A 461,373-nucleotide genomic window follows, 5' to 3' on the forward strand; every position below is an offset into this window, starting at 1 on the left:
GGCCCTTCGGCAAGAGAAGACAGATCAACGCCTGATAGGGTATACGCCTCATTCTCTACGGTCGTTGTAACAGTAATGGAATTATTGAGGCTGTCGGTAATGGTGATAGTAACAAGCCACTCATCGCTTATCTTGAGTGCGTCACCTTGAATCGTGACACTAGGAACTTCAAACTGGTTTTCGTATCCATCACCGCCATCAAGAATATTCACCGTTAATGTAGCATCGGGGTTCAACCGCTCAGGAGCTTGACTCTCAGAAATACGGCTCTCTCTTTCTTGCACTGCTGGCCTAGTAACATAGCCATTAGAAACGAGTTGCTCAGGTAAAACAGCGCGAATATAGGCAACAAAACTTAACCCATCAGAAGACTCACTACAATCTCTAACGCTCTGATTAAAAGTGGATTCAATACCGTTTTGAGATGCAATTAAAAGTTCATTTGAACTCGATTCATCCTCACTTGTTGTATCTTCATCAAATGCGATATCGAGAATGTCAGTATTAAGAACAACCACCTCTACTTCTGGAACTAATTGTTCGTTAGGCAACATTTGGATCCAAGAACCGTCACTTAAAACCGCCCAAAGAACATTACCGACTTGAATGTAGAGTATTGGCTGCATAATTCGCCCCATATGAAACAACGAACTTTAAGTATGGTCGACGAATGTGACTGTTCAAATGAAACTAGAAAAAACATGGCCCTAAATGGCTCTAATGAGATATTGAACCAAAAACATACCTCATGCATGCGAGAAAGAGCCATTGGGGTAAACTACTTCTGGCGTAACCCATCCACTGGAAATTGATTGAAATTCCCCTTGCTACAATCGGGCTTATATCCAAATGGAGCAGGGAAAGGAATCGTATCGCAGCTTGTTGCAACGGAAGATTCAAACTTTACTCTCTTTCCTATCATGATAGGAAATAACCATGTGGCATTATTTCTTAAATCAAACTCCTCTTTAGGGTCATCAATCAAATTGTATATTTCAGGGATCTGTAATGGGCGCCCTTTCTCCGGCATGATATCTTGATCAATAAAGTGCATCTTGTAATTTTCCCACTTATAAGCATAGGTTTCAGAGCCATTGTTAATGATAAAACCATCTCGATTAGACTTTTCACTATCTCCCTTTAAAAAGGCCCACTGATCAATACTATCTATTGTTCTATCGCTTGGTAATTTGTATCCACCGACATGAGAAAGTGAGGCAAATAGATCCACAACATGGATAATTTCATCACTCACTCTGCCCGGTTTGATGTGGTTAGGCCAAGAGGCAATAAATGGTGTTCGGAGAGAGCCTTCAAGAGCCGTAAAGTACGCACCACGCCATGGCCCGCTAGAGCCTTGGTATGGCATATGCCACTCTGGACCGTTGTCAGAAAACCAAATCACTAGTGTATTGTCTTTAATTCCTGCTTTTTCTATTGCACCAATAACTTGCCCAGCTCGAAAATCTATCTCAGCTAACACATCTGAGTAATTTCCTTTGCCTGTTTTACCAATAAAATCAGGATGAGGTAGCGTCGGTAAATGTGGTTGAGTAAAAGTAATTACAGAGAAAAATGGCTTATTCTCTTTCACATTTCGATTTATAAAATTTGTGGCATGTTCAACTAGCTCACTGTCAATCGTTCTACGTGAGTCCAAATTATATTCTTTGACCCCTTTAGGGTCCTGCCCTGCTCTAGCTGAAAGGATTTGAGGTTTAGGTAATATAGCTTTATAACCGGGTTGAGAGCTATATTCTGACTCATCCGTCGTATTTGCAATGCCATACCATTCATCAAAGCCTTGATCCGTTGGAAAGCGCCCTTTTTGGTCTCCCAAATGCCATTTCCCGTAAAGGCTCGTGTTATATCCTTGTTCCTTAAACTTCTCTGCAATGGTTATTTCCCAGTTCACCATACCGTAAGGCACTCCCCAAACAACCTTATCTGTCCCAGATCTAAGCGCTCGCCTCCCTGTCATGAATGAGGAGCGAGTTGGCGTGCATTGCGGTTCCACATTAAAATTAGTAAGGCGTACACCTTCTCTAGCAAGTTGATCTAAGTTTTTAGTTTCAACACCTCTGGTACTCCCATAGGAACTTAGTTCCCCCCACCCAAGGTTATCAACCAACATTACCACGACATTTGGTGTCTCTTCCGCAACCACTTCTAACGGGATACATAGAAACAGGATAGTTGCTATTTTATTTTTCATAGTGTCGCCTTTCATTGAAATTCAATCCTGTAAGTGCGTCTTATCACACTTAAAACACACTAAAGTCTAGTCCATGTTAGTTAACATTTTTGAAAAACAGGGATTACTTGGAAGCAACAAAAAACCTCTACTATATTCAACTGACTACATTGTCTCATTTGGTGTCATCTCACTCGACTTCGCCATGATGAACACAATTAGTAACGTTATATAACGATAATGGACTCATTTATCGCGGAGGATTTTCATGCGAAACTCGATTAAAAAGGTAATGGCATTGGTCGGTACATTAGCTGCGTCCACAGCCTTTGCTGCCGATAAGCCCAACATCCTTGTGTTCTGGGGTGACGATGTAGGTGTATACAACATTAGTGCGTATCACAATGGTATGATGGGAGGGAAGACTCCTAACATTGATAAAATCGCCAATGAAGGTGCCATTTTCACAGACGCTTACGCACAACAGAGTTGTACTGCCGGACGAGCCTCATTTATTCTGGGTCAACATCCGTTTCGTACCGGTCTATTGACTATTGGTATGCCCGGCGCAAAAGAGGGTATTCAATCGAAAGATCCTACTATCGCAGAGTTACTTAAAAATCACGGCTATGTGTCTGGTCAGTTTGGTAAAAACCACCTTGGTGATCAAGATGAGCACCTACCAACTAACCATGGGTTTGATGAGTTCTTTGGTAACCTATACCATTTAAACGCGGAAGAAGAGCCTGAGTCTGAGTTTTATCCAAAAGATCCAGAGTTTCGTAAAAAATTCGGACCTCGAGGCGTGTTGAAGGCGACTGCGGATGGCAAAATCGAGGACACTGGTCCCCTTACTCGTAAGCGTATGGAAAACGTAGACCGAGAGTTCATGGATGCTAGCTTGGCATTTATGGAAAAAGCAGTAAAAGAAGACAAACCATTCTTTATTTGGCATAACTCAACCCGTATGCACGTCTGGACACATTTGAGTGAAGAATATCAAGGGAAGTCAGGTTACGGCTTATACGCCGATGGCATGATGGACCTAGATGATCAAGTAGGTGTCATGCTTGATAAACTTGAAGAGCTAGGCGTAGCAGATAACACCATTGTTGTTTTTAGTACTGATAATGGCGCTGAGAAATTTACCTGGCCAGATGGTGGTACTACACCGTTCAAGGGCGAAAAAGGTACGACTTGGGAAGGCGGATTCCGCGTTCCGATGATGGTACGCTGGCCTGGAAACATTAAACCAGGAACGGTTATCAACGATATCTTTTCACAAGAAGACTGGATGCCAACTATACTCGCAGCTGTGGGCGAACCAGATGTGAAAGAAAAACTATTGAAGGGTCATAAAGCAGCGGGCAAAACCTTTAAAGCACATTTAGATGGCTACAACCAACTTGATCTGCTGACTGGTAAAGCTGACGAAGGCGCACGCAAAGAAATCTTTTACTTCGATGCTGGTGGTAATTTAAACGCCGTTCGTTATAAAGACTGGAAGATCCACTTCAGTATTATGGAAGGTGCCATTAATGAGGCATACCGCAAAACACCTAGTTGGCCTTTGATTGTAAACCTTCGTATGGATCCATTTGAGGTCGGTCCAGATGCAGCACTTTACGTCAGACATTTTTACGCTGATCAAATGTGGATGTTCGTTCCTGCTCAAGCTATCGTGCGTAAGTTCCTAGAGACATTCAAGGAGTTCCCTGCCACGAAAGGTAGCTCGTTAAGTATTGAAAAAGTGGTAGAAACAATGACACAGCAACCTAGAAACTAGACCCTAGGTATCGAAGCTACTGTGGAACTAACTAAGGCCTCAATTGTGAGGCCTTTTATTTCGTTGCAATTGTTTGGTTGCAGCAAGTTATGGTCAAACAAAGATTATCATTTAGTGCTCTCTTTAAACACTTGATTCCAATCTTGTTTCATATCGACAAATAGCCAACCTTGCTCTTCACCTACTTTAAACGATTCATCTAACTTACCAACATGAGAATCTTTATCATACGCCCATTCGCGCTTGTCATCCGTGTGATGGATAATCGCAGAAAATCTTGGACCTGAACCTGCTTTCGTCCACTCTAACATCTGTAAATCACCATCAGAATTACCAAACGCCATGACCGGACGTTTGCCAATGAAGTTTTGAATCGTCACAGGCTTTACTGCTTTGTCATTGACGAAGTCTATTTCCGGCATGCGTAGGATGGTAGGTTTTCCATCAACACTTTGATATTCCGCCTTTAACGTCGTCCCCACGATGTTTTGCGTTGGAATGCCGTATACTTCCGGCGCCCAAACGCGCATAAATTCAATACCGCCTCCAGAAACGATGTAGGTCTGATAGTCGTTCGCTCTTAAATAGTCGAGCAGTTCGAGCATAGGTTGATAGACCATTTCAGTGTATGGTCTACCCGTTGTTGGATGGACAGCCGTTTTCAACCATTCCTTAACTTCTTGATGAAACTGTTCAGTAGACATTCCAGAATGGGTTGCCATAACAAGCTTCATTACACCTTCGAGTCCTTGTTTACCAATCCCCTCCATGTCACCTTTTAATGCGGAAGCAAAGGGTTCGGTTGTCTTCCAATCAGGATGCTCAGAGGCCATTTCTTTTACTCTATCGATCGCAAAAAACAACTGTAGATAAACAGGCTTTTCTGCCCAAAGTGTTCCATCATTATCAAACGTCGCGATTCGTTGGCTTTCAGGCACATAGGAATCCGAACCTTGGGTCGTTGTTTTCGTAACAAACGCCATAATAGCTTGCTTAGCGTCAGTGTTGTTCCATGACGGAAGTGGATCTTGCATATCAGCAGCAACAGCGTAACTAGACAGAGCTAAACCTGTTGCTAAGACAATCGCCTTTAACTTTATAGCCATCTTAATTCCTTATATTGAGGTGCTAGGTGCGAATCCAATCAAAAGTATAGTTCAATTGAAACAGGCGCATATTGAACTGACATATCCAACGGCCACCAAAGAGTGACGCCGTCACTAAATTGGTTCACTATTTTATTGAAATAGGAACATGGAATTTACCGATTAGAGTTTAAATTCATTGGCTTCAACTGATGTAGAGGCACTTTTACGTCCCTTTTTCTGATTGAGCTCTTCAATAACATAGTCGGGAGCGACCTTCGTTAGCTCTGTTAAACAGTCATCCGTTTTAGGGTTGCCGTATCTGACATAGATGTCACACACGGCATACAATTGTTCTGGAGCACCGGATATCAAATACGCTTGCTCAAAAGCGTTGACAGACTTCTTCAAGTCTAACTCTTCTTGCAGAACACCATTTAAATACCAAAAGTAACTGTTCGTCGTTGCCATCGTCGCAGCTTTGTCTATTTCAAACGCCGCTTCTTTCTTTTTGTCTAATCTAACCAAAGCGAGAGATTTAGAATAATGCAGCGAGGCATCTTCTGAATTTAGCTTGATACCCTCGTCAAGCACGTTGATAGCTTTTTGGTCTAGCTGTTGCGCTCGGAAGTTGTCTGCATAGCTTAACCAAACTTGAGGGTTGTTTGGCTCAAGCTTAGTTAACTCTGGGTATATCAGCGCCGCTTTATCCCAATCACGATGCCAACGGTAAACGTCTGCAAGTAATAACTTGGAAACATTATCGTTCTTACTGGACAAGTGTGCTGTCAGCTCTGAAACAGGCCCCTCAAGTGACTGCTGTTGCTCCGAACTCAAATTGGCGTAATCTCGAACGAGGTTAATCGCTGCTGTAATTCGCACCATGGCGGCGTCATCACTCAATAACGGTGAAATCAAACGCCAACGGTGCTCAATCATATATGGCTGTGCTCCCACGATCGCAGCTTCGCGAATACCTGCATCTTCATCCTGCAACCCACGCGCAACTGCAACCAATGCATTTTGGCTTGGATAGTTGGCTAACTCACGTAAAGCATCAATACGTTTTTCTGAAGACAACTTTTTATTTTGCGCATCATAAGACAGCTTTTCGACTCGTTGCGCCGGTGTCATTTGAGCTTCTTGTGGAGTGACAACCGTTGTCGGCGATACTTGATCTGGGTCTAGCAATGTTGTTTCTTGTGCCACTGCTGTTTGACTCGCAGCAATGCCGATCGAGATCACGAGTAATGATTTAGAGAGCAGCTTAATTTTTTGCATTCAATAACCTATATTCTTTCATTTCCGGGCCTGTAGCAGGCGTAGTGACTATCTTAAAACTTCGTTTCAAACACAGTCTGTGTTTGAGTAGCTTGCTGGTGTAGAATCTGGTCACTGTATTTACCGTGAACCACTGGGTTACCTGTCGCTCGTAAGATGTACGCCATCGACTGATCAACATGGGTAAAAAACTTCTTCCAACCCGCGCAGAGATAATTAAGACCAGGCTCACCTTGCCTAGTACGGATAAAACGGTTTTTGGGACATTCTCCAAAACATGCAAATTGATAATCACATTGAAGGCACTGTTGGGGCAGCGTACGACTTTTAGCAAACCCAAATTTCTGCTGCTCAGAGCTATAAGCGAGCGTATCGAGCTTTTCGTGATGAATGTTTCCAACCTTATATTCTGGGTACACGTAATGATCACACGCAAACACATCACCATTAGGCTCCATTGCTAAGCCCTTCCCGCAGATTTCACCTAACGTACACAGTGGGTTTTTTCTGCCCATCCAGGTTTCGATACTGGCTTCAAAGTACTGCACAAACACGTTGCCGATATCGTGTAAAACCCATTCATTGAAAATCGCGATCAGAAAATTTCCCCATGCTTCATCCGCAACGCAAAAAGGCTCAACAACGGCATCTTTATGACCTGGGATCAACCGTTTATCTCCTTGCTTTAGTTGCTCGTTTGGCTCCCAAGTTTGAGGGGCGGTTGTTCTGAATGTTTTCTGCTCAACTATTGGAATAAACTGCATTTGAGGGGAGCGTACTTCATCTCGCAAGAATCGGTACACTTCAAGTGGGTTACGGCCGGTCAAGTTGTTAACACAAGTGAGCGTAGCAAACTTTACTTCGTGCTTATGTAATAATTCAACCGCATTCATAACTTGCCGGAATGTGCCTCTACCAGCTCGGTTTGTTCGGTAAGCGTTGTGCATCATTTCTGGGCCATCAATGCTTAAACCGACGAGAAAGTTGTTCGCCTTTAAAAACTCACACCATTCATCGTTAAGCAGTGTGCCATTAGTCTGGAGGTCATTGGAGATCGTAATGCCATCGGGACGGTATTTATTCTGTAGCTCAACAATTGTCTTGAAATAATCCAAACCTAGCATTGTCGGCTCACCACCCTGCCAAGAGAAAATAATTTCAGGTGTATTTTGTCCCGCTATATATTGACGGATATAGGTCTCGAGCGTTTCCTCATCCATGACTGGTGAGCAGCCTGGCTTGTACTCAAGTAAATCTTGTTTGCTTAGGTAGTAACAATAGGTGCAATCGATATTGCACACTGCACCGATAGGTTTCGCCATGACATGTAATCGCTTGGATGCTTTTCCATTGAACTGCGGACCTTGAGTTATGTGCATTCATCACCTTCTTAGTTGCTAGCCTGTGCCCAACGGCGCTAAGACTAATCATTAAGTTAATCGCCTAGTGTGATGATAATGTTCAATTATTCGTGGCGCTTGTTATAGTGTGTATAACTGTTTTTCATAGACTTGCCTGATAAAATTCTTTGATCATAAATGTTGATGGAGCTCCCCTATGAAGCATTCCAAAAGTAATACTCTTTACCTTGGTGCCGCTATTTCGATTTCGCTAATTATGACTGGATGTGCAACAACACAACCTAGCCCTCTTGCCCAAAAAATCGATCAAGATATGGTTCTTATTGAAGGTGGACAATTTACGATGGGCTCGGATAATCCGTCAGCAAATAAATCCGAGCGCCCGGCTCGCACCGTTCGCGTGGAAGATTTCTATTTGGCAAAATTTGAGGTAACCCAAGAGTTATTCGAATCGGTTACAGGCTCTTCTCTGAGTTATTTTAGAAACCCAAATACGCCCGTAAATAACATTAGCTGGCAACAAGCCAATTATTTTATAAAGAAATTGAATGAAAAAACGGGAGAGCACTATCGTTTACCCACAGAAGCAGAATGGGAGTTTGCAGCGAAAGGGGGGAATCTAAGTCAAGGATTCACTTACGCGGGAGCTGATGATATTAACGACGTTGCCTGGTATGCCAGTAACTCAAACAATAAGGCACACAAGGTAGGTCAGAAAAAACCGAATGAGCTTGGCTTATACGATATGACGGGTAATGTTGGTGAGTTTGTTATTGATGCGTTTGATGAAGGTTATTACAAATCAGCACCAAGTGATAATCCGGTAAACGCAAAAGATGAAAAAGAAAGCCTTGCACACAAGTCTGTACGAGGTGGTAGCTTTGCCTATGATGCTGACGAATCCGAAAACTATCGTCGCGATTTTGCTAGCCAGTCAGTCATCATGTCCGACATGGGGCTGAGATTAGCGAAAGACGCTGATTAAACTAAGTAAGAAAAAAGTGGAGCGATAAAAGCTCCACTTTTGGTAATTAGCTCCTATTGACCCCGACAATAGAGGCTTTAAGCTGATCAATAGCTTGTTTAGGTGCATAGTGACTAAGCTCTTGTATGCACCTATCGAAAGCAAAAGCGACAGCACCTTTTTTATGATTTCTCGCTAGAACCTCGCATTGAGCATACAAGTGCTGTGGATTGCCACCGACTTCAAATGCTGTTTGCAACGCTTTACTGGCTTCTAGAACATCGCTTTTTTCTAGAGCTAGACCGTACACGTACCAATAATGAGCATTAGTTTCACCAATTTCTGCGGCGCGTCTAAGTAGCTTTTTCGCATCATCAGCTTTGCCTTGACGCAACAAAGAAAGACCTGCGCTGTATGGTAACGTGCTGGATTTAGGTTGAGCTTTCATCCCTTGTTGTAGCACCGTGAGCGCAGCTTCTTCTTTACCTAGGTGACGATACAAATCTGCTAGGTTAACGTAGCTATTTTCGAAATAGGGTTCGATGCTGATCGCTTGTTTATACAGCTCGGCCGCTTTGTCGATTTCACCTAAGCTGCGGTACACATTCGCCAAATTGGTTCTTCCGAAACCACGATCGGCATTAAACTCTTGAATTTCCATGTACTCTTCTAAAGGCGATTTAATGATATCTTTTTGTAAAGGGGTCATTTGTGCGTAGTTCGCTACCAGCACCGAGGCAGCTTCCGTTCTCACTGAAAGCACCGGGTCATCAAGCAATGGCTCTAGAATCCGCCACCGATCATGAAATTCATAACCAGACGAGCCTGAAATTGCCCCTAATCGAACCATTTCATTCTCATTCTTAACGGCCCTAGCCAAAGATACTGTTGTATTTTGGTCTGTATTGCCTCCCATCCTCTCCAGGGCTGAGGCGCGAATAATGTCTTTTAAAGACGAATCCTGAGCAGAGTATGCTAACGCATTTGCTGCTCCTTGATGACCAATTGAATCCGCATAAAATGCGACAGCAAAATGTTGCTGATTACGATACTTCGAATTCGGGTACCATTCTGCTATCTGTTCATCGGCCCATTGATTGCTTTTATCTTCATGGCATGACATGCAAACATTGGGCGTTCCAATATGTTTGCTCAAATCTGGTCGTGGAATATGCCAACTGTGGTCTCTACGAGGATCGACTTGCATGTAAGTCGTTTCTGGCATGTGACAAGTCGTACATTGCGATGCTTCAGATCCAGCCTTATGAAAGGTATGCTTTTCAGGTGTATATTCAGATGCAATATGGCATTGCGAACATACTGCCTCTTCTGGGATCGTTAATTCTGCCGTGTGTGGATCATGGCAATTAGTGCACGTGACCCCCTTCTCCGCCATTTCAGATTGAAGAAACGAACCATAAACATAATCTTCGTCGTAAATCTGTCCATCATGATAGTAGAGTTCAGGTGTTATAAGACTTAAGCGATATTTATCAAAAAAGGAACCTTTAACATGATCACCTGTTTCATTTAACTGGGTTCGGCGACTATGGCATTGAGCGCATGTTTGCACTTGATTGGTTGCTTCAATTGATTTCGGCTGTAACGTACTATGGCCTTCCTCAAACACCCAATCCGACACTGCTTTAGACAAATTTCGATCAAAGCCATAATGGCTGTCATGCTCAAAAGAAGTGCCAGCATTTTTGTATTTCTTGGCCAGTTCTATGTGCTGACTAGCAGGACCATGGCATGCTTCGCATCCCACATTAATCTCTGACCATGAGCTGTTGTAAGTGTTTTTGTCAGCGTCGTAATTCTTCTTTAGGTGCGTTGAATGGCAATCAGCACACATGAAGTTCCAATTTTGCCCGGTATTGGTCCAATAGAATTCATCCGTTGTTGTCGTTTCTGGATAAAGATGAAACCAACGCTGTCCCCCTTCAACTTTAGCTCTTGTGTCCCAAGCAAAAGGAATAAGCTGCACGCGGCCATCTTCAAACTCGACCATGTACTGCTGTAATGGTTCCCAGCCAAATGTATAGCTGATCTTATAGTCATGCCATTGCCCGTCAGAGCCTTGAATGTTGACCCAATATTCGCCGCCTTTTTTAAAAAAACGATTAGGCATTCCTTTGTGTGTTACAACATGGTTATCAAAATTACCACGCACAGAGGTTGTACTTGCATGCTTCATGGCCATATCGTGATGTGACCCTTTCCAGGCCTCCACCTCGTTTTGGTGGCAATCTATACAAGCTTGTGTGCCAGCATATTCTGGATTTAAGCCTAAAGGAATATTTGGTTTCTCTGTTAATAACTCTTGAGAAAAAGCCATAAAACTGACAACAACGTTGACCAGCAATAAAATACGAAACCGGCCTGCCCACTGACTCATAGATATCCTTATATTTATAATGCACAACCTAAATCAATATAGACACTAAATCACTGGTTATACAAATAATTACAAGCAATACATAACGACTTTAGTATTGCTTTAGGACCGTAAAACAAGCGAGCATCCTATTGTTTTTCATTTCCATCCCCTCTTCTACTACGCAATAAAAATAAGGCTCTTCAGTGATCTAAATCTACTTTACGAATCTCTACAAACTAACAGGACAATCCTATTTCTTCTTAATTAACAAATGGTTACTACCTAGCAATAACTTATAGTTATATCGAGTATAAGAGGATTTTTCTATATACATCATTAACTTATGCAGCAACTAAGCATAAGGCTCACTTGTGCTTATCTTTACTCTCAACAATCTGGAGTTTTTATGGCAAATCAATTGAGCAAAATCGCTGTAGGCGCAGGACTGTTAGCGGCGTCTAGTGCTGCTATAGCAGCAGACAAACCGAATATACTGGCAATTTTTGGTGACGATATCGGCTACTGGAATATCAGCGCATACAACCAAGGTATGATGAGTTACAAAACGCCAAACATCGACCGTATCGCGAATGAAGGTGCGTTGTTCACAGATCACTATGGACAACAGTCTTGTACTGCTGGTCGCGCTGCCTTTATTACGGGTGAAGAGCCATTTCGTACGGGTTTGTTAACAATTGGTATGCCAGGCTCTGACCACGGCATACCTGATTGGGCACCAACCATTGCAGATCTGTTAAAAGAACAAGGTTACATGACGGGTCAATTTGGTAAAAACCACTTAGGTGACCAAGATAAGCACTTACCGACAAAACACGGCTTTGACGAATTCTTCGGTAACTTATATCACCTAAACGCAGAAGAAGAACCTGAAACTTATTACTACCCTAAAGACCCAGAGTTTCGTAAAAACTATGGCCCTCGTGGTGTCATTAAGTCTTATGCCGACGGTAAGATTGAAGACACTGGCCCGATGACACGAAAACGTATGGAGCACGCAGATGAAGAGTTCCTAGAGAGCTCTTTGGCATTTATGGAAAAAGCAGTTAAGGCGGATAAACCCTTCTTTATTTGGCATAACGCCACTCGTATGCACGTTTGGACTCGCTTGCAGGAAAAATACCAAGGTAAATCAGGTGTAAGCATTTATGCCGATGGTATGCTGGAACATGATGATCATGTAGGTGTTTTACTCGACAAGCTGGATGAGCTAGGTGTTGCAGACAACACTATCGTTATCTACTCAACGGACAACGGCGCAGAAACCATGACTTGGCCAGATGGTGGCGCAACACCATTCCATGGTGAAAAAGGTACAACTTGGGAAGGCGGTATGCGTGTTCCTCAACTGGTTCGTTGGCCAGGCGTCATTAAGCCAGGAACCAAGATCAATGAAATGATGGCACACCAAGACTGGTTGCCTACATTATTGGCAGCTGCTGGCGTACCTGATGTAAAAGAAAAACTGGCAGAAGGCTACAAAGCAAATGGCAAAGAATGGCGTGTGCATTTAGATGGTTATAACTTCATGCCATACTTTGAAGGTAAGGAAGAAAAAGGCCCTCGTGAGTCGCTGCTTTACTTTACGTCTAATGGTGAATTAAACGCTGTCCGCTGGAATGACTGGAAACTTCACTTTGCAACGCTTGAAGGGAACCTAAGTAACGCAGTTCGTTTTGCTCCGAACTGGCCTAAAATCATCCACCTACGCGCTGACCCATTCGAAAAAGGCCCAAGCGAATCACAAATGTACTTGCGTTGGATGGCTGACAACATGTGGCTATTTGTACCTGTACAAGACGTTGTGGGAGAGTTCTTTAAAACACTTCCAGAATACCCAATGCAGCGTGGCACAGCGATGAACCCTGCTTCACTAAACTACGACTCTCTAAAAATGCAAGAGAAGCTGCAACAACTAGACAAAGTTGAACAAGAAATCAGCAAGTTTAAGTAAACTAAGTTAACGTTAGTTAATCAGTAACATAAGCCAGCAGACCATTCTGCTGGCTTATGTGTATCGCCACATAGGAACTTACTTAAATCGCCTGTTTAGCCTATACAAAGTGGGCATTGTGAGTACAAACTGAAAAACAAAAAAAGGAGAGCTAACCTGCTCTCCTTTGTATTTTAACCGTGGATAAACTAAGCCACATTAACCGATTTAGCTACACTGCTACTTTGGAAAAACTCATCATGCAATGCGCAAATCGCGTGCTGGTATTCCTTATCACCGACAACAAATTGAACATTTACATTTCTCAATGATGAGTGCAGTGCAACTGGCGTAACGCCATTATTCATCAATGCAAGCACACCTTTCGCCAACGTCTTGTTGGTATCAATTTGAGAACCGATGGCTGAGATAAGCGCGACCATACGACCTTTAATCGAGGCATTCGGATAACGTTTCTCGGCTTTATACAATACTTTGTTTAAGCTATCAGTACTGCCACCTAGATAGTAAGTAATAGAGTTAGCGTTCATCTCTTTACCAACCAAACTTACACGAGCATCGGAGATGATTTCCATCAATTCGTAACTAACGTTATCGGCTTTTCCTACCATTGCTTGGTCAAACAAATGCAGTGCAAATACTTTTTCTTTACCTGCGATGATCTCGACTTTGTCTTCTTCTGGGCGGTAGCTTGAAGAGATCAAAGTACCTTCGTGTTCAGGTTCGAATGTATTTTTAATCTGTAGCTCAATACCACTTTCACGTAAACCCGCAGCGGCATTTGGGTGAATCGCTTCCATGCCAAGGTTAGCAAGTTGGTCTGCTACGTCATAGTTTGTACTACCAATTGGTAATACTTTTTCAGGGCCAACAACGCGTGGGTCTGCTGAGCTCAAGTGGTACTCTTTGTGAATTACTGCTAAATCCGCTTTTGTTATTGCTGCAATTCGGCTAAATGTCATCTCACTATAACCTCGGTCATAAGTGTGCATTAGGCCCTCTTTACAGTAAGCATAACCTGTCACGATTGGCAGTTCTTTTGATACATCGATATCAGCAAACGCGTCACTGATCGACTCATCAAGGCTTCTTGGCGCTTGATTATCCCAACCAGACAGGTCAACGAACTTAGCGTTAATACCCATATTTTTTAGTTTTAGTGCTGTGTTGTAAGCACTATGTGCCTCACCGATAGACGAGAGAAACTCTCGAATTTGAGGCAAGTACTGGCGCAACGAAAATTGACCGTACTGACAGGTTTCTAAAATATTCGCGATACAGTTTTTCGCTTCAGCAATGCGGGAGCGAATGAATTTATCCGCACGGATACGATTCATTGGGTCCGCAAAAATATTTTCATTGGTCAGCAACATACGGCTTTCAACGTACGCTAACGCTTCTTCCCATTTGTCGTCGCGTTTCGCGATAAGCTGATAAACGCCTGGTTTACTGGTTTTTTTACACTCGAGCAGCGCATCGGTCATACCACCGTATGCAGATACGACAAAAATACGATTGTATGGTGTTTTGGGACGAAGAATAATATTGTCGAGAACAGCATCAAATGCTGTCATTGATGTACCGCCGATTTTTTCTACGGTAAATGTCATGATAAGCCTTTTTTGATTGGTAACTTTAAAAAGAAAAAAGAAGAGATAGTAAAGTGTGGGGTGGCAAAGCACCCCACCATCATCTTTTAGTCAACGAGAGGATAAACACCGTTTTCATCGTGCACTTCAGCGCCAGTAATCGGTGGGTTAAACACACACGCCATTACCATTTCTTTATTCTTATAAGCTCTCAAGTAGTGCTCATCGTGTTTATCAAGGATATATAATGTACCTGGTTTGATTGGGTACGTTTCTCCACCTACAACTTCAATCTCACCTTCACCACTCATACAAAACACCGATTCAAGGTGGTTTTGATAGTGAATATGAGTTTCTGTATCTTCATAAATCGTTGTGATGTGGAAAGAGAAACCCATGTTGTCGTCTTTCAACAACATGCGGACACTTTCCCAGTTATCTGAAACAACACGTCGTTCGCTGTTGCGGCATTCATCTAGAGTTCTGACGATCATAATTAAAATCCTTATTAAGATGCTTGTTTGAAATGTTTCGCAGCGATAGTCTCTACTGCATTTTCAAAGATGCTTAGTCCTTGATCTAGCTCTGATTCGCTGATGGTTAGTGGACAGAAGAACTTCACAACTTCATCGTCTGGACCCGCTGTCTCTATCACCATTCCATTCTCGAAACAGTTTTTCGCGATTTCAGATGCCATGTCACCATTGATACATTCAATACCAACCATCATGCCGCGGCCTTTTTTCTGCACAAACATTTGTGGAAAGCGACGAACACAACGGTCAATCACTGCACTCACCTTGTCTGAACACTGCTTGATGTGTGTTTCAAAATCATCGTTTGCCCAGTAAATTTCTAGTGCTTTTGCAGCAGTAATAAAGGCGTGATTATTGCCACGGAACGTACCGTTATGCTCGCCTGGCTTCCACTGGTCAAGCTCAGGCTTAAGTAATACGACAGCCATCGGCAAACCGTAACCACCGATCGACTTCGATAGCGTCACGATATCCGGTTGGATACCAGACGGCTCGAAACTAAAGAAAGTACCGGTACGTCCACAACCTGCTTGAATGTCATCGACAATCACAAGAATGTCATTGGCTTTACAGATTTTGCTCAAACGTTGTAACCACTCGTTTGAAGCAGCATTTAAACCACCTTCACCCTGCACAGTTTCAAGAAGTACAGCGGCTGGTTTATCCATACCTGCAGAGTTATCATTTAGCATGGTTTCGAACAGCGCAAGACCATCTACGCCAGCGTAACCTTCAAATGGAATACGAGTGACGTTACTTAGACTAGAACCGTTACCTTGTCTGTGATGCTGGTTACCCGTTGCAGCCAGTGCGCCAGCAGTACAACCATGGAAACCGTTAGTAAACGCAACGACGCTGTCGCGGCCTTTTACTTTTTTAGCCAGCTTCAATGCCGCCTCAACAGCGTTAGTACCTGTTGGGCCCGTAAACTGAACCTTGTAATCCAAGTTTCTTGGTTTAAGGATGTAAGTATCCAACGCTTCCAGAAACGATGCTTTCGCTTCTGAGTGCATATCCAAACCGTGAGTAATACCGTCCATTTCAATGTACTCAAGCAACGCTTGTTTTAGTACTGGATTGTTATGGCCGTAATTTAGAGATCCCGCTCCAGCAAGGAAGTCTAAGTATCGTTCACCTTGTTCTGTTTCTAGCCAGCAGCCTTTCGCTTTACGAAAAACGACCGGGAAATTGTTTGAATATGAGCGTACGTTGGATTCCTGCTTTTTGAAAATATCCATGATGAGACCGTTTTTATTTCCTATTGTTTGAGGATTATTTGAGAGGAATGCGATACAAATATTCTGTATCGTGTTTGCCTTTAAAGTGGGCTTCTTCATCCAAAAATGTGCTTACTTGGCCAGAATTGCCGTTCATCGCATCTAACTTTTTGAACAGTGCCCAAGAGGCTTTATTATCTTCCGTGATGGTAGTTTCTACCGATTTAACACCGCCTAATTCCTCTCGGGTGAGAAGTTCTTTCAACATGCGGAATGCTAAACCATGACCTCTAAAGCGAGGTGAGACTGCAACTTGCCAGACAAATAAAACGTCTTGCTCGTCTGGTTTCTGATAACCGGAAATGAAACCTGCGATTTCGCCTTTTTGCTCAACCAAAATACTGGTTTTGCTGAAATGCGTAGACTGTAGGAAATTGCAATAAGATGAGTTCATGTCCAATGGAGGACAGTCTGCAATCAAGCTGTAAATGTCGTCACCATCAGAGATTTTAGGCTCACGAAAAATCCATTTTTTACTTGAGTCTTCTCCAATCTCTGGATAAAGGACCCAAGGTGCTGATGTGATCATGTGAAAATACATATCCTTTGAGGTCTAATTAAATTTCCTTTTTATTATGGGCATCCCTCGCGACTAAAAATCAAATAATCCGCCTTTTTATCGGTATTTTTGTGATTCAAATCACAAAAATAAACCTATTAACCAAAAGTTAAAATAGTTCGAGGTCTAATTTATTAAATAGTCACCTAAATGCACAGTACAAAAAACAACCAGAATAAGACCGTTTTCCATGCTGTTCATTTCTCAGAGAAAAATAGAAATCCAAAAAAAAGCGGCATGCTTTCGCATACCGCTTTTATCAATAATTTAACTGCTGATACTAGTTATTTTGATTTCTTAGAAACCGCCTTTGGACGAGGTTCATCCATCAAACCTTTTATCAAAGATACCGTTGCAACAAGTAAAACAATAGTAAACGGTAAACCAGTCGTCACCGCCATTGCTTGAGCAGCAGCTAGACCACCACCCAACATCAATGCAATCGCAACCAAACCTTCAAACGTACACCAGAACACGCGTTGTGGCGTTGGTGCATCGACCTTACCGCCCGCAGCAATAGTATCAATAACCAGTGATCCTGAGTCAGAAGAGGTAATGAAGAACACCACGACTAAGATAATGCCGACAAAAGATGTTATCTCAGCCAATGGCATAACATCTAACATGGCAAAAAGTTTTAAAGGTAGTTCTGCGTTAAACACCGCCTCGTAGCCATCATTAACGTATTGGCTAATTGCGTTACCGCCAAAAGCCGTCATCCATAACACACAAACTGAAGATGGGATAAGAATAACGCAAATAATAAACTCACGAACTGAACGACCGCGAGACACACGTGCGATGAACATACCCACAAATGGTGACCAAGAAATCCACCACGCCCAGTAAAACGCCGTCCAGCCTTGAGAGTAATTCACATCCTCTCGTCCAAATGGCATAGATAAGGCAGGGATATTAGCCACATAGGAAACGATGTTCTCGAAGAAACCAGTTAAAATCGCAATCGTCGGGCCAACAACAATAACAAATAGCAATAGCAGTGCTGCAAGACCCATATTGATTTCAGATAAGATTTTCACGCCCTTATCGAGTCCAGCCACAACAGAGATTAAAGCGAGCGCAGTAATACCAATAATCAATATGACCTGCGTGGTATTGGTCATTGGGACATCAAACAGGAAGTTCAAACCCGTTGCGGCTTGAGATGCACCGTAGCCTAGCGATGTTGCTAAACCAAAAACCGTCGCTACCACTGCAAGAATATCGATAATATGACCAGTCCAACCCCATACACGCTCACCAAACAAAGGGTAAAAAATTGAGCGCATAGTGAGTGGCAAACCTTTGTTAAATGAAAAGATAGCCAGTCCAAGAGCCAAGAGCGCGTATATTGACCACGGATGAAGTGCCCAGTGGTAAATCGTCGCAGCCATCCCTAATGCCGAAGCTGCAGTTGCATCGCCCTCTGCACCACCTAGCGGTGCCCAGTCAGTACGTACACCATTCTCAACGCTCACGCCACCAATCGCAGAACTAAAATGGGACATCGGTTCTGATACCCCGAAGAATACGAGACCAATGCCCATACCTGCAGCAAATAGCATTGCCAACCATCCGGCATAGGAGTAATCCGGTGTTGCTTCAGTACCACCGATTCGCACACGGCCCAATGGTGTGAAGATCAATCCGACACAGACAATGACAAAAATATTACCTGAAGCGAGAAAAAACCAGTCTAAATTGTGTAACAAACCCGCTCGTAGGTCTGCAAAAAACGGCTCTACCTGTTCTCGGAATAATAGTGTTATCACAACAAACATGACGATTGCTAAGCCAGAAATTGCAAAAACACGGTTGTGAATATCAAGGCCAAATGGGCCTACCTTTAGCGCAACGTTATCCTGACCAATTTGATAGTCAGTATCTATTGCGTTTACTTTTCCATCGGGGCGTTGAATGCCACCGTTATTATCGGTGCTCACGGATAATCTCCTTAAAAATACGTGACCAAGTTTAAATTACTTTCGTCGGAGTTCGAGTAATGAAACGTCTTCATCACTACCAAGCACATGTTCATAAAACATTGTTCTTATAAGCGGTTACTCAATCCGCCATCATAATCTTAAAGCCCCCTATCTCTCATTGCATTTTATTGTTTTCACCATAAATAACGCCTATTGCCAAACCGAAGATATTGGCATGTTTCGATTAAAGTGATACTGCAGTTGTGCTTGAAACAGCTCCGCAGTTGCTAACGCATCCGTCAGGGCATGGTGAGGTTGATAAGCAGGGAGGCCATATCTTTCACGAGCGTACCCTAATCGTACAGAACCGGGTTTCTTGCCTTTCAACTTATTGATAAAACCTCTGCATTCACGGCGTTGTATCGCATACTCAATATCTAACGTATCAACAACAGGAAACTGTATCCCCTCTCCGATGCTATTTAGCAAGGCGTTATTAAAGAACTGCCTTTCAATGTTCTTGTAGTGAACAAGTACCACTTTGCCTGACAACGCATCCAATATTTCACCCAAGATCTGAGACAGCTGCGGCGCGTTTTTAACCTCAGAGTCAGTGATACCGTGAATAATGACAGACTCGTGGTTTAACTCTCTGTTTGGGTTAACGACCCAATGAGCAGAACCATTACATTGAACACGATCAATAGTGAACGGCACAAGTCCGATCGTGAGAATGACATCCTCTTCCGAGTTCAATCCTGTTGTCTCAAAGTCTACCGAGACAAATGGCACTTGTTCAATTGGTGTTTCCCCATTAACCATCGGTGTCGAATAGTAGCGTTTGAGCCTCTCGTCTTTCGCTTCTTTAGCTAGTTGTTTGAACAACATTGACCACTCTGGCGTCTGGGATGTATCCAACAACGGCTGTTCTTTTTCTACTTTTTTTGAGAACCACATTATTTGCTACTTCTCTGGTATCGAAACTTAATGAAGTTCTGAGCGTTACTTAGAATTTGAAATGCTGCTTTTAAGTTTCGACGTTCAAATTCAGACATGTTCTCCGGCTCAATATTGTTGTCTGGCTCTTCTCCATTTTCTATATCAAGGGCTTGGTGACGAATTCGAACCATGTAGATTAGCTCCATCGCATCCCTTAAATCCAAACCTCGACCTTTCGGTAAAATGCCAGCATCATTAATGTCATCTAAACGGTCGAAAGAGTTTTGCGATCGCGAACCGATTGCCAGAGAATGCACCCGTATTAAATCGGCCAACGGAGCCGTCCCCCTTCGCTTCAAGTTAATCGAGTTGCGATGACGACCATCTTTCTCCATCACAAAGTCTTTGAAAAAGCCCAGTGGAGGCGTCCTACGTATTGCGTTATACGCCATACAAGCAAGAAAGCGGTTATTTCTTTTCGCTCGTCTCACAATAAAGCTGCTTAATTGCTCCGCCCATTTCACTCGCCCATGCACACCGAGGAGATCAAAAAAGATATTACTATTTAACAATCTCTCAGGGGTTGGATTGTCTATCCAGTTTCCAAAGCATTCTTCCCATTCTGCACGAGTTTTTCGCCATTCTGGGTTGGTAGCCATAATGTCTCCAGTACAATAAGCATAGCCGCATGCCGCTAAACCATCACAAACAAATTTAGCAAACTTTTCAAAGTACTCTCCGTGAATCTCAACGTCATAACTGTTATCGAGAATAAGCGCGTTATCTTGATCCGTTACAATTAGCTGCTCATCCCTCGCCATTGAACCCATTGCGACTAAACAATAAGGAATGGGCGCTGGGCCGAACTCTTGCTCAGCTAATTCAGCGAGGCGTTGTTTGAAACTACTGCCTATAACCGACATGGCTCGACCAATCATGTGCGCGTTGGCATCTTCATTGACCATTCTTACGAAACAGTCTTTTACTTGTTCAGAAACCTGCTTGAGATCCTCGACACTGGTTTGCTGAAAAATAGAGCTCACTAGCAATAGGCTGTTCTGAGATTCGTAACGAACGATGTCCGTCATGCCAATAATTCCTATCGGCTTTTTATCTTTTAAAATTGGTAAATGATGCACGTTGTAACGCAACATAGTTAACATGGCCTCAAACACATAGGCGTTATAATCCAATGAAACAACGTCATAACTCATGACCTCACTCACTGGAATATTGGTATCAATACCTTGAGCTAGTACGCGAATGCAAAGATCGCGATCAGTCAATATTCCAAGCAGCTGTTCGTCATCTTCTTCTGTGAGCTCCTCTGTCGGGCGAATAATGAGCAGAGAGGTGACATTCTCCTCTGCCATGAGTATTGCAGCTTCCTGAATTGAAGCCGTTGCCTCCAGAGTTACTGGATCTCTTGCTAAGATTTTACGTGCCTTAGCGGTGGTAAAGTCATTGCTTTCAGATCGGCTAGATATTGCGCTTCGCAAACGCGCGCTATCTTCCAGTTCCATGTAGTCCGCAAAGTTTTCAAACTCATCACAAAGTTCATTGAAGATGTTTTCCGGAATACAGTAAACGAGAGTGTCTTCTATCGCTTTGGCTGGCATCCGTACGCGGTTGTTCATCAACAACCCCATCTGACCAAACAGTCCACCAGCATCAATCCTGTTGTAAAGTTCACCTTTACGCCGATAAATCTCTACCGCCCCACTTCTCACCATATACAAGTCGCGGATCGTATCTCCGAAGTTAAGGATTTTTGTTCCTTGCCGAAAGTATGCAACCTCGGCATTGAGAGCGATTTTTCTAAGCTGCTCTTCAGGTAGGTCATCAAAAGGTGGGTACTGGCTAATGAAATTGAGCACTTCTAACTGTTCGGCTTCCATTTTTTATTCCATACGTTGCCTAAACTACAGCGATAAATATCACCCTGAGTGAAATCAAGCAATAAATAAATCTAAGGATAACAGTACCTAACCGATTTCACAGGACCAAGCCTTAACCAAAAATTAGAGCTCTAACCTTTTTACATGTAGAGTTCTAAGCTATCACAGCTTATATCTATGCAAGCGAGTTGAGTTGAAATGTACAAAAAAATTCAAAATAAATTCAACCCTACGTCAGGGCAACGTTATGGTGGACAAAAACACATCACAAGCAATTGTTTTAAATATAAAAAGTAAGAATTGAACACACCTTGCTCAACGAATTCTCTATGCACGGCAGAACTAGTTAACCAACCCCCTTTCGTTGAAAGTTGAACTAAAATTAATTAGAGTACAAATCGTTAAACAGTTATAAACACACGAAAAAGGACAGATAACATGGATCCCATACTGGAAGTTAAGGGACTGTATAAAGTGTTTGGAGAAGACCCAGAGAGAGCCTTCTCGCTTATCGACAAAGGCGTCGATAAAGACGGTATTTTTGAACAGACAGGTTTAACAGTCGGCGTAAACGATGTATCTCTCACCATAAATGAAGGGGAAATTTTCGTAATCATGGGCCTTTCTGGCTCCGGGAAATCCACCCTTGTTCGACTTCTTAACCGGCTCATTGAGCCGACTAAAGGTAGTGTTTATCTCAAAGGAAGAGATATCGCCCACATCTCCGAAAATGAACTTCGAGAAGTTCGTCGTAACAATATCTCAATGGTGTTTCAAAGTTTCGCACTCATGCCACACATGACGGTGATTGAAAATGCCGCCTTTGGTTTAGAACTTGCCGGCATCGACGTTAATGAGCGTCAGAAAAGTGCCCTTTCCGCCTTAGAAAGAGTGGGTTTAGACCCTTATGCAGAATCTTTCCCTGACGAATTATCCGGAGGTATGAAACAGCGCGTTGGTTTAGCGAGAGCGTTAGCTTGTGATCCAGACATCCTATTAATGGATGAGGCGTTTTCCGCTTTAGACCCATTGATCCGTTCTGAGATGCAAGATGAGCTTATTCGTCTACAGAACGATGACAAACGCACAATTGTCTTCATTTCTCATGATTTGGATGAAGCAATGCGCATTGGCGACCGTATCGCCATCATGCAAAACGGTGAGGTTGTTCAGGTTGGTACACCTGATGAAATATTACACAGTCCAGCAAATGATTATGTCGAAGCGTTTTTCCGCGGCGTAAACATCGCAAGTGTCTTGACAGCAAAAGATATCGCGCGCAAGAAGCCAGCGGCTGTTTTTAAGAAATCGGAAAATGACGGTCCAGGCTCTGCGATGCAGATTCTGATGGATCACGACCGTGATTACGGTATTGTCGTCGATAAATCTAGCCGATATTCCGGCATCGTATCTCTTGATTCACTACGTTTGGCTCATAAAGAAAACCGTTCGTTAGCCAGTGCTCAATTACCGGATGAAGTTACTCTTCAGCCTGATCAGTCAATTAATGACATTTTGGGTCTGGTTGCTGGTGTTCCTTATGCCGTGCCTGTCGTAGATGAGAAAGGAACTTACTTTGGTGTCGTGACTAAATCACGTCTTCTACAAACACTAGATAAGGATTAACACGATGTCTTCAGAGCAAACTAACAATGATCCCTGGTCAAATACTGCTCCTGCGCAAGATGATCCTTGGTCGCAAGGTACAGAGGCCGCGCCAAGTAATGATTGGCTCAACTCAGAAACTGTAGAGCAAGCACCATTCGATATTATGAACCCATTCCAAGATGCGGTTTTACCCCTCGATAGCTGGGTAGAGTCCGGTTTGAACTGGCTGGTGGAACATGGTCGACCTGTTTTCCAAGCAATACGAGTTCCAATCGACTTTATTCTAACGTCGTTTGAAACTGCTTTGGTGTCTACACCTGCGCCTATAATGGTACTCATTTTATTTTTGCTAGCGTGGCAGTTTTCCAATGTAAAACTTGGTTTTTCTACTCTTGTATCCCTTGTTTTCATCGGCCTAATTGGTGCGTGGTCACAAGCGATGACAACGCTAGCACTGGTGTTAACCGCCGTTTTCTTCTGTTTGCTTATAGGGCTACCAATGGGGATATGGTTGGCAAGGAGCCAAACCGCTGCCAAATTTGTTAGGCCAATATTAGATGCAATGCAAACGACTCCCGCGTTCGTTTACCTTGTGCCAATTGTTATGTTGTTTGGTATTGGTAACGTTCCTGGCGTAGTAGTAACGATCATTTTCGCCCTGCCTCCCGTTGTGCGCCTGACTATTTTGGGTATTCAGCAAGTACCTGAAGAGCTTATCGAAGCTGGCCACTCTTTCGGGGCAAACAAAAAACAGATGCTTTATCGCATCCAGTTACCGTTGGCGTTACCAACCATCATGGCAGGTGTAAACCAAACCTTAATGCTGTCACTTTCTATGGTAGTGATTGCTTCAATGATTGCTGTTGGCGGCTTAGGCCAAATGGTACTTCGTGGTATTGGCCGACTTGATATGGGTCTTGCTGCCGTTGGTGGCTTAGGCATCGTTATTCTTGCGATTTTGTTAGACCGTATCACCCAGGTGTTAGGGGTTAATGCGGGCAACACTAAACTTCGCTGGTATCACACAGGTCCTGTTTCATACCTATTAAAACTGAAAACAAAGACGAACCAAGACGATCTAAAACTTAGGAGAAACATCAATGAATAATTCATGGAAGAAAGCGCTCTCTGTTGGAGCTCTAAGTACTATCGCATTTTCAACTTATGGTGTGGCAAGTGAACTACCGGGTGAAGGTGTCACTGTTCAGCCTGTTCAATCAACCGTTGCAGAAGAAACATTTCAAACGTTGATCGTAAACCGCGCACTTGAAGAGCTTGGTTACGATGTTAAACCGACCAAAGAAGTGGACTACAACGTAGGCTACACCTCTATTGCTAAAGGTGATGCTACTTTCTTAGCGGTTGGTTGGTTCCCTCTTCACGCCGATAAGTACACGATGTCGGGCGGTGATGATAAGTTCTTCCGTAAAGGCCAATACGTAAGTGGTGCTGCGCAAGGTTATTTGATCGATAAGAAAACCGCGGAAAAATATAACATCACGAACATTGGTCAGTTAAAAGATCCAAAATTGGCGAAGCTATTCGATGCAAACGGCGATGGCAAAGCGGACTTAACTGGTTGTAACCCAGGTTGGGGGTGTGAAATGGTTGTTGAGCATCAGTTGGATGCTTTCAAACTTCGTGACACAGTAACACACAACCAAGGTAACTACGCGGCGATTATCGCTGATACGATCTCACGTTACAAAAAAGGCGATCCGATTCTTTACTACACTTGGACACCGTACTGGGTAAGTGGCGTTTTAGTTCCAGGGAAAGATGTTGTGTGGTTAGAAGTGCCATTCTCTTCACTTCCTGGTGAGCGTAAGGACATTGATACGACACTAGAGAACGGTAAGAACTACGGCTTCGAGATGAACTCTATGCGCATCGTTGCCAATAAAGAGTTTACGGAAAAAAACCCTGCTGCTGCGAAGCTATTTGAAATCATCAAACTAAATATCAATGATGTTAGTGCTCAGAATATGATGATGAGCCAAGGTAAGAACAGCTCAGCGGACATCGAGTCTCATGTAAATGGTTGGATCAAAGCGAACCAGAAAAAGTTCGACGCATGGGTCGAAGAAGCGAAGAAAGCCGCAATGTAATCATGCCTTTATCAATCTCTAGAGCCAGTTGGTGTTATCAACTGGCTCTTTTTTACACAAACGCCCCTCCCCCTTACATAGACATACCAACACTTACACTACTCGACCATAAACCCACATTATAATTCACGTTTATTTCACGCTTGCTTTGCTAAAAACAACACAACATAACAATTAAACTATTCGAATAAATATGAAAAACTTATCAAAGAGCTCTGTGTGGGGGCCTTTGCAGCCAATTGCTGCCTTTTCTTTGTTTTCACTTCTATTTCTGTCTATCTCAAGAGTTTTGCTAGCTTTTTGGCAGATTGACCGTATTGACTCTCTAAACGACTTAATTTACATCCTAGGTCAAGGTTTGCGCGTAGATATTGCAACGCTTTGCTGGTTATTTATTCTTCCAGCACTGTTTTCAACCTTCATGCCATTAACCGGTAAGATGGGAGAGTGTTGGAAGCGAATATTACGCATATGGATGGTTTTAGGGCTTTGGGTGCTTGTATACATGGAGCTCGCAACAGCGCCATTCATTCAGGAATACGACCTACGTCCAAACCGCCTGTTTGTGGAATACTTAATCTACCCAAAAGAAGTCTTGAGTATGCTCTGGACTGGCTACAAATTAGAACTGTTTATTGGTGCGTTAGGTACAGTTTTAACCATCACTTTAGGTTGGAAGTGGAGTAAGAAACTGACCGATAAGGCGCAGCAGGTCAACTGGAAATGGCGACCACTATTGGCACTTTTCGTTGTTCTTTTTGGGGTTGCAGGTGCTCGCTCATCTTTAGGTCACCGCCCGCTAAATCCTGCTATGGTCGCCTTTTCTAACGATCCACTGCTTAACGACTTAGCACTGAACTCATCTTACTCATTGTTGTTTGCGGTTAATAGCATGAAGTCAGAAAAGAGCGCGGAGCAGTTCTACGGAAAAATGGACACTCAAAAGATGTTGGAATTAGTTCGCACTTCATCAACAAAGTCCGACTTCACCCCTTCATTACTCCCAACCATGAACAGTAACCCCGCGACTTACCAAGGTAAACATAAAAACTTAGTGATTTTGCTACAAGAAAGCTTAGGCGCCCAATTTGTCGGTGCTTTGGGTGGTTTGCCTCTAACACCAAACCTTGATGAACTCATGAAGGAAGGTTGGCAGTTCACACAAATGTACGCCACTGGTACTCGTTCTGTCCGTGGAATTGAAGCCGTAACCACGGGCTTTCCTCCATCTCCGTCTCGCGCGGTAGTGAAGCTGAGTAAAAGCCAAACGGGTTTCTTTACTATCGCGGACTTACTAAAAGCTCAAGGCTATCACACGCAATTTATTTACGGCGGTGAAGCCAACTTTGACAACATGAAAACTTTCTTCTTTGGTAACGGTTTTGATCAAATAGTAGAAGAAGACGATTATAACAACCCAAGCTTTGTTGGCTCTTGGGGGGTTAGCGATGAAGATCTATATAACAAAGCAAACGAAGAGTTTGAACGCCTTTCAAAAAGCGACAAACCTTTCTTTAGCTTAGTTTTTACGTCAAGTAATCATAGCCCTTATGAGTATCCGCAAGGCAAAATTGAGCCATACGATTCAGAACATATGACGCGTAACAACGCCGTAAAATATTCCGATTACGCTTTGGGCACTTTCTTTGAAAAGGCGAAAAAGTCATCTTATTGGGATGATACCATTTTCATTGTAATTGCAGATCATGATGCACGTGTTTCTGGCGCTAACCTTGTTCCGGTTAAGCACTTTCACATTCCAGCATTGATCCTTGGTAAAGGCATTCAACCACGTAAAGATGACCGCATAGCAAACAACATAGACATGCCGCCTACACTGTTATCTCTAATTGGGGTAGATGCTAAAACACCGATGATTGGTCGTGATTTAACGAAGCCACTGGCTCGCGAAGATGAACGCGCAATGATGCAATACGACAAAAACTTTGGTTATTTAACGCGCGACAATCTCGTTGTGCTTTCCCCTGGTGAAAAGATATCGACCCTGGCGTACGACTTTAAAGACCAAACCATGAAGCCGCTAGAGGTGGACGAGTCTATTATCGAGCGTGCAAAAGCAAACGCATTATTTGCATCTAAAGCGTATCAAAACAACTGGTATTCTTCCAAAAACACTCATTAATACCAATGATTGCGCTGATAAAAAGGAGCTAAACGGCTCCTTTTTCTTATTCTTTCACTTACCTTCGAGAATGTGCTACTGACAACTCCTGTCGTTCCTTTCCGTTAGATTGCCCCTACTATTTCTAATTGATTAAGGAACAAACCATGCTGACTATCAATTCATTCGTTCTCTACGTTGAGGACATCCACATAAGCCAAGTTTTTTATTCGAAACTGTTCGAACGCAAAGTCACGCAGTTGTCTCCAACCTTCGCCGCTATTCCACTGACCGAAGGCTTAACGTTGACACTCAAGCAAAGAGATAATCTTTCACCCTACAGCGGCATTCGAGGTGGTGGTACCGAGTTGTCTTTATCAGTGCCCAACAGGCATACGTTAGAGCGCATTTACAAGCGCTGGAAAGACCTAGGTGTTGAGTTTGTTCAACCACCAGCGACATCAGTGTATGGGTTAAATTTTATGGCTATCGATCCAGATAAGCATCGCATTCGCGTTTTCATAAATGAATAAAAATGCGTTAAAAATGCTTTTTACCCATTCCCAATGTGACTTCAATAAATTAGACTCAAGGAAACATCAAAAGCGGCGTAGTAATAAGAAGGAATGCCCATGAGCTCAAGTATGATCCTTAGCGAATCCCTAATCGAGAGCGGAAGAGATATCCCCCTCAAAGAACTGCTTTATGCAAAGCGCGTGCTGGATAACTACATGGCAGTAGCCAAAGAAAGTAGCCCGCTTGAGCTATTAACTGAGATGAAATCGGCAGCAAAGCAAGTAGAATACTTTACAACGACGAGTAACCCGTGTGAGGCTCGTAATGTCATCAGTCAGATGATTGATAAAATCGACACCGCGGAATCTTTTGCTTCGTTCAAAGCATTAGCAGGTAAGCCATCTCAAGCACTCAATGAACTAATTGAAGATCGAGCTCAGCTGATTAAACACGAACGAGAACTCCTGCTCGCCTCAGGCTATGACGCCTCACGAATCTAATATACGCGACAGGCTAAAAGTCATAGCTAACAACGAAAAAGGAGCTCTTAAAGAGCTCCTTTTGCTTTTCAAAAATCGGATACAAAAGACTTAAAGGCCGATATCTTCCGTTATTGCTTTGATTTGTTTGAGGTCCATTTTATAGACTTCAATCATTTGATCGACCTGACTTAGTCGTGAATTAGCTTCATCATGTTTATCACACGCGTCCGACTTCACGTCCCAAGATTTGCCTTCTAAAAATACGTCACACTCTTTCTTGAGTTTCTCAATCTTAGGTAATAATTTTGACCGTTCTTTCTCGAGAGACTCTAATTCTTGCGAAATTTTTAGCTCTTTCTGGAATACTTCGCGGGACCGCTCAAACATAGTCGCTTGCATATCCGCTTGACGACTCAACTTCTCATTTTCTGACTTCGTCGTGTTGATCTTATCTGCCTGCTGCTTCAATTGAGACTCTAGTGACAAGTTGACCTTCTCGACCTCAGTCAATTGCTTTTGCAACTTCTTAAGTGCTTTCTGATGAGCTTCATCTTTCGCGGCGAGTAACTCACTAACTTGGTTTTGTATTTCTTGGTCGAGCGCCTCTTCACGCACTTTTACTTGAGATGCCAACTGGGTTTTATCTTGCGTTAGTGCTTGATACTTTTCTTCTAATACGTGGTAAGTCGATTCCCACTTGTTCGCAGTGACAACCGATCCAACAAGGCCACCAAATGCCAAGCCTAACACCGCAGCGATTGCGATATAGATATGCGTACGTTTGTCACGCTCTTCAATGACAACTACGTCGTCTTGCTCTTCCATTTTGTTCTGAGAACTCACCGTATACTACTCCAAGGACTCTTTTACTTTGCTAGCGGATCAATTCCGCAAACATAATTGATGCTGTATAAATCAGAAATGCGCCAATTAATGTTATAACGGTCGCTTTTTGGACTTTTTCATTGGTTCGATAACGAAACAGCACAAATGCTACTGCAATCAACACCGCAATGGCTAATAATCTGGTCATACCGCCTCCTTGTCCACTCATGAAAAACTGCCTAGGTCCGTAGACTGTTTCACAAAGATTCATTGTAACCCATTTATACGTACCATAAGGTCAACTTAGCGTAGATTTTAAAATAAGTGCTCCGATTTTAATCAATTTTGTGTCCTTAATTGAATAACTTATGTCGTAACAATCGAAACACATTTATCGTTCTGAAGTATTTTTGGGTTCCATTCCCTAACCCAATAAATTTTATTTATGCCGTGACTCGCACAAAAAGATTGGCAAACATACCTTCATGAAAATTGATGAGGTTATTTCATTGAAAATAAATTGACATAGGGTGTTGAAATGGACCAAAAACATGATAGAGTTCACACGTTAATGATGACCAGCATCATTAACTAACCTTTACTCATTTAATTGAGTAATTGTTCCGATGAAGACTGCAGGAGAGTGGTTATTAATCAAATTTTAACATTTGATTAGCATAACTCGCCGAAGAATTAACTATTTCAGGTGCTACCTAGGTAGCGGGGACTGTAGTTGGAGGAACCTCTGGAGAGAACCGTTAAATCGGTCGCCGAAGGAGCAAGTCTTGCACTCACGCAAGGTGAAACTCTCAGGCAAAAGGACAGAGGAGTGGAAAGTTACAACCTAACTATTTTGCTTGGCCTTCCCGCCTACAACCAATAGCTTAGTTCTTTTAGAGATCGTTGATCTCGTCCTTTCCCTCTTCTCCTTATTAGTTGTTTTATTAAGGGGAAATCATGAACAACCTACAATCTTTACTACAAACCATCGATAATTTTGTCTGGGGTCCACCGCTGCTTATTTTGCTAGTGGGTACAGGTGTTTACTTCACTTTTAGCCTTGGCTTGATCCAGTTTAAACACCTCCCAACAGCGCTAGCGATGGTATTCAGTAAAGATAAGTCATCTAATACTCAAGGTGACGTTTCTAGCTTTGCAGCTCTTTGTACTGCACTCTCAGCAACAATTGGTACTGGTAACATTGTTGGTGTTGCCACAGCAATCAAACTCGGTGGACCAGGCGCTCTATTCTGGATGTGGCTCGCTGCCCTTTTCGGAATGGCGACTAAATACGCCGAATGTTTGTTGGCGGTTAAGTACCGAAGAGTCGATGATAAAGGCCAAATGATTGGTGGCCCAATGTATTACTTGCAATACGGTGTTGGCTCAAAAGCTCTCGCGATCATGTTTGCAGTGTTTGCTTTGGGTGTTGCTTGTTTTGGTATCGGTACGTTTCCACAAGTAAACGCGATTCTGGATGCAAGTGAGATATCTCTTGGTGTTAACCGTGAGCTATCTGCCTTTGTACTAACTCTTTTGGTTGCTTTCGTAACTTTGGGTGGCATCAAATCCATTGCTAACGTTGCAGGAAAAGTGGTTCCTACCATGGCTGTATTTTATGTGTTGGCGTGTTTAAGCGTGATCATCATGAATGCAGACCAATTGTTCAATGCCGTTGAATTAGTGCTGGTTTCAGCCTTTACATCAACAGCAGCGACGGGTGGTTTTTTAGGTGCAAGCATCATGCTGGCAATCCAATCAGGTATCGCTCGCGGTGTGTTCTCAAATGAATCTGGTTTGGGTAGCGCGCCTATGGCAGCAGCAGCAGCGAAGACAGACTCTTGTGTTAAACAAGGCCTAATTTCAATGACGGGTACCTTTTTCGATACCATCATTATTTGTACCATGACAGGCCTTGCTCTAATCCTGACTGGTGCATGGCAAAGTGACTTTGCAGGTGCCGCGATGACGACTCATGCTTTTGCGGTGGGTTTAAATGCAGATACATTTGGTCCTATGCTCGTCTCAATCGGTTTGATGTTCTTCGCTTTTACCACCATTCTTGGTTGGAACTACTACGGTGAGCGTTGCGTTGTGTTCCTGTTCGGAACTAAAGCTGTGCTTCCATACAAACTGATTTTCGTCGGCTTGGTGGCATCTGGTGCATTCCTTCACCTCGATATGATTTGGCTACTGGCTGATATCGTAAACGGTCTGATGGCAATTCCTAACCTAATTGGTTTGATCGCACTGCGTCACGTCGTACTGGCAGAAACCAAACTGTTCTTTAGCTCAACATCGCAATCAGGTAAAGTTGAAGCAGTGAAAGCTTAGTGAAACGGCAGGTTTGCGGTCACAAACTGTCAGTCACAGAGAGCAAGACACATTAGAAATGGTAAAACACAAAGCCCGCTATTATTTAGCGGGCTTTATTTATCTTCGGTTAAATGGTTAATCTCTCAACCATTGATGCTCAACGTTTTCTCCACGTTCTTCAAAAAACTTCGCATTTTTTTGCTTGAATTGATCCGCTTTCAACTCTGATAGCGGCCAGTCTAAAAATGCTTCTGTTACAAACGAGTCGCCGACACCAACTTCAATCGATTCCAGATGTTTCCCGATGTAGCGATAAAAGTAGCCTTGCCCAAACGCATCGCACACCATAGGTACATGCCTGACACGTTGATGATTGACAGAGACCGAAGCCCAAGTCGTCGTTTTAGGTTCACAGGTTTGCTCTTTTACAACGTCGACCTCAAATTTATTGTCCATAGTTGTCGAAACAAAAACGACAATAGCGTCATGCAAATACACACGCCTGAGCAATAACTGTTTAGTGTCTTGAGTTCGCGTTTGTTGTATTCCATTAGCAAAAGGCTCGAAGTAGCCCCAGTGCCAAGACCAGATCATGCCGCGTTGCGCAAACTGTACTTGTGGCCACGTATGCCAAGCTACAGCGGCACCTATCCCCACAATAAATACAGCGAGTAGTATCAACAATCGATAAATATTACGCATTAAACGGGTTTTTCAATTAATAACTTCACACCAAGTGCGACTAATACTGCGCCCGTCGCGCCTTCCATCCACTTCATAAAGCTTGCATTCTTTAGTAGATTTTTAGCCGAGTTAAGCGCGCCAGCTAAACCACACTGCCAAACCATCGCAATAGCAAAGTGTACAGATGCCATCATCATTGATTGAAGCAAGGGTGAACCTTCTGGATTCACAAACTGTGGCAAGAAAGCCAAATAGAAGACCGCCGTTTTCGGGTTCAAGACGTTAGAAAGAAAGCCCTCTCTAAAAGAGCGCTTACCATTAAACACTTCGTGAATCTGCTCGGTCACGGTCAATCCATCTTTCGACGACATTAGCGCTTTTAAACTGCTCAAACCAAGCCAGATAAGATAAGCTGCGCCAATCATTTTTACGATTTGGAACAACTCTGCTGATTGCGCAAGAATCGCCGAGATACCAACCGCAGAAAAAAAAGCATGTACGAATAAGCCAAAGCAAATCCCTAGACTGGTTGTACATCCATCTTTTAGGCCCGATCGGCTAGTGTTACGGATAACAAGTGCAGTATCTAAACCTGGCGTTAACGTTAAAATCGTAATGGCAATAATAAATGCCTCGAAATTCAAAATATCCATATTATCGTGATAATTAATTGTTAATCCTTCATCAATACCGCCAATCCACAAGATTCGCAAGCTTCTTTTTTAAGAGAGCTATACAACTGGGTGAGTTTATGGACAATGGGTTGGAGTTAATTGTTAATTATTAGTAAATTAACGCAGGTTGCTTAGTGCAACACCATATGAAGGACCCGTTATCGGGTGTTTAGGGAAAGAACAAAAGAATAAGAGTAGTCACATGAACGCATTTACAAAACTCGTTGAACATTCCAAAAAAGTGGCAAATTTTGAGCATCTATCAGCCATCATAGATTGGGATCAAGCGGCGGTCATGCCACCTGGTGGCGCTGAAGCACGCTCGAATGCCACGGCAGAGCTCGATGTACATATCCATTCTTTAATGACTCAACCGCACTTGGGAGAGCTTTTCGCTCAGGCAGAAGAAGAGACGCTGTCTACAAAAGAAAAATCTATCCTAAGAGAAATGAAGCGTGGGTGGCAGCAAGCTAACTTACTACCAGAATCATTAGTTCAAGCTCAATCTCTTGCTGGCTCCAAATGTGAACATGCATGGCGTACACAACGTGGAGAAAATGACTGGGCTGGTTTTGAAAAGAACTGGGCTGAAGTCGTAAAGCTATCGCAGGAAGAAGCGCAAATTAGAGCCGAAGCAAATGGCACGACTCCTTATGATGCCATGCTCGATGTTTATGAACCTGGCACAACATCTGCGTCGTTAGACATTCTTTTTGCTGACGTGAAAACCTGGCTTCCTACTTTGATCGATGAAGCGCTTGAAAAACAACAATCAGACAACATCTTATTGCCAACTGCACACTACCCTGCGGAAAAGCAAAAAGCGCTCGGTTTGGAAGTCATGAAGCTACTTCAATTCGATTTTGAACACGGTCGACTTGATGAGAGTACCCACCCATTTTGTGGTGGTGTACCGACAGATGTGCGTATTACGACACGTTATAATGAAAACGAGTTTGTCCAATCACTGATGGGGATTGTCCACGAAACTGGCCATGCTCGATACGAGCAAGGGCTACCAAAAGATTTATCAGGAACACCCGCGGGAGAAGCTCGCTCTATGGGTATTCATGAATCACAATCACTCTTCTTTGAAATGCAAATAGGACGAAGCAGCGCGTTTATCGATCACCTCGCTCGACTGGCTTCTAACCATTTTTCTGGTAGTGAATTCGAAAAAGACAATTTAGCCAAAATTTACACTCGCGTAGAAAAAGGCTTTATTCGCGTAGATGCTGACGAACTAACATATCCTGCTCACGTTATTCTTCGATATGAAATTGAGCGAGATCTCATGAACGGCGTCATCAAACATACAGATGTACCAGAACTCTGGAACGAAAAGATGAAAGCGTACTTGGGGCTATCAACCGAAGGAAACTTCAAAAATGGCTGTATGCAAGATATCCATTGGACAGACGGAAGTTTTGGCTATTTCCCGTCCTACACGCTCGGTGCGATGTACGCTGCACAATTTATGGCAGCAATGAAACAAACCGTCGATGTAGATGCGGTTATTCGTTCTGGCGACTTAGCTCCGATATTCAATTGGCTCTCGGAAAACATCTGGAGTAAAGGGAGCTTATTCACCACTGATGAGTTGGTAAAACAAGCCACGGGTGAAACACTGAATGCTAAACACTTTCAAGCTCACCTAAAAGATCGCTACTTATAAAGCGAAAAGAATAGAAAGTAAAAGCCCAAGGTTCGTATGTTCCTTGGGCTTTTTGTAGGCTCTCTATGTGTTATGCCAAGCTAGGGATGAGCCTAGGCTTGTACAAACAGTCCTCACCCTCTGGTCTAGTTTTAAACCGACGATGAAGCCACATATACTGGCTCGGACTTGCCATGATTGATGTTTCAACTATTTGATTCACGAATGCGGCGGCACGTTGATGATCCTCTTTCGGGAAACCTTCGACGGGCGCACTAATGGTTAGGGTATAGTGTCCGTCTTTTCCTCTTACCATCGTAAAAGGCACAATGGCGCAATCTGTAGAATCAACCAACAAACTTGTGCCTGTCGTAGTACAAGCATTTTTAACGGCAAATAACGGTGCAAATGTCGAGCGTCGGTTACCATAATCGTGGTCCGGTGCATACCAAACCCGCTCACCCGTTTTAAGTGCTTCAAGCATGGCTTTGACGTTTTTACGATCAATCAGTGTACGATTAGAGCGAGAGCGTCCCTTATACTGAAAATAATCAAAGCACGGATTATTGTTTGGGCGATAAACACCGGTTCCAGACTTTTTAATGCCAAAAGCTCGAGCACCTAACTCTAGATTCATTGAGTGTACGGCCAACATTAATGCACCTTTGCCTGACTTCTCTAAAGCCTCTAGATGCTCCATGCCTTTTATCGTGACGTGTTTGTTTACCCGTTTATCTGACCAAAACCATGCCATTGCGGTCTCAAAAAGTGCGATGCCAGTATTGTCGATGTTGTCTTTTAGAATTGCTTCGCGTTGGCATTCTTCCATATGAGGGAAGCAAAGCTCAAGATTGCGTCTGATCGTAACTTGACGTTTTCTCATGAGTCGCATAGCTAAACGACCAATGTTGCGTCCCAAAGCTAGTTGAACTTTAAAAGGAAGGAGGCTAAGTAAGTACATCACGCTAATGATAATTAACGTTCCCCAGTAACGAGGCAAAAGAAATTCGGCCTTGAATGCAGGCTTTTTGTATTTGTTCATGTAAGTATTGTCAGATGTGCCCATCTATAAGTGATAAAAACAATGATAATGGACTGCACTTTTATCATTGATAACGCTAATAACATAAATTAAAGCGCGCGGATTCTATGGTTCTTCGACACACTACACAATAAGAACTTTGCAGAAATATGTAGGGAATGAAAAAGCAGTAAAGATGAGTCGCCACGTTAACATCTATCGGAGTGATTTATCTACTGCCCTTTCCTAAAGTTTGAAGAAACATAACTTTGTATTTTCAATGCGCTAAATAATGCCTGTTTTTCAATCACATAATGCGACCGTGATGAATGCAACAAGAAGACATCATATCAATACTCGCCATTAGCGATTGAATTTGCACTAAAAAGCCGCAGCAATTTCTCGCTGCGGCTTCTTATTCACTTAACAAGTAGAGTGGCGTTATTCGTACCCTACTGTTTTGGATAATAAATTTACGATCAACACACCAGCGATGATAAACCCAATACCAACTAGGGCTGGTAAGTCTAGACGCTGTCCGTAAACAAAGTAACCAACCGTCGCAACCAAAACGATCCCAGCACCACTCCATATGGCATAAACAACCCCGACAGGCATTGTTTGCACTGTGACGGAAAGCAAGAAGAAAGCGATGCCGTAACCAATCAAAACGACTGTGCTCGGCATTACTTTCGTAAATTGCTCTGTTTTGGGAATATAAGAAGTGGCAATCACTTCACATACAATCGCTATCGACAGCGCCAACATTGGTGGCATAGAGACAAGCATTTTGAACATAAGGCATTAACGCTCAACAGAAATGTAACCGACAACATGTCCGGATAATTAGGCCGCGCATTATACCCAACTCATCTCACGATGGAATACCACTAATGATGTTTACACACCATCACTTTCGCTTACTTTTTGATGACCAGGTGAAAGGCTGACGTTTTGGTGCTGACGAGAAATTTCAAAGTAGATATGCATATCAATCGGCTCAGGTGTATTGAGTAGCATCTTACCTACTTCACGTTGGAAATGACCATAATTACCTAGCTCATCCGTTAGTTCTAGGAGCTCGTAAGAGGCTTCATCGGCAAACATTCCATACGCATACTGATAATGACTGATATCCTTGCTCTTATCATAACCCAGCTTTTGAAGAGCTTGATCAATCTCTTCCGGCGTATAAATGTCTTTATCACCAAACGAATGCAGTAGCACGCAAGGAACTTCTTGAGCGATGCTCTGAATCTTTGTCTTTCTCTTGAAAATACCGAACATAATGTCCTCCACTGACGATGTTTCCAAATATGCACATTAATGCAAAATGGTGAGCTGATTGTTTTTAGTATGGCTCATTAATTTGAGACTTCCTTACTACGAAGTCACCTTCACATATTAACGTGATCGCATAATTACCAGCAAATAGTACACACTGCGTTTCAAACCTATCTCATCAGAAACTCTGCTTTAGTCACAATTGTGTGACAACCCCGAGTACGGTTTACCATAATGTAAAGAGTAGATTGAAAAGTCGGATTTCGTATCGACATCTAAACTTAATTAAGTTAGCTTTAGAAGTATAGACGTCTAGATTGACTATACTTAGGGAGAGAAAGTCGTGCCAATTAGAATTCCAGATCAATTACCAGCTACCGATGTATTAAGGACAGAAAACATCTTCGTGATGAGTGAAACGCGTGCAGCGAGTCAGGAAATACGTCCTTTAAGAGTGCTGATCCTTAATCTGATGCCAAAAAAAATAGAGACTGAAACTCAGTTTCTGCGTCTACTCTCAAACAGCCCACTACAGGTTAACGTCGAATTACTGCGCATTGATAACCGCCCGAGTAAAAATACGCCAACTGAACATTTAGACACGTTTTATCGCCAATTTGAAATGGTGCGAGATAAAAACTTCGATGGCATGATCATTACTGGGGCTCCATTAGGTTTGGTACAATTTGAAGATGTCATTTATTGGGATCATCTCAAAACCATCATGGAGTGGGCAAAAGATCATGTGACATCCACTCTTTATGTTTGCTGGGCTGCGCAAGCAGGACTAAAGCTACTCTACGATCTACCTAAAAAAACGCGTAAAGAAAAACTTTCAGGCGTGTATCATCACCAAATCCATCATCAATTTCACCCTATCTTACGTGGATTTGATGACACGTTTTTGGCTCCTCACTCGCGTTACGCAGATTTTTCGCCTCACTTTCTAGAAGAGCATACTGACTTAGACATTTTAGCGACATCGGATGTCGCAGGTGTGTACTTGGCCACCACAAAAGACAAACGCAATGTCTTTGTCACAGGACACCCTGAGTATGATTCTCACACCTTACATAATGAATATATCCGAGATTTAAGCGAAGGTATGGAGCCCGCTATTCCTGTCAACTATTACCCAAACAACAACCCAGATAACCCACCAATTGCAAGCTGGAGAAGCCATGGACACCTTCTCTTTTTAAACTGGCTGAACTACTGTGTTTATCAGCAAACACCGTACGACCTCGAGCACTTCAGTGAAGATGCTTTCACTAAAGACGATTAGCTTCAAAATAAGCAAACAAAGCACTCATCATTACCGAAATGTAATATGTGAACCAAGCCGCCATATGGCGGCTTTTTCATAACAGTTTGCAAACCTGATCGCATAGTGTTTTTTCCTCAATAGGTTTTTGCTAAGTAATTCATATCATGCAGAAAGATTCAGGGATGTAGGGATAAAGAATGAAAACAGCAAAGCTCGGTGCACTAATATTATTGTCTCAGTTTGCACTCGTGGGTTGCGTGACGGTGAAAGAAGATGGAAGCCCTGTCGTTAAAGCCGATCCTGTGGCAATGGCAGAATCACGTATCGCACTTGGCTTAGGTTATTTAGACGGCGGTAACATGATTCGCGCGCATGATAACTTACAACAAGCCTTAAACCACGCACCTCAATACTATCGCGCGCAATTATCTATGGCTCACTACTACGAAACGGTTGGTGAAGATATTAAAGCCGAACAGATGTATAAACGCTCTCTACGCCAACACACTAAAAACGGAAATGTGCTCAATAACTACGGTACTTTTCTTTGCAAGCGAGGTGACTTCGAAAAAGCCGATCAGATGTTTAATCGAGCCATTGAGCAGCCTTATTACTACCTTATTCCAGCGAGCTATGAGAATGCAGCTTTTTGTGCGCTAAAATCACAAGATAAAGACAAAGCGAGATACTACTTTACTAGAGCTATCGATCATGACCCCCATAGACCAAAATCGATTTTGCAACTCGCTAAAATAGAAATTGATAGCGGTGATTATACTGAAGCTAGAATTCGATTAATGAGATTCAATCAAATGTATGGCGTGAAGAAGCCCTCTTTGCAACTCATGATTCAACTTGAACGTGCAGCAGGCAATGAAGCTCTCCAGAAAAAGTATCAAAAACAATTGGAGAATTTTTCTTAGTACAAAATAGCGATACAGATGGCGCATTAGCTCACAGCCAATACTGCGCTTGACCAAGAATCCGGTGAATTCAGACTCACGGTGATACATTCATCCTGTACATAAACGTCAAATTCGGTACTATTTGAACGGAATAAGTGACCAAGTCACATTATAAAAAGTGCGCACACAACGAAATTTGTACATCATACTGTTTTTAAGATTGATTTCGGCACATTGATAAATACTAAATATTACTGACATGCACCAGAAGGAAGTTGAAGCCGGATGAAACCTGCCTGCACTCTGTTATTACTCACTTTGCTGAGTTCACCTTTTGTCGTCAGTGCACAAGAAAATATTGAGAAAACATTCACATTTGGCATTGTGTCCAATAAAGCCCAAAGCAAAATCAAAAAAGCGACGCCCCTTACTCAGTATGTAACTGAAAATATGGCTGAATATGGTTACGCAAAAGGGGCGGTAAAGGTATTTAAAAATTATCGTCAGCTCGCGGTTGCGCTTGAAAATGGCACCGTTCAAATTGCAACGGCGACCCCCTTTAATGCGATGACCTTAGAAAAGGAGTCTAATAGCCAAGTTCTTGCTATACGATGGAAAAAAGGCCTGCAAAAATATCATACGGTGTTCTTTACTAATAAAGAGAGTGGCATTGAGTCACTTTCTGACCTGCGCGGAAAAACGCTTGTTTTCGAAAAGCGTACGTCTACCAGCAGCTATTACCTACCTGCGATTACATTGCTGAATCACGGAGAAAAACTGCAATACCTTCCCTCTCCTGATGACAAACCGGCCAAAGACAGTATTGGTTATTTATTCCTTGATGAGCAACTCGCTCAGTCAAATGAAATCAACCTATCTGTATGGGTATATAAACAGAGAGTTGCAGCAGGAGCATTCAGTAACTTCAACTGGAACAATCCCAAAGATTTGCCAGAGAACATGAAAGACAAACTAGCGATTTTTTCTCGTTCTGTTGAAATACCCAGGGATTTGATTCTCGCTTCTCCAAGCATGAGCCTAGAGCAACAGCGTAAAATCACGTCCATACTGCTTGATATGGATACAACTCACGAAGGCTCTCTCGCACTTAAAAAGTTTCAGAACACCAAAAAATTCAGCGCGCTTACTCCAGAAATGCGAGCCTCCTTAAGTACAGTGCGCAAGTCAGTTCACTTGTTACCGAAGGTGGATTGATGTTTCAAAAGCTCTCACTCGAAACCAAATACATTTGCTCGACAATGTTCGTTGTCTTGTTTGTTGTGGTGATAAATCTTGCGTTATACATGCACGGTTACGATGCGTATTCAAATAGCTTAACTCAACAAATCACGAACAACTCTCAAGAAAAAACAGAATCTTACGTTAAGCAAAAAGGGTTGGTTTATGCAGAGCTATTATCAAAACAGCTTTTTGATCCACTCTATACAGACAATATCAGTCAAGCGTATGAGCAAATTAAGGCAACATTGAGCCAGCCAGATGTCTCGAAAATACATGTTGTTGACAATGAAGGGCTAATCTTTCACGACGGCACTACTCAGCTAAGGATGTTTGCCCAACCTCATTACCGCTCTCCTTTTATTTTGAAAGCAATAGAAGAATCTAGAACTCTCGTTTCCTTTTCCAAGCATCAGTTGGAGATCGCAGCGCCGATTCAGCAATCAAACATTACTCTTGGGGCGGTGTATCTTGAGCTTAACTTGATACATCTACTGGAAGAGAAAGAACAGAACATTGAACAAGTCCAAGCGATTACCTCAAACGATAAACAGAAGATGTTTAACTTGCTGCTAACGATCAGTGGGATATCCGTTCTATTCGGTAGCATCATCGCTTATGCTTTGGGGCGGTCGTTAACTAAGCCACTCAAGCAACTAAAAGATCAATTTTCAGAGTCAAATACCCAAGCGCTGCCAGTCACCGATATACAAAGCAAAGATGAAGTGGGAGAACTTATTTCGGCGTACAACAAAATGTCAAACAAAGTGAACCGATACACCAGCCGAGTTGAGTTCATGGCGTACCACGATATTCTGACTTCCCTGCCAAACCGAGAAAAGTTACTCATTGATATTCAAACGCAAATAACTGACCACAAATCCCCCTCACTCGCGGTTGTGTTTATTGACTTGGATGACTTTAAGCACATTAACGATAACTACGGACATAACATTGGGGATAAATTGCTCGGCCATCTTGCTTCAGAGCTTCAAAGCCATTTGCCGAGTTATTTTAAGCCGCTTTACCGCCTTTCTACCATCGTAAGTCGAGTAGGTGCGGATGAATTTGTACTGGCCTTTCCGTGCTCGGACAGTCATGAAGCTACAGAAAAAGCGCACGCTATTCATCGCCAACTACTCTCTCCCTTTAGTTTGGAAGAGAACGATATTCAAATTACGGCAAGCCTCGGAATTGCTGTGTATCCAGAATTTGGTTCAAACGCTGAGTCTCTTTTACAGCTTTCCTCTCTTGCGGCGCAGGAATCTAAAAGACGCGGTAAAGACATTATGACGATATACGATTCCACGTTTGATGAAACGATTAAACAACGTTTATACATAGAACGAGAACTGCGTCGTTCAGTACGTGATTTGTCTCAATTCGAGCTGTGGTATCAACCACAATTTGATCTAAAAACCTATCGCCTAATTGGGGTCGAAGCATTGGTTAGGTGGAATCATCCCGAGAAAGGCTATATCAGTCCAGAATCGTTTATCCCGATCGCAGAGCAAAGTGATTTAATATTGGAGCTTGGAGAACATATCATTGAGACGGCAATTGCTCAGCGGGCAATGTGGGCAGAACATTTCGGTACGGATTTTCACATCGCATTAAACTTGTCCCCAAGACAAATCTATCGCCAAGATTTAAGTCAATTATTTTCTAAGTATTTACGACGACATGATGTCGCCCCTCAAACCATTCATGTTGAAGTGACAGAGTCACTTTTTATTGATGATACAGAGAAAGCTCAATATGTGCTTAAAAAACTACAAAGTATCGGAGTGGAAGTTTGGCTAGATGACTTTGGTACGGGGTATTCAGCCCTTGCCTACCTACAACATATGGCTTTTGACGGGCTCAAGATTGATCGTTCATTTATCGCTCAAATCCGAAAAAGCGATCAAGACGATTCATTAGTTCGCGCGATTGTATCCATGGCTCACAACCTAAGAATGAAAGTAGTAGCCGAAGGCGTAGAAACTCAAACTCAACTCACACGAATGGAGTCTCTCCACTGTGACGTCGTACAAGGTTTTTTCTTAGGTAGACCTGTACCTGCCGAGGAATTGATTGCATTTGAATACCAACGAGGGAGTGGCGCTCAAAGCGTCAATCACTTTGCTTAGAACGCCGTTTTGTTAACTATTGCCGCTTAGCGCGTTAGTACTCGTAATGCAATATCGGTCACACTTCCCCCACCTCATTAATGTGAATTTTCTCTTAAAATCTAACATCTGAGATAAATAAACTACACTTTTCATATCAACTTCTTGGATATGGAAATGCGCGTGGTAGGAATCTTTTCTTGGAACAACCTGTCGGTAAAACAAAAGCTATTTGGGTTGGTTTTGCTGCCAATTTTATTGTTGCTTGTCCTCGCGGGTAAACATGTACAAAGCCTTTCTATCCAGGCTCAGGAACTACAAAAAGCACAGTTATTCTCTGTCTACATAGACCGCGTATCTTCGCTTTATCACCTACCGAATAACCCTGATGTAATAGATAAGCAACTAAAAACTCAGCAGATATCTCAATTGTTACGCGACACTGCAGCACCAGTATTCGGTGAAAACGCTGAGATACTAAACCAGTTGACAAGCTTTGAGGAAGCAACCCTCTCGATGCTCTCTTCGCAAAATCAAGAAGAAAAGTTAGATGCGGCAGAGTGGCGCGCTGATACGTTCAAAGAAATCCTCATGAGCTTAGACAAAGTCTATTTTAGAAATGTGAGTTATGAAACAAACACTCACCTTTCTTCTTTGATGCAACTTGAATGGTTGATGTTTTGGTCCACTGAAGAGCATAGATTAAGCGAATATTTGATTCGATCTTCAGAGGAAAATAACGAGTATGACCTCACAACACAGGCTTCTATCCAATCTTTAATCCAGAACCAACAACTATTTCTAGAGCGTTTTGTGACGCTAAATGCCAATCAACAACAAGTAGATCTGCTCATTGAGACGTTTACGGGTGAAGTCTTTATCAAAAGCCAAGAGTTTCGTGCTTATTTATTGCAACCAGCTCAACTCAAATCATTAACCCCGGATGAGATTGATGCGGGGTTATCTGCACTCAACAAACGCTTATCGTTATTACAAAGTGTTGACGACAAAATGGAACAGCAGCTGAGTGATGATATATCAAAGACAATCAACACGACGACACAGCACCGCTTTACCTTTATCGCAATGATGAGCCTTTTAACGCTGTTGGTCGTAAGTTTAACGCTAAGATTGGTGCGAAAAGTTACTGGAAACTTGAATCTAGTCCTCAAATTTCTCAGTAACGAAAGCAATGAACAAAGTAACACTGAAAATTCACCTCTTGCTCAACTAATAAAGGGTAAAGACGAGCTGAGTAAGTTTGCTCGAGAGGTAAAAAAGCTTAGTGATGAGCGGATGTTGTCCAGACTAAAGCTCACACAAGCTAAAGAAGATGCAGAACAAGCAAAAGATGATGCAATTAAGGCGAGTAAAGCCAAAAGTAGCTTTTTGGCCAACATGTCCCACGAGATCCGCACGCCGCTAAATGGCGTTATTGGCATCTCTGAAGTGTTATCCGATACTTCCCTGACTGCCACACAACGCGATTACGTCGATACGATTGAAACCTCCTCCCAACTGCTTTTGAGTTTAATTAATGACGTTCTAGACTTCTCAAAAATTGAATCTGGGATGTTGCTCATTAGCCCACATTCAACTTGTGTTCGAGAGTCTATCTATGACATTGCTTCTATCATTTCACCGAAAGCAAAGGAAAAAGGCATCGATGTGCAAGTCAACATTAGCCGTAACACGCCTTACCACGTAATGTTGGATGACCATCGTATACGCCAAGTTGTCATGAACTTCATGTCTAACGCGGTAAAATTTACCGAACAAGGCAGTGTAGAGCTATCGGTCATCACCCGCGAAATAAAAAATGGTGAAGCGGTCATCGAGTTTTCCGTTAAAGATTCTGGGATTGGTATTGATGCCCAGCAGCAAAAGAAAATATTTGCTCCATTTGCCCAAGAGGATAACTCTACTACCCGACAATTTGGGGGAACTGGACTTGGGCTTGCCATTAGCACGCAATTAGTTGAGCTAATGGGTGGAGAAATTCAACTTGAATCCGAGAAAGGTAAAGGCAGTCGCTTCTTCTTTGAACTAACTGCTCCTGTTGTGACGCAAGAGTTTAACGCTTATCACGCTCTGAATCACAACGACATATGGATTGTATGCAGCAGTACTCAACTAGAACAAAAACTGCGTAACGAGTTAAGTTTTTTCAACATCAATATAACGCAGTCAGTAGATACCTTAAGTGCGTTGCCAACGTGGATTGATAACGAGCGCGTTATCGTTATTCATGTAGAAGGATCACCAAATGCAGCGGCGATGCATATCGATGAGATAGAAAGCCTTTGTAAACGAAACATTCGTGTCTGCCTCATCAAGCACCTTCATAGCCCACAATTCGACTTTAGAAGCAGTATCAGCGCCTTGGTCACTCAGCCACTACTAGGGCAGCGCTTAATTAAAGCACTTGAAAGTTGTGCGGCAAATTTCTCGCACGCACAACAAGAGAGCATTTCAGCGCAACATGTTAAATCTTTGCCGAAAATTTTGGTCGTTGATGACAATACGGTCAATCAAAAAATCGCGGGGCTACACGTCACAAAAGCTGGCTTCGACTTTGATGTCGCAGTAAACGGACAAGAAGCGGTTGAGAAATTTCAACAGAATCAATACAGCCTAATTTTAATGGACTGCATGATGCCCGTAATGGATGGATTTGAAGCCACCCAAATAATTCGTCAAATAGAAGTAAAAGAAAAACGCGCTTTCAGAATTCCGATTATTGCTCTAACGGCAAGTGTGGTCGATGACGATATACAAAAATGCTTTGACGTTGGAATGGATGACTATGTGCCCAAACCGTTTAAAGCAGGGTTGCTTAAAGAGAAGTTAGATAAGGCAATTGGGTTACGTGTTTCCAACACGACGCCTGCTGAACCACACCAAGAGAACACCACCCCCGATAAAACTCATGAACTACCTGCAAGTTCTGAGCAACCAGAAGCAACGGTAACGCCTATTCGCTCCGAACGCATCTTGCTTGTCGAAGATAATAGAGTGAACCAGAAAGTGGCTTCTCTATTGCTATCTAAAGCAGGCTATCAATTCGAAGTCGCAGAAAACGGTCAAATTGCAGTCGAAATGTTCCAAAAAGATGGAAAGTTTGATGTTATTTTGATGGATTGCATGATGCCCATAATGGATGGGTTTGAAGCTTCTAGGCAAATTAGAGCTTATGAAGCGAGTAAAGGATTAGCTAAGACGCCCATTATCGCATTAACAGCAAGCGTCGTTGATGATGATATTCAACGCTGCTTTGATTCAGGAATGGATGCCTACGTACCAAAGCCTGTGCGCAAAGAAAAACTGTTGTATCAAATTGAACAAGCAATGTAGGTGGATTCTATGAGTAGAAATCATTCTCGCGTTGCTTTTCCTTTGCGTTACATAAAACGCTATCTGTTTATTCTGATTGCCCTTCTTTCATTAAATTGCCAAGCTCTCGCTGCAGAGAGCTACGCCGTTTTCTCATTTAATGACGAATTCTCTCCGCTCACTGTCAATAAAGCGCGAAAGTTGTACAGAGGGAAGACGCAACTTTTACAAGGCCAGCGAATTGAACTCTCTGACTGGCCTGCGACATCAACAGAAAGAGCTGAGTTCTATCGTTATCTTCTCAACAAAAATTTAGCGCAAATGAACGCGCATTGGGCAAGCTTGTCTTTTTCAGGTAAAGCTAGACCGCCAAAAGTGATTGCACGCTCCAGCATTGATGACCTCATAGCATGGATGCAAGAGAAGCCGAATAGAATTGGTTATGCCCCAACATCGAGCGTCCCTAGTAATGCTCATGTTTTATGTGTGGTTAGCTCGGAGAATTGATATGAAAAAATATTTAACCATGTTATCGCTGAGTATCGCGACCTTTCCGAGCTCAGCCACGATTGAACTAACAGAACAACTTTCTTTAAGTGGTTTTGGCTCTACTTCGTGGGCAAAATCCGATAACCCAACTACGGTACTAGTTAACCGCTTTATTGGCGATGAATCTTGTTTCGATTGCGATACCACTTTCGGCATGCAGCTCGATTATTTTCACAAGGCATTTCGGGCATCCGCACAAGTCGTAAAGCGCCCGCAAGACCATTGGAGCTCGCCTCAGCTCGAGTGGGCGTATTTGGCTTATACCTATAAAAACATAGAAATAAGAGGAGGACGCTTAAGACTGCCACTGTTTTTGATGTCTGAGTACAACTATGTCGGTCACGCTTTTACCCAAGCCCGCCCACCGAATGAGGTATATGACAGCATTCTAGGTATCACGGCTTATAACGGCCTATCTGCACGCTGGATTCATGACCTTAATGAGCAAGTCGTACTTACCGCCATGCCGTTTGTCGGGTTTAAAGACAATAGTGACGTAACCATCAATGAACGTACTGAATTGGAAATTGAGTCAAACAACACTGCAGGGATGAACTTAACGCTAAGCGGAGAGAGCTATCGTTGGAATTTTTCCTACCTCCACGGCGATTATGATCAAACAACGACGCTCTCTAACATTGAGCAGTCCACTCCCGGTGGCGGAACCACAATCATTGACCGTCTAGTTGAAACAGAAAAAAACAACACGATCGATCTGTTTTCTCTAGGGTTAAGATACGAGCTCGATAACATTGTGATTATGGCAGAAGGACAGACCAGCAATCTTTCCTCATCTTGGTACGCGACAACAAGTTATAATGTAAACAAGCTGACTCCTTATATTGTTTACGGTCAGCAGTTTAATAGTCGGGATAAAAAAAGTGGAGACAGTTTCTTACTCGGGTTGAGATATGACCTAGATTACAACGTTTCCCTGAATGCAGAATGGCAAAGGTTCAACGCCTACAATAATAGCTCTGGCGCGTTTTCATCAGCCCCAAAGGATGACAGTGCGAGCCTTTATACGCTAATGCTCAACTTCGTTTTTTAATGTTTCTTACAGTACCAATTTCCACAACACTGGGGGCTGTTGTATTAAGAAGGCTTTTTGCAACACGTAACTAAACGCTAAACGACTGGAAGGGATAGAATCGATCAGATAGGTAAGTGGCAATCCAAACAGAGACAAAGGTTACTCTATTTCGGTTTGTTTTGATTGCCTTTTAACCGCTTTTCTTTGCGTCGCAGTGCCCGGAAAAACTTTGACTCTTCGTGGTACCAACCAAGGACACTAATTGGGAAGCCCACGAGCATCATAATAAAAACATCCGCAGGGAGTTGTTCCCAAATGTCGCTTAAAGAATGCAGCTCTCCAAAAATGAACAAACCGATGACTTTACCAAGCAGTAATGCACAACAAATCATAAAGAAGGACTTTAATATATAGTGCCATTTGCCTTTTTTACGCTCTTCTCTCCAATAGGCATATTTATATTGTCGGTCGTACATTCATCCCCCTAAAGTAAACTTGCCGTAAGTTTAAGTATCTCGATAGCGTAAAGTGCGTTGGCACCTCTTTAATCATAGTGCGTATCTAAAGTGAATGCTTGTCGTGGCAATAAGAAGGTGAGGTATTCTGTAGTAAGAGCTACATAATCTCTGAACGTTATATGTCTTGTGTAATTCGGATGATGCGTGATTTTGCTTATCGCTAGTGTTTTCTGAACACCCAAATCGGGCCGATGAGTAGAAACTGTAAATCCTCAAAAAACGACGGTTTTTTACCTTCAATCTTGTGACCGATAAATTGCAATATCCACAATACACCAAACAAGAGCATAGAAATATGCAGAACGGGCAACATCAATACCTCTAGAGACCAAATAAGGCCAATGCACGCTAATGTGTAGCCGATCATCATCATGAATACGCTCAGAGACAAACGAAAATAGAAAACCCAAGTGGGGATCACCGCTACCCAAACCCAATTAAGTTCGAAGCCTAATAATGAAATCTGGGGAATCGACCAAATAAGTCCAACCACAGAAAGGTAAATACCTGGAACTGCGATTGTGTGAATCTTTTGGTTGATAGGGTTTTGGTGACTCTCCCCGTATTCTTTTAGCCATTCAGATAATGCTCGCATATCATTCCCCTTTTCCACCTTCTTATTCTTATATAGCCCGAGGATGAAAAAGGTGCGAATTTTTCCGTAAAGGCTACGAGCAACGAGCGACAAAACAACAGAGGCCAGTGCGTTGCCGATTACTCACCAAGCAACGCTCGTTGTGCTTTCGGCAGCTTGGCAACGACAAGAGCATAAGAGCGTTCACACAAGTCTTGAATCAACCCATCCTCGACATCACCGTTAAAATAAACCGTTATCCAATGACGCTTATTTAAGTGATAACCCGGGATAATATCCGTAAACTGCGACGTTAAGACTTCTCCATCTTCTGGTTTTACTTTTACGCTGACATACTCCCGACCGTTTCTCTCTGCAATGATGGCAAACATCTTGCCTTTGATTTTGTATACAAGCGCTTCAGGCCCAAATGGGAAATCGCTTTCTGCACACATGAAGGTACTTAAGTATTGTTCTAGTTCTTTGCTTTTCATATCCCCTGCCTCCTTCTGCGTTCTCATTCAAATTGTGGCAATAGCAATTTTAACGCCTGGTTAACCTGCTCTTTTTCATTGCCTTCTAAACCATGCAATAACGATTGCTGAACGTCTACATGCTCCAAAATTAGCTTGTCAATTAAGGTTAAGCCTTGCCCTGTTAGTTCAACGGTGACGCTACGTCGGTCTTCTTTACTATGGGTTCTGGTGATAAACCCTTTCTTCTCTAGTTTATCTAAGCGATTAGTCATCGCACCCGAAGTGAGCATCATCGACTCTATTAACGCTGAGGGAGTAAGACAATATGGTGAACCAGCTCGACGCAGTGTCGCTAACACATCAAATTCACCCATTTTCAGATCGTACTTCTTATGTAGCTCGGCGACCCTAGATTCCATGTGTTTTGCAATTCGCATTAGTCGACCCATTATTGCCATCGGTTCAGTGTCGAGGTCTGGCTTCTCCCTAGCCCACTGCTCTACCACTCTATCAATTGCATCCATTATTTCTCTCCAAACATCATATATTTTTTATTTTAACATAAAGATACTTTACAAAAAGCCACCTTACCGATATCGTTACATTTAATTATCTCTACATAAAGATATTTAACATGAACATTTTACTTGCGATGATTCCTGCCTTTTTTTGGGGGACGACTTACGCTGTTACTCAGTTAACTCTACCGGATTGGCCTCCCGTTTTACTTGGCGCTCTAAGGGCACTGCCTGCGGGTCTTTTGTTGCTGGCAATAAAGCCGTCGTTTCCGAAAAGAAGTGAGTGGAAGGTGCTGCTTGTTTTAGGAACCATCAACATCGCTTGCTTCTTTGGTCTCATTTTTGTCATGGCGTTGACGCTTCCTTCTGCCATCTCTGGTGTTGGTATGGTTTCGGTCCCCGTTTTTGCGATGCTGTTTGGTTGGGCGGTCTACAAACGCCAGCCTAGTGGCATCCAAGCTATAAGCGGCGCAACTTTGATTGCTTTAGCTTGGTTCTTATTTGATCCTAGCTCTATTTCTCTCGACCCCGTGGGATTACTTGCGATGATCTCCGCCATTATGTGCATCGTGATAGGAAGTAGCGTAACAAAGTCACTAGGTACAAAAATGCACTGGTGGACAGTGTTAACATGGCAGCTCATTTTGGGTGGCGTGATTATGTCTATCGCAACAAGTGTGCTGGCGATAAACAATCCAGAGCCATATGTTACTGTCGTTCAGGACGTATCCATGACGAATATTCTAGGGTTACTTTGGGTAATTATTCTGAACACCGCATTAGGGTATGGCATGTATGTATGGTTATTACAGCGGATGTCGGTCGTAGATTTTACCTTTGGTGGTATTGCAAACCCAGTCGCAGGCATTGTTTCGGGCCTACTGCTATTGGGGGAAACGTTCACTCCTCTGCAATACAGCTTAATGCTAGGAATGATCGTAATGTCATTACTACCTCAGCTCATTACGTCAATCAAAACGAAAAGAGCCGCGCTAACCTAGGAAACTGGCACCTTTAAAGCGGGATGTTATGACGTTATGGCTGTTAAGCGCTTGCAAGGTTAGTCAGGGGCTCTGGTTTAGCGTAAACATAACCTTGAATAAGGTAAATCGCATGCTGAGCCAGATATTCGACTTGAGCCTGGCTCTCTACACCTTCTGCAATCATCTCACATTCCGCTTTGTTCGCTGCAGACACAATTGAGTCCAGCACTTTCAACTTTTGATCGTCAGATCCTATTGGATCAATGAACATCTTATCCACTTTTACACACCGGATGCCCAAATCTTGTAGGTAAGAAAAGCCACCATATCCGGTACCAAAATCGTCAATTTTGAACTTGTAGCCTTTATTCGTTAAATACAAAATCTCTTTTTTCGCGGCCTCAGTGTCTTTTACTGGTATTCTCTCGGTCAACTCAAAATGAATTCTATTCGAGATTGGCCAATTTAACTCCGACAGCAACTTCGTTAATACGCCTGACTCTAAATGGGAGGAAACAATATTGATGCTGACCCACGTATGCTCGGGCAAGTCACTTAAGTCTTGTATGATTTTACGAATGAGCTGATTGGTCATCGGGATAATCAGGCCACTTTCTTCTGCAGCACCAATAAACATATTTGGTGGCACCATTCCATCACGTCGCGACCATCGAATCAGAGCTTCATATCCTACTGTCTTACCATCGCGACTATCGACAATCGCCTGGTAGTAAGGAATAAATTCTGTATTACTAATCCCATTTTCAATTAGACCTGTAATGGATTTTCTCAAGCTTTTACCAGATATGTATGCAAAGGCAGTCACAAGACCAGCAAGCACACTTACAAGACCGCCCCACAAAAGTACTCTTTCCTGAGCATAATGTTTAAGTTTTTCACCGCTGTATATCTTTATGAGCATGTTGGCTTGAGAATCTCCTGAAAAGAAAAACTCTTTTGACAGTGCGTTTTCTTCTCCTGCAATATTCGCTTTGCCACGGCTTATCGTTAAATCACCAAATATTGGTTCATCATACTTAAACTCTACAAATAGGCAGTCTTTGCAAGGCGTTTTTATTACCTCGTTAACCCAACTGTTATCAAGTACCCAGAAGACTTCAACGTGTTCATTATCATAAATGACCATCCACTCTATTTGGTCATTCTGTTGCGGCAAAATAAGTGATGCGAAAAAGTTTTCATCCATCTGAAATCGTTCACTACTAGATGGGCGAGACACTTCACTACCAACCGTGGAACACGTTTTTCCGCCTTCTGTGGTCATCGCAATAAAACGAATGTAACGGTTATAAAAACGTGGGTCGCGTAAAGTTCTTACATCACTATCACTACAAGTAAAATCTAACTGAGCAATCTGCTTCACTATTGCTCCGTCCAAATAGGCAGACCTTTGATTTAAATAATCTACGTAAGCATCTATTTTCGACGCTTTTACCGAGTTGACGTAAAAGTTGGTTATCGAATGAAAGGCCACTACAAATATGGCGATGGGAACTAAGCCGAGTAAAATGGCATACCTTGTATTCTTTGTTATCAAAGTTCGTCCTGCTAATCTGTCAAGCAACCTAAGTGGGATATGAATACTATCTCATTTTTATAGTCCAAAAAGTGAGGAATGACGCTCAATAAAATTATAGACTCAAGTGGCTTTCAGATGTCGGGATTTAGAATGTGAGCACCAAACCACATTCGAGGAGAACAAAGTAGCGACTAAGTGGAAAGTAAGAACGAGCCCAATTGTTAAGTCATCCGTAATAAAAGTGACGACTTGGAGCTTGAGCAATACTTTTTAGATAGGCAGCAGATACGCTAAAAAACAAAAAGGAAACGATTGATACCAACCGCTTCCTTGATTTGTTATTGCTATTTAAAAGCGCGTGAATTACGCCACTTCAAGAATCACTTTTTCCAACTTATCTAAACCTTCACTAAGCACTTCAGGCTCAATGGTTAGCGGCGGCAACAAGCGAATCACGTTCGCTTTTACCCCACAAGAAAGCAAAATCAGACCATTTTCTTGCGCTTTAGAAATCACCGCTTTGGTCATCTCTTGTAGCGGCTCACCCGTTTCAGGATCAGTAAATTCAATCGCCATCATCGCACCTGTAGTACGGATTTCACCGATAGCAGGCACTGACTGTTGCAGTTTTGTCATACGAGCATTGACCACTTCACCGATACCCATTGCTTTAGCACACAAGTCTTCTTCTTCGATAATTTTCAGTACTTCAAGACCAGCAACACAGCCAAGTGGCGAGCCCGCATAAGTGCCACCTAAACCACCAGGTAGTGCAGAATCCATCACATCCGCTTTCCCAACTACCGCTGAGATTGGGAAACCACCAGCAATGCCTTTCGCCATTGTCATTAGGTCAGGTTCAATGCCTAGGTATTCTGTTGCAAACATTTTACCGGTACGAGCAAAACCCGTTTGGATTTCATCGGCAATCAGCATAATACCGTGCTTATCACACAGCTGACGCAAGCCTTGTGCAAACGCTTCAGGTGCTTTGTAGAAGCCGCCCTCGCCTTGTACTGGCTCGAAGATGATCGCCGCAACGCGTGAAGGTTCAATATCGCACGCAAATAGGTCGTCGATCGCTTGTAAGCTTTGCTCAATGCTGATGCCGTGGAACGCATTTGGGTACGGCGCGTGGTAGATTTCATTCGGGAAAGGACCAAAACCTGCTTTGTACGGCGCTACTTTACCGGTTAACCCCATCGTCATATTTGTGCGACCGTGAAAGCCGCCTTTGAACGCTATCACGCCGCTACGACCAGTATGAGCGCGCGCTACTTTCACTGCGTTTTCGACCGCCTCGGCGCCAGTGGTTAGAAAGATCGCTTTCTTCTTAGTCTCACCCGGTGCAAGTTCTGTCAGCTTTTCAGCCAGCTCTACGAATGACGCGTATGGCGTAACCATCGCACACGTGTGTGAGAAATTGTCCAGCTGAGCTTTTACCGCTTCGCTAATGCGCTTGTGAGAATGCCCGGTGTTAGTTACCGCGATGCCCGCTGCAAAGTCGATGTATTTATTGCCTTCAATATCCCATACGTAAGCGTTTTCTGCTTTCTCGACGTAAAGTGGGTACAGTGCGCCCATACCTTGAGCGATAACTTGGCTTCTTCTTTCGTGTAGTTGTTGGTTTGTCATTGTTTTGTCCTTAATTAGTTGCCGCCAAAGCAGAGATATTTCACGTCCATGTATTCATCGATACCTTGTTTTGCACCTTCACGTCCGATACCGGACTGCTTAACACCACCGAAAGGAGCCACTTCAGTAGAGATCATACCTTCGTTAATGCCGACCATGCCGTATTCGAGCGCTTCTGCGATTTTCCAAACACGGTGAATGTTTTGGCTGTAGAAGTACGACGCGAGACCGTAGATGGTGTCGTTCGCCATTTCGACTAGCTGTTCGTCGCTGTCAAAACGAATCACTGGCGCGACAGGGCCAAAGATTTCCTCGGAAACAATCTTCATGTCGTGAGTAACGTCTTTGAGAACCACTGGCTGCATAAATAGACCATCGAGCTTTTTAAGCTCTGAAACCGGCTTCGCGCCTTGCTCGATAGCACCATCAATAAGCGTCTGAATGCCTTGCTTCGCTGACTCGCTGATCACTGGACCAATGTTGACCCCCTCTTCCAATCCGTTACCAACTTTGAGCTGCTGAACCGCAGCGTCAAACTTAGCAACGAATTCGTCATACACTTTGCTGTGTACATAGAAACGGTTCGCACAAACACACGTTTGACCTGCGTTACGGAATTTCGACGCCATCGCGCCTGCCACAGCTGCATCAATATCCGCATCATCGAATACGATAAATGGCGCGTTGCCACCGAGCTCCATTGATGTACGTTTGATGTCAGCCGCGCTTTGCTGCATCAGCACGCTACCGACTTGAGTAGAGCCAGTGAAAGACAACTTACGAATCAACGGGTGTGAAGTGAAGATAGCACCGACCTGACGGGAGTTTTCCCCCAATACCACTTGCAGCACATCGCGTGGGATACCCGCTTGATAGGCAAGCTCTGCAACCGCAAACGCAGACAGCGGCGTAGATTCAGATGGTTTTACCACAAAGCTACAGCCTGCTGCTAAAGCTGGCCCTGCTTTGCGCGTGATCATCGCAATTGGGAAGTTCCAAGGTGTAATCGCACAGGCGACACCAATTGGCTGTTTGATGGTCACCAAACGCTTGTCCGCACTTGGCGCAGGAATCGTCTCACCGTAGGTACGCTTCGCTTCTTCAGCAAACCATTCGATAAAGCTCGCGCCGTAAAGCACTTCACCTTGAGCTTCCGCTAGCGGCTTACCTTGCTCTAACGTCATCAAACGGCCAAGGTCGGCTTTGTTTTCTAACAGGAGTTGGAACCAACGATTGAGCATGCCAGCACGCATTTTTGCTGGCAGTGCCGCCCACTCTTTCTGCGCCACACTGGCACGTTCAATGCCATTTAAAATGTCGTTTTCGGTTGAAACTGGTGCGTACCCGAGGAGTTCTCCGGTCGCCGGATTAGTCACTGCAATGCCCTGTTGTGGATTCGCTACCATAAACGAAACAAGGCTTTGGTTTTGTATCTGTTGCATGGTCATTCCTTTTGACAACTCATCATCGCCGCTAAGCCAGCGGCGAGTTCATGTTTAAGCAGGGATCTGCTGCGTAATACAGTGAATGTTCCCTCCGCCGAGTAGAACCTCTCTCGACGGTATCGCGATGATTTGGTATTCCGGCATCGCGTTTTGCAAAATATCGATCGCCATAGCGTCGGTCTCTTCGTCCAGCATCGGCAAGAACACATGCTCGTTGACGATAAGAAAGTTCGCATAAGAGGCACTTAGGCGTTCGCCAGCTTGTCGACTCATTCCCGAACTGGCGTCAATGCCATTGGCTTCGCGCTCGCTGTAATGCAACGGACCCGGTAATGGCAAACGGACAATTTCAATATTGCGCCCTTTCGCATCGTGCTGAGATTTCAGTACTTGTTCCGCTTGACGAGATAACGCGTATTGCGGATCACTTGGGTCATCGGTCCAACTCAGTACCACCTTACCCGGAGCGATAACGTGCATCAGGTTGTCAACATGGCCGTCTGTTTCGTCATTGAATAAACCATTTGGCAACCAAATGACTTTTTCGATACCGAGATACGCCTTTAACTGCTCTTCAATTTGCGCTTTGCTCAACTGTGGATTTCGCCCCGGACTAAGTAAGCACTCTTCTGTGGTGTAAAGGGTGCCTTCACCATCGGTGTGAATCGCCCCACCTTCAAGTACAAACGGTGCGCGGTAATGATCAATACCGATGATGTCGCACACCGAACCAGCGACAAGATCGTCCTGCTGCCAGTTGTCGTAAAGGCCGTTGTATTCGCCGCCCCACGCGTTGAATTGCCAACTAATCCCACGGCGCTCGCCCGCTTGGTTAACAAGCACGGTCGGCCCGATGTCTCGCATCCACGCATCGTTAAATGGGATTTCCACCAAACGTACATCTGAGTGAAGCATTTGACGCGCTCGGTCAAAGTTGTGCGAGCACACCGCCACACACACTTTGGTCACTTCCGCGATTAAGTTCGCGATTCTGGCGAAGGTTTCTTGCGCGGGTAATGCGTCATCACGCCAATTGTCTTTCCTTTCTGGCCACGCTAGCCAAACTTCACTAACCGGCTGAAACTCAGCCGGAAAATAGAAGCCATCTTGCGCTGGTGTTGTCGATAACTTCATACTAACGCCTCTTTAAACAGCTAGCTTGCCAACGCTGGTGTAGAGGTCTGGACGACGGTCGCGGAACAAGCCCCACGCATGACGCGCTTTCGCTATCGCAGCGAGATCGATTTCTGCGTAAATGATGGTTTCACCTTCACGTGGTGCTTCGGCAATTTTTGCACCAGTGTGGTCAGTGATAAAAGAAGAGCCGTAGAACGTGGTCTCGATACCATCATCGACCTCAGTACCAACTCGGTTTGACGCGATGACTGGAACGAGGTTTGCTGCCGAGTGACCTTGCATTGTACGTTGCCAGTGATCACGTGAATCCAGTGTCGGATCTTGAGGCTCAGAACCGATTGCAGTTGGGTAAAAAATCGCTTCCGCGCCGTGCAGAGCCAAGCTGCGTGCAAGCTCTGGAAACCATTGGTCCCAACAAATGCCAGCACCGAACTTACCGAACTTGGTTTGCCACACTTTGAAACCGGTATCGCCAGGGCTAAAATAGTACTTTTCGCTGTAGCCCGGGCCATCAGGAATGTGTGACTTGCGGTAGTTATCTAGTACCGTACCATCGGCATCAATCATCACTAGCGAGTTAAAAAACGTGTTGCCCGCTTTTTCAAAGTAACTGACTGGAATAACGACGCCGAGCTCTTTAGCCAACGCACTCATCTCTTTAATAAGACGACAATTCTCCGTTTCTTCTGCAAGCTCGAAATACTTTGCTTCCTGTTTTTTGCAGAAGTAAGGCGCAGCGAACAGCTCTTGCGGAAGAATCACGTTCGCACCGTTTTGTGCTGCTTCACGAATCGCCTTTTTTGCTTTGGCTAGGTTATCTTCCAGATCCCAGCTTTTCGTCAGTTGAAGGGCTGCAAATTTCACCACTTTGCTCATTGGATATTCCTTATCTCTTAAATCGCCAGTTTGTCACGTAGGTTGTAGTAAGCCGCGCCCATTGCCGTAAACGGAATTTGGAAGTGGCGGCCACCTGGGAAGGAGTAATGTTTCAGTGCAGCAAACGCATCGAAACGTTCAGCGTGTCCGGTCAATGCTTCTGCCAGCAACTTGCCTGCGAGGTGAGTACACGTTACACCGTGACCGCTGTAGCCTTGTAGGTAGTAAATGTTGTCTGCAAACGAGCCAAATTGCGGCATGCGTGAGTAAGTCAGCAAGAAGTTACCCGTCCAGGTATAATCAATCTTGATGCCTTTCAATTGTGGGAAGACTTTCTCCATCTTCGGACGAATCAATGCTTCAATGTTTTCTGGGTCACGTGCGCCGTAAACCACGCCACCTCCGAATAACAAACGCTTGTCGGCGGTTAAGCGGAAGTAGTCAAGCAAGTAGTTACAGTCTTCAACGCAGTAGTCACTGGTCAGCACTTGTTTTAGCTGCTCATCACTCAAAGGCTGAGTCGCCACCACTTGTGTGCCACACGGAATCGCTTTGTTGCTGATGTTTGGTGCCAACCCACCAAGATACGCGTTACCTGCCAAAACCACGTACTTGCTCTTCACGCTGCCTTGCGCCGTTTTCACTACTGGGTTAATCCCTTTGTCAATCGACACGACCGCCGACTGCTCAAAGATTTGGCCACCCAGAGAAATAAACGCAGCGGCTTCACCTAACGCGAGTTTAAGCGGGTGAATGTGACCACCGCGCATATCCAACAAGCCACCAGTGTACACTTTGGTCCCTACCGCTTGTTCTACTTCTCCTGCGTCAAGCAGAGTCAGTTGGTCGTTGCCGTAACGCTCCCAGTTCTTCTTATGCTCTTCTAGCCCTTTGAGTTGTTTACTATTCAGTGCCGTGAACAAGCCGCCTTGCTTGTAATCACAGTTGATGTCGTATTTGTCGATCAGACCACGGATGATATCGCCGCCTTCAAAAATCATATCGCACAGAGCTTTAGCTTGGTTTTGGTCGTAACGGCTTTCAATCACGTCAACATCTCGGCTGTAGCTATTAACGATTTGGCCGCCGTTACGACCAGTTGCCCCAAAGCCCACTTTTGCGCTTTCTAGCACAACAACTTTAAAACCTTTTTCTGCAAGGTGTAGTGCAGAAGAAAGACCAGAAAATCCCGCACCGACTACACACACATCGCACTCGATGTCGTTTTGCAACTGTGGGTATTCCGGCATGTTTGGCACAGAGTGCGCGTAGAACGAATCCGTATGCTTGTTCATAGAACTATTCCTTTATTTATCGTAATCGTCAGCAGGCTTAAGGATGGAGGCGAATCCAAGTGGTTTTGGTTTCGGTGAATTTTTCAATCGCGTGGAGAGACTTGTCTCGACCGTTTCCACTCATTTTGAATCCACCAAATGGAACCGTCATGTCACCTTCGTTGTAGTTGTTAACCCAAACCGAGCCGGCTTGCAGTCGTTTTGCTACGCGATGAACGCGGTTGATATTGCTACTCCAGAGTGCCGCGCCTAAGCCGTACTTCGAATCGTTAGCGATCTCGATTGCTTGCGCTTCGTCTTTGAATGGAATGACACACAGCACCGGACCAAAAATTTCCTCTTGGGCGACACGCATCTTGTTGTCGACGTTGTCTAAAATGGTTGGGGAAACAAATGCGCCCTGCCCATCGACATCGCCGCCACAACGTACGTTTGCACCTTCTGATTCACCTAACGAGATGTATTCCAATACTTTTGATTTATGATCTTGGTCGATGAGCGCACCCATTGATGAACTTGGGTCCATTGGGTCTTTTGGCGTGAACGCTTTCGACGCTTGAATAACTTTTTCTATAAACTGCTCTTTGATGCTTTCGTGAACAAGCAGGCGGGTTGCCGCGACGCACACCTCACCTTGGTTGTAAAAACACCCTGCAGCGGTGTCTGCTGCTGCGCGGTCTAAATCATCACAATCTTCAAACACGATGTTCGCGTTCTTGCCGCCCGCTTCTGCAAACACACGCTTTAGGTTGCTCTCACCCGATCTGACCATCAGTTGACCTGCAATGCGCGTCGAGCCTGTGAAGGCGATGCAGTCTACGTCTTGGTGTTTCGCCAGCGCGTCGCCAGCTTCATGACCAAAACCCGTAATGACTTGGAAAACGCCTGTTGGTAAGCCCGCTTGAGAAGCAAGTTGACCTAGAAATATCGCGGTGAGAGAAGATTTTTCTGACGGTTTTAGAATCACGCTGTTACCAGCGGCTAAAGCAGGACCAAGCTTCCAGCACGCAAGCCAAAGGGGGAAGTTCCACGGTACAACCGCAGCAACCACACCAATTGGTTGATGAGAAATAAAAGCGTGTACATCTTTTTCGGTTGGGGCAACTTCGCCGTATACTTTGTCGATTGCTTCTGCGTACCAGCGTAATGCACTCGCCGCGCCAGGAATATCGGTAGAGAAGCTGTGAGAGATAGGCTTACCGGTATCAAGCGTTTCTAGCAGAGCCAATTCTTCTTGGTTTTGATCAATCAAGTCAGCAAACTGTTTAAGCACTGCTTTGCGATGAGCTGGGCTGCTCTCGCTCCACTGACCGGATTGAAATGCTTGGCGAGCGTATGAAACCGCGAGATCAACATCTTCATTTTGGCAACGGGCGATTTCGGTGAATATCTCATCTGTTGCTGGGTTAACTACCGGGATGGTTTGCCCTGTTAAAGCGGCACTGTATTCACCGTTAATGTACGCCCTGTTTTCGATGTTTAGATTGTTTTTTAGTTCAATCCATTGCTCTTGGGTTTTCATACGCTCTCCTTGTGATCACACAAGGCAAGCCCCCACTAAAATGTGGTTGGCGTATGCGCACTTATCATTCGACAAGCCTTGTCTGTGTGATTAGTAAATCGATGGGGCTTCGTCGTATCAATAATGTACGACTCGCCCGCTGTTATGACATGAGATTGCCCTTTATATTCCAGAGTGATTTCACCCTCTAATACGGTGCCAATCTCTTCGCCTTCGTGTTTGATTTCTGCCGCACCAGTGGTTCCATAAGGTGCGTATTCCTCGATCAAGAATCCGATGACTTGATCTTTGTCGCCATTCGTTACCAGTTTCATGGACACCGTCTCGCTCCCGATTTCCACAAGATCTGACGGCTTGATGACTACTTTCACTTCATCGTTCGAAGGTTGTTCAAAAGTGAAAAACTCTGATAACGATAAAGAAAATACATTAACGATTTTTTGTAGTGAGCTGACCGACGGGCTCACTTTGCCATTTTCAATGGATGAGATTGCACTGTGGGTAATACCAGCGCGCTCGGCTAGTTCCCTTTGTGACAATCCATGTTTTTTTCGTAACTGAACAATATTTTTACCAATCTCTTGATTGTCCATTCATACAGCTCCAAACGTTTAACGAGAGGTAGCCATCATAAATTCATTGAACAAAATTTGAGAGAAATGATTGGTTTTTGCTTCCCATTCTGGGTGCCACTGCACGCCAACGAAAAATTTTTGATTAGGAAGACTAAATGCTTCTACCAAGCCATCCGGGGCTTTAGCTTCTACTTGTAATAGAGGAGCAAGCTGATCGACGCCTTGGTTGTGTAGTGTGTTCACTTCAAAGAAGGTGGTATTTTCCCAATGATTTTGCACCAGCCATTGTTCAAATAAGCTCTGCTTTTGAACTAGTACAGCGTGTGCTGGCGCGTATTTTTGTTCGAAATCTTCAACAGGCGCTTCACGATGGTCATTGAAGCCGGAGTCATGAACGGCTGGGTTTAACGAGCCACCAAGTGCGACATTCATCTCTTGAAAGCCACGGCAAATACCAAGGCACGGAATGTTTTGGTCAACCGCATGACGAATTAACGTGAATGAGAGCTCATCACGAGCTTCATCTTTGTAGCTCTCTTCGTGCGTTGCATTGTATCGATGTGGCGCAACGTTAGAGTGGCTGCCAGGAAAAAGAAAACCATCACATATGTCTAGGATGGTGGTTACGTCATCGCCCGACATGTCGGGAGCCAACATAATCGGTAGCCCTCCAAAATCCTTTATGGCGCGAAGGTAAAAGTCGTTGACCGCTTGTATCTGATAGCCACCCAACTCTTTAGCGCAGCTAACCACACCAATGATGGGTTTGTGTGTATCTGCCATGATATGTCCATGTTCAATTTATTTAACACAAACCCTACAAACCATGTACAAAATTATCAACACAGATGACCATTATTATCGTCACAACGTGATCTGACGCACTTTTTAGGCTTCAAAACTGAATATTTATGCTCATTATATTGAACAAAACAAAACCAACTGTTACAAAATAGTTAACAGAAAGACATAAGAACCAGCCGTTAAACATCAAAAACACAGTGTAAGTGCATGTTTAAATTAAAAATAACCTAAAAAACAAACAACTCGCTCAGAGTACTGTAATTTATTTGTTAATTTGGTTATTTCTAATTTCTACTCGTCAGGCTATTTGGAGAAGAAAATGGAATCGTATCTACAGGAAGTACAAAATTTTAAACAAAAATGGCCCGATATTGAATTTATCGATCTCATCTTTACCGATATAAATGCCACCCCAAGAGGAAAACGCATCCCGATAGATGCTCTAGAAAAACTGAATAAAGGTGTTGCCCTCCCCCTTTCGACCATCACCCTAGATACCAAAGGTAACGTCGTTGAAACAGCAGGGTTGGGAGAAGATCTCGGAGAACCAGATAATCTCTGCTATCCAATCAGCGGCACCTTAATGCCGACGGCAAAAGAACAAGTTGGTCAGCTACTGCTTAGTATGATGGATGAAACCGGGCAGCACCCTAACCCACTGTTCATCCGAAACATTCTCGCTTCTATATTGCAAACACTGCATGCTAAAGACCAATATCCTTGCGTCGCGCTCGAGCTGGAGTTCTATTTAATAGACAAAACCCGCGGCGAAAATGGCGAACCATTAACGGCAATTAACCCCACGAAAAAAACTCGAGAAAAAGATACCGAGGTTTACGACCTTGATGGACTAGATGACTACGCTGATTTCTTGGCCGACCTTAATCGAATTGCATTAGAACAAGGTTTAAACACTTCCGGAGCCCTATCTGAATCGGCACCAGGGCAGTTCGAAATCAACTTCAACCATTCTAAAGATGTACTTCGAGCATGTGATGAAATCATCATCGCAAAACGCTTGATTCGCCAGGTCGCTCATCAGCACGGATTTGACGCCACATTTATGGCGAAACCTTTTAGTGAGCAAGCGGGTAATGGCATGCACATTCACCTCAGCTTGGTTGATACAGATGGTAACAACCACTTTAGCCAACCAGACGGTCAAGCGAGCGCCTTCTTCTATCAAACCATGGCAGCGATGCTGTCACAAACATCCGATGCCATGGCCCTAATCTGTCCTAACGTTAACTCTTACCGTCGCTTTGTTCCTGGCGCTTACGTCCCAACCAAAGCCGATTGGGGAGAAAACCACCGCGGTGTTGCGTTGCGTGTGCCTATCAGCGATAGCAAAAATCGCCGTATAGAGCATCGTATAGCAGGCGCTGACGTTAACCCATACATTCTCGCTGCAGTAGTACTTTCCGCAGTATTAGCGAGTGAAAGCTACACCAAAGATCAATGTCCACCGACTCTCAGTGATGATGCAATTGAGTTACCTCTGCGTATGTCAGAAGCTCTAGAGCGACTGGAGCACAGTGAGCTGGCTCAATACATCTCAAGAGACTTTATCGATTTGTATCTAGCTTGCAAACAGAGTGAACTCGCAGAATTTGAGCGAGCGATTACTCCATTGGAAATCGACTGGATGTTGCACTCGGCATAAACAAAGGAAATGAACTTTATGACTACGCAGACCAAGGCGCTGGATGCGCCTCTTAAAATCAACTCTCAACACATTATTGTTTCTTTAATCTCGGTTGCGACGTTTGTCTTTTTTACCACAATCGGTTTGAACCATGAGGAAGGCGAAGCCTACGGATGGATGAGTCTTTTACCAACGGCGTTGGTATTGGTCTTTGCGCTGACAACACACCGAACTGTGGAAGCCCTCTTTAGCGGCGCTATTGCCGGTGTTCTTCTGCTTAACCCAACTGAAGCGGTAGAACAGATTGTTGATATTTCCATGAGTGTGATGATGGATGAAACTATTGCCTGGATCATCCTAGTTTGTGGTTTGATGGGCGGCCTAATTGCTATTTTGGAGAAAGGCGGCAGTATCTTAAGCTTCTCCGACATGCTAGTCACGAAAGTAAAAAGCCGTAAGCAATCGATGCTGATGACCTTTGCTTTAGGTATTCTGATCTTTATCGACGATTATTTGAATGCGATTGCAATTTCTTCCTCAATGAAAAAAGTTACGGACGGCTACCAAATCTCGCGTGAAAAACTCTCATATCTTGTGGATTCAACCGCCGCACCTATCTGTATCCTCGTACCAATTTCCACTTGGGCAATTTTCTTCAGTTCTTTGCTAGAAGCAAACGGAGTAGCAGAAGCGGGAGATGGTATCAAAGCATACATTGAAGCTATTCCATACATGGCTTACGGCTGGGTAACGCTGGTGATTGTTTTGCTGGTTGCAATGGAAAAGATCCCAGATCTAGGCGCGATGAAAAAGGCAGAGAAGCGTGCGAAGAATGGTCAAGTTCGTCCAGACGGTGCAACAGATGTCGACTTTGGTCCCGATGTCTCTGCACATACCAACCCAACCATGGGCCTTGTCAACTTCTTGTTACCAATGATCGTACTTGTTGCCGCAAGTTGGTATTTTGGTATCGATCTACTTGCTGGTGTTTTCGTCGCGTTAATCTTTACTATTAGCTTTTACGGCGCACAAAAACTGATCTCGATGAACGACATGTTCGAAGCTGTTTATGATGGCATTAAGGTTATGCTACTGCCGCTTGCGACCGTTATTGGTGGTTTCATGTTGAAATCGGTCAACGACTCATTGGGCGTCACGCAGTATGTCATTGAGACCGTCAGCCCTTACCTGTCAGCGTCTTACTTCCCTGCGATTATCTTTATGATTACGGGCGCGTTGGTATTTGCAACGGCATCGTCTTGGGGAACGTTTGCAGTAGCGATGCCAATTGTTCTACCTTTGGGCGAACAGCTTGGTGTGCCTCTACACTTAACCGTTGCAGCGCTGCTTTCAGCATCAGCGGCAGGGAGCCACTCTTGTTTCTTTAGTGACTCAACCGTGTTATCTGCACAAGGTTCAGGCTGTACAGCAATGCAACACGCAACCACACAGTTTCCTTATGCGTTGATTGGTATTGTTGCAACCGCGATTTTCTTCTTCATCATCGGTTAGCCCCTTTATCTAATTGCAAAGCCCTGCTCAAAAATAGCGGGGTTTTGTTCTATCAAGTCAAATGATCCTCTTAAAACGACTTTACGTCCGTTCAGTATAAAAACACTCAAAGATATACATCTGCACTCAATAAGGGTTTGGTAAACCTAATATTTTTGGTTTACGCTTAGCGAAGCGTTTATTGTGCAGCAAGGCAGCTTTTGAGTAACTTAAATGCCGCCTTAATACAGTGTTAACGGTTGGAGAGACATGAAAAAGTTAGCCCATGAGATATGGATATTTGACGGAGATCCCGTCCAATTCTTAGGACTCCCATACACCACTCGTATGACTATTGTTAGGCTTTCTGATGGTGGCCTTTGGGTTCATAGTCCAATTAAGTTATCAAATTCGATTAGAGAGCAAATCAACAATCTAGGCCAAGTGAAATACTTAATCGCTCCTAATCATTTACACCACTTGTTCTTATCTGAATGGGTATTTGCCTATCCTAGCGCAGAAGTTTATGGCACAGATGAAGTCATTAAGAAGTGCCGTGATATACACTTTCACGCTTCACTTAACCAAGGCGGTAATGCTTGGAACTCTGAGGTTGAACAAGAACTATTTTCTGGCTCTCCATTAATGGAAGAGTGTGTGTTTTATCATCGACTTTCAAAGACCTTAATTGTTACTGACCTCGTCGAGAATTTTTCTGGCCAGGACTTTAACTACTGGCAGCGGTTTGTGGCTAAAGGGGCCGGTATTCTTGCTCCGAATGGAAAAATGCCTTTGGATTGGCGCCTAAGTTTTATGTTTAGCAAACAAGAGGCTCGAAAACACTTAAATAAATTGCTGTCTTGGAAACCTAATATATTGGTTATGGCTCACGGTGAAATCGTCCTTGATAATGCAGACGAGTTCTTACAGCGCTCTTTTAAGTGGCTAGTATGAGACAACATTGAAAACTCACACAACAGAATAGACAAGAAGCTATTTTAAAACATTAGGCCCTTTTAGCTTAGTCTTAGGGACGAATTTACAGCACTACACGTTATGTTTAACGATAAGCTCCCCTATTCCTCTTAATTGAGCATTATGCAGCAATTTAAAATTCCGTTAGAATTGCACTTCAAAAACTTCAATGCGAAGAATTCTGGACATTGATACGGACATAAGTTCAAGAGTTAACATAACGCAATAGCAATCTCTTACTAATTATTTTGCATCGAGACATTGGCATACTCCCGAAACAAACCCTTCTACTCTAAAGGTTTTGTTAATAACAGTTGCCATGCTTGTTAGTTATTCTCGTTGAACTCAGTATCTTGAAGTTGTTTGAATATATAAATTTAAAAAAAAGAGACATAAGATGCACAAAAAACTCATCATTCTAAGCTTGCCTATTCTATTAGCTGCATGTGCGGCACCAAAGTATACGGTAGAAACAATCTCGAAAGAAAATCAGAGCAAGGAAATCACCATCGTAAAAGACAACGCCACGCGAGATGTTTTCTTAGATTCGATGCAAGACTGGTGTTTGGATACCGCCCATAAATGCACAGTCGTAAGCGACGGCACGCCTCCTGTTAGCTCTGAGCTAACACTTACTTACGTATCACGCTGGAGCTGGGATTTTAGAACATTTATCGCTGATGCTCAGATCAAAGCCTACAAAAATAACGAAAAAGTAGGACAAGTTGAATTTAAAGCACCAAACAGCGCGAATCCAGATAAATGGGGTAAAGACAACAAACGAATCATTTCGATGATGGATCTGTTATTCGGTAAACAAACCGTGAGTGAGGCTCAATCCAAGATTAAGCTGGGCGAAATGTAATGAGCCGAACAATTGCCCATTTAACAAGCATCATATATTTGTAGAGAAAGATAGGAATGTTTAAGTGACTGAAGTCAAAACCATTGGGCTTTTCTTTATAACCGCCATTGCAGAAATATTAGGCTGCTACTTACCTTATCTCTGGTTAAAGGAAGATAAGTCAGTTTGGCTTTTGGTACCAGCAGCGCTATGCCTTGCTATGTTTGCTTGGCTTCTATCTTTACATCCTACCGCAACTGGCAGAGTTTATGCCGCTTACGGTGGTGTCTATATTTTTGTCGCAATTCTATGGTTGTGGTGTATCGACGGCGTTCGACCAACGCTCTGGGACATAGTGGGGGTTTCTGTCGCTATGCTTGGCATGTCAATCATCATGTTTTCACCCAGAGCATCCTAAACGTAACCGAGGGAAACCCTTACGCTTAGTATTTTGGCTATGTGCTAGATTTATTGATTAATAACATTATGACGTAATTGCTACATAGCCAAAGTATGCTTGGGCTTCACCCCAAAACAGCGCTATTTATAGGAGATACCAATGAACCATGCAGTGAAGGCAAGATTTGATGAGTATCCAAAACATGTGCGTATTCGGATAGAAGAGCTACGAAATATAGTCTTAACTATCGCTTCTGAATTAAAACTGGGGGAAGTTGAAGAATCTCTAAAATGGGGAGAGCCAAGCTACAGTGTGAAAACAGGTAGCCCGGTAAGGATGGATTGGAAACAGAAAACGCCTAGTCGTTATTATCTGTTCTTTAATTGCCAAACTAAGCTCGTCGACACATTCCACGAACTGTATAGTGACTCACTTGAGTTTCAGGGTAATCGAGCAATAATTCTATCTTTATCCGATCCTTTGCCAGAAGCTTCAATCAAGACCTGTTTAGAATTAGCATTAACCTATCAAAAGCGAAAGAACTTACCTCTTTTAGGTATGTAAGATCGCTTAATAAAACTATTTACGGCCGATTAACCATATTCAACTACTCTACCTTTGTATCCTTTTTAATGCTTACGCAGTAAAGTTTTAGATTAAGTGGTCACGTTAATAGCGCCGTAACCAAACTAGTAATATCGAAATAAAGAAGAGTTTATGAAATCAAAAATCTTGTTCTTACTTATGCTTGGAGCTCATTTCAATACTTTTTCAGCGACGAACTATCAAGTAAATGTGGTAGTAACAGAGCCTCAATCAACATTCATTTTTCCGACTTTTGAAATATCCTCTAAAGGAAAAAGCAAAACCAGTTTTGTCGACGGCTGCACGTACTTAGGAACCCTTTCAGAACCGAGCAAAAATAGCATACAGCTTGAAGCTACCATGTCATGCAACCGAGACGGCGCTACGTCAAGGATGGAAATGCCGGTATTTGTACTCAACTCCGAGGGTCAAAGCGCGAGTTATGATCTTGTAGAAAATGGGATCGTGATGTGGAAATATTCTGTAGAAGTTAAGCCGTCACTTAAAAAGTGATATATCAGAAATACTAAAGTAACAATCAGCACTATTAACCGCCGTTTAAGTGTAATAGGTATATTCTTTACGACTTAATGACGTTACTTGTTGCCGCAAGTCTCCAACTCATGTACAAAACAGCCCTAATTTTAATAGGAGCTAAGTGGCATGAATTTAATTGTACGTCAGGTAACTTTAGGTGATGCTGAAGGCATTACAAACGTCCTCAATCCCATCATTATTGAAGGTTTATACACTGTATTAGATACGCCTTTCACACCTGAAGAAGAAAAAGAGTTCATTACTCATTTCCCAGAACGGGGCGTGTTTACAGTGGCTTTATCCGAAAATAGCTCACAAGTCATTGGTTTCCAAAATATCGAGCCCTTTGCACAATATACAAAAGCTTTTGACCATGTTGGCATAATTGGTACGTTTGTTAGTGACGGTGCTCGTGGCCAAGGTGTGTCTAAACAGCTTTTCAAATCGACATTCGAAGTAGCCAAACAAAAGGGTTACGAAAAACTATTTGCGTACGTTCGCAGCGATAATGAGCGAGCGTTATCAGCCTATCTCAAACAAGGCTTCGAAATCGTAGGGACCGCGAAGAAGCATGCAAAAGTTCGTGGGAAATACGTAGACGAAGTCCTCATTGAGAAGTTTTTGTAGGTGTTAAGTCGCTAAACACTAAGCACGCATATAAGAACATTTGAACCAAGACTCAATTTCCGTCGTAGAAATCTCTTTTCTAAAATAGGTTATTTGAAATGAAACTGACCTCGGAAACTGAGTCAAGAATAATAGAAATGGCATGGGAAGACCGCACCCCATTTGAGGCTATCGAATTCCAATTTGGTTTGAATGAATCCGACGTGATTCAGTTTATGCGTAGCCGGCTCAAATCAAGTAGCTTTAAATTGTGGCGTAAAAGGGTTTCGGGGCGCAATACGAAACACAACAAGCTACGAAACTCAGACATCATTAGAGGTTATTGCCCAACTCAATATAAGCCGCGATAGCGAACTGCACTTGGCATAAATTTTTATTACGAATCGCAACATTTATCGCCCTACCTTTGAATCAACTCCATGATTGGAGGGGAATAGTCACCACTTAATTCAACCTAGGTGTTTCAGGGCGATAATAAATTCAATGGGAGTCATCTTAACATCCTCAGACGCCATCAAACTAATGATTCCACAGAAAAGATTGACACAAAACGCCCACTAAAAATAACTCAGATTACGGCGTCATTTAACCCGTGTATCAATCTTCTTTGACCTTCTGTTTAGGCACTAGAATCACTAACCTTCTATTTTATCTTTGAAGGCACAGACAAAAAGCTGCATGATTAAAAAGGAAAAATAGCTGATAACGGTTTAACAAGCACTCGGAGCTTGGAGGCAATTTTGAACAAATTACTTATGATATTTGCGTTGGTTTCTTTACCTTGCTTGGCCTCTGATGATGTTGAAGATCCCTGCAAAGTAAAAGGCGGTGGCGTTATGGCTGGTTATCAGTGTGTAGAAAAGAAAATGGAATCTGCAGATAAAGAGCTTAACGAAAGTTACAAGGAAGCAATCGCTAGAATAGGTGAGGAAGAAAAAGCACTAAGGGAAACATGGTCTCAGACCGAACTGGTAGAGCCATTTCGAAAGGCCCAAAGAGCTTGGCTAAAATACAGAGACGCCGAATGTGAGTTTACGGGCCTGTCTTCTACGCCCTCACCCTGGCAAGGTGTCCAGATTGAAGAATGTAAGTTAAGAATGACGTTAGAACGCGTCGAGTACTTCAATGGTGTATACGTAGGCTAAACGGATTACATCTAACAAAGCACTTCAATAAGATTCGCAACTCTTGGCAATTTCAGTTTAAATGTACTCTGTGTTTAAGATGCAAGCGTTCAGGTTATGCGTAAAGCTTATATGGGTGTGAAATAAGTATGGAAAAAGACGATTTAGTTGGGCTAGTAGTTAAGTATTTCGAGAAAATAGATGCCGGTGATCCTAGCTATCTGGATCTATTCTCAGAGGATGTTGATTTTTTCTTTCCTAAATTTGGGCAAGCGAAAGGAAAGAGTGCCTTAGTGGAGTTTGGCAATAGGATTGGTAGCTCGTTGATTAGTATCTGGCACGACATAGACGGCTTTCAAATAACGACTGCTGGAAACAAGGTGATTGTTGAAGGACAGGAAGGCGGCGTAATGAGTGATGGTACCTCTTGGCCGGACAACAAAGTTTCCACAGGGCGTTTTTGTAGTGTATTTGAGTTTGAAGGAAAAATGATAAGTCGTATGTTTGTGTACGTAGATCCTGACTTCCCGAGTCGAGATTTTGAGAGAATTTCCGTGCTGTCAGGCGAGAGCAACGTGCGACAAACTGTTCAAGCCTGAATACTACCGCTACCGCATAGCATCTTTGTTATGCGGTAGTATTCGTAGTTAAGGTGTGTTGAGGGCTTTGATATCACTTTGCTCACACCTTATCAGTGCGTTAGCCACATTCCCTTACTGATAGAAATGCTACTTTCTTCAATCGTCCTGTATTATGATAATGAAAAAGATTGCATTAATTTTAAGATTAAAATGAACCAAAAATTTTTTCTAAAACTACTCCCTGTCCCTTTTCTTCTAACCGCTTGCCAGTCTACGCAAAGCCAGCTACAGCCTATACCTGAAAACGTATTATCAAACCTATCGAGAGGCCATTAACTATTCTTTTTCTACTTGGCTAGTCGATCAGTCCGATATCGATCAGTCTGTAAATGAAGCTCGTGTAGCGTTATCAGAATATCAGTCTCAGAATGATGGTTTAGGAACAACATGTAAGGATTGGCACCTACCCCTAGAATCTGGATTGCGAGAAGTTAACAATCATAAGAATCAAGTGGCGATAGACCAGCAGCGAGCACATGAAATACATAAAGCAAACGCTTCTAAACCTGTAACGTATTCAACACCAGCATCTACTTCGACTAGTAATGTTGTTCACTGTTACAAATTGGAAGACGTTAGCTTGGATAAGAACATTCAAACCTTTAATGGAATGATATGCCCTATAGGCTGGCTTAAATATTATGGCTATTAATGTATTTGATTAATACAGTACTTAAGAATGAACTCTAAGTTTAATTTTTAGTTCAAGATTGGGTTTCTTGTTTACAATGTTATGTTTCCAGTTGGATTACCGTATTCGAATAGATTGACGAAGTTAATCAATATATGTGTATTGATGCTTACTTTTTATCGAGTTATCTTTGTTTGATAGCCATTAAAACGAGTAAGGAAACAAAGTGACTGTGTTAACAAAAGGCATACACCACGTAGGTTTAACCGTATCTAACCTAGAAGCAAGCGCGAAGTTTTTCACTGAACAATTAGGTTGGAGTGAAGTAAAAAGAAATCCAGGCTACCCGGCAATATTTGTGAGTGATGGGCATATCATGCTTACACTATGGGCGGCTAAGGCTGATGCCGCCACTCCATTTGACAGAAAAACGAATATTGGTTTGCATCACTTAGCTTTACTCGTAGAGACTGAGAAGCAACTCTATGAGTTGCGTGATCAATTTATGGCGTCGGGAATCGAAATTGAGTTTGGTCCCGAGCTTGTTAAAACAGGACCCGCAAAACATTTAATGTGTTACGACCCAAGTGGTATTAGGGTTGAGTTTTTCTGGGCGGGCTCATAAAACAAACATAACAAAGTTTTATAATAGGGATTTGGTACACATGGCATTGTTAGTTTGCACCGCCTTTGGTGTTTAAGGTGCTCAGCAGAAGCTTGTGTATTGAATGCCCCTCCCCTCCTACTACACATTTTGCGACTTACGAGTAAGTCCAAAAGGATAAATGTTATGTATAAAATCGGCGTTGTTTTATTTGATGATTTCACGGATGTCGATTTCTTTCTTATGTATGACTTGCTAGGGCGCACAACCGACAGTTGGACAGTAAGTATACTTGGAACTAAATCTGAACATCATTCCCACCTCGGTATGAAAGTTAAAACAGACGGACACCTTTCTGAGGTGACGAATCAAGATGTCGTTCTTATTACAAGCGGCAAACGGGGTATTCCAGCCGCTTTAAAAGATGCTGAATTTATGTCAGCGTTGAATCTTGATCCAAATAGGCAGCTAATAGGTTCGATTTGTGCGGGATCATTCATCCTCCATGAACTCGGTTTACTAGAAGGCAAGCGATTAACAACAAACCCAGATGCAAAGGCTGTTCTACAAAGTATGGGAGGAGATGTTCAGGATCTGCCTCTCGTGATAGACGGTAATGTAGCGACGGCCGGTGGCTGCCTTTCACTGATGTATCTAATTGGTTGGTTAACAGAGCGGCTATTTGACTCAAACAAACGAAAAGCTATACAAAATCAATTGATACCTGCTGGGCAATTAGAGCTGTTTGAAGAGCTTATTGCCACAACTATTCAATCAGCAGAGTTAGCAAGCTCGGATAACAAGGCGTTAAATAATCATTCATAACATGTGGTGTTTTACATTACGTTAGTTTTAGTGTTTAGGGTAAGTCACACACCAGTCTTGTGTGACTTACCCTTGAACATAACGCCACTTGGGGAAATTAACTTACAGGGAGTAAATCAATTGGTAAAAATGTACGGTTCTGAAGAGACAAGAGCGTTTTGCTGTAATTGTAAAGAAGTAACGCTACATCGGTACGAAAGCTTCTCTAAAGCACAGGAAAAGACCGAGAAAAAAGCTAAAGGTTTCTTCTCTGGTCTATTTGCAGCAATAATTGGCTCATTAATGGAAGGCGAAGCGACTGGTGACTACAAATGTACAATATGCGGCACTAATCTTCACACGCCAGATAATTTAGATTAGTAGTCAGTGTCTCTAGTGCCACAGCAAGTGGCACGCAACACAATTTATAGACGGCTCTAGTGGGTTTGAAGCGTATGCACCTTATGCATTGGCATTTAGGGTTTTGAGGTTGTGTTGCGGATCAGGTAGTGCGCTTTTATCTTTAACAAGGGGCTAACGCAGAGCAAAAACAAGGACAAGAAAAGAAGTAGTTTTATTTGAGTATTAATGAATTACAGACACAAAAAAGCCCACCAAAAGGTGGGCTTTTCTAAAATTTGGTGGGTCCGGGCGAACTCGAATCGCCGACCCCTACCATGTCAAGGTAGTACTCTAACCAACTGAGCTACGGACCCAAATTTTTATGTTCCTAACCATTCAATTCAGAATGGTGCGTCCGAGTGGACTCGAACCACCGACCCCCGCCATGTCAAGGCGATACTCTAACCAGCTGAGCTACGGACGCATTTCTCTGGAACGACGAGGATATTAGCTATAAGCGAACGACGGTGCAAGCACAAATTTACCAACTTTGAACCGTTTGGCGAAAATGTAAACTCAACACGCGTTTTCAGATGATTTTATCGACAAGGACTGAGCCTGCAGGGTTTAAAAGTGTGATCTATATAACTTTTATTATCTCACTTAATTGTCGTAAGGCACTTCACTGAGCATCCAAATCTGTAAGGTTTGCGATACCTTAGGGCAAGTGCCGAACAAAATCTGATATTTAGGTTTAAATGGTTCGCCGATATAGGTTGTACGGATCAACTCTCCTGTTTTGACGTCTACTTGAGTGCTCACCCTGCCTTTGAAGTTTTGAAATATGACAAACTGCTCACTGTGGTAAACCATTTGCTCTCGGTAAAACAAGAAATGATCTTGGGGTGTCTCTGTCAATTCACACTCCAGTGGTTTCAAATTAGGTATCGCACTAACATTCGATGCGATGAACAACGCCGATAAAATCCATCCGTATCGCATATGGCTGCCCTATTCTGCCCTCTTTTTCAAAGTATAGGCCCTGCCTTGATGACTGATACAAAAAAGGCTTTGATCATCTCTAATCAAAGCCCCTTGTTTCTGCTGGTTAATTGTCGTGTTTAGTCGTCCGCCTCAAACACAACGTTATAATTTTCGGTGTATGTACAATTCGGCTGACGGCTACAAGTAAAGAAACGTCTCCCTTTGAACTCACCTTGGCTTGCGGTTTTAATGATCATCGGACTGCCGCATTTTTTACAAAAACGCACTTCTTTATCGGGCTCAATCAAATCAATGTGTGCCGCAAGCAAACGACGTAATCGCCCAACTTGATAACTGTGCTTTATCGAAGCGCCAATTAAAGGCAGGTTGGCCGTCTTACAAACATGAATCAATAACTTTTGTCTTTCTATCTTACCCTTGTTTAGCTCCTGCCCATTATCCAATTCAACGATAACGCGCGGCTCTAGTGTCCTTGGGTCACAAATAACGTAATCAAAATAGCTTCGAGATATACGGTTGTTCGCGACAAAAAACTGCTTCTTATTTTTGATTTCTTTTGGCGTAACCAAACTGGACATGTTTACTTTCGCGAATACTACGGCATGCTCCCCTACCGCCGCTCTTAACGCATTATAGAACGCACCCTCTTGACCTCTGAGCAGAGGGCCTTTCGAGCGATAAGGATAATCACGCGTGTCATCGTGCTTAATCACGTACTTTTGAATAACAAAGAAGAATAAAACCAGAAGAACAACAATGATAAAAATGTTGGTCATAAATAAAGTGCATCCAAAACAACTCGTTGCTCAAAGCGTAAATGGAAATGTTATGCAGAGCAACAAAACCTCGCAATTTTGAGGCGCCACGACGATAGCGAGAAACAGAAAATTTTGCTCACCAATAAAAACGAGCCAATCACACACTTGGATTGGCTCGTTTAAATTTTGTTAATACATTATGTATGCTAAGAATCAACTATTAGCGTCTGGCTGATTCTCTGGCATCGCATCAATAAAAGCTGGCAGTTGATTGCATGACTGCACAACAGCGTTAATGGTTGGATAAAGAGAGGTATCTACACCAAAGCGTTGTGCGTTATAAAATTGTGGTACCAGACAAATATCGACAATAGATGGCGAGCTTGTCAGGCTAAACTTGCAATCACCATTTAGTTTACGATGCTTCTGAAGTTTCTCTTCTAATGCTGTAAAACCTTTGTGGATCCAGTGATGAATCCAAGCGACTTTGCGCTCTGGTTCGCAAGCTAGCTCCCCCTCTAAATACTGTAGAACTCTTAAGTTATTCAGGGGATGAATCTCCATTGCAATATCCTGAGCCAAAGCTAGCGCTTGGTATCGAAGCGGCGTTTGCTCGGGGATCACAGTGACATCCGGGTAGTGTTCTTCTAAGTATTGAATGATCGCCAGTGACTGGGTTAACTGAACCTCCCCATCCACCAGCAAAGGAACCAGTTCAGAAGCGTTTAACTCATGGTACTCGTCACTGTGTTGTTCGCCACCATTGCGCACCAAGTGTACCGATTTTGAATCATACGATAACTCTTTAAGATTCAAGCAAATACGCACACGATACGCCGCCGATGATCGCCAGTATCCGTATAAAATCATGCTATCGCTCATATCGTCTCCCAACCAGCATTGTTAGTGCTTGAGATATTGGCTAACTTGTTGGTCAATCGAGCCGAATATGTTGTTGCCATCCGCATCGAACATTTCCAATCTGATTGAATCTCCAAACGACATGAAGTTAGTCGACGGCTTACCATCACGAATGGTTTCAATCATGCGAACTTCCGCGATACATGAATAGCCAACGCCACCTTCTTCAATAGAAGTGCCATGTTCCGTTCCCTGCTTGTTGGATACCGTACCTGAGCCTATAATCGCCCCAGCAGATAGCGGGCGCGTTTTAGTCGCGTGAATAATTAAGTCTGCGAAATCAAACGTCATATCGATACCTGCATTCGGGCGACCAAACGGCTTGTGGTTGTAGGTCGAGACCAATGGTAAATGCACTTTGTTTTCGTACCACGCATCGCCTAGTTCGTCTGGTGTTACTGCCACAGGAGAAAACGCAGAAGAAGGTTTAGATTGGAAAAAACCAAACCCTTTAGCTAATTCTGCGGGAATTAGCCCACGCAGTGAGACATCATTCACCAGCATGATCAAACGAATCGACTCCTGAGCCTCTGCAACACTCGCGCCCATTGGTACGTCACCAGTTACCACAGCCACTTCACCTTCGAAATCAATACCCCATTCATCACTCGCAAACTCGATGTTGTCACAAGGTCCAATAAAGGCATCAGAGCCTCCTTGGTACATCAACGGATCGGTCCAAAAACTCTCTGGCATTTCAGCGCCGCGAGCTTTTCGAACCAACTCAACGTGGTTTACGTAAGCACTGCCATCAGCCCACTGATAAGCGCGAGGAAGCGGCGACTCACAGTAGTGCGCTTCAAACTCTTCATACCCTGCAACCGTGCCATTGTTCAGTGCAACGTATAGCTCTTCCAGTTGTGGTGCTAGCGTATCCCAGTTATCAAGCGCCACCTGCATCGTCGGTGCTAAGTTCATAGGGTGGAAAATTTCTGTCGCAGGTACGCAGCGCGTTAAGTCTTTGCTCACGACCATCAACAAACCGTCACGAGTGCCATTTTTCTTGGTTGCTAATTTCATCCTTGCCTCTTACTTCTCTTGCCAGCTATAGACGTATTCTTTGTTTTCTACTTTTTCCAGCTCATCCGAAAACTGAAGTGCGTGACGCGTATCAATCATGACCGCAACTTCGTCGGTGAAAGTCTTCTTATGCTCTCGCCCTGCTTTGAATGCTTTCGGGTGAGGACCATGCGTAAATCCTGCTGGATGGAATGTCACCATGCCTGCTTCAATGTTGTCACGGCTGAAAAAATCACCTGCATGGTAGAACAAGACTTCGTCATAATCGTCATTGTTGTGGTAGAACGGTACTTTGAGCGCTCCAGGATCACTTTCAATTGGACGAGGAACGAAGGTACACACCACAAATCCTGCTCCTACAAATGTAGTATGTGCAGAAGGCGGTAAATGGTAACGATGTGACATAAGTGGACGAATATCACGCCAGTTCACTTTTACTACCGCCAAATCACCATGCCACCCAATCGCATCCAACGGGTTGAATGGGTAAGTGATAACACTGACTTTATCGTGGCGTTTCACCTGAACCTGTGTTTGATTCTCAGAATATTGAGCACGGAACTGATCGTTGATCGACGGCGTTTCTAGAACCGCCGGATCAAACACCGCGTGGTTTCCAACCATGCCTTTTTCGGGCAATGTATAAGCCGCATCGGTGTTTTCGATCATCAGAATGAACATCGGCTCGCTTGGCTCTAAACGCCAGCTCGTTGAGCGCGGGATCATGACATAATCCCCTTCGCTCACTTTCAAATGACCATAATCACAGTAGAGATCTGCCGTACCTTGGTGGATGAATAGCAGTTCGTCGCCATCTGCATTTCTCACCAAGAAGTCCATTTTTTCATCCATACGCCAAACACGAACTTTACAATTCGCGTTGTGTAATAGATGCGGGACTGCCCAAGGGGTAATATGGCTGGCTTTTTCGACTAGATTAAAATCAAACGCTCGTGGACGTAGCTCTCCCTCCCACTCAGACCACCCCGTTGGGGCATGTTGATGATGAAAATGTGTTGCGGGGCCGAAGAAGCCACTTCGACCTGCCTCACGTTCATAAATTGCCTCTTCCGGGAAGTCAGCATGCGCTTGTTTAGAGCACACTCCCTCCCGTTGAGGGAATGTGATCCATTTATGCATCGCTCAATACTCCTCGGCGAATTTGGTCTTCTTCTATCGATTCAAACAACGCTTTGAAGTTACCCTCGCCAAAGCCTTCATTGCCTTTACGTTGGATGATTTCGAAGAACACAGGGCCGATAACGGTTTGAGTAAAGATTTGTAGCAAGATGCCATCTTTCGTTGGCGCACCATCAATAAGAATCTGCAAATCACGAAGCTTGCTTACATCTTCACCGTGGCCTTCAACACGCTGATCGACTTTCTCGTAATAAGTATCTGGCGTTGGCATAAAGTCCATGCCTCGCTCACGCAAGGTTTTGACCGTTTCGTAGATGTCGTCAGTGGTCAATGCGATGTGTTGAATACCTTCGCCATTGTATTCACGGATAAACTCTTCAATCTGTGATTTATCATCTGACGACTCATTGATAGGAATTCGGATTTTGCCGCAAGGTGCGGTCATCGCACGGCTGACAAGACCAGTCAGCTTACCTTCGATATCGAAATAACGAATTTCGCGGAAGTTACCAATGCGCTCATAGAAACCAGACCAGACATCCATGTTGCCTTGCTTAACGTTGTGCGTTAAGTGGTCGATTTCGTAAAGACCAACATTCGCTTTTGATAAACGCTCATCAGCATCATCATAAAAACGAAAATCGACATCATAAATACTCTGCTTTCCATAACGATCGACAAAATAAAGTAAGCTTTCACCGATGCCATAAATAGCAGGAATGCTTAGCTCCATCGGCCCAATTTCCGTTTTATATTCTTTACCGCCATTCTCTAACGCATGCGCCAGAGCAACGGTGGCGTCTTTCACACGAAATGCCATGCCACAAACCGACGGACCGTGAACTTTGGCGAATCCCTCAGCTTGGCTATGCGGCTGCGCATTCACAATAAAGCTAATGTCACCTTGTCGATATAACCACGCTTCTTTTGAGCGATGCTTTGCAATCTCCGCAAAACCTAACGATATAAACAGATCTTTAAGCTGTTGAATGCCTTTGTTGTCAGCAGCGGTATATTCAACAAACTCAAATCCGTCTGTTCCTAATGGGTTATATGCATCAACCATGACTTTCTCCTTGTCTCAGTAGCTTTTGTTTGGACTTATTTTTCTAACTTGGCGCAGGTATTGAGAAATTGGAATACGTGGGGAGAAATCTTTATCTTGGCGATTTTTACGCACAATTGTAAAATATATGTTACACACAGAGAGCGCATCGAACCCACTTTCGTAAACATCAAACAAACTGCTTATTTTCAATATATTAGATTGATATTTTCGGCTTTACGCCACCACATAAAAATGTAAACAAGTTGTTACTTTGGCATTTTATCTTGGCAACGTAGCTCAAAAAGCAAAAGGGGATGGAAAGTCTATTGCACCCTATCTCTATCCGATTTATTCATTTGATCCTGCAAAACATCAAAAGTAATGTTTCGTGACGCTTCATACAGTTCGAAAGGCTCATCGGTCAGAATCGTGTCATGGATACCCCTTTATTGATTCACCTCAGTTTTATTAAAAAGTAACTGTGCCATAAGTGGTGCTCTGTTCCCTATCGAGCCGAGCCACATGGCTTCACGCTCGATCAGAAAAAGAGACATCTAATGACACACATCAATCAAGAACGCTTAGTTGAACACTTTTGCCAACTAGTACGTATCGACAGCGAATCAAAAAACGAAAAACAAATTGCAGAAACACTGGCAGAACAGCTAGGCGAGCTAGGCTTTACCGTACGCAAACTTCCAGTACCTGAGCACATTTCTAACGGTTTTAACGTGTACGCCCGTTTAGACGGCAAAAAAGACGGCTCTATTCTAATGAGCTGTCATATGGATACGGTCACTCCAGGTATTGGCATTGAGCCACTCATCGAAGACGGCGTTATCCGTTCAAAAGGCAATACGATTCTTGGTGGCGATGATAAATCTGGTATTGCTGCCATCATGGAAGCCGTTCGTTGTATTCAAGCGGAAAACCGTGAGCACAAAACGTTAGAACTTGCTTTCACCGTGTATGAAGAAGGCGGTTTATTCGGTTCACAATACTTCGATATGTCACACGTCACTTCAACGGAAGCAATCGTGTTAGATACGGGTGGTCCTATTGGCACTATTGTGACCGCGGCCCCAGGCCAGCAAAAAATCGTGGCAACAATCAAAGGTCGACCAGCACACGCAGGACTTGCGCCAGAAGAAGGCATCAGTGCGATCATGGTGGCGGCTGATGCTATCAACCAAATGAAGCTGCTGCGCATCGACGAAGAAACGACAGCCAACATCGGTATGGTTAACGGCGGTCAGGCCACAAACATTGTTATGCCTGAATTAAAAATCGTGGCAGAAGCACGCTCCCTGAATGGCGATAAACTAGATGCTCAGGTCAATCATATGATCTCAACATTAGAGTCTGTCTGTAAAAAACACGGTGCAGAAGTCGAAATTGAATCTAGCCGAGCCTACGACGCTTTTGTTATTGAAGAAAACCACCCACACGTAAACGCTATAAAAGCAGCGTTTTCAGAGTTGGAAATTGACGCCTTCACAAAAGGCACTGGCGGCGGTAGCGATGCCAACAACTTTAACAAGAAAGGTCTCACAACGGTCAACCTTTCAACTGGCATGGCAAAAGTACACACGACAGAAGAGTTTATCGCGGTAAGTGATATGGTCAAAATCACTGAGTTCGTAAAGCACTTCCTAGTCAGTTAATGTCGTGCCTTTTGAAGAGCAGACTGACTATCTTCCCCTTCTAGCCTGTGCTTGAAGGGGATTTTAATTTGTATCGAAGCAAAATTACTTCCCGTCATGCCAACTTGATATCAGATCTTCAAAGAAATTCCCCTAGCTCACTTTTTGAGACCAGACAGCTCAATACCCGACATCCTGTTACAGTAATGTTAAAACTCGATTGTGTGGACAATTTATACAATATACATTTCTAGAATCTTTCAGGATGAAAAGAGTGAGACAAGGATGAAATTACCTAAGTTGTTTTTGTTAGCGTCGATGATGAGTCCAATACTGGCAACATCAAGCTATGCCGTGCCGCATCCCGCAGGTGTGACCCTCGATGAGATACAAGAAATTACGCTAAACAATGGAGCTGAAGTTACTTCTATTGACCCAGCCAAGCAAGCCGCAGAGCCCGCTTTTAATCTCGGTCGAGACCTGTTTGAAGGTCTGGTCATTCAAGATAAGCAAGGTAAAACCATTCCTGGTGTTGCTGAGTCTTGGTCAGTCAATGACAACAATACGGTTTATACCTTCCACTTACGTGATGCAAAATGGTCAAATGGCGAAACGGTCACTGCACAAGATTTTGTCTACAGCTGGCAACGCTTACTGAATCCAAGCACTGCTTCACCCTACGCTTGGTTTGCGGCCATTCCAAATATCGAAAACTCACAAGCGATTATGAAGGGCGAAGCCGAACCCGAGTCCTTGGGCGTGAAGGCGCTGGATGAAAAAACATTCCAGGTAACACTCGAAGAGCCTATTCCCTTCTTTACGAAACTATTAAGTCATCCAGTGCTTGCCCCCGTTCACAAAGCGACCGTTGAAAAACATGGCAACCGTTGGACCCAGCCTGAGCATATCGTTACAAATGGTGCGTTTACTGTCTCTGAATGGAAAGTTAACGAAAAACTGGTGATGGTTAAAAATCCACATTATTGGGACGCAAGCAATGTAGTGCTGGAAAAAGTCACCTGGCTACCAATTGGTGATGCAAACGTAGTGCTAAACCGCTACCTAGCTGGTGAGATAGACCAAGCGGTTTCCATTCCTGCCGCCCAGAAGAAAAAGTTAATTCAACAACGCCCACAAGAAGTGGCAAGCACCAGTGCGTCTCTTGGCTCCACATTCTATTACCTCAACACTCAACAAGGGCCAACAAAAGACGTGCGGGTTCGTAAAGCCCTCTCATATGCCATTGACCGTCAACTATTAACGAGTGCTATTTTGAGAAACGGTGGGGTTCCAATGTATACCCTTGTGCCACCTCAAACAGATGGTTTTAAATCTCACACTCCAGAGTTCGCAACTTGGAACCGCCATAAACGTATCGAAAAAGCGCAGCAATTACTGTCAGAAGCTGGATACGATAAAAGCAATCCGCTTAAGTTAACGTTTACCGTACCAACTTTCTCGATGGACGTAAAAATGGCAACCACCATGGCAGGCATGTGGAAAAGCCGATTGGGTGCGCAAGTCACGATAAAACAGCTAGAACCGAAAGTGTTCTACGCACTTAAAGAGCCGACCGACATTACTCGCGGCGGCTGGACGGCCGACTACAATGAAGCCTCTACATGGTTGGATATCTTCGTTTCTAGTGGTGAGTACAACGATTCTCGTTATAACAACCCGCAATACGACGAGTTAATGGCTCGCTCAAAGACCATGAGCAACCCATCAGAACTGTATTTACAAGCAGAAAGCATGCTGATTGAAGACATGGCCATTATTCCTATTTATCGTCCGGGTAACGATCAATACCTCATCAAGCCTTACGTGGGCGGCTACGAACTGACAAACCCTGAGTCGTCGTACTACCGCAAGAATGTCTATGTAAAAGCCCACTAAAAGCATGTTTTCGGTCTGAGTCGGCAAGTTCAATGTTTACTTGCCGTTCCTCATATCTCTCGGTGGAGAAGGCAACCTGAGCTCAGACCATTTTTTATTCATAACCGTTCGAAGTGATTTCGGATGACCAAAGGATGATGGATCATGATTTGGTACATTGTTAAGCGATTAGCTATCGCTATCCCCACGCTTCTATTCATCGCACTCGTATCATTTTGGCTGATGCACATTGCACCAGGGGGGCCATTTGATATGGAACGGCCTATGCCAGAGGTGGTACGTGCGAATATCGAAGCAAAATTCCATTTGGACCAGCCCTTCCTTACTCAGTTTTGGATTTACATTGGTAATTTCATACAAGGAGATCTCGGTCCGAGCTTCGTTTATCAAGACTTCAGTGTTACACAGCTCGTCGCACAATCATGGCCTGTTTCAGCAGTATTAGGCGTACTCTCTTTTTGTATTTCCGTTCCACTTGGCATGTTGCTTGGCACCATTGCGGCATTGAACCGAAATAGCCGCCTAGATTACGGCCTGATGACACTTTCGATGACTGGAGTTGTGGTTCCGGCTTTCGTGCTTGCTCCAGTTTTAGTCATGATTTTCGCTATTCAGCTCGGCTGGTTCCCTGCTGGTGGTTGGGAAGGAGGAAAGCTGGCTTTTCTTGTTCTTCCCGTGCTCAGCCTGGCGATTGGCTCCATTGCGAGTATTGCACGCGTCATGCGTGGCGCAATGATTGAAACACTCAACCAACCATACATTCGAACGGCAAAGGCCAAAGGTTTGTCCACAACCTACATTTTATTCCATCACGCTTTGCGACCATCCCTGATTCCCGTCGTTGCGATGCTCGGCCCTGCGTTTGTGTCTGTCGTGACAGGCTCGGTAATTATCGACATTTTCTTTGGTACAGGTGGCATGGGACAACACTTTGTGTCTGGGGCTCTCAACCGCGACTACGGCCTAGTAATGGGCATTACTCTGATTGTCGCTTCACTCACTATCTTCTTTAACCTTGTGGTCGACTTGCTATATACGATTATCGACCCTCGTATACGCGTTTAGGAGTCCGGCATGTTAACGATCAAAAAACTGGATACACAAGCTCTTCAAGATCAAGTCGTCGACAATATTGAAGCCGTCGAAGGTCGCAGTCTTTGGCAGGATGCATGGACTCGATTTCGTAAAAACAGAGCCGCGATGACATCAGTGTATGTTTTGGCGTTCATTACCTTATGCATCACCTTCGGCCCCTCTCTTGCCGCTTTTGGCCATGATGAAATTGACTGGGAAGTGCTCATCGATCCATACGAGCTAGGGAAACCTTCACTGAGCAGTGGCCATTACTTTGGTACCGATGATCTCGGGCAAGATGTTTTCGCTCGCACGATGCAAGGTGGCAGGCTCTCTATTTTGGTGGGCTTTGTCGGGGCCTTAGTCGCCGTTGTTATTGGTACGATTTGGGGAAGTATTTCCGGCTATCTTGGCGGCGTTGTAGATAGCGTAATGATGCGCATTATTGAGGTGCTCGATTCGGTGCCATTTATGTTTATGGTTATCCTGTTTGTTACCCTTTTTGGCAACAACATCTACCTGATTTTTATCGTGATCGGAATGGTATCTTGGCTGGGCATTGCCCGTGTTGTACGTGGTGTCACCTTCGGTCTAAAAAAGCGAGAGTTCATCGAAGCCGCACACTCTATTGGGGTTTCTAAATTAACAATTGTCCGACGCCATGTTCTGCCTAATGTGCTTGGGATCGTGATGGTTTATTCCTCCTTAATGGTACCAGGATTCATTATGTTCGAATCGTTTTTGAGCTTCTTAGGGCTTGGTGTTCAACCACCCGACACGAGCTGGGGAATCCTAATTTCCGAAGGCGCAAAAACGATTGACGTTGCATTGTGGATGCTGCTTTTTCCCTCTCTGTTTTTAGTTGCCACCCTCTTTTGTTTTAACTTCATCGGCGATGGCTTGCGTGATGCTCTTGACCCGAAAGACCGATAAGGACAAACCCATGCTATCTATTGAAAACATGAACGTGCGCTTCGATACGCCAGATGGGCAAGTGCAAGCGGTCAGTAATCTCTCCTACTCGATTAAAGCGGGCGAAACTCTTGGGATTGTTGGGGAATCAGGTTCGGGAAAAAGCCAATCTGTTTTCGCATTAATGGGGTTAACCGCGGACAACGGCGCCGTGTCTGGCAGCGCGATGTTCCACGGTGATGATTTACTCGCGATGTCTAAAAAGCAGCTCAACCGCATCCGTGCAGAGAAAATCGGAATGATCTTTCAAGATCCGATGACGTCACTCAATCCATTCATGAAAATTAGCAAACAGCTTTGTGAAGTTCTCATGATTCATAAAGGAATGAGCCGAAAACAAGCAAAAATTGAATCGATTCACATGTTAGATGCGGTGCGTATTCCCTCTCCCGAAACTCGGATGAATCAATACCCTCACGAGCTATCTGGCGGAATGCGTCAGCGAATCATGATAGCGATGGCCTTGTTGTGTAAGCCCGAGTTGTTAATTGCAGACGAACCAACCACCGCGTTAGATGTAACCGTTCAAGCTCAAATTTTGACGCTATTACGAGACTTACAACAAGAGTTCAATACGGCTATTTTACTGATCACTCACGATATGGGCGTCGTCGCCGAGATGTGTGATCGCGTATTGGTCATGTATGGTGGTCAAAAAATGGAGCAATCAGATACCGAGACATTGTTCGCTCAACCTGCGCACCCCTACACTCAAGGCCTGCTTAAGGCGATTCCTTCCATCACTGAAGATATGCCGCGTTTACCAACCATCCCAGGTAACCCACCAAGTGCGTTGATTAACCATCAAGGGTGTCCGTTTAAAGAGCGGTGCGAGCATCGAGAGACGCGTTGCCAATACGAAACCCCACGGTTTTCCCCATTGAACACGAGCCAGTCCATTGCCTGTCACGTTAAAGCATCCAGTGTTATCACTCCTATTCAAATAAAAGCTTAAGGAGGAGTTATGAATAAAAAAGAAGTCCTCATGTCTGCTCGTGATTTAAACGTCCACTTTCCTGTGTCGCGTCACCTTATTCCAAGTCGACGTAAAATCGTGAAAGCGGTCAATGGTATCGACTTAGATGTTTATAGAGGTGAAACACTTGGCATTGTGGGGGAATCAGGCTGCGGAAAATCAACGCTTGCACGCGCCTTACTTCGCTTAATTGAACCTACACATGGCGAGTTGACTTGGAAAGGTCAAGACATGCTCGGGTTTAGTAAAAAAGACCTTTCCTCTCGACGTAGAGAATTTCAGATGGTGTTTCAGGACCCATCCGCTTGTTTGAATCCGAGATTAACCATCTCAGAATGCATCGCCGAACCACTGCTCACCCACGAGCCACAACTTAAACGGGCAGAGGTAGAAAAGCGTGTCATCGCTATGATGGATAAAGTGGGTCTCTTGGCGAGCCAGCGAAACCGCTATCCACATGAATTTTCCGGAGGTCAATGCCAGCGTGTGGGCATTGCCAGAGCATTAATTCTCAATCCAGATTTGGTCGTGTGTGATGAACCCGTTAGTGCGCTAGACGTCTCCATACAAGCTCAGGTCATCAATCTTCTAGATGATCTTAAACAAGAAATGGGGTTAACACTGGTGATGATTGCGCACGACTTAAGCGTGGTGCGCCACATCAGCAACCGCGTTATGGTGATGTATCTTGGTAAACCTATGGAAGTAGGACGTTACGATAAAGTATTTGACGATGCACAACACCCCTACACCAAAGCACTGTTATCTGCTGTCCCGATAGCTAATCCGCAATTAGCACGTGACCGTGAAATACAACTATTGCCCGGCGACCTTCCTTCTCCACTTAACCCACCTAGCGGTTGCGTTTTTCGTACTCGATGCCCAGAAGCAACAGAAGTATGCGGGCAACAGAACCCAATAAAAACAGGCTCGGAGCAGCATCATATCTATTGCTCAAATATGACTTTAGGAACCATTTAATGAACAATACTAACTCAGTAAACCAACGCCTTACGTTATTGCGTGAGGCAATGTCCTTTCACAACGTGTCTGCATATATCGTGACCAACAATGACCCACATAACAGTGAATACTCAGCGGATCATTGGTTAGCGCGAAGCTGGATTTCAGGTTTTACCGGTTCTGCAGGCGATATCGTCATTACCCAACAAGGTGGTGGCCTGTGGACTGATGGTCGTTACTATATTCAAGCTGAAGAACAGTTACACGGCACAGGACTTGAACTGTTTAAAGCCAAACAACCAGAAACGCCGACAATTGCCAAATGGCTGGCTACCACGCTCCCAGAAAACAGTATTGTCGCGGTTGACGGGCGCGCCATCAGTTACGCTTTTTATCAAGGCCTCAAACAAGCCTTTGAAGCGAAAAACATTAAGATCATTCTCGACCTAGATTTGCTCACACCGATTTGGCTTGAAAGACCACCTCGCCCAAGTGCACCCGTATTCGAGCACCCCACCGCTTTTGCTGGCGTTGACACAGAAAATAAGTTAGCGAGAATCCGTTCTTGGTTAACCGAGAACCAAGTAGGTAGCTTATTAGTGTCAACGCTAGATGATGTCATGTGGACAATGAATATTCGAGGTGGTGATACGAATTACTGCCCAGTTTCTGAAGCCTATCTAGTTGTAGAGCAATCACTTGCGACACTGTTTATTGATAAAGCCAAACTGCCTCAAGACGTTGAAAGAGCGCTGACCGAGCAGAGTGTACACATTCGCCATTACAACTACGTAAGTCAGTATTTGAATCAGCAATGTGAGGGATTATCGCTCGCTTTTAACCCGACCCACACAGACAGCTTATTGGTGAGTTCGATTGAAGGGAATGTGAATCTAAAGCCAATGGCTTGCCCTGTAACGGCAATGAAGGCCATAAAAAATGCGACCGAGCTAACTAGCCTAGAACAGGCATTAACAGATGATGGTGTGGCAATCGTAAGGTTTATGAACTGGCTCGAAGAGCAAGTTCCAAGCGGACTCGTTACAGAATTGTCTGCTGAGGCACAACTGAATCACTATCGCCGTCAAACCCGACATTATGTGAGTGACAGTTTCCGCACTATCGCAGGCTTCGCAGCTCACGGGGCAAAAATGCATTATGCCGCCGATGAAGAAAGCAATGCGGCAGTCAATGAAAGCAACTTCTTTCTCGTCGATTCTGGTGGCCAATACCTTGGCGGGACAACAGACATCACCCGTACTTTCCACTTCGGGTCACCGACCATTAAGCAGCGCAAAGATTATACCTTGGTGCTCAAAGCGGTCATCCGACTGACTCAGACTCGATTCATGAAAGGCTCTACGGGTGCCAATCTTGATATCATGGCGCGTGGCGTCTTATGGCAACATGGTATTGATTACAAGTGCGGCACTGGACACGGCGTGGGCATTTGCTTGAATGTTCACGAAGGCCCACAAAATTTCTCGCAAAGCCACCACGAGGTTGAACTAAAACCGGGTATGGTCATTACTAATGAACCAGGCGTTTATCGCGAAGGTGAGTACGGGGTAAGAATAGAGAACATTCTTAAAGTTGTAGAAGTAGAACAAAATGAGTTCGGCACGTTTTACGGTTTTGAGACCATCACTCTTGCTCCAATTGCGACCAACGCCCTTGATTTATCAATGCTAGATCAAGCAGAGCTAGACTGGCTCAATCATTACCATTCACGAGTCTATCAAGCACTTAGCCCTTTTCTTGATACGCAAGATAAAAACTGGCTTCAACGCACAACCCAACTTATTGAGAAATAGGATATCAGCAAGCTTTATAACGTTTTCATTTTCATCTCAAACTCCTTGTTTGCCAGCCTTCGGGCTGGTTTTTTTTATAGAGATAACGGCGTGAAAAACAAAAACGCCCCGCAATGTTAGCGAGGCGATCAATTAAATTAAAATGATGCAGTTAAAATGCCCTATTGACGACACTTCTGAGCATCAAAATCAACGACGATGGCGGCATTCTCAAAGTCACCAGATACTTTAACATAGCCCCAGTAGTTACTCTGATTTGACAACGTAATACACTCTCCATTACCAATATTATCTGACCACCCGTGAAGATTAGTACCATCCGGCCAACCAGAGTTACTGTATTCAAGCTTTAGGTTGCCCGTACCGTTTCCCGTCGTTATCGCCAGATTTGAGCTCTCATTCACCGCTGGCACGCTCAGCCAAATGGTTTGTTGATTTGCCAAGCAAACGGGCTCTCCTGCTGTTAGGCGTCCACCGCTTACTTTACTTTGCACCGCGCAGTCTTGTGGCAATATGTCATTACCGCCCAACGCTGAGATAACAACAGTATGAGTGGCGGTTGCCGTCAAGCCTTCACTGTCTGTCACACTTAGGCTGACCGAATACTCCCCTTCACTCCCATATTGGTGCGTCGGCTTGGTTTGTGTACTTGTCGAGCCATCACCGAAGTCCCATAAGACGCTGACGATCTTCCCGTTTGGGTCTGTACTGTTTTCACTGCTAAATGTAATGCTTTCACCGACTTTCCCCTTACTGTTTGCGGTTATGACTGCATTAGGTGCACCATTTGAGACAAGGGCTTGCTGCCACTGCTCAAACTCACTTTGATATAAATTCGCCCATTGGGTGATCGTTGCTTTGTAATTGCTCCAATTCCCCTGGCGTGTTTCCACCAGCATTTGGTTTACGTCATCTTTATGATTTTCAAACATAAAGCGTACAGCTAAGTACCCCCAACGATAAATTCGATCGACATCAAACCCATCATAAGTAGTCTCGAAAATCTCACTTAAGGTATATGTCGAGCCGTCTAGAATCGTCTCAAGTGCTGCTTGGTTGTCATTTTCTTGAGCGACATACTCTGCAATGCCTTCACTCCACCACACTATTTTTTCAGTTGGATGACTAAACCCTCCATAGAGATCAAATCGACCATCTAAGTAATGCACGTATTCGTGCTCTAAGTTCCAGACAAAGTGATCCGCGTTCGCATAAGAGGCTTCATAAGCAATAAAGTTGGGAATATTCCCCGGCTGGGAAGGTTCGCCCTCCAAGTACATACCGCCATTGTCAGTACTAATATCGAAAATTGGCCCTGCGTACTTACCATAATCGGTGCTTGAATCGAAGATATTGACTTGGAGCTGAGTATTGTGGTCATCTTTTACTGGTTGTTCACCCGTTTCTAATGACTGATGAAAGTAACCCTCTTCGTAACCCATTTTAGAACATGCGGCCGCGTGTTGCTCTTGTGTCATATTCTGGGACAATATTCGGATTGTCGAGCTACAAGTATAAGTTTGCGATAGCACTAAGCCTTTTAGCTCAGTTTCGAAATTACAAATTCCGAACTCACTACAATCTGCGTAATATGAAGCGGTGTCCGCCGCCGCAAGCCAAACCGCGTCACCCCGACCATACATTTCATACTGTTCAAAGATTCGACTTAGCTGACTCTTCACCACAGAACTCGCGTTACCCGTATACTTGGTCAGACGCCCGAGCTCTCGCCCCGCATTCGCGGCCATAAACTCATCTTCAGCACCGATTGATGACGCCCTTAGAGCGAAATCGCCTAAAGCTTTGGCAAGGTCTGTTTGGTTACCAATTACTTGCACAAATTGCTCGTTCCACTGCCCACCAAACAAAATAGTGAAAACACCATTAACCGCATTGCGCATATACCAGTGCTGGGCGTATTGATCATTCCAACGAGTAAGCCACTGGGTCACTTGTGGTAAGTACGCGTGCTGCAAGCCCGCACTATCCATAGTGATGATGACTTCACTAAGCACTTTGCCGTGACGATCGCTGTTCTCGTAGAAGTTTGCGTTGTTAACAAACGCATCCACTGATTCTTTCACCGCTGGTGTGACCCATTCAATAAATGAGATGTTGTCATTGTAAAACTCGGCGTAATAACCCGCGCGCAAGTATAAGAACAACGTTTCTAGTTCATCGCTCCCGCCACCTGTATACCCCTTCGCCAATGTCGTAGTACGCTTCGCAATGTTGTACATATGATCGGAGCTAAATACCGACTCTTGAATCCGACTTTCAGCAGAGAATAGCTGGTTCACACACGTCGCGCCCTGACTTAAAATTTCGCCGATCAATTGGTTACTGCTTTCGGTAACCAATGCTTCCAAATCACAAGCAGTGCTCGACTCATCAAGACTTTCAAGTGACTGTACTCGAGTTGCCTTGGAGGGCTGAATAGGGAGAGTTGCGGTTGGTTGGTATTCAACTCGATTGGATTCAACACCGTGTGTATGAGCCGAATGTGCATGTTGCTCTGTAACTTGAGAAACTGGCTCGCTTAACGCAAATACGCCAGTGCTGGTTAATGTTGTCGCAATCGCGACACTCAAAGTCTTCAGTTCCATCTAATTTCTTCTATATTGAGTTTTCCTTAGATGCATTACGTCTTTTGCATCGCCACTGCCCTTATTACTGCAAGAGCATCTCCATATAATCTACTCGCAAGATAAGAAGAAACATTTTGTTAACAAATAGATGTGGCGGTATCAGTTTTTGGTACCAGAAGGAACACGGAGTGAGCTTTTAAAATTCGTATTTGTTAAAAAATAGAGATGATCTAGAGAAGAAACGTGTAGTTAAACGGGTATACCCAGCACGTTAAATGGCTAGGTATACTCCAAAGTGGGTCGGTAAAAATTCGCGAATCAAAGCCCCTGCAGAAGGAATCGGGCAATGGGCGAATACTTTGTAGGTTCTAGGCTGCTTTGTGGTCGAAGAGTGCGGTAATTTGCTCTTTTAACGCGTGCAAAAATTCGGTATTTGGTGTGTTTTCAAGGTACATTTCATACTCTTTAGAGTTATAAAAGTACTCATGTGCAGATGCGTTAAGGATCTTACTAAAAGATAGTGTTTCCAACTCGTCTTCAAGGGAACGACTGCTCAGTTCACCATATCCTAAACCGCTATCCTCAGCGAATTGGGACTCTATGTTGCTGACATATAAAGCACAATCCTTAATACAGAACTCGACATTACTTATACGTTGCTCGATGTCTTTGAGCTGATCACTGTTCCATTTAGACTTCTCTTGCTCAAGCTTATCAATAAGCCCACTTTCACGAAGCCTTGAATTGTTATCTTTAATTCTTAGTAGCTCATCAAGCACTTTATTAAACTCAGTTTCAGCTCTAAGTCTTAAGATTTCCAAATCCTTGGAGAACAGCTTTGCTTTAAGTTCACTCGCTTGGTACAAGCCAGAGATAGCAGCATTTCTTTTAACTCCAAACATAAAAACCCACCCAAAAGATACTTATTAAAAAGTAGCACACAAAAAGCCAGATAGAAGACGCAAGGTTTTCGTCATTAGGCTACATTCTACGAACGACACTCGATTGTAGCGCAATAAACAGAATTTTCATCACCATGAAACACATACTATTTGAATGAAAATCACACAGTTACTTTGATAAAAGTATTTATTTCAGAAAGAGTAAGACGTAAGTATGTGATGATGTATATTGACGCTTCAAAACAAAAAACGCCCACACTCTACTACCCAAGTCAAACACTAATGTCAGAAACTGGACAAATCACTCACTATTTACAGTAATAAGAAGTCACTGTTTCATTGAAAATCAAAGTGTCAACATAAAGATGGGAAGTAACCGAATCATAGACGGCATCGCTGATGAAACGTTAGAATGCCACTACTTTAATAATCTTCCATAATATTTATGACCGACGCTGATATTGAGCTACAACACCTTTGGTTAGAAGTGCAAGCCGAACGCTGGCAAAACCTGCCACGCTTTTTATTCAGTTACTACTGCTACAAGCACAACCTTGTCAGTAAAACCAACAAAGTTTGTTGGGAGACGGCACGTGCAAGACTGCGCGCTTCAACCTCAATAAAAGAGCGAAAAAAGGCGGTGGTTGAACCGTTAGTCTCTGAGGAAACCGTCGTTGGGTTATTGAAATCCATCAGCAAAGATGGGGAAATGACGTTTAACGTGATGGTAACCACACTTAATGCGTTTTTGCACTATGTTGTGATTAGCAAGGAAGAGAAAGCCCGACTTAAACCAAACATGCCAGCTAGTTGGTATCAGCGATCAAACAAGTCGCCTTTGGCACGTTTCGAGCAAGCTGGCATTAAGCTACCAGAGTGATATGTCAGTCATCGCTGAAGATAAACACAAAAGACAAGCGCCTACAATGAGGCGCAGTTGATCAAAAATTGAGGTGCCCCTAAACAAAAGTGCAAAGTGACCAACAAAGAAAAAGTCTGGTTATTCTTGAATGCCTCTAATGCGTACATTACGTCTACGTAAAAGTTCTAATGTCACGAGCAAACACACCGACATAAAAATCAGCAACGTAGCGACCGCCAATATGGTCGGACTAATTTGCTCTCGAATTCCTGACCACATCTGCCTCGGAACGGTTTTTTGTTCTGCCCCAGTCAGGAATAGCGCCACCACAACCTCGTCGAACGATGTGCCAAAGGCAAACAAGCCGCCAGAAATCATCCCCGGACGAATCAGCGGAAAGGTAATGTGTCTGAAAGTATAAACAGGGTTTGCTCCTAAGCTAGCCGCCGCTTTTACCAGGCTATGATCAAAGCCGCTTAAGGTCGCAGTAACGGTAATGACAACAAAAGGCGTACCTAACGCGGCGTGTGCCAAAATGACGCCTAGATAAGTTTGTGATAAGCCAAGACGTGTGTAGAAAAAGTACATCGCAGCAGCAGAGATAATGACTGGTACGATCATGGGTGAGATCAACAGCGCCATAATCGTATTGCGAAAAGGCAAGTTACTACTGGCTAAACCCAACGCCGCCAGAGTTCCTAGCCCTGTTGCAACGAGTGTCGCCATAAAAGCAATAAACGTGCTGTTTTTCAGCGCCAACAGCCACTGATCACTAGTAAACATTTCTTGATACCAGCGAGTAGAATACGCTGCCGAGTCAAGGTTTAACATCCCCTCGGTAAAAGTAAAGTAAGGCGTTGCATTAAACGATAACGGGATGATGGTCAGAATTGGAGCGATTAAAAAGAACAGCACCACCCCACAAAAAGCTAAGTAACCTGCGTAAGCAACTCGCTCTACTTTTGATGCATAGTTTGGTAATGCCATGGTTATCCCCCAACCTTAAGGTTGTTAATGCCAACCACACGGTTGAACATATAAAACAGAACCAGTACAACGAACAAAAGCAGTCCACCCAATGCGCCAGCCATCCCCCAGTTCAGTGATGTCTGCATATGATAGGCAATCATATTGGAGATCATCTGTCCGCTTCTTCCACCAACCAAAGCGGGCGTAATGTAGAAGCCAATAGAAAGAATGAAAGTAAGCAAGGCCCCCGCACCTATCCCCGGTAACGTAAGCGGCATATAAACTTTGATGAACGCAATGAAAGGCGTCGCGCCTAGAGAACGAGCGGCACGGAAATAAGTTGGGCTAATTCCTTTCATTACGCTATACAGAGGCAGGATCATAAACGGCAACAGAATGTGAACCATAGACACCACCGTTCCGAAGGTATTGTGAATCATCTGAATTCGCTCAGAAGTAAAACCCGACCAAATAAGGAGATCATTAATGACCCCTTGGTTTTGCAGCAGAACAATCCAAGACGTGGTTCTGACTAACAATGATGTCCAAAATGGCAGCAGCACAATAATTAAAAGTAAGTTCGCGCGCTTATCAGGTAAATTGGCAAGCAGGTAAGCAACGGGGTACGCCATCACCAAACAAATTAAGGTGATTGAAATAGACATCCAAAAAGTTTTAAAGAAAAGGTCGACGTATATTTGGCGTTTTTCTGGTTGGGGCTCAATGTCTCCAAACTCATTCACTTGCAAGTCTAGCGCTGCAAGATAGTGACTGAATGTTAATGCGCCACTAAGATTCTTAAACGCCGCCCAATATTTAGGATTAGTCCATCGCTTATCCAGCTTAGCCAACTGTGTCACCGAGCTCGGCAGCGACGTCAAACGAGACAACTTTCTGCCGGTTTTCATGAGTAAACTGCGCATACCAGACTCTTCAATATTCATCCGGTTGGCTATTTTCGGCAGCTCTTTGCTTTGATAAAGCGCAAGTACTTCAACAGAGAATGCCTCAATGACTTCTTGATGAGGCTGACCTTGATAATCCCAACTTTCTAAGGCTTGAATAGTTTGTGGTAGTGACAGGGATATTTCTCGGTTATCCACGCTTCGATAAAGCATGTCGAGGATAGGAAAAGCAAACGTAAGCAGAATAAAACACACCAATGGCGTTGTGAGCATAATGGAGCGAAGCTTTTTTCGGCGCTCGGCCTTTTGCAACTGCGCTTTCAGATTGGTTTCTTGCTCATGAACTTGGCGTTCGATTTCCAATACAGAATCTAATGCGGTTAGCTCTCGACTCATGCTGCTACCTCGCTACTTTGAGTTTGTGTCCCATCAAGAGCATGGCAATCGTCACTTTGCCAACCAATACGACAAATTGAACCAGGCGTTAACTGCAAGTGTTTACGATTATCGTTAGGTACTTTAACGATGAAGTGACCAACGCTCTCTACTTCGACGACCAGACGATAATGATCACCGTGATAAATCAATTCTCGTAGGACGCCCGAGACTTGGTTCTCGCAAGACGCTTTCTCTGGTTGAATAACAATCTTTTCTGGTCGAATGGAAAGTGTTGTTCTCTGCCCTTGCTCAGAGACTCTGACAGGTTTCGCAGTAAATAACTCTTTCCCAACGAGCACTTGGCAATACTTTCCGTTCCACTCTTTGACTAAACCTGAGAGTTGGTTGTTTTCTCCGATAAACTGCGCAACAAACGTATTACTCGGAGATTCATAAAGCTCGGTTGGTGTCGCGAGTTGTTGCACTTCGCCGTGATTAAAAACCGCAATACGGTCGGACATAGTGAGAGCTTCGTCTTGATCGTGCGTCACATACAAAATGGTAATGCCAAGCTTTTCATGCAAATGTTTAATTTCCATCTGCATTTGCTCACGCAGCTGCTTATCTAACGCGCCTAGTGGTTCATCCATCAACACGAGTTTAGGCTCAAACACTAATGCTCGCGCTAACGCAACACGCTGTTGTTGACCACCTGATAACTGCTTCGGGTATCGAGTCGCAACATGCTCAAGCTCGACCATTTCTAATACACTCTGAACTTTGCTTTGAATCGTGTCACTGTCGAGTTTTCGCACCTTTAAAGGAAACGCAAGATTCTCAGCAATGGTCATATGTGGAAACAACGCATAGTTTTGAAACACCATACCGATATCGCGCTTGTGCGGCGCGAGATGATTAACAGGAACGCCATCAATATAAATGTCTCCACCGGTCGCAGTTTCAAAGCCTGCTAGCATCATCAAGCAAGTGGTCTTGCCCGATCCTGACGGCCCCAACATAGTAACAAACTCTCCGGGAGCAATATCTAAGTTGAAGTCTTTCACCACCAAATTCGTGCCATCGTAGGTTTTCTTAACGTGTTGAAAGCTGACATAGTCCTTGTTTTCCGTGCTCATGACTTCCCTCTTCTCATTTTTTGAATATTACGAATGAGTAGAGCGTCAGTTAACGCTCTACTAAACAGCACAATTACAGATTGTATTTGGATAGGTCTAAGCGGGTTTCTAACGCGTGTTCAACCATTTGAATGACTTGTTGACGCTCTTCACCTTGTAAGAGTTGGCGTGGCGCACGAACTTGTTCAGAGCCACGTCCGCAGACTTGCTCGGCCAATTTTATGCACTGAACCAGCGTAGGAATGGTGTCTAAACGCAGTAGGGGTAAGAACCAACGGTAGATCTCTAACGCTTCAGCATAACGACCTTGGCTTGCCAGTTTATAAATCGCAACGGACTCTTCTGGGAATGCGTTGGTTAAACCAGAAATCCAGCCGGTCGCACCTAACACCAATGATTCAAGAGCGATGTCATCAACACCACTGAACACGGTAAAGCGGTCATCAAATTTATTGTAAAGCTCGGTGATACGACGAGTATCAGTGGTCGACTCTTTGATAGCTACAATACTTTCAAACTCAGCCAGTTTCGCCATGATATCGAGGTTTACATCGACACCATAAGCAACCGGGTTGTTATAAATCATGATTGGCATTTCTGGCGTTGCTTTTGCTAGCGTGCGGTAATATTCGAACGTTTCGCTCTCAGACGTGCGGTAAACCATGGCAGGCATCACCATACAACCATCGATACCAATTTTGTACGCATCCTGCATGTAATCAACAGCTGCTGTGGTAATAGACTCTGCTGTACCAGCAATCAAAGGCACACGGCCATTTACGACTTCTTTTGCCGCTTGCAAGACCTGGCGTTTCTCCTCCGGGTACAACGCACAGTTCTCACCGACAGTACCCAAGCAGATAATGCCATTCACACCATCTTTAATTTGGTTATCTATAACAGTTTGCGTTGCGTCTAAGTCGATTGACTGATCTTGACGAAATTGCGTACTGACCGCCGGATAAACACCTTTCCAATCAATTTTCATGAACTACTTTCCTTATATGTATATTGTATGCAATTTAAATGAACGAGCGAAAATGCTCAGACATGGCTATCTATGCCATTTTCTAACAACACCGCCTTTACAGCGGCCAAATCAGCCAAAGCACTGCCAACTGATTTGTATAAAGTAATGACCTCATCGTTTTGACGTCCTGAGATTTGTTGGGCGCAAAGCTGCGGTAATTCCCCTTTGATATCGTCTGACGTGAACACGCCCTCTTGAATTGGAATGAGAAGATCGCCCGCTTCGGCTAATACATTAATACGGCTATCAACATACACCTGTGCTCGTTGCACTGCTTCGGAGTCGCATTCACGCTTATCCAAGTCATGATTACCGACCAAATCAATATGGGTGCCCGGCTGCACGTCTGCGCCATTAAACAAAGGCTCTGCTGATGCGGTAATACAGCTGATGATGTCAACGTGTTTGATAACGTGGTCCACATTTTCTACGACTGAAACACGGAACCGACGCTCATCAGGAAGCGACTGATACTCTGAAGATGACACAATGGCATCTACCGTCGCCTCGGCTTTGTCTGAGTTACGCCCCCAAATATAAACCTGCTTAAGTGGGCGAACCGCAGCGTATGCCCACGCAAAATAAGGCGCAAGATTGCCCGTTCCGAAGATCAACAGACGATCAGCATAGGGACGCGCTAAATAGTCCGCTGCCAACGCAGAAGCTGCGGCGGTGCGCCAAAACGTTAAAACTTTACCGTCCACGAGTGCGAGCGGCTCACCATCGTTTCGTCTGAAAACAAGCAGCTTAGATGCAAGCGTATCTTTGCCTTGCTCGGGATTATGCGGGAAATACGTAAAGGCTTTCACCGCAATCAACTCCTGGTTCCAAGCTGGAAGTAGCGCAAACGCCTCGTATTCTCCCTCTTCTAAGGGCATGACTCGGCGTTGAGGTATTGTTGCTGGCCGCGAGTACATTTCACGCATCGTTTCAATAAGAGACTCCATTGTTAAACATTGCGCGACTTGCTGTGCTTCGATGACTTTCATTATTTCTCCGAAAACATAAATACGGTTGAGGAAAAGTACGGAACCTCGCTTATGGATGAAAACTCGGCCCCATACAAAAACTAACGCCTAGTTAAGCAGCCAGGTGTTGAACTCTTCATTGAGTTCATCCGCGTAGTCTGACCACCATTCATCGTTAATCAGGAAGGCGGTTTGGAAGTTTTGAGGTGCGGTAGGAAGGTTCGCTAAAATGTCTGGGTTCACCTCCGCCGAAGACGACTTACGCGTAGGCCCATAGGCAACGTACTTAGCTTGATCAGCTAATGGTTTTGTTCCTGAAGAAAAAGCAATAAAGTCCAATGCAAGCTTTGTGTTCTCACTCCCTTTAGGTATCGCCCATCCATTCATGTAACCCATTTGACGGTCCCATATAATCCGAAATGGTTGACCTTCATCTTTACGGGCATTGTGGATTCGGCCGTTAAACGCCGAGGCGATCACCACTTCTTTGTCTGCAAGCATTTGAGGTGGCTGGGCACCTGTTGTCCACCACAGTACTTCTGATTTGATCGTATCCAACTTAGCAAAAGCACGCTCACGCCCCGCTTCGGTTTCGAGCAGGCTGTAGACCTCTTCTGGCTTTACACCATCAGCCAATAGTGCCCACTCAAGATTGCCCTGAGGTTGTTTTTGCAATGCACGTCGACCTGGAAAAGTTTTTAGGTCAAAAAGATCGGTCAACTTGCTTGGCAAAGCCTTACCTTTAAACGCGTCTTCGTTCACCGCTAATACAGTGGACACAACGATGGTATTGATTGCGCATTCGTGAATCGCACCATCAATAAAATCCTCTTGTGCTGGTGTTCCATCAGCTCCCGGAGGCAAAATACTTGGGCTCACTGGTTCTAATAGCCCTTCTGCACAACCACGAACAATGTCCGGCTTGTCGAGAGAAACCAAATCCCAGCGCACATTGTTCGCTTCCACCTGTGCTTTAATTTCGGCTAATCCGCCGCTGAAATCCTCGGATACGATCTCAACACCTGTTTTTTTAATGAAAGGCTTATGATATGCCTCCACTTGGCTCTTGGTGAATGCACCACCCCAAGATACGACCGTCAATTTGTCTTCAGCATAAGCAGAAGTCCCCAACAGCATTCCTGAAATCAACAGTGCCAATGGTGCTTTGGTCATTCGTGACATGTATTACTCCTTTTGGTTGTTTTTCTGGAGGCATCCGAGTACGGCTGTTGGACACCAGTTTTTGTTAAAATTAAGTTAACATTAGCATTTAATATATTTTATACAATATTTAATATTAAATTTTTTCAGGCGAATCGTTGTAATGAAAAAGGTGATAGATCAATCGATGTCGGCTTTCCTTCGATAAGCTCTAAAAGGAGATCTGCCGTAATCGCCGCTTGAGTTAATCCAAGGTGTTGGTGGCCAAATGCCAGTAATACATTTCCATCCCAAATGCTATCAATAACCGGTAACGAGTCGACTGTTGAAGGCCGATTACCCATCCACTTTTCTCCTTGCTTGAGTGGATTTAACTCCGATTCAAACATCTCATCACCTAACTGAAAAAGCATTTCTGAACGTTTCATATTGGGTAGTGATTCTACATCGGCATACTCAACAGTGCCTGCCAAGCGTAGCCCGCCAGACATCGGAGTCATGATGAATTTTCTATCGGCAGAGCTAATAGGAAATGGCAGTACATCACGCTTGTCATCCACCATTAGGTGATAACCACGCTCGGCTTGAATAGGCACTTTGACTCCGGTTAGCTGCCGTATCAAAGGCTTAGAATGTACACCAGCAGCAACAATGATTCGGTCAAATGAATACGTTTGAGACTCAACCAGCACCTCGCCATTTTTCGCCAACGCAGATACATCTTTTTGTAAAACCTTACCGCCAATAACTTCAAAAGCTTCACTTAGCTCAGCACAGAGCTGATAGGGGTCTAGCGTATGACCTGTATCGGGAAAAAAGACGCCGACACGAACCTTATGGCTGAGATCAGGTATCCGCTCTCGAATCTCCTCTTGTGTCCAAACTTGATACGCCACACCGTTTTTAGCCAGTGAGTTAAGCGTGCTTTGATAATTCTGAAACAGTTTCTCGTTTTCAAAAGTGAGCAATGAACCATTCATTTTTATTAGATGCGCTTTTCCGATTGAATCAAGCACGCCACGCCAACTTGCCACTGACCGCTCGTTAAGACTCTTAATCGCGTTTTTTGCCCGCTCCGCGGCTGATGGCTTGGTTTGTAATAGAAAACGAATCATCCACCCGATTGTGTTTGGAATATCTTGCCAACGGATCGAAACCGGACTTTTGGGATCTAGCAGCATTTTAGGTAATTGTGGAAGCAGCGCTGGCGTTGCAAGAGGGAAGATTTGCTCAGTCGCGATATGGCCTGCATTTCCCTTAGAGCATCCATTCCCCACGCCATTGGGATCAAAAATCGTGACTTGATAACCTTGCTGCTGCAATTTCAAGCCAATTGATAAGCCAATAATCCCCGCACCTATCACAGCGATCCTTTCCTTTTTAGTTTCATCCTTGACCAACATAAATATGCTCCGAGTCACACTTGAAAACGTAGATTGTATACAATATATTTTACATTACGTTAACATCACTATTGTTTAATTCAACCATTTTTTCAGCAAGGAGCGAAAAATGAGACAAGGAACTTTTTTCTGTATTGATGCCCACACCTGCGGCAACCCAGTTAGGCTGGTAGCAGGCGGTGTGCCTCCACTCGAAGGCAATACCATGAGCGAAAAGCGCCAATACTTTCTTGAGCATTATGATTGGATTCGTCAGGCACTCATGTTTGAGCCTCGCGGACACTCGATGATGTCGGGGTCCGTTGTCTTGCCTCCTTGCAGCGATAACGCAGACGCTTCAATTCTGTTTATTGAAACCAGTGGCTGCTTACCAATGTGTGGCCACGGCACCATTGGAACCGTCACCACCGCTATCGAAAATCGCCTTATCACTCCCCAAAAAGAAGGTCGTTTGATACTTGATGTCCCAGCAGGACAAATCGAAGTGCACTACCAAACAAAAGGTGACAAGGTCACGTCGGTAAAGATATTTAACGTACCGGCTTACCTTGCCCACCAAGACGTAACCGTGGACATAGAGGGCTTAGGTGAGCTCACTGTCGATGTTGCTTATGGCGGAAACTATTACGTAATCGTCGATCCTCAAGAAAACTACGCCGGACTTGAACACTACTCTCCAGATGAAATTTTGATGCTTTCTCCAAAAGTTCGCGAAGCGGTATCTCGAGCGGTTGAGTGCGTACATCCAGAAGATCCAACAGTGTGCGGTGTTTCTCACGTGCTATGGACCGGAGAGCCCACTCAAGAAAACGCTACCGCTCGAAATGCTGTGTTTTACGGCGACAAAGCGTTGGATCGCTCGCCATGTGGTACGGGTACTAGTGCACGCATGGCGCAATGGCATGCAAGAGGCAAACTCAATCAAGGAGAAGACTTTGTTCACGAAAGTATCATCGGCAGCCTATTTCAAGGACGTATAGAAGGCATTACCGAAGTGAATGGCAAAGCCGCTATTTTGCCAAGCATTGAAGGATGGGCACAAGTATACGGTCACAACACGATATGGGTAGACGATGAAGACCCATATGCGTACGGATTTGAAGTGAAGTAATAAGGATAGTAAGGAAGAATGATGACCCCACAAGAACCAACCACTTTTTACGCAGTCAACGCCTTTACTGGTGAGCCTCTACCCACAGCGTTTCCGGTGCATGGGGAGCAAGAAGTTAATCAAGCCGCCTCAGCCGCCCAAAGCGTTGCGCGTGAGTTTCGCCAACTAAGCAATGCAAAGCGAGCGAGCTTACTTTGCTCTATCGCCTCTGAATTGGAAGTGAAGAGTGAAGAAATCGTTGCTCGTGCTCATTTGGAAACTGCCCTTCCCGAAGCACGTTTAAGCGGTGAAATAGGACGTACAGCGAGCCAATTAAGACTATTTGCCGAGGTTGTGAGATCGGGTAATCACCATCAAGCAATTTTCGATACGCCAAACCCAAACCGTCAACCACTGCCAAAACCAGATATTCGCCGTCAACAAATCGCAATTGGCCCTGTCGCCGTGTTTGGTGCGTCTAATTTTCCGCTCGCATTTTCTACGGCAGGTGGTGATACGGCTTCGGCACTGGCTGCTGGCTGTCCTGTGATTGTAAAAGGCCATACCGCCCACCCTGGCACCAGTCAACTTGTTGCCGAGTGTATTGAGGCTGCACTTGAGAAAGAGTGCTTACCGCAAGCCATCTTCACGCTATTGCAAGGTAACAAACGTGCACTTGGCCAAGCACTCGTTACCCATCCAAAAATTAAAGGGGTTGGGTTTACAGGTTCAGTCGGTGGTGGCCGTGCGCTGTTCAATCTAGCCCAGCAAAGACCAGAGCCAATCCCCTTCTATGGCGAACTAGGGGCGATTAATCCAACATTTATTCTCCCTTCAGCCATACGGGCAAACGCCTCATTGGCTGAAGAATTTGTGGCTTCTATGACTTTGGGCTGTGGACAATTTTGTACAAAACCAGGCGTTGTATTTGTCTTGAATAGCCCAGAAACGCAAGCCTTTATCGAAATCGCTCAAGGGTTAATTCGACAACAATCAACGGCCACTTTGCTAACGCAAGGAATCCGAGAAACGTATGAATCCGAAGTGGATAAGCGAGCTTCCGAAACAGGCATTAACGTCACTCGTTCTGAACAAGCAGAAGCGACCAATGTCTCACCAGCACTGTTCGTGACGGACAGTAAAAACTGGCGTGAAAACCCGCAATGGGAGGAAGAAATATTTGGTCCTCAATCGTTAATCGTAATCTGTGAAGATTTCGATGACATGTTGAAACTGAGTGATTCACTGACTGGATCGCTCACCGCAACCCTTCACGCTACCGCTGAAGACGAAGAACAAGCCAAGCAACTGCTTCCAAGTTTGGAAGAAATCGCCGGACGCCTTGTATTCAACGGTTGGCCAACTGGCGTCGAGGTTGGTTACGCTATGGTTCATGGTGGACCATATCCGGCTTCAACCAATTCTGCCTCAACATCTGTCGGTGCGGAGGCTATTCATCGTTGGTTGCGTCCCGTCGCTTATCAAGCTTTGCCAGAATCTTTATTGCCGGATTCATTAAAAGCGTCGAACCCACTGGGTATCCAACGCGCCATAGATGGCAGTGTGTCCCAATAAGCCCACCAAATGGCTCAAAAAGGCATCAACTGATGCCTTTTATTTCACTCTACTTCTCAAAACCTTCTTTCCTAGTTGGTTTGTGCCAGAAAAACAATAAACTACTAAAGTAAAATGGATTGGATACAATATTAATTTCACGGGAGACTTCAATGTCACAGAAACCTGTTTTTAAAACGCGCACTCAGCTCGTTGAGGAAGCAATTCGAACTCAGATCTTGAAGGGCGAGTTAAAAACTGGTCAACCTTTACGTCAAGATGCGTTAGCAAAAGAGTTTAATGTTAGCCGAATTCCTGTGCGTGAAGCGTTAGTTCAATTGGAAGCACAAGGACTCGTTAGCTTTGAACCTCACAAAGGTGCGACGGTCACTGAGCTATCTCCAGAGAAAATCAATGAGCTATTTGAACTGCGCGCTGTCGTGGAATGCCACATTTTAGAGCGCGCGATTCAAAATATGACAGACGCTGACCTTGAACGCGCGCGCGAAGTTCGCGAACGTTTCGAGTCAGTAGTGAACAGTGGCGACGAAGTAGAAGAATGGAGCAACTACAACTACGAGTTCCACAAAGCCCTATATGCGCCAGCCAACATGCCTGAAACTATGGACGTCATTTACAACCTGAACACAAAGTGTGACCGATACATACGCATGCAGCTATTGTTTACTACAGGCATTAAAAAGGCAGAAGAAGAGCACTTAAGCTTGTTTGAAATGTGCCAAAATCGCGATATCGAAGGCGCCAAGTATCTACTGAAAAAGCACATTCTAGAAGCGGGCACAGCGATTCGAAACCTGCTGCTTGAAAGGCAAAATATCAGCCAGTAAACGGAATAACGAATAAGGTGATATTCAAGGATGAATGTTGGACCAAAGTTTTTACTTGCAGCGCTACGACAAAAGATTAAAGAAGAAGGGCTTTGCTACAATTCCTTGTCAGAGAAAAGTGGCATCCCTTTATCTAGTATTAAACGCCACCTACATAATCCAGCTTTAGGTTTGGATAAAGTACTTATTTATCTGAACTACCTGAATACCGATCTCATCGAACTCGCAACCTTAGCCAACGAGCTTCAGCACCAAAACGAGCAAATGCTAACAGATGAAGAGAGCGCCCTTTTCGTTGAGCATCCTTATTTACTTGATTTTATTTATATGCTGACTTCTCGTGATATTAAACCGCAAGAGATAGCCCAAACTTACGGACTTTCTGATACAAGCTTACGATTCTATTTGCGTATCGCGGAAATTCTAGGATATGTCGAAAACTTCGGAGACGGCTTGTTTTACCGTTCTGGTCGTCGATTTATTATGGAAGAAGGTACGGCATTAGACACCTTATTCAAAGAGCGATTTCAACAAGATTCGCTTTCTCATGATATCAACCCAGGCGTATGTATAGGTCGCATTAGGCTCACCGAAGAGCAGAAAGTGCAAATAGAGGACGAGCTTTGTAATAAATTAGCGAAACTTAACGCAGTTAACACTTCCAACAATGAAGGTGAACTAACAAATATATTAATGCGCTGCACTCCCGGTGCTCAGATATTTTTCGCTGATGATTTACCTAACATTGACGGAAGCTTATTAAAGCACGTCGCTCAACTCACTAAATTAAGTTAAAGCATCAGATAAATAAATCAAACACCCCCGAGATAACATCATATATCCCTACCAAACTATTGATTCAAAGCGTTTCCTGAATCTAATTCTGATTTTTTATTTAGCAAGCGTCGCTTAGTCAACTAAGAACTTGTCTTAATTTCACACTTATTAATTGTCTTGTTAGCTCTTTTGAAATAGACAGAAAACTTAAGTAATGACTAATTTAGCTTAAGTATAAAAGACAACTTTTTTACGTTATTTACCTCACACTATTTAACTATAAATTTGCAGACGAACAAATTAAATTAATACATTCACCTAGCTAATAAAAACAAAAGCAAAACACATAATTATAATTCTATTATTTATAAGGACATAGAAAAGTGAAATTTAAGTATTCTTTAGCAACGGCAGTCACTCTCGCATTATTACAAGGCTGTGGCGGTGGTGGCGGTGATAGCTCATCACCTACTCCGTCCACTAGCAGTGCAAACGGTCCAACGTGGAAAGTTCATGATTTTAGCCAACCGTCGAAAACGTTTATCAACCAATGTGAAACGCCCCGCGTCGGACTGGACCCATATGACAACTATGCCGCCTATCCAGATAAATTGGGCTCTGCATTACACGAAAAACTCTTTTTAAGAGCTTTTACTAACGAAACGTATCTATGGTATGACGAGGTTCCTGATAATAATCCAGCAAACTACAAAACTGTTACTGATTACTTCAATACGCTGGTCACCTCTGCTACTACCGCGACGGGTAAACCAAAAGATCGCTTCCATTTTACCGTCCCTTATGAAGATGATATGAAATCATCGCAATCCGGTTTAGTTGCTGGATTTGGTTTTAACTGGGCATTCCTACGTGGCGTACAACCTCGAGACGTTCGTATTTCCTACACTGAAGAAGCCTCGCCAGCTGATAGAAGCGGCATTGCTCGTGGTGATAAGCTTCTGAAAATCAATAATATTGATGTGGTTAACACCGGTAGTCAGTCCGACATTGATTTTATTAACAAAACGCTCTTTAACCCTGACATCAATCAAGATTACACCTTCACATTTGAGAGTGTTGACGGTCTAGAGAAAACCGTGACGCTTACCGCCTCTGATGTCATGACCTCTCCAGTTAAAAATGCCAAAGTGATTACACACAATGGTATGCGGATCGGCTATCTGCAATACAACTCCTTTGAACCAAGCGCTCAAGCCCCGCTTATTGAGGCGTTCAGTATGCTCTCAGCAGAGAATGTTGACGAGATCGTCGTTGATTTACGTTACAACGGCGGTGGCTTAGTCCTTCAGTCCTCGCAAGTAGGCTACATGCTAAGCGGTGCTGGTCAGAACCGAGTCTTCAGTGAGTTGATTCATAATGACAAAGTGATGCGTACCATTAAAGATGGGGATAACATCTATCGCTTTACGAATCTAGCAATAGACTGGGCAGCACAGAAATATTCGGATCAAGTGCTTCCGACACTGAACAAAAAGCGCGTATATGTGCTGACTTCAGGAGGCACGGCTTCCTCAAGTGAACTGTTAATCAACGCTTTGCGCGGCATTGATGTGGAGGTTATCCAAATAGGTTCAACAACCACAGGTAAACCGTATGGGTTCTCACCAGAACAAAACTGCGGCACTATGTACTACACTATTCAGTTCAAGTCGGCGAACGAGAAAAAATTTGGCGACTTCGCTGATGGTTTTATTCCTACTCCAAAGAGCCAAATCAATACCGAGCTAGGCTTAAACAATAGAGTGGAAGGTTGCTGGGTCAATGACGACCTAACAAAACCATTGGGCGATCCGTCTGAAGGTATGCTTTCTGCGGCACTAAACTACATGGAAACTGGAACCTGTCCGCCAGTATCCCCTTCAAGTTTCAACGCCATGCCGCGTAACATTTCATCTCCGGAGTTAAGCGATCTTCGCTCTCCGCTACGAACAGAGGCAATTCATGTTGAGATCAACTAACTTTTTACGAATGCTGATTCGGGTTGCGCTTTTCTTAGGCACTTCGATTTCTTTGATAGGATGCCAAGCTATGTCACAAGAACCCGTTGAAGCATTGAGTAAAAAGAACTCTCCGGAAACAGTCATAGAGATTCAAAACGCGATCGCAGAAATCCAAGGGACACCAGCACCTAGAGTCGCAAATAACGTATTTGAATCCTCACCGCATGTGTTGATTGAAAAAGGACGAGTAAAAGGGAACAACAATCAACTGTTGGATGGCAGCTATACGGATCTTCCAGACCAATATACGTTGCAGATAAGAGGTGAAACCTGTGGCTTGTACTATGCCAAAACAGATACTTTTGTCTCTCTCAGTTCACTAGATTGTGAGCCCATCATTAAGTTTTAGATCTCCCAAAATAGAAGCCCGCTGATATCAGCGGGCTTCCTACTTTATTGTTCAGTGTGAAACGGTCAACGTTACTTTAGTTCAATCCATGCTTTGCGCTGTTGCTTATCCATGTATGACCAAGCTACAAAGCGGCTCACTTTCTGCCCTTGACTCATTTCAACCACACGAATGGCTTTCACACCCAATTTTTCAAGCTGCTTGCGCATCGGGCGAACGTTGTCTTTTTTGGATATAAGTGTTGTAAACCACAAGACCTGTGCGGCAAAAGCTTGGCTTTCATTCGCCATTTTTCGGATAAACGCCGCTTCTCCGCCTTCACACCACAATTCAGCGTTTTGACCGCCAAAATTCAACGCAGGCTTACTTGTCTTTACTGGTGCGGTTTGAGGTTTTAGCCCTTTCTTGCGCTGGTTTGCTTTTAGATTATCGATTTTACGCTGGCTGCCCATAGCGGCATCTTCCGCCGAACGGTGGAATGGCGGATTACATGTCGTCACATCATAACGATCATTCGGTTGAATGATACCTCGATAAATATTGGCATCATTGTATTGCTGTACCAGTGCAATTTTTCCCTTCAAAACACGATTGTGCTCTACGATCGTTTGAGCCGATTGGATGGATTTTGGATCGACATCGCTGCCCGTATAGTGCCAACCGTATTTTGTTACACCAACAATCGGATAAATACAGTTTGCTCCCACGCCAATGTCCAACGCTTTCACTTTTTGGTGCGCGTACTGACCTTTTACTTCACCATCAAGAAGTTCTGCCACTCGGTGAATGTAATCAGCGCGGCCCGGAATCGGTGGGCAAAGGTAGGTGTCGGGAATGCCCCAGAACTCGATACCATAATACGCAGCAAGCAATGCTTTATTGAGAATTTTAACAGCGTTAGGATCAGAGAAGTTTATGGAGTCTTCCCCTTTCGGATTTTTGATAACGAATGGCTTTAACTGTGGTTCACTTTCCACGAGTTTTTTAAAATCGTAACGACCTCGATGAACATTACGCTCATGCAAACCATTCTTCGCTATTTTTATGAACTCGACTTCGCTCTTTCCTGCAGGCTGCGAGGATTTGCGCGCAACTTTGTCTTTAACACGCTTCGGCTTGGCTTTATTCGCGTCTTTATTCTGAGCCGCCTTTGAAGTCTTTGGCTTTGCTTGCTTCGCGTTGTGATTATTGTTCTTCATTCAAATTCGCTTTTAAATCGAGGTAAATCATAAACAAACGAGCATCAAATTCGAGTTGGTGATACTCAGGCTCCATATAGCAACATAGCTGATAGAACGCCTTGTCGTGGTTTTTCTCACGAGTATGCGCCAACTCATGTACCACCAGCATTCTTAATAGTGGCTCGGGCGCATCCTTAAATACATTGGCAATGCGAATCTCGTTTTTCGACTTCAGCTTACCGCCATGGTTTCTACTGATTACACTGTGCAAACCAAGCGCGTTGTTTACCGCGTGAATTTTCTTATCGTAGACGACTTTACTGATTGGCGCGGCTTTCTTCATGTAGCGGTTTTTGATTGCCATGGCGTACTCATAGAGCGCCCTTTCGCTTTTGATTTGGTGCCTGTCGGGATAACGCTTCTCGAACCAAGGAACAAACTTGCCACTCGCTATCAACGAGCTCACCTGCTCTACGATGTTTTGTGGGTAGCCTTGAATGTATCGAAGTGACGGATGCATAGAATTAACGTCTGTTATGACAAAATAAAGGCGCTCAATATACCTGAGATAAAGGACAGTTTCACCTTAGCTTTCGCCTTTCATTTATTGTGAAAGGCCGTTAAACTTCGCCTCCCAATGATAATGGAGAGAAACTCAATGAAACGTGTCGTCCTTTACGTCAAAGACAAATGCCCTCACTGCAAAGATGCTCAACGTTATCTGGATTCGAAAAATATTAACTATCGTTTGTGCAATGCTAAGATGCAACGCGGTCGCAAAGAACTTGATGCGCTTGGTGCTCGTTCAGTGCCAGTTTTAAAAATTGGTGATCGGGTAATGATTGGCTGGAACCCAAAGAACTTCGAGAAGATGTACAAAGGCGACTAGTGCTCGGACGATGAATCTGCGCTGCGTTTAAACGTAGCGCTTGATAAAGTCGATAAACGTTCGATCTGCTATTGATAAGTACCCCTGCTTGCGCCAAGCAAGTGCCAGATCTAGCGTCACTGGTGGTTCAAACGGTAAGCCAACAACGCCCGACTCATGTTGAGTCACCAATTCCAGTAACGCGGTAATCGCAAACTCTTGTTTTACAATACTCAAAATCAAAGGCAGTAAGTTGGTCTCGAATGATGACTTCATGGTAAACCCATGCTCCTCACTCACCTGATCCAAAAATTCGCGGTGAAAATAACCATGCTGAAACATAACCAAATCGTGTTCAAAGAACTCATCAAAAGTAAGAGCGTGTCGCTGGGCTAACTCATGCTCAGGTGAAACAACTGCGACCATTTGGCTAGTAAACAAATGGTCAGTTTCTAGATCATCAGGCACGTTATCACAACTGATCACACCGATATCGAGTTGACCATTGAGCAGCATACGACGAATCGATTGAGTCCCAGCTTCGACCAAGGTCAATTTTAACTCCGGGAATTGGCTTTTAAACGCCATCACAATTCGTGGAAAGAAATAACTGCCCATCATTGATGGCGTTCCGAGTCGTACTTCTCCTTTCGCTAAACCTTTCAACTCATCAATCGCGAGCTGCGCGTCGTGCAACTGTTGAATCACCCGCTTGGCATGTATAAGTAGCGTTTCGCCCTCTTTCGTTAAGCTGATTTTTTTATCATCACGGCGAAATAGGGTTACGCCCAAAGACTGCTCAAACTTTTTGATAGAAATGCTTAATGCGGGCTGGGCAATATGCAGGGCTTTCGCCGCATGGGTAATGTTTCCGTGTTCAGCGACCGCCAGAAAATATTTAAGTTGTTTCGATTCCATTAGATCAAAAATATATGGTGTCCATATTTTTAATATATTTTTTTAATTTATAACGAACTGATAGATTGATCACAGTCTCTCCATTTGCTCACATTAGGCAGGATTCATGGTCAGTTTTGGCACACCGGAATACAAACGCATTACGCTCTCGCTTGCGCTTGGTTCCTTCTTGGTTTTTTCAAATTTATACCTACTACAGCCAATGCTGCCCACTTTTGCCCAAATTTTCACGATCTCAGAAACGCAAGTTAACTGGCTATTTGCGGCCTCAACACTCGCTCTCTCTTTTAGCCTCGTTCCAATGGCTGTGTTGTCAGAATCAGTGGGAAGAAAGCCAGTCATGATGGCTGGTCTGTTTTCGATTCCTACCCTTTCCGCTTTGATGCTATTTGGTGACTCATTTCTGTTTTTGGTGGTATGTCGAGCACTGATCGGTGTCGCGCTCGCAGCTTTTGCTGCAGTCGCCGTGGCTTACATGGCAGAAGAGCTCGACAAGCACGCTTTCTCGATGGCAATTGGAACGTACATTGCGGCTAACTCATTAGGCGGTATTGCAGGGCGTATTAGCGGCGGCTTATTGGCGGACAATTTCAGTGTTGATGTCGCCATTGAAGTTATGATGGTGTTCACTCTTCTTGGTGTCATTGGCGTTCACTATTTATTGCCAACACAGCGCAACTTCACCCCGTCATCAAGCAGCTTGCGCCATCAAAATCGTGCGCTTATTGGTCATTTTAAAAACCAACGCGTGTGGTTCGCAATGCTGATAGGAGGACTCAACTTTGCTTTGTTCGTCAACCTTTACTCCGTCATGGGTTTCCGTCTGGTGAGTGAACCTCACAATGTGCCCGTCGGGTTGGCCTCACTGATCTTTATTTGTTACTTGGGAGGGACTTTCTCCTCTCGTTGCGCAGGCCAATGGAGTAAACGTTATTCATCAATCCTCGGTATGTTCTTAGGCGCGATAGTGAGCATGGCGGGGATGTGGATTGCGGCGGTTGAAAGCTTGACTGCAATGCTATTTGGGTTGTTGCTGATAAGTTTTGGTGCCTTCTTTACTCATACCCTCGCCTACGGTTGGGTCGGTCAGAACGCCACTCGCGCCAAAGCCACCGCGACAGCGCTCTACTTAGTACACTACTACGTAGGCGGTAGCTTAGGAGGATTCTTACTTCTTTATTGTTGGCAACATGGTGGTTGGTCGAGTGTTCTTATGGGAGGAAGCGCAGTCTACCTAGCGATGTTTGCTGCAATTGCGTATTTGAAACACATTGCCGAAAGAAAGCATACTGACCAAACACCTGACGCTGCGAGTTTAAAGAGTAGCTAAGGTACGCTCATTTGCGTAATACCTCTCTGGTTACTTGGATAACCAACTCTGCTATGCTTGCGCTACTTTAATAAAAACCAGAAAGTCGTATGTCAACGCGTTCAACACAAAACACAGATATCGAAGCGATCACTCAACAGGTCGATCAATGGCTCAACGATGTAGTAATCGGTCTCAACCTTTGTCCATTTGCTGCCAAGCCGCAACGTAATAAACAAATCAAAATCTTTGTTAGTGAAGCGACTCAAGAAGAAGCGCTTCTAGAAGATATTTTATTGCAGCTGATTGAGCTGAGTAACACAGAACCCGAACAACTTGAGACCACGTTGGTTGTGGTTCCCAACATGCTACAAGATTTCTGGGACTACAACTTTTGCATAGATTGGGTTGAAGGATTAATTAAGCAGCAAAACTGGGAAGGTGTTTTCCAAGTAGCGACTTTCCATCCTGATTACTGTTTTGGCGGCGCAAGGCCTGAAGACGACGAAAACCTAACCAATCGTTCTCCTTACCCGATCTTCCATTTGATTCGCGAAGAGAGTATGGAAAAGGTACTAAAACACTATCCTGATCCTGAATCCATTCCCGATACGAACATCGCTCGTGTTTCCGCCCTTTCAGAGGAAGAACGTAAAAAGCTGTTCCCTTACCTATTTCGTTAAGCACCACCATTCCCAAAGGCAGATTTATCACCAGTTAGATGCAATGCCCTTGGGGTTCAAAGTGCGGTTTGGTATCATTGCCGCTTCAATCGATTCAATGGAAATTAGAATGCAACTGTCAAAGCTAACCCAAGAGATTTTTGATCACTTATACCGTGATATCACCGAGTTCCGTAGTACGTTCGACTTACCAGTCGCAGACGCTGCAAGCCTTGATACGCAAGCAGACACACTACACACCTCTTTGGCGATCGAAGAGCTAACAGAGCTAGCAGAAGCAGATTGTAAAACTGAGCAAGCAGATGCCATCGTAGACAGCGTGTATGTATTAATGGGCCGTCTCGTTCATCTTGGCCACAGCAAAGTAGAAGACAACCTGGCGATCAGCTACTTAATTGATCTTCTATTAAACGTTGCGGTAAACCGTGGTATCGAATTTATTCCTTGCTGGGATGAAGTCCATTCAAGCAACATGAGCAAAGTATGCCGTAACGAGCAAGAGTACTCAGAAACAGAAGCATTCTACGCGGAACAAGGCATCAAGTTGATGGCGGTGCAGAAAGGTGAATACATCATCGCGAAATGCGCCGAAGATTTCGTATCGGAAGGTAAAACCATTCGTAAAGGCAAAGTACTCAAATCTGTTTACTACCGGCCAGCAGATCTAAAACCGTTAACTCAATAAGCGTTGAGTTTGGCTTTCTCGATTAAAAAAACGACCTCAAGTAGGTCGTTTTTTTATTGTCCCTAAATACTAATCAAAGATTAAATAAGGTTGCTCATCTACGATGACCTTTTTGACTTGAGTATTGAACACTTCCCCGAGAGCTTCTTCCGTTAGCACAGTATCGGCACTTCCTGATGAGTGCAGCACACCGTTGTTAAGCAGCAATACTTTATCTGCGTGCTTTAATGTGCGATTGAGATCGTGATTAGCAACCAATACTCCAATTCCCTGCGCCGCCATAGCGTTAATCAATTGATAGAGCAGACCCTCTTGCGCAATATCTAACGGTGCTGCTGGCTCATCCAAAATTAAAAACTGCGAAAAAGGATTAATGGTACGCCACACCTGCAAACATACACCTGCTAATCGGACACGCTGCCACTCACCACCGGATAATGTTTGAATACTGCGATGAAGCTTATCTTGCAGTTGTACCAGCTCCACCACCATATTGACGGCATCACGCACTTTGATATCCGCAATCTCAGCACCACTTGGCAGAGATAAAGCGAGATACTGAAACACATCAACATTAAACGCTGGGCGCGATTGCTGACACAAATAACCTCGAACATGAGCTTGCTCTGACAACGGTAAAGTAAGCAAGTTTTTGTTGCCAACGTACACTTCACCACTCATACCGTCTCGGTGACTTAACGTACCAGAAATCGCAGCCAATAAAGTACTCTTACCGGAACCATTAGGCCCAACGATATGTACGATTTCGCCAGCTTTGCATTCAAAAGAAAGAGGCAATAATCGACTACCAACCGACATATGTTTAACGTGCATCATGACTCTTCACCAGCATCCAGATGAAAATAGGTGCGCCAATCGATGTTGTCATGACACCTAAAGGTAACTCTGCGGAGTCCAATAACAGTCTTGCGCCGATGTCAGCAAATACAAGCAACGCAGCACCAGATATTGCAGAAAGTGGCAATAAATAACGGTTTTCCGTACCAAAAGCCAAACGCAACAAGTGCGGCACCACCAAACCAACAAAACTGATGATGCCACCCAAAGCGACTGAACTACCCACCAAAACAGAAATGGCGAGGATCAATTTCCAACGCATTTGATGCACATCGACACCCAATTGGGTCGCATGAATCTCACCCAGCATCAATCTATCAAGCGATTTGCCTTTACAACATAACCAGATGAGCACCGGTAACATCACCAAGGTAACGGTATGTTGATACCAACTCGCACCGCCAATACTGCCCATTAACCAATACATCAGTTGGCGTAAGCTAAGATCATCACTAAAGTAAAAAGCCCACGTCACAATCGCGCTCGATAAAATACCCAATGCGACCCCAACCAAAAGCAATCGAGCCGTCGTCAGGTGCATTGCCCTTGCTATCGCCACCAAAACAAACGTGAAGACCATCGAGCCTGCAATCGCTGCCAACATAAAAACAATCGGGGTAGGAAGAACAGGTGACGCGAACATGATTAAGACCATTGCTAAGCTTGCACCACCAGATATACCGAGCACGCCAGGTTCAGCCAACACGTTCCCAAGCAACACTTGTAACGTCGCGCCAGATACCGCTAACGCAGCACCAATAATTGCCGCAGACACTAACCTCGGTAAACGCAAGTCCACCAATAACTTCTGTTCAAATGCAGATAAGGATTGAAAAGGAGAAAGGAAAATTTCTCCGACCATCAAGTGAATGGCAGAGAGTACAGCGAGCACGATCGACATAACCATCAGGTTACGTTGCCAGCGTCGTTCCTTGTTCAGGATAAGTTGTTGAAAATCCATAGCGGCCGATAAAAACAAACGAGGCTTAACCTTACAGTTAAGCCTCGGTAAATTGCAATTAACTTCTCAAAGCAATGTTGGATTAATCGTAAACCAACTCACCCTCTTCAAAACGGGTTTTCACTTCACAAACCATCAGAGCTGCACGTTGACCTATTGCGACGTGGCGGTTCGGGAAGACAATCGCTTCGTTTTCATTCTTCGCCATTAATGGTTTGTCGCCATCATGACCAAACACTTCGCCGTGAACAAATGAGGTGAAGTTTTCAACATTATCGTCGAACATAAAGTCAAAGTCTTCGTTCAAACGAACGATTGTGCGACTTACGCGATACTTAATGCATGGTTTTGGTAGGTGTTCTGGCTTCGTTTCCGCAATCAAATTACGTAAAGACAAATCAAACGCGGTCAGTTTATCGAGGTCATTTTCACCAATACGAGCCACGCGTCCAAGCTCCATTGTGAGAGCCTGCGCACCAAAGTTCTCGGCACTGTACCAGCTAAACGTGCTCGATGGTGAGTTTGACAGGAGCACAGCTTCAATGTGTGCACTGTCCAAGAAATCGATCAATGCCTTGCTGCGCACAGGATGACGAGTCTTAGGACTTACTGCAAACGTATAGTGCTTCGAGCCTCTAATCGCGCAGTGTAAATCAAGGTGCCAGCGTGTTGTCGGGTCGGTATCCTGATAAAAATCTCGAACAAGCAGCTTAAGTGTATCGGCGATAACAAGCTCTTTTGTCTGTTTATGTTCTTTTTCGTCAAACAGACGGTTGAGGTTTTCTTCGAGGAATCGCGTGTGCGCCAGAGTGGATTCTGGGTGAGCGATAATGAACAGACAACGGGTATCGACCGTCTGGAACCCAGATTCTATGTCTTGAATAATGGAATCCACCAGCTCCATCGGTGCGGTTTCATCTCCGTGAACCCCACAAGAGATGATGATGTTCTTCGTATCCTGAGTATAATTCGCAGGGATTACTTCTAATACACCACGCTGATAGAGTTTAAGTTTTACACCGCTAGAAAGCACCTGCTCCGCTGGTGCAACATCAATATGAACATCTAACGTGTCAGTTAAAAACGATTGGCGAAAGAGAGACTTCGTCATGCGTTACTCCTTAATAGCACGGCGGATATGTTAATAAATTGTACAAAGGATTTTTGTTGCTGCGATCTCACTTATGAGTAGAAATCACTATTTCCCTCGAAAATCCGATGCCTTTTCGCGCCAGGCACTCAAATCAAGCATTGAGGCGTTTAATTTTCAAACAATTACAAAGTGTTAGGGCTGTGAACTTTACCACAGCCCTGATTAAGATCATTATGATTTGATCAAATTTTTGTAGCTATAAAGCAGATTATGCATCAACACTGCGAAAAACTTAGCCGCGCTGTGCGAGCAAACGCTCAAACTCATCGACTTTTTCACGCACTAGCTCAACACTCTGCTGCCAAAACGTTGGCTGGGTTAAATCCATCGACAGGTGCTTTTCGACGACATCTTCCGCCATCATGCAGCCTGTATCGCGCAGCAAATTGATGTAATCGGTGTAAAACGCTTCGCCTTTGTTTTCTCGCTGTGCATAGATACCCTTGCTAAACAAGAAACCAAATAGGTATGGGTAGTTATAAAAGCTCACGCTATCAATAGAAAAGTGCAACTTGCTTGCCCAGAAGTACGGATCCGGTTCGCTCATTACGTCGCCATACCATTCTTTCCAAGTTTCTGACATCAACTCACAGAATTCATCTGCGGTTAACTCTCCATCCTGGCGGCGTTCATAGAACGATTTTTCAAACTCGTAGCGAACCGGAATGTTGATCATTAAAGCTAGCGCCGATGACAACTCTTCCCACAACATCTCGAGCTTTTCATCAACGCTCTCAGCTTTCGAAATCAAATGATCACGAACGATGTTTTCTGCAAAGATAGAGGCGGTTTCTGCTAACGTCATTGGGTAGTAAGTTTGGCAAAGTGGCAAATCACGAATAACCCAGTTATGGAACGCATGGCCAAGTTCATGTGCCAGAGTCATAAGGTCTGAACGGCTGCCACTCCAAGTCATAAACACAAGTGGTGTTCGCGTTGCTGGCAGTTTGGTGCAGTATGCGCCAAGACGCTTGTTAGCATTTGGCGCGGCATCAATCCAACCATTTTGTACCATCAAACGGACAAATTCCGACATCTCAGGGTTTACTGTTTCAAATGCTTCACAAATAACCTCAATCGCTTCATCAAAGTCGTAAACCTTCGCTTCACCGCTCAAAGCAGGCATAGCCGCCAGATGATTCCAAGGTTTCATCTCATCCAGACCATGTACTTGCGCCATCAATAAACCCGCTTTCTGACCAATAGCTCGACTGTCTTTGGCTACGGTCATCATCGCATTTAAAGTTTTAGCTTGGATTCGGCTACCATGCAAACTCGGCTCTAGGAAGTGAACTTCACGCTTCGTAGAACGCTTTTTGTTTTCAGTTAAGCGCCATCCTGCTAACGCATTCAAAATCGCAGCGAATGATTCTTGGTGCGTTTGCATTGCATCTTGTACGCCTCGCCACGCGGCTTCTTGACGCTCGAATTCAGAACCATAAAGAATGCTTGCCGCTTGAGAAAACCCAAGCTCTTCACTATTACCATCTGTGTACTCAAGCTTCACTTTCAATGAGCCAGTCAGGTTATCGTATAGGTTACCCCAAGCCGATTTGCCATCCACACTCATCGCAGCCAGTAACTGTTCTTCTGCGTTGCTAAGACGAGTATCCGCCAACTTTCTAGAATTCAAGATAGAAAAAGCTTGCCCACTGATATCAGGATTCTCATGGTCTAACACGCGCAAGATAAACTCTTCGTCGGCATGCGTTAGTGTCAAATCAAAGGGACTGAACGCTTGGGAAAGCTCCGAAAAGATGCGGGTCATTTTACCAAGTAACGATTTCGCTTCGGCGTTTGTTGCATCAACAGAAGCATAACAACTCGCAAAATTTGCAACTGTGCCCGCTAAACGACTCGCAGCTTCATTGGTCAAAATCGCATTTTGCATGATCTCTACGTTGCCACAATCTGCTGATTGTTTATTCAAAAGATCAATACATTGTTCCACAAGAGCAATATCGTCTTGAATTCGTGGGTCAGAAAGGTCGTTATAAACGATGGACAAATCCCAACTCGGCGTTGTCATTTCTATATTTCCTTTTTATGTAACTGAGTCAATTTTCGCTTCCTGCACCTAGCAGATGGGCTTCCACTGACATCTTCCGTGACTATGCCCGTAAGCAATATCGTTCTGGGCATTTTAATATTTATAAATTAACGAGTTAAAAGAGGTACGCCAATCGAACGCACCGAGGCGTAAATTTGCTCATCTATGGTAACTGTTACATGCGTGACAGAAGCGTTTCCTATCGACAACGTCGAATACCACTTTGGGTTACGCCAATCTAACTCCAATACATGAGCAAGAATCATACGAATGACGCCACCATGCGTGACGATAAGTAGATTGTCATTGATATCGTTGATGATTTGAGACCAAACGCGACATATGCGCTCAGAAAATGTGCTTAAGCTCTCAGCATTCGGCAACGTATGTTGTGCTGGCGATTGCCAAAAAGCATCTAGCTTTTTCCACTGCTCAGTGAGCATATCAAAAGGCATACCATCAAAATCACCAAATGCCATCTCTTGTAAAGACTCATCCGTCATTACTGGTAATAATTGCTGTTCAGCAATGATGTTTGCCAGTTCTTGACAGCGTGAAAGCGGAGAAGAAATTATTCCACCCACACCTCGTCCACTCTCGGCCCAAGCCCGAGCAATACTCTCTTGATCAGCAGGCGTAACTTTTACATCTGTTTGGCCATGGAGCCCTGGTGGAGCGTCTACTTTTCCATGACGCACAAGATAGATATTGAGTGTTTTCATTTTGTTCCATCCTACTCTTTAAGAACCAACGGCAAACCAGCAGAAACAAAGGTAACGCGATGGCAAACACTGGCTAGTTTTTGATTCATCCGTCCTGCATTATCCACAAAATAACGACTAACCGCCCCCAAAGGTACAATTCCCATTCCAACCTCGTTAGAGACGAATATTAACGTCGCATCTGAGCCACATACCACCTGTATAAGCTTTTCAATTTCTGCTTCTAGCTTCTCATTGGAACATTCATCACCTAACTCAAATATCCAATTGTTGAGCCACAAGGTTAAACAGTCGATCAATACAACATCGGTGATAGCGAAATTTGTCAGTAACTCAGATAAATGAAGGGGGCATTCATGCTCTTGCCACTCGCCCCCGCGTTGCTTTTGATGATGCGCTATTCGCTCTCGCATTTCTTGGTCAAATGGCAGCGCGGTTGCAACATAGTGTAATGATCGATGAGAAGCGACCGATAATTGCTTAGCTGTTTTTTCTGCCAAATGCGACTTCCCAGAGCGCGCGCCACCGAGTATCAATTGCTTCATGAGGAGTGATACAACCCAATCATAGTGAGATAAATAAGCAGTTCCGACAACTGTTGCGCTGCGCCAAGGCAATCCCCCGTAAAGCCGCCAATTCTCTTGGTTAACCAACGTTTGAACATCAAACGAAATACCACGAGAACAAGCGATATCAAGATCGCATCCGCGATACCAAGCACAAGCAATGTTACGCCACCAGTAAACAACAAAATGGAGACTTCTAGAGAAGACTGGCGACTTGCTAGCGGTTTACTTTTCGACGTATCACTGTCACTGACATAAGGCATGTCATAAATAAGCGTCGCTGCTAGTGATCGGCTTGCGGTGTAAGCGACGACAATGACCAACCAAAAGTGCGGCAAGTTAGCCAGTTCACTCCAAAAAACATACTTAGCCAATAACGCCATAATGAGAGTGGCGGCACCATAAGTGCCAATACGACTGTCTTTCATAATAGAGAGGCGTCGCTCTACGGTCATGCCACCGCCAATGCCATCCGCCATATCGGTCAAGCCGTCTTCGTGAAAAGCCCCAGTTAACAATAAGCTAAACACCATCGTTAATACTATGGCAACCGACTCTGGGAAAAAAATTGAGGTGAGCGAGAATACTAAAGCGCAAAGTGCTCCAAGCACGAGACCAACTAACGCAAAGTAACGGCCTGCCTGATTCATGCGTTCTTCACTGTAAGGCAACGCTTGGGGCACGGGTAAGCGGCTAAAAAAACTGGTAGCTAATAGAAATAACTCCCACTGGTATCTTAACGATGACGGCGTGACTTTCTCAGAATTATCAGGGACTGACACTAAACTGTAACTCCTGCACTCTCAAAGCTCGCCATTTTGTTGTAAAACTGGGCAGCAGCTTTTAACAGAGGCAAGGCAAGAGCGGCTCCTGTTCCCTCCCCTAGCCGTAAACCAAGGTCGAGCAGAGGTTCTGCTTTAAGATGTTCCAATACAAATTTATGTCCATTTTCTTCAGAGCGATGGGCAAACAACATGTATTCACGCGTTTCTTCGTCTAACAACGTCGCAATATAAGCCGCTACCGATACGATAAACCCATCCACTAAAACTGGAGTTTTAAGCCGCTTGGCTTCTAAAAAAGCGCCCACCATTTGTACGATTTCAAAACCCCCAACCTGTGCGAGAATCGCTTTGGTATCAAGACCTCGACATCGGTTTACCCCCTGTGCTACCAGTTTATATTTGCGGCTCAACTGCTGTTGATTGATTCCGGTGCCAACGCCAACACAATAATCAATATCTAATGAGCTCAGCGCCGATAACAGTGCTGAGGCCGAACTGGTATTACCGATGCCCATCTCGCCGAACATTAAGAGGTTTGAACCATGCAAAATGGTATGCTCAGCAATCTTCGCACCATATTCTAAACCTAACGCCACTTGTTCTGGGGACATCGCGGATTGTTTAGAAAAATTAGCCGTACCGTTACCCAACCGTTGTTCAACCAAGTTGGGATGGGATTTAAATTCTGGAACCAGCACATCAATAGGAGCCAACATGCCGCAATCTATTACTTTGAGTTGAATGCCATTAATGTCGCAAAAACAGTTGATGGCTGCGCCGCCAGCGAGAAAGTTAGCCACCATTTGCTGAGTGACTTCGCTTGGCGCAATGCTCACACCCTCCTCTGCAACGCCGTGATCTCCAGCAAATACCAGCATGCTCGGTTTGCAGATAGCGATGGAATCAACTGGCTGAGGTTTATTCTGACTTTGAATAAGAGCTAACTGCAGTGCCACTTTTTCCAATAAGCCTAAAGAACCGACGGGTTTGGTTTTGTTATCTATGCGTGCTTGTATCTCCGCAGCAAAAGAGTCATCCATTTTTTACGTTCCTTTGATGTTGTCTGGGTGAGAGGTGTTCTGTTGTTCAAGAGGTCTTGTTCAGCGACAGTTTTTGCGCGCCCACTATTGTATACACTTGCATCCAATTGGGGCAGCGCTAATCAAGTTTATCTCAGGATAGTCTGCCGAGTTCGCAGAGCGTCTCACCTTTCTTGCACGAGATTATAAGTAACTCGTTGAAATCCGCTACAATAGCTTAGACTATGTTCCCATATAGGAGAAAAGATATGGACAACAACACCTGCGCAATCATCGCCGGTGCAACTGGCTTAGTAGGCTCAAAAGTCATTGCAAACCTCATAAATCAATCAGGTGTTGGAACCCTATATTATCTTTCTCGCCGCCCACTCGATGGCGTCCTAGATGTGGAAAACAAGCTTATTCCTCTCATTGATGCAGACCTTTCTATCCACCAATGGGATGAGAACCAACCAACACCAACCATCGGCTTTATCTGTTTAGGCACGACCCTTAAGCAAGCAGGCAGTAAGGATAATTTGCGTAGAGTAGATGTTGATCTGGTGTGTAAAGTCGCCCAGCAGATGAAAACAATCGGAGTTAAACGCCTTGCGGTTGTTTCTAGCCTCGGTGCAAATAGTAAATCGCCATCCCATTACTTAGCTTGTAAAGGACAAATGGAACAACGAATCGAAGCTATGGATTTTGAGGAAATCGTATTTGTTCGCCCAGGCCCGCTTGTTGGTCAACGTCAAAGCCCAAGAATGGACGAGAAGTTAGTACAAACTCTGTTTAAGGTAATTCGCCCATTCATGCTTGGCAAACTGTCCAACTTTTTACCGATTCGAGCAGAAGATGTCGCCAAAGCGATGATTTATCAACTTTTCAGTTATCAAGAAGACTCGGTGGTTTACTTACAAAGGAAAGAAATGCGTGACTTACTGCATCACTACGAATAACCATTTTGTACAATTAACGTGCTAATTCACGCTCTCACGCGACTTAGATCTCGTTTTTATATTCATTTTAGATCTAGCTAATACCCGTTTGTCATTTTTAAAGTTATATCACGAGCGTTATCTTACGCTCCATAAATACATCCGTATAAAACCCCGTATAAAAAACAACCGCCACTTCGGTTGGTTGATAAGGTCAAATTATGAATTTTGCAGTGATAGCCTCTCTAGCCGTCTTTGTTGGCATATTGTTCTTTCTATTTAGTCAGCAACAAAAGAAACATACTCTTTCACGTCTCGTTTTGATCGGTCTTGTTACCGGTTCTCTTTTTGGTCTTGCTTTGCAACTCATTCACGGTGAAGGCAACAGCGCAATTGCTCAAACACTTGAATGGGTAGGCATTGTAGGCAGTGGCTACGTTGGTCTACTGAAAATGGTCATCATGCCACTAGTATTGGTATCGATGATCTCTGCAGTTGTTAAATTGGAGAAAGGTGGATCTTTAGGTAAAATTTCTGGCCTGACCATCTCTGTTCTTCTAGTAACGACTGCAATTGCTGCACTTATCGGTATCTTGGTGACAACAACATTTGGCCTTTCAGCAGAAGGGTTAACTGAAGGTGCGCGTGAAACCGCTCGTATCGCCGTTCTAGAAAGCCGTGCCGGTACAGTAAGTGACCTAACTATTCCTCAAATGCTAGTTAGTTTCATTCCAACCAACCCATTTGCTGATCTAACAGGTGCTCGCTCGACATCGATTATCGCTGTAGTGATTTTCGGCGTGTTAACTGGTATCGCCGCTCGTAAAGTGATGATGGAAAAAGCAGAGTTGGAATCACCGATTCGTACTTTCGTAGAAGCTGCTCAATCTATCGTTATGCGATTAGTGAAGATGATCATGGCCCTAACGCCATACGGCATCGCAGCACTGATGGCAAAAGTGGTAGCGACATCAAGCGCAGGCGACATCCTAAACCTACTTGGCTTTATTGTGGCGTCTTATGTTGCTATCGCACTGATGTTTGTTGTTCACGGCGTATTAGTCTCTTTTGTCGGCGTTAGCCCTGCGGAATACTTTAAGAAAATCTGGCCTGTACTGACCTTCGCGTTTACATCTCGTAGCTCAGCAGCAACAATTCCACTAAACGTAGAAGCGCAAATCACGAAGCTTAACGTACCACCAGCGATTGCAAACCTATCAGCATCGTTTGGTGCCACTATCGGCCAAAACGGCTGTGCGGGTATCTATCCTGCAATGCTTGCAGTGATGGTAGCTCCAACAATGGGTATCAACCCACTTGATCTACACTTTATCCTGTCATTGATTGCGATTATCACCATCAGTTCATTTGGTATTGCAGGTGTTGGCGGCGGTGCAACGTTTGCAGCCTTGATTGTTCTTCCTGCAATGGGCTTACCTGTGACCATCGCGGCGCTACTTATCTCTATTGAACCATTGATTGACATGGCACGTACCGCACTAAACGTTTCAGGCTCAATGACTGCGGGTACAATTGCTAGCCGAGTGCTGAAGTCACCAGAAAGTGAAGCAACATTGGAAGAAACACGAGCATAGAACTCAAATTCCTTCCAAAGCGATAAACGTAAAATATCAAGCCGATGGTTCGCCATCGGCTTTTTTCATTTTCAAAAATTCAACTTGCATCTTTCGTTGCTAGTCAAGGCGTTGAATGGTCTAATACTGTCATCGGTTTTGTAAACGGTAAGCAGAATGCACCAAGATAATCAGCCCACTTTTTTCTTCTTTGATTATGAGACATGGGGAACCAACCCCGCGAAAGATCGCCCAAGCCAGTTTGCTGGTGTTCGTACAGATGAAAACTTTAATATCATCGGCGAGCCTTTAGTCATGTACTGTCAACCACCAGCTGATTATCTTCCGTCTCCTGAAGCTGCGCTTATTACTGGTATTACTCCGCAAAAAACGGTTCAAGAAGGCCTTTCTGAGCCAGAGTTTATCGCTAAGATTCACGCTGAACTCGCGAGACCAAATACCACCAGTTTAGGCTACAACAGCATTCGCTTTGATGACGAAGTGACCCGTTATACTTGTTATCGCAACTTTATCGATCCATACGCATGGAGTTGGCAAAACGGTAACTCGCGTTGGGATTTACTCGATGTACTACGCGCGTGCCATGCCCTTCGCCCAGAAGGCGTAGAATGGCCAGAAAACGAAGATGGCTTCACTAGCTTTAAATTAGAACACTTGTCTGTGGCTAACGGCATAGAACATAGTAACGCGCACGATGCCATGGCAGATGTGATTGCGACTATCGAAATGGCAAAGAAAGTAAAAGCAGCGCAACCAAAATTGTTTGATTACTTTTTTTCTATGCGCCAAAAGCGCAAGCTCAATGATTTAGTAGACATCGTCAACATGACACCGTTGATGCACGTTTCAGGCATGCTAGGGCGCGAATGCCAGTACACTAGCTGGATTGTGCCTGTTGCTTGGCATCCAACCAATAATAACGCCGTTATCACCATCGATTTAGCGAAAGACCCTCAACCTATTCTTGAGCTATCCGCAGAAGAGCTGCACGAAAGACTCTACACTAAGCGCGAAGATCTTGGTGAATTGCTACCAGTGCCAGTTAAACTAGTTCATTTGAACAAATGCCCTATTCTCGCCCCTGCAAAAACGTTAACGGCTGAAAATGCGGAGTCTATTGGCATTGATCGCCAGCAATGTCTCGCTAATCTCGCTTTGTTGCGCCAACATCCTGAAATTAGAGAAAAGCTGATTAGCCTCTTTTCAGTCGAGCGTAAATTCGATAAAAGTGATGACGTCGATACACAGCTTTACGACGGGTTCTTTTCTCCGGCTGATCGCGCAGCTATGGATATCATTCGAGAAACCGACCCGAATAATCTTGCTGCATTAGACATTGAATTTGATGACAAGCGCATTAAACCTCTATTGTTCCGCTATCGTGCGCGTAACTTCCCAGGCACATTAGACGAGCAAGAACAAAGACGCTGGGCACTACACTGTCGAGAAGTGTTTGAAAGCCAAATTGAAGAGTACATGCTGAATTTAGAAAACTTAGTTCACGAACATGAAAGTGACGAAAAGAAGATTGCGATATTAAAATCCGTGTACTGTTATGTAGAGAGCTTAGCTTCCTAACTCCTCCTAATACAAGCGCACCTTATGGTGTGCTTGTTGTTTATATACTGTCAAAATGATTAAAGAACGATTCTTACAACTGATCCAACTGCTCATTTCAATCTTCCTCATCATGGGAGCACTTGGCATCGGAATTACCATTCAAAAGTTCACTGGCGTTTCCGTTCCAGGAAGTGTCATCGGTATGCTCGTACTGTTTTTCTCCATGACTCTTGGGCTTGTAAAAGTCGACTGGGTCAAACCGGGCGCCACGCTATTTATCCGCTATATGATCTTATTGTTCGTTCCTATTAGCGTCGGATTAATGCAACATTTCGATATGCTACTCGCTAATGCCCTCCCTATCATTGCTAGCGCAGTTGGAGGCTCACTCATTGTACTAGTCAGCCTCGCTTGGCTGCTGGACTACTTGCTAAAGGAGAAGCACTGATATGTGGTTAGTTGTTACCATTGCGGTTTTTCTTGTCGCGCGCCAAATTGCAATCAAAGTGAATAATCCTCTAGCAAATCCTTTGCTGATCAGTATTGCAGTGCTCATTCCTTTGCTTACTTACTTAAATGTACCGTTTGAAACGTATTATGCGGATAACGAAGGGATCAGTTTTTTACTTCAACCAGCCGTAGTTGCTCTGGCTTACCCGTTATATGAACAACTACCACAAATTAAAGCAAACTGGCGAATCATCACTTTTGCTTGCACAGTAGGCAGTGTGATGTCGATGATGACAACCACCTTGATCGCAGTCGCTTTCAAAGCGGATATCAGTTTAATCGCAAGTCTAGTGGGTAAATCCGTCACTACGCCAATAGCAATGGAAATTTCGAGTCACCTCGGTGGTGAAGCTGCCGTTGCGGCGATCTTGGTTCTGATTGTTGGTTTATTGGGCGCGATTTTGGCATACCCAATTTACAACTTAATTGGAATTAAACACCCGATTGCACGTGGTCTGACAATGGGTACAGTCTCTCATGCCTTAGGCACCGCTACTTGTGCAGAGAAACAGCCCATAGATGCCGCGTTCTCATCACTCGCATTGGTTTTATGTGGGATCATAACTTCTATTTTGGCTCCAAGTTTTTTTGCTTTGGCGGTCTGGCTATATCAATAGTTAAGCGCTCTCGGTCTGCCCTCCTTCCGGCAGGCCGTAGCCTTTCCGTTTCTTACTTATCCCTTTTCAAAACCCTATCTTATCTATCAAACTCACCCAGTAATATCGTGAAGGGACTTGACTGAGATATACATTCATAGCATTAGCATTCTAGCTGCTACCACTCGCTCTAGATTACGTAAGTATAAAGTAGCATAGCGGTAAAAGTCGCGTTGGTAACATACTCCTGCTCCTTGGTCATATGAATATATACTGATATGGTTAATTGTGAGACGGAGATAACGCTTCACACCTGTGCAATCGAATACATGTGTGAGCTCACTCTAATTATGTAACAGAATTATCAATTGCATTATTTATCGTGATCTAACGCACGGAACATTTCTATCTTTCACATAGAATAACTGTCCATGCAATAACAAGGATTCAACATGAAAAGTCGCATTGAACAGGCGCTAGCAGGCGCTCCAGAAGCACTTTCCAAACAACTTGCTCCTATCATCCAAGCTGATGATTTTGATGCTACGCTTTCAGTTCAACAATTTGAGCAGTTGCTTTCAGCTACCGGTCTATCAGACAAAGAGCTTCGTGTTGCGCTACTTCCTTTTGCCGCAGCGTACTCCTATGCTCCCCTTTCTGACTTTTATGTCGGCGCTATCGTTCGTGGTCTTTCAGGTCGCCTTTACTTCGGTGCCAACATGGAATTCTTTGGTGTACAGTTGGGTCAAACGGTTCACGCAGAGCAGTCTGCGATTAGCCATGCTTGGATGAAAGGCGAACGTGGTGTTAAGGATATCACTATCAACTTCAGCCCATGTGGTCACTGCCGCCAGTTCATGAATGAGTTATCTACCGCAAACGAGCTTAAAATCCAGCTCCCAGAACGCGAAGAAAAGTCACTTCATGAATACCTGCCTGAAGCCTTTGGACCAAACGATCTCGGTATCGAGTCCGGCTTAATGGCAGAAGTTAAACACCAATTCTCATGTGATGATGAAGACGCACTCATCCAAAGTGCAGTTGAAGCGATGAACATGAGCCACTCTCCATACACCAACAACTTGAGTGGTTTAGCATTAGAGATGACTAGCGGCCGTGTATTCCAAGGCGCTTATGCAGAAAATGCAGCGTTTAATCCTAGCTTGCCACCGCTACAAGTTGCGCTAATCCAAGTTTTACTTGCGGGTGAAACCTTTGACAGCATCAAAGCCGCTGCATTGGTAGAAAACTCTGAAGGTAAGATCAGTCACTTAGCCGATACGCAATCAACGTTGGAAGCGTTGAATCCAGATATTCCGCTTAGTTTTGTCAACGTATAAACTACAAATTCAACAAAAAGCTCTACAACATGTAGAGCTTTTTTATTACCTAAAAACCAAAAGCAAACGTTTGCTTTGTCATGAAACTTCAGTATGATCTCCTGCAATTTCTGTCTCATCACTCTATTTTGTAAGGGAACACTATGTTTGGCACTGCAACTAGCGCAAATGCTACCCGTGTATTACTTTTAGGTTCTGGCGAACTCGGTAAAGAAGTCGCCATTGAATGCCAGAGACTTGGTTTAGAAGTGATTGCTTGTGATCGCTATGCCAATGCTCCAGCGATGCAAGTCGCTCACCGTAGTTATGTTATCGACATGTTAGATGGGAACGCCTTAGAAGAAGTTATTACGAAGGAACAACCTACTTACGTCGTACCAGAAATTGAAGCCATCGCAACCGGCAAACTGGTAGAGCTTGAAGAAAAAGGACTGAATGTTGTTCCAACCGCTAAGGCAACCAGGCTAACAATGAATCGTGAAGGTATCCGACGTTTGGCAGCAGAAGAACTGGAATTGACGACTTCACCTTATCGTTTTGCAGATAACTTTGAAGACTTCAAAGCCGCGGTTGAGCATGTGGGTATTCCGTGCGTGGTGAAGCCTGTGATGAGCTCTTCAGGTAAAGGGCAAAGTGTTATCAAGACCGAAGACGACGTTACAAAAGCATGGGATTACGCTCAGGAAGGCGGGCGTACGGGTGCAGGTCGCGTTATCGTGGAGGGTTTTATCGACTTCGATTACGAAATCACTTTATTGACCATCAGAGCCGTTGACGGTGTGCATTTCTGTGCTCCAATTGGTCATCGTCAGGAAGATGGCGACTACCGCGAATCATGGCAACCGCAAACTATGTCAGAAAACGCAGTAAAAGCAGCTGAATACACGGCTGAGAAAGTGGTAAACGCGCTCGGTGGCTACGGCATCTTTGGTGTAGAGCTATTTGTTAAAGGCGATAAAGTCATTTTCAATGAGGTCTCTCCTCGCCCTCACGATACGGGTATGGTTACAATGATTTCACAGGAAATGTCTGAGTTTGCTCTCCACGTGCGCGCGTTTACCGGAATGCCAATTAATAATATTGTGCAATATGGCCCATCTGCGTCTGCTGTTATTCTTGGACAAGGAACTTCCACAAACATTCGCTTTGAAAACCTAAGCAAAGCTTTAGCTCAACCTCAAACACAAGTTCGTCTATTCGGTAAGCCAGAAATCGATGGTCGCCGCCGTTTAGGTGTTGTCCTTACGCGACGAAAAACCACCGAAGAAGCCGTTCAAGATGCTGTTGAAAGTGCTTCAAAAGTGAATATCATTTATTAAATACGAACCACTCATACAAAAATAGCGCAGCTCAAATTGCTGCGCTATTTCGTGTTCCAAACCGAAGAGAGCCTATTCACTCTCGATTAAGTACACTTCTTCAGAGAAGCGACTTAAGCCTTTTTTCGCAATTTTAGGATGATTCTCGTCAGCTTCATCTACGTTCAAACAAGTAACTTTGTAACCTGAAAATAACTGCTCAATCTCTTCGACCGGCACGCTAAATGGAGGCCCCGCCATCTCTTCTTGAGGATAGTTGAGTGTAACAAGCAAAATACGACCGCCTGGGTTCAAAAGTTGCTTGAGACGCTCTACATACTCCTCTCGCATATCTTGCGGTAAAGCAACCAACGCGGCGCGATCATAAATGATATCGGCTTGAGATACTGGTGCAGTGAAAAAGTCCCCAGTATAAATAGAGAGCTCATCAAATTGATAAAGCTCGTGCATGCCATTAAGAGGCGTTACCGTTGGCGTGTAAAAATGTTCAGCAAAAAAGGCACGCACAGCAATATGGCTTAGCTCAACACCTTCAACCGAATCATGCTTCATCGCTAGCCAAATCAAGTCTTCTGACTTTCCACATAAAGGAACTAACACTTTATCTTCACGCTTTGGATTAGTGTGTTTCCAATATACTGGTAATAGCGGGTTTACATCTTCCAAGTGAAATCCGATCTGATTGCTGGCCCATTTGTTATGCCAAAATTCTTGGTCTCTCATTTTACTTTCTACTTGTCGGCTGTTTTCATTTTGAGAGGTAAGACTAACGTTTTTTTTCAATTTGTCTATGCCGTTCATCTTTGGTTAATACTGCGGTGATAGGATGTAATCGGTCTCATAGGAGACGCGCCTTTATCTGATAATCAGAATAAAGAAAAGAGAAATGGTGATCTAACGCACGATTCTACTTCAAGATAAAACTGAAACCTTGGAATCTTTCGTAATGGCCCCATTTATAAGTTAGTACCTGATTTGCCGAACTTAGCGACCTTTATGTTCCCTATTTTCTAAGTACAAGCAAGTTAAGGAGAGTGAATGAGCTTATTTCTTCGTACTACAGCATTGATGCTTTTGGTACTTAGCCGTGCACCGGCATTTGCCGCACTTCCAATTACCCCTGCGCCTAGTGGCGAACAAAATCGTTCAACCAGCCAAAACGAAGTTTGTTCGAAACTTTTTAAACACAGCCTTAGCGGTTTATATGGCATTCAGTCAATCGACACCACACCAACTCAGCCATATTCTGACTTCGACATCCTTTACAGCAAAGCTCACCAAGCACAATTTGAACTTGAAACTATCTGTAAGAGTACCGCACTTCTTAATGACGCTCAGCCATACTTCGCAGGCGTGAAATCCAAACAACGAGCAGAAGAAAAGATAGCTTTAGAGTTAGATGGGAAAGTTGAACGTATTACTGACCTAGCACGTGCAACGATTGTAGCTGAAGACGTCGCGAGCTTAGTCTCCATTTATGAAACGTTAGAGCGTGAAACAACTATTGTGAAAGTAAAAAATCGATTCAAAAAACCTGGCCCTTCAGGATATAGAGACTTGAACTTGCTCGTTCGTTTACCAAAAACAAACCTAGTAGCCGAAGTTCAACTGCACTTGAAAGCAATCGCAGATGTAAAAAGCGGTCCCGAACACGACCTATACGAAAAAATCCAGAAACTAGAACGTCAAGCGATGTTGGAAAAACGTGAGCTAAGCGAAATAGAGCTTGCCTCTATTCGCAACATGCGTACACAGTCTAAGAACTTGTACCAACAAGCATGGCAACCATACTTAACAACGCATCTAGAAGCGGCGTAACCGATATCATTAAGCGTCTCTCATAAACAGAAAAACCACCGCATTGCGGTGGTTTTCATTTGTATGCACACGAATTTTACGCAAAAAAAGACCACGCCTTAGCGTGATCCATTTATTCGGCTTACTGTACTTTCTTCAGGTTTTCTACACGAGCTTTTAACTTCTGACCCGGGCGAAAAGTCACTACACGTCGAGCAGTAATTGGAATATCTTCACCAGTTTTCGGGTTACGACCAGGTCGTTCATTCTTGTCACGAAGATCAAAGTTACCAAAACCTGACAGTTTTACCTGTTCGCCACTTTCCAGTGCCTTACGAATCTCTTCAAAGAACACTTCCACCGTTTCCTTGGCGTCCCGCTTACTAAATCCTAATTTATCAAACAGGTTTTCTGCCAGTTCGGCTTTTGTGAGCGCCATAAAACTTTCCTCAAAGCTATGTTAAACAATGCTACGTTAGTGTAGCGCCAGAGCAGTTTTACCCTACCAATTCAACAACATATCGGGGTTACATCAGGAAGTGTATGACAAGCTTATGATTTTCGCCAACTTTTTTCTTGGCGAACAAAAGGAATAGCACTACGTAAATTATTGTTAAACGCCAGAAATTTGATATTTTTGTTTTTGTTTCATCTTTATCAGGAAAAACATCCAGATTATAAAACTAAAAGTAGTTTAAATATCAACATTAAACACTATTTAATAAAAATATCAGATATTGGTTATTTAACAGACACTTGACATAGAACTTGTCGTAAATTCAGTGATTTGTATGTAACTCGATACGTAACAATTAGATTAAAAGGTATGACCACCTGTACTTTGCAACTGTGCTTTGAAAGCTTGATTAAACCCACGCTTCTCGCTGTTTAACGATGACGCCATATATAAAGATTGATAATGTGGAAGTTCGTGTATTTCCTCATTAGCTTCTTACACTGCTTCTAGGCGACCATGATTAATCAAATCATAAATATTCTTTTCCCTGTTTTTGCTCTTGTCGGAGTTGGCTATTTGGTCGGTCGTTACATCAAGCCTGACTTTCGCCCAATAAACCGCATTAATATTGAGGTTTTTACGCCAGCACTGGTATTTTCGTCACTCGTTAGCATGCCGCTCGATTCAAATCAGGGGCCGCTTCTTTTGGCGGCAATTGTTGCGGTTTTAATTCCCGCACTACTCATGATCCCGGTATGTCGATGGACGTCACTCTCGTTTAAAACCTGGGCGCCACCACATATGTTTCGGAATAGCGGAAATCTAGCTATTCCTTTGTTTACCTATACGTTTGGAGAAATTGCGCTGTCGTCAGCAGTGCTTTTATTTGTCGTGTCAGCATGCTTGCATATCAGCTTAGGCGTAATGCTGCTTAGTCATGGCAACCCTTTTAAGCAAATAGTCAAGATGCCAATCTTTTTAGCAGCGTCGTTGGCTCTGTTTCTCAACGTGTCAAATGTGGGTGCATGGGCGCCTTTATGCGAAGCCACTGCTCTACTTGGGCAAGCGGCCGTACCCGTGATGCTTTTATCTCTGGGGGCACAAATGTGTCATTTACGGTTGGACGGTTTAAAGATTGGTGTGTTGTGTACCGTGCAGTCACTGGCAACTGGTGCTGTCGCTTTTGCACTTATTTATTGGTTAATTCCCCTTCCAACGATGCAATTGCAAATGATGGTGCTCTTCACAATGCTGCCGCCAGCCGTCATGAATTACCTATTTGCGGAAAGACTGAATATAGAACCCATGAAGGTGGCGTCAATGGTACTATTTGGCAACTTTTTCAGCATTCTTACGCTGCCTCTTCTGCTTAGCTATACCCTCTCACTCGCTGCCTAACCGCCAATAAGCTATCGTTAGCGTGTATTAGCTGAAAAACAATACGTTCCTAATCTCGGGTAAGGGCCATCCCTAGTTTGGTCTAGTATTTTAAAATAATGAGGGGTGGTGCGAGCAGTAAGGAACTTGAACAACGATAAGGTAATCCTAAAAATAAAAAAACCCTGCCAAACTGGCAGGGTTTTCATTTCTTAAGAAGATACGTTACGCGAGATTAGTCACGTAGAGACGCACCAAACTTCTCAGAAACGTGAGCAACGATAGCGTCAACCGCACCAGCGATATCTGCATCTTCAAGCGTACGCTCAAGTGACTGTAGAGTCAGAGCGATTGCTAGGCTCTTCTTACCTTCTTCAACGCCTTTACCTACGTAAACGTCGAACAGTTTTGCATCTTTAAGGAACTCGCCACCTTGCTCTAGACAAGCGTTAACAATGTCACCAGATGCAACAGCTTCATCCACTACTACCGCGATATCACGACGGTTTGAAGGGAATTTAGAAAGTGCTACCGCTTCTGGGATCACTTTGCTGTTAATTGCAGACCATTCGATTTCGAATACGATAGTACGACCATTTAGACCGAACTTACGCTCAAGCTCAGGGTGAACGGTACCGATCACGCCTACTTCTTTGCCGTCTACGATGATTGCCGCAGATTGACCTGGGTGAAGTGCTGGGTTAGCTTTTTTGCTTTCAGGTGACAGTGCAGCGAAAGAGTACGCTTTTTCGTTTGCAGATAGCTCTAGAATCGCTTCTAGATCGCCTTTAAGATCGAAGAAATCAACGGTGTTAGTTTCAATATCCCAGTGCTCTTCACCGCGAGTACCAGCAATAACACCTGCAAGCATCGGCTCTTGGCGCATGCCGTTTTCTGCAGTTTCACATGGGATGAAACGTAGGCCGTATTCGAATAGACGAACGCGTGGCTGTTGACGCTTCTGGTTGTGAACAACCGTGTTCAGCAGACCTTGGATAAGACCAAGACGCATTGCTGACATGTCTGCAGAAATTGGGTTTGGAAGCACTAGAGGCTCAACACCAGGTACAACTAGCTTTTGTTGCTCAGGCTCAACGAAGCTGTATGTAATTGCTTCGTGGTAACCGCGGTCAACAAGAAGATCACGAACGCGTTTCAGTGGAAGATCCGCTTCAACGTGGTTGTGCATCTTAAGTGCTGCTGCTGGGTGTTGGTTAGGAATGTTGTTGTAACCGTAGATACGGCCAACTTCTTCAATCAGGTCTTGCTCGATAGCGATATCGAAACGCCATGTTGGCGCAACTGCCATCCAACCTTCTTCTGAAGCTTCAACAGTCAAACCTAGTCGCTCTAGGATTTCTACTACGTCGCTATCTGCAATGTGGTGACCTAGCAGGTTGTCTAGCTTAGTACGACGTAGAGCAACTTTGTTTGGCTTAGGTAGGTCTGCTTCAGACTCTACTGCAACAACAGGTGCTACTTCACCACCACAGATCTCAACTAGAAGCTGAGTTGCACGCTCCATTGCGCTTACTTGCAGTGCGTAATCTACACCACGCTCGAAACGCATTGAAGAATCAGTGTGCAGACCGTAGCTACGTGCGCGACCACGAATATGGTCAGGTGCAAAGAATGCACACTCTAGTAGAACGTCTTTAGTCTCAGTTGTTACACCAGACTCTTCACCACCAAAGATACCTGCGATTGCAAGTGCTTTGTTGTGGTCAGCAACTACTAGTGTATCTGCGTTTAGTTCTGCTTCGCTGCCGTCAAGAAGTGTTAGCTTCTCACCTTGCTCAGCCATACGAACTACGATGCCACCTTCGATCTTCGCTAGATCGAATGCGTGCATTGGTTGACCTTGCTCTAGAAGCACGTAGTTAGTGATGTCTACTACAGGGTCGATCGAGCGAATACCACAACGACGCAGTTTCTCTTGCATCCATAGTGGCGTTTCAGCTTGAACGTTTACGTTCTTAACTACACGACCTAGGTAACGTGGACACGCAGCTGGCGCTTTCACTTCGATAGACACTTTATCGTCGATTGAAGGGGCAACTGCTTCTACTAATGGCTCTGTCACGTCAGCACGGTTTAGTACGCCAACTTCACGAGCTAGACCACGAATGCTGAAACAGTCTGCGCGGTTTGCTGTTAGGTCTACGTCTACTGTTACGTCGTCTAGACCTAGGAATTCACGGAAATCAGTACCGATTACTGCGTCTTCTGCTAGTTCCATGATGCCGTCTGACTCAACGTCGATACCTAGTTCAGTGAACGAACAAAGCATGCCGTGAGATGGCTGGCCACGTAGTTTCGCTTTTTTGATTTTGAAATCGCCTGGAAGAACAGCACCAACTGTTGCTACTGCTACTTTCAGACCTTGGCGACAGTTAGGTGCGCCACAAACAATATCTAGAAGCTCTTCTTCACCCACGTCAACTTTAGTTACGCGCAGTTTGTCTGCATCTGGGTGTTGGCCACATTCAACAACGTGACCGACTTTAACGCCAGTAAAAGAACCAGCTACAGGAAGAACGTCGTCTACCTCTAGGCCGGCCATTGTAATTTGGTGAGTTAGCTCGTCAGTAGTAACCGCAGGGTTTACCCACTCACGAAGCCATGATTCGCTGAATTTCATGTTGATGAACCCTCTGGATTACTTGAACTGTTTTAGGAAACGAAGATCGTTCTCGAAGAACGCACGTAGGTCGTTCACGCCGTAACGAAGCATTGTTAGACGCTCAACACCCATACCGAATGCGAAACCAGAGTATTTTTCAGGATCGATACCTACGCTACGTAGCACGTTCGGGTGAACCATACCGCAGCCTAGTACTTCTAACCATTTACCGTTTTTGCCTTTCACGTCTACTTCAGCTGAAGGCTCAGTGAATGGGAAGTAAGATGGACGGAAACGTACTTCTACTTCTTCTTCGAAGAAGTTACATAGGAAATCGTGCAGGATGCCTTTCAGCTGAGCAAAGTTTACGTTCTCATCAACCAGCATACCTTCCACTTGGTGGAACATTGGCGTGTGCGTTTGGTCGTAGTCGTTACGGTATACACGGCCTGGTGCGATGAAACGGAATGGTGGTTTACCATTTTCCATCGTACGGATCTGTACGCCTGACGTATGAGTACGAAGCATCAAGTCTGGGTTGAAGAAGAAAGTATCGTGGTCAGTACGCGCTGGGTGATCAGCTGCGATGTTTAGCGCATCGAAGTTGTGGAATGCATCTTCGATCTCTGGGCCTGCCTCGGTGTTAAAACCAAGTTCGCCAAAGAACTTCTCAATACGCTCTACAGTACGAGTTACTGGGTGTAAACCACCGTTTTCAATACGACGACCTGGTAGTGTTACGTCGATTGTTTCTGCTGCTAGTTTCGCTTCAAGCTCAGCACGTTGTAGTGCATCTTTACGAGCTGCGATAGCTTGCTGAACTACGCCTTTCGCTTTGTTGATCTCTTGACCAGCTTCACGGCGTTCTTCTGGTGGTAGTTTGCCTAGGCTTTGAAGTTGAGCAGTTAGCTCACCTTTTTTACCCAGATACTGAACACGCACTTCATCAAGTGCGACTAGCGATTCGGCAGCTTCAATTGCAGTGCTCGCGCTAGCAATGATCTCTTCTAGATGTTGCATCGTTTCCTCATCTACCTGTAGGTAGTGTCCATAAGGGAGTGATTGGTTTTTTGATAGCTGTACATAGTAGCCAAACCGGGCACCAATGCCAAATTGAATTACGAAAAGAAGAGGTTATTGAATAAAAAGAGCACAAAAACGTCAAAAATGTCATCTTTAGTTAATCTGCCGTTTAGTTGTGCCCTTTTGTTTTAGAAATAGTATTGAATAGATAGCTCGATAAAATCGTCATCTCTAGCGAAGTAGAGCAAATCATTTGGTGTTTCATTTTTAAACAACCAAGCATCAATTTGCCACTTAACGTGATTCGATATTCGGCTCGATGCTTCTAACTTAGCATTGTAAACATCATCGTTATCTAAATCCTTCGTAATTCCCGTCAATACTTCCGTTCCGTCCTCATCATTGAGCGCCCAACGAATACCTGCAAACACATCATTTTGACCGATAGTTTGTGCGTTGTTCCCACGACTGTCATAGAGGTACTCACCAATAACCCCCACATCCCAAACCGTGTCAAATGCACCGACGAAGGTATACTCAAAGCCCGTCACAAGACCGACATGATTATCAGCACTATCTCGATAAATACTTTCCAGTTTCCATAACCAATCGCCAACGATTCCTTGCACATCCAGACCGACATGATTCATCAGAGCGTAGTAAGGCTTTAATTCTCCGTACTCAAAACGAAAGTAAGGATCCCGGTTTGTTCCATATAAATAGCTCAGGCCTACGTCCCAATCGCCAAGCATTTTCGAATATCGAAAAGCCACATCTACGTGCTTCTCTTCTCTGCTTGATTCATAGATAGCATCATCAGAGACAACGGGGTCGGTTCGCAAGCGGCCATCTGTACCCGCAAACGTTCGTTCCCTAAAGTAAGGTAACAACATTGCGTGGACGGTACCCCAGTCTTTGAAAGAGGTAAAATGTAACATCGGCTGACCGAGTTTATCTTCACCATCGACGGCTTCAATGGCATCTGTTTGGTTTACTACATCAACTAAATGGGCTGATTCAGTCACTCCCCAAAAGACCTTACTAATCCCAACTCGAAGCTCATAATCATCCCAATAAGTCAGATAAAGTGCCTCTCGCATGTCGCCATGACTTCGCTCATCGTCTAGACCATCCAGACGATAGAAAGGTGTGAAAGTAAAGTTTGCATCACCATTTTGCATCTCCCAGTAAAATTCTGGCTGCAAAACCAATGACGTTTGCGCTTTGCTCTGACCCTGAGAGCCCGTTTTAAAAAACTGACGATGCTCAATATTGACTTGTCCTGCGAGCTCGACGGCAGTCAGAGGCATTGAGTAAAAAAAGGCTGCTGCACTAAGCAACAACCCAACATTTAATCGCTTCATTTTTCCTCCACTACCTCACTCGCTTCAACACATTCTTATGAAAGTCATTGTCTTGTAATCCAGTGTTAAAACGCATTTCGCTAGTCGTTAGCTCAGTACTTTTTCCTGTTTGATGGTTTGTCATCGCCATAGTGTGCGCTCGCCAATATTGGTTGAGATATTGCTTGTAATCGGAAAAAGAAAGCGTTTTTAACAAAGAGCCTTTGCGGTCGTAAAACTCAACTTTAAGTGGACGATAATGCGCTTTATCTAACCATACCGTTTGCTTGGTATAACCTGAGTTCTTATCGGTCGGAATTTGCTCTACGACGAAAACATCTTGCCCGTTTATGCTGTCATCTTTTAGGTAGTTGAAACGGTATTTTTCAATCTCAAAGGAACTGAGATCCTCATACGCGAATTCACTGCCCATAAAAGGACCTGATTTGTTACGCGAGGAAATACGTTTCACACGTTTCAGTGCAGGAAGGTAAAGCCATTGGTCATCGGCACCCACCGTATGAGAATGGTTGAGAAACGCCGTGCCTTTTACATCTCTCGGTTCATCAAATATCGTGAGCCCTTTGTCACCATCGCCATCAACTTCAAGTGATTGTAAGCGCATTAAACGTGTGCTGCTTTCTCCTTGCGCGTTTCGCAGAATCATTTGCATCGTAGCAACAGAATCCCCCCACCCTTCATCACGGGCTTTGCGCTCTTGAGCAATCTCTAATCCTTTCGCTTCATCCGCTAACACCGCATGACTCATAAAAAGCGAGACAGAAAGTGCAGATACTTTTAAGGCATTTTTTAGTAAATTCATGTTCAATCCTTTGATTCGTTATGACTGAGTAACAGCCGTGGTTTGAGAGTCAGTTGATTTAAGCTTGTTTCGGCGGTCCACCTCGTCGTAGACGCCTTTGTCAAACAACATCAGTAGAGTCGGTAGAAAGATGAAATCCACAACAAGGGCAATAAAGATGACAATGGCACTCAACTGTCCCATATCGGCATTTAAACGGAAGCTCGACATCGCCAGAACAGAGAAACCAGCAACAAGCACGACCGTCGTAATCCAGAGTGCGCGCCCCACGGTACGAAAGGCGTAGCGAACCGCTTGCTCCGCACTGTGGCCATCTTTACGAGCGTGTTGATATTTAGAAAGAAAGTGAACGGCGTCATCGACAACAACACCAAGCGTTAATGTCACAACGACGGACAATCCCAAGTTAATCTCGCCAGAAACCAGCGCCCAAATACCAAAACCAATAAGCGCAGGAGCAATATTCGGGACAAGACTAATTAAGCCAAGCTTGAACGAACGCAAGGCAAAGATCAGTAATGCAGAGATTAAGACAAGAGTAATGGGCAAGGTTGACAGCATGCTGGCCATATTCGTTTCACCAATATGCGCAAACATCAATGAAGGACTAGACGCAACAACATCATATTGAGGCGCGTTTTCGTTAAACCATTGGTAAATGCGATTTTCCAAATCAACAAGCTCGACGCTGCCCAAGTTCTCCACGGTGAGAACCATCTTGATCGACGACTTATCTACATTGATTTGGTTGTTCAAATCTAAACCATACGGTAGTGACATTTCATAAAGCAGCAGATATTGAGCCGCTAATTCTCTGTCTTGAGGGAGCGAGTAATAAGCCTGATCATCTCCATGCATGTTCTTGTTTAGGCGCTTATAAACATCGCTCAAGGTCGCAACATGGTCCGTTTCTGGCTGCAACCTTAGCCAGTCAGTAAATTTACCCACGGTATTGAGAAAATTAGGATCCGCAATACCCTGCGATTCGTTGGTTTTTATCGCGATACTGATGTTCGCCATGCCACTGATTCGCTCTTCCATAAAATCAGCCGCTCGGCGAAATTCATTGCTATGGCCAAAGTACTCGACGGATTCATCATTGACTTTGTTCAGTGGAATCAAGCTCGCACTCGCGACAATAACAAGCACCGACAACGGCAATAAAGCATGTCGCTTTGACACCACGAAATCTCCTAAATGATCCATAAAGTGCTTTCTTTCATCAGAAGTATCCGACTTCACCGTAACCGGAAGGATATTAAGCAAGGCGGGAAGTAACGTGATGGAAAGGAAACAAGCAACCATGACGCCAAGGGCTGATAGGTTGCCGAAATCTCTCAGGATTGGAGAATCCGACATATTCATCATTAAAAAGCCGATCGCGGTGGTAATGGAGGTAATCAAGATAGGCATGAAATTGAGCGCAATACTTCGCTCAATAGAGTGGGCTTTACTAAAGCCGTTTTGCATAGACTGACGCATTGTCGCGATGATGTGTACACAGTCTGCGACGGCAAGCGTCATCACCAAGGTAGGCACATTAACGGTCGCCGTGCTTAAGAACATACCAGCCCATCCTGACAAGCCCATTGTAACCATAACCGAGCCGATAATAACGATGAGCGTCGCGATGACGCTAAGCAATGAGCGCAACATGATGGTCAGAAACACCAATATCACTAGTAACATAGTTGGCACTAATGTTGCGCTATCATCTTGGGCTGCGATCATAAACGCGTAGTTCATTGCAATAATACCAGCCTTGTGGAATTCCGTGTCTGGGTACACTTGCTGATAACGCTCAATCATTCCGTTTATGTAAGCAACCACCTCTTGTACTTCAGCAGTTTTATCTATTTCAGGGAGTTGGACCGTAATGTTTACGACCGTGACATCTCCTTTTTCAGAAATCAGTGAACTTTTCAAAACCGGCTCACTCAACGCAATACTTTTGACTTTCTCTATTCGTTGAGGTGTCAATTCATATTCGCTATACAGTAAATCTTCGACAAGAAGATCATCTTCAAACGCTTCGGTATGCTGGTAGTTGGCGAGGGAATCAACGCGGGTGGAGAATGGAACTTGCCACGCCTCGTCAGTGATCTGCTGAATAAGAGATAATGTGCTAGGAGTAAAAACAGTGCCGCTCTTTGGCGCTATAACCAAAGCAAGACTGTCAGATTTTGCAAAGGTGGTTTGAATTTCATCAAACGCAAGTAACTGCTCATTTGTTCCATCAAAGAAGATGTCGTAATCTCCTCTAAAGTAAAGATTTTTTCCTCCAATAGTTGCTATGACAATCAATAAAACGGTAGCAAGCATCACCAATACACTGTAATTCGTTGGTAGCTTACCCCACCCTGAACGGGCGTATTGTTGAACGTTGTGATGTGGCATCACACTCTCCTTTTGTGACGTTTCGTCAAATTTAAAAACTAAAAAAACAGCAAATGCTGTAAATAACCAGACAAACTCGACATGCAAACTTTAGATCGAATGAATTTGGCTACATAAGTTAGTTTTTAGTAACTTCCTATGCTTCTCGTGATCATTGGCTGAACGCCAACCTTCGAGATTTAATGACGATTCGTCACAATAGTGCGATAAAAAGCCAACCATAACGTCAGATTGGCCTTTCCAGTTTATTAGCGATTCACTGACTCTAAATAAGCAAGCTCTTCACTAAATAACTCCTGCTCCACTCGACGCCAGGTTTTACGGTAGTCCCATTCTGTAGATAAAGGCGACCAACCTAAACCATCAAGTAACATATTCGCGTTGTGCAGTACTGAGAATGGGTCTTGAATTCGCTGAATACATCGACTGTTCGATGCATTTTGCGCCAAAGCGTTTGAACCGAATGCAATAGACCAGTTGGCGAATACAATAGCATCAGAACCAATTGCGGGAGAAAACTTAAGATCACCACATTCTACCGCATTGTTCACCAGCGCATCAGCACCATCTATTACTTGTTCTTCCAAGTTATTCAGTTCATTCACACGTTTAGGCGAAGCCTTCTCTAGAACCCAAGGCGTCTTTGCAACAATCGCACAGGTTGATAGTACTGGCTCCATACGAGCGTAAATACGATAACCTACATGCATCGCAATGATTTTTTCTCTGGTATTGCCATTAAATTTGGCGGTACGTTCGAAAAATATTGCTTCGCTTTTCAGCGAATGAATACAAAGCGCAAGAATCACATCTTCTTTGCTGCAAAAATGATTGTAGATCGTCCCTTTAGAATAAGGGCTTGACGCTGTAAGCTTGTCCATCGTTAAGTTGGCAAAGCCTTGCTCTTGAACTAGAGACTTAGCCAATTGAATAAGCTCTATCTCACGATCAGCAATCGCCTGTTGCTTTTTTGTTAGCCCTGAAGACACACGACATCCGTCTTGCTTGCTATATTTTTTACAGCGAAAGTTAAACATAATCCTTTGATCCGTATACCAACACACTCCCAATAATTGTAACACGATTCTTTAATACAGGAACGCAACTAAAGTTGACGAACCGTCACAAATGACACTTCGTCATAATAGATCAAAAAACAAACATTTCAAGTATGAATTTATAATTAGAAGATAAATAGCCACCAATTATGCATACCCAAGTAGCTACAGGATGCTTGGTTCAACGAGAATGGTTTCTTTGTAGAGTAAGCGAGAGAGGCTTTGGGAGGAACAACGAAGGAAATCAGCATGTTAAAAATAACGAAAGTAGATGCTGAACAGGTATTATTCGAAATAAGCCCAAAACACTTTAAGTCTGAATTAAGAGCAAACACCGCTGAATGCCCTACTTACAAAGTATTTGCTGTCTTAGGCTTTTTCTTTTGCAACGCCCTTTCAGAAACTCTCTTCAAAAAAGGCTCAAAATCTATATAGATAGGCTTGGCTTATCACCTGCAGATGCGATGGCATAACGAATATCATCAATAAATCGCCCCTCTGTCTCAATAATGCCGTCAGAGAATGTGACTGGCTGATGTGGCCCAGCAAGTAGAACAATATTAGTAAAATCAGAGACATTAAAGTTCTCTGCTACAACATTTTTGGAATGAAAATCGATGACGGTCTTTGCGACTTGATCTTCCAGTAACAAAAGCTGTTCTTCGGTAATTTTCATACGCGCCAAAGCAACGCGAACACACTTATCGTGGGTAGTCGTCTGCTCTTTTATGATTTCGGTATATTTGTCGTTGAGCTTGGAGTTCTCTGCATAGCTATAATATAAAGGTCCGTGCAGCGTTATATTTTTATCTTCATCAACGTAAACGAGATCCAACAACTCTAATGCTTTTAAGTAATCGGACATGCTCTGCTCAGACAAGTCATACTTTTTCTTTAAAATAGAATAGCCGTCTTTACCTCGTAACATTCTCAATTCACGATAAAAGTCGTAAAGGTGAGGGAATTGAAAGAATACTTCATCCTGTGTGCGACTAAAGTAATCCTCGTCTTCACCTTGCAATTGATTTGCGAGCTTTTGTAGTTCATCTAACGTGCAATCAACCGCTCTACAATATTCCAGCAACTTATCTAAAGCGAGATTCGTGCTTGTAAGATGTCTCTTAAAGGTAGATAGTGGCATACCCATTTTCTCAGATAGCTCTCGATATGTTAGCCCTTTTGTTTTAATCGCTTGGCGTAATGCGGCTAGCAAGTATTCGGGAGTCAGATCTCTCATCTACAATTCCTTTTGGCAATGTTACAGCTGTATAGTATTTGTAACAATTTAGAACCGCTTGGCAAGGTATAAGTTCATATTTTTATAAGAAAAACATGAATTAATATACCGAAAAGAGAATTCACACAACAAATGAAAAATTCAATATGAATTCAATTTCATTATAGATATAAAATAATATGCAAAATAAAAGTGAAGCAATTACTCTAAATCATCGTGATTAATTTTAATAGTAACGTAAAGTTGAGAATATAAACCTATTCTCTCTACAAAAATCTAGAATAATTAACCTAAAAGGAACAGAACGGTAAATGCATAATAATTCACCGCTCTCTATTAGCATTTTTGCAATGCTATTCAAGTAGACTAGTCCGCTAGTTTCACTGCAGTACCAAATGCCAAAATTTCCGAAGAACCATCTACGATTGAGCTTGTGGTAAATCGAATCCCTACTATTGCATCGGCACCTTTAGATTCAGCGTCCGCCACCATGCGCTGTATAGCAATATCACGCGCGTCGGTCATCATTTCCGTGTAACCACGAATTTCGCCGCCAACAATGCTCTTGATACCCGCCATGAGGTCACGGCCAATATGCTTTGATTGAACAACATTACCAGTTACAACCCCTCTGATTTCAGAGATCTGCTTGCCAGGAATGCTTTCGGTCGTTGTGTAGATCATTTTTAATCCCTTATAAACGTAAAAATTTATACCCAAGCTACCTTATAACTAACATAAGATGCTAACCAATAAATTGAGAAGACTGATAAACAATACTCTAAATAGCCAAGCTAAAAGTCATTTGGGTATAAATTTTAGCAATAAAAAAGGAGAGCTAATGCTCTCCTTCTCTTAATCCTAAACTGCTAATTAAAGAGCAGCTTTCGCTTTTTCAACTAGAACTGCAAATGCAGCTTTGTCGAATACTGCGATGTCCGCAAGGATCTTACGGTCGATCTCGATAGATGCTTTCTTCAGACCGTTGATGAAACGGCTGTAAGATAGACCATTTTGACGAGATGCCGCATTGATACGTGCAATCCATAGTTGACGGAATTGACGTTTCTTAGCGCGACGGTCACGGTAAGCGTATTGACCAGCTTTAGTAACTGCTTGGAAAGCTACGCGGTAAACACGTGAACGCGCACCGTAGTAACCTTTAGCTTGTTTTAGAACTTTCTTATGACGTGCACGAGCTTGTACACCACGTTTTACGCGAGGCATTATGCTTCTCCTAAACTAAACGATTGATAACTAAAAAGAATTAAGCGTATGGCAACATACGGATTACTGCAGCCACTTCACATTTTGGAAGGATTGCATTCGGACGTAGTTGACGCTTGTTCTTAGTAGTACGCTTAGTCAGGATGTGACGTTTTGTAGCGTGCTTGTACTTAATACCACCAGCAGTTTTCTTAAAACGCTTAGCAGCACCTTTGTTGGTTTTCATCTTAGGCATGATGAATAACTCCGCATTGAGTAGGTTTAATAAACAACGTAATTAGGGCGAACAAAACCCAGCCATATGCCTTTATATAAAGGAAAGCGGCTAGGTTTTAATTACTTGATGAGCCGTTAATTACTTCTTTTTAGGGGCTAGCACCATGATCATCTGGCGACCTTCAATCTTCTTAGGGAAAGATTCAACTACAGCAATTTCTGCAGTATCTTCCTTAAGACGATTTAGAACGTCAACACCGATGTCTTGGTGTGCCATCTCTCGGCCACGGAAGCGAATTGTTACTTTCACTTTGTTGCCTTCTTCAAGGAAACGCGTCAGGTTGCGTAGTTTTACCTGATAGTCTCCAATATCAGTTCCAGGACGGAATTTTACTTCCTTGATCTGGACCTGCTTTTGCTTCTTCTTCTGCTCTTTAGCAGTTTTGCTCTTCTCGAAGAGGAACTTACCATAGTCCATCACACGACAAACAGGTGGCTCGGCGTTAGGACTGATCTCAACGAGATCCATACCAGCTTCTTCAGCAGCTGCAATGGCTTCTTGAATCGATACAACACCAACTGATTCACCGTCAGCGCCTGTTAGTCGAACTTCACGAATACCACGAATTTCACCGTTGATACGGTGCGGGTTTTGTTTTACCGGCTGTTGGCCACGTCTTCCGCCTTTAATAGCTTATTCCTCCAGATTGAGCTTACGGCTAGAGATCTCGTCTTGGATGTATGCAATAAAATCATCCACTTTAAATTTACCAAGATCTTTACCTTTACGAGTACGCACTGCAATTTCGCCAGCTTCCATTTCTTGGTCACCAACAACAAGCATATACGGTACACGCTTCAAAGTATGTTCGCGGATTTTAAAGCCAATCTTCTCATTTCTCAAGTCCGCTTTAGCTCTAATTCCACTTTTTTGTAGTTTTTGTACTATTTCTTGAACATAACCTGACTGTTTATCAGTAATGTTCATAAGAACTGCTTGTTCTGGCGCCAACCAAGTTGGGAAGAAACCAGCATATTCTTCGATAAGGATACCGATGAAGCGCTCTAGTGAACCTAGAATCGCACGGTGAATCATTACCGGTACAAGACGTTCATTGTTTTCACCTACATAAGTTGCACCTAAGCGACCTGGTAGGTTGAAGTCTAGCTGGACAGTACCACACTGCCACGCACGGTCTAGACAATCGTATAGTGTGAATTCAATCTTAGGACCGTAGAACGCACCCTCGCCTTCTTGAATTTCGTATGGGATATCCATCGATTCAAGAGACTGCTTCAATGCTTCTTCAGATTGATCCCAGATTTCATCTGAACCTACACGTTTCTCTGGACGAGTAGACAGTTTCACTACGATGTTGTCGAAACCAAATGTTTGGTACGTATCGTACACCATCTTGATACAGTTTGTTACTTCTTCTTGAATTTGGCTCTCAGTACAGAAAATGTGAGCGTCATCCTGAGTAAAGCCACGTACACGCATAATACCGTGTAGTGCACCAGATGGTTCGTTACGGTGACATGAGCCAAACTCAGCCATACGTAGCGGTAGGTCGCGGTACGATTTTAGACCTTGGTTGAAGATCTGTACGTGACCTGGACAGTTCATTGGCTTAATCGCGTATTCACGGTTCTCAGAAGAAGTTGTGAACATTGCATCAGCGTATTTATCCCAGTGACCTGAGCGTTCCCAAAGAACACGGTCCATCATTAGCGGACCTTTTACTTCTTGGTAACCGTACTCATCTAGCTTAGCGCGAATGAATACTTCTAGATCACGGAAGATAGACCAACCATTGTGATGCCAGAACACCATACCCGGCGCTTCTTGCTGCATGTGGAATAGGTCTAGTTGCTTACCAATCTTACGGTGGTCGCGCTTCGCCGCTTCTTCTAGGCGAGTTAGGTGCGCTTTCAGAGCTTTCTTATCGTGGAATGCTGTACCGTAGATACGTTGAAGCATTTTGTTGTCGCTGTTACCACGCCAGTATGCGCCTGCCACATTTAATAGTGTGAAATGTTGACAGAAGCTCATGTTAGGTACGTGTGGACCACGACACATGTCGATGTATTCTTCATGGTGGTAAAGACCTGGACGATCATCACGAGATACGTTTTCGTCTAGGATTTCCACTTTGTATGGTTCGCCACGTGATTCAAACGTATCACGCGCTTCCTGCCAGCTTACTTTTTTCTTAACCACTTCGTACTTGGTTTTCGCTAGCTCTTTCATACGCTTTTCAATCTTTTCAAGATCTTCTTGCGTTAGAGATTCGTCTAGGTCGATATCGTAGTAGAAGCCATTGTCGATGGTTGGACCGATCGCCATTTTAGCTTGAGGGTAAAGCTGCTTAAGAGCGTGACCCAGAAGGTGAGCACAAGAGTGACGAACGATTTCTAGACCGTCTACTTCATCTTTAACTGTGATGATTTCAAGGCTTGCGTCTTCTTCAATTAGATCACACGCATCAACGCGGTTACCGTTTACACGACCAGCGATAGTTGCTTTTGCAAGACCAGGACCGATCGATTGCGCAACTTCCATAGTAGAAACTGGGTTGTCAAATTGACGCTGACTGCCGTCAGGAAGAGTAATAATAGGCATGCTATGTCCTTTACAGTGGTGTTGCACACCAAGCAACACATGTTATTCAAATTAGAAGCTATTTGTTGAAAATAGTTGAGAGTCAATAAAGGCCTCTCGGTAACACGAATACCGGACCGTTATCGAAAATGGGATTGTACCTAGCTCACATTTAGAATGCAAAGCGCGATTTTGTTTTGTCATAAGAACTTAACCGCAGACCCGTCACGACAATCTGATCATGCTTTTAAGGGACCAACGGAATTGCCCCTCAATGAACTTACACAACAAATTACAATATCGCCTATTACGTGTGAACCGATACAAAGCCTAACACGCTGGGCGAGAGCTCAACGTGCGATTTAGGTATATAGTTGTTTTATAGAGTAGTTTGCATGTAGGTATTCATCATGGTCTATTTCAAATCGCGCTTTATGGTGCTTCTAAGCACCTCGATATGTTCTTTGCAAGCCTTCGCATCAAATGACTTGTATGGCCCGCTGCGTTCTTACGCACAATCCCCAATGCAAGTGGTTAGTCACACCAACATACTACGTTCAGGGCACAGTCTGCCCTCTGGTTTTGTCGAAGCCTATGGTTCGGGAACCGTGGCAAGTGTTTGGGCTCATACTGATGAATACGCACTGGATTATTACCACAATCAAATCGAATTAGGCAGCAAATGGCAAGTCAGCAACCGTTGGCAGTGGGAGCTCAACTATCGATGGGTCTTTGCCGCTGACAACCATTTAGATGGACTGACGAAAAGCTTCCATAAACTTTTCGGTATCGGACAAAATGGGCGGGATAAAGTAGACAGAGATCGTTTTTACATTTCAATGCCGCAATATGATGTGCTTGAAGATGATTTCGAAGGACAAACACTGGCCAATAACCTATCTACTTACTTACAGTATCAAGTGTTCCAAAATGAACATCACGGCCTATCGATTGGCGGCAGTTTGTATTTTAACGATGTGGCTCACGGCACTTTTCAAGGTAGCAGTTTCGAGCAAGGCTTCCAATTAAACTACAGCTACTTAAGTGATGCTCATGCATTTTATTCGATGATTGGCATGACTTTTCGCTCGGATGACCGTGCCTTGCTCGATCTGCCCTATCGACATAATACGATTGCCATTGCGGGTGGGTACCGTTATGCCTTAGAAGATAACCATCACCTGATGTTGGAATATCATTGGTATCAAGGCTCAACAGAAGGGCCCACAGAGTTTGCTGATGCCTCTAATGAACTGGTATTGGGCTATCGATATCTAATGGAAAATTCAGCGCTTGAGTTTTTAGCCGTAGAGAACGCAAGAAACATGGATAACAGTACCGATATCGCTTTCACAATAGGATATCGGTACATATTTTCATCAAGTTGATGAGAGCTATAGATTTAGCGTTGGTGTAACTGCGGCAGCGACTTGAGCATCGGTTGCATTGATCGGCAACGTAAACGAGCGATATTGGTCACCAGCCAAGCTGAGCGAACGGTCAATCTCTGCCAAACAATGCATGACCTGCCCTTCCAGAATAAAAGAGAGCTCAATTTCTTTTGATGAGATAAAGCCGCTGTTACGGAACTCTAGCTCTTGATAAATACCAGAGCGAGAGGCAAACGAGCCACCGCGCAAAAAGCCTTTTTCAACATCGGCTTTAACCATAGTGAAGCCAGCTTGCTCGATCGCTTGAATAACCCGAGATGCTACTGGTAGTGGTTTCACTTCAATATAGTCACGGTCACGCGGGTCAATCGCAAAATCAATATCTAACGTCGTCTCGACCCAAACATGACATTGATTCTTAAGTGCGCTAACCGCAGTAATTGGCGTTTCATCATGCAGTTTTAGCTCAAACGGAACCTGCTTTTCTTCATTAGGTTGAATCACAAAAGGGTCAACTGCTTTCAATTGATCAATAGTGAAGGTTTGGTAACTTACGCTATCATCCACTTCGACTTTCATTTCCGTGTTCAATTTAATCGTAATAGCATCAATTTGTTGTTCGACGTCTCCGCCTTTGATATGAACATGCCCTTTCAGCGTCGCTCCTTGAAACACGCTCATTTCGTCCAAAGTGGTATCTACTTTTGCAGAGCCGATCCCCAGTGATGCTTTCAATTTTTTAAACATACTTTTCCTTTTTTAGCGATTTTTCTTCTAATAATCGTTTGTTTACACAATTGTTTTCTGCTGTGCAAGCAATAGACCACAAGAAAATGTTTGAATTCAATCATCAATCCAAATAATACTCAGCAGCAAGAGTCATTCAGCTCTGCAATAGGATTGCTCGGTCACTAAGCGGTACATTCGTCGAGAAATGTTTGCAATTTGTACCTAAATTAAGCAGTATTTGTATAGTCAAATAAAGGAAAATGATTATGTCTGCACCACTCTACATTCAAATTAAACAATTTATCCTGGATAAAATTGAGGCTGGAGAGTGGGTAGTTGGTCATCGCATCGCCACCGAGATTGAGCTTACCGAGCAATTTGGTGTCAGTAGAATGACAGTGAACAAAGCAATTCGGGATTTAGTTAATGAGGGCCGATTACAACGTCGCCCACGCTTAGGCACGTTCGTGTGTGATCCTGGTGAAAAGTCAGAATCTCCCCTGCTAGACATTCGAAACATTGCCGAAGAAGTCAGCGATAGAGGGCGAAAGTATGGCAGTAAAGTGCTCAAACAGATTGCTATAAAAGCAGATGACAACATTGCGACAAAACTCGGCGTTATGTTAGGCACGACAGTGTTTTACAGTGAAATTATTCACTATGAAGACCAAACGCCGATTCAATTGGAGCTCCGCTGGGTGAATAGCCAATATGCCCCGAGTTATTTAAATCAAGACTTCACACAAATCACTCCAAATCAATACCTGTCAGATAATTGCCCACTCAGCGCGATAGAACATACTGTAGAGGCAATTGTGCCTGAAAGCCGTATTAAGCAAGACTTAAAAATGCAAGCCAATGAACCTTGCCTTCTCTTGAATCGCAGAACGTGGAGCCAAGATAAATTAGTCAGTACCGCCCTACTTTATCACCCTGGTAACAAATATAAGCTGAGCTCAAAAGTGCTCATTTAAGGACAAGATTTGTCCTCTAGATCTACGTTTTGATCACATTTTAGCAACATCAATCTTGTCAGTATTCTTATTTTGCTCTATTTATTTGTATATACATTTAATGATACAAATAAACACAGGGACACAAACATGGATTTGCTGATTGAAAACGCACGTCTAGTTACCATGCAATCGGGAGAATGCGGATACCTTCCAACGCCTCCAGCGCGCATTGGTATTCAATCTGGAAAAATCGTTGCGATCAGTACTTGTGCCATTGGTGAAGACGCGCCACAAACCGAGTCCCTGTTGTCTGCCCAACATTACGCTCAGAGTATCGACCTTCAAGGCAAGTTAGTTCTGCCAGGTTTGATCGACTGCCACACTCATCTTATTTACGCGGGCAATCGTGCCAACGAATTTGAAATGCGCTTAAACGGCGTGCCATATCAAGAAATTTCCAAACAAGGCGGTGGGATACTTTCAACGGTGCATGCGACGCGTTCAGCAACCGAAGCGCAATTAGTTGAGTTAGCGTTGCCACGTTTAGACGGGCTACTCGCGAGCGGCGTCACTTCTGTCGAAGTGAAATCAGGCTACGGATTGACACTGAATGATGAAATAAAAATGCTCCGTGCAGCCAAAATGCTTGAACAAGAGCGCAAAGTTAAAATCACCACTACACTTCTCGCCGCTCACGCCATTCCGCCAGAGTTCCAAGGTCGTGCAGATGATTATATTGAGCACATTTGTCAGGACATAATCCCTGTTGTCGCAAAGGAAGAATTAGCTACGAGTGTCGATGTTTTTTGTGAATCGATTGGTTTCAATCTTGAACAAACAGAAAAAGTGTTTGTAGCTGCAAAACGCCACGGCTTAAAGGTTAAAGGGCATACTGAGCAACTTTCTAATCTCGGTGGTACAGCCCTCACTGCGCAATACAACGGTCTGTCAGCGGATCACATCGAGTTTCTAGATGAGCAAGGTGTTAAAGCACTTGCTCGATCAAACACCGTCGCCACTCTATTGCCTGGCGCTTTTTATTTTCTAAGAGAAACTCAGTTACCACCGATTGAGTTGTTGAGAGAGCATAACGTGCCGATGGCAATTGCTACGGACGTCAACCCAGGTACATCACCATTTTCTGATCTCACACTCATGCTGAATATGGCGTGCACGCTATTTCGCCTTACACCGCAAGAAGCACTGCGTGGTGTAACGCAACATGCAGCCAAAGCTCTGGGTTATCAAAACTCACGTGGCGAAATCAAAGTAGGGTTTGATGCGGACTTCTCTATCTGGGATATCGAAAGCCCTGCGGATTTAAGCTATCAAGTCGGAGCAAAACGTCTGGTAGGTCGTATAGTAAATGGTGAATACATTTCACACGGAGGCCAATAATATGTCTCAATTCGACCTACACTCTCCCCTATTTCATTGGCAAGGCCGTCATGATGCCGAGGACGGCAAGCTTGGTCAGCGAATTCATCACGTTGTTCAACGCCAAAAAGCAGATGAGTTGAGTGCCGTTGCGCATGGCGTCTCATTACTCGGTTTTGCTACCGACGCTGGCGTTGCGAGAAACAAAGGACGCATTGGCGCGAAAAAAGCGCCAGACTTAATCCGACGAGCACTCGCTAATTTAGCATGGCACCAAGACGCCCCACTATATGACTTAGGTACTGTGGTGTGTGAAGACGACTTACTGGAAGAGAGCCAAGCTCTATGTGCAGCAACCATTTCAAGCGCACTGCCCCATACTCCAGTCATCGTGCTAGGTGGTGGGCATGAGATTGCGTGGGCCTCGTTTTCCGGCTTAGCGGAATATTTTAAAGCGCACCATCCAGAGAAGAAGCCTAAAATCGGCATTATTAATTTCGATGCTCATTTCGATTTGCGCGCATTTGAGAGCAACCTCACCGACATAAGACCAAGCTCTGGCACCCCCTTCAACCAAATTCATCATTTTTGCCAACGCAACGATTGGGACTTTCATTACGCTTGTATTGGTGTAAGCCGCAGTAGCAACACTAAAGCGCTATTTGAAAAAGCAGATGCGTTAAATGTTTGGTATGTAGAGGACAATCAGCTCTGCTACCTAAACCACAGTTATCACTTAACTCAGCTTCAGCATTTTATTGACGACTGTGACTACCTCTATTTGACCATTGATCTAGATGTATTTCCTGCCGCAACCGCACCTGGAGTCAGCGCACCAGCAGCTCGGGGAGTGAGTTACGACACTATTGCACCCTTTTTAGAGCGAATTCTTCATTACAAAAATAAGCTAATGCTGGCTGATATCGCCGAATACAACCCAAATTATGACGTCGATAGTCAAACTGCACGATTAGCTGCCCGTTTGTGTTGGGATATCGCCAACGCGATGGCGGAAAAACAGCACAAACCATAATGCATCCCAGATGCCACTGATTATTACGACCAAGCAAGTACTTGGTCATCACGAGAAACTAAAGGAGTCTGAAATGACACAGCGCCAGGGACAAGATCCACGACTTGATACAAGCAGAACAATTCGTGCACCTCACGGAGATAAACTGCGCGCAAAATCTTGGCTAACCGAAGCCCCTCTTCGTATGCTGATGAACAACCTTGATCCTGATGTTGCAGAACATCCACATTCACTGGTTGTATATGGCGGCATTGGCCGAGCAGCGCGAAACTGGGAATGTTACGACAAGATTGTTGAAGTACTTGAAAGACTCGAAGATGACCAAACGCTTTTAGTTCAATCAGGCAAGCCTGTTGGTGTTTTCCCTACTCATAAAAATGCCCCACGCGTGCTTATCGCAAACTCAAACCTTGTTCCGCATTGGGCAAACTGGGAACACTTCAACGAGCTAGATAAACAAGGCTTGATGATGTACGGCCAAATGACCGCTGGCAGCTGGATATACATTGGATCGCAAGGTATCGTACAAGGCACATACGAAACGTTCGTATCTGTTGCAAAAAAACACTTTGACGGTGAAGCAAAGGGCCGTTGGATTCTAACAGGTGGTCTCGGTGGCATGGGTGGTGCTCAACCTCTCGCTGGTACAATGGCGGGCTTCTCCATGATTGCAGTAGAGTGTGATGAATCACGTATCGATTACCGCCTACGTACAGGCTATGTCGATAAGAAAGCGACTTCTTTAGATGAAGCGCTAGCTATCATTAAAGAGTCAGACACACCAATATCGGTTGGCCTACTAGGTAATGCAGCAGACGTTTTCTCTGAGCTGGTAGAACGTAATATCACGCCTGATGTCGTAACAGACCAAACGTCTGCACACGACCCGCTCAATGGCTATTTACCACAAGGCTGGAGCATGTCTCACGCAGCAGAAATGCGTTTGCAAGATGAAGCAATGGTCGTAAAAGCCGCGAAAAAATCCATGGCTGTGCAAGTTCAAGCGATGTTAGAGCTGCAAAATCGCGGCGCCGCAACACTCGACTATGGCAACAACATCCGCCAGATGGCCTTGGAAGAAGGCATAGAAAACGCATTTGATTTCCCTGGCTTCGTTCCAGCCTACATTCGTCCTCTATTCTGTGAAGGTATCGGTCCTTTCCGTTGGACTGCTCTCTCTGGCGATCCTGAGGACATTTATAAAACCGACCAAAAAGTAAAAGAGCTAATTCCAGATAATCCGCACTTACATAACTGGCTAGATATGGCTCGCGAACGCATCCAGTTCCAAGGTTTACCTGCGCGTATTTGCTGGGTTGGTCTTAAAGATCGTGAGCGTCTTGGTCAAGCATTCAACGAAATGGTGAAAAATGGCGAACTTAAGGCGCCCGTTGTCATTGGTCGAGACCACTTAGACTCTGGCTCTGTAGCAAGCCCGAACCGTGAAACCGAAGGTATGATGGACGGTTCTGACGCCGTATCAGACTGGCCATTATTAAACGCGCTACTCAACACGGCGGGCGGCGCAACTTGGGTTTCACTACACCACGGTGGTGGCGTAGGTATGGGCTTCTCGCAACACTCAGGTATGGTTATCTGCTGTGACGGCAGTGAAGATGCCTCAGAACGTATTGCCCGCGTGCTGCATAACGACCCAGCAACAGGCGTGATGCGTCATGCTGATGCAGGATACGATATCGCTAAACAATGTGCAGCAGAGCAAGGGCTAGATTTGCCAATGCTCAACGAAGAACTGAAGAAGCTCAAGTAAGGATGAAAGAGATGTTAAATTTAACGCTAAAGCCAGGTCATATTAGCTTAAACGAACTACGCCAAGTGAGCCGTTCACCAGTCAACCTTACTTTGGATCCTGAAGCCATTCCGGCCATTGAAGAAAGCACACAGGTCGTAGACCGAGTCATCGCGGAAGATCGAACGGTTTACGGAATTAACACTGGTTTTGGGCTATTGGCTAACACACGAATAGCACCAGAAGATTTAGAAACACTGCAACGCAGTATCGTTCTCTCTCATGCGGCAGGTATCGGTGAGTTTATGTCAGATGAAACGGTTCGTCTGATGATGGTATTAAAAATCAATAGTCTGTCTCGTGGCTTTTCTGGGATTCGCCTAAAAGTCATTAATATGCTGACCGACCTAGTCAACGCACAAGTTTACCCTTGCGTACCTAAAAAGGGCTCTGTTGGCGCATCAGGTGACTTAGCTCCTCTAGCCCATATGAGCACAGTATTACTGGGAGAAGGACAAGCTCGCCACAACGGTAATATCATTTCCGGGCAAGAAGCTTTAAAAATCGCAGGTCTAGAGCCTATCACTCTGGCGCCAAAAGAAGGCTTAGCGCTACTAAATGGGACTCAGGCATCCACAGCGTTCGCATTGGAAGGCCTGTTTATCGCGGAAGACCTTTTCGCGTCAGCAACCGTTTGTGGTGCAATGTCTGTTGAAGCCGCTCTCGGCAGCCGACGTCCATTCGATCCGCGCATTCACCGTGTACGTGGTCATCGCAGCCAAATGGACGCAGCACTCGCATACCGTCATTTGTTAGACACATCGAGTGAAATAGGTGATTCGCACACTAACTGTGAAAAAGTACAAGACCCGTATTCTTTGCGCTGTCAGCCTCAAGTGATGGGTGCGTGTTTACAGCAAATCCGCAATGCGGCGGAAGTACTACAAGTAGAAGCGAACTCCGTATCAGATAATCCGTTGGTGTTTGCTGAAGATGGTGACATCATCTCTGGCGGTAACTTCCACGCGGAGCCTGTTGCAATGGCAGCCGACAACCTAGCACTTGCGATTGCCGAGATCGGCAGCTTGTCTGAACGTCGTATGGCATTACTTATCGATAGCGCGCTATCAAAACTGCCACCGTTCTTAGTCGACAATGGTGGTGTGAACTCTGGTTTCATGATCGCTCAGGTGACCTCTGCTGCGTTAGCAAGTGAAAACAAAACGCTCGCTCACCCAGCGTCAGTAGACAGCTTGCCAACATCTGCAAACCAAGAAGATCACGTGTCAATGGCAACATTCGCGGCTCGCAGATTGAAAGAAATGGGCGAAAACACTCGCGGTATTCTGGCTGTCGAGTACCTCTCAGCAGCACAAGGCCTAGACTTTAGAGCGCCAAACAAGTCCTCTGAGCGTATTGAGATTGCGAAACAAATGTTGCGTGAAAAAGTATCGTTCTACGATAAAGATCGCTACTTTGCTCCAGACATTGAACAGGCAAATACTCTGCTTAAGCTGGCTATCCACAACACGCTCATGCCAGAGAGCTTGTTACCAAGTGTTCAATAACCAAGCATAACTGGCATTTCATCGAATAAACAGATAATGACTTGAAGGCTCTACGTTCAGCGTGGAGCCTTTTTACATACGATTAAACATGTTGATGGCACTATTTATGAACGCCTGTCTACTTTGATGGCTATACTTTAAAAGATAGGCGAGCGAAAAGGTCGTTGTTTATTGTTTTCACAAATAAAAGCGTTGCTAAAGTATGCGTTTTTAACGGTTTATCCGCCGAAATAGTGTCTTATTGTTAGGATACGGTGAAGTTTTCACTGGATGGACCATTGCTACGCAGATATTCGCATATAATCCCACACAGTTTTGGTTACTACGTAAAAATTATGTTTCTAACACCTTATTTTTCAAACACTAATCACCAGTTTCAGTTCACTCGCGAACAAGCAAGCCACTTTGCAAAACGTGTCGCAGGTGACTACAACCCAATTCATGATGAAGACAACAAACGCTTTTGTGTCCCTGGAGATTTACTTTTCGCTGTGCTTCTTAGTAAAGAAGGCGTTAGCCAAAAGATGCGTTTTAACTTCTCTGGCATGGTAAACGATGGTGTAGCACTTCATATTGAAAATAAGTGTGACAAAGAAAGCGCTGTTGTTGACGAGGCAGGTAAAGAATACTTACACATGTCCCGTGAAGGTGAAACTAACCACGATCCGGCATTTATTGAGCATGTAGTGACAAATTACGTGCAATTTTCTGGTATGAACTTCCCTCACATCATGGTTCCTCTTATGGAAGAGAAGCAAATGATGATTAACTGCCAGCGTCCATTAGTTATTTATGAAAGCATGGAAGTCGAATTTTCACGCTTAGACCTTACGCATCCAGAGGTGGATTTCACTGGCGCAACATTCGACGTAGAAGGAAAACGAGGTGTAGTCACCTTAAACTTTGCGTTTAAAGAAGACGGTGAAGTCGTTGGTAAAGGTATTAAGCGCATGGTTGCAAGTGGCTTGAAGCCATATGACCAAGAAGCGGTTGACGACCTTGTACGCCGCTTTAATGAACGTAAGGATGCATTCCTAGCAAAGTTCGTTAAGGCAGCCTAGTCGACTGCCCTATCAGAAGCGCACAAAAAAAGTGTTTACTAAAAGAAAGCCCAACGTCGACCGTTGGGCTTTCTTTTTATGTCTCATCCAAACAAAACTAAACGCAATGCTTAGAGCCAACGACGAACATGGTTTTTATAATCCACATACTCTTCACCAAACAATCGCTCTAAAACGCGTTCCTCAGGCTTGATTTGAAACCGATTCATATAACTGACAAATATCACGCCACAAAGCACCACACTCAAGTGCTGCCACCACAAACCAGTTGCTATGATTAGAAGCAATAATGCCGTGTACATAGGGTTGCGTGAAAAGGCAAACACACCTGTTCTTACAACAGAAGATGCCGCTTCAGGTTTTACTGGGTTTACTGTGGTTTTTACTTTGCGAAATTCATACACGCCAGCAATGCCCATGTAGCCAGAAAACAAAGTTAATACACCTACTACAAATTCAACAAAGGGTACTCGAATGTTCATGCTCGGCGTCAAAACTTTAAGTCCGTACATCAAAAGTATGACTAGCAAAAACACCACAACAGGTGGGACTTTGAGTTCAAGTTTTCTCAAGATTCATATCCTTTGAAAGGGTCTAAATACGGTTTCTAAAAAGCCCAGTAAAACTGGGCTTGATCTAGTCCGATTACAACAAAGTTAACAATGCCTGAACGGGATGCTTGGGCTTCGTTCCTTCAAAGCGTTTAACTTGGCTGCGGCAAGAATAGCCTGTAATCAAACATCTCTCGTTATCCAACTTATCTAAGCTCGGCTTCCAGCTTAAATTGTAAATGTCTTTCGACATCGACAACTTATCAACCTCATGACCAAACGTACCCGCCATACCACAACAACCAACAGGTACCGTATTCAAAACTGCACCAAAGTGAGCAAAAATAGCGCCCCACTCTTTTTCCGCATTGGGCATTTTGGTTTTTTCAGTACAGTGCGCAAACAGATACCAAGGTTCCTGCGCCTTATGCTCTCCGCTTTCAAACGCTTCTAGTCTTGGGTAAAGCCATTCGTGGGCTGTTAGTACATCGAAATTACCTCGCTTACTGCCAAGCACTTCAGCGTATTCATCTCGATAACACAGCACCAAAGCAGGATCGACGCCAACTAATGGGATATCCAAATCCGCTACCATCGCCAAGAACTTCGCTGTGTCGGCTGCTGTGTCCTTAAACTGACGTAAAAACCCTTTAATGTGTTGTGCTTTACCATTCGGCTTAAACGGCAGAAGTACCGGATGCATACCCAGCTTTTTCAATAACTTAACGAAGTCTTCAACGACATCAGCGTCGTAGTAGCTAGTGAATGGGTCTTGAACAATTAAAACATGCTTGCTCTTTTCAGACGAAGACAAACCACTGAGCGCTTGCAGATCATAAGGCGTTGTCAGCGACTCTACTCGTTGTTTCAAGGTGGGTACTGATAACAACGGCGCATCGACATACCCGACCGTAGATGCCGTTAAACTTTTCACCCACGACTGCTTCAAAACACCATTTACGACACCTGGCGCTTTCGCCATCATCGGCAGCATAGTCTCAATGTTGGCAACCAGATAGTCTTTTGCAGGACGTTGGTAACGAGAGTGATAGATGTTTAAAAAGCGCGAGCGAAAGCTCGGAACATCGACTTTAATCGGACACTGACTCGCACACGCTTTACACGCCAAACAACCATTCATCGCTTCATACACTTCGTGAGAGAAGTCATACTCGTGACGACGATTGATAGAATGACGTACGCGGTCAATCATGGTTTTGATTGATGTTTTGTTTTCTAGTGTTTGCTTTTCTAAGTCAAGGATATCAATGCCTTGTTCAGTGAGCTGACGCAACCACTCGCGAACCAAACCCGCACGACCTTTCGGTGAATGACGACGATCGGCTGTTACTTTCATCGATGGACACATTGGCGAGCTAGTATCGTAGTTAAAACACAAACCGTTACCGTTACATTCCATCGCTTGTTTAAAGCTGTCACGTACTTGAACGTCAATCTGACGGTCATAGTAACCACGTTTGGTATCGGTAACTTTGACAAGCTCTGCATCACTATCCAGCGGTGTACAGATTTTGCCCGGGTTCATTTTGTTGTGTGGATCGAATGCCGCTTTCACACGTCTCAGTTCAGTAAACAACTCGTCGCCGAAAAACTCAGGGCCATATTCTGAACGGAAACCTTTGCCGTGTTCACCCCACATCAAACCACCGTATTTCGCCACCAGCTTGACCACTTCATCAGAAACTTCGTGCATCAATGCTTCTTGGTGCGGGTCACACAAATCCAACGCAGGACGTACGTGAAGCACCCCAGCATCGACGTGACCAAACATGCCGTAATTCAGAGACTTGCTGTCTAACAGTTCTCGAAACTCTACAATGAAGTCCGCCAGGTTTTCTGGTGGCACACAGGTATCTTCAGCGAATGCGACCGGTTTAGCACGACCTTTTGCTGCGCCTAACAAACCCACCGCTTTTTTACGCATGTTGTAAATACGCCCAATGCTCGCTACATCGTTACAAACTTGGTAGCCGATAATGCCCGCTTCTTCTGTTTCCAACATGGTATCGAGCTTGGCGGTCAATGCTGCAACCTGAGCAGCAACTTCCTCTTCGTCCTGACCTGCGTATTCCACCATATTGATACCAAGCATCTCTTTATTTGGAACATCGGTAAGTAAATCGCTCACGGTGTGCCAAACGATATCTTGCTTCGCGAGATTAAGCACTTTTGAGTCAACGGTTTCTACAGACAGCGCCTTCGCTTCTACCATAAACGGTGCATTACGCAGTGCAGAATCAAAGCTGTTGTATTTAACGTTAACCAAAGTACGCGCTTTCGGAATTGGCGTCAGGTTAAGCTTCGCTTCGGTAATGAATGCCAATGAACCTTCAGCGCCGCACAGTACTCGTGTGATATCGAAACGGTCACCTTCTTCATTCAAGGCATTTTTTAAATCGTAGCCCGTTAAAAATCGGTTAAGAGGAGGAAACTTATCTACGATCTGCTGGCGTTTTTCACGACATACGGATTCCGTTACACGTAGCGCCTTGGCAGCAAACTCGCCTTCTTTTGGGTAACCATGAGACAAGTCCGACTCTAAAATTGAACCATCAGCAAACACCGCTTGTAGCGACAAAACATGATCGGATGTTTTTCCGTATTTCAGAGAACCTTGACCAGAAGCATCGGTGTTGACCATGCCGCCAATCGTTGCACGGTTACTGGTAGATAAGTCTGGAGAGAAGAAGTAGCCATAAGGGCGAACAGCGTCATTTAACTGGTCTTTCACTACACCAGTTTGTACACGAACCCAGCCTTCTTTCTCATTAATCTCAAGCACTTTGTTCATGTGACGAGACATATCCACCACAATACCTTTGGTAAGCGACTGACCATTGGTCCCTGTGCCGCCACCACGAGGTGAAAAGGTAATTCGTTCGTACTTTTCTTTATTGCTCAGTTTCCCGAGGAGAGAAACATCTTCTGTCGTTTTGGGATGAACGACAGACTGAGGAAGTTGCTGGTAAACACTGTTGTCAGTGGCAACCGCTAGTCGACTTGAATATTGGCTTTCGATATCACCAGTGAATCCGGCGTGCTCAAGCTCTTTCAGAAAACTAAGAACAAGAGGATCGACATCAGTTTGCGAGTGTAATCTTGGTAACATTTGCTTCCTGCCCCTACGACGCTGATCCGATCAGCTGCGGGTTGTGTAATTATTTGCTCACTTCTCATACAAATTGGCGCTAAGCGAAAAATAACACCACAAAAGAGTTAGTGAAGTAATATTCTTTGAATTTCGTCACTTTACAACATTTAAAAAGACGAGCAAATCAGAATCTCGATACAATAATTAAACTTATGCTTTATTTTTTCACGCTTGATGCCTTACATTGGGGAACGAATCGCGTTTCTAGATGAGTTTTCAGAATGAAAAAAAATAAAATTGTGACCACTGAAGATATCCTTCTCAAACTTTGCCAGTCTGTTTCTGGCGTACTTACTTCGGCGACATCTTCTCAAGTAAATTATTCAGCAATGGTGCAAAAAATCCACAAGACTAGCCTCAAACCAGATTTTGGCTGTTTTGTTCTGTTTGATGGCGGATTTACCGGGCTAGTTGTGATTAATTTTACGGCAAAAGCCGCACTGGAGATCTACACCAACTACATGCGTAATATGGGCATGCCAGAAGAAGAACTGGCAATATCTCATACTTCTGACGAGGTAGGCGATGTTCTGGGTGAACTCATGAATCAACTGGTCGGAGACTTCACTAATAAAATTCGTAAAGACCTGCAAACGAACATCACACAAAACCAACCAAAAATGCTGGCGCTGAATAAGCAAGTTATCTTACAAGTTGATACCAACCTTGACCGCCCTCAAGCGCGCAGAGTGACGTTCTCCACCGAAAACAACAATATTTTCTATCTCGAGCTAGCAATGGATAAAACTGAGTTCATCCAACTGGAAGAGTTTGAAGTTGCTGAAGACGAAAACCCAGACGACATTTTAGAGGCAACACGTAAACAGTTGGCTGAGAAAGAATCTAAATCGTCGGGATCAAACGATGATGCCGATGACTTGCTCAACCAGCTCGGGTTGTAATTCTAACGAATCTTAATGAAGAATGGCTTCTTAGACACAAGTACGACTTCATACTGATTACGACGAACTAAAACGCCAGCCTCGCTTAATGCGAGGCTTCTTTTTATGTGCAGAAATTATCTTCAGTCCCACCTTGTATTTCGTTTTTATGTCAAAAAAGGTAATATGTCTGACTTCATAAATTTTCTGCTTTCGTTACTGGTTGTCGATGGATAAACAAAAAGCTCTGAAAAAAATCGCCAAGTGCTTAGAACTGGGCAATTCCGCTAATGTTAATGAGGCTGCCAATGCTATCAAAATGGCACATCGCCTCATGCTTAAATATGGTCTCGATAAAGACGATATTGAGTTCATCAGAATGGGAAAAACACAATCTTCTCATCTGCTACCAGCGAACATCAGTTCTACCATATTGCGAGTGATTCGCGGCATTAACACAAAATTCGGTGTCGAAGCAGTATTGTTGAATCACAAAGGGCTCAAACGTGTCGAATTTATCGGTGAAGCAGATCGCGCTATTTTTGCTGCATTTGCTTTCGATATTGTTTATCGCGAGATGAACGAAAGTACCGGACAATTCCGAAACAGCTTTGCTGGCACCGGCACCTCTTCTCAGGAAGTGACTCGCCGTGTGAACTCATTTGTATCTGGCTGGGTGGAAGGCGCGATTGAAAAATTGCCAATTATTTCTCCAGATGAAGAGTCGGCCAATAAAATTAATGACTATATTGATAAAGAATTCCAAAACATTGACCGCGAAACGTTCAAGAAGCAATTGAAAGAAGCGATGAAAAACCTAACTGAAGACTACGAAGTGGGCTTAAAGAAAGGTAGAAAGGTTTCAGTTAATCGTGGAGTGGGCGGCGAACAAGCACGCAAAATGTTGGGCGATTCATCGAAATAGCCAGAATAGTAAAGGATTCACATAAGCAGCAATGACTTCGATGTCGATGGGGCTTACTTTGAGAGCTTTGGCAGTATTGATAGGAATTTTCTTACAGAAACTCTTATCAATCTTACTTTCTCATAACAAATATTAATGCTTGTTTATTCATAATTCGCATCCCATTATGAGGCATGGTTTCGCCTCAGTTTTATACGGAGATTTTCCCTTGAAAAAGATGCCTATTGCACTAGCTCTAGTGCTAGCTCTTACTGGCTGTCAAGCCACTCAACGCCAAAATGCAACAACGGGTGAATACGAAACTAACTCCACCACGCAAGGCGCGCTTATTGGTGCGATCGCTGGCGCAGCAATCGGCCTAGCAACGGGTGATGATGCTAAAGAACGTCGTCAGCATGCACTCATTGGTGCAGCCGCAGGCGGAGCGACTGGCGCTGGCGTTGGTTACTACTTTGACCAACAAGAAGCGGAATTACGTCGCGCTTTGCTAAACTCTGGCGTACAAGTTCAGCGTGTTGGTGAAAATCAGCTTTTACTGCGTATGGAAAACGGTATCGGCTTCTCTTCAAGCTCTTACCAGCTTGATGCTAGCATCCATAATACTCTACGTGGTGTTGCTCGCATCCTAGTTGAGTACCCAGATACCAGTCTCGTTATTGATGGTTACACGGATAGCACAGGCAGTGAGTCATACAACCAAACATTGTCAGAGCGCCGTGCAGAGTCCGTACGTCAATTCCTAGTATCTCAAAACGTTGCACCTGGTCGTGCAATTGCACGCGGCTACGGCGAACGTAACCCAATTTGCTCAAACCAAACTTCTGAAGGTCGTGCGTGCAACCGTCGTGTTGAAATCCAGATCTTGCCACTGAAGTAATTTGGTTGCACCATAACGGTAATAATAAAAAATTACCGGAGCAGGCCTAACCATTATCGTTAGGCCTGACATATTAATGTCTGTCAAAACGTCTGCCCTACTCTGCTTATTTAGCCTCAGCTTTTCTGGCTACTCACTTGCCTCTCAAGCTCCAAATGACCCCATCGAACAATACGAGTACGCACAACAATTATTGGCATCAAACGAAGCTGAAGCCTCACCAGAAACGCGCTACTGGCTAGAGCAATCCGCCAACCAAGGTTACCTCCCTGCACAAAAACAGCTCGCGAACGACTTTGCTAAAGGGATAAATGGCGAAAAAAATGAAACACAAGCGTTATATTGGCTAACCTCTATCGCACTCAATGACCCAACCGATCGTGGATTTCTTCTCGCCGATTTTATTCAGCGCAATCCAGATAAGGTCACAACTTCTCAATTGACTGAAGCCTTGTATCAAATGGCTTCTCAGCATAATCCAGCAGCAGAACAAGCTTATAATCAACTGTTAGAGCAGCGCTTCAACCAACTGCGAGCTAAGCAAGTCTCGCAAATAAAGTCGCTCGATAAAAAGGCGGAGCAAACACTAGAAGAGAAAAGCACAGTTGCAAACCCCAAAGTAGAACACTCGCCGTTTCTATGGCTGATTTGGCTAGCGGCGATACTCATCATCTGCGGCTTAAGTTTCCTCGTGATCAAAAAACTCAAGCAGAATAGAAAAGCGCGTGAAGCCAAAGAGGAAAGCCAAAATCAACGAATGGCGGAAAAAATAAAAGAGCTAGAGTTTACGAACAAGCAACTGAAGCGTCAGTTAGAGAAAGTATTCAGAGAGTTTAAGAAATCCAAAACTCAGGCAGAAAACCATAAGCTAAGCGTCGCATGCGCCATGCTTGGCTACACACCACAAACCATCCCTGATTTACAGGCAATCAAGCTACGCTATAGACAGTTATCAAAGCTTTATCATCCTGACACAAGGGGCAGTGAAGAAGAAATGAAGCGACTCAATCATGCCTTTAAGCTCGTCTCACAAAATGTTACAAAACAGTAAAAATAGGTCAGGATACTTTGGCTGCCATGCTTTTATTCCCATATAATCAAGCACCGCAATCGATCTCCCTCTCAAAGAAATTAACAGACATTTAACTTAAGTCGCGCTTTTATGCCATAATGCCCGGCGCAAAATAACACCTAACGACTCAAATTAATCTAGGTGGGGAGAAAATCAATGTTCACTGAAGAAGGCACCTGTGATTGGTGTAAAAAACCTAGTCTTGTAACTCGTCACGATTATTTGGATGGCAAGCACCACTACTCATGTAAAGCTTGTTACGATATGGCGAAAATCGACGTGCGCCTATTTAACCAAGGCGAATTACAAATGCGCGAACGCTTGCAACGAGCGAGCTAAGCAAGACGGAATCAACGGAACTGATTTTCAAAGGCGCCTTTTAAGGCGCTTTTTTGATCGGCCAAGCCCTATTTCCAATCTCTATCTCGTATTCCCTCCTATCTTACATAGCACGTCGCATCGGTTATCAGCCCTCTCCCACTGTATACAAACCATTGTCCGTGAAAAACACCTGTATATACAGTAGTAAACCCCTGTATGTCTCTCGTCCAGTTTTCTACTCACCTCACATTTTTAAATTGATGTTAGACATATCAAAAATGAAAAACAACCACATAAATTCAATTACTTAGAATCAAATCCTTTTATTTCCTTCTCAAAAAACCGCAAATAACTTTTGAGAAACTGGTTGATCAGGTCACCAAAACAAACTACTGTATACACATACAGCATGTATAAAGGAACAGTAAGATGCAGTTACAAAGTCAATCTCATACATACTCTCGTTACAACGTATTGGCACAAGCAACTAAGCCCATGGCCGTTTCGGATCAGCTTCTATCTAAGCTGGCTGTTTTATCGCAGCAGAAACAATGGATTTTGTTTACAGCAGACTGCCCTCGTCCAGACTTTGAACAACTCACTGCTTCTAATATTTGCTGTAAAAACGTTATTCAAATGAAGCCCTCTCAACAGCTTTCAGAAGTCGAGATCGTGATCAAAGCCATCCGATCAGGCAATGCCAGTGCTGTTGTTGCATCAAATAAAATTGCACTTATGAATCAATCTATGTTGCGCGACATGGCGCAGCGCTATCAGTGTGAAGTCTTTTTCGTCGAAGGCAGAGTTAATAAGTACCACTAATAAGTTCGACGTTATCCATCCTGCATCTCGCCTCCTTTTTAAGGGGGCATTTTTTTGTATTAAAGAAAACAAGCAAACGTTTGCTTTTTCTCTGGCGAGTTAAAATAGTTCTGGTATGATGCCCACATTCGATTTATTCAGCGCCCACATTTTGCTGAATATCTTCTCTTTCTGACGTTTGATTAAGATGATAGGAATGTCGCAATGAGCCTTGCTAATCAAGTACTTGCCGTCAATGACGACCTGCCAATTCGCACCCATAAACCCGTTCATAGTGGAAAAGTTCGTTCAGTTTACTGGTTAACTGAAGAAGACAGCGCCCGACTGATCAAAGAAAAAGGATACGATGTCGCTCCAGATGCGCCTTTGGCTATCATGGTGATTAGCGACCGAATCTCTGCATTCGATTGTATTTGGCATGCTGAAGGTGGTCTTAATGGTGTCCCGGGTAAAGGGGCTTCGCTTAATGCGATTTCTAATCACTGGTTCAAACTGTTCAAAGAAAATGGCTTAGCAGATAGCCATATTCTAGACATTCCTCACCCTTTTGTTTGGATTGTACAAAAAGCCAAACCGGTAAAAATCGAAGCCATCTGCCGCAAATACATCACGGGTTCGATGTGGCGCGCTTACGCAAATGGCGAGCGCGAGTTTTGTGGAATCCAACTTCCTGAAGGGTTAGGAAAAGACAAAGCACTGCCAGAGTTGCTAATGACCCCATCCACAAAAGGCATTCTAAAAGGCATTCCCGGTGTGCCAGAAGCGGATGACGTAAATATTACTCGTCAAAACATCGTAGACAACTACGAAGCATTTAACTTCTCAAGCGCTGACGATATCGCACTCTACGAAAAATTGCTGAAAGAAGGCTTTAACGTTATCAGCCAAGCGTTAGAAGAAATCGACCAAATCTTTGTCGATACCAAATTCGAATTTGGTTATGTTCATGATGCTGCTGGCAATGAAAAGCTGATTTACATGGATGAAGTGGGTACACCAGACTCGTCTCGTATATGGGATGCTAAAGAGTACCAAGCAGGTCACATCGTAGAGAACTCAAAAGAAGGTTTCCGCCAGTTCCTACTTAACCACTTCCCTGACCCAGATATCTTGCTAAACAAAGAACGTATGCCAGAGCGTGAAGCACTCGCTCGTGATAATGCTTTACCCGTCGAATCTTTGATGGCGATTTCGAGCACCTACATTGGTATTGCCGAGAAGATTACAGGCAAGCCGATTCATTTGAGTGAGAATCCGAAAGCGGAAATCATCGAAGTTCTGAGCAAAGAATACGGATTGATTGACTAGCACTGTCGCTAGATTGCTAAACGCTTTCCAATAAAAAGTCCGCACTAGCTTGCGGACTTTTTTCATATTAGGTTCAGTTTAGCTGATGTTTAACGTAGTGCCATCTGTTGTAAAGGCTGACTTAGTCGTCACCTGATATGTTTTGTCTTTAATCGTTGATACGAAATACCAGGTCGACTCTGCCTTGTCGGGCGTAAAAGTAACGCGCATAAAGCCACGCTGTTTGATGTCTGCCCACTGTAATTCTGACACTAAGTGCGGCAGCGTGTATTCCATTTGAGCGATCGCGACAGGGTCTAACGCGAGGTAGGCCTCTAACCCAGGGGAACTCACCGAGCTAGTCGCAAACTCTACCCCGATAGGATGCTTAGATATGTCTTTAAGCTCACTTGCCCATGCGTTGTGCGTATCTCCTGCCAAACAGACAAAGTTACCACTGCTGGCTTTGGCCAGTTGATAAACGCTCTCTCGCTCAACGTAGTAACCATCCCATGCATCTAGGTTATATGGCAAAGCAATGGTATCTAAACTTGGGTCAGAGAGATAACCCGTAATCGCAGAGTTTACCGCTAATAACGCCTCTGTTTTTTGTTCTTCAGTGGCAGTAAACAATTGAAACATCGCGGTCATAACCGAACTTGGCAACTCCATACGAGACATTAACACTTGTTGCCCTAGCACATTCCAAGTTGCGTCGTGCGTACTGAACACATCCATCAGCCAAGCGAGTTGGTCAGCGCCTAACAGCTCTCGGTCTTGACTGCGCGACTGAGCAACTAAACCGCCAATAGCTTCCATCGTTGGTGAGCTGAGCGAGAAATAATCCAACGGTTTATCACGCCCCACAAGTCGCGTGTCGAGCATCATCAAATTGACTAAACTTCCAAACGAAAACTGACGGTAAATCAGCATGTTTGAGAAAGTGTTTTCACGAACGGGCAACCATTCTGTCCACGCGGCAGCCGCAGCTGCACGACGATCATTAAAACTGCCTTCCTCTTCTTGATGGTTTTCCGCACCATTTTTCCAAGTATCATTTGCAAGCTCATGGTCATCCCAGACAGCAATCATTGGTAGGCTCGCATGTAACGCTTGCAGATCAGCATCTTGGCGATATTGCGCATACCGTTTTCGGTAATCATCTAAGGTAATGCATTCAGTGCCTTTGCTTGGCTCTCGCCCTAGTGCCTCAGCATCTTCATTAGCGTAACCACCAGCACCATACTCATATATGTAATCACCGAGATGAAGCACCACATCAAACGGGTCTTGCTCATGTTGATTTAAAATCTCTCGGTACACATGGAAATAGCCAGCAGGATAGTTTGCACAAGAAACAACCGCCATGGATGCCTTTTCTACACCATCTTCTGGTAATGTTTGAGTTTGCCCGACTTCGCTAGTGACATCACCAACCATGAATCGATAGTAGTAACGAGAATTTGCGTTGAGATTTTGAACATCGACTTTTACCGTGAAATCTCGGCTCGTGTCTGTGGCAAAAGTGCCACTTTGCACGATATCAGTAAAATTTTCGTTAGATGAAACTTGCCAGCTTACATCTGCGTAGCTCGCTGAGGTTGTAACACGAGTCCAAATGATTACTTGTGTTTGAGTAGGATCTCCACTCGCCACTCCGTGCTCAAAGGTAACCGCAACAGATTCACTAGCATCGCTACCACAGCCCACCAGCCCGGTAACAATCGCCGTTGAAGAGGCAGCTTTCATAAAGTCTCGACGAGACAAAGACATATTGACTTCCTTTCTTATTGTGTTTGTTTTTATGCCCAAATGACGTGGTGACTCAATCATCCTTGTGTGCCAATAAGGGACGTTAATTCGAACTTACAGTACCAACCACTTAGTCGGTAATTTGTCCTAAAAACACAAAGTTAGAAGCTAGTTATGACAATTGCATTTCCAAACGTTACATTTTTGTTAATTTAAGTGCAAATACTCTATATTCATCACACTTCCAAGACCTGTGACAAAAACCTCAAAATAAAAAAGCGACCTACTTTGAGGTCGCTTTTCATTGCACTATTGTTAAGTGGTACATCGATGAAGTGGAAATGCTCAGCCTAAAACTTGATGTTAAGGACATCTTGTTCTGACGTATCCACCTTCAACTGACTGCGAGATTCTATGTACTCGATTTGCTGAACATCGAGCGAATATGGCATAACGACTCGCAATTCATTGATCCCTTCATGTTTAGCTAACTGGGTTAAGCGGACCAAATTGGATTCATCACTTTTACGAGAAGACATCGATTTTAATGCGGCATCCCACAACCGATCTTCAGGCTTGCTCAATTCCGCAATGTTCTGTTTCCACATCAAACCGAAAATAGGCGCTATGGTGGCAAATGCCTCTAAAAAGGTCCATTTTTTACTACCTGTCGCTCCTAAAAAGCTAGTGTAGTCGAATTCAATGCACGTCTTTCCTTGTTGATCCATTCTATGCCCCCGACACTCGAAAATGAGATATACCAAATATCGTTCAACTGTTTTGATATAGCAATGGGATATAAAACATTCGTCTTTTATGCCCTAATTTACATACAAAAGGAAATATTAAAACCAGCTTTGTAACAACTGATGTACAGCTTCGCCATATATAAGCATTCAATTGATTAATATTTCAATTAAGAAACTAAAAACAACACGCAAGTAACGCTATCAATATGAAATCATTATAGATTCACCAAGAAAATATCAATTCTTGTCACAACGTCATCCGCCGACCTACTTCACATCAATCACTCGACTGGCCTTTTTATACTGTATCTTCCAACCCGCCCAACGTGGCAGCTCCCAACGCTTCGGGCCTCCCTTTCGGTTTCCCTCTCGATAAACGACCTGTACCAGCTTGCGAGACGCGTAATACTCGACATCTAGTTGGAGTTCTGGCAGCGAAAGTTCTAAAGGGTACTGCTCCGTGAAATCGTCGTATTCCCATTCTGGAACACCATTAAATGTTAAGTCTTCTGGTTCAAACAACGCCATATCATCGATGTTTTCAACGCCTAATGTTTCCAACTGATCCTTTAACCAGCTAGAAAATGTCAAGGAGGCCAAGTCGTTAACCTCTTCTCCTTCGACATTAAGGCCCAATGCGTTGTAGAGTTTCCAGTGTTGGATTTGCTGTTTTCTTTGAGAAGCAAAACCTGGTAACAGTGTCTCGTCTTCTATCATTTCGACAATAGACTGAACAGCAACATCACCTTTTAACGCTTGATGTTCAGTACAGATTGTTCGTCCGGCGTAGACAAAATGCATCGTTGCTCTTGGGGTCTCCTCTTCATAATTCGTCTCACCTTGTTGCCACTCCCCTAGCTCAAGTTCGCGTAATAACGTCAGCGGGATAGGCATCATAACCGATGCGAGGTTTAGTGTTTGCTTAACACCTCGTCCTGGCACGCTATGGCTATCTAGCACGATGGCCGCTTCTTCTTTATCAGGAAAGCGGCTGTTACGCCCAACCAGCATCTCGACTACGCCATTTCCTAGAGCATCCCTTCGACGAGCTCGTCGGACAAACACAAGCTCAGGGTGCAATGAGGCGATGGAGAAAAAGAGCGCTTCACGTTTATATCGAGAGGCAACGTCAAGTTCCGGTAATTCAAATGCTTCTCGCATTTGTTTCGCTAAACCTTGCGCCTCTTCGAGTGCGCTGGCATCAATGACAATGCCCGGAAGTCGCTCCCCCCGAACCAAACGGATAAGCAAAGAGGCATCACACCCGTATGGTTCCTCTTGAGATAGAAGCTCAGCGACTTCACCACTTTGTCGCTGATAGAGTTGAGCAGGCACAGATAATGCTGCTGCCAAGTCAATCATTGCTTCCTTCTCTGTCTTCGCTTGAATTCTGGTAACGAGATCGGCAAACAGTGCATCAATGGGTAGTGGATATACTTTTCTCCCGTGCTGCGTGACATTGCCATCCTCATCAATCGCTTCCATGGATAACAACGTCGAATGAGATGCCTCTAGCGACTTTGGGGGAATTGAGTCGAGAAAATCGAGTGTTGAGAGACGGTACCCACAACAAGCCGCTGCCAGCATGGGCTCGACGAGCTCTTCTCTGTGTAATTCTGGAGGTGTCACCAACTCTAAAGGCGCGTGCTCACCATATAGACGAATACAAGCCCCTTCGGTAACGCGACCTGCTCGCCCCATTCGCTGCGCGGCACTGGCCTTAGAAATGTTGGTTAACGTCAGTGCTGTACGTCCATTTCGTTGTACAGTTCTGCGCTCTAAGCCGCTATCGATTACCACCCGGATATTAGGAATGGTCAGAGAGGTTTCCGCGACGTTGGTTGCCAATACGACTTTCCGTTGCTTTTGTACCGTCAGCGCACGATGTCGTTCTGCATCACTGACCGAGGCATGAAGTTTAACCACCATGACATCACTGCTGCTTTGTAGCATCTGCGCGCATTGGGCGATCTCTTTACGTCCTGGGAGAAAAACAAGAATATCGCCATCTTCATCTTCCAGTGCTTCTTTTACCGCTCCGACAACCTCCTGTTCACATCCCTTTTTGTTCGGTAAATAGCGGCTGTCTGTAGAACGATGTGTCACCGTGACTGGAAAGCAACGTCCCTCCGAACTCAGGCGCTTAGCATTCAGGTAACGAGCAAGCTTTTCGCCTTCTAAGGTAGCGGAAGTGACGATCAATCGATGTTGATTTTCTTGCTTCAAAATGGCGGTTAATAGATCAATATCCCAGCGTCGCTCGTGAAATTCGTCCACTATCACGACATCAAAGTCTGCTAGCTTGTTTTCCGAAAACCAACGCAGTGCAACCCCCGGAGTGACAAATACAACTTCGGTTTTTTCATCAAAATAGGCATGAAGCTTGATCGCGTAACCGACTTTGCGACCTATTGGCTCTCCAGATTGCTCCGCAAGAAATTCAGCCAGCGAGGTACAAGCAATTCGACGTGGTTCAATAACCAGAACGCGTCCGTGTTTTGCCGCCCACATGGGCAAGCGGGTAGATTTACCCGACCCGGTTTCGGCTTCCACCACAAGATGGTTAAGGCTTACATGATGGTCAAACTCGGCTTGCAGGCTGTCGATAGGTAGTTGAAACATAGAAATTGGATTTGATTTGATGATGCAAAACATTATACCCAAGTAAAAAAATCCTGCTTTAGGTATCTCTAAACAACCAATATTGCCGATATTTTCGTCGGTATCTGAATTTTTTTGCGACATTACATTGATGTGCATCAACGCATGTTTACAACTAAATAGTGAACCCGTTAAAATTTGGTGCGCATCCTTCAACCCTACATAAGGCACCCAATGAACAACGATAAACGCCCACTATATATTCCATATGCGGGTCCGGCTCTTTTAGCAACCCCTCTTTTGAACAAAGGCAGTGCATTCTCTGCTGAAGAACGTAGTTCATTCAACTTAGAAGGTCTGCTTCCAGAGTCGACCGAAACTATCCAAGAGCAGGTGGAACGTGCCTACCAGCAATACAAAAGTTTCGAAAGCGATATGGATAAACACATTTATCTGCGTAATATCCAAGACACCAACGAAACATTGTATTACCGCCTAGTGCAAAATCACATTTCTGAGATGATGCCTATCATCTACACGCCGACTGTTGGCGCAGCATGTGAAAACTTCTCTAACATTTACCGTCGTGGTCGCGGTCTGTTCATTTCATACCCGAACCGTGACCGTATTGACGACTTGCTGAACAACGCAGCAAACCACAACGTTAAAGTGATTGTTGTGACAGATGGCGAACGTATCCTTGGCTTGGGTGACCAGGGTATCGGCGGCATGGGTATTCCTATCGGTAAACTGTCACTATATACCGCGTGTGGTGGTATCAGCCCTGCTTACACGCTACCAATCGTGCTTGATGTGGGTACCAATAACCCGCAACGCTTAGCTGATCCGATGTACATGGGTTGGCGTCATCCTCGTATTACGGGTGCAGAATACGATGCATTTGTAGAAGAGTTTATCCAAGCGGTACAGCGCCGTTGGCCTGATGCTTTGATCCAGTTCGAAGACTTTGCTCAGAAAAATGCGATGCCTCTTCTAGAGCGTTACAAAGACCGCGTGTGTTGCTTCAATGATGATATTCAGGGTACTGCAGCTGTTACTGTTGGCTCTCTACTTGCAGCTTGTAAAGCAGCAGGAACTCAGCTTTCTAAACAACGTATTACCTTCCTAGGCGCAGGGTCTGCTGGTTGTGGTATCGCAGAAGCGATCATCGCACAAATGGTATCGGAAGGAATTTCTGACGAGCAAGCTCGCTCACAAGTTTACATGGTTGACCGTTGGGGTCTGTTACAAGAAGGCATGCCTAACCTTCTTGATTTCCAACAACGCTTGGTGCAAAAGCATACCAATACGAAAGAGTGGGAAAATGAAGGAAATGGCTTCTCACTACTCGATGTTATGCGTAACGCCAAGCCAACGGTACTAATTGGTGTTTCTGGTGCTCCTGGCCTATTTAGCCAAGAAGTCATCGAAGAAATGCATAAACACTGTAAGCGTCCGATTGTCTTCCCACTGTCGAACCCAACAAGCCGCGTGGAAGCGACACCGAACGACATCATTCGTTGGACAAATGGTGAAGCACTGGTTGCGACAGGTAGCCCATTTGAGCCAGTGGTTCATGAAGGTCGCACTTACCCTATTGCACAATGTAACAACAGCTACATCTTCCCAGGCATTGGCCTTGGTGTACTTGCTGTCAATGCAAAACGTGTCACTGACGAGATGCTAATGGAATCAAGTCGCGCGCTCGCAACATGTTCTCCTCTAGCAATCAACGGTCGTGGGGCTCTACTTCCACCACTAGAAGAGATCCACTTAGTATCGAAAAAAATCGCATTTGCCGTTGGTAAAAAGGCAATTGAACAAGGTGTCGCATTAGAAATTACTGATGAAGCATTGAACGTGGCAATTGAACAGTCGTTCTGGCAACCTGTTTACCGCCGCTACAAACGCACTGCGTTCTAAGCTTGAGACAATTCGTTTAATAATTAGCCCCTACCATGTAGGGGCTTTTATTTTTTTATCATCCTAACCAGATTTTGGCATAAATGGGCTTCTCTCTTTTTGTTTCTATCAGATATGATGAGAACTACATTTTTAGTTAAGGATATAAAACGTTTTGTTGTTTTCTCGCATAAGATCAAAGTGGAAGCTGAAATTTTCCTGGAAGCGATTTGCTTTGATTTTGTCGATCTCTGCACTTAGTCTGCTTGTTTCTGTTATTGCCATCGACCGGTGGGTGGTTTTACAAGCCAAAGAGAGCATTTTCACTGAATACGAGCAAATCCCTCAACATGAGGTTGCCGTAGTTCTTGGTACCAGTAAATACATCGGAAAGACCCTCAACACTTACTACACTCATCGCATTAATGCGGCGATTGAGCTTTACAACCAAGGCAAAGTAAAACAGTTTTTATTGAGTGGTGATAACGCCCACCGTTCATACAACGAACCGTGGACAATGAAACGCGACTTACTTAAAGCAGGCGTGCCTGAAGAAGTGATTCACCTTGATTATGCTGGCTTTCGTACCTTAGATTCGATTGTACGAGCAAAAAAAATTTTTGCTTCGGAGCGATTTCTGATTGTGACTCAGCGCTTTCACTGTGAACGCGCACTGTTCATCGCTGATGCTTACAGCATTGATGCACAGTGTCTCGCGGTAGCAGGGCCGACGGCCAACAAGCAAAAAACATCGATGCGTGTTCGAGAACTGCTAGCCCGTGTGAAAGCGTTTTTAGACCTGTATATTATCAATACGCAGCCTAAGTTCCTTGGCCCTCAAGAACCTATCGTTGCAGTAAAAGAGCCAAATAAAGCAGATAACGAGCCTCTTCAAGTCCCCGTCGAATAGAGGAATAACGTGGCTCACAAGCCTAGTAACATTTCTATAAAACAAATGGGTAGTTTTCTACCCATTTCCAATTCTCAACATCACACTTTCTAATTTGCTCTACGATTCAGGCAAAACTCTTTTTCGCATTCAAAGTAACATTTCATCAATAAATAACTACAAGTCAGTTACTTTGCCATAAAAAACCGACAAAAGGCAATGCAAAAGGAGCACTACCCATGACCGCACTCGCTGTGACATTGAAGAATTGGTTCTTCACTCGCAACAGCATGATTTTGAACGCGAATATCCTATTGTTCATTATCTTGTTTAATACCTTACCCTTTGAACCACAAGTAGTAACCGGCCTGAGCATCTTAGTTTTTGTTGCTATTTTGTGGCTAACCGAAGCGATTCACGTCAGTATTACTGCGCTGCTCATACCACTACTTGCGGTATTTTTGGGTGTGTTCAACACTCAAGCCGCACTGAATAACTTTTCCAACTCCATCATTTTTCTATTTTTGGGTGGTTTTGCACTAGCTGCGGCTCTACATAAACAAAAGTTAGATCAAGCGATTGCAGATAAAGTACTATTGCTGGCAAGAGGAAAAATGTCTGTCGCTGTATTCATGCTATTTGGTGTGAGTGCTGGCCTGTCAATGTGGATTTCAAACACCGCCACCGCCGCGATGATGTTACCGCTTGTGCTGGGTGTGATGACAAAGCTAGACGCCAAGAAAAACCACAACACCTTTTTGTTTGTTCTACTCGGTATCGCTTACAGTGCTTCAATTGGTGGTATTGCAACACTGGTTGGTAGCCCACCAAACGCAATTGCAGCCGCTGAAGTTGGTCTAAGCTTCACTGAATGGATGAAGTTTGGTGTACCTATTTCCCTAGTATTAATGCCAATCGCTATCCTCGTATTGTACACGATGACTAAGCCTGACCTTAGCCACAAGTTTGACCTTGACCATCAACCAGTCGAATGGACAAACGGCAAAATGATTACGTTGGCGATTTTCTTACTGACCGTAACTTTGTGGATATTCAGTAAGCCTATTAACGCTATGCTGGGTGGCTTCGCGAAGTTCGATACTCTTGTAGCCATTGGCGCCATCCTTCTACTTGGTGCTTCTCGCGCCGTCGAGTGGAAAGATATTGAGAAAACAACCGACTGGGGTGTGTTAATCCTATTTGGTGGTGGTATCTGTCTGAGTAACGTCCTAAAAGCAACCGGAACAAGCGTATTTTTGGCTCATAGCTTGTCAGGCTTCCTTGAGCAAGCCGGTATTCTCTTAACGATTCTTGCAGTGGTTGCTTTTGTTGTCTTCTTGACTGAGTTTGCGAGTAACACCGCCAGTGCTGCGCTACTTGTCCCTGTATTTGCGACCATTGCAGAAGCCTTAGGCATGTCTCCGGTTATTCTCTCTGCACTGATTGCCGTCGCTGCATCTTGTGCATTTATGTTACCTGTTGCAACACCTCCAAACGCGATTGTGTTCGGTACGGGTCATATCAAGCAAAAAGAAATGATGCGAATTGGTTTCGTATTAAACATTGCCTGTATTGCTGCACTAACGCTTTTCGCTTGGTTGTTCTGGTAAAAATAGCAAGTTCGATTAGCACTACACTGCTGCTCACGGTAATCGTATCGATAACCCAAACTTCCCCCCTAAGTGGTGTTCAGCAGTTTCCCTCTTGGTGGCCAGTTGGCCACCTTTTTTCTTTCCTTTAAGTGAACGGCTATCAGGCTTGCTTCTTTTCGCAAGCAAGTAAACCATAATGAGCTTCCACTCGGTTGCGACCATTGCGCTTCGCCTGATACAACACTTCGTCAGCTCTCGCCATGGTTTCTGAGACGCGTTCATTCTGCATTTGGGCAACGCCAATACTGCAAGTTAATGATTCACCGTGCACCCACAAATGATCCTCCACATTTTTGCGAATCATTTCTGCCTTCTCTAACGCTTGTTCAATATTGGTATCAGGGCAAAATACGACAAACTCTTCGCCGCCCCAACGAACGAGTCGATCGTCTGAGTAAATAGAAGTCGCTACCACCATGACAAATTCGCGCAATATGTCATCCCCCATTTGGTGCCCAAATTTGTCGTTCACCTTTTTAAACTTATCCAAGTCCAAATAGAGAATACTGAAGGTGTTATGCCCCCAGCGAACCTGACGAGATTGTTGTTCCAGCCAGTGTTGCACAGCATATCGGTTCATCGCGCCCGTCAAAGCATCTCGATGCGCTAACTCTGCAAACTCATAGTTTTGAGCTCGCAAAGTATCATTAACCTTCTCCAAATGACGGTGACGCTTTTGTGCTTTTTCATAAGCCACTCTATTTTTTCGTAACTCATGCAGTGAAAACGCCAGTCCAAGCGCCATCCAAGAGAATAATAATGCATACAACAATGTTTCTTGCGCAAGGTAAGCGCCTTCAAACTCAATTTTATCAATCACAATTCTATGTTTACCAAGTGCCGCACCAGACCCAGTTGCAATATCAATACGTGTGATGTTTGAAAATTCAGGTGCAGAGTGTTCAATCGCGACTCCGTTATCTGCTAACCACCAGGTCATCACCTGAAGATTTTTAATCGGAATTTCGACAATATCGATCGAACCCGACGGAGAAAACTGCATGCCATTATATTTAATGGTGTACTCGTCGTCCGGTTTGGAATACTCAGAATTATAATTGCGAAGATACAAACGTAGGTCGTGGCTAGGGTTAGCCCCTATTCCTGCCTCTTCATATCGCACCTTCAATCGAATCGTATGGTAGTTGGAAAGGTCAATACCCTGTGTTGGCGTTGCTGAATCGGTATAAACCGAGATTCCGCAATAAGGCCAAGCATACGAGCTCTGCTTTAGTTCACAGCTAAGAACTAGGCTTTGCCGATCGTATGTGATATCAGCCTCACTCACACCTCCTTCACTGGCATCTTTAGTTGCATAGATATTGAAATGCTCAGGTGTAATGGTCAGCTTTCGCGTATCGCCAAGCACACTATAAAGGGCAACCAAACTGATAGTGCAAATAGAAAGAGCAAAGATAAAGTTATGGATCCACTTCATGGGCAAGTGACCTGCTGAGATTATACAATACGTGGGGTTCAATAATTTCAAAAAATGAAATCAAGGTGATTTATCAAGAAATAAAATCGCTTTTTCATTCAATTCTTAGTTTCGACACATAGTAACGGATTTTGAACCGTTATCACGTTTCAAAATTTCTAAAAAGTGCAGCCCAACTTCTATTTGCGAAGCATTTCACAGCCATAATTTTTAGCAAATAAAACACGATGCATAATAATTTAGTGCAAGACATTTACTTTAAAGCTCCTGTCAACCCTGCATCTCTTCTCCACTTCAGTATATACTGTGCAAAAACACAATAATGAGTAATGTCATGTCATTAATTGCAACTGGCACGCTAAACAAAATGCGTGCTTCTCTGGACGGTGCCGTCAACTACCGTCTTCCTGTCGGTGAGGAAGAGATCGACTTAACTCCGTTTCTGGGTAAAACGCTCACACTGACTCACACTGGCAATATTTTTTGTTGCTCATGTGGAAAGAAAACGAAAAAGAGTTATTCGCAAGGCCACTGTTTTGTATGCATGAAAAAGCTAGCAAGCTGCGACATGTGTATCATGAAGCCAGAGACCTGCCACTACGATCAAGGGACTTGTCGCGAACCACAATGGGGTGAAGAGAATTGCATGGTGGATCACTTTGTCTACCTGTCCAACACATCCAGCTTAAAAGTTGGTATTACTCGTCATACTCAAATCCCGACTCGTTGGATTGACCAAGGCGCGACTCAGGGCTTGCCAATTTTTAAAGTAAAAACTCGCCATATCTCCGGTTTAATTGAAGTTGAACTGGCGAAACATATCGCAGACAAGACCAATTGGCGCACACTGCTTAAAGGTGACGGTGAACCTATGGCATTGCAGGACCGTTTTGCTGAGCTATTGCCTTTAGTCGAAGAGAAAATTGCCGAGATAAAACAGCAATTCGGCGAAGATGCCATTGAAGTATTAAACGAAAGCATTACCGACCTTAGCTACCCGGTACAACAGCACCCAACGAAGATCACTTCGCATAACTTCGATAAAAACCCGGTTGTTACTGGCACTTTGCAAGGCATCAAAGGTCAATACCTCATCTTTGATACCGGCGTTATTAATGTAAGAAAATTCACTTCCTATGAAGTTGAAGTTGAAGTTAGTGCGTAATCGCTTGTAAAACGCGTTGATTCAAATAAAAACGAAAAAAGCTCGAGTTTGACTCGAGCTTTTGTTTTTCTATTAGGAAGAAATCGTTAGTTATGCGTCAAGGATGCTTTCTAGCACATCGAATAACATATCGACTTCTTCTATTGTGTTGTAATGCATACAACCAATTCGCACTACACCACCCGATTCTTCTAAACCAAGTTGACGAACTAAGCCCAACGCATAAAAGTGACCATTCCATACACAAATGTTATGTTCACCCAGTGTTTTCGCGATGAATTCTGGAGAATATCGGTCAAACGTTAGCGCAAAAGTTGGCGTGCGGAGTTGGCTATCTTCCTTTGCGATACCGAATAGATTGACACCATCTAATGCATTCAAACGCTGTAAGAAGCGCTCACTCAAGCGCTGCTCATGTTGTTCATACAGTTGGTAGCTTTGCTCCAATCGTTGGCGAAGAGGTAAACCGACTTCACCAAATTGAGCCAGATACTCAACCGCAGAAACGACACCAGCAAGACCTTCAAAACTTTGCGTTCCTGTTTCAAATCGACCAGGGCCTATATTAGTGGCAGGCTCGACTTTGTAAGGGCGAATACTGTGGAGCCACTGATCGGCTATGTAAGCAATACCAACGTGCGGTCCGAAAAACTTGTAAGCTGAGCAAGCTAAAAAGTCACAACCTAACGCTTGAACATCAACCAAATGATGAGGCGCATAATGGACGGCATCCACATAAACTTGTGCCCCAACATTGTGCGCCATGCTGACTACTTGCTGTACATCCACAATAGAACCCGTCGTGTTCGATGCATAAGTCACAGCGACAATGCGCGTTTTATCAGAAAGAAGGCGGCTTAAATGCTCCATATCAAGCGTACAATCTTCTTCGTTGATACGAACTTGATGAACCGTAACGCCTTTATCTTCTGCCGCTTGCTGCCAGCTGGATACATTTGAATAGTGATCCAAAGCGGAGACAATGATCTCATCTCCTGCTTGCCAATCTCGACTAATCGCGCGACTAAGCTGAAAGGTTAGTGAGGTCATATTGGCACCGAAGACAATATTGCCAGATGAAGGGGCATTAAGTAGAGCCTGAGCCGACTCACGCGCATTTTGCATTACGTCAACGGTCACTTGGCTAGAAAAATAATGCCCGCCTAAGTTAGCGTTGAAACGACCTAAATACCCAACCATGCTGTCTAGTACTGATTGAGGCACTTGTGAGCCACCTGGACCATCAAAAAACGTCACGGGCTTGTCGTTGTGGTATTGAGCCAACGCCGGAAATTGCTCTCTGATCTGATTAAGATTGAAGTTCATTACGCTTATCCGTAGCCGTGAGTACAAATACATCCATATGGCCCGCTTCGTCATCAATAACAGAGCGGATTGGGCACGCGTTATGCCACAGCTTGCTATCAGCCAAGATTGCGACCTCTCCGGTTTCTAGCACTTTACGGAAAAATGGGGCTTGGTTATGGCTGCTGTACAGCATGATGTCGCCACCGATGATGTTATGGCGTCCCACACCAACCATTGCAATGTGATCAAAACCGTCTTGGTGCACACCTTCAGGTGCTACTTGGGTTTCTTCTTCCAGTGCCCTGATACGGATTTGGTGAATTTCTATTTCTTGACCGTTTGGCAGATGATTCGCATTGACAAACAATTCACACATTTCTCGAAATCCATCGCTGGTAAGAATATCCTTCTCAATTGGCTCGAATTGTCTTACAACATCACCTTGAAATCGGTTGATATCAGAGGATTGAACAAAGCTATTTTTATTTAAGTCGATGACTTTGCCGTTATCAAAACCAACCACAGAATAACGTCGTAGTCGATACTGACCATCTGCATGTTCGGTACGAGGCAGTTCTTCAAACGATGGGGAAAGCTGCTCAATTGCTGCCATGCTGAGCTGTGTTAAATGTAGAGTATTCTCACGTGAATGTAACATCATTTGCTCCTTTAATGAGGTACATTAATTAACATTTAATTTACACACTAGGTTACGCAAATATTCTGCAATTACCAGCTTTTAACGTTGATAGCTTCAACAAAACAACTAAAACAACATAACAAACCAAATCAAACCACAAAAACAGAACCATGTTTCAGTTTTACGCTTTGACAATATTTGAAACTAGACTTCTCTACTACGAATAGAATTTTATGCTAGAAGTCAACGTTCTCTATCAATATTTAGTGGGTTCTAATCTATAACCAATTATTCGATCACAATCGTTGTTTATGCTTTTAAAGCACTAAGAATTTCCATACAATCGAGGGAAATGTTACGCCCTTTTTGGAGCCATAATGAGCGACGTAAAACACTGTAAATTATTAATTCTTGGTTCTGGTCCTGCAGGATACACAGCTGCCGTCTACGCAGCGCGTGCAAACTTAAACCCTGTGCTTGTGACGGGAATGCAACAAGGTGGTCAGCTAACCACCACAACTGAAGTTGAAAACTGGCCAGGCGATGCTGAGGGACTGACAGGTCCAGCATTGATGGATCGCATGAAAGAACACGCCGAGCGTTTTGAAACTGAAATCGTATTTGATCACATCAATGAAGTAGAGCTATCACAACGCCCATTTCGTTTAAAAGGCGACTCAGGTGAGTACACTTGTGATGCCTTAATCATATCTACCGGCGCATCAGCAAAATACCTTGGCCTTGAGTCTGAAGAAGCATTTAAAGGTCGCGGCGTTTCTGCTTGTGCAACCTGTGACGGTTTCTTCTACCGTAATCAGAAAGTTGCAGTTGTGGGCGGTGGTAACACGGCTGTTGAAGAAGCGCTATACCTATCTAACATTGCGTCAGAAGTTCACCTGATCCACCGCCGCGATTCATTCCGCGCAGAGAAGATCCTTGTGAAACGTCTGATGGATAAAGTTGAAAGCGGTAATATCGTTCTTCATACCGATCGCACTCTCGATGAAGTACTGGGGGACGATATGGGCGTAACGGGCGTCCGCATTAAAGACGTGAACAGCGGTGCGACAGAAGATATCGATGTAATGGGTGCATTCATCGCAATTGGCCACCAGCCAAACACACAAATCTTTGAAGGCCAAGTAGACATGAAAGATGGCTACATCATCGTTCAATCAGGTCTTGAAGGCAACGCAACACAAACTAGTATCGAAGGTGTATTTGCAGCTGGCGACGTAATGGACCACAACTACCGTCAAGCGATCACCTCTGCAGGTACAGGTTGTATGGCTGCACTAGATGCTGAACGTTTCTTAGACTCACTTGGTGACAAATAACTTTTCACATTTGTGTCATATCCTTAAAGCCCAGCGGTATTCCCGCTGGGTTTTCTTTTGTATACTACCGCCTCATTAAAACAATTATCATTAAGCCTTCACGATGGATAAGAAAAAGCAAAGCAGCTTGAATAAGTGGCTGAAGCAACAAAGTAAGTTAGCCAAGCGCTGGCTTATGATTGCGATAGGCCTAGGCGTACTTTCAGGCGTGTTTTTATTGGCTCAAGCAGCCCTGCTCGCCTCCATTCTGCACCAGTTAATCATTGACCAAGTCGACAAAGCCGACCTCATTTGGCATTTTGTTGGGCTCGGTGGCACGGTTATCGGTCGAGCTGCTTGTACCTGGGGTCGAGAGCTTGCCGGTTACCGTTGCGGGGAGCAAATTCGAGTTTATATTCGCCAACTCATTTTAGATAAAGTTCATAAACTTGGGCCAGCTTACATCAAAGGCAAACCTGCTGGCAGTTGGGCAACGCTCATCTTAGAGCAGGTAGAAGATATGCAAGATTTCTTCTCACGCTACTTGCCTCAAATGTCATTATCGGTACTAGTGCCTTTCATCATTTTGGTTGTCGTATTCCCAGTAAACTGGGCAGCAGGCTTGATCTTCCTGGTCACTGCACCACTAGTGCCTATTTTCATGGCACTGGTTGGGATGAAAGCCGCAGAAGCAAACCGTAAAAACTTTAAAGCGATGCAGCGTTTGTCGGGTCACTTTTATGACCGCTTGCAAGCAATGACGACCATTCGCTTATTCGATAGAACAAAATCTGAAACTGAGACGCTAAAGGGTGCTTCAGAAGTCTTTCGTACTCGTACCATGGACGTTCTGAAAATCGCGTTTCTGTCTTCTGCGGTGTTAGAGTTTTTCACTTCTATTTCTATCGCAATTACCGCTGTCTACTTTGGCTTTAGTTATATCGGGGAGCTGGACTTCGGCTACTACGGCACGGGTGTTACGCTCTTTGCTGGTTTGTTCATTCTGATTCTTGCTCCAGAGTTTTATCAGCCATTACGTGATTTGGGCACGTTCTATCATGCGAAACAGCAAGCGGTTGGCGCAGCAGAAAGCATTGTCGAGTTTCTGGATTTGGAAGTCGATCAAATCAAAGATGGTACCCAAGCGTTAGATAAAAACAGCCCTATCCATATTGAAGCGGACCAGTTAACCATTTTTAGTCCGGAAGGTAAGCAGCTCGCAGGTCCCCTATCATTCTCTCTTGAAGCCAACAAAAGTACAGCGTTGGTTGGACCAAGTGGCGCAGGTAAAACAAGTTTGGTAAACACAATCCTCGGTTTCATGCCTTATCAAGGTAGCTTAAAAATTAATGGCTGCGAATTGTCGCAACTGGATCTAGCCACATGGCGAGAGGCAGTAAGCTGGATTGGTCAAAACCCGATGCTATTACACGGTAGCATTCGAGATAACATCACACTAGGTAAGCACAATATTCAGGATGCAGACGTACATTCTGTGTTGAATGACTCTCACGCTGCTGAATTTGTTGAAATGCATGGGTTGGATTATCCGATATCTGATCGTTCTGGTGGTTTATCTGTCGGCCAAGCGCAGCGTTTAGCACTGGCTCGCGCCATGCTACAAAATGGTCGTTTTTGGTTATTAGATGAACCAACCGCAAGCTTAGATGCTCGCAGTGAAAAACTCGTGATGGAAGGCATTAACAAGTATGCGCATGCCACAACGAATTTGATGATTACTCACCAACTTGCGCCTTTACAAAACGTATCGCAAATTCTTGTTATGCAGGACGGCCAGATTGTTCAACGTGGTGATTACGCCACACTGTCGACAGAAGGTGGCTTATTTAAAGACATGTTGGAAGCGAACCTCGCACAACGTGAAACAGACAAGGGGAACTTAGATGCGTGATTTACTCCCTTATCTAAAACTCTATAAAAAACACTGGTTTGGTCTTTCGCTAGGTATGCTACTGGCATTTCTGACCTTAGCGGCGTCTATTGGCTTATTAACGCTATCAGGTTGGTTTATGTCAGCCGCAGCGGTGGCAGGCTTGACGGTTGCTCGTGAGACCTTCAACTACATGTTACCAGGTGCCGGGGTACGCGGCGCTGCAATGGCTCGAACCGCAGGTCGATGGGGAGAACGTGTCGTTAGCCACAATGCAACGTTCAAGCTGCTTACCGATCTACGTATCTTCTTCTTTAAGAAACTTGCACCACTGATTCCGGGTCGTGTTTCTACGATGCGTGATGCCGATCTGCTCAACCGCTTAGTAGCGGACGTAGATGCGATGGATCACGTATACCTTCGACTTATCAGCCCTGTCGTGATTGGTATTTTTGGCATATTGAGTTTAACGGCTGTCCTGGCGTTCTTTGATTGGCATCTCGCGCTGCTGCTTGGTTCGATTCTTACCGTAATGTTGTTTGTATGGCCGGTGCTGTTCTATAAACTGGGTAAAAACAATGGCGAGAATCTCACTCATCATAAAGCGCAGTTGCGAGTGGCGACTCTGGACTGGCTTCAAGGCTACAGCGAACTGAGTATCTTTGGAGCAGAAGAGCGTTATCGCAATCTCATTCTAGAGAAGCAAAAGCAGCTGTTGTCTAATCAGTTTGTGAACGCGAATTTAACGGGCATGGCTTCAGGCCTGCTTATGCTGGTGAACGGCCTTACACTGGTTGTGATGCTTTGGTTTGCTGCAGACGGCGTAGGTGGTCGTGCTCCTGATCCTTGGATTGCGCTGTTTGCGTTTGCAACCATGGCGAGCTTTGAGATTCTGATGCCTATCGCGGGCGCATTCCAGTATCTCGGTCAAACGTTGACTTCTGCTCGTCGTTTAAATGAAGTAATTTTGGCTGAACCTGACGTTGTCTTCCCTGAGCAGTCGAAACATAAAGACACAACGTTAGACATTGAATTCGACAACATTGACTTCACTTACCCTGACGGTCAGCAAAAGGTGCTGAAAGACTTGTCACTCTCACTACCGTTGGGCACTAAAACAGCGATTGTAGGTCAAACAGGTTCAGGTAAATCAACACTGATTCAGCTTCTTTGTCGCTACTGGGATGTTAACCAAGGTGAAGTTCGAATCGGTGGTACAAAACTGCAAGATTGGAGCGAGTCTGACCTACGAGAAGCAATGACAGTGGTCAGTCAACGCGTTGATGTACTAAACGGGACACTACGTGACAACTTACTCATGGCCGCTCCGGATGCAAGTGATGAGCAACTGTCTACTATTTTACAAAAAGTCGAGCTTGGCGGACTTCTGGAAGAGCCGGGGTTAGGCGCTTGGTTAGGCGACGGCGGCCGTCAGTTATCTGGTGGTGAGAAACGCCGAATCGGTATTGCTCGAGCATTGCTACGTGATGCCCCAATCCTACTCTTAGATGAACCGACTGAAGGCCTCGATAAGCGTACGGAACAAAAAGTGATGGCGCTTTTCAATGAACACTTTGCTAATAAGACAGTAGTATTCATTACACACCGACTGATAGAGCTAGAAAGCATGGATAGCATCTGTTTGATGGAACAAGGTGAGATCATCGAACAAGGCGACCATCCAACGCTACTCGCTCAAAAAGGTCGTTACTACCAGCTATTACAATCTCTATAATTCGATTTTCAGTGACGAGAAGGGCTCATCAAACGATGAGCCCTTTTGTTATTCCTGTATTATTAGTTACCTAATTAAGCACGTATACAGTGTTGATTTACCGACCAGATTTTTTGAGATAAGCCGCCATTTCATCTTCCGGAACCATGCCCCCACCTGTTGCCCAAACAAGATGTGTTGCGTTTTTGAGTTTTTCTTCGTCAAATTTCATTCGAGACTGATAAGCATGGTTATTCGAGACGTGCACTGCCCCAATCATACCAGCTAATGCAGAAGGCTCTAGATTAATACCTTCCAGTTCACTTAACTCACCCAAGTGGTGATACATACGAGCGTCATCAATGGTGTAAAAACCATCAAGTAGCCTTTCCATCGCTCTTCCGACAAATCCCGAAGCACGCCCGACTGCCAAGCCATCAGCGGCGGTGATGTTATCGATACCCAAATCTTGTACCGAAATATCGTCATGCAAGCCTGTATGTACGCCCAACAGCATGCACGGGGAGTGCGTTGGCTCCGCGAAAATACAATGGACATGCTCGCCAAACGCTACCTTCAAGCCAAATGCCACGCCACCAGGCCCGCCGCCAACACCACAAGGAAGATAAACAAACAATGGATGATGCTCATCAACCACGATTCCCAAGTCATCAAACTGCTGCTTAAGACGCTCACCCGCAACAGAGTAACCTAGAAACAGCGTCCGTGAGTTTTCATCATCGATAAAGAAACAGTTGGGATCTTTTTCTGCCTCTTTACGACCTTGCGCGACAGCAATACCATAATCTTCTTGGTGCTCTACGACATTAACACCATGTGACCGGAGCTTATTTTTCTTCCATTCCCGCGCATCCGCAGACATGTGGACTGAAACTGAAAAACCCAGCTTCGCACTCATGATACCGATGGACATACCAAGATTGCCGGTTGAGCCAACTGCAATACTGTACTGCTTAAAAAACTGCCGAAACTCATTGCTGAACAATTTGCTGTAATCATCGCTTTCACAGAGCAAGCCGGCTTCAAACGCCAACTTTTCTGCATGAGTGAGCACTTCATAAATACCACCTCTCGCTTTGATCGAACCAGAAATTGGCAAATGACTGTCTTTTTTGAGCATTAAATGGCCCAATATTGGTGTGTCGTATTGCTGCTCCAAACGCACTTTCATATTGGGAATATCCACCACTGCGGACTCAATAACGCCACGCGACGTTTCCGTTTCGGGAAACGCTTTCATCAAATAAGGCGCAAATCGTGCTAGCCGTTCACTCGCCGCTTGAATATCTTTTTCATCTAACCCGACATGAGGTAAGCCTTCCTCCAAGGAAGTGATATGGGGGTTAAACCAACAAACCTCTTCAAGATCAATAAGTGCTGCCAAGAGTGGGAACTGCTTAGTCAGCGCTTCAATATTTGCCTTGGTCATTTTACCTTCCTGGAATGATGTGAGTTGAGATAAACAAAAGCGCCGCAATAGCGACGCTTTGGAGAACAACTATCAGTTTGAGCTTACGCGTAGTTTTTCTCAAACTCTTGCATGAAGTCTACTAACGCTTGAACACCTTCTAGCGGCATTGCGTTATAAATGGATGCTCGCATACCACCAACTGCTCGGTGACCTTTTAGCGCTTTCAGCCCTTTAGAGTCTGCTAGCTCAAGGAAGGTTGCATCCAGTTCAGGCTTAGCAAGTTGAAATGGCACGTTCATCAAAGAACGGTTTGCTGAGTGCACGCCATTACGGTAGAAATCAGACTGATCGATGTAATCATACAGTAGCGCGGCTTTAGCGCGGTTCACTTGCTCAATCGATTTTACTCCACCCTGTGCCTTCAGCCATTTGAAAACAAGACCAGACAGGTACCATGCAAAGGTTGGTGGCGTGTTGAACATTGATTCTTTTTCTGCCAAAACAGTGTAATCCAAGATACTTGGTAGTACCTGCTTCGCCATACCTAATAAATCATCGCGCACGATAGCAATAGCAATGCCGGAAGGACCAATATTTTTCTGAGCGCCCGCGTAAATTACACCGTATTTAGACACATCGATTTCACGAGAAAGAATTGTCGAAGACATGTCCGCAACAATCGGTTTATCGGTGATAGGAAGATCGTTAATCTCAATACCATCAATGGTCTCATTTGGACAGAAGTGAACGTAAGCCGCTTCTGGAGCAATTTTCCATTCACTTGCAGGTAGAACCGCGACTTTCCCGTTGATTTCTGTTTTTGCATCAAACACGTCTGGTTCGCAGTATTTTTTCGCTTCAGCTACCGCGCTTTCAGCCCAATAACCACCATCGATGTAAGTTGCCGTATCGGCATCACCAAGTAAGTTTAGAGGAACAGCAGCAAACTGAGCACGAGCACCACCTTGGCAGAACAGTACTTTATAGTTGTCCGGAATATTCAGAAGATCACGTAAATCCTGCTCGGCTTCTTCTGCAACTTTGATGAACTCTTTGCTTCGGTGGCTGATTTCCATGACCGAAGTACCAAGGCCTTGCCAATCGATTAGTTCCTGTTGTGCTTGCTGCATAACTGCTTTAGGCAGACCTGCTGGCCCTGCACTGAAGTTAAATACGTTGTCCGTATTTTGTTCCATGATGCTCATTGCTCCTGCTATGTAAATATTAAGAAATTAATATCACGTTTTCGCAGTGATAAAAACAAGAAAAGAGGTCTTACGACCTCTTTTTAAAGACTAAGCGTTGAATTGGAACAAATTCGCAACAACACGAATTACTGTTGTTGCATCAAAGCAGGCATAAGTAGAGCCACCAATGGGAACTCATGCCCATTTTCGAACTTCAATTTGCCTTCACCAATTTCTGCTTTTAATTGATAACCGCCCTCTACTTTTTCGATCAACTCCATAATAAGGAGCTCATCAATCCCTTCTTGAATAAATGGGTAATGCGTTACTAATTCATCAGAGAAGTAAGTGCTAAGTTCACCAGTAGTGGCCGTCACCAACTTCATTGGATCTTGAGTAATATGCTCAGTACCTTCAGGGATGGATAGTTGCCACTCATTGTGGAACTTGCCGTCACCGAACGCGAGTGAAAGCTCGTTCACGGATAAATCAAAACCTTTGCTAAACAGCGTATCGACATGCGGCAATAAATTCGCAATTTCCTGCTCATCTAACATAGGAGAGCTTTGATAGATAGACATAATTTGATCAAAAGACTGGCTATCCACATCTGCAATTGAGAAATCCAACTTAAAGTTATCGACATCCGTCCCATCAGTTAAACGTAGTTTCTTAGCATCTAGGTTTAATTGACTGTTCAGCTTATCACCAGACTCACTCATCGTAGTGTTACCACGGTAGCTCGCATTTTCAATCAAAAAGACAGGCGTTAAGTTCGCATCAACCACATCTAGCTTCTCTAGAGAGAAAGATTGCTCGCCTAACCAGTAGCCTTTTGCTTGCTTTCCTTTACCTTGCCCTGTCAATGCATTCAGATGAAGCTCTTCACCGTTTTCAAAATCCACTTGAACAGAAGGAACGGAAACTTGGTAATTGAGATCACCCAATACCGTCACATCACCTGTTACTTTTGCAGGGCTTGTAGAAACAGAAACGCCTTGCGCTTCGTTACGATAATGCCAACTGTCTAGGTCGAGGATAAATGCTGTATTGCCATTTAGTTGAGTCTGGCTATGCATCGTGAGAGGCAAAAAGTCATTGTCCACCAATTTTGAATCTGCTGTTAGGCTTGTTAGACCGTGGCTAACATCACTGGTTACGTCAAACGTCGTTGGCATACCATCACGCTCTAACTGCGTTTTAAGCTCAGGATCAACAACTGAATAACGAGTCAGCACGACTGAAGACAAATAGCCACGCTGATACTCGACCACTTCGCCTTTAATCATTTCATCATTCATATTGGTAATACCATCTTCAATGATGGACTGACCAATTTGTCCGACAGCCAATGGCCAACACAGTGCTAATGAGATAGCACCACCAATGGCGCCGATTTTTTTAAGATTTTGCATAACGTCACTTATTAGATATTTTCGGTCAGTCTACCCCAAACCACCTGCGGAGAAAACATTGAGACAAATCAGACTATTGATGCTTATTCTAGTCCATTAATCAGGAATCATACTTGGCTCCCACTCATCATGTCCTTTTATTGTTAAAGTTTGCGTGGCGAAGTTTTAACCGGAGCTAAAACATCTGTGAATCGTTATGCTGTGTTGTGTCTCGACAACAACCCAATCAGTGCTGAACAGTTTCGATTGGAGCTGTCTGCCTTCTCAAGTAAGTTTGATATTTTTTCTGTCGAATCGATAGAAGAGGCTCAAAGCGCTTTAGAGTATCTAGAAGAAAGAGAACAGACTGTTGCTTTAGTTATAGCGAGCCATCACGCTCATTTTAACGGCGTGGATTTTCTTATTGGTTTAGACCGGATGCCACATACCGAGCAAGCAAGAAAAATTCTTATTAGCTGCTCGTCTGATATAGAGGCAATTCTCACTGCCGTTAATGAGGGCAGGCTCGACCACTGCCTCACTAAACCTTTGCCAGATCACGTCTTATTTAACACAGTGCAAAAAGAGCTGACCCAATTTATCTTGCGAAATGGCAAAGAAGACCTGCTAAGTTACAGTCAGATATTGGATCATCACAGCTTGTTGCGAGCGCACATCAATAACCAGATGAGCCATTATCAAGCCGGATTCTTACACGACTACCACTCGATGTCTGATGCCGAGTTAGCCGAGCAAGTGATCTCCGCTCTCCAGCAATTTTTCAAAGATAATGACGAAACAAGAGCTTGCCGTACATACTCACCTGAACACTTATTAACCGTGGAAGGCGAGCCAAATTGCTTTTTGTGGTTTATCACCGAAGGTGAAGTGGCTCTGTACAAGCGCGATGAGCAAGGCATGCAGCGAGAGGTTGTACGCCATAACAAAGGGAATATTGTCGGAGGCATGTCGTTTGTTACTGGGGAATGTTCTTTCTCGACAGCTCTAACACTAACCAAAACAGAAGTTATCAAACTCGATCGCAACGTATTCAATAAAGTGATGCAAAGCGACTCAAACTTACTGCCTCTTTTTACAAACTTGCTTTTACGCCACTTCAACCGCCGATTGCAAAGAAGCATCAACACCAAACTGCAACTTCAAAAAACGCTCGAATCTTTAGAATCAGCCCACCAGCAGCTCATTGAAAGAGAAAAAATGGCGATGCTTGGTCAATTGGTTGCGGGAGTAGCCCACGAACTAAACAATCCAGTAGCCGCGATATTGAGGGGCGTAGAGAATTTAACGCATACGCTAGAACGATTACTTAACGATGCGCCCAGTTCCGATATACAAACCAAAGGCATTGAATTACTGAACAAAGCGCAAACCTCAAAACCCGCTTCAACCGCCGAGCTCAGATCACGCGTAAAAGCGCTTAGCCATACTCTTCCAGACCGAGCGTTGGCAAAGAAAGTGGTGAGCCTTGGTTTAGAATCCGATCACGAGCTACTTACCCAACTAACGAGAAAGCAGCAAGCGTCTTATCATGCTCTCAATACACTAGAGCAATACCACAAAGCAGGTTCTACACTTCGCTCAATTAATGTCTGTGCAGCACGAATTGCTGATATGGTAAAAAGCCTGAAAGGATATGCTCGGTCAGATGATGAGACCCTGCACTATGCCGATATTCATGAGGGCATTGAAGACACCTTGGTGATTTTCGAGAACAAATTAAAAATGCACCAAGTTTCAACCGACTATGCAAACTTGCCTTCCATCCTTTGTCAACCGATCGCACTCCAACAGGTGTGGACGAACTTGGTCTCTAACGCCATTGACGCATTTCCAGAGAAAGGTGTGTTAAACATACAAACACGCCTTGTAGAAAAAGAGCACACACATTATGCCGTTATCTCATTTGAAGATAATGGATGTGGCATTCCTGAATCGCAAAGAGACGCCATTTTCGAGCTGAACTTCACCACAAAAAAAGAAGGTAATTTTGGCTTAGGCATCGGGCTGTCCATCTGCCAGCAAATCGTAACAGCACACAGAGGGTGGATTGACGTCGAATCAGAGATCGGCCAGTTCACACGAATGACCGTCTGGTTACCAGTCATCGAAGAAGGAGATGAAACATGACCAAGTATCTAATTTTATGTGTCGATGACGAACGAGAAGTCTTGGATAGCGTGCTCCAAGATCTTGCTCCCTTCGAGGAGAACTTTGTCGTCGAAGGAGCGGAATCGGTGACTGAAGCTCGGCAAGTGATTGAGGAGATGGCGGAAGAAGAAGTTCAGCTTGCGCTCATTTTATGTGACCACATTATGCCGGAACAAACTGGGATCAGCTTCTTAATCGAACTCAGTCAAAATGGTGACACAAAAGCAGCGCGCAAAGTTTTACTCACAGGACAAGCTGGTTTGGAAGACACCGTAGAAGCCGTAAATAACGCGAGTCTCGATTATTACATTGCCAAACCTTGGAAAGGTGAAGCATTGAGAAAAGCAATCGTGTCTCAGCTTACCGCGTTTGTGATTGAGAATGATGATAACCTGCTATCCTGGACTCAAATCCTTGATTCTGAGGCAATCCTCAACTCCATGGCAGAAAGAAGAGCAAGCTTTGGCGAGTAATAAAGTGTTTGGTTCTAACTTGAACTCAACGATGCTCATTGCACCACCTAACCTCGCATAGTCGAATGAGGTTAGAAAAACATCGTTACTTGTCCGAGTGAAATTCTCGGACACTACGTATATGGCGTAGTTTTTGCTTAAACCAAGGAACTATTAAGTTAATTGACAAAACATCGACACATTTTTGTTGGTCGTGGACCTTCCTTTTTATTATGATGTCGGACAAATCAGATTACGGTTCAAGTGGTTGCTTGAATCCATGGAAATAATGAACAAGGTTTATCGTTAGTTATGCGTAAAACACTATTAGCCGCTGCCTTACTAGTGGCATCAAGCCATGCCCTAGCTGCAAACGATCGCAATGCGCCAGCAACTATGAGCAACTTTAGCTACGACTATTTCGAAGCACGTATTGGCGCAAGTCCTGTGACATTTGGTGCTGGATTCAGCAAATCAATTCACCCGAACGCGCATGTTATTGCTCGTATTGACTCTGAGTTTGAAAGTGATTTTGACTCAGCTGCAGGCTTTGGCTTCCATTCTCCGCTAAACAACTGGGCAGATCTTACTGGTGAAATGCTAATGCGCGTTGTGCAACCTTCGAATGAGAGCAGCACAGATGTTGGTATGGAGCTTAACTTAGGTGTTCGCCAATGGTTGGGCCCTCAATTAGAAGTAGGCGGCAAAGTCGGCTACGTTTCTATCGATAACGATGACGATTGGACTGGCTCTGCCTACGCTCGATTCCACTCAACAGAGCTTTTCTCTTTGGGTGCTGAAGCACGTATCAACGATTTTTACGGTGATCAGGTAATGTTCACTACGCGTTTTAAGTTTTAAGATTTGTGCTATAAGAAAAGAGCAAATTAAAAAAACAAAAACCGAGGTCTCTGCCTCGGTTTTTTTGTCTAATTTAATGACTAACTCAATGAAGTGGTAAAAAACTTCAACGTCCTTTTTCCGCTTTTCACACTTGCCTTTACGACCCGCTAACTCCATCGAAACGAGTCAATCATTGTGCGATCAGCTTCGCTTAGTCACACAGTGCCAATAACTGTTTTTTACGCGGCTCTTGGATCAGTTTCCAATGTACGCCATCAGTTGCACCAGCAAATTTCCACAGTAGCTTTACATCAACATCATTACCGTAAGCCGTTTTAACTTTGTTGAAGACTTTTACAGGTCCAAGTTCTAAAAAGGTTTCTACGTCATCAACACCGGCTTTCTTGACCATACGTTCAAGGGTTAGTTGCATGTTGGGTAAGTCTCTTAAGCGTCTACTGGCAGAGGACTTTTGATATTTCCGTTCCTTAATTGAGTATTCAATTGATTTCTGTACCAGTTCATCAAGCCCTACATATCCGGATTCGAATAAATCGGTTACATCATAATAATTTACGGTTGCCGTCGTCTGTTTTTTGACGTGCTTATACTTCTCACAGCTCAGTTGAGTAAACACTTCATCTAGCCCATTACCACCACGTAAGTAGCAGCAATCATTGCTGACAAGCGCAAACATAGCATCATCGGTGAATAAACCAATACCACCGAACATAGAACGTTTTTGGTACTCACTGAAGGTGCGTACATATTTAAAAAAAGCTTGGTCTGTCATGTCCATTGACCTCTTTAATCTGAATAAATTACCCCGATTAGCGATGTCACCAGATAAACAGCAGCTTATAGCGAATTATAAATGTCGATTTGTTGGCGATATTTTTGTGAGTTGTGCTCACCAACTTGCTTAATCATACTTAACGTTGAAAAATAAGTTAGGACATAGGTCACATATAAAAAAGTATAAATTCTGCATACGTGATTAGTTTCACACTTATTGTTCGTGTGGTGATATTTTTTTGACGCATAGCATGCCTAAAACGCGCCATCATTATGATCTCGCTGGCAATTACGGGCACATAATACGCATTTAATTGATAAAGAATACGCTGTAAGGGTACACTGTACGAAAGATCTCAAGTACAGCGTCACAATGGAACATTTATCATTTTTTTGGCTGCCAAATAATAAAGATAAGCTTATAAACGCACTGGAATCCGAGTTTGCTCAGCTGGTAGAACAGTCCATCTCCACGGGTAAGATTTCGTTACCTCCTATTCCTGATGTCGTGCTTAAAATTCAGCAGTTATGTGTCGAAGAACACACCACGATTGCCGATGTTGCTAACTGTTTATTGGAAGATCCCGGATTAGCAGCGGTCGTTTTACGAGTCGCTAACTCTGTGATTTTCAATCGCAGAAATATCACCTGCAACGACTTAACTACAGCGGTATCTCGTCTCGGAATACTTCGTGTACGTGATATTGTTACCGCACAAGCGATTGAGCAACTTAAACACTCAGTTAATCTCACTAAAGAATGCAATGCCATCTTGGTGAAGAGTGCCGCGATATCGCGTGAGCTCGGTGCCGTCATGGTGATGTTGGTTCAATCGTTTCGTAGCCACGAGCCAGGCACTTATGGCCATCTAGAGCAAGAAAAGGCGTTATTGGTCGGTCTATTAGCCGATATTGGGTTATTTTGCCTAATTAATGAGTACCACTTGTACTTAGATAGGGGCAATTACTTAGACCCAGATATTGCATTGCAAATCTTCCAAACACGTTGTTCTGCCACAAGTAAACTAGTGCTTGAGCGTTGGGGATTTGACAACGACTTCAGAGAAGTATCCTCAAACGAAAAATACGAATTAACGCGACCAGAAGTGAGTTATCTCGACATCGCTAGAATTGCGCATCATTTATTGATGTTTCGCAATCACGATGAACGCATTGACGAACACGAAGTTGAATTCAACTTAACTGGTGCAGAAGTCTTGTATGAACTTAGTAACATGAGTGATACTGACTTCAATGATCAAATCCGTGCTGTACTCAATGCTAGCGGTTTGTAATTTATCGTTTTCTGATAATACCTTATCCGTGATAAAACGATTCGCTCAAGGCTGAGCTGTATGTGGTGAAATGTCTCTAATTTCAACCGATAGATAATTTGATTTATGCGTGTTGATGTTATCTCAAAAAGGAATCATTGAGCTTTATGTTTTCAGGGATGCTATTTATTTTCGCTCCGCTTGTAGTGGGGTATCTAATTCCTATATCTCGATCTTCGTTATTGGAGAAGATCAATCAGTCAACGTCCTACCTTATTTACGTCATTTTGTCGTTGATGGGTCTTAGTTTGGCGGCGCTCGATAATTTAAGCAGCAACTTACAAAGTATTCTCCTCTATGCGAGTACGTTTTTTTTGTGTCTAAGTGCCTGCAACCTGTTGGCTCTGCCTATTATTGATAAAATTATTCCACTCCAGACCAATCAGAATCAAAAGAAGCTACCGTTATCTTCGATGGCTTTAGAGTCAGTTAAGCTTATCGTGGTCGTTGGCGGAGGGTTAGTGGTTGGCCTGCTGTTACCCATTGATTTGAGTTGGGTAGATACAGCAAGCGAATGGATACTCTTTCTACTTCTATTTTTTATTGGTATTCAGCTGCGTAATAGTGGACTTACTCTGCGTCAAATCCTATTAAATAAACAAGGAATGGCCATTGCGGCTGTTGTCATCGCAACATGTATGCTTGGTGGCGTTTTTGCAGCGGTGCTTTTGGATCTTCCTCTTTATAAAGCACTCGCAATGGCTTCAGGTTTTGGCTGGTATTCCCTCGCAGGTATTTTAATGGGTGACGCTTTTGGTCCGGTATTTGGTGGCGCGTCGTTCTTGATTGAATTGATGAGAGAGCTAGTCGCACTGGTTGCCATTCCTCTCTTTATTCGTAGCTATCCGTGCACCGCAATTGGTTATGCCGGTGCAACAGCAATGGACTTCACCCTACCCGTTATTCAAACTACCGGTGGTGTGCGTTGTGTTCCTGTTGCTATCGTTAGCGGCTTTATTTTGAGTTTATTGGTACCAGTTATGATGCTTTTCTTTGTATCACTTGCTAGCTAGATCTCAGGTTTTCGCTTTAACATCCATTACAATACGGCAAAAATTTAAATACCCAGTTAACGTCAAAGTGGTCAATATTTTTTGGCAAGACCCCTCTTTCTTTTCGTCATTCAGCCCAACGATTTGTCACGACCAAATAGAAAGAAGGGAGAAACATCAACTGATGTGCATTGCGTTAATAAAGGGATAACAACCAGAAGGAAGAAGAATGAAACGCTTTGTCGTTGCAGCGCTCCTCGCTACAAGCTCAACTTTTACGCTTGCCGCAGATCAACAATGTCTTGCTAGCAAATATGATGGCTACGTCGATGCCTCACTACAGTGGTATCAAGATCTTGTTGATTTGACGGTTACCCAATATCCAGATCTGAAAGAAGTTAGCCAATGGTTCTTGGATGGACGTAAACATCACTTTGAATTAAACCGCGAAGCGGTTCACTACTTTCTAGAGAAGGACCCTAGCCGCGTTGCGACGGAACAGCCAATCGAAGCATGGTTAAAACTAGAGCAACATGACGTTAAGCAGTTAGCGACCCGAAGCGATAAGTTAGGTGAAGTTGCAAAACAGACATTTAGCGACCGTCAATCAACTAACCATCCAAAAAACTACGAGCTTCGTTCAGCATTCGCTGATCTGCTTAGTCATCCCCAACAAATTGATACCGCACTTAATAAGTACAATCAGTCAATAGAAAAGATTGAAAAGCAGAAATGTGACTAAGATTGCTCGCATTAGTCGTTGATTAGCATTCGATAACATCAGAGTGTTTTAACGTACTCAATCTAGAATTTTTTAATGTGAATATCGTAACCTTCACCTAAAATTTTCATTTCTACAACTTGGGTTTCAACAATTAAAACGGGACTTTGCGCCCGTTTTAGTTTAGATTGTGCCGCTCGCATTACCAAAATAACTACAAAGATTCTTTGCTATGGTTAAGGAACAAAAAACCGCTGATGTTAGCTTTGAGAGCTTGCTAAAGATCTTCACTGTCCCAGAAGGTCCGGACTCAACGTTAACTAAAATTGACGAGAGCCTCTCGCGAAATCTAAATCAATTTCTTCGTGAACACATCGTGGCAGAAGAAAAGCCTTTACGCGAAATCGAAAAAGACTTTTCTTCTGCTCAGATTCCTGAGCAGCCAGAGTTCGTGTCAGATCATACAGAGCACTTACTCGACACTTTGGTGTCGCACTCAGTTCACACATCTTCACCAAGCTTCATTGGTCATATGACATCGGCACTGCCTTATTTCTTGATGCCACTGTCAAAGATCATGATCGCCTTAAACCAAAACCTGGTAAAAATAGAGACTTCCAAAGCCTTTACGCCACTTGAGCGTCAAGTTTTGGGTATGCTGCATCGCTTGATATATGGTCAGAATGATACTTTTTACAATCAGTGGATGCACAGTGCAAACCACTCATTAGGCGCATTTTGTTCCGGCGGCACCATTGCCAATATCACTGCGCTTTGGGTAGCACGTAACAAAGCGTTAAGAGCCAATGGCTCATTTAAAGGCGTTGAGAAGGAAGGCCTTTTTAAAGCCATGAAGCACTATGGCTATGATGGCTTAGCGGTGCTAGTGTCTGAGCGTGGTCACTACTCCCTTAAGAAAGCAGCCGATGTATTAGGGCTAGGCCAAGAGGGCTTGGTTGCGGTTAAAACCGATGCCAACAACCGTATTATTGTCAACGACCTGAAAGCGAAAATTGTTGAGCTCGAAAAACAAAATATCAAGCCTATTGCTGTTATTGGTGTGGCTGGGACAACAGAGACAGGTAATGTTGATCCATTGCCTGAAATCGCTGAAGTCTGCCAAGCTCACAGCTGTCACTTCCATGTGGATGCCGCATGGGGTGGCGCAACACTTATGTCTAACCATCACCGTCACCTTCTTAAAGGTGTGGAAATGGCAGACTCAGTAACTATTGATGCGCACAAGCAGCTCTACATCCCGATGGGCGCTGGTATGGTTCTGTTCAAAGACCCTGACGCAATGAAATCCATAGAGCATCACGCTCAATATATATTGCGCAAAGGTTCAAAAGACCTAGGCAGCCATACATTAGAAGGTTCACGTTCGGGGATGGCGATGTTGGTCTACGCCGCAATGCACATCATAAGTCGCCCAGGTTACGAGCTTCTGATTGACCAAAGCATTGAAAAAGCTCGATACTTTGCGGATTTAATCAAACAGCAAGATGATTTCGAGTTAGTTTCTGAACCAGAGCTTTGTCTGCTCACATACCGTTATTTGCCGCCATTCATCCGTGAAGCATTAGCACAAGCAGAAGGCTCACAAAAAGAACAACTGAATGAGCTGATCAATGAGTTAACACAGTTTATTCAAAAGCGTCAGCGCGAAACGGGCAAATCGTTCGTTTCACGTACAAGACTGAACCCAGACCAATGGCAACGCATGAATACGATAGTGTTTCGAGTGGTTTTGGCAAATCCACTGACCACAAAAGAAATTTTGAGCTCAGTGCTTGATGAACAACGCGAAATCGCCAAGCAAGCACCAAATTTGATGAAAAGAATTCAACAGCTGGTTGTTGATATTCAATCGTCTTAACAGCAAGATCGAGTTACATCAATTTGAAATTTTTTTTCGTTTTGATGTAACTCAAACATCATTATCGCGCGACTAGCGCAACAAAACTTCGTTTACACATCCAATTCTGTAGTTTTTACAACATTTTGTTTGAGGCCTGTCAAATTCTCACTAAATAGTACCCGTTATTGGTTTAGACTGATTGAAGATCAGGTTTATACTGATTCTATGGCGCTGGTTGTTTTCGTTAACGCCCCACTCTACTCCGGAATCTTCGTGTTTCCTTTCGTTAGCAGAGCCAGCGAGTTGTTCTCTATACCCTCGTGAACACTATGAATACATTAGAAAAAATTCAAAAAAACCTGGAGAATTTCAGTAAGTCAGAGCGCAAAGTTGCGGAAGTAATTATGGCGTCTCCACAAACTGCAATTCATTCAAGCATTGCAACGCTGGCTAAAATGGCCGACGTTAGTGAGCCCACTGTAAACCGCTTCTGTCGTCGTCTGGACACCAAGGGCTTTCCAGATTTTAAGCTTCACTTGGCACAGAGCCTAGCCAACGGCACCCCTTACGTTAACCGTAATGTGGAAGAAGACGATGGCCCAGACGCGTACACCCATAAGATTTTCGAATCGACGATGGCGTGTTTAGATGTCGCGAAAAATAGCCTAGATCCAATGCAAGTGAACCGTGCGGTCGATTTGCTAACGCAAGCGAAGCGCATTTCATTCTTTGGCCTTGGTGCATCATCTTCTGTTGCCCGAGACGCACAAAACAAGTTTATTCGCTTTAATATTCCAATTACTTGTTTTGAAGATATTGTTATGCAGCGCATGAGTTGTATCAACTGCAGTGATAATGATGTTGTGGTTCTTATTTCTCATACCGGTCGAACAAAGAGTCAGGTAGAAATAGCGAACCTTGCTCGTGAAAATGGCGCAACAGTTATTGCGATTACAGCGAAGGATTCTCCTCTAGAAAAGGCAAGCTCGCTGGCCATCACGCTCGATATTCCAGAAGATACCGACGTTTACATGCCAATGGCAAGCCGAGTTGTACAAATGACAGTGATTGATGTGCTAGCAACTGGCTTCACTCTTCGCCGTGGTACAGGTTTCCGTGAGAACCTAAAACGCGTAAAAGATGCGTTGAAAGACAGTCGCTATGACAAACTAAGCCAGTACTAAGCACTAAAGCTTAGTCAATACTTTATCTAGGGGAGCTCAAGGCTCCCCTTTTGTTTTAATGCTGCTAAGGGAGCAATCACCCTAAGTCGTTGACACTCGATAAGTCCGTTCTTGATTCCAGTACTTCAACAGAACTGACATGTTGTGCACTCTCAGCTGCGCACTCTCCGCTACAATCACAGACTTGCTGCAATATGTGTATCAAACGTTCCTGATTAAGAGGTAAAGGATTCCCTTTGATTGCCATTGATTTAAGCGCATCATTCGCCACTTGCTCAAAAGAGGTTTGGCATACTCCAAATTGAGCCAGTAGCGGTAACGCTAACTTATCTAGCACCATATTTACCCAAAGAATTCCATCGTGTTCGTTAGCATTTACTCGCTCAGTAACTAATTGGGCCAGCTTGCGATAACGACTTATCACATCATTCCTACCCGCGAGTTTAGCGGCGTTAATGTTCTCCTGCATCACGTGCGGAGCTAGGCGAGCCGTAATAACGCTATGGGGGGCGTCTAACTTGCCTCCTAACGCCGATGCTAACCCATGAGCGGCACCTAATTTGGCATTAGTAATCGCCATACCACCAAGCAATGCAGCGAACGATAAATCAGAGCGCGCCTTATGATTATCTTGCTTACAAGCGGCAATCACTGAACGGCTTAAACGGCGTAGCCCCTCTTCGCAGACCATATCAGTAAGAGGGTTTGGCTCACCACACACATACGCTTCCATTAAATGAGTGAACGCATCCATTGCGCCACGTCCAGATGTGTATTGGTCGGTCCCGTAAGTAAGTGTCGGGTCTACAATGGCAACGTCTGCGAGCATATCAGGGCTTCGAAGACTCACTTTCACTTTATCTTGTCCAGATTTCAGCACAGCATTTCTGGTCACTTCTGAACCGGTGCTTGCTGTCGTAGGAATTGCAATAAAATGAAGAGGCTTTGCTTTTAAAGGGACGCTTCTTCCTACCACTTCTACGTAATCGTAAACATTGCCTTGATTGGGAATAATGGCAGCTAAGGCTTTGCCCATATCGATGACGCTGCCACCACCTATCGCAACCACCATATCAGGTTGGAATTTTCTACCGAGCACTGCGGTCTCTTCTACCATCGTGATGTATGGTTCACCAACGATAGCTACGTGCTGGTAACGCATATTTTGAGCTTTAAGATATTGGATAATGGGGGCGGCTCGTTGGGTATCCTGCCCAGTGACCAGCAAAACACTGTAGCCAAATTGGTTAATAACGGATAATGAAGATTGAAGTGCACCTTCACCAAATATAATCCTTGTTGCAGTCATAAACTGAAACATGCACACCCTCCCAAAAGAATATCCCCAAATAACCTCTCGCCCTCTGATTTAACACTTATGTTAGAGTTGAAGTTATTTGCGTATAGCCAAAATAGATTGCTATTTTTTTAAACAAAAAAAATTGACCAATTCCACCTTGCCATCATTAACCCTTTAGAATGTATGTTTTTTATGCGTCACTTCACATACTTCAGAGCCGTAAAATAAGAACACGCGTTTAGTTTTTATTCGATAGATTTCACCTATAGAACCAAGAGGTAATTGCCGCTTTATTTCCGTATCTGGATCGGGCATAGTTACTCCAACAAAAGAAAGCGCACTCAGCCGCTATGTTTTGTACGCTTTCAAAAAAGAATAGATTTAGGAGAAATAAGATTATGTTCGTTGTTATCTTTGGTCGCCCTGCATGTCCTTTCTGTGTTCGTGCAAAAGAGCACGCAGAAACGCTAAAAGCAAAACGTGATGACTTCAACTACCGTTACGTTGATATTCACGCTGAAGGTATTTCTAAAGCAGATCTTGAGAAAACAGTTGGTAAACCAGTTGAAACCGTTCCTCAGATCTTTATCGACCAAGAGCATATCGGTGGCTGCGACGAGTTCGAAGCATACGCGAAAGAGCACCTAGGTCTATTTGACGAGTAATAAAGACTGTTTTCAAAAAAGCCGCTTCATGCGGCTTTTTTATTATTTTTCAGCTGGTTATTACGTTAAGTCAACTAATGGTAAAACCTAAAAAAATTCACTTATCTTTTTGCTATATTTAGTTACAATTCACAGTTCTTAATCTTTTTTGGCACACACTCTACCGAGCCACACAGTGAACATAGACGTCGTATACCTTCTCGAGCAAAACCCTATCCTTCTAATCTTCGTCGTATTAGCCATTGGCCTTGCCATCGGAAAAATTCGATTTGGCAAATTACAATTAGGCAACTCTATTGGCGTTCTTATTACCTCTTTGGTAATGGGCCACCTTGGTTTCTCATTTAATGCAGAAGCTTTAACCATTGGCTTTATGCTGTTTATCTACTGCGTTGGCATTGAAGCTGGACCAAACTTTTTTGGTATATTCTTCAGAGATGGTAAGCATTATTTTATTTTAAGCATGACCGTTCTCGTGTCTGCGGTCAGCTTAACGTATGGCTTGAGTCACTATTTCGGCCTCGATTTTGGCTTATCTGCCGGTATGATGGCAGGCGCATTGACCGCAACGCCAGTACTGGTTGGTGCACAAGATGCTCTTAACTCTGGCCTTGCGACTATACCGCGGAATATGGAATTTTCTCTGGTATTAGAAAATCTATCCGTAGGCTACGCGATGGCTTATCTGGTCGGCTTAATTAGCATGATCATGTTTGCTAAATTGTTGCCAAAACTGCAAAAACAAAACCTTTCTGATTCCGCGCAGCAAATCGCACAAGAGCGTGGCCTTGGAAATTCAAGCCAGAGAAAAGTGTATTTACCCATTATTCGAGCTTACCGAGTGGGCCCAGAGCTAATTGACTGGACTGATGGTAAAAACTTACGAGAACTGGGTATTTATCGTCAAACTGGCTGTTACATTGAACGAATCCGCCGCAATGGTATTCTCGCCCACCCAGATGGTGATGCTATCTTGCAAGAGGGAGATGAAATTGCATTGGTTGGCTTCCCTGACAGCCATGCTCGATTAGACCCTAGCTTCCGTAATGGTAAAGAAGTATTCGACCGTAACTTGCTTGATTTACGCATCGTTGAAGAAGAAATCGTCGTAAAAAGTGACGCTATCGCTGGTAAACGTTTATCGGATTTGAATTTGTCTGAGTTTGGCTGTTTCTTAAACCGCGTAGTTCGCGCTCAGATTGAAATGCCTATGGACTTAGACATTGTGCTCGCTAAAGGGGACGTCCTTCAAGTGAGCGGCGAGAAAAGCCGAGTACATGGACTGGCGGAAAAAATCGGTTTCATCTCGATCCACAGTCAAATGGCCGATTTGCTCGCTTTTTGTAGCTTCTTTATTTTGGGTATTCTGTTTGGCCTCATCACAATGACGTTCGGTCAGGTGTCTTTCAGTTTGGGTAATGCGGTGGGTCTTCTGTTATCCGGTATTACGCTTGGTTTCTTACGAGCAAATCACCCTACTTTCGGTTATGTCCCACAAGGGGCGCTGAATATGGTCAAAGATCTAGGGTTAATGTTCTTTATGGTGGGAATTGGTCTAAGTGCAGGTGGAAAGATGTTCGAGCACCTAACGCAAGTAGGTCCAAAAGTCATTGGTTTGGCATTTATTGTCAGTGTCGTGCCTGTGGTTCTGGCTTACTTAGTTGGCGCACACGTACTCAAGATGAACCGTGCCCTGCTCTTCGGTGCCATTATTGGCGCCCGTACTTGCGCTCCAGCTATGGATGTCGTTAACGACTACGCTAAGTCCACCATCCCTGCCCTTGGTTATGCGGGTACCTATGCGATTGCGAATATTTTAATGACGCTAGCTGGTACGATTCTGATAATACTAAGTTAATACTCACTTTGACTATGATATACAAAAAGGCGCTCAATGAGCGCCTTTTGTTTATTGGTTATCTAGTCTGTGATTAGATTTGAATGAAGTCTGCTTCAACTGCTGGATTCACATCCGCTTCGTAATCTACGCCTTCAACGCCGAAACCAAATAGTTTCAAGAACTCTTCTTTGTACTCAACGTAGTCAGTCAGCTCTTTTAGATTCTCAGTCGTAATTTGAGGCCATAGCTCACGACAGTGCTGCTGAATGTCGTCACGAAGTTCCCAGTCATCCAGACGTAGGCGGTTCATCTCATCAACTTCTGCCGTGCTACCGTCTTCTTTGTATAGACGTTGGCTGAACATACGGTAGATTTGTTCCATACAGCCTTCGTGCACACCTTCTTCGCGCATTTTCTTGAATACCATTGCGATATACAGTGGCATAACAGGAATTGCAGAACTCGCCTGAGTTACAACAGATTTAAGTACCGCAACATTGGCACTGCCGCCTGTTGCTGCTAACTTGTCGTTTAGCGCTTTCGCTGCACGGTCTAGGTCCATTTTTGCTTTACCTAGTGCACCATCCCAATAAATTGGCCAAGTTAGCTCAGTACCAATGTAGCTGTACGCGACGGTCTTACAACCTTCAGCAAGAACACCAGCATCAGACAACGCATTGATCCAAAGTTCCCAATCTTCACCGCCCATTACAGTGACAGTGTCTTTGATTTCTTCTTCTGTTGCAGGCTCAACGCTAGCTTCGATGATCACATCTTTGTTGGTATCAACAGCCGTTGATGTGTAAGTTTCACCGATAGGTTTAAGAGATGAACGAACTAATTCACCAGTTTCTGGCATTTTACGTACTGGAGATGCCAGTGAGTAAACCACCATATCGATTTGACCTAAGTCTTCTTTGATCAGCTCGATAGTTTTCTGTTTCGCTTCATTTGAGAAAGCGTCGCCGTTTAAGCTTTTTGCGTACAGGCCTTCTTCACGCGCTAGCTTTTCAAAAGCAGCGGCATTGTAAAAACCTGCTGTACCTGGTTTCTTCTCAGTACCTTCTTTTTCGAAGAAAACACCGATAGTTGATGCACCGCCACCAAATGCCGCAGCGATACGAGAAGATAGACCGTAGCCACTTGATGCACCAACAACAAGAACACGCTTAGGTGCGTTTTTGATTGGACCTTGCGCTTTGGTGTACGCAATTTGTTCTTTTACGTTAGCTTCACAACCAACAGGGTGCGTTGTAGTACAGATAAATCCACGAATTCTAGGTTTGATGATCATATTCAACTTCCTTTAAAAAACCTTGTTAGGATAAAAGTTTCGTTGGGATTTCGCATCTAATTTCTGTAAAAATGCTCTTAAAAGGCAAGTGGTTGGAGCACTATCCCACCATCCACTCCCCAAGAATACAAAAAAGCACCTCATTGAGGTGCTTTTCTTAACATTAGTTGTCTATTATGCCGCCGGATTCAACTGCGACTTTTTTGGGCTATGAGTTCGCACTTCAGAAAAGTCATGACTAAAGTGGTCAACTTGAATCGCCTTGTAGCGCAATTTATCTGCAGCCATGATTTGATCAATTTCTTGTTCAGTTAACACGCCTGCTTCAAATGCTTGCTGCAAACGATCATGTAGCAGACCTTTACGAGCCACTTTACCATCCTTCGCAGCCTTCATAAGTTTACGCTCCAAAGGTTTAATGTCGTACATTGCAAGGAATGCATTCTCCATTAAGCCTACGCTGTCATCCTCTGATTTTCCGATGTAGCACAGATGCGTGAGGCGATCACGTTGCGCGCCTGGCGTTATCATCGCTTCAGCCAAATTCACACACAGCTCATCACTTGGCTTATTGAAATGATTACCAAGCGGGAACAATAGCCCCTTAAGCACACCGCCAACATATTTCACAGGGAAGTTGGTGTAAGCCTCATTTAATGACTTAGAAGCGTTATACAAACAGTGTTGAACAGCGTAATGAACGAAGTCTAGATCGCCTTGCTGACGGCCTTCATCTTCATACTTTTTCAAGGCAGCAGATGCCATGTATAGATAGCTTAATCCATCACCCAAACGTGCGGAGATCATTTCTTTACGCTTCAAGTCTCCACCTAAGGTTAACATCGCAAAGTCTGCACTTACTGCAAGTGCACGACTGAGACGAGTAATGTCTTTGTAGTATTGCTGCGTTGGGCCACTCATGTGCGCGTTAACAAATCGAGAACCAGTTAGTGCTGCACCAAATGCACCGAATGTATTACCGAGCGCGTGCTTGATGTGTTTAAAGAGTAAGTTATCAAATTCTTCCGCACCTTGTTCAGAATCTGGATTCGCCGCGGCTTCCATTTCTTTTAGAACATATGGGTGACATCGAGTCGCACCTTGACCAAAAATCATCAGGTTACGAGTCAGAATATTCGCGCCTTCAACGGTGATAGCAACCGGGACCCCAAGGTAATGTTTAGCAAGATAGTTCATTGGGCCATCTTGAATCGCACGACCCGCATGGATATCAAACGAATCATTTAGAATGGTACGCGCGATTTCCGTCATGTGGTACTTGGCAATCGCGGTTACAATCCCAGGTTTTTCTTTCATATCGAGAGAAGTCGTCGTTAGCGTACGCGTCGCTTCTAGTAGGTAAGTAAGACCACCAATGCGCCCCATTGCTTCTGCAACACCTTCAAACTTACCGATCGACATTCCAAACTGTTTACGCACGTAAGCATAAGCACCTGTTGTACGTGTAGTAAGGTGACCAATCGCTGTGCCAAGCGCTGGAAGAGAGATACCACGCCCCGCAGAAAGACACTCAACCAGCATACGCCAACCTTTACCTGCGTAATCAGCGCCACCGATCAACCAGTCCATAGGGATGAAGACATCTTCACCACGAGTTGGACCATTCATGAACGCAGACCCCAGAGGATCATGGCGTTCACCTATCTCGACACCTTCATGGTCAGCGGGAATCAACGCACATGTAATGCCAACCTCTTTCTTGTCTCCAAGTAGCCCTTCAGGATCTTGCAGTTTAAATGCTAACCCGAGCACTGTCGCAACTGGCGCAAGCGTGATGTAGCGTTTATTCCAACTAACTCGCACGCCAAGCACTTCTTTGCCTTCATGGGTGCCGTAACAAACTACGCCTTGATCAGGTATGCCACCCGCATCAGAACCCGCTTCAGGGCCAGTTAGGGCGAAACAAGGGATGTCTGTACCATCAGCTAAACGAGGCAACCAGTAATCTTTTTGCTCTTGCGTACCATAGTGCGATAGCAGCTCACCAGGACCAAGAGAGTTCGGTACCATTACCGATACTGCGGTACTGATACTTCGAGTCGCAATACGAGAAACAATGGTTGAGTTCGCCAAAGCGGAAAATTCACGACCACCATATGCTTTCGAGATGATCAAAGAGAAAAATCGCTCTTTACGTAGGTACTCCCATACTTCAGGCGGTAAATCCCTGTCTTCTTTGACAATCTTCTGGTCATCAAGCATTTCTAGCAGGGTCTCAAGCTCATTATCCATAAATGACTGCTCTTCTGCCGTCAGTGTAGGCGTTGGATAATGATGCAATGTTGTGAAGTTTGGCTTGCCTGAGAATAGTTCGGCATCCCACCATACACTACCCGCTTCCATCGCCTCTTTCTCGGTGCTAGACAGAGGCGGCAATACTTTTTTGAACACTTTAAAAGCCGGGTCACTAATCCATTTTCTTCGTAGAGAGCTCATAGTTCAGATCCTTTTGTTCACGTAACCGCTCGGGGTATAATCTTATTATTGGTTTAACTTTCTTATTTGTCTTATGCCAACTGCTTTGCTGACATTCCTGCTGACAAATATGGAATCAGTAAATCGACGACAGATTTCACATCGACTTCCTTTTCAAACTTACTTTCTGCCAGCTCCGAAAGAGCCTGGCTTGAAGCCATCGTAAATACACAGGTTCCTAACGTGAAGTGCAATCGCCAAAACAACTGTTCTTCACATAGTTCCGGGTTCGCCTTCATTATCGAGAAAGTGAAAAGGTTCAGTACCTCTTCGTATCTGGTGGTAATGAACCAGCGTAGATGACCTTGAACGTCTGTATAACCGCGGCCAATTAACAACATAAATAGCGCAGTACCATTTGGGCGTACATCGTTTAATGTACGTAAAGGTAATCGCAATGACTCAAAGACATCGTCCATGTTGTAGCTATCGCGCGTGTTTAACTCAATTAATGAAGTCTTAATGCTCGGCATTAGTGCTTCTAAATACCTATCTAAAACCGCTCTAACCAGCGTTTTTTTATCGCCAAAGTGATAGTTTACCGATGCTAAGTTAACGTTAGCTTTACCTGTTATCGTTCTTAGCGAAGTATCATTAAAGCCATGTTCAGCAAAGAGTCCTTCTGCGACATCGAGTATTTTTTCTTTTGTTGATGTTCTCGGGGCCATTTTAATCACTCGTATTAAACAACTGTTTGAAAATATACTCCCGAAACTTCAGATTAACAAATGATTAACATCACACTTTAACCAATTGGTCTGACCAGACAATAAAAGGTGTGATCTAATCTTTTGAAATTCAATCGAATACTCCAGTGAAGCTTGTCAGAAGAAAACGATCAAATTTCTCAGTCCATCGCAATTGAAACGCTAACAATAGCCTTGGCGGCTCGGAGTGAGCGACGAGAGAATGAAATACATCTTCGGTTCTAGGGGAGATAAAATGAGAAACACAGAAGTTAGTAACTTCGCCAAGTTGGTAATCCATCTCGATTTTTCTATTACTTTCGGGTGTGTAAGAAGCTAGAAAGCATTAAGTAGAAATTTTTTGAAAAAAAATGGAACTGTTTGGAAAAGGCTCGGTCTGAATATACGTAACAGTTAGGGCATTTGAAGTTTCACTGGCCGTCAAACTTGTTTCCATCTAATTGTTACGTTGCTGCTTTTTTCTTATTAACTCCTATGTTTGTATCCGCCCAGTCAAATTTTCGGCTGGGCTTTTTTTCGCCTGTAGATTTACCAAGCGCCTCTTTCGATGATTTGCCCCATCTCCATAAGCTAGGCCTTAGTTGGTCACAAAAGTAACCACCCTGAAGTGGTTGATGTGCCAATCTGCAGACATAAAAAAGCCTCCCGAATGGGAGGCTTTACTAAACAGTGTGTATCTTACGCTTGCGCTTTCTTAGGCAAAGAAAAGTGCAGTAACGCGTAGCCAAGTAACGCGGCTGTCGTCGAGCCCATTAAGATACCTAGTCGAGCATAGGTATCAAACTCAGGGCTTACATTTCCAAACGCTAAAGAGGAAATGAATATAGACATTGTAAAACCGATACCACACAACACAGAGACCGCAAAGATATGCTTGAAGTTAATGCCTTCCGGTAACTTAGCTACACCCATTTTCACAGCTGCCCAACTAAAGGTGAAGATACCTAGAGGCTTACCAACCAGTAGCCCCAAAGCAATACCTAATGGCAGCATTGAAGTTAGGCCTGACATCGATACGCCTTCTAGCGAAATCCCCGCATTTGCAAATGCGAATAGAGGTAAGATACCAAATGCCACGTATGGATGAAGTGCGTGCTCCATGTGCTTAAGTGGGGAATGTTCGCCCTGTTTACCCTTAAGAGGAATAGCAAAGCCGATCACTACGCCTGCAAGTGTTGCGTGAACACCAGATTTAAGTACCGCAAACCATAAGATCGCGCCGACTATCATGTATGGCGTCAGTTTCGTTACTTCCTTCGCATTCAACATGAACAGGACACCAGTCATGATGAAGCCAACAAGCAGCGCCATGCTAGAAAGATCACCTGTGTAAAACAGTGCAATAATAACAACCACGCCTAAATCGTCGATGATAGCGAGAGCTAACAAAAACACTTTAAGGCTTACTGGTACGCGCTTACCTAGTAGCGCCATGATACCTAGAGCAAATGCAATATCCGTCGCAGCTGGAATGGCCCAGCCAGAAACCGCCTCTGGGTCGTTAGCATTAAACGCAACGTAAATAAGAGCAGGGGCTAACATACCACCAACCGCTGCAATCGCAGGGAAAATTGCGGTTTCTTTTGATTTTAGCGCTCCTTCAAGTAGCTCTCGCTTCACTTCAAGGCCAATAAGTAAGAAGAAAACAGCCATTAGGCCGTCATTAATCCAGTGAGAAACTGACATACCGAATACATAAGTATGCAGTACAGATTGATAAGTTTCGCCCAGCGGTGAGTTAGCAATGGTCATCGCAATTGCCGCTGCGATTACGAGAAGAATACCACCTGCTGATTCCATTTTGAAAAAGTCACGAATGACATCGTTCATGGTTTCGTCCTTATATTTATTATCTTAATAAACGATTAACAAAGAGTGATAAGAGTGTATAGCTGTCGAAAACTTTAGAATAATCGCTTCTTCAGAGTATAAACTTCGGTTTTTTCGATGTTAAGTTTACTATACATCGTATTTTCCAACATGACACTCAATTTTGATCGGAGATCGTATTTGTTTTTGTCGCACCAAATATTTATCAAGATGATGAGAAAATCAGCATAACACGGCTTGTACCATCATGATAACCCCGTACTTTTGAGAAAAAGCTAGGAAGCTTCGCGCACTAAAAAACCACCCGTAGGGGGTGGTTTTCTTCACAACTCAATAGCCTGTCAGCTGCATAAAGCCCCAAGCCTCATTGGAGCCGGAGGCTAAAGTAGGCCCTTCCCAGTAAGGTATTACAAAGGGTAGCCACATATCTGACTTGATAATGCGGGTAGTCAAATTAATTTGATGCTTCGGAATATTGATAATCCATTGCAAAGGTAACCTTCTTCCATTGGATAAACTGGTCACTTGCATTGGCTTGATACTGATATCATCGTCTGAGAGGTTGATGACTTTACCTGAGCGTGTCGACAACGTGCCAAACACGTGCGGTGTTTGCCCATGGTGACGATAACGGCTAACAGTTAATGCTCGACCATCATCTAAATTGAAAACAAACCAATCCCAGCCTTGTTGCCCCTCACCAATTAAGCCGCTGCCCCACTCTTTTTGCGCCCAAGCAGAACCCGTCACTAAGAATCGCTTACCATTTAAGCTTAAGCTGCCTTTTACTTTTAAAAATGGAGCACTGAAGCTGAAAGAAGCAACAGATTGCAACGCATGTTTAACTTGGAAACCTTTGTCTCCATTCACGACAAAGGGGCCGTTTGTCATGGTATTGAGCTCAAGTCCAAACGTATCAGTATTCACATTCAAGTTACCCGGGAAAGGCGTCGCACCGAGTGATCGCCAAGTCCAATTATCAATCCATAACCTGAAAGGACGATTGATCATACCAGCTTGGCCTATCCCTCCTCTAGCTACCCGTTGCTCTTTCCATACATGCGAGCCATGACTGACGACAACATGTGAAATGTACAATTGAGGGTTCTGCCAACCGCTGGTTTCTCGCTCGTCCGTCGCAACCCTGAAATAGCTCCATTGAACATTGTAGATCTTGCCTTGCTCATCTTTTAGCTTCGCAAAGTAGTGCCACCATTCATGCTGGTACTCGGGATGAAAGCGAAAGTCTGAGGGTAAAGAGACATGCTCATTAGGTAGTACAGGCTCGAAAATCGTTTGATTTTCACGCGTTAAGATAGAATCAAGTTCGCTTTCTCGTGTTGCTGTCGCCTCTAACCAAAAAGTTGAGTAAAAAGCAGCCCCAGTCAGAAAAGCGAACGTAACAATAATGAGCGTTGAAACCAACAAGCGTTTTTTAGAGCCCATTTTTTTCATTACAACGCGTCCCTTAATGACTTCATCGGTGTACTTTTGATCATTCTAATAACTGGCAATGCGCCAGCAACCATGATGGCAAGCATCGCCCAAGCAATGGTTTGAGCATACTCCCATGGAATCGTTTGAAGCTCTAGAGACCAGCCAAATGATTGCTTAATGATAATATCAACGATCAAATGTGCGAGCGCCAAGCCGAGCGGCACTGCAATAATCGCAGAAATGGCTCCGAAGACGAATAGCTGCAAACCACCTAATACGACAAGTTCTTTTCCGGACACACCCATGCACCTTAATAAGGAAAAATGCCGCTGCCGTGAAAGTTCTCCTGCCAACGTCGCAAAGAATAAACCAAACACTGCAATAATCAGCGTGATATTGCCCAAGGTTCCTGCTATCGCAAAGGTATGATCAAACACTCTCATTGCTTGGCTATAAATATTACCGTTATCAAACACACGATCTTGCGGGAGACGGAATACATTCTCTAAGCGATTTTTCAGCCCTTCTCCATTGACGTTATCTTTTAATACTACGCCAAGACCAACATTACCCGTACCTGCAAATGCATACAGCCAATTCCGGTGCGACATCATCACCTGGTTATATGGGTTTCCATAATCGTAGTAAACGCCTACGACTTGCCAGTCACCACCAAGCGGTTCTTGCAAGTTAATGAAATCGCCAGGGCGGATATCCAGCTTCAAGGCCATCGACTCACTGACCATTAAGCTCTTGGTAGCGTGCAGTTGATACCAGTAATTTGGGACACCTAACTTGACGGTAAGTGAGTCTAACTCACCTTCAGAAGAGCCCGTACTCACAACTTGCAGAGCACCATGCTCGGTCGGCATATCTTTTTCCCAGCGCCACCAAACCGAGTTCACCTCTGGCTGATTCTGGAGCCATGCGCTCATCCTAGCGGCTGAATTGTTGGTCGGATAGATGTACACATCAGCGGCTAATCGCTGATTTAGCCACTTATCGGTTGTATCTCGAAAGCTTCCGACCATTGTTTCTACACCAATGTTTGCCGCCAGCGCTAACATAAACGCCATCGTAGCCACACCGCGATAGCTCATGCTGGCTGCTGCATCAGCAAAAAACCAACGGACACGAACCCATCGCATGGTATAAGAAAAACTTTGGAACATATGCCACATAATAAATGGCATAAACAACGCCACACTAACCAACATCAGCGCAATAATAGCAAAGCCGGTTTCTTGTGTTTTCGGCGCCTGATATACCGCTATTGCAGCGACACAAAACGCACACGCCGCAAGCGCCTGCCAAGAGAACTCTCTTCCAGCAAATCGCATTAGCGACAGTCGAGAAGAGAGGCGGATTGGTTGTGACTTCAGCAAACGGATTAATGGCCACAGACACGATATCAACGCACCCATCGCTGCCATGATTAGACTGTATAAGCTAGATTGCCATGACCATCCTATGGTTAAGCCTACGTTGGCATCATACAAATCACTCAGGCTCGAAGACACTGCTGGGATAAGCTCATTTGCTAAGATCAAGCCAAAAAAGTTACCACACGCCCACGCAATAAAGACGAGCAAAGACAACTCTAGCAATAAGGCTTGCGCTAACTGTGTTCCGTTAACACCAGTCTGTCTCAAAATACCTACCAAACGTTGTCGCTGGATGAAAGACAGAGACATCGCTTGATAAAAAATAAACAACCCGACCAAAAACGACAGCATTCCCATCGCGGTGAGATTCATATGGAATGCGTTAGTTAGCGACTCAAGCTCAGTACGCGTATTCCTAACAAGCGTCATTCCGTTTGGCAGCATGTTTTTCAGTGCTATTAGCTTTTCCTCTGGCATTTCACCACAAGAAATCGCAGACAAACCTGAGCTCCGCTTGAGCATACGCAACAACGATATATCAGTAACCAGCCGAGTACCCGAAAGCATCTTGTCCTTATCTACTTGAATAGGCCCAAGACGGCTTCCGTCATTCATCTCAATGAAGTCCCCATCCTGCCAACTCATGTAAGCGGCCAAATCTTGACTAACAAGAATAGGATAAGGAGGCTTCATTAGTGATAAAACAGGCATCTCACCTAGCGATTTTCCTTGTTGTAGTGGGATCATCGCGACAGGATCTATCCCCACCAACATCAGGCTCATATCGGTCTTGGCATCTAGATGAAGCACGTCAAACGGTGCACATTGATTAAACCCAGCTCGACGTAACTGAATATAGAAACCTTGAGGAATTTTATTGGCAGAGTGCTTCGTTCGGATTCGGTATGGCAAAGGATTAGAGAAAAGTTTTTCCCCAGTGGCATAACTTTGTTTTGCATGCTGGTTGATAGAAGTAACACCAACAAGGAGGGACACGCCTAAAGTTAATCCCAGCCAGACAAGAATAATTTGTAGAGGGTAACGACGGTAATGACCGAGTAGTGCCTTAACTACGGGCCATAACATGTAGCTGCCCTCCTTGAAGTCGAATCTTTCCTTCCATATGGGCGGCCACTTTTTCACTGTGCGTCACTAACAGCAAAGTACACTCCAATTGGCGAGCGAGACTCGTTAATAAGCGCATTACTGCTTCTGCGTTTCGCTCGTCTAGGCTACCAGTTGGCTCATCAGCAAGCAGGATTTTGGGTTCCATATAAAGGGCGCGAGCAATCGCCGCACGTTGTTGCTGCCCACCAGACGCCTCTTCCGGATAACGTCCTAGCAATGGCATTAAGTCCAAAGCAGAAAGAATTTGACGCCACAACTCTTTATCTTCCGGCAGACCTTTTAACTGACGACAAAAACGAATATTGTCGGCAATATTAAGTGTAGGAAGCAGGTTGAATTGTTGGAAGATATTACCAATATTGTTGCGGCGATAAAGGGTTCTTAAATGCTCCGGTGCTTCATGCATAGCAAAATTTGGAAACTGCACTTCACCAGAGTCAGCAGTATCTAATCCGGCGATTAAATTCAGCAGAGTACTTTTACCCGAACCACTTTCTCCCATCAGAGCAACTTGGTCGCCTTGCTGCAATGTTAATTCTGCCCCTTGTAATACAGGGTGAAACTCTCCCCCGTCTACATAGCCTTTACATAGGTCTGACAGTTTTAACATTGATTATGCCGCTCGGATGGTGTTTAAAAATTGGGATCAGAATCTACACTAAAATCCTGTTAGTAGAAAGTATTTTGAATGCTTGATCACACTATGGAAGTACAAATGCAACTCGATTCACTTTCTGTTGCTAATTTTGTTGACGTTTTGAGCAGATTTTTGCAGCCAAAATAAACTCTGTTCCTCCTTACTGGCCAATCAGGTTTTTCATCCATTTTCGGCTAACCATTCTTGGCAAGCAAATCGCCCACTTCACAACTTCTTCCGTCAAAAAGAGTAAGTAAACCCATTGTGGGTCCCAATTGAGATAAATCGCTGCAAATGCTGCGAGTGGAATCCCGATCACCCACTGCGCCAAGATGTCTTGATACAAACAAAACTTAACATCACCGCCCGCACGTAATACACCAACAATCGCCATCATCGGTACCGAGCGTAACACGACACCCAACGCAAGAATCACCATAAACTGTTCAGCTAGCTCGCGAGTGTCTGTTGTCAGTGCACTAAACGCATTAAGGATCCATTGATTTGACACTATCAACAAGACGGCGACCACAAATGCGATAAGCACATTCAAAATGACCGTCGCCCATGCTTGATAATAAACAGGTTCAAAATTACGAGCGCCGAGCTGGTTCCCGACTAGAACTGCAGCCGCATTCGATAAACCAATCATCATCGCCAATGCGATCGACTCAACAGGTGTCATTACGGAAAGTGCCGCCAAACCTTGTACACCTGCTTGCCCCATGATGGCGTGATAAGCAAACAGCCCACCAGCCCACGCCAAGAAGTTAAATGTGGTTGGCAAAGAGAGGCTCAAGAAACGCGTAATTTTATCTAAGACCAATCCTGCGCGTATATCATCCCAACCAAATGCGATTATGTGTTTTTTCAACCATAGATAACCAAACAAGCAACCTACTTCGATCGCGCCACTGATTACCGTTGCGATCGCTGCTCCCGTAATACCCAGAGCAGGAAAGCCTAATTGACCAAAAATTAAAACCCAGTTAAGAAAAACATTAGATAAAATGCCTATACCACTAAAAAAAGTGCTTAGGCCTGGTTGGTGCATCGCCCTTAGGCCCACCGACATACTGGCCACACATGCAACAGCAAACATGCTAACCGACGAAATAATGAGATAGCTGGCCCCTAGCTCAATCACTTCTTGTGAATCGGTAGTCAAACTCATGATGGGCTGTGGAAAAACAACAAACAAAGCAACAGCAATCGCAGCAAACATCATTGCGATCATCCATGTTAAAGCGGTACTGCGACGCACCCCAACTTTATCGCCAGCCCCCCAATATTGAGCGGTTAACAATGCACCACCCGTTGTCACCCCAACTAACATAATGGTGGTGACGAAAGTCGCGCGCGCAGCAACTCCAACTGCGGCAATTTCTGCTTCACCAAGTTGACCAAGCATAAGAACATCGACGAGGCTTCGGCTTGAAAACATCATGCTTTGCAGTGTAATTGGTAACGCGATTGCAAATAAACGACGTAAGAATGCTTTATCTGCGTGTATTGAGAGTTGAGAAAGAAAAGTCACAAGCGCTCCAACGACAACTTATTGATAGAATGGGGAAAGTGTCTCATGATTATACTCCGTGGTGTTTATTCCACCAACGATAAAAGGACAGATAATGAAAAAGGTGTTGGTGCTAGGCGCCTCGGGTTACATTGGCTCTCAACTTCTTCCGTTACTTTTAGATAAAGGTTACGCCGTCACAGCGGCGGCGCGACATATTGATTATTTAGAGTCAAGAACTCAGCCTCACCCTAATTTAACGTTAAGGTATCTCGACTTGGCTGACGCAGAGACCACGAAGGCTGTAGTGAACGATTTTGATTTAGTCTTTTTTCTCGTGCACGGGATGGCTCAAGGTGATGACTTTGTTGAGTACGAACTAAACCTTGCTTTGAACTTCAAATATGCGTTGGAACAAAGCTCCGTCGAGCATGTTATCTATTTGAGTGCCATTCAACCTCAAACCGGAAACTCTCGCCATTTAGCCGCTCGTAAAGCCACGGGAAAAATAATTCGACAGTCTGGTATTCCAGTAACTGAATTGCGTGCAGGCGTTATCATCGGCCCCGGCTCTGCTGCTTTCGAAATCATGCGTGACTTTGTCTACAACTTACCTATTTTGATCGCGCCTAAATGGGTCGACTCAAAAGCGAACCCTATTGCCTTGCCCAATCTCAACCACTATTTGTTGAAGTTAGCAGAAGCCCCCTCTCCAGAAGAAAGTCAAATTTATGAAGTTGGTGGGCCAGATACACTTAGCTACCGCGAACAGTTCAAAGTCATTTGCCGAATCACGAACAAGCCGTATCGACTGTGGTCGACCCCGCTACTTACTCCGAAAATGGCATCGTACTGGCTAGGTTTAGTTACCTCAGTGCCAACTAGTATCGGTAAAGCATTACTTGCGGGCTTAGAGCACGACTACATTGCAAACTCCAAAGCGATTGAAGAACGATTTCCTCAAACGCTGATCAGCTACGAGCAAGCGGTAACTGATACCATTCAAGATGAAGGCACATTTGTACGCAGTAATGTCTGGGGGTTTGAACCCGCAGCGCTTCGTCGATGGCAACCAGGATATGGCTATTACCCAAAACAAGCTGGAGCGAGCATTAAAACTAATGCCTCCGCTGCGGCATTATGGAAAGTGGCGCAAAAGATCGGGAGTCGCGAAAAAGGCTATTACTTTGCCAACATTTTGTGGCGTACACGTGAATGGCTCGATATCTTTTTTGGTGGCGGAAAACCGATTCGCGTTTCTCCTCCTGGACCAGAGCTTAAAGTCGGTGATTTTATTGACTCTTGGAAAGTGATTCGCTGCGATAATAATCAGTTTCTTTCACTGTTTTTTGGTATGAAAGGCCCAGGCCTTGGGCGTTTAGAAATTACCATCAAAGATCTCGGTGACGAACGAGAGCTGGATATTACCGCCTGGTGGCACCCGCAAGGGTTTCTTGGACTGCTTTATTGGTTTGCAATGATGCCAGCCCATCTTTTCATATTTAAAGGCATGGTCAAAGCCATCGCGAAAGAAGCAAACCGTTTAGAAAACAAAAAGCCCCAATAACAGGGGCTTCTAAACACTCAAAATGTCACTTTAGTCAGCTTTGAACGAGAGTGGAATTTCGGCTAACTGGTTGCCTTCGTTTGCTGGAAAAATAAGGTACTCGCCATGGTATTTCACCATCGATTTGTAGTCTGTTACCTTATGAACCATAAAGCCCGCTTGCACTGCTTTCTCAACAAACTCAGCATGATTGCCACGCACAAACCAACTCATTGGCTTTACGAGCAACTCGCCATCAAAACAGCTTTCGCATTGGTCTGCACATAACGCTAAAGAGTTTTGACCTTCAGTGAAGATTTGTACTTTGCCGCACCCAATCAGTTGCTCAGACGTTGAGACTTCCCAGCCTGCTTGCTCCATCAAATCAAGAAAAGACTCAATATCTGAATCTTTGAACACTTTGGAGTCTTCACCTTCAGGGAAGAATTGCGCATAAAAAGCAGAAATACGCTTGAAGATAAACAACAAACCAGCATCGTTCCCCTTTGAGCGACCTGCTTTTTGCCAACGCGTTAAGTCATCGCCTACCGTACGTCCGAAACGTTGTGATTTTAGCGCCTTTGTTACCCAACGCACTAAATAATGGTTATTCGCAACAGGGGCATTGGCTAACTTACCTGAGCGATGCTCTTGATCTAACTCTTCAAGTGCTGAGTTAACCAAGTTTTGAATTTCTTTGGTGTAATTCGACATTACGCCTTTCTTCCTAAAGTCCAATAAAACAGTGCTGAAAGCACAGAACAAGCAAACATTACGATGATCATCGGCCAAGCAACATTCCCGGGCAGTGATGCCACCAGCGCACCAACCAATGAACCGATACCGAATCTTAATGTCCCCGCTAGAGACGACGCCGTACCCGCCATTGATGGGTAACCACTTAAAAGCAGCGCCATCGCGTTACTACCTATCGTCGACAATGTACCGATAAACAGCACAACAAAAGGTACAATGCCCCATAATCCGAAGTCCATTAACCAACTTACGAATAAACCAATCCCCGCCAAAAGTTGCACGAACAACCCAAAACGAAGCATGGCATGGGAACCAACTTTCTTCACCAAGCGACCATTAATACTGGTCATGATGATCATCGCCACAATGTTCAAACCAAATAGGTAACCAAAGTGGTCTGGTCGAACACCATATAAATCAATATAAACAAAAGAACCCGCCGTCAAAAATGCAAACATTCCGGAAAATGAAAACGCACCTGAGAGCATCAAACCGATCGCTTCAGGATTGGAGCATAATCTGGCGTAGTTTCTCAGCGTCGTGCGGAAACGAAGAGGCTGACGATTTTCAGGCTGTAACGTTTCAGGGATTTTCCAAAGTACGAGAAAAATCACAACTACAGCGAAAATAGCTAGTACCCAAAAAATGGAACGCCAACCAAACCAAATCGCGAGATGGCCACCGATCATCGGTGCCACCAACGGCGCAATAGTAATGACCAGAGTAACGAAGGACATTGCGCGTGCAAAGTCTTCACGGTCAAACATGTCACGCACGACGGCTTGGATAATGACCGCCGCTGCCGCGCCAGCAAAACCTTGTGCCGTACGTACATAGGTCAGCGCATCAATGCCATTTGTTGTCGCACTCACAACAGCAGCCAAGCCGAAGAAAAGTACGCCTAAAATCAACACAGGTCTGCGACCAAAGCTATCGGCAAGCGGCCCGTGAATTAACTGGCCGATCGCAAAACCCGCGGTATAAGCCGTCAACGTAATCTGAACCGCGCCAGGCGCGACCCCCAAATCTTTCGCTATTGTCGGCATCGCAGGCAAATACATATCGATCGCCAAAGGCGTCAAAGCACCAATCGCTCCTAGTACCAGAAACAATAGAAAACTGATTTGGGATTGCGGAGCACTTTGAGCTTTTTCTGTCATTCTTTTACCTCTTGTTGGAGCCCTACCGTCAATACTTGCAGAACAAAGTGAAAATAACGGAAGTTCTCATATCGCTGAATGTAGAAGCCAAAAACCTGTTCTATCCAACGTTCGAGAATCATAAGGGCAAATATGTACCAAGGTGTGACCTTGACGAACTCGACATAGAAAAGCATGTGAAAGCGAAATGTGTTTATGGGAAACAAACACAATGCAGTAAAAATGATGGCGTTGACACCATCATTCCATTCACCGTAGCCGAAGGCTTTGCAATAAGAGTATGCATGCATCAGCTAAATGCAAAGGCATATCACTGAGATGAGTAAGCACACCGGAATTGTCTAGGCACTAATTTTGGTAGGAAAATTTATTTTGAGCCAATTCCTACCAAAAGACTAGTTCCTATTAGGAACTAAAGAATTTCCCATGCCGACAATTAATTCCAAATAGAATCAATTTCTTCTTGCGTGAGGTAGCGATAATCACCTGGTTCTAGTGCCTCATCAAGTTCGATAGAACCAATACGTTCACGATGTAAGTACTCAACTTTATTTCCTAACGCCGCGAACATACGTTTCACTTGGTGATACTTACCTTCCACGATAGTTAACAATACTTCATTCTCAGCCTCGTTCACGATTTCCAAACGAGCAGGCAATGTTGCTTCTGATTCATTGCGCAAAATGATGCCTTGTTCGAGCTTTTCCTCGTAATCTGGCTGAATAGCATCGACGAGCCAAACACGGTACGTTTTCTCACACTTATGCTTAGGTGAGGTAATACGATGAGACCACTTACCATCATCCGTAATCAATACTAAACCAGTTGTGTCGACATCTAATCGGCCCGCAAAGTGAAGGTTTTCAATTTTAGGCTCATCAAGCAATGCGAATGCAGTTTGGTTGTAGCCATCTTCATGTGAACAAACAAAGTCAGCAGGCTTATACAACATAATGTAACGAGGACCAGGAGCACCAATAACACGGTCTTCCCACATCACTTCCGCACCTTTAGGTACTTTAAATGCACCACTTTTTTGAACCTCACCGTCAACGGTGATGTCTCCACTTTTGATGATCTTTGTTGCCTGTTTGCGTGTTGCACCCAGAGCGTCACACAAATATTTATCTAAACGCATGAATACCTCATTGAATTATACCCAAGTGATCTCTAAGTCTTGGTTTAAAGGTCACTTGGGTATAAAAGTCAGGTATTATAGCGTTCCTCGTTCGAATAGTTGAGCAATTTCACATATTTTCATGTACACACTTCGTCCTTATCAAGCCGACTCGGTTAAAGCCGTTATTCATTACTTTCGTAAACACTCGACACCAGCAGTGATCGTGCTGCCAACCGGTGCAGGAAAAAGCTTGGTGATCGCAGAACTTGCTCGCCTTGCGAAAGGACGAGTGTTAGTCCTCGCCCACGTAAAAGAACTGGTCGAGCAAAACCACGCAAAGTATGAAGGTTATGGTTTAAAAGGTTCCATCTTCTCAGCAGGATTGGGACGAAAAGAAACTGACCAGCAAGTCGTGTTTGCTTCGGTTCAATCGGTCGTACGTAACTTAGATTCGTTCAAAAACCAGTTTTCTCTGCTCGTTATTGATGAGTGCCATCGTGTGCCAGATGACAAAAACAGCAGCTACCAAAAAGTTATTACTCACTTACGAGAACTGAACCCTGGCATTAAGGTGCTGGGACTAACTGCAACGCCCTATCGTTTAGGAATGGGCTGGATTTATCAGTATCACACCCGAGGTCAAGTGCGAACCGAAGAGCCTCGATTCTTCCGCGATTGTATTTTCGAACTGCCGATCCGTTACTTGCTCGACGAAAACTTCCTCACTCCAGCCCGCATGATGGATGCGCCCGTTTTGTCTTACGACTTCTCTCAGCTGAAGCCCGCTAACACCGGACGCTACAAAGAAGCAGAAATGGACATGGTGATCGATAAAGCCAAACGTGCGACTCCACAAATTGTTGAGCAAATCATGCAATATGCGAAAGAGCGTCAAGGTGTCATGATCTTCGCTGCAACTGTTCGACACGCACAGGAGATACACAGTTTATTGCCAGAAGGCGAAACTGAAATCGTCATTGGTGATACACCTACGCCGGAGCGCGATGCGATCATCCAAGCGTTCAAGAATCGTCAAATAAAATACTTAGTCAATGTTTCGGTACTGACAACCGGGTTTGATGCGCCGCATGTCGATTTAATCGCGATTTTGCGACCAACAGAGTCAGTCAGTCTGTACCAACAGATAGTAGGACGAGGATTACGCTTATCAGACGGAAAATCAGAATGTTTAGTGCTTGATTACGCAGGCAACAGCTACGATTTATACCAACCTGAAGTCGGTGATCCCAAACCAGACTCTGACAGTGAAATTATCACGATTCCTTGCCCGGCTTGCGGATTCAATAACAATTTCTGGGGTAAGTTGGATAGTAACGGTTTCTTGGTTGAACATTTTGGCAGACGTTGCCAAGGTTACTTTGAAGATGAAGACACTGGCGAACGTAAACACTGTGGCTACCGTTTTCGCGCCAAATACTGCGGTGAATGTGGTGCGGACAACGATATCGCTGCACGAATTTGTCATGAGTGTGACGCGACGCTCGTTGACCCAGATAAAAAGCTAAAAGAAGCCCTTAATCTCAAAGATGCATTGATCTTTGAATGCACAGAAATGGACCTATCTGTATTTAAGTCCAGTGATGGTAAATCTCAGCTAAAGGTGACGTATTCTGGTGAACCATACCAAGGCGAAGGCAATGCGTTAGTTCATGAGTTTTGGACATTGAGTACCAAAAAACAAAAACAAACGTTTAAAGATCAGTTCGTACGCCCCCACTTAGCAGACAAGCATCGCCCTTTTGAAGAGGCTTCACCGACACGCGTTGTCGCTAATCAACATCGTTTCCGTTTGCCTCAGTTTGTTATTGCTAGAAAATCTGGTCGCTTTTGGAAGCTGCGAGATAAGATTTTTGAAGATGAGTTGAAATAACATCGACAACACATGGCAAAACTTAATTAGCTGATTCACTCTCTGTTCATCTATATCCGATATACTGCGGCTAACGCTCCAGAAAAGGTTTGACTATGTATAAAGCAACGACTTCTCTACATTCTGCGTTACTTTTCGGCCTTATCACGACATTCATGTGTGCACCAAGTTTTGCCAAGCATGGCAACGAGTACACATCACAAAATGGCCACGCCATCGTGCAAGATGTCGAAAAGCCAGGAACACGCATCGAATTCGATGAAGATCAAGATGAGGTCTATCGCGCGGTTCAACAAGGATATATACGACCATTTTCGGAACTTTACGCCGCAGTAGAAAACGACCTATACGGCCGCATCATCAAGGTCGAGCTTGAAGAAGATGATGATGCTTGGGTGTATGAATTGAAAATTCTGTACAACAACAGCGTCCTGAAAGTTGAGTACGACGCCGCCACGCTAGAAATGCTTGAGATCAAAGGTCGCAGCTTTAACAAAGCGTTAAAGCCGCAAAACAACTAAACTTGTCTAATGCGTCATCCAGACACGATGCGTAGCTTACTTCGATAAAAATCCAAACATAATAAGAATCATCAATATGAAAATACTTGTTGTTGAAGATGATCCTCGTTTAGGCGAGCAAATCATCGAAACATTAGAAAGTACCGGCTGGGTACCAGAATTGTCCCAAGATGGCATAGACGCTCTGTATCGCGCGACTTCGGAAGAATGGGACGCCATTGTTCTCGACCTCGGCTTGCCAAAACTGGATGGTCTTACCGTCCTAAAAGGCATCAGAGATGAAAACATTAATACTCCTGTCGTGATTTTAAGCGCTCGCGACACCCTAACGCAGCGAGTTGAAGGCTTAAACGCAGGTGCAGACGATTACCTAACTAAACCATTTGAAATGGTTGAGCTTATCGCTCGTATTCGTGCACAGCTGCGAAGAGCCTCTGGTAATGCCTCTCCTGTGATGCAAATTGGCGACTTGAGCTTGGATACACGCACTTCTAAAGTCATGTGGCAAGGGCAAGCGGTAAGCTTGACGGCGCTAGAGTATAAAGTGGTCGCTTACTTTATGCATAACCCGGAAAAAGTGATTTCTCGAACCGAACTCGTCGAGCACATTTACAAACAAGACTTTGATCGTGACTCCAACACAATCGAAGTTTTTATCGGCCGAATTCGCAAAAAAATCGCACCAAAGATCATCAAAACTGTCCGAGGGTTGGGATACCAATTAAATGCCGAATAGAAACAGGCTACCGTTGAACGCAATAAAACGACTGAGTATCAAAAGTCGCCTCGTTTTAGCGGCGATCGTTTGGTTAACGGCAATGATCCTCGCCGCTGGTGTGACGATACCGACGCAGGTCTACAACTATATGGTTGATGACACTCGCTCACAGCTCAGCATTTTTATGGATGAAGTCGCAGCACAGTTAGAAGTCGATAACACCGGGCATCTTTCACTCGCAGCTCAGCTATCAGACCCTCGATTTAACCGACCTTACAGTGGTTTGTATTGGAGTGCCTCTACAGAGGCAAGCCTCGAACGTTCTCGTTCGTTGTGGGACAAAAAAATCGAATACAAAGGTTTGGATAAAGATGCGTATGGAGCAAGAGGCGAAAAACTAATTACGCTAGAAAAAGCACTGTATCTTCCTGATTACGATGGTCCTATTCACATTATTATTGGTATTGACGAAGAGCCCATTAAAAATACCCTTCAAACGTTAATCGGCCAACTTTGGCTTATTTTGGGTTTATTATTCGCGGGCGTACTTACCGTCATTTTACTGCAAATTGCTTGGTCATTGAGTCCGCTTACAAAGCTACAAAAAGAATTAGCCGAGCTGAAGTCTGGTAATAAAAAGAGTCTAGAAGAAACCTACCCAAAAGAGATTTCTCCTCTAATCTTCGACCTCAACGCTCTGCTGTTCCATTACCAAGAATTACTAGAGAGAGCTCGCAATCATGCAGGTAACCTATCTCATGCACTTAAAACGCCACTTTCTGTTCTAAAAAATGAAGTTCAGACGTTAGAACCTGAGGCACAATCCCGTCTCCGGGCTCCAATCAATCAAATACAAGACCATATCGATTACCATTTGGGTCGTGCCCGTATGGCCGGATCGATGAACATATTATCAGTGAAGTCGAACCCAGCAGATCGTGTGGATGCTATCTCAATGGCGTTTGATAAAGTGTATGCGAGCCGAAGCATTACCTTAATTAATGAACTTGATTCAGAGCTGAATGTAGCAGTAGAGCAGACCGATCTCGATGAAATGCTAGGTAACTTGCTAGAAAATGGCTATAAGTGGGCCAACAGCATGATTCGTGTGCACTCCTCTCAGGATAAGGAAAATATACACATCATTATTGAAGATGATGGGCCAGGCATCCCTAAAGAGAAACTGAGTCAAGTAATCAAGAGAGGAGTTAGATTGGATGAAACAACCCCTGGCTCAGGTCTTGGTCTAAACATAGTCAGTGAAATGGCACACAGTTACCGAGGTCAATTAACATTGGATACAAGCGCTTTGGGTGGATTAAAAGCATCTTTAGTCTTACATCTCAGCCGAACATAAAGCATATAACAGTAAACTTTGTTCTTCGGACCTTGATCAGTAAACCGATGAAAATGAAGTCGATGTGAACAAAATCCAAGCAAAGCGTTAAAAGGGATAGCCTTCCACCCCGCTAAATCATACCTTTTTGTTGATTTGGATACGATTTGGGTTGCCCATTTATAAGTGGAATGATAGTATCCGCGCTCGCTTGAACAGTTCCTGTTTCAAGCTTTACCACGAACAACAAGGTCGCATTGTTGATTGTGAACATTTGATTTTTACTAATTTGAGAGTAAATACTATGAAATTCGAAGCAGTAGTACGTACTGAACTAGGTAAAGGTGCGAGCCGCCGCCTACGTCACGCTGGCAAATTCCCTGCAGTTGTATACGGCGGTGAAGAAGCAGCAGTAGCTATCGTTCTTAACCACGACGACATCGTAAACCAAATGGACAAGCCTGAATTCTACGAAGGCATCGTTCTAGTTATCGATGGCAAAGAAGTTAAAGTTAAGCCACAAGACGTTCAACGTCACGCGTTCAAGCCAAAAGTTGAACACATGGACTTCATCCGCATCTAATTCCCTACCAAGGAATTAATCGGATTAAATCCAAACCTTTTGCATAAAAGATAATCGGACTTACCAACCGAGACATCTAAAAATTTCAAAACCCCGGAGTCTTACCACCTCCGGGGTTTTACTATATTTGGCCTATAACATTTGATTTATGAACGGGCAATATACTTCACTAAAGTGAGATCGGTCAGCGTCATACTATCAATCACTTCCGACTCTTCCTCTCCAGTACGCACAAAACCACACTTCTTGTAAAAGTTAAGCCCCTGTTGATTAGTATCCAGTGCTTTCAAACTGATCTGCATAACTGACGTAGAGAGCAAACGTGTCTCTAACTCATCTAACAGTGCACTTCCTGCTCCTTGCCCATAATGTAGCGGCGTAACGTAGCAACATGTCACTAATGCCGTTTTATCTTCGCTGGTGTGGTTAGGTAACTCGTAACTTAAAAAGCCAACAATTTCTCCTTGCCTCTCAACTACGATCAATTGGGCCAGTTGCTCCGTCATCACTCGCGCCCACATCCTTTCTCGACGCTCAATCGTAAACTGCTCTATGTAGCTCTTTGGCATTAATCCTTTATACGCCACCTGCCAAGAATCAACGTGTATCTTGGCGATTTGGGCTGCTTCCTTTTTGAGTGCGTCCCTTACTGTGTATCTCATAAGCATCCTTTATTAGCGTTAACCACTTACAAATTCTTTTAACCCTACCCTTTAAACCAAAGCTCAAAGATTACAGCTACAGTCGCAACGCTTTACATTAATCCATTTCATTTTCATTAATTAAATGATAGTTCACATCATAATATTCGAAGAAGAACGATCCATTATTTACTTTTCATTTTGACTCATTAGGTTGAATCTATTTGTTTAAACACTCAAGTGTCAAATGCGGAATAAGCACGATAAGGTATCGGATGAGGATAAATAAACGATGCCTAAAGCATAAGGTTTCTAAACGATCGCAATTATAGTAAAGAGATAAATACAATTTTTGATAGAGTTAGGCAGAATAAAGCCATAATCAAATGAGTTTCAATTCTGTGCTGTTCATTATGCATACAAACCGAGCCCCTCATCATTAGAGCGAAAATTTATAACGATTTGTGTCATACCTATTAGGGAAAACATAAACTTGGCAAAATTATCACCAAAATCAGCGTAATACTTCGCAAAAATGCGCATTGATTCACATAAACAACACACATTCAATTAACTACCTCACAAAAAATAGAGCTAGCTATATAAAATAAATACTAAATACCAATTCTGTTTATTTATAGACGTAGTTTGCAGGCTTATTAATTCATTGCTCCGATAGAAGTATAAATAAGAGATAGATCACTAAAGTTTCACATTAATTCCGTATATTTCACGCCGTAACAATAACAAAATCACAAAGAAAGGATCCCTTATGAAGTTTTCCAAATCTCTTTTGGTAGTGGCAGTGGGCGCTGCGCTAGCAGGATGCGGCTCAGACAGCGACAATTCTCCAGTAACCTGCGAGACTGCAGATTCTTGTACTAAGTTCACCGTTCTCCACACTAACGATAACCATGGTCGCTTTTGGCATAACAGCGACGGCGAATACGGCATGGCTGCGCGTCACACTTTAATCGAATCTATCCGCGCAGAAGTCGAAGCAAAAGGCGGTGAAACCATTCTGCTATCTGGCGGTGATATTAATACCGGTGTACCAGAATCAGACATGCAAGATGCGGTTCCAGACTTCGTAGGGATGAACCTACTTGGTTACGATGCAATGGCTGTCGGTAACCACGAATTTGATAACTCACTAGATATTCTCGATATGCAAGCCGAGCTAGCTGACTTCCCTATGCTGGCTGCGAATATCTATAAAAAAGATACAAACGAGCGTTACTTCGACCCTTACAAAGTATTTACTATCAACGGCCTTAAGATCGCTGTTATTGGTCTAACAACGCAAGACACTGCGAAGCTAGTCAATCCAGACAACGTATCAAACATCCACTTCGAAGACCCTCAAGTAGAAATCAAAAAGGTACTGAAGGAAATCGAAGAGAACGAAAAGGTAGACCTAGTATTTGCAACGACGCACATGGGTCACTACGAAGATGGTAAAAACGGTAGTGAAGCACCAGGTGACGTGAAACTCGCTCGCTCTCTTGAAGAAGGACAGCTAAACGCTATCATCGGTGGTCACTCGCAAAACCCTGTATGTATGGAACCAGGTACCAATGAGTATGCTGATTTCAAACCTGGGGATGATTGTGCCCCAGACCAACAAAAAGGCACTTGGATTATGCAAGCGCATGAGTGGGGTAAATATGTGGGTCGTGCTGACTTCGAATACTACGACGGCAAGCTTCACTTAGCGAACTACGCACTGATTCCTGTAAACCTTCTAGACGAAAACGATGAAGTTATCGGTGAACGAATTCAACAAGATGCAACAGTAAAAGCGTTACTACTGCCATACCAACAACAAGGTCAAGAGTTATTAGATGAGAAGATTTCTAATACGACGGGTAAGTTAGAAGGTGATCGTAACGTAGTTCGCTCTCAACAAACTAACCTAGGTCACCTACTCGGCGAGGCATACCGTACTTACAAAACGGTAAATGCTGACTTTGGTGTGATGAACTCTGGCGGCGTGCGTGATTCAATCCAAGATGGTGATATCACTTACCGTGACGTACTAACGGTTCAGCCATTTGGTAACTTCGTGACTAAAGCAACTATGACAGGTAAAGAAGTTAAAGAATACCTAGACGTGGTTGCGACGAAATCTGCAGGGTCTGGTGCTTACGCTCAACTAGATAACATCACTTTAGATGTAAATTGTGATGCTGGCTCAGTAACCATTACCGATATTAACAATAAAGGCTTCGATCTAGACGCAACGTACACATTCTCTGTAATCAGCTTCAGTGCTGCTGGTGGCGATAACTATCCAATCATCGATGTTCAATCTACACAGCTAACCGATGCATACGTTTTGCGCGAGTTCTTCGTAAACAACCCACAAATCTCTGCGGATAACTACAACAAGAACTTAGAGAACATCAAGTACTTCAGTAATGGCCAACCAGTAAAAGGTTGTCCTGCAACTGGTAGCTAATACTCAACACCTTACCCCTGGCGCTAAGAGCTTTTACAAGCAATTTCGTCAGGGCTTTCCTTAAAACCGAAGCTTTGTGCTTCGGTTTTTTATTTTCGATAAATTACTGAAAACTCTCCACCTTCACAATATGTTCAAAAATTGTTCATTTGTGTTATTGACGCCCCTGTGTTGGGCTTCTATGTTTGATAAGGTCTTTTAAATATGCAGGTTCATCGGCTAAATTTCGCGAAACATTTTTAATAGCATAGTCAATGATTCTGAGAAAGATGTGAATGGCGTTACAAACACTGCTCTCAAACAATTTGTCTTTGGACTTCAAACGATGGTGATGTGCCTCCACGCGCACACTAATGAGCAGCGATCTGGACGTCAATGTGTTCAAACTGCTGCCATCGAGTTCTGGAGGTCAAAAATGAAACGAGCCAGCAATAGCTACAGACTCCAAATGATCAAAGAAGTAGTTACCCGTAGAGAGCGTGAAGCTTGTACGGATCCTATGGCGAGATATATTCATCAACTGATGGATGAACGCCCAACAAGTAAATTAGATGTTGAATTCAATCATAGATTTTCAGGAAATCACTTCGACGAACAAGCGGGAGGCTGGGTTAGCGACCGTTGGTCGATGAAATAACGCCAATTACCGCTCTATAGGGAAAATGGATAGGAGATTCCCGGTTCTTAAAGGACACCTTGCCGGACCGGGAATATGTAAAAGCCTAATCAGAACCGAAAGCGAAGGCGTAACCCCACAGACTGAACAAGAATTCTAGAATAAGTCTTGTTGAGGCGATGACTCATCTTGAAGCTGTTCTGGCTTCGTCTTCCCGGCCAACATCTTTCTTCTGTACCTTTGACGACACAACTTAATAACGTGCAACTGCTGAGCAGGGGTTAAGTTAAGCCAATTAAACCTTTCCTCTCTCTTTCTCATACACCCCTTGCAATACCCTTTTTCATCGGAGGTACATACTCCAACACAAGGGCTTGGGACAGTAAAAAACTCCAGTTGCTCCATACTAAAACCGCTCTTTCCATATTAGGGCGTATTGGCCTAGTTTAAATAATGAGAAGATTAGTCAGCAACAAAACTTGCTATATACTTCGTTATGTCAAAAACATACGAAACCATAACCTTATGCTGACAAAAACAGTGTTTTATTACTTATACTTACCGCGTTTATAAAAACGGAGTCTATAAAATGAAGCTTAGCCTAAAAACGTTAGTTACAGCAATCTCTCTCCCTGTTCTTATGACTGCTTGTGCTAGCAACGGTGATGATGTGAAAGAAATAACGGCTCAAGATTTGCAGCACCACAACTGGGAACTTGTTCAAGTTGATGGCAAAAATATCGTTCTAGACGAACACCAAAAAGCGGCTCGCCTAGAAATCGGTGAAAATCTAACCGCAAACGGCAACGCAGGTTGTAACAACTTCTTCGGTCAAGCCGAGCTGAAAAACAACCAACTACGCATCGAAAAAATGGGCATGACCATGAAGATGTGTATGGAAGATCAAATGAAGATCGAAAACGCAATGACACAAACACTATCTAACTGGAGCGATATCACGCTAACTACAGATGGTCTTGTTCTGAAAAGTGCCGATCACGAATTGACGTTTACACTACGTGACTGGGTAAACTAATCCCAACTAAGTAAACCAGATAGTATCTTAAAGCAGCCAAACGGCTGCTTTTTTTATATCGATGAATCGTTAGTCATGCATGCCAAAGTCATTTAAATGGCCAACTTTCTTTCTCTTTTCGCCCTCAATTCCATGCTTTAAACATCAATTTTGCTCTGTAAAACAACCTATTCATATCTCTGGGGACAATAATTTTCAATTACTTGAAAGAATATCCTCAAACAAACGGTCCGCTCCTAAAATGACACCAAATTTGTCCTTTCTTCGTTTTGCTTCACATTGAGAGTAATTCTTTGAATCAATGAGTGATTCCGTTTGGGATTGGCATTGATAATAGAGAGAGATGAATTACTATCCTTGTAACAGAGCGGAACGACTTGCGAAAACGTCAATAGAAACGAAAGCAAGCACCAAAAGACATAACACGGAATAGATATGAAAAAGCTACTCAGCAGCATTGGCATTTTAGCCACGACTTTTGCGACACCTTCTTTTGCCGATTCATCAGTGAATAGCGAATGGCAAAAAATCGAACAACAAGCCGACGGGCAATCCGTCTACTTTCATGCTTGGGGCGGAAGCCAAGAAATTAATCGCTACATACAGTGGGCGAGTAGAGAGCTAAAATCACGTTATAACGTGACGCTAAACCACGTTAAAGTAACTGATATTTCTGAGACCACTACTCGACTTATCGCAGAAAAAGCGGCAGGCAAAAACAGCGGTGGCAGTGTTGATATGGTTTGGATCAATGGCGAAAACTTCAAATCAATGAAGGATAACCAATTGCTATTTGGTCCTTTTGTCGAAGGTTTGCCAAGCTGGCAATATGTGGATAAATCTCTACCAATTGATGTGGACTTCTCCGAGCCAACAGAAGGTCTAGAAGCACCTTGGGGAGTAGGACAATTAGTGTTTATCCATGACGAGCAAACCCTCCATAACCCTCCAAAATCATTCGCAGAAATGCTGAGCTATGCAAAAGCGTTCCCGAATCGCCTGACTTACCCTCGACCACCAGAGTTTCATGGCACAAGCTTTATCAAAGCATTACTCATTGAACTGTCTAACAACGCCCCTGAGCTGCAACAACCAGTTACCGATGACACGTTTGAGCAAGTCACTCAACCGCTGTGGTCTTATCTAGATGAGTTCCATAAAGTCGCTTGGCGCGGTGGTAAGCAGTTTCCAGGCGGTACAGCAGAAACCCTTCAGCTACTAGATGATGGTCAGACTGACCTGGCGATTACCTTTAACCCGAACGCGGTTTTCTCTGCGCAGTCGAGCGGTAATCTTGCAGAGAGCACCAAAGCGTACGCAATGGACGCAGGAGCACTCTCAAATATCCACTTTTTAGCGATTCCTTGGAACGCAAATGCCAGTGCTGGTGCACAAGTTGCGATAAACTTTTTATTGAGCCCTGAAGCACAGTCTCGCAAAGGTAACCTAAACATCTGGGGCGACCCTTCGGTACTAAGCAACCAATACCTAACTGGTTCGGCCAAAAACACTCAACAATTCAAATCTATCGCTGAGCCACATCCAAGTTGGCAAGCGACGTTAGAAAAAGAATGGTTGAAACGCTACGGGAATTAGTAAGAATCCATGTTAAGAGCGCTGTATTTAGTCATTATCGCAGTTTGTATTTTGCCTACCATTCCGGGACTACTTGGAGTGGTTGTCTCTGCGCTCGGTTATGTGCCTCCTATCGGCTTGCACCACTTTTCTTTAGATGGCTTTAACGCTGTTTTTGATTGGGAGGGTGTTTGGACATCCATCGGGCTTACTTTCTACTCTGCCATTTTCAGTAGCTACTTGGCTTGCTTGATCACATTTGCGATTTTGCAAGCCTCTTGGGGTAGCAAGTTTTGGCGAAAAATTGAAGTAAGCCTCTCGCCACTTCTTGCCATGCCGCACGTAGCGTTTGCGATTGGCTTTGCGTTCTTGTTTGCCCCAACTGGTATGGGCGTTAGGGTTCTCAACCAACTGTTTGGTTACGACCCGAATGCACAAACGGTGAATGACTTAGCATTGCTGATTAAAGATCCGCACGCACTCGGTTTGATCATCATGCTTGCGATTAAAGAAGTGCCGTTTTTATTGTTGATGAGTATTCCAATTCTTCAGCAATTGAAAGTCGATAAGATTGAAAAAGTCAGTCATTCGATGGGCTACAGTTCGGCGCAAGCGTGGTGGAAATGCGTGTTCCCACAGTGGATAGCAAAACTGCGCTTTCCAATGCTGGCGGTATTGGCTTACAGTTTGTCCGTTGTCGATGTCGCCCTGATTATTGGCCCCACCAACCCGCCGACGTTTGCGGTTTTGGTATGGCAATGGTTTAACGATCCAGATTTATCGCTCCTACCAAGAGCGGCCGCTGGCGCAGTAATACTGTTTGCGATCGCAAGCCTTTTGATTGGATTTGCACGCTTAATGGAATGGTGTATTACCAAAGGCTTCAAACGCTGGCAGTACTCTGGTCGAAACGGGTTTCGTTTACCCGGTAAAACCCTATTTTCACTGGTAGCGCTACTTGCACTTCTAATGATTCCACTCATGGTGCTGTGGAGCTTTGCCCAACGTTGGCGCTTTCCAGATTTGCTCCCAAGCCGTTACAGCCTGCGTTTTTGGGAATACGAATGGCACAGTATTCTAGGGACTCTAGAACAAAGTATGTCAATCGCCCTAATCAGCGCGACTGTCGCGCTAGTTCTTGCTTTAATAGCACATGAGTATCGTCTCCGTTATCGCTGGCAGGTGCCCGGTTACATCATCGCCATCCCAATGCTGATTCCTCAGCTATCCGTGCTATTCGGTATGCAAGTAGTGACGCTGTACTTAAACAGTAATGCGTATTTCTTTTGGGTATGTTGGGCGCATATATTCTTTGCGTTCCCATTTATTTACCTCTCGCTAGACGGTCCGTGGCGCAGCTTCGATAACGGCTTAACTCGCGTCGCACTCAGCTTGGGTAAATCACCGATGCAAGCTTGGTTAAAAGTGAAACTGCCAATCCTCTTGCCTGCAATTGCATTCGCGTGGGCTGTCGGTATTAGTGTCAGCCTGGCGCAATACCTACCAACATTGGTGCTAGGGGCTGGGCGCATTAGCACCATCACAACCGAAGCCGTTGCACTATCCAGTGGTTTTGACCGACGTGTCACCGCTATTTACGCCATTTGGCAAGCTCTGCTGCCATTCTTGTTCTTTTCTTTTGCGATACTGCTTAGCCACTTGCACAGGAAGTATCGCCGCTTGTCTATAAAAGGTTTACTACTGAATGAGTCTTTGTCTCGAAAACCTCGCCATCCGTAAAACCAATGGCGACGCGCTTTTTTCAGCGTTCAACATGACCGTAGAAAAAGGTGAAATCGTTACCCTGATGGGGCCTAGCGGTTGTGGTAAATCCACTTTGTTGGATGCCATTGCCGGGCACCTATCCGCCGAGTTCAACTACTCTGGATCCATTACGCTTGATAACGAAAAGTTGGATGCCCTCCCTGCCCATAAGCGTCAGGTCGGTATTCTATTCCAAGAAGATTTGCTCTTCCCTCATTTAACGGTGTGGGAGAACCTTGCCTTCGCGCTACCAAACTCAATCAAAGGTGAAGAGCGTAAAGCTCACGCTATGCAAGCACTGAAGAACATTTCATTGACCAAACTAGCAGAGTCCTTTCCTGACCAAATTTCGGGAGGGCAACGTGCCCGTATCTCATTGACTCGTATGCTGCTAGCAAAGCCAAAAGTTGCGCTACTTGATGAGCCCTATAGCAAGCTGGATAAAGACCTGCGCGTGCAATTTCGCAATTGGGTGGTCGAACAATTGCAGCAAGCGAACATCCCTACTTTGATGGTAACGCACGATGAAGACGATATTCCTGATGGCAGCAGCTGCCTAAACTGGCCGTGGGAGACAAATCATGCTTGATAGCCTGAGTATAAAGCTCATCCGCAAACCGCTGGCACTCAGTGCGAAATATCTCGATAAATGTGGTATCACTGCAAATCAGACGACAGTGTTTGGTTTTGTACTTGGCTGTTTTGCCCTGCCGGCTTTGATCACCGAACAGTACTTGTTGGCGTTGCTGTTTATTTTGCTGAACAGAATCTGTGATGGGTTAGACGGTGCACTGGCGAGGATTCAAGGCATTACCGATGCGGGTGGTTTTCTTGATATCAGCTTAGATTTTTTGTTCTATTCGTTGATTCCTTTTGGCTTTGTGCTTGCCAACCCAGAGCACAATGCCGTTGCAGGCGCATTTTTGATTTTTTCCTTCATCGGCACTGGTAGTAGCTTTTTGGCTTTTGCCATCATGGCAGGAAAACAAGGCATCGATAATCCGGTATATAAAAACAAATCGCTTTACTACATGAGCGGCTTAACCGAAGGTACAGAAACCATTGGCTGCTTGGTTTTATTTTGTTTGCTACCGCAACACTTTGCCGTCATCGCGTATATCTTTGGCGCGGCATGCTGGTTTACTACTTTTACACGTATTTATTCAGGGTTTCATACGCTTAACGATCATTAATACTGCTTAGACAATCGCGTTTCCTTAAGGGACAGGCCGCTAAGCCACTGTTTTATAAAGCACCAAAACGCAGGTTAAATTGGGGTATATACTCTTTGAATGAAGAAACCATTCGGAGGCTATATGAAAAAACAGATCAATTTAGGCATGTTGCTCACCATTACTTGTGCGCTCGTGCTTGGCGGCTGTAGCTCACCTAACCCGTACGGAGATGCATACGGCTCATCCGACACTCGCAAAGTTCAGCAGGTTTACTACGGCACAGTAGAAAAAGTAGAACCCGTAACCATTGATGCCTCTACCCAATCCAATGCCATTGGCACCATCGCTGGTGCTGCCGTGGGCGGGATCTTAGGCTCAAAAGTTGGGGGCGGTTCTGGCTCGGATATCGCTGCCATTGGTGGTGGTCTATTGGGTGGCTATGCAGGCAGCAAAGCGGCTGAAGCAACCGCGAAAAGAAATGGCGTGAATCTGACCATTCGTTTAGAGGACGGAAAGATTATCTCTATTGTTCAAGAAGCAAATCCAAACATGATTTTCCAACCAGGCCAAGCGGTCCAAATCAATGTTTCTGGTAATGACGCCAGAGTCGTTCCTCGTTAATTCGGACGAACCAAACCTTTGGCCTGCTTTAATTCAAACACCTAATCCGCGCAAGCTTACATCACTGGCTTGTTAACTTGCGCGTTTCTTTTCGTATCAAACTTGATCGTCGTCAATGGAACATCAATCTCCCACACCTTTCGATGTTCAAATGACATCAAGTTGCTAGCATGAGCCCATTCCAGATAACTTTGGGCTTGTTATGACTCCGACTGTTGACCACGTATTCCTTAATATCGCGCTAAACCTCAGCTCAAATCGCTCTCACGAGCAGCAATATCAAAATCTCATTGATGGGGTCGCGCAAGTATTCCCATGTGATGCGAGCTGCCTGTTTATCTTCGATGAGGATGGGTTTCTAACTCCTGTCGCGGTAAAAGGCTTATCCAGCTCGGTCTTAGGTCGTCGCTATTTCCCCAAGGCGCACCCTCGCTTAGATGCCATTATTCATAGCCGTGAACCGGTGCGTTTCGATGCCGATTGTTCACTGCCGGATCCTTTCGACGGCACACTATTAACTGAAGACCAATGCATTGATGTTCACGATTGCATGGGCTTTAGCTTGTATGTCGAAGGCCAACTTGTTGGCGCACTAACGATGGATGCACTAACGGTGGGCGCGTTTGATGGCATCGATCCTGTCGCTATCGAAACCTTTGCGGCTTTGACCGCTGCGACATTGCGTAACATTGCTCAGTTAAAAGCGCTCAAAGCGCAAAACCAGAAGCAAAAAAGCGTCACTCAAACCCTTATCCAGCAAGCCCGTTCTCAACATGGTGAAATGGTGGGTTTGAGTCCACAGATCAACCAGTTACGAAACAACATTGCGACCGTTGCTCAATCAGATTACGCAGTACTTATCACAGGAGAGACCGGTACTGGTAAAGAACTGGTCGCGCACTCGGTACACGCGCAATCTCATCGTAGCGATAAGCCGATGATTTACGTCAACTGTGCGGCCCTGCCTGAAGGTCTGGCTGAGAGTGAACTGTTTGGCCATGTCAAAGGCGCATTTACAGGTGCTAATAGCCACCGTGCCGGTAAGTTTGAACTGGCAGACGGTGGAACGATTTTCCTTGATGAAGTGGGCGAACTGCCTTTGATTTTGCAAGCAAAATTGCTACGTGTGATTCAACAAGGCGAGCTGCAACGTGTAGGTAGCGATCAGCATTTGATGGTCAATGTGCGCATCATCGCCGCGACTAATCGACAATTAGAAAAAGAGGTCGAAGCTGGCACGTTTCGAGTAGACCTTTTCCACCGTTTAAACGTGTTCCCAATCCAAGTCCCCCCACTGCGTGCCCGTGACGGAGATATTCCCGTTTTAGCAGGATACCTGTTAGAAAAAGTACGCCAACAATTTAATGCGCCCAACCTGCACGTTCACCCTAAGGTGTTGGCTCAACTGGAGTCTTCACCTTGGTACGGAAACGTACGCGAGCTCGAACACACTTTAACTCGCGCGGCTTTACACGCTATTCAACAAGGTGCAAGCACGATCATGCTTAACCATTTCGACACCTCATTGGCTCTCGGTGATGTAAAAAACACATCGCATTATTTACCCAAAGAAAGCCAACCAATGCGAGAACTGATAGAAAGCTATCAACGTGATTTAATTGAACATGCTTTAAGCCAAACTGGTGGCGTTTGGGCAAAAGCAGCGGAGTTTTTGCAAATGGATCGCGGGAACTTATATCGAATGGGTAAAAAGCTCGGGATCAATAAATAACCAACCACAAGAAGCTGATGTAATTAAGACATCATTTACGTTGTCTTAATTACATCACTCGCCCTATCAAAAACAAATAAAATCATTAAAAATCAACAAGATAATAATTGGCACGCATTCTGCTCTCTAGTGGTCAACATCACGACTATTAAAACAATCACTGGAGAACCCAATATGTTCTGTATTCAATGTGAACAGACAATTCAAACCCCTGCTGTTAAAGGTTGTTCTTTTGCACAAGGTATGTGTGGTAAAACTTCTGAAGTATCTGACCTGCAAGACGTGTTGGTTTACACACTGCAAGGGGTTTCTTTTTGGGCATCAAAAGCACTTGAATTCAACATCATTAACGATGAAATCAACCAATGGGCACCCAAGGCATTTTTCTCTACATTGACGAACGTTAACTTCGACCCTGAACGCATCCTAGAGTTAACTTCTCAAGCCGCAACGTACAAAGCATTGTTAAAAGAGCAAGTAATGTCTGCTGCGACTTTGTCAAACACCAACCTTACTGACATTCCTGCCGTTGCCAACTTCGATCTACCAAACAGCGCAGAAGCGATCTTAACTTTTGCTCCTCAAGTCGCGGTGAACCGTGGTAAGGACCAAGTACATGAAGATGTTATTGGCCTACGCCTACTTTGCCTATACGGCCTTAAGGGTGCCGCAGCATACATGGAGCACGCACGTGTTCTTGAGCAAACCAACAACGATATCTATGCCGAATACCATGAAATCATGGCGTGGTTGGGCACAGACCCTGAAGATCTTGGCGAACTACTTGATTGCTCAATGCGCATCGGCCTGATGAACTACAAAGTGATGGAAATGCTCGACCAAGGTGAAACAACGACCTTCGGCCATCCAGAACCAACCACGGTGAACGTCAAGCCAGTAAAAGGTAAATGTATTCTTGTTTCTGGCCATGATTTGCATGACCTAGAAAAAATCCTGCAACAGACCGAAGGCAAAGGCATTAACGTTTACACCAATGGTGAAATGCTGCCTGCACACGGCTACCCTGAGCTGAAGAAATACTCTCATCTTGTCGGTAACTACGGCAGCGCATGGCAAAACCAGCAGAAAGAATTCGCCAACTTCCCTGGTGCAATCGTAATGACGTCAAACTGCTTGTTGAATCCAAATGTGGGTCAATACGCAGACCGTTTATTCACTCGTAGTATTGTTGGCTGGCCTGGTGTGGCTCACATCGAAGGCGATGATTTTAGCCAAGTGATTGAATGTGCTCTAGCGCAAGACGGTTTCCAACACGATGAAATCGAACACCACATCACGGTTGGTTTTGGTCGCAATGCACTGATGAACGCCGCCCCTGCGGTTATCGACCAAGTGAAGCAAGGCAACATCAAACACTTCTTCCTAGTCGGCGGTTGTGATGGTGATAAAGCGGAACGCAGCTACTACACCGATTTTACGGCTGAAGCGCCAGAAGACACGCTAATCCTGACCTTGGCGTGTGGTAAGTTCCGCTTCAACAAGAATACGTTCGGAGATATCAACGGCATCCCTCGCCTATTGGATGTGGGCCAATGTAACGATGCTTACTCTGCAATCCAGCTTGCACTTGCACTGGCGAAAGAGTTTGACTGTGACATCAATGAACTACCACTCACGCTTGTGCTTTCTTGGTTCGAGCAAAAAGCGATCGTTATCTTGCTAACGCTATTTGCATTGGGCGTGAAAGGCATTTACACAGGCCCTACTGCACCGGCATTCCTAACGCCAAACCTAATCGCCATCATCCAAGAGAAGTTCGATATGCGCAGTATTGGCAATGTTCAGGATGATCTAAAAGCCATCCTAGCAGCTTAATAAACTTGCTTGTTACGCGCCTCCTTACGCGGAGGCGCTATCTATTTCGAACCCAAAATAGCCACAACCAAAGAGATTGTTATGTTTTTTGAATGGCAAGGTAACCAACCCGTCACACTCCGTTGCATCGACAAATACTTCGAAACACACGACACCGTCAGCATCAAATTGGCTGAACTAACCGAGTCACTTCTGTTTCAGTTTAAACCTGGCCAGTTTATTAACTTGGGCGTCGAAATTGATGGAAAAATGGAGTTTCGTGCCTATTCAATCAGCTCGATCAATGAAGACGATCACCTTCAACTCACCATCAAACGAGTATCTGGCGGTAAAGTATCGAACTACATCGTTGACTCGCTGCTGCTCGGTGATACCGTTCAAGCATTACCACCAGCGGGCGAATTTAACTGCATTGACCACCCACCCGTTTTACGTGATGGCGAAACAAGAGCCTTGCTTATCAGTGCAGGTTGCGGCGTCACGCCCGTATTTTCGATGGCAAAGCACTGGCTGAGTAATCAAGATGAAAACGACAACGATGTGGACATCGCATTTCTTCATATCACACACAGCCTAGAAGAGACGATTTACTACGATCAGCTAGAAACGTTAGACGCCGTATATCCCAACTTCCATTTAAAGCTGTTGCTGAAAAACCGCGAAGGAACGTCACACCCACAAGGTCGTTTGAATGCCAACTGGATTAAAGAGCTTGTTCCTGATTTCAAACAGCGCACCGTTTACCTGTGTGGTCCAAGCCAGTTTATGCTAGATGTACACGGCTATTTGAATGACCTTGGTTTTGACATGACGAACTTCTACCAAGAGAGTTTTACGCCAGCGACTGGCGCAGAAACATCGGTCTCCGATGAGACGGTTAACGTTTTTGTTCCTGATTTTGCTCAAAGCATCGATGCGCAAAAAGGTCAGGTACTGGCCGATGTGCTCGAAGGCGCAGGTTTACCATTAATCGTCGCTTGTCGAAGCGGAATTTGTGGCTCGTGCAAATGCAAGGTTCGTAAAGGCAACGTCTCTTCCACTAGCCTAGAAACATTGACGCCAGAAGAAATTGAACAAGGCTATGTGCTCGCCTGCTCATCAATCATCGAAGCGGATCTTGAAGTGCAGATCGGTTAATGCTGCTGGTATCGATCTTTTATTGTTTCCCGTCATTCCGACGAGCCTAGGCGAGGTCAGGAATCTAATATCAGCGTGTTAGGAATAACTCACTCTGATAATAGACTCTGAATCACACTCGCGTCTCGCTATTCAGATTGACGGGGTATCGCGGAGATGCCAGCCGTACTCAAACGGCTGGTATTATAGATAGGTACAACTTTCGTTTCGTCGTCATTGCTTCTCGCTAAACAACAACACTTTCAATGCTGCTTCGCTGTCTACGTCCATAAACTCTGGCGGGTTATCCAGACGCTCACGGAATGTCAACTCTGGCGCTTCTTCTTTCATGCTTTCAATCAAGAAGTCGCTTGTCACAGATGGTGAGTTCACACATGCCATCACTTGACCGCCTTCTGCCAACAAATCCGGCAATCGACGTAGAATCTTTTTGTAGTCTTTAGTCAGCGCAAAGCTGCCTTTCTGGAATGAAGGCGGATCGATAATGATCAAGTCATACTGACCAGATTTCTTAATCTTACCCCAAGATTTAAAGATATCGTGCCCCATAAAGCTTACCTGGTTGATGTTATGACCATTTAGCTTGTGGTTCTCACGACCTTTAGACAGCGACGCTTTCGCCATGTCGACGTTAACCACTTTATCTGCGCAACCCGCAATGGCAGCGACAGAAAAGCCACACGTGTAAGCAAACAAGTTGAGCACGTTTTTATGCTTGGCATTTTCGCGTACCCAATCACGACCGTAGCGCATGTCCAAAAACAGACCGAAGTTTTGGTTGCGGCCAATATCCAATTGGTATTTCAAACCACTTTCTTCAACGACAGGGCGAGCGTCTAATTCACCGACAAGCACTTCTGAAGGCGCACCATCGGCATAACGGTGCTGAAGAACCATAGTGCGACCTTGCTTGTCTGCCCACAGTGGTGATAGTGCCAACGCATTGAGGCCGCTTTTCAGCTCAGCGAGAAACGCGTCGTCGACTTCTTTAAACAAGTTGATGATCAACTGACCTTGTAACCAGTCACAGGTGATTTGCTCTAGGCCCTCAAAACGACGGCCACGACCATGAAACAGTCGACGAATTTCGTTCGGAGCTTGCGCGAGCTCGGTTTCTAGATGCTGAAAAAACAGCGGAAGTTGTGATACTTGCATCGAGTTCTCTTATTAGTTTTCTTTGTGACGGTTATTTGATCGTAGGCCAGCTCAGTTCCCAAGGGGAAAGCCAAGTATCCAACCCCTGAGAGACGATTTCATTGTGCCATTTGTTACCCAGCACTTGGTATTCTCGTGGATCGCAAACAAAGCGATATTGCTCATCTCGGTATTGGAAGCAAAGTGAAAATGCATGCAGGTAACCGCGATCAGCCTCATTGCCTGCATTGTAAATCGGGTCGCCAACAATACCTGAGCCAACCGATTTTAATGCCACGCGGATTTGATGCGTTTTACCAGTGTGTGGCTTACATAAAAATAGGCGCTCTCCGGGCTCTGCCGCAAGAGAGAAAAACTGGGTGACGGCTGGGTTATTTTTGCTGTTGACCAGCTTCCATGATGAACGGCGCGAACGCTCCATATCACCAACGACCAAACCTTGTTTCTTTTTCGGCTTTTTAGAGCCAATCGCTAGGTAGAACTTTTCTACTTGGCGGTCAGCGAAGGCTTGCGATAACGCACTGGCCGCTTTGGCGTTGCGTCCGAGGAGCAGAATACCCGATGTCATTTTATCCAAGCGATGGATAAGATAGAGCTGCTGATCACCACTCTGCTTAGCCACTTCTTGCAGCAGCATTGTGTCGCCATCGTCTTTATGAACAGAGACGTTGGGATGCTTATTGATGATCAGAAAATCGGGATGGGTATGTAGAATATCGAACATAAAAAAAACTGGCTCCACGTTTGGAGCCAGCAGTATACATAAGTTATCGGACAAAGCTATCGAGGCTTGCCCTAAGGCCTGAGCTAGAGCTTTCTAGAGAAAATACCAGCAAGACCAATGATTGCGATACCCAGCAGCATGATTTCACCTTTACCACTATCAAAGCCAGACTTAATCCCCATGAAGGCAACAATAGCAATCGCAACAGGAATCAGGTATTTAACTAGGTTGTACCACAATCCAAATAACGGGAAGGATACTTCGCCGTCATTAGTGATCTCTTTTTCTAGCTCAGCACGGCTTAGGCGCCATCCAGCAAAGATACAAACCAACATACCACCAACCGCTAGGAAGATTTTGTCCGTTAGCAAGTCGAAGATATCAAAGGCACCGGTACCAAACAGCGTTGGTCCCATTCCACCTAACGATAGTGACGCAAAAATACATAATGCCGCCATAACTGCACTTGCAGACAGAACTGCGTTAGAGCGCTTCATGCCTTTCTCGTCAATTAGGTAAGACACGACAACTTCCAATAGTGATACTGAAGAAGTTAATGCCGCCACCGTCAAACCGATGAAAAATAACAACGCGAATAGCAACCCAATCACACCGCCCATTTCAGCAAATAGCTGAGGAACGACAACGAATACAAGACCAGGGCCTGCCGCAGGCTCCATGCCAAAGGCAAACATTGCTGGGAACATAGCAACACCAGCAAGAATCGCGACACCAGTATCCATCGCTGTAACCATACCGGTTGTTTGAACTAGGTTCTCTTTCTTCTTCAGGTAAGAACCGTACGTCATCATACAACCCATACCTAAGCTAAGTGAGAAGAACGCCTGCCCTAGTGCAGCAAGAACTACGTTGCTGTCGACTTTAGAAAAGTCCGGCATGAATAAGAACTCAAGGCCAGCCATTGCACCTGGCAGCATCAAGCCTTTAACAGAAACAACGATTAGGATTAAGAACAGAAGCGGCATCAGAACCTTACCTGCTTTCTCAATACCACCCGAAATCCCTTTCATCACGATCATGACGTTAAGGAACAGGTAAACACCCATCCACATTAAAGGTTGAATCGGATCTGAGATGAAACCGCCAAAACTGTCGCCAATTGCTTCTGGCGCGCTGAGTAGACCACCACCCACTTTAAAGATGTAGGCCAATGCCCAACCACCAACCACAGGGTAGAAGCCCATGATCAAAAGACCACTGAAGACTCCCATAACGCCAGTGAACGTCCAGCGTCGGTCAGTTGTTTTGAATGCACCTACGGCAGAAAGACCTGTCTTACGACCAATAGCGAACTCTGTCAGCATCACGCTAAAGCCGATAAAAATTACAAAGATAAGATAGATAGCAACGAATGCACCGCCGCCACTCTCACCTGCTGTGTAAGGGAATTTCCATATATTGCCTAAACCGACAGCGGAACCCGCTGCTGCCATTACGAAGCCTAGTTTAGACCCCCACGTATCACGTGGTGCTGCTGTATTAGTTGTAGCCACGCTTTTTCTCCAAAATTAGTTTGTTGTGTATGCATAGAGATAGGCGTCTAAAAAGTTTATGTAAAAATTATTGTACACTTATAAAATAAGCGTTCGACGCACTATGTCTAGAAAGTAAAGCAGCTCCCCTTTAAAATTGGAACCCCAAAAAAGTACATTTATCGCACAAGTGTCGAGTTACGCAGGTTAAATGCTGTTTTTTTGTTCAAAAGTTAAAGAATGACCTTATTTTTCACATTAAAATAACAGAATCAGCTGTTATGAAATTCGTTCCTCATATAAGGTCAATCCCACGTCTGAATGGGAAATCTATTCCCCCAACCCACTTTTATGCTTAATATCCTAGAAGGGCATATTACTCTGAGCGTATATGGACAAGTTTTATCACTTTCTTACTTTAGCTGGCATCGGGCTATATTGGTTACTGGTCGCAGGTGTGACCATTCGTGTCGTTTTAAAGCGCCGTGCAGTGAGCGTGTCTTTAGCTTGGCTAATGATCATTTATATCCTTCCCGTTCTGGGTGTCGCATGTTATTTCCTCTTCGGTGAACTGAACTTAGGCAGAAAGCGAGCCGAACGTGCGAAAGAGATGTTTACACCATTCGAGAAGTGGTTCAGTCAGTTGAACGACTGTAACGCGCACAACCCAGAAACGATGGGAAGGCACATCTACCGAATTGATGAACTTTGTAACAACCGCCTTGGTCTTCCCGCATTGAGCGGTAATACATTGTCGCTGCAACAGTCACCTAATGAGATTTTGCATTCCATTATTGAAGACATCGAAAACGCGCAGAGCAGTATTCGAATGGTATTCTACATTTGGCATCCAGGTGGTTTGGCTGACTCTGTCGCTTCTGCACTTATCCAAGCGGCTAAACGCGGCGTAGATGTCAAGCTATTGCTCGATTCAGCAGGTAGTCCGCGTTTTTTCAGAAGCCCTTGGTATCGAATGATGCAGGATGCTGGAATTGAAGTTATTCAAGCGCTAGAAGTGAAGATGTGGCGTATTTTCTTACGTCGTCTTGATCTTCGCCAACATCGCAAGATCATCGTAATTGATGATGAAATTGCTTATACAGGTTCAATGAACTTGGTTGACCCGGCTTACTTCAAGCAAAACAGTGGCGTCGGGCATTGGGTGGATATCATGGTTCGCATTACAGGACCAACGGTAAACGTATTGAGTGCCATCCACTGTTGGGATTGGGAAGTCGAAACTGGCGAGCGTCATTTACCAAGACTACCTGAATGCAAGATCGATGAGAGTGAATTCCAACACCCTATTCAGGTTGTGCCTTCTGGCCCAGGTATGCCGGAATATCTGATCTATCAAGTATTAACATTGGCAATAAACCAAGCCAATCGCTCGGTACGAATCACAACACCATATTTCGTGCCCAATGCTGATTTACTCGAAACGTTAAAGATGACAGCACAACGAGGCATTGACGTTGAACTCATTATTCCCCATAAAAATGACTCTATGATGGTGCAATGGGCGTCACGCGCTTTTTATAGTGAGCTCTTGAGTGCAGGGGTCAAGATTTATGAGTTTTATGGTGGTTTACTGCATACAAAATCTGTCGTAATTGACGACCAATTCTGTTTAGTTGGCACCGTAAACATGGATATGCGCAGCTTGTGGCTGAACTTCGAAGTGACCCTCGCCGTTGATGACGAAGAGTTCACCAAGCAAATGTCTTGGTTACAAGATAGCTATATTAAGCAATCTCACACTGTTGTATTGGAAGAATGGGAGAAAAGGAGCCTATTTTCTCGGTTCTTAGAGCGAGTGTTCTATCTCTTCAACCCACTCCTCTAATACCTCAAATACACAGGCTAAAAAACCTCCAGCGCTACATGCATCCTGCTGGAGGTTTGTTCTTTTAGCTCCCTATCTACACGATACCTCTCGACATCATTACCTGTTCATCTTGGCTGTTATTGGCTGATAGTTGACTTTTCCCTTGCATAACCTACGTCGTCCATGTTTTAAATATTCCAAACCGCAATATTTAAGACAGGGAACTTTTATGTCAGAGGGAAAAAAAACCAAACTCATTACCGCTGGCCGCGATAAAAAGTGGACAAATGGTGTTGTAAACCCACCCGTTCAACGCGCTTCAACTGTGGTATTCAATACAGTTGCAGAAAAGAACCAAGCCACCATTAATCGTGCAAACAAAACGTTGTTTTATGGTCGCCGAGGCACCAACACGCACTTTGCTTTCCAAGACGCAATGGTTGAGATTGAAGGTGGAGCTGGTTGCGCGCTTTACCCTTGTGGAACGGCAGCAATTTCAAATGCCATCCTCTCTTTCGTTGAAACTGGCGATCACATTCTAATGGTGGACACTTGTTACGAACCAACTCGTGACTTTTGTAACACCATCATGAAAAAGATGGGCATCGAAACCACCTATTATGACCCAATGATCGGTGAAGGTATCCGAGACTTGATTCAGCCGAATACCAAAGTCCTTTTCTTGGAATCTCCTGGTTCAATAACCATGGAAGTCCAAGATGTACCTACATTAGCGCGCATTGCCCACGAGCAAGATATCATTGTGATGCTTGACAACACATGGGGAGCTGGCGTGAACTTCTCTCCTTTCGAGCATGGCGTAGACATTTCCATTCAAGCGGCGACTAAGTATATCGTTGGACATTCAGATGTCATGCTAGGTACTGCTGTGGCTTCTGAAAAGTATTGGGATCAGCTTCGTGAACAAAGCTACCTGATGGGTCAGTGCGTTTCTCCTGACGACGCATACCTAGGTCTTCGAGGTATTCGCACGTTGGATGTTCGCCTAAGACAGCACGCAGAAAGCAGTTTAAAAGTCGCTCAGTGGCTCGCTTCTCGCCCAGAAGTTGATCATGTCCGCCATCCAGCTTTAGAAACAAGCCCTGGCCATGAGTTTTTCAAACGAGACTTCACAGGTGGAAACGGCTTGTTTTCATTTGTTCTCAAAACGTCTTATCCAAAAGCGACGACGGCTCTGCTTGATGGTATGAAACACTTCAGTATGGGTTACTCTTGGGGCGGTTATGAAAGCCTCATTCTAGCTAACGAACCTAAGAGCTTTAACAGCCTGAGAACCGTAGCTCACCCACACTTTGAAGGTACTTTGGTTCGTATTCATATTGGCTTAGAAGACGTAAATGACTTGATCGCTGATTTAGAGGCTGGTTTTGCGCGTTATAACGCCTTAATGCTTGAAAAAGAAGTCTCCCTATAACAATGATTGAATCGCCCTGCATTGCGGGGCGCTTTTATAAACCCCTGACTTAATTAGAATTAACTAACATTCACCCGAACCATTAATTGATGTTAATCATTTGTGTTGTTTTTCAATTGAGCAGTCACAGAATGAAATAATGTGCCATAAATAGGCTTTTCAAATTTAGAGTTTCTCTCCTACTTTTTATCATTCATAAGAGGTCATACCACAAGGAGATAGTTTTGAAACTCAAATTTATAGCGCTAATGCTTTTTACCTTAGTTACCGTCCCAATAACCTCCGTATACGCTGCAACAGGTTATACCCAAACCAAGTATCCGATTGTTCTGGTTCACGGTTTGTTTGGTTTTGATACCCTGGCAGGCGTTGATTACTTTTTCGGAATACCACATTCCTTAACAAAAGATGGCGCTACGGTTTATGTTGCACAGGTATCCGCGACCAATAGCAGCGAAGTTCGAGGGGAGCAACTGCTTGCTCAAGTAGAAACCTTACTTGCAGCAATAGGCGCAGAGAAAGTCAATCTCATTGGTCACAGTCATGGTGGTCCAACAACGCGCTATGTTGCCTCTGTCCGTCCTGACCTAGTCGCATCAGTTACGAGTATAGGAGGCGTTAATAAAGGGTCTAAAGTGGCAGATTTAGTTCGTGGCACCGTATCTGAGGGTTCGGGTAGTGAGCAGCTCGCGGTAAAACTGGCGCAAGGCTTAACTACTCTTATTAATCTTCTATCAGGTGGTTCTGATCTCGACCAAGACCCTTTAGCCTCACTAGCAGCATTAACCACGGAAGGATCATTAGCGTTTAACCAACACTACCCGGAGGGAGTCCCTACCAGTGAATGTGGTAATGGCGACTTGCTAGCTTCAAATGGCGTTTATTACTACTCATGGACCGGATCATCCACTTTTACAAACGTTTTCGATCCGACTGACGCTGCCATGATGGTACTTGGCTTAGCCTTTGATGGGCCGAATGATGGCTTAGTTGGTGCGTGCAGCACACATTTAGGCAAAGTCATACGTGATGATTATCAAATGAACCATTTGGATGAAATTAACGGTCTACTCGGTATTCATCATCTTTTTGAAACCGATCCAGTCACGCTTTATCGCCAACATGCAAATCGTCTCAAACTTCAAGGTTTATAAGAGGTCATCACAATGAAGAAAGTCGCTCTCACCACTTTTATCCTGCTCTCGATATTTGGCGTGGGAGCGCTTTCTCTGTTGCAAAGCGACAAACAACAAGAGATAACCTCTAACCATTCGCCATCTCAGCAAGATATAGCCGCCGATGTCTCTTCTCCAAAAGATTTCTTCGAATATTCTCTTAGCCGGCTGGGCGAAGAAGATCTCGATACGATCAAAGCGGAAGTCAATGATGACACTTTAGCAAAGCAAACTCTGAATATTGATGCCACACTTTTTCAAGCCTACCTTTCCTACAAGCAAGCACTCACTGCATTAGAGCCTTTTGAGCACAACCACCTAACGCTTGAACAGTTAACCATGCTGAATGAAGCAATACTGAACTTACAGCTTCAATACTTTAACGAGGTGCAGATAACCCAATTGTTTGACGAAGAAAACCGACTTCGCCAACTTGCTTTAGAAAAGCTGACGATTAAAACACAGGCATCGGATATCGAGAGTCAAGCACACCTTCTCAATCAAGCGTTATCAGAACAACCGGATTACATACGAGAAAGTGAACGCAATAACGCATTAGCAGAGCAGCTCGAGCAAGCTTCTCAGCTTGATTCACAAGACAAGTACATCGCCCGTGTTGCTCTGGTAGGAGATGCCGGAGCGCAGAGGCTGCAAAAGCTTGATGAGCAAAGAGCATCATTTAAAACTCAACTCGCCACTTACTTAAAGCAGCGTCAAAATATTCTGAATAGGGATTTTCTAGGGCAAGACGAAAAACAGGCAGAAATCATTGCTTTAAGAAAACAAAGCTTCGATGCCACTCAATGGCGTCGAATCGAAGCTTTGGAACGTATTCATGATAGCCAGAACTAACAACATTAGCTTAATAGCCAAACGTCACTTATTCTGCTTTTTAGGACATCCAACGATATGGTCATCCACCATGCCGACGGCTTGCATGAAAGCATAACAGATGGTTTCACCGACAAACTTGAAGCCTTTCTTTTTTAGGAATTTACTCATGGCTTTGGATTGCTCTGTCGAAGCTGGTACGTCACTCATATGTTGCCATTGATTGACGATTGGTTCACCGTCCACGAACTGCCACAACGCGTCTGATAAACTCCCGTACTCAGCAATTAACGCTTTGGCCGCTTTGGCATTACTGAATACCGAGTTAATCTTTCCGCGATGTCTCACAACATCGAAGTTTTCCACGATGTATTCAGCGCGTTCTTCATTTCTTTGTTCCAACGCATCTAGATCGTAATTCTCGAACGCTTCTCTGTAACCTTCGCGCTTTTTAAGGATGGTGATCCAACTAAGACCAGCTTGCGCACCTTCCAAAGTAATAAATTCAAACAGGACTTGGTCGTCATATACTGGCACGCCCCATTCGGAATCATGATATTCGCGCTCTAATGGGTGATTCATCGCCCACGCACACGTTTTTTGTTCTGTCATTATTCTTCCTTAAAAAGCGCCTCTAACTGATGAGCTAGAGGCGCGATATTTTTCATCGTTATATCAGTAGCACTAAGCCTGTTTCGGTACTGCCACTTTATGGAACAAACGATACAACACTGGCACGACAATCAGTGTCAGGACTGTCGCAAAACCCAAACCAAACATAATCGTAACCGCCATTGGTTTGAAGAAAATATCTGGCAACAGTGGGATCATACCAAGGATCGTCGTGATAGCTGCCATACAAACGGGACGGACGCGACTCACCGCAGCATCAACGACCGCGTCATAAGCCTCTTTACCGGACTTCATTTCAATTTCAATTTGGTCAAGTAATACGATGCCATTTTTGAGCACCATTCCCGATAAGCTTAAGAAGCCGAGCAATGCCATAAAGCCAAACGGCGTGTTGAGTGCCAACAAACCGGTGGTGACACCAATTAACGCCAGCGGCACGGTAAGCCAAACAATGAGTGGTTCTTTGATAGAGTTAAATAGGAATACAGTGATCAAGAACATGAACAAGTACCCCATTGGCATGGTAGTAAACAGCGACTCTTGAGCATCACCAGAAGATTCGTATTCACCACCCCACTCTAGTGAATAGCCAGGAGGCATTTGAATCGCTTCGATTTGGGGCTGTAAACGTTTTTGCAACGTCGATGCGGTTTCTTCACCTAGAATATCAGGGTCTGCCATCACAGTGAGCATACGCTTACGGTTCTTACGCACAATAATAGGATCCTCCCAACGCATGTCGTAACCCATTGTGACTTGTTGAAGTGGAATAAACTCACTCTGTGCTGGACTCCATATTTTCATGCCTTCGATGTTACGAATATCAATGCGCTCATCTTCTGGTAAACGAGCCACGATAGGCATGAGCGTCGTGCCGTCTCGGTATAAGCCTATCGTCATTCCAGAGAATGACATGGACAAGAAATCATCGACGTCCGATTTGGTAATGCCATAGCGACGTGCCTGACTCTCGTTAAACTGAGGTTCAAGAACTTGGGTTCGTTCACGCCAATCATGCCTGATATTTGTTGCCTGAGGGTCGGCGTACATGATGTCCTTGACCTGAGCGGCTATCGTGCGAAGGGCGGTTGGATCTGAGCCAATAATGCGAGCTTCAATTTTTGCACCACCACCAGGGCCTAACTCAATCTGTTTGAGCTTGTAATTGATTTCTGGGTAGTTGGCTTTTAAATACTCTCGAAACTTCGCCATTAATGGTTTTAACGCTTCGTAATTTTCCATACGAGTGGTTATCTCACCATAAGCCGCATAACTTTTCTCTGGCGCGTACGTTAACATGAAGCGCTGTAAGCCTTTACCCGCGGTCGTCGTGATATGGTCAACATGCTCTTGCTTAGCTAACCAACTTTCTAACTCTTTAAGCGTTGTGTTAGTTGCTCGAATATCAGTTCCTTCTGGCATCCATACATCTAACTGAAAAATCGGCGTTGTCGAAGATGGGAAAAACGCTTGCTTCACAAAGGTGAACCCGTAAACACTTGCCGCTAATCCCGCAATCAGCACCACAACGGTAAACCAAGCACGACGCATACAAAACTGAAGAAACTTTTTATAAATAACGAAAATAACCCCGTTATATGGATCATTTTCTTCCCCTTCACCTTGTTTAATCTTCTGGCCTTTAAAGAAGATGTCAGCAAAGAATGGTGTCAACGAGATAGCGGTAAACCAGCTCAACATTAAAGAGATCAGCAGAACCGTAAATAAAGTGCCACAGTATTCGCCCGTCGAGTCTTCAGACAGTCCAATGGGCGCAAATGCAGTTACCGCAATCACAGTTGCCCCAAGTAATGGCCACTTGGTTTGGGTAACGATGTCAGTCGCCGCTTGGAGTCGAGTTCGCCCTTTTTGCGTACCAATCAAAATCCCCTCAACCACGACGATTGCATTGTCCACCAACATACCTAACGCGATAACCAAGGCACCTAATGAAATCCGCTGCAAATCTATCGCGAGATACTTCATGAAAATGAACGTACCTAACACCGTCAGCAGTAAAATTAAACCGATAAGCAGACCTGAACGTAGCCCCATAAAGAACAGAAGTACGATAATGACGATACCGACAGCTTGAGCCAAGCTGACAACAAAACCGCTAACCGATTTATCCACCTCTTTAGGCTGACTGTAAATTTCCGAGATTTCGATACCAACAGGTTGTTGGTACTTTAGCTCTGCAAGGCGATGATCAAACGCTTTTCCGACTTCAACGACGTTGACGCCTTCAGCAAAAGAAACACCCACGTTTAGTGCGAGGCTGCCGTTAAAATTAATAATATTATTCGGGACTTCTACATACCCGCGTTTTATTTCCGCCACATCTTTCAAGAAGATGAGCCCCTGAGCACCCGACTCAGTAATCAACAAATCACCCAGCTCCTCCACACTCTGGAACTCGCCAGTCGGCTGAATTCTGATGTACTCGTCACCAATTCTGATCGCTCCTGCGTCAGAAACCACGTTTTGCGTCGAAAGAAGATTAAACACGGTATCCGGAGCAAGACCTATACTGCTCAGCTTTTTCATCGATACTTCGATGAAAACTTGTTCTTGCTGTTGCCCGGATACCGAAACTTTACTCACACCATCAACCAGTTCGAGCTCTCGGCGTAAGTAATCGACGTAATCCAGTAGCTCTTTATAGCTATAACCGTCGCCAGTCACCGCTAACAAAATCCCGTAAACATCACCAAAATCATCGATCACTTGAGGTTCATTCACACCTGGAGGCAACGTCCCTTTAAGGTCGTTCACTTTACGGCGCAACTCATCCCAAATTTGTGGTAGATCATCAGGGCCATAATTGTTCTTCATCGTGACCGTGATTTGAGATAAGCCTCGGCTAGAAATCGAATTTACTTCATCAACATAAGTAAGCTGCTGAATCGCTTTTTCGATTGGGTACGTCACTTCTTCTTCGACTTGTTGCGGTGTCGCACCAGGGTAAGAGGTCACTACCATCGCATCTTTAATAGTAAAAGCAGGGTCCTCAAGACGCCCTAAACCAAAGAATGCGGCGATACCACCAATCAAAAATATCAGTGCGAACATCCAACTGATGACGCGATTTCGGATGAAGTACGCAGCAATACCGGTCACATCATCATCACTTTGAGGCGCTGATTTATTAAGATCGCTCATAGACCGGCCTCCTGCGTAGCCATTTCCTGTATCACTTCCACTTTCATGCCATCCCTTAATCGAGAAACACCGGCAATCACAACTTTGTCTTTGAGCATGAGACCATCAAGGATTTGAATGGACGTTTTAGATGCCTTACCTGCTCGCACCTGTTTGCGCGATACCGTATTGTCGTCATTCAGTACCCAAACAAATTTGTTTTCGCGCCCCAGCTCGTCACCATCCGCATTAAAAATGGCTTCGATAGGGACATTAATTCCTAGGTTGAGATCAAGCCCAACATTCTCGTCTTTAGACGTTACTTCAACAGCCATCCCATCTAGGATGTACTCTTCTTCCGGCATAGGAAGCGACAGTGTGACAGTAAACGTACCTGTTGTTGGGTCGGGTTCGGTTGTAAATTCTTTTACCGTCGCGTTATATTCGTTACCACTGGGCACGCGCACTAATGCTTTGATCGCGGTAAGCCTTTCTTCCGTTGGCGGTTGGTTCACATAGAGTCGGTCAGGAAGCTGAATCAACACTTCGACTCGCTCCAAGCTGTGAATATTAACGATATGCTGTCCGACTTGAACATTTTCGAATTGGTCGATATTAACTCGCGAAATAATCCCATCCACGGGCGCTTTTAAGGCAGTAAATGATAGACGAAGTTTGGCTAACTGAAGCTCAGCTAAGGCGATTTGTCGTTGTGCTGCAATTTCATCAAACTGAGACTTAGCTAATAGGCCTTTATCGACCAAAGGGCGTGAGCGGCGATACTGACTGTCGACAACAGAAAAACGCGCACTCGCATTATCTACATCCAACTCATAGTCAGTGGGATCTAGTGTTGCAATAACATCACCCTTCGTGACTTTGTCGCCCTCTTTTACCATGATGCTGCTGACTTCTCCTGCCACTCTGAAGCTCAAATGAGAGCGATCCGCTGCATTCGCAACCGCAGGGAAGTACAAGTTGTCATCCACCTTGCTTCCCGCTAATGACGTAACTCTAACTCGTGGCGTTTCGAGCTCTTTTTCTGGCGCCTTATCCCCACAGCCAACGAGAAAAAGCGTTGAAAGTAAAGTCGCTAGAGAGATGATTCCTTTCATATTACAACCCTCTTTCCTTAATCCACGCTCTTACCTTAATTCCGGGTTCAATTACACTGACACCCGAGATAATGATTTGGTCGCCATCGTTAAGCCCAGCTAACACTTGATTTTTGTCATTCATCTCAATTGCGGCTTTGGACACAATGCCTTGCTCATCGACACGCCAAACGTATGTTTTGCCGTTCTCTTCTAGCAACGCGGAGTTAGGAATCTTTGTCGCTCCTGCACTTTTGGACAGGAGGTAAGCATTGCCAGACATTCCCGGCAAAAGGCCTATTTCTGCTGGTCGCTCCATGACCATCGTGACTTTGTAACTGCCCGTTTTAGGATCGGCCTCTGTATCGATTTCCTGAAAGGTTAAATCAAAGGCTCGCTCGGGGAACGCATCAAATATCATTCTGGCAGAGACATCGCTCCCCTGCGTGTAACGATTTAGAAGATAGTCTGGGATTTGGAATATCACTTTGAGGAGTTGGTTGGACTGAATATTCATCACCCCTTCTTTCGCGGCAACATATTCATGGTTTTCTGCTGGAATGTACGAAATGGTTCCATCATATGGCGCGACAAGTTTGGTATACCTTAAGTTTGCCTTTGCTTGATTCCATTGAGCTTTTGCCGAGTTGTGGTTCGCTTTTGCCTCATCAAAATCTTGCTCAGATACTACTTGGTCTTTACGTAGCTTTTGGTATCGCTTGTATTGCACATCTGCGAGCAAAAAATTTGCCCGAGCTTGCTGTTCGAGCAGAGAATATTCATCTGGGTTTAATGACGCCAAAACATCACCTTTACTGACGACTTGACCTTCATTCACTTCTATCGTTTGAAGAAGCCCAGGAACTCGAAATGTCAGTACTGCTCTATCGCCAGCTTCCGTCGTGGCAGGAAAATGTCGCTCAAACTGGGCATTGCCAACAGATACTGTAAATAGCTTCGCAGGGCGCGATTCAGGTTCAGGAACAGGAGGAAGTTCTTTACCGCACCCCGACAAGACAGCCGAGATGGCAATAGGAATGAGCAATCTTCTCATTACATTCATCCATAAAAATTGGGGGATTATTTTTAAAGTAGATGAATTTTGAACGAACTTCCAGAGCGGAAAAGATTAATAGTGCTTTAAAATTAGTAATTTGTGATAAAAAAGCAGGCTTTATGCCTGCTTCAGTTAAATCTTCTTTGGATACAAAATGCCTAGAGCTTACTGAATTCTCTGTTCACCCTATATGTATCAGACGTAACATAAGCTTCCATGTTACGAATTTTGACATCAAGACGGTCAAAATCCCTTTCCAACACACTGAGCAGTTGATCAGGGCTTTGCCCTTTCTGCCAAGGCTTACTTTTGAGCGTATGCTCTTGCTGCGCTCTGATATTTTCAGAATACGTTACTGGTTGCTTTTCTAACATAAACGCCATCGCGATGTACGCTAACAATACCAAAAACGTACCACCTAACAGCGCTGCAGAAATCACTACAATACGAATCAACCAAACTTCTGCACCAAAGTAGTTGGCAATTCCGGCGCAAACACCGGAGATTTTGCCATTTACTGGGTCACGATACAGTTCTCGATTATTCATACTTTCGTCTCCATGTTGGTGACTCAGCATCCAAGATGCGCTCCAATGTATCAACTCGGGACTGCATCGCTTCCGCTTTTTCAGATAGTACCTGAAGGCGCTCTAAATCTTGGCTCGACAGTGCACTATCTGTTTTGCGTTTGCTGCGATAGTGTAAGAAGAGCCATAGTGGAGCGACAAAGATTAAAAAGACAATCACTGGTCCTGCTATAAAAAATGCCGACATAAATGGCTCCTTTCTTATTTATCTTTCGATGACATCTGTTCTTTCAGTTTTGCCAACTCTTTTTCAATTTCGTCTTGTGCCTGCAACTCTGCAAACTCTTGTTCTAGCGATTTAGCATTACCAGTTTGAGCATACAGGTCTGCTTCCGCTTCCATTTCATCCACTTTACGTGAGTACTGCTCAAATTTCGCCATCGCTTCATTAGTGCGGCTAGTGTGCAGGTGTTTTTGCACATCACGACGGTTAGATGCAGTTTGGTTACGAATTGCTAGTGCTTGCTGTTTTGCGCGCGTTTCGGCAATTTTGCTTTCCAACTTACCAATCTCGCCAGTAAGCTTATCGATCGTTTCTTCCACTAAGGTTTGCTCAGTGTGGAGGCCTTTAATCACTTGCTCTAGCTTTTGCTTTTCAATTAACGCTGCACGAGCTAGATCTTCACGCTCTTTCACTAATGCTAAGCTCGCTTTTTGGCCCCATTCGCCAATTTGCTCTTCTAACGTTTCAACCTTACGAGCCAACTCTTTCTTGTCTGCAATCGCTTTAGCCGAGTTAGTACGCACTTCAACAAGTGTGTCTTCCATTTCTTGGATGATAAGACGGATCATTTTTTCAGGATCTTCCGCCTTGTCTAGCAATGCACTGATGTTTGAGTTAACGATATCTGCAAAACGAGAAAAAATACCCATAACGGAACTCCTCTTTTTTCCTATTAAAACTCGACAAGGCGGTTATTCACCTTGTGTCTCCATTTAGATATTACAAGTAGCGTGCCAACTTTTATTTCCCTTAATAAACAGCAAGTTAAGCATTTTGTTGTTGTTGCATACCGTTATGCTATGATGGTTTTTACCAACTATTGGTAAATTTCACCAACTCCAATACTGTAAATCATGGCAAGATAGAAAATAAGAAGGATTTTATGAAGCAAAACCTCATCGGTGAATCGCCTGCTTTTCTCGCCGTATTAGATAAAGTATCACAACTTGCACCCATTGAGCGCCCTGTCCTCATCATTGGTGAACGAGGTACGGGTAAAGAACTCATCGCTCAGCGTTTGCATTATTTATCAAGACGTTGGGATAAACCACTACTATCACTCAACTGTGCGACATTAAGCGAAGGGCTAATAGATTCCGAATTGTTTGGACATGAATCCGGCTCCTTCACGGGCTCTAAAGGTAAGCATAAAGGGCGTTTCGAGCGTGCCGAGGGCGGTACTTTGTTTCTTGACGAACTGGCAACCGCACCACTTTGGGTTCAAGAAAAGCTATTACGTGTCATTGAATATGGTGAATATGAGCGAGTTGGCGGTCATACCGCTCTAAATGCGGATGTTCGACTTGTTTGTGCAACCAATGCCGACCTACCAAAATTGGCAGAGCAAGGTGATTTTCGTGCAGATCTGCTCGACAGGCTAGCCTTCGATGTCATTATGTTACCGCCTCTTCGCGAGCGCAAAGAGGACATTCTCTCTTTAGCAGAGCACTACGCGATGAAAATGTGTCGTGAACTGCAACTGGAATACTTTGTCGGTTTTACGCCAAAAGCGCAGCAGTCGCTTATTGAATATGAATGGCCCGGTAACGTCCGCGAACTAAAAAACGTGATTGAACGTGCGATTTACCAACATGGTCTGAATGCTCACCCAATTGATGAACTGGTTTTCAATCCTTTTGAAACGGTTTGGCACAGCGCGCTTGGCCATAGTGCAACACAAGCAGAACAACAAGAAGAGGAAGCATCAAGCAACACCATCCAATTCCCTCTAGACTATAAACAATGGCAAGAGGAACAAGATATCCATTTACTCAATCGTGCGTTGGAAGAAGCCAAGTTTAATCAACGACAAGCAGCCGAGCTACTTGGCTTGAGCTATCACCAATTACGAGGGATGGTTAGAAAATATGGTTTGGTCGGACAAAGCTAACTTGACCGAGAGTACTCAATCAATACACGAGCTCGTGACTGCGCTCTAATTCGCATGCATTTATGGCATAACACCTTACAGTGTATGGATTTTATGTTTGGAGCGAGTTCACAAAGGTGATAAATTAGCGAGATCATTTTCGCTTGTTAGCTTTGAAAGAGTAAGATCAAACGAAACGAGCAAGATCCAATGAACATTTCATATTATGAATGCTTTTATAAGATTATCGCTGAGCCTTATTGGGATTAGCCTACTGACCGCTTGTGGCGATGAAATTGACCACAATGATATTCGCAAAGCTGGCTTTGTGTTTTGCGGACAAGGTAAGCCGACCACGTTTAACCCTCAGCTTATTGATAGCGGTATTACCGCAGAGGCTCTGAGCCCGCAGCTGTACGATACGCTGCTCACGCTCGATCCTAAATCACATCAGCCCGTGGCAAGCATCGCCGAGAGTTGGTCAGTAAATGAATCAGGGACGGAATACACGTTTAAGCTTAAACGTGGTGTTAAATTCCAAACCACACCTTGGTTCACACCCACTCGCCCATTGAATGCAAAAGATGTGGTATTTAGCTTCAAGCGAATCATCGATGTAGACCATCCTTTTCACCAAGTAGGTGGTGGTTTTTATCCATGGTTTGCAGGGTTAGATTTTCAAAACCTACTCCAAGACGTGGTTGCAATAGATGAGCATACGGTAAGGTTTACGTTATCTCAGCCAAACTTTTCTTTCTTGGCCAATATTGCCACCAGCCATGCGGTTATCTTGTCTTCGGAGTATGGACAGCAATTGGCTGCAAAAGATCATAAAGAAGAAATCGACCAACTTCCTATCGGTACCGGCCCTTATCAATTAAAAGAGTACCAAGTGAACGACTTGATTCGATTAGAGCGTCATTCAAATTACTGGAAGTCACCAGCAAAAATGGAACAAGTGGTGTTCGATATCTCTCACAGAGGGACGGGTACATTAGCTAAACTTTTAAGAAACGAGTGTGACGTACTCTCTTCACCTATTTCGAGCCAAATACCTGTCATTCAAGAAAATGACAACCTTGAGCTGACGGCTACACCAGCTAACAACGTTTCCTTTATTGCGATAAACACAGAAACCACCGCGCTGAGTGATGCTCGAGTTCGCCAAGCTCTTAACTTAGCGATCAACCGTCAAAATATTTTAGATTCGGTTTACTACGGAACTGGCTCCCAAGCTTATACCTTGCTACCACCTAATTCATGGGCTTATCAAAAAGACAGCGTAAAAATTCGTTATGACCGGAATTATGCATTGGCACTACTTCGAGATGCAGGCTACGAAGACGGCCTAGAATTGACCATGTGGGTACCACTTGAACCACGTGCTTTTAACCCAAGCCCTCGCAAGACCGCAGAGCTAATCCAAGCGAATTTTGCCGATATTGGGGTTAAATTAACGCTACTTACCGATGATAGGTTTGAACGTGTGGATTTGGAGAACATCAACGATATCGATTTACTTTTAACTGGTTGGATTGGTGATACCGGGGATCCTGACAACTTTTTCCGCCCTTTATTATCTTGCGAGTCTGACCGCGTTGGCCTTAACGTGTCCATGTGGTGTAACGATGACTTCGATTTCTTGCTCGATTTGGCTTTAGAAACTCAAGAACCGCGTTACCGTTTGAACCTATATCGCCAAGCACAGAACATTTTGAATCAAGAGTTCCCGGTTATTCCTCTGGCGCATGGCGTGCAGTTCCGTGTGCACGACAAATCGCTGACAGGCTTCAAATCAAGCCCTTTCAATGCCCAACCGTTTGATAGAGTTGAGAGAATTCACTGATGTTTTGGTATACCGTTCGACGCTTTAACCTATTTATCATCACTTTGATGATCCTTACATTAGTGGGTTTTTCTCTGCTGCGCCTTGACCCTCTCTCGCACTGGGCAAACGTTGATTTTTGGTCTGGCTGGCAAACTTACTTGATCAACCTTTCTCAACTCGATTTTGGCATAAGTAAAAACGGCAATGCGATTTACGACGAGCTCGCCGTTGTATTCCCAGCCACTTTGGAATTGTGTTTCTTTGCCTTTTTGGTGTCCCTTTTGATCGGCATTCCACTTGGAACCGTGGCTGGGATGAAGCAAGGTAAATGGCTCGATACCAGCATTTCATTCATGTCAATGTCTGGTTATTCCGCCCCAATCTTTTGGGTTGCTCTGTTACTTATCATGGTCTTTTCATTGGAATACCAACTCTTTCCCGTTGCGGGACGGTATGATTTACTTTACGAAATTGATCATGTAACCGGGTTTGCCATTATCGACGCATTCATGGCGAAAGGCGAATACCGCGCTCATGCACTGCAAAGCGTTATTGAGCATATGGTGCTGCCATGTTTGGTGCTCGCTTTGGCTCCAACCACCCAGGTTGTCGGACTAATGCGTTCCTCGGTAGCGGAAGTGATGAGCCAAAACTACATCCGTGCAGCGAGAATCAAAGGTCTTTCTAACCGCGAAATCGTAACTCAACATGTATTGCGGAATGCGATACCGCCTATCATTCCCAAAGTTGGTGTTCAACTTTCGAGTATGATTACCTTAGCTATCATCACGGAGTCTATTTTTAACTGGCCAGGTATTGGTCGTTGGCTTTTAGATGCGCTAGCAAGCCAAGACTATGCATCTATCCAAGCTGGCGTGATGGTACTTGCGACTTTGGTTCTTACCGCTAACATACTCTCGGATTTGATTGGCGCGATGATTAACCCTTTAGTTCGAAAGGAATGGTATGCTAACAAATAACGTTTATCAGGAAGAGCGTATTCCAACACAGTTTGAGCGTTTTTGGCGAAGCTACCGCGCCAACGGACTAGCCATGTTTGGCTTGTGGTGCTTGGTGTTTATCGTCCTTATTACCATTTTTGCCCCCCTACTTGCACCATTTGACGCCCAAGCACAGTCAGGTGAGTTGCTTGTGCCGCCATCATGGGCCCCAGCAGGAACGGTTGATTACTTTTTGGGGACCGATGACTTAGGTAGAGATATTCTTTCGCGCCTGATTATGGGCTCTCAGCTGACATTTGGCGCTGCTGTCGCCATCACCGCAATTGCTGCCGTTGTAGGCTGTTTAATTGGCGTATTGGCAGGTATGACGAAAGGCTTACTGTCGAGTACTCTCAACCACTTGCTCGATACCGTCATGTCGATCCCGTCGCTCTTATTAGCAATCATTTTTGTGGCATTTCTAGGCTTTGGTGGGTTCAATATTTTACTCGCAATCTGCTTGGCTTTGATTCCGCGTTTTATTCGCTCCGTTTATATAGCAGTCCACACCGAAGTTGAAAAAGACTACATAATGGCAGCACGCCTTGATGGCGCTAATGATTTCTACTTACTGTGGAGTTCAATTCTTCCTAACATTCTGACGGTCATTGCCGCTGAAATCACACTCGCGCTCTCTGCTGCGATTTTAGATATTACGGCACTGGGTTTTCTTGGCCTAGGCGCACAGGCACCAAGCACCGAGTGGGGAGCAATATTAGGTGACTCTGTCGAGCTTATTTATATTGCACCTTGGACAGTGACCCTACCCGGCCTGACCATCATGTTTACTGTTATTACCCTAAACTTAGTAGGTGAAGGTGTACGTCAAGCGCTTAATGCGGGGATCGAATAATGCCGTTGTTAGATATTCGACATTTGACCATTGAGATCGAAACACCTCAAGGGTTGGTCAAAGCCGTTGACCGAATGAGCCTAACTTTGAACGAAGGCGAAATTCGTGGTCTTGTAGGTGAGTCTGGTTCAGGGAAAAGCTTAGTTGCAAAAGCGATTGTCGGGGTAAGTAAAGATAACTGGCGCATCACCGCAGACCGTATGCGCCTTGGCAATATTGACTTGCTTCAGCTTACACCAAAAGAGCGTCGGCGCGTCATTGCTCGTGATATTGCGATGATTTTCCAAGAGCCTTCAACTTGTCTTGACCCTTCAGAGGAAGTCGGGCGTCAATTGATTGAATCCATTCCATCTCGCGCATTTGAAGGGAAATGGTGGGAGCGATTTAAATGGCGTAAAAAACAGGCCATCGCGCTTTTGCATAAAGTGGGTATTAAAGATCACAAGCGTTTAATGGGTAGCTACCCTTATGAACTGACTGATGGTGAGTGTCAAAAAGTCATGATTGCCATGGCGATAGCGACCAAACCAAAGTTGCTGATCGCAGATGAGCCAACCAACGACTTAGACCCGATTACTCAATCGCAAATTTTGCGTCTGTTGAGCCGCATGAACCAACTTAATAACACAACCATTTTGCTTATCGGCCACGACTTAGCGACCATAACACAGTGGGCAGGACGTATTACGGTAATGTATTGTGGTCAGTCGGTGGAGTCTGCCGATACCAGTAAAATCATTGCGGCACCCAAGCACCCGTACACCGATGCCTTGCTTAAAGCGATGCCTGACTTTAATGATTGGGTACCACACAAGCAAAAACTCCAATCCCTACCGGGCTCGATTCCGCCATTGCAGCATCTGCCTATCGGTTGTCGCCTCGGACCACGTTGCCCATATGCGCAGAAACAATGTGTAGAAATTCCACACACCAGACGAATTAAGAATCATAAATTTAACTGCCACTTTCCATTGAACACGGAGAAAAAGTCATGAGTGCGTTACTTGAAGTCGATAATTTATCGAAGCAATTTGTTACGCGCTCCCGTCTGTTCAAACGTCAGGTTAATGAGGCAGTTAAACCGGTAAGCTTTACTTTAGAGCCAGGACAAACTATTGGTTTTATTGGTCAAAACGGGTCAGGAAAATCCACACTAGCTCGTATGCTTGCTGGCGTTGTTGAACCAAGCTCCGGAGAGATCCGTGTGAATGGCGAACGATTGGAGCACAAAGATTACGCGACACGCTGCAAGCTCATCCGCATGATTTTCCAAGATCCAAACACATCGTTAAACCCACGTATCCAGATTGGTCGTATTTTAGAAGGTCCGCTAAAGCGAAATACCAACATGCCGCCAGATGCGCGCATGCAGCGTGTAAAGAACACCTTGCTCCGCGTAGGATTGCTGCCTGAGCACGCCTATTTTTATCCACAAATGCTAGCTGCCGGTCAAAAACAGCGCGTGTGTTTGGCTCGTGCACTTATTCTTCAACCTTCCATCATTGTCGCTGATGAGGCGTTAAACGGTTTGGATATGGCAATGCGCTCGCAGATCATTAACTTATTCCTCGAGTTGCAAGAAGAGATGGGATTGTCATTTGTGTACGTGTCTCAGCATATTGGCATTGTTAAGCATATTACTGATAAAGTGATGGTGATGCATGAAGGTGAAGTGGTCGAGTTTGGCGAGACCAACCAAGTATTGACTCATCCCGAGCATCCTATTACTCAACGACTAGTCGAAAGCCACTTTTATAAAGCGCCAAGCCATCAAACAAAATAGCTTATCAAAGATGTAATCGTGCAAATGTAAAGAAGCCTGCTTTAACGCAGGCTTCTTTATTGCATGGGTACTAATCAAAAAACTAACGGCGGCTCGCTTGTTTGCGCAGTTCAAAATCAAACTCGTCAGGAAACAATACGACCCCTTCTTCATTTTGATTTGGGAATACAACAATCGATAGCTCGTCATCCTCTAGACCAGAGGTCCAACGGCTGTGCCACTTGTTTAAAGAGATCGCCTCAGGCTCGCAATCTTCCCAATCACCATTCGCCCATTGCAAAGCAAATTCTTCGTTTGGCCATACTGGTACACAATCATCATCTTCTGTATTTAACATGACACAGCCATGTTCGTCTTTCAGAATCCAAACCTTACGATTCGCCACAATCTCTTTTACGCAGTACTTTAAACGTTGCTCTTCGTTGTAGCGATTAATGGTATCCATCTGCTCTTGGGTCAGTTGCTCAGACATATTCGTCTCCTATTTCCCATAGAAAAATGCCCGCAGCTAGGCGGGCATTTAAAGTATATGCTAGAAAATTAAGCTAGCTCAGTTTGAAGCCAAGGCCAACCTTGCTTCTTACGGCTTAGCGTGTTTTCCATCATTAGCATGCCGTCTTTTTCGTGCTTAACAAGCTTCTCAGCCCACTCACCTTTGTATAGAAGACGAGTTTGAGCAGTCGTGATGTCTGTTAGCATTACAGCAGCGAACGCTAGGTTATCTTTCTCACAACGAGATTCTAGGTCTGCTTCTAGTGCTTCGATCATACCGTCAACTTGCTCAAGAGTTGCAAGTTCAACCTGACCAACCACTACGTCACGACCGTTGAATGGGTAACCTTTAAGGTCTTTCTCAACAAGCTCAGCCGCTGATAGACCTTCGATGTTTGTTTTAGCAATTAGAAGATCTTTAGTGAACGCGTCAACATCTTGTACGTCTGCGATTGCCGCTAGTTCAGCAACGGCATCTTTGTCTTTTTGTGTACAAGTTGGAGAAGCAAAACCTACTGTGTCAGATAGAATTGCTGACATCATTAGCTTAGCAATTTGTGGAGTAATCGCGTGACCTTCAATCTTGAAAATGTTGAATAGAACAGTGTTGGTACAACCAACAGGCCAGATCCATGCTTCCATTGGGTTTACTGTCATCACGTCACCTAGACGGTGGTGGTCAACAATACCCGCAATTTCAGCTTCTGCGATATCGTCTGGTGCTTGTGCTAGATCTGAGTAATCTACTAGCCAAACGGTCTCACCCGCAACTGATGTGCGAAGCTCAGGAACTTCAGCGCCAGCAACTTCTAGGATGTGCTGAGTTTCACGGTTGATTTCGCCTTGGCGAATTGGCATAGCTTCAACGCCACGCGCTTTTAGAAGTTCAGTTGCAACGAGTGCACTACAAATACTGTCACTGTCTGGGTTCTTATGACCTACAACTAGAATCATGTTTCTTCCTATTCAAGTCAATTTTATACGCCGCCTAATACAGTTAATTAGGGCGTGTTTGCTCACAAAGGCCGATACTTTACCTGATTTCAGAGAGTTTGACACGAAGAAAAGTTCACAATGCTATTGCGAATAAATCTCATTTACATATAATGATAATTATTCCTATTTGCATTTGAGTAAACGATGAACGCGACCCAATTATTACACTCTGCACAACAGTTGTTTCAGCCTACTCAGTTTCGTTTAGCTTATAAGCGATTGCTGATCCCTATCGTCATGCTCATTTTGCTAGGCAATGAAAATACACGTGACGTAGCCGTACAGACGCTATCCGACTCATTCTGGGCGGTGTCATGCTATGTTGCTGCCACATTGGCTATTTATCATTATCTTTCAAACTTTATGTCGAAAACCAATCGAATTACCGAGCTATATCATCGCTCGCGTAATCATCAGGTTTTCTTTGCTTCTTTGTTGGGTGCTTTGCCTGGCTGTGGTGGCGCTATTGTTGTGACAACGCAATTTATTAGTGGCCGAGTAGGATTTGGTGCGATTGTCGCGGTACTTACTTCAACAATGGGTGACGCTGCCTTTTTACTTCTGGCCGCCAAACCAAGTGTTGGATTAGGCGTGGTTGGATTAGGCATTATCGTGGGTACTCTTTCAGGGTTAGTCGTTAATGCTTTTCATGCTGATAACTTTCTGCGACCAGAACCAAAAGAAGCACCTCAGACACATGCTTGTTGCCAACACCAGACAGACCGACACACACCCCTTGAACAACGTGCAATCAATCTACAAGGCGCATTTTGGAAATGGCTTATTGTGCCTGCTAGTGTCGTTGCTGTGTTAATGTCTTTCCAAATCGATATTAATCAGCTGTTGTCTTTGCAGGCCAATACCATTGAATGGCTGGGCGCTATCTTCGCGGTGATCACAATGTCGTTGTGGGCTATGACAAAAGAGCTCGGCGATTATCAGTCAACGGTCTCTGAAGATGAAAAAATCGTGGACTCACACCCGATTCAAAAAGCAGCACAAGATACGAATTTCGTCAGTGCTTGGGTGATCGTGGCGTTTCTGGCGTTTGAACTGACGACCTATTTTTCTGGACTCGACCTTGTAGAAACCTTTTCTCATTGGGGAATTTGGATGCCATTAGCTGGCCTAGCCATTGGTATGTTGCCTGGTTGTGGACCGCAAATTTTAGTCACTAGCCTATACATTTCTGGTGCAGCGCCACTTTCTGCGCAACTGGCCAATGCGATTTCTAACGATGGTGACGCCCTATTCCCCGCTATTGCAATGGCACCGAAAGCTGCTTTGGTCGCGACTATTTACTCGTCCATTCCTGCGTTTATTGTTGGATACGGGTATTACTTTTTATTCGAGTTCTAACGCTCAGAGCATCAAACGAGAAAGGAGCCGCAATAGGCTCCTTTCTTGATCTTGGTATTAGGCGATTTACTTCACGTTTTATGCTGTAACGATCGCTTTCGCATTGAGCCCTTTATCCACGCTCACCATTAACAACTGGCAAGGTTCTTGGTTTAGCTTTTCCCCTGTCCAGTAATCATACCAGTCCACCGGTTGATCAGACGTCAGCGTAAATTCCATCGCTCCGTAACTCGCATAATTAAACAAACAATGGAGGTCATTCTTCGTCGTTAGTTTTAAAAACGCGTGATTTAAACTCAAAGCGGTAAACTTTGCAGATTGCTGGTTACGTTGTTGACGTAACATGAGCTTAGACAGTGTCTTCTTAGCAAACGGCGTAATCTCAGGGAGCGGGTCACCAGACAGCAGCAAACCACCACTCGCTAATAACACCGTGCGATGAAATTCATACTCTTCTCTGGATGCAGATTGATTAGCTAATGAAGTGAACGTGGCGCAATCCGGGTCAATTTGCCACAATTTTCGATGCTGCCAACTACGGTAAAAGGTTTCTTTGGCTATCTGTTCGAATCGACGACTATGACGCTCTACATCGTCAGAAACACGCATTGCATCCACAAGCCCCAGAGATGGCCACATTGGCGCGTTGCAACCTAAAAGCCACGCATCACCAGCGCCTTTGGCAATCGCTTCCATTCCTAAGCGATACGCCTCAACGCCTGTAATACCAGATTGTTTACGAACACCTTTTAAGGTGCCCCAATAGTTCGCGTCTAGCTTGAACAACTCAACGCCCCACTCTTGTCTCATGACAGAGACTACATTCGTCAGATGGTCTTGTACTTCTGGGTTTGAGGTATCGAGTATGTACCAAGGCGTGCATCGCCAACCACCGTATGTGACATCTTCTGCTTTAAGTAAGCCACCATCCTTGTGACGCACAAACCAATCTGGATGCTGTTTGAAGATCTCCGACTCAGGCTGAGCAATAAAGGGCGCCATCCAAATCGCCGGCTTTTTGCCTTTTGCACGGATACTATGAATGAGCTCTTTTACGCCACCAGAAAACTTATCTGATGGGGTTAACCAATCGCCCATAAAGGCTTGATAGCCATCATCCAGAAGTACCCACTCCAGGTCTTCGAGCTTATCTTGCATGCAATCAACGTTCTGCATGATGTTTTGCTCTGTCACGTCTGCGTAGTACGCGTACCACGAACACCAACCAACAGGCGCATCTTGTGTCACACCTTGGCGAACAGGATGATGCTTTGCAATCATCTCGCCATAGGTTTGATAAAGCTCGGACAGCGATTGACCACAGAGTACCGCCACGGATTCAAGTTGATTACTTTCCCAATCCGCCACTTGAGTCAACTCACCATCAATTGCGGCTGATAAAACCCAATGCCCATCACGCAGCACAACATCAAAATAGCCTGCAAAGCGATGACATGATGTGAAGCCAAATAATGTGTAGCCCGCTGAACCTTCCACCACTAAATAGTTGTAATAACGCTTAGGTGCATCTTTAGGGTAGATTCGATAAGAAGGATTATTGTCTGGGCAGCGACCAATATCAACGGGGTGATTGATCGTTCCCGCCGTTTGCGCCAACATTTGAAAACCATCCCCAATTACGTCGGCCTCGTGCTCGTACAAAAACGGCATTTCGAATAACACTTCACGGTCCGTAAAGGTTTTATTGTGAAGACCAGCAAAAGAAAAATGTAATTGATTACCCTCGACTTCAACTTGGAAGTCATTGTTATTCACAGTGATCTCAGTGTGATTTGCTAATTGAATGCTCTGAGCCATAAAGAGTCTACTCACTTAATTATTATTGTTTAGCTTGGCGCATTATCTCCTGCTTGTCTCACCCAATTCGTTACCATCATCACGAATACCAGTCTCGTTTAACGTTATGAAGTTACTATTGAGACAACGCTCACTGAAATTTTGATAAAAAAATACCAGCCCTGAGGCTGGTATTTGGATTTATGCAAACTGCACTAATTAAGCAACTTCGATCGGACCACCAAATGAAGTGACTGGCGGCACTTTACCTGTGAACTTCTCGAAGTCTACGATACATGTGTTCGCAGAAGTCGCCTGTGCAAGCTCAGAAGAACCGATGTCTTGCGTTAGGGTGTTAGGATCACCGTAGGTACAGATTGCGCCTTCTTTCTCGTTTAGAGGACCGTACCATGCACCTTCTTCGATACGAATAACGCCACGTGGGTAGCTGTCAGTCAAAACAGCACCAGCTAACAGCTGACCACGACCGTTGAATACACGTACCAAATCACCATCTTTGATACCTTTTGCTTTGGCATCTGCTGGGTTGATGTAAACCGGCTCACGACCTTGTACCGCGTAAGTCGCGCGGAACTCTTCAGACTCACACATTTGAGAGTGAAGACGCTTATCAGGGTGGCAAGACTGCAACCAGAATGGGTATTTATCTGAACCAGGACCACCGTGTGAACGCTCTGATTTTTCGAACCACATTGGGTGCTCTTGACAGTGTTCGTAACCGTAACGGCCGATCTTGCGTGATGTAATCTCGATGAAGCCAGACGGTGTACCTAGTGGGTTAAGCTCAGGGTCTTTACGGAAGTCCGCATGACGAACCCAAGGTTTACCTTCACCGAAGTCTAGTACGCTCTTCTCCCAGAACTCGTTGAATTCTGGCATTTCAAACTTACCTTCGTTCGCTTTTTTACAATCGTTGTAAAGGCTTTCGATCCATTCCATCTCGCTCATACCACGAGTGTATTCTTCGCGGCGACCAAAACGCTGAGTGAGTTCACTCATGATTTGGAAGTCAGGCTTAGATTGGAACAATGGATCAACGAGACGATGCATCGCAATCAGACCTTTGTTCGAGTATGAACCGTATACGTCGATGTCGTTACGTTCCCATTGCGTACACGCCGGTAGAACGATATCTGAGAAACGACATGTCGCAGTCCAAGCAAACTCGATCGTTACAACCGTTTGAAGTTTGCGGAACGCTTTCTTCATGCGGTTACGATCTTGATGGTGGTGCCATGGGTTACAACCCGAGATAACCATCATCTTGAAGTCTGGCAGTTTCACTTTACCGCCGTTGTAGTTGATCTCTTTGCCAGGTTCTAGCAGACAGTCGATCCAACGTGCAACTGGGATAGTACGACTGTAACCGTTAAAGTCGTTGTTGTCCCACTTCGGTTTCATACCTTGGTCAAGGTTACGAGGGAAACCACCAGGGCCCGCGAAACCAGTAGAAGGCACACCGATACTTGAGTAATGGTGACCGTAAGAGATACCACCGCCAGGTAGACCGATTTGACCAACCATTGCAGCAACCACAGCCGCTGCCCAGTATGGCTGCTCACCGTGCTCTTGACGCTGGATACACCAACCCATCAGGATCTGTGTACGACCGCTGACTAGCATGCGTGCGAATTCACGGATCTTGTCCGCTTTCACGCCACAAATCGCTGCTGCCCATTCGGGCGTCTTCTCTACTTTGTCTTTTGTCTTACCTTGAACGTATTGAATGAACTCTTCAAAGCCTAGACAGTAAGTATCAATGAATTTCTTATCGTACAGGTTTTCGTTGTACAACACGTGTGCCACAGCGAGCATGAACGCTACGTCTGTCAGCGGGTTGATGTACAAGTGATCGTTCTCTAAGTAGCGCTGAGTTTTGTTCTTCACTGGGTCTACAGATAGAACGTTGATCTCACCTTTTGCCACTTTTTCTTTTAGTTGTGCAAGGTACTTAAACGACTCATGCGTTTCACAGTTCCAACCTACTTGAAGGTTTTTCACTGGGTCGTTAGCCCAAAGAACGATGTTGTCAGAGTTTTCTAGGATCTCAGACCAAGATGTACCTTGTGCATAAACTTCGGTTGAGCCTAGCACGTACGGCATAATGGTTTGACCTGCACCCGTCGAGTAGTCACCTACTTTAGTGATGAAGTTGCCATGCATACCTACTGCACGTTGCATGTGCGCAGTACAGTTGTTAAATGAACCCGTTTGGTTCCAACCTGTTTGACCTGCATGCAGCGCCCATGGGCCGTAGTCTTTTTGAATACGTTCTAGTTCGCGATAAAACAAATCTAGCGCTTCATCCCAAGTTACTCGGATGAAACGGTTGTTACCGCGAGTATCTGCGCTGTATTTATGTTTCTTCAACCAATCTAGACGAACCATTGGGTAACGAACACGTGAAGGGCTGTAGATAATACCCTTAATGCCGTTCAACATTTCTGTTGGGTTTTTGTCTAGCTCTAGCGGCTTGATCTCTTGAACTTTACCCGCGTAGATGTGGGCGCGGAACGCGCCCCAATGAGAACCGGTTACTTTCCAAGTACCTGTCGTCTCAACGGCATTTGCAGAGGCGGATGCCAATAAGCTAGGACCAATTACTGACGCTGCACTTGTGGTTGCTACACCTTTAAGAAAACTTCTTCGTGTAATAGCCATTTAAAATTACTCCAATCCGACGCTTATTAGTGGTGACCTTCAGCATAATCTGAAGAGTGTTTCTGTAGATACTTCAAGATCAGTGCTTCACTGTCTGTATCTAGGTTAACGAACGCCAACATACCGTCGAACATACCTGGCCAGGTGTTCGCGTCGAAGTGCGCTTCCGCAGGTTGAGTGTGACATACAGAACAATTGGTCTTGTAGGCTTCACGAGATTTTTCCCAAACAGGATTGATGTCGTTCAGCATAGACTCTTTCTTAATCCATACTTTCGCCGCTACTTTTTCCCAAGGAAGGCCTGTTAGCTCATCCACTTTTTTCTCACCAGTCGTCACAATGTTGCTGTCTGTTGCTGCTTCTTTCATCAGAGACGCAGTCGCAATGTTCTTACCGAAGTCTTCTTGAATTACACGACCAAAACCTTTTGCTTTGCGCCAACCGTCAATTTCGATCTCAACAAACTCGCCTTTGTCTTCAAGAACTTTAACGGTCGATGCAGGATTAAGAAGACCAGCTTCTTTACTGCCTTGCGCATCAAAGTAAATTGGTAGGTGACGAACGCTCACGAGTTGCTGACCAACGCCGTAATCCGTGTTAGAAGTCATACCCTCTAGATCACCCACGATACCGCCAATGCTGTCCATGCCTGCTGGTAGGTTGTGCGCAATACCCTTGTGACAGTCAACACAGCTTTGATCTTTCTCAGCGGCTTGCTTCATTTGGATACGAGCCGTAGGAGACATTTGCTCGAAATCCATCGATTCGTAGTTGTGACAGTTTTTACACTCCAGAGATTTGTTTGCCGAGAAACGATCCCATTCGTGTTTAGCAAGTTCGATACGACGCTCTTCGAACACACCCGGTTCGTCGTAGTTGCCAAATACTTGTGCAAATACTTCTTTAGAAGCTTGCATCTTACGAGCGATCTTATCTGTCCAGTTATGTGGAACGTGACAATCAGGGCAGGTAGCACGAACACCAGAGTGGTTTTTCCAGTGCACCGTTTCTTGTAGCTCAACGTACACGTTGTCACGCATTGTGTGACAACTAATACAGAATTCTTCTGTGTTGGTTGCTTCTAGAGCGGTGTTAAAGCCACCCCAAAAGATAACACCAGCAATAAAGCCGCCCATAGTCAGCACACCTAGGCTGATATGTACAGCTGGGCGCGTCATGGTACGCCACAGTTTAATGATTAATGATTTCATTATTTGCTCTCTTAAAATCTTTTCAAAAGTGTGGTTATGAGCTCACTGGCTTACATGCCGTGCGCGCCTGGAGGTCCAAAGAAGAAGACTTGCAACATCCAAACGATGAACCCGTAACCGCCGACAAAGGCCACACTCAGAATTGGGAAGAGAACAACTGCAATGAAGAGGAACGACTTCCACTCCAGGGAGCGTTTTTCACCACTCTCAATTTTATTAACATCACTCATACATTTGCCTATTTTGTATCTAGTGTTATTGAAAAGCCCGCGTAACCAAGCTTAAGTTTTTTACAATCTCTAATGGAAAATGTTAGACCATACTAATAGTAGGGTTCAATCAAATAAGCGACCTCAGACCTTGTAATTCAACACTTTTTTGAGCTCATCCAGAGATATGATGGATTGATGTTATTTATTAAAAAACATGAACAGATGTGACAAAATAAGTCTTTTAAGGAGTTGTTAAATAAACAACATTTAAGAAACATCGATCACATTTAACTCGTAATTATCATGCCATAAATCGACTTAAAAACTCCGGAAAAGATAACCACTTGTAAACAAAATGCTGCGTATTAATGTCTAAAATAGCACTCAAGGTTTACTTTAAGAACAGCAAAAAGTGCACGTAGTGGTTCATATAAAGGAGAGGCTTAGATACAATTATTCGCGTACTTTCAAGGAGCGATTATGGATAACGTGGTGGATATAAGCTGGGTCAAACTGGCACTGTTTGGTTTGATTTTATTGGTCCCCTTTTTTATCAATGCTCGCTACAAATTAGGGATAGCAAAAGACACGATAATCAGTGTTATCCGAATGACATTTCAGCTCATATTGATTGGCGTGTATTTAGAATATCTTTTTCAATTAAACAGTTTACTTGTCAATATACTTTGGCTTGCCATCATGCTACTGATTGGTGCCAGCTCGATTGCGGGAAAAGCTCACTTACCTAAAAAGCCACTTATGCTTCCGCTACTAACGGGCCTTACCTGTGGTCTAATACCACTTCTGATAGCAATTACAGCAGGCCTAGTGCAACCATCCCCTATTTACAATGCGCAGTACATGATCCCACTTGCTGGTATGTTATTGGGTAACAGCTTGAGTAGTAATATCATCGCTCTTCAGAATCTGTTTACGGCTTTTGAGCAGAGACAAGCAGAATATGAGGCTGCAATCTCACTTGGAGCCTCTCCTCGCTACGCATCCTTCCCCTTCATTCAGGAGGCTCTTAGAAAGTCCCTTGCCCCGACTTTAGCTTCTATGGCCACTACAGGGCTGGTTACCTTACCGGGTATGATGACCGGTCAAATTCTAGGTGGCGCGAGCCCGATGGTTGCGATTAAATACCAGTTAGTGATTATGCTAGCTATTTTCGTCATGTTGAGTGCCTCCGTAACCATAACGTTAGAAATGACATTGCGCTGGGTACAAACCAAAGAAGGCCGAATCAAGATAAAAATCGAGCAACCCGAATCGACCAAAACTCACGGTTAGTTGGCGTTTGTGGGTAAAGCCCGTTAAACAACTTATGTTGCCAAGTCGAACGTACTTTTAACTGAATAACTCAACTATTCTTCGAGCACTCATCAAGACGCTTTCAGATGAAAAGTCAGGTAGAATTCTTTTTGATATAAGCCTCTAATTTTATGAAATTTTCTTTGCAAGTTTAGATACGCACGACCTTTGATACAGGTTATCCACAGAAAATGTGGATAAGCCCCCAAAACCTATACGCAACCAGAAACATAGCAACATAAGTGATCAATCGAATCGTCATGCATTGATCACGTGACTGACATGTTCTAATTTTAAAGTAAAGGCAGTGACCACAAACTTGGAGAGACGTACATGGATGTCTTAATGATCAAAGAAAATTACGATGAACTCCTGTCCGATGCACCTCTGGATTGGCTCGTTCAAGAACCAAAGGAAGTAACTTCTCATTGGCTCCCAACCGATTTTGGCATCAACGAAGAGTTGATTTAGCATAACTCGACTTATTTGACATTTGCAGAGACAAATAAAAAGAAAGGCGAACCATCTGGTTCGCCTTTCTTGTGATCTTCTAAACTTATCGCAAATGGTTATCTTCATCGCGTAGATAAATCATCCAATACCACATGCCAACAAATACGCCACCACCAATAATGTTTCCTATCGTAACAGGAATTAGGTTGTTTACGATGAACCCCATCATGTTTAAGTCCGCGTAGTTTGCAATATCTGCCCCTGTCATTTGCCAAAACGCTTCTGGCGCAAAGTACTTAATACCAATCGCCATAGGTACTTGGAACATATTCGCAATACAGTGCTCAAAACCTGCCGACACGAACATAGCCACAGGCAAAATCATGACCGCTATTTTATCTGTCAATGTTCGCCCACTAAACGTCATCCAAACTGCAATACAAACTAATACGTTACACATGATGCCAAGCGCAACAGCAGCAAAGAAACCATGATGTAATTTGTGTTGGGAGATCGCCATCGCGTTGAGACCAACTTGGCCATGATCAAACATATATTGCTTGGTAACTAGCATACAGGCCACGAGCAAAATGGCCCCAACCATATTGCCAAAATAAACCACCAACCAGTTTTTGATAAGTGCTTGCCAAGAGATTTTTCCACTCGCACGCGCAACTAGTGTCAGCACAGAGCTAGTGAAAAGCTCGCCGCCAGTAACCACCACCAAAATCAAACCAAGGCTAAATGCCAGACCACCAATGAGTCGTGTAATGCCCCAAGGCAGCTCGCCTGCGCCTGTCGTTACTGTGGTATAGAAGATGAAAGCAATACCAATATGAAGCCCCGCAGAAATGGCGAGCAGAAAAGATTTGATTGGAGCTTTCGTTGCTTTGCCTACCCCCACTTCAGCCGCGCGTTCCGCAGCTTGTGGCGGTAATAGTGAGTCAAACTGATTAAAGTTCATTCTGGTGTAACATTTAGAAACATTTAAAGAGGCGCGGATAATCGCTCTATTTCCCTATTTTTTCAAGTGCTATTTGGCGTGTTTACTAAAATCGTTGTTATTGGGAGCTCAAGCAATAAATAGCGCCTATCATTCGCTACCGTAAGTATCATTGATACTTAACAAGTATTCGGCCTTTCGAACAAAGATCCTGCGTTATATCAGCCTGATAGCGCCATACTTAACACTTCTTGTCGTTGAATGTTGCCCAACGCTACTTTTCAGACTAGCTTGGTAAAAAAAGCGCAAAGGAATCATTTATGAAATATTCAGCTGAACATATCGCCGAATTGAATCTACTTCTTCAGTTCGACCTAAGTAGTGCTGCAACTGGTATTAAAGTTCATACAGACGCGTCAGAAGAAATGCAGGCAGCCGTTGCTCGTCTATATAAGAAGCAACTTTGTACACAGCCTGACGGTGGTTATCTAACAGACGAAGGCATTGAAGTTGCAGAACATGCAGATAAGATTTTAAGAGTTTTGTCTGTGTAATTTGAACAAAAAACGCCACCGAACTCGGTGGCGTTTTTTAGTCCTATATTTTTCCTGTCGATGCCTGCGGCAATAATCGCTTTTTCATTTTGCTAAATGGTTGAACCTTGTCATACAACCAGTTAAAACCAGTAGCATAAAATAGGAAGAAAACGAGGAAGCCGGCTTCCAGCATCAGAGCTTGAAGAAGCGTAATTTCTAAGAACCAGGCAATCACAGGTAGAGAGATAAAGATCAATCCTCCCTCGAAACCAACAGTGTGTCCAAGCCGCATCGCTAAACTTCGCTCAGCTCGATTGCCACCAAACCACTTATCAAAGTACAAGTTGTAGATGTAGTTCCATATCACGGTATACATACTCAACCCGACCCCAACTAACGCGAGATCACTAGAGCCCTTTCCAGTGATCAATGAAGCCGCTGGTACAATAATCGCGAGTGCGATTAACTCAAAAAGTACTGCATGAAAAATTCGTTCGTTACGAGTCATATTTCTCTATCCAAATAGTTCTACTCAATGCTTAGAATTTTATCTATTATTTAGATAATCAAAAGTTAGATACCATCGGTTTAAGCGATATGTTTACCATCGAACAACTGCAAGCTTTCATTGCTACATCAGAAGCAGGATCATTTTCAGGAGCAGCTAGAAAACTGGGGCGAGCTCAATCTGTAGTGAGCCAGCACATCATGAATATGGAGATCGACTGTGGCGTTGAGCTTTTCGATCGATCAGGCAGGTACCCTAAATTAACTGAGAATGGCCTCGCTCTCGTACCCTATGCACAAGCAACAATCAGCCAACTCGACCGCCTAAACAATAGGGCATCGCAGCTCTTTTCCACGCCAACGAACAAATTAGTCTTAGCTATTGATGAAGGGATTCCTCTGACTCGCTTGCCGGATGTGCTAAAGAAGTTAGAGCAACGCTTTCCACACTTACAAGTTGAATGCTTAACGGCATCAAGCCCTGATATCATTGAATTGGTTAAGTCGGAACGCGCCACGACTGGGATTATTTTGAGTGATTTACAAATGCCAAGGCACATCGATTTCACCAATCTTGGCAATATTGCATTTGATGTCTATGTCTCTTCAACACATCCTTTAGCAAAGCAGCAAATCACTCACATTGATCAACTAAAACAACATCGTCAATTGGTCATACGATCCAAAAGTGCAGAGCCATGTGGTCTCAATCAAGCATTTAGCCCAGATATCTGGTACGCTGATAACTACTATATTTTGTTGGAATTGGCGAATAAAGGGTTTGGTTGGTGCTTTCTACCACAGCATTTAGTCGCGTATTCACCTAATACATTAAAAAAAGTTGGGGATGATTTCACAAAACTGGCTTGGCAAGTCAATGTTGACCTTATTCAGCACCAGAAATGGCATTCAGATCCCCTCCATCAACAAGCCAAAGCAGAACTGCTCAACCTATTCGGGCAGACATAAGTAAGTAGGAAGACCCAAATGGCAAATACATTGATCGTAGGTGCAGGCTGGCTCGGAACTCCGCTAGCAGAAACATTGATGAAAGATGGACACTATGTTGTTGTCACTCGTCGTAGCCAAACTCGATTAAAAGAGTTACCCACCTCATTAACTCACTCCGCATTGTTCGATTTCAATCAATTGAACGCCACAGCACGGCTAGATGAGCTGCTCAAACAGCATCAAATTACGCACGTTATCGGTGCTTTTCCTCCAGGATTTCGTAAAGGACGCGGTCAAGAATATGCACAGCAATGGCAAATACTTGCCAACGCAGCTAAGCAAAACAACGTTGAAAAACTTCTCATGATCAGCTCTACAACGGTTTACCCTAACCTTGCTTCCGATATGGAAGAAGCTGACGCGTCAATCTCTTTAGCAGCCGAAAGCCCTTATTTCTCTGACAATGCACGTATTATGCTTCAAGCAGAGCAGCATGTTATCGACTCGAATATTAGCTTTGTTATTCTACGTTGTAGCGGATTAATCGGGCCAGATAGACACCCATCTCGCTTTGCAGCAAGGCTTCAACAAGTTAGTCGTAAAGCACCAGCTAATATGCTTCATCAAGATGATGCTGTCTCGGCTGCGAAATTTGCCTTAGGCAATTTAAGCAACCAAGTCATTAATGTTACGACACCTCATACTGTCAGCAAGGCTGAGTTCTACCAAGCTGCCATAAACAAAATCGGAAGTGAGATACCTCTTCCACCCGTCACAGAGCAAGCTGACAAGCGTATTCTTGCTGACAAACTACTCTCACTTGGTTATCGATTTCACTTCAATTCAACTTTGGATGCGCTATGAGACTCTATAGACATATAGAAACGCTTTGGGATTACATGCAACTTAAACATGAACTGAAGCCTGCGGACTGTTTGTTTGTGATGTGCAGTAATGATTTGCATGTAGCGGAGCACGCTGCCAAGCTCTACCACCAAAAGTTGGCACCTTTGATTGTATTTTCAGGGGGTGAAGGTCGCTTCACAGATGGACTGTTTGAAAAAAGCGAGGCAGAAACCTTTGCCGAGATTGCAAAGTTGTCGGGCGTTCCAAGCGAAGCAATTTTGCTCGAGACTAAATCCACAAACAGCGGAGAAAACGTCCGCTTTACTGAGCAACGATTAAAAGAGGAAGGAAAACAATGTTCCTCGTTTATTCTGGTACAAAAACCGTTTATGGAGCGTAGAGCAATCGCGACATTTGAAAAACAGTGGCAGTCACCCTACACTCAGCTCCAAGTAAGCTCTGCGGCTCTTCCATTTTTTGAATACATTAATGAAGACATGCCATTAATGATGGTGCTAGAAGCACTAATGGAAGATTTCTCTCGCGTAAAAAGCTATCCAGAGAAAGGATTTCAAACCAAGCAGAACATCCCTCATCAAGTTGAATCTTCTTACCAGGTTTTACTCGAGCGGTTTGGTTTTGACTTAGGCTAGCTTTTTCTAACCGACAACAAAAAGCCACCAAGTACGGTGGCTTTTCTGTATCAATACGGCTTATTTACCGAGCGCTTCTTTGTAATGTTGGCGGCATACGGAGACATACTTATCGTTACCGCCGATCGCAACTTGATCGCCTTCTTTAATTGCCACGCCGTGTTCATCGGTACGAATAACCATATTCGCTTTGCGGCCGCAATGGCAGATTGTTTTGAGCTCAACCAGCTTGTCCGCCCAAGATAATAGATACTTACTGCCTTCAAAAAGTTCGCCTAGAAAATCGGTGCGAAGGCCGTAACACAATACTGGAATATGCAACTTATCAACGACTTCAGTAAGTTGATAAACTTGTTCTTTCGACAAGAACTGACACTCATCAACAAGAATACAGTGACGTTTTTCAACCTCATTCAGAGCTGCGATCTCCTGATACAAATTGGTATCCTGACGAAATAAATGTGCGTCAGATTGAAGACCAATACGAGAGCTCACTTTACCGACACCAAAACGATCATCTAGCGCAGCCGTAAAAATAACTGGCGTCATGCCGCGTTCTTGATAGTTGAAAGAGGATTGAAGAAGCGTTGTTGATTTACCCGCATTCATTGCTGAGTAATAGAAATACATCTGAGCCACAGAGCATTACCTAAAGTTAAAGTTTTAATTTATGGAAATGGAAAATAAAAGGGCTGAATTATCAGCCCCTTAAAAATGAAAATTCAATTACTTACGACGCCACGTTGTGCCTTCTGGACCATCTTCCAGAACAATGCCCATTTCGGTCAGCTTGTCACGAGCCATATCTGCATTCGCCCAATCTTTCGCAGCACGAGAGTCGTTACGCAGCTTGATCAGAGCTTCGATTTCAGCCACTTCATCATCGTTACCCGCATCACCTTTTAGGAAGGCTTCAGGATCTTGGTGAAGAATACCGATCACGTCAGCTAGTTCACGCATTAGCGCACCGAGTTCGCTCGCTTTCTCTAGGTTTTCTGTCTTCAGGCGGTTAACTTCTCGCGCCATGTCGAACAGTACTGAGTAAGCTTCTGGTGTGTTGAAGTCATCGTTCATCGCTGCAGTGAAGCGAGATACGTATTCTTCACCACCAGCAGGCGCCGCGTTTAGGTCTAAACCACGTAGAGATGTGTACAGGCGCTCAAGCGAAGCACGTGCTTGGTTTAGGTTATCTTCGCTGTAGTTTAACTGGCTACGGTAGTGACCAGACATTAGGAAGTAACGCACTGTTTCAGCATCGTAGTGACCAAGAACGTCACGGATAGTAAAGAAGTTACCTAGAGATTTAGACATCTTCTCACGGTCTACCATTACCATGCCGCTGTGCATCCATGTGTTCACGTATTGTGTATCGTGTGCACAGCATGATTGTGCGATTTCATTTTCATGGTGTGGGAACTGAAGGTCAGAACCACCGCCGTGAATGTCGAAGTGGTTACCTAGGATTGAAGAGTTCATTGCTGAACACTCAATGTGCCAACCTGGACGACCTGGACCCCATGGTGACTCCCACGTTGGTTCACCCGGCTTTGACATCTTCCAAAGTACAAAGTCTAGAGGGCTGCGTTTTGCTGTTTCGATATCAACGCGCGCGCCAGCTTGAAGCTGATCAAGGTCTTGCTTAGAAAGCTTGCCGTATTCGTTGAATTTACCTACTTCAAACATTACGTCACCGTTATCTGCAACGTATGCAAAACCGCGCTCGATTAGCTTCTCAACCAATTCGATGATTTCAGCAATAAACTGTGTCGCACGAGGTTCAACGTCCGGACGTTTCATGTTCAGCGCATCAAAATCAGCGTGCATTTCACCAATCAAACGCTCAGTCAATGAATCGCAAGACTCACCATTTTCTGCGGCACGTTTGATGATCTTATCGTCGATATCTGTGATGTTACGTACAAACGTCAGATCATAGCCCAAGTAGCGAAGGTAACGTGATACAACGTCAAAAGAGACGAAAGTACGACCGTGACCAATGTGACAGAGATCGTAGATGGTAACTCCACAGACATACATACCGACTTTGCCAGCTGTAATTGGTTTGAATTCCTCTTTCTGTCTTGTGAGTGTGTTATATATCTTTAACATGATCTCTATCTATGATTGTGAATGAATAAAAGAAGATGAGTATATCAACTCCAACCTAGTTAGGTAATAGCAATTAACCGATAAAACGATAATCGACTAAACTTCAAGCACAAAACGAAGAATTTCCTCTTCCTGAGTTTTTAAAGCACTAGAACTTAGGCTAGAATCTCGGGCTCAACACAACACAGTAAAGGAAAGTAGCATGATCACCCTTCACACTAATTTTGGTGACATCAAGATTCAACTAAACGAAGAGAAAGCGCCAGAGACAAGCGCAAACTTCCTTCAGTACTGCCGCGACGGTTTCTACGACAACACGCTTTTCCACCGTGTTATTGACGGCTTCATGATCCAAGGTGGTGGTATGGAGTCTGGTCTACGTGAAAAAGCGACTCGTGCACCTATCAAGAACGAAGCAAACAACGGTCTTAGCAACAAAGTGGGTACACTTGCTATGGCACGTACTATGGAGCCGCATTCAGCAAGCTCTCAGTTCTTCATCAACGTAAACAACAACACATTCCTAGACTTCCGTAGCGAAAGCCTAGACGGTTGGGGTTACTGTGTGTTCGGTGAAGTAATCGAAGGCATGGACATCGTAAATAAGATCAAAGGCGTTAGCACTGGTTCTTACGGCATGCACCAAGACGTACCTCTAGAAGACGTAGTAATCACTGGTACAACAATTGAAGAGTAATTCTTAGGAATTATTTTTAAAAGATAAGTTAATGGGGAGGCATAGCTTCCCCTTATTTCTATGACGACATTATTTATTTCCGATCTTCACCTTACCCCATCACGTCCTGATATCACGGAATGTTTTGTGACGTTCATGCGAACAGAAGCAACAAAAGCTGATGCACTTTATGTACTCGGCGATCTGTTTGAATTCTGGATTGGTGACGATGACAACACCCCTTTTGCAGACCAAATCCGTGCAGAATTTAAAGCACTGACGGATGCGGGTGTGCCAACTTTTTTCATCCAAGGCAATCGAGATTTTTTACTCGGCAAACGCTTTTGCAAAGAAACCGGTATGACATTACTCGACGATGTCTGCACGATTGATCTTTATGGTCAAAAAGCCGTAATCCTACATGGCGATACGCTCTGTATTGACGATGTGAAATATCAAGAGTTTAGAAAAACCGTTCACAAACCATGGCTACAATGGTTGTTTAACCGTATTCCTTGGTTCATTAAGAAGAAAATTGTCTCAAAAGTTCAATCCGATATTCGTGATGATAAAATGAGCAAGTCATTAGATATCATGGACGTCAACCAAAATGAGGTCGAGAAAGTGATGTCTCAGAACTGCGTCAACTTAATGATTCATGGTCACACACATCGCCCGAACACACATTTTTTTGACGTCGATGGCGTTAAAAAGACCCGAATTGTTTTAGGGGATTGGTATACGCAAGGCTCAGTTTTAAAAGTAAATTCTGATAGTTTTGACCTACAAACGAGACCGTTCATACAGAATTTGCGTTAAGCATGTAGAGCGTGTAGAAGATTCACGCTCAAGTCGTAGATATTTTGTAAAAAATCGCTATTATCATAATACTAAGTTAAACAGAACGAAGTACCTAATTGAAGTATTCTTACGTAGCTCGCCAACCGATTCTGGATAGAGAAAAACGAACCATAGGTTACGAACTCCTCTTTCGAGACGGCCCTAAAAATACCTTCCCTGAAGTAGAACCAGAGCTGGCTACTAGTCGACTGCTATCCGATCATTTTTTGTCGACGCATTACAACACATTAGGAAACAAACTTGGCTTTGTTAACTTTCCGCATCAAAGCTTGGTGAACTTGGTCCCAACTCTGTTCCCTAAAGAATCTCTCGTCATTGAAGTCCTTGAAGACTGCGAACCGACAGAAGAACTGTTAGAAGCCATCAAGCACCTTCATGAGTGCGGATACAAAATTGCTCTGGATGATTTTGTTCCGACGAAAGCTTGGAAGCGTTTTCTTCCATACGTTTCCATGATCAAGTTTGATATTAGACTTGTGCCGATCAAGAAAGCTGCCATTTTTATTCAGGCGTTGAGCCCATTTAAAATCGACTTTCTTGCGGAGAAGGTAGAGACCTATGAAGAGTTTGAGCAAGCCCTAGAAGCCGGTTTTAACTATTTTCAAGGGTATTTTTTTAGCAAACCTGAGATGATCCAGAAAAAACGGTTGAACCCCGCGTTTCTTACCGTCATCCAACTTTGTAAAGAGATTGCAGATAAGCCCATCGACTTCAATGAGGTTGAACGTCTGTTTTCGATTGATGTGACGCTGTCATACAAGCTGCTTACTTACGTAAATTCAGGATATACATTAACGACTAAGATCAAATCGTTCAGACAGGCGCTTATTTATCTGGGTGAAGAGCGACTACGACGCTTTATTTCCTTAGTTGCAATTGCGTCTGTTCAAGAAGATAAACCTGACTCTCTTTACTCTTTAGCGATTCAGCGTGCACGAATGTGTGAACTGTTACTTAGTCAAATGAACACTAGGTATGACCCTGGGCAGGCTTTTTTGACAGGCATGTTTTCTTTACTCGGATCTTTGCTCGATCAACCGCTCTCGGATGTCATTGAAGATATCCCCGTTGACGAAGATATAAAACTCGCATTAACCAGTCGAAAAGGCGTACTTGGTCACTTACTTTCGATGACGATCGCCTATGAACAAGCGGACTGGGAGTTAGCCGAGCGATATTGCACCGTTCTTAAATTAACCGAACCTCAATTAGCAGACGCTTTTAATCAATCTACCGAGTGGGCTCAAGAACTGCTGTCTCAAACGCCCTAAATCGCTATAATGCCTCACCTCCAGCCTCGCAATTGTGAGGTTGTTTGTTTTTACCGCTTAATTAATCGAGATTTCATTTTATGGCTTCTTCTTGCCCTTGCGGATCTAACCGCACCTACTCACAGTGTTGTGAAATCGCCCACAACAACCATGCTGACGTCACCACTCCAGAGCAGTTAATGCGCTCTCGTTACAGTGCGCATGTGTTAGGTCTAGTCGATTACGTGGTCAACACTTATCATCCAATCTGTAATGCAGAAGAGCAACGTGAAGGCATTGCCCAATCTATCGACAGCGATTGGTGCAAACTTGAAGTTGTAAAAACAGAAGCTGGCAGTAATGACAATGAAGGCTTTGTAGAGTTTAGCGCTTATTTTGATGAAGACGGCAAACGCTACTGTATGACAGAGCGTTCCCGCTTTGTAAAAGAAAATGGGCTTTGGTACTACATTGACGGCACGTTTCCAGAAGAAGAGCTAGAAGAAGAACCAGAACAAGATCCTCGCCTAAACCAACCAGTGAGTAGCCTAAAAGTAGGTCGCAACGACCCGTGTATCTGTGGAAGCGGTAAAAAGTTTAAAAAGTGTTGTGGGTAAAGCATCCATACCTAGCTTATTAAACTCGATTTAATTGGATTCTTGACATCGCTTAGGCTTGCCGAAATGATGTGAATATATGTACCTATTTGAAGTAGATAACTCTACTGCAAGCACCATTAGAAAATATACCGTCATTCTGAACAGCGAGGGACGAGCGTGATTCAGAATCCAATCGCCACTCGCACTGTCGCCGAGGTTTACCCCGAACCAAGAACACTAAATTAAAAAAGCCCCTAGACTCCCGAGTCATAGGGGCTTTCATTTATCTATAGCAGGCTTATTTATGACGCTCTTTCAGTTTATTCACCACGTCATTCATCGATAGACCTTGGTCCTGAAGCAATACCAGCAAGTGGTAAATCAAGTCTGCTGATTCACACACTAACTCCGCCTTATCGCCCGACGTCGCCGCAAGCGCGACTTCAACGCCTTCTTCGCCCACTTTTTGCGAAATACGCTTGGTGCCACGGGCATAAAGACTGGCAGTATAAGAGGAATCTGGGTCGGCACTCTTGCGGGCAGCCAATAGCTGCTCAAGTTGATGAAGCCACACCATTTGTGACTCCTCTTGAGGGTCCACATCCCAGCAAGTTGTGTTACCCAAGTGACACGTAGGACCAATGGGATTCACTTTCACCAGTAGCGTATCGTTGTCGCAATCGAGCTGCATGTTCACTAGTTGCAATACGTTGCCGGAGGTCTCACCTTTCGTCCAAAGACGCTGCTTGGTACGAGAGAAAAACGTCACTTGACCTGTTTCGCCCGTTTTTGCCAACGCATCTTGGTTCATATAACCCATCATCAGCACTTGGCTTGATTGGAAATCTTGTACGATAGCAGGTACCAGACCATCCACCTTTTCCCAGTTGATTCGCTCAACTAGCGAACTTACTTCGGCGGCTTTCACACTCATAGTCGTACCTCAATGCCTTGTTGTTTCAAATACTGCTTTAGTTCACCAATATTGATGACTTGTTTGTGGAATACCGATGCGGCAAGCGCGCCATCCACATTTGCTTTTTGGTAGGCTTCTGCGAAATGCTCCATAGCACCTGCCCCACCCGATGCAATCAATGGCACGTTACACACTTCACGCACCATGTTAAGTTGTTCAATATCGTAACCGTTACGTACGCCGTCTTGGTTCATCATGTTCAGTACGATTTCACCAGCGCCACGCCTTTGTACTTCTTGCACCCAATCACGTGTTTCCCATTGCGTTGCTTTGGTTCGTTCTTCATCACCAGTAAACTGGTAAACCTGATACTTGCCCGTCTCTTTGTCGTAGTATGAATCGATACCAACGACGATACATTGCACACCAAACTTATCAGCAAGGTCAGTAATCAGCTGTGGGTTCGCTAATGCAGGTGAGTTGATAGACACTTTGTCTGCACCAAACTCAAGAATGCGCGCTGCGTCTTCCGCTGATTTAATACCACCAGCCACACAGAAAGGAATATCAATAACTTCTGCAACGCGAGCGACCCAACTTTTATCGACGACACGCCCATCACTTGAAGCGGTAATATCGTAGAACACGAGCTCGTCAGCGCCTTCTTCCGCATAACGCTGTGCCAGAGGAACGATGTCGCCAATGATCTCGTGATTGCGGAACTGAACGCCCTTCACCACTTGTCCATCACGGACATCAAGACATGGAATTATTCGCTTTGCCAACATGCAAACGCCTCCTCTGCTGTGAACTTACCATCTAACAGCGCACGACCAACAATCACGCCAGCCACACCGCTGCCTTTTAGCGCTTCGATATCTGCTAATGAGCCAATGCCACCTGAAGATTGAAACTGCACTTGTGGGTACTGTTTACATAGGTCAACGTAAAGCTCTACATTTGAGCCTTCTAGCGTACCGTCACGAGAAATGTCCGTACAAAGCACGTGCTGCAAACCTACCGTCAGGTAATCGTTGATCAGAGCTTCGATAGTCACGCCTGAATCTTCTTGCCAACCAGAGATCGCTACTTTACGCGTGCCGTCTTGGTCGATGTTGATGTCTAGCGCGAGAACGATTTTCTCTGCACCGTATTTTTCCATCCAACCTTTCACAAGCTCTGGCTGTTTTACTGCTGTTGAGCCAACGACAACACGCTGAGCCCCCGCTTCTAGCAGATCAATCACGTCTTGCTCTGTGCGCACTCCGCCACCGATTTGGATGTTCGCTGGCGTGCTTGCTAGTAGCTTTGCAATTAAATCAAGTTGACGTGCTGTCGTGTCTTTCGCGCCAGTTAAATCCACCAAGTGCAGCCAGTTAGCACCAGCTTGGTGGTACAAGTTGAACTGCTCTGCTGGGTCGACTTTGTACTCAGTTACTTGGCCGTAATCACCTTGATAAAGGCGAACCACCTGTCCTTCAATTAAATCAAGAGCTGGAATAATCACACTAAATCCCTTTTATAATTCTAAGAAGTTTTGAATAAGCTTCGCGCCCGCTTTTGAAGAACGCTCAGGGTGGAATTGCACGCCGTAATAGTTACCGCTTTGTACTGCTGCTGTGAACGGGTTGCCGTATTCACATTCCGCAATCGTGTAATCCCCAACAGGCATCGCAAAGCTGTGCACGAAGTAGAAATACTCTCCTTCTTCAATATCTTTGAAAAGTGGATTACCTGCTTTTGCAGAGACCGTGTTCCACCCCATATGCGGCAACGGCAAATCGCCAGTTTGTAGTAGCTTCACTTCGCCATCACAAAGTCCAAGACACTCAACTAACTCGTCGGCTTTCTGCCCTTTCTCTTGAGACACTTTGCCCAACAGTTGCATGCCTAAACAGATACCTAGTAATGGCTTTTCTACCTGTTTTACCAAGCTGATCAGATCGCGCTCTTCTAGGTTCTTCATCGCTTCGCTGGCGGTTCCCACACCCGGTAGGAATAGCTTATCTGCGGATAATACGACTTGCGGATCTTTTGAAATCGTTACGTCATAGCCTAGGCGTTCAATGGCAAACTTCACCGAAGAAACGTTGGCACAGCCAGTATCGATAATGACAACTTTCTGTTCTGTCACTGTTTTTCTCCTTGCTAACGTGAGCCTTAAAGCACGCCTTTACTACTTGGTAGCTCAGTGCCTTCTACTTTGATTGCTTGACGTAAAGTACGACCAAACGCTTTAAACAAGCTTTCAATGATGTGGTGGTCATTATTGCCCGCAGAAGACAGGTGCAGCGTACACGCTAATGTGTCAGTCAGAGAACGGAAGAAGTGAACCACCATCTCTGTTGAAAGATCACCCACTTGCTCACGGCTGAATTGCGCGTCGAACTTAAGGTAAGGACGACCTGATAGGTCTAGTGCGCATTGCGCCAAACACTCATCCATTGGCAAGCTAAAGCCAAAGCGACCAATACCACGCTTGTCACCCAGTGCTTCTTTCAACGCTTGACCCAACGCAAGAGCGGTATCTTCTACTGTGTGGTGATCATCAATGTGCAGGTCACCTTCCACTTTGCACACCATTTGGAATCCACCGTGCGTCGCAATTTGATCCAGCATGTGGTCAAAAAAGCCAAGACCTGTAGAAATATCGTTACCGCCTTGCTCGTCAAGATTAACGAATACTTTAATGTCTGTTTCTTTTGTGGTGCGAACCACTTCAGCAACGCGAGCCTTCACCGTGAGATCTTTTAGGATCTGTTTCCAACCCATGGTTTCTGGGTTGTATTGAATGCCACGAATTGCCATGTTTTCTGCAAGTTGAAGATCGGTTTGACGATCGCCAATCACAACAGAGTTTTGAAAATCCACTTTGCCACCTTGAAGGTACTCTTTTACCAAGCCCAATTTAGGCTTACGGCAAGAGCAGTTATCTTCATCGAAGTGAGGACAAATCAGCACATCATCAAACTTCACACCTTGAGATTCAAAGATCTCCATCATCATGTTGTGTGGTGCATCAAAATCAGCTTGTGGGTAGCTGTCGGTACCCAAACCATCTTGGTTCGTGACCATCACTAGGCGGTATCCTGCATCCTGCAACGACAGCAGGCTTGGGATAACAAATGGTTCTAGTTTTAGCTTATCTAAACGGTCTACTTGAAAATCAATCGGCGGCTCAACAATTAAGGTGCCATCACGGTCGATAAAAAGGATTTTTTGTTGTTTGCTCACTCGAACTTCCTTATTGCTATTCTTTTGGCGCTCCCGCTATTGAGCGAGAGCGATAAATTCTGTCTCTATTTATGCGTAGTAGTTTCTGATAAATCCAAGCGTTTTTTCGCACTCGTCACGGTTACCCACACTGATACGCACACAGTTTTCAATTGGCGAGTTACGCAAAATAATGCCCGTATCCCAAGCCGCTTTGAAAAGGTCATCGCCATCTGGGAATTTCACCAATAGGTAGTTCCCCCACCCTTCAAACACTTCCAAGTCCGGAATCATTGAAAGGCCAACTTGCAAGTAAGCACGGTTTGCATTCAAATCGAGAACTTGAAACTTCGCTCGCGCTAAACCAGCTTCCGAAAGCGCCTGAGTCGCAATTTCTGCCACTGGAACTGGGACTGGGTAAGGTGCGATAACTTTAAGAAGTACATTAATCAGCTCTTCGTTCGCAAGCGTAAATCCACAACGTAGACCTGCAAGCGCAAAAGCTTTCGACAGAGTACGCAGAATTGCAAGGTTCGGGTATTGCGCCAGTAGGTCTACCGTTGACGCTTCTGGACAAAAATCGATGTACGCTTCATCCATCACCACGATTGCACGGTCTTTTGTCATCTCAAGCAGAGACACAATGTCCTCACGCTTAACCAAGTTACCTGTTGGGTTGTTTGGCGAACATACAAAAACCAGTTTCACGTTATCCAGATTAGCTTCGATGCCTGCAAGGTCTAGTTGCCAATCTGACGTTAGCGGCACGGTTTTGCGCTCTACACCGATGGTTTCTGCACTGATGGCGTACATACCGTAAGTCGGTGGGCAGTAAAGAATCGCATCTTCACCCGGCTCACAGAATGCACGAATTAACAACTCAATACCTTCATCCGCACCACGAGATGTTAATGTTTGCTCTGGTTTCACACCCGCATAGGCTGCGTAAGCAGAAATCAGTTCTTTAGGCTGACATTCGCTGTAACGATTAAGACGAGCGAAGTCTGTTTTGTATTCATTATTGAATGGTGATTCGTTGGCGTTTAGCCATACGTCACCGGTACCACCAATTCGACGAGCCGACATATAAGGGGTAAGTTGTTGGACTTGTTTGCGCGCTAGCTTTTCCATCTCAATATCCTCTTACTTAGCTGCCAGTTTTTCTACGCGAATGGTCACTGCACGTTTGTGTGCATCCAGACCTTCTGCTTCCGCCATGGTGACCACCGTTGGTGCAAGGTTCTTTAGACCATCAGCAGACAGCTCTTGAACCGTCATACGTTTCGAAAAGTCCGCTAAGCCTAAGCTTGAATACGTGCGTGTGTAACCGTAAGTAGGAAGAACGTGGTTAGTGCCCGATGCATAATCACCTGCTGATTCAGGCGACCAATCACCTAGGAAGATAGAACCTGCGTTATCTAATAGAGGTAGAAGCTCACGAGGGTTCTTAGTCTGAACAATCAAGTGCTCAGGACCGTAGTAATTGGAAATAGAAACTGACTGCGTCATCGACTCAGAAATAATGATCAAGCTTGATGCCAGAGCCTTTTCTGCGATGTCTGCACGAGATAGCTCCTTAAGCTGACGTTGAACCACATCCGTCACTTGATCAGCAATCACAGGAGAAGGAGTCACAAGTACCACTTGAGAATCAGGACCGTGTTCCGCTTGGCTCAAAAGATCCGCAGCGATAAAGTCTGCATCTGCGGTTTCATCGGCAATTACAAGAACTTCTGATGGACCTGCTGGCATATCAATCGCAGCACCACGGAAATCATTACTTACCTGACGTTTTGCTTCGGTCACGTAAGCGTTGCCCGGACCAAAGATCTTATCTACTTTCGATACCGTCTCGGTGCCATAAGCCATTGCAGCAACTGCTTGGCCACCACCGACGTTGTACACTTCATCAATGCCACACAGTTTCGCGACATAAAGGATCTCATCAGCGATTGGCGGTGGAGAACAAAGAACGACTTTACGACAACCTGCAATTTTTGCAGGAACGCCGAGCATCAAAACAGTCGATGGCAAAGGCGCACTGCCACCCGGAATGTACAAACCCACTTTTTGAATTGGGCGTGTTACTTGTTCACAAAGGACACCTGGCTGGGTTTCCACCTTGATCGGTTGCGGCTTTTGCGCTTTGTGGAACTTAGAAATATTGGCGTAAGCTTGCTCTAATGCGCTCTTCATTGACTCTGACAAACGCTCTGACGCTGCCTTAATTTCCTGAGAAGAAACACGAATGGATTCAGGCTTAACACGGTCAAACTTTTCGGTCAGCTCAATAAGAGCAGAGTCACCTTCTTCTCGAACTTTAGCAATAACTTCGGCCACAGCAGTGGTGATATTGGCACCTTCTGCAATAGCAGGGCGCTCCAAAATAGAGTCTTGCTGATTCTCACTTAATGATTGCCAAACGACTGTTCTCATGATGCTTACTCCATCATTTTTTCAATTGGTAGAACGAGAATTGAACTTGCGCCCAACTCTTTCAGCTGTTCCATTGTTTCCCAGAACAGGTTTTCAGAACTCACTAAGTGAACAGCCATTTTCTGCTTATCTGCAGAAAGAGGAAGAACAGTTGGGTCTTCAGCACCTGGCAGTAGTGCTTTAATTTGATCTAACTTCTCTGCTGGGGCGTGAAGCATAATGTACTTAGATTCTTTCGCTTGCTGCACACCTTGCATGCGAGTTAACAGCTTTTCGATTAGCGCCACTTTGTCTGCGTCGAACTCACCTGTGCGTTGAATCAATGTCGCTTTTGATTTGAAGATAATTTCAGCTTCTTTAAGGCCGTTCGCTTCCAGTGTTGCACCTGTAGAAACCAAATCAGCGATAGCATCAGCGAGACCCGCGCGAGGCGCAACTTCTACAGAGCCTGTCAGCATACATGTAGAGAATGGAACGCCGGCTTCATCCATGTACGCTTTTAGAAGTTGAGGATACGTTGTAGCAATACGCTTGCCAGCTAAGTCTTGTGGACCGTTGTACTCTTCGTCCTTGTCGATTGCGATAGATAAACGACAGCCACCAAAATCAAGTCGACGAAGCTGAACAAACTCGCAGGGTTCACCTAATGCTTTGCGGTCAAGGCGAACTTCTTCTAGCTCATTTTCGCCAATAAAGCCAAGGTCAACCACGCCATCCATAATTAAACCTGGGATGTCGTCGTCACGAACCAAGAGTAAATCAATTGGCATATTTTCAGAATGGACAACTAAACGCTCGCCCATTACGTTGAACTTTACGCCGCACTGTTTTAGTAGAGCTTGACTCTCTTTGCTAAGACGACCTTTTTTCTGAATTGCGATTCTTAAACGTTGTGTTTGCATTGCTTTGTCCCTATGCAAGATTTTGATATCTAAGTATTTTTCAAACTAATAAAACTAAAAAACCCTCGGGAGATTGAAGTCTCCCGAGGGTTTAAAATCTGCTTTTACTTTGATTTTACCTCCGGGAGTTTCCTGCCTCCCGGGTATGCGTACATCGCCCGAAAGACTAGATTGGGTGATGATGGTGATGAATGTTAATTACAAAATTACGCATACTTATTTCAAGGCTCTTCTCATTTGCTTTGTTACCAACCACACTAACCAAGCTGATTACTTTTTTCAACCCTTAATTTTAAAAAAATTCGAATTGTATAATACAAATAAAAAAGGAGGCCGAAGCCTCCTACAATTTCACTTTTTAAATCAGTGAATTACGCACTCTGGCAAGACGCTATTTTAGACTTTGAAAGCCATGACAAAATAGCGCAAACGATAACGAATGTTATCGACGCTGCAATGAACGAGAACGCTATTGAAGCAGTCATACCAAGGGCAATAAAGCCGACGCATGAAACAAGCGCGACTGATAATGCATAAGGTAGCTGTGTTGATACGTGATCAATGTGGTTACAACGTGCACCCGTCGATGACAAGATAGTCGTATCTGAGATTGGTGAACAATGGTCACCGAATACCGCACCAGCTAAAACCGCACTCAGCATCGGTAGCATTAGCGCTACGTCTGTTGCGCCAGCCATGTCACCCGCAATTGGTAGCATAATGCCGAACGTACCCCATGAAGTACCTGTTGAGAATGCCATTAGGCCAGACAACAAGAATAGGATAACTGGTAGCCAGTGCGGGTTAATGTTGCCCTGCGCCATTGTCGAAAGGTAAGTACCTGTCTTCATATCACCGATAACAGAACCAATGGTCCAGGCAAATACTAAGATTAGAATCGCGCCAAACATAGACTTAGCACCAATCCAAAGTGTACGTGCGATCTCAGCCATTGGTAGACCTTGCTTCACAACAGTAAACAGTGCAACTGCTAAGCCAAGCAAGCTACCGTAGATTAGTGATGTACCTACATCTGTATTTTCAAAAGCACCAAGAAGCGCAAACTCCTTACCATCAGCAGCCAATGCTTGGCCACCCGTGTAAAGCATTGAAGCGATAGTCGCGATAATCAGCGTCACGATAGGAAGTATCAAATCTGACACTTTACCCTTTTCACTTTCACGGATATCTAGCTCTTCGTTTAGGTCATGCGCTTCTTGCGAGTCATTTTCTTTGTCTTTATCAAAGCCACGACCTTGCGATGCAGAGATCTCATGCTCACGCATTTTACCAATATCAAGACCAAACCACGCAACAGCGAACACCATTAGCAGCGCAAAAACGGCGTAGAAGTTCATTGGGATAAGACGAACATATGCGCCAAGAGCCGAATACTCTGTGATCCCATGTGAGACTAAGATTCCGCCAATAATAGTAATAATGTAAGCACCCCAGCTAGAAGCAGGCATAATTACACACATTGGAGCAGCGGTTGAGTCTAGAATGTACGCAAGCTTAGCGCGAGACACATAAAAGCGATCGGTTACTGGGCGAGAGATCGCACCAACAGCAAGGCTATTAAAGTAATCATCGACAAAAATGAATACGCCTAAAAAGGCGGCAAGAAGTTTGGAGCCGCGTTTACTCTTCACTCGAGATTGTGCCCATTCAGCAAAAGCACGAGTACCGCCAGATAGCGTTAATAAAGCTGTTGTCATACCTAATAAGATTAGGAAACCAACAATGCTCATGTTCCAAGTGTTAATTCCGCCATCTTCAATAAAGACAGAAGAAACTTGAGAACTGACGTAACCTGCGGTGTCGCTGATAGACCAGCTATTAAGTAGCACCGCACCTAGCACGATACCTACACCCAAGGAAACTAATACACGTCGAGTCAAAATCGCCAAAGTCAAAGCGACAATAGGTGGCAATAATGAAACAGGAGAACTAGAAAAATCTATTAAATTCATGATCTTCAAAAACCAAAGTTTGGCTAGAGATCTACTGCAGACAAGTCACGTAGCATACGATACGTGCTCATGTTGAACTTAGCGACAGGGAAGCGAACACTCCACCCAACCCTACAGTAGCGCTCCATAGTTTAATGTGAATATATACTATGGCAGTGTTGTTCCTTTCAGATACAACCCCAGCAAGTAACTTTGATGAGTTACTTACTTCGGCAATCTTCGCCTTCCACTATTATTCATTGGCATCACCCCAATAATAGCTACTCTTCGAGACCGCGCCTCTACGGCAACAACAAACAATTAACCACTAACTGTACAAATTAACAACAAATTGTCTGCAATATTGCATCAGGTGGCAGCCATTGTACTTATGATGAGAGTCAATGCAACACATCAAACTAAATTAAACAAATAAATAATGACTGAGATAATTTATAAACCTTGCCTACTTCCATAAGTTTTGTGCAACTGAAATCACATCAATCATGTTATTTATGAAACATTATTACTACCTTAGAAATATCATGGTTTATCTTATATCAATAAATTAAGGATATATGACACACCATTAAAGATGGATGCTTCATATTTTTAAGTAATAACTCAAATTTTTTTATAAAAAACCAAGCTGTCACTCTCTCTATACAATAATGATTGTTGATTTTAGTTCTCATCTAATAATGATTTATTTCGAGTGTAATAATATTAATTGCTTTAAAAAATAGTCAAATTTAAACAAAATCTTGATTTAGCATTTGCACATAAGGAAAAGATAAAGTTAAATATAAGGACTCTTTGTTTATTTATAGATTGGCATTATTTAATCGTAACGATAAAAAGTGCCCAACACATTAACCTTTTAATAGGAATCGTTATGTCAGAGCTGACTAAAACCCTTCTAAATATCCGTAGCCTTCGTGCATTTTCTCGTGAGCTGACTCTAGAACAATTGGAAGAAGCTCTAGATAAACTCACTACTGTCGTAGATGAGCGTCGTGAAGCAGAAGAAGCAGAACGCGCAGCACAAGCAGAGCAAGAAGCTAAGCTTGCAGAGATTGCTGAGAAAATCGCTCAAGACGGTATTGACGTAGAAGCACTTATTACTGCGCTATCTGGCGAAACTAAGACGAAAGGCAAAGCGAAGCGCGCACCTCGCCCTGCTAAATACAAATACACAGATTCAAACGGTAATGAGAAAACTTGGACTGGCCAAGGTCGTACACCTTCGGCGATTCAAGAGCAACTTGATGCAGGTAAATCTCTGGATGAGTTCCTAATCTAGATCCGTGCTATTTTTAAAAGGCTCCCATAGGGAGCCTTTTTTATTTAAACCATTACAAATAAAAAAGGCACATTTCTTAATGCGCCTTTTACTTTAGTTACAGAATAGTTAATTAAACCGCTTCGTATTAACGTTCCCAGTATGCTTCTTCTAGGCTATCTTCTCGCTCAGGAAGTCCGCGCGACAATCGTGGTGAATGTTGCACGAGAACTTCGTAGCTCGCACGGTTTGCGTATTTGCAGACTTGAGAAAAAGAAGAGTAAGTTAAATACTCGTTACTGTGCTTGCTTGAATTAGGCACATTTTCTTTATGGTATTTATTTGCTGCCATATCATGAAGAACCGCAGATAACGCGGCATCACCTGCGCCATTTGTATTCTTAATTTTTTCTGGACCACCCATATATGGCGAGATATGCGAGTACACTTTTATTGGCGCCTCGCATGAGTCTTTTTTCGCCGGACGACTAAATTCATAACGATTAAATTCAGCAATTGACCCTGGAAGCAATGGCAAAGAAGTTTCGCGCTTCGCGCTATCTTCTGTATACCCAGCCATAAATAGACCTACAGGACCCGCCGTGCACAATACTAGATCAGCCCACTCCAATGTTTTATCAGACGCAGCAAGTGGATCAGATTCCCCCGTCAGTGCTTCTGCTTCATCTTCATTCATCGCAACGACTGAAACGTTATCTCGAATGAATTCTTGCCAATATTTAGGGTCATCTTGAATAACAAACTTTGTGCCTAAAGTCAGAACAACAGGCACATCATTCTTTTTCGCGTACTCAATCGCTTTCATTGTTGCTTCGGGCATTGGGTCGCCGTCTTTGCAACGTACTAGATATGACGTCAGTACAAGTGCTGATGCATTTTTAAAGATTTTCTCTGGAATGCTATCAGGATGGAGTTGGTTCATTTGCCCTTCGCTGATAGCAAAAGTACGTTCACCGTCTTCTGTGATAAGAGCAAAACAACGGCCAATTGCACCATCTACACCTTGTAGGTAGTTCAAATCCATGCGACTTGATGTATTACAAAGATAACGGTAACCGTAGCTGCCAATCTTAATATCCTGGCTCATCACTCCAAGTAGTGTGGAGCGATCATCCGCTAGCACGGAGTAGTTATGTAGCGTGTTACCAATTGTACCGCCCGCATACTCATTGGTAATCAAGTTCTCTTCTTTCAGTTGCTGGTATAACTCTTCTGCTCTTTCGTCATCGATAACCAGAGAGTGACCTTTACTCAGACCGTACTTTTCAATCACATCCGTTGTAACTTTTGCTTCAATATCAACCAAGGTTTGGTCAATACCAATGATGTGAGTGCGCGTCATCTTCTTGCTTTCTTGTGCTTGGCTCACCAGCGGGTCACGAGCATGAACAGGAAAATAGTGCTTCGATTTGCGTTGTCCAGGAAATTTCATATTGTCAGTCTGAGTAAGGGGATGAAAAGGAGAGCGGATTCTATACCGCTAATAATAAAGCAGCAATAAAAGCGATTATAGCAAACGTTTGCTGACTACTTTTTTCTTTTAGGTGGCTTATTCACCTTCCATAAAGCTGAGATCTGGTAGTTGCTCAAGGTGCTCGCTATAACGCTTTAGGTTGAACTCACCTTCATTCTTCATTACATCAAAAATCTCAATTGACATCGCACATGCCATCATCGCAACCGCATCTTCACGTGGTGTGCCAGTCATCATTAAACGCATAAGGGTTTCTTTTACTTTAAGCGGGTTACCATCTTCGAGCTGATTTTCAACAATTTCAATCAACTCACTTTCTTGCATAAATTGGTTTTCTTCTGTCATTTGGTGTTTCCTCTTGGATTTTGGCCAACTATGCCATATATACCTCTTTTATACTTGCGAAATTACTCGTTCGAATCTTTGTTGAAGAAAACTCCAGCGAAACGAATTGTGATTTCGATCTCGGATCTGTCACCGGTCTGTGGATTCTGATAGAATCTGCATCCCGTTTATTTAAGTGGTGTTTAGTAATGTCTGATAACAGTCAAAAGAAAGTCATCGTCGGTATGTCCGGCGGCGTTGATTCATCTGTTTCCGCGTATCTTCTAAAGCAGCAAGGCTACCAAGTAGAAGGCCTTTTCATGAAGAACTGGGAAGAAGATGACAACGAAGAATATTGTACAGCGGCAGAAGATCTTGCTGACGCTCAGGCAGTATGTGACAAGCTAGGCATCCACCTACACACTATCAACTTTGCTGCCGAATACTGGGATAACGTATTTGAGTACTTCCTTGCTGAATACAAAGCTGGCCGTACTCCGAACCCTGACATTCTTTGTAACAAAGAAATCAAGTTCAAAGCATTCCTAGAATTCGCTGATGAAGTACTTGATGCTGATTACATTGCAATGGGCCACTATGTGCGTCGCTCTTTCCCAGAAAACGGTGAAAAACCACAGATGCTACGTGGTCTAGATGGCAACAAAGATCAAAGTTACTTCCTGTACACATTAAGCAACGAGCAAATTGCACGTAGCCTATTCCCTGTTGGTGACCTAGAGAAGCCAGAAGTACGCCGCATTGCGGAAGAACAAGACCTAATTACCGCTAAGAAGAAAGACTCAACTGGTATTTGTTTCATCGGTGAACGCAAGTTTACGGAATTCCTAGGTCGCTACCTTCCAGCTCAGCCTGGTAATATCGAGACGCCAGAAGGCGAAGTGATTGGTCAACACCAAGGCCTGATGTACCACACACTTGGTCAGCGTAAAGGTCTACACATCGGTGGCCGTAAAGGCGGCGGTGGTAACGAGGCCCCATGGTTCGTTGGTGAGAAAGATCTAGAACGTAACGTTTTGATTGCTGTTCAAGGTAAAGACCATCCAATGTTGAAATCAGAAGGTCTACTTGCATCACAACTTCACTGGGTAGATCGTGAGCCAATTCGCGATGTTATGAAGTGCACAGTGAAAACTCGTTACCGTCAGGAAGATATTCCTTGTACAATCATCCCTATCGATGATGAAAACATTAAAGTTATCTTTGACGAGCCACAAATTGCTGTAACTCCAGGTCAATCAGCAGTGTTCTACAAAGGTGACGTGTGCCTAGGTGGCGGCATCATCGAGCAACGCATTAAATATTCTCAAGCTTAGGAGTCGTTACGTGGCGAATACTCTTTATGACCGTACTATCGCTTTCGCTGGGATTTGCCAAGCTGTTGCTTTAGTTCAACAGGTAGCGAGAAACGGACATTGTGATCAAGATGCTTTTGAAACATCAATCAACGCTGTTTTGAGCACTAACCCTGCTAACACAGTTGGCGTATTCGGTCGCGAAGCCGATCTAAAGCTCGGCCTAGAATGCTTGGTTAAAGGGATTGATAGCACACCATCAGGCAGTGAAATTACTCGTTACATTATTAGTTTAATGGCGTTAGAACGTAAGTTAAGCTCTCGAAACGATGCTATGTCTCAGCTTGGTGATCGTATTCAAATGGCCAAGCGTCAGTCAGAGCACTTTGAGCTACTAGACGATCAAATGATCAGCAATTTAGCGAGCATCTATCTGGATGTCGTTAGCCCTATTGGCCCACGCATTCAAGTAACGGGCACGCCATCTGTACTGCAGCAGACGGCAAGCCAACACAAAGTTCGTGCGCTGTTGTTATCTGGCATTCGTAGTGCAGTTCTTTGGCGTCAAGTTGGTGGTAAGCGTCGCCACCTAATCTTCGGGCGCAAGAAGATGGTAGAGCAAGCACAAATCCTTCTTGCTCGTCTGTAGTAAAATATCAAATAAGCAGCTCGCGTTTATCGCGAGCTCATTTTTTTCGACTAAAACAAATCTCGCGCAAACGTTTGCGCAATATTCGTGACAATTGCCACAGTTATTGGTATAAAGCTCACGAAATTTAGAAACCCAATTCAGGAGAACATCATGGAACTGTCAGCATTGACTGCTGTTTCACCAGTAGACGGCCGTTACGGAAGCAAGACAATTGCGTTACGCGAAATTTTCAGTGAATACGGTCTACTAAAGTACCGTACTATCGTTGAAATCCGCTGGCTACAAAAGCTTGCTGCTACTGCTGAAATTGCAGAAGTGCCAGCGTTTAGCGCAGAAGCAAACCAATTCCTAGACGACCTTGCTGCAAACTTCTCTGAAGAAGATGCACGCCGTATCAAAGAGATCGAGCGTACAACTAACCACGACGTAAAAGCGGTTGAGTACTTCCTAAAAGAGAAAGTAGCAGACGTTCCTGAACTGCACGCAGTAAACGAGTTCTTCCACTTCGCATGTACTTCTGAAGACATCAACAACACATCACACGCTCTAATGCTTAAAGAAGCGCGTGAGAACGTGATTCTTCCAGAAATCCGTAACCTAATCGACGCTATCAAAGCACTAGCAGTGGAATACCGCGACATTCCTCTTCTATCTCGTACACACGGTCAGCCTGCTTCTCCATCTACTATGGGTAAAGAAATGGCAAACGTGGCGTACCGTATGGAGCGTCAATTCAAGCAAATCGAAAACGTTGAGATCCTAGCGAAAATCAACGGTGCAGTAGGTAACTACAATGCACACCTTTCTGCTTACCCAGAGCTAGATTGGCACAAGTTCTCTGAAGAGTTCATCACAGAGTCTCTAGGCGTAACTTGGAACCCTTACACAACTCAAATCGAACCGCACGATTACATCGCTGAGCTGTTCGACGCTATCGCTCGTTTCAACACTATCCTGATTGACTTCGACCGTGACGTTTGGGGTTACATTGCACTAGGCCACTTCAAGCAAAAAACTATTGCTGGTGAGATCGGTTCTTCAACAATGCCTCACAAAGTTAACCCAATCGACTTTGAAAACTCAGAAGGTAACCTAGGTCTTGCGAACGCTGTATTCGGCCACCTAGCACAGAAACTGCCTATCTCTCGTTGGCAACGTGACCTAACTGACTCAACGGTTCTACGTAACCTTGGTGTTGGTGTTGGCTACGCTATCATCGCTTACACTTCTACGCTTAAAGGCATCAGCAAGCTAGAAGTAAACCGTGAAGCGCTTCTTGCTGAATTAGACAAGAACTGGGAAGTACTAGCTGAGCCAGTACAAACAGTTATGCGTCGTTACGGCATCGAGAAGCCATACGAGAAGCTGAAAGAGCTAACTCGTGGTAAGCGTGTAGACGGCGAAGCAATGCGTAACTTCATCGACGGTCTTGAGCTTCCTGAGCACGAGAAAGCACGTCTGAAAGAGATGACGCCAGCGAACTATATCGGTCAAGCAATCGAGCTGACAGATAAGCTGTAATCCTCCTGTAACGACCAGATACCTAAAAGGTTGACGCGAAAGCGTCAACCTTTTTTAGTTAGGAGAGTTAGGTCGGGAGAAAATGATTTTAGTTATATGGAATGGATTATTAATTGAAGATCAGCCCCATTTGTTATGGCTGCTTTTGGAAGAACAAGGTTATTGTTCCTACTTCCACACCAAACTTTTTTATTTTCGTTAGATTGAAAACGTGTCTGTCATCCTGACGATAAAGCCAATCATCAAAAGCAACTGTCACTGATGAATCCTCCATTTGTAGCTCAAAGTCATATTGCCACTGTAGCGCATTGCCCTGCTCTTCCCCTGTTGCTACACCTATAATATCGTCTGCCTTACCTTCATAACGACCGTCTTCTAATCTAGTGATAACCCAAATTCGCTGGTCCACCTCTCCGTCATCAAACACGAAGTCTTCCACCAGCGTCAGCGTATCACCCGCTACAGTACCCACTATATCGACCTCAAAGCGACGCGTTTGCTGTCCGGTATAATCTTGCACCATCCCCCACGCCTTTATGTCGCCTTCGAAATAACCGAATACGTCAAAAGTCGGTGTAGAAGAGCGGTAATTATCAATGTCTGCGGAACATGCCGAAAGAAAAACAGCTGCCACTAAAGTCGCTGCTTTAAAAATTCGTTTAAACACTATCTAACCTGCCCTATCAATTGTTTTCGGAGTTTCGGAAATTCTGTGTTGGGTGATAACCATATAGCCAAAAATGCATCGTTCATTCGTTCGTCTTCAATGATGCCAACGTTCTTTACTTGCACGTCCCCAACCTGCTTATAAAACAGCTGACCAGATTTTCCATCTGTTAGATAAGTAAGCTCGTCACCTTTTTGAATATCAGGAAACATACGATCGAGCTCGCTGATCCAAGCTTTTCGATATGAGTCCGTAAAACCCAATTTCGCCCACTGCTCATCCGTCACATCAAGCAGCTGTTGCTTACTGATGTCTCTCTTGTAATTAATTTCCAACGCAAGGGGATGTGGCGATACGTCATCGCTTACGATGAACTTTCCATCAGGCGCTTTTAATCTTGAGTGATAAATATCGAAGATGAACCAAGTAAGTTGGGCTTCTCCAACAGTTTTCCATCCCTTCCAATTCGCAATGTTGCTGGCAGCTTCGCTATTTCCAACAGGTTGAGCTTGCAGAGCAAAAGAGCCAGTTACTATTACCAACGCAAGCAGCCTAGTCAGTCTCTGAGTTAAGTCTCTCTTCAAGCTTTCCATTTCCGTACACCTTGAGTATCAAGAGCATCATGACGCACCATTCGACAAACAACATTGCCAGTGTAGCGCCAGTGCTAAATCCAAATTCAACGGCTTGGAGCTTATAGCCAGCAAAGTAGCTCGCTGTTCCTCCGATACCGCCTACTATTGATACGTAGGTTTTTGGGAAACGGTACAAAATTGACTTGAGTTGATAGGCATACCAGGCGAACAGAATCCAAAGGCACAAAAGCCAAAGGGGTAACCATTGAGTGGCAAACATGAAAATTGAAAATTGCTGATTTAATGTATCAAGCACGAGACCAATCGTGGCGATAACACCAATACTTTTGAGCGAAGATGCGTCAGTTTTCAAACAATATAGTAGGGTTGCCAAAGTAAGGAATAACGTCACCCATTGCCATTGATAGGTTCCAAGCACCGCTGCAAACCAGCAGAGTTGGAACCATGTCGAAGCAAGAAACACCTTCATAACGAACTACGGGCGTTGAAACGTCATGTGAACGGCACTGATCGTGCGAGCCAAAAAGCCACCTTCACAGTAGCTCAAATAGTAGCGCCACATACGCACAAAGCGGTCGTCGTAGCCAAACGAGCGCACTTCATTCTCTGCTCGATTAAAACGTAAGTGCCATTCGTTCAGCGTCTTGGCGTAGTCCAAACCAATATCGAACAAGTCTCGCGTCACTAAGTCACTGTATTTTGTTGTGGCTTGGGTTAGTGAGGTTACCGACGGTAAAAAACCACCCGGGAAAATGTACTTTTGGATAAAGTCGACGTTGTTACTGTAGTAATCGTAACGCTGATCGGCAATCGTAATCGCTTGAATCGCCATCAAGCCACCGGACTTTAATAAAGACTCACAGACCTTAATGTACGAAGGCAGGAATTGTTTGCCCACAGCTTCAATCATTTCAATAGAAACGAGCTTGTCATAAGTTCCGGTTAGGTTTCGGTAATCTTCTTTGAGTAGAGTGATTTTGTCTTCTAAGCCACGCTCTTTGATTTTTTGCTCCGCGTACGCGTGTTGCTCTTCAGATATCGTTGTTGTGGTGACCTGACAACCGTATTGTTCTGCCATGTAAATCGCCATAGCGCCCCACCCAGTGCCAATTTCAACAACATGATCAGTGGGCTTCAGCTCAAGTTGCTGACATAGACGATCCATTTTGTTGATTTGAGCCTGCTCTAGAGAGTCATCCGCATGATTGTAAAGCGCCGACGAGTACAGCATATTGGTGTCAAGGAACGCTTCGTATAGGTTGTTACCCAAGTCGTAATGCGCATGGATATTTTTACGTGAGTTCTCTTCAGAGTTTCTGTTTGACCAATGACTGAACTTGTACAGTATTTTAGTCAACCAACTGCCTTGCTCTTCGAGTTTATCTAAAGCACGCATGTTAAGGGCCATCAGTTTCATTAATGAGGTTAAATCGGGGCTATCCCACCACCCATCCATATAAGCCTCACCAGCAGCAATACTGCCGCCCTGCAAGATCCGTGAATAAAAGCCTGGATGTTTTACCTCTATAGTAGCGACAACAGGTTGACCACTGTACTCCCCATTTGGCGCACTAAAACGCTCGCTTCGCTCTGTCGTTTCCGTCTTAAAACTTTCAATAACTGTTAAGCAGCCGATTTCCATTTTTTGCAGACATTGAAAAATAACTCCGCGAGCCGCTTTTTGCGTTGTCGTCAATTTACGCGGCAATGTCATAGAACTAGTATTTAACATGCAGAATTCTCCTTGTGCTTTTTATTTTTTTTGTCTGTTTTTTCAGTATCGGCTTCTATTTCTTCATGCGTTGAATATTTAGGATGAGAATAAAAAGGTGCGCCTTTCACCCAAAGTTTTAATGCGTGCCAATAAATACCAACCATTACTTTTACCGTTTGTATTGGTGTAACGATCAAACACCTCAATAAGGTTTTGCTTGAAAGTGGCTTGGCTTTCATAACCATGGTGGCATCAAAGTGTTTCTCTCCTTTGTGACATTCAAGATGAATATTCAACTTGTCTGTCAAAGGTTTAATTCTCCAGCGGTAGAGTTGGTCAATCGGGTTGAATGGTGAAACATGGAATGCTTTAACTTGTTCCCAACCAAACTTTTCTTCTTCTTTATCTGCTGACACCACGTAGTAATGTCGTTCATTCCAAGGAGTGTTACTCACCTCTGCGAGGAGATACTTCCATTCTCCTTCAGTGTTATAAACGTAGTAGAAATTAACGGGACTGAAATAAAGTCCTAGATAACGCAAGTGACAGACTGCGATTACCTTGCCGGTACAGCGAACACCTGTCAGTTCTTCAATTTTGCTGTGCACTGCCGACTTGACGCTACCTTCACCAATGTAATCACTGCGCTTGAAGCGAGCCCAATGCCACCAACGCGAACCAAAACCCCATACTTTTTTTTCTAAAGCATCGATCTCGTCTACATCGATGGCGGGCATAAATAAAGAGTAGTTCAACTCATGATTCACCGGCGTGAATCGACGGTGACGAACGTTGCCTATAAACAATCGGCTGTTCATTTGGCTATCCATATCACGCTGCGCCTTTTTCGAAAGGAACCACATTTTGTTCGCGGTACTTTTCTTCTAGTTCTTTCACAACATCAAGCGCGCTACGCACGCCATCTTCATGAAAACCGTTGTACCAATAAGCGCCGCAGAACCAGGTACTTTGTTTACCCTGTATCTCATTTTTGCGCTGCTGCGCTGCAATAGACTCAGTGGTGAATACTGGATGATGATAAGTGAACGAACGCAAGACTTTATTTGAGTTAATTTGCTCAGTACTATTCAACGTTACACAAAACGTGTGTTCTGATTGAATATGCTGAAGAATGTTCATGTTATAAGTGAGCGAAGGGAGGCGTTGCTGTTCCTCCTCACTGCCTTCCAATAGGTAGTTCCATGATGCCCATGCTGCCTTACGTTTTGGTAGTACGGCAGAGTCGGTATGAAGAACAACTTCATTTGCTTGGTATGTCATATCCCCCAAGATTTCCTGCTCAATTGGGCTGATATCCTCTAGCATTCTCATTGCTTGATCACTGTGACAAGCAAAGATAACGTCATCAAACCAATGCGTTTCTCCGCGAACTTGAACGCCAACCCCTTTTTCGTTGCGAACCACTTTTTCGACAGGACTATTAAGACGAATATTCTCGGCAAAGCCTTTGGTCAATGGTGGAATGTATGAACGTGAACCACCTTTAATCACATACCATTGCGGTCGGTTAGTCACATCTAGCAGACCGTGGTTGAGGAAGAAACGTAAGAAGAACATAAGAGGGAATGCGCGCATGTCAGCTAAAGTCGACGACCAAATCGCAGCACCCATCGGTAAAATGTAGTTATCGGTAAAGAAAGCACTGAATTTGTGTTCGTCAAGGAACTCACCTAACGTCTGAGAGTGCGAGGATTGCTCGCTAGCGAAGCGCTTGGCAAGTTTATTGAAACGAAGTATCTCGAAGATAAATCGATAAAATTTGGGGTTTGCCCAGTTGCGTTTTTGAGCGAACAATGTCGACACTGTGTGGCCGTTGTACTCTAGTCCGTTCCCATCGTTTCTGACACTGAAGCTCATTTGAGTCGGCAGACCTTCAACGCCAATCTCGCTCATCATTTTAATGAAATTAGGGTACGTACGGTCGTTATAGACGATGAACCCAGTGTCTATCGCGTATTCTCTACCATCAAGGCTCACATCAACGGTTGCAGTATGGCCACCGATGTAATCGTTCGCTTCAAAAAGCGTTACATCATGTTCTTTATGCAAGTAATAACCACAAGTAAGGCCAGAGATTCCCGTTCCCACAATCGCTATCTTCTTTCTTCCTGCTGTTTTCATTTTTATTCCTTCTTATGATACGAGTTTAGCAGTTAGGCGAGCTTGCCAACTGTATGGAAGTAACGAGATAAAACGTAAAATACTGGTAAATCTCGCTGGGAAATAGATATAGGTCTTGTTGGCGGCTAACTGCTTCCTGATAGAGTCCGACGCTTGCTGAGTAGAAATGATCATTGGCATTTCGAAGTCGTTTTTGTCAGTCAACGGCGTTTCAACAAAACCAGGAAACACCGTTACCACTTTGATCCCTTTCTTTTTCAAGTCGACGGCGAGCGTGCGTGCAAAATAACTGACTGCCGCTTTGGATGCGCCGTAAGCTTCTGCACGAGGCAGTGCCACTTCTGATGCGATAGAGCCAACAATAACAATGCGGTGCCCTCTCTCTAAATGTACTTGGCAGCCTTCAACGCAGTTGGCAACACCGACAACATTTACGTTCATCACACGCGCCATGAGTTTCGCGTCGACCACTCCCTCATCCATGTACTCACAATCGCCTGCGTTAAAAAACCATGTGTTTGGCGTAAAGGGCAAATTAGAGAGCGCCTGCTGAGTTTCCTCATAATTTGTCACATCAAACTGCAATGTATGAATTTTGGAAGAAACTGCCTCCAGTTCTGCAAGAACATCTTGATTCCGACCACAAGCAATCACATTCCATTCTGAGGTCGCGTAATCTAGGGCAAGCTGTCTTCCTATTCCGGAGGTGGCGCCTGTGATTAAAATGGTGTTATTCATTGTCCTAACCTCTGCTTGATGGTTTTAACGACTGAACCAAGTAATGGTAAATGCTCATAGAGCATCTCTCCGAGATCAAAATAGTCTCGGTGATAAATGACCTGACCTTCGCTAAATTTGAGGTGCGAAACACCATTGACGAGAATAGGCGCACCCTTCTGAAGTTTGGGATGCTGAAGGTCCATTGTCCAAGTTAGGAAGCCTGTATCTCCGACTTGTTGATGCTCATGGATTACAAAATCACAACTGATGACGTTGGCATATAATGAGGTGAAATAATCCGAAAGTGCTGGCCATCCTTCTAAACGATGCGCTGCGTCCTCAAATACTACATCTTGGTGATATATATCCTTAAGCAGATGTAAGTTCGCTTTGTTGAGCTTTTGATAGATATTGCCAACAGACTGTATGTCCATTTTTTACTCCTACACGCCCATTAAGTTGTACAAAATTATTATATGTACAAGATAGTTCATTCCTCCAAAGTTGTACAAAAATAATTTTGTATAACTTTATTTCTGTAAGTAGTACGTGATGAAGTTCGCACGCGATCAATCGGCGAAAAAAAAGGCTTGGTCAAAACCAAGCCTTTTCAGCAGATTAACAATTATTTAAGTAGGAACAATTAGTATTGCTGGCCTCGCAACGCTGCAATACGTTTATCTAGCGGAGGGTGGCTCATTAGTAGCTCAGTCAGCGACTGCTTGCCATTGATACCAAACGCCATCATGGTGCCATCCAGTTGAGATTCATGACTCACCTTCAAACGCTCTAGAGCCGCAATCATTTTTTCTTTGCCAACGAGGCGCGCAGCACCTGCGTCCGCGTGGAATTCGCGATGACGGCTGTACCACATAGTCAAGAAGCTAGCTAGGAAACCAAATACCAGTTCAAGCACCATGGATACGCCAAAGTAAACCATCATATTTGTACCTTGGCCTTCTTCATCATCGTTCGATGCCACGATATTGGCAATAAAGCGTGATAGGAAGATAACAAACGTGTTCACGACACCTTGCATCAACGTCATCGTGACCATATCACCATTTGCAATATGGCTCACTTCGTGTGCAAGTACTGCCTCTGCCTCATCACGAGTCATATTGTGTAAAAGACCAGTAGAAACTGCGACAAGAGAGTCATCTCGTTTTGCACCTGTCGCAAATGCATTGATATCTGGTGAATCATAAATAGCCACCGTTGGCATACCAATACCCACTTGTTGAGCTTGACGACCCACAGTTTCGACTAACCAATGCTCCGTTTCGTTGCGCGGGCTTTCAATGACCATACCACCAACCGAGCGTAGCGCCATACCCTTTGACATCATCAACGAAATAAATGCGCCACCAAAACCAAATACAGCAGCCATTACAAGTAAACCTGACAGACTGCCTGGTTGCATTCCAGTTACAGCGTAAACAATATTCAGAACAACACTAAGCACTAGCACGACAGCTAGGTTAGTTGCTAGGAATAACATAATTCGCTTCATTACTTTTCTCCGAGGAAGCTTATCGTTTTTTTAAAACGGATTGTTATAAGGAACAAATGGTAATCGCTATAAAAGCCAATTCCGTTGATTTTCATGTTCCGTGCGTTATAGATATAGTCTATCCGCGATAAAAACAAGGTTAAGCAATAAATTGCAACATTTGTTTTCGGGACTGAAATATTTGATTCAAGCGATTTCAAAACATGCTTTGGTAGGAGCTGGAACCTCCGTTCATATACATTTATCAAAATGATAAAATAAGCTCTGAGCTACCCATCATCTATTGATAGATGATCTTGGTGTTAAATCTATCACCTCTTAGCAACTTAGCTAGAAATTTTTTAATAGACCAAAAACAGTACGTTAGCTCTGCTATAGACTTTGGTCTTATTGTGCGGCTACATGGACATGCTAAATTCGAATGAGATGAACAAAACAGAGCCACTCTAAGTACATTGCAAAAAGTGCATTGGGTGAGCTCAAAAACTCCATGTATTGAGGGAAAAACCATGGTAGAAACTAACGACTATCAAATGGCTATTGATTTACTACGTTGTCACCTAGGCATCTCAGAGGACGAGGCAAAGCAACAACTTGGTATTTCAACCGATCATCATATGTCTCAGCGTGTTGCAGAAACACAACAAGCATTGATGGGGCTCAGCCAAGATAAGTAATCTGACTTTTTAGGTTACACCAACAAGAAAGGGCTGCATTGCGCAGCCCTTTGGGTTTTTTAGTCTTTTATCCTAAACACCATTAGTCAGTGTTTAGCAACGGCTCTACATTAATGTACTTGCCTAGCTCTTTGCGTTTAGCACTTGGAATATATGGAATTTCCCCAAGCTTAGGTGCATCGATACGTGCTTCTAGCATCTCGATAATGTCAGCGTAGTGCTCTGTGCCTGGGTTGACGCGGTTTGCCACCCAGCCAACAAGATTCAAACCATCCGCTTTAATACTCTCCGCTGTGAGTAAAGCGTGGCTCAAACAGCCTAATTTAATGCCAACCACCAGTACAACAGGTAACTGCTCTTCTTTTACCCATGTAGATAAACAGTCCGTATCGGATACTGGCACACGCCAGCCTCCAGCACCTTCAACGAGAACAACATCGGCTTGCTGCTTATGTTGAGCCAGTTTTTGACTCAGAACATCGTAACTTATTTCGACATGTTCATGCTTCGCTGCAATGTGGGGAGAAGCAGGCAACTCTAAAGCGTATGGGTTCACATCATCATAGGCCACATCGAGTGTTGCGACGTCTTGTAAGTGTAAAGCATCAGAGTTGCGCCATCCCGCTTCAGTCTTGTCACTCCCTGCTGCCACTGGCTTATAACCAATAGTGTTTAGTCCTTTTGCTGCGATCGCTTGCAAAATGGCTTTAGACGCTACCGTCTTTCCAACATCAGTATCCGTACCAGCAATAAAAAAAGCATCAATCATAGATGTATTACTCCAAAACAAACCTGATAACTTGCAGGTAGAAGACCTTGATCGTTTTTAAACGCTTGGTACGCATGCTCAACTTTTAACAAAGTCTCGCGACTAGTTAAACCGTGTGAGCGCCCGCTTACGTGATTTGCACCTATACCTTTGAGGTCACGCATAACTGAAAATGCAGAGTCGTACCAAACTGTGATGGTGGTCAAGTCTAGTTGATGGCTGTCACATCGAGATTGCGCTAACGCAATTTTTACCTGATTGAGCGTTAGAAAGTTATTGACGTGTTGATATGCATCAATTTTTTCCCATGATGCACGCAGCTCATACAGTGATCCATCAACCAGTGTAGAGAACCACGCTTTCCCACCATTTTTTAGCACGCGGCGCACTTCTTTTAGTGGGTAACTTAAATCTGTACACCATTGCAGCGCTAAACTTGAAAACACGTAATCGAAGCTATCATCGTCAAATGGTAAGTTTTCAGCATCAGCAACTTGGTAATGCATTCGTACTGCACCACAACGCTGCTCTGCTTTATCTAACATGGCTTGAGAGATATCGCCGCAGACTACTTCCGCACCGCGTTGTTGAAGTAGTTGGGAGAAATAACCCGTGCCACAACCTAAATCCAATACACGTTTTCCCGTCAAGTTTTCAGGAAGTTTATCAAGCAGCTGATGCCCGACATGACGTTGAAAAGCCGCATGTTTATCGTATGTTTCTGCTGCTTTACCAAACGAAGAGGCAATCGCGTCTTTATCTTGATGGAAACTCTCTAACGCGAGCGTTTGCGCTAATGCGGTAGTTGCATTATCCATTACAGCGCTCCTAATGCTTGCTTCAATGCCATTGAAAGCGTTTTAACTTGTTCGTTGGTGTGATTGGCAGTGAGTGTGATTCGAAGGCGAGACGTCCCTTTAGGCACCGTCGGTGGTCGAATAGCGGTAACCCAAATGCCGTTTTGGCGACAAGCGCTCGCAACCTGCAAAGCCAGTTCAGATTCACCAATCACAAACGGCTTAATCGAAGTCTGAGTCTCAACAAAGCCCTCCAGATCGCTGAGGCAGTCTCGATACACTTCACTAAGCTCTGAAAGCTTTTCACGTCGCCAAGACTGCTCTTGAACGATAGAAACCGCATGCGTTAGCGCATAGGCTTGTGCCGGAGGCATCGCTGTGGAATACACATGGTGACGAGCAAACTGAGTCAAAAAGTCTCCCGTTGCGTGGTCGCATAAAATAGCCGCGCCCGACATACCAAACGCTTTGCCGAAAGTAACGATCAGTATCTCAGGTTTAACCGTTGCCAACTCGCAAGAACCACCACCGGATTGACCAAGAACGCCAATACCATGAGCATCATCGACAGCAAACCAAGCATCATGACTGCGAGTGGCTTCAGCTATATCGCTGAGCGGCGCGCAGTCACCGTCCATGCTGAATACCCCTTCCGTCACAACTAGATGGTTGTCTTCGCTATTAATCAGCGACTTTAGGTGCTCGATGTCATTGTGTTTGAAGCGCTTCATCTTAGCTGGTGACAACGCCCCCGCTTCTATCAATGAAGCATGATTCAAACGGTCTTGGATCAATACGTCTGACTTTTCTAACAAGGTGAACAACAAGGCTTGATTAGCACTGAATCCAGAACCAAACAGAATTGCTCTGTCGTAGCCCAACCATTCAGTTAGTGCGGCTTCTAAATTGCTGTGTGCTGCACTAAAGCCAGTGACCATTGGCGATGCTCCACTGCCACTGCCGTATACGCTTAAACCTTGCTGCCACGCACGAACGAGCGCTTGATCATTGGCCAAGCCCAAATAATCATTACTTGAGAAATTAATGTAGCGCTTGCCTTCGTGCTCCAAAACGGACTGGTTACCGGCAAACACCACATTCATAGAACGATTCAACCCTTGCGTTTTACGCTTAGCAAGAGCGGACTCGATACGAGATTTAAACGCTGGCATCGTAGAAAAGGTCGTCTTTTGTCGGACGGGCAGCAACGCGCTCTACGACGCGATCGAGTAACTCGTTTTCTTCGATTTCATCAGGCTTTTGAGACACCTCTTGGCTGTTAATACCGAGCTTGTTGAACAGCATCATATCTTTGTCTTCAGAAGGGTTTGGCGTGGTCAGAAGCTTGCAGCCATAGAAAACGGAGTTTGCACCCGCCATAAAACACAGCGCTTGCATTTGTTCGTTCATGTTTTCACGGCCAGCGGATAAACGAACGGCTGACTGAGGCATCATGATTCGTGCAATCGCAATCAGGCGAATGAAATCGAAAGGCTCAACATCATCCACTTCTTCCAGTGGTGTCCCCTTTACCTTCACGAGCATGTTGATTGGAACGCTTTCAGGGTGTACCGGCAAGTTAGCCAATTCAACCAACAAACCTGCTCGGTCGTTAGCACTTTCACCCATGCCGATGATGCCACCAGAACAGATCTTCATGCCAGCATCACGAACGTGAGACAAAGTATCTAAACGATCTTGGTAAGTACGTGTGGTAATGATGTTGCCGTAGAACTCAGGTGAGGTATCTAGGTTGTGGTTGTAGTAATCAAGACCCGCGGTTGCCAATTGCTTTGCTTGATCTGGCGTCAGCATACCTAATGTCATACACGTTTCTAAACCCATGCCCTTCACGCCTTTGATCATGTCGGTCAAATGCGGCATGTCACGCTCTTTTGGATTTTTCCATGCTGCGCCCATACAGAATCGAGTAGAACCAGCATTTTTGGCTTTTTGCGCAGCATCGAGTACGCGTTCTACTTCCATCAGACGCTCTTTCTCGATGTCTGTGGTGTAACGAGCACTCTGAGGACAGTACTTACAATCTTCTGGACAAGCACCTGTCTTAATCGACAGAAGCGTGCTTACTTGAACATGGTTGGTTTGTTGATATTGACGATGTACAAGCTGCGCTTCGAATAGGAGATCCATGAATGGTTTTTCCATGAGATCGCGCACTTCAGCATGCGTCCAGTTATGACGAACTTCCACGTGTATTCCTTTAGTCACTTTTGTTGTTGTGTTGACAGTCTACTGAGTCTCGATAAACTGTCAACACAACACAAAGGAACAAAGTTTACATCTGTTTATTTTTTAATCTTAATTGTTATTGGAATCGCACATGGATCTCGCCTTCGACCGCCAGCATATCTGGCATCCTTACACTTCGACATTGACACCTCTGACCTGCTACCCAGTGGCATCGGCAAATGGTGTTCACATTAAACTGGAAGACGGTACAGAGCTGGTCGATGGAATGTCTTCTTGGTGGTCGACGATCCACGGCTATAACCATCCGCACTTAAATCAAGCCGCTCACCAGCAAATCGATCAGGTCTCTCACGTGATGTTTGGCGGGATTACCCACCAGCCAGCAATCAGTTTGTGTAAGAAGCTATTGTCCCTTGCACCAAATAACCTTGAACATGTATTCCTTGCCGATTCAGGCTCCGTTGCCGTAGAAGTCAGCTTAAAAATGGCACTGCAATATTGGCATGCAAAAGGCGAACGCCGACCGAAGTTTCTTACTTTGCGACACGGTTATCACGGCGATACGTTTGCGGCGATGTCGGTTACCGATCCTGACAACTCAATGCACTCTCTCTACAAAGGCTTTTTACCTGAACATATCTTTGCGGAGTCCCCAACTTGTGGTTATTGGGATGAATGGGATCCAGAAGATCTTACTGACTTCGAGCATAAGATTGATACGCACCATCAAGAACTTGCTGCGGTGATCCTAGAACCTATTGTTCAAGGCGCAGGCGGCATGCGTATCTACCATCCAGAATTTCTCAAAGGCGTGCGTAGGTTTTGCGACAAATACGGCTTGTTATTGATTGCAGATGAGATCGCTACCGGATTTGGTCGTACCGGTAAGTTGTTTGCCTGCGAACATGCAGACATTCAACCAGACATTCTGTGTGTCGGGAAAGCACTCACTGGCGGCTACATGACCCTCTCTGCGACCCTGGCGAGCAAACACGTAGCAGACACCGTTTGTGGTGGTGATGCAGGCTGTTTTATGCACGGTCCAACCTTTATGGGGAATCCACTCGCCTGTGCTGTTGCCACCGCAAGTTTGGAATTGATTGAGCAAGGTAATTGGCAGCAACAAACCCAACAAATTGAAACGCTGTTTTCTGAGTTACTACCAAAACTTGAAGAATACGAGTTGGTGAAGAACACCCGTTGGCTAGGTGCCATTGGCGTAGTGGAGACGTATCGCCCTGTGAATATGGAAACCATCCAAGCCTTGTTTGTTGAACACGGAGTTTGGATTCGTCCATTTGGTAAACTGATTTATATGATGCCGCCGTTCATCAGCAAGCCAGAAGATATTGAAAAGTTAGTGAATGCGATTGATGCTGCGTTACAACGTAAAGACTGCTTCGCTTCATAGTTCAATTCAATACGAAAACGGTTTGAGTATGAGACTCAAACCGTCTCGTTATTTATTAGAGCAGTAAAGCTATCGAAGTTGACTGTCTTTACTCGCTCGTCGATTGAACAATGCTTGGCGTTGAGATACCAATTCGATTGTTGACTGACATTCGATACACAAACGAACGCCTTTCATTGCAAGACGACGCGCTTCTGGAATCTCATCACCACACTCATCGCAGTAATGGGCGCTCTCACCCTTTGTGATACTGCCACGAACACGGGAAATCTCGTCGTCTATTGTGTTTTGAATTTGTTGGCTGACGCTATCGTCATTTGCCCACCCTACGGCCATAAGCCCTCCTCGTTACTTGAATGAGAAAATCTACTTACCGTGGTAAGGTGGATGATTATATCGATTACAAATAACAAGATAATTAGGGTAAATAAGAAAACACTATTACGATCTGGTAATAATCACTCTGTAATCGATTATTCGGCACTCTCATGGAAAAGCAATGCAAGGTTACTCATACTCCCTTCCTCGCATTCAAAATACTGCGTTTGCTCAGGATCTATCAAAGTAACACTGAGTATCTTCTCAACCTCATCAAACTCCTCGCTAAAGTACTCACTGACTAATATGACGCGCTCACCAATACTAAATTCCAGTGACTTCTCATCTACCAACGCTCGATGATACTGGTCTAATTTAAAGTCCTTTATAACTAAGGATCTTTCAATACTGCTCCCCCCTAAGCTAAGCTCCGACAGTAGAACCTGACTGTTTATGTTTTCTATTGATATTTCTAGACGGTTAGGATGTGAAGCATCACACTTAAATAGCGCAGTATTAGTGTGGCTGGAAGCACAAGCAGATGAACTAAAAATAAGTCCAAGCAAAGAAATGTTACGCAGCATTTTTAATCGAAGCATATTTTTTGTAAGCCTTTTCTAATTTGACGTCGTATTGATTTTTCTGATACTCAGAACCATTGTAACCACGAGCAAAGGCAGCCCAATTTTTATCTCTTATATGCTCACCTAAGCCAGACTTTTGGATAAACGTAACAAAAGCCTCAAGTTGTTTCTTCTCCGACTCGAATACAGCTTTAACAAATGATTCAGCGGTAACATGACCAGCTAACTTGAAATTAAAGCCCATAATTTGGAAACGTCCCCAAGATGCGGAGCGGATTGCTGCATTTGAATTCAGTTCAATCGCTTTATTTAAACGTACGTATTCTGAGATACCACCAACATAAAGACTTCGATTCCAATGCCGACTTGAAATACTTGGATGACTGTTATCGTAGGCTCTTGAAGTGAGTCTCGAAAATATATGAGCCTCAAACAAAATCTTTGGCTTACCATTGCTAAAGTAGGCTTCTCCTCGGCTCTCAACTTCAGCTACAGCTTTAATAGCAGCGACTTCGCATCCAAGAGTTTCAGCTACTTTGCTATAATCCAAGTCCGTCAACGCATCTCTTGAGCCAACCAAGGGTAACGTATATGCCACCGCAGTCTCAGGCGTTCGTTTTAAATACTCATTTAGCTTACGATGGCTTCTTCCATTCACATCTATCCTTCCATCTGGCCGAGCCATCCCAACAAGGTTTTTCTGAAAAGCTTTAATTGCGGCGACAGTCTTGGAGTTTTCCGGTCTAGAGCCTAGTTTCCCATCCACTTTAAGCTCCTTTACTCCTTTTAAAGAACCAAGCAATTGGTTAATAGACCTTTGTACCGTACGAATATCAGCATCCACATTTTTACCACCTAAACCAACAGAGCCGCTTATTCTTATTGAAGCCATGAAAGTACCTCCTCTTAATATTTTGGAGGAGCTTGTCATGCTCAATGAAGCTTAGAAAAATATCATTAGGGACTGGTTTTTATAATTTAGGCTAACTATGCAATACCTCATCCTACATTTACATAACAACGTATTTTCACTCGACACAGATAACAAAAAACCCAGCACTAAGGCTGGGTTTTGGTGTTCTAGTGGTTAATGAATTAACCGATGTGCGTTGCGCCCGCCATGTACTTCTGAAGTACTGTAGGGATTGCAATACGGCCGTCTGCTTCTTGGTTGTTTTCTAGGATAGCAACCATTGTACGACCTACAGCTAGACCAGAACCGTTTAGCGTGTGTACAAGCTCAGGTTTCTTCTCGCCTTTACGACGGAAACGCGCTTGCATACGACGAGCTTGGAAGTCCCACATGTTAGAACATGAAGAGATTTCACGGTAAGTTTCTTGAGCAGGAACCCAAACTTCTAGGTCGTAAGTCTTACGAGCGCCAAAGCCCATGTCACCTGTACATAGAATCACTTTACGGTAAGGAAGCTCAAGAAGTTGTAGAACTTTCTCAGCATGACCTGTTAGCTCTTCTAGTGCGTTCATTGAATCTTCTGGCTTAGTGATTTGTACTAGCTCAACTTTGTCGAACTGGTGCATACGGATCAGACCACGAGTATCACGACCGTAAGAACCTGCTTCTGAGCGGAAACATGGCGTGTGCGCTGTCATCTTAATTGGTAGATCCGCTTCGTCAGAAATCGTGTCACGAACTAGGTTCGTTACAGGTACTTCTGCAGTAGGGATTAGAGACAATTTACGTGGCTCTTCGTCGTTTACTTTTTCTACTAGCGGCTCAGTGTGGAAAAGGTCTTTACCGAACTTAGGAAGCTGACCAGTACCGAATAGGCTGTCAGAGTTTACTAGGTAAGGTACGTACATTTCTGTGTAGCCGTGCTCTTCAGTGTGAAGGTCTAGCATAAACTGAGCGATTGCACGGTGTAGACGAGCGAATTGGCCTTTCATCACGATGAAACGTGCGCCAGTGATCTTAACTGCACTTGCGAAGTCTAGACCGTCACCCATTTCGCCTAGGTCAACGTGATCTTTCAGTTCGAAGTCGTAAGACTTTGGCTCACCCCAACGAGAGATTTCAACGTTGTCGTTTTCATCTTTGCCATCTGGCACTTCATCTGCTGGGATGTTTGGTACAGAAAGCGTGAATTCGTCTAGTTGAGCCATTACTTGCTCAAGTTCAACTTTCTTCGCATCAAGATCGCTACCTAGCGTACCGATTTGTTTCTTGATCTCTTCTGCGCCTTCTTTGTCGCCAGCCGCCATTTTTTGGCCGATTTGCTTGGAGATGGAGTTACGCGTGGATTGTAAATTTTCTACTTCTACTTGAATGGACTTACGTTGTTCTTCAAGTTTACGAATAGTATCTACGTCTAGCTTAAAGCCACGACGCGCCAGTTTAGCAGCTGTTTCATCCAGCTCTGTACGAAGTAATTTAGAATCCAGCATTGTTAATCCTATGCTTTTTGTTGTGAAATCACGCGCACTTTCCAAGCGTACGCGTTAAAAAAATTTACTAAACAAATGTATCCAAAAACGCCTACTTTTCATAGCGCTTTTGTGGGCTATTTGCGTCTAAAGTAGCCAAGTAATCTAACTTTTCGCCGATTTTGGTCTCCAGACCACGATTTGTCGGCTGATAGTACCTACGATCGCCCATTTCAGGCGGCAAATATTGCTCACCTGCTGCGTAAGCACCAGGCTCATCGTGAGCATAACGATACTCAGCCCCATAACCCATGTCTTTCATCAAACTGGTTGGCGCATTTCGAAGGTGATGCGGCACTTCATATTCAGGTAAGTTATGAGCGTCCGCTAGCGCTTGTTTCCAAGCAACGTAAACGGCATTACTCTTTGGAGCGCACGCGAGATAAACAATAGCTTGAGCAATCGCACGTTCACCTTCTGCTGGACCAACGCGTGTAAAACAGTCCCACGCGGAGAGTGCCACTTGCATGGCTCTAGGGTCCGCATTGCCGACATCTTCCGATGCTATCGCAAGTAATCGACGGGCAATATAAAGAGGATCACAACCCGCAGCAATCATACGTGCAGCCCAGTAAAGCGCCGCATCTGGGTTAGAGCCACGAATGGATTTGTGGACCGCAGAGATTAAGTCGTACCAGATATCACCTTTGTTATCGAAGCGAGAGACTTTCTCCCCTGCCACTTCAGCCAGCAACTTAAGCGTGATCTCTTTTTCACCTTGCGCATTGTCTTCTGCCATGTCGTAGAGCAGCTCAAGATAATTGAGAGACATGCGAGCATCACCGTTGACCAGTTCTGCTAGGCGGTCTAATACGTTATCAGCGAAATGTGCGGGTGTATTGCCCAAGCCACGCTCTTTGTCACTGATCGCTTGATTCAGCGCCAGTGAGATTTCATCTTTATCGAGAGACGTTAGCTTGTAGACACGTGCACGTGACAGCAATGCGTTGTTTAACTCAAACGATGGGTTTTCTGTCGTCGCACCAATGAAGGTAACCGTGCCATCTTCGATATGCGGTAAAAACGCGTCTTGTTGAGATTTGTTGAAGCGATGCACCTCATCCACAAATAAGATGGTGCGGCGACCCGCCATTTTGTTCTCACGTGCTTTCTCGATTGCAGCACGGATTTCTTTCACACCAGACGTTACGGCAGACACACGCTCTACTTCAGCATTGGCGTAGTTTGCAGCCACTTCCGCTAATGTCGTTTTGCCTGTACCTGGTGGTCCCCAAAGGATCATAGAGTGAATGTGACCCGCCTCTAGCGCACGGCGCAGTGGCTTACCAGGGCCTAAAATGTGCTGCTGTCCAATATATTGCTCGATCGTTTCCGGTCTCATACGAGCAGCAAGGGGACGAAAATCTTCGTCCCCCGAGAAATCTAATGTGTAATTACTCACTACCAATTAATTCCTTTGGTCATCCACTTCCACACCTTTTGGAATTGTGAATGTGAATCTGTCTGCTTTTGGTTTACCCAGCTTCACGTTGTTAAAGGTGAACAAACCTTTTTGGCCGTCTTGCTCAACCACATTGAAGCCTTTCACCACACCTTTGGCATCAATATTAATCTGGAATTGACCTTGTGTGGAGTCTACTGCAGTAGGAATGAGAGTGAACTGGTCACCTTTTTGAGATATTTTGTAGTTATTCCAATCACTTGCTCGGTTACGCGTTAGCAAAACAAATGGCGTTTGCTCTGTTGCTTGCTCTTGCCAGTAGATGCTCACTTGCTCGATGAATGGGCTGTAGTACCACAATGTCTTACCGTCAGAGACCAATAGGTTCTCATCAGGGAATGTTGTACTCCAACGGAACAGGCTTGGGCGGGCAATTTCAACCGTACCTTCTCCTTCCATAACCGTTTCGCCTTCAGGGCTGATAACCTGCTGAGAGAAATCTGCACTAAAGCCATCATTCATAGAAAGACGTTTGTTTAATTCATCTTTAGGAGATGCTGCGTGTGCAGTAGAGAAGAGGGAAAAGCTTAAAACAAGCGCGGAGAAAAGTTTCGCTGAAAATAGTTTTTTCATTCAGATACCTATTATTAGAACCACTCACCTCAGTTGGACTGAGGTGAGTAACACAAGTTCATTAATCTTTTGGTGGCGCAGGTGCCAGTACTTCACGGTTACCGTTATGACCCGGAGCACTTACGATGCCCTGCGCTTCAAGCTGCTCTACAATACGGGCGGCACGGTTGTAACCTATCTTAAATCGGCGCTGAACACCGGAAACCGAACCTCGACGTGATTGAACCACGTGCTCAACAACTTGATCGAAGAGCGGGTCTACATCTTCATCCGCTTCCATTTGCTCACCTGGCAATAGACTTTCTGGAGTTTGATCTCCACTGATGATCTCTTCAATGTAGTTCGGTTTACCACGCGCTTTCCAGTTGTTTACAACAGCATGAACATCATCATCTGATGCAAATGCACCGTGAACACGAGTTGTATGACTTGATCCCGGCGGTAGATACAACATATCACCCATACCAAGTAGTGATTCTGCGCCGCCTTGATCTAGGATTGTACGAGAGTCCGTTTTAGTCGATACCGTAAACGCAACACGAGTTGGAATGTTCGCTTTAATTAGACCGGTAATAACATCAACCGATGGACGCTGAGTCGCAAGAATTAAGTGAATACCTGCCGCGCGCGCTTTTTGCGCCAAGCGAGCAATCAGTTCTTCAACTTTCTTACCTACCACCATCATCAGGTCAGCAAATTCGTCAACAACAACGACAATGTAAGGCAGCTTTTCTAGCAATGGCGGTTCAGTATCCATGCTGTCGCCTTCCTGCCAGAACGGGTCATGGATTGGGTGGCCCGCTTCTGCTGCCATCTTCAATTTTTCGTTGAAGCCCTTCACATTACGTACACCTAATGCCGACATCAATTTGTAACGACGTTCCATCTCGCCCACACACCAACGTAGAGCGTTTGATGCGTCTTTCATATCAGTCACAACTTCAGAAAGAAGATGAGGGATACCTTCATAAATAGAAAGCTCTAGCATTTTCGGGTCAATCATGATGAAGCGTACATCTTCTGGACCTGCTTTATACAGCATGCTCAAAATCATCACGTTCACACCCACCGACTTACCAGAACCTGTTGTACCTGCTACTAGCACGTGAGGCATCTTCGCAAGATCGGCCACCACAGCTTCACCCGCAATGTCTTGACCTAACACAACCGTTGTTGGTGACGTTGCTTGCTCAAACTGAGGGCTACTGATGACATCAGATAAATAGACCGTCTGACGACTCATGTTTGGCAGTTCCAAACCGATGTAAGGCTTGCCAGGGATTACTTCCACGACACGTACCGCCATCGCAGACAATGCACGCGCTAAGTCAGTTGAAAGACCAGAAATACGACTTACTTTCACCCCCGGCGCCAAATCAAGCTCAAAACGAGTGATCACTGGGCCAGGATAAATACCAACCACATCGGCTTTGATTTTGTAGTCAGCGAGTTTGCTCTCTACCAATCGAGCGACCTGCTCTAACGCATCACGGTCGATAAAGTTTTCACGTTTTTCTGGATGATAAAGCAACTCGAGCGTTGGGAGTGGCTCTTCCGGAACTGGCAAGTTTTCTTCTTTCTGTACCAAAAATGGGTTCTGTGTTGCAGCGACTTTGGCTTGCGCATTGGAAACCATATCTTGGAATGCGGTAACGTCTTGGTCGTTGTCTTGGACCTCTTCTACCTCCACTTTTTGAGGTGCAGGTTCAAATGTTGTTGAAGGTGTTGCAACTTGCTGATGAGGCGTTGTTGGCTGTACTTGCTGCGCAGGCTGAGACTCCACTTCGTCTTCATCATCTAACACATCAAAGTCAGAGATCGTAGGCTCAATATGTTGGCTCGACTCTGTTTGCGCCGTGATGCTATCTAATACAGCAGAATCAATTGCAGGCTCTTCATGTACAGGATGCTCAATACTTGGCTGCTGTACTTGCTCTGCTTCAAATTGTTCGTACTCCGCATAATCTGGTTCAACACTGATCGGTTCTTCTGTAGCTGTATGTGGCTCTACATAGGAAGAGTAAGTGTCTGCAAATGATGGGGCTGCCTGTTCTTCAGTTCCCCAGTCATCTGCTTGTTGCGCCGCTGCTTCAAGCTCTTCTATCGTAACATTCAGTTGCTTGGTGCGTTCCAAGAGCGGATCAACGTTATCCGTGTTAACCGTATGGATAGGTTGTGTTTGAGGCTCAGGTTCAGCATAAACTGGCGCAGCATTAACCGTAGCCTTGCGTTGTGGTGGCGTCGGTTCTACCATCGCCTGTTCCGCAGGCTTATCAGGTTTAGCTTGCGGCATATAAATAGGATACTCATGCGTTGGCGCCGATTCTTTCGGTTCATCGACATCGTACGCCGTTAAATGAGGAAGCGGCTCATCATCAATTTCATGGTCTACATTATGTTTAGGCGTAAAGACTTTATCTTCTACAAACTCATCAAGCTGAGGTTCTAAAACTTCCTGCTCTGAACCTCTTGCCTTATTTGCAAGCGCGGCAATTAGTGCTAATGCACGATCACCAAGCCATTCCACGATGTTAAGCCATGAGATGCCAGTGAAGAGCGTAAAGCCCGCTCCCCACAAGAACAGCAATACCAATGTGGTACCGAGTACATTCAATGTAGGTAAAGCGAGGCTAGACAACACATCCCCGACCACACCTCCGGATGAAAAATACCAAATGTCATCAAAATTAATATCGGCAAGACCGCAACTGGTCATAATAAGGACGACCAGACCGAGCAGCCTTGTACCCCATAGCATGAAATCAATTGGCTCATCTTCTCCTCGTTTACGGCAAATCACCCATGCAGCCGCCGCTAGCAAGAAAGGGATTGGGTAAGCGAGAGAGCCAAATGTGAAGAATAGAGTATCGGCTAGCCAAGCGCCGAAAAGGCCACCAGCATTATCGATATCCCCTCCCCATGCGGTTTGGGACCAAGAAGGATCGGCCGGACTGAAGGTAAATAGTGCAACCGCAAGCAATACCGAGCTAAGAACGCCAACGATAAAGCAGCACTCTTTTAAGCGTTGGAAGCCATTTAAGCGTGAAGACTGGGGCTCTTCACTGGTTTTGATAATGGTTTCGACTTTCTTTGCGTTCTCTTTGAACATAAATCAACTTGAATATGGAAATGAAATAGGAAATTGCAAAACATTCCGAGCGGCATCAAGCCGCTCGGTAAATTGATTTAACCATATCAAGGAGAAAAACCCAATTACTCTCTGGCGAAAGCGGAAGCATATACCGCTTTCTTTGCAAGAAATTAACGAGTTTTGATCACAAGCTGGTTAGATTGTTTCACTTCTTCCATAACAACGTATGTGCGAGTGTCATTTACGCCAGGTAGACGTAGTAACGTATCGCCCAATAGTCGGCGGTAAGCACCCATATCTGATACACGGGTTTTAAGAAGATAGTCAAAGTCACCTGAAACAAGATGACACTCTTGTATGTCGTCTAGCTTTTGAACAGCTGAGTTAAACTGCTCAAACACATCCGGCGCACCACGGTTTAGCGTAATCTCAACGAATACTAATAGTGATGCATCCAGGAACTGCGGATTCAATAATGCAGTATACCCTGTGATATAACCCTGACGCTCTAAGCGACGTACACGCTCCAAACATGGCGTTGGAGAAAGTCCCACACGTTTTGAAAGCTCAACGTTTGAAATACGACCGTCTTTCTGCAGCTCATTAAGAATGTTGCGGTCGATACGGTCTAGTTCCTTGGACGGCTTTTTATAGTTGTCTGCCATTTTTTATTCCACCTTATTACTTCCTTGCAAAAAAATATACTACAACTTTTTAATATTTGGTGCCAAATTTTACAAATCTATAACTATACTAGTTATTAATTCGACAATAACACCCTACTAACAGTTAATACAACCATTATAGAAAGAGGATACAGGATGATCATTGGCGTACCTAAGGAAATCAAGAATCACGAATATCGTGTTGGTATGATCCCAGCTAGCGTGAGAGAACTCATCTCACATGGTCACCAAGTTTTAGTTGAGACCAATGCAGGTGCCGGCATTGGTTTTTCAGACGATGATTACATCGCTGTCGGCGCATCCATTCTCCCTCATGCTGCTGACGTATTTGCGCAAGCAGACATGATTGTAAAAGTAAAAGAACCCCAAGCAGTAGAGAGAGCAATGCTCCGCGAAGGGCAAATTTTATTTACTTATTTACACCTAGCACCAGATTTTCCACAAACTGATGAGCTAATCAAGAGCAAAGCTGTCTGTATAGCCTATGAGACTGTAACAGATAATATGGGTCGTTTGCCACTGTTAGCACCAATGTCAGAAGTGGCAGGTCGGATGTCTATCCAAGCTGGTGCGCAAACGTTGGAAAAATCGCATGGCGGTCGTGGTCTACTCCTAGGCGGCGTACCTGGTGTTGAACCTGCAAAAGTCGTTATCGTTGGTGGTGGCGTTGTTGGTGCAAACGCCGCTCGTATGGCGGTTGGCCTTCGCGCTGACGTCACTATTCTAGACCGTAACGTAGACACACTTCGTAAGCTTGACGAAGAATTCCAAGGTCGCGCAAAAGTGGTTTATTCTACTGAAGACGCTATCGAGAAGCATGTTCTAGAAGCGGACCTTGTTATCGGTGCCGTTCTAATTCCTGGCGCAGCAGCACCTAAACTGGTCACTAAAGAGCATATTGCTAAGATGAAGCCTGGTGCGGCAGTGGTTGACGTGGCAATTGACCAAGGCGGTTGTTTCGAAACTTCACACGCGACAACTCACGCAGATCCAACTTACATCGTTGATGAAGTGGTTCACTACTGTGTAGCAAATATGCCTGGCGCAGTTGCTCGCACTTCAACATTTGCACTCAACAACGCTACACTTCCATACATCGTGAAGTTAGCAAATAAAGGCTACCGCGAAGCACTTCTAGAAGATAAAGGCTTCCTTGAAGGTCTAAACGTTATTCACGGAAAAGTAACGTGTAAAGAAGTAGCAGAAAGCTTTGACTTGGAATACGTTGAACCAACTCAAGCTATTGCTATGTTCAATTAATGACAAAATAAAACACAACTTGTCACGTTTTGTTTACAAAAGCCCACACTGAAGTGGGCTTTTTCATATAGAGTATTTGGCTATAAAGAATAACTAAATCTTATATGCACAAATTAAAATATTTCTAGGCGTGACCGATTTAGGGCAAAACTCTGACAATCTAACACGGTAACCACGTTCTTCAAGATAAAGCACTTTGTCTAATGCGAGCCAGATCTCCAACGGACGTTGAAAAACAAGTTGCACTAAGCTCATTCTCTCCATTTGCCAGAAGCGTTGTTCGCTTAACTTTTCAAAATGAGAGAAATCGATTTCTTGAGGAAGAATAATGCCTTTTTGCTCCGCTGCCCAGCGACAGAACAATTCAAAACCATCACTTAATTGCGACTTACGGATACTCGGCACAGGCTGATACTCTGCCATTCCCAAAGCTTGTCGCGTGATCAAATCAAACCCAAGACGAAACATCATTTCCTGCTGACGATGACGACGCGCGCGCTCTCCTCCCGTCACCGTTTGTTGTAATGGGATACGCAGTTCTTGCTTAGACAATGAGAGAGAAGAAGCCCTGCCCGATTCCGACATCGGCTGGTATTGTTCCGACTGAATCAAGTGGTAACAGCAAGGGGATATGGTCATCGCAGCAATCCCATTTTCACTGCCGTACTGCATTAGACGAACGTGAAGGTCACCGCATGCATGCAGTGCTACTGCGTGTTGTGTTGGCTTAAACACGGCTTTCGCTTTGCTATCAAACGCGTCGCCTTGAATAAACGTCATCTTCCAATGATGTTCATTGGCTGCTTGTTGCCCCGAATCGCACAGTGCTTGTTGGTATTCAAAGCTGGTTACAGGCTGATCGGTTTGCGTTGTCAGGATTCGCCCCAAGTAACCTTTACCTGAGCACCATTCTAGCCATTCTTCGCCACAGTGTTGTTGAATTGCAGCTTCACCCATCGAGCTAATTTGATCCAACTTACGTCCCGGAATACCGTTATCTAAACCACGAGCGAGTTCCAAGCCATTTAACGACAAAAGCTCTAAATGAGTCAGTTCTGCGAGTTGTTCAAGCTCAGGCAAAAACGGACTAAGTGCTTTTAACGCGAGTTCTGGTGCTGCTTTGTATTCTTCGATTTGAGAGGGAGTAAGAGACGCTAGCCATTGGCACAGTCGAGGATGTTGCTCCTGCCAAGGTAATGATGTGTGAATGCTGCTTTTAAAAGGCTCGAATCGCCACAAAGATTGGTTTTCGATTAAGCAGTCATTAATAAATTGAAATTGCGTTTTCATAGCTCCCCCTACAACGAGCGCATTGTAGAGGGAATCGAAACATCAATGAAGTGTTATCTCACCGGAAGCTCGATGTCTTTAAACATCTCTTCGATTTCTGCATTAGACTTCAACGAAATCGCCTGCTCAACCACTGGACGCGTTAAGTGCGGTGCAAAACGCTCCATAAAATCGAACATGTAAGAGCGTAAGAATGTACCACGGCGGAAGCCGATGCTCGTGGTGCTCGCGCCAAACAAATGGCTCGCATCTATTGCAACCAAGTCACCGTCCTGCTCTTCATCCACAGCCATGCTTGCAATCACACCCACACCAATACCCATACGAACGTAAGTTTTAATGACATCTGCATCAGTTGCAGTGAACACCACTCGCGGGGTTAAACCTTCGCGGTTGAATGCTGTATCCAGCTCTGAACGGCCAGTAAAACCGAACACGTAAGTGACTAATGGGTAAGCGGCAAGATCACTGATCGTTACTTTGTCTTTCTTCGCTAGTGGGTGGTCTTTAGGCACAACTATTGAACGATTCCAGTGATAACAAGGCAACATGATGGCATCTTGATATAAGTGAAGCGCTTCTGTCGCAATCGCAAAATTCGCTGTGCCTTTAGCTATCGCCTCAGACATTTGTGACGGTGTACCTTGGTGCATGTGTAACGACACTTTTGGATAACGAGAAGTAAAACCTTTGATGACATCTGGCAGTGCATAACGAGCCTGCGTATGTGTCGTAGTGATATTCAGCGTCCCCATTTCTGGATGGGTGTGCTCTCCAGCCACCGCTTTGATACTTTCTACACGAGCGAGAATTTCTTGAGAGATACGTACAATTTCTTCTCCAGCTGGCGTCACTTGCGTTAAGTGCTTACCGCTACGTTCAAAAATCTGAATGCCTAACTCGTCTTCCAGCAACCGAACCTGTTTACTGATACCTGGCTGAGAGGTATATAAGCTTTCCGCCGTTGCAGATACATTCAGATTATGGTTTACAACCTCAACAATATACTTCAGCTGCTGCAGTTTCATCGTAATCCCTTACTTATTCATGAGAGAGTTTATTGGCCACTCAAGCGAGCGATATAATAATTAGTTATAACGCGTTCAAATCGAAATGAACAGCAATTTCTAACTTATACCTCAATCACATACTAATAATCTTCAAGCAAGAAACAATATGCACAAAGTTGAGCCAATAAATGACCGAAGTTCTATGATGTGACTTCTATCAGTAACTAAAACGTGGGAGAGACAAAATAATCAAACAAATAAGGTGCCGAGTAAGATAAGATTCATGTATTCTTTAACGCTAGCCGCAGAAAAGTAAAGCAGACGCAAAGATATGAATATTGGTTTAATAATCGCTTTGGTAGCCATCCTACTGGTGTTAATCCTAGGCTATAACATTATGTTGCAATATAAGGTTAAAGTTGAAACCGCAAAAAGGCAGGAATCAGCACGATATGTAGCCTTGATAGATGGTACTGAAGAGTTGATTGGTCATGCGCACCATATCCCTTTTAGTAAAGAGCTGTTGCTGTGTCTAAACAATCGTATTCTTGACGCGCTAGAGAGCATGCATGAGCTGGATCCGAAGAACAAGCAACTTGCTCAACGTATCGAAAATATGAAGCAGCAGATTACGCAGCTAAAAGAGAATGGTCCTACTGGCGAGAGTACCACTTTCAAGATGCCGAGTAGTGATAAACAAGCTATCGTCATGCTTAAGCTGGTTAAACGACTTCGCGACACTATCCGTAACGAGCACAACAAAGGCCGATTGGATACCCAGACTTACGTCACTGAAAATGCGCGCTTGGAAACGATGCAAATTCGCATCAACATTGAAAATGTCATCAAAAGAGCAAACGACTCTATCGCTCGTGGCCAACCAGGCACCGCGCTTCAACTGCTGCGTAAAGGTATCGATGCTTTGAGCACTAAGAGCGATCCTTATTCTATTCAAGCGAAACAAAAGCTTGAAGAGATGTTAGGTGACTTAGATAAAAAGCGCCAAGATAAAAGCGATGCCGAAATGCAGCAGATTGCTGACAAAGAGCGTGACAATGACATGGAAGCACTCTTCGGCGAGAAGAAAAAGTGGTAACATTCACTTCAGGTCAAGAAAGGCTGCAATTGCAGCCTTTTTTTCTATCCGCAAGACAACGGATATGCCCAATAAAAATGTGAAGTACTAAAACTAAAATGATGAATCTAGACGCCTATCAAGATCTTCTTGCTCCCATTAACCAATTTCTGCGATGCAGTACACCTGATGAATGGGTAGAGGAAGCAAAGAAACCAGAGAACCTTCAAACCATTTTGTTAGACCACCTACTGTGCGAACTAAAAGCTGGCCAATCTGCCATGTTTTTAATTCGTAAGTATGCCGTTGACCAATCCAGTTCACATGCTCTACTTGACTGGTTTAAGCCCTACGAAGATTTTGCTTACCGTAACGTAGGCTCATTGGAAACTTTAAAAGGCAAGAGCAATATTTCTAAGTCAATCATGGCTAAGTCCGACTCACCATACAGCCAAGATTTGATCGATAAGATGGTGCTTTTGATAAAAGAGGAGTTACACCACTTTTATCAAGTTTTAGAGATCATGGAAAGTCGTGGAATTGAGTATAAAAATATTCCAGCAAGTCGCTATGCTAAAGGACTGATTTCGCATATGAAGACTCATGAGCCGGAAACGCTGATCGATAAACTCATCATTGGTGCGTACATCGAAGCCCGATCTTGTGAGCGTTTTGCCAAACTAGCACCACATATGGATGACGATATCGCAAAGTTCTACATTTCTTTATTACGTTCAGAAGCACGCCATTACCAGGATTATCTTGTATTAGCGGAGCAAATCGCAGGCAAAGATATCAGCGAGCGCATCGCCTACTTTGGACGTATAGAGGCAGATTTAATTTCTACGCCAGATACAGATTTTAAGTTTCACAGTGGTATTCCAGCCTAGCGAGCATATTCTCCCAAGGTTGAGCATACTCTGAACTTATATAGACAGAGAATAAATAAGCCGGACATTTCGTCCGGCTTATTTATTGTAGCAATGAGGTTAGGAATAAAGCTGAAACACAACAACTAGAGCTGGAATGAACCCATTCGAGTTTTCAAGTTGTGCGCTAGGCTACTAATCTGCTGACAAGCCACAGCCGTTTGTGAAGCTCCCTCAGCCATCTCTGTTGAAGCACTATTAATATGCTCCACGCTGCGATTCAGCTCTTCGGATACAGAATTCTGCTCACTGCACGCCGTTGCGATTTGTGTGCTCATTTGCGCTATGTTATCGACAGAATGTTCAATTTCTTTTATCTGGCTATCAGCATCATTAACTTGCTCAACACACTGAGAAATACCCTCCTGACAATCACGGCTTGAATGCCCTATTTTACTGCTGCTCTCTTGTAGTTGATTAACAATTTCCACAATTTGTGAAGTGGAGTCTTGAGTGCGTTGCGCCAGAGAACGAACCTCATCTGCCACAACAGCAAACCCACGTCCTTGTTCACCAGCCCGAGCGGCTTCAATTGCGGCGTTCAGTGCTAACAAGTTTGTTTGCTCGGCAATCCCGCGGATCACATCTACGACCACATTGATATTGTTTGAGCTCGATTCAAGCTCACGTGCCAGTTCATCTGATTCTTGGATCGTATGTGATACACGCTCAATTACTGCGATAGTTTGTTGTAACGTCACCGTTCCTTGCTTTGCCACTTCCGCAGCCGAATAAGCAGAGGTTGCGCCAACTTCGGTATTTTGTGCCACTTCACTTACAGCAGCTTGCATTTCTGTCATCGCAGAAGCCACCGAGCTAAGTTCAATTTGTTGATTTTGCATACCAGAGGCGGTCTGAGAAGAAATAGCACTCACTTCCTCTACTGCTGCCGTTAGCTGAATCGTTGAGTCATTAATCTCAGAAACCAACGAATGTAAGTTTGTTTGCATACCGACAAGCTCTTTGAGCAGCGTTCCTAACTCGTCTTTGCTCAATTCGCTTTCGTCGATTTGATTATTCAATTGACCCTTGGCGATTTTGGAAGCGAATTCCAATGCTCGATCAACAGGCCCGCAGATGACTCGAGAAAGCAGCATGGCAGACATTACCATGACCAATGCGACGACAAGCGCACCAACAGCAGCGCTGTATTGTGTAAATGCCGCTTCACTTTGTACTTCTTCACCAATCAAATTCACCAACTCATCGTTCAACGCGAGGGTATCATCCAAGCTGCTCAACGCGTTTGAGTAGGTATCGAAACTCGATAAAATCACATCATTTGCACTTTCAGCATCACCTTGGCTTAGCAGTGCGTTGTAAGTCTTCGTTTCTTTGATGTATTGATTCCAAGTTTCTTTAAAAACGCTAAAGGACTGCGTTTCACGCTTATTAAGGTCGAGCTTTTCGTATTCTGCAATACCAGCCTGCACATCAGAACGCCATTGGTCGAGGCCTTTTAACCACTCACCAATTTTGGGGTGATTTGCGTTTGGCAATAAAGAGAACTCATCTTTACGCACTTTAGTAATATCAACTTGGATACCTTTCAAAATCGCAACAGAAGGTAAACTTTTATCTGTTAACACTGAAATGTCTTTATTCAGTGTTAACAAACCTTGCACCAACATTACTGACACTAAACCAAACACGGCAAAAACGGTTAAATAACTAACCGATATTTTCTTTACGACACTTAAGTCTTTAATACGCATGCACTCTCTCCCCGCAGCCTTTCCAAACCTCTCACTTAAGTGAAAGCTTAACCTCTAAAACACACTGTTTTTTGCGCTCGATATCATTGAACGCTCTTATATACATCGGCTTGAGAGATCAAATCTTGACCAGTAATTGATAGTTTTATCACATGCTATTTTAGAGATAGGCTCGCATGCTCCGTATTGTGTCTACATCTTTTCATGAGCGCTTCTCGGCGCAGATCCAAGATCTCATCGATGAGCTTTTCTTTCGCATTTATCCCAAAATGCTGGGCATAATTTTTTACTTTTGCTATCTCATTAGGTTGCAAGCGGTACACCTCTTTCTTTAAACGCGCTTCTGCTTCACTTCTAATCAAACCTTGCTCTTGTAACAATTTAATGATGGTTTCATCGGTTGGATTTACTGCTCTAGCCATGGTGCTCCATCTATCAATTTGAGTTCTAGCCATATGGCTAGATGAATGACGCCGCACAACTTATAGAGCAAAGATGACAGCTTGATTGCAGTGAATGCAATTCGTTGACTGTTGGTATTATTTTCCACCGCTTCAACGGCCACACACTCAATACCTCCACCCTCACCATTGAATAAAGATCACATTCTGATAACAATTTTCAGCACTGGCTTAGATGTCATCCATATTTAACGTGCAAGTAACATTTATAAACAAGAATGATTGCTCTAGTTCAAATGATGGAAAAATAAGATGAAATTTTCGCAGTGGAGCCTTTTATTAAGTAGCTTGATAGCGTTACCCAGCATTGCAGATACCGACGTTTACCTAACGAATAACTCTGATCAACCGTTAACTATTCAAGTAAAACATGAAGGCAGTGATTTGCTTCAATACGGAGAAGAGTGGCAACAACATGTGCAGGTACTTGGTCCGTGGGAAACTAAATCTGTATTAAGCTTCAACCGCTGGGAGGGCGTGAAATCAAATCAAACTTACCGTTTTGAAACTGTGGTTTCTAGCCCCGAAGGTGAAAGCATAACACTCAATCAAATAATGGAAGGCCATTGGTACAATTCGACCATTGAATACGGCTTATCCGCAGCCGATGTCGAGTTATCTCTCAAAGATGATCGTAACATTCATCGTGCCAACACTAACGCTTTTGGTACAAGAGAAACCGAACTGGCATTTAAGTCAGACAGTACCGCTCGATATGATGATCTTTACTACACCATCACGCCAAGCAAGGTAGCGGAGTCTGTCGACAACGAAGAACAAAACCTTAAGTTGATGACTTATAACATCTGGGCGTTGACGGCTATTGCATCGCACATTGGAGATCGTTACGAACTGATTCCTCAACATGTAAAAGGTTACGATGTTTTGGCGCTGCAAGAGGTGTTTGCCAGCGGCCGTGAAGCATTCTTACGTGAGTTAGCCAAGGAATATCCTTACCAAACAAAGATGTTAGATAAAGAAGGCGTTAATATTCATGATGGTGGCGTAATCATAGTTAGTCGCTACCCTATCGTGAATGAAGCGCAATATGTCTTTCCCGATTGCTCTGGTACAGACTGCTTTGCCGATAAAGGCGTAAATTATGCGGAAATAATTAAAGGTGGTCAGGCTTACCATGTGTTTGCTACCCATACCGCATCTTTCGATACAGACACCGCCCGTGAGTATCGTCAGCGCCAGTTCAAACAAATCCGCGCACTCGCCCAATCTCTTAACATTCCTTCAAGCGAAACTGTGGTATACAGCGGCGACTTTAACGTCAACAAAAGAAAGTTCCCTGGTGACTACCAACAAATGATCGCTAACTTAAGCGCCATAGAGCCTCAGTACTCTGGTTACGCGGAATCAACCTTTGATCCCCGTATCAATAACTTCGCAGGTGAAGCGTTATCAGGTGGCGAAAACGTGGAATACCTTGACTATGTTATGGTGAGTAGTGAATACGGGGTAAAATCATTCAATGACAACCGTGTAGACGTGCCGCGCACAACCGCAGAGAGTTTATGGAAACACTATAACCTTTCTGACCATTTCCCAGTAAGCGCAACAATCAAGCCATGAAGAAAATCGCTTTGATAATCATGTCCGCCATTATGGCGGGCATGATATTTTTAACTTTCAGTCACGATGTTCAAAAAGAAGAGCTCGCTTCCTCTCCTTTCCCTAAGACAAAAAATCAGAGTGTCTCCAGTACATCACCACAAACAAGCAGCATCGTGCCCGATACAGATACTTCACCACAAACAACTAAGCTCCCTTCCACAGTTCAAATAACGACTGAGCGATTAACTCAACTCAAAGGCAGGAAACTTGTCGCTGAACTTGAGACGTTTTGGCATGAGTGTATGTTGAACCGTAGTTGTGAAGAGCAGATCGCCTTGTTTGAGGCTCATTTATCTTCAGCTCGATTCCAGCTTTTGGCGAACTACCCTCAGCTCAGCAGCCAATGGCAAGAGAGTGTAGGAAATTTGTTATTTGATGAGCAACAATCACTGGCGTCGCGTGTTGCACAGCTGAAGAACGAAGCAAGAAGCATCTGGGGGGAATTGGCTGATGTTGTTTTTGCGGATGAGTTCGCGCTGTACGATTTCAACTTAGAAGCCCAAAAGCTGGACACTCAAAGCCCAGATAACTTTTTGCGATCTTTCGAGCAACTCACCATTGACTGGCAAGAACATGCAGATGCTATCGGGCTAACAAGCGACCAGGAAAAATATGAGCGTGCGGTCACCCTGATTCCTAATAGTATGAGCCTACCAGATCGCTTGGCGCTCATCGCAGAGCTAGAACGAACTTACTTAACGAAAGAAGAAAGTAAAAACATTCATGCTCGTCAGCAGCAAATTACAGAGCAAAAAAAACAAGTCAAAGATTACCAACAAGCATTACAACAACTTGAGTCCAAGCTAAGAACACAAAGAGCCTCTAGCCATTCACATTTGTCAGAACCGGAATGGCAAAGCTATTACCAACAAGAAGTCGCGGATTTTCGTCGTGAATTTTTTTCTTCTTAACAATGCGCTTTGACTGACTGGGAGCTTAAAAAGGCACGTTGTTAACCAACCGTCGTGCCTTATGTTCAACTCTTTACTTTTAATTCAGAACAAATTCAAACCAAATACATCTTTCACATCAAATAGCACTTTTTCGGTTTTCTCGCGAGAACGCTCACTACCTTGTTTTAAAATATCAATCAGTTGCGCTTTATCATTCAAATACATAGCGCGCTTTTCTCGAATAGGGCGAAGCATCTCTTGTAAGCATTCTTCTAACACTTTCTTGGTCAAACCATCACCTAGCCCACCTCGTCGATAATGGTCTTTTAGCTGTTCGACATAATTTTTATCAGGATGAAAAGCATCGAGGTAGATGAATACAATATTCCCTTCGACTTGGCCAGGGTCGTCAATTTTCAGGTGATTAGGGTCGGTATACATAGATTTCACCGCCGCAGAAATCTCCTTTTCAGACGCCCCTAGGTTGATTGCATTCCCCATGCTTTTAGACATCTTATTTTTGCCATCAGTACTCGGCAAACGAGGTGCATCACTAAGTAATGGACGGCATTCCCTAAGAACCTCTTTTCCACCCAGGTGGTTTATTTTTCTTACGATTTCATTAGTTTGCTCCAACATCGGCAGCTGGTCATCACCCACTGGTACTAGCGTCGCATGAAACCCTGTAATATCAGCAGCTTGAGAAATTGGATACGTTAAAAAGCCTGCGGGAATAGAGCGTTCAAAGCCTTTACTTTGAATCTCATTTTTAACCGTGGGGTTTCGCTCTAATCGTGCGATAGAAACAAGATTACTGTAATACATTGTCAACTCGGCTAACGCTGGAATTTGAGACTGCAACGTGATCGTAGTTTGAGCGGGGTTGATACCAACAGCCAAATAATCTGCAACGACATTGAGAATATTAGAGGATACCTTTGATGGATTATGCGCGTTATCCGTCAACCCTTGCATGTCCGCGACCAAGATCGTTTGCTCGTGCTCCGTTTGCAATTTGACTCGTTGTTGCAATGAACCAATATAGTGCCCTAGGTGTAATGGACCTGTTGCTCGATCTCCGGTAAGTATAATTTCACGCTGAGATGTATTTTTATGGGTATTCATATTTGTCTCCAAGTATTTAATAGATCGCTACTGGAGATAAAAAGATCAAACACTCTTAGCTACCATCCAGCAGCTTAAGAATGTAAGTATTCCTCGCCGCTCTATTTAGAGCGCCACCAAGAGAAGGTTGTTAATGAAGGGCGAACGTGTATTTTCATGTTTTTTAAACTAACAGCACACACCGCAGAACTCAATCTGTTTTGTACTGAATTAGTGTGAGTGTTCCAACAGCCAATTAAGAGGATTACATTGGTAAAGACATCGCAATGACCAAAACCGCACCAAATACCGAACCAGAGACAAACGCACACAGTACAGTTTTGTTGTGTTTCCTTTTCATTGATGAACTCCTATCCATAACTACGATGACCACCCCTCACATCTAATACGCATGTGGATGCATCACGACAACGAGTTAACCAACATATCGCACGTAGGACCAGTACCGCTTTGTTAAATTGGGACCTCGTCCATAACTTGGAGTGTAAATGACTCCGGAACCTACAACAGAAGAAAATTTCATCACGTTACTGTCCTACCCTCCGGGTTTGTGGCTTAATAGGCAACAGGAACACTTTTTTCTTTTGCTGCGGATACTTACATGGAAGCTGTTTTACATCAGTTGCAATTCTCTTTGTCGATAACCGGACCTATCTGTTTGATGTTGGTACTTGGCGTTCTTTTTAAGCGCTTTGGTCTACTCAACGATAATTTTATCGAAGTAGGCTCTAAACTGGTGTTTCAAGTTACCTTGCCTGCAATGTTATTTGTCAGCATTGTGGCTTCAGAACACGACTTTTCCGCGGCAAGTGGATTCGTCAATTTCGGCGTCATCGCTAGTATTTCGTTTTTCATTTTCACCTACCTTTCCGTCAAACTTCTGTTCAAAGCATCGCCTGACCAAGGCGTTCTCATCCAAGGTGGGTTCCGAGCAAATACAGGTATTATTGGTATCGCTTACGTTGCCAATGCGTATGGTTCTCAAGGTGTGGCGCTAGCAGCGCTCTATGTCGCGGTCACCACATTTATTTATAACGTCCAAGCGGTAATTTGCTTATCGCCCAAGGGGGCAACGTCTGCCTCGCAAGCAGCAAAGATGATGGGCCGAACACTGACTAGGAATCCGCTCATAATCTCCATTGTTCTAGGAATGGCTTTTTATTTACTCGCTATTCCAGTACCGAATGTGGTTATTGACGCAGGAGACTACTTGTCCAAAATGACATTGCCTTTGGCGCTGTTGTGTACGGGTGGCTCACTTGACTTTAGCTTGATGAGAAAAGAGAAAGGTCCATCTTGGTTTGCGAGCAGTTACAAGCTCATCGTAGCGCCAGTCATCATCACCATGGGAGCTTACTTAGTAGGGTTTCGAGGAATTGAGCTAGGTATTCTTTTCTTTATGAACGCCTCTCCAGTCGCTGCTGCCAGCTATGTCATGGCGCGTTCCATGGGAGGCAATGCCACGTTAGCTGCAAATATCATCGCACTCACTACGGTGCTTTCTACCGTGACCTGTACGTTGGGCATCCTATTTCTTAAGTTCTACAGCTTAATGTAATTGGTCCGCGATAAAATAAAGACGCTAAACGGCATTGATGTCAGTTACTGGTCGTGATTCGCAAAAGTGAGCTTTCTTACCAGACGAAAAAATTCACTCGCTTCAGATTCCGACAAACAAGAAAAAAACTCTTTCTGTAAATTCGTCATGATTTGATGAACTTGCTTTAAAGCATTTGCTCCCTCTTTTGTCATGCTTAGCATTTTAAGGCGCTGATTCGATTTACTTTTAGAAACTTGAACAAACCCTCTCTTTTCCAGATTGTCCACCATCCGCTTTGCTACACTTCGCTCAGTTCGAACCGCATCAGCCAACGCTTGCTGGCTCATAGGTTGAAATTCTTCTAAAGCGGCCAGTGCACTTGCCATTTCTAGTGTCATCAAATTTTGCCGAGACAGCTCGGCTTGGGCACGATTGCGGTACATGCGCTGCATCACACCGCAGACAAACATAGGGCTTTGATCCAAAACGGAAATTGGGGAAATTTTCTGATCTTTCATCGTCGTTTTTCTTCTTTAGGCTTTCATTCGGCCGAAAAGGCTGTGCTGATACTGCACACAACACGCCGTCTTTCAGGCTCGCGTCATAGACGGTAACCACCAAGTGAAAACATAAAATAAAGAGCGCCGAAGCGCCCTTTAATCGTGTTTATTATCACTAGTATAACTCAGTTAAAACAACCAAGTCCTACTCGCTTTTCTGAGTGGGTTTAGTGCTGGTCTCAGACAACTCTGCCTCCGACTCTTTTCTCGCACGTCGATCAAACAATCGCTCAACCACTACAAAGAAGATTGGGACGAAGAATATACCCAATATCGTGGCACTGATCATGCCACCAAGTACGCCGGTACCTACTGCGTTTTGACCTGCCGATCCCACACCTGAACTGATAGCAAGTGGTACCACACCCAAACCAAAAGCAAGCGATGTCATGATAATTGGGCGCAGACGAACGCGAACAGCATGTAAGGTTGCTTCAATAAGCCCAGCGCCTTTCTCATAGTAGTCCTTTGCAAACTCAACAATCAGAATGGCGTTTTTGGTTGCCAAGCCGACCGTAGTTAATAAGCTCACCTGGAAGAACACATCGTTATCCATACTGCGCGTCATTACCGCAAGCACAGCACCAAGCACACCAAGAGGAACAACTAACACCACGGCGAAAGGTACTGACCAACTTTCATACAAAGCGGCAAGAACTAAGAATACGACGAGGATAGATAGCGCATATAGCATCGGCGCTTGGTTTCCGGAAAGGCGCTCTTCATACGAAATACCATTCCAGTTCACCGTGAAACCTTCTGGTAGCTTTTCTACCATTGCTTCAATTTCTTCCATGGCTTCACCAGTACTTACACCAGGAGCTGCACCGCCTTGAATATTCATTGCTGGCAAACCATCAAATCGCTGCAAAAGAGGAGAACCATATGTCCACTCGCCACTCGCAAAAGCAGAGAAAGGCACCATCTCTCCCTTAGCGTTGCGTACGTACCATGAATCGAAGTCTTTTGGCTGCATGCGGTATTCCGCATCACTTTGCACCATCACTTTCTTCACACGACCGCGGTCAATATAATCGTTAATGTAAGCCCCGCCCCATGCAGCTGACAGGATTTGGTTTACGTCATTGATACTGACATCCAAAGCACGAAGTTTGACGTGGTCAATGTTCACTTTGTACATTGGCGCATCTGCCTGACCGTTTGGACGAACACCGACAAGTTTCGGGTTTTGTGCTGCCATGCCCAGAAGTTGCCCTTGAGCCGCAACTAATGCATCGTGCCCTTTATTCAACGAGTCTTGGAGATAGAAATCGAAACCTGTCGAGTTACCTAGCTCTTGAATCGCTGGAGGGGCGAACGCAAACACCAAAGCTTCTTTAATGGTAGAGAAGTACCCCATCGCTCGGCCCGTAATGGAAGCCGCATCAGCGCCAGGCGCTTCACGCTCAGACCAATCTTTCAGGCCGATAAATGCCATCCCCATGTTTTGGCCTTGACCTGCGAAACTAAAGCCCGCAACAGAGAAGACGGATTTTACATTGTCTTTTTCGTCTACTAGGTAAAAGTCACGCATTTTCTCAAGTGTTTTTTCCGTCTGTTCTTGTGTTGAGTTAGGCGGCAAAATAGCCATTGAGAATACTGTGCCTTGGTCTTCATCTGGCAAAAATGACGTTGGAAGGTTCATAAATAACCAGCCAGCACCTGCACTCATTGCCAAAAATACAGCCAACATGCGACCTGTGCGTTTTAGAAGTTTGGCAACGCCGGTTTCATAGCCTGCTGTCATCGCATCAAACTTGCGGTTAAACCAGCCAAAGAAGCCTTTCTTCTCTAGAAGCTCAGCATCGCCTTTTTTCAGCAACGTAGCGCACAATGCCGGAGTCAGAATTATCGCAACCAAAACGGAAAGCGTCATAGCCGCCACAATAGTTATCGAGAACTGACGGTAAATAACCCCGGTAGAACCAGACATAAACGCCATAGGGACGAATACCGCTGAAAGCGTCAACCCCACACCAATCAGGGCACCAGTGATCTGCCCCATCGATTTTTTGGTCGCTTCTTTGGGCTCTAAACCATCTTCATGCATCACACGCTCGACGTTTTCCACCACAACGATGGCATCATCCACCAGCAAACCGATAGCCAGAACCATCGCGAACATGGTTAACGTGTTTACGCTAAATCCAGTCGCGTACAAAATAGCGAAGGTTCCGAGCAATACGACAGGCACTGCGATCGTTGGAATGATCGTCGCACGGAAGTTCTGCAAGAACAGGTACATGATTAAGAACACAAGAAGAATAGCTTCTAATAGCGTTTTAACCACTTCTTGAATCGAGGCTTTGACGAATGGTGTTGTTTCAAATGGGTAAGCAATCTGCAACCCTTCTGGGAACGTTGCACTCAGTTGTTCTAAGCGCTCTTTTACCGCATTGGCTGTCTCAAGCGCGTTTGCGCCAGTACCTAATGAAATACCTAACCCCGATGCTGGGAAGCCATTATATTGGCCTCGAATATCATAACTTTCTGCACCACGCTCAACGCGAGCTACATCTTTCAAATAAACATTCGAACCACTGGCGTCGGACTTAAGAATGATGTCTTGGAACTCTTCTACACTGCTCAAACGACTTGCAGAAGAAATCGTAGCATTCAACAACTGACCCTCCTGCGCAGGTGCCGCACCAAGTTGACCTGAAGAAACTTGCGCGTTCTGTTCACTGATTGCATTTGCTACGTCGATCGCGGTCAAGTTGAATTGCGTAAGCTTAAATGGATCCAGCCAAACTCGCATCGCATACTGCGCACCAAACGCCTGCACTTGTCCTACGCCAGTTACACGACTTATCGGGTCTTGAATATTCGTTACAACAAAGTCGCCGATATCGTTTTCTGTAAAGTCAGGATCTTCAGAATAAACTGCGACAACCATGAGAAATGCCGTATTGGATTTATTGACGACAATACCTTGGTTTTGTACCTCCATCGGCAATGAAGTCAATGCCAATTGCAGTTTGTTCTGCACCTGTACTTGCGCGATATCAGGATCAGCTTCGCTATCAAACGTCAGGGTAATTGTCGCATTACCAAATGCATCACTGCTCGATGATAGGTAGCGAAGGTAATCTAATCCTGTCATGTTTTGCTCGATAACCTGCGTTACCGAGTCTTCAACGGTTTTTGCTGATGCACCTGGATAGCGAGCACTGATGGTGATCGTCGTCGGTGAAATCGTTGGGTATTGCGAGACGGGTAAATTGAATAATGACATTACCCCCGCCAACATCGTTAGAATCGCGAGAACCCAAGCAAATACCGGACGATCGATAAAAAATCGTGCCATGATTACTCCTGTTCACCGTTTTGGATAGTTACCGAACTGCCTGGCCCTACCTTTTGTAAACCGGCGGTAATGACTTTATCACCCGCGTTCAAACCATCAATAATGCGCCATTGGCTATTGATCGCTTCGGCAGTCTTCACTGGTTTCGCTTCCACTTTGTTCTCGCCATTAACCGTCATCACTGTCGCTTTACCTGTCGCATCACGAGATACCGTATTTTGTGGTATTAGAATCGCATCAGGGTCGACACCAGTAATGACCGTCGCACGAACAAACATTCCAGGTAGCAACAAACCGTCAGGGTTTGGGAATTCGGCACGAAGCGTCACGCTGCCCGTACTTTCGTTCACATTGACCTCAGTAAATTTCATTGTGCCTTTGTGTTCGTAAGTGCTGCCATCTTCAAGCATCAATGTAACTTGCGCAGAGTCATCTTCTTGCATATGGCCTTGGGAGAGTGATGCTTTCAAACGCAGCAGTTGCGCGGATGATTGCACAATATCAACATTGATAGGGTCAAGCTGCTGAATGGTCGCTAATTTGGCAGCTTGGTTAGCCGTAACCAACGCACCCGCTGTCACACTCGATTTACCGATCACCCCGCTAATCGGAGCTTTGACTTGCGTATAATCTAAGTTGATTTTTGCTGTGTTGATCTTGGCTTTTGCGACTAGGACCTGCGCTTTCGCTTCTTTGTATGCCGCTTCTGCTTCATCCAAGTCTTGTTGGCTGATGGATTTTTTGGTGATCAAGGTTCTGTAACGCTTCACCGTGGCATAGGTCGACTCTGCCGCAGCTTGCGCACGGATTAATTCCGCTTCAGCGCTCAGCAAATCCGCCTGAAATGATGAATCATCAATTTGATATAGCGACTGTCCTTGTTCAACAAGGCCACCTTCAACAAAATTTCGCTCCGAAATAATGCCAGTGACTTGCGGACGAACTTCTGCTTCTTTGAATGCTCGGCTACGACCCGGCAACTCTACTGTCAATGCTTGGCGCGTTGGCTGCACTGTTAACACTTCTACTTCGGTTGCGGGCGCAGGCCCCCCACCTTGGCTCGATCCTTCTTCGCTAGGTTGACATCCAACCACAAAAAGGCTCGACGCAATCAGCAGAGATAGCGTGGTTTTACGTCTCATGAATTTTTCTCTCTTATCTACCGACAAGCCTTCAAGATTCCTTATTAAAAGCTTCTAGAATGACTTAATAATGACTAATGGATGTATATCCAGAACAAATTAATTAGGATGATAAATACCCAGTGTTGTACATACAACAAAATTTACAGTTCTATACGCTTACGAAAAACGTTTATGGTAAAGGTGTTATGAAGTTCTCAAATTTGAAGATTTTGGGTTGGAAATCACATTTTCCTGTGTGCAATTGCAATGGTTAAAAAGCAGCAAAAGTGATGATAAAAGCATCATCACGCTGTACAGAGTTTGTTACCGCTGTCTAGGGTTATTTGCCCACTCTGGTATACGAACTAAAGTGAGAAAGGAATGTAAATATAGTCGAAATTTCACAAGTCAGGTTCGCCACTTATCTAAAAAATAACCCGCTAAGAAGCGGGTTATTTCGTCAGTGAGATTGCTGTTCTCAGCTTATACTTTGAACTGACTGACCTGATGATCTAAACGTTGAGTTTGCTCTGACAACATGGCTAAAGAAGCTTGCGCTTGGTTTACGATTTCCACAATTGAAGTGCTACTGTCTGCAATGCCTTGTACGTTGCTATTTACTTCGTCACTTACTGTACTTTGCTGGCTCGCAGCCGTTGCAATGTGTGTATTCATCTCGTTCATACGTGAAATCGCGTTCAAGATTTCAGAAAGGGATTCACTCGCTCGGCCAGCGGACTTGATCGTTTCATCACTGCTATTTTGGCTACCGCGCATCACTTCTACAGCTTGTCCTGCACCAGATTGTAGCTTTTCAATCATGGTTTGGATTTCTCCCGTACTCTGTTGCGTACGACTGGCTAAAGAACGAACCTCGTCCGCTACCACAGCAAAGCCTCGCCCTTGCTCTCCAGCGCGAGCCGCTTCAATGGCTGCGTTAAGCGCTAATAAGTTTGTTTGCTCGGCAATACCACGAATTACATCCAGTACGGACGCAATGTTACTCACATCATGATCCAATGTGTTAATGACGTGGCTTGCGCTTTCGATTTCACTTGCGAGGCTGCGAATTGAGCTAACCGTTTGATCCAAAATAACATTGGTATTGGTAAGTTCATCATTCGCTGTTTGGCTCGCAACCGCGGCTTCGTTAGCGCTATCGCTTACATTTCTGCTGGTGACTTGCATTTCGTGCACTGCCGCCGCTACCGCCTCACTATCTTTTTGCTGAGAAACGGTCGAGTTCGCGATGGTCTTGGTCAACGAGCTAAGATTTGCCATTTCGTTACGTAGGGTATTTGAGCTTTCAATTACCTGAGCGACTGTCACTTGAATTTTGGACACAAACTGGTTAAATGCGTCTGCTAAATTGCCAATTTCGTCTTGTGTTTTTACATCGATTCGCTGACTTAGATCACCTTCACCGGACGCAATTTCTGTCATCGCATTTTTAATATCATTGATAGGCTTCACAACCGTTTGCAACAACAAAAACGCCATCGCAATAGCGGCCAGAATAACAATCACAATGCCCGCTTCAAGAATGAGTTCTGCTCTTGTTGCAGCCGCTGATATTTCGTCCTTCAATTGGCTTTGCTTTTCTTCTATTGCATCTTTTACAACGTTAAGCTGCGCTCTAACCTCGATAAATTGGTCTTCAAAGGTATGTTTGTGCTCATTGTAGTAACCACGCCATTGAGATTGAGGTAAACGTAGCATCGCCTCATAACTTGCTAACCATTTTTCACCCAAAGAGACAAGCGTTCGAACTTCATTACCATGTGTAGAAGGCGTCACACCGGCTTGCGATAGATCAATCATTTGTTCCATACGCGGCAGCGCTTTGTATGCGTTGTCTTTGTATTCACCGATGTGGTGATCAATATCGGTTTGAGTATCAGAAAGAGCAACACCTTGGATTGCAGATGTAGCTTGGTAAAGATCGCGGTAAGCATCCTCAATCGTTAATAAGTTCGGCACGATCTGTTCGTTGAGTGTCTCACTCAATTCAGATTGCTTCCAACTTGTCATAACGTTTAATACAGAGCTCACAATAAACAATCCAATAATCAATGACAGCGGAATCACTATCTTCTGCTTGATCGTTAAGTTCTGGAACATGAATAGACTCTCTTTATTTATGGTATACAAACTGCCGGAAATTATATCAAACAAATAGAGTATACTATTAGGTAAAAGAGGCTATTCAACATGAAATCTAATGACTTTTTGACAAGGGTTCTAATTTCAACAATTAGTTGATTTTATACAAAATTTAACAAAGAGATCTTTTCAAAAGATGCAAATTAAAATGCTCTTTCAAAACGAAAAATATGTAACAGAAAGTGAATTAAAAGGGACCACATTTTGAAGAATAGATCGACTCAATGATTTACTGAGAACACATACAAAACACAGTTCTTGGATTGAGCACCACCGCGGAATATGCAAAGGTCCGAACATTTCTTCTAAAGCTCAAAAAAACCATTGTTTATCTGACGTATTTAAGGGTACTCCTTGATGATGTTAGTCGTGATGTTGGCAGACAGGATGCTTACAAGTTTTCGAAGTTAACCAGTAGCACAGTGAACGATTCAGATTTTCTTGAGCGCCAAGGCAATAAAAAAGTTTGCTATTTTCCTCTCAAGAGACGCATTAAAGAAAATAATGCAACCTAGTCACAAAGTCTTGCTACATCTTCAGAAAAGAATGATGTTGCTAAACAAATCTGGTGCAGCATACACATTGAAGCTAAACTCGTTTAAGGAACTTTTTCATATCAATATGAGAAAACATAGATTTCTCAAAGTTACACCGACCATTCAACGATTAAACTAATGTTAGCGTACCGATACGTCCGAAAACTCCATGCATGAACCATTTAAAAGAGCCAAAATGTTCCAACCCAACTTCGCCTCAGTGGAGTGGCGAGTCGTTTCGCTCGCTCTCCTACTCTCTCTACCTCATACTGCTCATGCGGATCCACTAGATAAGGAAATTAGCAACCTTCTTCAACAACGTTTTTCTATCGCGGTGTTGCTGTCCGATACTGACGCAATTGCGTTTGGTATTGGCGACTTTGATCCAAATGCATTATTTGATACCGCCAACCCAGAGTTCGGGACTGACGAGTCAATCAATGAACGTCGAAGCAAATCCGTATATGTTCTCCCTTACACGACTAACTTTGACATTGAGGGCAGCGAGGATTTACATGAGCTGTCGTTTAAGGCGTTTACGATACAAACAGAGAATGATCTCAAACTATTCGGCACAAGTAAGGATCTTCTCAAGGAAAGGACATACGGCGCGTCGATTGGTTATGGGTATCTATACAAAGCAAGTGAAAACGTCACCCTTAGCACCAGAACGACGACTCACCTTATGCGTTATGAAAACTCATTCTCTACCGATAATAAACTTTCCTCCATCATTGGAAGAATCCTAGACGGCCGTGCCGTTAACGTTTCAGCATGGGCGGCAATAGTTCAACCATCCATTAAAGCCAAATACACGTCTCCCACAAGTTGGGGGAAATGGCATGCCAGTTCGACATTGAATTCATTCATTGGGCACAGCTGGGGAAGCGCAAATAACGGCAATATAGGCAACCCTAAAGGTTGGTACCTATCTAATGAAATCACCGGTTACTACAATATTTATCACGGTGAGCAAGCTTTATTTACCGGGATTAAAAGAGTCGACCTTTCGCATGATTTAAGCGATGAACTGGGAAGTCCGCATTACTACGAAGCTTCTATAGGATGGCTATTTTATGCACCAAAGCCCTTTGATTGGTTGGACAATTTCGGCATAGGCGTTAACTTCAACTACGGCTCGACTCTCAGAGGTGGCAGCATTCAACTTTACTACAACAAACAATAACGCTGTCAGTACAGGAACCAGTTGGTAGCATATATAACAAGAAGAACGAGAAGACACAAAAGGAATGGCAGAGTTAGCGTCTTCGCAAACTTTTTCATGAGACTTGGGTTATCAAACACCACACCTTCCGCTTCTCTTACCCTTCGCTCTTCGTCAAAATGCCATTTAATGGCTAAGTAGGCTCCTATCCCTAATACAATAAGCTTAAAAGCTCCAGCAAAGTAAGGAAAGAAATTAGCCCAACTGTCGTTCATTATCCATCTCCATCAAATTCAATATCAGCTTTGCGGTGGCAGAATCCAAGGTTCATGTAGAATGCCCCCCTCAAAGTCAGACTCTCTGGCTAGCGCCAGTCTACTGCTCGAGATAGCTGCCCACAACTCTCTTTACCATATAGGCATTTATTAATTATTTAATAAATAACAAGAAAGACACTAGCACACTTGCTGAAAAGTAAGTGTCAGTTTGGATTGAAACTCATCAGGAATCGAAAATGGTCCGCAGTCGACTTGTTGATCTAGTGAAAGCCGAATTACCTAGAGCCAAATCGTTCGCTAGTATAAAAATGTAGCCTATCGCACTTCTGGTCGAGTGCTAACGAACTTATGATGCACATGTCATTAGCAGTGCAATTTTAAGTTTATCAATTAGCTAAAGTTTCCCACCTTAACTGCCAGTAAGTTTGCTGTGTTTGAGATGATCTCGACATGACTAGTGTATAAATAGTATGGAGGTTCAAAGTGAAGGCAAGGCAATTTTCCTTACTAAAAATATTGTTTTTGTAATTTTATTTCAGGATTATCGAAACCATCATAAGGATAATTCGAACTAATCTTAATCCATGCTCCTTCAGTTACATTTGCTTTCTTTTACTCACTTCTCGCGACTATTAGTGGCATTTTGAGACAATTTCCTACACTCCTTTCTTTCCCTTAGTTGATATAAATCATGGTTAGAAGAAAACAGAATCACCTGTATTTCTCGATACATGAATCCAAACTGCCCGACTTTTCGTAACTAAATTACAGATAGACACGATTTTTAGTATGGCACGTTTTTGAGGAACCAAGATGTTAGATACCCTCATGCTGTCGCGGATCCAGTTCGCGGCCAATATCAGCTTTCACATTCTCTTCCCGACCATCACCATCGCGTTGGCATGGATGTTGGTGTTTTTCAAGTGGCGATATAACCGCACCCAAGCCCCCGTATGGCTCGATGTTTATTACTTCTGGGTCAAGATATTCGCTCTTACTTTCGCCTTAGGTGTAGTATCCGGCATTACGATGAGTTTCCAGTTTGGTACCAACTGGCCAGGCTTTATGGAACGAGTCGGTAACGTAGCAGGACCATTGCTCGGATACGAAGTGATGACCGCCTTCTTTATGGAAGCCACCTTCCTTGGCGTGATGCTTTTTGGACGAGGACGAGTGCCGGAATGGGTTCATACTCTCGCCACCGTTCTGGTTGCTGTTGGGACAAGTATGTCCGCGTTTTGGATTCTAGTGCTTAACAGCTGGATGCACACACCAAGTGGCTATGAAGTGATTGACGGAATTGTACATGTAACCAGTTGGAAGGAAGTTATTTTCAATCCTTCTTTACCTTACCGTCTTCTGCACACGCTATTAGCATCGGCGCTGACTGCCAGCTTCTTGATTGCGGGTATCTCAGCTTATCAAATAATGAAAAAGCCAGATCACCGCTCAGCCAAACTTGGCCTAAAAGTCGCGCTGTTCGCGGCGGCTGGATTCATCCCAATTCAAATCTTTGTCGGTGACCTTCACGGGTTAAACACGCTTGAACATCAACCTGCAAAAATCGCAGCGATGGAAGGCGTGTGGGAGACCGAGCAAGGCGCGCCTCTTCTTCTGTTTGCGATGCCAAATGAAGAAACTCGCAGCAATGATTTTGAAGTGGGCATCCCAAAGCTGGCGAGTTTGATTCTTACGCATGACTTAGATGGGGAAATCCAAGGACTTAACGAGTTTGCACCTGACCACCCGCCAGTGAAGCCCTTGTTCTTTGGTTTCCGCGTGATGGTTGGTGTTGGTGTCCTTATGTTGCTTGTTAGCTGGTATGGCGCGGTGAAGCTAGCACGTAAAAAAGCGCTACCTAAACCTTACCTGTACACGGTATTAGCCATGACGTTCTCTGGTTGGATAGCCACACTGGCGGGTTGGTATGTTACTGAGATTGGTCGACAACCTTGGTTGGTCAGCGGTGTATTGCGAACATCCGAAGCCGTCACCACGGTTGCGAGCAGTAGCGTGATGACTTCGCTCATTATGTACTTAGCCATTTATGCTGCATTGCTGGTTGCGTACATCCATACCCTATTCTATTTGGCGCGCAAAGACGTTGCAGCCCATGAAGTCCCACTGACACAACAAGAGGCCTAATCATGCTCGACTATCTACCAGAAATTTATCTTCTGCTGCTTGGCTTCTCGGTCTTTATGTATGCCGTGCTCGACGGCTACGATCTTGGCGTCGGTATCCTTTTACCGAGTGATAATGAAGCGCAACGTGACCGAATGATAGCGTCTATCGGCCCTTTCTGGGATGCGAATGAAACGTGGTTGGTGTTAGCCGTCGGTATTCTGCTGATTGCCTTTCCTACTGCTCATAGCTTGATTTTGACGGAACTTTATATGCCGACCGCGATTATGCTTATCGCACTGATCATGCGTGGCGTGGCGTTCGACTTCCGAGCCAAAGCGAACTCGGATCATAAACCTCACTGGGATTGGTGCTTCAGAATTGGCTCGTTAGTCACCGCGCTAACCCAAGGCTACATGGTGGGTCGTTACATCATGGGATTTGAACAATCAACCGAAGCATTTGGCTTTGCTTGGTTAAGCGCACTTTGTGTAGCGGCGGCGTACGTTTACATCGGTGGCGCATGGTTAGTACTAAAAACGGAAGGTGATTTGCAAATACGCTCGGCCCGTTGGTCTCGCCGTGCTGGTTGGTTAGCAGCCTTAGGAATCTTGGTGGTTAGCGTTGTAAACCCAATTGTAAATCAACAAGTTGCCTTGCGTTGGTTCAGCTTCCCAGAAATCTTGTTGCTTGCCCCAGTTCCGTTAATTGTATTGGCAACCATCTTCCTAGTTGATCGCTATTTGCGTCAGGTTCCAATGGTGAATGATCTGGGTGTGCGCTGGCCTTTCTTTGGTGTCACTGTCATTTTCGCGTTGAGCTTTCTCGGGCTTGCGTATAGCTTCTTCCCAGAAGTTGTGCCGGGATTAATGACCGCACAACAAGCTGCCTCCTCGCCTGCGACGTTAATAATCGTGGGCTACGGTGTGATGATTGTTATGCCGGTGATATTGCTTTACACCTTTGTGGTATACCGGATCTTCAAAGGCAAAGCGACAGAACTTAGCTACAAGTAGGAAAGGGAATTCCTCAACAAAGCGCCGCTGCTCATGCGGCGTTTTTTTGCAGTACTCAACGACTAAAGTATCTACCCAAGGCGACTGAGTGGAAACGCTTGAGAATGTAACGGCAGCCAGTAGTTTGTTCCTAACTAGAACGAAATAACCATTTCTCAACGATGGCGATACAGGCACAAAAACAGAAAGAATATTGGATATTACAAAAGGTAGACCACCACTTTAAAACGTTTTGAGTATTTTTTGCGCTCAATGAGGTGCAAGTATACTTATGCTTTTTATGACTTGTGAACACTCAATTGCATGTTATGTTGCTGTTGAAATAGTACATGAAATAAGGACAAGAACATGAAGATAAGATGCAAAACGACGCATAGCATTGAAAAATTTAACCCAGATGACCTCAATCCAAACACAGATCTCTTTGGTATGATTGCTGTTGTATTCGTGTTCATGGCTGTTTTGCTTAGCACCTAGTAGCACTACGTTCATTCTTGTGGCCGTATTCATACCTCATGTGATATGGGTGCTAAATTCTAGATTAAAGTGGATAGGCTAACCCGCACCAATCAGATTATGGCTGCCTCTGTATAGCTTCTTCAATTTTGGCGTTGTATAGAGGTGAGATATGAACAGTTGGCTTGTAGATAGAGTTGCGTTTGCACTCTGAGTACTCTTATGTACTTTCAATGACGCATTACTTTAGTGCAGATACTAAAAAAGGCCTGATAAATCAGACCTTTTAGAATGTGGCGGTGAGTGAGAGATTCGAACTCTCGATACGTTGCCGTATACACACTTTCCAGGCGTGCTCCTTCAGCCACTCGGACAACTCACCGAATCAAATTTTGGTTAGCATCATTGGCTAACGAGGCGCTAATTTAATGATTATGTGCCTGATGGTCAAGGCTAAACATAAAAAAAAGCGCCCTTTTCGAATCGATTGCTCACTAAGTAACTAAATTGAGCAAAACTGGGGCATTTAGATGCTTTGAGAATAACCGGGAACACGGAACCAACGGCGGCACATGTCCAAGAAGTACCCATACAACACACCCATGCCACAAGAAATAACAGCGTTACTTGCCACTGCGGTCACAATTTGATCTGTAGACGCGCCAACTGCGAATAAGATACCCGCATAAACTGGAGATTGAAATAGTACATAAGCGACCAGATCAGAGATGTTTTTCATAAAGGAAGACGGTGACACCTTACTACCTTGATGCAGCACCCAATCACGAAAAACCCCATACGGCCAAGCAATGGCGATATTCACTGGAATCGATAGCGTACGCGATGCTAGAGATTGCTCAAATGTCATCCCTGAAATCAAAATCTCGACAATCATCCCTGTGATAAAGCAAAAAACAACCATAGCAAAGGTATCCGCTGCGGCGTGACGAATACAAAATGGTCCACGAGACTTCATTTACAAAATCCTTAAAATCAAACACTGCAATTAATAAAAATAATAAAACTATTAACCACTAAAAAGACACCAAGCCAGTTAATGATGCAATTAGAACACACAAAAACTAGCTTATGGCTCTGTATTTAAAATTAAGTTGTAAATTTATAACCAACTTTTAAAGTAAAAGTAGTTTTTTTCACCAATGACGAGTAAAAACGCCTAAAATTACGTAAAAATGGTACAAAAACACGGATTTCACTTACATAAAAAGGGGTTACGATAATTATTTTGACGTAAAGTTAGAACAAAACTCGGACTGTAAACAGTCACTCCTATAGCTTATGCTACCAAGCTGCGAAAATTCAGAGTATTACCGATATAATCACAGTAGAAGGTCTTGCTGCTTTACTCGTAAAAGTAAAACTGCAAGCCTGTTCATTGCAGGTTAGAAGAGTTTGTCACGAAGCTGGATGACGTATGAATAGTAAGAACAATTCACAGTTGCGCCATATTGATTCAGTTATGGTGAGGCCAGCAAAATCGTTAATGTATCGATATCATCTTGGTCTGGGGATTGCTGACGCTTTAAGTTACTTCTTATCCGTTCAGCGACTGAAGAAACGTCGTCACTGAGTTCAAGGGGAGCCTCCGCAATGATCGCTGAAATAGCCTCAAGTGCTTCATTAAGATGTCCATTATCTAGAGCGACATAGAAGTTGAGTAACCACTTTTCAGCATTAAAGCTATCTGCTGCATTTCCATCAAAGCCCGATTGGTACTGATATAACTGTGTCGCATGAAGATACAGTGCATCATTTAATTCAGACTCCACTATTGGTTTCGCTATTATGTGGTCTGCTCCTACATTAATCATACGTTCTTGTGTTTCTTTGAACACATCCGCTGTACAGCCAAAAATCAGTACCGACTTAGCAGGTGAACTCATTGCTCGAATGGCTGATATGGCCCCAACGCCATCTAGAACAGGCATATGATTATCCATCAGTATCAAATCAAATGGTTTGCTCGCAACCTCATCGACTGCAAGCTGACCATTTTCGACACTTGTGCACTCAAAGCCCTTGGCTCGGAGGAAAGTTTCCATAATGATCGCATTTGTTCGGTTGTCTTCAACAATGAGTGCTTTCAACCCTTTACAGTTCAATTTATGTGTATTGATTGACTCTACTTTACCTGGCTTGCAAGGTGTAAGGGCAATTTCGACAGTAAAAGTCGTTCCAGCGTCCTCCTGACTCTCTACAACCACTTGCCCACCCATATGTTCCGCGATTTCTTTGACTATTGCTAAACCAAGCCCTGTACCACCAAACCGCCTAGTCGTTGATGACTCCGCTTGCTCAAAAGGACGAAAAATGCGTTTTTGTGCCTCTTTTGAAATACCAATTCCTGTATCTTTTACCTTTAGTATCAGCTTGGTGCCTGCCTTACTCGATTTCTCGGCTAGCTCTACCTCTACGATGCCACGATCGGTGAACTTAACAGCGTTATTGAGTAGATTGAACAGTACTTGACGCAAACGGGCTTTGTCATTGTTGTACCAACGACCCGTTGGTAAATGCGAGACTACTCTAAAGCGAAGACCTTTTTCTGCACATAGAGTTTGATAAACACTCTTGATACTGCCGATAATCGACTCAATTGGGAAAGGCTTATTTTCAAACTCAACATGCCCTTGTTCAATTTTTGAGTAATCTAAAATCTCATTGAGTAATGTCATCATGTGATCACCTGAATCATAAAGTGTTCTCAGGTGCTTACGCTGCTCATCGGTAAGTGGTGTTTTTAACAGTATCTGGGCAGTTCCTAGTACACCGTTCATTGGTGTGCGAATCTCGTGGGACAATGTGGCTAAGAATGCCGTTTTAGCGTTTGTCGAAGCCTGAGCTTTTATTCTCTCCTGCTCTAAATAGATCGTCTTTTCATTGAACTTCTCGATAAGCTGTCCGATTTCGTCATCGCTATCGTAGTCAATATCTATGATCCCACCAGTTTTCGAGTCATCAATCTTAGCGGCAATGCGAACAATTGGTTCAACAATATAGCGATTCAGTAAGTAGTAACCGACCAAGACACACAAGAGCAAAAATGGAATGATCCTCCCCTCAACGCTCATCACTTGTTCAAACACTTGATCAGCGACTTTAGCTTTTGCGTTGACAACTTCCATGCGCCAATCGAACTCTCCGAAATCAAGCTCGCTGACATAAATTTCGTCCGTCAGTTGAAAGTTGTGCTCAATAATCACGTTTGAGTCAGCATCTCGAACCACTACCCCCAAAGAATGCTGGTTCGTGTGCTCTCGAATAAACTGAAAAAGTGCATCAAGTGATAGGTCTACCGTTACAACTCCAGCGAATCGACCATTTTGGTAATATGGAGAAGATGCGGTAATCATCTGGACCTGAGTAAAGGTGTCGATGTAAACCGTAGACCAACTAACAGAACCTACCGGAGCATCGGCGGCAGCGACATACCAGGGTTCATTATCATAACCGCCAGATTCGGGGTTATTGTAGGAGTGAATTTGGTCAATACCACTATCACTGTTTTTATTGAAGAATAGACTTTTATATCTCCATTGTTCTGCTTTGAGTTCGGGTTTAGGCCATACGCCACCACTAACAAGCATCTTGTCACTCAATTGAAGAATATGTGGAATTATTGTGTTGAGAGATTGAATATTTTCAGTCCCTTGGGCTAGCCCTACTAAGCTGCTCAATACACCTGTAGAACTGAGGAGGGGCTCTTTGATCTCAAGAGCCAGGAGTTGGGTACGTAACTCTAGGTTTTGCTCTAGCTTTTGTCTAACCGGTGGCTCAACAACCAAATAGGCGACAGAACCGATAGTGGCGATAAAGAAGCACAGGTAAAGTGTTAGGGCGAGAATGCTTTTTTTTCTAAGTGATGAGCGAATTTCCATAGATGTGTGAATCATTCCCTAATATCGATTTATCACTAATTGATTGGTAAGATGAGCGCAATCAACCAGCCCATTAACAAATGGTATTCTATTTTGAAACTACAAGACATCCTTTCTCTCCCAGAACTTGACGGTAAACTACTAAACCTGGCAAAAACTCAAGGCTTTGTAACAGCGATGGCTGCAGCGCCAAACGTATTAATGCCTCAAGAGTGGTTGCCATTCTTATGGGGTGGAGAAGAAACAGCGCCATTTACTGACGGTGAACAACTAGAGCAGTACATTGACGAGATTGTACAAATGTGGAACCAAACTCGTCCCGCTCTCCTAGAAGGCACTTGGCAGTGGCCTGCAGGGTGCGCGCTAGATGAGCAAGACATCGTAACAAGTCAGGCTCGCGATTTCTGTGAAGGTGTATTACAAGGCTGGCAACTTGCGCGTGATGACTGGGAAACGTTGATGCCTGAGGATAGCGAAGATAATGCCCTACTCGGTGGTGTTTTACTTTCTCTTACTATGCTTTACGACCCAGAAACGACCATTGAAACATTGGCCGAACAAGGTATGGAAGGCTTAGAGCAGTTTGAGGAAATCTTCAATGCAATGCCAGTGATGTTATGTGGTCTTACCCAGCGCGGTGTTGCATTAGCTGAAGAACAATAGACGCAACGCTGTCGACCATCAAGATTGAACGGCTGAATAGACAAAAAGCTCTCCAAATGGAGAGCTTTTTTGATCATGTTAAAATTACATGTGGAATATACCGCGCCATATCTTGAGTCACTAAGCTACTGTCTTCCCTAATCGAAATACCGGCAGCTCTATCATTGACCAACCAACTGCCAATTAACGTATGGTTTTGCCCAAACTTAGGTAGTGGATGGTATTGCTGGACGATATTAAATTTAGATTCATAAGGCCCTGACGTTTTAACAAAACGTTTTCCATCGATGACGATCTCGATGTTCGCGCCCTCTCGAGAAAATAGTGGCTTGATGACATAATCTCTCATAGTGTTCGCTTTTGAATTGTTAGCAAAATAAGCGGGCAAAAGGTTCGGGTGGTTAGGAAAGCGCTCCCACAATAACGGTAAAAGTGCTTTATTGGATAGAATCGACTTCCACATCGGTTCTAACCAGTTTACGTTCGCAGTCGCTAAGTACTTCGCATATTCCTCTTCAAACATAAACTCCCAAGGGTAAAGCTTAAACATCCAACGAATCGCTCTGTCGTCAGCATCCACAAACAGACCATCTTCCGTCACTCCAATATCTTCGACATGCACGAATGCCGTTGCTAACCCTGCCTCTCGCGCGCAATCCTCTAAATACTGGACAGTCCCTTTATCTTCTTCAGTGTACTTGCAGCAGCTAAAGTGAAGTGTTTGTCCTGGCTGGTATTTTGCTATTTCAGCAAAGCGCTCGATCAAAAAGTCTTGAAGAATATTGAATTGATCCGCGCTCTGGTGAACTCGACCTTTATTTACAACATCTTCTAGCCACACCCACTGCCAAAAGCCAGTTTCAAACAAGCTGGTTGGCGTATCCGCATTGTTTTCCAGTAATTTTGCTGGCGAGGTCCCGTTGTACGCGAAATCCAGCCGCGAATAAAGCGAAGGTTCGCTTCGTCTCCATGAAGAAGCGACCTGCTCCCACATAGATTCAGGGATCGCACATTGCGTCAGCAACCGCTCACTCCGAACGACTTCATCCACAATAGCCAGGCACATCTGATGCAGCTCTTCAGTGGGCGCTTCTATATCGCGCTCAATTTGCTCCAGCGTGAATTGATAGTAAGCACTCTCATCCCAATACGGTTGGTCATACATGGTATGGAAACCAAAACCAAACTGGCGTGCTAATTCACGCCAGTTTTCGCGCTCTTGTATTTCTCGTCGAAACATAGTGCTTTTTAACCGCCTCGACTGACCGACACCGCTTTACCAAACCCGCCTCGAGACATCGCCCTGCCAATGGTGCCGCCGCCACGTTTATTAAGGCTATTCGTCGCAACTTTGGTCGGCTGATTTCGGTAGGAGCCAAAGAATTGTCCTGCTCCATTATAGAATTTGGATTTATAACGGTACATCGGCTCTGAGTAATAGCTCTTGTTATAACCTTTCAACCCGCTTAATGAGCGACTGTAAAAAAAACCGCCAAAGTTAGGTACATAAGCTCGGGAACTGGAACTGTAGTAACAATCATCCTCGTAGAAATCATTCTCGCATTCGAACTCGCTGCGGTAGCGAGGGGCATTTTGTTCGGCACGAGCTAAAGCTTCTTGGTATGCAATGTCACACTGTTCACTAAACTCAGGCGAGTTAGATTTACACTCATCAGCATCAGAAAAAATGTACCCTTCTGTTTTTGACTCGTACGCAGCAAAGAAGAAAATACCACCAAAGGCAGCAAAGGGAAGAATTTTCCCAAGCTTTAAGCTTTTGTCCATGGAAGAACGTTTAACGTTAGAACTCCGCTTCATCGTTCCTCCTAGTAGGTCATGCACGCGGCATTCAATACGCCAACCGAAACAGAAACTGCTGCTAATACAATACCGGCTGGCAGTTCATCTTTTTCGATACGCTCTGCCACTTTCGGAAGTAAAATAAAGCGTACAATTGCAAATGCAATAATTTGAGCAAGCATTGCAACAACGCCCCATACCATAAAATCGACGATATTGACTGAGTTTTTTGCCGCCCCCGAAATCGCGAGACAGTAACCAAGGAAGGCCCCACTTAGCGCAATCGCTGCTGCTGTATTTTGTTTTTCTTTGATCAGATGCCACTCATCGTATGGCGTCAACTTGACGTAGATGAACTTAAACGCCAATACAAAAATAATAGAAACAGAGAAATAGAGTAAAAAGTTTGGGAAGCCTGCTAACAGGCCAGCAATCATGTGCATTATTGTTCCTTGTTCATTTCTTTCCAGGCAAAATCTTCAATACGTTCATCTGCAATGTAAAACAGCTTGGTACTCGCGGGTACTTCAGCATCTAAATCTGGGTTGAGTTGAATACCATCGCCAATATCAAAAGCAATCAGCGTGGCATGATGGCGTCTTTTGAGAAAAACGAAGAGATTCTCAATAGTGGTGGCAGACTGCCCCTCAGGATAAATAACTGAGTATTGCGTCATACCTCGTGTTGAAGCCAAAAGCTCCTGATGAAGCGCACTTGAGCCCGGGTCAACCGCCGCTTTTGCCAACATTTCTGCGCCAACAGCAGGTATGCATTCCGCTTTCGGGCAATGCTGACTTAGAAGTCGGCCTAGCGCTTCATCTTTAAAGTAAGCGACCAAATGAGCGGAAGGGTTTACAGATGCGCAGTATAGAGCGGCTGACAAGGTAATGTCGTCCGAGAGATTATCCACAATAATGCAAGCGGCTTCGGCAATATTGGCGTTTTTCATTTCTTGCGAATCGGTATAACTGGTCACTTTGATAAAACTGATTTCGCCAGGTAACGGGTTCTCTATTTCTGAACGGCTGCATAAAACAATCGGACGCTTTCCCTCTTCTTCATGTTGTAACATGCGAATAAGGTGCATCGTTCTCGATCCATTCCAGCCCAACAATACAATATGGTTTTCCACTCTTACTCTCCGTTTTCCTAAAATACCCGCTCGCCAATAGTCCATCGCTGCTCCAGCGACACGCCCCAATAATGCGGCGAATAAGCTCAAACCGCCGGGGATTACAAATAGTACGACAACCCATTTACCCAAATCTGTTACTGGAGAATGGTCGCCATAACCCACCGTACTCGCCGTAACCATGAGGTAATAGATAAAGTTAGCGAAACTGTCTGTTAATGCTGTTTCACCAGCGAGAACCAGCAGCCACCATGAAAGGCTCACATATAAGCCACTAAAGATGAGAAGGCTTCGGTTGCTCAATTTAAAAAGGTGGGAACTAAGCCACTTTTTAACTACTAACCACACCGCCATAAATTTATGACCTCGATATTCATTGATTGCATCAATAGTAACTCATTGATAGTAAGACACAAAAAAACCAGCCATATTCGGCTGGTTTTTGAGATTTATTTTCAGTTACGCCTACTTTTTAAGCATTACCTTTCACTTGCATATTTAGCTGCTCAGCAAAATCTAGCATGCGGTTAAGCGGGATAAGGGATTTAACACGCAGTTCTTCGTTAACAAAAATCTCGTGCTCTTCACCACCTTCACTAAGCGCTTTCTCAATTGCTTTCAAACCGTTCATTGCCATCCAAGGACAGTGTGCACAGCTGCGACATGTTGCGCCTGCACCTGCGGTTGGCGCTTCGATAAGTTCTTTCTCTGGCACAAGTTGCTGCATTTTAAAGAAAATGCCTTTGTCTGTCGCAACGATCATTTGTTTGTGAGGAAGCTCTTTCGCTGCTTTGATCAGCTGACTCGTTGATCCAACGGCATCGGCAAGTTCTACGACGCTTGCTGGTGACTCAGGGTGAACCAAAATAGCCGCATCTGGATACACGCTCTTCATTTTTCGTAGCGCATCAGCAGAGAACTCATCATGAACCACACACTCACCCTGCCAAAGCAGCATATCTGCGCCAGTTTTGTTAGCGATGTACGATCCTAGGTGACGGTCTGGTCCCCAAATAATTGGCTTATCTTCAGCGTCTAAGTGTTCCACGATTTCAAGCGCAATGCTCGATGTAACGACCCAGTCGGCACGGGCTTTAACCGCTGCTGAAGTATTTGCGTAAACTACAACCGTATGATCAGGGTGAGCATCACAAAACTCGCTGAACTTATCCGCAGGACAGCCAAGGTCAAGCGAACATTCCGCTTCCAACGTTGGCATTAGAATGCGCTTTTCTGGTGTCAGAATTTTGGCCGACTCGCCCATAAAGCGAACACCACCAATAATCAATGTACTTGCAGGGTGACGATTACCAAACTTCGCCATTTCCAACGAGTCACCAACAAACCCGCCAGTGTCTTCAGCTAGGGCTTGAATCTCAGGGTCGGTATAGTAGTGCGCGATAAGTACCGCATCTTTTTCTTTGAGTAACTTTTTAATACGCTCAATGTAAGATGCTTTTTCTTCTTCGCTTAATGGAACTGGTTTCGGTGGGAATGGGTAAACAGTGTCGATTTTATCTAATATATGGCTCATTGCTCTTGCTCTACGCAACTTCCTTTAATCCGAGTATTGTAACCTCGTTAATTTTCAAAAACCAACTTGTCGCGGGGATTTCTAGCGGTCTAGCCGTATATCTTTGTTACAGGTAGCATTTCCGAGTAGCGAAATTCGGTGCAACATAAGGTCAGAGGCTCTGCATCATTGCTATCGACTTAGCCGTTCTGCACCAACAGAAAATGGAAAAGAAAAAGGAAGCCGAAGCTTCCTTTTCAAAACATAACGTCTTACAGCTTAGAGCTGGCAAGTTTTGCAGATGCACTACCTGGGTATTCATCAACCACTTGTTGGTAGTACTTTTTCGCTTGAGCTGCATTGTTATTACGCTCAGCGATTTCGCCTAACTTAAGCAACGCATCGGCTCGCTTATTGGAGTCTTTATAAGACACAACAGCGGCAAAACTTTTCACTGCATCCTCATCCTGCTTTTTAGCGAAGTACAACTGACCTAGCCAGTAGTGAGAATTCGCTGAATATGTAGAATCAGGATAATCTTTCTGGAACTGCTGGAACGCTGCAATTGCGCCAGTGTAGTCACGTTTCTTGAGGATGAGGTCGACTGCATTTTGGTATGCCGTTTGCTCATCAACATTTGGTGTGTACTGACCACCTGTTTTAGCCGGTTTCGCTTCTTGCGCAGGCGCGGATTTTATCTCTCCACGAACACGATCCAGCTCGACAAACAACTCTCGTTGACGTTGCAACATTTGCTTCATTTCGTAGCTATTTCGCTCTAATTGACCACGTAATTCACTGATCTCTTGTGACATTTGGTCAATTTGCTGTTGCATTTGGAGCTGAACGCGATTGCGGTTTTGTAGCAAGCGCTCTAGACGCTCTACTTCCGTTTCAGATGAACGGCTCTTAGAGACGGATGATGTGCTGTTGAGATCGGATACTGGAGCTGGTGCAGCGAACGCAAAGTTCGCTGCACTTGCCAGTAACGTAAGCGCAACAGCGCGCTTAGTGTTACTGAACATGAGGATTACCTCGAATTAGTATACTAGAACCGCGCGACGGTTTTTAGCGTAAACTTCATCTGATTGACCTAGAAGAAGTGGCTTCTCTTCACCGTAGCTAACGATTGAGATTTGGTCAGCTTGAACACCTAGTGCTTGTAGGTAGTTCGCTACTGCTTGTGCACGACGCTCACCTAGAGCGATGTTGTACTCAGGAGTACCACGCTCATCAGCGTGACCTTCGATAGTTACGTTAAGTGCTGGGTTCTTGCTTAGGTAAGAAGCGTGAGCCGCTAGCATCTCTTCGTAATCTGCTGCAATTGTTGAGTTGTCAAAAGCAAAGTAGATTGTTTGAGTTTCACGTAGCGCTTGCTCTTTTAGCTCTTGCTCTGTCAACTGACCGCTTTGATCAATTGGCGTAGCTACTGTTGTTTCCACTGCGCCATTGTTGTTTGTTGCTGCACCAGTGTTAGAAGCAGCGTCGTCGCTTGAACTACACGCTGTAACAGCCATTACAGGAAGCGCGATTAGTAGCCCTTTTAGAACCTTGTTCAGTTGCATCTTATTTTCCTTTATTAATCAAACTTATTACTACAAAAACGGTGACCATGCAGGCGCTCGAACACGCCCATTTGTTGCCGGTAATCTAGCTTTGAATCGACCATCAATTGACACCATCGATAGTACGTTTTTCTTGTTGTAAATCGAGCTATACACAACCATGCCACCGTTTGGGGCAATACTAGGAGACTCATCAAGCAAGGTCTTAGTTAAGACTTGAAGAGCACCAGTTTCCAAATCTTGTTTCGCCAAATTAAATCCTGCGTTGCTGCGGTTCACCATAACTAGGAATCGCCCATCAGGAGTAATCTGACCACCCAAATTTTGGCTGCCTTGCCAAGTCAAACGGTCAATAGAACCGCTGCCCAAATTTACTTGATAAATCTGTGGTTTACCACCCCTATCCGATGTGAAAATCAACGATTTTCCATCCGGATGCCAGAACGGTTCCGTATTATTTGATCTGCCACGCGTAATTTGCGTCAGCTTACGAGTGTTAAGGTCAAACGTATAAACATGAAGCGAGCCTGTTTTAGAAAGAACAATCGCTAACTTATTGCCATCTGGCGAAAATCTTGGCGCACCATTGTGACGTGGGTATGAAGTAATTTTCTCACGTTCACCGGTGTAGATGTTCATGATGAAGATTTCTGCTTGGCCATTTTGGAAGCTAACATATGCAAGCTTTTTACCATCGGGGGACCACGCTGGTGACATTAATGGTTGTTTAGAGCGTAAAACCAGACGCTCATTGTAGCCATCGTAATCAGCGACTCGAAGTTGGTAAGGGAAACGGTCTTTATCGTTCACTACCACATATGCGATACGAGTCATGAAAGCGCCACGGTCGCCAGTTAACTGCTCATACACCAAATCAGAGATACGGTGAGCGTACTCACGCATACGAGGCCCTTGAACAGTGGCTACTTTATTGAACAGCACATGATCTTTTGACAGGACTAATTCACCGTCACTACCAAGCGCCTTACTCTTCCCACCTGTTAACTGACCACGCACAATATCAACAAGTTGATAGTTGATAACGTAGTCACCTTGGTCGTTTTGCTTGATTGAACCAGTCAATAGCGCATCCACACCTAAATTGGTCCAAGCATCAAAATTAACTTCTGATTCACTGAACGGTGTTTGTGGCATTTTGCTCGTTGGAACTGGGCTGAATTTACCACTACGTTGTAAATCCGAGGCGATAACAGCAGAAACATCCGTTGGAAGCGCTTGTGTGCCCTCCCACTTAAACGGAACAACAGCAATTGGTCGTGCTGAATCAATACCATCGGTAATGACCAACTCTAATGCGGCATTCGCCACATTTGTCATACTGCTAAACAGTACAAACATTCCTAGTAAAAGGCGTCTAATCACGTCTTATTCCTTATTCTAGTATTCAACGGTTAAGTTGATATCTCTAACTTTATCAATAACATCTCTATCTTTAGGCATCGGAAAGTTGCCAACTTGGGCTACTGCACTTTTGGCTGCACTACAAAGACGAGAGTCACCGTTTAACACAGTAACATTACTCACAATACCATCAGTCCCAGTTGGAACTAGCTTCACATTAAGCCTACACGACTTTCCCACAAGATAATCGTCCTTAATGATACGACTCTCTATCAATTGTTTGTAAATTGCACCATAGCGGTCAACTTCAGATTGCACATGTTGATTTTTCGCTTGCTGATTCTGTTCTGACTCACTCTCGAGACCCGCAAAAATATCATCTAACGCGGCTTCTTGAGCTTTACGCTCACGCTCGGCACGCTCAGCTGCTTCTCTCGCTTTACGCTCTCGCTCCGCTGCCTCTTTTGCCGCTTTCTCTTTTGCAATGCGCTCTTGTTCAGCTTTTTCAGCAGCTTCACGCTCACGACGTGCTTTTTCTTCCGCTTCTTTTGCTGCTTTTTCACGAGCCAAACGTTCTTGCTCAGCTTTTGCTATAGCCGCTTCTTTTGCTAAACGCTCCTGCTCAGCTTTACGCACGGCTTCTTCTTTTTCCTTGCGCTCTTTTTCTAGCTTAGCAGCTCGCTCTTTTTCTTTGCGAACACGTTCTTCTTCCTGCTTGCGCTCTTGCTCTTTTTTCTTACGTGCAGCTTCTGCTTCTCGCGCCGCTTGAGCATCTTTCGCTTGCTGCTCTTTCAACTTGCGAATTTGCTCTTCTTCAGCTTTGCGGTTTTTTTCTAGCTGCTCTGCTTCGCGTCTCAGTTTATCAAGACGCTCTTGTTCTTTTTTCGCTGCCTTTTCGCGTTGCTGGCGAATTTCTTCCGCTTGTTGCTGCACAAGTTTTGGATCGATGACAACAGCTTGAACCATTTGCCCTGTAGGCTCTGGTTTAGACATGTTGAAGTCCGTCCCCCAAAGCAGGGCTGCAACTAGAATTGCATGCAAACCAACCGATATTGCTATCGGTTTGGCGTATTGGTTGGGTTTCTTCTTGTGATCTTTCATAGATAATTGATGTCTATTCCCTGATATCGGTCATTAGACCTACCTTAGGGATACCAGCTCGACTTAGTTCATCTAGCAATAGAACAACATCGGCATATGGTGTTGCCGCGTCGCCACCTACCGCAACTGGTGAATCCGGCTTAACCTCTCGCTCCGCTTTCACTCGCACAATAACATCTTGCAACGACAAACCTCGCTGAACTTCTTCATCATTTACGCTTAGGCCTAAATTACCCTCGCTATCAATTTCGATGATAATAAAGCTACTGTCAGTCTCGCCAGCAAGGTCTTGCATAGATTCTGCGGTCGATGTTTTCGGAAGATCAACGTCGACGCCTTGAGTCACAAATGGAGCGGTCGCCATAAAAATGATCAACAGTACGAGCATTACGTCGATATACGGAACAACGTTGATCTCCGCTGTCATTTTTCGCTTTTTAGGTTGATAACCCGCCATGCTTTATTCCTTATCCGCGCTGTCTCGGCCAGCCATCGCTTGACGATGAAGGATGCTGTGGAATTCTTCAGAAAATGTTGCGTAAGTGTGCTCTAGTTTACTCACTTTATTGCTTAGACGGTTGTACGCCATTACTGCCGGAATAGCCGCAAATAGCCCCATCGCTGTCGCGATAAGTGCCTCGGCGATACCCGGTGCAACCATAGACAACGTAGCTTGCTTTACTTCACCCAGCGCAATAAAGGCGTGCATGATGCCCCAAACGGTACCAAATAGGCCGATATAAGGGCTTATAGAACCGACTGTTGCCAAAAACGGTAAGCTTGTTTCTAGCTCATCTACTTCACGAGAAACAGCAACGCGCATTGCGCGGCCAGTGCCTTCCATGATGTAAGCTGGTGAATTTGCGTTGCTCTTACGTAGGCGAGCAAACTCTGTAAAACCTGCGTAGAAGATTTCTTCTGTGCCTTCAATTTCGTCTTTACGCGCTTTTACTTTTTGGTAAAGCTGAGAAAGATCAGTACCCGACCAAAATTTGTCTTCAAACTGCTCTGCATTTTTTGATGCTTGAGAAAGCACTTTGCTGCGCTTGATGATCATTGCCCATGACACAATTGACATGCCAAGCAACGTCAGCATCACAAGCTTTACCAACAGACTGGCCTGAAGAAAGAGATCTAAAATGGAAATATCAGCAGTCACTATTTGTTAGCTCCGAATTTATAAAGGTTGGAATAGCTATTGGTTTCATTTTCTTATTATCGATACATGCTACCTTAACCGAGGCCTTGCACAATATCTTGCCTTGATCATTGACCAACTCTTGACAGAATTGCAGAGAAGCACGTTTTATTTCTGACACTCGGGTTACGACTGTCAGATGCTCGTCCAGCCTAGCCCCTTGGTTGAAATCGATATCCATGTGTCGGACAACAAAGCCGATATTTTGTTCCAGTAACACATGTTGAGAAATGCCTTTAGCACGTAACATCTCTGTCCGTGCGCGCTCAAAGAATTTTAGATAATTAGAATGATATACAACACCGCCCGCATCAGTGTCTTCATAGTACACGGTGATCGGCCAGTGAAAGAGATTTGATGTGCCTTGCAAGGGAGTACCAATATATTCAATTCTTTAAAGTAATTACTATAACTGAAGCGACAGCAATTGGTACCGAGCTAAGGAAATATTTTTGAAATTTGTAGAAAAAATAAAAGCTAGGCGAGATACCTAGCTTTTATTCGATGATTTAGTAACCGACTTTATTACAGCATATTTCAGCCTAAATGAAATAAAGTGCCGTTAGATAAATTAAGATAGCTAACGAGAAATAAGGACTAAACAAAACTTGCCAGTACCAGTTTCTTGGCTTGAAGCCCACCCCATACACCATGCTTGAACATACAGACCAAATCAGTGCTGGTGCGATGATTGAGTTAAAACCACCAATTGCTTGATGGTAAGCTTCAGGGTCCCACATCACCAATCCTATGTGCATAAAGCCAAGGATGAGAGATAAGACTCGTAGCAGAGTCTTATCCATTGGTGCGTGAAGTTTCGCTACCTTATCAGCGAGGTTACTCACTGTCTTTATCCATCATTTCTGAGTGCTCTAGCCAAAGAGCGTTGATGATACCGAATGCACAAGCAAGTAGTACACCTAGAATCCATGCGAAATACCACATAGTAAATGCTCCTTAGTAAAGTGAGTTTTTGTTGTCTTCAATGTACTGGTCATCAAGGCGACCAAACATCTTGTAGTAAGTCCAAGATGTGTAACCAAGGATGATTGGCACCATAACAAACGCAACGCCTGTCATTAGGTTCAGAGTCAGCTCAGATGACGTTGCATCCCACATTGTTAAGCTGTGGCTTGGCATTAAGTCTGAAGGCATGATGAATGGGAACATCGCAAAACCTGCAGTAAAGATAACACCAGCAACACCCAAGCTTGAAGTAATGAACGAAATCGCACATTTTTCAAGACGAGATGCCAATACAGCGAGAAGCGGCATTGCAACACCTAATACAGGAGCAGCCCATAGTAGTGGGTAGTTTTCAAAGTTCTTCATCCACGCACCAGCTTCACGGATAACCTCTTTGTTTAGAGGGTTAGAAGCAGCGTTAGTGTCGATACCGCCAACAATGACGTAGCCATCGATATTTTGGATCCAGAAACCAGCCGCTACAAACGCAGCAACCGTCAGTAAACCAGCCAACTGAGCAACGTTGCGCGCACGCACATGCACTTCGCCTGTTGTTTTCATTTGTAGCCAAGTAGAACCTTGCATCAAAATCATGAACAAGCTTACTAGACCACACAACAGTGCAAATGGGTTTAGTAGACCAAAGAATGAGCCATGGTATGTTGGCATCAAGAACTCACTCAATTGGAACGGTACACCTTGTAGAAGGTTACCAAACGCCACACCAAAGATGATTGGCGGAACAAAACCACTGATTGAGATACAGATATCCCAGGTATTGCGCCATTTTGGATCTTCGATTTTAGAGCGGTAGTCTAGGCCCAGAGGACGAAGCCATAGCGCTGCTAGTGTCAAAATCATCGCTAAGTAAAAGCCTGAAAATGACGTTGCGTAAACCAAAGGCCAAGCTGCGAACAGTGCACCACCAGCAGTGATAAGCCAAACTTGGTTACCATCCCAGTGAGGAGCAATTGAGTTAATCATGACACGGCGTTGCGTGTCGTTTTTACCGATAATAGGTACAAGCGCGCCTACACCCATATCGAAGCCGTCTGTTACTGCAAAACCAACTAGTAGAACACCGATTAGTACCCACCAGATGAGTCGCAAGATTTCGTAATCAAACATCTTGTTATCTCCTTACCTTACGCTTCTACTTGGCGACTAACTTTGTCTTCAACAGAGTCAGCATTTTGCTCGAAGTGGTAGCGACCCGTTTTCAGGCTACTTGGGCCTTTACGAGCGAATTTCAACATTAGGTAAACTTCTGCAATCAGGAATACCGTGTATAGCGCCAGAATTGCGAAGAGTGAAGTCCAGATTTCACCTGCAGTTAGCGCAGAAGCTGCAACATGCACTGGTAGAATTTCACCTACAGCCCAAGGCTGACGGCCGTACTCAGCGACGAACCAACCCGCTTCAATTGCAATCCAAGGTAGTGGAATGCTAAATAGTGCAGCTTTTAGAATCCATTGTTTCTGTTCAATCTTCTGACGACACGTTTGGATAAACGCCGCACCAAAGACAAACAACATGATGAAGCCACAAGCAACCATGATACGGAATGACCAGAATAGCGGCCATACTGTTGGGATTGAGTCGTCCGCAGCAGCTTGGATTTGCTCTTCTGTTGCATCAACAACATTGTCTGTGTAGCGCTTTAGAAGTAGACCGTAACCTAGGTCACCTTTCACTTCATCAAACGCAGTCATGTTTTCTTCTGACTTGTCGCCCGCACGAAGCTTCTCTAGAAGTTCATAAGCGTACATGCCGTCACGAATACGATCGACGTGTTCATCACGTAAATCACGAAGACCTGTTACTTGCTCATCAAAAGAGCGTGTCGCGATAATACCCATTACGTAAGGGATCTTAATTGCGTAATCGGTATGCATCGTTTCCTGGTTAGGAACACCAAATAACGTAAATGCGGCAGGTGCAGGTTCAGTGTGCCACTCTGCTTCAATTGCAGCGAGTTTCACTTTTTGAACTTCACCAAGCTCGTAGCCAGATTCGTCACCAAGAACGATGGTAGATAAGATAGCTGCAATACCGAAAGAAGCAGCAATAGCAAACGAACGACGAGCAAACGCAATGTCACGACCTTTTAATAGGTAGTATGAACTGATGCCTAGAATAAACATTGCGCCACAAGTGTAACCAGAAGCAACCGTATGCACGAACTTAACCTGAGCAACTGGGTTTAGTACAACCTCAGAGAAGCTCACCATTTCCATTCGCATGGTTTCGAAGTTGAAATCTGCGCCTACTGGGTTTTGCATCCAGCCGTTTGCGATAAGAATCCAAAGAGCAGAGAAGTTAGAGCCTAGTGCCACAAGCCAGGTAACCGCTAAGTGTTGGCGTTTAGATAGACGATCCCACCCGAAGAAGAATAGACCAACAAAAGTTGACTCCAGGAAGAATGCGACAAGTGCTTCGATCGCTAGCGGTGCACCGAAGATATCACCTACATAGTGGGAGTAGTAAGACCAGTTCGTACCAAACTGGAACTCCATGGTAAGGCCTGTCGCCACACCAAGTGCAAAGTTAATACCGAATAGCTTACCCCAGAACTTGGTCATGTCCTTATAGATTTGCTTGTTCGTCATTACGTACATCGATTCCATAATGGCCAGAAGGAAGGCCATACCAAGGGTCAATGGTACGAATAGGAAGTGATACATCGCTGTCAGTGCAAACTGCAACCGCGATAGATCAACTACGTCAATCATGGTAACTCCTATGTGTCGGCTGAATGACACTCTCTACATATTGCAATCCATATTCAGGTGTTATTTACACTTGAAAAATGTTGAATTATCACAACTCATTGTTGCAAAAATGTGCTTCATTGGTTAGTTAATTGTTAAGCATCAGCTAATATAGCTGGGGCTAATATTACTTGTAAAAACAGATTGTTTCAAAAGGTTTATAGCCGTAACGCGCTTTGATATACATCAATGTTTATGCGCGGAATTTGCACAAAAATCCATCACATTGATCTAGATCAACCAGTATTGGATACGGATGTTAAGAGAGAGTAATCAGGAGAGAAATTAACCAGTTGCAAGCAAACATCGAGTTAACAATCAATGCTTTTTACTTACTAAACCAGTATGAGAAAAAATTCAAAAAATGTGAGTTTGGTCAACTTTAATGAAGCGCTGGGCAACAACGGCCCAGCGAGGGAATCTTATTTTTCAATTCCGAAATGCAAATACGCACGATCTGTCGCGATTCTTCCACGCGGAGTGCGTTGTAAATAACCTTGCTGAATAAGATAAGGTTCAAGAACGTCTTCAATAGTGTCCTTTTCTTCACCTATCGCCGCTGCCATGTTGTCGAGCCCGACCGGACCACCACCAAATTTTTCCATAATCGCGAGTAGTAGCTTACGGTCCATGTAATCGAAGCCTTCGGCGTCCACATCAAGCATATTCAACGCCTTATCGGCAACATCGGCACAAATGTGACCATTGCCTTTTACTTCCGCATAATCACGAACACGACGTAGCAAACGGTTAGCAATACGTGGTGTGCCACGCGCACGTCTTGCCACTTCCAATGCACCTTCAGGTTCCATTGATAAACCTAAACAATCCGCGCTTCGCTGCACGATATCTTGGAGGTCTTTTATCTTATAAAACTCAAGGCGCTGAGTAATACCAAAGCGGTCGCGCAATGGTGACGTTAAAGAGCCCGCTCGGGTCGTCGCACCAATTAACGTAAATGGTGGTAAATCGATCTTAATAGAACGAGCGGCCGGACCTTCACCGATCATAATATCCAGTTGATAATCTTCCATCGCCGGATACAGCACCTCTTCAACCATCGGGCTCAAGCGGTGAATCTCATCGATGAACAACACATCGTTTTCTTCGAGGTTGGTTAACAGCGCGGCCAAATCGCCTGCTTTCTCAAGTACAGGGCCTGAAGTAGTGCGAATGTTCACTTCCATTTCATTGGCAACGATGTTCGCAAGTGTGGTTTTACCCAAACCTGGGGGACCAAAAATCAAAAGGTGATCAAGTGCTTCGCTACGTAACTGAGCAGCTTTAATGAAGATCTCCATTTGGTCACGGACATGGTCCTGACCTTGGTAATCCGCTAATTTTTTTGGCCGAATAGCACGATCAATGACATCTTCATCACGAAAGGCAGGGTTTTCTGGCGCGATTAAACGATCGGCTTCAATCATCTTTTTACCTTGAAAAATGGTTACCTGAGAGAATAATGCCGCTCGTTTAACAGCAAGTGGCATATTTCTATATCTCGTCATCCTGTACAGCGACGAAGGAGCGTGATACAGGATCTTCTATCCGAGCGATTTATGGTCAAATTGTTTCATTAACCGCTCAGCGTGCTGCTATTAGATTCCCAGTCTCGCCAGGCTCGCTGGAATGACACAAAAAACATCGTTAAGCGATTGGCATTAACCTTAGAGAATGAGTTATCTTGAACAAATGTTCACTGTGCAACCAGCGTTACACCATTGATTTTAGAGCTTCACGGATCATTTGCTCACTGCTCATGTCCGGTTTAGCGATCTGAGATACCACTTTCGACGCTTGAGTCGGCTTGTAACCTAGAGCTAGAAGCGCACTGATTGCTTCTTCTTCCGCGTTGTTGGATGTCGCACTAGAATCCGCAGGAGCAGCATCCGTAAATGGTGTAAATAGATCGCCAGCGCCCCACCCTTTCAAGCGGTCTTTCATTTCAACAACCAATCTCTCTGCGGTTTTCTTGCCAACGCCTGGAAGCTTAACCAGCGTAGAAACGTCTTCATGTTCCACACAAGTAACAAATTGCGTTGCTGTCATACCAGAGAGAATACCAAGACCGAGTTTAGGACCAACGCCATTGGCTTTGATCACTTCACGGAAAAGTGCTCGTTCTTTTACCGTGTTGAAACCGTATAGCAATTGCGCATCTTCACGGACAACAAAGTGAGTATAAATAATGGCTTCTTCGCCAACATTTGGCAGTTCGTAAAAACAGCTCATTGGCATCTGGACTTCATAGCCAATGCCATTAACTTCAATTAATACTTCAGGTGGTTGCTTTTCAATCAGTATGCCACGAAGACGTCCAATCACTATAAATACTCTTTGGAAATGAATTTGCGACAGGATAATAAAGAACTGGATAGACATCCAGTTAATTTTAACGGTAGCGCCCTTTTCTGGCACTGGTTGCTTTGCCCGCTAACGCAACGAGAGTCTTGTTAGTATTGGCATGACAAATCGCCACACCTAAAGCATCGGCTGCATCCGCTTGAGGCTTGGCGGGCAATTTAAGCATCTGCTGAACCATATGCTGAACTTGCGCTTTGTCCGCGCCACCAGTGCCGACGACAGCTTGCTTAATAAGACGAGCCGCGTATTCAAATACCGGCAACTCCGCATTCACCGCAGCAACAATTGCACTGCCACGAGCTTGGCCAAGTTTTAGCGCTGAATCCGCGTTTTTGGCCATAAACACTTGCTCGATCGCGAAAACGTCCGGTTGAAACTGGGTAATGATTTCCGTGACGCCTGCATAAATCTGTTTAAGCCGACCCGGAAGTTCTTTTTCTGAAGTACGAATGCAGCCACTACCAAGGTATTGCAAGTGGCGTCCATTTTGACGAATGACCCCATAGCCGGTAATGCGCGAACCTGGGTCAATGCCCAAAATAATTGACATGAATGTTCCTAAAAATGAGGCCTAATTCGGCCTCAGTCTTTTTATTATTACTTGCTAACTTCGGAGCAAATACCGCTCCCGACACCTTGAGTTTAATCTAGCGTAGCAGCAACGTCGTCAGAGATATCACCATTGTGATAAACCTCTTGAACGTCGTCCAGATCTTCCAAAGCGTCAATCAAACGAAGTAGTTTTGGCGCAGTGTCCGCGTCCAAATCTGCTTTCGTAGATGGGATCAGAGACACCTCAGCGTTCTCTGCCTCAAACCCTGCGGCATCAAGAGCATCTTTTACGAGTCCAAAATCGCCTGGGGCCGTGTAGACATCAATCGAGCCATCTTCTGCCGTTTCAATGTCATCAGCACCACTTTCTAATGCTACTTCCATTACCGCATCCTCATCTAAACCTGGGCCATATGAAATCACGCCTTTCTTGTCGAAAAGATAGTTGACGCTACCATCCGTCCCCAGATTACCGCCTGACTTTGAGAATGCATGGCGTACGCCAGATACCGTACGATTTCGGTTATCCGTCATACATTCGACCATGACCGCCGTACCACCTGGACCATAACCTTCATAGATCACGGTTTCCATGTTGTCGTCGCCTTCACCACCAGCACCTCGGCTGACAGCGCGATTGACAGTGTCACGTGTCATGTTGTTAGACAGTGCTTTATCAATTGCGGCTCGCAAACGTGGGTTATTTTCTGGCTCACCGCCCCCCTCTTTTGCCGCAACAACGATTTCACGGATTAATTTAGTAAAGATTTTGCCGCGCTTCGCATCTTGCGCTGCTTTACGGTGACGAATATTCGCCCATTTACTATGACCAGCCATAATTCACCTTTTAATGTATTTTGACGCTTAATAACAAAACATGTTCTAAAAGCGTTGCTTGGGAAATTGCTTTGGAAGTTTCTTGGGTTTATTTAAACAAAAACTCCCGCAGTTGCGGGAGTTTTCTTCAAATGTTGTGCGCTTATTCTGCGTCTTTTTCTTTCGCTGCAGTTACTGCGATGGCTAGCTCTTCTAGCGCTGCTGGGTTCGCAATACTTGGTGCGTCTGTTAGTAGACACGCAGCTGCTGTTGTTTTAGGGAACGCGATAACATCACGGATGTTCTCTGTACCACATAGCAGCATTACTAGACGGTCTAGACCAAATGCAAGACCAGCATGTGGAGGCGTACCGAATTTCAGCGCATCAAGCAGGAAGCCGAACTTAAGCTGTTGCTCTTCAGGTGTGATACCTAGAATATCAAATACGGCTTCTTGCATATCTGCGTTGTGGATACGAACAGAGCCGCCGCCCACTTCGTAGCCATTTAGAACCATATCGTAAGCGTTAGAATTTGCCGCAGCAGGGTTTGCTTTTAGCTCTTCTGCAGTCACACCTAGAGGCGATGTGAATGGGTGGTGCATCGCGTGTAGGTTGCCTTCGTCATCTTCTTCGAACATTGGGAAGTCAACAACCCATAGTGGAGCCCATGCAGACTCATCCGTTAGCTCTAGGTCTTTACCTAGTTTCAAACGTAGCGCACCCATTGCTTCTGCAACGATGCCCGCTTTATCAGCGCCAAATAGGATAATGTCACCAGATTCCGCTTGAGTACGATCTAGAATACCGTTGATCACGTCTTCATTTAGGAACTTAGCGACTGGAGATTGGATACCTTCCATGCCCGCTGCACGGTCGTTAACCTTCATCCAAGCTAGACCTTTCGCACCGTAGATGCCAACGAATTCACCGTAGCCATCAATTTGCTTACGAGTCAAAGATGCACCACCTGGAACGCGAATAACGGCAACGCGGCCTTTTTCGTCGTTTGCTGGACCTGAGAATACTTTGAACTCAACATCTTTCACTAGGTCAGCAACGTCTACTAGTTCCAGTGGGTTACGTAGGTCTGGCTTGTCCGAACCGAAACGACGAATCGCTTCGCTGAACGGCATTACTGGGAATTCACCTAGGTCAACATTTAGTAGCTCTTGCCACATTTCACGAACCATTTTCTCAGTCGTTGCACGAACTTGGTCAGCCGTCATGAATGACGTTTCGATATCGATCTGAGTGAATTCTGGTTGACGGTCAGCACGCAAGTCTTCATCACGGAAACACTTAACGATTTGGTAGTAACGGTCAAAACCAGACATCATTAGAAGTTGTTTGAATAGCTGTGGAGACTGAGGAAGCGCGTAGAAGCTGCCTTTGTGAACACGGCTAGGTACTAGGTAGTCACGAGCGCCTTCTGGAGTCGCTTTTGTTAGGACTGGTGTTTCGATGTCTAGGAAGCCGTTGTCATCTAGGAAACGACGAACAAAGCTAGACGCTTTAGCACGTAGCTTGATGCGGTCGCTCATTTCAGGACGACGTAGATCTAGGTAACGGTACTTCAGGCGCTGCTCTTCAGAGTTCTTTTGGTTGAAGTCTAGAGGCAGAACATCAGAACGGTTGATGATTTCAAGACCTTTCGCAAGGATCTCAACTTCACCTGTTGCCATGTCTTTGTTTGCTTGGCTCTCTGGGCGAACGCGCACTTCACCCGTTAGTTTGATACAGAATTCATTACGAAGTGTGTTCGCCACTTCATACGCATCCGCCATATCTGGATCAACAACTACCTGAACGATACCTTCGCGATCTCGCATATCAATAAAAATAAGACCGCCTAAATCACGACGACGGTTAACCCAGCCGCAAAGTTCTACAGTTTGTCCTGCAAGGGACTTGTTCAGGTGACCACAGTAATGGGTACGCATAATGAAATTCCCAATCTCTCAAATGTTGTTAACTACGCTCTGTCAGCCTCATTGCTAAGCAGAGTAAAGATTCAGTTATACGCTGAATGTCCACGAAAATCGACTACTCAACATACAATTACGTGTGTTTTATCATTCACTGGTGCTTTTTAGTACAACAAATGTTCAAAAGCGCACCAAAGCGAAAAAATTGGGGAGGATTATAGCGTGAAATTACCTATTTCAGCAAAACTCTCGTAAAGTATTCACACGAGTAGCAAGCAGTAAAGAATAATGGATAACTTACCTCTTCGACTTGGATTGACGATGTGGTCGCACAATCAATGGCAACAAAGTTTTTACGGCAGCGGGACAAAGCCCGCTGAACGTTTAGAAAGGTATGCGCAAGTGTTTCATACCGTGGAAGGCAACACAACATTTTATGCCACACCGACGCTCAATACAGTGCAAAACTGGAGAGCCGCAACCCACGATGATTTTCGCTTTACTTTCAAACTTCCTAAAGCCATCACTCATGAGCAAATGCTAAGAGGTTGCAGCGAACAACTGAGAGACTTCATGAAAGTCATGGAGCCTTTGCATGACCGTGTGGGCCAATGGACAATTCAATTACCAGCCGCATTTGGTCCTGAGCACCTTTATCGACTGAAAAAGTTCTGTGCGAGCTTTCCACCTAACTTCCCTCTCGGTGTTGAGGTTCGCCATATGGCATTTTTCTCCAAAGGCGAAGAAGAGCGAGCACTTAACCAATGGTTAGTAGAGAATAATATTGACCGCATTATTATGGATAGCCGCCCAGTCTTTGCCGCTAAGCCCGACAATGAGGCGATTATTGATGCGCAAATGAAAAAACCACGAGTACCTGTTCACGCCATTGCTACCGCTTCACACCCTTTGATTCGCTTTATTGGTCATCCAGAAGAACAGCAAAATTACGAGTTTTTTAAACCATGGCTCAACAAGTTGCCACAATGGATTGCCGAAGGTAAACAGCCATATATCATGATCCATACCGCAGACAATATAATTGCGCCAGAGTTGGCCGCAAACCTATATAAAGACATACAAAAGCGTATCATGCTCCCTGAGTTAGCACCTTTCCCTGCTGACGATGGCAACTCGCAGTTACAGATGTTCTAACGCAACACATGACAGAGGCGCGAAATTCCCATAAAATACGCGCCTTTTTTGGTGCCTGACATTTTCAGGCAGCTTGTATGCAGAGACTTAGTTATGAACCCTAAGAGCATTCCAGATACTATTTTTTCGGCTCCAATCGATAAAATTGGGGATTTCACGTTCGATGAACGCGTAGCGGAAGTATTTCCTGACATGATTCAACGATCGGTACCGGGTTACAGCAATATCATTTCTGCAATCGGTATGCTGGCAGAGCGTTTTGTAAAACCTCACTCAAACATCTATGACCTTGGCTGTTCTTTGGGTGCTGCAACATTGTCTATGCGTCGCCATATCAAACAAGAAGGCTGCCAAATCATCGCAGTGGACAACTCTCCTGCGATGGTTGAGCGTTGTAAACTTCACGTCAACGCTTACCGCAGTGACACTCCTGTGGATGTAGTAGAAGCAGACATTCGCAATATCGAAATTGAAAACGCGTCAGTGGTGGTGTTGAACTTCACTTTGCAATTCCTCTCTCCAGAAGATCGTTACTCCTTGCTCGAAAAAATTTACGCAGGCCTTCGTCCGGGCGGCATTTTGATTCTATCTGAGAAATTCGTCTTCGAAGATGAAGTGTCGAACGAACTGTTAATTGACCTTCACCACGACTTTAAACGTGCGAATGGTTATAGCGAACTAGAAATCAGCCAAAAGCGCAGCGCGATAGAAAACGTAATGCGCCCAGATTCAAAGAAAGAACATAAAGAGCGTTTCGCTAAAATTGGCTTTTCTAGCTACGATGTTTGGTTCCAATGCTTTAACTTCGGCTCCATGTTCGCGATTAAATAGACCATGCATACAAAGCCTGAACTATACCGATTTCGGCTTTTGTTAATAATTTATACCCATCAACTCAGCGATTAACTAACTATGTTTAACTTTGCAAATTTCTACCAATTGATTGCCCAAGACACTCGTCTTCAACCTTGGCTTAATGTGCTTCCGCAACAGCTAACGGATTGGCAAAATGCAGAGCACGGTGACTTTGGTCGCTGGTTGAAAGCCCTGAACAAAATCCCAGCGGGTAGACCGGACAACATCGACATTGTTGATTCTGTCACGATTTCAAACAATGAGCCGATGCCTCAAGGGGAACTTAAAAAGCTAGAAAGCTTACTTCGTACATTCCATCCTTGGCGCAAAGGCCCATACCACGTACACGGCATCCATATTGATACTGAGTGGCGCAGTGATTGGAAATGGGACCGCGTGCTTCCGCATATTTCACCATTAAAGAATCGCAGCGTACTCGATGTAGGTTGTGGTAACGGCTACCACATGTGGCGCATGCTAGGCGAAGGTGCACGCTTAACTGTCGGTATCGATCCATCTCACCTGTTCCTGATTCAGTTCGAAGCAATTCGTAAACTAATGGGCGATGACCAACGTGCACACCTACTGCCATTGGGCATTGAACAACTACCTAAGTTAGAAGCGTTCGATACGGTATTCAGCATGGGCGTGCTTTACCATCGCCGCTCGCCTCTCGATCATTTAGTGCAACTAAAAGATCAATTGGTATCTGGTGGTGAACTCGTATTGGAAACACTCGTGATTGAAGGTGATGAGAATGCAGTACTGGTCCCGACTTCTCGTTACGCGCAAATGCGTAATGTCTATTTCTTCCCTTCAGCAAAAGCCCTAAAAGTGTGGCTAGAATTGGTCGGTTTTGAAGATGTTCGTATCGTTGATGAAAACATCACGTCCGTAGACGAACAACGTACCACAGATTGGATGACGCATAACTCTCTACCTGACTACTTAGATCCGAACGACCCAAGCAAAACTGTAGAAGGCTATCCTGCCCCTCGCCGCGCGGTTCTTGTCGCTCGCAAATCATAATTCGCTGAGATTCCTGACATTGTCTTAACTCATTTTACGAGTTAAGACATTACCCTCTTTCCTCGTAATGAGCGAGTTTGTTTTTTGAATCCATTTTTCACGTCAAAATATAAGCACGCTCTAAATAAGGATGCGCTTTTATGTCCTTGATTTTTGGCTTTTCATCACTATTCCTCAAACAATAAGTAATAGAGAAACATTCTTACTTGTGAGGCTTTATCGATATAAGCTAAACTCCTAAAAAATAAACAACTTAATCCAATCCCAAGGTTTTCAATGTTATTACGATTGACCCCGATTGTTGCCATCGCCTTACTATCTGGATGCTCACTAACCAAAGGCGAACAGTACCACCAAGAAACGTTAGCGGCGATTCAAAATTCAGAAGCGAATGTCAATAATCGCATTACCAACCTAGAGCTACAGCTCAGCAACCAATCGGACTATATCGACAGCCTTGAAGAACAAGTCGATAAACTACAGGTTGAACTTCTTACATTTCGCGATGAAGCAATGGCAGAAGTAAAAAAACCGAAAGAGCCGATTATTGTCCAATCTCCCGCTCCTGTGGAACCAACCCCAACTCACGATATTGTCCTTGGCTCTATCGAAAAGGTCACGGTAGAGTCGATTAAGCAAACTTTTGATGCACGTATCGACACTGGTGCCGCGACGTCGTCTTTAAATGCCGTTGATATTGAAGAGTTCGAAAGAAATGGTAAAAAATGGGTCCGATTCCACTTAGCAGACACCAGTAAATCCGAAGAAGAGAAAAGTACTTGGATCGAAGCTCCTGTCATTCGCTACGTCAAAATCCGCCAGGTTACCAGTGAAGAGTTAGAACGCCGCGCTGTGGTAGAACTTTGGGTGCGCGTTGGAAAAATTCATGAAAAAGCGCAATTTACGTTGGCAGATCGCTCACATATGAACCATCCTATTTTACTGGGTAGAGAATTTATGCGCGACATAGCACTTGTCGATGTAAGTCGTACCTATATCCAAACGGACGAAGATAAAAAATAATAAGGTAGATTATGACGTCAAAAATACCGTTTTACCTTTCTATCATCTTATTGGTGATTGCGGGCATTGCTCTGAGTGTTTTCAGACATGAAAACTACGGCGTGCCTTGGACGCCAGGCGAAACTCGCCAGGTATGGGATGTAGAAGCTCGTATTGAGTTCAATGCTAACGGCAACGAAGTAAAAGCGTCACTTGCAGCACCTCATACACAAAGTGGTTACACACTTATCGGTGAATCTGCTTCCTCATCAGGTTATGGCGTTTCCTACATCAATGACGATTCAGGCCGTCGTGCAGAATGGTCAATTCGCCAAGCTCAAGGGCCACAAACCATATACTACAAAGCCCAGTTCTTAGTAGACCCTCAGGCTAAAGTCACTCCTTTACCGCCAACGGAAGACATTACGCCACCAACGCTATCAGCACCACAAGCAGCAGCGGCAAATGCCCTTATCGAACGTGCGATGAGTCGCTCAGCCGATAATGTGACGTTTACTCGTGAGCTTATCAAAGCGCTTAATGACCCAGATAGCCAAAACTCGTCGCTACTACTGAACGATTTCAGCCGTACTGATGCACTGCATAATATTTTGCTTACCGCAGGTATACAAAGCAAAACCGTCGGTGTTATCGAACTAGAAGATGGTCGTCGACGCCAAACAATTCAACCAATGGTTCAGGTTTGGTCAGGTAAAGATTGGGTACTGTTTTCGCCAAAATCCGAACAAAAAGCAGTGAAACCCAACTTGTTAGTGTGGGATGAATCAAACGTATCCTTACTTGACCTTGTTGGTGGTAAAAATAGCCAAGTGCATTTCTCGATGATTAAGCAAGAAATGACACCACAACAAGCTACAAACAACAAAATAGAAGCAGATGGATTACTGAATATTTCAATTCATAGCTTACCTTTGGAAGAGCAAGCGATGTTCAAAACCATCATGCTCATCCCTATTGGTGCTCTGATCGTTGTGTTCTTGCGTGTGATTATCGGCCTGAAAACATCCGGTACCTTCATGCCTGTGTTGATTGCCGTTGCTTTTGTTCAAACTCAACTATTAACGGGTATTGTCGGTTTCTTGCTAATTGTAGGTACAGGCCTGATTATTCGAAGCTATTTGTCTAGGTTGAACTTATTGCTGGTAGCAAGGATATCTGCGGTCATTATTACCGTTATCATGATCATCTCGGTGTTCACCGTTGTTGCGTTTAAGATGGGCTTAACGGAAGGCCTAACAATTACCTTCTTCCCTATGATAATCTTGTCTTGGACGATTGAACGTATGTCAATCCTATGGGAAGAAGAAGGTGCGAAGGAAGTTGCTCTGCAAGGTGGTGGTTCATTGCTGACAGCGGTATTAGTTTACCTTGCAATGACGAACTCATACATTCAACACTTAACCTTTAACTTCATTGGTCTACAGTTGATTGTTCTGGCCGGTATTCTATTACTAGGTACTTACACAGGTTACCGCCTCACTGAGCTACGACGCTTCAAACCACTAGCGGAGGACTAAACGATGTTCGAAAGTTTTACTTCGCCGTCTAAGCTTCGCCATAAAGGCATTATGGGGATGAACAAGCGTAACCACAGCTATATTGGCCGTTACAATGATCGTTCTAAATACCCACTTGTCGATGACAAGCTAAAGACCAAAATTATTGCACAGGCAGCAGGAGCAACAGTTCCTGCCCTGATCGGTGTCATTCATAACCAAGCTGAAGTTAAGACTATCCACAAAATGGTTGAGAACTGGCCTGGTTTTGTAATCAAACCTGCACAAGGTAGTGGCGGTAAAGGCATTCTGGTTGTTACGTCTCACAAAAACGGGGTATATACCAAACCCTCCGGCTCTACAATTGGTAGGGATGAGGTCGAGCGTCACATTAGTAATGCGCTTGCTGGCCTTTTCTCTCTTGGTGGTAAAAATGACGTTGCTGTGGTTGAAAACTTAATCAAGTTTGATGACTGTTTTGATGGCTTCAGTTATGAAGGCGTACCAGATGTTCGGATCATCGTATTTAAAGGTTATCCAGTTATGGCGATGATGCGCTGTTCTACAGCGGCTTCCGACGGCAAAGCAAACCTTCACCAAGGTGCCGTAGGAGTAGGCATTGACATCGCGACAGGTAAAGCCGTCAGAGCGGTGCAGTTCGATCATCCAGTGACTCATCACCCTGATACAGGTAAAGACCTTTCGACCCTTCAAGTACCGCATTGGGAGCGCTTGCTGGAGCTTGCGTCAAGTGCCTGGGAAATGACAGGTTTGGGATACATGGGTACGGATATGGTGCTGGATAAAGATGAAGGACCTATGGTTTTAGAGCTTAACGCTCGCCCTGGTCTGGCAATCCAAATCGCTAATGGTGCAGGCTTGCTTCCTCGTTTGAAACACATAGAGAGCCTTGGCACACCTGCTGAGTATCCAAAACCGATTGAACGCGTCGCTTACGCAGCAGAGCAGTTCGGTGTGAAGCCGTTGTTCTAACCCTCCGACCTAATGTTCGTTATTACTCGCCAGTAATTGTCATGATTACTGGCGTTTTTGTTCCCGCATCCAAAAACCTTGCACTTGCTCTCCTTATTAAACACATCCTTCTCATATAAGTTGAATCAATGATCGAGCTAACAAAATCAACATAGATCGTTTCTTTTCTACTTTGCCTTTTGAGTATGATGAGAGCTCCCCTTACTCAACTTGAGAGGTTGGGAAATGCTAATAAAAGAAACAAATAATGATGAACCAGAGCTTGAAGAACAAGAGAGCTTAGACCAACACCTACAACGCTTGTCTGAGCTTTCTGTCCAAGCACTTGAAGAGCTTGCTGAAATGATCGAAGTCAGGGACGATATTCCAGAGGAATAAACGTCGCTTCCTCATTAAGTTCCGTTAATAAGCCGAGACTGCCGTCCTACAGTCTCGGCTTATCTTATGTATTTCGAAGCCTGCCTCGTAAACAGATACAAAAACGCCCGCGTTCATTGCGGGCGTTTTGTTAGATTCGAAGTTTACGATTCAAACTCTTCAATCATCTCTTGTGCTTCGGTCTTAGGCTTATCCGTTTGACCAAAACCGCGCAGACCCACTACGTGTACGTGTTCGTGGTCTTTAAACACCTTACGCACCAGTTTGTAGGTCGTACCTTTCTCTGGGCTGATGTTTTCTGGTGCCGCGATAAGAAGCTGCATATCCAGACGGTCACACAATTCGAACAATGTCGCGATCGATTTCGCATCCAGACGCGCTGCTTCATCTAAGAACAGCAGACGACAAGGCACAATGTCTTTACTGCGCAGGCGGCGTGATTCTTCTTCCCAGCTTTGAACAACCATCAGTAGGATTGACTGACCAGTACCGATCGCCTCACCTGTTGATAGCGCGCCAGACTCAGCCTGTAGCCAACCATCTGTACCACGGTTCACTTCTACACTTAGCTCTAGGTAGTTACGGTAATCCAGTAGCTCTTCACCCAAAACCTGAGGAGAACGTTGACCCATATCGATATGTGGGTTCACACGTTGGAACAGCTTCGCCATTGCTTCGGAGAAAGTAAAGCGAGTCGATTCAAACAGGTCTTTGTGCTGCTCTTGTTGTGTCGCTAGACCGTTCAGTAGCACTTCGTGACTTTCGCGGATCTTCACGTTTAGACGTACGCCCTTCACCTGACCAAACGAAATGTTCGACAAGCCTTGATTCAGCATACGAATACGGTTTTGCTCACGCTGAATCGTCTTCTTGATAATGCTCGCTACCGACTCAGAGCTGATCGCTAGACGGTTTTCACGTTGCGTTAGCTCTTCCGTTAGACGCGCCAGCTCGACTTCCATCTCTTCGATTGCTTCAACTGGGTCATCAGTACGGATGATATCCTGACGAATACGCTCACGAAGGTGTTGGTATACAGCAATATAGAACAGAACTTTACGCTCTGGGCGAGCGTTGTCTTCTGATAGACGCAGCGCATCACGCAGGTCGTCATTGTTCGCAACCGCTAGACGCAGCGCACCCAGTGATTTATCCGACATCGAACGCAGTTCATCCGCTGACATGTAAGCCAGTTCACGCTTGTGTAGACGACGTTCAACATCGTTCTCGCGCGCCAGACGAAGTACAGAGCACCAGCCAGCTTTCGCTGCAACCACGAACGTACGCAGCTCAACGTATTCTTTCTGAACTTTCTTCAGACGTTTTGCCAAGCCTTTCATCTCTAGTTCAGTAGAGGTGATCGTACGCTCGTATTCGCTCTTACGGCTGCGAGACGTATGTAGACGCTCATGCAATTCATCACGACGACGCATTGCACGTTCTTCAGCACCTTCGTCCGCGTTCACGCCAAACTCTTGAAGTTCTTGTTTGAACTCTTGAACCGTTTCCAGTTTCGCTTGGTGTGAACTCTTCAATGACGCCAATACTTGGTTGTATTGGTTCATTTGGCCTTGCGACTGTTTCAACTCTTCACGAGAGCGTGTACGCATTTGTTCAGCTTGAACCAGTTTTGCTTTTAGCTGCTCGCTCAGTTCGCTACTCTTGTTCAGTAGGTCTACTGAATCTGAGTAAGCGAAGTAGTGGCGACGCTCAACGAGATCTGAGAGTGCAAAGATTTGCTTCTTAAGATCTTGTAGCTGTTCGTCTGCCGCTTTGTATTCTGCTTCTAGCGCGTCGAATTGCTCTGGGTCAGCATCAAGCGCAGACGCAATATTCTCTAATTGCGCGACGGCTTTTGCATGGTTGCTTAAGAAGTTCTTCGCCTCTGCAAGCTGAGCGATTTTCTCTTCTAGCTCATCAAAACGCGCTTGCAATGACTCATCTTCAACAAGCACCATGTGTGACGCTAGCTTGTCCAGAGAAGACAACGCTTGCTTGCTGGTTTGAAGCTGAGAACGTTGTTGTTGCTCTTTCGCATCCAGATCCGCCAACACGCGAGCAATTTGGTTACGCTTATCACGAATAGTTGCCAGTGCTTGTTCTGGATCGGCGTCAAAAGCAACCTGAATGTGGTTAGACACAAATAGGTTAAACGCTTGGTACAAGCGCTGCATTTTCTGAGAATCAAACGCCGCTTTTGCGTGTTTCTCTACCACTTCTTCTCGTTCGTTACGCAGCAACTCTAGACGCTGCTCACGTGCCGCACGGCCAAACAATGGGATCTCAGGCAAGCGAGAGTAACGCATTTGGCGATCGTTCATACGAACGCAAACCGCGCCCTCTAACTCTTCTGCATCGAACGAGCTGTCATCAAAGGCATCGATGTCACCTTCAATGATGTACAAGTCTTCTGGACAGTCGTCTAGCTCTACCAGTTTCTCTTCGATGCCTGACAAGTCAGAAACAACGATAGCGTGACGAGCCGGACCGTACATCGCACTGAAGTAAGGCGCGTCATCAATCGTGATGTCATCGTAGATCTCAGACAGCAATACACCGCCCAGCGTATCTGCCAAACCTTTCAGGCGAGGGTCATTTGAACCACCAGGAGAAGCAAGACGCTCAATCTCAGAGTCTAGCTGGCTACGGCGCTCAGCAAGCTTATCTTTAGCTAAAGACAGCTCCCTTTCTTGTTCAAGGACAACTTGCATGTGGTTCATTACCGCATGGCGATCCTCAAGCTCTTCACCGCTCTGCTCTCTCAGTTTCTCTAGCGCATCGTTCGCCGCGATCCAAGCTGGTGCTATTGCTTCAAGCTTACTGATTTCTGCCACCGCGTTTTGCTCTAGACGGCGCTGTTCACCACGCTGATCACGAACTTCTTCTTGAGCTATCTCTAGTGATTCGATTTGCGTCGCATGACGTTCACGTTCTTGTTCAAACGTAACCTCATCGGTTAGTTCAACGTGATATTGCTTTTTGTATTCAGCAACCAGTTCACGTGCTTGACGCTGCTGGTTAAGGCTGCGTTCGAGATCACGGTGTTGTGCTCGCCATTGCTGTTCGTTTTGTGCGATTTGTTGTGACTCACGCGCTTTCGCGATTGCAGTTTTCGCATGTTCAGACGCGTCTTTGCGCTCAACTTGACCAACGATGCTTTGTACCAGTTTAAGCGCGGTTTCAAACTGCTCTGCCGCTGCAGAAGACATGTCCAGTTTGTGCTTAACCGATAGCAACGCATTGGTGTGTTCTGATTCTTTGCTCTTAAGCTCAGAGACAAGCGCTTGAGCCGATTCCGCCGTTAGGCTGTCATCGCCAAGTAGCTGCTTCGCTTTCTCCAGCGCTTGAACTGCTTGTTGATATTGAAGGGCGCGAGTTTGCTGAACGTCAAGAGCTTGCTGGTAATCAGCAAGTTGCGTCTTAAGGCTATCCACCTCTTCTTCTGCAACGGTAGCTTGCTCTTCAGCCATCATCACGCGTTCTTGCGCTTCTTCCACTACCATCATTTGTTCTTCAAGACGCTCGCTCAGCTCTTCAAGATCTTCTTGGTAGCGTTCGATCTTCTCTTGCTGACGCAGCGCGTTTTGCACCAGTTGCAAGTGATCAGAAGCCGCTTGGTAGTCTTGCTCTAAAGAAGATTCTGATTCGATCAGCAGTTCCAGCTCTTCTTGAACGCGATTAAGCAGATTGTTTTGCTCAATCAAGGTCTCGCGAGAACCAAATAACTCTGAACGCAAAGACAATGTCTGTTCTAGTTTTTTACGACGCTCGTTAGCATGGCGCATATAGTCCGCTGCCACGTAGTTAGTCGACTCTGTGATCAAGTGTTTGAACAAGTCACGGTCTGCTTGCGTAGTTTTGATCGCTTCTAGCGTCATGCGGTTTTCACGCAGCGCCGATTCCATATCTTGGAACGCTTTCTTCACGCCGCCGTTTTGTGGCAGAAGGTAGTCACGTAGCGAACGGGTAATCGCACTTGAGATACCACCGTAAAGCGATGCTTCGATCAGGCGGTAGAATTTAGAACGGTCACCAGAGTTACGCAGTTTCTTCGGAATCACACCGAATTCAAACATTTGTGCGTGGTAATCCACGATAGAAGAGAAGGCTTTAAATTGAACGCCTTCAAATTCTGCGATTGATTCTTTTACTTCATTGATTTGACGTACACGAGCTTGAGTCGCAGATACGCTTTCAACCAAGATATCTGTTGGTTTCACATGGCTTGGAAGACCTTGGATAACAAACGGTTTGATATCTACTTTCTTATCACGACCTGCAACTTGCTGCAGTTTTACTGCGAACAATAGGCGTTGGTTACGTGAGTTAACCACGTCAAGCGCCGCATAACACGCGCCCGGCTGTAGCTTACCGTACAGACCTTTGTCGCGAGACGATTGGCTGCTGCCTGCTTCTGTCGTGTTACGGAAGTGCAGCAGCGTTTGGTCAGGAATCAATGCGGTGATGAACGCCGCCATTGTGGTTGATTTACCTGCACCGTTACCACCTGATAGCGTGGTGACCAGACCATCGATGTCAAACGTACGGGCAAAGAAGCCGTTCCAGTTGACCATGGTCAGCGATTGGTATTTACCGCGTTCAATCATGCTCATGCTTCACCCTCTTCTGTTGTTTCTTCTTGGGCTTGGTCGTCTTGATCTTCTTCAGACAATAAGCTGCCTTGGCTTGGCTCTTTGGTGTGCACTACTGCTTCACCATCACGGATCAGACGCAGCTGCGCTTCACGCATGTCATCGCCAATACGTACATCGGCACCAAAGCGGAATACCGCTTCACTGATGCTGAATTTACCGGTTTCACCGATGTTGATGATCATGCCTAGACGGCGTAGACGACGAAGTGACGTACGTACTTTTTCAAACAGCTTTTCTTTATCAAGGTCGGAACCAGTCGCACGGTTCGTCACTAGCTTCATCAGCTTGTTTTCATCTGCTAGAGCAAGCAGTTCGTCGTACAGCTCTTGGTTAGTGAAGATGCCTTCGTGCGCAAGACGCTCTGGGCTTAGATAAAGGAAACACAGTACCTTACCCACCAGCATATCCAGTTCAGAAAGAACACTACGGCCAATCAGAGACGTTGAACGAGGACGAAGATAGAAGAAACCTTCTGGCGCTTTCACCAATTCGGTGTTGTAGCGTTGGTAGAAAGAAGAAAGCTCAAGTTCGAAATCCGACAGCAACGCGTGGTTGTCTAGATCTTCACTTGAGATATGACGCCCTGCTCGAAGCATGCTGTCTAGCGCTGGGAACAGAGGGTTAGAAATTGCTTTTGCCAGATTCTCTGACATGTATTCATTAGTATCGGTCGATGACATTCGCTTGTACCTTTGCCCCAAATTCGTTGATTGCTTTCCAGTCTGGTTGAATCGCTTGGTAATCCGATTCTGAATACCCTAGACGTACAGCTTGATCGACGATAATGCGAGCTAAATCAAAATGATGAGTATAAGGGTGCTGTGCAAGGTAATCTCGCAGTACCACACTCAAATCGATTGGTGTGCCTTGATCTTTATGCGCTTTTAGCATGTCACCAATTCGTTCAGACAACTCATCATTGACTTGTTGAAACTCTTCGTATTCTACTTCCATCGGAACTTGCCCCGTGACCTCGTCATCACGCAGTACTAGGGCCTCATCACGAAGGTCGGAAAGCCTCTCCGCATCTGCATAAGTCAGATACCAAGGCGCATCGAAGTAATCTTTGACAGATTGACGCAGACGCGAGCTAAACGCACGATTCTTATCCATATCGATTGCAGTACGGATAAACTTGTGCACGTGTCGGTCGTAACCAATCCAAAGGTCGATAGCTTGCTGGCCCCAGCTTGTGATTCGGTCCAGCTTCATTTGCAGACCAAACAAGGCTTCTTCGATAAACTCCAGCTCAGGGTCACCGTAAACAATTTCTTGAATATCGAGGATCTGAGTTTGCAGTTCATCACTGGCGGCTTGCAGCGTATCTTGAAGTTCACGCAACGTGCTTGATGTTTCTGACAGAAGTGCTTCACAGTTGTTGATCGCTTCACGCCAGTCTTTGTTAAGCAGGTCAGCAATCTGTTGTTTCACTGACTGTTGCTGCTCATCCATAACACGTTGGTTGAGGTCAATTTGATCGAAAATTTCGCCTACAGAATATTTTAAAACACCGTATACGTTTTTCTTCCAGTGACCCGGTGTGCCACCTTTTTGTGCTGCCTCAATCGCTTTCGCCATTTCATCCGCTACCATGGATAGCTGGATAGATAGACGCAGTTTTGAGAACTCACGATGACGCACGTAGTAGTCGGTTATTCCTATCGCTAATGGCGACAAGCGGTAAATGCTCGCTCCGTCAGTAATCTCACTGACAAAACGGCTCATAAGACGCTGCTTAACCATCTCGTTGATCGCATTGTTCGCACGAAAAGCGGAGGCTTCGCCGGTCTCATCAAATAGTCGAGTGACGATGGCAAATGCATCATGCAGTTCACCTTCACCCAGTTCTTCATCGAACCTTTCATTACTCAGTACGGCAATGGCTATCAAAAATGCCAATCGCTCTGTGGTCAGGTTCAACGAGAAATCGTGCTGCTTAACCCAGCCAACCAGCTCATCGATTGGTTGCTCTGCAGCATTGAGAGTCATCTCACTCATTGTTATTCCTGTTTATCGTTCTTTTTAGCCCACACATGAATGTAGCGGCCTAATGAGAGGTATGGCTCTTGTCGACAAAGTTGTTTTTCTAGCGCCAACACATCTTCAAACTCGTAATCACCCATGTATTCCATATTGCCTATGTAATCACTAAATGAGCGAATACCAGATTTGCCACAAATATTAAAACCTGAATTTTCTATCCACTGGTAGACTTCTTCAGGTTTTAAGCCTTTTTGCGGCTGTAGTTTAAATCTTTTTCGGTGAGGCATGCCGTCTAATATATGAGGAATGTTGCCACAAACCACGTTTTTATAGACTAAACCGTGGTGGTTGTAGAACATGACTGATGCGATACCTCCCGGTTTTACTTGTTCAAGAACTGTTTCAAGTGCGGCCTTAGGATCAACCAGCCACTCCATCACAGCGTGGAACATAACCAGATCGACCTGTCCATCCATATGTTCACCGATGGATTGGACAGGCGAATGAATCAGGCGATACTGCTCAAGCAAACCGTTTTTTTCAATATCCTGCTTAGCCAACTGCAGCATTTCCGAAGATAGATCACATAAAGCGATTCGATGTCCGAGCTTAGCAAGCTTTTGCGACATTTGTGCCAAACCACCACCAGCGTCTAACACTTCTAGGGGTTGCTGGTCAGCATCTAATTCACTTAGAATCTGTAGAAAATCTTCCCACACAATGATTTGGCGGATCTCCCCTTTATCGGAGCCGTAAATATTTTTTGCAAATTTGTGGGCGATATCGTCGAAATTGCGGTCTTCTGTCACTTCTGCTGAGTTATCATAACGGATTGTGCCGCTATTCTGGCACAAGGAAAGCAGGAATAAAGAGGGATACCCTCATTTTTATTATCAATTGATGTTTTTTCGGACTATTTATGTATGTTTGAGCTGAAAAAAGTAGTGTCAGCCATGCTTATGCCCCTTCCGGCATTGCTGCTGATAGGCTTGTTGGGTCTTGCTCTCATTAGTTTTACTACAAAACGTAAAACTGGCTGCTTCGTTGTTCTATTCTCTTTTGTTGGCATTTTTCTTGTTGCCTTCCAACCTGTTTCAACCAAGCTTCTTATGCCGTTAGAGCGAGAGCATAAAGCCTTTTTGCCAGTTTCTGGCACCATCGACTACGTGATGGTTTTAGGGAATGGTCATGTTATCGATGACGAAATTCCACCCACCTCGCAGTTAAGCCGTGCAGCATTAATGCGCTTAACTGAGGGCATTCGTATTTTAAGAATGTATCCAGGCGCGAAATTAATCTTATCCGGCTATGCTGGCGGATCTGAAATTAGCCACGCGCGAATGATGGCGAACGTTGCCCTTGCGTTGGGAGTCGCGAAATCCGATATCATTTTATTAGAAGATGCGAAAGATACGTGGGAAGAGGCGCGTCAAGCGGCTGCATTCGTTCAACAAAAGGAAATTGTGTTAGTCACTTCTGCGAGTCACATGAGCCGTGCATTGTATGAGTTCAACGCAGCAGGCATTAAACCAATCCCAGCCCCGACCAACTTCTTAGCTATTAGCGAGATAAGTCAACCTTGGGATAAATACTCACCTAAAGCGCGTTACTTAGAACAAACAGAGCTTTATTGGCATGAGTACTTGGGCAGTATTTGGCAAAGGTTGCGTGATACTGTCGGCCAAACACCAATGGTTGAAGCAAACTAGTATTATCTTGAAGCCACAAAAAAGGAGAGCCGAAGCTCTCCTTTTTCTTTTTACGATTGAGTTATGTTCAAACTAGTCACCAGCAAACATATAGCCCTCGCCGTGTACCGTTACAAAAATCTGTGGGTTCTTAGGATCGAACTCCATTTTTGCGCGCATACGTCGAATAAGAACATCAATGGTGCGGTCATTCGGCGCATCCACTCGATGGCTGATCATGTTCAAAATACGCTCACGACTTAACACCTGGTTAGGGTAAGACGATAATGCCACCAAAAGTTCATACTCTGCTTTAGTTAGTTTTACTGGCTCACCGTTGCGGCTAAGTGCGCGACGTTGAATGTCGAATGTCCACTCCCCAAAGCGCACAATGTGCTCTTCACTGGTTTCATTCGCTTTCGAGCTGCCACTGCGCGCTGCTGAAATACGCCACAGCAAGTTTTTAACGCGAACTAACAGCTCTCTCAGTTCAAAAGGTTTTGTCACATAATCGTCAGCACCCATTTCTAGGCCTACGATTTTATCAATGCTATCCGTGCGTCCTGTTACTAATATGATACCAATATCCGATTGGCTACGTAACTCACGAGTAAGCATCAGGCCGTCTTCACCAGGCAGGTTAATATCCAGCATGATCAGGTCTACATCGCCCGCTTGCAAAACTTCACGCATTTCTGCGCCACTCTCTGCTTCGCTGACTTGGTAGCCCTCATTTTGGAAATACCCCGCAAGCTTACTACGAGTTACAACATCATCTTCTACGACTAATACGTGATAGCTCATTTACACCACTTTTCTGTCTTCTTATTATCCAAGACGTATTCTATTCATAACTAGTAACATTTCTAGTCATAGATACATTAAAACGCAAGATTTAGCGTTTTTATTGATTCAAAACAAGCTTGCCCATTGCTATTAATAAACGGTCATTTTTGACCATAAAACATAACAATTATAGTTACTGCTATTCATTTTAATTGATTACACTTAGGGGATATCCCTAATTGACTTTGTGATGCATGACTTGAAGCATCATTCAGGAGCCCAAAATGCAAGAAGTGAAAGCTTTTAATGAAAAACGCGCTGAAATTTACTGGTGGTTTTCGAGCTTGTTCGCAAAAGAACTAACAGAGAAAGAATTGGAAGCCTATCACAGTGTTGAAATTCGCAGTTTTCTCGCAGGTTTAGGTGAAAATGAGTCGCTGAAACCAGCTGTTGATAGCCTAGTTGATGCATTGAATCGGTTACAAGATCGTGAAGATGCACAACTAGAGCTTGCAGCTGACTTTTGTGAACTGTTTTTGAAGACAGAAAAATACGGCGCTCTTCCTTACGCATCCATGTACATTGGTGAATCAGGTTTACTGAATGACAAGCCAGCTGAGGAAATGGAAAAGTTGATGGCTGAATTTGGCGTTCAAGTAGACGAAAACCTAAAGGAACCTGCGGATCACTTAGCCGTTGAGCTCGACTTTCTCGGGAACATGATTATCCGCTCAAACGAGCTTGAACAAGAAAAACACATGGAAGAAGCCTTCGTTAAACAAAACGACTTTATCCAGCAACAATTGATGTCTTGGTTACCTCAGTTTTCAGACAAATGTAAAAAATTCGACGAATTTGGATTTTACTCGAGTGTCGCGAAACTATTAGTTGCATTTTGTAAACTAGACAGCGCCTACCTTCTTGGTGAATAATTGCCGCCTATTTTTAGGGAGCCTGCCTATCGGGCTTCCTGTATGCCTGAAAGTGACCAATTGTAAGTAACTTGGGTATAATATTCGTTTGCCTTAACTTAGCGCAAAGACGCTTGGTTATTTAGCAGTCAAAATGTGACTTCAAATACACAAATCTCTTGCTGAAAACATTGCTAGTCAGTCCACATAGGGCTAAAATGTGAGCGCAAACGATTAAATATGATTTATATGTAAACCGCTGAAATATAGCGGTTTTTGTGTTTTCTTAACAGGTTGATGGCAATTTCTCATCAGATAGAAAAAAGATAAAATTCATCGACCGATGCTGCTACGCACCCTTTTGTCGCACTTGGATCAACCGCTGCCGAGACACTTAGCGCCAATTTTAGATTGCTAGGTGTGAAACCACTAGAGCATCAGGTACATCCAATACGACATATTTCAGTAGCTCGATACAGGACACCATTTATGGCCACGATAAAAGACGTTGCTCGCTTAGCCGGCGTTTCCACTACGACAGTTTCGCACGTTATCAATAAAACGCGTTTCGTTGCAGAAGCAACGCAAGAAAAAGTAATGAAAGCCGTTGACGAGCTGAATTACGCGCCAAGTGCCGTTGCACGCAGCCTAAAATGCAACTCAACTCGTACGATTGGCATGTTAGTAACTCAATCAACTAACCTATTTTTCTCAGAAGTGATTGATGGCGTTGAGAGCTACTGTTACCGCCAAGGCTATACTCTGATTTTATGTAACACAGGCGGGATTTACGAAAAACAACGCGATTACATTCGTATGCTGGCTGAAAAGCGCGTTGATGGCATCCTTGTGATGTGTTCTGACTTAACCGAAGAACTAAAAGAGATGCTTGACCGTCATGCGGACATTCCTAAAGTGGTCATGGATTGGGGCCCAGAGAGCTCACAAGCAGACAAGATCATGGATAACTCAGAAGAAGGTGGCTACATTGCAACCAAACATCTGATTGACAATGGTCATACGGATATCGCTTGTCTAAGCGGTCATTTTGAAAAGCTTGCTTGCCAAGAGCGCATTGCAGGTTTCCGTCGCGCAATGAGCGAAGCGAACCTAGCTGTAAATGAAGACTGGATCCTTGAAGGTAACTTTGAATGTGATACGGCCGTATTAGTTGCAGATAAAATTACCGCAATGGACAAGCGCCCGACGGCGGTATTCTGTTTTAACGACACAATGGCTCTAGGCCTAATGAGCCGCTTGCAACAAAACGGGATCAAAATTCCTGAAGATATTTCAGTGATCGGCTACGACAACATCGAGCTTGCGGAATACTTCTCTCCACCGCTAACGACTATCCACCAACCTAAACGTCGTGTTGGTAAAAATGCATTCGAAATTCTACTTGAGCGTATCAAAGATAAAGAACACGAAAAACGAATTTTCGAAATGCAACCTGAGCTTGTAATTCGAAATACTGTGAAAAAAATGAACTAAATTTCACTGTATTTAACCGTGTTAAATAAGCGCTCTACAGGGGCGCTTATTTTTTGGGGAAAATTAAGCATTCTCTAATACTTCACACCGCTCTAATAACAATTGACTAACGTTAACTCCCTGTTTTATATAAATGTAATATATATTAAGAACTCCTTTTCAAAGGCCAATTTGCACCTTTCCATATGCAAAATAGAGCATTCAATCTATCATTTTTATTGAACCAAAATCACACTTTTAACGCTAAACCGTGATGTTAATTCAATATAAGAAGTATGCTCATTGTGTCACGCACAGGGCAAACCATTCGAAAGAGTGGGACGCAAAGCCTCCGGCCTGAACCATATTGCGATATGGAAGGTAGCGGGGTTACCGATGGCAAGTGTGTAAGCAATGACTTTACTCTGTAATGACATTGTTTTTACGCATGTTTGCTACTCTCTCGGACCTGACTTTTGGTGGCGTAATATTAATTACACCGAGATAACAAAACATGGATAAACCGATACTCAAAGACTCTATGAAGCTATTTGAGGCACTTGGTAATATCAAGTCGCGCTCAATGTTTGGTGGCTTCGGACTATTCGCTGATGAAACAATGTTTGCACTAGTGGTAAATAATCAGCTTCATATCAGAGCAGACCAAAAAACTTCATCTGACTTCGAGAAACAAGGGCTAAAGCCTTACGTTTATAAAAAACGTGGCTTTCCAGTCGTTACAAAGTACTACGCTATTTCCAGCGATTTATGGGAATCAAGCGAACGCTTAATCGAAGTAGCGAATCAATCATTGAAAAAGGCAAAGCTTGAGAAAGAACAGCAAGCAAGTACAAAGCCTAACCGTTTGAAAGATTTGCCTAACTTACGACTGGCTACCGAGCGCATGCTAAAAAAAGCCGGCATCGAATCCGTAGAGAAGCTTGAAGAGGAAGGTGCGCTTAACGCCTATAAAGCGATAAGAGATACGCACTCTGCAACCGTCAACATTGAGTTGCTATGGGCACTAGAAGGTGCTATCAACGGCACTCATTGGAGTGTGGTACCTCAAGCTCGCCGAGATGAGTTGATGAACGGCCTCCAATAAAAGTCGGCCTAAAAGCTATCTTGTAAAACCGCAGTCTAATCTGCGGTTTTTTTGTGAAATTTTTTCGGTTTTCCTACTGTCTTATTACATATATCCCAAATTGGAATCAAAATTATGAATAAGAAACTGATTTTAGGTCTCATCCTACTAGCGGCTATCGTCTTTTTAGGTATTAACTTTGGCCAGTATTTAACCTTAGAGAATGCAAAAGCCCAACAAGAAGCACTAACTACATACATCGATCAGAATTTTGTATTCTCGGCTGCGATTTACTTTTTTACCTACATTGCAATTACCGCTTTTTCTATCCCAGGAGCGGCAGTAGTCACCTTACTTGGTGCAGCCTTATTTGGTTTTTGGACAAGCTTGCTACTGGTTTCTTTCGCTAGCACTATGGGGGCAACACTGGCCTTCTTGAGCAGCCGATACTTATTGCGTGACTGGGTACAAAACAAATTCGGAAATAAACTCAACGCAATTAATCAAGGTGTCGAAAAAGACGGAGCTTTTTATCTATTTTCCTTGCGTCTAATCCCTGTATTCCCTTTCTTTCTAATCAACTTACTGATGGGCTTAACGCCGATGTCTGTAGGTAGATTTTATCTCACTAGCCAAATAGGTATGCTGCCAGGCACAGCCGTATATCTGAATGCAGGTACTCAATTAGCAACAATTGAAAGCCTATCGGGCATTGTTTCACCCGCAGTATTAGCGTCTTTTGCGCTATTGGGACTATTTCCAATCATCACTAAATGGGTTATGAATAAAGTAAGGCCGACACCAAGTCAGCAAAACTCGTAATTGGTGAAGTGGGTATTTTGATGAAAATATTTATCGCTAAAAACCCAGCAGAAGCACACATTGTATGTGAGCTGCTTAAAGTGGAACAAATTTACTGTGAAGTTCGTGGAGAAGGTATTTTCGGCTTAAAAGGAGAACTGCCGTTTGGTGATGATACCGATCCTTATGTGTGGCTTTTTGACACTGCACAAAAGATGAAAGCTGAAGAAATAGTAAAAGCATATCGAAAACAACCCGATAGGCATGAGTATCAAGATTGGCAATGCCCAAAATGTCATGAAATAAACGAAGGGCAATTTGGTGCATGTTGGCAATGTGGATATCAACTAGGAGAGCTATAGCGGCTCTCCTATTCAGTGGATGCACTCAGTTTTAAGCACATACAGCTTGCTGTTTAATAAACTCGATGGAGTGTTGATTGAAGTCTTCTGGACGCTCTACATTGCATACATGACCACAATTCGGGATTTCTCGTAGAATGCTGAGCTTATGTGCTGCAACCATTTCTTTGACAGGTTTAATAAACATGTAATCCCTGTCGCCCATTAAGTAAAGAGTCGGAATGGGTAACTCTCGATCTTTAAAATATTTCATTAACGGATTTACATCAGCGGCAAGAATAAACCAACGTTTAAATTCTTTTTGGCAAAGCTTCTTGGCTTCGCGAATAAAAAGGTGGCGAGATTCTCGTTGGCTTCTTTGAGGCATAACAATATAAGCGAACAGTTTGTAGAGCCACATGTACGGTAGGATATGCTTACAAAAATTACCTAATTTCACCAATATCTGAGAACGAGTGTTAAGCCTTGTGACAGCACCGCCGAGCACCATCGAACGTACGCGCTCTGATGACAATTCAGCAAGGTTTCGAACAATAATAGTACCAAGCGACATACCGACAAAATGAGCGGATTGGATCTTTAAATGGTCCAATACTTTCAAAATATCTTGGGTAACTTCCGTAAAGGTATAACGGCTAGCAATGAGCTCTTTAAGTAACTGATTTGACTTTCCATGACCTCTTAAATCGATCAGCAATAAGTTAAAGTGTTGCTTGTAAGCTTTAATTTGCTTGAACCAGATAGAAGAGCTACCACCAGCACCGTGCACAAATACAACCCACTCATTACTAGTAGGGTGCAAATAGGTTTTATGAAAAAGTAGCGGCTGGGTCATATTGAGTATCAAAAAGATCGTGCTATTGAGTAAAAAGCCATCCTACCACACTCCCCTTACTCAAGATAATAAAGGCACCTCATTCGGTGCCTTTCGTTACAATTTTAAGTCAAACTAACGCTGAGTGGTAAAGCTGCAAATAAGATTCTGCGGCCTTTTGCCAACAAAAGTCTTGTTGCATCGCGTGCAACTGTACTTTATTCACTTCAGGCTCGTTTTGAGCGTAGAGCAACAGTGCCCTTAGCATCGTTAACAACAATGCCTGCGGTGTCGGTTCGAAAAAAACAAACCCCGTTGCTTCAGATGGGTTTACATCATAATCGCTAACGCTGTCCTTTAAGCCACCAACACCGCGTACTATCGGTAATGTCCCATAAGCCATACTATAGATTTGGTTTAAGCCACATGGTTCAAACTCAGAAGGCATCAAGAAGAAATCAGAACCAGCTTCAACGATATGCGCAAGTTCATTGTCATACGCTTCTACAAAGGCAAATTTGCTAGAAAACTGCGCGGCAACCTCTCGTAACTGAGCGGCAAGAACAGGGTCTCCGGTCCCAACGACAACTAGCTGAACATCGTGCTTTAAAAAATCGGCCAAAGCAGGCAACAAGTAATGAACGCCTTTCTGCTGGGTCAACCGACAAACCATACCGAACATAGCTACATTTTTTTCGGGCAAATTTAGTCGTTGTTGTAATGCTTTTTTACAAGCTTTCTTCCCTTGCGACATACTTTGCTGGTCGGCGCAGTAATTAACCGGCAAGTAGGTATCAGTTTCCGGATTCCAAGCACTGTAATCACAACCATTCAAGATGCCGACTAAGTCCTGCGCGCGTTGCTGAAACTCCCAAGCCATGCCGTGACTGCCAAGCTCTGTTTTTAGTTCCTCTGCGTACGTAGGGCTAACCGCGTTTATCTTATCTGCATTCATTACACCAGCTTTAAGCATCGTAATATGCGTTGCACTCACCGCAGCATCGGGAACGTTTCTACAATGAAACTCTGGCAAACACTGCACGTCTTCATAACTAAATACGCCTTTAAAGACCGCATTGTGAATTGAAATGACGCTTTTAGTATGAGCAAAAAACGGATCATTGCCATACCTGTGCTTGAGCAAAAATGGAACAAGACCTGTGTGCCAATCGTTCGCGTGTATGATATTAGGTTGAAAGGCGAGCTTGGGTAACATATCGAGACATGCTGCACTAAAAAACGCAAAGCGCTCGCCGTTATCAGTATACGCTTGGTTGTTCTCCGCATACATTGATGGTCGATTGAAATACGGCGGACAATCAATCAGGTAAACAGGATTTTGACCTAACATGAGCCGCAAAACTCGATACTCCGTATGCGGCCATGATGTTAATTCTGTTTCTAATACAACTTCTGCGTCTGCGAGTTTATCAATACTACTGTACGCAGGGATGGTAATTCTTACGTCTTGCTGTAGGTTTTGAAGGGCTTCCGGTAGTGCCTTGGCAACATCTGCCAAGCCACCACTTTTAATGAGGCCTTCAACCTCAGAAGCTACAAACAGAATAGATAAGTTGTTAGTAGCCAACTCGAGCTCCTTTCGGAATAACAACAATGCCCTCCTCAGACACGTGGAAGTGTTTTTTATCTTCTTGAAGATTCACACCAATCTGAGCACCAGGAGCAATATCGGCATCCTTGTCGACAATCACACGACGTAAAACACAGCCTTCGCCAATTTTTACGTCACCAAGAAGTATACATTCGCTGATATCGCAAGCAGAAGCAATATTACTGCGAAAACCAAGCACCGACTTTTCGATTCTTGAGCCTCTAACATAGCTGCCATTACACACTAAACTATCGATTATCTGCACACGACCATTATCAGAGTCGGTAAATGTCGCAGGTGGCAATGGTGGGTAGTAGGTGTGCAATGGCCATTTACGGTTGTACAGCGAAAATGGAGCATCTTTTTCTAGCAGATCCATATGCGCTTGCCAGTACGCATCAATAGTTCCGACATCACGCCAGTACACCTCTTCTTTTTCGCCACTGATTTTGTTGGTACTGAAGTCATACACGAACACATCACCTCTAGGGAACATCTTTGGAATGATGTCCTTTCCAAAATCATGTGATGAAGCTTCATTATCCGCATCTTCGACCAACTCTGAGAACAATACCTGAGCTTCAAAAACATAGTTACCCATTGAAACTAAAGCGTAATCAGGGTCCCCAGGAATCGACTTCGGATTTGCTGGTTTTTCTTCAAAGCCAATCATACGACCTTCACTATCCACTTCGATAACCCCAAATTGCGACGCCTCTTTTAGTGGCATGCGCAATGCAGATACCGTCAGAGAAGCCTTCTTTTCTGAGTGGAAGTTCAGCATTTGTTTGATATCCATCTTATAGATATGGTCAGAGCCAAAAATACAAACTTGCTCTGGTTCCTCTAATTCCATAAAACGCAGGTTTTGATAGATCGCGTCCGCCGTCCCTTCGTACCAACGTTTACCAGTACGCATTTGAGCGGGAATAGGATCGATAAAGCGGTCTGTAATGCCGTTGATGTTCCACCCCTTTTTTAAGTGATGGAATAAAGATTGAGATTTAAATTGGGTTAGGACGTAAATGCGCATCAGATCCGCATTAACAAAATTGTTTAGAGCAAAATCGATCAATCGATAACTACCACCAAACGGTACCGAAGGTTTACTGCGAGATTCCGTTAAAGGTCTCAAACGAGAGCCTTCACCGCCAGCAAGAATCATTCCCAAAACACCAGCCATTTGTTGTTCTCCATATCGTTATAGCTTGGATTTGGTACTCGCTTGAATGAGTCACACTCGGGGAGTCAAGCGAATACATTTAGCAACCGTCTCTGAGTTTCTGTGAACTCTTACAACACGGATAAAAAAGCTACGGCACTTCCAGTATGCAACGTCCACTCTTTCCTTATTTTTTGACGCAAACAATGCACACAGTTGCACTAATTTTTGTAATAAATTATCTAAGCGGGTTCTAAATTACAATTTTTAATACGCCATTCTGTGTACCATACAGCTCTTGCGTACTCAAGACGATATCTAGATCACACATGGAAAAGCAAACGATTACATTGTGAAAACAATTTACGAACGGATTCACTACACCGCCGATTTTTTAGCCCAATGTATAACAAATATGTGAATGCAAAATGAAAGTTACAACGAATATTTTTTACATAAAAAATACATCAGCGACTACGAAATATTGATGCAGGGATCTTCTTGCGTCAGCAAAACTCAGTCAAAGCAGCAAAGATCTATACGAACAACACAGTGGCCTTTACGCAAAAACAAAACGCAAAAAAGGCAGCGATATCGCTGCCTTTTTACATTACTTAGATCGTACGTTTTTATGCTTTCGCTTTTTTACGCTTATCAGTGACTTCCCACTTACCGTCAACAAAGAGCGCTGTCCAACCAGATGGTTTGCCATTCTCTTCCGAACGAACGTAGTTCTCTTTTGTTTTGCGACTAAAGCGTACGACTGCAGGACGACCATCAGGATCTTCTTGCGGTGCGGTCGCTAGGTATTTGAACTTCTCAGGTAAACGCTCTTCAAAACGTGCCAGTTCAGCAACCAAAGGAGCACGTGTCTCGCGCGATTTCGGGAAGTTGCTTGCCGCCATAAATAGACCTGAAGCACCATCACGAAGTACGAAATACGCATCTGAGTTTTCACATGGCAACTCGGGGAAATGAACAGGATCTTCTTTCGGGGGCGCGACTTCGCCATTCTTCAAGATCTTACGAGTGTTCTTACACGTTTCGCTCGTACAATCCATGTATTTACCAAAGCGACCGTTCTTAAGCACCATATCAGAGCCACATTTGTCACATTCAACAACTGGACCATCGTAGCCTTTTACTTTGAACTCGCCGTATTCAACAAGGTAGCCTTCACAATTCGGGTTATTACCACAAACATGCATCTTACGCTTGTCATCAATCAGGTATGCGTCCATCGCTGTTTCACAGATCGGACAACGCTTTTTAGCGCGCAGAGCTGCGGTTTCAACGTCTTCTTCTAGAACGTTAATAATACCTTCTTCGTCACCCAAGTTGATGGTTGTCTTACAACGCTCTTTTGGTGGTAACGCGTAACCTGAACAGCCTAAGAACACACCTGTCGAAGCAGTACGGATGCCCATTGGACGGCTACACGTCGGACACTCGATATCCGTCATGACGATGTGATTTAACTTCATACCGCCTTCTGACTCATCTAGCTCCGCTTTTTCAAGATCGCCAGTAAAATCAGCAAAGAAGTTGTCTAACACAGCTTTCCAGTTCACTTCACCTTCAGCGATTTGGTCCAATTTCTGTTCCATACGCGCAGTAAAGTCGTAGTTCATCAAATCGTTAAAGCTGTCATCAAGGCGGTCAGTAACAATTTCACCCATTTTTTCAGCGTAGAAACGGCGCTGATCAACTTTCACGTAGCCACGATCTTGAATCGTAGAAATGATCGATGCGTAAGTCGACGGACGACCAATGCCTCGTTTCTCCAGCTCTTTAACCAGTGCTGCTTCAGTGTAGCGCGCAGGTGGCTTTGTAAAGTGCTGTTTAGGGTCAAGTGACTCTAAGCTTAGCTTATCGCCAAGTTGTACCGCTGGAAGGATTGTATCCTCGTTTTTGCCCATTGGACGCTGTACACGAGTCCAGCCGTCAAATTTAAGGATACGGCCTTTCGCTTTAAGCGTGTATTCTGCCGCTTTTACGCTAATGGTTGTTGAATCGTATTCTGCTGGCGTCATTTGACACGCTACAAACTGATTCCAAATCAAAGCGTAAAGTTTGTGCGCATCAGCATCGACACCTTGCAGGTCTTCCGCCTTAACACCCACATTTGAAGGACGGATCGCTTCGTGCGCTTCCTGTGCTCCTTCTTTGCTACCGTACGTCAATGGTTTCGCTGGTAGGTACTTATCACCAAACTCAGAACCAATAAAGTCACGTACAGCGTCCACAGCCTCGGCACTTAGGTTAGTCGAGTCAGTACGCATATAAGTGATGTAACCGGCCTCATAGAGGCGCTGAGCTAGCATCATGGTCTTTTTCACGCCGTAGCCCAGACGTGTACTTGCTGCCTGTTGAAGCGTAGAGGTGATGTAAGGTGCTGAGGGCTTGCTCTTTGTAGGGCGGTCTTCACGCTTACATACTTCGTAACTTGCATTCTCAAGTACAGACATCGCTGCTTTGGTTTCTGCCTCATTAACTGGCTTAAACGCAGAACCGTCTTTCTGAGCAACAAGCAGTTTAAAGTCCGCTTTGTCTTTCGTTTTCGTATTCGCATGAATGTCCCAGAATTCTTCTGGTACAAACGCGTTAATCTCACGCTCGCGCTCAACTAACAGTTTCACCGCAACAGACTGCACGCGACCAGCAGATAAACCACGAGCCACTTTTTTCCAAAGTAAAGGTGAAACCATAAAACCAACGACACGGTCCATGAAGCGACGTGCTTGTTGGGCATTTACACCATCCATGTTCAGCTCGCCAGGTGTCTGGAAAGCTTGTTGGATCGCGTTTTTCGTAATTTCGTTAAAAACTACACGTTTGTATCGCTCTTCATCGCCACCGATGATCTCACGAAGGTGCCATGCGATTGCTTCTCCTTCGCGGTCCAAATCGGTTGCGAGATAAACGCAATCTGCGTCTTTGGCGAGTTTTTGTAGTTCGTTGACAACTTTTTCTTTGCCTGGAAGGATTTGGTAATTCGCTTCCCAGTCATGATATGGGTTAATCCCCATCTTTTTGATCAACGCTTTGCGGTCTTTCTCTTTTTTAACGCGCGCTTTCTCTTCCGGACTCATCCCTTTAGTTGAGATGGCTGCGGCTTTTTTCTCACCAGTGCTTTGACCGGCCGTAGGCAGATCACGCACATGACCAACACTAGACTTAACAATAAAGTCTTTACCAAGGTACTTATTTATCGTCTTTGCCTTGGCTGGTGACTCCACTATAACGAGTGATTTACCCATAACTGACTCTAACGTCCTTCATAATAATGCGGGTAGAAACCTTGTTTAAAGGCCACCCGCATAATGTTCTATTTCATTGCTTCTTTTTTACTATTGTGCGAGATGAAAAGAAGATCAACTGCTTTTTTGAAATTCAGATCCGATTGGTTGACAATTCATCGTCTTTATACTTCAAAGAGACAGGGTTCTGAAAGGTATTGAGCGGCATATCTAAACAGGCAAACTTAGCATCCGCTAATCCAATGCAATAAATTTTGTTACCCATCACAAAATAGTTTGGTTCAATGCTCTGCCATCTTCCTCCGCATCATGCTTATACTCTAAATATTGATCTGTTTAGTCTTACTGAACGATTGACTGAATTAATCATGCAAACCCATTTTAGTTGTAGGTATACTCAGCGTTCTTAACTGAATAGGATGGTAGAAAGAATATGTCTGATAGAACGTTTATCGAAGAGTTCGACCTTCTTTTGATCGCTAACCAAATCATCCAAGAGCACGATGATTACATCGAGGGGATGCGAGCAACAAGCGTAGAAGAAAAAGAAGGTGTTTTAGTTTTTAAAGGTGAATACTTCCTTGATGACAAAGGTTTACCAACTTCAAATACGACTGCAGTATTCAATATGTTCAAATACTTAGCGCATCACCTTTCTAAGGAATTTACGCTGGTTAAATAGTATTGGGAAACAAAAAAGCCAGAGTGTTATTCACTCTGGCTTTCCTGTTTTAGGTCAGAATATTTAGCAACTTAAAGCCTTAAGTTTGTCGAAGTAGTCAGGGAACGTTTTCGACGTACACTTTGGATCGTTAATCGTCACAGGCGTATCACTAAGTGCCACCAGCGAAAAACACATCGCCATACGATGATCATCGTAAGTATCAATCGCTGCATGCTTTAACTGAGAAACAGGTTTGACGATGATGTAGTCTTCCCCTTCTTCCACTTCCGCACCAACTTTACGTAACTCAGTCGCCATAGCTGACAAACGGTCTGTTTCTTTTACACGCCAGTTATAAACGTTACGAATAGCGGTAGTGCCTTCGGCAAATAACGCTGTTGTCGCGATGGTCATTGCAGCATCAGGGATATGGTTGTAATCCATATCAATGCCTTTTAATTGACCAACACGTGAAATTACGTAGTCATCACCCCATTCAATTTCTGCACCCATTTTTTCAAGCGCATCAGCAAATTGAATATCACCTTGAATGCTGTTTTTACCGATACCCGTTACTTTAACTTCTCCTCCTTTGATGGCTGCCGCCGCCAAGAAGTAAGAAGCAGAAGACGCGTCACCTTCAACCAAGAAATCACCTGGAGCGATGTATTGCTGACCGGCTGGAATCACAAACTCTTGATAGTCGTTGTTGATCACATCGACCCCAAACTGCTTCATAATATGCAGGGTGATATCGATATAAGGCTTAGAAACCAAATCGCCTTCGATGTTGATGCGAATTTCACCTTCAGCCAATGGCGCAGACATTAAGAAAGCGGTCAAGAACTGACTTGAAATGGACCCATCGATAGAAACTGTACCTGCTTTTAGGCCAGTACCAATTATTTTGAGAGGTGGAAAGTTCTCGTTTTCCATGTACTCAACGTTCGCACCAGCATCTTTCAGTGCCGTGACAAGGTGACCAATTGGACGCTCTTTCATACGAGGTTCGCCCGTCAGTACATACTCCCCTTCTCCAAGACAAAGAGCCGCAGCTAATGGTCGCATCGCAGTGCCAGCATTGCCGAGAAATAACTCTACCGGCTCTGAGACAGAAAACGGACGCCCAAGGCCTTCAACGAGACATTCTGTTTTATCTTCGGAAAGTTGGTATTGAACGCCTAGTTTAGTCAGCGCATTCAGCATATGACGAATATCATCACTGTCGAGGAGATTAGTAAGGCGAGTTCTGCCTTTAGCAAGAGCAGCAAGTAAAAGAGCTCGATTAGAAACGCTTTTAGAGCCAGGAAGGTTCACTTCCCCTTGAATTTTATTGATAGGTTGTAACGTTAGGCTTTCCATTAAAAGTTGATAATCCTTTGTGCCCTCAACATACGATTTTTATGAGGGCTAAACAATTCTTCGTGAATTCAGACTACCCAAAAAAACACGACAAAACCAGAGTAAATCGGCGCTAATTTATGAATATCCTCAAGTAGCCTAAAGATACAGAATTAAAGGCATTGCCAGCGATGTAAATCAGAGCGAAAGAAGCACGGCGAAACAGCAAACTATTTCGACTTTATTTGACTATAAGCCAGCCCGACTGTACATGCCTGATTAGGCTTCGTTAGACTAAAACAACCTAGGGTTAATAAGTGATATCAACCCTGACTCCATCATCAAAATATAAAATACGAACTTCATCCCCTCGACTAAATAACATATTTTTATCAACATCTTGGATGACATTAATTAGCTTATCACCCTTCACTTTGATGAGTAGCTCAACTAACTTATATTCAACCGTGTATTGGTAATTACTTTGGTTTTGAGCAACTGCGGCACCAGCAAGCGCACCCACTGCCGTCGCGACTTCTCTTCCCGTACCGCCACCAAATTGATTACCGACTAAACCACCGATAGTGGCACCAAGTAGTGTCTTCCAACCGTTACTTTTCGATTGAACAACCTCTTGTTGAGTAATATAACGGACAGAGTCAATCTTCCCGTAAACTACTTCATTAACTGGCTTGGCAACATTTCTTTCATAGGCTGCGTTGGCGACAAGTGGTAAAAACAGTATGATCCCAAGCCATACTTTTACGATATTTCTTAACCAGGTCATCATAAACTCCTCTGACTCCAATGTTGGTAACGACTTCTTATGGCTATTTATTTAACTGAACTCGATGAAACGTTCAACTTTCCCTCACCCTATAAAGCACTCAGCGACCCCAATGGTTTGCTGGCTTTTGGTGGTGACTTAAACCCCATGAGAATCCTCAATGGTTACTATCAAGGCATTTTCCCTTGGTATGGTCCTGGTGAACCTATTTTATGGTGGAGCCCTTCTCCGCGCGCCGTGTTTGACCCATTACAGTTTAAGCCATCTAAAAGTCTCAAAAAATTTCAGCGTAAACATAACTATAAAGTAACACTCAATTTCGCGACAGAAGAAGTGATTAGACTATGTTCTTCAACACGCCCTGCAGAGGAAACATGGCTCAACGAGGAAATGCAAGCTTCCTACATTGAGTTAGCCAAACTTGGTCACTGTCACTCTGTAGAAGTATGGCATGACAACAACCTGATTGGCGGACTATATGGCATTTGCGTGGGCCAACTTTTTTGCGGAGAGTCGATGTTTAGTCTAAAAGATAACGCATCCAAAATTGCATTGTGGTACTTATGCAACCATTTGGCGTCAAAGCAAGGTCAATTAATCGATTGCCAAGTTATGAATTCTCACTTGGCATCACTTGGCGCATTTGAACTTGAGCGTGACGAATTTATGCAAAAACTACTATCTTTAAGAGAAAAGCAAACACTATTTGATGCCTATCAGCCCCAAGTTTTGCAGGATTCAGTATGAGTACGGATATACAACATATTCGAATAGGGTTGACGAATAATCACCCTTGTAGTTATTTGCCTGAACGGCAAGAGCGGGTTGCGGTGGCGCTTGATGAAAGGCTGCATACTGAAGAAAATTACCAGTTGCTCATGGCTAACGGTTTTCGTCGTAGCGGAGATACCATATATAAACCGCATTGCGAGCATTGCACCGCTTGCCAGCCAATTCGAGTCTCGATTCCAGACGTTAGACTATCAAAAAGTCAGAAGAGGCTGCTTAATAAAGCACAGTCTTTACGCTGGGAAATGAAACCTGAAATGGATGAGGAATGGTTTGAGCTTTACAGTCGGTACATCTGCAAACGGCATAAAAACGGCACTATGTACCCACCAAAGCGTGATGAGTTTGCTCGATTTGCTCAAACCAGCTGGCTGACAACGTCGTTTTTACACATTTACGATGAATCAGATCAATTGCTCGCCATTGCAGTGACAGATTTGATGCCACAATGCTCGAGTGCTTTTTATACTTTCTTTGACCCTGACTACGAGTTATCTCTTGGGACATTAGCGGTGCTTTATCAAATTAAATACTGCCAAGAAAACAAACAACAGTGGCTATATTTGGGATATCAGATTGATGAGTGCCCAGCAATGAGCTACAAAACACGCTTTCAACGCCACCAAAGGCTAGTAAATCAGCGTTGGCGAGGGTAGAATACGCCTCAACTTTACATAATTACTATTTAGCGGCAGAATATAGCCCGCTAATATTGCCTAATTTCTAAAGAGGATTAAATGGCTAAAGAAGACGTAATCGAGATGCAAGGCACAGTCCTTGACACTCTACCAAACACTATGTTCCGTGTTGAACTTGAAAACGGTCACGTTGTGACTGCTCACATCTCTGGCAAGATGCGTAAGAACTACATCCGTATCCTAACGGGTGACAAAGTAACTGTAGAGATGACTCCATACGACCTGTCAAAAGGCCGCATCGTCTTCCGCGCTCGTTAATCTCTGATTTTCGGATGCAATAAAAAACGGAGCAAGCTGCTCCGTTTTTTATTGCACAATTTTTTCCGATTTAGTTCAGATAAAAAAGCGCACGATCTTCTCGTGCGCTTTTGCGTTTGTTACCGACTAACGATTAATGCATCGCTGTCTCTTTCTCACTTAAGTATTCAAACTCAAGCGTATCGTTGACCAGCGTTACTTTCACTGTACCGCCGTCAACTAAAGATCCAAACAACAGTTCGTTAGCCAAAGGCTTCTTAAGCTGTTCTTGGATAACACGCCCCATTGGGCGAGCCCCCATAGCTTTGTCATAACCTTTATGTGCTAACCAATGGCGAGCGTCTTGCGATACTTCCATTGAAACTCCTCTCGCATCAAGTTGCACTTGCAGTTCAACAATGAACTTATCAACCACTTGATGGATAACGCTTTCATCAAGGCTGTTAAACCAGATGATGTTATCAAGACGGTTACGGAACTCAGGAGTAAACACCTTCTTAATTTCCGCCATTGCATCGTGACTGTTGTCTTGTTGAATCAAACCAATTGATTTCTTCTCGGTTTCCGCCACACCTGCGTTAGTTGTCATAACAAGAATGACATTACGGAAGTCTGCTTTGCGACCATTGTTGTCCGTTAGCGTACCGTTATCCATGACTTGCAACAACAGGTTAAAGATATCAGGGTGCGCTTTTTCAATCTCATCAAGTAATACGACTGAGTGTGGGTGCTTAATAACAGCATCGGTTAGCAAACCACCTTGGTCATAACCGACATAACCAGGAGGCGCACCAATTAAGCGACTTACGGAGTGACGCTCACCATACTCAGACATATCAAAACGAAGTAGCTCGATACCTAGAAGCTTAGATAACTGCACCGTCACCTCTGTTTTACCAACCCCTGTTGGGCCTGCAAACAAGAATGAACCAACAGGTTTGTTGTCTACACCTAAACCTGCACGTGTCAGCTTGATCGCCTCGGATAATGCATCAATCGCATTATCTTGACCGAATACCAACATCTTCATTTTGCTATCTAAGTTTTTCAAAATGTCTTTATCTGAAGAAGAAACCGACTTCTCTGGAATTCGCGCCATTTTGGCAACCATTGATTCGATATCAGCCACTCCGACCGTTTTTTTACGACGGCTTGCAGGAGCAAGACGACTACGAGCACCAGCTTCATCAATGACATCAATGGCCTTATCTGGTAGATGGCGTTCATTAATGTATTTAGCCGACAGTTCTACCGCGGCACGCAGTGCTTTATTGGTATAACGTACTTCATGGTGAGCTTCGTACTTCGGCTTCAAGCCCATCAAGATTTTAGTTGTATCATCCAATGAGGGCTCTACAACGTCTATCTTTTGGAAGCGGCGAGACAACGCACGCTCTTTCTCGAAAATGTTGCTGTATTCTTGGTATGTCGTCGAACCAATACAACGCAACTTACCGCTACTTAAAAGAGGCTTAATAAGATTTGCTGCATCGACTTGACCACCAGATGCCGCGCCTGCACCGATGATGGTATGTATTTCATCGATGAACAAAATGGCATCTTCTTCTTTTTCAAGTTGTTTCAAAATCGCCTTGAAGCGCTTTTCAAAATCACCGCGATATTTGGTACCAGCGAGCAAAGAACCAATATCTAGTGAATAAATCACGCTGTTTTGAATAACCTCAGGGACCTGCCCTTCGACAATTCGCCATGCAAGACCTTCCGCAATGGCTGTTTTACCAACCCCTGCCTCACCCACTAGTAGTGGATTATTCTTGCGGCGTCGACAAAGTACCTGAATAGTGCGCTCTAACTCTTTATCACGTCCAATGAGTGGGTCGATGTTTCCATCTTTAGCGACTTGATTAAGATTCGTCGCAAAGCTTTCTAGGCGTTCTTCAGAATTAGGCTCTTCAACACTTTCTGAGCTAAACGAGTCTGATGATGAATCCTCACCTGCACCTGATGCTTTAGTAATACCGTGGGAGATGAAGTTAACAATATCTAATCGGGAGATGTCATTTTTCTTCAGTAAGTAAGCGGCATGCGACTCTTGTTCACTGAAGATAGCAACAAGCACGTTGGCGCCTGTTACTTCATTACGACCAGACGACTGTACATGAAAGACGGCGCGTTGTAGTACACGTTGAAAACTCAAAGTCGGCTGCGTTTCACGCGTCTCATCACTATCTGGGATAAGAGGCGTAGTTTGATCGATGAAAATATCGAGTTCGTTGCGTAAAGCGTCAAGATCCGCCTTACAAGCTAGAAGGGCTTCCTTAGCTGCATCATTTTCCAACAATGCAAGTAGGAGGTGTTCGACAGTCATAAACTCGTGGCGTTTGTCGCGCGCCCGAGCAAATGCACCGTTAAGGCTTGACTCTAGTTCTTTATTTAGCATAAGTACCTCCCGAAAAAACAACTGGGGTTGTTCGAGCAAGTCTTCTTTGTTTACGCTTGCTCCATAGTGCAAAGTAGCGGATGTTCATTTTCCCTTGCGTACATCGTAACTTGCGCTACTTTTGTTTCGGCAATTTCTGCGCTGTATGTGCCGCAGATTGCCTTTCCTTCATAGTGGACCTGAAGCATGATTTGAGTTGCTTTATCAATATCATGTGAGAAAAATCGCTCAAGCACCTCTATGACGAAATCCATAGGTGTATAGTCATCATTATTGAGTACGACATTGTACAGCTTAGGTGGCTGGACTTTCGTACTTTCTCGCTCCAGAAGATCAGAGTCCGGAGTGACCCATTCAAAATTTTTACTCATGGCAATCTAAAGATATCGTATCAAAGGGTTGATGTTTTCGACCTATAAAAACAATCTACCACAAGCATGCAGCGCGGTGTAGTGAGTTATGGCACCGAATTCGATCTTTGATCGATAAAAGTTGCTACCTAATATAGAGACTAATGCACGTCTTGATACGGCGCAAATAAAAGATGCTTGTCGATAAGTTACACATTTTTTCTTATAAAAGAACTTTCTATTTATTGCTCTCGGACTATTGCAAACCACCCCATCATCTTCTATCTGGATCACACTTCCTCATTGAGAATACGGTAATTATCACGAAAACTTCATTTTTTATTCAGTCAGAGGATTCTTCTCCCATAAGCAACACGGACAGTATGGCTTTTTCAGTATGAGCCACTTCATAGGCAAATTGACTAAACTTCTGCGTATATACGAAAAACTGTTTGCAAATTTGTTAATCTCAAAAGTGATTTGTTTTCAATTATGTTTCTGTTTGTTGCTCACTGCTATTGACTGTCGAAATTCATTGACTACAGTGGAAAGTGTCGATGCATAAATCATCATTTTGAAACCTCTCTTCTTTAAGTGGTTTGATGAATGTGACTTATCATTGATTTGACGTTTGTTGGCATTCGCTGACAATGGTAGTACCAAGTTAAAGGTATAACTTGGTTGCAGTAACAACATCAGTAAAAAATGCATGAGGGATGTAAAGCATGGCTACAGGTACAGTAAAGTGGTTTAACAATGCCAAAGGATTTGGGTTTATTTGTTCAGATGAAGAAGAGGGAGATATCTTTGCCCACTACTCAACTATCCAGATGGACGGTTATCGTACACTGAAAGCAGGCCAACAAGTCTCTTACGAGATTGAAAAAGGTCCCAAAGGCTGTCACGCGAGTAGCGTCGTGCCTCTTGAAGGCCAAGCCAAATAATTAGAGCGCTGTCGAAATATAAAAATATTGCTCTCGAAACGCCACGTTGATGTTTTGAAGAGAAAAATAAACCCGCCAAGATAGCGGGTTTCTTACTATTTAGAGCACGTGTTACAAAAGGAACACTTACAGCGCACTTACAGGATAGGAAACACGCCGAAAACGACGTGTTTTTACACTAACTTACTTGTTAATGATTGCGTTAAAGGTTTCGCTTGGACGCATCAATTTAGAAACCAATGCATCGTCTAGTAAGTAGTAACCTCCTAGCTCACCTTTCACGCCTTGCGCATTATTTAGCTCAGCAACGATCGTTTCTTCCTGCTCTGACAGCGCTTTTGCAATTGGTGCAAATTCAGCAGCAAGATCCGCATCATCCGTTTGCTCTGAAAGCGCTTTCGCCCAGTAAAGTGCAAGATAGAAGTGGCTTCCACGGTTATCTAGCTCACCCACTTTGCGTGACGGAGATTTGTTGGTGTCTAAAAACTCACCGGTCGCTTTATCTAGTGTATCTGCTAGAACCTGAGCCTTAGGATTGTTTGTCGCTACACTTAAATGCTCTAACGAAGCTGCAAGCGCTAGGAACTCGCCCAAAGAATCCCAACGAAGGTGATTCTCTTTTTCTACTTGTTGAACGTGCTTAGGAGCAGAACCACCAGCGCCTGTTTCAAATAGACCACCACCATTCATCAATGGAACAATAGATAGCATCTTAGCAGACGTACCTAACTCTAGAATTGGGAACAAGTCTGTTAGGTAGTCACGAAGAACATTACCTGTAACAGAGATAGTATCTAGGCCCGCTTTCATACGCTCTAGTGAGTACTTACAAGCTTCAACAGGAGATAGGATCTTAATCTCTAGACCGTCAGTATCGTGATCTGGTAGGTAGGCGTTTACTTTCTTGATGAGCTCAGCATCGTGCGCGCGGTTTTCATCTAGCCAGAATACAGCTGGAACACCTGTTGCACGTGCGCGAGTCACTGCTAGTTTAACCCAATCTTGGATTGGTGCGTCTTTAACCTGACACATACGGAAGATATCACCTTCTTCAACCGCTTGCTCTAACAGTACGTTACCTGAAGCATCAACAACGCGAACAGTACCCGCAGCGTCTAGAATGAATGTCTTGTCGTGAGAACCATACTCTTCAGCTTTCTGAGCCATTAGACCAACGTTAGGTACGCTACCCATAGTGGTTGGATCAAATGCGCCGTGCTCTTTACAGAAATCAATAACCGCTTGGTAAATACCTGCGTAGCTACGATCTGGAATCATCGCTTTGGTGTCTTTTTGTTTACCATCTGGTCCCCACATTTGACCCGAAGAGCGAAGCATTGCTGGCATAGAAGCATCTACAATAATGTCACTTGGTACATGTAAGTTTGTGATACCACGATCAGAGTCAACCATCGCAAGTTCTGGTTGAGTTTGGTAAACCGCTTGAATGGCCGCTTCAATTTCTGCTTTTTGCGCTTCAGGTAGAGACTCAATTTTTGAGTAAACATCACCGATGCCATTGTTTACATCAACGCCTAGCTCTTCAAACAGCTTACCGTACTTATCGAAAACGTCTTTGTAGTAAACTTTTACTGCATGGCCGAAGATGACAGGGTCAGAAACTTTCATCATCGTCGCTTTCATATGAAGAGACAGCAGCACGTCTTGTGCTTTCGCTTCAGCAATCTCTTTCTCGAAAAATTCAACCAACGCCTTCTTCTTCATTACTGAAGTATCAATGACTTCTTTATCTAGTAATGGGAACGCAGACTTAAGCTCTTTAACTGTACCATCATTACCGACAAACTCGATTTTGACCTCTGTTGCACCAGAGATAGTTGTAGACTTTTCGCTACCAAAGAAGTCATTGTCTGACATGCTCGCAACATGAGACTTAGATTCTGCTGACCATGCACCCATTGAGTGTGGGTTTTTCTTCGCGTAGTTCTTAACCGAAGTCGGAGCACGACGGTCTGAGTTACCTTCACGAAGTACTGGGTTAACCGCACTACCTTTGATTTTGTCGTAAGCCGCTTTAATCGCTTTCTCTTCGTACGTGCTCGGCTCTTCTGGGTAGTTTGGTAAATCGTAACCTTTCGCCTGAAGCTCTTTAATCGCCGCTTTAAGCTGAGGAACTGAAGCTGAAATGTTAGGTAGCTTGATGATATTTGCTTCTGGAGTTTGAGCTAGTTCACCAAGCTCAGTCAACGCATCGCCAATGCGCTGTTCTTCTTTTAGATGCTCTGGGAAGTTAGCGATAATTCGACCTGCTAGTGAAATATCACGAGTATCTACATTGATGCCAGACGATGCTGTGAATGATTGAATGATTGGTAGTAATGAATAAGTTGCTAGCGCCGGCGCTTCATCAGTGATGGTGTAGATAATTGTAGGTTTTTCTGTAGGCATGAAATTTCCCTATTTTTTAATCAACTTGTTGGCTGATCAACTCAGCGTCTGAGTTGGTTTAATTGACGCATTGCTGCACGTTAGCAGTACATGTCTCCTCACTAACGCCACATGCGGTTCGCACTCTTTGTTGTAGTTTGAAGCTCTAAGCTCTGAATCCATGAGTGCACTGATATAATTAAACAAATAACACGAATTAGTCTATCATTCTGTGCGCGTTTGTTAGTTTTAGGCGCGCAAATCATATCCGATCATGAGAAAACTTAAAACTTTCAAACACAGTTCATTTACATTTTTGCAGGGTAGTTAACATGTCATCTCGTACAGGTCAGGAAAAAGGTCGCAGTCGTAACCAGTCTAAAACGGGCCATTTTAAACACTCAGGAGCTCGCAATGGCTCGAAGACTCGTACTCAGCAAGACCGCCGCCCTAATCGCCCAACAAAAAGCCAAAAGCCAAAAGTGGCCCCTAAAGATCGTAAAGTCATTATTTTCAATAAGCCTTACGATACGCTCAGTCAATTTACCGATGGCGATGGTCGCAAAACGTTAGCGGACTATATCCCAATCAAAAATGTCTATGCGGCTGGCCGATTGGACCGAGACAGCGAAGGTTTGATGGTACTCACTAACGATGGCATCTTGCAGGCGAAGCTAACGCAGCCAAAGTCAAAATCGCCGAAGACTTATTGGGTTCAAGTTGATGGCGCTCCTCAGGAGCAAGATCTTGAAAAATTGAGAAAGGGAGTAGAGCTAAAAGATGGTATGACTCTACCAGCCGAAGTTGAAGTTATTCCAGAACCACAAGTCTGGGACAGAACGCCTCCGGTCCGTTTTCGCGCAAATATCCCTACCACTTGGTTAGCCATTACCATTATTGAAGGAAGAAATCGTCAGGTGCGTCGCATGACTGCGCACATTGGCTTCCCTACTTTGCGCCTCATTCGTCATTCGATGGGTGATATCGTCCTTAACGACCTAATGCCTGGTGAATGGAGAGAAATCTCTCTCTAACAAGCAGAAAAGATAAAAGCAGGCTTAAAGCCTGCTTTTTAGATTCATACTTTTTCAGTTAAGCCCTATCTAATGAACTAAGGGATTACTGCTCAGCAAGCCAGTTTTTAAAGGCCTCTTTTTCCGCCGGAGACGCTTTCTGGTACATCGTCTTTAATACATCAACCATTGGGCTGTCGTTTGATGCGGCTGTTGAACGGGTATCACTAGTCTCAACTAGAGGCTCGATATCACTTACTGATTGTTGATGCTGATTCACAGTTACATAACTAACGGCAACACTCGCGATACCGCCAGCAATATTGTAGTTGCGAGATTCTTGAGGGTAATTACGACCAATTTGAACACCATCTGACTCTAATACATCTTCGACCAAAGCAATAGGTTGGCCTTTGGTATCCAGTAATTGCCAATTTAGAGGCGAGATGTTGTTTTGCGCTTGGCGAAGAGTTTTAAACTCTGGCAGTTCAAACGTTAGCTTTTCGTTTTCAGCATCAAATTTAGCAACGATTACATCACTGTAAACCGTCTTAAGGTTTTCGTTAATTTCGAATGTAGGTTGATATTTGAAGACAATTTGATTCGTTCCGTCAGGTAGTTCGATTGTCTTCTCACTAGAAAAAAGACCACCTTCTAGATCTGGCTTCTCCATGTTGACGGCCAATAACTTCACGTCTTCTGGAACCACTAAAGTCGTTGCAGCGTAGAGGTTTGTACTGGCAAAAATAGACAGTGCCATTGCCACTTTTAATGATAACTGCATAGAATTTTTCATCCTTATCTTCATAGTAAAAGACCCAGCATATAGCTGGGTCTTACAATATCAAACTGGGTATTGATTACCAGTAGAAACGAGCACCAACACCGAAGTTAGTTGCGTCGTCTGTGTCTTTGTTGTCGAAGTCAGTACCTTCGAAAGTGTAACCCGCTTCTGCGAATACACGTGCCCATTTAGAGAACTTGTATTCAACACCAGCGTAGAACCAAGAAGAGTCTGCGTCTACTTTACCTGCTTCGTCAGTAGACTGAGCTAGGTACTCGTAACCAGAGTATAGAGTTGTTTTAGGAGCAACAGCGAACATACCAGCTACAACGATGTAGTGTGAATCAACTGTTGATTTACCTAGCTTATCTTCGTTTTCGTTGTAGTAGTACGTAGCACCTAGAGTGTGCTCGTTTAGTGCGTACTCAGCAGTTACTTCAAAAGATAGGTTTTCGTTATCAGTACGCTCTGTGTGAGAAACTGTTTGCTCTACACCATTAAGAACTAGTTTTTTCTCTTTAGTTACGTTGATGTCGTTGTTCGCAGTAAGTACACCAGCGTGTAGAGATAGGTCGTTGAAAGATTTACCAACGAATACTTCTAGTACTTCTTCGTTAGAATCTTTTTCGCCTAGCGCGTAACCAGCTTTTAGCCAGAACGCGTCATTTTCGTAAGCGTATTTGATTTGAGAATCGTTGTTCCAAGCGTGACCGTATGCAGTTTCCGCTGCGTTACCACCGAAGAAGTAAGAGTAATCTGCGAAGTATACGTCATCAGCCCAAGTACCTTCTTTACCGAAGCGAAGAGTACCCATATCACCCATATCAAAACCGATGATGTGGCGACGTACGTATACAGAGTCATCTGTACGCTCGCTTGAATCAGCACCTGCGTCGTAGTTGTCACCTAGAGCAACACCGATTTCAACTTCACCCAGAACTTTTAGGCTTTCGTCAACAACGTAAACCGCGTTCACACCAGTACGAGAAGAGCTAGTGTTTAGCTCTGCTGTGTGATCAGTTTTTTCTGTGAATAGAAGAGTTGGACGTAGCTGACCGTAGAAATCTACAGAACCTTCTTCAGATTTGAATACTTCAGCTGCGTTCACTGAAGTTGCAGACGCAACTACAGCTAGTGCTAATAGAGTTTTTTTCATAATTAATCCACTGCCTTTTCTTAGTTCGGGATATCCTTGTCCGGTTCCCTTTTTTTATATGTTTGAGGTAGAGCGTTAACAAAACGTTATACAGCACCTCCTCAAAATCTGGAGCTAAGAGTGCAAAAGATTATTCTGGCTGTCAAATTTTCTAAATACCAATGTAAAAAAAACAAAATACCATTATAAAACAACAACTTGATAAGTTTACCTTTATTTATTCGACGAACATCTAACCAATCTCCATTATTATTTGTAATTTACAAAATTATTAACAAATGGTTTTTTAATCCAATAAGTAAATTTAAAAAAACAAAAAAAAGAATAAAAACCCACAAATCAGACCAAGTTGGAGTTTTATATTTTTCATATAATGAAATTAATTTCATTAAGATAAGGTTCAATATTTTTTTGTGAAGGAGATCTACATTCCTTATAAAAGCATTCCGTTTTGTGAACTACTGTACAACTAGTGATGTGTGCTACTATTCGCCTCCAACGCATTTGAGGCCCGTATGCTGACCAGTAACATTCAAAAATCGATTCGTAATAGCTATCAAAACCTTCAAGATCAACTTGATAACTTTGTGCCTAGAAGAGCACAAAACTACCTTGTTGCAGAGATTGCAAAAACGCTGTGCGGTCAGTATCACAAATCTAACCGAATACTCGTTGCAGAAGCAGGGACTGGAATTGGTAAATCGCTCTCCTATCTAATGGCGACCATTCCCGTGGCTGTACATAACAATAGAAAAGTGGTTATCTCAACGGCGACCGTCGCTCTGCAAGAGCAGCTCATAAATAAAGACCTCCCTCTTTTTCGTCGGATTACCGACCGAGAGTTTTCTTTTATTTTGGCAAAAGGCCGTCAACGCTATTGTTGTGCAGAAAAGCTCGCTACTGCTAGCGGTGCTGATGGTGGCCAGTTAGCCATGTTTGAAACCAAACCTAAGCAAAAAGATATAGAGCTGTTAGAAACAATGCATCGCTCTCTTGCGCAAGGTAAATGGGACGGTGACCGTGATTCTTGGCCTAAACCCATCGACGATAAGCTTTGGCAACTGATTGTCAGTGATAAACACAGTTGCAATAACAGTTTACCAGGCCACCGCGGCTGCCCATTCCAAAAAGCGCGCTCAGAGTTGGATAAAAACGATGTCATCATTGCTAACCACTCTCTCGTCATGGCAGACGCAGATTTAGGTGGCGGCGTGATTTTACCTGAGCCAGAAAATACGATATACGTCTTCGACGAGGCACATCACTTACCTCACGTCGCTCGTGACCATGCTTCAGCATCTGCGAGTTTAAAAGGTGCGGCAGCATGGCTTGAGAAGTTAAATCAGTCGATTAGTAAGTTTTCATCACTCGCAGACGAGAAACGCGTAGCTCGATTTCGCAACGACCTTCAAGACGCGGTTCAGAACTTGATACCGGCACTGACTCAATTGCCCAAACAGTTCGACCCAGCTCAATTTGAAGAGGGTATCTACCGCTTCGAACACGGTGAACTACCTGAGTGGCTAGAGAACCAATCCAAAGAACTAAAACAGTTCAGTAAAAAAGCAAATCAGAGCGTGGCAAAAATTGCCGACCTTATTGCGGAAAGAGTAAAAGACGGGGAGCTTGCGACAAGGTTGGCTGAACCAGCGCTTGCAGAGCTCGGTTTCTACATTCAAAGGTTAGAAAACCTAGCGCAAGTATGGCATTTAATGGCTGAACCAACTCGTGAAAAAGGTGCGCCTTTAGCTCGCTGGTTAGAAACCCACCCCGATCGCGAGGGTGATTTCATTGTGAGTGTTTCGCCACTTGAAATTGGATGGCAACTCGACCAACAGATTTGGAGCAGATGTATTGGCGCCATTTTGGTTTCCGCAACGATGCGTGCATTAAACTCTTTCCATTACTTTTGCCATCAGGTTGGTATTGATGGAAAACCAGAATCAGGCACTCAGTTTTTAGCGCTTGCGTCACCATTCGATTACCAAAACCAGGCAGAATTGCTCATCCCTGCGATGAAATATGAACCACCAGCGCCTCAATTTACTGAATATCTTATCGAGATATTGCCTAAGTACTTGGAAGACAAGAAAGCCAACTTAGTATTATTCTCATCCTATTGGCAGATGAACCAAGTCGCGAAGGCACTCTCTTCGGAGTTCATAAAAAAAGGCTGGGCGTTGCAAGTTCAAGGTGAAAGCTCACGTCAAGAAATTCTAAAAAAACATAAAAAGTTAATAGCATCAAATAAAACCAGCGTCTTATTTGGTACTGGCAGTTTCTCTGAGGGGCTAGACTTACCTGGCGAATTACTTGAAAACTTGGTGATTACAAAAATTCCATTTGGCGTTCCAACCTCCCCTGTTGAGCAGGCTCATTCCGAATACATTGAGAAAAAAGGAGGAAACCCGTTTATGCAAATAACTGTACCAGACGCAAGCAAAAAGCTGATCCAGAGCGTAGGTCGCTTACTGCGTAAAGAGAGAGACTCTGGTAGAGTAACGATTCTTGATCGACGCCTAGTCACTAAGCGATACGGACAAGCCTTAATCGACTCACTACCTCCATTTAAACGTAAAATAGAATATTAGAAGAATCACCATTTATGGAAATGATTGAGCCAACCATGCTGTTGGTGTTGGCGCTTGTCGCTTTTGTCGCTGGATTTATTGATGCAGTTGCCGGTGGTGGTGGCATGCTTACCGTACCTGCTCTACTGTCGCTGGGCTTGCCGCCTCATATTGCACTAGGCACCAATAAACTTGCCGCTACCTTTGCTTCTTCTACTGCGGCATTTACGTACTACAAAAAACGTCTATTCAAGCCTCAATGCTGGCGGCGTGCATTCGTGGCGACACTCTTCGGAGCGACATTAGGTACGCTATTTGTAGATGCGATTAGTACGGATTGGCTGGAAAAAGGATTGCCGCTTGTTATTTTGGCGGCAGCGTTGTATACCGTTTTTCATAAAACGCCCCACTCTGCTCATCAAAGTCCAATACCCGAGCCTTGCCCAAAACTTCATAAAAAACAGTACATGCAAGGCTTATCCATAGGATTCTACGACGGACTCGCAGGGCCTGGAACTGGGGCTTTTTGGACAGTAAGTTCAATGGCGCTGTACCGACTGAATATCTTGCTCGCCTCTGGCTTAGCAAAAGCAATGAACTTTACCAGTAACTTTACCTCTTTGATCACTTTTGCATTCCTCGGACACATCAACTGGGTGCTAGGCTTAACAATGGGAGTATGTTTAATGGCTGGTGCTTTTGTTGGCGCGCACTCCGCTATTAGATTTGGTTCTAAATTCATTCGTCCTGTATTTGTTACTGTCGTCAGCATACTAGCCATTAAATTGGCTTATGACGCATGGTTTGTAGGTTTGTCATGAACATTTCTCAACTCCAGGAAAATCTAGAACAAATGGCGAAGCAAGCCGCTGTTCTTGACCGTCAAAGAGGCGAACATCATGTTCCGCTTTTTGATGAGCGTTTATTTGGTTGCCGCTCTCGCTTACTTACTCCTTGCGTAAAAGAAGCAAAAGCCACGCTGGATGCGATTGTGCGTGAGCAAAATGAAGGTAAGCTCACCGCTTTGCGTGCTGAGTACCTCACTGAACGGTTAGTGGCGCAAATCGGTGCAATTCAACGCGAGATTTCTACCACTAAAATTCGTAAGAATGAAATCAAACATAGCAGCTATTTCCGCAAGCCTATCAACGTGCTTTATCAGGAACTCGCTCAACACCAAGAGTGGGCAAGACGCTTGCGCGAGATGGTGTTAGAAAAAGAACGTGCTGTCGAAAGTGCTCCTAGTTTTATGCGTGCCGACGCTCAAAAAGTATTACTAGCAACCGAGCAACGTTTAGAGCGTTGTGAAGCAGCACTTCTTAAGCTAGAGAACCAAATTACACATAGGGAAAAACATCAATAATGGCTGACCAACCAACCTCGCCTTTAGATGACGCACCTGAAGAGATCAAACTGGCTGTCGATTTAATCTATTTGCTTGAGAGCAATGAGATAGATCCAGAAGTTGCGCTTAACGCTTTAAAGATCGTGCAAAACGACTTCGAAAACAAATTAAAAGCAAAGTAGCTCAGAGCGTTTCACTCCTCTCACCGAGACTCATTTTCAGTGCTCTTACACAATGATACTATTCATAAAAAGTACGCCCCAAAAGGATAAATAATGAAAGTAATCAGCTTTAACATCAATGGACTACGTGCGCGACTGCACCAACTCCAAGCGCTAATCGACAAACACCAACCTGATGTGATTGGTCTTCAGGAAATTAAAGTTCACGATGAAGCATTCCCGATTGAAGCTGTCGAAGCCATGGGCTACAAAGTGTATTTCCATGGTCAAAAAGCACATTACGGCGTAGCAATGCTTTGTAAGCAAGAGCCTCTACACGTACAAAAAGGGTTCCCGACGGATAACGAGGAACATCAAAAGCGCATGATCATGGCAACGTTTTTAAATGAAAACGGCGAAAAGGTCACTGTGCTAAACGGCTATTTCCCTCAAGGGGATAACATCAGCCACGAAACCAAATTCCCATACAAGCGCCAATTCTATAAAGATCTGATGACCTACCTAAACGATCATCACAATAACGACGAGCAATTGATTGTTATGGGTGACATCAACATCAGCCCTATTGATGCAGATATCGGTATCGGCGAGCCAAACCGTAAACGTTGGCTAAAAACAGGTAAATGTTCATTCCAACCTGAAGAGCGCGAATGGTTGAAAACCTTACTAGACTGGGGCTTTGTGGACACCTTCCGTAAGCTATACCCAGAGGTGAACGATCAATTTTCGTGGTTTGACTACCGTTCTCGCGGTTTTGATGATAACCGTGGCCTACGAATTGATGTCATTTTGGCAACCCCTTCTCTAGCGGAAAAGTGTATTGAATCTGGTATCGACTATGAGCTTCGTGGTATCGAGAAGCCTTCAGATCACGCACCAATCTGGTCAACATTTAAGTAATATATTGCAAAGCTATAAGCGAGACTCAACGCTAAGCTTAATCCAATAAAAAGGGAGACTCAGTCTCCCTTTTTCATACAAATTACCATTTAATCACTGATTCAGCGGCCAAACCGTTTGACCATCAACAGTTATCGGTGTTTGTGCAAATTCGTTCAGACAGTAGCCTGTATTACTACTTGCAAAGTAAGTGAGCAGCATCGGCGGTAGATTCAGCGCCACAACCTGCTGTTTCGCTTTTTCTGTGAACGAGAGCCCCCACATATCGAGATAGCTAGTCATATCTCGCTGAGAGATGTAGCTCAGAGCAATAAGCAACCAGTCGTTGTTCGAGATGCTATTTGCTTCTTCCCGAGAGTAGTTGGCAAAACCAATGCTCAATCGTCTCTCATCCCAAAGCGCGTCGTCCGATTTTAAGCGGTTAAACTCACGTTCAATCAGGTGCAAGCGCGCCAATAAATGCCAACCATTTTTAAGCACACCTTCATGCTGCGCCGCCATCATCATTTGAATGTAAACACGAGCGCCCCAACTCCAACTGGTTTGATTTTGCGCAGCCATGTATGCGTTTGGATCCGCTTGAGTTCGGCTAGCTTGCAATAATTCAAACTGGCCTTTGAAATCCAAGCTTTGGCAAGTTGAAACTTTTCCCGTATTCTGGAAGAAACGAGACTTACTGTAATACGAGTAGTAATTGGTCGTTGAATGCCCTTCCCAGCCTGAAAATCGGAATCGACCTTTTTCTAAACCATGACCAAGCTCATGTAAATCACCGTGACCGAGTGGGCTGAATGACCAGTAAGCATCGTAAGGGTTACCCGAACAACCATAACCACACGTCGCTTGGTCAGCGTTCATGTGCTTCACTATATCAATATTGGCGATTTCCCAACCTTGGTTTTGGGCGTATTGAATAATTTCAGGCACTTCATCTATGCCCGGCCCTTGGAAACCTGCCAGCACATGCGGGTAGTTGTGAACATATTCTTCTGTTGCAAGCGCCATTTCCGAAGGGGTAGACCACATTTCATCGTTGACCGACTCCAACATTTTGTCGCGCTTTGAGTGTACTTCAAACCCAGGAGTGATCAGCTCAGCCCAATCGAATAAATTGGCTTCTAACTGTTGAATAAAAGCGTCGTTGTCCTTCTCACTTCTCCAAACTGGATGCTGTGCCACATGATTAAATTTCAGTTCAACCGGAACATCATTTTTGTCAAAGTGAACCTGTACTGGACCACCATAAGGAGAAGTCAGCGTGATGGTTTCACCCGGCTTCACTTCATAGCCGAATGAAGTCAGCAGTTTTGGTCGCGTGTATCCATCTTTGCTGAACTCATGAGTTGCACCACTTCTTAAAGTGTTGATGACAATCTTAGTCGCCACATCATTGCTGTCATTACGCTTAACCGTAAAGGTTTCCCCAGGAAGCGCATACACACCAGCCGAACGGAAGTTACGCTTTGATTCCATATTAATCGTTGCACTGATTCTCTTTATGTCAGGGCTAAACTCACTACGGCTGAAGTTCCCCATATTTGGTTGTTTTGGGTTTACGCTTCGGCTGTTGTATTGCACGTAATCGGCAAAGTACGACTTTAGGAATTCGGTCATTTGGGTTGATTGTTTGTCCATCGGGAAGACAACCGTTTGACGATAATGATCAGCCAGCAATACCATGAGTTTTTCGTATTGGTAGCCGTTTTGATTAAACAAATCTACTTTTTGTTCATCAAGCTTTTGCAACCAATGGCGAATGCTGTTTGCCCCTGCATAAAATTGACTGTCCATATTCGCAGTGTCAGGGCAGGATTTGTCATCACACTTTGACAAGTCAACGTTGAAATTTTGAGATTCAAAACGAGACAACAGCGCTTGTTGTGTGATGACAGAGTCCGGCACAACGTTCATCAACGATGAAGGTTCCCAGTCGACCAAGCCTAACTTACGCCAATAGTTATCTCCCACATAATCAACATGGAATTTTTCCAAAATGTCTTGGCCAAGATCAGTTAGTCCTCCATCCCAATGCAGGTATAGAACAGGAATTTGGGCTTGCTCAGCGTATTCCAAAGCTTCGAGTACTGGTTTGTTGGTATCTCCAGATTGCAGATGCTGTGACAAGATCAATAAGTTTGGAGTATTGGTTTGCAAGCAGCTAAGTAGCTTCGAACCATCGCATAGGTTGGCCTCGTTAAACGCCAACTCTTGTGAAACATTGTCTTTCAGCCAATTCCGAGTCGCTTGCTCATCCGGAAAGTAATAAGACTGATCCATTTGCGCGATGACGACGTTTGAAGTAACTCCGCCCGACAACCAAGTGACCAGGTTACTTAACCATTTCGTCATCGCTGCGTTGGAAGAGTCGGGAAAACGTTGTGCCGTTCTAAATGGGTTACTACCTAATAGTGCGTAACGTTGACCATTAGACTTTTCCCCGGCAACGCCAATTGACAGAGCTTGATCTTTGTAACCGCTTGCCATGGCCTTATTGGTCATCAAGATGGTGTCGTTGAAGCCATACTGAGGTGCCAAGATCGCGGCATCATGGGTTGGATCCCAATAAAGACCTGAAAGGTTTTTCGCAATTGCAGATTTGATCGTATTCGACTGCATCTTGTGAGCTTCTACAACCTGACGACTTTTACGAATGAATTCGCTCGGGTCAGAAACGAGCAGTGCATTACCAGTTTCAAGAGCTTGTTGAACTGGAGCTGGCGTTGGTTTTACTTGAGCATTAGGTTGTGATTCTCCCTCTCCCCCACCACATCCTGTGGCTAAGGCGGCAATGCCCAACGATAGAATTGTTTTTTTCATTTTTACTTACTAAACAATGAGTTTACCGAATGTTAATGTAAGTTGATGAATAATAAGAAAGAGTCTTTTACATCGACTGGAAAAATAGGAATGAAGATAACAAAATTATCAAAAGCAATAGCACCCACTCCGATGCTATTGCCTCTATTGATAATTAGCTTAAAGGACGCAGATAAGCTAAGAAACGCTTCTCTGCCACTTTGAAACACCACAAGATCATAAACGTCAGTGCCATGTAGAACAGCCCCGCCGTCAGGAAAGACTCAAATGGTGCATAGTAGCGCGAGTTAACTAGACGCGCAGCACCAGTTAAATCCATGATGGTAACGATGCCCGCGACTGCACTTCCGTGCAGCATAAATATGACCTCGTTTGAATAAGCTGGTAATGCTCGACGCAATGCACTCGGCAAGATAATACGTCTGTATGTCATAAACTTACTCATGCCATATGCTTTCGCAGCTTCCACCTCACCTTTCGGCAAACCATTAATCGCACCACGAATAATTTCTGCGGTGTAAGCCGATGTATTAAGAATAAAAGCGACCAAAGCACAGAACCAAGCGTTCTCCCATAAGGTATCTTTCACAGGGAAAAACTGATCCATGCCGTAGTAAATCAAATACAGCTGAACCAATAGCGGCGTTCCACGGAAAAAGTAAATGAATCCCCAAGAAGGTAAGCTTAGAGCGTAATTAGTACTATTGCGTGCCACGGCTAATGGGATAGAGACACACAAGCCAATAACCAACGCTAATCCCACTAACCAAACTGTTGTCCAAAGTCCCTGAAGATAAGTTGGAAAGCTTTCAATAATCAAAGAAAAGTCCATAACTTACCTCGCATGAATACTGAACTTACGCTCAACAAGCTTGAGTAGCCCGGTCGAAACGCTGGTAAAAAATAGAAAGATGAGCGCGACAGCCATGTAAAAGGTGAACGGCATTTTGGTCGTACCTGCTGCCAATGAGCTCATTCTCACCATGTCATCCAGACCAATAATGGAAACTAACGCTGTGGTCTTAAGTAACACTAACCAGTTATTACCAAATCCAGGTAATGCATGACGAATCATCTGAGGAAGCAAGATTCTTCTAAACGATAAAGCTGAACTCATCCCATAAGCTTTCGCCGCTTCTAATTCACCCTTGTCCACCGCCATGATCGCTCCACGAAAAGTCTCCGCCATGTAGGCGCCAAAGATAAAACCAATCGTGAGTACACCAGCTATAAATGGGCTGACATCAATATAATCAGGTAAGTAAGACGTCCATTCATGGTTTGGATCACTCGAGGCAAACCACTCGTTGAGCGTTTCGTTGATGGAGTAAAGGCTGTTATTTAAAAGTATTTGTCCACCAAAGAAAATTAGCATCATCAGAACCAAATCTGGAATGCCGCGAATGACTGTGGTGTAAAGAGTGGCAATCGCCCTTGCCCATTTGTAAGGTGCTAACTTAGCTAATGCGCCAAGCATGCCTAAGACCATGGCGAGAATGAGTGAAAGCACTGCAACTTCTATTGTTACTAAAGCTCCTTTCAAAATCGAAGCTTCGTATCCTTGTAAATCTAGCATAGGTGAGTTCCTAATCCCTAAACTCAAAAAATCGACCGTTGACTACTTCTAGGAACAAGCCAACGGTCGCTTAATTACGGTTTATTCACCGTACACATCGTAGTTAAAGTATTTACCAGCAATTTCTTGGTAAACACCTTTCTCACGTAGTGAAATAATTGCTGCGTCGAGTTTCTTCGTCAGATCTTTGTCTTGTTTACGAACAGCGATACCCATACCTTCGCCAAACCATTTTGGATCGGTTAACGACGGTCCAACAAACTCATAAGCTTCGCCACCGGCTTTGTTGATCACACCCTCTTCTAGAGCAGAAGCATCACCTAAAACAGCAGCAATTCGACCATTTTCTAGATCAAGATACGCTTCATCAAAAGAGCCATAACGCACAATTTCAACATCATCGCCGTAGTTGTCAGTTAAGTACTTGTCATGTGTCGTCGCACGTTGCACGCCAATTTTGACATCTTTAAGATTATCAAAATCTAGACCCGCACCTTTCTTAGCGATAAATTTATTTGGAATTTGTGCGTACTTGCCAGTGAAATCGACTTTTTTCTTGCGCTCTTCAGTGATAGACATTGCTGCGATGATGGCATCGTACTTACGTGCAAGCAGAGAAGGAATAATACCATCCCAATCTTGAGCGACGATTTTGCACTTCACTTGCATCTCTTCACAGAGTGCATTTGCCATGTCTACGTCAAAGCCTTTTATTGAGCCATCAGTTTCTGTCCAGCTAAACGGAGGGTAAGCACCTTCGATACCAAAGCGAACTGTTTTCCATTCTTTCGCTTGGGCAACACCTGATACTGCTGTTGCAGCAATCGTTGCTGCTAATAACCACTTTTTCATTTCCATACTCCTGTGATTGCTATTTTATTTCGTTTTGTTTGTTGTGTTGGCTTAGGAGGCAATAGTCTGCCGCCTAACAAATATTAGTAAATGGATGAGATAAACTGCTGTAATCGTTCTGAATCCGGGTTTGTAAATAGCTTAGCTGGATTTCCCTGTTCTTCCACTAAGCCTTGATGTAAAAACATCACATGGTTTGATACGTCACGTGCAAACGCCATTTCGTGCGTGACCACCAGCATAGTTCGCCCTTCATCTGCCAAATCTCTCATTACCCCCAGAACTTCTCCTACAAGTTCTGGGTCAAGCGCAGAAGTTGGCTCGTCAAACAACATCACCTCTGGGTCAACTGCTAGCGCACGGGCAATAGCTGCACGTTGCTGCTGGCCGCCAGATAAGTGCCCAGGGTAATAATCTTTACGCTCATACAAGCCTACTTTCTTAAGCAAGACTTCTGCATTTTCAATCGCTTGAGCTTTTGGCACGCCTAAGACATGAACAGGCGCTTCAATCACGTTTTCTAGTACGGTTAGGTGAGACCAGAGGTTGAAACCTTGGAAAACCATTGCCAGGCGTGAGCGAATACGTTGGACTTGCTTTTCATTAGCAGGAACAGATTCACCTGCTCTGTTGTTCTTCATTTGGATTAATTCACCATTTACCCAAATTTCGCCCGCGGTAGGCGTTTCTAGCAAGTTGATACATCTGAGAAAGGTACTCTTACCTGAGCCGGAAGAGCCAATGATGGAGATAACATCTCCTTTGTGCGCGGCAAGTGAAATGCCTTTTAAAACTTCATTTTGTCCAAATGTTTTGTGCAGGTCTTTTATATCTAGCGCTGGTACATCATTCATGCGCCCTACTCCCTGTGTTTTTGTCACTGCAATTAAGGGACTCCGCCCTCTCTAATTCGGAACAAATTAGCACCGCCCCTTGAAACTTGCAACAAATTATTAACCTAAATAATTCGAATAGAAAGATACGATAGACAAATTAATATGCAATATATAGCAACATATTCTTCAAAAGTTGAATATTAAATATAAAAAAGCCCCTTTCAAAGGGGCTTAATAAATTTACAAAAGTGTTAATTGAAACCTATTCGAGGTCGCAATGAATTAATTAAAACGACTGACTACCAACGAGTTTGAAGTACGTAATGTCACTTCATTTTCTAAGCCTTCTTTTTCAGAAGTAATGATGCCATCTAGGTCTTCATCTAGTTCAGGCTCTGACGCTTCACCATTGGAGAAGAAGCTCATGAAAACTTTAGAATCAATATTACTATCTTCATTCACTACTAAAGCAGTGCGATTAAAATCGTCCGAAGCTGAAACTTTCAAACCGTTAACGGCCGATGTTGGGAAGTTGTAGTAATGCAATTCTGGAACAACAACAGAATCACTATCACTTGTTGTGAAAATGCGATGTGTGACTCTGTAGTCGCCTGAAGTTGCAAAGTAAGCGACACGAGTAAAGCCTTCAGTAGACGATGTTAAGCCCATGTCCAGATCAATCACGGAATCTGCACTTCCTTGCGCTGATACACTTGGTTTTGTGTTCGGCAGGTTATCAATATTTAAGTAAGCACTCGGATCAACGTCAATATCCCATCCGTCAGAGATCGTTTCGTTAAGTAGAGACTCCCAACCATTAACTTGATTCTCTGAGAACGCCATGTATACCCAAGTTTCTTTATTCGTTGCACTAGGGCGATTATATTCAACGGCCGTTTTATCCAGCTTCAACGCGTCATATGCAAAGCCGTTAGTAACAAAGCCAATGTTGAGCGAGTCGTAAGTATAGTCAGAAGACGAATAAATGTTTGACGTATTATCCGCTCTAACTAAGGCTATCTCACCAGTTCCCCACGAACCAATACCATATTGGTAAAGCGCTTTGTCGCTTGAACCTGATTCATACTGAAACAATGCCGTTGGTTCACCTTTAAGCCCCATCAGTTCATCAGTAGGCAACATATCAGGGTTCGGAGACGTGAAAATATCGGTTTGCGAGACAAAGTTGTAATCTCCGCCACCTGATTCAGCGTTTCGGTAATCTAAGTTAGTAAACTTATTGCTTGCTAAGTTACCGCCAGTAAAGCATTTGTTCAAAGAGTCTCGGTTTAGTGCAAAAGTAGCATTACGTAGTTTCTTATCTTGCAAGAACTCTTTTGAAAACGTGTTTACGCGAGCTTCTTTGCCGTTAAATTCTATTGCTTGAAACGTTACAAAGCCGCCGTCAGGGATATCTTCAAGATAAAACTTAAAGTTATCAGTGGTAGGTTTGATAATGTCTCCGGATCTTTTGCCATCGGCATCAGAGTAGTAACCGATAACATAGTTGGTCACTTGCTCTTTTGACGCTGCACTATAGGTTAAAACCGTTTTATCGCCGTTCAGCTCAGTTTTGTGGTCATATACAGTACAACCTTTCGTAGTTGCTTCACTTTCAGTCATTGTTGCTGGTATAGCAAAATCAAAAGTAAACGCAGTTTTCGGCGCTGCACCACCGCCACCGCCGCCACCGCCGCCACAACCGACCATTAACCCTGAGATGATTGCCACTAGTGGCAGTACTTTAAGCTGTTTCATGTCTTTTTCCTAAACTGAGCGGCAATGATTAGCCAAAAAATTGTCTTTGCTCTGTCCAAAGCAAGAATAAAGCCAGCTTTATATAATCATCGTGAATATTGACATTTAATCTGCATCTCGTGCAAAAGGACAAAAAGTTCTAATTTTATGCAACTTGTGTAATGAAATTACACAAGTTCTCCGCATCTCATTCGCATGCCAGAAACTTTCTGTAGTTTTATTTCACAACCATTCTTAAAGTGATCTAAATCAATCACCCTAAATGGCTATCTTGCTAGACTCCTGCCAAAAGATGAGGCTTTTTTTGTGCCTCAACACAATAAGTTATTAGCTATGCTTAGGCACAGTGTCGACGTGTAACAAATCTAATAATAGCTAGCATAAGCGTGCCGCAGGATGCGGACTAACACAATTGAATGAAGAATTCATAACTTTTAAATATATGAGGAATCTATGTCAGACGCAGTTAACAAAACGCACTCTGATTCAGATATCGAGACCAAGAGCTACCGTGAGCTTCATCGTCCAGCATCTGAGTTCGCAAGCCGTTCAGACTACCTAGACCACGAACTACAAATTATGAAGCCACGTCGTTTTGGCTTGAACTTGCCAGGTCGTGACTTCCGCTTTGAGCTTGAAGACCTTGTTCCAGCGCTTGCTGGTACTATCGGTATTATCGCAATGTACTCTGCGGTAATGATGTCTTGGGCTGAAGGTCTTACTGCAGCATGGGACCACGTAAACTTAGGCAAGGACTTTGCTATCGAAGTTGCGCGTGTAGAAATGCTCATCCCTGCACTTCTTTTCTGTGTACTTGCCTCTGGTTTTATTAACCCTAAAGCCAACCTAGCAGGCAACCACGGCCCAATGATCCCTCTTATTGGTACCATCGCTCTTGCTGGTGCTCACCCTCTTGCATTAGCAATTCTCATTGGTGTGTTTGGTTTGATTTTGAGCCTCTTAAAAGGTGGGTCAAAACTGGTTAACCTCACCTCTGAAGGTACGGCTGGTGGCCTTCTTATTTTCCTAGGTTTAACCGGAACCATGAGCCAAATTAACTCTATTCAAGCTTGGGCTGTTGGTTTGCAATCCGATACGGTTGCCGCTGGTAGCATGGGTTACATCGGTCTAATTGTTCTTGCGGTTACCATTGGCTTATACGCGTTCCTTGCTAAAGTGAACAAACGCTGGCTAGCGATCCCTGTTTGTGCCTTCACTGGGCTTGCAATCGCACTTGCTCTTGGCGCAGGCTTCGATATTAAATTCGTAACCGAGACAGGCCTTCCAAACCTAAATCCAATCTACTGGTGGGGTTCAACAGAAGAAGGTTGGATGCTTGGTCTTCCTAATATGGAACACTTCATCGCTTCTCTACCATTCGCCATTCTTGCGGTAGCAATGTGGTCACCTGACTTCTTGGGTCACCGTATCTTCCAAGAGATGAACTATCCACGTAAGAGTGAGAAAGTGCTGATGGACGTTGATGACACAATGACAATGTGTTCCGTTCGCCAAATGGTCGGTACTGCAGTGGGTGGTGGTAACATCACATCATCTTGGGGGACTTACATGATCCCTGCTGCAATCGCGAAACGCCCTATTCCTGCTGGCGCCATCTTACTAGGCTCTCTATGTATTATTGTTGCAATCCTTGGTTTTCCTATGGACGTTGCAGTATGGCCTCCAGTTATGCGCGTTGCTCTTCTCGTTGGTGTATCTCTACCACTGCTTGAAGCTGGCATGCAGATGGTGAAGGACTCGAAAGACTCACAAGCAGCAGGTATCTGTATCTTTGGTTCTGCCGTTGTTAACCCAGTTCTAGCTTGGGCACTAACTATGCTTTTAGATAACAACGGTTTAATTGGAGATAAAGAGCGCGCGTCTCGCCTATCATTTGTAGACAAGATTGTGATCCCAGTAAGCGTACTTGTTATCTGTTTAGTTGCTATGCTTGCGGTTGGTATGCTTGAAGGCCAGTATGGCATCCAAGCTTGGCTATAAGCTAGCAGTCCAGAAATTTGTGGGTAGCGCTCGTCGCTACCCCATTTTTATCGAGATTTTTGAGGATTTATTGATTTAGTTTAAGGTTTGCAAAAAAATTTTAGTTTAACCTCTAACTGTTGCTTAAAAAGAGAAACGTTAAAACTAGTGACAATATTTATAGTTTTGTAAATCGAATACGTAAATTTAAGACTATAAATATTGTTATTCATAAGAGTGTACTGTTCCCCTCTTTTATCTGGGGATAGCTGGCTCAACGGCGAAGCAGTACGTATTTTTTTCTACTAAAAAGGTAGGTATGTCATGGCAGAGCAATTTGCTAAAGCTTGGGAAGGTTTTGCTGCAGGCGACTGGCAAAACGAAGTAAACGTTCGTGATTTCATTCAGAAGAACTACACTCCGTACGAAGGCGACGAATCTTTCCTAGTTTCTGAAGGTACTGAAGCGACTAACAAGCTTTGGGCTAAGGTAATGGAAGGCATCAAACAAGAGAACGCGACTCACGCTCCTGTTGATTTTGATACTTCAGTTATCTCTACCATCACTGCTCACGATGCAGGCTACATCGAAAAAGACCTAGAAACTATCGTAGGTCTTCAAACTGACGCTCCTCTAAAACGTGCGATCATCCCTAACGGTGGTATCCGCATGGTTGAAGGTTCATGCAAAGCCTACGACCGCGAGCTAGACCCACAAGTTAAAAAAATCTACACAGAATACCGTAAAACTCACAACCAAGGCGTTTTCGATATCTACACTCCTCAAATCATGGCGTGTCGTAAATCTGGCGTACTGACTGGTCTTCCAGATGCATACGGTCGTGGTCGTATCATCGGTGACTACCGTCGTGTTGCTCTATACGGTATTGACTTCCTAATGAAGGATAAATTCGCGCAGTTCTCTTCTCTACAAGAGCGTTTTGAGAACGGCGAAGACCTACAAATGACAATGCAGCTTCGTGAAGAGATCGCAGAGCAACACCGTGCTCTAGGTCAAATCAAAGAAATGGCTGCAAAATACGGTTGTGATATTTCTCGTCCTGCTGAAACTGCGCAAGAAGCTATTCAGTGGACTTACTTCGGTTACCTAGCTGCTGTTAAGTCTCAAAACGGTGCGGCTATGTCTCTAGGTCGTACTTCTACGTTCCTAGACATCTTCATCGAACGTGATATCGCGGCTGGTAAGCTAACTGAAGAACAAGCTCAGGAAATGATCGACCACTTCGTAATGAAACTACGTATGGTTCGTTTCCTACGTACTCCTGAGTACGATGATCTATTCTCTGGCGACCCTATCTGGGCAACTGAGTCTATGGGTGGTATGGGTCTTGACGGTCGTACGCTAGTTACTCGTACAAACTTCCGTTTCCTAAACTCACTATACACTATGGGTCCTTCTCCAGAGCCAAACATCACTGTTCTTTGGTCTGAGCAACTACCTGAAGGCTTCAAGAAGTTCTGTGCGAAAGTATCTATCGATACTTCTTCTATTCAGTACGAAAATGACGACCTAATGCGTCCAGACATGAACTCTGACGACTACGCGATCGCATGTTGTGTATCCCCAATGGTTGTTGGTAAGCAAATGCAGTTCTTCGGTGCTCGTGCGAACCTTGCGAAAACAATGCTTTACACCATCAACGGTGGTGTGGATGAGAAGCTAAAAATCCAAGTTGGCCCGCAAATGCCTAAGATCGAAGGCGATGTTCTTAACTACGATGAACTGTGGGAGAAAATGGACCACTTCATGGATTGGCTAGCGAAACAATATGTGACTGCACTAAACGCTATCCACTTCATGCACGATAAGTACAGCTACGAAGCGGCACTAATGGCTCTACACGACCGTGACGTTAAACGTACTATGGCTTGTGGTATTGCTGGTCTATCTGTTGCGGCTGACTCACTATCTGCAATTAAATACGCAAAAGTTAAGCCAATTCGTGACGAAGACGGTCTAGCAATCGACTTCGAAATCGAAGGCGATTACCCTAAATTCGGTAACAACGACCCACGCGTTGATGACATTGCATGTGAACTTGTTTCTGTATTTATGGGCAAAATCCGTAAGCTTAAGACTTACCGTGATGCAATCCCTACTCAGTCAATTCTTACTATCACTTCAAACGTGGTTTACGGTAAGAAAACTGGTAACACGCCTGATGGTCGTCGTGCTGGTGCTCCATTTGCTCCAGGTGCAAACCCAATGCACGGTCGTGACGAGAAAGGTGCTGTAGCATCACTAACTTCAGTTGCTAAACTGCCGTTTGCTGACGCACAAGATGGTATCTCTTACACATTCTCTATCGTACCTAACGCACTAGGTAAAGATGAGGGTTCACAACGCGCTAACCTTGCTGGTCTGATGGATGGTTACTTCCACCACGAAGCGGGTATCGAAGGTGGCCAACACCTAAACGTGAACGTTCTTAACCGTGAAACTCTAGAAGACGCAGTTAAGCACCCAGAGAAATACCCTCAGCTAACAATCCGTGTATCTGGTTACGCTGTTCGCTTCAACTCTCTAACTGCAGAGCAACAAGCTGACGTAATCGCACGTACATTCACTGAGTCTCTATAAGACTATAGCGAAATAACGTTCTAGTAATACAACAAAGGCTGATGCTAAGTAGCATCAGCCTTTTTTTATTTCTTGAATGAAAGTTGTGATATCGCGAAAGACTTTTGCCCGCATTCTTACGTATGATGCGAAAAAAGTTAGCAAATAAAGTCTATGAGATTTAGTAAATTAATTATTCTTACCCTTCTTTCTCCAGTTGCAATAGCATCCACTAAGTCTACGGTTTCTTTTACCATCGACAACGATGGTATTTTTGGCGTCGATCAAGACTATACGAATGGTGTTTTCCTTTCGTACGCGACAGACCAACTGATACAAGAAAGCCAATGGAAATGGCTGAGTCTAGCTAACTCAGAGCACGCCAATATCGATAAAATAGAGTTGGTTCTTGGCCACAAAATGTGGACTCCAAGCGACATTGAAGCCGATTATCCACTAATCAATGATCGCCCATATGCCGGTTACCTACACACCGAAATCAACTACCTTTCCCTAACGAGTGACAAAGCTGTACGGTACAATTTCACCATAGGAGCTACGGGTGAAAGTTCGCTATCAGAAAAGGCGCAAGAAATCGTTCACGGCATAACAGGATCGACGGACCCTCAAGGTTGGGATTACCAGATTGAAGATAAAGTTGCGTTCAGCCTTGGTTACCGCGTATTTAACAAATTGATGCGCAGCGAAGAACAAAAAACACAATGGGAGATCACCAACATTAACGACATCAATGCGGGTAACTTCCGTAGTGATGTCTCTCAAGGCGTCATGTTTCGTTGGGGTACAAACCTAGCGAATAGCATCGGAGCCGCCAATATCAGTGTCGAAAGCCCTTTTTCAGCAAGTATGATCGCTCAGAACACGTCGAGTTGGTTCTTGTTCACCGGGTTTGAAGGTCGTTACCGCTTTAATGACATGACTATCGAAGGAGATCGTCCTGGCATTCCTGAACCATCAGCGCCATACGACGTCACTCTGCAAAATTGGCAAGCAAGTGCCGTCGCGGGGGTATCTTGGTACAACCAAAATTACGGTGCAAGCATCACCTTTACAATTAAAACACCGGATTATGAAGAAGCCCAAACCGATGTTTATGGGACAGGCTCGTTCTCCGTGTTCGCCTTTTTCTAAAAACTGGATTATCCCAGCATCGAAGTCAATCTAGATACACGGCAAGTTCTCGGGGTAGGTATTAACCACCTCGTGTTCAAGCGTTTATGTAGATTGGCTCCATCTATTTTCTTTCTTCAAATAACCTTGCCTTTAGTACCGACAAAGCTGTTTTAACCCTGCTTTTTGTAATAAAATAACAGCTAGAATTTACTAGTAATGAGAGCAAAAGATGTCAACAGCTGGTCGTATTCACTCATTTGAGTCATGTGGTACCGTAGACGGACCTGGTATTCGATTTATCGTCTTCTTGCAAGGTTGTTTAATGCGCTGTAAGTATTGCCATAACCGCGATACTTGGGACACGCATGATGGCAAAGAAGTCACGGTTGAAGAAATCATTTCCGAAGCGAAAAGTTACCGCCACTTCATGAATGCATCAGGCGGTGGCGTTACTTGTTCTGGCGGCGAAGCGATGCTTCAACCGGAATTCGTACGTGATTTTTTCCGCGCTGCTAAAGCCGAAGGCATTCATACATGTCTAGATACTAACGGTTATGTTCGTAAGCACACTGATGTTATCGATGAAGTACTGGATGCAACAGACTTAGTCATGCTTGACATCAAACACATGAAAGACGAAGTGCACCAAGATCTCATTGGTGTATCCAACCGACGCACATTGGACTTTGCTCGTTACTTGCAAAAAATCGGAAAGAAAACATGGATTCGCTATGTCGTCGTGCCTGGTTACACAGATGCTCCAGAAGCAGCACACATGCTTGGTGAATTTATTAAAGACATGGATAACATCGAAAAGGTCGAGTTACTTCCTTACCACAAATTAGGGGCTCATAAGTGGGAAGCGTTAGGCTTAGAATACCCACTCGAAGGAGTAAACCCGCCACCGAAAGAAACCATGGATGAAATTCAATCCATTCTTGCTCAATACAACGATAACGTAAAATACTAAGTGAACCGCAAGACTAACCTCTTTAAAATACCAGCTTATTGCTGGTATTTTTTTGATTATATCTAAGCCTTATCAGTGAGTTTCTCTGCGGTCATTTAGGTATAAAAAGAACGATAGAAATGATTGCGTCATGTTCGCATAGGAAGGAAGTAACATGGATTTGTTTAACTTAGGCTCTCTTGTTGTCTCAATTTGGATAGTAGTAGTCTACTGCCTACCAGATTGGAAAAAAGTCGTTTGGCCCAAACTGGAAAAAGAAAAAGGATTTCAGCACCTCGTTTTTGCAACGCTCTTCTTTTTCAGTATTTTATGGACAGCTCAAGCAGGTGTAAAAGAAGGATTACAGATTCATTTTCTTGCACTAACAACGCTGACGATGATGTATGGTTGGCGCATGGCATTTATACTCAGCATTCCCGCTATGTTGGTCAACCACCTACTACATGATGTGTCCTTGCTACTCTTACCCACGTCGTTAGTTCTATCTGCCCTAATTCCGATTTTCATTAGTTACTTAGTGTTTCTTCTGAGTTACCACTACTTGCCACGAAACATTTTTGTTTTCATCTTCGTTGCTGGATTTTTCAATGGCGCGATAACAGGAAGTCTGCACCTCATCATTAACTCTTTTTATCACCTATCAGTTGGTCACTACGATTGGGAAACCATTCAACATAACTACTTTGTTTTTGTGCCGTTGCTCGCCTTTCCAGAAGGTCTATTAAATGGTATGGCACTGGCGGTTTTAACCGTATTCAAGCCAGAGTGGCTGAGAGTATTTTCAGACCGAGACTACATATACAATCATTACCATAAATAAGTGTTTTCAAACTGGTCAAAAGTGACAGTTCTTGCCATTTTTTAGTATTAAATATGTGTTGAGATCATGTTTCACTCATGTCTTAAGCGTTAACCTAAGCACATTAAAAATGTATTAGATATCTAGTGAGGTCACCATGGAAATGTCAAACGCTCAACGTTTGATTCTATCAAACCAATACAACCTTATGTCTCAACTTGATCCAAGTAATGCGGCCAAATACAAACGCTTACAAACGATCGTTGAACGTGGTTATGAACTACAAATGCGAGAGTTGAACAAAGATTTCGGCTGCCTCTCAGAAGCAGAATGTCGTGAGATCATCGACGTTATGGAGATGTATCATGCGATGCAAGAATCTTACAACATGCTAGACGATGAAGACCGCAGCAACGTAGATCAGCGCCGCTTGAAGTTCTTGGGATTTGATATCGCTTCAGAAGCGCAACAAGTACATTACGTACGTTTTCTCATCGATTCTGAAGGTTTGTACCCTCAGTTTGACAAGGCAGATCATCACTTTAACAGCCAAATGCCGATGCTAGATAAATACCGCCGTATGCTGCAAACTTGGCGTAACTGCCCTCGTCAGTATCATTTATGTGAAAACGAACTAGCGCAAATCTTCAGCGCATAAAATGGTCGTCTAAGAATGAGGAGAGCGCCCGCTCTCCTTGTTATTTACCCTGTCACAAACTTATCTAAGACTTTGCTCTCTTCCTACCTCTTTCACTTACCTTGCTCAATGTAGAACAACGAATCACTGAGACTCTTCTGTCTTTGCCAAATATTTGATTTCTATTGCACCTATTCACGACATAAATTCGTCCTTAATAAAAGAGTGATTCAAATGTCACTTTTACAATAAATTCATAATTGTTAAGCAAAATTGCAAATCCCCGACTAGGCTTAAGTAGAGAAAGGCTGTGATTGAAAAATTCATATCCACCGCTCACCGTTGTAACGAAAAAACCGTCCATAAAGCAAAGTCTTTGGTGTCGCCAATCTTACATTCTGTACGAACCAAATGTGATAACAGGACGTATATTCAAACAACAACGAGCATAACTGTTGGTGGAAAGCCTGAATCAACGTTCGTCGGTAGACTGACTATTAAAGGGGAAAGCGACATGAGTATTTTCGACCACTATCAATCAAGATATGAAGCTGCAAAAGATGAAGAGATGTCGTTACAGGAGTTTTTAGCCCTGTGTAAAGATGACAAAAGCGCTTATGCTAATGCAGCAGAACGCCTACTGATGGCGATTGGTGAACCAGAGATAATCGATACGGCAAAGGATCCGAGACTAAGCCGAATCTTCTCGAATCGTGTTATCTCTCGTTATGAAACCTTTAAAGACTTTTATGGCATGGAAGATGCCATAGAACAAATTGTGTCTTACCTAAAACATGCGGCGCAAGGCCTAGAAGAGCGTAAGCAGATTCTTTACTTACTCGGCCCTGTAGGTGGCGGTAAGTCTTCGCTTGCAGAAAAGCTTAAGGCTCTGATGGAACAGATGCCTATTTATGTTCTTACTGCTAACGGCGAACGCAGCCCAGTGAATGACCATCCATTCTGCCTATTCAAAGCCACAGAAGATGGCGATATTTTGAAAAAAGAATATGGCATCGAGCACCGTTATCTTCGCTCGATCATGTCTCCTTGGGCCGCTAAACGTCTTCACGAGTTTGGTGGTGATATCACCAAATTTAAAGTAGTGAAAGTACGCCCTTCTATCCTTGACCAAATCGGTATTGCCAAAACTGAACCAGGCGATGAAAACAACCAAGATATCTCATCATTGGTTGGTAAAGTCGATATTCGTAAGCTTGAACACTATTCGCAAGACGATCCAGACGCTTACAGCTACTCCGGTGCGCTGTGTAAAGCAAACCAAGGTTTAATGGAATTCGTTGAGATGTTCAAAGCACCAATCAAAGTGCTTCACCCGCTGTTAACAGCAACGCAAGAAGGCAACTTCAACGGTACAGAAGGCCTTTCTGCGATTCCATTCGACGGTATGATTCTGGCTCACTCAAACGAATCTGAGTGGCAGACCTTCCGTAACAACAAGAACAATGAAGCGTTCTTGGACCGTGTTTATATTGTGAAAGTACCTTACTGTCTACGTGTTTCAGAAGAAGTCAAAATCTACCAAAAACTTCTCGAAAACAGTGAGTTGTCTCAAGCCCCTTGTTCACCAAGCACGCTCGAGACTCTGGCACAATTCAGTATTCTTTCTCGACTTAAAGAGCCTGAAAACTCGTCCATCTTCTCTAAGATGCGCGTATACGACGGTGAAACGCTGAAAGATACGGATCCAAAGGCAAAAAGCTATCAAGAGTATCGTGATTATGCTGGTGTCGATGAAGGCATGAACGGTCTCTCAACACGTTTTGCCTTTAAGATTTTGTCACGCGTATTTAACTTCGACCAAACCGAAGTGGCAGCCAACCCTGTACATCTATTCTATGTGATTGAACAACAGGTTGAGCGCGAACAGTTCCCTGCTGAAACAGCAGAGAAATATCTCGAGTTCTTGAAAGGCTACCTAGTACCTCGATACGTTGAATTTATCGGTAAAGAGATTCAGACCGCTTATCTTGAGTCTTACTCTGAATACGGCCAAAACATCTTCGACCGATATGTCACCTATGCAGACTTCTGGATTCAAGACCAAGAGTACCGAGATCCAGAAACTGGTCAGCTATTTGATCGCTCTTCACTGAATGCTGAGCTAGAGAAGATCGAAAAAACAGCTGGTATTTCTAACCCGAAAGATTTCCGAAACGAAATCGTTAACTTTGTGCTTCGTGCGAAAGCGAATAACAATGGTCAAAACCCGGTTTGGACCAGCTACGAAAAACTGCGCACAGTAATCGAGAAGAAAATGTTCTCCAATACCGAAGAGCTACTTCCGGTTATCTCATTTAATGCGAAAACCTCTTCTGAAGATCAGAAGAAGCATGACGACTTTGTCGCTCGCATGATGGAAAAAGGCTATACCGAGAAACAGGTTCGCCTACTTTCTGAGTGGTACCTACGAGTACGTAAGTCATCCTAACCCAGTATTGAGTTAGGTCGCTTGTGAAACATGAAGAGGGCTATTTCATGGCGCAATTTATAGACCGAAGGCTCAATGGCAAGAACAAGAGCGCTGTTAATCGACAGCGCTTCTTGAAGCGCCACAAAGAGCAAATAAAAGAGTCGGTAGCAGACGCAGTGAATCGACGCTCGATTACGAATACGGAAACGGGCGAAGACGTCTCTATCCCTCACAAAGACATCAATGAGCCTATATTTCATCAAGGCAAAGGTGGTGTTCGAGAACGAGTTCATCCCGGTAACGACCAATTCATTACTGGTGATAAAATTGAGCGTCCCAAAGGTGGCGGTCAAGGTAGCGGCTCTGGAGAAGGGAACGCCAGTCCAGATGGAGAAGGCCAAGACGAATTTGTATTCCAAATATCAAAAGATGAGTACCTCGATATTTTGTTCGAAGATCTCGAGCTGCCTAATCTAGAAAAAAACCAAATTGCCAAAATCACAGAATGGAAAACGCACCGTGCAGGCTTTCAAACTGCCGGTATCCCTTCCAATATCGCCGTAGTACGCTCTCTGCAACAATCTCTTGCGCGCCGTACTGCAATGACTGCTGGTAAGAAACGACTTCTTAAAGAGTTAGAAGACGAACTTGCTCGCATCAAAAATATTGAACCTGCTCAGCAGTTTGAAGAGAACCGCTTGAAGGCTGAAATTGAAGAACTGCGCAAGAAAATCGAAAGCGTGCCGTTCATCGATACCTTCGACTTACGCTTCAAGAACTATGAGAAACGCCCGGTACCATCGAGCCAAGCGGTAATGTTCTGTCTAATGGACGTATCCGGTTCGATGGACCAGGCAACGAAAGACATCGCAAAACGCTTCTATGTTCTTTTGTACTTGTTCTTAACTCGTACCTACGAGAATGTCGAAGTCGTCTTTATCCGCCACCATACCCAAGCGAAGGAAGTGGACGAGCACGAATTTTTCTACTCACAAGAAACCGGGGGTACCATTGTATCTAGCGCGCTCAAGTTAATGGATGAAATAGTAAAAGAGCGATACCCGATTGGTCAGTGGAACATATATGCAGCTCAAGCATCCGACGGTGACAACTGGGCAGATGATTCGCCAAGATGCCGGGATCTGTTAGTGAACAAATTACTTCCAAACTGTCAGTATTACTCTTACATAGAGATCACGCGGCGATCGCACCAAACTCTATGGCATGAGTACGAAAAACTCACTGAAGAGTTTCCTAATTTCGCAATGAAAAACATTCGCTCTGTGGAGGATATTTTCCCAGTCTTTCGTGAACTATTCCAAAAAGAAACGGCGTAAGGAGGCTAGCGATGAATACCGCAACGAGAAACCTCTCAGGAGAGGCGCCTAAAAAGCGTAACAGTAAAGTGTTGCCAGATGGACCAGATTGGACATTTGAGCTGTTAGAGCGATACCACAAAGAAATTAAGCGTGTCGCGGAGCATTATCGCCTAGACACTTACCCTAACCAAATAGAAGTGATTACTTCAGAACAGATGATGGATGCCTACTCAAGTATCGGCATGCCAATCAATTACAACCACTGGTCATTTGGTAAAAAATTCATTCAAACAGAGCAGAACTATAAACATGGTCAAATGGGGTTAGCCTACGAGATTGTGATTAACTCCGACCCTTGTATTGCTTATTTGATGGAAGAAAATACGGTAACAATGCAAGCACTCGTTATAGCGCACGCGTGTTACGGCCATAACTCTTTTTTCAAAGGTAATTACCTATTCCAAACGTGGACTGACGCCAGCTCTATTATCGACTATCTGCTGTTCGCCAAAAAGTATTTAGCCGAGTGTGAAGAACGATATGGCGTAAAAGAAGTGGAAAAACTGCTCGACTCTTGTCACGCGTTAATGAACTTTGGTGTAGACCGCTACAAGCGTCCAGAGAAAATCTCAATTACAGAGGAAAAAGCAAGACAAGAAGAACGCGAAGCATACCTACAATCTCAAGTTAATGAGCTTTGGCGCACGGTACCGACAGCCAAGACGAAAGAGGAAGACATTAAAGAGCGATTCCCAAGCGAGCCTCAGGAAAACTTGCTCTACTTCTTCGAAAAACATGCGCCGTTGCTAGAGCCGTGGCAACGTGAAGTTGTTCGGATCGTCCGTAAGATCAGTCAGTATTTTTATCCGCAAAAACAAACGCAAGTTATGAATGAGGGCTGGGCAACGTTCTGGCACTACACCATACTCAACCATCTTTATGATGAGGGCTTGGTGTCTGAAAAATTCATTCTAGAGTTCTTACATAGCCACACCAGTGTCGTGGCTCAGCCGCCTTATAACAGTCCTTACTTTAATGGCATTAACCCCTACGCGTTAGGCTTTGCCATGTTCCGAGATATTAAGCGTATCTGTGAAGAACCAACTGATGAGGACAAAGAGTGGTTTCCAGACCTAGCAGGAACCGACTGGTTAGATGCAGTGCATTTCGCGATGCATAATTTCAAAGATGAAAGCTTTATTAGCCAATACCTTTCTCCGAAATTAATGCGTGATTTCAAGCTGTTTGCGATCAACGATGATGATCATAAGAACTTTATTGAAGTCGCTGCGATACACGATGAGATGGGTTATAAACGCATTAGAGAAACCTTAGCTGCTCAGTATAACTTATCTAATCTTGAGCCAAACATTCAGGTGTTTAATGTCGATGTCCGTGGTGATAGATCGCTTACGTTGCAGTACGTTCCTCACAACCGCATCCCACTTGATGATAGTTACGAAGAAGTTCTAAAGCACGTGTACCGATTATGGGGCTTTGATGTCATTCTCCAAGAAGTGAAAGACACCGGTCACCGAGAAGTGTTAGCAACCTGCCCTAAACGGAACCAATACGACACTAATATTTAACTAATACCGCGATACAAGTAAAACAAAAAGGCTCCTAATTCAGGAGCCTTGTTTATTCTTAAATCTATATGAGCATTTGTTACGCTTGCTTTGCAACAATCGCGCGCACGGCTTCTAGGTCTTCGGGCGTATCAACCCCTGCCGCTGGTGCCTCTTTCGCTACCGCCACATGAATTTTTTCACCGTACCAAAGCACTCGCAGTTGCTCAAGACACTCAATCTGCTCTAATGCACTTGGTGCCCAGTTGACATACGTATTAATGAAACCAGCTCGATAAGCATAAATACCAATATGACGCATTAATGGGTTGGCAATAGTTTTGTCTTGTTTAGCAAAGCTATCGCGATCCCAAGGGATGGTTGCTCGACTAAAGTACAACGCATAGCCTTGCTCATCTGCGACAACTTTAACAGCGTTCGGGTTGAACACTTCCTCTTCCGAGTCTATTTCTACAGCTAACGTCGCCATCGGGGCTTCACACCCAGATAAGTTATCAGCAACCTGACGAATGATGGACGGCGGAATCAAAGGCTCATCCCCTTGCACATTAACAATAATGTGGTCTGACGGAATAGCCATCTTTTCAACAACTTCGGCAAGACGCTCCGTACCTGATTCGTGGTGGGGAGAGGTCATACAAACTTTACCACCAAATGACGAAACCGCTTTCGCAACACGCTCGTCATCAGTTGCAACGATGACATCTTCCGCACCCGCTTGTAGCGCTTGTTCATAAACCCACTGAACCATAGGCTTACCACCAATATCCGCTAGCGGTTTACCAGGCAAACGGCTCGATGCGTAGCGCGAAGGGATGACAACCGTAAAAGACATTAGCGTCCCTCATCCATGCTCATAGTGCGAGCTTCAGGCTCTAGCAGAACTGGAATACCCTCTTTGATCGGGTAAGCAAGGCGATCCAATTTGCAGATCAACTCTTGATTATCTTTATCGTACGTCAGCTTACCTTTGCAAACAGGGCAAGCTACAATCTCAAGTAGACGGTGATCCATAAGCCGCTTTAACCTCTTTTATTCTATTTAAAATTTGCTCTGCATCGTTTGATTCAAACTGGGCAGATACAGGCAGATACCACCAATTATCTTGCGCATAATGGCTGCACTTGACGGCATCTTTCTCGGTCATAATCACATTGGTCCCTTGTTGAGCCAATGCTTCTAATTCTTGTTGATCAAAGTCTTGATGGTCAGCAAAACCTTTTGTGACTTTAACATCTGCGTCCATCGAGTTTAGTGTATGAAAAAAACGCGGAGGATGCCCAATGCCCGCAAATGCGACGAGATCTTTCAACTCCGAGACATCCACATGTTGCTTAGTCTTAAGATTAATAGCTTTAGAGGGTGCTAAAGCCATTGCGATTTCGCCCGTATGCGCTTGACCGCCATTGGTGATGATAAAGTCGACTTCTTTAAGTCGCTCAATACCTTCACGTAAAGGACCTAATGGAATCAGGCTTTCATTCCCAAACCGGCGATTCCCATCCACAATCACTAACTCAATATCACGGCCTAACGCATAATGTTGTAATCCATCATCCGTAATTATGATATCCACATCCAAATCTAGCAGTGCTTTCACTGCATTTGAACGCACAGGATCTACCGCAACAGGTGCTCCTGTACGGCGATGAATCAACTTAGGTTCATCGCCACAATGCTTCGCTGGCGTATCTTCTTTTAGCACTAACGGATAGGCAGGAGCCTTTGCCCCATAACCACGAGAAACAACCCCCGGCTTAAAGCCCATTTGCTGTAGTTGCTCAACAAGCCACACAACAACTGGTGTTTTACCATTGCCACCAGCAGTGATATTGCCAACCACAACAACAGGTATAGGCGCATTATAAGCTTGCTTGCGGCCAGTTTGGTATTGCTTTCGCTTTGACTTGCTTATCGCTCCAAATAATAAACTCAGTGGCCACAAAAGCGGCCACAAGAGGTATTTTATTGGATGGTTTTCAAACCAGATTTTTTCAATCACCGCGCTTATTCACCAAACTGAATACGGTGCAATTGTGCATACGCACCATTTTTCTCAATAAGCTCAGCGTGGTTGCCACGTTCAATGATGGCACCATCATCAACCACAAGAATTTCATCGGCTTTCTCGATTGTGGATAAGCGGTGCGCTATTACAAGTACCGTTTTGTCTTTTTGCAGCTCATCAAGTGCAGCTTGAATAGCTCGCTCGGATTCGGTATCCAAAGCCGAAGTTGCCTCATCAAGAATCAGCACTGGAGCATCACGCAATAGAGCTCGCGCAATCGCAACACGTTGGCGTTGACCACCAGACAAGCTAGCACCATTTTCACCAATCATGGTATCAAGTCCATCATCCATTTTGCCGATGAACTCCATCGCATGCGCGAGTGTTGCCGCTTTCTCGATATCACTGCGCTCGTATTGGCCATCCGTTGCGTACGCAATATTGTTTGCTATCGTGTCATTAAACAAATGAACATTTTGCGATACTAGTGCAAATTGCTGACGTAAATTCTTTAGCTCGTAATCACGAATATCATGCCCATCTAATGTGATAGATCCACTGTCAACATCATAGAAGCGGTTGAACAAGTTCGCGATGGTACTTTTACCTGAGCCAGAACGGCCAACTAGCGCCACCGTTTTTCCTCTTGGAATATCGAAGCTGACATTTTCCAATGCTGGTTTTTCTGCACCAGTGTAAGTAAAGCTTACGTTTTTAACTGAAACATCGCCATTTGCGCGTTCAACTGTCAACTTACCTTCGTTTTTCTCAGGCTCGAGGTCAATTAACGCGAAGAGCGTTTGGCTCGCGGCCATACCACGTTGGAACTGAGAAGTAACGTTAGTCAGCGCTTTAAGTGGGCGCATCAGACCAAACATTGCAGAGAACACAACAGTAAATGTACCTGGAGTCAGTTGCTCTTTAATCGAATCAATACTTGCTAAATAAAGAACGGCAACAATTGCAAGTGATGCAATCATTTGGATGATAGGGTTAGCCGCCGCTTGAGCCGTCACCAACTTCATGCTTTGTTGACGCATTTGGTTGCTGACTTTTTCAAATCGTTTACGTTCGATGTCTTGGCCGCCATAGCTCAACACAACTTTATGGCCTTTCAGCATCTGCTCTGCTGATGCAGTTACGTTACCCATCATGGTCTGCATATTTTTGGATATTTTTCTAAAACGTTTAGAAACAACACCAATACCCCATGCTACAACGGGAGCAACAGCAAACAGCACTAGCGACAATTGCCAGCTGTTGTAAAACATCAAAACTAACAGACCAATGATACTTGCGCCTTCACGCACAATGCTCACCAACGCTTGGCTAGTTGCCGCTGATACTTGCTCTGAGTCGTAGGTTATACGCGACAATAAGTTGCCCGTCTTTTCCTTATCAAAGTAAGACACTGGCATATGCATAAAGTGATTGAACACCATGCGACGGACTTGCATAACTACGTTGCCAGATACCCAGCTCAAACAGTAGGTGGAGACAAATCCACTTATGCCACGGATGAACATCATGGCAAAAATAATCAATGGAAGCGTGCGTAAAAAATCAGATTCAGCGTTCCCAAAACCTTCATCGAGTAGTGGTTTTAGCAGGGAAATCATATAGGTATCTGATATAGCATTAATAACTAATGCAATGACTGCAACGACAAGACCTGACTTATAAAGGCGAATAAATTGCCATAGACGCTTAAACGTCTGCCAAGTCGTTTCATCAGTATTTATCGACATAGAAGTGCTTTATTTTCTTACATTAAGACTCTCATTCTACTCCCTTACGCAGCATCTGCCTATACCAAGGCTCAAATGTATCGCTACGTTTGGTTTCTGAGCGCCAATTATCACGGTGAATAAAGAAGCTTACCTGACCACCCTCACCAGTATCAAGCCAAGTAACGCCAAGCTTTCGGTATGAAGCAACGACATTTTCCGCTGGCATTCCCCATCGATTGTTTTTTGCTAAAGAAGCAACCGCCACACTCGGGCTCACCGCCTCGATAAATCGAGGATTCGATGAACTTTTACTCCCGTGGTGAGGGACTAGCATCACATCGCTTTGTAACTTTCCGGGTTCTCTAAGCAAAATCCACTCGCTAATGGCCTCAATATCACCAGTAAAAAGCATACTAAAGTTAGAAATAGGGTCAGTAAGTCGTAATACACAGGAGTGCGGATTATACGCACGTTGAACAAGTGCAGGAGGCCAGAGCACTTCCATGTTTAATCCTTGCCATTTCCATTGGTCGCCTCTAGTGCAAGGCTCATATTCGATAAAGAATTGACTACTAAGTTTACGCTGTGGAGAAAAGGCATCTTCAATGAAAAAGCGGCCGCCTGCGTGATCATTATCGGAATGGCTTAGAATCAGTGTATCTATGCTTTCATAACCTCGTTGATGCAAAACCGGAGTGACGACCTGCTCTGCGATACTGCCGCTTTGCCATGCTTTACCAGTGTCATACAGCAACACCTTGTCGTCTTTTTCTACAACCACTGCAAGGCCATGACCTACATCTAATACATCGATACGCCAATGCGGTTCATACTCCGCTGCAAACTTGATACTAATAACGATGCCGAGTAACAAATACCACGCGTACTGAGACATGAACCGTTGAAATATTAAGCAAACCACTATCACCATAACCAGCATTGTCATTTCCATGCTAATGGGTTGCCAAGAACCTACTGCGTACTGTATTGACGTGCTCAATGGCTGTAATGACCAGTCCACCAAATGCCACAGAGGCTTCGCTATCATTTCAAGAAACAAAGATGAGAACAGGGCTAGAAACATCAAAGGTACAACGATAAATCCGAACCAAGGAATAAATACCAAGTTGTAGGCTATTGAGGACAAACTAAAACCGGAGAAGAAATGGCCACTAACAGGTACGATTAAAGCGCTCAACATCAATTGAGTAAGCAATAACGCTTTTAATCGCGCTTTCCAACCTCCCCTTTGATGTCGAATCAAATTAATTGCGAACAATACCGCACAAACGGAGAGGTACGATAACCAAAAGCTCATACTGTAGGATGCAAAAGGTTGGACAAGCAGTTGTAGAGATACTGCAAGCAAAAGAACTCGCCAAGAAGTCCAGTGCACCAGAGTATACTTCAGGAGAACGTAAACAACGCATACCGACACTGCTCGCGTAGTAGGCAGAGAGAAATCCGCTAACCAAGCGTAGGCAACAGCGAAGATCAGCCCATATAAGCTAGGTAACAACTGGTATTGGGGTAATAGATAACGAACGGTACCGCCCACGACTAGCCCAAAAGTAAACGCCATACCAATATGTAAACCAGAAATGGAGACCAAATGCAGTAAACCACTGTCCCTGAGCGCTTGCCAATCTTCCTTAGACAACCAAGAACGGTCAGCAAAAACTAACGCACTTATTAACGAGAAATGATGAAGGGAAGACACATCATCAGCGACATCGGCAATAATGGATTGACGCAGAGATACATTAGAACGAACAATCCACTTAGCATCTTTGTTAACAACCGCTCGGGCGATAATATTTTTACCCATCGCGTGCTTTTCAGCATCAAAGCCAGCTTCGTTGCGTAGACCTGTAATCGGCTTTAACGAGATGGATGTCGTAAACTCACTGTTAACATCGAGTGGAAAAGGCGTAATAAGACGGATTTTAGGTTTAAGAAAAGGTAACAGAGTTTGAGAATTTACCGCTTCTATAGCGACAATACCTTCATAACCGTGACTTATTTGCGTAAAAGGGCTGTCAACTTTACCAATTATGGTAATATTCTCCCCTGCTTGAAAAAGGGCTTGTCTCTGAGACTCCAATACATTGCCGTGGACGATGACAACCATAAAGCCCGCAATTGCGCCTATGCTAATTAAGCCACGACGTAATTTGATTATTGAGCCAGTGGTTATTATTCCCAGCAGCAACCAACGCCAATCTGGTATTGTCGGCCACCAAGCTGACGAGATTACGCTCGCTACAAATAACGCCAAGGTCCAACTTTTTTCTGAGAGAGTCATGCTGTCCTATGCCTAGAAAGCTGATAAAACGCTTCATGCCAGATCATGAATTGATCAAACGCCAAAAAGCATTGAAGGTCTTCGGCAATGTGTTGTACAACCCAAACTTGTGGTGCTTAAACCGCCGCTCGGCATCAGGGGCTTTTGCTGTCGGGTTATTTATGGCTTTTGTTCCGCTGCCGAGCCAAATGATCATGGCCGCTGGTTTGGCCATTATGTTGGGTGTCAATCTGCCCCTCTCCGTCGCTTTGGTATGGATCAGCAATCCTATCACTATGCCTGTGCTATTTTACTTTGCGTACAAGCTAGGTGCTCTAGTGATGCGTCTTCCCCCGCAACCTTTTCACTTTGAACTATCGTGGGAATTCATCATGCAGCAAATGAGCACCATTGGACCTCCATTTCTATTGGGCTGCGCAATTTGTGGGGTTGTATCCGCGATTATTGGCTACTTCGGAATTCGAGGGCTTTGGCGCTACTCGGTGGTACGGAGCTGGCAAAAACGCAAAATAAGATAAGACCTTACTGCGTAAAAATCAGCATTTGAGCTATCAGTTGAGGGGCATCTAACAGTTAGAATGAAACGCGATGTTACTCAAGTCGGATAAATACAAAAAAGGACCGAATTCGGTCCTTTTTGTTTTTCGCATATTGTAAAATAATCAGCTATTTAGAACTCAGTACAGCCGCCGGATTCAACCTTGCGGCACGAGAAGCAGGATACCACGTCGCAAGTAAACTAAGCACTATCGCCGTCACTGACACCAATGCGACATCTGGCCAGTGTAGTTGTGATGGTAAGAAGTCAACAAAGTAAATATCACCCGATAAAAACTGATGACCGATTAAGCTCTCTAGCCCTTTAATTAACGGAGTCAGGTTTAACGCTACTAAGACACCGATAACACTGCCGACGAGACTACCAAATACACCAGAGAATACACCTTGCCAAACAAAGATCCGTTTGATTAGGCTATCTTTTGCTCCCATTGTTCGCAAAATTGCAATTTCCGCCGCTCGGTCTTTCACTGCCATCATCAACGTAGACACAATATTAAAACATGCCACGCCAATCACCAGTACCATCACCAAGTACATAATGGTGCGCACGAGCTGAATATCGCGATACAAAAAACCAAACTTTTGCTGCCAGCTTTTCAAATACACGTAAACATCAACCATGCTACCAACCTCGCGAACAATAGAAGGCGCATTGAGAACATCGTCCGTTTTTAGTGAGATGCCAGTGACCCCTTCCCCTAACCTCGCGTATTGCTGAGCATCCGCTAATGGTACTAACGCTAGAGAGTGGTCGATTTGGCCATTCAACGTTAAGAACCCTGACACTTTCACGCGCACACGCTTAGGAGCCTGCACTTTATTTGCGCCGCCTGTTTGCGGAATCATCAACGTAACGTAATCCCCCACGGCGACATTTAGCTCGTTTGCTACACCTCGGCCTAAGATCACTTGCTGCTGACCAGCATAAAAGTTTTGCCAAGCAGCTTGGTCAATAAAATTCGACAAGCTCGACACCGCTTGCTCGAAAGTAGGCTCTACACCACGAACTTCTATCGCTTTTAGCTTACTGCCTTTTTCTGCCAAACCCGTAAAACGAACATACGGTGCTGCCGCAACAACATGTTCATGTTTTAGAGCTTGATTCATCGTTTTGGTGTAGTCCTGAAGTGGTCCATTAACACCTTCTAACTCGCCGTGTGGGATCACAGACAACACACGCGATTGCAGCTCGCGCTCAAAGCCATTCATTGCAGACAAACCGATAATGATCACAGCAACGCCAACCGCAATACCAATAGTCGAAGAAAGCGATATGAAAGACACCATCTTGTTGCGCTTTTTCGCTCGACTGAAGCGACCACCAATCATCAAAGCTAAAGAGGTAAACAAAACTAGCCCTCCGCAGATGCTGTATCAGTCACAAAACGATCTACGAGCAAACCATCTTGCATGTGCATTTGACGATCCATTTTTGCTGCCAGCTCTTTGTCATGCGTGACAACCAAAAATGCAATGTTTGACTCTTTATTGAGCTCGCGCATCAAATCATAGATAGACAGTGCCGTATTGTGATCTAAGTTCCCCGTAGGTTCATCAGCCAAGACCAGATCAGGTTTATTCACCAATGCACGCGCAATCGCAACACGCTGACGCTCACCGCCCGATAACTCGGAGGGTCTATGTTGCATCCGATGACTCAAACCAACTTTATCTAACAGCGCTTTAGCCGCCTGTTTTGCATCCGCTACTTTAGCACCGCCAATCATCAGTGGCATCGCCACATTTTCAAGCGCAGTAAAGTCAGCCAACAAGTGATGAAACTGGTATACAAAACCAAGGTGCTTGTTGCGTAATGCCGCCTGTTTGTTCGAGCTCAAAGCTGATAGGTTTTGCCCTAGAAAATCAACTTCACCATGAGTTGCGTCATCTAACGCACCTAAAATATGCAATAAGGTACTTTTTCCCGAACCAGAAGAGCCAACAATAGAAACCAACTCCCCTTTGTCGATATCGAAACTTACGCCTTTCAACACTTCCGTATCTAACGAACCCTCTCGGTAGACTTTACGAATATCACGACATTCTAATAGCTTATTCATAGCGAAGTGCCTCAGCAGGTTTAACAGAAGATGCTCGATAAGAAGGATAAAGCGTAGCAGCAAGGCTAAGAGCAATCGCCAATACCACCACTAAAAGAATTTGCAGTGAATCAATCAAGATGGGTAGATGACCACCAAAGCTGAATAGCGCCACACCAGCAGATTCAAGAATCGCATTTAGATTAAGTGACAAGATCACGCCCGCAGCGCCACCAACAATCGCGCCAATTACACCACTGCTTGCACCTTGCACCATGAAAATGGTCATCACTTGAGATTGAGTCATGCCTTGAGTTTTCAATATTGCAACTTCTGATTGCTTCTCCATTACCACCATGATTAAAGCGGAGATAATATTGAATGCAGCGACACCCACAATTAGACCTAGCATAAGTCCCATCATGTTCTTTTCCATTTTCACCGCTTGGAAAAGCTCACCACGCTGTTCGCGCCAATCACTCCATTCCCATCCATCAGGCATGGGTTGGTCAGCAAAATCCGTTACCATAAATGGGTCAGAGAAAAAGACACGCCAACCAGAAACCGTGTCTTTAGGGAAACGCATCAGCTTAGATGCATCCGTCATGTTCACAATCATTAATTGACCATCAACGTCCGATCCCGTATTGAAAATGCCTGAGACAGTAAAGTTTCGCTGGCTAGGAATACGGCCAAGTGGGGTAAACTGCGTTGCGTTGGTCACCATCAAGCGCACTTTATCCCCGATTGAGACCTTTAGTGAACGCGCCAAACTGTGACCCAAAAATACATTGTAGTCACCTGCTTGAAGTGACGATAATCGTCCGGCAATCAAATGGTTGCTAATCGGATCGCCTTTCTTAGGTTCAATACCGATGAGGTAACCAGCCGTCAGCTGTGCAGAACTCTGAATAACAGCCTCTCCTCTAACGATAGGCTCCGGCTGAGATTCACTCGACATCGCTTGAACAAATGGAGGGGCAGACTCGGTCATAGGCGTTTTTCCATCGTGTTGCGAAACCACGGCATGAGGTAGCACACCTAAAATGCGTTCTTTTAACTGCGATTCAAACCCGTTCATCACAGAAAGAACCGTCACCAACGCCATTACACCGATCGTAATACCCGCCGTCGACATATAAGAAACAAATCGGCTGAACCTATCTCCAGAGCGTCCCCGAAGATACCTTAAGCCAATAAACAATGAGATAGGATGATACATATAAGACAAACCAACTGGTTGTTTTGATATAAAGCTTTAGCGGATTATCTTACCTTACTCTTCTCATTAAGAAGACAAGAGAATCGCTAAATTTGTCAACGACATGCAATAAGTCTGTATTTAGGGCAAAAAGTTCAAGGACAAATCGGCTAAACTTGATAACTTCATTCAGTTAGCGATAATCAGTGCCCTATTTCTCTTTGTTTGTTGAGTGAGCAAGGAGCGCTCACTGGCAAAAGGATCGACTATATGACAGAGCAAGAATACTTTACCGTCCATCATAACCTCACCATCAACGTCGAAACGTTGAGTGCGGACTTTGCTTTGCCAGATGAAGAAACATTTGCCGCCGAAATTCCAGCACCATTTATTGTCGCCAGTGAATTTAGTCACTTAGATATGTTGGCAGACAACGCGCGTCTAGAGCTGAAAAACAAAGAGTTAAAGCATGTGATCAACTTGCTTGATACGCAAAACGCGAAACTTAACCTCTTGTTGAGCTTTATGCTTTCACAACAAGATGACGCCTCCATTCGATATCAAACGACGCAGTTTGGTGCTAGTCAACTCAGTTTCCGCTCAGATACAGCGTTAACTACTCAACAACTCGTTCGTGTTAAACTGTTCCTCGATCACCCTGCTGCGGCGATTTACTGTTACGCTCAAGTAGAAGAATGTGATGCTTCAGAGCAAGATTTCATTATCACGCTTAGATACAAGATGCTCCGAGAATCTGATCAAGATTTACTGATAAAGGCGGCACTGTATCAACAACAAAAACTTTTACGTCAGCGCTCGATGGAGCGAGATAAAAAATAATTCCTATGACAAAAGCAACGATTCTTTCCGTCACAAACCCTTCAGAGCGTGGCGACAAAAAACAGCTAGGTAATTTGCCGGGCGCAGCTCTACCTCTAGCCATTGCAGAGCTGGCCAAGCAGCATTCGAGTCACTCGCTACTCGTTGTGCCTGACCCGCAAATCGCTTTAAAGCTTCAGGCAGAGATTGAGCAATTCACCGACCAAACGGTAAGCCTGTTCCCCGACTGGGAAACGCTGCCTTACGATAACTTTTCTCCGCATCAAGAAATCATCTCTGAACGTATCGCACGCCTATACCAACTGCCAAGTCAACGTGATGGCATAACCATCGTCCCGGTCAGTACAGTATTGCAACGCCAATCGCCACGTGATTTTCTGTTGCAACACACTTTAATGGTGAAAACTGGTGATCGGCTCTCGCTAGAGAAGTTACGTGTACAACTTGAAAATTCAGGCTACCGCCATGTAGATCAAGTATTTGGACCAGGTGAATATGCAAGTCGTGGGTCTATTCTGGATCTCTTTCCTATGGGCAGCAATGACCCGTACCGCATCGACTTCTTTGATGATGAAATAGATACCATTCGCACGTTTGATCCAGAGAACCAACGCTCTATCGACGATATTCAGCAAATCCAATTGCTGCCTGCACATGAGTTCCCAACCACTAAAGAAGCGATTGAAGATTTCCGTACACGTTGGCGCACCCAGTTCGACGCACGCCGCGAGCCTGAATCAATCTACATGCAAGTGACCAAAGGCACGTGGCCCGCTGGTATTGAGTATTGGCAGCCGCTGTTTTTTGACCATACCGAGACTTTATTTGAATATTTGCCAGAAGACTCTCAAGTCATCACATATGGTGATATCGAATCTGCGGTCGATACTTTCTTAACCGATGTCGAATATCGATACGACCAGAAAAAAGTTGATCCGTTGCGTCCTCTTTTGACTCCTGAACAGCTTTGGTTGAAAAAAGACGAACTTTTCAGTCAACTAAAACAGCTCCCTATCGCTCAATTGAGCCTAGATAAAGTGGTTAAGCGTGCCGGTCGTCAAAACCTACCCGTACAATCGTTAGCCGAGCTTGGCGTTCAGCAACAAAATAAAGAGCCGCTCTCGCGCCTTCGTCAGTTTAGTGAGCAATTCAGCGGAAAAATCGTTTTCTCGGTAGAGTCAGAAGGTCGTCGTGAAGCACTAACGGAGCTGTTGCAAGGCATCAAAGTTCGGCCAGTCGTACATGGCTCACTTTACCAAGCTCTAGACTCGGGTGATCGATTCAGCTTGATCTTAGGCGCAGCAGAGCATGGTTTCATTCACGAAGAGCTGAACTTCGCTCTGATCTGCGAAAGTGATCTACTCGGTGACCGTGTTATCCAGCGACGCCGCAAAGATAAAAAAGCTGTCAACAGTGACACCGTTATTCGCCATCTTGCGGAACTAAAACCCGGTCAACCTGTGGTTCATATTGATCACGGTATTGGCCGCTACATCGGTTTACAAACACTTGAAGCCGGTGGTATGAAAACGGAATACGTCACTCTTGAGTATCAAAACGATGCCAAGCTCTACGTGCCAGTTTCATCACTGAATCTTATCAGCCGTTATTCTGGCGGCGCTGAAGAGAGTGCGCCACTGCATAAATTAGGTGGTGAAGCGTGGGCAAAAGCACGTCGTAAAGCGGCAGAAAAAGTGCGTGATGTCGCGGCAGAATTGCTGGATGTGTATGCTAAACGAGAATTAAAACCTGGCTTCAAATTTGAGCTAGATCGTGGGCAATACGCAACATTTAAAGCAACATTCCCGTTTGAAGAAACAGATGACCAAGCGATGGCCATCAATGCCGTCTTGTCAGACATGTGCCAGGCAAAAGCGATGGATCGCTTAGTGTGTGGTGACGTGGGCTTTGGTAAAACGGAAGTCGCTATGCGCGCAGCATTTGTCGCAACGGATAACAGTAAACAGGTCGCCGTACTCGTACCAACAACCTTGCTTGCTCAGCAGCATTTCGAAAACTTCCGTGACCGTTTTGCCAACTTACCAATCCGAGTTGAAGTACTGTCTCGTTTTAAATCTGCCAAAGAACAAAAAGTCATTCTGCAAGACGTTGCCGATGGTAAAGTCGATATTGTCGTTGGTACGCATAAGCTGCTTTCGAGCGACATTAAATTCAAAGATTTAGGTTTGTTGATCGTTGATGAGGAACACCGCTTTGGGGTTCGTCAAAAAGAAAAAGTCAAAGCAATGCGTGCGGATGTGGACATTCTTACCCTCACCGCAACACCAATTCCACGCACACTGAATATGGCAATGAGTGGCATGCGAGACCTGTCGATCATCGCGACACCTCCTGCACGCCGTTTAGCCATTAAAACCTTTGTTCGACAAAAAGAAGAGCCAGTGGTCCGTGAAGCGGTACTGCGTGAAATTATGCGTGGTGGTCAGGTTTACTTCCTGCACAATCAGGTTGAAACCATTGAAAAAACGGCAGAAGACTTACAGAAACTCATCCCAGAGGCACGCATTACCGTGGCTCATGGTCAAATGCGTGAGCGCGAACTTGAGCGAATCATGAATGACTTCTACCATCAGCGCTTTAATGTGTTGGTGTGTACAACCATCATCGAAACCGGTATCGACGTACCAACGGCAAATACCATAATCATGGATCGTGCGGACAATCTTGGCTTGGCGCAGTTGCATCAATTGCGTGGCCGTGTTGGACGTTCACACCATCAGGCCTATGCTTACTTATTAACACCACATCCAAAAGCCATGACCAAAGATGCCATCAAGCGTCTTGATGCGATTGCTTCACTGGAAGACTTAGGTGCTGGCTTTACGTTAGCAACCCACGATTTAGAAATCCGTGGTGCTGGTGAGCTGCTTGGTGATGAGCAAAGTGGGCAAATTCAATCCGTTGGTTTTACACTTTATATGGAAATGCTGGAACAAGCAGTGCAAGCATTAAAAGAAGGCAAGGAGCCATCTTTGGATGAGCTGCTTCGTGAGCAAACTGAAGTGGAAATGCGAATCCCAGCGCTCTTACCAGATGATTACATTCCGGATGTAAACACACGACTGTCGATGTACAAACGCATTGCGAGTGTCACAAGCAGTGATGAACTATCAGAGCTAAAAGTGGAACTGATTGATCGCTTTGGTCTGCTTCCAGACGCAACAAAGAACTTACTTGCCGTCTCAGAATTGAAAATTTCGGCTGGTAGTTTAAAAGCGAAAAAGATAGAAGCCCATGATAAAGGTGGATTTATCGAGTTTTACCCTGATGCTGACATAAATCCAGCGTATTTAGTTAAACTGCTGCAATCACAGCCGCAAAAATTTGCAATGGAAGGTCCAACTAAGTTCAAGTTTAGCGTACCATTGGTGGACCGACGTAAACGCATTCAGTTTGTTCAAGACTTACTGAATGATTTTAAACAGAATTTATTACCAACGAGCTAATAGTCGAATGAGAATACTGATCCCGTTATTGCTTCTATGTGTCTCAATGCCCTCTTGGGCACAGCGCCAATTTGATATTGAAGTGATCATTTTCAAGCGAGCAGTCGACGCTGAAAGCACAACAGAATCTTGGCCGAATCAACTGCCAAAAATCGATATGGAAAATGTCGGTAGCCTAGAGAGTGAATCCTACCGCCGCTCTAAAGGCGTGACACTTTTGCCAAGTTCTTCTTTCCGTCTCAACGCGCAAGAAGCGGCACTAAATAATCATGCCGGCTTTAAAGTGCTTAAACACGTAGCCTGGCGTCAAGGTGACCGAGGTAAATCTAGCGCCCCAATTTTCCGCATCGTTGGCGGGCGAGATTTCTCTGATTCTTATCAAGCAGATGGCCGCCCACTCAATGGCAATCAAACATTTTCCAGCGACGGTTACAGTGAAGAGACGGTCAATGGTCCTTTATATGAACTAGATGGTCGATTCCAAATATACGTACAGCATTACCTCTTCGCCGAAACAACACTAGATCTGCGCGAACCAAGTGTTAGAGAGGTGCGTTTTGAACCAACCTCAACTGAGCAATTGGCGGATGACTTAGGTGAAGTAGATGGTAACGTCCAAGTCGGTAACTTGGCAGAAATATCGCCGACAGTAACCGAAGAGAAATTCCTGAAGAGTTATCGAATGGATCAAAAACGTCGTATGCGTAGCAGCGAGACTCATTACCTAGATAACCCGTTGATGGGTATGATCATTCAAGTTCGTCGGGTTCGATAAGCACGAGCGGTTCGACAAAGCGCAGCAAAGCTGCGCTTTGTTTTTATCTGCTATACCTCAGTTATTCCTAACCAACGCAGAGCAAGGAAAATAGCTGCGTTCAAGTATAAATAGACAGCTTTCAATTTACTTACACTCAACATGGAAGTCGTATTAGTTCATGAGTCCAGACTTTGAAATCATTGCGCCCCGCTTAGCGCTCAAGCTCATCCCTGCTGAAGAAGCACATTCACTACAACGATTACTTGCAGAATCCCCTTCGCTGCACCAATGGCTTGACTGGTGTGATAAAAACGTCACATTGAAAACCGCGCAAGACTTTCTGTTGGCAACCCGTCTTAACTGGGTCAAAACTGAGGCTTTTGGTTTCGGTATCTATGAGCGGCAAAGTAACACTTTGGTTGGAATGGCAGCGGTTAATGAGTTATATCATACGTTTAATATGGCGAGTATTGGTTACTGGGTTGCCGACCGCTATCAACGGCAAGGCTATGCCCAAGAAGCCGTTAAAGCCTTAGCAGAATTCTGCTTCGCAAAGCTAAGTTTAACTCGACTAGAGATTGTTTGTGACCCCGACAACGAAGCTAGCCAAGCCTTAATTGAGTCCGTCGGTGCACAAAAAGAAGCCATCGCCAGAAACCGGTTTATTTTTCAGGGTAAGCCTAAAGATGGCGTTGTGTTCTCACTTTTACCGACAGATCTAACATAAACAAAAAGCCACCGACTTGCGGTGGCTTCTGCATTTTTTAAGATACAACACATCCACACAGAGTGGATTTAAAACCTTAGTGCAGCTTAAGGTTTGGACGCAGCACGCGATTAATGCGGCCGACGAGCATCATCAGACCGGTTTTGAATACACCGTGCAACGCCATTAGGTGCATGCGATACAACGAGATGTAAACGACACGAGCAATACGGCCTTCTACCATCATCGACCCTTTAGTTAGGTTCCCCATCAGACTACCAACGGTTGAGAAGCGACTTAGAGACACTAATGAACCGTGATCTTTATATACGTAGTCTTTCAACTCGCGCCCGTTGATCTTCGCGACGATGTTACTAAATGCCTGGCTTGCCATTTGGTGTGCAGCTTGAGCGCGTGGCGGCACGAACGAACCGTCAGACTGGGTACATTGTGCTAAGTCACCAATAACAAAGATGTCATCATCTCGTGTTGTCTGTAGTGTGTTTTTCACTACAAGCTGATTGATACGGTTCGTTTCTAAGCCAGCGATATCTTTAATAAAGTCTGGAGCTTTGATACCTGCAGCCCAAACCATGATTTGAGCTGGGATCTTCTCACCATCTTTTGTAGTAAGGCCATCTTTTTCAGCTTTAGTCACCATAGTGGCGGTGCGCACGTTTACGCCCAACTTCACCAACTCTTGATGAGCAGCAGAAGAAATACGTGGAGGTAACGCTGGTAAAATACGCTCACCTGCTTCAATCAGATTGACGTTCAACTTGCTAGAGTCAAGATCACCGAAGCCATAAGTGCGCAGCTCTTTAACAGCATTATGTAACTCCGCTGATAGTTCAACGCCAGTTGCACCAGCACCAACAATCGCAATATCGACCGTACCGTTACCGTTTTTCGCGTGCAGCTTTAGGAACTCGTTGTTCATTTCTGTACGGAAACGGTGTGCTTGCTCAGGGCTGTCTAGGAAAATACAGTTTTCACGAACGCCAGGCGTGTTGAAGTCGTTTGATGTCGAGCCAATCGCCATCACTAGAATGTCGTATTCTAGCTCACGGCTTGGCATAAGAAGTTCACCGTGTTCGTCTTTAAGCTCACTTAAGATGATCACTTTACGTTCACGGTCGATGTCTTGAAGACTACCCATTTGGAAGTCGAAGCTGTGGTTTTTTGCATGAGCTCGATAGCTCAGTGCATCTACTCCTTCGTCCAAAGAACCTGTAGCAACCTCATGCAATAATGGCTTCCACAAGTGGCTCGCTTTTCGATCGACTAGCGTAATTTGCGCACGGTTTTTGCGACCTAGAGTTCGACCAAGCTTAGTTGCCAACTCAAGACCACCTGCACCGCCGCCTACAACGATAATGCGTGTCACAATGATTTTCCTCTACAAAAATGAATATATGGGGTTCAGCTCGATGCATGACTCACAAACATTTGTGGCATCCATCCAACCGATGAATTCTTGGTTCTTAGAGGTGTCTCAATTACTTGGATTAAAAAACTGCCACTCACCTTGATTCTTTATCTATCAATGACTTGTCAGGGTTTGGCATGTTTATCTGGTACGCATACGACGCCAGAATTTTTTGGGCAAGTTTATTACTCGCTCTCAATTTTTTTTGATATTTATCAAATTATTTTAGTCCGGTTCATTATATAGAGACCAACTTTGAAGGCAACCAAAATCCGTGTAACGAGTACGGATTGACTACTTTTCGACTACTCTACAACAAGGTGTTCGTGCTACATAGGAGGGAAGTAAGAAAACGGTAAGGAGAACACAATATTCAAAGCGTTAAACCAAGAAAATGTGCCTTTCAAAGAGACAGTGGCTCGGCATACTCAAGAGAAGGAATCGCAGCAAAGCAGCCGATAAAAACGCCGCTTTACTGTCTACACTCAACATTAATAAGTATTTTTAAATGCCTTTATCGCTTGTAAATGATGAGAGATTTTTTTGAACTTATGAGACTGAGTTTCATCCCAAATGATTTGATAGTGTTTTCCTAACTCAGCTGCCGTTTTCGAATTGTCATGCACTTCATCATCTTTAGAGAGAATCACTAAGCAGTGCGCTTGATTTTTCGCTCGAAACTGATCAACACATTTTGTTGCGATATCTTCGTACTCTTCTGGGCGATCGATTCGACCAGCCATCGTTTTTTCTGGGTGCAAGTTCGGGTTGAACATCACTTGCTTGATACCGCATAGAAAACCAATTCGCTCAGACCAGTAACCACCTAAACCAACCCCACAGATTAACGGGTTTGGGTCATCAGATTGATCGATAACTTTAGACACTTCTTTTAACAAGTGTTGCATGTCGTGCTTTGGGTGAAGGGTGCTGTAATTGATAAAACGAACGTCGTCGTCGATAAATTGCAGTTGAAGAACTTTTTCGTGGTTACCCGGGCTTGTACTGTCAAAGCCGTGTAAGTAAATAATCATGTGTACCTCTCCCTGTGTGTATCTGGTACTTTTATTAAAACTACCACTATTTCCTTACTGTTAAAGGGGAAAATATCACGAGTTCTCAAAACAGTGATCTTCCATACACAATGAGCCTTTCAACTCATACGCACTGTTTAAGTATTGTTCATCTCCCCACAATTTATAGGCAAGTAGATACCAGAGCATCGCCATCACCAAGGTTCTTGGTTGCCAAGCGTGTACACCTCTCAACCAAAGAGACACATCTTCGATACCTCGAAGTTGGCAATACTGCTTTACCGCTTCTTCCACAGGCGCATTCGCGACCTGAATAGTTAAGGTCAAATCAAGCCTAGGGTCAGCAATCCCGGCATACTCCCAATCAATGACTTTCACCCCACTCTCCCCTCGCACTAGGTTGTAACACCCCAAATCGAAGTGACATAGGGCAAGCGGAACAGGTGCAACGTTCGGTTCCGTGCGCCACTTCATGTACAAAGCCTCAAACTCCGTACCCACATACTGACCATCAAGCTCAAGCCAATAATGATCGATGCGAGAAATATATGAAAATGGAACTAAAGGAATTGCGCTTATCGGATATTGATGAATCTTCGCCGCAATGGATAATAAATAGCTTAGTGCTAAGCCTGACTCCGTCAGTGCCTCTCCTTCTATCCATTCCACCAGCAACCCTTGCTCATGAATAAAAACTGGCTTGGGGCCAATTTCCAATGAAGAGACTGCATTCAGCACTTGATATTCACTGTGACGAGAAATTGAAAAAGCCTTGCAGACATGACTGGTCGGTCGCCAGATGTATGCAAGGCCTTGAGAAGATTCCAACCGCCAACAGCGGTTGGTTAGCCCCCCGGTAACAGTTTGTACTTTTACCGGAGGCTCCGTAAAGAAGCCATCGAGAGCGTTAAGACTCGGATCTAACTGTTTTGCTTGTTGCCAAGAAAACCATGCCATTGATGACTTCTCCACCCTGTTCGATTAAAGACCGAATAGGCTCTTAGATTGCGCTTTACGAATTTCAGTTTCATCCGCCCACTCAATCAAACCTGTTTCTAGGTCCATTAGGCGCATGGTCATCTTGTAGTATACATCTTTATCGCTACCTGCATTTTTCACAATGCTAGATAGGTTGCCGTAAAGCATGTATTGAGCACCAACCATTTTACCAAATTGGATCGCTGTGCTTTGGTTAACAAGCTCATCCGTATTTTGGAAGTTAAGTTGTTCACGCACAGACTCAACACGATCCATATCAACAAAACGGAACTTACCTGAGTTCAACATCTTAGTAGAGATCGTGTCAGTAATGGATTCAGTGTCAATATGTTCACTGGTTTTGTTCTTAATTCGCTCAACAAAAACGATAGGACGTTGGTCACGAGTAATTGCTGCTACAGAGCCCGACATCATCATGCTATCCACCATTTCAGCCGCGATTTTTTGTAAATCTGTTGAGCCAAAATCGATAGTCGTGGTTTCTGTTGCTTGCGCATCGCCGTAAGAGACTTTGTTAGAACAGCCACCTAAAATGACGGCAAGACCTAAAAGAGCAATAATACTTTTTTTCATGAGAGTTCCTTAGTTTTTCAATACCAGCGCATCGTTAGCGCGGCAGCTTCGGCAGAGCCGTTAAGATTAATCGTCTTGTGCTTCTCTAATTTGCACACGGAATTTTGTGCCATTTGGATTCACAGTAACTTCAGATAACGTGACTTGCTCAAATCCTCGCACAATCATTTTTCGCCACGGACCAGGTTTGGTATTCACTTCTAAACCATTGTTGTCATACCAATAAAATCGGTAAAGAATGTGCTGATCACCTTTGTAATTGCTACTCAGCTGCACGACTCCTCGTGGGCGATCATCAACGTAAGTGGTGGTGATGTTGTCAACTAATAAGCGACTACCTAAAACGTTATCATTAAAAAATACTTTTTGCGTTTGGCCATCAATTCGAATACCAGCCGTGTTTTCGGCGCATCCAACTAAACCAATAGCCATTGCTAAACAAACAAGCCATGCTTTCATTACAGTCTCCCTAGCTGTTTATGCCACACGGTTGAGTGTGCTCCCTGACGAGATACCCATACCAATGTAGTCTGCTGTGCAGGCACTTCAAACTGATAGGTTTGATCACCCAAGTTTAAACTTTGTGTTCCCGGTTTCACGATTTTTGAAGCCGTTTTCACTTGCGCTGGCAATGTTTGCCAACTTCTCGTATCTGGCTGTTCGGTCAATGTGTTCCATACATTGAAAAGTATGTTGCCCACATCATCGCCTTTTTTCGCCGCCTCTTTTCGGATTCGATCTTTTGCCCAAACACGAAGAGCTTGACGGATCACTATTGTAGTAAGACGTTCATTAAGATCGTTTTGCGCCATCGCATTAACATCAGTCAGCGTACTGGAAGATAATACCTGACCATTTAAAACAACATCGCTAAAACGTTGAGCACCTCGGTTCTGATAATAAGGAAGCGCCAACGAATAAATCGCGCCATTATCGCGACTGTCGTAAATCGGTAAATCAATACGCCACCCTTTCATCGCCTCAACAACACCCTGCTCATCAATAACGATGACTCGCCCTTGTGACTGAGTTAATCCAGAAGGTGCTTTGCCATACCGCTTCTCTAGCATGCGCAAGTCTTCACGCATGCCTAACTTCTTAGCAGCGTATAAGGTGCTTTCTACAACTTGCTTGTTGTCTGGCATTACAGCGAGTGCTCGTCGGTAATCAACATAAGCACTGTTTAAGTCTCGCGACGCTTCATATAACAGGCCAGAAAGATAGAACAGATAACCATTTTGTACCGCGCTTAGTTTTTTACCAGCATCAGGGTAGTTCGCTAACACACTGCCTAAATTGGCAGACATGCCTTGCTTGTTAAGGTCTTTCTCTGCTGCTTTTAGCTCTTTTTCACGCGCCTTTCTTGCCGCTTCCTGAACTTGATTAGCTCGACGCACTTCAACTAGTGCTCCTTCTAAATCGTTTTTCTGTAAGTAATTTAGTCCTAGATACAGGTGCAAAAAACCAAGTTCGTAATCGGCGGGATGATAGTCTTGGAGATTGTCGTTCACTGCGAGAGAGCCGACGCTCGTTGCCGTGTCTGACACAGATATCGTCGCTCGATCTTGTTGAACACGTACGGCACGATCGCTGCTTTCTAGCGCATTCAAACTTGTCGGGTAATCTTCAGCAAGAAAAGAGATACGACCTTTTTCAAAATTGCCAAGTATCTCGCCACCCACTTCACTTGATTGAAGTTGTTTTGCTTTGGCATATTCCCCTGCAACAACGGCTTGATAAACTTCTTGATTCTGGTTGCTGTAATGGCTAAACAGATTGCCCGCAGATAAATTCGCGCAGCCAGAGGCCATTAAAGCCCAGCTCATCAGCCCTAACAGCTTTACACCTAGTTTCACATTTATCTCCACAAATGTGTCATTCGACAGGAAAAAGAAGTGGGTGAATCGCCACCCACTTATAAAAGCTTAGCTCAATACCATTGGACCTAGAGGGCGGCCGCCTAGTAGGTGCATGTGAATATGGTAAACCTCTTGGCCACCATGTGGATTACAATTAACGATCAGGCGATAGCCGTCTTCAGCAATACCTTCTTCTTTCGCTAACTTTCTAGCAACAGTGAACAAACGCCCCATCATTGCTTCATCTTCAGCTTCTACATCATTCGTTGTTGGGATCAGTTTATTCGGAATAATGAGAATATGGCTTGGTGTGCGAGGGTTAATGTCGCGAAACGCAGTCACCAAATCATCTTGATAAAGGATATCGGCAGGGATTTCCTTGCGAATAATTTTACTAAAGATCGTTTCTTCCGCCATGAGGACTCCATTTTATAAACGTAATTAGACCCCAATTAGTATGCGCCAACCAAAAGCGGAGCTCAATAAAAACAGTGTTCACTTAACATTATTAATCAAATGCTAATTAACGAGGCTTTTTTTGTCGTGTGCGTCATAAAATGCGCGTCACAAACTGAATACAATCCAATGAATTTTGTTACTTTTTTAAGACAATTATTATTTTTATACCCAAGTAAATTCAAAAAATACTTGGGTAGCTTGTCTATTTTTGGGAGAGGAAACTCACTTATGCGAGGTTCAGTTATTAAAAGGATGTATGCCGGCTTTGCACTGATCATCATCCTATTTGCCGTCACAATTGCCATTATGATGGGAGGAATGAGTGATATTCACGGAAAATTTGGCACGGTATCTAAATCATCCCTACCGTTGGTATCGTTATCTAATCAAACCAGTGTTGAGCTGCTTTCTGCCGACAAATCATTTAAAGACTTCCTGACAACAGAGAATAAACAACGCATGGATGAAATGCGTCAGGAATTTGCTAGATCTCAACAGCGCTTCGAATCAACATTGGCTCAACTGAAAACCGCAAGCCAAATCTACCCTTCTCTTGCCGAACCGTTTTCACAGTTAAAAACGTTAGAGCAGAGCTATTTTACAGAAGCTCTAGAGGCCATGGACAACTACGAAGCAATGTTCGCGGCTCAAGAAGAAGTGCAAAAATCCTCACGCCGCTTCCAAAAACTGAATACCGAACTGTCGGTTGGTCTTAAAGAATATGTGGCAGATCAAACCAGCATTTCTGTCAAAGTCATGGCAAAGAGCTACTTTATCAAGTTAAAAGATGCCGAAGTAATTACCTCTGATGCCCTCGCCAGTTCCAACCCTGAGTTTGTTACGCAAGCCGTAGCTAAAAACCGCAAAGCAGTAACGCACTTGAATTACGCATTCCGCGGGTTGGTGACTCAGCTTCCTGAGCTAGAAAAAGCATTTGGCGAATCTGTAGAGCAATTTACTCGCGACGTTGGTATGCGTGGCGGTGTGTTAGACCAACATAATAATTACCTCAATGCT

General features: G+C 44.3%; 408 protein-coding genes, 3 tRNA genes, 3 riboswitches and 1 other annotated feature (1 of these 415 only partly in view). Of the genes, 186 read left to right on the plus strand and 225 right to left on the minus strand.

Annotated elements, in window-relative coordinates:
- Together KJB35_RS06270 and KJB35_RS06275 are read right to left on the minus strand one after the other, a co-directional pair.
- On the minus strand, positions 1-626 hold a 626-nt coding region (locus KJB35_RS06270; protein WP_285469428.1), incomplete at its 3' end, for a hypothetical protein.
- A gap of 152 nt (positions 627-778) precedes the next feature.
- Positions 779-2,215, minus strand: a complete 1,437-nt coding sequence (locus tag KJB35_RS06275; RefSeq protein ID WP_233072704.1) for an arylsulfatase — start codon at positions 2,213-2,215, stop codon at positions 779-781.
- Between the two features lie 247 nt (positions 2,216-2,462).
- Here KJB35_RS06275 and KJB35_RS06280 point away from each other — a divergent pair, with 247 nt between their 5' ends.
- Positions 2,463-3,980 (plus strand): arylsulfatase, encoded by a 1,518-nt coding sequence (locus KJB35_RS06280; RefSeq protein WP_017821948.1) that lies wholly within the window; start codon positions 2,463-2,465, stop codon positions 3,978-3,980.
- A 107-nt stretch (positions 3,981-4,087) separates the two neighbouring features.
- Here KJB35_RS06280 and KJB35_RS06285 read toward each other — a convergent pair whose 3' ends face one another.
- The 3 genes from KJB35_RS06285 to KJB35_RS06295 form a co-directional block, all read right to left on the minus strand.
- On the minus strand, positions 4,088-5,086 hold the full coding sequence (locus KJB35_RS06285) for an HAD family phosphatase (RefSeq protein ID WP_017821947.1): 999 nt from the start codon (positions 5,084-5,086) through the stop codon (positions 4,088-4,090).
- A gap of 162 nt (positions 5,087-5,248) precedes the next feature.
- Positions 5,249-6,346, minus strand: coding sequence for a hypothetical protein (locus KJB35_RS06290; RefSeq protein WP_017821946.1), 1,098 nt, complete (start codon positions 6,344-6,346; stop codon positions 5,249-5,251).
- 53 nt (positions 6,347-6,399) lie between these two features.
- Positions 6,400-7,725 (minus strand): anaerobic sulfatase maturase, encoded by a 1,326-nt coding sequence (locus KJB35_RS06295; RefSeq protein WP_017821945.1) that lies wholly within the window; start codon positions 7,723-7,725, stop codon positions 6,400-6,402.
- Between the two features lie 238 nt (positions 7,726-7,963).
- Here KJB35_RS06295 and KJB35_RS06300 point away from each other — a divergent pair, with 238 nt between their 5' ends.
- Positions 7,964-8,692 (plus strand): formylglycine-generating enzyme family protein, encoded by a 729-nt coding sequence (locus KJB35_RS06300; protein WP_372434443.1) that lies wholly within the window; start codon positions 7,964-7,966, stop codon positions 8,690-8,692.
- A 46-nt stretch (positions 8,693-8,738) separates the two neighbouring features.
- Here the strand turns inward: KJB35_RS06300 and KJB35_RS06305 are convergent, their stop codons facing one another.
- On the minus strand, positions 8,739-11,069 hold the full coding sequence (locus KJB35_RS06305; RefSeq protein WP_017821944.1) for a tetratricopeptide repeat protein: 2,331 nt from the start codon (positions 11,067-11,069) through the stop codon (positions 8,739-8,741).
- 388 nt (positions 11,070-11,457) lie between these two features.
- Between KJB35_RS06305 and KJB35_RS06310 the strand changes: the two genes are divergently transcribed.
- A complete protein-coding gene (locus KJB35_RS06310) occupies positions 11,458-13,023 on the plus strand; it encodes an arylsulfatase (protein ID WP_130546076.1) in 1,566 nt (521 codons plus the stop codon).
- 188 nt (positions 13,024-13,211) lie between these two features.
- On the opposite strand, the gene KJB35_RS06315 is transcribed toward KJB35_RS06310, so the two are convergent.
- The 7 genes from KJB35_RS06315 to KJB35_RS06345 all read right to left on the minus strand — a co-directional run bounded on the left by KJB35_RS06315 (position 13,212) and on the right by KJB35_RS06345 (position 21,746).
- On the minus strand, positions 13,212-14,633 hold the full coding sequence (locus tag KJB35_RS06315; protein WP_017820940.1) for an aspartate kinase: 1,422 nt from the start codon (positions 14,631-14,633) through the stop codon (positions 13,212-13,214).
- 86 nt (positions 14,634-14,719) lie between these two features.
- Complete coding sequence (locus KJB35_RS06320; RefSeq protein ID WP_005377769.1) at positions 14,720-15,106, minus strand: ectoine synthase; 387 nt, start codon at positions 15,104-15,106, stop codon at positions 14,720-14,722.
- A gap of 14 nt (positions 15,107-15,120) precedes the next feature.
- On the minus strand, positions 15,121-16,386 hold the full coding sequence (ectB, locus tag KJB35_RS06325) for a diaminobutyrate--2-oxoglutarate transaminase (RefSeq protein WP_017820939.1): 1,266 nt from the start codon (positions 16,384-16,386) through the stop codon (positions 15,121-15,123).
- A gap of 34 nt (positions 16,387-16,420) precedes the next feature.
- Complete coding sequence (ectA, locus tag KJB35_RS06330; protein WP_005393379.1) at positions 16,421-16,954, minus strand: diaminobutyrate acetyltransferase; 534 nt, start codon at positions 16,952-16,954, stop codon at positions 16,421-16,423.
- Between the two features lie 314 nt (positions 16,955-17,268).
- A complete protein-coding gene (locus tag KJB35_RS06335) occupies positions 17,269-18,927 on the minus strand; it encodes a BCCT family transporter (RefSeq protein ID WP_005377772.1) in 1,659 nt (552 codons plus the stop codon).
- A 192-nt stretch (positions 18,928-19,119) separates the two neighbouring features.
- The gene (locus KJB35_RS06340) at positions 19,120-19,866 is read right to left on the minus strand and encodes a 3'-5' exonuclease (RefSeq protein WP_005385697.1); all 747 of its coding nucleotides are present in this window, start codon (positions 19,864-19,866) and stop codon (positions 19,120-19,122) included.
- Positions 19,866-21,746 carry a DUF294 nucleotidyltransferase-like domain-containing protein gene (locus KJB35_RS06345; RefSeq protein ID WP_005377775.1) on the minus strand — a complete coding sequence of 627 codons (1,881 nt, stop codon included), beginning with the start codon at positions 21,744-21,746 and terminating at the stop codon, positions 19,866-19,868. Before KJB35_RS06345 ends, KJB35_RS06340 begins: the two co-directional genes overlap by 1 nt.
- A 438-nt stretch (positions 21,747-22,184) precedes the next feature.
- Between KJB35_RS06345 and proV the strand changes: the two genes are divergently transcribed.
- The 6 genes from proV to KJB35_RS06375 all read left to right on the plus strand — a co-directional run bounded on the left by proV (position 22,185) and on the right by KJB35_RS06375 (position 28,600).
- The gene (proV, locus tag KJB35_RS06350) at positions 22,185-23,372 is read left to right on the plus strand and encodes a glycine betaine/L-proline ABC transporter ATP-binding protein ProV (protein ID WP_005377777.1); all 1,188 of its coding nucleotides are present in this window, start codon (positions 22,185-22,187) and stop codon (positions 23,370-23,372) included.
- Positions 23,373-23,376: 4 nt separating this feature from the next.
- Complete coding sequence (proW, locus tag KJB35_RS06355; RefSeq protein ID WP_005377778.1) at positions 23,377-24,462, plus strand: glycine betaine/L-proline ABC transporter permease ProW; 1,086 nt, start codon at positions 23,377-23,379, stop codon at positions 24,460-24,462.
- Positions 24,455-25,462, plus strand: a complete 1,008-nt coding sequence (gene proX, locus KJB35_RS06360) for a glycine betaine/L-proline ABC transporter substrate-binding protein ProX (protein ID WP_054865582.1) — start codon at positions 24,455-24,457, stop codon at positions 25,460-25,462. The genes proW and proX overlap by 8 nt, the downstream gene beginning before the upstream one ends.
- A 193-nt stretch (positions 25,463-25,655) precedes the next feature.
- On the plus strand, positions 25,656-27,605 hold the full coding sequence (locus KJB35_RS06365) for an LTA synthase family protein (RefSeq protein WP_193837409.1): 1,950 nt from the start codon (positions 25,656-25,658) through the stop codon (positions 27,603-27,605).
- Between the two features lie 146 nt (positions 27,606-27,751).
- Entirely contained in the window at positions 27,752-28,117 is a 366-nt protein-coding gene (locus tag KJB35_RS06370; protein WP_130546073.1) for a VOC family protein, read from the plus strand.
- A 99-nt stretch (positions 28,118-28,216) separates the two neighbouring features.
- A complete protein-coding gene (locus KJB35_RS06375) occupies positions 28,217-28,600 on the plus strand; it encodes a hypothetical protein (RefSeq protein WP_005377782.1) in 384 nt (127 codons plus the stop codon).
- A gap of 90 nt (positions 28,601-28,690) precedes the next feature.
- Here KJB35_RS06375 and KJB35_RS06380 read toward each other — a convergent pair whose 3' ends face one another.
- The gene (locus KJB35_RS06380) at positions 28,691-29,425 is read right to left on the minus strand and encodes a chromosome segregation ATPase (protein WP_017820934.1); all 735 of its coding nucleotides are present in this window, start codon (positions 29,423-29,425) and stop codon (positions 28,691-28,693) included.
- Between the two features lie 31 nt (positions 29,426-29,456).
- Positions 29,457-29,615 (minus strand): hypothetical protein, encoded by a 159-nt coding sequence (locus KJB35_RS06385; RefSeq protein WP_005377784.1) that lies wholly within the window; start codon positions 29,613-29,615, stop codon positions 29,457-29,459.
- A gap of 527 nt (positions 29,616-30,142) precedes the next feature.
- Positions 30,143-30,242: riboswitch (glycine riboswitch) on the plus strand.
- Between the two features lie 122 nt (positions 30,243-30,364).
- Between KJB35_RS06385 and KJB35_RS06390 the strand changes: the two genes are divergently transcribed.
- Complete coding sequence (locus KJB35_RS06390) at positions 30,365-31,741, plus strand: sodium:alanine symporter family protein (protein WP_104975278.1); 1,377 nt, start codon at positions 30,365-30,367, stop codon at positions 31,739-31,741.
- A 117-nt stretch (positions 31,742-31,858) separates the two neighbouring features.
- On the opposite strand, the gene KJB35_RS06395 is transcribed toward KJB35_RS06390, so the two are convergent.
- Both KJB35_RS06395 and KJB35_RS06400 read right to left on the minus strand, forming a co-directional pair.
- A complete protein-coding gene (locus tag KJB35_RS06395; protein WP_005385713.1) occupies positions 31,859-32,425 on the minus strand; it encodes a hypothetical protein in 567 nt (188 codons plus the stop codon).
- On the minus strand, positions 32,425-33,060 hold the full coding sequence (locus tag KJB35_RS06400; protein WP_017820932.1) for a LysE family translocator: 636 nt from the start codon (positions 33,058-33,060) through the stop codon (positions 32,425-32,427). Before KJB35_RS06400 ends, KJB35_RS06395 begins: the two co-directional genes overlap by 1 nt.
- A 223-nt stretch (positions 33,061-33,283) precedes the next feature.
- On the opposite strand from KJB35_RS06400, the gene KJB35_RS06405 reads away from it, so the two are divergent.
- Positions 33,284-34,756 (plus strand): carboxypeptidase M32, encoded by a 1,473-nt coding sequence (locus KJB35_RS06405; protein WP_005377788.1) that lies wholly within the window; start codon positions 33,284-33,286, stop codon positions 34,754-34,756.
- A 70-nt stretch (positions 34,757-34,826) separates the two neighbouring features.
- On the opposite strand, the gene KJB35_RS06410 is transcribed toward KJB35_RS06405, so the two are convergent.
- The 3 genes from KJB35_RS06410 to KJB35_RS06420 form a co-directional block, all read right to left on the minus strand.
- On the minus strand, positions 34,827-35,777 hold the full coding sequence (locus KJB35_RS06410) for an LpxL/LpxP family Kdo(2)-lipid IV(A) lauroyl/palmitoleoyl acyltransferase (protein WP_064369089.1): 951 nt from the start codon (positions 35,775-35,777) through the stop codon (positions 34,827-34,829).
- Positions 35,778-36,197: 420 nt separating this feature from the next.
- Entirely contained in the window at positions 36,198-36,533 is a 336-nt protein-coding gene (locus KJB35_RS06415) for a multidrug efflux SMR transporter (RefSeq protein ID WP_169644527.1), read from the minus strand.
- A 123-nt stretch (positions 36,534-36,656) separates the two neighbouring features.
- Complete coding sequence (locus KJB35_RS06420) at positions 36,657-37,043, minus strand: DUF6559 family protein (RefSeq protein WP_005377791.1); 387 nt, start codon at positions 37,041-37,043, stop codon at positions 36,657-36,659.
- A gap of 340 nt (positions 37,044-37,383) precedes the next feature.
- On the opposite strand from KJB35_RS06420, the gene metA reads away from it, so the two are divergent.
- The 7 genes from metA (at position 37,384) to KJB35_RS06455 (ending at position 47,495) form a co-directional block, all read left to right on the plus strand.
- Positions 37,384-38,325, plus strand: a complete 942-nt coding sequence (metA, locus tag KJB35_RS06425) for a homoserine O-succinyltransferase (RefSeq protein ID WP_158159640.1) — start codon at positions 37,384-37,386, stop codon at positions 38,323-38,325.
- 179 nt (positions 38,326-38,504) lie between these two features.
- Positions 38,505-39,230, plus strand: a complete 726-nt coding sequence (gene pilW / locus KJB35_RS06430; RefSeq protein WP_151514736.1) for a type IV pilus biogenesis/stability protein PilW — start codon at positions 38,505-38,507, stop codon at positions 39,228-39,230.
- Positions 39,231-39,497: 267 nt separating this feature from the next.
- A complete protein-coding gene (locus tag KJB35_RS06435; protein ID WP_005385723.1) occupies positions 39,498-40,427 on the plus strand; it encodes a phosphate/phosphite/phosphonate ABC transporter substrate-binding protein in 930 nt (309 codons plus the stop codon).
- Positions 40,427-42,583, plus strand: coding sequence for a GGDEF domain-containing phosphodiesterase (locus KJB35_RS06440; protein WP_213907964.1), 2,157 nt, complete (start codon positions 40,427-40,429; stop codon positions 42,581-42,583). The genes KJB35_RS06435 and KJB35_RS06440 overlap by 1 nt, the downstream gene beginning before the upstream one ends.
- Before the next feature lie 156 nt (positions 42,584-42,739).
- Complete coding sequence (locus tag KJB35_RS06445; protein WP_149191831.1) at positions 42,740-45,916, plus strand: response regulator; 3,177 nt, start codon at positions 42,740-42,742, stop codon at positions 45,914-45,916.
- 9 nt (positions 45,917-45,925) lie between these two features.
- The gene (locus tag KJB35_RS06450) at positions 45,926-46,402 is read left to right on the plus strand and encodes a hypothetical protein (protein WP_017633987.1); all 477 of its coding nucleotides are present in this window, start codon (positions 45,926-45,928) and stop codon (positions 46,400-46,402) included.
- A 1-nt stretch (position 46,403) separates the two neighbouring features.
- Positions 46,404-47,495 (plus strand): hypothetical protein, encoded by a 1,092-nt coding sequence (locus tag KJB35_RS06455; protein WP_054577886.1) that lies wholly within the window; start codon positions 46,404-46,406, stop codon positions 47,493-47,495.
- A 146-nt stretch (positions 47,496-47,641) separates the two neighbouring features.
- Here KJB35_RS06455 and KJB35_RS06460 read toward each other — a convergent pair whose 3' ends face one another.
- From KJB35_RS06460 to KJB35_RS06475, 4 genes are all read right to left on the minus strand, one after another.
- Complete coding sequence (locus KJB35_RS06460) at positions 47,642-47,953, minus strand: hypothetical protein (protein ID WP_005377799.1); 312 nt, start codon at positions 47,951-47,953, stop codon at positions 47,642-47,644.
- A 202-nt stretch (positions 47,954-48,155) separates the two neighbouring features.
- Complete coding sequence (locus KJB35_RS06465) at positions 48,156-48,590, minus strand: DUF962 domain-containing protein (protein WP_005377800.1); 435 nt, start codon at positions 48,588-48,590, stop codon at positions 48,156-48,158.
- A 119-nt stretch (positions 48,591-48,709) separates the two neighbouring features.
- A complete protein-coding gene (locus tag KJB35_RS06470; RefSeq protein WP_017633985.1) occupies positions 48,710-49,063 on the minus strand; it encodes an MmcQ/YjbR family DNA-binding protein in 354 nt (117 codons plus the stop codon).
- A gap of 23 nt (positions 49,064-49,086) precedes the next feature.
- The gene (locus KJB35_RS06475; protein ID WP_005377802.1) at positions 49,087-49,569 is read right to left on the minus strand and encodes a MarR family winged helix-turn-helix transcriptional regulator; all 483 of its coding nucleotides are present in this window, start codon (positions 49,567-49,569) and stop codon (positions 49,087-49,089) included.
- A gap of 110 nt (positions 49,570-49,679) precedes the next feature.
- Between KJB35_RS06475 and KJB35_RS06480 the strand changes: the two genes are divergently transcribed.
- Positions 49,680-50,564, plus strand: coding sequence for a DMT family transporter (locus tag KJB35_RS06480; RefSeq protein WP_213907937.1), 885 nt, complete (start codon positions 49,680-49,682; stop codon positions 50,562-50,564).
- A gap of 43 nt (positions 50,565-50,607) precedes the next feature.
- Here KJB35_RS06480 and KJB35_RS06485 read toward each other — a convergent pair whose 3' ends face one another.
- The 9 genes from KJB35_RS06485 to KJB35_RS06525 form a co-directional block, all read right to left on the minus strand.
- Positions 50,608-51,930, minus strand: a complete 1,323-nt coding sequence (locus KJB35_RS06485; RefSeq protein ID WP_080276911.1) for an EAL domain-containing protein — start codon at positions 51,928-51,930, stop codon at positions 50,608-50,610.
- 519 nt (positions 51,931-52,449) lie between these two features.
- Entirely contained in the window at positions 52,450-53,721 is a 1,272-nt protein-coding gene (gabT, locus tag KJB35_RS06490; protein ID WP_025766730.1) for a 4-aminobutyrate--2-oxoglutarate transaminase, read from the minus strand.
- 14 nt (positions 53,722-53,735) lie between these two features.
- Positions 53,736-55,163: an NAD-dependent succinate-semialdehyde dehydrogenase gene (locus KJB35_RS06495; protein ID WP_017633980.1), complete on the minus strand. Its 1,428-nt coding sequence runs from the start codon at positions 55,161-55,163 to the stop codon at positions 53,736-53,738.
- 54 nt (positions 55,164-55,217) lie between these two features.
- On the minus strand, positions 55,218-56,300 hold the full coding sequence (aguA, locus tag KJB35_RS06500) for an agmatine deiminase (protein ID WP_017633979.1): 1,083 nt from the start codon (positions 56,298-56,300) through the stop codon (positions 55,218-55,220).
- Positions 56,301-56,312: 12 nt separating this feature from the next.
- Entirely contained in the window at positions 56,313-57,179 is an 867-nt protein-coding gene (gene aguB / locus KJB35_RS06505) for an N-carbamoylputrescine amidase (protein ID WP_033905196.1), read from the minus strand.
- 17 nt (positions 57,180-57,196) lie between these two features.
- Positions 57,197-58,474 (minus strand): FAD-binding oxidoreductase, encoded by a 1,278-nt coding sequence (locus tag KJB35_RS06510; RefSeq protein ID WP_054574096.1) that lies wholly within the window; start codon positions 58,472-58,474, stop codon positions 57,197-57,199.
- A 37-nt stretch (positions 58,475-58,511) separates the two neighbouring features.
- Positions 58,512-59,996 carry an aldehyde dehydrogenase gene (locus KJB35_RS06515; protein ID WP_186584306.1) on the minus strand — a complete coding sequence of 495 codons (1,485 nt, stop codon included), beginning with the start codon at positions 59,994-59,996 and terminating at the stop codon, positions 58,512-58,514.
- 35 nt (positions 59,997-60,031) lie between these two features.
- The gene (puuR, locus tag KJB35_RS06520; RefSeq protein ID WP_005377813.1) at positions 60,032-60,589 is read right to left on the minus strand and encodes an HTH-type transcriptional regulator PuuR; all 558 of its coding nucleotides are present in this window, start codon (positions 60,587-60,589) and stop codon (positions 60,032-60,034) included.
- A gap of 18 nt (positions 60,590-60,607) precedes the next feature.
- Positions 60,608-61,354: a gamma-glutamyl-gamma-aminobutyrate hydrolase family protein gene (locus KJB35_RS06525; RefSeq protein WP_005377814.1), complete on the minus strand. Its 747-nt coding sequence runs from the start codon at positions 61,352-61,354 to the stop codon at positions 60,608-60,610.
- A gap of 340 nt (positions 61,355-61,694) precedes the next feature.
- On the opposite strand from KJB35_RS06525, the gene KJB35_RS06530 reads away from it, so the two are divergent.
- The 14 genes from KJB35_RS06530 (at position 61,695) to KJB35_RS06595 (ending at position 72,664) form a co-directional block, all read left to right on the plus strand.
- Positions 61,695-63,038, plus strand: a complete 1,344-nt coding sequence (locus KJB35_RS06530; protein WP_017820915.1) for a glutamine synthetase family protein — start codon at positions 61,695-61,697, stop codon at positions 63,036-63,038.
- Positions 63,039-63,056: 18 nt separating this feature from the next.
- Positions 63,057-64,532, plus strand: coding sequence for a Na+/H+ antiporter NhaC family protein (locus tag KJB35_RS06535; RefSeq protein WP_005377816.1), 1,476 nt, complete (start codon positions 63,057-63,059; stop codon positions 64,530-64,532).
- Between the two features lie 249 nt (positions 64,533-64,781).
- Positions 64,782-65,465, plus strand: a complete 684-nt coding sequence (locus KJB35_RS06540; protein WP_186584308.1) for a DUF4336 domain-containing protein — start codon at positions 64,782-64,784, stop codon at positions 65,463-65,465.
- 418 nt (positions 65,466-65,883) lie between these two features.
- Positions 65,884-66,351 carry an Sbal_3080 family lipoprotein gene (locus tag KJB35_RS06545; RefSeq protein ID WP_005385757.1) on the plus strand — a complete coding sequence of 156 codons (468 nt, stop codon included), beginning with the start codon at positions 65,884-65,886 and terminating at the stop codon, positions 66,349-66,351.
- Between the two features lie 64 nt (positions 66,352-66,415).
- Positions 66,416-66,748 (plus strand): YnfA family protein, encoded by a 333-nt coding sequence (locus KJB35_RS06550; RefSeq protein ID WP_005377819.1) that lies wholly within the window; start codon positions 66,416-66,418, stop codon positions 66,746-66,748.
- Between the two features lie 141 nt (positions 66,749-66,889).
- Entirely contained in the window at positions 66,890-67,294 is a 405-nt protein-coding gene (locus KJB35_RS06555) for a DUF1801 domain-containing protein (RefSeq protein ID WP_213968905.1), read from the plus strand.
- 153 nt (positions 67,295-67,447) lie between these two features.
- Positions 67,448-67,828, plus strand: coding sequence for a hypothetical protein (locus KJB35_RS06560; RefSeq protein WP_285356849.1), 381 nt, complete (start codon positions 67,448-67,450; stop codon positions 67,826-67,828).
- A 150-nt stretch (positions 67,829-67,978) separates the two neighbouring features.
- A complete protein-coding gene (locus tag KJB35_RS06565; protein ID WP_017633971.1) occupies positions 67,979-68,479 on the plus strand; it encodes a GNAT family N-acetyltransferase in 501 nt (166 codons plus the stop codon).
- Between the two features lie 98 nt (positions 68,480-68,577).
- Positions 68,578-68,829, plus strand: coding sequence for a TIGR03643 family protein (locus KJB35_RS06570; RefSeq protein ID WP_005377824.1), 252 nt, complete (start codon positions 68,578-68,580; stop codon positions 68,827-68,829).
- 405 nt (positions 68,830-69,234) lie between these two features.
- On the plus strand, positions 69,235-69,624 hold the full coding sequence (locus tag KJB35_RS06575) for a lysozyme inhibitor LprI family protein (RefSeq protein ID WP_017820912.1): 390 nt from the start codon (positions 69,235-69,237) through the stop codon (positions 69,622-69,624).
- 128 nt (positions 69,625-69,752) lie between these two features.
- Positions 69,753-70,202, plus strand: coding sequence for a nuclear transport factor 2 family protein (locus tag KJB35_RS06580; protein ID WP_005377826.1), 450 nt, complete (start codon positions 69,753-69,755; stop codon positions 70,200-70,202).
- An 899-nt stretch (positions 70,203-71,101) separates the two neighbouring features.
- Positions 71,102-71,500 carry a VOC family protein gene (locus KJB35_RS06585; protein ID WP_005377827.1) on the plus strand — a complete coding sequence of 133 codons (399 nt, stop codon included), beginning with the start codon at positions 71,102-71,104 and terminating at the stop codon, positions 71,498-71,500.
- Positions 71,501-71,665: 165 nt separating this feature from the next.
- Positions 71,666-72,304 (plus strand): DJ-1/PfpI family protein, encoded by a 639-nt coding sequence (locus KJB35_RS06590; protein ID WP_005377828.1) that lies wholly within the window; start codon positions 71,666-71,668, stop codon positions 72,302-72,304.
- A gap of 129 nt (positions 72,305-72,433) precedes the next feature.
- Positions 72,434-72,664: a hypothetical protein gene (locus KJB35_RS06595; RefSeq protein WP_005377829.1), complete on the plus strand. Its 231-nt coding sequence runs from the start codon at positions 72,434-72,436 to the stop codon at positions 72,662-72,664.
- A 258-nt stretch (positions 72,665-72,922) separates the two neighbouring features.
- On the opposite strand, the gene KJB35_RS06600 is transcribed toward KJB35_RS06595, so the two are convergent.
- The 8 genes from KJB35_RS06600 to hppD all read right to left on the minus strand — a co-directional run bounded on the left by KJB35_RS06600 (position 72,923) and on the right by hppD (position 78,535).
- Positions 72,923-72,999 (minus strand) — tRNA-Val (locus tag KJB35_RS06600).
- 33 nt (positions 73,000-73,032) lie between these two features.
- Positions 73,033-73,109, minus strand: a tRNA-Val gene (locus KJB35_RS06605).
- A 179-nt stretch (positions 73,110-73,288) separates the two neighbouring features.
- Positions 73,289-73,627: a hypothetical protein gene (locus KJB35_RS06610; RefSeq protein WP_005377830.1), complete on the minus strand. Its 339-nt coding sequence runs from the start codon at positions 73,625-73,627 to the stop codon at positions 73,289-73,291.
- 119 nt (positions 73,628-73,746) lie between these two features.
- Positions 73,747-74,406, minus strand: coding sequence for a DUF2726 domain-containing protein (locus tag KJB35_RS06615; RefSeq protein ID WP_005377831.1), 660 nt, complete (start codon positions 74,404-74,406; stop codon positions 73,747-73,749).
- Positions 74,407-74,601: 195 nt separating this feature from the next.
- On the minus strand, positions 74,602-75,270 hold the full coding sequence (maiA, locus tag KJB35_RS06620) for a maleylacetoacetate isomerase (RefSeq protein WP_005377832.1): 669 nt from the start codon (positions 75,268-75,270) through the stop codon (positions 74,602-74,604).
- A 21-nt stretch (positions 75,271-75,291) separates the two neighbouring features.
- Complete coding sequence (locus tag KJB35_RS06625; RefSeq protein WP_005377833.1) at positions 75,292-76,329, minus strand: fumarylacetoacetate hydrolase family protein; 1,038 nt, start codon at positions 76,327-76,329, stop codon at positions 75,292-75,294.
- A gap of 9 nt (positions 76,330-76,338) precedes the next feature.
- Positions 76,339-77,469, minus strand: a complete 1,131-nt coding sequence (locus tag KJB35_RS06630) for a homogentisate 1,2-dioxygenase (protein WP_005377834.1) — start codon at positions 77,467-77,469, stop codon at positions 76,339-76,341.
- Positions 77,462-78,535: a 4-hydroxyphenylpyruvate dioxygenase gene (gene hppD, locus KJB35_RS06635; RefSeq protein WP_005377835.1), complete on the minus strand. Its 1,074-nt coding sequence runs from the start codon at positions 78,533-78,535 to the stop codon at positions 77,462-77,464. Before hppD ends, KJB35_RS06630 begins: the two co-directional genes overlap by 8 nt.
- 539 nt (positions 78,536-79,074) lie before the next feature.
- Here hppD and KJB35_RS06640 point away from each other — a divergent pair.
- The 7 genes from KJB35_RS06640 to KJB35_RS06670 all read left to right on the plus strand — a co-directional run bounded on the left by KJB35_RS06640 (position 79,075) and on the right by KJB35_RS06670 (position 87,855).
- Entirely contained in the window at positions 79,075-80,181 is a 1,107-nt protein-coding gene (locus KJB35_RS06640) for a M20/M25/M40 family metallo-hydrolase (protein ID WP_213907930.1), read from the plus strand.
- 264 nt (positions 80,182-80,445) lie between these two features.
- Entirely contained in the window at positions 80,446-82,056 is a 1,611-nt protein-coding gene (locus KJB35_RS06645) for a peptide ABC transporter substrate-binding protein (RefSeq protein WP_213907928.1), read from the plus strand.
- A 144-nt stretch (positions 82,057-82,200) separates the two neighbouring features.
- A complete protein-coding gene (oppB, locus tag KJB35_RS06650) occupies positions 82,201-83,121 on the plus strand; it encodes an oligopeptide ABC transporter permease OppB (RefSeq protein WP_005377838.1) in 921 nt (306 codons plus the stop codon).
- A gap of 9 nt (positions 83,122-83,130) precedes the next feature.
- Entirely contained in the window at positions 83,131-84,063 is a 933-nt protein-coding gene (locus KJB35_RS06655; RefSeq protein ID WP_005377839.1) for an ABC transporter permease subunit, read from the plus strand.
- A 10-nt stretch (positions 84,064-84,073) separates the two neighbouring features.
- Positions 84,074-85,057 (plus strand): ABC transporter ATP-binding protein, encoded by a 984-nt coding sequence (locus KJB35_RS06660; protein ID WP_054574084.1) that lies wholly within the window; start codon positions 84,074-84,076, stop codon positions 85,055-85,057.
- 9 nt (positions 85,058-85,066) lie between these two features.
- Positions 85,067-86,059 (plus strand): ABC transporter ATP-binding protein, encoded by a 993-nt coding sequence (locus tag KJB35_RS06665; protein ID WP_054574083.1) that lies wholly within the window; start codon positions 85,067-85,069, stop codon positions 86,057-86,059.
- Positions 86,059-87,855 (plus strand): aminopeptidase P family protein, encoded by a 1,797-nt coding sequence (locus tag KJB35_RS06670; protein ID WP_213907926.1) that lies wholly within the window; start codon positions 86,059-86,061, stop codon positions 87,853-87,855. Before KJB35_RS06665 ends, KJB35_RS06670 begins: the two co-directional genes overlap by 1 nt.
- Positions 87,856-88,016: 161 nt before the next feature.
- On the opposite strand, the gene KJB35_RS06675 is transcribed toward KJB35_RS06670, so the two are convergent.
- Together KJB35_RS06675 and KJB35_RS06680 are read right to left on the minus strand one after the other, a co-directional pair.
- Positions 88,017-90,461 (minus strand): collagenase, encoded by a 2,445-nt coding sequence (locus KJB35_RS06675; protein WP_213907924.1) that lies wholly within the window; start codon positions 90,459-90,461, stop codon positions 88,017-88,019.
- A gap of 350 nt (positions 90,462-90,811) precedes the next feature.
- On the minus strand, positions 90,812-91,345 hold the full coding sequence (locus KJB35_RS06680; protein ID WP_054574080.1) for a hypothetical protein: 534 nt from the start codon (positions 91,343-91,345) through the stop codon (positions 90,812-90,814).
- Positions 91,346-91,790: 445 nt separating this feature from the next.
- On the opposite strand from KJB35_RS06680, the gene KJB35_RS06685 reads away from it, so the two are divergent.
- Positions 91,791-92,225 (plus strand): hypothetical protein, encoded by a 435-nt coding sequence (locus tag KJB35_RS06685; protein ID WP_213870093.1) that lies wholly within the window; start codon positions 91,791-91,793, stop codon positions 92,223-92,225.
- A gap of 120 nt (positions 92,226-92,345) precedes the next feature.
- On the opposite strand, the gene KJB35_RS06690 is transcribed toward KJB35_RS06685, so the two are convergent.
- From KJB35_RS06690 to KJB35_RS06720, 7 genes are all read right to left on the minus strand, one after another.
- Positions 92,346-93,194, minus strand: coding sequence for an ABC transporter permease (locus KJB35_RS06690; protein WP_213885352.1), 849 nt, complete (start codon positions 93,192-93,194; stop codon positions 92,346-92,348).
- Positions 93,195-93,196: 2 nt separating this feature from the next.
- Positions 93,197-94,477, minus strand: coding sequence for an ABC transporter permease (locus tag KJB35_RS06695; protein WP_047100695.1), 1,281 nt, complete (start codon positions 94,475-94,477; stop codon positions 93,197-93,199).
- Positions 94,474-95,595: an ABC transporter ATP-binding protein gene (locus KJB35_RS06700; protein ID WP_048626301.1), complete on the minus strand. Its 1,122-nt coding sequence runs from the start codon at positions 95,593-95,595 to the stop codon at positions 94,474-94,476. Before KJB35_RS06700 ends, KJB35_RS06695 begins: the two co-directional genes overlap by 4 nt.
- Before the next feature lie 73 nt (positions 95,596-95,668).
- Positions 95,669-96,583, minus strand: coding sequence for a dihydrodipicolinate synthase family protein (locus tag KJB35_RS06705; protein ID WP_238842814.1), 915 nt, complete (start codon positions 96,581-96,583; stop codon positions 95,669-95,671).
- 56 nt (positions 96,584-96,639) lie between these two features.
- Positions 96,640-97,614: an ornithine cyclodeaminase family protein gene (locus KJB35_RS06710; protein WP_213870096.1), complete on the minus strand. Its 975-nt coding sequence runs from the start codon at positions 97,612-97,614 to the stop codon at positions 96,640-96,642.
- A gap of 87 nt (positions 97,615-97,701) precedes the next feature.
- Positions 97,702-98,775 (minus strand): polyamine ABC transporter substrate-binding protein, encoded by a 1,074-nt coding sequence (locus KJB35_RS06715; protein ID WP_017633955.1) that lies wholly within the window; start codon positions 98,773-98,775, stop codon positions 97,702-97,704.
- 125 nt (positions 98,776-98,900) lie between these two features.
- The gene (locus tag KJB35_RS06720; protein WP_213963176.1) at positions 98,901-100,157 is read right to left on the minus strand and encodes an FAD-binding oxidoreductase; all 1,257 of its coding nucleotides are present in this window, start codon (positions 100,155-100,157) and stop codon (positions 98,901-98,903) included.
- A gap of 109 nt (positions 100,158-100,266) precedes the next feature.
- Here KJB35_RS06720 and KJB35_RS06725 point away from each other — a divergent pair, with 109 nt between their 5' ends.
- From KJB35_RS06725 to KJB35_RS06750, 6 genes are all read left to right on the plus strand, one after another.
- A complete protein-coding gene (locus KJB35_RS06725; RefSeq protein WP_047008677.1) occupies positions 100,267-101,268 on the plus strand; it encodes a 4-hydroxyproline epimerase in 1,002 nt (333 codons plus the stop codon).
- A 21-nt stretch (positions 101,269-101,289) separates the two neighbouring features.
- Entirely contained in the window at positions 101,290-102,822 is a 1,533-nt protein-coding gene (locus KJB35_RS06730) for an aldehyde dehydrogenase (NADP(+)) (RefSeq protein ID WP_186585045.1), read from the plus strand.
- 152 nt (positions 102,823-102,974) lie between these two features.
- The gene (locus tag KJB35_RS06735) at positions 102,975-103,649 is read left to right on the plus strand and encodes a GntR family transcriptional regulator (protein ID WP_005377862.1); all 675 of its coding nucleotides are present in this window, start codon (positions 102,975-102,977) and stop codon (positions 103,647-103,649) included.
- A 30-nt stretch (positions 103,650-103,679) separates the two neighbouring features.
- Positions 103,680-104,444, plus strand: a complete 765-nt coding sequence (locus KJB35_RS06740; protein ID WP_005377865.1) for a hypothetical protein — start codon at positions 103,680-103,682, stop codon at positions 104,442-104,444.
- Between the two features lie 365 nt (positions 104,445-104,809).
- On the plus strand, positions 104,810-106,405 hold the full coding sequence (locus KJB35_RS06745; RefSeq protein WP_054730106.1) for a S41 family peptidase: 1,596 nt from the start codon (positions 104,810-104,812) through the stop codon (positions 106,403-106,405).
- Positions 106,406-106,475: 70 nt separating this feature from the next.
- Positions 106,476-106,796 carry a hypothetical protein gene (locus KJB35_RS06750; RefSeq protein ID WP_149191861.1) on the plus strand — a complete coding sequence of 107 codons (321 nt, stop codon included), beginning with the start codon at positions 106,476-106,478 and terminating at the stop codon, positions 106,794-106,796.
- Positions 106,797-106,867: 71 nt separating this feature from the next.
- On the opposite strand, the gene rlmF is transcribed toward KJB35_RS06750, so the two are convergent.
- Together rlmF and KJB35_RS06760 are read right to left on the minus strand one after the other, a co-directional pair.
- The gene (rlmF, locus tag KJB35_RS06755; protein ID WP_115385898.1) at positions 106,868-107,995 is read right to left on the minus strand and encodes a 23S rRNA (adenine(1618)-N(6))-methyltransferase RlmF; all 1,128 of its coding nucleotides are present in this window, start codon (positions 107,993-107,995) and stop codon (positions 106,868-106,870) included.
- Positions 107,982-108,497 carry a M48 family metallopeptidase gene (locus KJB35_RS06760; protein WP_005377870.1) on the minus strand — a complete coding sequence of 172 codons (516 nt, stop codon included), beginning with the start codon at positions 108,495-108,497 and terminating at the stop codon, positions 107,982-107,984. Before KJB35_RS06760 ends, rlmF begins: the two co-directional genes overlap by 14 nt.
- A gap of 138 nt (positions 108,498-108,635) precedes the next feature.
- Here KJB35_RS06760 and KJB35_RS06765 point away from each other — a divergent pair, with 138 nt between their 5' ends.
- Positions 108,636-108,866, plus strand: coding sequence for a glutaredoxin family protein (locus KJB35_RS06765; RefSeq protein ID WP_005377871.1), 231 nt, complete (start codon positions 108,636-108,638; stop codon positions 108,864-108,866).
- 27 nt (positions 108,867-108,893) lie between these two features.
- Here the strand turns inward: KJB35_RS06765 and KJB35_RS06770 are convergent, their stop codons facing one another.
- Positions 108,894-109,763, minus strand: coding sequence for a LysR family transcriptional regulator (locus KJB35_RS06770; RefSeq protein ID WP_149191862.1), 870 nt, complete (start codon positions 109,761-109,763; stop codon positions 108,894-108,896).
- A 106-nt stretch (positions 109,764-109,869) separates the two neighbouring features.
- Here KJB35_RS06770 and KJB35_RS06775 point away from each other — a divergent pair, with 106 nt between their 5' ends.
- From KJB35_RS06775 to KJB35_RS06785, 3 genes are all read left to right on the plus strand, one after another.
- Positions 109,870-111,093, plus strand: coding sequence for an MFS transporter (locus tag KJB35_RS06775; protein ID WP_154204656.1), 1,224 nt, complete (start codon positions 109,870-109,872; stop codon positions 111,091-111,093).
- A gap of 89 nt (positions 111,094-111,182) precedes the next feature.
- The gene (locus KJB35_RS06780; protein ID WP_025766766.1) at positions 111,183-111,755 is read left to right on the plus strand and encodes a DUF1415 domain-containing protein; all 573 of its coding nucleotides are present in this window, start codon (positions 111,183-111,185) and stop codon (positions 111,753-111,755) included.
- A 109-nt stretch (positions 111,756-111,864) separates the two neighbouring features.
- Entirely contained in the window at positions 111,865-112,440 is a 576-nt protein-coding gene (locus KJB35_RS06785; protein WP_005377875.1) for a nucleoside triphosphate pyrophosphohydrolase family protein, read from the plus strand.
- 69 nt (positions 112,441-112,509) lie between these two features.
- On the opposite strand, the gene btuD is transcribed toward KJB35_RS06785, so the two are convergent.
- The 8 genes from btuD to cobT all read right to left on the minus strand — a co-directional run bounded on the left by btuD (position 112,510) and on the right by cobT (position 120,575).
- On the minus strand, positions 112,510-113,277 hold the full coding sequence (gene btuD, locus KJB35_RS06790) for a vitamin B12 ABC transporter ATP-binding protein BtuD (protein ID WP_017820884.1): 768 nt from the start codon (positions 113,275-113,277) through the stop codon (positions 112,510-112,512).
- Positions 113,264-114,259, minus strand: coding sequence for a vitamin B12 ABC transporter permease BtuC (gene btuC / locus KJB35_RS06795; protein WP_005377877.1), 996 nt, complete (start codon positions 114,257-114,259; stop codon positions 113,264-113,266). The genes btuD and btuC overlap by 14 nt, the downstream gene beginning before the upstream one ends.
- Positions 114,260-114,341: 82 nt before the next feature.
- Positions 114,342-115,370: a succinylglutamate desuccinylase gene (locus KJB35_RS06800; protein ID WP_017820882.1), complete on the minus strand. Its 1,029-nt coding sequence runs from the start codon at positions 115,368-115,370 to the stop codon at positions 114,342-114,344.
- A gap of 274 nt (positions 115,371-115,644) precedes the next feature.
- Positions 115,645-117,441, minus strand: coding sequence for a M3 family oligoendopeptidase (locus KJB35_RS06805; RefSeq protein WP_017633944.1), 1,797 nt, complete (start codon positions 117,439-117,441; stop codon positions 115,645-115,647).
- A 128-nt stretch (positions 117,442-117,569) separates the two neighbouring features.
- On the minus strand, positions 117,570-118,184 hold the full coding sequence (gene cobC / locus KJB35_RS06810) for an alpha-ribazole phosphatase (protein ID WP_005389801.1): 615 nt from the start codon (positions 118,182-118,184) through the stop codon (positions 117,570-117,572).
- A gap of 11 nt (positions 118,185-118,195) precedes the next feature.
- On the minus strand, positions 118,196-118,729 hold the full coding sequence (cobU, locus tag KJB35_RS06815; protein ID WP_064368167.1) for a bifunctional adenosylcobinamide kinase/adenosylcobinamide-phosphate guanylyltransferase: 534 nt from the start codon (positions 118,727-118,729) through the stop codon (positions 118,196-118,198).
- Positions 118,726-119,532: an adenosylcobinamide-GDP ribazoletransferase gene (locus tag KJB35_RS06820; RefSeq protein WP_031778983.1), complete on the minus strand. Its 807-nt coding sequence runs from the start codon at positions 119,530-119,532 to the stop codon at positions 118,726-118,728. The genes cobU and KJB35_RS06820 overlap by 4 nt, the downstream gene beginning before the upstream one ends.
- Positions 119,532-120,575: a nicotinate-nucleotide--dimethylbenzimidazole phosphoribosyltransferase gene (cobT, locus tag KJB35_RS06825; RefSeq protein WP_005377883.1), complete on the minus strand. Its 1,044-nt coding sequence runs from the start codon at positions 120,573-120,575 to the stop codon at positions 119,532-119,534. Before cobT ends, KJB35_RS06820 begins: the two co-directional genes overlap by 1 nt.
- Before the next feature lie 248 nt (positions 120,576-120,823).
- Between cobT and KJB35_RS06830 the strand changes: the two genes are divergently transcribed.
- From KJB35_RS06830 to purT, 7 genes are all read left to right on the plus strand, one after another.
- Positions 120,824-121,513 carry an NAD(P)H-binding protein gene (locus KJB35_RS06830; RefSeq protein WP_047100706.1) on the plus strand — a complete coding sequence of 230 codons (690 nt, stop codon included), beginning with the start codon at positions 120,824-120,826 and terminating at the stop codon, positions 121,511-121,513.
- A 200-nt stretch (positions 121,514-121,713) separates the two neighbouring features.
- Positions 121,714-123,087: an L-cystine transporter gene (locus tag KJB35_RS06835; protein ID WP_047100707.1), complete on the plus strand. Its 1,374-nt coding sequence runs from the start codon at positions 121,714-121,716 to the stop codon at positions 123,085-123,087.
- A 156-nt stretch (positions 123,088-123,243) separates the two neighbouring features.
- Positions 123,244-124,665: an exodeoxyribonuclease I gene (gene sbcB / locus KJB35_RS06840; RefSeq protein WP_047100708.1), complete on the plus strand. Its 1,422-nt coding sequence runs from the start codon at positions 123,244-123,246 to the stop codon at positions 124,663-124,665.
- A gap of 55 nt (positions 124,666-124,720) precedes the next feature.
- A complete protein-coding gene (locus tag KJB35_RS06845) occupies positions 124,721-125,095 on the plus strand; it encodes a CidA/LrgA family protein (protein WP_005397786.1) in 375 nt (124 codons plus the stop codon).
- Position 125,096: 1 nt separating this feature from the next.
- Positions 125,097-125,774: an LrgB family protein gene (locus tag KJB35_RS06850; RefSeq protein ID WP_005377888.1), complete on the plus strand. Its 678-nt coding sequence runs from the start codon at positions 125,097-125,099 to the stop codon at positions 125,772-125,774.
- A 431-nt stretch (positions 125,775-126,205) separates the two neighbouring features.
- Positions 126,206-127,093, plus strand: a complete 888-nt coding sequence (gene cdd, locus KJB35_RS06855) for a cytidine deaminase (RefSeq protein WP_005377892.1) — start codon at positions 126,206-126,208, stop codon at positions 127,091-127,093.
- Positions 127,094-127,236: 143 nt separating this feature from the next.
- On the plus strand, positions 127,237-128,412 hold the full coding sequence (gene purT, locus KJB35_RS06860; protein WP_017633939.1) for a formate-dependent phosphoribosylglycinamide formyltransferase: 1,176 nt from the start codon (positions 127,237-127,239) through the stop codon (positions 128,410-128,412).
- Between the two features lie 72 nt (positions 128,413-128,484).
- On the opposite strand, the gene KJB35_RS06865 is transcribed toward purT, so the two are convergent.
- Positions 128,485-129,135, minus strand: coding sequence for a thiopurine S-methyltransferase (locus KJB35_RS06865; protein WP_021707633.1), 651 nt, complete (start codon positions 129,133-129,135; stop codon positions 128,485-128,487).
- A gap of 315 nt (positions 129,136-129,450) precedes the next feature.
- On the opposite strand from KJB35_RS06865, the gene KJB35_RS06870 reads away from it, so the two are divergent.
- Positions 129,451-130,230, plus strand: coding sequence for a phosphoribosylglycinamide formyltransferase (locus tag KJB35_RS06870; RefSeq protein ID WP_025766820.1), 780 nt, complete (start codon positions 129,451-129,453; stop codon positions 130,228-130,230).
- A 121-nt stretch (positions 130,231-130,351) separates the two neighbouring features.
- On the opposite strand, the gene ihfA is transcribed toward KJB35_RS06870, so the two are convergent.
- Entirely contained in the window at positions 130,352-130,648 is a 297-nt protein-coding gene (gene ihfA, locus KJB35_RS06875; RefSeq protein ID WP_005377899.1) for an integration host factor subunit alpha, read from the minus strand.
- A 534-nt stretch (positions 130,649-131,182) separates the two neighbouring features.
- On the opposite strand from ihfA, the gene KJB35_RS06880 reads away from it, so the two are divergent.
- Entirely contained in the window at positions 131,183-132,064 is an 882-nt protein-coding gene (locus KJB35_RS06880) for an AEC family transporter (RefSeq protein ID WP_033905148.1), read from the plus strand.
- Between the two features lie 214 nt (positions 132,065-132,278).
- Here KJB35_RS06880 and pheT read toward each other — a convergent pair whose 3' ends face one another.
- The 6 genes from pheT to KJB35_RS06910 all read right to left on the minus strand — a co-directional run bounded on the left by pheT (position 132,279) and on the right by KJB35_RS06910 (position 141,289).
- Entirely contained in the window at positions 132,279-134,684 is a 2,406-nt protein-coding gene (gene pheT, locus KJB35_RS06885; protein WP_285469430.1) for a phenylalanine--tRNA ligase subunit beta, read from the minus strand.
- 18 nt (positions 134,685-134,702) lie between these two features.
- Entirely contained in the window at positions 134,703-135,686 is a 984-nt protein-coding gene (pheS, locus tag KJB35_RS06890) for a phenylalanine--tRNA ligase subunit alpha (protein ID WP_005385470.1), read from the minus strand.
- Positions 135,687-135,877: 191 nt separating this feature from the next.
- Positions 135,878-137,053 (minus strand): hypothetical protein, encoded by a 1,176-nt coding sequence (locus KJB35_RS06895; RefSeq protein ID WP_132936595.1) that lies wholly within the window; start codon positions 137,051-137,053, stop codon positions 135,878-135,880.
- Positions 137,054-137,063: 10 nt separating this feature from the next.
- Complete coding sequence (locus KJB35_RS06900; protein ID WP_005385474.1) at positions 137,064-137,855, minus strand: outer membrane lipoprotein-sorting protein; 792 nt, start codon at positions 137,853-137,855, stop codon at positions 137,064-137,066.
- Between the two features lie 18 nt (positions 137,856-137,873).
- Complete coding sequence (locus KJB35_RS06905; RefSeq protein WP_285358857.1) at positions 137,874-140,252, minus strand: RND family transporter; 2,379 nt, start codon at positions 140,250-140,252, stop codon at positions 137,874-137,876.
- A gap of 248 nt (positions 140,253-140,500) precedes the next feature.
- Positions 140,501-141,289 carry a TetR/AcrR family transcriptional regulator gene (locus KJB35_RS06910; protein ID WP_005377913.1) on the minus strand — a complete coding sequence of 263 codons (789 nt, stop codon included), beginning with the start codon at positions 141,287-141,289 and terminating at the stop codon, positions 140,501-140,503.
- 270 nt (positions 141,290-141,559) lie between these two features.
- Here KJB35_RS06910 and KJB35_RS06915 point away from each other — a divergent pair, with 270 nt between their 5' ends.
- Positions 141,560-141,745 (plus strand): hypothetical protein, encoded by a 186-nt coding sequence (locus KJB35_RS06915; RefSeq protein ID WP_005377915.1) that lies wholly within the window; start codon positions 141,560-141,562, stop codon positions 141,743-141,745.
- Here KJB35_RS06915 and KJB35_RS06920 read toward each other — a convergent pair.
- The 6 genes from KJB35_RS06920 to thrS all read right to left on the minus strand — a co-directional run bounded on the left by KJB35_RS06920 (position 141,738) and on the right by thrS (position 146,613).
- Complete coding sequence (locus KJB35_RS06920) at positions 141,738-142,547, minus strand: helix-turn-helix domain-containing protein (RefSeq protein ID WP_005377917.1); 810 nt, start codon at positions 142,545-142,547, stop codon at positions 141,738-141,740. The two genes, KJB35_RS06915 and KJB35_RS06920, sit on opposite strands and share 8 nt — an antisense overlap.
- Positions 142,548-142,913: 366 nt before the next feature.
- Positions 142,914-143,231 carry a heavy metal-binding domain-containing protein gene (locus KJB35_RS06925; RefSeq protein WP_005377919.1) on the minus strand — a complete coding sequence of 106 codons (318 nt, stop codon included), beginning with the start codon at positions 143,229-143,231 and terminating at the stop codon, positions 142,914-142,916.
- A 189-nt stretch (positions 143,232-143,420) separates the two neighbouring features.
- Positions 143,421-143,774, minus strand: coding sequence for a 50S ribosomal protein L20 (rplT, locus tag KJB35_RS06930; RefSeq protein WP_004727974.1), 354 nt, complete (start codon positions 143,772-143,774; stop codon positions 143,421-143,423).
- A gap of 40 nt (positions 143,775-143,814) precedes the next feature.
- Positions 143,815-144,009 carry a 50S ribosomal protein L35 gene (rpmI, locus tag KJB35_RS06935; RefSeq protein WP_005377932.1) on the minus strand — a complete coding sequence of 65 codons (195 nt, stop codon included), beginning with the start codon at positions 144,007-144,009 and terminating at the stop codon, positions 143,815-143,817.
- A gap of 120 nt (positions 144,010-144,129) precedes the next feature.
- On the minus strand, positions 144,130-144,681 hold the full coding sequence (gene infC, locus KJB35_RS06940; RefSeq protein ID WP_080276913.1) for a translation initiation factor IF-3: 552 nt from the start codon (positions 144,679-144,681) through the stop codon (positions 144,130-144,132).
- Positions 144,682-144,684: 3 nt separating this feature from the next.
- The gene (thrS, locus tag KJB35_RS06945) at positions 144,685-146,613 is read right to left on the minus strand and encodes a threonine--tRNA ligase (protein ID WP_005395892.1); all 1,929 of its coding nucleotides are present in this window, start codon (positions 146,611-146,613) and stop codon (positions 144,685-144,687) included.
- 389 nt (positions 146,614-147,002) lie between these two features.
- Here thrS and KJB35_RS06950 point away from each other — a divergent pair, with 389 nt between their 5' ends.
- Positions 147,003-147,980 carry a DUF3187 family protein gene (locus KJB35_RS06950; protein ID WP_005377942.1) on the plus strand — a complete coding sequence of 326 codons (978 nt, stop codon included), beginning with the start codon at positions 147,003-147,005 and terminating at the stop codon, positions 147,978-147,980.
- Positions 147,981-147,986: 6 nt separating this feature from the next.
- Here the strand turns inward: KJB35_RS06950 and KJB35_RS06955 are convergent, their stop codons facing one another.
- Positions 147,987-148,730 carry a sporulation protein gene (locus KJB35_RS06955; protein WP_213896030.1) on the minus strand — a complete coding sequence of 248 codons (744 nt, stop codon included), beginning with the start codon at positions 148,728-148,730 and terminating at the stop codon, positions 147,987-147,989.
- Between the two features lie 248 nt (positions 148,731-148,978).
- On the opposite strand from KJB35_RS06955, the gene hutC reads away from it, so the two are divergent.
- From hutC to KJB35_RS06985, 6 genes are all read left to right on the plus strand, one after another.
- Positions 148,979-149,686 carry a histidine utilization repressor gene (gene hutC, locus KJB35_RS06960; protein ID WP_017634851.1) on the plus strand — a complete coding sequence of 236 codons (708 nt, stop codon included), beginning with the start codon at positions 148,979-148,981 and terminating at the stop codon, positions 149,684-149,686.
- A gap of 129 nt (positions 149,687-149,815) precedes the next feature.
- A complete protein-coding gene (gene hutI / locus KJB35_RS06965; RefSeq protein ID WP_176310897.1) occupies positions 149,816-151,066 on the plus strand; it encodes an imidazolonepropionase in 1,251 nt (416 codons plus the stop codon).
- A gap of 1 nt (position 151,067) precedes the next feature.
- Positions 151,068-152,078, plus strand: coding sequence for a formimidoylglutamase (hutG, locus tag KJB35_RS06970; RefSeq protein WP_047100717.1), 1,011 nt, complete (start codon positions 151,068-151,070; stop codon positions 152,076-152,078).
- A 73-nt stretch (positions 152,079-152,151) separates the two neighbouring features.
- On the plus strand, positions 152,152-153,849 hold the full coding sequence (hutU, locus tag KJB35_RS06975) for a urocanate hydratase (protein WP_213907863.1): 1,698 nt from the start codon (positions 152,152-152,154) through the stop codon (positions 153,847-153,849).
- A gap of 11 nt (positions 153,850-153,860) precedes the next feature.
- Positions 153,861-155,396: a histidine ammonia-lyase gene (hutH, locus tag KJB35_RS06980; RefSeq protein ID WP_017634855.1), complete on the plus strand. Its 1,536-nt coding sequence runs from the start codon at positions 153,861-153,863 to the stop codon at positions 155,394-155,396.
- A 335-nt stretch (positions 155,397-155,731) separates the two neighbouring features.
- Positions 155,732-156,457 (plus strand): DUF3581 domain-containing protein, encoded by a 726-nt coding sequence (locus KJB35_RS06985; RefSeq protein ID WP_017821813.1) that lies wholly within the window; start codon positions 155,732-155,734, stop codon positions 156,455-156,457.
- Between the two features lie 110 nt (positions 156,458-156,567).
- On the opposite strand, the gene KJB35_RS06990 is transcribed toward KJB35_RS06985, so the two are convergent.
- Both KJB35_RS06990 and KJB35_RS06995 read right to left on the minus strand, forming a co-directional pair.
- Positions 156,568-157,029, minus strand: coding sequence for an isoprenylcysteine carboxylmethyltransferase family protein (locus KJB35_RS06990; protein ID WP_213907861.1), 462 nt, complete (start codon positions 157,027-157,029; stop codon positions 156,568-156,570).
- Positions 157,030-157,102: 73 nt separating this feature from the next.
- Positions 157,103-160,138: an FAD-binding and (Fe-S)-binding domain-containing protein gene (locus KJB35_RS06995; RefSeq protein WP_017820825.1), complete on the minus strand. Its 3,036-nt coding sequence runs from the start codon at positions 160,136-160,138 to the stop codon at positions 157,103-157,105.
- A gap of 263 nt (positions 160,139-160,401) precedes the next feature.
- Between KJB35_RS06995 and KJB35_RS07000 the strand changes: the two genes are divergently transcribed.
- The 7 genes from KJB35_RS07000 to KJB35_RS07030 all read left to right on the plus strand — a co-directional run bounded on the left by KJB35_RS07000 (position 160,402) and on the right by KJB35_RS07030 (position 166,386).
- A complete protein-coding gene (locus KJB35_RS07000) occupies positions 160,402-161,082 on the plus strand; it encodes a DUF3334 family protein (RefSeq protein WP_005388843.1) in 681 nt (226 codons plus the stop codon).
- Positions 161,083-161,290: 208 nt separating this feature from the next.
- Positions 161,291-161,986, plus strand: a complete 696-nt coding sequence (locus tag KJB35_RS07005) for a DUF2786 domain-containing protein (RefSeq protein ID WP_005377954.1) — start codon at positions 161,291-161,293, stop codon at positions 161,984-161,986.
- A gap of 217 nt (positions 161,987-162,203) precedes the next feature.
- Entirely contained in the window at positions 162,204-162,863 is a 660-nt protein-coding gene (locus KJB35_RS07010) for an OmpA family protein (RefSeq protein WP_005377956.1), read from the plus strand.
- A gap of 76 nt (positions 162,864-162,939) precedes the next feature.
- Positions 162,940-163,914, plus strand: coding sequence for a J domain-containing protein (locus KJB35_RS07015; RefSeq protein ID WP_213907859.1), 975 nt, complete (start codon positions 162,940-162,942; stop codon positions 163,912-163,914).
- Positions 163,915-164,091: 177 nt separating this feature from the next.
- Positions 164,092-164,274 carry a hypothetical protein gene (locus KJB35_RS07020; protein ID WP_005377960.1) on the plus strand — a complete coding sequence of 61 codons (183 nt, stop codon included), beginning with the start codon at positions 164,092-164,094 and terminating at the stop codon, positions 164,272-164,274.
- Between the two features lie 411 nt (positions 164,275-164,685).
- Positions 164,686-165,078, plus strand: coding sequence for a SulA-like leucine-rich domain-containing protein (locus tag KJB35_RS07025; protein ID WP_005377962.1), 393 nt, complete (start codon positions 164,686-164,688; stop codon positions 165,076-165,078).
- Positions 165,079-165,282: 204 nt separating this feature from the next.
- Positions 165,283-166,386, plus strand: coding sequence for a phosphoribosylaminoimidazolesuccinocarboxamide synthase (locus KJB35_RS07030; protein WP_285357000.1), 1,104 nt, complete (start codon positions 165,283-165,285; stop codon positions 166,384-166,386).
- A gap of 78 nt (positions 166,387-166,464) precedes the next feature.
- On the opposite strand, the gene KJB35_RS07035 is transcribed toward KJB35_RS07030, so the two are convergent.
- The 3 genes from KJB35_RS07035 to KJB35_RS07045 all read right to left on the minus strand — a co-directional run bounded on the left by KJB35_RS07035 (position 166,465) and on the right by KJB35_RS07045 (position 171,488).
- Positions 166,465-168,138 carry an alkaline phosphatase gene (locus KJB35_RS07035; RefSeq protein WP_138939964.1) on the minus strand — a complete coding sequence of 558 codons (1,674 nt, stop codon included), beginning with the start codon at positions 168,136-168,138 and terminating at the stop codon, positions 166,465-166,467.
- 329 nt (positions 168,139-168,467) lie between these two features.
- Positions 168,468-168,845, minus strand: a complete 378-nt coding sequence (locus KJB35_RS07040; RefSeq protein ID WP_005377965.1) for a hypothetical protein — start codon at positions 168,843-168,845, stop codon at positions 168,468-168,470.
- Between the two features lie 288 nt (positions 168,846-169,133).
- Positions 169,134-171,488: a helicase-related protein gene (locus KJB35_RS07045; protein WP_170893868.1), complete on the minus strand. Its 2,355-nt coding sequence runs from the start codon at positions 171,486-171,488 to the stop codon at positions 169,134-169,136.
- A gap of 213 nt (positions 171,489-171,701) precedes the next feature.
- Here KJB35_RS07045 and KJB35_RS07050 point away from each other — a divergent pair, with 213 nt between their 5' ends.
- From KJB35_RS07050 to KJB35_RS07060, 3 genes are all read left to right on the plus strand, one after another.
- Positions 171,702-173,390, plus strand: coding sequence for an NAD-dependent malic enzyme (locus KJB35_RS07050; RefSeq protein ID WP_005377977.1), 1,689 nt, complete (start codon positions 171,702-171,704; stop codon positions 173,388-173,390).
- A gap of 154 nt (positions 173,391-173,544) precedes the next feature.
- A complete protein-coding gene (locus tag KJB35_RS07055; RefSeq protein ID WP_064376420.1) occupies positions 173,545-174,279 on the plus strand; it encodes a vancomycin high temperature exclusion protein in 735 nt (244 codons plus the stop codon).
- A 218-nt stretch (positions 174,280-174,497) separates the two neighbouring features.
- On the plus strand, positions 174,498-175,868 hold the full coding sequence (locus KJB35_RS07060) for a DASS family sodium-coupled anion symporter (RefSeq protein WP_017634863.1): 1,371 nt from the start codon (positions 174,498-174,500) through the stop codon (positions 175,866-175,868).
- A 142-nt stretch (positions 175,869-176,010) separates the two neighbouring features.
- Here the strand turns inward: KJB35_RS07060 and KJB35_RS07065 are convergent, their stop codons facing one another.
- Entirely contained in the window at positions 176,011-177,348 is a 1,338-nt protein-coding gene (locus KJB35_RS07065; RefSeq protein WP_053306954.1) for a GGDEF domain-containing protein, read from the minus strand.
- A 334-nt stretch (positions 177,349-177,682) separates the two neighbouring features.
- Here KJB35_RS07065 and KJB35_RS07070 point away from each other — a divergent pair, with 334 nt between their 5' ends.
- Positions 177,683-178,513, plus strand: a complete 831-nt coding sequence (locus KJB35_RS07070; protein WP_053306955.1) for a DUF2797 domain-containing protein — start codon at positions 177,683-177,685, stop codon at positions 178,511-178,513.
- Between the two features lie 90 nt (positions 178,514-178,603).
- On the opposite strand, the gene KJB35_RS07075 is transcribed toward KJB35_RS07070, so the two are convergent.
- Together KJB35_RS07075 and KJB35_RS07080 are read right to left on the minus strand one after the other, a co-directional pair.
- Positions 178,604-179,839 (minus strand): cysteine desulfurase-like protein, encoded by a 1,236-nt coding sequence (locus tag KJB35_RS07075; protein ID WP_053306956.1) that lies wholly within the window; start codon positions 179,837-179,839, stop codon positions 178,604-178,606.
- Complete coding sequence (locus tag KJB35_RS07080; protein ID WP_005377989.1) at positions 179,823-180,479, minus strand: 2OG-Fe dioxygenase family protein; 657 nt, start codon at positions 180,477-180,479, stop codon at positions 179,823-179,825. Before KJB35_RS07080 ends, KJB35_RS07075 begins: the two co-directional genes overlap by 17 nt.
- Before the next feature lie 359 nt (positions 180,480-180,838).
- Here KJB35_RS07080 and trxB point away from each other — a divergent pair, with 359 nt between their 5' ends.
- The 3 genes from trxB to cydC all read left to right on the plus strand — a co-directional run bounded on the left by trxB (position 180,839) and on the right by cydC (position 185,403).
- Positions 180,839-181,798: a thioredoxin-disulfide reductase gene (trxB, locus tag KJB35_RS07085; RefSeq protein ID WP_005377991.1), complete on the plus strand. Its 960-nt coding sequence runs from the start codon at positions 180,839-180,841 to the stop codon at positions 181,796-181,798.
- 103 nt (positions 181,799-181,901) lie between these two features.
- The gene (cydD, locus tag KJB35_RS07090; protein WP_053306957.1) at positions 181,902-183,689 is read left to right on the plus strand and encodes a cysteine/glutathione ABC transporter permease/ATP-binding protein CydD; all 1,788 of its coding nucleotides are present in this window, start codon (positions 181,902-181,904) and stop codon (positions 183,687-183,689) included.
- Positions 183,682-185,403, plus strand: a complete 1,722-nt coding sequence (cydC, locus tag KJB35_RS07095) for a cysteine/glutathione ABC transporter ATP-binding protein/permease CydC (RefSeq protein ID WP_053306958.1) — start codon at positions 183,682-183,684, stop codon at positions 185,401-185,403. The genes cydD and cydC overlap by 8 nt, the downstream gene beginning before the upstream one ends.
- Before the next feature lie 97 nt (positions 185,404-185,500).
- On the opposite strand, the gene KJB35_RS07100 is transcribed toward cydC, so the two are convergent.
- The 3 genes from KJB35_RS07100 to KJB35_RS07110 all read right to left on the minus strand — a co-directional run bounded on the left by KJB35_RS07100 (position 185,501) and on the right by KJB35_RS07110 (position 189,416).
- Positions 185,501-186,832 carry a D-serine ammonia-lyase gene (locus KJB35_RS07100; RefSeq protein WP_206953209.1) on the minus strand — a complete coding sequence of 444 codons (1,332 nt, stop codon included), beginning with the start codon at positions 186,830-186,832 and terminating at the stop codon, positions 185,501-185,503.
- An 83-nt stretch (positions 186,833-186,915) separates the two neighbouring features.
- Positions 186,916-188,010 carry a 3-phosphoserine/phosphohydroxythreonine transaminase gene (serC, locus tag KJB35_RS07105; protein ID WP_017820836.1) on the minus strand — a complete coding sequence of 365 codons (1,095 nt, stop codon included), beginning with the start codon at positions 188,008-188,010 and terminating at the stop codon, positions 186,916-186,918.
- 137 nt (positions 188,011-188,147) lie between these two features.
- Positions 188,148-189,416 carry a DUF945 family protein gene (locus tag KJB35_RS07110; RefSeq protein ID WP_005389614.1) on the minus strand — a complete coding sequence of 423 codons (1,269 nt, stop codon included), beginning with the start codon at positions 189,414-189,416 and terminating at the stop codon, positions 188,148-188,150.
- Between the two features lie 186 nt (positions 189,417-189,602).
- On the opposite strand from KJB35_RS07110, the gene KJB35_RS07115 reads away from it, so the two are divergent.
- The 3 genes from KJB35_RS07115 to KJB35_RS07125 all read left to right on the plus strand — a co-directional run bounded on the left by KJB35_RS07115 (position 189,603) and on the right by KJB35_RS07125 (position 192,877).
- The gene (locus KJB35_RS07115) at positions 189,603-191,543 is read left to right on the plus strand and encodes an ATP-binding protein (RefSeq protein WP_025998638.1); all 1,941 of its coding nucleotides are present in this window, start codon (positions 189,603-189,605) and stop codon (positions 191,541-191,543) included.
- Complete coding sequence (locus KJB35_RS07120; protein WP_213907855.1) at positions 191,540-192,037, plus strand: response regulator; 498 nt, start codon at positions 191,540-191,542, stop codon at positions 192,035-192,037. The genes KJB35_RS07115 and KJB35_RS07120 overlap by 4 nt, the downstream gene beginning before the upstream one ends.
- 291 nt (positions 192,038-192,328) lie before the next feature.
- Complete coding sequence (locus KJB35_RS07125; RefSeq protein ID WP_005378006.1) at positions 192,329-192,877, plus strand: hypothetical protein; 549 nt, start codon at positions 192,329-192,331, stop codon at positions 192,875-192,877.
- A 193-nt stretch (positions 192,878-193,070) separates the two neighbouring features.
- Here the strand turns inward: KJB35_RS07125 and KJB35_RS07130 are convergent, their stop codons facing one another.
- A complete protein-coding gene (locus tag KJB35_RS07130; RefSeq protein ID WP_005378007.1) occupies positions 193,071-193,658 on the minus strand; it encodes a TfoX/Sxy family DNA transformation protein in 588 nt (195 codons plus the stop codon).
- A gap of 369 nt (positions 193,659-194,027) precedes the next feature.
- On the opposite strand from KJB35_RS07130, the gene KJB35_RS07135 reads away from it, so the two are divergent.
- From KJB35_RS07135 to KJB35_RS07155, 5 genes are all read left to right on the plus strand, one after another.
- Positions 194,028-194,948, plus strand: a complete 921-nt coding sequence (locus KJB35_RS07135) for an HDOD domain-containing protein (RefSeq protein WP_025766846.1) — start codon at positions 194,028-194,030, stop codon at positions 194,946-194,948.
- Positions 194,949-195,094: 146 nt separating this feature from the next.
- On the plus strand, positions 195,095-196,000 hold the full coding sequence (locus KJB35_RS07140; RefSeq protein ID WP_285357011.1) for a lysine exporter LysO family protein: 906 nt from the start codon (positions 195,095-195,097) through the stop codon (positions 195,998-196,000).
- 208 nt (positions 196,001-196,208) lie between these two features.
- The gene (locus tag KJB35_RS07145; protein ID WP_213907851.1) at positions 196,209-196,721 is read left to right on the plus strand and encodes a hypothetical protein; all 513 of its coding nucleotides are present in this window, start codon (positions 196,209-196,211) and stop codon (positions 196,719-196,721) included.
- Positions 196,722-196,932: 211 nt separating this feature from the next.
- A complete protein-coding gene (gene panP / locus KJB35_RS07150; RefSeq protein ID WP_025766849.1) occupies positions 196,933-198,579 on the plus strand; it encodes a pyridoxal-dependent aspartate 1-decarboxylase PanP in 1,647 nt (548 codons plus the stop codon).
- Positions 198,580-198,890: 311 nt separating this feature from the next.
- Entirely contained in the window at positions 198,891-199,745 is an 855-nt protein-coding gene (locus KJB35_RS07155; protein WP_005378021.1) for a MurR/RpiR family transcriptional regulator, read from the plus strand.
- 76 nt (positions 199,746-199,821) lie between these two features.
- Here the strand turns inward: KJB35_RS07155 and KJB35_RS07160 are convergent, their stop codons facing one another.
- On the minus strand, positions 199,822-201,066 hold the full coding sequence (locus tag KJB35_RS07160) for an iron-containing alcohol dehydrogenase (RefSeq protein ID WP_017820842.1): 1,245 nt from the start codon (positions 201,064-201,066) through the stop codon (positions 199,822-199,824).
- A 377-nt stretch (positions 201,067-201,443) separates the two neighbouring features.
- Here KJB35_RS07160 and KJB35_RS07165 point away from each other — a divergent pair, with 377 nt between their 5' ends.
- Positions 201,444-201,710: a GrxA family glutaredoxin gene (locus KJB35_RS07165; RefSeq protein WP_005378026.1), complete on the plus strand. Its 267-nt coding sequence runs from the start codon at positions 201,444-201,446 to the stop codon at positions 201,708-201,710.
- Positions 201,711-201,885: 175 nt separating this feature from the next.
- Positions 201,886-203,568 carry an aspartate:alanine antiporter gene (locus KJB35_RS07170; RefSeq protein WP_005378028.1) on the plus strand — a complete coding sequence of 561 codons (1,683 nt, stop codon included), beginning with the start codon at positions 201,886-201,888 and terminating at the stop codon, positions 203,566-203,568.
- 73 nt (positions 203,569-203,641) lie between these two features.
- Here KJB35_RS07170 and fabV read toward each other — a convergent pair whose 3' ends face one another.
- The 8 genes from fabV to KJB35_RS07210 form a co-directional block, all read right to left on the minus strand.
- Positions 203,642-204,844, minus strand: a complete 1,203-nt coding sequence (fabV, locus tag KJB35_RS07175; RefSeq protein ID WP_213907849.1) for an enoyl-ACP reductase FabV — start codon at positions 204,842-204,844, stop codon at positions 203,642-203,644.
- A 174-nt stretch (positions 204,845-205,018) separates the two neighbouring features.
- Positions 205,019-207,301 carry an acyl-CoA dehydrogenase gene (locus KJB35_RS07180; RefSeq protein WP_213907847.1) on the minus strand — a complete coding sequence of 761 codons (2,283 nt, stop codon included), beginning with the start codon at positions 207,299-207,301 and terminating at the stop codon, positions 205,019-205,021.
- Positions 207,302-207,372: 71 nt separating this feature from the next.
- Positions 207,373-208,008 (minus strand): TetR/AcrR family transcriptional regulator, encoded by a 636-nt coding sequence (locus KJB35_RS07185; RefSeq protein WP_005378033.1) that lies wholly within the window; start codon positions 208,006-208,008, stop codon positions 207,373-207,375.
- A 717-nt stretch (positions 208,009-208,725) separates the two neighbouring features.
- Complete coding sequence (gene nhaA / locus KJB35_RS07190; protein WP_005378034.1) at positions 208,726-209,877, minus strand: Na+/H+ antiporter NhaA; 1,152 nt, start codon at positions 209,875-209,877, stop codon at positions 208,726-208,728.
- Between the two features lie 330 nt (positions 209,878-210,207).
- Positions 210,208-211,332: a lipocalin-like domain-containing protein gene (locus KJB35_RS07195; protein WP_213907846.1), complete on the minus strand. Its 1,125-nt coding sequence runs from the start codon at positions 211,330-211,332 to the stop codon at positions 210,208-210,210.
- Positions 211,332-213,785 carry an ABC transporter permease gene (locus KJB35_RS07200; RefSeq protein ID WP_005378038.1) on the minus strand — a complete coding sequence of 818 codons (2,454 nt, stop codon included), beginning with the start codon at positions 213,783-213,785 and terminating at the stop codon, positions 211,332-211,334. The genes KJB35_RS07195 and KJB35_RS07200 overlap by 1 nt, the downstream gene beginning before the upstream one ends.
- The gene (locus KJB35_RS07205) at positions 213,766-214,437 is read right to left on the minus strand and encodes an ABC transporter ATP-binding protein (protein WP_005378040.1); all 672 of its coding nucleotides are present in this window, start codon (positions 214,435-214,437) and stop codon (positions 213,766-213,768) included. The genes KJB35_RS07200 and KJB35_RS07205 overlap by 20 nt, the downstream gene beginning before the upstream one ends.
- A gap of 187 nt (positions 214,438-214,624) precedes the next feature.
- The gene (locus KJB35_RS07210; protein WP_005378048.1) at positions 214,625-216,001 is read right to left on the minus strand and encodes an MATE family efflux transporter; all 1,377 of its coding nucleotides are present in this window, start codon (positions 215,999-216,001) and stop codon (positions 214,625-214,627) included.
- A 94-nt stretch (positions 216,002-216,095) separates the two neighbouring features.
- On the opposite strand from KJB35_RS07210, the gene KJB35_RS07215 reads away from it, so the two are divergent.
- On the plus strand, positions 216,096-217,547 hold the full coding sequence (locus KJB35_RS07215) for a DUF2867 domain-containing protein (protein ID WP_064368073.1): 1,452 nt from the start codon (positions 216,096-216,098) through the stop codon (positions 217,545-217,547).
- A gap of 30 nt (positions 217,548-217,577) precedes the next feature.
- On the opposite strand, the gene KJB35_RS07220 is transcribed toward KJB35_RS07215, so the two are convergent.
- The 3 genes from KJB35_RS07220 to rsuA form a co-directional block, all read right to left on the minus strand.
- Positions 217,578-218,240 (minus strand): DUF2913 family protein, encoded by a 663-nt coding sequence (locus KJB35_RS07220; protein WP_064368072.1) that lies wholly within the window; start codon positions 218,238-218,240, stop codon positions 217,578-217,580.
- Entirely contained in the window at positions 218,240-219,442 is a 1,203-nt protein-coding gene (locus tag KJB35_RS07225) for a Bcr/CflA family multidrug efflux MFS transporter (RefSeq protein ID WP_017820848.1), read from the minus strand. Before KJB35_RS07225 ends, KJB35_RS07220 begins: the two co-directional genes overlap by 1 nt.
- Before the next feature lie 436 nt (positions 219,443-219,878).
- Entirely contained in the window at positions 219,879-220,580 is a 702-nt protein-coding gene (gene rsuA / locus KJB35_RS07230; RefSeq protein WP_017820850.1) for a 16S rRNA pseudouridine(516) synthase RsuA, read from the minus strand.
- Positions 220,581-220,701: 121 nt separating this feature from the next.
- Here rsuA and KJB35_RS07235 point away from each other — a divergent pair, with 121 nt between their 5' ends.
- The 5 genes from KJB35_RS07235 (at position 220,702) to rplY (ending at position 225,611) form a co-directional block, all read left to right on the plus strand.
- Complete coding sequence (locus tag KJB35_RS07235; RefSeq protein WP_025766854.1) at positions 220,702-222,453, plus strand: DEAD/DEAH box helicase; 1,752 nt, start codon at positions 220,702-220,704, stop codon at positions 222,451-222,453.
- 155 nt (positions 222,454-222,608) lie between these two features.
- Positions 222,609-222,974 carry a PepSY domain-containing protein gene (locus KJB35_RS07240; protein ID WP_372008595.1) on the plus strand — a complete coding sequence of 122 codons (366 nt, stop codon included), beginning with the start codon at positions 222,609-222,611 and terminating at the stop codon, positions 222,972-222,974.
- A 76-nt stretch (positions 222,975-223,050) separates the two neighbouring features.
- Positions 223,051-223,710 (plus strand): response regulator transcription factor, encoded by a 660-nt coding sequence (locus KJB35_RS07245; protein ID WP_005378073.1) that lies wholly within the window; start codon positions 223,051-223,053, stop codon positions 223,708-223,710.
- Positions 223,700-225,049 carry an ATP-binding protein gene (locus tag KJB35_RS07250; RefSeq protein ID WP_005378071.1) on the plus strand — a complete coding sequence of 450 codons (1,350 nt, stop codon included), beginning with the start codon at positions 223,700-223,702 and terminating at the stop codon, positions 225,047-225,049. The genes KJB35_RS07245 and KJB35_RS07250 overlap by 11 nt, the downstream gene beginning before the upstream one ends.
- Before the next feature lie 283 nt (positions 225,050-225,332).
- Positions 225,333-225,611: a 50S ribosomal protein L25 gene (gene rplY / locus KJB35_RS07255; RefSeq protein ID WP_005378066.1), complete on the plus strand. Its 279-nt coding sequence runs from the start codon at positions 225,333-225,335 to the stop codon at positions 225,609-225,611.
- A 146-nt stretch (positions 225,612-225,757) separates the two neighbouring features.
- Here the strand turns inward: rplY and KJB35_RS07260 are convergent, their stop codons facing one another.
- Positions 225,758-226,273, minus strand: a complete 516-nt coding sequence (locus KJB35_RS07260) for a GNAT family N-acetyltransferase (RefSeq protein ID WP_064353820.1) — start codon at positions 226,271-226,273, stop codon at positions 225,758-225,760.
- A 751-nt stretch (positions 226,274-227,024) separates the two neighbouring features.
- Here KJB35_RS07260 and ushA point away from each other — a divergent pair.
- Together ushA and KJB35_RS07270 are read left to right on the plus strand one after the other, a co-directional pair.
- Positions 227,025-228,713, plus strand: coding sequence for a bifunctional UDP-sugar hydrolase/5'-nucleotidase UshA (ushA, locus tag KJB35_RS07265; protein WP_005378064.1), 1,689 nt, complete (start codon positions 227,025-227,027; stop codon positions 228,711-228,713).
- A 415-nt stretch (positions 228,714-229,128) separates the two neighbouring features.
- Entirely contained in the window at positions 229,129-229,350 is a 222-nt protein-coding gene (locus tag KJB35_RS07270) for a hypothetical protein (protein ID WP_005386686.1), read from the plus strand.
- Positions 229,351-229,485: 135 nt separating this feature from the next.
- Here the strand turns inward: KJB35_RS07270 and KJB35_RS07275 are convergent, their stop codons facing one another.
- Entirely contained in the window at positions 229,486-229,734 is a 249-nt protein-coding gene (locus KJB35_RS07275) for a DUF1289 domain-containing protein (RefSeq protein WP_005378062.1), read from the minus strand.
- 184 nt (positions 229,735-229,918) lie between these two features.
- Here KJB35_RS07275 and KJB35_RS07280 point away from each other — a divergent pair, with 184 nt between their 5' ends.
- The 9 genes from KJB35_RS07280 (at position 229,919) to KJB35_RS07320 (ending at position 240,205) form a co-directional block, all read left to right on the plus strand.
- Positions 229,919-230,365 (plus strand): META domain-containing protein, encoded by a 447-nt coding sequence (locus tag KJB35_RS07280; RefSeq protein WP_042522007.1) that lies wholly within the window; start codon positions 229,919-229,921, stop codon positions 230,363-230,365.
- A gap of 435 nt (positions 230,366-230,800) precedes the next feature.
- Positions 230,801-231,961, plus strand: a complete 1,161-nt coding sequence (locus KJB35_RS07285) for an ABC transporter substrate-binding protein (protein ID WP_205390812.1) — start codon at positions 230,801-230,803, stop codon at positions 231,959-231,961.
- Between the two features lie 9 nt (positions 231,962-231,970).
- Positions 231,971-233,680 (plus strand): ABC transporter permease, encoded by a 1,710-nt coding sequence (locus KJB35_RS07290; protein WP_213907842.1) that lies wholly within the window; start codon positions 231,971-231,973, stop codon positions 233,678-233,680.
- A complete protein-coding gene (locus tag KJB35_RS07295) occupies positions 233,646-234,293 on the plus strand; it encodes an ATP-binding cassette domain-containing protein (protein ID WP_065274385.1) in 648 nt (215 codons plus the stop codon). The genes KJB35_RS07290 and KJB35_RS07295 overlap by 35 nt, the downstream gene beginning before the upstream one ends.
- Positions 234,286-234,897, plus strand: coding sequence for a CDP-alcohol phosphatidyltransferase family protein (locus KJB35_RS07300; protein WP_042522015.1), 612 nt, complete (start codon positions 234,286-234,288; stop codon positions 234,895-234,897). Before KJB35_RS07295 ends, KJB35_RS07300 begins: the two co-directional genes overlap by 8 nt.
- Positions 234,898-235,020: 123 nt before the next feature.
- Positions 235,021-235,500, plus strand: a complete 480-nt coding sequence (locus tag KJB35_RS07305) for a glycine zipper 2TM domain-containing protein (protein WP_005386695.1) — start codon at positions 235,021-235,023, stop codon at positions 235,498-235,500.
- A 202-nt stretch (positions 235,501-235,702) separates the two neighbouring features.
- Complete coding sequence (gene norR, locus KJB35_RS07310; protein WP_167415136.1) at positions 235,703-237,232, plus strand: nitric oxide reductase transcriptional regulator NorR; 1,530 nt, start codon at positions 235,703-235,705, stop codon at positions 237,230-237,232.
- A 174-nt stretch (positions 237,233-237,406) separates the two neighbouring features.
- Positions 237,407-239,068, plus strand: a complete 1,662-nt coding sequence (gene hcp, locus KJB35_RS07315) for a hydroxylamine reductase (RefSeq protein ID WP_213907840.1) — start codon at positions 237,407-237,409, stop codon at positions 239,066-239,068.
- A gap of 81 nt (positions 239,069-239,149) precedes the next feature.
- Positions 239,150-240,205 (plus strand): hybrid-cluster NAD(P)-dependent oxidoreductase, encoded by a 1,056-nt coding sequence (locus KJB35_RS07320; protein WP_213907838.1) that lies wholly within the window; start codon positions 239,150-239,152, stop codon positions 240,203-240,205.
- Between the two features lie 213 nt (positions 240,206-240,418).
- Here KJB35_RS07320 and KJB35_RS07325 read toward each other — a convergent pair whose 3' ends face one another.
- The 3 genes from KJB35_RS07325 to KJB35_RS07335 all read right to left on the minus strand — a co-directional run bounded on the left by KJB35_RS07325 (position 240,419) and on the right by KJB35_RS07335 (position 243,538).
- On the minus strand, positions 240,419-241,360 hold the full coding sequence (locus KJB35_RS07325) for a class I SAM-dependent methyltransferase (RefSeq protein ID WP_213907836.1): 942 nt from the start codon (positions 241,358-241,360) through the stop codon (positions 240,419-240,421).
- Between the two features lie 31 nt (positions 241,361-241,391).
- Complete coding sequence (locus KJB35_RS07330; RefSeq protein ID WP_086046635.1) at positions 241,392-242,084, minus strand: TIGR01621 family pseudouridine synthase; 693 nt, start codon at positions 242,082-242,084, stop codon at positions 241,392-241,394.
- Between the two features lie 83 nt (positions 242,085-242,167).
- Positions 242,168-243,538, minus strand: a complete 1,371-nt coding sequence (locus KJB35_RS07335) for a sodium-dependent transporter (RefSeq protein WP_043884644.1) — start codon at positions 243,536-243,538, stop codon at positions 242,168-242,170.
- A 430-nt stretch (positions 243,539-243,968) separates the two neighbouring features.
- Here KJB35_RS07335 and cls point away from each other — a divergent pair, with 430 nt between their 5' ends.
- From cls to KJB35_RS07355, 4 genes are all read left to right on the plus strand, one after another.
- The gene (gene cls, locus KJB35_RS07340; protein WP_005378105.1) at positions 243,969-245,423 is read left to right on the plus strand and encodes a cardiolipin synthase; all 1,455 of its coding nucleotides are present in this window, start codon (positions 243,969-243,971) and stop codon (positions 245,421-245,423) included.
- A 211-nt stretch (positions 245,424-245,634) separates the two neighbouring features.
- On the plus strand, positions 245,635-246,840 hold the full coding sequence (locus KJB35_RS07345) for a cystathionine beta-lyase (protein WP_017820862.1): 1,206 nt from the start codon (positions 245,635-245,637) through the stop codon (positions 246,838-246,840).
- A 248-nt stretch (positions 246,841-247,088) separates the two neighbouring features.
- A complete protein-coding gene (locus KJB35_RS07350) occupies positions 247,089-247,994 on the plus strand; it encodes a triacylglycerol lipase (protein WP_054574033.1) in 906 nt (301 codons plus the stop codon).
- A gap of 12 nt (positions 247,995-248,006) precedes the next feature.
- The gene (locus KJB35_RS07355; protein WP_213907834.1) at positions 248,007-248,867 is read left to right on the plus strand and encodes a lipase secretion chaperone; all 861 of its coding nucleotides are present in this window, start codon (positions 248,007-248,009) and stop codon (positions 248,865-248,867) included.
- A 24-nt stretch (positions 248,868-248,891) separates the two neighbouring features.
- On the opposite strand, the gene KJB35_RS07360 is transcribed toward KJB35_RS07355, so the two are convergent.
- The 7 genes from KJB35_RS07360 to pspA all read right to left on the minus strand — a co-directional run bounded on the left by KJB35_RS07360 (position 248,892) and on the right by pspA (position 256,231).
- Positions 248,892-249,458 carry a DNA-3-methyladenine glycosylase I gene (locus KJB35_RS07360; protein WP_005378109.1) on the minus strand — a complete coding sequence of 189 codons (567 nt, stop codon included), beginning with the start codon at positions 249,456-249,458 and terminating at the stop codon, positions 248,892-248,894.
- Between the two features lie 72 nt (positions 249,459-249,530).
- Positions 249,531-252,641: an efflux RND transporter permease subunit gene (gene vmeI / locus KJB35_RS07365; RefSeq protein WP_213907832.1), complete on the minus strand. Its 3,111-nt coding sequence runs from the start codon at positions 252,639-252,641 to the stop codon at positions 249,531-249,533.
- Entirely contained in the window at positions 252,638-253,735 is a 1,098-nt protein-coding gene (locus KJB35_RS07370) for an efflux RND transporter periplasmic adaptor subunit (RefSeq protein WP_205460897.1), read from the minus strand. The genes vmeI and KJB35_RS07370 overlap by 4 nt, the downstream gene beginning before the upstream one ends.
- A 1-nt stretch (position 253,736) precedes the next feature.
- On the minus strand, positions 253,737-254,768 hold the full coding sequence (locus KJB35_RS07375) for an efflux RND transporter periplasmic adaptor subunit (RefSeq protein WP_213907831.1): 1,032 nt from the start codon (positions 254,766-254,768) through the stop codon (positions 253,737-253,739).
- A 161-nt stretch (positions 254,769-254,929) separates the two neighbouring features.
- Entirely contained in the window at positions 254,930-255,319 is a 390-nt protein-coding gene (pspC, locus tag KJB35_RS07380) for an envelope stress response membrane protein PspC (protein WP_017820868.1), read from the minus strand.
- Positions 255,312-255,545, minus strand: coding sequence for an envelope stress response membrane protein PspB (gene pspB, locus KJB35_RS07385; RefSeq protein ID WP_005378117.1), 234 nt, complete (start codon positions 255,543-255,545; stop codon positions 255,312-255,314). Before pspB ends, pspC begins: the two co-directional genes overlap by 8 nt.
- Positions 255,546-255,559: 14 nt before the next feature.
- The gene (gene pspA, locus KJB35_RS07390) at positions 255,560-256,231 is read right to left on the minus strand and encodes a phage shock protein PspA (RefSeq protein WP_005378119.1); all 672 of its coding nucleotides are present in this window, start codon (positions 256,229-256,231) and stop codon (positions 255,560-255,562) included.
- A gap of 233 nt (positions 256,232-256,464) precedes the next feature.
- Here pspA and pspF point away from each other — a divergent pair, with 233 nt between their 5' ends.
- From pspF to KJB35_RS07420, 6 genes are all read left to right on the plus strand, one after another.
- On the plus strand, positions 256,465-257,472 hold the full coding sequence (pspF, locus tag KJB35_RS07395; protein ID WP_213907829.1) for a phage shock protein operon transcriptional activator: 1,008 nt from the start codon (positions 256,465-256,467) through the stop codon (positions 257,470-257,472).
- 205 nt (positions 257,473-257,677) lie between these two features.
- Complete coding sequence (gene sapA / locus KJB35_RS07400) at positions 257,678-259,297, plus strand: ABC transporter substrate-binding protein SapA (RefSeq protein WP_065274377.1); 1,620 nt, start codon at positions 257,678-257,680, stop codon at positions 259,295-259,297.
- Positions 259,297-260,259, plus strand: a complete 963-nt coding sequence (locus KJB35_RS07405) for an ABC transporter permease subunit (protein ID WP_005378122.1) — start codon at positions 259,297-259,299, stop codon at positions 260,257-260,259. The genes sapA and KJB35_RS07405 overlap by 1 nt, the downstream gene beginning before the upstream one ends.
- Positions 260,246-261,133, plus strand: a complete 888-nt coding sequence (locus KJB35_RS07410) for an ABC transporter permease subunit (protein WP_005378123.1) — start codon at positions 260,246-260,248, stop codon at positions 261,131-261,133. The genes KJB35_RS07405 and KJB35_RS07410 overlap by 14 nt, the downstream gene beginning before the upstream one ends.
- Positions 261,133-262,128 (plus strand): oligopeptide/dipeptide ABC transporter ATP-binding protein, encoded by a 996-nt coding sequence (locus KJB35_RS07415; RefSeq protein ID WP_005378126.1) that lies wholly within the window; start codon positions 261,133-261,135, stop codon positions 262,126-262,128. Before KJB35_RS07410 ends, KJB35_RS07415 begins: the two co-directional genes overlap by 1 nt.
- Positions 262,125-262,916 (plus strand): ATP-binding cassette domain-containing protein, encoded by a 792-nt coding sequence (locus tag KJB35_RS07420; protein ID WP_005393308.1) that lies wholly within the window; start codon positions 262,125-262,127, stop codon positions 262,914-262,916. Before KJB35_RS07415 ends, KJB35_RS07420 begins: the two co-directional genes overlap by 4 nt.
- An 82-nt stretch (positions 262,917-262,998) precedes the next feature.
- On the opposite strand, the gene KJB35_RS07425 is transcribed toward KJB35_RS07420, so the two are convergent.
- Complete coding sequence (locus KJB35_RS07425; RefSeq protein ID WP_005378129.1) at positions 262,999-263,388, minus strand: DUF2750 domain-containing protein; 390 nt, start codon at positions 263,386-263,388, stop codon at positions 262,999-263,001.
- Positions 263,389-263,456: 68 nt separating this feature from the next.
- Complete coding sequence (locus KJB35_RS07430) at positions 263,457-264,362, minus strand: manganese-dependent inorganic pyrophosphatase (RefSeq protein ID WP_054576410.1); 906 nt, start codon at positions 264,360-264,362, stop codon at positions 263,457-263,459.
- 186 nt (positions 264,363-264,548) lie between these two features.
- Between KJB35_RS07430 and KJB35_RS07435 the strand changes: the two genes are divergently transcribed.
- Positions 264,549-265,763, plus strand: coding sequence for a putative manganese transporter (locus tag KJB35_RS07435; RefSeq protein ID WP_017820871.1), 1,215 nt, complete (start codon positions 264,549-264,551; stop codon positions 265,761-265,763).
- A gap of 78 nt (positions 265,764-265,841) precedes the next feature.
- Here KJB35_RS07435 and KJB35_RS07440 read toward each other — a convergent pair whose 3' ends face one another.
- From KJB35_RS07440 to torE, 4 genes are all read right to left on the minus strand, one after another.
- On the minus strand, positions 265,842-267,581 hold the full coding sequence (locus KJB35_RS07440) for a glycoside hydrolase family 36 protein (RefSeq protein ID WP_238842866.1): 1,740 nt from the start codon (positions 267,579-267,581) through the stop codon (positions 265,842-265,844).
- Positions 267,582-267,779: 198 nt separating this feature from the next.
- Positions 267,780-270,242, minus strand: a complete 2,463-nt coding sequence (gene torA / locus KJB35_RS07445; RefSeq protein ID WP_005378138.1) for a trimethylamine-N-oxide reductase TorA — start codon at positions 270,240-270,242, stop codon at positions 267,780-267,782.
- Positions 270,243-270,268: 26 nt separating this feature from the next.
- Entirely contained in the window at positions 270,269-271,453 is a 1,185-nt protein-coding gene (gene torC / locus KJB35_RS07450; protein WP_005378139.1) for a pentaheme c-type cytochrome TorC, read from the minus strand.
- 50 nt (positions 271,454-271,503) lie between these two features.
- The gene (torE, locus tag KJB35_RS07455) at positions 271,504-271,683 is read right to left on the minus strand and encodes a trimethylamine N-oxide reductase system protein TorE (protein WP_005378141.1); all 180 of its coding nucleotides are present in this window, start codon (positions 271,681-271,683) and stop codon (positions 271,504-271,506) included.
- Between the two features lie 462 nt (positions 271,684-272,145).
- Between torE and KJB35_RS07460 the strand changes: the two genes are divergently transcribed.
- Together KJB35_RS07460 and KJB35_RS07465 are read left to right on the plus strand one after the other, a co-directional pair.
- The gene (locus KJB35_RS07460) at positions 272,146-272,958 is read left to right on the plus strand and encodes an ABC transporter permease (protein ID WP_085569592.1); all 813 of its coding nucleotides are present in this window, start codon (positions 272,146-272,148) and stop codon (positions 272,956-272,958) included.
- Between the two features lie 354 nt (positions 272,959-273,312).
- Positions 273,313-273,450, plus strand: coding sequence for a hypothetical protein (locus KJB35_RS07465; RefSeq protein WP_005378145.1), 138 nt, complete (start codon positions 273,313-273,315; stop codon positions 273,448-273,450).
- A gap of 85 nt (positions 273,451-273,535) precedes the next feature.
- On the opposite strand, the gene focA is transcribed toward KJB35_RS07465, so the two are convergent.
- Positions 273,536-274,396 (minus strand): formate transporter FocA, encoded by an 861-nt coding sequence (gene focA / locus KJB35_RS07470; protein WP_005378146.1) that lies wholly within the window; start codon positions 274,394-274,396, stop codon positions 273,536-273,538.
- A gap of 299 nt (positions 274,397-274,695) precedes the next feature.
- Between focA and KJB35_RS07475 the strand changes: the two genes are divergently transcribed.
- Entirely contained in the window at positions 274,696-274,929 is a 234-nt protein-coding gene (locus KJB35_RS07475) for a TIGR02647 family protein (protein WP_005387662.1), read from the plus strand.
- 43 nt (positions 274,930-274,972) lie between these two features.
- Here KJB35_RS07475 and KJB35_RS07480 read toward each other — a convergent pair whose 3' ends face one another.
- Entirely contained in the window at positions 274,973-275,419 is a 447-nt protein-coding gene (locus KJB35_RS07480; protein WP_005378150.1) for a PACE efflux transporter, read from the minus strand.
- A gap of 89 nt (positions 275,420-275,508) precedes the next feature.
- Here KJB35_RS07480 and KJB35_RS07485 point away from each other — a divergent pair, with 89 nt between their 5' ends.
- From KJB35_RS07485 to KJB35_RS07495, 3 genes are read left to right on the plus strand one after another with little or no spacing between them, the layout of a single operon-like run.
- A complete protein-coding gene (locus tag KJB35_RS07485; RefSeq protein WP_005378151.1) occupies positions 275,509-276,387 on the plus strand; it encodes a LysR family transcriptional regulator in 879 nt (292 codons plus the stop codon).
- Between the two features lie 18 nt (positions 276,388-276,405).
- Complete coding sequence (locus KJB35_RS07490; protein ID WP_017634682.1) at positions 276,406-277,233, plus strand: NAD-dependent epimerase/dehydratase family protein; 828 nt, start codon at positions 276,406-276,408, stop codon at positions 277,231-277,233.
- Positions 277,230-277,868, plus strand: a complete 639-nt coding sequence (locus KJB35_RS07495; RefSeq protein WP_213907825.1) for a YdcF family protein — start codon at positions 277,230-277,232, stop codon at positions 277,866-277,868. Before KJB35_RS07490 ends, KJB35_RS07495 begins: the two co-directional genes overlap by 4 nt.
- Before the next feature lie 60 nt (positions 277,869-277,928).
- Here the strand turns inward: KJB35_RS07495 and KJB35_RS07500 are convergent, their stop codons facing one another.
- A complete protein-coding gene (locus KJB35_RS07500) occupies positions 277,929-278,507 on the minus strand; it encodes a thymidine kinase (protein WP_005378154.1) in 579 nt (192 codons plus the stop codon).
- An 87-nt stretch (positions 278,508-278,594) separates the two neighbouring features.
- The gene (gene cysS, locus KJB35_RS07505) at positions 278,595-279,977 is read right to left on the minus strand and encodes a cysteine--tRNA ligase (protein WP_005378155.1); all 1,383 of its coding nucleotides are present in this window, start codon (positions 279,975-279,977) and stop codon (positions 278,595-278,597) included.
- A gap of 202 nt (positions 279,978-280,179) precedes the next feature.
- Here cysS and KJB35_RS07510 point away from each other — a divergent pair, with 202 nt between their 5' ends.
- The 4 genes from KJB35_RS07510 to KJB35_RS07525 all read left to right on the plus strand — a co-directional run bounded on the left by KJB35_RS07510 (position 280,180) and on the right by KJB35_RS07525 (position 283,381).
- Positions 280,180-280,674 carry a peptidylprolyl isomerase gene (locus tag KJB35_RS07510; protein WP_005378156.1) on the plus strand — a complete coding sequence of 165 codons (495 nt, stop codon included), beginning with the start codon at positions 280,180-280,182 and terminating at the stop codon, positions 280,672-280,674.
- A 60-nt stretch (positions 280,675-280,734) separates the two neighbouring features.
- Positions 280,735-281,472, plus strand: a complete 738-nt coding sequence (lpxH, locus tag KJB35_RS07515; protein ID WP_005389817.1) for a UDP-2,3-diacylglucosamine diphosphatase — start codon at positions 280,735-280,737, stop codon at positions 281,470-281,472.
- 98 nt (positions 281,473-281,570) lie between these two features.
- The gene (locus KJB35_RS07520) at positions 281,571-282,785 is read left to right on the plus strand and encodes an EAL and HDOD domain-containing protein (RefSeq protein WP_005378158.1); all 1,215 of its coding nucleotides are present in this window, start codon (positions 281,571-281,573) and stop codon (positions 282,783-282,785) included.
- 80 nt (positions 282,786-282,865) lie between these two features.
- Entirely contained in the window at positions 282,866-283,381 is a 516-nt protein-coding gene (locus KJB35_RS07525; protein WP_053303208.1) for a YchJ family protein, read from the plus strand.
- Positions 283,382-283,661: 280 nt separating this feature from the next.
- Here KJB35_RS07525 and hisIE read toward each other — a convergent pair whose 3' ends face one another.
- From hisIE to tet(35), 9 genes are all read right to left on the minus strand, one after another.
- The gene (hisIE, locus tag KJB35_RS07530; RefSeq protein ID WP_017821718.1) at positions 283,662-284,297 is read right to left on the minus strand and encodes a bifunctional phosphoribosyl-AMP cyclohydrolase/phosphoribosyl-ATP diphosphatase HisIE; all 636 of its coding nucleotides are present in this window, start codon (positions 284,295-284,297) and stop codon (positions 283,662-283,664) included.
- On the minus strand, positions 284,294-285,067 hold the full coding sequence (hisF, locus tag KJB35_RS07535) for an imidazole glycerol phosphate synthase subunit HisF (protein ID WP_017821717.1): 774 nt from the start codon (positions 285,065-285,067) through the stop codon (positions 284,294-284,296). The genes hisIE and hisF overlap by 4 nt, the downstream gene beginning before the upstream one ends.
- On the minus strand, positions 285,049-285,786 hold the full coding sequence (gene hisA, locus KJB35_RS07540; protein ID WP_005390889.1) for a 1-(5-phosphoribosyl)-5-[(5-phosphoribosylamino)methylideneamino]imidazole-4-carboxamide isomerase: 738 nt from the start codon (positions 285,784-285,786) through the stop codon (positions 285,049-285,051). The genes hisF and hisA overlap by 19 nt, the downstream gene beginning before the upstream one ends.
- Before the next feature lie 12 nt (positions 285,787-285,798).
- Positions 285,799-286,413 (minus strand): imidazole glycerol phosphate synthase subunit HisH, encoded by a 615-nt coding sequence (gene hisH / locus KJB35_RS07545; protein ID WP_017821716.1) that lies wholly within the window; start codon positions 286,411-286,413, stop codon positions 285,799-285,801.
- A gap of 26 nt (positions 286,414-286,439) precedes the next feature.
- Positions 286,440-287,513, minus strand: coding sequence for a bifunctional histidinol-phosphatase/imidazoleglycerol-phosphate dehydratase HisB (hisB, locus tag KJB35_RS07550; protein WP_005389832.1), 1,074 nt, complete (start codon positions 287,511-287,513; stop codon positions 286,440-286,442).
- Positions 287,514-287,582: 69 nt separating this feature from the next.
- Positions 287,583-288,623 (minus strand): histidinol-phosphate transaminase, encoded by a 1,041-nt coding sequence (gene hisC / locus KJB35_RS07555; protein WP_017821715.1) that lies wholly within the window; start codon positions 288,621-288,623, stop codon positions 287,583-287,585.
- Positions 288,624-288,635: 12 nt separating this feature from the next.
- On the minus strand, positions 288,636-289,928 hold the full coding sequence (gene hisD, locus KJB35_RS07560; protein WP_017821714.1) for a histidinol dehydrogenase: 1,293 nt from the start codon (positions 289,926-289,928) through the stop codon (positions 288,636-288,638).
- 5 nt (positions 289,929-289,933) lie between these two features.
- Complete coding sequence (gene hisG, locus KJB35_RS07565; protein ID WP_005378180.1) at positions 289,934-290,830, minus strand: ATP phosphoribosyltransferase; 897 nt, start codon at positions 290,828-290,830, stop codon at positions 289,934-289,936.
- Positions 290,831-290,883: 53 nt separating this feature from the next.
- Positions 290,884-291,021 (minus strand) — a sequence feature (His leader region).
- Positions 291,022-291,201: 180 nt separating this feature from the next.
- On the minus strand, positions 291,202-292,803 hold the full coding sequence (gene tet(35) / locus KJB35_RS07570; RefSeq protein WP_005378182.1) for a tetracycline efflux Na+/H+ antiporter family transporter Tet(35): 1,602 nt from the start codon (positions 292,801-292,803) through the stop codon (positions 291,202-291,204).
- 109 nt (positions 292,804-292,912) lie between these two features.
- Positions 292,913-293,095: riboswitch (Lysine riboswitch) on the minus strand.
- Positions 293,096-293,677: 582 nt separating this feature from the next.
- Here tet(35) and KJB35_RS07575 point away from each other — a divergent pair.
- Entirely contained in the window at positions 293,678-294,085 is a 408-nt protein-coding gene (locus KJB35_RS07575; protein WP_005378185.1) for an H-NS family nucleoid-associated regulatory protein, read from the plus strand.
- 127 nt (positions 294,086-294,212) lie between these two features.
- Here KJB35_RS07575 and KJB35_RS07580 read toward each other — a convergent pair whose 3' ends face one another.
- Together KJB35_RS07580 and KJB35_RS07585 are read right to left on the minus strand one after the other, a co-directional pair.
- Positions 294,213-295,517, minus strand: coding sequence for an inosine/guanosine kinase (locus tag KJB35_RS07580; protein WP_132936560.1), 1,305 nt, complete (start codon positions 295,515-295,517; stop codon positions 294,213-294,215).
- A gap of 117 nt (positions 295,518-295,634) precedes the next feature.
- The gene (locus tag KJB35_RS07585) at positions 295,635-295,904 is read right to left on the minus strand and encodes a hypothetical protein (RefSeq protein ID WP_005378190.1); all 270 of its coding nucleotides are present in this window, start codon (positions 295,902-295,904) and stop codon (positions 295,635-295,637) included.
- A 188-nt stretch (positions 295,905-296,092) separates the two neighbouring features.
- On the opposite strand from KJB35_RS07585, the gene mnmA reads away from it, so the two are divergent.
- From mnmA to purB, 3 genes are all read left to right on the plus strand, one after another.
- Entirely contained in the window at positions 296,093-297,217 is a 1,125-nt protein-coding gene (gene mnmA / locus KJB35_RS07590; RefSeq protein WP_206954051.1) for a tRNA 2-thiouridine(34) synthase MnmA, read from the plus strand.
- A 10-nt stretch (positions 297,218-297,227) separates the two neighbouring features.
- Entirely contained in the window at positions 297,228-297,845 is a 618-nt protein-coding gene (gene hflD / locus KJB35_RS07595) for a high frequency lysogenization protein HflD (protein WP_213907823.1), read from the plus strand.
- Positions 297,846-297,998: 153 nt separating this feature from the next.
- Complete coding sequence (gene purB / locus KJB35_RS07600) at positions 297,999-299,369, plus strand: adenylosuccinate lyase (RefSeq protein ID WP_005378198.1); 1,371 nt, start codon at positions 297,999-298,001, stop codon at positions 299,367-299,369.
- 133 nt (positions 299,370-299,502) lie between these two features.
- Here the strand turns inward: purB and KJB35_RS07605 are convergent, their stop codons facing one another.
- The 9 genes from KJB35_RS07605 to htpX all read right to left on the minus strand — a co-directional run bounded on the left by KJB35_RS07605 (position 299,503) and on the right by htpX (position 306,721).
- Complete coding sequence (locus KJB35_RS07605; protein WP_137281853.1) at positions 299,503-300,036, minus strand: DUF3833 domain-containing protein; 534 nt, start codon at positions 300,034-300,036, stop codon at positions 299,503-299,505.
- Positions 300,036-300,629, minus strand: coding sequence for a chalcone isomerase family protein (locus tag KJB35_RS07610; RefSeq protein ID WP_158173783.1), 594 nt, complete (start codon positions 300,627-300,629; stop codon positions 300,036-300,038). The genes KJB35_RS07605 and KJB35_RS07610 overlap by 1 nt, the downstream gene beginning before the upstream one ends.
- Positions 300,589-301,101, minus strand: a complete 513-nt coding sequence (locus KJB35_RS07615) for a DUF2878 domain-containing protein (protein ID WP_158173782.1) — start codon at positions 301,099-301,101, stop codon at positions 300,589-300,591. The genes KJB35_RS07610 and KJB35_RS07615 overlap by 41 nt, the downstream gene beginning before the upstream one ends.
- A 6-nt stretch (positions 301,102-301,107) precedes the next feature.
- A complete protein-coding gene (locus tag KJB35_RS07620; protein WP_017821710.1) occupies positions 301,108-302,364 on the minus strand; it encodes a cyclopropane-fatty-acyl-phospholipid synthase family protein in 1,257 nt (418 codons plus the stop codon).
- Positions 302,358-303,176 (minus strand): DUF1365 domain-containing protein, encoded by an 819-nt coding sequence (locus KJB35_RS07625; protein WP_213907820.1) that lies wholly within the window; start codon positions 303,174-303,176, stop codon positions 302,358-302,360. Before KJB35_RS07625 ends, KJB35_RS07620 begins: the two co-directional genes overlap by 7 nt.
- A gap of 1 nt (position 303,177) precedes the next feature.
- Positions 303,178-304,488, minus strand: a complete 1,311-nt coding sequence (locus tag KJB35_RS07630) for an NAD(P)/FAD-dependent oxidoreductase (RefSeq protein WP_213907818.1) — start codon at positions 304,486-304,488, stop codon at positions 303,178-303,180.
- A 12-nt stretch (positions 304,489-304,500) separates the two neighbouring features.
- Positions 304,501-305,226: an SDR family oxidoreductase gene (locus tag KJB35_RS07635; protein ID WP_213907816.1), complete on the minus strand. Its 726-nt coding sequence runs from the start codon at positions 305,224-305,226 to the stop codon at positions 304,501-304,503.
- Positions 305,223-305,642, minus strand: a complete 420-nt coding sequence (locus KJB35_RS07640; RefSeq protein WP_005378211.1) for a nuclear transport factor 2 family protein — start codon at positions 305,640-305,642, stop codon at positions 305,223-305,225. Before KJB35_RS07640 ends, KJB35_RS07635 begins: the two co-directional genes overlap by 4 nt.
- Positions 305,643-305,851: 209 nt before the next feature.
- Positions 305,852-306,721 carry a protease HtpX gene (htpX, locus tag KJB35_RS07645; protein WP_005388085.1) on the minus strand — a complete coding sequence of 290 codons (870 nt, stop codon included), beginning with the start codon at positions 306,719-306,721 and terminating at the stop codon, positions 305,852-305,854.
- A 509-nt stretch (positions 306,722-307,230) separates the two neighbouring features.
- Between htpX and KJB35_RS07650 the strand changes: the two genes are divergently transcribed.
- Positions 307,231-307,398 (plus strand): hypothetical protein, encoded by a 168-nt coding sequence (locus tag KJB35_RS07650; protein WP_005378215.1) that lies wholly within the window; start codon positions 307,231-307,233, stop codon positions 307,396-307,398.
- Between the two features lie 82 nt (positions 307,399-307,480).
- On the opposite strand, the gene bioD is transcribed toward KJB35_RS07650, so the two are convergent.
- The 4 genes from bioD to bioB are packed head-to-tail and all read right to left on the minus strand — an operon-like array spanning position 307,481 to position 311,175.
- Complete coding sequence (gene bioD, locus KJB35_RS07655; protein ID WP_005388086.1) at positions 307,481-308,167, minus strand: dethiobiotin synthase; 687 nt, start codon at positions 308,165-308,167, stop codon at positions 307,481-307,483.
- Entirely contained in the window at positions 308,164-308,985 is an 822-nt protein-coding gene (bioC, locus tag KJB35_RS07660) for a malonyl-ACP O-methyltransferase BioC (protein ID WP_285358261.1), read from the minus strand. The genes bioD and bioC overlap by 4 nt, the downstream gene beginning before the upstream one ends.
- Positions 308,985-310,136, minus strand: coding sequence for an 8-amino-7-oxononanoate synthase (gene bioF / locus KJB35_RS07665; RefSeq protein WP_191115705.1), 1,152 nt, complete (start codon positions 310,134-310,136; stop codon positions 308,985-308,987). Before bioF ends, bioC begins: the two co-directional genes overlap by 1 nt.
- Positions 310,123-311,175: a biotin synthase BioB gene (bioB, locus tag KJB35_RS07670; RefSeq protein ID WP_005378222.1), complete on the minus strand. Its 1,053-nt coding sequence runs from the start codon at positions 311,173-311,175 to the stop codon at positions 310,123-310,125. The genes bioF and bioB overlap by 14 nt, the downstream gene beginning before the upstream one ends.
- A 130-nt stretch (positions 311,176-311,305) precedes the next feature.
- On the opposite strand from bioB, the gene bioA reads away from it, so the two are divergent.
- Complete coding sequence (gene bioA, locus KJB35_RS07675) at positions 311,306-312,586, plus strand: adenosylmethionine--8-amino-7-oxononanoate transaminase (RefSeq protein WP_171344574.1); 1,281 nt, start codon at positions 311,306-311,308, stop codon at positions 312,584-312,586.
- A 69-nt stretch (positions 312,587-312,655) separates the two neighbouring features.
- On the opposite strand, the gene KJB35_RS07680 is transcribed toward bioA, so the two are convergent.
- From KJB35_RS07680 to lrp, 8 genes are all read right to left on the minus strand, one after another.
- Positions 312,656-312,922 carry a DksA/TraR family C4-type zinc finger protein gene (locus KJB35_RS07680; protein WP_005437185.1) on the minus strand — a complete coding sequence of 89 codons (267 nt, stop codon included), beginning with the start codon at positions 312,920-312,922 and terminating at the stop codon, positions 312,656-312,658.
- Positions 312,923-313,059: 137 nt separating this feature from the next.
- Complete coding sequence (locus KJB35_RS07685) at positions 313,060-313,488, minus strand: hypothetical protein (RefSeq protein WP_171344599.1); 429 nt, start codon at positions 313,486-313,488, stop codon at positions 313,060-313,062.
- Positions 313,478-314,380 (minus strand): N-acetylmuramidase domain-containing protein, encoded by a 903-nt coding sequence (locus KJB35_RS07690; protein WP_053807198.1) that lies wholly within the window; start codon positions 314,378-314,380, stop codon positions 313,478-313,480. Before KJB35_RS07690 ends, KJB35_RS07685 begins: the two co-directional genes overlap by 11 nt.
- A 203-nt stretch (positions 314,381-314,583) precedes the next feature.
- A complete protein-coding gene (gene serS / locus KJB35_RS07695; RefSeq protein WP_213907814.1) occupies positions 314,584-315,891 on the minus strand; it encodes a serine--tRNA ligase in 1,308 nt (435 codons plus the stop codon).
- A 91-nt stretch (positions 315,892-315,982) separates the two neighbouring features.
- On the minus strand, positions 315,983-317,338 hold the full coding sequence (locus KJB35_RS07700) for a replication-associated recombination protein A (protein WP_017821702.1): 1,356 nt from the start codon (positions 317,336-317,338) through the stop codon (positions 315,983-315,985).
- Positions 317,339-317,965: an outer membrane lipoprotein chaperone LolA gene (gene lolA / locus KJB35_RS07705; RefSeq protein ID WP_005388103.1), complete on the minus strand. Its 627-nt coding sequence runs from the start codon at positions 317,963-317,965 to the stop codon at positions 317,339-317,341.
- 61 nt (positions 317,966-318,026) lie between these two features.
- Positions 318,027-321,074 carry a DNA translocase FtsK 4TM domain-containing protein gene (locus KJB35_RS07710; protein WP_213907812.1) on the minus strand — a complete coding sequence of 1,016 codons (3,048 nt, stop codon included), beginning with the start codon at positions 321,072-321,074 and terminating at the stop codon, positions 318,027-318,029.
- 152 nt (positions 321,075-321,226) lie between these two features.
- Positions 321,227-321,721 (minus strand): leucine-responsive transcriptional regulator Lrp, encoded by a 495-nt coding sequence (gene lrp / locus KJB35_RS07715; RefSeq protein ID WP_005378234.1) that lies wholly within the window; start codon positions 321,719-321,721, stop codon positions 321,227-321,229.
- Between the two features lie 156 nt (positions 321,722-321,877).
- Here lrp and ald point away from each other — a divergent pair, with 156 nt between their 5' ends.
- Complete coding sequence (gene ald, locus KJB35_RS07720; RefSeq protein WP_005378241.1) at positions 321,878-323,002, plus strand: alanine dehydrogenase; 1,125 nt, start codon at positions 321,878-321,880, stop codon at positions 323,000-323,002.
- Between the two features lie 93 nt (positions 323,003-323,095).
- Here the strand turns inward: ald and KJB35_RS07725 are convergent, their stop codons facing one another.
- A complete protein-coding gene (locus KJB35_RS07725; RefSeq protein ID WP_213907811.1) occupies positions 323,096-324,292 on the minus strand; it encodes a methyltransferase in 1,197 nt (398 codons plus the stop codon).
- Positions 324,293-324,345: 53 nt separating this feature from the next.
- On the minus strand, positions 324,346-325,320 hold the full coding sequence (gene cysB / locus KJB35_RS07730; protein ID WP_005388967.1) for an HTH-type transcriptional regulator CysB: 975 nt from the start codon (positions 325,318-325,320) through the stop codon (positions 324,346-324,348).
- 313 nt (positions 325,321-325,633) lie between these two features.
- Here cysB and KJB35_RS07735 point away from each other — a divergent pair, with 313 nt between their 5' ends.
- Positions 325,634-326,398 (plus strand): hypothetical protein, encoded by a 765-nt coding sequence (locus KJB35_RS07735; protein ID WP_005378247.1) that lies wholly within the window; start codon positions 325,634-325,636, stop codon positions 326,396-326,398.
- Between the two features lie 98 nt (positions 326,399-326,496).
- The gene (locus tag KJB35_RS07740; protein WP_017634952.1) at positions 326,497-327,267 is read left to right on the plus strand and encodes a tRNA isopentenyl-2-thiomethyl-A-37 hydroxylase MiaE; all 771 of its coding nucleotides are present in this window, start codon (positions 326,497-326,499) and stop codon (positions 327,265-327,267) included.
- 125 nt (positions 327,268-327,392) lie between these two features.
- Here KJB35_RS07740 and KJB35_RS07745 read toward each other — a convergent pair whose 3' ends face one another.
- Together KJB35_RS07745 and KJB35_RS07750 are read right to left on the minus strand one after the other, a co-directional pair.
- On the minus strand, positions 327,393-329,021 hold the full coding sequence (locus tag KJB35_RS07745) for a methyl-accepting chemotaxis protein (protein ID WP_213907810.1): 1,629 nt from the start codon (positions 329,019-329,021) through the stop codon (positions 327,393-327,395).
- A gap of 155 nt (positions 329,022-329,176) precedes the next feature.
- Positions 329,177-329,443, minus strand: a complete 267-nt coding sequence (locus KJB35_RS07750) for a hypothetical protein (RefSeq protein WP_017634954.1) — start codon at positions 329,441-329,443, stop codon at positions 329,177-329,179.
- A gap of 291 nt (positions 329,444-329,734) precedes the next feature.
- Between KJB35_RS07750 and KJB35_RS07755 the strand changes: the two genes are divergently transcribed.
- Both KJB35_RS07755 and KJB35_RS07760 read left to right on the plus strand, forming a co-directional pair.
- Complete coding sequence (locus KJB35_RS07755) at positions 329,735-331,063, plus strand: sphingomyelin phosphodiesterase (RefSeq protein ID WP_213907808.1); 1,329 nt, start codon at positions 329,735-329,737, stop codon at positions 331,061-331,063.
- Positions 331,060-332,016 (plus strand): ATP-dependent dsDNA exonuclease, encoded by a 957-nt coding sequence (locus KJB35_RS07760; RefSeq protein ID WP_136976037.1) that lies wholly within the window; start codon positions 331,060-331,062, stop codon positions 332,014-332,016. The genes KJB35_RS07755 and KJB35_RS07760 overlap by 4 nt, the downstream gene beginning before the upstream one ends.
- Positions 332,017-332,100: 84 nt before the next feature.
- Here KJB35_RS07760 and trpS read toward each other — a convergent pair whose 3' ends face one another.
- Positions 332,101-333,123 carry a tryptophan--tRNA ligase gene (gene trpS / locus KJB35_RS07765; protein WP_213907806.1) on the minus strand — a complete coding sequence of 341 codons (1,023 nt, stop codon included), beginning with the start codon at positions 333,121-333,123 and terminating at the stop codon, positions 332,101-332,103.
- A gap of 601 nt (positions 333,124-333,724) precedes the next feature.
- Between trpS and KJB35_RS07770 the strand changes: the two genes are divergently transcribed.
- On the plus strand, positions 333,725-334,681 hold the full coding sequence (locus tag KJB35_RS07770) for an AEC family transporter (RefSeq protein ID WP_213901063.1): 957 nt from the start codon (positions 333,725-333,727) through the stop codon (positions 334,679-334,681).
- Positions 334,682-334,725: 44 nt separating this feature from the next.
- Here the strand turns inward: KJB35_RS07770 and KJB35_RS07775 are convergent, their stop codons facing one another.
- The 4 genes from KJB35_RS07775 to KJB35_RS07790 form a co-directional block, all read right to left on the minus strand.
- Positions 334,726-335,181 (minus strand): MarR family winged helix-turn-helix transcriptional regulator, encoded by a 456-nt coding sequence (locus tag KJB35_RS07775; RefSeq protein WP_017635039.1) that lies wholly within the window; start codon positions 335,179-335,181, stop codon positions 334,726-334,728.
- A 187-nt stretch (positions 335,182-335,368) separates the two neighbouring features.
- Complete coding sequence (locus tag KJB35_RS07780; protein WP_285356231.1) at positions 335,369-338,530, minus strand: efflux RND transporter permease subunit; 3,162 nt, start codon at positions 338,528-338,530, stop codon at positions 335,369-335,371.
- A 2-nt stretch (positions 338,531-338,532) separates the two neighbouring features.
- Positions 338,533-339,672, minus strand: coding sequence for an efflux RND transporter periplasmic adaptor subunit (locus KJB35_RS07785; protein ID WP_042522092.1), 1,140 nt, complete (start codon positions 339,670-339,672; stop codon positions 338,533-338,535).
- A gap of 465 nt (positions 339,673-340,137) precedes the next feature.
- A complete protein-coding gene (locus KJB35_RS07790; RefSeq protein WP_213907802.1) occupies positions 340,138-341,775 on the minus strand; it encodes a methyl-accepting chemotaxis protein in 1,638 nt (545 codons plus the stop codon).
- Between the two features lie 774 nt (positions 341,776-342,549).
- Here KJB35_RS07790 and KJB35_RS07795 point away from each other — a divergent pair.
- Positions 342,550-343,539: a Solitary outer membrane autotransporter beta-barrel domain gene (locus tag KJB35_RS07795; RefSeq protein WP_005388404.1), complete on the plus strand. Its 990-nt coding sequence runs from the start codon at positions 342,550-342,552 to the stop codon at positions 343,537-343,539.
- A 5-nt stretch (positions 343,540-343,544) separates the two neighbouring features.
- Here the strand turns inward: KJB35_RS07795 and KJB35_RS07800 are convergent, their stop codons facing one another.
- On the minus strand, positions 343,545-343,793 hold the full coding sequence (locus KJB35_RS07800) for a hypothetical protein (protein ID WP_005378271.1): 249 nt from the start codon (positions 343,791-343,793) through the stop codon (positions 343,545-343,547).
- Positions 343,794-344,609: 816 nt separating this feature from the next.
- Between KJB35_RS07800 and KJB35_RS07805 the strand changes: the two genes are divergently transcribed.
- The 3 genes from KJB35_RS07805 to KJB35_RS07815 all read left to right on the plus strand — a co-directional run bounded on the left by KJB35_RS07805 (position 344,610) and on the right by KJB35_RS07815 (position 347,413).
- Positions 344,610-345,941 (plus strand): cytochrome ubiquinol oxidase subunit I, encoded by a 1,332-nt coding sequence (locus KJB35_RS07805; RefSeq protein WP_005388402.1) that lies wholly within the window; start codon positions 344,610-344,612, stop codon positions 345,939-345,941.
- Between the two features lie 2 nt (positions 345,942-345,943).
- On the plus strand, positions 345,944-346,936 hold the full coding sequence (locus KJB35_RS07810; protein WP_017820054.1) for a cytochrome d ubiquinol oxidase subunit II: 993 nt from the start codon (positions 345,944-345,946) through the stop codon (positions 346,934-346,936).
- A gap of 348 nt (positions 346,937-347,284) precedes the next feature.
- Positions 347,285-347,413: a hypothetical protein gene (locus KJB35_RS07815; RefSeq protein WP_258456824.1), complete on the plus strand. Its 129-nt coding sequence runs from the start codon at positions 347,285-347,287 to the stop codon at positions 347,411-347,413.
- Between the two features lie 273 nt (positions 347,414-347,686).
- On the opposite strand, the gene KJB35_RS07820 is transcribed toward KJB35_RS07815, so the two are convergent.
- The 3 genes from KJB35_RS07820 to KJB35_RS07830 form a co-directional block, all read right to left on the minus strand.
- Positions 347,687-347,774, minus strand: a tRNA-Ser gene (locus tag KJB35_RS07820).
- 144 nt (positions 347,775-347,918) lie between these two features.
- Positions 347,919-348,368: an L-alanine exporter AlaE gene (locus tag KJB35_RS07825; protein WP_054575116.1), complete on the minus strand. Its 450-nt coding sequence runs from the start codon at positions 348,366-348,368 to the stop codon at positions 347,919-347,921.
- Between the two features lie 502 nt (positions 348,369-348,870).
- The gene (locus KJB35_RS07830) at positions 348,871-351,291 is read right to left on the minus strand and encodes a hybrid sensor histidine kinase/response regulator (protein ID WP_054575115.1); all 2,421 of its coding nucleotides are present in this window, start codon (positions 351,289-351,291) and stop codon (positions 348,871-348,873) included.
- Between the two features lie 51 nt (positions 351,292-351,342).
- Between KJB35_RS07830 and KJB35_RS07835 the strand changes: the two genes are divergently transcribed.
- Positions 351,343-351,954 (plus strand): YecA family protein, encoded by a 612-nt coding sequence (locus tag KJB35_RS07835; protein WP_005378278.1) that lies wholly within the window; start codon positions 351,343-351,345, stop codon positions 351,952-351,954.
- A 73-nt stretch (positions 351,955-352,027) separates the two neighbouring features.
- Here KJB35_RS07835 and KJB35_RS07840 read toward each other — a convergent pair whose 3' ends face one another.
- The 21 genes from KJB35_RS07840 to aspS form a co-directional block, all read right to left on the minus strand.
- The gene (locus tag KJB35_RS07840; protein ID WP_054575114.1) at positions 352,028-353,194 is read right to left on the minus strand and encodes a glutathionylspermidine synthase family protein; all 1,167 of its coding nucleotides are present in this window, start codon (positions 353,192-353,194) and stop codon (positions 352,028-352,030) included.
- An 8-nt stretch (positions 353,195-353,202) separates the two neighbouring features.
- Entirely contained in the window at positions 353,203-353,772 is a 570-nt protein-coding gene (locus KJB35_RS07845; RefSeq protein ID WP_053307470.1) for a DUF1190 domain-containing protein, read from the minus strand.
- Between the two features lie 8 nt (positions 353,773-353,780).
- A complete protein-coding gene (locus KJB35_RS07850) occupies positions 353,781-354,197 on the minus strand; it encodes a DUF350 domain-containing protein (protein WP_005378281.1) in 417 nt (138 codons plus the stop codon).
- Positions 354,197-355,240 (minus strand): potassium channel family protein, encoded by a 1,044-nt coding sequence (locus KJB35_RS07855; RefSeq protein ID WP_017635053.1) that lies wholly within the window; start codon positions 355,238-355,240, stop codon positions 354,197-354,199. The genes KJB35_RS07850 and KJB35_RS07855 overlap by 1 nt, the downstream gene beginning before the upstream one ends.
- A gap of 118 nt (positions 355,241-355,358) precedes the next feature.
- Positions 355,359-356,420, minus strand: coding sequence for a quinolinate synthase NadA (gene nadA, locus KJB35_RS07860; protein ID WP_042522106.1), 1,062 nt, complete (start codon positions 356,418-356,420; stop codon positions 355,359-355,361).
- 251 nt (positions 356,421-356,671) lie between these two features.
- The gene (ybgF, locus tag KJB35_RS07865) at positions 356,672-357,424 is read right to left on the minus strand and encodes a tol-pal system protein YbgF (protein ID WP_005387926.1); all 753 of its coding nucleotides are present in this window, start codon (positions 357,422-357,424) and stop codon (positions 356,672-356,674) included.
- Positions 357,425-357,439: 15 nt separating this feature from the next.
- Positions 357,440-357,964, minus strand: a complete 525-nt coding sequence (pal, locus tag KJB35_RS07870; protein WP_005378293.1) for a peptidoglycan-associated lipoprotein Pal — start codon at positions 357,962-357,964, stop codon at positions 357,440-357,442.
- A 30-nt stretch (positions 357,965-357,994) separates the two neighbouring features.
- A complete protein-coding gene (tolB, locus tag KJB35_RS07875; RefSeq protein WP_005387925.1) occupies positions 357,995-359,347 on the minus strand; it encodes a Tol-Pal system beta propeller repeat protein TolB in 1,353 nt (450 codons plus the stop codon).
- 15 nt (positions 359,348-359,362) lie between these two features.
- Positions 359,363-360,427 (minus strand): cell envelope integrity protein TolA, encoded by a 1,065-nt coding sequence (gene tolA / locus KJB35_RS07880; RefSeq protein WP_213907800.1) that lies wholly within the window; start codon positions 360,425-360,427, stop codon positions 359,363-359,365.
- A 13-nt stretch (positions 360,428-360,440) separates the two neighbouring features.
- The gene (locus KJB35_RS07885) at positions 360,441-360,884 is read right to left on the minus strand and encodes an ExbD/TolR family protein (RefSeq protein ID WP_005378298.1); all 444 of its coding nucleotides are present in this window, start codon (positions 360,882-360,884) and stop codon (positions 360,441-360,443) included.
- Between the two features lie 3 nt (positions 360,885-360,887).
- Positions 360,888-361,586, minus strand: coding sequence for a protein TolQ (gene tolQ, locus KJB35_RS07890; protein ID WP_005378301.1), 699 nt, complete (start codon positions 361,584-361,586; stop codon positions 360,888-360,890).
- The gene (ybgC, locus tag KJB35_RS07895; RefSeq protein ID WP_017820044.1) at positions 361,576-361,995 is read right to left on the minus strand and encodes a tol-pal system-associated acyl-CoA thioesterase; all 420 of its coding nucleotides are present in this window, start codon (positions 361,993-361,995) and stop codon (positions 361,576-361,578) included. Before ybgC ends, tolQ begins: the two co-directional genes overlap by 11 nt.
- 172 nt (positions 361,996-362,167) lie before the next feature.
- Entirely contained in the window at positions 362,168-362,470 is a 303-nt protein-coding gene (gene ybgE / locus KJB35_RS07900; protein WP_033905055.1) for a cyd operon protein YbgE, read from the minus strand.
- Complete coding sequence (cydX, locus tag KJB35_RS07905; RefSeq protein ID WP_000270284.1) at positions 362,463-362,570, minus strand: cytochrome bd-I oxidase subunit CydX; 108 nt, start codon at positions 362,568-362,570, stop codon at positions 362,463-362,465. The genes ybgE and cydX overlap by 8 nt, the downstream gene beginning before the upstream one ends.
- A gap of 12 nt (positions 362,571-362,582) precedes the next feature.
- On the minus strand, positions 362,583-363,719 hold the full coding sequence (cydB, locus tag KJB35_RS07910; RefSeq protein WP_006742909.1) for a cytochrome d ubiquinol oxidase subunit II: 1,137 nt from the start codon (positions 363,717-363,719) through the stop codon (positions 362,583-362,585).
- A gap of 17 nt (positions 363,720-363,736) precedes the next feature.
- Complete coding sequence (cydA, locus tag KJB35_RS07915; protein WP_005378311.1) at positions 363,737-365,323, minus strand: cytochrome ubiquinol oxidase subunit I; 1,587 nt, start codon at positions 365,321-365,323, stop codon at positions 363,737-363,739.
- Between the two features lie 461 nt (positions 365,324-365,784).
- Positions 365,785-366,789, minus strand: a complete 1,005-nt coding sequence (ruvB, locus tag KJB35_RS07920; protein WP_005378312.1) for a Holliday junction branch migration DNA helicase RuvB — start codon at positions 366,787-366,789, stop codon at positions 365,785-365,787.
- Between the two features lie 286 nt (positions 366,790-367,075).
- The gene (ruvA, locus tag KJB35_RS07925) at positions 367,076-367,687 is read right to left on the minus strand and encodes a Holliday junction branch migration protein RuvA (RefSeq protein ID WP_017820041.1); all 612 of its coding nucleotides are present in this window, start codon (positions 367,685-367,687) and stop codon (positions 367,076-367,078) included.
- Between the two features lie 67 nt (positions 367,688-367,754).
- On the minus strand, positions 367,755-368,276 hold the full coding sequence (ruvC, locus tag KJB35_RS07930) for a crossover junction endodeoxyribonuclease RuvC (protein ID WP_005387909.1): 522 nt from the start codon (positions 368,274-368,276) through the stop codon (positions 367,755-367,757).
- Between the two features lie 92 nt (positions 368,277-368,368).
- A complete protein-coding gene (locus KJB35_RS07935) occupies positions 368,369-369,115 on the minus strand; it encodes a YebC/PmpR family DNA-binding transcriptional regulator (protein ID WP_005378402.1) in 747 nt (248 codons plus the stop codon).
- A 142-nt stretch (positions 369,116-369,257) separates the two neighbouring features.
- On the minus strand, positions 369,258-371,036 hold the full coding sequence (gene aspS / locus KJB35_RS07940; protein WP_005378401.1) for an aspartate--tRNA ligase: 1,779 nt from the start codon (positions 371,034-371,036) through the stop codon (positions 369,258-369,260).
- A gap of 273 nt (positions 371,037-371,309) precedes the next feature.
- Between aspS and KJB35_RS07945 the strand changes: the two genes are divergently transcribed.
- From KJB35_RS07945 to KJB35_RS07975, 7 genes are all read left to right on the plus strand, one after another.
- A complete protein-coding gene (locus KJB35_RS07945) occupies positions 371,310-372,176 on the plus strand; it encodes a DUF72 domain-containing protein (RefSeq protein ID WP_170960341.1) in 867 nt (288 codons plus the stop codon).
- A 93-nt stretch (positions 372,177-372,269) separates the two neighbouring features.
- Positions 372,270-373,007, plus strand: a complete 738-nt coding sequence (cmoA, locus tag KJB35_RS07950; RefSeq protein WP_136976027.1) for a carboxy-S-adenosyl-L-methionine synthase CmoA — start codon at positions 372,270-372,272, stop codon at positions 373,005-373,007.
- Positions 373,008-373,088: 81 nt separating this feature from the next.
- On the plus strand, positions 373,089-374,060 hold the full coding sequence (gene cmoB, locus KJB35_RS07955) for a tRNA 5-methoxyuridine(34)/uridine 5-oxyacetic acid(34) synthase CmoB (RefSeq protein ID WP_005387902.1): 972 nt from the start codon (positions 373,089-373,091) through the stop codon (positions 374,058-374,060).
- A gap of 276 nt (positions 374,061-374,336) precedes the next feature.
- Positions 374,337-375,083, plus strand: a complete 747-nt coding sequence (locus tag KJB35_RS07960) for an ATP-dependent zinc protease (protein WP_005378391.1) — start codon at positions 374,337-374,339, stop codon at positions 375,081-375,083.
- A gap of 11 nt (positions 375,084-375,094) precedes the next feature.
- Positions 375,095-376,600 (plus strand): inactive transglutaminase family protein, encoded by a 1,506-nt coding sequence (locus tag KJB35_RS07965; RefSeq protein ID WP_005378389.1) that lies wholly within the window; start codon positions 375,095-375,097, stop codon positions 376,598-376,600.
- A 3-nt stretch (positions 376,601-376,603) separates the two neighbouring features.
- Positions 376,604-377,572, plus strand: a complete 969-nt coding sequence (locus KJB35_RS07970) for an alpha-L-glutamate ligase-like protein (protein WP_005378387.1) — start codon at positions 376,604-376,606, stop codon at positions 377,570-377,572.
- A gap of 225 nt (positions 377,573-377,797) precedes the next feature.
- Complete coding sequence (locus KJB35_RS07975) at positions 377,798-377,950, plus strand: hypothetical protein (protein WP_005378381.1); 153 nt, start codon at positions 377,798-377,800, stop codon at positions 377,948-377,950.
- 143 nt (positions 377,951-378,093) lie between these two features.
- Here the strand turns inward: KJB35_RS07975 and mukB are convergent, their stop codons facing one another.
- Genes mukB through cmoM form a run of 4 tightly spaced genes read right to left on the minus strand, consistent with a single transcriptional unit; the run spans position 378,094 to position 385,397 of the window.
- Positions 378,094-382,557 (minus strand): chromosome partition protein MukB, encoded by a 4,464-nt coding sequence (gene mukB / locus KJB35_RS07980; RefSeq protein ID WP_064369083.1) that lies wholly within the window; start codon positions 382,555-382,557, stop codon positions 378,094-378,096.
- 2 nt (positions 382,558-382,559) lie between these two features.
- Positions 382,560-383,285, minus strand: coding sequence for a chromosome partition protein MukE (gene mukE / locus KJB35_RS07985; RefSeq protein WP_005378379.1), 726 nt, complete (start codon positions 383,283-383,285; stop codon positions 382,560-382,562).
- Positions 383,266-384,603: a chromosome partition protein MukF gene (mukF, locus tag KJB35_RS07990; RefSeq protein WP_017634722.1), complete on the minus strand. Its 1,338-nt coding sequence runs from the start codon at positions 384,601-384,603 to the stop codon at positions 383,266-383,268. The genes mukE and mukF overlap by 20 nt, the downstream gene beginning before the upstream one ends.
- A gap of 2 nt (positions 384,604-384,605) precedes the next feature.
- Positions 384,606-385,397, minus strand: coding sequence for a tRNA uridine 5-oxyacetic acid(34) methyltransferase CmoM (cmoM, locus tag KJB35_RS07995; protein WP_025766915.1), 792 nt, complete (start codon positions 385,395-385,397; stop codon positions 384,606-384,608).
- A 114-nt stretch (positions 385,398-385,511) separates the two neighbouring features.
- On the opposite strand from cmoM, the gene elyC reads away from it, so the two are divergent.
- Positions 385,512-386,297, plus strand: coding sequence for an envelope biogenesis factor ElyC (gene elyC, locus KJB35_RS08000; protein ID WP_005387893.1), 786 nt, complete (start codon positions 385,512-385,514; stop codon positions 386,295-386,297).
- Positions 386,298-386,369: 72 nt separating this feature from the next.
- On the opposite strand, the gene torR is transcribed toward elyC, so the two are convergent.
- A complete protein-coding gene (torR, locus tag KJB35_RS08005; RefSeq protein WP_005378370.1) occupies positions 386,370-387,080 on the minus strand; it encodes a two-component system response regulator TorR in 711 nt (236 codons plus the stop codon).
- A 266-nt stretch (positions 387,081-387,346) separates the two neighbouring features.
- Between torR and torD the strand changes: the two genes are divergently transcribed.
- The 5 genes from torD to KJB35_RS08030 all read left to right on the plus strand — a co-directional run bounded on the left by torD (position 387,347) and on the right by KJB35_RS08030 (position 391,693).
- Entirely contained in the window at positions 387,347-387,994 is a 648-nt protein-coding gene (torD, locus tag KJB35_RS08010; protein WP_005378369.1) for a molecular chaperone TorD, read from the plus strand.
- A gap of 468 nt (positions 387,995-388,462) precedes the next feature.
- Positions 388,463-389,467 carry an HTH-type transcriptional repressor PurR gene (purR, locus tag KJB35_RS08015; protein ID WP_005378368.1) on the plus strand — a complete coding sequence of 335 codons (1,005 nt, stop codon included), beginning with the start codon at positions 388,463-388,465 and terminating at the stop codon, positions 389,465-389,467.
- A gap of 287 nt (positions 389,468-389,754) precedes the next feature.
- Positions 389,755-389,844: riboswitch (cyclic di-GMP riboswitch) on the plus strand.
- Positions 389,845-389,960: 116 nt separating this feature from the next.
- Positions 389,961-390,551, plus strand: coding sequence for a TfoX/Sxy family DNA transformation protein (locus KJB35_RS08020; protein WP_005378367.1), 591 nt, complete (start codon positions 389,961-389,963; stop codon positions 390,549-390,551).
- A 114-nt stretch (positions 390,552-390,665) separates the two neighbouring features.
- The gene (locus tag KJB35_RS08025) at positions 390,666-391,352 is read left to right on the plus strand and encodes a TVP38/TMEM64 family protein (RefSeq protein WP_005378366.1); all 687 of its coding nucleotides are present in this window, start codon (positions 390,666-390,668) and stop codon (positions 391,350-391,352) included.
- A 20-nt stretch (positions 391,353-391,372) separates the two neighbouring features.
- Positions 391,373-391,693 (plus strand): DUF2007 domain-containing protein, encoded by a 321-nt coding sequence (locus KJB35_RS08030; protein WP_213907798.1) that lies wholly within the window; start codon positions 391,373-391,375, stop codon positions 391,691-391,693.
- A 31-nt stretch (positions 391,694-391,724) separates the two neighbouring features.
- Here KJB35_RS08030 and KJB35_RS08035 read toward each other — a convergent pair whose 3' ends face one another.
- From KJB35_RS08035 to topA, 4 genes are all read right to left on the minus strand, one after another.
- The gene (locus tag KJB35_RS08035; protein WP_017820032.1) at positions 391,725-392,528 is read right to left on the minus strand and encodes an alpha/beta fold hydrolase; all 804 of its coding nucleotides are present in this window, start codon (positions 392,526-392,528) and stop codon (positions 391,725-391,727) included.
- A 109-nt stretch (positions 392,529-392,637) separates the two neighbouring features.
- Positions 392,638-394,095 (minus strand): glycogen synthase GlgA, encoded by a 1,458-nt coding sequence (glgA, locus tag KJB35_RS08040; protein WP_017820031.1) that lies wholly within the window; start codon positions 394,093-394,095, stop codon positions 392,638-392,640.
- On the minus strand, positions 394,085-395,302 hold the full coding sequence (gene glgC / locus KJB35_RS08045) for a glucose-1-phosphate adenylyltransferase (RefSeq protein ID WP_151514648.1): 1,218 nt from the start codon (positions 395,300-395,302) through the stop codon (positions 394,085-394,087). The genes glgA and glgC overlap by 11 nt, the downstream gene beginning before the upstream one ends.
- 608 nt (positions 395,303-395,910) lie before the next feature.
- On the minus strand, positions 395,911-398,541 hold the full coding sequence (topA, locus tag KJB35_RS08050) for a type I DNA topoisomerase (RefSeq protein WP_005378351.1): 2,631 nt from the start codon (positions 398,539-398,541) through the stop codon (positions 395,911-395,913).
- A gap of 433 nt (positions 398,542-398,974) precedes the next feature.
- Between topA and KJB35_RS08055 the strand changes: the two genes are divergently transcribed.
- A complete protein-coding gene (locus tag KJB35_RS08055; protein WP_005387884.1) occupies positions 398,975-399,223 on the plus strand; it encodes a YciN family protein in 249 nt (82 codons plus the stop codon).
- 63 nt (positions 399,224-399,286) lie between these two features.
- Here the strand turns inward: KJB35_RS08055 and aroA are convergent, their stop codons facing one another.
- Both aroA and KJB35_RS08065 read right to left on the minus strand, forming a co-directional pair.
- On the minus strand, positions 399,287-400,567 hold the full coding sequence (aroA, locus tag KJB35_RS08060; RefSeq protein WP_005387883.1) for a 3-phosphoshikimate 1-carboxyvinyltransferase: 1,281 nt from the start codon (positions 400,565-400,567) through the stop codon (positions 399,287-399,289).
- 289 nt (positions 400,568-400,856) lie between these two features.
- Positions 400,857-401,333 (minus strand): glycine zipper 2TM domain-containing protein, encoded by a 477-nt coding sequence (locus tag KJB35_RS08065; RefSeq protein ID WP_005378348.1) that lies wholly within the window; start codon positions 401,331-401,333, stop codon positions 400,857-400,859.
- 39 nt (positions 401,334-401,372) lie between these two features.
- Here KJB35_RS08065 and aat point away from each other — a divergent pair, with 39 nt between their 5' ends.
- The 3 genes from aat (at position 401,373) to infA (ending at position 403,078) form a co-directional block, all read left to right on the plus strand.
- Positions 401,373-402,080, plus strand: a complete 708-nt coding sequence (gene aat, locus KJB35_RS08070; protein WP_005387881.1) for a leucyl/phenylalanyl-tRNA--protein transferase — start codon at positions 401,373-401,375, stop codon at positions 402,078-402,080.
- Complete coding sequence (locus KJB35_RS08075; RefSeq protein WP_005378346.1) at positions 402,077-402,778, plus strand: arginyltransferase; 702 nt, start codon at positions 402,077-402,079, stop codon at positions 402,776-402,778. The genes aat and KJB35_RS08075 overlap by 4 nt, the downstream gene beginning before the upstream one ends.
- A gap of 81 nt (positions 402,779-402,859) precedes the next feature.
- A complete protein-coding gene (gene infA, locus KJB35_RS08080; protein WP_001040192.1) occupies positions 402,860-403,078 on the plus strand; it encodes a translation initiation factor IF-1 in 219 nt (72 codons plus the stop codon).
- 133 nt (positions 403,079-403,211) lie between these two features.
- On the opposite strand, the gene clpA is transcribed toward infA, so the two are convergent.
- Together clpA and clpS are read right to left on the minus strand one after the other, a co-directional pair.
- The gene (gene clpA / locus KJB35_RS08085) at positions 403,212-405,479 is read right to left on the minus strand and encodes an ATP-dependent Clp protease ATP-binding subunit ClpA (protein WP_005387879.1); all 2,268 of its coding nucleotides are present in this window, start codon (positions 405,477-405,479) and stop codon (positions 403,212-403,214) included.
- 50 nt (positions 405,480-405,529) lie between these two features.
- Positions 405,530-405,850, minus strand: coding sequence for an ATP-dependent Clp protease adapter ClpS (clpS, locus tag KJB35_RS08090; protein WP_005378419.1), 321 nt, complete (start codon positions 405,848-405,850; stop codon positions 405,530-405,532).
- Positions 405,851-406,554: 704 nt separating this feature from the next.
- Between clpS and cspD the strand changes: the two genes are divergently transcribed.
- Positions 406,555-406,773, plus strand: coding sequence for a cold shock domain-containing protein CspD (gene cspD / locus KJB35_RS08095; protein WP_005378407.1), 219 nt, complete (start codon positions 406,555-406,557; stop codon positions 406,771-406,773).
- A gap of 183 nt (positions 406,774-406,956) precedes the next feature.
- Here the strand turns inward: cspD and KJB35_RS08100 are convergent, their stop codons facing one another.
- Positions 406,957-409,182, minus strand: a complete 2,226-nt coding sequence (locus KJB35_RS08100) for an NADP-dependent isocitrate dehydrogenase (protein WP_005378404.1) — start codon at positions 409,180-409,182, stop codon at positions 406,957-406,959.
- A gap of 311 nt (positions 409,183-409,493) precedes the next feature.
- Here KJB35_RS08100 and KJB35_RS08105 point away from each other — a divergent pair, with 311 nt between their 5' ends.
- Positions 409,494-410,195, plus strand: a complete 702-nt coding sequence (locus KJB35_RS08105; RefSeq protein WP_005387874.1) for a pseudouridine synthase — start codon at positions 409,494-409,496, stop codon at positions 410,193-410,195.
- An 85-nt stretch (positions 410,196-410,280) separates the two neighbouring features.
- Here KJB35_RS08105 and KJB35_RS08110 read toward each other — a convergent pair whose 3' ends face one another.
- A complete protein-coding gene (locus tag KJB35_RS08110; protein WP_025766923.1) occupies positions 410,281-410,958 on the minus strand; it encodes a DUF2057 family protein in 678 nt (225 codons plus the stop codon).
- A 76-nt stretch (positions 410,959-411,034) separates the two neighbouring features.
- On the minus strand, positions 411,035-412,114 hold the full coding sequence (locus KJB35_RS08115; protein WP_005378424.1) for a porin: 1,080 nt from the start codon (positions 412,112-412,114) through the stop codon (positions 411,035-411,037).
- Positions 412,115-412,629: 515 nt separating this feature from the next.
- Between KJB35_RS08115 and dinG the strand changes: the two genes are divergently transcribed.
- From dinG to xthA, 5 genes are all read left to right on the plus strand, one after another.
- The gene (dinG, locus tag KJB35_RS08120) at positions 412,630-414,705 is read left to right on the plus strand and encodes an ATP-dependent DNA helicase DinG (RefSeq protein WP_169628367.1); all 2,076 of its coding nucleotides are present in this window, start codon (positions 412,630-412,632) and stop codon (positions 414,703-414,705) included.
- A 14-nt stretch (positions 414,706-414,719) separates the two neighbouring features.
- On the plus strand, positions 414,720-415,505 hold the full coding sequence (locus tag KJB35_RS08125; protein WP_005378430.1) for a TSUP family transporter: 786 nt from the start codon (positions 414,720-414,722) through the stop codon (positions 415,503-415,505).
- Positions 415,502-416,047: a primosomal replication protein gene (locus KJB35_RS08130; protein WP_285356267.1), complete on the plus strand. Its 546-nt coding sequence runs from the start codon at positions 415,502-415,504 to the stop codon at positions 416,045-416,047. Before KJB35_RS08125 ends, KJB35_RS08130 begins: the two co-directional genes overlap by 4 nt.
- On the plus strand, positions 416,047-416,211 hold the full coding sequence (rsmS, locus tag KJB35_RS08135) for a pleiotropic regulatory protein RsmS (protein WP_285356269.1): 165 nt from the start codon (positions 416,047-416,049) through the stop codon (positions 416,209-416,211). The genes KJB35_RS08130 and rsmS overlap by 1 nt, the downstream gene beginning before the upstream one ends.
- Positions 416,212-416,304: 93 nt before the next feature.
- Positions 416,305-417,111: an exodeoxyribonuclease III gene (xthA, locus tag KJB35_RS08140; RefSeq protein WP_005378433.1), complete on the plus strand. Its 807-nt coding sequence runs from the start codon at positions 416,305-416,307 to the stop codon at positions 417,109-417,111.
- A 93-nt stretch (positions 417,112-417,204) separates the two neighbouring features.
- On the opposite strand, the gene KJB35_RS08145 is transcribed toward xthA, so the two are convergent.
- The 6 genes from KJB35_RS08145 to KJB35_RS08170 all read right to left on the minus strand — a co-directional run bounded on the left by KJB35_RS08145 (position 417,205) and on the right by KJB35_RS08170 (position 424,950).
- Positions 417,205-419,928, minus strand: coding sequence for an ImpA family metalloprotease (locus tag KJB35_RS08145; protein ID WP_285356271.1), 2,724 nt, complete (start codon positions 419,926-419,928; stop codon positions 417,205-417,207).
- Positions 419,929-420,082: 154 nt separating this feature from the next.
- The gene (locus KJB35_RS08150) at positions 420,083-420,760 is read right to left on the minus strand and encodes an ABC transporter permease (RefSeq protein WP_005378435.1); all 678 of its coding nucleotides are present in this window, start codon (positions 420,758-420,760) and stop codon (positions 420,083-420,085) included.
- 3 nt (positions 420,761-420,763) lie between these two features.
- Entirely contained in the window at positions 420,764-421,504 is a 741-nt protein-coding gene (locus KJB35_RS08155) for an ABC transporter permease (protein WP_005378436.1), read from the minus strand.
- Positions 421,505-421,585: 81 nt separating this feature from the next.
- Positions 421,586-422,356 (minus strand): ABC transporter substrate-binding protein, encoded by a 771-nt coding sequence (locus KJB35_RS08160; RefSeq protein ID WP_005378437.1) that lies wholly within the window; start codon positions 422,354-422,356, stop codon positions 421,586-421,588.
- Positions 422,357-422,439: 83 nt separating this feature from the next.
- Positions 422,440-423,210, minus strand: a complete 771-nt coding sequence (locus KJB35_RS08165) for an ABC transporter ATP-binding protein (protein WP_005378438.1) — start codon at positions 423,208-423,210, stop codon at positions 422,440-422,442.
- A gap of 264 nt (positions 423,211-423,474) precedes the next feature.
- Positions 423,475-424,950, minus strand: coding sequence for a 54K polar flagellar sheath protein A (locus KJB35_RS08170; protein WP_104975990.1), 1,476 nt, complete (start codon positions 424,948-424,950; stop codon positions 423,475-423,477).
- Positions 424,951-425,403: 453 nt separating this feature from the next.
- On the opposite strand from KJB35_RS08170, the gene KJB35_RS08175 reads away from it, so the two are divergent.
- The 9 genes from KJB35_RS08175 (at position 425,404) to KJB35_RS08215 (ending at position 438,389) form a co-directional block, all read left to right on the plus strand.
- Complete coding sequence (locus KJB35_RS08175) at positions 425,404-426,951, plus strand: DUF3360 family protein (RefSeq protein WP_005378441.1); 1,548 nt, start codon at positions 425,404-425,406, stop codon at positions 426,949-426,951.
- Positions 426,952-427,254: 303 nt separating this feature from the next.
- Positions 427,255-429,531 carry a formate C-acetyltransferase gene (gene pflB / locus KJB35_RS08180; RefSeq protein ID WP_005378442.1) on the plus strand — a complete coding sequence of 759 codons (2,277 nt, stop codon included), beginning with the start codon at positions 427,255-427,257 and terminating at the stop codon, positions 429,529-429,531.
- Positions 429,532-429,684: 153 nt separating this feature from the next.
- Positions 429,685-430,662 carry a lipid A deacylase LpxR family protein gene (locus tag KJB35_RS08185; protein WP_053303245.1) on the plus strand — a complete coding sequence of 326 codons (978 nt, stop codon included), beginning with the start codon at positions 429,685-429,687 and terminating at the stop codon, positions 430,660-430,662.
- Between the two features lie 211 nt (positions 430,663-430,873).
- Positions 430,874-431,614, plus strand: a complete 741-nt coding sequence (gene pflA, locus KJB35_RS08190; protein WP_285356219.1) for a pyruvate formate lyase 1-activating protein — start codon at positions 430,874-430,876, stop codon at positions 431,612-431,614.
- Between the two features lie 154 nt (positions 431,615-431,768).
- On the plus strand, positions 431,769-432,434 hold the full coding sequence (locus tag KJB35_RS08195) for an energy-coupling factor ABC transporter permease (RefSeq protein WP_053307482.1): 666 nt from the start codon (positions 431,769-431,771) through the stop codon (positions 432,432-432,434).
- 136 nt (positions 432,435-432,570) lie between these two features.
- Positions 432,571-433,071, plus strand: coding sequence for a YfbU family protein (locus KJB35_RS08200; protein WP_005378446.1), 501 nt, complete (start codon positions 432,571-432,573; stop codon positions 433,069-433,071).
- Positions 433,072-433,564: 493 nt separating this feature from the next.
- Positions 433,565-435,499, plus strand: a complete 1,935-nt coding sequence (locus KJB35_RS08205) for a PrkA family serine protein kinase (RefSeq protein ID WP_005378447.1) — start codon at positions 433,565-433,567, stop codon at positions 435,497-435,499.
- Positions 435,500-435,546: 47 nt separating this feature from the next.
- Positions 435,547-436,818 (plus strand): YeaH/YhbH family protein, encoded by a 1,272-nt coding sequence (locus KJB35_RS08210; protein WP_005378448.1) that lies wholly within the window; start codon positions 435,547-435,549, stop codon positions 436,816-436,818.
- Between the two features lie 11 nt (positions 436,819-436,829).
- On the plus strand, positions 436,830-438,389 hold the full coding sequence (locus KJB35_RS08215) for a SpoVR family protein (RefSeq protein ID WP_005378449.1): 1,560 nt from the start codon (positions 436,830-436,832) through the stop codon (positions 438,387-438,389).
- Positions 438,390-438,468: 79 nt separating this feature from the next.
- On the opposite strand, the gene kdsB is transcribed toward KJB35_RS08215, so the two are convergent.
- Genes kdsB through KJB35_RS08240 form a run of 5 tightly spaced genes read right to left on the minus strand, consistent with a single transcriptional unit; the run spans position 438,469 to position 444,432 of the window.
- The gene (gene kdsB, locus KJB35_RS08220; protein WP_054575460.1) at positions 438,469-439,224 is read right to left on the minus strand and encodes a 3-deoxy-manno-octulosonate cytidylyltransferase; all 756 of its coding nucleotides are present in this window, start codon (positions 439,222-439,224) and stop codon (positions 438,469-438,471) included.
- Complete coding sequence (locus tag KJB35_RS08225; protein ID WP_005378451.1) at positions 439,224-439,403, minus strand: Trm112 family protein; 180 nt, start codon at positions 439,401-439,403, stop codon at positions 439,224-439,226. Before KJB35_RS08225 ends, kdsB begins: the two co-directional genes overlap by 1 nt.
- A complete protein-coding gene (gene lpxK, locus KJB35_RS08230) occupies positions 439,384-440,391 on the minus strand; it encodes a tetraacyldisaccharide 4'-kinase (RefSeq protein ID WP_065274294.1) in 1,008 nt (335 codons plus the stop codon). Before lpxK ends, KJB35_RS08225 begins: the two co-directional genes overlap by 20 nt.
- A gap of 5 nt (positions 440,392-440,396) precedes the next feature.
- The gene (gene msbA / locus KJB35_RS08235) at positions 440,397-442,145 is read right to left on the minus strand and encodes a lipid A ABC transporter ATP-binding protein/permease MsbA (protein WP_042522131.1); all 1,749 of its coding nucleotides are present in this window, start codon (positions 442,143-442,145) and stop codon (positions 440,397-440,399) included.
- Positions 442,146-442,176: 31 nt separating this feature from the next.
- Positions 442,177-444,432, minus strand: coding sequence for a DNA internalization-related competence protein ComEC/Rec2 (locus KJB35_RS08240; protein ID WP_042522133.1), 2,256 nt, complete (start codon positions 444,430-444,432; stop codon positions 442,177-442,179).
- A gap of 8 nt (positions 444,433-444,440) precedes the next feature.
- Between KJB35_RS08240 and KJB35_RS08245 the strand changes: the two genes are divergently transcribed.
- Positions 444,441-444,950 carry a DUF2062 domain-containing protein gene (locus KJB35_RS08245; RefSeq protein WP_005387834.1) on the plus strand — a complete coding sequence of 170 codons (510 nt, stop codon included), beginning with the start codon at positions 444,441-444,443 and terminating at the stop codon, positions 444,948-444,950.
- 148 nt (positions 444,951-445,098) lie between these two features.
- On the opposite strand, the gene lolE is transcribed toward KJB35_RS08245, so the two are convergent.
- The 3 genes from lolE to lolC are packed head-to-tail and all read right to left on the minus strand — an operon-like array spanning position 445,099 to position 448,254.
- Positions 445,099-446,343 (minus strand): lipoprotein-releasing ABC transporter permease subunit LolE, encoded by a 1,245-nt coding sequence (lolE, locus tag KJB35_RS08250; RefSeq protein WP_033905042.1) that lies wholly within the window; start codon positions 446,341-446,343, stop codon positions 445,099-445,101.
- A 2-nt stretch (positions 446,344-446,345) separates the two neighbouring features.
- Positions 446,346-447,053, minus strand: coding sequence for a lipoprotein-releasing ABC transporter ATP-binding protein LolD (gene lolD / locus KJB35_RS08255; RefSeq protein ID WP_005378457.1), 708 nt, complete (start codon positions 447,051-447,053; stop codon positions 446,346-446,348).
- Entirely contained in the window at positions 447,046-448,254 is a 1,209-nt protein-coding gene (gene lolC / locus KJB35_RS08260) for a lipoprotein-releasing ABC transporter permease subunit LolC (RefSeq protein ID WP_031778997.1), read from the minus strand. The genes lolD and lolC overlap by 8 nt, the downstream gene beginning before the upstream one ends.
- 249 nt (positions 448,255-448,503) lie before the next feature.
- Between lolC and KJB35_RS08265 the strand changes: the two genes are divergently transcribed.
- From KJB35_RS08265 to KJB35_RS08280, 4 genes are all read left to right on the plus strand, one after another.
- Positions 448,504-449,073: a PilZ domain-containing protein gene (locus KJB35_RS08265; protein ID WP_285356214.1), complete on the plus strand. Its 570-nt coding sequence runs from the start codon at positions 448,504-448,506 to the stop codon at positions 449,071-449,073.
- Between the two features lie 5 nt (positions 449,074-449,078).
- Positions 449,079-452,540, plus strand: a complete 3,462-nt coding sequence (mfd, locus tag KJB35_RS08270; protein ID WP_033905041.1) for a transcription-repair coupling factor — start codon at positions 449,079-449,081, stop codon at positions 452,538-452,540.
- A gap of 7 nt (positions 452,541-452,547) precedes the next feature.
- Positions 452,548-453,315 carry a peptidoglycan binding protein CsiV gene (locus KJB35_RS08275; RefSeq protein ID WP_080773703.1) on the plus strand — a complete coding sequence of 256 codons (768 nt, stop codon included), beginning with the start codon at positions 452,548-452,550 and terminating at the stop codon, positions 453,313-453,315.
- Positions 453,316-453,475: 160 nt separating this feature from the next.
- Positions 453,476-454,024: a GNAT family N-acetyltransferase gene (locus KJB35_RS08280; RefSeq protein WP_005387823.1), complete on the plus strand. Its 549-nt coding sequence runs from the start codon at positions 453,476-453,478 to the stop codon at positions 454,022-454,024.
- A gap of 76 nt (positions 454,025-454,100) precedes the next feature.
- On the opposite strand, the gene KJB35_RS08285 is transcribed toward KJB35_RS08280, so the two are convergent.
- From KJB35_RS08285 to hinT, 7 genes are all read right to left on the minus strand, one after another.
- Positions 454,101-455,390, minus strand: coding sequence for an NAD(P)/FAD-dependent oxidoreductase (locus KJB35_RS08285; protein WP_005378463.1), 1,290 nt, complete (start codon positions 455,388-455,390; stop codon positions 454,101-454,103).
- Positions 455,391-455,923: 533 nt separating this feature from the next.
- A complete protein-coding gene (ycfP, locus tag KJB35_RS08290) occupies positions 455,924-456,466 on the minus strand; it encodes an alpha/beta hydrolase YcfP (RefSeq protein ID WP_170897184.1) in 543 nt (180 codons plus the stop codon).
- A gap of 75 nt (positions 456,467-456,541) precedes the next feature.
- Complete coding sequence (gene thiK, locus KJB35_RS08295; RefSeq protein ID WP_213908033.1) at positions 456,542-457,423, minus strand: thiamine kinase; 882 nt, start codon at positions 457,421-457,423, stop codon at positions 456,542-456,544.
- Between the two features lie 24 nt (positions 457,424-457,447).
- Entirely contained in the window at positions 457,448-458,038 is a 591-nt protein-coding gene (lpoB, locus tag KJB35_RS08300; protein ID WP_005378467.1) for a penicillin-binding protein activator LpoB, read from the minus strand.
- Between the two features lie 66 nt (positions 458,039-458,104).
- Positions 458,105-458,497 (minus strand): YcfL family protein, encoded by a 393-nt coding sequence (locus KJB35_RS08305; RefSeq protein WP_005378469.1) that lies wholly within the window; start codon positions 458,495-458,497, stop codon positions 458,105-458,107.
- Entirely contained in the window at positions 458,497-459,894 is a 1,398-nt protein-coding gene (locus KJB35_RS08310) for a COG3014 family protein (protein WP_213908034.1), read from the minus strand. The genes KJB35_RS08305 and KJB35_RS08310 overlap by 1 nt, the downstream gene beginning before the upstream one ends.
- A 69-nt stretch (positions 459,895-459,963) precedes the next feature.
- On the minus strand, positions 459,964-460,314 hold the full coding sequence (hinT, locus tag KJB35_RS08315; protein WP_005378473.1) for a purine nucleoside phosphoramidase: 351 nt from the start codon (positions 460,312-460,314) through the stop codon (positions 459,964-459,966).
- Between the two features lie 270 nt (positions 460,315-460,584).
- Here hinT and KJB35_RS08320 point away from each other — a divergent pair, with 270 nt between their 5' ends.
- Positions 460,585-461,373: the 5' portion of a methyl-accepting chemotaxis protein gene (locus tag KJB35_RS08320; protein WP_047100874.1), read on the plus strand. The gene runs 1,203 nt beyond the window's last position; the window shows 789 of its 1,992 coding nt (coding positions 1-789); the start codon lies at positions 460,585-460,587; the stop codon falls past the right edge of the window.

Origin of the sequence: Vibrio sp. D431a, assembly GCF_030248655.1 — a bacterium.
GTDB classification, from domain to species: domain Bacteria; phylum Pseudomonadota; class Gammaproteobacteria; order Enterobacterales; family Vibrionaceae; genus Vibrio; species Vibrio alginolyticus.

Excerpts from the sequence above, each read along its gene's own strand:
- KJB35_RS06275 (WP_233072704.1), bottom strand. The coding sequence starts at position 2,215 with ATGAAAAATAAAATAGCAACTATCCTGTTTCTATGTATCCCGTTAGAA.
- KJB35_RS06280 (WP_017821948.1), top strand. The coding sequence starts at position 2,463 with ATGCGAAACTCGATTAAAAAGGTAATGGCATTGGTCGGTACATTAGCT.
- KJB35_RS06285 (WP_017821947.1), bottom strand. The coding sequence starts at position 5,086 with ATGGCTATAAAGTTAAAGGCGATTGTCTTAGCAACAGGTTTAGCTCTG.
- KJB35_RS06290 (WP_017821946.1), bottom strand. The coding sequence starts at position 6,346 with ATGCAAAAAATTAAGCTGCTCTCTAAATCATTACTCGTGATCTCGATC.
- KJB35_RS06295 (WP_017821945.1), bottom strand. The coding sequence starts at position 7,725 with ATGCACATAACTCAAGGTCCGCAGTTCAATGGAAAAGCATCCAAGCGA.
- KJB35_RS06300 (WP_372434443.1), top strand. The coding sequence starts at position 7,964 with ATGACTGGATGTGCAACAACACAACCTAGCCCTCTTGCCCAAAAAATC.
- KJB35_RS06305 (WP_017821944.1), bottom strand. The coding sequence starts at position 11,069 with ATGAGTCAGTGGGCAGGCCGGTTTCGTATTTTATTGCTGGTCAACGTT.
- KJB35_RS06310 (WP_130546076.1), top strand. The coding sequence starts at position 11,458 with ATGGCAAATCAATTGAGCAAAATCGCTGTAGGCGCAGGACTGTTAGCG.
- KJB35_RS06315 (WP_017820940.1), bottom strand. The coding sequence starts at position 14,633 with ATGACATTTACCGTAGAAAAAATCGGCGGTACATCAATGACAGCATTT.
- KJB35_RS06320 (WP_005377769.1), bottom strand. The coding sequence starts at position 15,106 with ATGATCGTCAGAACTCTAGATGAATGCCGCAACAGCGAACGACGTGTT.
- ectB (WP_017820939.1), bottom strand. The coding sequence starts at position 16,386 with ATGGATATTTTCAAAAAGCAGGAATCCAACGTACGCTCATATTCAAAC.
- ectA (WP_005393379.1), bottom strand. The coding sequence starts at position 16,954 with ATGATCACATCAGCACCTTGGGTCCTTTATCCAGAGATTGGAGAAGAC.
- KJB35_RS06340 (WP_005385697.1), bottom strand. The coding sequence starts at position 19,866 with ATGTGGTTCTCAAAAAAAGTAGAAAAAGAACAGCCGTTGTTGGATACA.
- KJB35_RS06345 (WP_005377775.1), bottom strand. The coding sequence starts at position 21,746 with ATGGAAGCCGAACAGTTAGAAGTGCTCAATTTCATTAGCCAGTACCCA.
- proV (WP_005377777.1), top strand. The coding sequence starts at position 22,185 with ATGGATCCCATACTGGAAGTTAAGGGACTGTATAAAGTGTTTGGAGAA.
- proW (WP_005377778.1), top strand. The coding sequence starts at position 23,377 with ATGTCTTCAGAGCAAACTAACAATGATCCCTGGTCAAATACTGCTCCT.
- proX (WP_054865582.1), top strand. The coding sequence starts at position 24,455 with ATGAATAATTCATGGAAGAAAGCGCTCTCTGTTGGAGCTCTAAGTACT.
- KJB35_RS06365 (WP_193837409.1), top strand. The coding sequence starts at position 25,656 with ATGAAAAACTTATCAAAGAGCTCTGTGTGGGGGCCTTTGCAGCCAATT.
- KJB35_RS06370 (WP_130546073.1), top strand. The coding sequence starts at position 27,752 with ATGCTGACTATCAATTCATTCGTTCTCTACGTTGAGGACATCCACATA.
- KJB35_RS06375 (WP_005377782.1), top strand. The coding sequence starts at position 28,217 with ATGAGCTCAAGTATGATCCTTAGCGAATCCCTAATCGAGAGCGGAAGA.
- KJB35_RS06385 (WP_005377784.1), bottom strand. The coding sequence starts at position 29,615 with ATGACCAGATTATTAGCCATTGCGGTGTTGATTGCAGTAGCATTTGTG.
- KJB35_RS06390 (WP_104975278.1), top strand. The coding sequence starts at position 30,365 with ATGAACAACCTACAATCTTTACTACAAACCATCGATAATTTTGTCTGG.
- KJB35_RS06395 (WP_005385713.1), bottom strand. The coding sequence starts at position 32,425 with ATGCGTAATATTTATCGATTGTTGATACTACTCGCTGTATTTATTGTG.
- KJB35_RS06400 (WP_017820932.1), bottom strand. The coding sequence starts at position 33,060 with ATGGATATTTTGAATTTCGAGGCATTTATTATTGCCATTACGATTTTA.
- KJB35_RS06405 (WP_005377788.1), top strand. The coding sequence starts at position 33,284 with ATGAACGCATTTACAAAACTCGTTGAACATTCCAAAAAAGTGGCAAAT.
- KJB35_RS06410 (WP_064369089.1), bottom strand. The coding sequence starts at position 35,777 with ATGAACAAATACAAAAAGCCTGCATTCAAGGCCGAATTTCTTTTGCCT.
- KJB35_RS06415 (WP_169644527.1), bottom strand. The coding sequence starts at position 36,533 with ATGCCACCAATGTTGGCGCTGTCGATAGCGATTGTATGTGAAGTGATT.
- KJB35_RS06420 (WP_005377791.1), bottom strand. The coding sequence starts at position 37,043 with ATGTTCGGTATTTTCAAGAGAAAGACAAAGATTCAGAGCATCGCTCAA.
- pilW (WP_151514736.1), top strand. The coding sequence starts at position 38,505 with ATGAAAACAGCAAAGCTCGGTGCACTAATATTATTGTCTCAGTTTGCA.
- KJB35_RS06435 (WP_005385723.1), top strand. The coding sequence starts at position 39,498 with ATGAAACCTGCCTGCACTCTGTTATTACTCACTTTGCTGAGTTCACCT.
- KJB35_RS06440 (WP_213907964.1), top strand. The coding sequence starts at position 40,427 with ATGTTTCAAAAGCTCTCACTCGAAACCAAATACATTTGCTCGACAATG.
- KJB35_RS06445 (WP_149191831.1), top strand. The coding sequence starts at position 42,740 with ATGCGCGTGGTAGGAATCTTTTCTTGGAACAACCTGTCGGTAAAACAA.
- KJB35_RS06450 (WP_017633987.1), top strand. The coding sequence starts at position 45,926 with ATGAGTAGAAATCATTCTCGCGTTGCTTTTCCTTTGCGTTACATAAAA.
- KJB35_RS06455 (WP_054577886.1), top strand. The coding sequence starts at position 46,404 with ATGAAAAAATATTTAACCATGTTATCGCTGAGTATCGCGACCTTTCCG.
- KJB35_RS06460 (WP_005377799.1), bottom strand. The coding sequence starts at position 47,953 with ATGTACGACCGACAATATAAATATGCCTATTGGAGAGAAGAGCGTAAA.
- KJB35_RS06465 (WP_005377800.1), bottom strand. The coding sequence starts at position 48,590 with ATGCGAGCATTATCTGAATGGCTAAAAGAATACGGGGAGAGTCACCAA.
- KJB35_RS06470 (WP_017633985.1), bottom strand. The coding sequence starts at position 49,063 with ATGAAAAGCAAAGAACTAGAACAATACTTAAGTACCTTCATGTGTGCA.
- KJB35_RS06475 (WP_005377802.1), bottom strand. The coding sequence starts at position 49,569 with ATGGATGCAATTGATAGAGTGGTAGAGCAGTGGGCTAGGGAGAAGCCA.
- KJB35_RS06480 (WP_213907937.1), top strand. The coding sequence starts at position 49,680 with ATGAACATTTTACTTGCGATGATTCCTGCCTTTTTTTGGGGGACGACT.
- gabT (WP_025766730.1), bottom strand. The coding sequence starts at position 53,721 with ATGACAAACCAACAACTACACGAAAGAAGAAGCCAAGTTATCGCTCAA.
- KJB35_RS06495 (WP_017633980.1), bottom strand. The coding sequence starts at position 55,163 with ATGCAACAGATACAAAACCAAAGCCTTGTTTCGTTTATGGTAGCGAAT.
- aguA (WP_017633979.1), bottom strand. The coding sequence starts at position 56,300 with ATGAAGTTATCGACAACACCAGCGCAAGATGGCTTCTATTTTCCGGCT.
- aguB (WP_033905196.1), bottom strand. The coding sequence starts at position 57,179 with ATGAGCAAAGTGGTGAAATTTGCAGCCCTTCAACTGACGAAAAGCTGG.
- KJB35_RS06510 (WP_054574096.1), bottom strand. The coding sequence starts at position 58,474 with ATGAACAAGCATACGGATTCGTTCTACGCGCACTCTGTGCCAAACATG.
- KJB35_RS06515 (WP_186584306.1), bottom strand. The coding sequence starts at position 59,996 with ATGAAAACCCAAGAGCAATGGATTGAACTAAAAAACAATCTAAACATC.
- puuR (WP_005377813.1), bottom strand. The coding sequence starts at position 60,589 with ATGGACAATCAAGAGATTGGTAAAAATATTGTTCAGTTACGAAAAAAA.
- KJB35_RS06525 (WP_005377814.1), bottom strand. The coding sequence starts at position 61,354 with ATGGCAGATACACACAAACCCATCATTGGTGTGGTTAGCTGCGCTAAA.
- KJB35_RS06530 (WP_017820915.1), top strand. The coding sequence starts at position 61,695 with ATGGAATCGTATCTACAGGAAGTACAAAATTTTAAACAAAAATGGCCC.
- KJB35_RS06535 (WP_005377816.1), top strand. The coding sequence starts at position 63,057 with ATGACTACGCAGACCAAGGCGCTGGATGCGCCTCTTAAAATCAACTCT.
- KJB35_RS06540 (WP_186584308.1), top strand. The coding sequence starts at position 64,782 with ATGAAAAAGTTAGCCCATGAGATATGGATATTTGACGGAGATCCCGTC.
- KJB35_RS06545 (WP_005385757.1), top strand. The coding sequence starts at position 65,884 with ATGCACAAAAAACTCATCATTCTAAGCTTGCCTATTCTATTAGCTGCA.
- KJB35_RS06555 (WP_213968905.1), top strand. The coding sequence starts at position 66,890 with ATGAACCATGCAGTGAAGGCAAGATTTGATGAGTATCCAAAACATGTG.
- KJB35_RS06560 (WP_285356849.1), top strand. The coding sequence starts at position 67,448 with ATGAAATCAAAAATCTTGTTCTTACTTATGCTTGGAGCTCATTTCAAT.
- KJB35_RS06565 (WP_017633971.1), top strand. The coding sequence starts at position 67,979 with ATGAATTTAATTGTACGTCAGGTAACTTTAGGTGATGCTGAAGGCATT.
- KJB35_RS06570 (WP_005377824.1), top strand. The coding sequence starts at position 68,578 with ATGAAACTGACCTCGGAAACTGAGTCAAGAATAATAGAAATGGCATGG.
- KJB35_RS06575 (WP_017820912.1), top strand. The coding sequence starts at position 69,235 with ATGATATTTGCGTTGGTTTCTTTACCTTGCTTGGCCTCTGATGATGTT.
- KJB35_RS06580 (WP_005377826.1), top strand. The coding sequence starts at position 69,753 with ATGGAAAAAGACGATTTAGTTGGGCTAGTAGTTAAGTATTTCGAGAAA.
- KJB35_RS06590 (WP_005377828.1), top strand. The coding sequence starts at position 71,666 with ATGTATAAAATCGGCGTTGTTTTATTTGATGATTTCACGGATGTCGAT.
- KJB35_RS06595 (WP_005377829.1), top strand. The coding sequence starts at position 72,434 with ATGTACGGTTCTGAAGAGACAAGAGCGTTTTGCTGTAATTGTAAAGAA.
- KJB35_RS06610 (WP_005377830.1), bottom strand. The coding sequence starts at position 73,627 with ATGCGATACGGATGGATTTTATCGGCGTTGTTCATCGCATCGAATGTT.
- KJB35_RS06615 (WP_005377831.1), bottom strand. The coding sequence starts at position 74,406 with ATGACCAACATTTTTATCATTGTTGTTCTTCTGGTTTTATTCTTCTTT.
- maiA (WP_005377832.1), bottom strand. The coding sequence starts at position 75,270 with ATGAGCGATAGCATGATTTTATACGGATACTGGCGATCATCGGCGGCG.
- KJB35_RS06625 (WP_005377833.1), bottom strand. The coding sequence starts at position 76,329 with ATGAAATTAGCAACCAAGAAAAATGGCACTCGTGACGGTTTGTTGATG.
- KJB35_RS06630 (WP_005377834.1), bottom strand. The coding sequence starts at position 77,469 with ATGCATAAATGGATCACATTCCCTCAACGGGAGGGAGTGTGCTCTAAA.
- hppD (WP_005377835.1), bottom strand. The coding sequence starts at position 78,535 with ATGGTTGATGCATATAACCCATTAGGAACAGACGGATTTGAGTTTGTT.
- KJB35_RS06640 (WP_213907930.1), top strand. The coding sequence starts at position 79,075 with ATGACACACATCAATCAAGAACGCTTAGTTGAACACTTTTGCCAACTA.
- KJB35_RS06645 (WP_213907928.1), top strand. The coding sequence starts at position 80,446 with ATGAAATTACCTAAGTTGTTTTTGTTAGCGTCGATGATGAGTCCAATA.
- oppB (WP_005377838.1), top strand. The coding sequence starts at position 82,201 with ATGATTTGGTACATTGTTAAGCGATTAGCTATCGCTATCCCCACGCTT.
- KJB35_RS06655 (WP_005377839.1), top strand. The coding sequence starts at position 83,131 with ATGTTAACGATCAAAAAACTGGATACACAAGCTCTTCAAGATCAAGTC.
- KJB35_RS06660 (WP_054574084.1), top strand. The coding sequence starts at position 84,074 with ATGCTATCTATTGAAAACATGAACGTGCGCTTCGATACGCCAGATGGG.
- KJB35_RS06665 (WP_054574083.1), top strand. The coding sequence starts at position 85,067 with ATGAATAAAAAAGAAGTCCTCATGTCTGCTCGTGATTTAAACGTCCAC.
- KJB35_RS06670 (WP_213907926.1), top strand. The coding sequence starts at position 86,059 with ATGAACAATACTAACTCAGTAAACCAACGCCTTACGTTATTGCGTGAG.
- KJB35_RS06675 (WP_213907924.1), bottom strand. The coding sequence starts at position 90,461 with ATGGAACTGAAGACTTTGAGTGTCGCGATTGCGACAACATTAACCAGC.
- KJB35_RS06680 (WP_054574080.1), bottom strand. The coding sequence starts at position 91,345 with ATGTTTGGAGTTAAAAGAAATGCTGCTATCTCTGGCTTGTACCAAGCG.
- KJB35_RS06685 (WP_213870093.1), top strand. The coding sequence starts at position 91,791 with ATGACCGACGCTGATATTGAGCTACAACACCTTTGGTTAGAAGTGCAA.
- KJB35_RS06690 (WP_213885352.1), bottom strand. The coding sequence starts at position 93,194 with ATGGCATTACCAAACTATGCATCAAAAGTAGAGCGAGTTGCTTACGCA.
- KJB35_RS06695 (WP_047100695.1), bottom strand. The coding sequence starts at position 94,477 with ATGAGTCGAGAGCTAACCGCATTAGATTCTGTATTGGAAATCGAACGC.
- KJB35_RS06700 (WP_048626301.1), bottom strand. The coding sequence starts at position 95,595 with ATGAGCACGGAAAACAAGGACTATGTCAGCTTTCAACACGTTAAGAAA.
- KJB35_RS06705 (WP_238842814.1), bottom strand. The coding sequence starts at position 96,583 with ATGAAAATTGATTGGAAAGGTGTTTATCCGGCGGTCAGTACGCAATTT.
- KJB35_RS06710 (WP_213870096.1), bottom strand. The coding sequence starts at position 97,614 with ATGAAAGTCATCGAAGCACAGCAAGTCGCGCAATGTTTAACAATGGAG.
- KJB35_RS06715 (WP_017633955.1), bottom strand. The coding sequence starts at position 98,775 with ATGTCACGAATGACCAAAGCACCATTGGCACTGTTGATTTCAGGAATG.
- KJB35_RS06720 (WP_213963176.1), bottom strand. The coding sequence starts at position 100,157 with ATGTTGGTCAAGGATGAAACTAAAAAGGAAAGGATCGCTGTGATAGGT.
- KJB35_RS06725 (WP_047008677.1), top strand. The coding sequence starts at position 100,267 with ATGAGACAAGGAACTTTTTTCTGTATTGATGCCCACACCTGCGGCAAC.
- KJB35_RS06730 (WP_186585045.1), top strand. The coding sequence starts at position 101,290 with ATGACCCCACAAGAACCAACCACTTTTTACGCAGTCAACGCCTTTACT.
- KJB35_RS06735 (WP_005377862.1), top strand. The coding sequence starts at position 102,975 with ATGTCACAGAAACCTGTTTTTAAAACGCGCACTCAGCTCGTTGAGGAA.
- KJB35_RS06740 (WP_005377865.1), top strand. The coding sequence starts at position 103,680 with ATGAATGTTGGACCAAAGTTTTTACTTGCAGCGCTACGACAAAAGATT.
- KJB35_RS06750 (WP_149191861.1), top strand. The coding sequence starts at position 106,476 with ATGTCACAAGAACCCGTTGAAGCATTGAGTAAAAAGAACTCTCCGGAA.
- rlmF (WP_115385898.1), bottom strand. The coding sequence starts at position 107,995 with ATGAAGAACAATAATCACAACGCGAAGCAAGCAAAGCCAAAGACTTCA.
- KJB35_RS06760 (WP_005377870.1), bottom strand. The coding sequence starts at position 108,497 with ATGCATCCGTCACTTCGATACATTCAAGGCTACCCACAAAACATCGTA.
- KJB35_RS06765 (WP_005377871.1), top strand. The coding sequence starts at position 108,636 with ATGAAACGTGTCGTCCTTTACGTCAAAGACAAATGCCCTCACTGCAAA.
- KJB35_RS06770 (WP_149191862.1), bottom strand. The coding sequence starts at position 109,763 with ATGGAATCGAAACAACTTAAATATTTTCTGGCGGTCGCTGAACACGGA.
- KJB35_RS06775 (WP_154204656.1), top strand. The coding sequence starts at position 109,870 with ATGGTCAGTTTTGGCACACCGGAATACAAACGCATTACGCTCTCGCTT.
- KJB35_RS06780 (WP_025766766.1), top strand. The coding sequence starts at position 111,183 with ATGTCAACGCGTTCAACACAAAACACAGATATCGAAGCGATCACTCAA.
- KJB35_RS06785 (WP_005377875.1), top strand. The coding sequence starts at position 111,865 with ATGCAACTGTCAAAGCTAACCCAAGAGATTTTTGATCACTTATACCGT.
- btuD (WP_017820884.1), bottom strand. The coding sequence starts at position 113,277 with ATGATGCACGTTAAACATATGTCGGTTGGTAGTCGATTATTGCCTCTT.
- btuC (WP_005377877.1), bottom strand. The coding sequence starts at position 114,259 with ATGGATTTTCAACAACTTATCCTGAACAAGGAACGACGCTGGCAACGT.
- KJB35_RS06800 (WP_017820882.1), bottom strand. The coding sequence starts at position 115,370 with ATGACGAAGTCTCTCTTTCGCCAATCGTTTTTAACTGACACGTTAGAT.
- KJB35_RS06805 (WP_017633944.1), bottom strand. The coding sequence starts at position 117,441 with ATGACAACGCCGAGTTGGGATTTGTCCATCGTTTATAACGACCTTTCT.
- cobC (WP_005389801.1), bottom strand. The coding sequence starts at position 118,184 with ATGAAAACACTCAATATCTATCTTGTGCGTCATGGAAAAGTAGACGCT.
- cobU (WP_064368167.1), bottom strand. The coding sequence starts at position 118,729 with ATGAAGCAATTGATACTCGGTGGCGCGCGCTCTGGGAAGTCGCATTTG.
- cobT (WP_005377883.1), bottom strand. The coding sequence starts at position 120,575 with ATGGATGACTCTTTTGCTGCGGAGATACAAGCACGCATAGATAACAAA.
- KJB35_RS06830 (WP_047100706.1), top strand. The coding sequence starts at position 120,824 with ATGGACAACAACACCTGCGCAATCATCGCCGGTGCAACTGGCTTAGTA.
- KJB35_RS06835 (WP_047100707.1), top strand. The coding sequence starts at position 121,714 with ATGAATTTTGCAGTGATAGCCTCTCTAGCCGTCTTTGTTGGCATATTG.
- sbcB (WP_047100708.1), top strand. The coding sequence starts at position 123,244 with ATGCACCAAGATAATCAGCCCACTTTTTTCTTCTTTGATTATGAGACA.
- KJB35_RS06845 (WP_005397786.1), top strand. The coding sequence starts at position 124,721 with ATGATTAAAGAACGATTCTTACAACTGATCCAACTGCTCATTTCAATC.
- KJB35_RS06850 (WP_005377888.1), top strand. The coding sequence starts at position 125,097 with ATGTGGTTAGTTGTTACCATTGCGGTTTTTCTTGTCGCGCGCCAAATT.
- cdd (WP_005377892.1), top strand. The coding sequence starts at position 126,206 with ATGAAAAGTCGCATTGAACAGGCGCTAGCAGGCGCTCCAGAAGCACTT.
- purT (WP_017633939.1), top strand. The coding sequence starts at position 127,237 with ATGTTTGGCACTGCAACTAGCGCAAATGCTACCCGTGTATTACTTTTA.
- KJB35_RS06865 (WP_021707633.1), bottom strand. The coding sequence starts at position 129,135 with ATGAGAGACCAAGAATTTTGGCATAACAAATGGGCCAGCAATCAGATC.
- KJB35_RS06870 (WP_025766820.1), top strand. The coding sequence starts at position 129,451 with ATGAGCTTATTTCTTCGTACTACAGCATTGATGCTTTTGGTACTTAGC.
- ihfA (WP_005377899.1), bottom strand. The coding sequence starts at position 130,648 with ATGGCGCTCACAAAAGCCGAACTGGCAGAAAACCTGTTTGATAAATTA.
- KJB35_RS06880 (WP_033905148.1), top strand. The coding sequence starts at position 131,183 with ATGATTAATCAAATCATAAATATTCTTTTCCCTGTTTTTGCTCTTGTC.
- pheT (WP_285469430.1), bottom strand. The coding sequence starts at position 134,684 with ATGAAATTCAGCGAATCATGGCTTCGTGAGTGGGTAAACCCTGCGGTT.
- pheS (WP_005385470.1), bottom strand. The coding sequence starts at position 135,686 with ATGCAACATCTAGAAGAGATCATTGCTAGCGCGAGCACTGCAATTGAA.
- KJB35_RS06895 (WP_132936595.1), bottom strand. The coding sequence starts at position 137,053 with ATGAAGCGATTAAATGTTGGGTTGTTGCTTAGTGCAGCAGCCTTTTTT.
- KJB35_RS06900 (WP_005385474.1), bottom strand. The coding sequence starts at position 137,855 with ATGAATTTACTAAAAAATGCCTTAAAAGTATCTGCACTTTCTGTCTCG.
- KJB35_RS06905 (WP_285358857.1), bottom strand. The coding sequence starts at position 140,252 with ATGCCACATCACAACGTTCAACAATACGCCCGTTCAGGGTGGGGTAAG.
- KJB35_RS06910 (WP_005377913.1), bottom strand. The coding sequence starts at position 141,289 with ATGTTTAACTTTCGCTGTAAAAAATATAGCAAGCAAGACGGATGTCGT.
- KJB35_RS06915 (WP_005377915.1), top strand. The coding sequence starts at position 141,560 with ATGTTAAAAATAACGAAAGTAGATGCTGAACAGGTATTATTCGAAATA.
- KJB35_RS06920 (WP_005377917.1), bottom strand. The coding sequence starts at position 142,547 with ATGAGAGATCTGACTCCCGAATACTTGCTAGCCGCATTACGCCAAGCG.
- KJB35_RS06925 (WP_005377919.1), bottom strand. The coding sequence starts at position 143,231 with ATGATCTACACAACGACCGAAAGCATTCCTGGCAAGCAGATCTCTGAA.
- rplT (WP_004727974.1), bottom strand. The coding sequence starts at position 143,774 with ATGCCTCGCGTAAAACGTGGTGTACAAGCTCGTGCACGTCATAAGAAA.
- rpmI (WP_005377932.1), bottom strand. The coding sequence starts at position 144,009 with ATGCCTAAGATGAAAACCAACAAAGGTGCTGCTAAGCGTTTTAAGAAA.
- thrS (WP_005395892.1), bottom strand. The coding sequence starts at position 146,613 with ATGCCTATTATTACTCTTCCTGACGGCAGTCAGCGTCAATTTGACAAC.
- KJB35_RS06950 (WP_005377942.1), top strand. The coding sequence starts at position 147,003 with ATGGTCTATTTCAAATCGCGCTTTATGGTGCTTCTAAGCACCTCGATA.
- KJB35_RS06955 (WP_213896030.1), bottom strand. The coding sequence starts at position 148,730 with ATGTTTAAAAAATTGAAAGCATCACTGGGGATCGGCTCTGCAAAAGTA.
- hutC (WP_017634851.1), top strand. The coding sequence starts at position 148,979 with ATGTCTGCACCACTCTACATTCAAATTAAACAATTTATCCTGGATAAA.
- hutI (WP_176310897.1), top strand. The coding sequence starts at position 149,816 with ATGGATTTGCTGATTGAAAACGCACGTCTAGTTACCATGCAATCGGGA.
- hutG (WP_047100717.1), top strand. The coding sequence starts at position 151,068 with ATGTCTCAATTCGACCTACACTCTCCCCTATTTCATTGGCAAGGCCGT.
- hutU (WP_213907863.1), top strand. The coding sequence starts at position 152,152 with ATGACACAGCGCCAGGGACAAGATCCACGACTTGATACAAGCAGAACA.
- hutH (WP_017634855.1), top strand. The coding sequence starts at position 153,861 with ATGTTAAATTTAACGCTAAAGCCAGGTCATATTAGCTTAAACGAACTA.
- KJB35_RS06985 (WP_017821813.1), top strand. The coding sequence starts at position 155,732 with ATGTTTCTAACACCTTATTTTTCAAACACTAATCACCAGTTTCAGTTC.
- KJB35_RS06995 (WP_017820825.1), bottom strand. The coding sequence starts at position 160,138 with ATGTTACCAAGATTACACTCGCAAACTGATGTCGATCCTCTTGTTCTT.
- KJB35_RS07000 (WP_005388843.1), top strand. The coding sequence starts at position 160,402 with ATGAAAAAAAATAAAATTGTGACCACTGAAGATATCCTTCTCAAACTT.
- KJB35_RS07005 (WP_005377954.1), top strand. The coding sequence starts at position 161,291 with ATGGATAAACAAAAAGCTCTGAAAAAAATCGCCAAGTGCTTAGAACTG.
- KJB35_RS07010 (WP_005377956.1), top strand. The coding sequence starts at position 162,204 with ATGCCTATTGCACTAGCTCTAGTGCTAGCTCTTACTGGCTGTCAAGCC.
- KJB35_RS07015 (WP_213907859.1), top strand. The coding sequence starts at position 162,940 with ATGTCTGTCAAAACGTCTGCCCTACTCTGCTTATTTAGCCTCAGCTTT.
- KJB35_RS07020 (WP_005377960.1), top strand. The coding sequence starts at position 164,092 with ATGTTCACTGAAGAAGGCACCTGTGATTGGTGTAAAAAACCTAGTCTT.
- KJB35_RS07025 (WP_005377962.1), top strand. The coding sequence starts at position 164,686 with ATGCAGTTACAAAGTCAATCTCATACATACTCTCGTTACAACGTATTG.
- KJB35_RS07030 (WP_285357000.1), top strand. The coding sequence starts at position 165,283 with ATGAGCCTTGCTAATCAAGTACTTGCCGTCAATGACGACCTGCCAATT.
- KJB35_RS07035 (WP_138939964.1), bottom strand. The coding sequence starts at position 168,138 with ATGTCTTTGTCTCGTCGAGACTTTATGAAAGCTGCCTCTTCAACGGCG.
- KJB35_RS07040 (WP_005377965.1), bottom strand. The coding sequence starts at position 168,845 with ATGGATCAACAAGGAAAGACGTGCATTGAATTCGACTACACTAGCTTT.
- KJB35_RS07045 (WP_170893868.1), bottom strand. The coding sequence starts at position 171,488 with ATGTTTCAACTACCTATCGACAGCCTGCAAGCCGAGTTTGACCATCAT.
- KJB35_RS07050 (WP_005377977.1), top strand. The coding sequence starts at position 171,702 with ATGAACAACGATAAACGCCCACTATATATTCCATATGCGGGTCCGGCT.
- KJB35_RS07060 (WP_017634863.1), top strand. The coding sequence starts at position 174,498 with ATGACCGCACTCGCTGTGACATTGAAGAATTGGTTCTTCACTCGCAAC.
- KJB35_RS07065 (WP_053306954.1), bottom strand. The coding sequence starts at position 177,348 with ATGAAGTGGATCCATAACTTTATCTTTGCTCTTTCTATTTGCACTATC.
- KJB35_RS07070 (WP_053306955.1), top strand. The coding sequence starts at position 177,683 with ATGTCATTAATTGCAACTGGCACGCTAAACAAAATGCGTGCTTCTCTG.
- KJB35_RS07075 (WP_053306956.1), bottom strand. The coding sequence starts at position 179,839 with ATGAACTTCAATCTTAATCAGATCAGAGAGCAATTTCCGGCGTTGGCT.
- KJB35_RS07080 (WP_005377989.1), bottom strand. The coding sequence starts at position 180,479 with ATGTTACATTCACGTGAGAATACTCTACATTTAACACAGCTCAGCATG.
- trxB (WP_005377991.1), top strand. The coding sequence starts at position 180,839 with ATGAGCGACGTAAAACACTGTAAATTATTAATTCTTGGTTCTGGTCCT.
- cydD (WP_053306957.1), top strand. The coding sequence starts at position 181,902 with ATGGATAAGAAAAAGCAAAGCAGCTTGAATAAGTGGCTGAAGCAACAA.
- cydC (WP_053306958.1), top strand. The coding sequence starts at position 183,682 with ATGCGTGATTTACTCCCTTATCTAAAACTCTATAAAAAACACTGGTTT.
- KJB35_RS07100 (WP_206953209.1), bottom strand. The coding sequence starts at position 186,832 with ATGACCAAGGCAAATATTGAAGCGCTGACTAAGCAGTTCCCACTCTTG.
- serC (WP_017820836.1), bottom strand. The coding sequence starts at position 188,010 with ATGGAACAAAATACGGACAACGTATTTAACTTCAGTGCAGGGCCAGCA.
- KJB35_RS07110 (WP_005389614.1), bottom strand. The coding sequence starts at position 189,416 with ATGCAAAATCTTAAAAAAATCGGCGCCATTGGTGGTGCTATCTCATTA.
- KJB35_RS07120 (WP_213907855.1), top strand. The coding sequence starts at position 191,540 with ATGACCAAGTATCTAATTTTATGTGTCGATGACGAACGAGAAGTCTTG.
- KJB35_RS07125 (WP_005378006.1), top strand. The coding sequence starts at position 192,329 with ATGCGTAAAACACTATTAGCCGCTGCCTTACTAGTGGCATCAAGCCAT.
- KJB35_RS07130 (WP_005378007.1), bottom strand. The coding sequence starts at position 193,658 with ATGGACATGACAGACCAAGCTTTTTTTAAATATGTACGCACCTTCAGT.
- KJB35_RS07135 (WP_025766846.1), top strand. The coding sequence starts at position 194,028 with ATGGAACATTTATCATTTTTTTGGCTGCCAAATAATAAAGATAAGCTT.
- KJB35_RS07140 (WP_285357011.1), top strand. The coding sequence starts at position 195,095 with ATGTTTTCAGGGATGCTATTTATTTTCGCTCCGCTTGTAGTGGGGTAT.
- KJB35_RS07145 (WP_213907851.1), top strand. The coding sequence starts at position 196,209 with ATGAAACGCTTTGTCGTTGCAGCGCTCCTCGCTACAAGCTCAACTTTT.
- panP (WP_025766849.1), top strand. The coding sequence starts at position 196,933 with ATGGTTAAGGAACAAAAAACCGCTGATGTTAGCTTTGAGAGCTTGCTA.
- KJB35_RS07155 (WP_005378021.1), top strand. The coding sequence starts at position 198,891 with ATGAATACATTAGAAAAAATTCAAAAAAACCTGGAGAATTTCAGTAAG.
- KJB35_RS07160 (WP_017820842.1), bottom strand. The coding sequence starts at position 201,066 with ATGTTTCAGTTTATGACTGCAACAAGGATTATATTTGGTGAAGGTGCA.
- KJB35_RS07165 (WP_005378026.1), top strand. The coding sequence starts at position 201,444 with ATGTTCGTTGTTATCTTTGGTCGCCCTGCATGTCCTTTCTGTGTTCGT.
- fabV (WP_213907849.1), bottom strand. The coding sequence starts at position 204,844 with ATGATCATCAAACCTAGAATTCGTGGATTTATCTGTACTACAACGCAC.
- KJB35_RS07180 (WP_213907847.1), bottom strand. The coding sequence starts at position 207,301 with ATGAGCTCTCTACGAAGAAAATGGATTAGTGACCCGGCTTTTAAAGTG.
- KJB35_RS07185 (WP_005378033.1), bottom strand. The coding sequence starts at position 208,008 with ATGGCCCCGAGAACATCAACAAAAGAAAAAATACTCGATGTCGCAGAA.
- nhaA (WP_005378034.1), bottom strand. The coding sequence starts at position 209,877 with ATGAACGATGTCATTCGTGACTTTTTCAAAATGGAATCAGCAGGTGGT.
- KJB35_RS07195 (WP_213907846.1), bottom strand. The coding sequence starts at position 211,332 with ATGAAAAAAATGGGCTCTAAAAAACGCTTGTTGGTTTCAACGCTCATT.
- KJB35_RS07200 (WP_005378038.1), bottom strand. The coding sequence starts at position 213,785 with ATGTTATGGCCCGTAGTTAAGGCACTACTCGGTCATTACCGTCGTTAC.
- KJB35_RS07205 (WP_005378040.1), bottom strand. The coding sequence starts at position 214,437 with ATGTTAAAACTGTCAGACCTATGTAAAGGCTATGTAGACGGGGGAGAG.
- KJB35_RS07215 (WP_064368073.1), top strand. The coding sequence starts at position 216,096 with ATGAAAAAGGTGTTGGTGCTAGGCGCCTCGGGTTACATTGGCTCTCAA.
- KJB35_RS07220 (WP_064368072.1), bottom strand. The coding sequence starts at position 218,240 with ATGTCGAATTACACCAAAGAAATTCAAAACTTGGTTAACTCAGCACTT.
- KJB35_RS07225 (WP_017820848.1), bottom strand. The coding sequence starts at position 219,442 with ATGACAGAAAAAGCTCAAAGTGCTCCGCAATCCCAAATCAGTTTTCTA.
- rsuA (WP_017820850.1), bottom strand. The coding sequence starts at position 220,580 with ATGCGTTTAGATAAATATTTGTGTGACGCTCTGGGTGCAACACGCAAA.
- KJB35_RS07235 (WP_025766854.1), top strand. The coding sequence starts at position 220,702 with ATGTACACACTTCGTCCTTATCAAGCCGACTCGGTTAAAGCCGTTATT.
- KJB35_RS07240 (WP_372008595.1), top strand. The coding sequence starts at position 222,609 with ATGTGTGCACCAAGTTTTGCCAAGCATGGCAACGAGTACACATCACAA.
- KJB35_RS07245 (WP_005378073.1), top strand. The coding sequence starts at position 223,051 with ATGAAAATACTTGTTGTTGAAGATGATCCTCGTTTAGGCGAGCAAATC.
- KJB35_RS07250 (WP_005378071.1), top strand. The coding sequence starts at position 223,700 with ATGCCGAATAGAAACAGGCTACCGTTGAACGCAATAAAACGACTGAGT.
- rplY (WP_005378066.1), top strand. The coding sequence starts at position 225,333 with ATGAAATTCGAAGCAGTAGTACGTACTGAACTAGGTAAAGGTGCGAGC.
- KJB35_RS07260 (WP_064353820.1), bottom strand. The coding sequence starts at position 226,273 with ATGAGATACACAGTAAGGGACGCACTCAAAAAGGAAGCAGCCCAAATC.
- ushA (WP_005378064.1), top strand. The coding sequence starts at position 227,025 with ATGAAGTTTTCCAAATCTCTTTTGGTAGTGGCAGTGGGCGCTGCGCTA.
- KJB35_RS07270 (WP_005386686.1), top strand. The coding sequence starts at position 229,129 with ATGAAACGAGCCAGCAATAGCTACAGACTCCAAATGATCAAAGAAGTA.
- KJB35_RS07275 (WP_005378062.1), bottom strand. The coding sequence starts at position 229,734 with ATGGAGCAACTGGAGTTTTTTACTGTCCCAAGCCCTTGTGTTGGAGTA.
- KJB35_RS07280 (WP_042522007.1), top strand. The coding sequence starts at position 229,919 with ATGAAGCTTAGCCTAAAAACGTTAGTTACAGCAATCTCTCTCCCTGTT.
- KJB35_RS07285 (WP_205390812.1), top strand. The coding sequence starts at position 230,801 with ATGAAAAAGCTACTCAGCAGCATTGGCATTTTAGCCACGACTTTTGCG.
- KJB35_RS07290 (WP_213907842.1), top strand. The coding sequence starts at position 231,971 with ATGTTAAGAGCGCTGTATTTAGTCATTATCGCAGTTTGTATTTTGCCT.
- KJB35_RS07295 (WP_065274385.1), top strand. The coding sequence starts at position 233,646 with ATGAGTCTTTGTCTCGAAAACCTCGCCATCCGTAAAACCAATGGCGAC.
- KJB35_RS07300 (WP_042522015.1), top strand. The coding sequence starts at position 234,286 with ATGCTTGATAGCCTGAGTATAAAGCTCATCCGCAAACCGCTGGCACTC.
- KJB35_RS07305 (WP_005386695.1), top strand. The coding sequence starts at position 235,021 with ATGAAAAAACAGATCAATTTAGGCATGTTGCTCACCATTACTTGTGCG.
- norR (WP_167415136.1), top strand. The coding sequence starts at position 235,703 with ATGACTCCGACTGTTGACCACGTATTCCTTAATATCGCGCTAAACCTC.
- hcp (WP_213907840.1), top strand. The coding sequence starts at position 237,407 with ATGTTCTGTATTCAATGTGAACAGACAATTCAAACCCCTGCTGTTAAA.
- KJB35_RS07320 (WP_213907838.1), top strand. The coding sequence starts at position 239,150 with ATGTTTTTTGAATGGCAAGGTAACCAACCCGTCACACTCCGTTGCATC.
- KJB35_RS07325 (WP_213907836.1), bottom strand. The coding sequence starts at position 241,360 with ATGCAAGTATCACAACTTCCGCTGTTTTTTCAGCATCTAGAAACCGAG.
- KJB35_RS07330 (WP_086046635.1), bottom strand. The coding sequence starts at position 242,084 with ATGTTCGATATTCTACATACCCATCCCGATTTTCTGATCATCAATAAG.
- KJB35_RS07335 (WP_043884644.1), bottom strand. The coding sequence starts at position 243,538 with ATGGCAGCAGCGGGTTCCGCTGTCGGTTTAGGCAATATATGGAAATTC.
- cls (WP_005378105.1), top strand. The coding sequence starts at position 243,969 with ATGGACAAGTTTTATCACTTTCTTACTTTAGCTGGCATCGGGCTATAT.
- KJB35_RS07345 (WP_017820862.1), top strand. The coding sequence starts at position 245,635 with ATGTCAGAGGGAAAAAAAACCAAACTCATTACCGCTGGCCGCGATAAA.
- KJB35_RS07350 (WP_054574033.1), top strand. The coding sequence starts at position 247,089 with ATGCTTTTTACCTTAGTTACCGTCCCAATAACCTCCGTATACGCTGCA.
- KJB35_RS07355 (WP_213907834.1), top strand. The coding sequence starts at position 248,007 with ATGAAGAAAGTCGCTCTCACCACTTTTATCCTGCTCTCGATATTTGGC.
- KJB35_RS07360 (WP_005378109.1), bottom strand. The coding sequence starts at position 249,458 with ATGACAGAACAAAAAACGTGTGCGTGGGCGATGAATCACCCATTAGAG.
- vmeI (WP_213907832.1), bottom strand. The coding sequence starts at position 252,641 with ATGAGCGATCTTAATAAATCAGCGCCTCAAAGTGATGATGATGTGACC.
- KJB35_RS07370 (WP_205460897.1), bottom strand. The coding sequence starts at position 253,735 with ATGAAAGGAATCATCTCTCTAGCGACTTTACTTTCAACGCTTTTTCTC.
- KJB35_RS07375 (WP_213907831.1), bottom strand. The coding sequence starts at position 254,768 with ATGAGAAGATTGCTCATTCCTATTGCCATCTCGGCTGTCTTGTCGGGG.
- pspC (WP_017820868.1), bottom strand. The coding sequence starts at position 255,319 with ATGAATAATCGAGAACTGTATCGTGACCCAGTAAATGGCAAAATCTCC.
- pspB (WP_005378117.1), bottom strand. The coding sequence starts at position 255,545 with ATGTCGGCATTTTTTATAGCAGGACCAGTGATTGTCTTTTTAATCTTT.
- pspA (WP_005378119.1), bottom strand. The coding sequence starts at position 256,231 with ATGGGTATTTTTTCTCGTTTTGCAGATATCGTTAACTCAAACATCAGT.
- pspF (WP_213907829.1), top strand. The coding sequence starts at position 256,465 with ATGAAGCAAAACCTCATCGGTGAATCGCCTGCTTTTCTCGCCGTATTA.
- sapA (WP_065274377.1), top strand. The coding sequence starts at position 257,678 with ATGAATGCTTTTATAAGATTATCGCTGAGCCTTATTGGGATTAGCCTA.
- KJB35_RS07405 (WP_005378122.1), top strand. The coding sequence starts at position 259,297 with ATGTTTTGGTATACCGTTCGACGCTTTAACCTATTTATCATCACTTTG.
- KJB35_RS07410 (WP_005378123.1), top strand. The coding sequence starts at position 260,246 with ATGCTAACAAATAACGTTTATCAGGAAGAGCGTATTCCAACACAGTTT.
- KJB35_RS07415 (WP_005378126.1), top strand. The coding sequence starts at position 261,133 with ATGCCGTTGTTAGATATTCGACATTTGACCATTGAGATCGAAACACCT.
- KJB35_RS07420 (WP_005393308.1), top strand. The coding sequence starts at position 262,125 with ATGAGTGCGTTACTTGAAGTCGATAATTTATCGAAGCAATTTGTTACG.
- KJB35_RS07425 (WP_005378129.1), bottom strand. The coding sequence starts at position 263,388 with ATGTCTGAGCAACTGACCCAAGAGCAGATGGATACCATTAATCGCTAC.
- KJB35_RS07430 (WP_054576410.1), bottom strand. The coding sequence starts at position 264,362 with ATGATTCTAGTTGTAGGTCATAAGAACCCAGACAGTGACAGTATTTGT.
- KJB35_RS07435 (WP_017820871.1), top strand. The coding sequence starts at position 264,549 with ATGAACGCGACCCAATTATTACACTCTGCACAACAGTTGTTTCAGCCT.
- KJB35_RS07440 (WP_238842866.1), bottom strand. The coding sequence starts at position 267,581 with ATGGCTCAGAGCATTCAATTAGCAAATCACACTGAGATCACTGTGAAT.
- torA (WP_005378138.1), bottom strand. The coding sequence starts at position 270,242 with ATGGCTATTACACGAAGAAGTTTTCTTAAAGGTGTAGCAACCACAAGT.
- torC (WP_005378139.1), bottom strand. The coding sequence starts at position 271,453 with ATGAAATCATTAATCATTAAACTGTGGCGTACCATGACGCGCCCAGCT.
- torE (WP_005378141.1), bottom strand. The coding sequence starts at position 271,683 with ATGAGTGATGTTAATAAAATTGAGAGTGGTGAAAAACGCTCCCTGGAG.
- KJB35_RS07460 (WP_085569592.1), top strand. The coding sequence starts at position 272,146 with ATGGATAACGTGGTGGATATAAGCTGGGTCAAACTGGCACTGTTTGGT.
- KJB35_RS07465 (WP_005378145.1), top strand. The coding sequence starts at position 273,313 with ATGGATGTCTTAATGATCAAAGAAAATTACGATGAACTCCTGTCCGAT.
- focA (WP_005378146.1), bottom strand. The coding sequence starts at position 274,396 with ATGAACTTTAATCAGTTTGACTCACTATTACCGCCACAAGCTGCGGAA.
- KJB35_RS07475 (WP_005387662.1), top strand. The coding sequence starts at position 274,696 with ATGAAATATTCAGCTGAACATATCGCCGAATTGAATCTACTTCTTCAG.
- KJB35_RS07480 (WP_005378150.1), bottom strand. The coding sequence starts at position 275,419 with ATGACTCGTAACGAACGAATTTTTCATGCAGTACTTTTTGAGTTAATC.
- KJB35_RS07485 (WP_005378151.1), top strand. The coding sequence starts at position 275,509 with ATGTTTACCATCGAACAACTGCAAGCTTTCATTGCTACATCAGAAGCA.
- KJB35_RS07490 (WP_017634682.1), top strand. The coding sequence starts at position 276,406 with ATGGCAAATACATTGATCGTAGGTGCAGGCTGGCTCGGAACTCCGCTA.
- KJB35_RS07495 (WP_213907825.1), top strand. The coding sequence starts at position 277,230 with ATGAGACTCTATAGACATATAGAAACGCTTTGGGATTACATGCAACTT.
- cysS (WP_005378155.1), bottom strand. The coding sequence starts at position 279,977 with ATGTTAAAGATATATAACACACTCACAAGACAGAAAGAGGAATTCAAA.
- KJB35_RS07510 (WP_005378156.1), top strand. The coding sequence starts at position 280,180 with ATGATCACCCTTCACACTAATTTTGGTGACATCAAGATTCAACTAAAC.
- lpxH (WP_005389817.1), top strand. The coding sequence starts at position 280,735 with ATGACGACATTATTTATTTCCGATCTTCACCTTACCCCATCACGTCCT.
- KJB35_RS07525 (WP_053303208.1), top strand. The coding sequence starts at position 282,866 with ATGGCTTCTTCTTGCCCTTGCGGATCTAACCGCACCTACTCACAGTGT.
- hisIE (WP_017821718.1), bottom strand. The coding sequence starts at position 284,297 with ATGAGTGTGAAAGCCGCCGAAGTAAGTTCGCTAGTTGAGCGAATCAAC.
- hisF (WP_017821717.1), bottom strand. The coding sequence starts at position 285,067 with ATGTTGGCAAAGCGAATAATTCCATGTCTTGATGTCCGTGATGGACAA.
- hisC (WP_017821715.1), bottom strand. The coding sequence starts at position 288,623 with ATGGAAAAGCTAGCGCGCAAACAAGTCCAACAACTTACCCCTTATATG.
- hisD (WP_017821714.1), bottom strand. The coding sequence starts at position 289,928 with ATGAGAACAGTCGTTTGGCAATCATTAAGTGAGAATCAGCAAGACTCT.
- hisG (WP_005378180.1), bottom strand. The coding sequence starts at position 290,830 with ATGCAAACACAACGTTTAAGAATCGCAATTCAGAAAAAAGGTCGTCTT.
- KJB35_RS07575 (WP_005378185.1), top strand. The coding sequence starts at position 293,678 with ATGTCAGAGCTGACTAAAACCCTTCTAAATATCCGTAGCCTTCGTGCA.
- KJB35_RS07580 (WP_132936560.1), bottom strand. The coding sequence starts at position 295,517 with ATGAAATTTCCTGGACAACGCAAATCGAAGCACTATTTTCCTGTTCAT.
- KJB35_RS07585 (WP_005378190.1), bottom strand. The coding sequence starts at position 295,904 with ATGACAGAAGAAAACCAATTTATGCAAGAAAGTGAGTTGATTGAAATT.
- mnmA (WP_206954051.1), top strand. The coding sequence starts at position 296,093 with ATGTCTGATAACAGTCAAAAGAAAGTCATCGTCGGTATGTCCGGCGGC.
- purB (WP_005378198.1), top strand. The coding sequence starts at position 297,999 with ATGGAACTGTCAGCATTGACTGCTGTTTCACCAGTAGACGGCCGTTAC.
- KJB35_RS07610 (WP_158173783.1), bottom strand. The coding sequence starts at position 300,629 with ATGGAAAGCTTGAAGAGAGACTTAACTCAGAGACTGACTAGGCTGCTT.
- KJB35_RS07615 (WP_158173782.1), bottom strand. The coding sequence starts at position 301,101 with ATGAAGGTGTTTCTTGCTTCGACATGGTTCCAACTCTGCTGGTTTGCA.
- KJB35_RS07620 (WP_017821710.1), bottom strand. The coding sequence starts at position 302,364 with ATGTTAAATACTAGTTCTATGACATTGCCGCGTAAATTGACGACAACG.
- KJB35_RS07625 (WP_213907820.1), bottom strand. The coding sequence starts at position 303,176 with ATGGATAGCCAAATGAACAGCCGATTGTTTATAGGCAACGTTCGTCAC.
- KJB35_RS07630 (WP_213907818.1), bottom strand. The coding sequence starts at position 304,488 with ATGAAAACAGCAGGAAGAAAGAAGATAGCGATTGTGGGAACGGGAATC.
- KJB35_RS07635 (WP_213907816.1), bottom strand. The coding sequence starts at position 305,226 with ATGAATAACACCATTTTAATCACAGGCGCCACCTCCGGAATAGGAAGA.
- KJB35_RS07640 (WP_005378211.1), bottom strand. The coding sequence starts at position 305,642 with ATGGACATACAGTCTGTTGGCAATATCTATCAAAAGCTCAACAAAGCG.
- htpX (WP_005388085.1), bottom strand. The coding sequence starts at position 306,721 with ATGAAGCGAATTATGTTATTCCTAGCAACTAACCTAGCTGTCGTGCTA.
- KJB35_RS07650 (WP_005378215.1), top strand. The coding sequence starts at position 307,231 with ATGGTAGAAACTAACGACTATCAAATGGCTATTGATTTACTACGTTGT.
- bioD (WP_005388086.1), bottom strand. The coding sequence starts at position 308,167 with ATGATTGATGCTTTTTTTATTGCTGGTACGGATACTGATGTTGGAAAG.
- bioC (WP_285358261.1), bottom strand. The coding sequence starts at position 308,985 with ATGGATAATGCAACTACCGCATTAGCGCAAACGCTCGCGTTAGAGAGT.
- bioF (WP_191115705.1), bottom strand. The coding sequence starts at position 310,136 with ATGCCAGCGTTTAAATCTCGTATCGAGTCCGCTCTTGCTAAGCGTAAA.
- bioA (WP_171344574.1), top strand. The coding sequence starts at position 311,306 with ATGGATCTCGCCTTCGACCGCCAGCATATCTGGCATCCTTACACTTCG.
- KJB35_RS07680 (WP_005437185.1), bottom strand. The coding sequence starts at position 312,922 with ATGGCCGTAGGGTGGGCAAATGACGATAGCGTCAGCCAACAAATTCAA.
- KJB35_RS07685 (WP_171344599.1), bottom strand. The coding sequence starts at position 313,488 with ATGCTGCGTAACATTTCTTTGCTTGGACTTATTTTTAGTTCATCTGCT.
- KJB35_RS07690 (WP_053807198.1), bottom strand. The coding sequence starts at position 314,380 with ATGGCTTCAATAAGAATAAGCGGCTCTGTTGGTTTAGGTGGTAAAAAT.
- serS (WP_213907814.1), bottom strand. The coding sequence starts at position 315,891 with ATGCTGGATTCTAAATTACTTCGTACAGAGCTGGATGAAACAGCTGCT.
- lolA (WP_005388103.1), bottom strand. The coding sequence starts at position 317,965 with ATGAAAAAACTATTTTCAGCGAAACTTTTCTCCGCGCTTGTTTTAAGC.
- KJB35_RS07710 (WP_213907812.1), bottom strand. The coding sequence starts at position 321,074 with ATGTTCAAAGAGAACGCAAAGAAAGTCGAAACCATTATCAAAACCAGT.
- lrp (WP_005378234.1), bottom strand. The coding sequence starts at position 321,721 with ATGGCAGACAACTATAAAAAGCCGTCCAAGGAACTAGACCGTATCGAC.
- ald (WP_005378241.1), top strand. The coding sequence starts at position 321,878 with ATGATCATTGGCGTACCTAAGGAAATCAAGAATCACGAATATCGTGTT.
- KJB35_RS07725 (WP_213907811.1), bottom strand. The coding sequence starts at position 324,292 with ATGAAAACGCAATTTCAATTTATTAATGACTGCTTAATCGAAAACCAA.
- cysB (WP_005388967.1), bottom strand. The coding sequence starts at position 325,320 with ATGAAACTGCAGCAGCTGAAGTATATTGTTGAGGTTGTAAACCATAAT.
- KJB35_RS07735 (WP_005378247.1), top strand. The coding sequence starts at position 325,634 with ATGAATATTGGTTTAATAATCGCTTTGGTAGCCATCCTACTGGTGTTA.
- KJB35_RS07740 (WP_017634952.1), top strand. The coding sequence starts at position 326,497 with ATGATGAATCTAGACGCCTATCAAGATCTTCTTGCTCCCATTAACCAA.
- KJB35_RS07745 (WP_213907810.1), bottom strand. The coding sequence starts at position 329,021 with ATGCGTATTAAAGACTTAAGTGTCGTAAAGAAAATATCGGTTAGTTAT.
- KJB35_RS07750 (WP_017634954.1), bottom strand. The coding sequence starts at position 329,443 with ATGGCTAGAGCAGTAAATCCAACCGATGAAACCATCATTAAATTGTTA.
- KJB35_RS07755 (WP_213907808.1), top strand. The coding sequence starts at position 329,735 with ATGAAATTTTCGCAGTGGAGCCTTTTATTAAGTAGCTTGATAGCGTTA.
- KJB35_RS07760 (WP_136976037.1), top strand. The coding sequence starts at position 331,060 with ATGAAGAAAATCGCTTTGATAATCATGTCCGCCATTATGGCGGGCATG.
- trpS (WP_213907806.1), bottom strand. The coding sequence starts at position 333,123 with ATGAATACCCATAAAAATACATCTCAGCGTGAAATTATACTTACCGGA.
- KJB35_RS07770 (WP_213901063.1), top strand. The coding sequence starts at position 333,725 with ATGGAAGCTGTTTTACATCAGTTGCAATTCTCTTTGTCGATAACCGGA.
- KJB35_RS07775 (WP_017635039.1), bottom strand. The coding sequence starts at position 335,181 with ATGAAAGATCAGAAAATTTCCCCAATTTCCGTTTTGGATCAAAGCCCT.
- KJB35_RS07780 (WP_285356231.1), bottom strand. The coding sequence starts at position 338,530 with ATGGCACGATTTTTTATCGATCGTCCGGTATTTGCTTGGGTTCTCGCG.
- KJB35_RS07785 (WP_042522092.1), bottom strand. The coding sequence starts at position 339,672 with ATGAGACGTAAAACCACGCTATCTCTGCTGATTGCGTCGAGCCTTTTT.
- KJB35_RS07790 (WP_213907802.1), bottom strand. The coding sequence starts at position 341,775 with ATGTTCCAGAACTTAACGATCAAGCAGAAGATAGTGATTCCGCTGTCA.
- KJB35_RS07795 (WP_005388404.1), top strand. The coding sequence starts at position 342,550 with ATGTTCCAACCCAACTTCGCCTCAGTGGAGTGGCGAGTCGTTTCGCTC.
- KJB35_RS07800 (WP_005378271.1), bottom strand. The coding sequence starts at position 343,793 with ATGAACGACAGTTGGGCTAATTTCTTTCCTTACTTTGCTGGAGCTTTT.
- KJB35_RS07805 (WP_005388402.1), top strand. The coding sequence starts at position 344,610 with ATGTTAGATACCCTCATGCTGTCGCGGATCCAGTTCGCGGCCAATATC.
- KJB35_RS07810 (WP_017820054.1), top strand. The coding sequence starts at position 345,944 with ATGCTCGACTATCTACCAGAAATTTATCTTCTGCTGCTTGGCTTCTCG.
- KJB35_RS07815 (WP_258456824.1), top strand. The coding sequence starts at position 347,285 with ATGAAGATAAGATGCAAAACGACGCATAGCATTGAAAAATTTAACCCA.
- KJB35_RS07825 (WP_054575116.1), bottom strand. The coding sequence starts at position 348,368 with ATGAAGTCTCGTGGACCATTTTGTATTCGTCACGCCGCAGCGGATACC.
- KJB35_RS07830 (WP_054575115.1), bottom strand. The coding sequence starts at position 351,291 with ATGGAAATTCGCTCATCACTTAGAAAAAAAAGCATTCTCGCCCTAACA.
- KJB35_RS07835 (WP_005378278.1), top strand. The coding sequence starts at position 351,343 with ATGAGCGCAATCAACCAGCCCATTAACAAATGGTATTCTATTTTGAAA.
- KJB35_RS07840 (WP_054575114.1), bottom strand. The coding sequence starts at position 353,194 with ATGTTTCGACGAGAAATACAAGAGCGCGAAAACTGGCGTGAATTAGCA.
- KJB35_RS07845 (WP_053307470.1), bottom strand. The coding sequence starts at position 353,772 with ATGAAGCGGAGTTCTAACGTTAAACGTTCTTCCATGGACAAAAGCTTA.
- KJB35_RS07850 (WP_005378281.1), bottom strand. The coding sequence starts at position 354,197 with ATGCACATGATTGCTGGCCTGTTAGCAGGCTTCCCAAACTTTTTACTC.
- KJB35_RS07855 (WP_017635053.1), bottom strand. The coding sequence starts at position 355,240 with ATGGCGGTGTGGTTAGTAGTTAAAAAGTGGCTTAGTTCCCACCTTTTT.
- nadA (WP_042522106.1), bottom strand. The coding sequence starts at position 356,420 with ATGAGCCATATATTAGATAAAATCGACACTGTTTACCCATTCCCACCG.
- ybgF (WP_005387926.1), bottom strand. The coding sequence starts at position 357,424 with ATGTTCAGTAACACTAAGCGCGCTGTTGCGCTTACGTTACTGGCAAGT.
- pal (WP_005378293.1), bottom strand. The coding sequence starts at position 357,964 with ATGCAACTGAACAAGGTTCTAAAAGGGCTACTAATCGCGCTTCCTGTA.
- tolA (WP_213907800.1), bottom strand. The coding sequence starts at position 360,427 with ATGAAAGATCACAAGAAGAAACCCAACCAATACGCCAAACCGATAGCA.
- KJB35_RS07885 (WP_005378298.1), bottom strand. The coding sequence starts at position 360,884 with ATGGCGGGTTATCAACCTAAAAAGCGAAAAATGACAGCGGAGATCAAC.
- cydX (WP_000270284.1), bottom strand. The coding sequence starts at position 362,570 with ATGTGGTATTTCGCATGGATTCTAGGTGTACTACTTGCTTGTGCATTC.
- cydB (WP_006742909.1), bottom strand. The coding sequence starts at position 363,719 with ATGTTTGATTACGAAATCTTGCGACTCATCTGGTGGGTACTAATCGGT.
- cydA (WP_005378311.1), bottom strand. The coding sequence starts at position 365,323 with ATGATTGACGTAGTTGATCTATCGCGGTTGCAGTTTGCACTGACAGCG.
- ruvB (WP_005378312.1), bottom strand. The coding sequence starts at position 366,789 with ATGATTGAAGCCGATCGTTTAATCGCGCCAGAAAACCCTGCCTTTCGT.
- ruvC (WP_005387909.1), bottom strand. The coding sequence starts at position 368,276 with ATGTCAATTATTTTGGGCATTGACCCAGGTTCGCGCATTACCGGCTAT.
- KJB35_RS07935 (WP_005378402.1), bottom strand. The coding sequence starts at position 369,115 with ATGGCTGGTCATAGTAAATGGGCGAATATTCGTCACCGTAAAGCAGCG.
- aspS (WP_005378401.1), bottom strand. The coding sequence starts at position 371,036 with ATGCGTACCCATTACTGTGGTCACCTGAACAAGTCCCTTGCAGGACAA.
- KJB35_RS07945 (WP_170960341.1), top strand. The coding sequence starts at position 371,310 with ATGGATAACTTACCTCTTCGACTTGGATTGACGATGTGGTCGCACAAT.
- cmoA (WP_136976027.1), top strand. The coding sequence starts at position 372,270 with ATGAACCCTAAGAGCATTCCAGATACTATTTTTTCGGCTCCAATCGAT.
- cmoB (WP_005387902.1), top strand. The coding sequence starts at position 373,089 with ATGTTTAACTTTGCAAATTTCTACCAATTGATTGCCCAAGACACTCGT.
- KJB35_RS07960 (WP_005378391.1), top strand. The coding sequence starts at position 374,337 with ATGTTATTACGATTGACCCCGATTGTTGCCATCGCCTTACTATCTGGA.
- KJB35_RS07965 (WP_005378389.1), top strand. The coding sequence starts at position 375,095 with ATGACGTCAAAAATACCGTTTTACCTTTCTATCATCTTATTGGTGATT.
- KJB35_RS07970 (WP_005378387.1), top strand. The coding sequence starts at position 376,604 with ATGTTCGAAAGTTTTACTTCGCCGTCTAAGCTTCGCCATAAAGGCATT.
- KJB35_RS07975 (WP_005378381.1), top strand. The coding sequence starts at position 377,798 with ATGCTAATAAAAGAAACAAATAATGATGAACCAGAGCTTGAAGAACAA.
- mukB (WP_064369083.1), bottom strand. The coding sequence starts at position 382,557 with ATGATTGAACGCGGTAAATACCAATCGCTGACCATGGTCAACTGGAAC.
- mukE (WP_005378379.1), bottom strand. The coding sequence starts at position 383,285 with ATGTCATCGACCGATACTAATGAATACATGTCAGAGAATCTGGCAAAA.
- mukF (WP_017634722.1), bottom strand. The coding sequence starts at position 384,603 with ATGAGTGAGATGACTCTCAATGCTGCAGAGCAACCAATCGATGAGCTG.
- elyC (WP_005387893.1), top strand. The coding sequence starts at position 385,512 with ATGTTTGAGCTGAAAAAAGTAGTGTCAGCCATGCTTATGCCCCTTCCG.
- torR (WP_005378370.1), bottom strand. The coding sequence starts at position 387,080 with ATGAGCTATCACGTATTAGTCGTAGAAGATGATGTTGTAACTCGTAGT.
- torD (WP_005378369.1), top strand. The coding sequence starts at position 387,347 with ATGCAAGAAGTGAAAGCTTTTAATGAAAAACGCGCTGAAATTTACTGG.
- purR (WP_005378368.1), top strand. The coding sequence starts at position 388,463 with ATGGCCACGATAAAAGACGTTGCTCGCTTAGCCGGCGTTTCCACTACG.
- KJB35_RS08020 (WP_005378367.1), top strand. The coding sequence starts at position 389,961 with ATGGATAAACCGATACTCAAAGACTCTATGAAGCTATTTGAGGCACTT.
- KJB35_RS08025 (WP_005378366.1), top strand. The coding sequence starts at position 390,666 with ATGAATAAGAAACTGATTTTAGGTCTCATCCTACTAGCGGCTATCGTC.
- KJB35_RS08030 (WP_213907798.1), top strand. The coding sequence starts at position 391,373 with ATGAAAATATTTATCGCTAAAAACCCAGCAGAAGCACACATTGTATGT.
- KJB35_RS08035 (WP_017820032.1), bottom strand. The coding sequence starts at position 392,528 with ATGACCCAGCCGCTACTTTTTCATAAAACCTATTTGCACCCTACTAGT.
- glgC (WP_151514648.1), bottom strand. The coding sequence starts at position 395,302 with ATGGCTGGTGTTTTGGGAATGATTCTTGCTGGCGGTGAAGGCTCTCGT.
- topA (WP_005378351.1), bottom strand. The coding sequence starts at position 398,541 with ATGGGTAAATCACTCGTTATAGTGGAGTCACCAGCCAAGGCAAAGACG.
- KJB35_RS08055 (WP_005387884.1), top strand. The coding sequence starts at position 398,975 with ATGTCTGATAGAACGTTTATCGAAGAGTTCGACCTTCTTTTGATCGCT.
- aroA (WP_005387883.1), bottom strand. The coding sequence starts at position 400,567 with ATGGAAAGCCTAACGTTACAACCTATCAATAAAATTCAAGGGGAAGTG.
- KJB35_RS08065 (WP_005378348.1), bottom strand. The coding sequence starts at position 401,333 with ATGACCTGGTTAAGAAATATCGTAAAAGTATGGCTTGGGATCATACTG.
- aat (WP_005387881.1), top strand. The coding sequence starts at position 401,373 with ATGGCTATTTATTTAACTGAACTCGATGAAACGTTCAACTTTCCCTCA.
- KJB35_RS08075 (WP_005378346.1), top strand. The coding sequence starts at position 402,077 with ATGAGTACGGATATACAACATATTCGAATAGGGTTGACGAATAATCAC.
- infA (WP_001040192.1), top strand. The coding sequence starts at position 402,860 with ATGGCTAAAGAAGACGTAATCGAGATGCAAGGCACAGTCCTTGACACT.
- clpA (WP_005387879.1), bottom strand. The coding sequence starts at position 405,479 with ATGCTAAATAAAGAACTAGAGTCAAGCCTTAACGGTGCATTTGCTCGG.
- clpS (WP_005378419.1), bottom strand. The coding sequence starts at position 405,850 with ATGAGTAAAAATTTTGAATGGGTCACTCCGGACTCTGATCTTCTGGAG.
- cspD (WP_005378407.1), top strand. The coding sequence starts at position 406,555 with ATGGCTACAGGTACAGTAAAGTGGTTTAACAATGCCAAAGGATTTGGG.
- KJB35_RS08100 (WP_005378404.1), bottom strand. The coding sequence starts at position 409,182 with ATGCCTACAGAAAAACCTACAATTATCTACACCATCACTGATGAAGCG.
- KJB35_RS08105 (WP_005387874.1), top strand. The coding sequence starts at position 409,494 with ATGTCATCTCGTACAGGTCAGGAAAAAGGTCGCAGTCGTAACCAGTCT.
- KJB35_RS08110 (WP_025766923.1), bottom strand. The coding sequence starts at position 410,958 with ATGCAGTTATCATTAAAAGTGGCAATGGCACTGTCTATTTTTGCCAGT.
- KJB35_RS08115 (WP_005378424.1), bottom strand. The coding sequence starts at position 412,114 with ATGAAAAAAACTCTATTAGCACTAGCTGTAGTTGCGTCTGCAACTTCA.
- dinG (WP_169628367.1), top strand. The coding sequence starts at position 412,630 with ATGCTGACCAGTAACATTCAAAAATCGATTCGTAATAGCTATCAAAAC.
- KJB35_RS08125 (WP_005378430.1), top strand. The coding sequence starts at position 414,720 with ATGGAAATGATTGAGCCAACCATGCTGTTGGTGTTGGCGCTTGTCGCT.
- KJB35_RS08130 (WP_285356267.1), top strand. The coding sequence starts at position 415,502 with ATGAACATTTCTCAACTCCAGGAAAATCTAGAACAAATGGCGAAGCAA.
- rsmS (WP_285356269.1), top strand. The coding sequence starts at position 416,047 with ATGGCTGACCAACCAACCTCGCCTTTAGATGACGCACCTGAAGAGATC.
- xthA (WP_005378433.1), top strand. The coding sequence starts at position 416,305 with ATGAAAGTAATCAGCTTTAACATCAATGGACTACGTGCGCGACTGCAC.
- KJB35_RS08145 (WP_285356271.1), bottom strand. The coding sequence starts at position 419,928 with ATGAAAAAAACAATTCTATCGTTGGGCATTGCCGCCTTAGCCACAGGA.
- KJB35_RS08150 (WP_005378435.1), bottom strand. The coding sequence starts at position 420,760 with ATGGACTTTTCTTTGATTATTGAAAGCTTTCCAACTTATCTTCAGGGA.
- KJB35_RS08155 (WP_005378436.1), bottom strand. The coding sequence starts at position 421,504 with ATGCTAGATTTACAAGGATACGAAGCTTCGATTTTGAAAGGAGCTTTA.
- KJB35_RS08160 (WP_005378437.1), bottom strand. The coding sequence starts at position 422,356 with ATGAAAAAGTGGTTATTAGCAGCAACGATTGCTGCAACAGCAGTATCA.
- KJB35_RS08165 (WP_005378438.1), bottom strand. The coding sequence starts at position 423,210 with ATGAATGATGTACCAGCGCTAGATATAAAAGACCTGCACAAAACATTT.
- KJB35_RS08170 (WP_104975990.1), bottom strand. The coding sequence starts at position 424,950 with ATGAAACAGCTTAAAGTACTGCCACTAGTGGCAATCATCTCAGGGTTA.
- KJB35_RS08175 (WP_005378441.1), top strand. The coding sequence starts at position 425,404 with ATGTCAGACGCAGTTAACAAAACGCACTCTGATTCAGATATCGAGACC.
- pflB (WP_005378442.1), top strand. The coding sequence starts at position 427,255 with ATGGCAGAGCAATTTGCTAAAGCTTGGGAAGGTTTTGCTGCAGGCGAC.
- KJB35_RS08185 (WP_053303245.1), top strand. The coding sequence starts at position 429,685 with ATGAGATTTAGTAAATTAATTATTCTTACCCTTCTTTCTCCAGTTGCA.
- pflA (WP_285356219.1), top strand. The coding sequence starts at position 430,874 with ATGTCAACAGCTGGTCGTATTCACTCATTTGAGTCATGTGGTACCGTA.
- KJB35_RS08195 (WP_053307482.1), top strand. The coding sequence starts at position 431,769 with ATGGATTTGTTTAACTTAGGCTCTCTTGTTGTCTCAATTTGGATAGTA.
- KJB35_RS08200 (WP_005378446.1), top strand. The coding sequence starts at position 432,571 with ATGGAAATGTCAAACGCTCAACGTTTGATTCTATCAAACCAATACAAC.
- KJB35_RS08205 (WP_005378447.1), top strand. The coding sequence starts at position 433,565 with ATGAGTATTTTCGACCACTATCAATCAAGATATGAAGCTGCAAAAGAT.
- KJB35_RS08210 (WP_005378448.1), top strand. The coding sequence starts at position 435,547 with ATGGCGCAATTTATAGACCGAAGGCTCAATGGCAAGAACAAGAGCGCT.
- KJB35_RS08215 (WP_005378449.1), top strand. The coding sequence starts at position 436,830 with ATGAATACCGCAACGAGAAACCTCTCAGGAGAGGCGCCTAAAAAGCGT.
- kdsB (WP_054575460.1), bottom strand. The coding sequence starts at position 439,224 with ATGTCTTTTACGGTTGTCATCCCTTCGCGCTACGCATCGAGCCGTTTG.
- KJB35_RS08225 (WP_005378451.1), bottom strand. The coding sequence starts at position 439,403 with ATGGATCACCGTCTACTTGAGATTGTAGCTTGCCCTGTTTGCAAAGGT.
- msbA (WP_042522131.1), bottom strand. The coding sequence starts at position 442,145 with ATGTCGATAAATACTGATGAAACGACTTGGCAGACGTTTAAGCGTCTA.
- KJB35_RS08240 (WP_042522133.1), bottom strand. The coding sequence starts at position 444,432 with ATGACTCTCTCAGAAAAAAGTTGGACCTTGGCGTTATTTGTAGCGAGC.
- KJB35_RS08245 (WP_005387834.1), top strand. The coding sequence starts at position 444,441 with ATGCCTAGAAAGCTGATAAAACGCTTCATGCCAGATCATGAATTGATC.
- lolD (WP_005378457.1), bottom strand. The coding sequence starts at position 447,053 with ATGAATAAGCTATTAGAATGTCGTGATATTCGTAAAGTCTACCGAGAG.
- lolC (WP_031778997.1), bottom strand. The coding sequence starts at position 448,254 with ATGTATCATCCTATCTCATTGTTTATTGGCTTAAGGTATCTTCGGGGA.
- KJB35_RS08265 (WP_285356214.1), top strand. The coding sequence starts at position 448,504 with ATGACAGAGCAAGAATACTTTACCGTCCATCATAACCTCACCATCAAC.
- mfd (WP_033905041.1), top strand. The coding sequence starts at position 449,079 with ATGACAAAAGCAACGATTCTTTCCGTCACAAACCCTTCAGAGCGTGGC.
- KJB35_RS08275 (WP_080773703.1), top strand. The coding sequence starts at position 452,548 with ATGAGAATACTGATCCCGTTATTGCTTCTATGTGTCTCAATGCCCTCT.
- KJB35_RS08280 (WP_005387823.1), top strand. The coding sequence starts at position 453,476 with ATGAGTCCAGACTTTGAAATCATTGCGCCCCGCTTAGCGCTCAAGCTC.
- ycfP (WP_170897184.1), bottom strand. The coding sequence starts at position 456,466 with ATGATTATTTACTTACACGGCTTTGACAGTACAAGCCCGGGTAACCAC.
- thiK (WP_213908033.1), bottom strand. The coding sequence starts at position 457,423 with ATGGCATGGTTTTCTTGGCAACAAGCAAAACAGTTAGATCCGAGTCTT.
- lpoB (WP_005378467.1), bottom strand. The coding sequence starts at position 458,038 with ATGAAAAAAAGTATTATTGCTCTTTTAGGTCTTGCCGTCATTTTAGGT.
- KJB35_RS08305 (WP_005378469.1), bottom strand. The coding sequence starts at position 458,497 with ATGAAAGCATGGCTTGTTTGTTTAGCAATGGCTATTGGTTTAGTTGGA.
- hinT (WP_005378473.1), bottom strand. The coding sequence starts at position 460,314 with ATGGCGGAAGAAACGATCTTTAGTAAAATTATTCGCAAGGAAATCCCT.